The sequence below is a fragment of the Streptomyces sp. SCL15-4 genome, from assembly GCF_033366695.1.
In the GTDB taxonomy this organism is placed as follows: Bacteria; Actinomycetota; Actinomycetes; order Streptomycetales; family Streptomycetaceae; genus Streptomyces.
The window spans coordinates 4,613,460-5,058,477 of sequence record NZ_JAOBTQ010000001.1; the positions used below are offsets into that span (position 1 = coordinate 4,613,460).

At 72.3% G+C, this 445,018-nt stretch carries 467 protein-coding genes, 5 tRNA genes, 5 pseudogenes and 2 riboswitches (2 of these 479 only partly in view); of the genes and pseudogenes, 317 read left to right on the plus strand and 160 right to left on the minus strand.

Features of this window, described 5'->3' with window-relative positions; all coding sequences use genetic code 11:
* Positions 1-817 carry the 3' portion of an L-2-amino-4-chloropent-4-enoate dechlorinase/desaturase BesB gene (gene besB / locus SCK26_RS20305; RefSeq protein WP_318202718.1) on the plus strand. Its footprint begins 740 nt before the window's first position, so the window shows 817 of its 1,557 coding nt (coding positions 741-1,557); the start codon falls outside the window, past its left edge; its stop codon occupies positions 815-817.
* An 80-nt stretch (positions 818-897) separates the two neighbouring features.
* Here the strand turns inward: besB and besA are convergent, their stop codons facing one another.
* The 5 genes from besA to SCK26_RS20325 all read right to left on the minus strand — a co-directional run bounded on the left by besA (position 898) and on the right by SCK26_RS20325 (position 4,859).
* A complete protein-coding gene (gene besA, locus SCK26_RS20310) occupies positions 898-2,292 on the minus strand; it encodes an L-propargylglycine--L-glutamate ligase BesA (protein WP_318202719.1) in 1,395 nt (464 codons plus the stop codon).
* A 211-nt stretch (positions 2,293-2,503) separates the two neighbouring features.
* On the minus strand, positions 2,504-2,791 hold the full coding sequence (locus SCK26_RS20315; protein ID WP_318202720.1) for a DUF1416 domain-containing protein: 288 nt from the start codon (positions 2,789-2,791) through the stop codon (positions 2,504-2,506).
* A 45-nt stretch (positions 2,792-2,836) separates the two neighbouring features.
* Positions 2,837-3,682: a sulfurtransferase gene (locus SCK26_RS20320; RefSeq protein ID WP_318202721.1), complete on the minus strand. Its 846-nt coding sequence runs from the start codon at positions 3,680-3,682 to the stop codon at positions 2,837-2,839.
* Positions 3,683-3,809: 127 nt separating this feature from the next.
* Positions 3,810-3,917, minus strand: coding sequence for an Ms5788A family Cys-rich leader peptide (locus tag SCK26_RS38005; protein ID WP_351326910.1), 108 nt, complete (start codon positions 3,915-3,917; stop codon positions 3,810-3,812).
* A gap of 204 nt (positions 3,918-4,121) precedes the next feature.
* A complete protein-coding gene (locus SCK26_RS20325; protein WP_318202722.1) occupies positions 4,122-4,859 on the minus strand; it encodes a DUF2993 domain-containing protein in 738 nt (245 codons plus the stop codon).
* Between the two features lie 131 nt (positions 4,860-4,990).
* On the opposite strand from SCK26_RS20325, the gene SCK26_RS20330 reads away from it, so the two are divergent.
* A complete protein-coding gene (locus SCK26_RS20330) occupies positions 4,991-5,254 on the plus strand; it encodes a DUF3099 domain-containing protein (protein ID WP_268694206.1) in 264 nt (87 codons plus the stop codon).
* A gap of 7 nt (positions 5,255-5,261) precedes the next feature.
* Here SCK26_RS20330 and SCK26_RS20335 read toward each other — a convergent pair whose 3' ends face one another.
* Complete coding sequence (locus SCK26_RS20335; protein ID WP_318202723.1) at positions 5,262-5,624, minus strand: DsrE family protein; 363 nt, start codon at positions 5,622-5,624, stop codon at positions 5,262-5,264.
* Positions 5,625-5,678: 54 nt separating this feature from the next.
* Here SCK26_RS20335 and SCK26_RS20340 point away from each other — a divergent pair, with 54 nt between their 5' ends.
* From SCK26_RS20340 to SCK26_RS20355, 4 genes are all read left to right on the plus strand, one after another.
* Positions 5,679-6,143, plus strand: coding sequence for a hypothetical protein (locus tag SCK26_RS20340; RefSeq protein ID WP_318202724.1), 465 nt, complete (start codon positions 5,679-5,681; stop codon positions 6,141-6,143).
* Between the two features lie 210 nt (positions 6,144-6,353).
* Positions 6,354-6,929 carry an FABP family protein gene (locus SCK26_RS20345; RefSeq protein WP_318202725.1) on the plus strand — a complete coding sequence of 192 codons (576 nt, stop codon included), beginning with the start codon at positions 6,354-6,356 and terminating at the stop codon, positions 6,927-6,929.
* Between the two features lie 16 nt (positions 6,930-6,945).
* Positions 6,946-7,383, plus strand: a complete 438-nt coding sequence (locus SCK26_RS20350) for a transcriptional repressor (protein ID WP_318202726.1) — start codon at positions 6,946-6,948, stop codon at positions 7,381-7,383.
* Between the two features lie 9 nt (positions 7,384-7,392).
* Entirely contained in the window at positions 7,393-8,358 is a 966-nt protein-coding gene (locus SCK26_RS20355; RefSeq protein WP_318202727.1) for a folate-binding protein, read from the plus strand.
* 18 nt (positions 8,359-8,376) lie between these two features.
* Here SCK26_RS20355 and dtd read toward each other — a convergent pair whose 3' ends face one another.
* Positions 8,377-8,802 carry a D-aminoacyl-tRNA deacylase gene (gene dtd, locus SCK26_RS20360; RefSeq protein WP_318202728.1) on the minus strand — a complete coding sequence of 142 codons (426 nt, stop codon included), beginning with the start codon at positions 8,800-8,802 and terminating at the stop codon, positions 8,377-8,379.
* Between the two features lie 171 nt (positions 8,803-8,973).
* On the opposite strand from dtd, the gene SCK26_RS20365 reads away from it, so the two are divergent.
* The 3 genes from SCK26_RS20365 to SCK26_RS20375 are packed head-to-tail and all read left to right on the plus strand — an operon-like array spanning position 8,974 to position 12,316.
* Positions 8,974-9,564, plus strand: a complete 591-nt coding sequence (locus SCK26_RS20365; RefSeq protein WP_318202729.1) for an aerial mycelium formation protein — start codon at positions 8,974-8,976, stop codon at positions 9,562-9,564.
* A gap of 33 nt (positions 9,565-9,597) precedes the next feature.
* The gene (locus tag SCK26_RS20370) at positions 9,598-10,212 is read left to right on the plus strand and encodes a TetR family transcriptional regulator (protein WP_318202730.1); all 615 of its coding nucleotides are present in this window, start codon (positions 9,598-9,600) and stop codon (positions 10,210-10,212) included.
* A gap of 49 nt (positions 10,213-10,261) precedes the next feature.
* Positions 10,262-12,316: an AAA family ATPase gene (locus SCK26_RS20375; RefSeq protein ID WP_318202731.1), complete on the plus strand. Its 2,055-nt coding sequence runs from the start codon at positions 10,262-10,264 to the stop codon at positions 12,314-12,316.
* A 14-nt stretch (positions 12,317-12,330) separates the two neighbouring features.
* Here SCK26_RS20375 and SCK26_RS20380 read toward each other — a convergent pair whose 3' ends face one another.
* Positions 12,331-14,724, minus strand: coding sequence for an excinuclease ABC subunit UvrA (locus SCK26_RS20380; protein WP_318202732.1), 2,394 nt, complete (start codon positions 14,722-14,724; stop codon positions 12,331-12,333).
* 133 nt (positions 14,725-14,857) lie between these two features.
* Here SCK26_RS20380 and SCK26_RS20385 point away from each other — a divergent pair, with 133 nt between their 5' ends.
* The 5 genes from SCK26_RS20385 to SCK26_RS20405 all read left to right on the plus strand — a co-directional run bounded on the left by SCK26_RS20385 (position 14,858) and on the right by SCK26_RS20405 (position 18,568).
* Positions 14,858-15,718 carry a GNAT family N-acetyltransferase gene (locus SCK26_RS20385; protein ID WP_318202733.1) on the plus strand — a complete coding sequence of 287 codons (861 nt, stop codon included), beginning with the start codon at positions 14,858-14,860 and terminating at the stop codon, positions 15,716-15,718.
* A gap of 165 nt (positions 15,719-15,883) precedes the next feature.
* Complete coding sequence (locus tag SCK26_RS20390; protein ID WP_318202734.1) at positions 15,884-16,834, plus strand: SDR family NAD(P)-dependent oxidoreductase; 951 nt, start codon at positions 15,884-15,886, stop codon at positions 16,832-16,834.
* 76 nt (positions 16,835-16,910) lie between these two features.
* Positions 16,911-17,399 carry a helix-turn-helix transcriptional regulator gene (locus SCK26_RS20395; protein ID WP_318202735.1) on the plus strand — a complete coding sequence of 163 codons (489 nt, stop codon included), beginning with the start codon at positions 16,911-16,913 and terminating at the stop codon, positions 17,397-17,399.
* 79 nt (positions 17,400-17,478) lie between these two features.
* Positions 17,479-18,114, plus strand: a complete 636-nt coding sequence (locus SCK26_RS20400; protein WP_318202736.1) for a hypothetical protein — start codon at positions 17,479-17,481, stop codon at positions 18,112-18,114.
* Between the two features lie 109 nt (positions 18,115-18,223).
* The gene (locus tag SCK26_RS20405; protein WP_318206055.1) at positions 18,224-18,568 is read left to right on the plus strand and encodes a DUF2516 family protein; all 345 of its coding nucleotides are present in this window, start codon (positions 18,224-18,226) and stop codon (positions 18,566-18,568) included.
* A gap of 78 nt (positions 18,569-18,646) precedes the next feature.
* Here the strand turns inward: SCK26_RS20405 and SCK26_RS20410 are convergent, their stop codons facing one another.
* From SCK26_RS20410 to SCK26_RS20420, 3 genes are all read right to left on the minus strand, one after another.
* The gene (locus tag SCK26_RS20410) at positions 18,647-19,948 is read right to left on the minus strand and encodes a fused response regulator/phosphatase (protein WP_318202737.1); all 1,302 of its coding nucleotides are present in this window, start codon (positions 19,946-19,948) and stop codon (positions 18,647-18,649) included.
* A gap of 281 nt (positions 19,949-20,229) precedes the next feature.
* A complete protein-coding gene (locus tag SCK26_RS20415; protein WP_318202738.1) occupies positions 20,230-21,309 on the minus strand; it encodes an NlpC/P60 family protein in 1,080 nt (359 codons plus the stop codon).
* Positions 21,310-21,509: 200 nt separating this feature from the next.
* Positions 21,510-22,337, minus strand: coding sequence for a class I SAM-dependent methyltransferase (locus SCK26_RS20420; RefSeq protein WP_318202739.1), 828 nt, complete (start codon positions 22,335-22,337; stop codon positions 21,510-21,512).
* Positions 22,338-22,521: 184 nt separating this feature from the next.
* Between SCK26_RS20420 and mshA the strand changes: the two genes are divergently transcribed.
* Both mshA and SCK26_RS20430 read left to right on the plus strand, forming a co-directional pair.
* Positions 22,522-23,856, plus strand: coding sequence for a D-inositol-3-phosphate glycosyltransferase (gene mshA / locus SCK26_RS20425; RefSeq protein WP_318202740.1), 1,335 nt, complete (start codon positions 22,522-22,524; stop codon positions 23,854-23,856).
* Complete coding sequence (locus tag SCK26_RS20430) at positions 23,849-24,349, plus strand: YbjN domain-containing protein (protein WP_318202741.1); 501 nt, start codon at positions 23,849-23,851, stop codon at positions 24,347-24,349. Before mshA ends, SCK26_RS20430 begins: the two co-directional genes overlap by 8 nt.
* 90 nt (positions 24,350-24,439) lie before the next feature.
* Here the strand turns inward: SCK26_RS20430 and SCK26_RS20435 are convergent, their stop codons facing one another.
* The gene (locus SCK26_RS20435) at positions 24,440-25,036 is read right to left on the minus strand and encodes a hypothetical protein (RefSeq protein ID WP_318202742.1); all 597 of its coding nucleotides are present in this window, start codon (positions 25,034-25,036) and stop codon (positions 24,440-24,442) included.
* An 80-nt stretch (positions 25,037-25,116) separates the two neighbouring features.
* The gene (locus SCK26_RS20440; protein WP_318202743.1) at positions 25,117-25,917 is read right to left on the minus strand and encodes an AraC family transcriptional regulator; all 801 of its coding nucleotides are present in this window, start codon (positions 25,915-25,917) and stop codon (positions 25,117-25,119) included.
* Between the two features lie 49 nt (positions 25,918-25,966).
* On the opposite strand from SCK26_RS20440, the gene SCK26_RS20445 reads away from it, so the two are divergent.
* Positions 25,967-26,392 (plus strand): DUF2000 domain-containing protein, encoded by a 426-nt coding sequence (locus SCK26_RS20445; RefSeq protein WP_318202744.1) that lies wholly within the window; start codon positions 25,967-25,969, stop codon positions 26,390-26,392.
* A 6-nt stretch (positions 26,393-26,398) separates the two neighbouring features.
* Here SCK26_RS20445 and SCK26_RS20450 read toward each other — a convergent pair whose 3' ends face one another.
* Together SCK26_RS20450 and SCK26_RS20455 are read right to left on the minus strand one after the other, a co-directional pair.
* Positions 26,399-26,872, minus strand: a complete 474-nt coding sequence (locus SCK26_RS20450) for a carboxymuconolactone decarboxylase family protein (RefSeq protein ID WP_318202745.1) — start codon at positions 26,870-26,872, stop codon at positions 26,399-26,401.
* Between the two features lie 101 nt (positions 26,873-26,973).
* On the minus strand, positions 26,974-28,227 hold the full coding sequence (locus SCK26_RS20455) for an MFS transporter (protein WP_318202746.1): 1,254 nt from the start codon (positions 28,225-28,227) through the stop codon (positions 26,974-26,976).
* Positions 28,228-28,387: 160 nt separating this feature from the next.
* On the opposite strand from SCK26_RS20455, the gene SCK26_RS20460 reads away from it, so the two are divergent.
* Entirely contained in the window at positions 28,388-29,149 is a 762-nt protein-coding gene (locus SCK26_RS20460; RefSeq protein WP_318202747.1) for a phosphoglyceromutase, read from the plus strand.
* Positions 29,150-29,344: 195 nt separating this feature from the next.
* A complete protein-coding gene (locus SCK26_RS20465; RefSeq protein ID WP_318202748.1) occupies positions 29,345-29,785 on the plus strand; it encodes a hypothetical protein in 441 nt (146 codons plus the stop codon).
* Between the two features lie 945 nt (positions 29,786-30,730).
* Here SCK26_RS20465 and SCK26_RS20470 read toward each other — a convergent pair.
* Positions 30,731-31,189 (minus strand): MarR family winged helix-turn-helix transcriptional regulator, encoded by a 459-nt coding sequence (locus SCK26_RS20470; protein ID WP_318202749.1) that lies wholly within the window; start codon positions 31,187-31,189, stop codon positions 30,731-30,733.
* A gap of 691 nt (positions 31,190-31,880) precedes the next feature.
* Here SCK26_RS20470 and SCK26_RS20475 point away from each other — a divergent pair.
* The 3 genes from SCK26_RS20475 (at position 31,881) to SCK26_RS20485 (ending at position 35,305) form a co-directional block, all read left to right on the plus strand.
* A complete protein-coding gene (locus SCK26_RS20475; RefSeq protein ID WP_318202750.1) occupies positions 31,881-34,109 on the plus strand; it encodes a protein kinase domain-containing protein in 2,229 nt (742 codons plus the stop codon).
* A gap of 496 nt (positions 34,110-34,605) precedes the next feature.
* Entirely contained in the window at positions 34,606-34,734 is a 129-nt protein-coding gene (locus SCK26_RS20480) for a hypothetical protein (RefSeq protein ID WP_318202751.1), read from the plus strand.
* Between the two features lie 124 nt (positions 34,735-34,858).
* Positions 34,859-35,305, plus strand: coding sequence for a nuclear transport factor 2 family protein (locus tag SCK26_RS20485; protein ID WP_318202752.1), 447 nt, complete (start codon positions 34,859-34,861; stop codon positions 35,303-35,305).
* A gap of 18 nt (positions 35,306-35,323) precedes the next feature.
* Here SCK26_RS20485 and SCK26_RS20490 read toward each other — a convergent pair whose 3' ends face one another.
* From SCK26_RS20490 to phoU, 3 genes are all read right to left on the minus strand, one after another.
* Positions 35,324-35,572 (minus strand): SCO4226 family nickel-binding protein, encoded by a 249-nt coding sequence (locus SCK26_RS20490; RefSeq protein ID WP_318202753.1) that lies wholly within the window; start codon positions 35,570-35,572, stop codon positions 35,324-35,326.
* 124 nt (positions 35,573-35,696) lie between these two features.
* Positions 35,697-35,855 (minus strand): hypothetical protein, encoded by a 159-nt coding sequence (locus SCK26_RS20495; protein WP_318202754.1) that lies wholly within the window; start codon positions 35,853-35,855, stop codon positions 35,697-35,699.
* A gap of 416 nt (positions 35,856-36,271) precedes the next feature.
* Entirely contained in the window at positions 36,272-36,961 is a 690-nt protein-coding gene (phoU, locus tag SCK26_RS20500; RefSeq protein WP_318202755.1) for a phosphate signaling complex protein PhoU, read from the minus strand.
* A 237-nt stretch (positions 36,962-37,198) separates the two neighbouring features.
* Between phoU and SCK26_RS20505 the strand changes: the two genes are divergently transcribed.
* Together SCK26_RS20505 and SCK26_RS20510 are read left to right on the plus strand one after the other, a co-directional pair.
* Positions 37,199-38,500 carry a sensor histidine kinase gene (locus SCK26_RS20505; protein ID WP_318202756.1) on the plus strand — a complete coding sequence of 434 codons (1,302 nt, stop codon included), beginning with the start codon at positions 37,199-37,201 and terminating at the stop codon, positions 38,498-38,500.
* Positions 38,497-39,177: a response regulator transcription factor gene (locus tag SCK26_RS20510; protein ID WP_030612283.1), complete on the plus strand. Its 681-nt coding sequence runs from the start codon at positions 38,497-38,499 to the stop codon at positions 39,175-39,177. Before SCK26_RS20505 ends, SCK26_RS20510 begins: the two co-directional genes overlap by 4 nt.
* A 152-nt stretch (positions 39,178-39,329) precedes the next feature.
* Here SCK26_RS20510 and SCK26_RS20515 read toward each other — a convergent pair whose 3' ends face one another.
* Positions 39,330-40,025 (minus strand): DUF461 domain-containing protein, encoded by a 696-nt coding sequence (locus SCK26_RS20515; RefSeq protein ID WP_318202757.1) that lies wholly within the window; start codon positions 40,023-40,025, stop codon positions 39,330-39,332.
* A 616-nt stretch (positions 40,026-40,641) separates the two neighbouring features.
* Here SCK26_RS20515 and SCK26_RS20520 point away from each other — a divergent pair.
* From SCK26_RS20520 to SCK26_RS20550, 7 genes are all read left to right on the plus strand, one after another.
* A complete protein-coding gene (locus SCK26_RS20520) occupies positions 40,642-41,124 on the plus strand; it encodes a CarD family transcriptional regulator (protein ID WP_003953493.1) in 483 nt (160 codons plus the stop codon).
* A gap of 279 nt (positions 41,125-41,403) precedes the next feature.
* Complete coding sequence (ispD, locus tag SCK26_RS20525; protein WP_318202758.1) at positions 41,404-42,156, plus strand: 2-C-methyl-D-erythritol 4-phosphate cytidylyltransferase; 753 nt, start codon at positions 41,404-41,406, stop codon at positions 42,154-42,156.
* Positions 42,146-42,640, plus strand: coding sequence for a 2-C-methyl-D-erythritol 2,4-cyclodiphosphate synthase (gene ispF / locus SCK26_RS20530; protein WP_318202759.1), 495 nt, complete (start codon positions 42,146-42,148; stop codon positions 42,638-42,640). Before ispD ends, ispF begins: the two co-directional genes overlap by 11 nt.
* A gap of 57 nt (positions 42,641-42,697) precedes the next feature.
* Positions 42,698-43,102, plus strand: coding sequence for a PPOX class F420-dependent oxidoreductase (locus SCK26_RS20535; protein WP_318202760.1), 405 nt, complete (start codon positions 42,698-42,700; stop codon positions 43,100-43,102).
* Positions 43,103-43,160: 58 nt separating this feature from the next.
* Entirely contained in the window at positions 43,161-44,564 is a 1,404-nt protein-coding gene (gene cysS, locus SCK26_RS20540; RefSeq protein ID WP_318202761.1) for a cysteine--tRNA ligase, read from the plus strand.
* Between the two features lie 89 nt (positions 44,565-44,653).
* Positions 44,654-45,595, plus strand: coding sequence for a 23S rRNA (guanosine(2251)-2'-O)-methyltransferase RlmB (gene rlmB / locus SCK26_RS20545; RefSeq protein WP_318202762.1), 942 nt, complete (start codon positions 44,654-44,656; stop codon positions 45,593-45,595).
* A 149-nt stretch (positions 45,596-45,744) separates the two neighbouring features.
* Positions 45,745-47,418, plus strand: a complete 1,674-nt coding sequence (locus SCK26_RS20550) for a DoxX family protein (RefSeq protein ID WP_318202763.1) — start codon at positions 45,745-45,747, stop codon at positions 47,416-47,418.
* Positions 47,419-47,490: 72 nt separating this feature from the next.
* Here SCK26_RS20550 and SCK26_RS20555 read toward each other — a convergent pair whose 3' ends face one another.
* The 3 genes from SCK26_RS20555 to SCK26_RS20565 all read right to left on the minus strand — a co-directional run bounded on the left by SCK26_RS20555 (position 47,491) and on the right by SCK26_RS20565 (position 50,162).
* Positions 47,491-48,222 (minus strand): nucleotidyltransferase family protein, encoded by a 732-nt coding sequence (locus SCK26_RS20555; protein ID WP_318202764.1) that lies wholly within the window; start codon positions 48,220-48,222, stop codon positions 47,491-47,493.
* A 184-nt stretch (positions 48,223-48,406) separates the two neighbouring features.
* The gene (locus SCK26_RS20560; RefSeq protein WP_318202765.1) at positions 48,407-48,868 is read right to left on the minus strand and encodes a hypothetical protein; all 462 of its coding nucleotides are present in this window, start codon (positions 48,866-48,868) and stop codon (positions 48,407-48,409) included.
* A 157-nt stretch (positions 48,869-49,025) separates the two neighbouring features.
* Complete coding sequence (locus tag SCK26_RS20565) at positions 49,026-50,162, minus strand: sn-glycerol-3-phosphate ABC transporter ATP-binding protein UgpC (RefSeq protein ID WP_318202766.1); 1,137 nt, start codon at positions 50,160-50,162, stop codon at positions 49,026-49,028.
* Between the two features lie 205 nt (positions 50,163-50,367).
* Here SCK26_RS20565 and SCK26_RS20570 point away from each other — a divergent pair.
* A tRNA-Thr gene (locus SCK26_RS20570) sits at positions 50,368-50,441 on the plus strand.
* Between the two features lie 40 nt (positions 50,442-50,481).
* On the opposite strand, the gene SCK26_RS20575 is transcribed toward SCK26_RS20570, so the two are convergent.
* Positions 50,482-51,393, minus strand: a complete 912-nt coding sequence (locus SCK26_RS20575) for an aminoglycoside phosphotransferase family protein (protein ID WP_318202767.1) — start codon at positions 51,391-51,393, stop codon at positions 50,482-50,484.
* Here SCK26_RS20575 and SCK26_RS20580 point away from each other — a divergent pair.
* Positions 51,392-52,045 (plus strand): rhomboid-like protein, encoded by a 654-nt coding sequence (locus SCK26_RS20580; protein ID WP_318202768.1) that lies wholly within the window; start codon positions 51,392-51,394, stop codon positions 52,043-52,045. The two genes, SCK26_RS20575 and SCK26_RS20580, sit on opposite strands and share 2 nt — an antisense overlap.
* Positions 52,046-52,055: 10 nt before the next feature.
* The gene (locus SCK26_RS20585) at positions 52,056-53,462 is read left to right on the plus strand and encodes an FAD-dependent oxidoreductase (protein WP_318202769.1); all 1,407 of its coding nucleotides are present in this window, start codon (positions 52,056-52,058) and stop codon (positions 53,460-53,462) included.
* Between the two features lie 17 nt (positions 53,463-53,479).
* Here SCK26_RS20585 and SCK26_RS20590 read toward each other — a convergent pair whose 3' ends face one another.
* The gene (locus SCK26_RS20590) at positions 53,480-54,655 is read right to left on the minus strand and encodes an FAD-dependent oxidoreductase (RefSeq protein WP_318206056.1); all 1,176 of its coding nucleotides are present in this window, start codon (positions 54,653-54,655) and stop codon (positions 53,480-53,482) included.
* Between the two features lie 107 nt (positions 54,656-54,762).
* Here SCK26_RS20590 and SCK26_RS20595 point away from each other — a divergent pair, with 107 nt between their 5' ends.
* Positions 54,763-55,455, plus strand: coding sequence for a pentapeptide repeat-containing protein (locus SCK26_RS20595; RefSeq protein ID WP_318202770.1), 693 nt, complete (start codon positions 54,763-54,765; stop codon positions 55,453-55,455).
* A 23-nt stretch (positions 55,456-55,478) separates the two neighbouring features.
* Here the strand turns inward: SCK26_RS20595 and SCK26_RS20600 are convergent, their stop codons facing one another.
* Positions 55,479-56,870 carry a M1 family metallopeptidase gene (locus SCK26_RS20600; protein WP_318202771.1) on the minus strand — a complete coding sequence of 464 codons (1,392 nt, stop codon included), beginning with the start codon at positions 56,868-56,870 and terminating at the stop codon, positions 55,479-55,481.
* A gap of 91 nt (positions 56,871-56,961) precedes the next feature.
* On the opposite strand from SCK26_RS20600, the gene SCK26_RS20605 reads away from it, so the two are divergent.
* Positions 56,962-57,462 carry a hypothetical protein gene (locus SCK26_RS20605; RefSeq protein WP_318202772.1) on the plus strand — a complete coding sequence of 167 codons (501 nt, stop codon included), beginning with the start codon at positions 56,962-56,964 and terminating at the stop codon, positions 57,460-57,462.
* Positions 57,463-57,505: 43 nt separating this feature from the next.
* On the opposite strand, the gene SCK26_RS20610 is transcribed toward SCK26_RS20605, so the two are convergent.
* The 3 genes from SCK26_RS20610 to SCK26_RS20620 are packed head-to-tail and all read right to left on the minus strand — an operon-like array spanning position 57,506 to position 58,783.
* Positions 57,506-57,706 (minus strand): DUF397 domain-containing protein, encoded by a 201-nt coding sequence (locus SCK26_RS20610; RefSeq protein WP_318202773.1) that lies wholly within the window; start codon positions 57,704-57,706, stop codon positions 57,506-57,508.
* Between the two features lie 43 nt (positions 57,707-57,749).
* A complete protein-coding gene (locus tag SCK26_RS20615) occupies positions 57,750-57,950 on the minus strand; it encodes a DUF397 domain-containing protein (protein WP_318202774.1) in 201 nt (66 codons plus the stop codon).
* A gap of 11 nt (positions 57,951-57,961) precedes the next feature.
* A complete protein-coding gene (locus SCK26_RS20620; RefSeq protein WP_318202775.1) occupies positions 57,962-58,783 on the minus strand; it encodes a helix-turn-helix transcriptional regulator in 822 nt (273 codons plus the stop codon).
* 107 nt (positions 58,784-58,890) lie between these two features.
* Here SCK26_RS20620 and SCK26_RS20625 point away from each other — a divergent pair, with 107 nt between their 5' ends.
* Genes SCK26_RS20625 through SCK26_RS20635 form a run of 3 tightly spaced genes read left to right on the plus strand, consistent with a single transcriptional unit; the run spans position 58,891 to position 59,781 of the window.
* Positions 58,891-59,226, plus strand: a complete 336-nt coding sequence (locus SCK26_RS20625) for a hypothetical protein (protein ID WP_318202776.1) — start codon at positions 58,891-58,893, stop codon at positions 59,224-59,226.
* A 28-nt stretch (positions 59,227-59,254) separates the two neighbouring features.
* Positions 59,255-59,395 (plus strand): hypothetical protein, encoded by a 141-nt coding sequence (locus SCK26_RS20630; RefSeq protein WP_318202777.1) that lies wholly within the window; start codon positions 59,255-59,257, stop codon positions 59,393-59,395.
* Positions 59,392-59,781: a hypothetical protein gene (locus tag SCK26_RS20635; protein ID WP_318202778.1), complete on the plus strand. Its 390-nt coding sequence runs from the start codon at positions 59,392-59,394 to the stop codon at positions 59,779-59,781. Before SCK26_RS20630 ends, SCK26_RS20635 begins: the two co-directional genes overlap by 4 nt.
* Positions 59,782-59,865: 84 nt before the next feature.
* On the opposite strand, the gene SCK26_RS20640 is transcribed toward SCK26_RS20635, so the two are convergent.
* Positions 59,866-60,441 carry a TerD family protein gene (locus tag SCK26_RS20640; RefSeq protein ID WP_318202779.1) on the minus strand — a complete coding sequence of 192 codons (576 nt, stop codon included), beginning with the start codon at positions 60,439-60,441 and terminating at the stop codon, positions 59,866-59,868.
* A gap of 181 nt (positions 60,442-60,622) precedes the next feature.
* Here SCK26_RS20640 and arfB point away from each other — a divergent pair, with 181 nt between their 5' ends.
* Both arfB and SCK26_RS20650 read left to right on the plus strand, forming a co-directional pair.
* Positions 60,623-61,060, plus strand: coding sequence for an alternative ribosome rescue aminoacyl-tRNA hydrolase ArfB (gene arfB, locus SCK26_RS20645; RefSeq protein WP_318202780.1), 438 nt, complete (start codon positions 60,623-60,625; stop codon positions 61,058-61,060).
* A gap of 88 nt (positions 61,061-61,148) precedes the next feature.
* Positions 61,149-61,985 (plus strand): sigma-70 family RNA polymerase sigma factor, encoded by an 837-nt coding sequence (locus SCK26_RS20650; RefSeq protein WP_318202781.1) that lies wholly within the window; start codon positions 61,149-61,151, stop codon positions 61,983-61,985.
* Between the two features lie 9 nt (positions 61,986-61,994).
* Here the strand turns inward: SCK26_RS20650 and SCK26_RS20655 are convergent, their stop codons facing one another.
* The gene (locus SCK26_RS20655; RefSeq protein ID WP_318202782.1) at positions 61,995-62,453 is read right to left on the minus strand and encodes a GNAT family N-acetyltransferase; all 459 of its coding nucleotides are present in this window, start codon (positions 62,451-62,453) and stop codon (positions 61,995-61,997) included.
* 50 nt (positions 62,454-62,503) lie between these two features.
* The gene (locus SCK26_RS20660) at positions 62,504-63,022 is read right to left on the minus strand and encodes a flavin reductase family protein (protein WP_318202783.1); all 519 of its coding nucleotides are present in this window, start codon (positions 63,020-63,022) and stop codon (positions 62,504-62,506) included.
* A gap of 423 nt (positions 63,023-63,445) precedes the next feature.
* Between SCK26_RS20660 and cdgB the strand changes: the two genes are divergently transcribed.
* Positions 63,446-65,101, plus strand: coding sequence for a diguanylate cyclase CdgB (gene cdgB, locus SCK26_RS20665; protein ID WP_318202784.1), 1,656 nt, complete (start codon positions 63,446-63,448; stop codon positions 65,099-65,101).
* A gap of 117 nt (positions 65,102-65,218) precedes the next feature.
* Complete coding sequence (locus SCK26_RS20670) at positions 65,219-66,166, plus strand: carbohydrate-binding protein (protein WP_318202785.1); 948 nt, start codon at positions 65,219-65,221, stop codon at positions 66,164-66,166.
* Between the two features lie 22 nt (positions 66,167-66,188).
* On the opposite strand, the gene SCK26_RS20675 is transcribed toward SCK26_RS20670, so the two are convergent.
* From SCK26_RS20675 to SCK26_RS20685, 3 genes are all read right to left on the minus strand, one after another.
* A complete protein-coding gene (locus SCK26_RS20675) occupies positions 66,189-67,121 on the minus strand; it encodes a 1-phosphofructokinase family hexose kinase (RefSeq protein ID WP_318202786.1) in 933 nt (310 codons plus the stop codon).
* A gap of 122 nt (positions 67,122-67,243) precedes the next feature.
* The gene (gene nagA / locus SCK26_RS20680) at positions 67,244-68,371 is read right to left on the minus strand and encodes an N-acetylglucosamine-6-phosphate deacetylase (RefSeq protein ID WP_318202787.1); all 1,128 of its coding nucleotides are present in this window, start codon (positions 68,369-68,371) and stop codon (positions 67,244-67,246) included.
* A gap of 86 nt (positions 68,372-68,457) precedes the next feature.
* Positions 68,458-69,402 (minus strand): ROK family protein, encoded by a 945-nt coding sequence (locus tag SCK26_RS20685; RefSeq protein ID WP_318206057.1) that lies wholly within the window; start codon positions 69,400-69,402, stop codon positions 68,458-68,460.
* Positions 69,403-69,543: 141 nt separating this feature from the next.
* Here SCK26_RS20685 and SCK26_RS20690 point away from each other — a divergent pair, with 141 nt between their 5' ends.
* From SCK26_RS20690 to otsB, 3 genes are read left to right on the plus strand one after another with little or no spacing between them, the layout of a single operon-like run.
* Complete coding sequence (locus tag SCK26_RS20690) at positions 69,544-70,797, plus strand: extracellular solute-binding protein (RefSeq protein WP_318202788.1); 1,254 nt, start codon at positions 69,544-69,546, stop codon at positions 70,795-70,797.
* 35 nt (positions 70,798-70,832) lie between these two features.
* The gene (locus SCK26_RS20695; protein WP_318202789.1) at positions 70,833-71,057 is read left to right on the plus strand and encodes a DUF3263 domain-containing protein; all 225 of its coding nucleotides are present in this window, start codon (positions 70,833-70,835) and stop codon (positions 71,055-71,057) included.
* Positions 71,058-71,110: 53 nt separating this feature from the next.
* Positions 71,111-71,944, plus strand: coding sequence for a trehalose-phosphatase (gene otsB, locus SCK26_RS20700; protein ID WP_318202790.1), 834 nt, complete (start codon positions 71,111-71,113; stop codon positions 71,942-71,944).
* Here otsB and SCK26_RS20705 read toward each other — a convergent pair.
* Both SCK26_RS20705 and SCK26_RS20710 read right to left on the minus strand, forming a co-directional pair.
* Complete coding sequence (locus tag SCK26_RS20705; RefSeq protein ID WP_318202791.1) at positions 71,932-73,368, minus strand: trehalose-6-phosphate synthase; 1,437 nt, start codon at positions 73,366-73,368, stop codon at positions 71,932-71,934. The two genes, otsB and SCK26_RS20705, sit on opposite strands and share 13 nt — an antisense overlap.
* A 74-nt stretch (positions 73,369-73,442) precedes the next feature.
* Positions 73,443-74,387 (minus strand): glucosyl-3-phosphoglycerate synthase, encoded by a 945-nt coding sequence (locus tag SCK26_RS20710; protein ID WP_318202792.1) that lies wholly within the window; start codon positions 74,385-74,387, stop codon positions 73,443-73,445.
* Between the two features lie 157 nt (positions 74,388-74,544).
* A riboswitch (SAM riboswitch) is annotated at positions 74,545-74,690 on the plus strand.
* Between the two features lie 18 nt (positions 74,691-74,708).
* Here SCK26_RS20710 and thrC point away from each other — a divergent pair.
* The 4 genes from thrC to groL all read left to right on the plus strand — a co-directional run bounded on the left by thrC (position 74,709) and on the right by groL (position 78,831).
* Positions 74,709-75,992 (plus strand): threonine synthase, encoded by a 1,284-nt coding sequence (gene thrC, locus SCK26_RS20715; RefSeq protein ID WP_318202793.1) that lies wholly within the window; start codon positions 74,709-74,711, stop codon positions 75,990-75,992.
* A complete protein-coding gene (locus SCK26_RS20720) occupies positions 75,989-76,264 on the plus strand; it encodes a MoaD/ThiS family protein (RefSeq protein ID WP_318202794.1) in 276 nt (91 codons plus the stop codon). Before thrC ends, SCK26_RS20720 begins: the two co-directional genes overlap by 4 nt.
* Positions 76,265-76,695: 431 nt before the next feature.
* Positions 76,696-76,899, plus strand: a complete 204-nt coding sequence (locus SCK26_RS20725) for a cold-shock protein (RefSeq protein WP_004986573.1) — start codon at positions 76,696-76,698, stop codon at positions 76,897-76,899.
* Positions 76,900-77,208: 309 nt separating this feature from the next.
* The gene (gene groL, locus SCK26_RS20730) at positions 77,209-78,831 is read left to right on the plus strand and encodes a chaperonin GroEL (RefSeq protein WP_030779546.1); all 1,623 of its coding nucleotides are present in this window, start codon (positions 77,209-77,211) and stop codon (positions 78,829-78,831) included.
* A 95-nt stretch (positions 78,832-78,926) separates the two neighbouring features.
* On the opposite strand, the gene SCK26_RS20735 is transcribed toward groL, so the two are convergent.
* The 4 genes from SCK26_RS20735 to SCK26_RS20750 are packed head-to-tail and all read right to left on the minus strand — an operon-like array spanning position 78,927 to position 83,471.
* Positions 78,927-80,474 carry a polysaccharide deacetylase family protein gene (locus SCK26_RS20735; protein ID WP_318202795.1) on the minus strand — a complete coding sequence of 516 codons (1,548 nt, stop codon included), beginning with the start codon at positions 80,472-80,474 and terminating at the stop codon, positions 78,927-78,929.
* Complete coding sequence (locus SCK26_RS20740; protein ID WP_318202796.1) at positions 80,471-80,629, minus strand: hypothetical protein; 159 nt, start codon at positions 80,627-80,629, stop codon at positions 80,471-80,473. Before SCK26_RS20740 ends, SCK26_RS20735 begins: the two co-directional genes overlap by 4 nt.
* Complete coding sequence (locus SCK26_RS20745) at positions 80,626-82,038, minus strand: glycosyltransferase (protein WP_318206058.1); 1,413 nt, start codon at positions 82,036-82,038, stop codon at positions 80,626-80,628. Before SCK26_RS20745 ends, SCK26_RS20740 begins: the two co-directional genes overlap by 4 nt.
* A 59-nt stretch (positions 82,039-82,097) precedes the next feature.
* A complete protein-coding gene (locus tag SCK26_RS20750; protein WP_318202797.1) occupies positions 82,098-83,471 on the minus strand; it encodes a nucleotide sugar dehydrogenase in 1,374 nt (457 codons plus the stop codon).
* A 215-nt stretch (positions 83,472-83,686) separates the two neighbouring features.
* Between SCK26_RS20750 and SCK26_RS20755 the strand changes: the two genes are divergently transcribed.
* Positions 83,687-84,814 carry an NADH:flavin oxidoreductase gene (locus SCK26_RS20755; RefSeq protein ID WP_318202798.1) on the plus strand — a complete coding sequence of 376 codons (1,128 nt, stop codon included), beginning with the start codon at positions 83,687-83,689 and terminating at the stop codon, positions 84,812-84,814.
* A gap of 7 nt (positions 84,815-84,821) precedes the next feature.
* Here the strand turns inward: SCK26_RS20755 and SCK26_RS20760 are convergent, their stop codons facing one another.
* Complete coding sequence (locus tag SCK26_RS20760; protein ID WP_318202799.1) at positions 84,822-85,394, minus strand: hypothetical protein; 573 nt, start codon at positions 85,392-85,394, stop codon at positions 84,822-84,824.
* An 88-nt stretch (positions 85,395-85,482) separates the two neighbouring features.
* Between SCK26_RS20760 and SCK26_RS20765 the strand changes: the two genes are divergently transcribed.
* Complete coding sequence (locus SCK26_RS20765) at positions 85,483-86,169, plus strand: class I SAM-dependent methyltransferase (RefSeq protein WP_318202800.1); 687 nt, start codon at positions 85,483-85,485, stop codon at positions 86,167-86,169.
* Between the two features lie 44 nt (positions 86,170-86,213).
* Here the strand turns inward: SCK26_RS20765 and murQ are convergent, their stop codons facing one another.
* On the minus strand, positions 86,214-87,137 hold the full coding sequence (murQ, locus tag SCK26_RS20770; protein ID WP_318202801.1) for an N-acetylmuramic acid 6-phosphate etherase: 924 nt from the start codon (positions 87,135-87,137) through the stop codon (positions 86,214-86,216).
* 46 nt (positions 87,138-87,183) lie between these two features.
* Positions 87,184-88,089 carry a MurR/RpiR family transcriptional regulator gene (locus tag SCK26_RS20775; protein ID WP_318202802.1) on the minus strand — a complete coding sequence of 302 codons (906 nt, stop codon included), beginning with the start codon at positions 88,087-88,089 and terminating at the stop codon, positions 87,184-87,186.
* Positions 88,090-88,146: 57 nt separating this feature from the next.
* On the opposite strand from SCK26_RS20775, the gene SCK26_RS20780 reads away from it, so the two are divergent.
* Both SCK26_RS20780 and SCK26_RS20785 read left to right on the plus strand, forming a co-directional pair.
* Positions 88,147-88,530 (plus strand): hypothetical protein, encoded by a 384-nt coding sequence (locus tag SCK26_RS20780; protein ID WP_318202803.1) that lies wholly within the window; start codon positions 88,147-88,149, stop codon positions 88,528-88,530.
* Complete coding sequence (locus tag SCK26_RS20785) at positions 88,527-88,802, plus strand: DUF4031 domain-containing protein (RefSeq protein ID WP_318202804.1); 276 nt, start codon at positions 88,527-88,529, stop codon at positions 88,800-88,802. The genes SCK26_RS20780 and SCK26_RS20785 overlap by 4 nt, the downstream gene beginning before the upstream one ends.
* Positions 88,803-88,820: 18 nt before the next feature.
* Here SCK26_RS20785 and SCK26_RS20790 read toward each other — a convergent pair whose 3' ends face one another.
* Both SCK26_RS20790 and SCK26_RS20795 read right to left on the minus strand, forming a co-directional pair.
* A complete protein-coding gene (locus tag SCK26_RS20790) occupies positions 88,821-89,924 on the minus strand; it encodes a GNAT family N-acetyltransferase (protein WP_318202805.1) in 1,104 nt (367 codons plus the stop codon).
* A 26-nt stretch (positions 89,925-89,950) separates the two neighbouring features.
* Complete coding sequence (locus SCK26_RS20795) at positions 89,951-90,595, minus strand: hypothetical protein (protein ID WP_318202806.1); 645 nt, start codon at positions 90,593-90,595, stop codon at positions 89,951-89,953.
* 129 nt (positions 90,596-90,724) lie between these two features.
* On the opposite strand from SCK26_RS20795, the gene SCK26_RS20800 reads away from it, so the two are divergent.
* Positions 90,725-91,423 carry a copper homeostasis protein CutC gene (locus SCK26_RS20800; RefSeq protein ID WP_318202807.1) on the plus strand — a complete coding sequence of 233 codons (699 nt, stop codon included), beginning with the start codon at positions 90,725-90,727 and terminating at the stop codon, positions 91,421-91,423.
* Here the strand turns inward: SCK26_RS20800 and SCK26_RS20805 are convergent.
* Positions 91,420-92,136 (minus strand): hypothetical protein, encoded by a 717-nt coding sequence (locus SCK26_RS20805; RefSeq protein WP_318202808.1) that lies wholly within the window; start codon positions 92,134-92,136, stop codon positions 91,420-91,422. The two genes, SCK26_RS20800 and SCK26_RS20805, sit on opposite strands and share 4 nt — an antisense overlap.
* Before the next feature lie 42 nt (positions 92,137-92,178).
* Positions 92,179-94,233 (minus strand): HelD family protein, encoded by a 2,055-nt coding sequence (locus tag SCK26_RS20810; protein WP_318202809.1) that lies wholly within the window; start codon positions 94,231-94,233, stop codon positions 92,179-92,181.
* Positions 94,234-94,466: 233 nt separating this feature from the next.
* Here SCK26_RS20810 and SCK26_RS20815 point away from each other — a divergent pair, with 233 nt between their 5' ends.
* Both SCK26_RS20815 and SCK26_RS20820 read left to right on the plus strand, forming a co-directional pair.
* Positions 94,467-94,649, plus strand: a complete 183-nt coding sequence (locus SCK26_RS20815; RefSeq protein WP_318202810.1) for a hypothetical protein — start codon at positions 94,467-94,469, stop codon at positions 94,647-94,649.
* Between the two features lie 18 nt (positions 94,650-94,667).
* Positions 94,668-95,843 (plus strand): glycosyltransferase 87 family protein, encoded by a 1,176-nt coding sequence (locus tag SCK26_RS20820; RefSeq protein WP_412080766.1) that lies wholly within the window; start codon positions 94,668-94,670, stop codon positions 95,841-95,843.
* Here the strand turns inward: SCK26_RS20820 and SCK26_RS20825 are convergent.
* Positions 95,795-97,444: a DNA repair helicase XPB gene (locus SCK26_RS20825; protein ID WP_318202811.1), complete on the minus strand. Its 1,650-nt coding sequence runs from the start codon at positions 97,442-97,444 to the stop codon at positions 95,795-95,797. The genes SCK26_RS20820 and SCK26_RS20825 overlap by 49 nt on opposite strands.
* Before the next feature lie 139 nt (positions 97,445-97,583).
* Here SCK26_RS20825 and SCK26_RS20830 point away from each other — a divergent pair, with 139 nt between their 5' ends.
* Complete coding sequence (locus tag SCK26_RS20830; protein ID WP_318202812.1) at positions 97,584-98,123, plus strand: hypothetical protein; 540 nt, start codon at positions 97,584-97,586, stop codon at positions 98,121-98,123.
* A 36-nt stretch (positions 98,124-98,159) separates the two neighbouring features.
* Here the strand turns inward: SCK26_RS20830 and SCK26_RS20835 are convergent, their stop codons facing one another.
* A complete protein-coding gene (locus SCK26_RS20835; RefSeq protein WP_318202813.1) occupies positions 98,160-100,904 on the minus strand; it encodes a helicase-associated domain-containing protein in 2,745 nt (914 codons plus the stop codon).
* A 99-nt stretch (positions 100,905-101,003) separates the two neighbouring features.
* On the opposite strand from SCK26_RS20835, the gene SCK26_RS20840 reads away from it, so the two are divergent.
* Positions 101,004-102,026 (plus strand): hypothetical protein, encoded by a 1,023-nt coding sequence (locus SCK26_RS20840; RefSeq protein WP_318202814.1) that lies wholly within the window; start codon positions 101,004-101,006, stop codon positions 102,024-102,026.
* Between the two features lie 64 nt (positions 102,027-102,090).
* On the plus strand, positions 102,091-102,735 hold the full coding sequence (locus SCK26_RS20845; RefSeq protein WP_318202815.1) for an HAD family hydrolase: 645 nt from the start codon (positions 102,091-102,093) through the stop codon (positions 102,733-102,735).
* Here the strand turns inward: SCK26_RS20845 and SCK26_RS20850 are convergent.
* On the minus strand, positions 102,699-102,962 hold the full coding sequence (locus SCK26_RS20850) for a hypothetical protein (protein ID WP_318202816.1): 264 nt from the start codon (positions 102,960-102,962) through the stop codon (positions 102,699-102,701). The genes SCK26_RS20845 and SCK26_RS20850 overlap by 37 nt on opposite strands.
* Before the next feature lie 164 nt (positions 102,963-103,126).
* Between SCK26_RS20850 and SCK26_RS20855 the strand changes: the two genes are divergently transcribed.
* Positions 103,127-103,510: a cold-shock protein gene (locus SCK26_RS20855; RefSeq protein WP_318202817.1), complete on the plus strand. Its 384-nt coding sequence runs from the start codon at positions 103,127-103,129 to the stop codon at positions 103,508-103,510.
* A 40-nt stretch (positions 103,511-103,550) separates the two neighbouring features.
* Here SCK26_RS20855 and SCK26_RS20860 read toward each other — a convergent pair whose 3' ends face one another.
* The 4 genes from SCK26_RS20860 to SCK26_RS20875 form a co-directional block, all read right to left on the minus strand.
* Positions 103,551-104,411, minus strand: a complete 861-nt coding sequence (locus SCK26_RS20860; protein WP_318202818.1) for a 1,4-dihydroxy-6-naphthoate synthase — start codon at positions 104,409-104,411, stop codon at positions 103,551-103,553.
* Positions 104,398-105,153, minus strand: a complete 756-nt coding sequence (locus SCK26_RS20865; RefSeq protein ID WP_318202819.1) for a futalosine hydrolase — start codon at positions 105,151-105,153, stop codon at positions 104,398-104,400. The genes SCK26_RS20860 and SCK26_RS20865 overlap by 14 nt, the downstream gene beginning before the upstream one ends.
* Positions 105,120-105,599: a DUF2771 domain-containing protein gene (locus tag SCK26_RS20870; protein WP_318202820.1), complete on the minus strand. Its 480-nt coding sequence runs from the start codon at positions 105,597-105,599 to the stop codon at positions 105,120-105,122. The genes SCK26_RS20865 and SCK26_RS20870 overlap by 34 nt, the downstream gene beginning before the upstream one ends.
* A gap of 62 nt (positions 105,600-105,661) precedes the next feature.
* Positions 105,662-107,050 (minus strand): MFS transporter, encoded by a 1,389-nt coding sequence (locus SCK26_RS20875; protein ID WP_318202821.1) that lies wholly within the window; start codon positions 107,048-107,050, stop codon positions 105,662-105,664.
* A 282-nt stretch (positions 107,051-107,332) separates the two neighbouring features.
* Between SCK26_RS20875 and SCK26_RS20880 the strand changes: the two genes are divergently transcribed.
* From SCK26_RS20880 to SCK26_RS20900, 5 genes and pseudogenes are all read left to right on the plus strand, one after another.
* The gene (locus SCK26_RS20880; RefSeq protein ID WP_318202822.1) at positions 107,333-108,259 is read left to right on the plus strand and encodes a DUF3027 domain-containing protein; all 927 of its coding nucleotides are present in this window, start codon (positions 107,333-107,335) and stop codon (positions 108,257-108,259) included.
* 219 nt (positions 108,260-108,478) lie between these two features.
* Complete coding sequence (locus SCK26_RS20885) at positions 108,479-111,607, plus strand: sacsin N-terminal ATP-binding-like domain-containing protein (RefSeq protein ID WP_318202823.1); 3,129 nt, start codon at positions 108,479-108,481, stop codon at positions 111,605-111,607.
* 146 nt (positions 111,608-111,753) lie between these two features.
* Positions 111,754-112,358: pseudogene (locus SCK26_RS20890) on the plus strand (calcium-binding protein).
* A gap of 40 nt (positions 112,359-112,398) precedes the next feature.
* Entirely contained in the window at positions 112,399-113,280 is an 882-nt protein-coding gene (locus SCK26_RS20895) for a hypothetical protein (protein ID WP_318202824.1), read from the plus strand.
* Positions 113,281-113,484: 204 nt separating this feature from the next.
* On the plus strand, positions 113,485-114,267 hold the full coding sequence (locus SCK26_RS20900; RefSeq protein WP_318202825.1) for a hypothetical protein: 783 nt from the start codon (positions 113,485-113,487) through the stop codon (positions 114,265-114,267).
* Between the two features lie 54 nt (positions 114,268-114,321).
* Here SCK26_RS20900 and SCK26_RS20905 read toward each other — a convergent pair whose 3' ends face one another.
* Positions 114,322-116,715, minus strand: coding sequence for an HAD-IC family P-type ATPase (locus tag SCK26_RS20905; RefSeq protein ID WP_318202826.1), 2,394 nt, complete (start codon positions 116,713-116,715; stop codon positions 114,322-114,324).
* Between the two features lie 137 nt (positions 116,716-116,852).
* A complete protein-coding gene (locus SCK26_RS20910) occupies positions 116,853-117,119 on the minus strand; it encodes a DUF2530 domain-containing protein (RefSeq protein ID WP_318202827.1) in 267 nt (88 codons plus the stop codon).
* 150 nt (positions 117,120-117,269) lie between these two features.
* Here SCK26_RS20910 and SCK26_RS20915 point away from each other — a divergent pair, with 150 nt between their 5' ends.
* The 3 genes from SCK26_RS20915 to SCK26_RS20925 all read left to right on the plus strand — a co-directional run bounded on the left by SCK26_RS20915 (position 117,270) and on the right by SCK26_RS20925 (position 120,745).
* The gene (locus SCK26_RS20915) at positions 117,270-118,721 is read left to right on the plus strand and encodes an NCS2 family permease (protein ID WP_318202828.1); all 1,452 of its coding nucleotides are present in this window, start codon (positions 117,270-117,272) and stop codon (positions 118,719-118,721) included.
* A gap of 192 nt (positions 118,722-118,913) precedes the next feature.
* A complete protein-coding gene (locus SCK26_RS20920) occupies positions 118,914-119,351 on the plus strand; it encodes a MarR family winged helix-turn-helix transcriptional regulator (protein WP_318202829.1) in 438 nt (145 codons plus the stop codon).
* Between the two features lie 44 nt (positions 119,352-119,395).
* Complete coding sequence (locus SCK26_RS20925; RefSeq protein ID WP_318202830.1) at positions 119,396-120,745, plus strand: MFS transporter; 1,350 nt, start codon at positions 119,396-119,398, stop codon at positions 120,743-120,745.
* Positions 120,746-121,081: 336 nt separating this feature from the next.
* Here the strand turns inward: SCK26_RS20925 and SCK26_RS20930 are convergent, their stop codons facing one another.
* Positions 121,082-121,603 carry a GNAT family N-acetyltransferase gene (locus tag SCK26_RS20930; protein WP_318202831.1) on the minus strand — a complete coding sequence of 174 codons (522 nt, stop codon included), beginning with the start codon at positions 121,601-121,603 and terminating at the stop codon, positions 121,082-121,084.
* 40 nt (positions 121,604-121,643) lie between these two features.
* Here SCK26_RS20930 and thpR point away from each other — a divergent pair, with 40 nt between their 5' ends.
* Positions 121,644-122,216 carry an RNA 2',3'-cyclic phosphodiesterase gene (gene thpR / locus SCK26_RS20935; RefSeq protein ID WP_318202832.1) on the plus strand — a complete coding sequence of 191 codons (573 nt, stop codon included), beginning with the start codon at positions 121,644-121,646 and terminating at the stop codon, positions 122,214-122,216.
* A 356-nt stretch (positions 122,217-122,572) separates the two neighbouring features.
* On the opposite strand, the gene SCK26_RS20940 is transcribed toward thpR, so the two are convergent.
* From SCK26_RS20940 to SCK26_RS20950, 3 genes are all read right to left on the minus strand, one after another.
* A complete protein-coding gene (locus tag SCK26_RS20940) occupies positions 122,573-123,568 on the minus strand; it encodes an aldo/keto reductase (RefSeq protein ID WP_318202833.1) in 996 nt (331 codons plus the stop codon).
* Between the two features lie 64 nt (positions 123,569-123,632).
* A complete protein-coding gene (locus SCK26_RS20945) occupies positions 123,633-124,124 on the minus strand; it encodes a carboxymuconolactone decarboxylase family protein (protein ID WP_318202834.1) in 492 nt (163 codons plus the stop codon).
* A gap of 445 nt (positions 124,125-124,569) precedes the next feature.
* A complete protein-coding gene (locus SCK26_RS20950) occupies positions 124,570-125,244 on the minus strand; it encodes a GDSL-type esterase/lipase family protein (protein WP_318202835.1) in 675 nt (224 codons plus the stop codon).
* Between the two features lie 99 nt (positions 125,245-125,343).
* Here SCK26_RS20950 and SCK26_RS20955 point away from each other — a divergent pair, with 99 nt between their 5' ends.
* The gene (locus tag SCK26_RS20955) at positions 125,344-126,321 is read left to right on the plus strand and encodes a WD40 repeat domain-containing protein (protein ID WP_318202836.1); all 978 of its coding nucleotides are present in this window, start codon (positions 125,344-125,346) and stop codon (positions 126,319-126,321) included.
* Between the two features lie 153 nt (positions 126,322-126,474).
* Positions 126,475-128,013 (plus strand): cellulase family glycosylhydrolase, encoded by a 1,539-nt coding sequence (locus tag SCK26_RS20960; RefSeq protein ID WP_318202837.1) that lies wholly within the window; start codon positions 126,475-126,477, stop codon positions 128,011-128,013.
* A gap of 36 nt (positions 128,014-128,049) precedes the next feature.
* Here SCK26_RS20960 and SCK26_RS20965 read toward each other — a convergent pair whose 3' ends face one another.
* The 3 genes from SCK26_RS20965 to SCK26_RS20975 all read right to left on the minus strand — a co-directional run bounded on the left by SCK26_RS20965 (position 128,050) and on the right by SCK26_RS20975 (position 129,135).
* Positions 128,050-128,520 carry a hypothetical protein gene (locus SCK26_RS20965; protein WP_318202838.1) on the minus strand — a complete coding sequence of 157 codons (471 nt, stop codon included), beginning with the start codon at positions 128,518-128,520 and terminating at the stop codon, positions 128,050-128,052.
* Positions 128,521-128,606: 86 nt separating this feature from the next.
* Entirely contained in the window at positions 128,607-128,840 is a 234-nt protein-coding gene (locus tag SCK26_RS20970; protein WP_318202839.1) for a DUF397 domain-containing protein, read from the minus strand.
* Positions 128,824-129,135: a hypothetical protein gene (locus tag SCK26_RS20975; protein ID WP_318202840.1), complete on the minus strand. Its 312-nt coding sequence runs from the start codon at positions 129,133-129,135 to the stop codon at positions 128,824-128,826. Before SCK26_RS20975 ends, SCK26_RS20970 begins: the two co-directional genes overlap by 17 nt.
* A gap of 179 nt (positions 129,136-129,314) precedes the next feature.
* Between SCK26_RS20975 and SCK26_RS20980 the strand changes: the two genes are divergently transcribed.
* Together SCK26_RS20980 and SCK26_RS20985 are read left to right on the plus strand one after the other, a co-directional pair.
* Positions 129,315-130,067, plus strand: coding sequence for a DUF6879 family protein (locus tag SCK26_RS20980; protein ID WP_318202841.1), 753 nt, complete (start codon positions 129,315-129,317; stop codon positions 130,065-130,067).
* A gap of 17 nt (positions 130,068-130,084) precedes the next feature.
* Positions 130,085-130,933, plus strand: a complete 849-nt coding sequence (locus tag SCK26_RS20985) for a helix-turn-helix transcriptional regulator (RefSeq protein ID WP_318202842.1) — start codon at positions 130,085-130,087, stop codon at positions 130,931-130,933.
* Positions 130,934-131,138: 205 nt separating this feature from the next.
* On the opposite strand, the gene serC is transcribed toward SCK26_RS20985, so the two are convergent.
* A complete protein-coding gene (gene serC, locus SCK26_RS20990) occupies positions 131,139-132,257 on the minus strand; it encodes a phosphoserine transaminase (RefSeq protein ID WP_318202843.1) in 1,119 nt (372 codons plus the stop codon).
* Between the two features lie 156 nt (positions 132,258-132,413).
* Between serC and SCK26_RS20995 the strand changes: the two genes are divergently transcribed.
* The 12 genes from SCK26_RS20995 (at position 132,414) to SCK26_RS21050 (ending at position 149,878) form a co-directional block, all read left to right on the plus strand.
* Complete coding sequence (locus tag SCK26_RS20995; protein WP_412080767.1) at positions 132,414-135,593, plus strand: FAD-linked oxidase C-terminal domain-containing protein; 3,180 nt, start codon at positions 132,414-132,416, stop codon at positions 135,591-135,593.
* Positions 135,594-135,756: 163 nt separating this feature from the next.
* On the plus strand, positions 135,757-136,713 hold the full coding sequence (locus tag SCK26_RS21000; protein WP_318202844.1) for an EamA family transporter: 957 nt from the start codon (positions 135,757-135,759) through the stop codon (positions 136,711-136,713).
* Between the two features lie 81 nt (positions 136,714-136,794).
* A complete protein-coding gene (locus tag SCK26_RS21005; protein ID WP_318202845.1) occupies positions 136,795-138,474 on the plus strand; it encodes an NAD-dependent malic enzyme in 1,680 nt (559 codons plus the stop codon).
* Positions 138,475-138,532: 58 nt separating this feature from the next.
* Positions 138,533-139,369 (plus strand): TIGR03084 family metal-binding protein, encoded by an 837-nt coding sequence (locus SCK26_RS21010; protein ID WP_318202846.1) that lies wholly within the window; start codon positions 138,533-138,535, stop codon positions 139,367-139,369.
* Positions 139,366-141,042, plus strand: a complete 1,677-nt coding sequence (locus SCK26_RS21015; RefSeq protein WP_318202847.1) for an acyclic terpene utilization AtuA family protein — start codon at positions 139,366-139,368, stop codon at positions 141,040-141,042. The genes SCK26_RS21010 and SCK26_RS21015 overlap by 4 nt, the downstream gene beginning before the upstream one ends.
* Positions 141,039-142,637, plus strand: a complete 1,599-nt coding sequence (locus SCK26_RS21020) for an acyl-CoA carboxylase subunit beta (protein ID WP_318202848.1) — start codon at positions 141,039-141,041, stop codon at positions 142,635-142,637. The genes SCK26_RS21015 and SCK26_RS21020 overlap by 4 nt, the downstream gene beginning before the upstream one ends.
* A gap of 8 nt (positions 142,638-142,645) precedes the next feature.
* A complete protein-coding gene (locus SCK26_RS21025) occupies positions 142,646-144,499 on the plus strand; it encodes an acetyl/propionyl/methylcrotonyl-CoA carboxylase subunit alpha (protein ID WP_318202849.1) in 1,854 nt (617 codons plus the stop codon).
* Between the two features lie 7 nt (positions 144,500-144,506).
* Positions 144,507-145,667, plus strand: a complete 1,161-nt coding sequence (locus SCK26_RS21030) for an acyl-CoA dehydrogenase family protein (RefSeq protein WP_318202850.1) — start codon at positions 144,507-144,509, stop codon at positions 145,665-145,667.
* Positions 145,668-145,690: 23 nt separating this feature from the next.
* On the plus strand, positions 145,691-147,259 hold the full coding sequence (locus SCK26_RS21035; protein ID WP_318202851.1) for a 4-coumarate--CoA ligase family protein: 1,569 nt from the start codon (positions 145,691-145,693) through the stop codon (positions 147,257-147,259).
* A 25-nt stretch (positions 147,260-147,284) separates the two neighbouring features.
* Positions 147,285-148,031 (plus strand): enoyl-CoA hydratase family protein, encoded by a 747-nt coding sequence (locus SCK26_RS21040; protein ID WP_318202852.1) that lies wholly within the window; start codon positions 147,285-147,287, stop codon positions 148,029-148,031.
* The gene (locus SCK26_RS21045) at positions 148,019-148,624 is read left to right on the plus strand and encodes a TetR/AcrR family transcriptional regulator (protein WP_318202853.1); all 606 of its coding nucleotides are present in this window, start codon (positions 148,019-148,021) and stop codon (positions 148,622-148,624) included. Before SCK26_RS21040 ends, SCK26_RS21045 begins: the two co-directional genes overlap by 13 nt.
* Positions 148,625-148,852: 228 nt before the next feature.
* On the plus strand, positions 148,853-149,878 hold the full coding sequence (locus SCK26_RS21050) for an isopenicillin N synthase family dioxygenase (protein WP_318202854.1): 1,026 nt from the start codon (positions 148,853-148,855) through the stop codon (positions 149,876-149,878).
* A 28-nt stretch (positions 149,879-149,906) separates the two neighbouring features.
* On the opposite strand, the gene SCK26_RS21055 is transcribed toward SCK26_RS21050, so the two are convergent.
* Positions 149,907-151,007, minus strand: coding sequence for a citrate synthase 2 (locus SCK26_RS21055; protein WP_318202855.1), 1,101 nt, complete (start codon positions 151,005-151,007; stop codon positions 149,907-149,909).
* Between the two features lie 176 nt (positions 151,008-151,183).
* Here SCK26_RS21055 and pdxH point away from each other — a divergent pair, with 176 nt between their 5' ends.
* A complete protein-coding gene (gene pdxH / locus SCK26_RS21060; protein WP_318202856.1) occupies positions 151,184-151,870 on the plus strand; it encodes a pyridoxamine 5'-phosphate oxidase in 687 nt (228 codons plus the stop codon).
* Positions 151,871-152,280: 410 nt separating this feature from the next.
* Positions 152,281-153,678, plus strand: a complete 1,398-nt coding sequence (locus SCK26_RS21065; protein WP_318202857.1) for a PAS domain-containing protein — start codon at positions 152,281-152,283, stop codon at positions 153,676-153,678.
* 15 nt (positions 153,679-153,693) lie between these two features.
* Here SCK26_RS21065 and SCK26_RS21070 read toward each other — a convergent pair whose 3' ends face one another.
* Complete coding sequence (locus tag SCK26_RS21070) at positions 153,694-154,449, minus strand: SIS domain-containing protein (RefSeq protein ID WP_318202858.1); 756 nt, start codon at positions 154,447-154,449, stop codon at positions 153,694-153,696.
* A gap of 313 nt (positions 154,450-154,762) precedes the next feature.
* Here SCK26_RS21070 and SCK26_RS21075 point away from each other — a divergent pair, with 313 nt between their 5' ends.
* Positions 154,763-155,455 (plus strand): metal-dependent transcriptional regulator, encoded by a 693-nt coding sequence (locus SCK26_RS21075; RefSeq protein WP_318202859.1) that lies wholly within the window; start codon positions 154,763-154,765, stop codon positions 155,453-155,455.
* A 252-nt stretch (positions 155,456-155,707) separates the two neighbouring features.
* Here the strand turns inward: SCK26_RS21075 and SCK26_RS21080 are convergent, their stop codons facing one another.
* Positions 155,708-156,373 carry a bifunctional DNA primase/polymerase gene (locus SCK26_RS21080; RefSeq protein ID WP_318202860.1) on the minus strand — a complete coding sequence of 222 codons (666 nt, stop codon included), beginning with the start codon at positions 156,371-156,373 and terminating at the stop codon, positions 155,708-155,710.
* Between the two features lie 305 nt (positions 156,374-156,678).
* Here SCK26_RS21080 and SCK26_RS21085 point away from each other — a divergent pair, with 305 nt between their 5' ends.
* Positions 156,679-158,064 carry a transcriptional regulator gene (locus tag SCK26_RS21085; protein ID WP_318202861.1) on the plus strand — a complete coding sequence of 462 codons (1,386 nt, stop codon included), beginning with the start codon at positions 156,679-156,681 and terminating at the stop codon, positions 158,062-158,064.
* Positions 158,065-158,217: 153 nt separating this feature from the next.
* A complete protein-coding gene (locus tag SCK26_RS21090; RefSeq protein WP_318202862.1) occupies positions 158,218-159,933 on the plus strand; it encodes a hypothetical protein in 1,716 nt (571 codons plus the stop codon).
* A gap of 31 nt (positions 159,934-159,964) precedes the next feature.
* Here SCK26_RS21090 and SCK26_RS21095 read toward each other — a convergent pair whose 3' ends face one another.
* Entirely contained in the window at positions 159,965-161,296 is a 1,332-nt protein-coding gene (locus SCK26_RS21095) for an ABC transporter substrate-binding protein (RefSeq protein WP_318202863.1), read from the minus strand.
* Positions 161,297-161,413: 117 nt separating this feature from the next.
* Between SCK26_RS21095 and SCK26_RS21100 the strand changes: the two genes are divergently transcribed.
* Positions 161,414-161,914, plus strand: coding sequence for an SCO4402 family protein (locus SCK26_RS21100; RefSeq protein ID WP_318202864.1), 501 nt, complete (start codon positions 161,414-161,416; stop codon positions 161,912-161,914).
* A gap of 46 nt (positions 161,915-161,960) precedes the next feature.
* A complete protein-coding gene (gene purU, locus SCK26_RS21105; protein ID WP_318202865.1) occupies positions 161,961-162,842 on the plus strand; it encodes a formyltetrahydrofolate deformylase in 882 nt (293 codons plus the stop codon).
* 21 nt (positions 162,843-162,863) lie between these two features.
* Here purU and SCK26_RS21110 read toward each other — a convergent pair whose 3' ends face one another.
* Together SCK26_RS21110 and SCK26_RS21115 are read right to left on the minus strand one after the other, a co-directional pair.
* Entirely contained in the window at positions 162,864-163,382 is a 519-nt protein-coding gene (locus SCK26_RS21110) for an EF-hand domain-containing protein (protein WP_318202866.1), read from the minus strand.
* Positions 163,383-163,579: 197 nt separating this feature from the next.
* Positions 163,580-163,954, minus strand: a complete 375-nt coding sequence (locus tag SCK26_RS21115; RefSeq protein WP_318202867.1) for an STAS domain-containing protein — start codon at positions 163,952-163,954, stop codon at positions 163,580-163,582.
* Between the two features lie 379 nt (positions 163,955-164,333).
* Here SCK26_RS21115 and SCK26_RS21120 point away from each other — a divergent pair, with 379 nt between their 5' ends.
* Together SCK26_RS21120 and SCK26_RS21125 are read left to right on the plus strand one after the other, a co-directional pair.
* The gene (locus SCK26_RS21120) at positions 164,334-164,852 is read left to right on the plus strand and encodes a sigma-70 family RNA polymerase sigma factor (RefSeq protein WP_397951260.1); all 519 of its coding nucleotides are present in this window, start codon (positions 164,334-164,336) and stop codon (positions 164,850-164,852) included.
* Positions 164,849-166,261 (plus strand): zf-HC2 domain-containing protein, encoded by a 1,413-nt coding sequence (locus SCK26_RS21125; RefSeq protein WP_412080768.1) that lies wholly within the window; start codon positions 164,849-164,851, stop codon positions 166,259-166,261. The genes SCK26_RS21120 and SCK26_RS21125 overlap by 4 nt, the downstream gene beginning before the upstream one ends.
* A 24-nt stretch (positions 166,262-166,285) precedes the next feature.
* On the opposite strand, the gene SCK26_RS21130 is transcribed toward SCK26_RS21125, so the two are convergent.
* Positions 166,286-167,869 (minus strand): alpha/beta hydrolase, encoded by a 1,584-nt coding sequence (locus SCK26_RS21130; protein WP_318202870.1) that lies wholly within the window; start codon positions 167,867-167,869, stop codon positions 166,286-166,288.
* A gap of 771 nt (positions 167,870-168,640) precedes the next feature.
* Between SCK26_RS21130 and SCK26_RS21135 the strand changes: the two genes are divergently transcribed.
* Complete coding sequence (locus SCK26_RS21135) at positions 168,641-169,114, plus strand: ATP-binding protein (RefSeq protein WP_318206061.1); 474 nt, start codon at positions 168,641-168,643, stop codon at positions 169,112-169,114.
* A gap of 280 nt (positions 169,115-169,394) precedes the next feature.
* Here the strand turns inward: SCK26_RS21135 and SCK26_RS21140 are convergent, their stop codons facing one another.
* On the minus strand, positions 169,395-170,423 hold the full coding sequence (locus SCK26_RS21140; RefSeq protein WP_318202871.1) for a GlxA family transcriptional regulator: 1,029 nt from the start codon (positions 170,421-170,423) through the stop codon (positions 169,395-169,397).
* Between the two features lie 71 nt (positions 170,424-170,494).
* Here SCK26_RS21140 and SCK26_RS21145 point away from each other — a divergent pair, with 71 nt between their 5' ends.
* Positions 170,495-171,787: an MFS transporter gene (locus tag SCK26_RS21145; RefSeq protein WP_318202872.1), complete on the plus strand. Its 1,293-nt coding sequence runs from the start codon at positions 170,495-170,497 to the stop codon at positions 171,785-171,787.
* A gap of 59 nt (positions 171,788-171,846) precedes the next feature.
* On the opposite strand, the gene SCK26_RS21150 is transcribed toward SCK26_RS21145, so the two are convergent.
* The 4 genes from SCK26_RS21150 to SCK26_RS21165 form a co-directional block, all read right to left on the minus strand.
* Positions 171,847-173,043, minus strand: coding sequence for an NAD(P)/FAD-dependent oxidoreductase (locus SCK26_RS21150; RefSeq protein ID WP_318202873.1), 1,197 nt, complete (start codon positions 173,041-173,043; stop codon positions 171,847-171,849).
* Between the two features lie 160 nt (positions 173,044-173,203).
* Positions 173,204-173,710: a carboxymuconolactone decarboxylase family protein gene (locus SCK26_RS21155; protein WP_318202874.1), complete on the minus strand. Its 507-nt coding sequence runs from the start codon at positions 173,708-173,710 to the stop codon at positions 173,204-173,206.
* A gap of 85 nt (positions 173,711-173,795) precedes the next feature.
* Positions 173,796-174,464 carry a pyridoxal 5'-phosphate synthase gene (locus SCK26_RS21160; protein WP_318202875.1) on the minus strand — a complete coding sequence of 223 codons (669 nt, stop codon included), beginning with the start codon at positions 174,462-174,464 and terminating at the stop codon, positions 173,796-173,798.
* Between the two features lie 121 nt (positions 174,465-174,585).
* On the minus strand, positions 174,586-175,224 hold the full coding sequence (locus SCK26_RS21165; RefSeq protein WP_318202876.1) for a LysE family translocator: 639 nt from the start codon (positions 175,222-175,224) through the stop codon (positions 174,586-174,588).
* 82 nt (positions 175,225-175,306) lie between these two features.
* Between SCK26_RS21165 and SCK26_RS21170 the strand changes: the two genes are divergently transcribed.
* Positions 175,307-175,759, plus strand: coding sequence for an Lrp/AsnC family transcriptional regulator (locus tag SCK26_RS21170; protein ID WP_318202877.1), 453 nt, complete (start codon positions 175,307-175,309; stop codon positions 175,757-175,759).
* Between the two features lie 75 nt (positions 175,760-175,834).
* Here the strand turns inward: SCK26_RS21170 and SCK26_RS21175 are convergent, their stop codons facing one another.
* Positions 175,835-176,470: a TetR family transcriptional regulator gene (locus SCK26_RS21175; protein ID WP_318206062.1), complete on the minus strand. Its 636-nt coding sequence runs from the start codon at positions 176,468-176,470 to the stop codon at positions 175,835-175,837.
* A 134-nt stretch (positions 176,471-176,604) separates the two neighbouring features.
* Here SCK26_RS21175 and SCK26_RS21180 point away from each other — a divergent pair, with 134 nt between their 5' ends.
* The 3 genes and pseudogenes from SCK26_RS21180 to SCK26_RS21190 all read left to right on the plus strand — a co-directional run.
* Positions 176,605-177,339 carry a VOC family protein gene (locus SCK26_RS21180; RefSeq protein ID WP_318202878.1) on the plus strand — a complete coding sequence of 245 codons (735 nt, stop codon included), beginning with the start codon at positions 176,605-176,607 and terminating at the stop codon, positions 177,337-177,339.
* A 179-nt stretch (positions 177,340-177,518) separates the two neighbouring features.
* On the plus strand, positions 177,519-179,930 hold the full coding sequence (locus SCK26_RS21185; RefSeq protein WP_318202879.1) for a serine/threonine-protein kinase: 2,412 nt from the start codon (positions 177,519-177,521) through the stop codon (positions 179,928-179,930).
* 264 nt (positions 179,931-180,194) lie between these two features.
* A pseudogene (locus tag SCK26_RS21190) lies at positions 180,195-180,347 on the plus strand (enoyl-CoA hydratase/isomerase family protein); the annotation flags it as partial.
* Positions 180,348-180,664: 317 nt separating this feature from the next.
* On the opposite strand, the gene SCK26_RS21195 reads toward SCK26_RS21190, so the two are convergent.
* Together SCK26_RS21195 and SCK26_RS21200 are read right to left on the minus strand one after the other, a co-directional pair.
* A complete protein-coding gene (locus SCK26_RS21195) occupies positions 180,665-180,856 on the minus strand; it encodes a sigma-like protein (RefSeq protein ID WP_318202880.1) in 192 nt (63 codons plus the stop codon).
* A 194-nt stretch (positions 180,857-181,050) separates the two neighbouring features.
* Positions 181,051-184,014 (minus strand): AfsR/SARP family transcriptional regulator, encoded by a 2,964-nt coding sequence (locus SCK26_RS21200; protein WP_318202881.1) that lies wholly within the window; start codon positions 184,012-184,014, stop codon positions 181,051-181,053.
* A gap of 413 nt (positions 184,015-184,427) precedes the next feature.
* On the opposite strand from SCK26_RS21200, the gene SCK26_RS21205 reads away from it, so the two are divergent.
* Positions 184,428-184,901 (plus strand): hypothetical protein, encoded by a 474-nt coding sequence (locus SCK26_RS21205; RefSeq protein WP_318202882.1) that lies wholly within the window; start codon positions 184,428-184,430, stop codon positions 184,899-184,901.
* A gap of 123 nt (positions 184,902-185,024) precedes the next feature.
* On the opposite strand, the gene SCK26_RS21210 is transcribed toward SCK26_RS21205, so the two are convergent.
* A complete protein-coding gene (locus SCK26_RS21210; protein ID WP_318202883.1) occupies positions 185,025-186,443 on the minus strand; it encodes a CehA/McbA family metallohydrolase in 1,419 nt (472 codons plus the stop codon).
* A gap of 143 nt (positions 186,444-186,586) precedes the next feature.
* Here SCK26_RS21210 and SCK26_RS21215 point away from each other — a divergent pair, with 143 nt between their 5' ends.
* Together SCK26_RS21215 and SCK26_RS21220 are read left to right on the plus strand one after the other, a co-directional pair.
* A complete protein-coding gene (locus SCK26_RS21215; RefSeq protein WP_318202884.1) occupies positions 186,587-189,172 on the plus strand; it encodes a bifunctional FO biosynthesis protein CofGH in 2,586 nt (861 codons plus the stop codon).
* A gap of 49 nt (positions 189,173-189,221) precedes the next feature.
* Complete coding sequence (locus tag SCK26_RS21220; protein ID WP_318202885.1) at positions 189,222-189,797, plus strand: hypothetical protein; 576 nt, start codon at positions 189,222-189,224, stop codon at positions 189,795-189,797.
* Here the strand turns inward: SCK26_RS21220 and SCK26_RS21225 are convergent.
* Positions 189,790-190,308: a DUF2165 domain-containing protein gene (locus tag SCK26_RS21225; RefSeq protein ID WP_318202886.1), complete on the minus strand. Its 519-nt coding sequence runs from the start codon at positions 190,306-190,308 to the stop codon at positions 189,790-189,792. The two genes, SCK26_RS21220 and SCK26_RS21225, sit on opposite strands and share 8 nt — an antisense overlap.
* Before the next feature lie 203 nt (positions 190,309-190,511).
* On the opposite strand from SCK26_RS21225, the gene SCK26_RS21230 reads away from it, so the two are divergent.
* The gene (locus tag SCK26_RS21230) at positions 190,512-191,627 is read left to right on the plus strand and encodes an ADP-ribosylglycohydrolase family protein (RefSeq protein ID WP_318202887.1); all 1,116 of its coding nucleotides are present in this window, start codon (positions 190,512-190,514) and stop codon (positions 191,625-191,627) included.
* Positions 191,628-191,765: 138 nt separating this feature from the next.
* Here the strand turns inward: SCK26_RS21230 and SCK26_RS21235 are convergent, their stop codons facing one another.
* From SCK26_RS21235 to SCK26_RS21245, 3 genes are all read right to left on the minus strand, one after another.
* On the minus strand, positions 191,766-193,334 hold the full coding sequence (locus SCK26_RS21235) for a sodium:solute symporter family protein (RefSeq protein WP_318202888.1): 1,569 nt from the start codon (positions 193,332-193,334) through the stop codon (positions 191,766-191,768).
* A gap of 267 nt (positions 193,335-193,601) precedes the next feature.
* Positions 193,602-195,437, minus strand: a complete 1,836-nt coding sequence (locus tag SCK26_RS21240) for an MFS transporter (protein WP_318202889.1) — start codon at positions 195,435-195,437, stop codon at positions 193,602-193,604.
* 205 nt (positions 195,438-195,642) lie between these two features.
* A complete protein-coding gene (locus SCK26_RS21245) occupies positions 195,643-198,411 on the minus strand; it encodes a D-alanyl-D-alanine carboxypeptidase (protein ID WP_318202890.1) in 2,769 nt (922 codons plus the stop codon).
* A 181-nt stretch (positions 198,412-198,592) separates the two neighbouring features.
* Between SCK26_RS21245 and SCK26_RS21250 the strand changes: the two genes are divergently transcribed.
* The 3 genes from SCK26_RS21250 to SCK26_RS21260 all read left to right on the plus strand — a co-directional run bounded on the left by SCK26_RS21250 (position 198,593) and on the right by SCK26_RS21260 (position 200,842).
* A complete protein-coding gene (locus SCK26_RS21250; protein ID WP_318202891.1) occupies positions 198,593-199,348 on the plus strand; it encodes a GOLPH3/VPS74 family protein in 756 nt (251 codons plus the stop codon).
* 263 nt (positions 199,349-199,611) lie between these two features.
* On the plus strand, positions 199,612-200,469 hold the full coding sequence (locus SCK26_RS21255; RefSeq protein ID WP_318202892.1) for a helix-turn-helix transcriptional regulator: 858 nt from the start codon (positions 199,612-199,614) through the stop codon (positions 200,467-200,469).
* Positions 200,470-200,650: 181 nt separating this feature from the next.
* Entirely contained in the window at positions 200,651-200,842 is a 192-nt protein-coding gene (locus SCK26_RS21260; RefSeq protein ID WP_318202893.1) for a DUF397 domain-containing protein, read from the plus strand.
* 161 nt (positions 200,843-201,003) lie between these two features.
* On the opposite strand, the gene SCK26_RS21265 is transcribed toward SCK26_RS21260, so the two are convergent.
* Together SCK26_RS21265 and SCK26_RS21270 are read right to left on the minus strand one after the other, a co-directional pair.
* Positions 201,004-201,510: a glutathione peroxidase gene (locus SCK26_RS21265; RefSeq protein WP_318202894.1), complete on the minus strand. Its 507-nt coding sequence runs from the start codon at positions 201,508-201,510 to the stop codon at positions 201,004-201,006.
* Positions 201,511-201,587: 77 nt separating this feature from the next.
* Positions 201,588-202,562, minus strand: coding sequence for an ArsR/SmtB family transcription factor (locus tag SCK26_RS21270; protein WP_318202895.1), 975 nt, complete (start codon positions 202,560-202,562; stop codon positions 201,588-201,590).
* A gap of 215 nt (positions 202,563-202,777) precedes the next feature.
* Here SCK26_RS21270 and SCK26_RS21275 point away from each other — a divergent pair, with 215 nt between their 5' ends.
* From SCK26_RS21275 to SCK26_RS21285, 3 genes are all read left to right on the plus strand, one after another.
* Positions 202,778-203,971 carry an MFS transporter gene (locus tag SCK26_RS21275; protein ID WP_318202896.1) on the plus strand — a complete coding sequence of 398 codons (1,194 nt, stop codon included), beginning with the start codon at positions 202,778-202,780 and terminating at the stop codon, positions 203,969-203,971.
* Between the two features lie 171 nt (positions 203,972-204,142).
* Positions 204,143-204,553, plus strand: a complete 411-nt coding sequence (locus SCK26_RS21280; RefSeq protein ID WP_318202897.1) for a hypothetical protein — start codon at positions 204,143-204,145, stop codon at positions 204,551-204,553.
* Between the two features lie 145 nt (positions 204,554-204,698).
* Positions 204,699-205,445 (plus strand): HAD family hydrolase, encoded by a 747-nt coding sequence (locus tag SCK26_RS21285; RefSeq protein ID WP_318202898.1) that lies wholly within the window; start codon positions 204,699-204,701, stop codon positions 205,443-205,445.
* Positions 205,446-205,509: 64 nt separating this feature from the next.
* On the opposite strand, the gene SCK26_RS21290 is transcribed toward SCK26_RS21285, so the two are convergent.
* The 4 genes and pseudogenes from SCK26_RS21290 to SCK26_RS21305 form a co-directional block, all read right to left on the minus strand.
* A complete protein-coding gene (locus tag SCK26_RS21290) occupies positions 205,510-205,731 on the minus strand; it encodes a hypothetical protein (RefSeq protein WP_318202899.1) in 222 nt (73 codons plus the stop codon).
* A 938-nt stretch (positions 205,732-206,669) separates the two neighbouring features.
* Positions 206,670-207,041 (minus strand): hypothetical protein, encoded by a 372-nt coding sequence (locus SCK26_RS21295; RefSeq protein WP_318202900.1) that lies wholly within the window; start codon positions 207,039-207,041, stop codon positions 206,670-206,672.
* A 95-nt stretch (positions 207,042-207,136) separates the two neighbouring features.
* A pseudogene (locus SCK26_RS21300) lies at positions 207,137-207,358 on the minus strand (hypothetical protein); the annotation flags it as partial.
* Positions 207,352-207,717: an ATP-binding protein gene (locus SCK26_RS21305; RefSeq protein ID WP_318202901.1), complete on the minus strand. Its 366-nt coding sequence runs from the start codon at positions 207,715-207,717 to the stop codon at positions 207,352-207,354. The gene SCK26_RS21305 and the pseudogene SCK26_RS21300, both read right to left, overlap by 7 nt.
* Positions 207,718-207,814: 97 nt before the next feature.
* On the opposite strand from SCK26_RS21305, the pseudogene SCK26_RS21310 reads away from it, so the two are divergent.
* A pseudogene (locus tag SCK26_RS21310) lies at positions 207,815-208,117 on the plus strand (tyrosine-type recombinase/integrase); the annotation flags it as partial.
* A gap of 76 nt (positions 208,118-208,193) precedes the next feature.
* Here the strand turns inward: SCK26_RS21310 and SCK26_RS21315 are convergent.
* The 3 genes from SCK26_RS21315 to SCK26_RS21325 form a co-directional block, all read right to left on the minus strand.
* Positions 208,194-208,306 (minus strand) — tRNA-Arg (locus SCK26_RS21315).
* Between the two features lie 91 nt (positions 208,307-208,397).
* Entirely contained in the window at positions 208,398-209,684 is a 1,287-nt protein-coding gene (locus tag SCK26_RS21320) for a site-specific integrase (RefSeq protein WP_318202902.1), read from the minus strand.
* A 423-nt stretch (positions 209,685-210,107) separates the two neighbouring features.
* Entirely contained in the window at positions 210,108-210,479 is a 372-nt protein-coding gene (locus SCK26_RS21325) for a helix-turn-helix transcriptional regulator (RefSeq protein WP_318202903.1), read from the minus strand.
* A gap of 268 nt (positions 210,480-210,747) precedes the next feature.
* Here SCK26_RS21325 and SCK26_RS21330 point away from each other — a divergent pair, with 268 nt between their 5' ends.
* The 35 genes from SCK26_RS21330 (at position 210,748) to SCK26_RS21495 (ending at position 226,957) form a co-directional block, all read left to right on the plus strand.
* Positions 210,748-211,056: a helix-turn-helix transcriptional regulator gene (locus SCK26_RS21330; protein WP_318202904.1), complete on the plus strand. Its 309-nt coding sequence runs from the start codon at positions 210,748-210,750 to the stop codon at positions 211,054-211,056.
* Positions 211,034-211,264 carry a hypothetical protein gene (locus SCK26_RS21335; protein WP_318202905.1) on the plus strand — a complete coding sequence of 77 codons (231 nt, stop codon included), beginning with the start codon at positions 211,034-211,036 and terminating at the stop codon, positions 211,262-211,264. The genes SCK26_RS21330 and SCK26_RS21335 overlap by 23 nt, the downstream gene beginning before the upstream one ends.
* Positions 211,265-211,357: 93 nt before the next feature.
* The gene (locus SCK26_RS21340) at positions 211,358-211,756 is read left to right on the plus strand and encodes a hypothetical protein (RefSeq protein WP_318202906.1); all 399 of its coding nucleotides are present in this window, start codon (positions 211,358-211,360) and stop codon (positions 211,754-211,756) included.
* On the plus strand, positions 211,753-212,229 hold the full coding sequence (locus SCK26_RS21345; RefSeq protein WP_318202907.1) for a hypothetical protein: 477 nt from the start codon (positions 211,753-211,755) through the stop codon (positions 212,227-212,229). Before SCK26_RS21340 ends, SCK26_RS21345 begins: the two co-directional genes overlap by 4 nt.
* Complete coding sequence (locus SCK26_RS21350; RefSeq protein WP_318202908.1) at positions 212,226-213,158, plus strand: hypothetical protein; 933 nt, start codon at positions 212,226-212,228, stop codon at positions 213,156-213,158. The genes SCK26_RS21345 and SCK26_RS21350 overlap by 4 nt, the downstream gene beginning before the upstream one ends.
* Positions 213,155-213,763, plus strand: a complete 609-nt coding sequence (locus tag SCK26_RS21355; RefSeq protein ID WP_318202909.1) for a hypothetical protein — start codon at positions 213,155-213,157, stop codon at positions 213,761-213,763. The genes SCK26_RS21350 and SCK26_RS21355 overlap by 4 nt, the downstream gene beginning before the upstream one ends.
* The gene (locus tag SCK26_RS21360; RefSeq protein ID WP_318202910.1) at positions 213,763-214,227 is read left to right on the plus strand and encodes a hypothetical protein; all 465 of its coding nucleotides are present in this window, start codon (positions 213,763-213,765) and stop codon (positions 214,225-214,227) included. Before SCK26_RS21355 ends, SCK26_RS21360 begins: the two co-directional genes overlap by 1 nt.
* Positions 214,224-214,481 (plus strand): hypothetical protein, encoded by a 258-nt coding sequence (locus tag SCK26_RS21365; RefSeq protein ID WP_318202911.1) that lies wholly within the window; start codon positions 214,224-214,226, stop codon positions 214,479-214,481. The genes SCK26_RS21360 and SCK26_RS21365 overlap by 4 nt, the downstream gene beginning before the upstream one ends.
* Positions 214,481-215,521: a lambda-exonuclease family protein gene (locus SCK26_RS21370; protein ID WP_318202912.1), complete on the plus strand. Its 1,041-nt coding sequence runs from the start codon at positions 214,481-214,483 to the stop codon at positions 215,519-215,521. The genes SCK26_RS21365 and SCK26_RS21370 overlap by 1 nt, the downstream gene beginning before the upstream one ends.
* A gap of 1 nt (position 215,522) precedes the next feature.
* Positions 215,523-216,299, plus strand: a complete 777-nt coding sequence (locus SCK26_RS21375; protein ID WP_318202913.1) for an ERF family protein — start codon at positions 215,523-215,525, stop codon at positions 216,297-216,299.
* Entirely contained in the window at positions 216,296-217,129 is an 834-nt protein-coding gene (locus tag SCK26_RS21380; RefSeq protein ID WP_318202914.1) for an exonuclease domain-containing protein, read from the plus strand. Before SCK26_RS21375 ends, SCK26_RS21380 begins: the two co-directional genes overlap by 4 nt.
* A complete protein-coding gene (locus tag SCK26_RS21385) occupies positions 217,129-217,560 on the plus strand; it encodes a hypothetical protein (RefSeq protein WP_318202915.1) in 432 nt (143 codons plus the stop codon). Before SCK26_RS21380 ends, SCK26_RS21385 begins: the two co-directional genes overlap by 1 nt.
* Positions 217,557-217,838 (plus strand): hypothetical protein, encoded by a 282-nt coding sequence (locus tag SCK26_RS21390; protein WP_318202916.1) that lies wholly within the window; start codon positions 217,557-217,559, stop codon positions 217,836-217,838. Before SCK26_RS21385 ends, SCK26_RS21390 begins: the two co-directional genes overlap by 4 nt.
* Positions 217,835-218,332, plus strand: coding sequence for a hypothetical protein (locus SCK26_RS21395; RefSeq protein WP_318202917.1), 498 nt, complete (start codon positions 217,835-217,837; stop codon positions 218,330-218,332). The genes SCK26_RS21390 and SCK26_RS21395 overlap by 4 nt, the downstream gene beginning before the upstream one ends.
* Positions 218,329-218,898, plus strand: a complete 570-nt coding sequence (locus SCK26_RS21400; RefSeq protein WP_318202918.1) for a hypothetical protein — start codon at positions 218,329-218,331, stop codon at positions 218,896-218,898. The genes SCK26_RS21395 and SCK26_RS21400 overlap by 4 nt, the downstream gene beginning before the upstream one ends.
* Entirely contained in the window at positions 218,895-219,143 is a 249-nt protein-coding gene (locus tag SCK26_RS21405) for a hypothetical protein (protein WP_318202919.1), read from the plus strand. Before SCK26_RS21400 ends, SCK26_RS21405 begins: the two co-directional genes overlap by 4 nt.
* Positions 219,140-219,382, plus strand: a complete 243-nt coding sequence (locus SCK26_RS21410; RefSeq protein WP_318202920.1) for a hypothetical protein — start codon at positions 219,140-219,142, stop codon at positions 219,380-219,382. Before SCK26_RS21405 ends, SCK26_RS21410 begins: the two co-directional genes overlap by 4 nt.
* Positions 219,383-219,422: 40 nt before the next feature.
* Entirely contained in the window at positions 219,423-219,860 is a 438-nt protein-coding gene (locus SCK26_RS21415) for a hypothetical protein (RefSeq protein ID WP_318202921.1), read from the plus strand.
* Positions 219,861-219,950: 90 nt separating this feature from the next.
* Positions 219,951-220,772, plus strand: coding sequence for a hypothetical protein (locus tag SCK26_RS21420; RefSeq protein WP_318202922.1), 822 nt, complete (start codon positions 219,951-219,953; stop codon positions 220,770-220,772).
* A complete protein-coding gene (locus SCK26_RS21425) occupies positions 220,769-221,068 on the plus strand; it encodes a WhiB family transcriptional regulator (protein WP_318202923.1) in 300 nt (99 codons plus the stop codon). The genes SCK26_RS21420 and SCK26_RS21425 overlap by 4 nt, the downstream gene beginning before the upstream one ends.
* Before the next feature lie 34 nt (positions 221,069-221,102).
* Entirely contained in the window at positions 221,103-221,462 is a 360-nt protein-coding gene (locus SCK26_RS21430; RefSeq protein ID WP_318202924.1) for a hypothetical protein, read from the plus strand.
* A 72-nt stretch (positions 221,463-221,534) separates the two neighbouring features.
* On the plus strand, positions 221,535-221,999 hold the full coding sequence (locus tag SCK26_RS21435; protein WP_318202925.1) for a hypothetical protein: 465 nt from the start codon (positions 221,535-221,537) through the stop codon (positions 221,997-221,999).
* Between the two features lie 71 nt (positions 222,000-222,070).
* Positions 222,071-222,280: a hypothetical protein gene (locus SCK26_RS21440; protein WP_318202926.1), complete on the plus strand. Its 210-nt coding sequence runs from the start codon at positions 222,071-222,073 to the stop codon at positions 222,278-222,280.
* Between the two features lie 98 nt (positions 222,281-222,378).
* On the plus strand, positions 222,379-222,987 hold the full coding sequence (locus SCK26_RS21445) for a hypothetical protein (protein WP_318202927.1): 609 nt from the start codon (positions 222,379-222,381) through the stop codon (positions 222,985-222,987).
* Positions 222,984-223,184 carry a hypothetical protein gene (locus SCK26_RS21450; protein WP_318202928.1) on the plus strand — a complete coding sequence of 67 codons (201 nt, stop codon included), beginning with the start codon at positions 222,984-222,986 and terminating at the stop codon, positions 223,182-223,184. The genes SCK26_RS21445 and SCK26_RS21450 overlap by 4 nt, the downstream gene beginning before the upstream one ends.
* A 103-nt stretch (positions 223,185-223,287) precedes the next feature.
* Positions 223,288-223,509 carry a hypothetical protein gene (locus tag SCK26_RS21455; protein WP_318202929.1) on the plus strand — a complete coding sequence of 74 codons (222 nt, stop codon included), beginning with the start codon at positions 223,288-223,290 and terminating at the stop codon, positions 223,507-223,509.
* Positions 223,506-224,090, plus strand: a complete 585-nt coding sequence (locus tag SCK26_RS21460) for a hypothetical protein (protein WP_318202930.1) — start codon at positions 223,506-223,508, stop codon at positions 224,088-224,090. The genes SCK26_RS21455 and SCK26_RS21460 overlap by 4 nt, the downstream gene beginning before the upstream one ends.
* Positions 224,087-224,233 carry a hypothetical protein gene (locus SCK26_RS21465; protein WP_318202931.1) on the plus strand — a complete coding sequence of 49 codons (147 nt, stop codon included), beginning with the start codon at positions 224,087-224,089 and terminating at the stop codon, positions 224,231-224,233. The genes SCK26_RS21460 and SCK26_RS21465 overlap by 4 nt, the downstream gene beginning before the upstream one ends.
* Positions 224,230-224,436, plus strand: a complete 207-nt coding sequence (locus SCK26_RS21470) for a hypothetical protein (protein WP_318202932.1) — start codon at positions 224,230-224,232, stop codon at positions 224,434-224,436. The genes SCK26_RS21465 and SCK26_RS21470 overlap by 4 nt, the downstream gene beginning before the upstream one ends.
* Before the next feature lie 2 nt (positions 224,437-224,438).
* Positions 224,439-225,125 (plus strand): hypothetical protein, encoded by a 687-nt coding sequence (locus tag SCK26_RS21475; RefSeq protein ID WP_318202933.1) that lies wholly within the window; start codon positions 224,439-224,441, stop codon positions 225,123-225,125.
* Positions 225,122-225,442 (plus strand): helix-turn-helix transcriptional regulator, encoded by a 321-nt coding sequence (locus SCK26_RS38010; RefSeq protein WP_412080769.1) that lies wholly within the window; start codon positions 225,122-225,124, stop codon positions 225,440-225,442. The genes SCK26_RS21475 and SCK26_RS38010 overlap by 4 nt, the downstream gene beginning before the upstream one ends.
* 2 nt (positions 225,443-225,444) lie before the next feature.
* Positions 225,445-225,645: a hypothetical protein gene (locus SCK26_RS21480; RefSeq protein ID WP_318202934.1), complete on the plus strand. Its 201-nt coding sequence runs from the start codon at positions 225,445-225,447 to the stop codon at positions 225,643-225,645.
* Positions 225,642-225,881: a hypothetical protein gene (locus SCK26_RS21485; protein ID WP_318202935.1), complete on the plus strand. Its 240-nt coding sequence runs from the start codon at positions 225,642-225,644 to the stop codon at positions 225,879-225,881. Before SCK26_RS21480 ends, SCK26_RS21485 begins: the two co-directional genes overlap by 4 nt.
* 96 nt (positions 225,882-225,977) lie before the next feature.
* Entirely contained in the window at positions 225,978-226,733 is a 756-nt protein-coding gene (locus SCK26_RS21490) for a hypothetical protein (protein WP_318202936.1), read from the plus strand.
* Entirely contained in the window at positions 226,730-226,957 is a 228-nt protein-coding gene (locus SCK26_RS21495; RefSeq protein WP_318202937.1) for a hypothetical protein, read from the plus strand. Before SCK26_RS21490 ends, SCK26_RS21495 begins: the two co-directional genes overlap by 4 nt.
* Positions 226,958-227,173: 216 nt before the next feature.
* On the opposite strand, the gene SCK26_RS21500 is transcribed toward SCK26_RS21495, so the two are convergent.
* Positions 227,174-227,512 (minus strand): DUF6233 domain-containing protein, encoded by a 339-nt coding sequence (locus tag SCK26_RS21500; protein WP_318202938.1) that lies wholly within the window; start codon positions 227,510-227,512, stop codon positions 227,174-227,176.
* 24 nt (positions 227,513-227,536) lie between these two features.
* Here SCK26_RS21500 and SCK26_RS21505 point away from each other — a divergent pair, with 24 nt between their 5' ends.
* On the plus strand, positions 227,537-227,743 hold the full coding sequence (locus SCK26_RS21505) for a hypothetical protein (protein WP_318202939.1): 207 nt from the start codon (positions 227,537-227,539) through the stop codon (positions 227,741-227,743).
* Positions 227,744-227,954: 211 nt separating this feature from the next.
* On the opposite strand, the gene SCK26_RS21510 is transcribed toward SCK26_RS21505, so the two are convergent.
* From SCK26_RS21510 to SCK26_RS21525, 4 genes are all read right to left on the minus strand, one after another.
* Entirely contained in the window at positions 227,955-228,128 is a 174-nt protein-coding gene (locus SCK26_RS21510; protein WP_318202940.1) for a hypothetical protein, read from the minus strand.
* Positions 228,129-228,203: 75 nt separating this feature from the next.
* The gene (locus tag SCK26_RS21515) at positions 228,204-228,386 is read right to left on the minus strand and encodes a hypothetical protein (RefSeq protein WP_318202941.1); all 183 of its coding nucleotides are present in this window, start codon (positions 228,384-228,386) and stop codon (positions 228,204-228,206) included.
* A gap of 97 nt (positions 228,387-228,483) precedes the next feature.
* Positions 228,484-228,861: a DUF6221 family protein gene (locus SCK26_RS21520; RefSeq protein WP_318202942.1), complete on the minus strand. Its 378-nt coding sequence runs from the start codon at positions 228,859-228,861 to the stop codon at positions 228,484-228,486.
* Positions 228,854-229,153 (minus strand): helix-turn-helix domain-containing protein, encoded by a 300-nt coding sequence (locus SCK26_RS21525; RefSeq protein WP_318202943.1) that lies wholly within the window; start codon positions 229,151-229,153, stop codon positions 228,854-228,856. Before SCK26_RS21525 ends, SCK26_RS21520 begins: the two co-directional genes overlap by 8 nt.
* Positions 229,154-229,343: 190 nt before the next feature.
* Here SCK26_RS21525 and SCK26_RS21530 point away from each other — a divergent pair, with 190 nt between their 5' ends.
* The 13 genes from SCK26_RS21530 (at position 229,344) to SCK26_RS21590 (ending at position 238,270) form a co-directional block, all read left to right on the plus strand.
* Complete coding sequence (locus SCK26_RS21530) at positions 229,344-229,499, plus strand: hypothetical protein (RefSeq protein WP_318202944.1); 156 nt, start codon at positions 229,344-229,346, stop codon at positions 229,497-229,499.
* A 153-nt stretch (positions 229,500-229,652) separates the two neighbouring features.
* Positions 229,653-230,525: a protein transporter Sec31 gene (locus SCK26_RS21535; RefSeq protein ID WP_318202945.1), complete on the plus strand. Its 873-nt coding sequence runs from the start codon at positions 229,653-229,655 to the stop codon at positions 230,523-230,525.
* Positions 230,525-231,178 (plus strand): hypothetical protein, encoded by a 654-nt coding sequence (locus SCK26_RS21540; protein ID WP_318202946.1) that lies wholly within the window; start codon positions 230,525-230,527, stop codon positions 231,176-231,178. The genes SCK26_RS21535 and SCK26_RS21540 overlap by 1 nt, the downstream gene beginning before the upstream one ends.
* Entirely contained in the window at positions 231,175-231,687 is a 513-nt protein-coding gene (locus tag SCK26_RS21545) for a hypothetical protein (protein ID WP_318202947.1), read from the plus strand. Before SCK26_RS21540 ends, SCK26_RS21545 begins: the two co-directional genes overlap by 4 nt.
* Positions 231,684-232,277 (plus strand): hypothetical protein, encoded by a 594-nt coding sequence (locus SCK26_RS21550; protein ID WP_318202948.1) that lies wholly within the window; start codon positions 231,684-231,686, stop codon positions 232,275-232,277. The genes SCK26_RS21545 and SCK26_RS21550 overlap by 4 nt, the downstream gene beginning before the upstream one ends.
* A gap of 72 nt (positions 232,278-232,349) precedes the next feature.
* Entirely contained in the window at positions 232,350-232,586 is a 237-nt protein-coding gene (locus SCK26_RS21555; RefSeq protein ID WP_318202949.1) for a hypothetical protein, read from the plus strand.
* An 84-nt stretch (positions 232,587-232,670) separates the two neighbouring features.
* Positions 232,671-232,832, plus strand: coding sequence for a hypothetical protein (locus SCK26_RS21560; RefSeq protein ID WP_318202950.1), 162 nt, complete (start codon positions 232,671-232,673; stop codon positions 232,830-232,832).
* Positions 232,833-233,113: 281 nt separating this feature from the next.
* A complete protein-coding gene (locus SCK26_RS21565; protein WP_318202951.1) occupies positions 233,114-233,539 on the plus strand; it encodes a hypothetical protein in 426 nt (141 codons plus the stop codon).
* Positions 233,540-233,603: 64 nt separating this feature from the next.
* Positions 233,604-234,173, plus strand: a complete 570-nt coding sequence (locus SCK26_RS21570; RefSeq protein WP_318202952.1) for a hypothetical protein — start codon at positions 233,604-233,606, stop codon at positions 234,171-234,173.
* Positions 234,160-235,437, plus strand: coding sequence for a PBSX family phage terminase large subunit (locus SCK26_RS21575; protein WP_318202953.1), 1,278 nt, complete (start codon positions 234,160-234,162; stop codon positions 235,435-235,437). The genes SCK26_RS21570 and SCK26_RS21575 overlap by 14 nt, the downstream gene beginning before the upstream one ends.
* Entirely contained in the window at positions 235,434-235,646 is a 213-nt protein-coding gene (locus tag SCK26_RS21580; RefSeq protein WP_318202954.1) for a hypothetical protein, read from the plus strand. Before SCK26_RS21575 ends, SCK26_RS21580 begins: the two co-directional genes overlap by 4 nt.
* The gene (locus SCK26_RS21585) at positions 235,627-237,141 is read left to right on the plus strand and encodes a phage portal protein (RefSeq protein WP_318202955.1); all 1,515 of its coding nucleotides are present in this window, start codon (positions 235,627-235,629) and stop codon (positions 237,139-237,141) included. The genes SCK26_RS21580 and SCK26_RS21585 overlap by 20 nt, the downstream gene beginning before the upstream one ends.
* 13 nt (positions 237,142-237,154) lie before the next feature.
* On the plus strand, positions 237,155-238,270 hold the full coding sequence (locus SCK26_RS21590; protein ID WP_318202956.1) for a phage minor capsid protein: 1,116 nt from the start codon (positions 237,155-237,157) through the stop codon (positions 238,268-238,270).
* Here SCK26_RS21590 and SCK26_RS21595 read toward each other — a convergent pair.
* Positions 238,267-238,440, minus strand: a complete 174-nt coding sequence (locus SCK26_RS21595; RefSeq protein ID WP_318202957.1) for a hypothetical protein — start codon at positions 238,438-238,440, stop codon at positions 238,267-238,269. The genes SCK26_RS21590 and SCK26_RS21595 overlap by 4 nt on opposite strands.
* 141 nt (positions 238,441-238,581) lie before the next feature.
* Here SCK26_RS21595 and SCK26_RS21600 point away from each other — a divergent pair, with 141 nt between their 5' ends.
* From SCK26_RS21600 to SCK26_RS21705, 22 genes are all read left to right on the plus strand, one after another.
* A complete protein-coding gene (locus SCK26_RS21600) occupies positions 238,582-239,376 on the plus strand; it encodes a hypothetical protein (RefSeq protein ID WP_318202958.1) in 795 nt (264 codons plus the stop codon).
* A gap of 25 nt (positions 239,377-239,401) precedes the next feature.
* Complete coding sequence (locus SCK26_RS21605; RefSeq protein ID WP_318202959.1) at positions 239,402-240,349, plus strand: P22 phage major capsid protein family protein; 948 nt, start codon at positions 239,402-239,404, stop codon at positions 240,347-240,349.
* Positions 240,346-240,720, plus strand: a complete 375-nt coding sequence (locus tag SCK26_RS21610; RefSeq protein WP_318202960.1) for a hypothetical protein — start codon at positions 240,346-240,348, stop codon at positions 240,718-240,720. Before SCK26_RS21605 ends, SCK26_RS21610 begins: the two co-directional genes overlap by 4 nt.
* Positions 240,721-240,723: 3 nt before the next feature.
* A complete protein-coding gene (locus SCK26_RS21615; protein ID WP_318202961.1) occupies positions 240,724-241,233 on the plus strand; it encodes a hypothetical protein in 510 nt (169 codons plus the stop codon).
* Between the two features lie 29 nt (positions 241,234-241,262).
* A complete protein-coding gene (locus SCK26_RS21620; protein ID WP_318202962.1) occupies positions 241,263-241,682 on the plus strand; it encodes a hypothetical protein in 420 nt (139 codons plus the stop codon).
* Positions 241,676-241,990 carry a hypothetical protein gene (locus SCK26_RS21625; RefSeq protein ID WP_318202963.1) on the plus strand — a complete coding sequence of 105 codons (315 nt, stop codon included), beginning with the start codon at positions 241,676-241,678 and terminating at the stop codon, positions 241,988-241,990. The genes SCK26_RS21620 and SCK26_RS21625 overlap by 7 nt, the downstream gene beginning before the upstream one ends.
* A 12-nt stretch (positions 241,991-242,002) precedes the next feature.
* Positions 242,003-242,353, plus strand: a complete 351-nt coding sequence (locus tag SCK26_RS21630; RefSeq protein WP_318202964.1) for a hypothetical protein — start codon at positions 242,003-242,005, stop codon at positions 242,351-242,353.
* Entirely contained in the window at positions 242,350-242,784 is a 435-nt protein-coding gene (locus SCK26_RS21635) for a minor capsid protein (RefSeq protein WP_318202965.1), read from the plus strand. The genes SCK26_RS21630 and SCK26_RS21635 overlap by 4 nt, the downstream gene beginning before the upstream one ends.
* Before the next feature lie 10 nt (positions 242,785-242,794).
* Positions 242,795-243,274: a phage tail tube protein gene (locus SCK26_RS21640; RefSeq protein ID WP_318202966.1), complete on the plus strand. Its 480-nt coding sequence runs from the start codon at positions 242,795-242,797 to the stop codon at positions 243,272-243,274.
* The gene (locus tag SCK26_RS21645; RefSeq protein WP_318202967.1) at positions 243,271-243,813 is read left to right on the plus strand and encodes a hypothetical protein; all 543 of its coding nucleotides are present in this window, start codon (positions 243,271-243,273) and stop codon (positions 243,811-243,813) included. Before SCK26_RS21640 ends, SCK26_RS21645 begins: the two co-directional genes overlap by 4 nt.
* Positions 243,814-243,881: 68 nt before the next feature.
* A complete protein-coding gene (locus SCK26_RS21650; protein ID WP_318202968.1) occupies positions 243,882-244,016 on the plus strand; it encodes a hypothetical protein in 135 nt (44 codons plus the stop codon).
* 6 nt (positions 244,017-244,022) lie between these two features.
* Positions 244,023-247,112 carry a phage tail tape measure protein gene (locus tag SCK26_RS21655; RefSeq protein ID WP_318202969.1) on the plus strand — a complete coding sequence of 1,030 codons (3,090 nt, stop codon included), beginning with the start codon at positions 244,023-244,025 and terminating at the stop codon, positions 247,110-247,112.
* Positions 247,113-248,111, plus strand: a complete 999-nt coding sequence (locus tag SCK26_RS21660) for a phage tail protein (protein WP_318202970.1) — start codon at positions 247,113-247,115, stop codon at positions 248,109-248,111. It begins immediately after the preceding gene.
* 13 nt (positions 248,112-248,124) lie between these two features.
* Positions 248,125-249,279 carry a siphovirus ReqiPepy6 Gp37-like family protein gene (locus SCK26_RS21665; protein ID WP_318202971.1) on the plus strand — a complete coding sequence of 385 codons (1,155 nt, stop codon included), beginning with the start codon at positions 248,125-248,127 and terminating at the stop codon, positions 249,277-249,279.
* A gap of 2 nt (positions 249,280-249,281) precedes the next feature.
* Entirely contained in the window at positions 249,282-250,223 is a 942-nt protein-coding gene (locus SCK26_RS21670; RefSeq protein ID WP_318202972.1) for a hypothetical protein, read from the plus strand.
* Positions 250,223-251,731: a glycosyl hydrolase family 28-related protein gene (locus SCK26_RS21675; RefSeq protein ID WP_318202973.1), complete on the plus strand. Its 1,509-nt coding sequence runs from the start codon at positions 250,223-250,225 to the stop codon at positions 251,729-251,731. The genes SCK26_RS21670 and SCK26_RS21675 overlap by 1 nt, the downstream gene beginning before the upstream one ends.
* Positions 251,732-251,744: 13 nt before the next feature.
* Complete coding sequence (locus SCK26_RS21680) at positions 251,745-252,542, plus strand: hypothetical protein (RefSeq protein ID WP_318202974.1); 798 nt, start codon at positions 251,745-251,747, stop codon at positions 252,540-252,542.
* A gap of 76 nt (positions 252,543-252,618) precedes the next feature.
* Complete coding sequence (locus SCK26_RS21685) at positions 252,619-252,933, plus strand: hypothetical protein (protein WP_318202975.1); 315 nt, start codon at positions 252,619-252,621, stop codon at positions 252,931-252,933.
* A gap of 62 nt (positions 252,934-252,995) precedes the next feature.
* Entirely contained in the window at positions 252,996-253,211 is a 216-nt protein-coding gene (locus tag SCK26_RS21690) for a hypothetical protein (RefSeq protein WP_318202976.1), read from the plus strand.
* A complete protein-coding gene (locus SCK26_RS21695; protein ID WP_318202977.1) occupies positions 253,208-254,011 on the plus strand; it encodes a peptidoglycan-binding protein in 804 nt (267 codons plus the stop codon). Before SCK26_RS21690 ends, SCK26_RS21695 begins: the two co-directional genes overlap by 4 nt.
* Positions 254,012-254,031: 20 nt before the next feature.
* On the plus strand, positions 254,032-254,298 hold the full coding sequence (locus tag SCK26_RS21700) for a hypothetical protein (RefSeq protein ID WP_318202612.1): 267 nt from the start codon (positions 254,032-254,034) through the stop codon (positions 254,296-254,298).
* 17 nt (positions 254,299-254,315) lie between these two features.
* Positions 254,316-254,666: a hypothetical protein gene (locus SCK26_RS21705; protein WP_318202978.1), complete on the plus strand. Its 351-nt coding sequence runs from the start codon at positions 254,316-254,318 to the stop codon at positions 254,664-254,666.
* Between the two features lie 727 nt (positions 254,667-255,393).
* Here SCK26_RS21705 and SCK26_RS21710 read toward each other — a convergent pair.
* Together SCK26_RS21710 and SCK26_RS21715 are read right to left on the minus strand one after the other, a co-directional pair.
* Positions 255,394-256,737 carry a hypothetical protein gene (locus SCK26_RS21710; protein WP_318202979.1) on the minus strand — a complete coding sequence of 448 codons (1,344 nt, stop codon included), beginning with the start codon at positions 256,735-256,737 and terminating at the stop codon, positions 255,394-255,396.
* 25 nt (positions 256,738-256,762) lie between these two features.
* Complete coding sequence (locus tag SCK26_RS21715) at positions 256,763-257,221, minus strand: hypothetical protein (RefSeq protein WP_318202980.1); 459 nt, start codon at positions 257,219-257,221, stop codon at positions 256,763-256,765.
* Between the two features lie 154 nt (positions 257,222-257,375).
* Between SCK26_RS21715 and SCK26_RS21720 the strand changes: the two genes are divergently transcribed.
* From SCK26_RS21720 to SCK26_RS21740, 5 genes are read left to right on the plus strand one after another with little or no spacing between them, the layout of a single operon-like run.
* Positions 257,376-257,570 carry a hypothetical protein gene (locus tag SCK26_RS21720; RefSeq protein ID WP_318202981.1) on the plus strand — a complete coding sequence of 65 codons (195 nt, stop codon included), beginning with the start codon at positions 257,376-257,378 and terminating at the stop codon, positions 257,568-257,570.
* A gap of 5 nt (positions 257,571-257,575) precedes the next feature.
* The gene (locus tag SCK26_RS21725; protein WP_318202982.1) at positions 257,576-257,986 is read left to right on the plus strand and encodes an ATP-binding protein; all 411 of its coding nucleotides are present in this window, start codon (positions 257,576-257,578) and stop codon (positions 257,984-257,986) included.
* Entirely contained in the window at positions 257,983-258,231 is a 249-nt protein-coding gene (locus tag SCK26_RS21730; protein ID WP_318202983.1) for a hypothetical protein, read from the plus strand. The genes SCK26_RS21725 and SCK26_RS21730 overlap by 4 nt, the downstream gene beginning before the upstream one ends.
* On the plus strand, positions 258,228-258,701 hold the full coding sequence (locus SCK26_RS21735) for a hypothetical protein (protein WP_318202984.1): 474 nt from the start codon (positions 258,228-258,230) through the stop codon (positions 258,699-258,701). The genes SCK26_RS21730 and SCK26_RS21735 overlap by 4 nt, the downstream gene beginning before the upstream one ends.
* Positions 258,698-259,390: a hypothetical protein gene (locus tag SCK26_RS21740; protein WP_318202985.1), complete on the plus strand. Its 693-nt coding sequence runs from the start codon at positions 258,698-258,700 to the stop codon at positions 259,388-259,390. The genes SCK26_RS21735 and SCK26_RS21740 overlap by 4 nt, the downstream gene beginning before the upstream one ends.
* 146 nt (positions 259,391-259,536) lie before the next feature.
* Here the strand turns inward: SCK26_RS21740 and SCK26_RS21745 are convergent, their stop codons facing one another.
* The 4 genes from SCK26_RS21745 to SCK26_RS21760 all read right to left on the minus strand — a co-directional run bounded on the left by SCK26_RS21745 (position 259,537) and on the right by SCK26_RS21760 (position 262,772).
* Complete coding sequence (locus SCK26_RS21745; RefSeq protein WP_318202986.1) at positions 259,537-259,785, minus strand: helix-turn-helix transcriptional regulator; 249 nt, start codon at positions 259,783-259,785, stop codon at positions 259,537-259,539.
* 650 nt (positions 259,786-260,435) lie between these two features.
* The gene (locus SCK26_RS21750; protein WP_318202987.1) at positions 260,436-261,740 is read right to left on the minus strand and encodes a hypothetical protein; all 1,305 of its coding nucleotides are present in this window, start codon (positions 261,738-261,740) and stop codon (positions 260,436-260,438) included.
* A 23-nt stretch (positions 261,741-261,763) separates the two neighbouring features.
* Complete coding sequence (locus tag SCK26_RS21755; protein WP_318202988.1) at positions 261,764-262,174, minus strand: hypothetical protein; 411 nt, start codon at positions 262,172-262,174, stop codon at positions 261,764-261,766.
* A gap of 97 nt (positions 262,175-262,271) precedes the next feature.
* Complete coding sequence (locus tag SCK26_RS21760; RefSeq protein ID WP_318202989.1) at positions 262,272-262,772, minus strand: helix-turn-helix transcriptional regulator; 501 nt, start codon at positions 262,770-262,772, stop codon at positions 262,272-262,274.
* Between the two features lie 205 nt (positions 262,773-262,977).
* Between SCK26_RS21760 and SCK26_RS21765 the strand changes: the two genes are divergently transcribed.
* The 53 genes from SCK26_RS21765 to SCK26_RS22025 all read left to right on the plus strand — a co-directional run bounded on the left by SCK26_RS21765 (position 262,978) and on the right by SCK26_RS22025 (position 299,867).
* The gene (locus tag SCK26_RS21765; RefSeq protein WP_318202990.1) at positions 262,978-263,190 is read left to right on the plus strand and encodes a helix-turn-helix domain-containing protein; all 213 of its coding nucleotides are present in this window, start codon (positions 262,978-262,980) and stop codon (positions 263,188-263,190) included.
* Positions 263,187-263,441, plus strand: coding sequence for a hypothetical protein (locus tag SCK26_RS21770; RefSeq protein WP_318202991.1), 255 nt, complete (start codon positions 263,187-263,189; stop codon positions 263,439-263,441). Before SCK26_RS21765 ends, SCK26_RS21770 begins: the two co-directional genes overlap by 4 nt.
* A gap of 87 nt (positions 263,442-263,528) precedes the next feature.
* Positions 263,529-264,119, plus strand: a complete 591-nt coding sequence (locus tag SCK26_RS21775; protein ID WP_318202992.1) for a hypothetical protein — start codon at positions 263,529-263,531, stop codon at positions 264,117-264,119.
* A 107-nt stretch (positions 264,120-264,226) separates the two neighbouring features.
* Positions 264,227-264,694: a hypothetical protein gene (locus SCK26_RS21780; protein ID WP_318202993.1), complete on the plus strand. Its 468-nt coding sequence runs from the start codon at positions 264,227-264,229 to the stop codon at positions 264,692-264,694.
* A gap of 271 nt (positions 264,695-264,965) precedes the next feature.
* Positions 264,966-267,626, plus strand: a complete 2,661-nt coding sequence (locus tag SCK26_RS21785) for a bifunctional DNA primase/polymerase (protein WP_318202994.1) — start codon at positions 264,966-264,968, stop codon at positions 267,624-267,626.
* 359 nt (positions 267,627-267,985) lie between these two features.
* Positions 267,986-269,593 (plus strand): DEAD/DEAH box helicase, encoded by a 1,608-nt coding sequence (locus tag SCK26_RS21790; RefSeq protein WP_318202995.1) that lies wholly within the window; start codon positions 267,986-267,988, stop codon positions 269,591-269,593.
* Between the two features lie 59 nt (positions 269,594-269,652).
* Positions 269,653-270,018, plus strand: coding sequence for a hypothetical protein (locus SCK26_RS21795; protein ID WP_318202996.1), 366 nt, complete (start codon positions 269,653-269,655; stop codon positions 270,016-270,018).
* Between the two features lie 58 nt (positions 270,019-270,076).
* Positions 270,077-270,361, plus strand: a complete 285-nt coding sequence (locus SCK26_RS21800; RefSeq protein WP_318202997.1) for a hypothetical protein — start codon at positions 270,077-270,079, stop codon at positions 270,359-270,361.
* Positions 270,362-270,441: 80 nt separating this feature from the next.
* Complete coding sequence (locus SCK26_RS21805) at positions 270,442-270,990, plus strand: hypothetical protein (protein WP_318202998.1); 549 nt, start codon at positions 270,442-270,444, stop codon at positions 270,988-270,990.
* A complete protein-coding gene (locus tag SCK26_RS21810) occupies positions 270,987-271,157 on the plus strand; it encodes a hypothetical protein (protein ID WP_318202999.1) in 171 nt (56 codons plus the stop codon). Before SCK26_RS21805 ends, SCK26_RS21810 begins: the two co-directional genes overlap by 4 nt.
* Complete coding sequence (locus SCK26_RS21815; RefSeq protein WP_318203000.1) at positions 271,154-271,420, plus strand: hypothetical protein; 267 nt, start codon at positions 271,154-271,156, stop codon at positions 271,418-271,420. Before SCK26_RS21810 ends, SCK26_RS21815 begins: the two co-directional genes overlap by 4 nt.
* Positions 271,417-272,073 (plus strand): hypothetical protein, encoded by a 657-nt coding sequence (locus SCK26_RS21820; RefSeq protein ID WP_318203001.1) that lies wholly within the window; start codon positions 271,417-271,419, stop codon positions 272,071-272,073. Before SCK26_RS21815 ends, SCK26_RS21820 begins: the two co-directional genes overlap by 4 nt.
* A gap of 83 nt (positions 272,074-272,156) precedes the next feature.
* On the plus strand, positions 272,157-272,333 hold the full coding sequence (locus tag SCK26_RS21825; protein WP_318203002.1) for a hypothetical protein: 177 nt from the start codon (positions 272,157-272,159) through the stop codon (positions 272,331-272,333).
* Positions 272,334-272,463: 130 nt separating this feature from the next.
* Positions 272,464-272,652, plus strand: coding sequence for a hypothetical protein (locus tag SCK26_RS21830; protein ID WP_318203003.1), 189 nt, complete (start codon positions 272,464-272,466; stop codon positions 272,650-272,652).
* 11 nt (positions 272,653-272,663) lie between these two features.
* Positions 272,664-272,981 (plus strand): hypothetical protein, encoded by a 318-nt coding sequence (locus SCK26_RS21835; RefSeq protein WP_318203004.1) that lies wholly within the window; start codon positions 272,664-272,666, stop codon positions 272,979-272,981.
* A complete protein-coding gene (locus SCK26_RS21840; RefSeq protein WP_318203005.1) occupies positions 272,978-274,168 on the plus strand; it encodes a hypothetical protein in 1,191 nt (396 codons plus the stop codon). Before SCK26_RS21835 ends, SCK26_RS21840 begins: the two co-directional genes overlap by 4 nt.
* A gap of 117 nt (positions 274,169-274,285) precedes the next feature.
* Positions 274,286-274,789, plus strand: coding sequence for a hypothetical protein (locus tag SCK26_RS21845; protein ID WP_318203006.1), 504 nt, complete (start codon positions 274,286-274,288; stop codon positions 274,787-274,789).
* Positions 274,789-274,935 carry a hypothetical protein gene (locus tag SCK26_RS21850; protein ID WP_318203007.1) on the plus strand — a complete coding sequence of 49 codons (147 nt, stop codon included), beginning with the start codon at positions 274,789-274,791 and terminating at the stop codon, positions 274,933-274,935. The genes SCK26_RS21845 and SCK26_RS21850 overlap by 1 nt, the downstream gene beginning before the upstream one ends.
* A 12-nt stretch (positions 274,936-274,947) precedes the next feature.
* Positions 274,948-275,241, plus strand: a complete 294-nt coding sequence (locus tag SCK26_RS21855; RefSeq protein ID WP_318203008.1) for a hypothetical protein — start codon at positions 274,948-274,950, stop codon at positions 275,239-275,241.
* Between the two features lie 203 nt (positions 275,242-275,444).
* Positions 275,445-275,816 carry a hypothetical protein gene (locus SCK26_RS21860; protein WP_318203009.1) on the plus strand — a complete coding sequence of 124 codons (372 nt, stop codon included), beginning with the start codon at positions 275,445-275,447 and terminating at the stop codon, positions 275,814-275,816.
* Positions 275,813-276,394, plus strand: a complete 582-nt coding sequence (locus SCK26_RS21865) for a hypothetical protein (protein WP_318202639.1) — start codon at positions 275,813-275,815, stop codon at positions 276,392-276,394. The genes SCK26_RS21860 and SCK26_RS21865 overlap by 4 nt, the downstream gene beginning before the upstream one ends.
* Entirely contained in the window at positions 276,391-277,215 is an 825-nt protein-coding gene (locus tag SCK26_RS21870) for a hypothetical protein (protein WP_318203010.1), read from the plus strand. The genes SCK26_RS21865 and SCK26_RS21870 overlap by 4 nt, the downstream gene beginning before the upstream one ends.
* 44 nt (positions 277,216-277,259) lie before the next feature.
* On the plus strand, positions 277,260-277,421 hold the full coding sequence (locus tag SCK26_RS21875; RefSeq protein WP_318203011.1) for a hypothetical protein: 162 nt from the start codon (positions 277,260-277,262) through the stop codon (positions 277,419-277,421).
* A gap of 82 nt (positions 277,422-277,503) precedes the next feature.
* A complete protein-coding gene (locus tag SCK26_RS21880) occupies positions 277,504-277,641 on the plus strand; it encodes a hypothetical protein (RefSeq protein ID WP_318202636.1) in 138 nt (45 codons plus the stop codon).
* Positions 277,642-277,649: 8 nt separating this feature from the next.
* On the plus strand, positions 277,650-277,916 hold the full coding sequence (locus SCK26_RS21885; protein WP_318203012.1) for a hypothetical protein: 267 nt from the start codon (positions 277,650-277,652) through the stop codon (positions 277,914-277,916).
* Between the two features lie 71 nt (positions 277,917-277,987).
* Positions 277,988-278,188, plus strand: a complete 201-nt coding sequence (locus tag SCK26_RS21890; RefSeq protein WP_318203013.1) for a hypothetical protein — start codon at positions 277,988-277,990, stop codon at positions 278,186-278,188.
* A gap of 113 nt (positions 278,189-278,301) precedes the next feature.
* Entirely contained in the window at positions 278,302-278,445 is a 144-nt protein-coding gene (locus SCK26_RS21895) for a hypothetical protein (RefSeq protein WP_318203014.1), read from the plus strand.
* Between the two features lie 128 nt (positions 278,446-278,573).
* Positions 278,574-278,822, plus strand: coding sequence for a hypothetical protein (locus tag SCK26_RS21900; RefSeq protein WP_318203015.1), 249 nt, complete (start codon positions 278,574-278,576; stop codon positions 278,820-278,822).
* Positions 278,823-278,840: 18 nt separating this feature from the next.
* Positions 278,841-279,131 carry an HNH endonuclease gene (locus SCK26_RS21905; RefSeq protein WP_318203016.1) on the plus strand — a complete coding sequence of 97 codons (291 nt, stop codon included), beginning with the start codon at positions 278,841-278,843 and terminating at the stop codon, positions 279,129-279,131.
* Positions 279,132-279,144: 13 nt separating this feature from the next.
* Positions 279,145-279,573, plus strand: a complete 429-nt coding sequence (locus SCK26_RS21910; protein WP_318203017.1) for a DUF6221 family protein — start codon at positions 279,145-279,147, stop codon at positions 279,571-279,573.
* Between the two features lie 17 nt (positions 279,574-279,590).
* The gene (locus tag SCK26_RS21915; RefSeq protein ID WP_318203018.1) at positions 279,591-280,034 is read left to right on the plus strand and encodes a hypothetical protein; all 444 of its coding nucleotides are present in this window, start codon (positions 279,591-279,593) and stop codon (positions 280,032-280,034) included.
* A 328-nt stretch (positions 280,035-280,362) separates the two neighbouring features.
* Positions 280,363-280,638 (plus strand): hypothetical protein, encoded by a 276-nt coding sequence (locus SCK26_RS21920; protein WP_318206063.1) that lies wholly within the window; start codon positions 280,363-280,365, stop codon positions 280,636-280,638.
* Between the two features lie 52 nt (positions 280,639-280,690).
* Positions 280,691-282,157, plus strand: coding sequence for a terminase (locus SCK26_RS21925; protein ID WP_318203019.1), 1,467 nt, complete (start codon positions 280,691-280,693; stop codon positions 282,155-282,157).
* Positions 282,139-282,318: a hypothetical protein gene (locus tag SCK26_RS21930; RefSeq protein ID WP_318203020.1), complete on the plus strand. Its 180-nt coding sequence runs from the start codon at positions 282,139-282,141 to the stop codon at positions 282,316-282,318. The genes SCK26_RS21925 and SCK26_RS21930 overlap by 19 nt, the downstream gene beginning before the upstream one ends.
* Complete coding sequence (locus SCK26_RS21935; RefSeq protein WP_268694031.1) at positions 282,315-283,667, plus strand: phage portal protein; 1,353 nt, start codon at positions 282,315-282,317, stop codon at positions 283,665-283,667. Before SCK26_RS21930 ends, SCK26_RS21935 begins: the two co-directional genes overlap by 4 nt.
* On the plus strand, positions 283,667-284,614 hold the full coding sequence (locus SCK26_RS21940; protein ID WP_268694030.1) for an HK97 family phage prohead protease: 948 nt from the start codon (positions 283,667-283,669) through the stop codon (positions 284,612-284,614). The genes SCK26_RS21935 and SCK26_RS21940 overlap by 1 nt, the downstream gene beginning before the upstream one ends.
* The gene (locus SCK26_RS21945; protein WP_318203021.1) at positions 284,614-286,095 is read left to right on the plus strand and encodes a phage major capsid protein; all 1,482 of its coding nucleotides are present in this window, start codon (positions 284,614-284,616) and stop codon (positions 286,093-286,095) included. The genes SCK26_RS21940 and SCK26_RS21945 overlap by 1 nt, the downstream gene beginning before the upstream one ends.
* A 73-nt stretch (positions 286,096-286,168) precedes the next feature.
* Positions 286,169-286,579: a hypothetical protein gene (locus SCK26_RS21950; RefSeq protein WP_318203022.1), complete on the plus strand. Its 411-nt coding sequence runs from the start codon at positions 286,169-286,171 to the stop codon at positions 286,577-286,579.
* 8 nt (positions 286,580-286,587) lie between these two features.
* Entirely contained in the window at positions 286,588-286,986 is a 399-nt protein-coding gene (locus SCK26_RS21955) for a hypothetical protein (RefSeq protein ID WP_318203023.1), read from the plus strand.
* Between the two features lie 6 nt (positions 286,987-286,992).
* Entirely contained in the window at positions 286,993-287,808 is an 816-nt protein-coding gene (locus tag SCK26_RS21960; protein ID WP_318203024.1) for a hypothetical protein, read from the plus strand.
* On the plus strand, positions 287,809-288,276 hold the full coding sequence (locus SCK26_RS21965; protein WP_268694025.1) for a hypothetical protein: 468 nt from the start codon (positions 287,809-287,811) through the stop codon (positions 288,274-288,276).
* 9 nt (positions 288,277-288,285) lie between these two features.
* Positions 288,286-288,516, plus strand: a complete 231-nt coding sequence (locus SCK26_RS21970; protein ID WP_318203025.1) for a hypothetical protein — start codon at positions 288,286-288,288, stop codon at positions 288,514-288,516.
* Positions 288,517-288,519: 3 nt separating this feature from the next.
* Complete coding sequence (locus tag SCK26_RS21975) at positions 288,520-289,506, plus strand: phage tail tube protein (protein ID WP_318203026.1); 987 nt, start codon at positions 288,520-288,522, stop codon at positions 289,504-289,506.
* A gap of 2 nt (positions 289,507-289,508) precedes the next feature.
* Complete coding sequence (locus SCK26_RS21980) at positions 289,509-290,018, plus strand: hypothetical protein (protein WP_318203027.1); 510 nt, start codon at positions 289,509-289,511, stop codon at positions 290,016-290,018.
* 10 nt (positions 290,019-290,028) lie between these two features.
* Positions 290,029-290,589, plus strand: coding sequence for a hypothetical protein (locus SCK26_RS21985; protein WP_318203028.1), 561 nt, complete (start codon positions 290,029-290,031; stop codon positions 290,587-290,589).
* 76 nt (positions 290,590-290,665) lie between these two features.
* Complete coding sequence (locus tag SCK26_RS21990) at positions 290,666-294,508, plus strand: hypothetical protein (protein ID WP_318203029.1); 3,843 nt, start codon at positions 290,666-290,668, stop codon at positions 294,506-294,508.
* An 11-nt stretch (positions 294,509-294,519) separates the two neighbouring features.
* On the plus strand, positions 294,520-296,958 hold the full coding sequence (locus SCK26_RS21995) for a LamG-like jellyroll fold domain-containing protein (protein WP_318203030.1): 2,439 nt from the start codon (positions 294,520-294,522) through the stop codon (positions 296,956-296,958).
* Between the two features lie 11 nt (positions 296,959-296,969).
* Positions 296,970-297,419 carry a hypothetical protein gene (locus SCK26_RS22000; protein WP_318203031.1) on the plus strand — a complete coding sequence of 150 codons (450 nt, stop codon included), beginning with the start codon at positions 296,970-296,972 and terminating at the stop codon, positions 297,417-297,419.
* A gap of 1 nt (position 297,420) precedes the next feature.
* A complete protein-coding gene (locus tag SCK26_RS22005) occupies positions 297,421-297,912 on the plus strand; it encodes a hypothetical protein (RefSeq protein WP_318203032.1) in 492 nt (163 codons plus the stop codon).
* Between the two features lie 66 nt (positions 297,913-297,978).
* Entirely contained in the window at positions 297,979-298,875 is an 897-nt protein-coding gene (locus tag SCK26_RS22010) for an endolysin (protein ID WP_318203033.1), read from the plus strand.
* 14 nt (positions 298,876-298,889) lie between these two features.
* A complete protein-coding gene (locus tag SCK26_RS22015; RefSeq protein ID WP_318203034.1) occupies positions 298,890-299,072 on the plus strand; it encodes a hypothetical protein in 183 nt (60 codons plus the stop codon).
* The gene (locus SCK26_RS22020) at positions 299,072-299,500 is read left to right on the plus strand and encodes a hypothetical protein (RefSeq protein WP_318203035.1); all 429 of its coding nucleotides are present in this window, start codon (positions 299,072-299,074) and stop codon (positions 299,498-299,500) included. The genes SCK26_RS22015 and SCK26_RS22020 overlap by 1 nt, the downstream gene beginning before the upstream one ends.
* Entirely contained in the window at positions 299,490-299,867 is a 378-nt protein-coding gene (locus SCK26_RS22025) for a hypothetical protein (protein WP_318203036.1), read from the plus strand. Before SCK26_RS22020 ends, SCK26_RS22025 begins: the two co-directional genes overlap by 11 nt.
* A gap of 53 nt (positions 299,868-299,920) precedes the next feature.
* Here SCK26_RS22025 and SCK26_RS22030 read toward each other — a convergent pair whose 3' ends face one another.
* Positions 299,921-300,676, minus strand: coding sequence for a GntR family transcriptional regulator (locus SCK26_RS22030; protein WP_318203037.1), 756 nt, complete (start codon positions 300,674-300,676; stop codon positions 299,921-299,923).
* A gap of 106 nt (positions 300,677-300,782) precedes the next feature.
* Between SCK26_RS22030 and SCK26_RS22035 the strand changes: the two genes are divergently transcribed.
* The gene (locus tag SCK26_RS22035; protein WP_318203038.1) at positions 300,783-301,022 is read left to right on the plus strand and encodes a hypothetical protein; all 240 of its coding nucleotides are present in this window, start codon (positions 300,783-300,785) and stop codon (positions 301,020-301,022) included.
* A gap of 1 nt (position 301,023) precedes the next feature.
* Here the strand turns inward: SCK26_RS22035 and SCK26_RS22040 are convergent, their stop codons facing one another.
* The 4 genes from SCK26_RS22040 to SCK26_RS22055 all read right to left on the minus strand — a co-directional run bounded on the left by SCK26_RS22040 (position 301,024) and on the right by SCK26_RS22055 (position 303,515).
* Complete coding sequence (locus SCK26_RS22040) at positions 301,024-301,377, minus strand: hypothetical protein (protein WP_318203039.1); 354 nt, start codon at positions 301,375-301,377, stop codon at positions 301,024-301,026.
* Between the two features lie 131 nt (positions 301,378-301,508).
* Positions 301,509-301,742 carry a helix-turn-helix transcriptional regulator gene (locus tag SCK26_RS22045; RefSeq protein ID WP_318203040.1) on the minus strand — a complete coding sequence of 78 codons (234 nt, stop codon included), beginning with the start codon at positions 301,740-301,742 and terminating at the stop codon, positions 301,509-301,511.
* Between the two features lie 529 nt (positions 301,743-302,271).
* Positions 302,272-302,344 (minus strand) — tRNA-Arg (locus tag SCK26_RS22050).
* A gap of 103 nt (positions 302,345-302,447) precedes the next feature.
* Positions 302,448-303,515, minus strand: coding sequence for an alkene reductase (locus SCK26_RS22055; protein WP_318203041.1), 1,068 nt, complete (start codon positions 303,513-303,515; stop codon positions 302,448-302,450).
* A gap of 128 nt (positions 303,516-303,643) precedes the next feature.
* Between SCK26_RS22055 and SCK26_RS22060 the strand changes: the two genes are divergently transcribed.
* Positions 303,644-304,117 carry a MarR family transcriptional regulator gene (locus SCK26_RS22060; RefSeq protein ID WP_318203042.1) on the plus strand — a complete coding sequence of 158 codons (474 nt, stop codon included), beginning with the start codon at positions 303,644-303,646 and terminating at the stop codon, positions 304,115-304,117.
* 209 nt (positions 304,118-304,326) lie between these two features.
* On the opposite strand, the gene SCK26_RS22065 is transcribed toward SCK26_RS22060, so the two are convergent.
* On the minus strand, positions 304,327-305,988 hold the full coding sequence (locus SCK26_RS22065) for an IclR family transcriptional regulator C-terminal domain-containing protein (protein WP_318203043.1): 1,662 nt from the start codon (positions 305,986-305,988) through the stop codon (positions 304,327-304,329).
* A gap of 214 nt (positions 305,989-306,202) precedes the next feature.
* The gene (locus SCK26_RS22070; RefSeq protein ID WP_318203044.1) at positions 306,203-307,507 is read right to left on the minus strand and encodes a M6 family metalloprotease domain-containing protein; all 1,305 of its coding nucleotides are present in this window, start codon (positions 307,505-307,507) and stop codon (positions 306,203-306,205) included.
* 275 nt (positions 307,508-307,782) lie between these two features.
* Between SCK26_RS22070 and SCK26_RS22075 the strand changes: the two genes are divergently transcribed.
* Together SCK26_RS22075 and SCK26_RS22080 are read left to right on the plus strand one after the other, a co-directional pair.
* Positions 307,783-308,430, plus strand: a complete 648-nt coding sequence (locus tag SCK26_RS22075; protein ID WP_318203045.1) for a helix-turn-helix domain-containing protein — start codon at positions 307,783-307,785, stop codon at positions 308,428-308,430.
* A 173-nt stretch (positions 308,431-308,603) separates the two neighbouring features.
* On the plus strand, positions 308,604-310,142 hold the full coding sequence (locus SCK26_RS22080) for an MFS transporter (RefSeq protein ID WP_318203046.1): 1,539 nt from the start codon (positions 308,604-308,606) through the stop codon (positions 310,140-310,142).
* A gap of 28 nt (positions 310,143-310,170) precedes the next feature.
* On the opposite strand, the gene SCK26_RS22085 is transcribed toward SCK26_RS22080, so the two are convergent.
* On the minus strand, positions 310,171-310,680 hold the full coding sequence (locus SCK26_RS22085) for a MarR family winged helix-turn-helix transcriptional regulator (RefSeq protein ID WP_318203047.1): 510 nt from the start codon (positions 310,678-310,680) through the stop codon (positions 310,171-310,173).
* Positions 310,681-310,784: 104 nt separating this feature from the next.
* On the opposite strand from SCK26_RS22085, the gene SCK26_RS22090 reads away from it, so the two are divergent.
* A complete protein-coding gene (locus tag SCK26_RS22090) occupies positions 310,785-311,576 on the plus strand; it encodes a class III extradiol ring-cleavage dioxygenase (protein WP_318203048.1) in 792 nt (263 codons plus the stop codon).
* A gap of 6 nt (positions 311,577-311,582) precedes the next feature.
* On the opposite strand, the gene SCK26_RS22095 is transcribed toward SCK26_RS22090, so the two are convergent.
* Positions 311,583-312,101: a GNAT family N-acetyltransferase gene (locus tag SCK26_RS22095; RefSeq protein WP_318203049.1), complete on the minus strand. Its 519-nt coding sequence runs from the start codon at positions 312,099-312,101 to the stop codon at positions 311,583-311,585.
* A gap of 189 nt (positions 312,102-312,290) precedes the next feature.
* Between SCK26_RS22095 and SCK26_RS22100 the strand changes: the two genes are divergently transcribed.
* Positions 312,291-313,289, plus strand: a complete 999-nt coding sequence (locus tag SCK26_RS22100; protein WP_318203050.1) for an RNA polymerase sigma factor RpoD/SigA — start codon at positions 312,291-312,293, stop codon at positions 313,287-313,289.
* A gap of 546 nt (positions 313,290-313,835) precedes the next feature.
* Positions 313,836-314,444 carry a TetR/AcrR family transcriptional regulator gene (locus SCK26_RS22105; protein WP_318206064.1) on the plus strand — a complete coding sequence of 203 codons (609 nt, stop codon included), beginning with the start codon at positions 313,836-313,838 and terminating at the stop codon, positions 314,442-314,444.
* 273 nt (positions 314,445-314,717) lie between these two features.
* Here the strand turns inward: SCK26_RS22105 and SCK26_RS22110 are convergent, their stop codons facing one another.
* A complete protein-coding gene (locus SCK26_RS22110) occupies positions 314,718-315,725 on the minus strand; it encodes a helix-turn-helix transcriptional regulator (RefSeq protein WP_318203051.1) in 1,008 nt (335 codons plus the stop codon).
* A 62-nt stretch (positions 315,726-315,787) separates the two neighbouring features.
* On the opposite strand from SCK26_RS22110, the gene SCK26_RS22115 reads away from it, so the two are divergent.
* The 5 genes from SCK26_RS22115 (at position 315,788) to SCK26_RS22135 (ending at position 322,221) form a co-directional block, all read left to right on the plus strand.
* Positions 315,788-317,299 carry an MFS transporter gene (locus SCK26_RS22115; RefSeq protein WP_318203052.1) on the plus strand — a complete coding sequence of 504 codons (1,512 nt, stop codon included), beginning with the start codon at positions 315,788-315,790 and terminating at the stop codon, positions 317,297-317,299.
* A gap of 224 nt (positions 317,300-317,523) precedes the next feature.
* Positions 317,524-318,285 (plus strand): DeoR/GlpR family DNA-binding transcription regulator, encoded by a 762-nt coding sequence (locus SCK26_RS22120; RefSeq protein WP_318203053.1) that lies wholly within the window; start codon positions 317,524-317,526, stop codon positions 318,283-318,285.
* Positions 318,282-319,229, plus strand: coding sequence for a 1-phosphofructokinase (gene pfkB, locus SCK26_RS22125; RefSeq protein ID WP_318203054.1), 948 nt, complete (start codon positions 318,282-318,284; stop codon positions 319,227-319,229). Before SCK26_RS22120 ends, pfkB begins: the two co-directional genes overlap by 4 nt.
* A 154-nt stretch (positions 319,230-319,383) precedes the next feature.
* Positions 319,384-321,831: a fructose-specific PTS transporter subunit EIIC gene (locus SCK26_RS22130; protein ID WP_318203055.1), complete on the plus strand. Its 2,448-nt coding sequence runs from the start codon at positions 319,384-319,386 to the stop codon at positions 321,829-321,831.
* A 129-nt stretch (positions 321,832-321,960) separates the two neighbouring features.
* Positions 321,961-322,221, plus strand: coding sequence for a hypothetical protein (locus SCK26_RS22135; RefSeq protein WP_318203056.1), 261 nt, complete (start codon positions 321,961-321,963; stop codon positions 322,219-322,221).
* Positions 322,222-322,268: 47 nt separating this feature from the next.
* Here SCK26_RS22135 and SCK26_RS22140 read toward each other — a convergent pair whose 3' ends face one another.
* The 4 genes from SCK26_RS22140 to SCK26_RS22155 all read right to left on the minus strand — a co-directional run bounded on the left by SCK26_RS22140 (position 322,269) and on the right by SCK26_RS22155 (position 326,828).
* Complete coding sequence (locus tag SCK26_RS22140; protein ID WP_318203057.1) at positions 322,269-323,015, minus strand: DUF6227 family protein; 747 nt, start codon at positions 323,013-323,015, stop codon at positions 322,269-322,271.
* Between the two features lie 157 nt (positions 323,016-323,172).
* Positions 323,173-324,390, minus strand: a complete 1,218-nt coding sequence (locus SCK26_RS22145) for a L,D-transpeptidase (RefSeq protein ID WP_318203058.1) — start codon at positions 324,388-324,390, stop codon at positions 323,173-323,175.
* 136 nt (positions 324,391-324,526) lie between these two features.
* Complete coding sequence (locus SCK26_RS22150; RefSeq protein ID WP_318203059.1) at positions 324,527-325,552, minus strand: P1 family peptidase; 1,026 nt, start codon at positions 325,550-325,552, stop codon at positions 324,527-324,529.
* Between the two features lie 37 nt (positions 325,553-325,589).
* Positions 325,590-326,828 (minus strand): low temperature requirement protein A, encoded by a 1,239-nt coding sequence (locus tag SCK26_RS22155; protein ID WP_318203060.1) that lies wholly within the window; start codon positions 326,826-326,828, stop codon positions 325,590-325,592.
* 139 nt (positions 326,829-326,967) lie between these two features.
* Here SCK26_RS22155 and SCK26_RS22160 point away from each other — a divergent pair, with 139 nt between their 5' ends.
* A complete protein-coding gene (locus SCK26_RS22160; RefSeq protein WP_318203061.1) occupies positions 326,968-327,144 on the plus strand; it encodes a hypothetical protein in 177 nt (58 codons plus the stop codon).
* Positions 327,145-327,217: 73 nt separating this feature from the next.
* Here SCK26_RS22160 and mscL read toward each other — a convergent pair whose 3' ends face one another.
* The 6 genes from mscL to SCK26_RS22190 form a co-directional block, all read right to left on the minus strand.
* Positions 327,218-327,694 carry a large conductance mechanosensitive channel protein MscL gene (gene mscL / locus SCK26_RS22165; RefSeq protein ID WP_318203062.1) on the minus strand — a complete coding sequence of 159 codons (477 nt, stop codon included), beginning with the start codon at positions 327,692-327,694 and terminating at the stop codon, positions 327,218-327,220.
* A 138-nt stretch (positions 327,695-327,832) separates the two neighbouring features.
* Positions 327,833-328,477, minus strand: coding sequence for an RcpC/CpaB family pilus assembly protein (locus SCK26_RS22170; RefSeq protein WP_318203063.1), 645 nt, complete (start codon positions 328,475-328,477; stop codon positions 327,833-327,835).
* A 213-nt stretch (positions 328,478-328,690) separates the two neighbouring features.
* Complete coding sequence (locus SCK26_RS22175; protein ID WP_318203064.1) at positions 328,691-329,524, minus strand: S-methyl-5'-thioadenosine phosphorylase; 834 nt, start codon at positions 329,522-329,524, stop codon at positions 328,691-328,693.
* A gap of 151 nt (positions 329,525-329,675) precedes the next feature.
* Positions 329,676-329,963, minus strand: coding sequence for an FmdB family zinc ribbon protein (locus SCK26_RS22180; protein ID WP_318203065.1), 288 nt, complete (start codon positions 329,961-329,963; stop codon positions 329,676-329,678).
* A gap of 67 nt (positions 329,964-330,030) precedes the next feature.
* Positions 330,031-331,326 carry an MFS transporter gene (locus tag SCK26_RS22185; RefSeq protein WP_318203066.1) on the minus strand — a complete coding sequence of 432 codons (1,296 nt, stop codon included), beginning with the start codon at positions 331,324-331,326 and terminating at the stop codon, positions 330,031-330,033.
* Positions 331,327-331,604: 278 nt separating this feature from the next.
* Entirely contained in the window at positions 331,605-333,101 is a 1,497-nt protein-coding gene (locus tag SCK26_RS22190) for a potassium/proton antiporter (protein ID WP_318206065.1), read from the minus strand.
* Between the two features lie 236 nt (positions 333,102-333,337).
* On the opposite strand from SCK26_RS22190, the gene SCK26_RS22195 reads away from it, so the two are divergent.
* On the plus strand, positions 333,338-336,262 hold the full coding sequence (locus SCK26_RS22195; RefSeq protein ID WP_318203067.1) for a penicillin acylase family protein: 2,925 nt from the start codon (positions 333,338-333,340) through the stop codon (positions 336,260-336,262).
* 96 nt (positions 336,263-336,358) lie between these two features.
* Here SCK26_RS22195 and SCK26_RS22200 read toward each other — a convergent pair whose 3' ends face one another.
* On the minus strand, positions 336,359-336,916 hold the full coding sequence (locus SCK26_RS22200) for a 5-formyltetrahydrofolate cyclo-ligase (protein ID WP_318203068.1): 558 nt from the start codon (positions 336,914-336,916) through the stop codon (positions 336,359-336,361).
* A 159-nt stretch (positions 336,917-337,075) separates the two neighbouring features.
* On the opposite strand from SCK26_RS22200, the gene galU reads away from it, so the two are divergent.
* From galU to SCK26_RS22235, 7 genes are all read left to right on the plus strand, one after another.
* A complete protein-coding gene (gene galU, locus SCK26_RS22205; protein ID WP_318203069.1) occupies positions 337,076-337,987 on the plus strand; it encodes a UTP--glucose-1-phosphate uridylyltransferase GalU in 912 nt (303 codons plus the stop codon).
* Positions 337,984-339,306: a gephyrin-like molybdotransferase Glp gene (gene glp, locus SCK26_RS22210; RefSeq protein ID WP_318203070.1), complete on the plus strand. Its 1,323-nt coding sequence runs from the start codon at positions 337,984-337,986 to the stop codon at positions 339,304-339,306. Before galU ends, glp begins: the two co-directional genes overlap by 4 nt.
* A 158-nt stretch (positions 339,307-339,464) precedes the next feature.
* Positions 339,465-339,944 carry a cyclic pyranopterin monophosphate synthase MoaC gene (moaC, locus tag SCK26_RS22215; protein ID WP_181795966.1) on the plus strand — a complete coding sequence of 160 codons (480 nt, stop codon included), beginning with the start codon at positions 339,465-339,467 and terminating at the stop codon, positions 339,942-339,944.
* Positions 339,941-340,441: a molybdenum cofactor biosynthesis protein B gene (locus SCK26_RS22220; RefSeq protein WP_318203071.1), complete on the plus strand. Its 501-nt coding sequence runs from the start codon at positions 339,941-339,943 to the stop codon at positions 340,439-340,441. The genes moaC and SCK26_RS22220 overlap by 4 nt, the downstream gene beginning before the upstream one ends.
* Positions 340,438-341,076, plus strand: coding sequence for a GNAT family protein (locus SCK26_RS22225; RefSeq protein ID WP_318206066.1), 639 nt, complete (start codon positions 340,438-340,440; stop codon positions 341,074-341,076). The genes SCK26_RS22220 and SCK26_RS22225 overlap by 4 nt, the downstream gene beginning before the upstream one ends.
* A gap of 127 nt (positions 341,077-341,203) precedes the next feature.
* On the plus strand, positions 341,204-342,424 hold the full coding sequence (glpR, locus tag SCK26_RS22230; protein WP_318203072.1) for a gephyrin-like molybdotransferase receptor GlpR: 1,221 nt from the start codon (positions 341,204-341,206) through the stop codon (positions 342,422-342,424).
* An 82-nt stretch (positions 342,425-342,506) separates the two neighbouring features.
* Positions 342,507-342,580, plus strand: a tRNA-Ala gene (locus tag SCK26_RS22235).
* A gap of 106 nt (positions 342,581-342,686) precedes the next feature.
* On the opposite strand, the gene SCK26_RS22240 is transcribed toward SCK26_RS22235, so the two are convergent.
* Entirely contained in the window at positions 342,687-343,163 is a 477-nt protein-coding gene (locus SCK26_RS22240) for a GNAT family N-acetyltransferase (RefSeq protein WP_318203073.1), read from the minus strand.
* Between the two features lie 80 nt (positions 343,164-343,243).
* Here SCK26_RS22240 and SCK26_RS22245 point away from each other — a divergent pair, with 80 nt between their 5' ends.
* On the plus strand, positions 343,244-344,047 hold the full coding sequence (locus tag SCK26_RS22245) for an exodeoxyribonuclease III (protein WP_318203074.1): 804 nt from the start codon (positions 343,244-343,246) through the stop codon (positions 344,045-344,047).
* 18 nt (positions 344,048-344,065) lie between these two features.
* On the opposite strand, the gene SCK26_RS22250 is transcribed toward SCK26_RS22245, so the two are convergent.
* Positions 344,066-344,731, minus strand: coding sequence for a MerR family transcriptional regulator (locus SCK26_RS22250; RefSeq protein ID WP_318203075.1), 666 nt, complete (start codon positions 344,729-344,731; stop codon positions 344,066-344,068).
* A 133-nt stretch (positions 344,732-344,864) separates the two neighbouring features.
* Between SCK26_RS22250 and SCK26_RS22255 the strand changes: the two genes are divergently transcribed.
* The 4 genes from SCK26_RS22255 to SCK26_RS22270 all read left to right on the plus strand — a co-directional run bounded on the left by SCK26_RS22255 (position 344,865) and on the right by SCK26_RS22270 (position 348,478).
* Entirely contained in the window at positions 344,865-346,373 is a 1,509-nt protein-coding gene (locus tag SCK26_RS22255) for an NAD(P)/FAD-dependent oxidoreductase (protein WP_318203076.1), read from the plus strand.
* Positions 346,370-347,290 (plus strand): alpha/beta hydrolase, encoded by a 921-nt coding sequence (locus tag SCK26_RS22260; protein WP_318203077.1) that lies wholly within the window; start codon positions 346,370-346,372, stop codon positions 347,288-347,290. Before SCK26_RS22255 ends, SCK26_RS22260 begins: the two co-directional genes overlap by 4 nt.
* The gene (locus tag SCK26_RS22265) at positions 347,287-348,171 is read left to right on the plus strand and encodes an SDR family oxidoreductase (RefSeq protein WP_318203078.1); all 885 of its coding nucleotides are present in this window, start codon (positions 347,287-347,289) and stop codon (positions 348,169-348,171) included. The genes SCK26_RS22260 and SCK26_RS22265 overlap by 4 nt, the downstream gene beginning before the upstream one ends.
* Before the next feature lie 88 nt (positions 348,172-348,259).
* The gene (locus tag SCK26_RS22270) at positions 348,260-348,478 is read left to right on the plus strand and encodes a hypothetical protein (protein WP_318203079.1); all 219 of its coding nucleotides are present in this window, start codon (positions 348,260-348,262) and stop codon (positions 348,476-348,478) included.
* Positions 348,479-348,532: 54 nt separating this feature from the next.
* Here the strand turns inward: SCK26_RS22270 and SCK26_RS22275 are convergent, their stop codons facing one another.
* Complete coding sequence (locus SCK26_RS22275; RefSeq protein WP_318203080.1) at positions 348,533-351,850, minus strand: S41 family peptidase; 3,318 nt, start codon at positions 351,848-351,850, stop codon at positions 348,533-348,535.
* Positions 351,851-352,036: 186 nt separating this feature from the next.
* Here SCK26_RS22275 and SCK26_RS22280 point away from each other — a divergent pair, with 186 nt between their 5' ends.
* The 5 genes from SCK26_RS22280 (at position 352,037) to SCK26_RS22300 (ending at position 356,369) form a co-directional block, all read left to right on the plus strand.
* On the plus strand, positions 352,037-352,630 hold the full coding sequence (locus SCK26_RS22280; RefSeq protein WP_318203081.1) for a TetR/AcrR family transcriptional regulator: 594 nt from the start codon (positions 352,037-352,039) through the stop codon (positions 352,628-352,630).
* Positions 352,631-352,746: 116 nt separating this feature from the next.
* Complete coding sequence (locus SCK26_RS22285; RefSeq protein ID WP_318203082.1) at positions 352,747-354,951, plus strand: MMPL family transporter; 2,205 nt, start codon at positions 352,747-352,749, stop codon at positions 354,949-354,951.
* A gap of 330 nt (positions 354,952-355,281) precedes the next feature.
* The gene (locus tag SCK26_RS22290; protein ID WP_318203083.1) at positions 355,282-355,476 is read left to right on the plus strand and encodes a hypothetical protein; all 195 of its coding nucleotides are present in this window, start codon (positions 355,282-355,284) and stop codon (positions 355,474-355,476) included.
* Between the two features lie 32 nt (positions 355,477-355,508).
* A complete protein-coding gene (locus SCK26_RS22295) occupies positions 355,509-356,021 on the plus strand; it encodes a YbaK/EbsC family protein (protein ID WP_318203084.1) in 513 nt (170 codons plus the stop codon).
* Between the two features lie 69 nt (positions 356,022-356,090).
* The gene (locus SCK26_RS22300) at positions 356,091-356,369 is read left to right on the plus strand and encodes a DUF1876 domain-containing protein (protein ID WP_318203085.1); all 279 of its coding nucleotides are present in this window, start codon (positions 356,091-356,093) and stop codon (positions 356,367-356,369) included.
* A 34-nt stretch (positions 356,370-356,403) separates the two neighbouring features.
* Here SCK26_RS22300 and SCK26_RS22305 read toward each other — a convergent pair whose 3' ends face one another.
* From SCK26_RS22305 to SCK26_RS22320, 4 genes are all read right to left on the minus strand, one after another.
* Positions 356,404-357,573: a serine hydrolase domain-containing protein gene (locus SCK26_RS22305; protein ID WP_318203086.1), complete on the minus strand. Its 1,170-nt coding sequence runs from the start codon at positions 357,571-357,573 to the stop codon at positions 356,404-356,406.
* A gap of 129 nt (positions 357,574-357,702) precedes the next feature.
* A complete protein-coding gene (locus SCK26_RS22310; RefSeq protein WP_318203087.1) occupies positions 357,703-358,461 on the minus strand; it encodes an ABC transporter ATP-binding protein in 759 nt (252 codons plus the stop codon).
* A complete protein-coding gene (gene cbiQ / locus SCK26_RS22315; protein WP_318203088.1) occupies positions 358,449-359,210 on the minus strand; it encodes a cobalt ECF transporter T component CbiQ in 762 nt (253 codons plus the stop codon). The genes SCK26_RS22310 and cbiQ overlap by 13 nt, the downstream gene beginning before the upstream one ends.
* Before the next feature lies 1 nt (position 359,211).
* Complete coding sequence (locus SCK26_RS22320; RefSeq protein ID WP_318203089.1) at positions 359,212-360,267, minus strand: energy-coupling factor ABC transporter permease; 1,056 nt, start codon at positions 360,265-360,267, stop codon at positions 359,212-359,214.
* Between the two features lie 148 nt (positions 360,268-360,415).
* Here SCK26_RS22320 and SCK26_RS22325 point away from each other — a divergent pair, with 148 nt between their 5' ends.
* Entirely contained in the window at positions 360,416-360,754 is a 339-nt protein-coding gene (locus tag SCK26_RS22325) for an SsgA family sporulation/cell division regulator (protein ID WP_318203090.1), read from the plus strand.
* Here SCK26_RS22325 and SCK26_RS22330 read toward each other — a convergent pair whose 3' ends face one another.
* The 5 genes from SCK26_RS22330 to SCK26_RS22350 form a co-directional block, all read right to left on the minus strand.
* Positions 360,755-362,419 carry a penicillin-binding transpeptidase domain-containing protein gene (locus SCK26_RS22330; RefSeq protein WP_318203091.1) on the minus strand — a complete coding sequence of 555 codons (1,665 nt, stop codon included), beginning with the start codon at positions 362,417-362,419 and terminating at the stop codon, positions 360,755-360,757.
* A 94-nt stretch (positions 362,420-362,513) separates the two neighbouring features.
* Complete coding sequence (locus SCK26_RS22335; protein WP_318203092.1) at positions 362,514-364,151, minus strand: penicillin-binding transpeptidase domain-containing protein; 1,638 nt, start codon at positions 364,149-364,151, stop codon at positions 362,514-362,516.
* Positions 364,152-364,262: 111 nt separating this feature from the next.
* Positions 364,263-364,646 (minus strand): hypothetical protein, encoded by a 384-nt coding sequence (locus SCK26_RS22340; RefSeq protein ID WP_318203093.1) that lies wholly within the window; start codon positions 364,644-364,646, stop codon positions 364,263-364,265.
* 3 nt (positions 364,647-364,649) lie between these two features.
* The gene (locus SCK26_RS22345) at positions 364,650-365,327 is read right to left on the minus strand and encodes a DUF6313 family protein (protein ID WP_318203094.1); all 678 of its coding nucleotides are present in this window, start codon (positions 365,325-365,327) and stop codon (positions 364,650-364,652) included.
* 103 nt (positions 365,328-365,430) lie between these two features.
* Positions 365,431-367,188 carry a dolichyl-phosphate-mannose--protein mannosyltransferase gene (locus SCK26_RS22350; RefSeq protein WP_318203095.1) on the minus strand — a complete coding sequence of 586 codons (1,758 nt, stop codon included), beginning with the start codon at positions 367,186-367,188 and terminating at the stop codon, positions 365,431-365,433.
* Between the two features lie 116 nt (positions 367,189-367,304).
* On the opposite strand from SCK26_RS22350, the gene rsmI reads away from it, so the two are divergent.
* From rsmI to SCK26_RS22380, 6 genes are all read left to right on the plus strand, one after another.
* Positions 367,305-368,153 (plus strand): 16S rRNA (cytidine(1402)-2'-O)-methyltransferase, encoded by an 849-nt coding sequence (gene rsmI, locus SCK26_RS22355; RefSeq protein WP_318203096.1) that lies wholly within the window; start codon positions 367,305-367,307, stop codon positions 368,151-368,153.
* 212 nt (positions 368,154-368,365) lie between these two features.
* Positions 368,366-368,725 carry a hypothetical protein gene (locus SCK26_RS22360; RefSeq protein ID WP_318203097.1) on the plus strand — a complete coding sequence of 120 codons (360 nt, stop codon included), beginning with the start codon at positions 368,366-368,368 and terminating at the stop codon, positions 368,723-368,725.
* 47 nt (positions 368,726-368,772) lie between these two features.
* A complete protein-coding gene (locus tag SCK26_RS22365; protein ID WP_318203098.1) occupies positions 368,773-369,681 on the plus strand; it encodes a TatD family hydrolase in 909 nt (302 codons plus the stop codon).
* A 132-nt stretch (positions 369,682-369,813) separates the two neighbouring features.
* Positions 369,814-371,163, plus strand: coding sequence for a ubiquitin-like domain-containing protein (locus tag SCK26_RS22370; RefSeq protein ID WP_318203099.1), 1,350 nt, complete (start codon positions 369,814-369,816; stop codon positions 371,161-371,163).
* A 72-nt stretch (positions 371,164-371,235) separates the two neighbouring features.
* A complete protein-coding gene (rsmA, locus tag SCK26_RS22375; protein ID WP_318203100.1) occupies positions 371,236-372,105 on the plus strand; it encodes a 16S rRNA (adenine(1518)-N(6)/adenine(1519)-N(6))-dimethyltransferase RsmA in 870 nt (289 codons plus the stop codon).
* The gene (locus SCK26_RS22380) at positions 372,102-372,995 is read left to right on the plus strand and encodes a 4-(cytidine 5'-diphospho)-2-C-methyl-D-erythritol kinase (RefSeq protein WP_318203101.1); all 894 of its coding nucleotides are present in this window, start codon (positions 372,102-372,104) and stop codon (positions 372,993-372,995) included. Before rsmA ends, SCK26_RS22380 begins: the two co-directional genes overlap by 4 nt.
* Positions 372,996-372,999: 4 nt before the next feature.
* On the opposite strand, the gene SCK26_RS22385 is transcribed toward SCK26_RS22380, so the two are convergent.
* The gene (locus SCK26_RS22385) at positions 373,000-373,593 is read right to left on the minus strand and encodes a Uma2 family endonuclease (protein ID WP_318203102.1); all 594 of its coding nucleotides are present in this window, start codon (positions 373,591-373,593) and stop codon (positions 373,000-373,002) included.
* A 182-nt stretch (positions 373,594-373,775) separates the two neighbouring features.
* Between SCK26_RS22385 and SCK26_RS22390 the strand changes: the two genes are divergently transcribed.
* The 4 genes from SCK26_RS22390 (at position 373,776) to SCK26_RS22405 (ending at position 380,350) form a co-directional block, all read left to right on the plus strand.
* Complete coding sequence (locus SCK26_RS22390; protein WP_318203103.1) at positions 373,776-375,584, plus strand: ABC-F family ATP-binding cassette domain-containing protein; 1,809 nt, start codon at positions 373,776-373,778, stop codon at positions 375,582-375,584.
* A gap of 237 nt (positions 375,585-375,821) precedes the next feature.
* A complete protein-coding gene (locus SCK26_RS22395; protein ID WP_318203104.1) occupies positions 375,822-377,642 on the plus strand; it encodes a PQQ-binding-like beta-propeller repeat protein in 1,821 nt (606 codons plus the stop codon).
* A 76-nt stretch (positions 377,643-377,718) separates the two neighbouring features.
* Positions 377,719-379,488 (plus strand): PQQ-binding-like beta-propeller repeat protein, encoded by a 1,770-nt coding sequence (locus tag SCK26_RS22400; RefSeq protein ID WP_318203105.1) that lies wholly within the window; start codon positions 377,719-377,721, stop codon positions 379,486-379,488.
* Positions 379,489-379,663: 175 nt separating this feature from the next.
* On the plus strand, positions 379,664-380,350 hold the full coding sequence (locus SCK26_RS22405) for a helix-turn-helix transcriptional regulator (protein ID WP_318203106.1): 687 nt from the start codon (positions 379,664-379,666) through the stop codon (positions 380,348-380,350).
* 109 nt (positions 380,351-380,459) lie between these two features.
* On the opposite strand, the gene SCK26_RS22410 is transcribed toward SCK26_RS22405, so the two are convergent.
* Both SCK26_RS22410 and SCK26_RS22415 read right to left on the minus strand, forming a co-directional pair.
* Positions 380,460-380,786: a hypothetical protein gene (locus SCK26_RS22410; protein ID WP_318203107.1), complete on the minus strand. Its 327-nt coding sequence runs from the start codon at positions 380,784-380,786 to the stop codon at positions 380,460-380,462.
* Between the two features lie 21 nt (positions 380,787-380,807).
* On the minus strand, positions 380,808-382,499 hold the full coding sequence (locus SCK26_RS22415; protein ID WP_318203108.1) for a sodium:solute symporter family protein: 1,692 nt from the start codon (positions 382,497-382,499) through the stop codon (positions 380,808-380,810).
* 179 nt (positions 382,500-382,678) lie between these two features.
* Between SCK26_RS22415 and galT the strand changes: the two genes are divergently transcribed.
* From galT to galK, 3 genes are read left to right on the plus strand one after another with little or no spacing between them, the layout of a single operon-like run.
* Entirely contained in the window at positions 382,679-383,764 is a 1,086-nt protein-coding gene (gene galT / locus SCK26_RS22420) for a galactose-1-phosphate uridylyltransferase (protein ID WP_318203109.1), read from the plus strand.
* Positions 383,761-384,723, plus strand: a complete 963-nt coding sequence (gene galE / locus SCK26_RS22425; RefSeq protein ID WP_318203110.1) for a UDP-glucose 4-epimerase GalE — start codon at positions 383,761-383,763, stop codon at positions 384,721-384,723. Before galT ends, galE begins: the two co-directional genes overlap by 4 nt.
* The gene (gene galK / locus SCK26_RS22430) at positions 384,723-385,877 is read left to right on the plus strand and encodes a galactokinase (protein ID WP_318203111.1); all 1,155 of its coding nucleotides are present in this window, start codon (positions 384,723-384,725) and stop codon (positions 385,875-385,877) included. Before galE ends, galK begins: the two co-directional genes overlap by 1 nt.
* Positions 385,878-385,884: 7 nt before the next feature.
* On the opposite strand, the gene SCK26_RS22435 is transcribed toward galK, so the two are convergent.
* Positions 385,885-386,337, minus strand: a complete 453-nt coding sequence (locus SCK26_RS22435) for a GNAT family N-acetyltransferase (protein WP_318206067.1) — start codon at positions 386,335-386,337, stop codon at positions 385,885-385,887.
* Positions 386,338-386,646: 309 nt separating this feature from the next.
* Here SCK26_RS22435 and SCK26_RS22440 point away from each other — a divergent pair, with 309 nt between their 5' ends.
* Complete coding sequence (locus SCK26_RS22440; RefSeq protein ID WP_318203112.1) at positions 386,647-387,414, plus strand: response regulator transcription factor; 768 nt, start codon at positions 386,647-386,649, stop codon at positions 387,412-387,414.
* Here SCK26_RS22440 and tamR read toward each other — a convergent pair.
* On the minus strand, positions 387,373-387,870 hold the full coding sequence (tamR, locus tag SCK26_RS22445; protein WP_014673201.1) for a MarR family transcriptional regulator TamR: 498 nt from the start codon (positions 387,868-387,870) through the stop codon (positions 387,373-387,375). The two genes, SCK26_RS22440 and tamR, sit on opposite strands and share 42 nt — an antisense overlap.
* A gap of 89 nt (positions 387,871-387,959) precedes the next feature.
* Here tamR and SCK26_RS22450 point away from each other — a divergent pair, with 89 nt between their 5' ends.
* Entirely contained in the window at positions 387,960-388,769 is an 810-nt protein-coding gene (locus tag SCK26_RS22450) for a trans-aconitate 2-methyltransferase (RefSeq protein WP_318203113.1), read from the plus strand.
* A 41-nt stretch (positions 388,770-388,810) separates the two neighbouring features.
* On the opposite strand, the gene SCK26_RS22455 is transcribed toward SCK26_RS22450, so the two are convergent.
* Together SCK26_RS22455 and SCK26_RS22460 are read right to left on the minus strand one after the other, a co-directional pair.
* On the minus strand, positions 388,811-389,488 hold the full coding sequence (locus tag SCK26_RS22455) for a TetR/AcrR family transcriptional regulator (protein WP_190012673.1): 678 nt from the start codon (positions 389,486-389,488) through the stop codon (positions 388,811-388,813).
* Positions 389,485-390,492, minus strand: coding sequence for an acyl-CoA desaturase (locus tag SCK26_RS22460; RefSeq protein WP_318203114.1), 1,008 nt, complete (start codon positions 390,490-390,492; stop codon positions 389,485-389,487). Before SCK26_RS22460 ends, SCK26_RS22455 begins: the two co-directional genes overlap by 4 nt.
* 308 nt (positions 390,493-390,800) lie before the next feature.
* On the opposite strand from SCK26_RS22460, the gene ppc reads away from it, so the two are divergent.
* Positions 390,801-393,533: a phosphoenolpyruvate carboxylase gene (gene ppc / locus SCK26_RS22465; RefSeq protein WP_318203115.1), complete on the plus strand. Its 2,733-nt coding sequence runs from the start codon at positions 390,801-390,803 to the stop codon at positions 393,531-393,533.
* Between the two features lie 78 nt (positions 393,534-393,611).
* Here the strand turns inward: ppc and SCK26_RS22470 are convergent, their stop codons facing one another.
* The 6 genes from SCK26_RS22470 to SCK26_RS22495 form a co-directional block, all read right to left on the minus strand.
* Positions 393,612-394,118 (minus strand): hypothetical protein, encoded by a 507-nt coding sequence (locus SCK26_RS22470; RefSeq protein WP_318203116.1) that lies wholly within the window; start codon positions 394,116-394,118, stop codon positions 393,612-393,614.
* 52 nt (positions 394,119-394,170) lie between these two features.
* Positions 394,171-394,773 (minus strand): aminoacyl-tRNA hydrolase, encoded by a 603-nt coding sequence (gene pth / locus SCK26_RS22475; RefSeq protein ID WP_318203117.1) that lies wholly within the window; start codon positions 394,771-394,773, stop codon positions 394,171-394,173.
* Positions 394,774-394,842: 69 nt separating this feature from the next.
* Entirely contained in the window at positions 394,843-395,433 is a 591-nt protein-coding gene (locus SCK26_RS22480) for a 50S ribosomal protein L25/general stress protein Ctc (protein WP_318203118.1), read from the minus strand.
* Positions 395,434-395,639: 206 nt separating this feature from the next.
* Positions 395,640-396,620: a ribose-phosphate diphosphokinase gene (locus SCK26_RS22485; protein WP_318203119.1), complete on the minus strand. Its 981-nt coding sequence runs from the start codon at positions 396,618-396,620 to the stop codon at positions 395,640-395,642.
* Between the two features lie 154 nt (positions 396,621-396,774).
* Entirely contained in the window at positions 396,775-398,223 is a 1,449-nt protein-coding gene (gene glmU, locus SCK26_RS22490) for a bifunctional UDP-N-acetylglucosamine diphosphorylase/glucosamine-1-phosphate N-acetyltransferase GlmU (RefSeq protein ID WP_318203120.1), read from the minus strand.
* A 220-nt stretch (positions 398,224-398,443) separates the two neighbouring features.
* Positions 398,444-399,301: a hypothetical protein gene (locus SCK26_RS22495; RefSeq protein ID WP_318203121.1), complete on the minus strand. Its 858-nt coding sequence runs from the start codon at positions 399,299-399,301 to the stop codon at positions 398,444-398,446.
* A 167-nt stretch (positions 399,302-399,468) separates the two neighbouring features.
* On the opposite strand from SCK26_RS22495, the gene SCK26_RS22500 reads away from it, so the two are divergent.
* Entirely contained in the window at positions 399,469-400,797 is a 1,329-nt protein-coding gene (locus SCK26_RS22500) for a sensor histidine kinase (protein WP_318203122.1), read from the plus strand.
* A gap of 25 nt (positions 400,798-400,822) precedes the next feature.
* On the opposite strand, the gene SCK26_RS22505 is transcribed toward SCK26_RS22500, so the two are convergent.
* Positions 400,823-401,317 (minus strand): SUKH-3 domain-containing protein, encoded by a 495-nt coding sequence (locus tag SCK26_RS22505; RefSeq protein ID WP_318203123.1) that lies wholly within the window; start codon positions 401,315-401,317, stop codon positions 400,823-400,825.
* 74 nt (positions 401,318-401,391) lie between these two features.
* The gene (locus tag SCK26_RS22510) at positions 401,392-401,907 is read right to left on the minus strand and encodes a YwqJ-related putative deaminase (RefSeq protein WP_318203124.1); all 516 of its coding nucleotides are present in this window, start codon (positions 401,905-401,907) and stop codon (positions 401,392-401,394) included.
* A 300-nt stretch (positions 401,908-402,207) separates the two neighbouring features.
* On the opposite strand from SCK26_RS22510, the gene SCK26_RS22515 reads away from it, so the two are divergent.
* From SCK26_RS22515 to SCK26_RS22525, 3 genes and pseudogenes are all read left to right on the plus strand, one after another.
* Positions 402,208-403,233, plus strand: a complete 1,026-nt coding sequence (locus SCK26_RS22515; protein WP_318203125.1) for an SMI1/KNR4 family protein — start codon at positions 402,208-402,210, stop codon at positions 403,231-403,233.
* Positions 403,234-403,243: 10 nt separating this feature from the next.
* On the plus strand, positions 403,244-405,952 hold the full coding sequence (locus SCK26_RS22520; protein WP_318203126.1) for an SUKH-4 family immunity protein: 2,709 nt from the start codon (positions 403,244-403,246) through the stop codon (positions 405,950-405,952).
* Positions 405,953-406,137: 185 nt separating this feature from the next.
* Positions 406,138-407,023, plus strand: a pseudogene (locus SCK26_RS22525) (cellulose-binding protein).
* A gap of 24 nt (positions 407,024-407,047) precedes the next feature.
* On the opposite strand, the gene SCK26_RS22530 reads toward SCK26_RS22525, so the two are convergent.
* Positions 407,048-408,544: an MFS transporter gene (locus SCK26_RS22530; protein ID WP_318203127.1), complete on the minus strand. Its 1,497-nt coding sequence runs from the start codon at positions 408,542-408,544 to the stop codon at positions 407,048-407,050.
* 446 nt (positions 408,545-408,990) lie between these two features.
* On the opposite strand from SCK26_RS22530, the gene SCK26_RS22535 reads away from it, so the two are divergent.
* The 4 genes from SCK26_RS22535 to SCK26_RS22550 all read left to right on the plus strand — a co-directional run bounded on the left by SCK26_RS22535 (position 408,991) and on the right by SCK26_RS22550 (position 416,660).
* Positions 408,991-409,779, plus strand: coding sequence for an ABC transporter ATP-binding protein (locus tag SCK26_RS22535; protein WP_318203128.1), 789 nt, complete (start codon positions 408,991-408,993; stop codon positions 409,777-409,779).
* The gene (locus SCK26_RS22540) at positions 409,776-412,355 is read left to right on the plus strand and encodes an ABC transporter permease (protein WP_318203129.1); all 2,580 of its coding nucleotides are present in this window, start codon (positions 409,776-409,778) and stop codon (positions 412,353-412,355) included. The genes SCK26_RS22535 and SCK26_RS22540 overlap by 4 nt, the downstream gene beginning before the upstream one ends.
* Before the next feature lie 334 nt (positions 412,356-412,689).
* Positions 412,690-416,226, plus strand: coding sequence for a transcription-repair coupling factor (gene mfd / locus SCK26_RS22545; RefSeq protein ID WP_318203130.1), 3,537 nt, complete (start codon positions 412,690-412,692; stop codon positions 416,224-416,226).
* A gap of 74 nt (positions 416,227-416,300) precedes the next feature.
* Complete coding sequence (locus tag SCK26_RS22550; RefSeq protein ID WP_318203131.1) at positions 416,301-416,660, plus strand: MerR family transcriptional regulator; 360 nt, start codon at positions 416,301-416,303, stop codon at positions 416,658-416,660.
* Between the two features lie 37 nt (positions 416,661-416,697).
* Here SCK26_RS22550 and SCK26_RS22555 read toward each other — a convergent pair whose 3' ends face one another.
* Complete coding sequence (locus SCK26_RS22555) at positions 416,698-417,465, minus strand: SDR family oxidoreductase (protein ID WP_318203132.1); 768 nt, start codon at positions 417,463-417,465, stop codon at positions 416,698-416,700.
* Between the two features lie 210 nt (positions 417,466-417,675).
* Between SCK26_RS22555 and SCK26_RS22560 the strand changes: the two genes are divergently transcribed.
* Together SCK26_RS22560 and SCK26_RS22565 are read left to right on the plus strand one after the other, a co-directional pair.
* Positions 417,676-418,371: an HNH endonuclease family protein gene (locus SCK26_RS22560; protein ID WP_412080860.1), complete on the plus strand. Its 696-nt coding sequence runs from the start codon at positions 417,676-417,678 to the stop codon at positions 418,369-418,371.
* A gap of 49 nt (positions 418,372-418,420) precedes the next feature.
* Entirely contained in the window at positions 418,421-419,164 is a 744-nt protein-coding gene (locus SCK26_RS22565) for a GNAT family N-acetyltransferase (protein ID WP_318203134.1), read from the plus strand.
* 31 nt (positions 419,165-419,195) lie between these two features.
* Here the strand turns inward: SCK26_RS22565 and SCK26_RS22570 are convergent, their stop codons facing one another.
* Both SCK26_RS22570 and SCK26_RS22575 read right to left on the minus strand, forming a co-directional pair.
* The gene (locus tag SCK26_RS22570) at positions 419,196-419,945 is read right to left on the minus strand and encodes a hypothetical protein (RefSeq protein WP_318203135.1); all 750 of its coding nucleotides are present in this window, start codon (positions 419,943-419,945) and stop codon (positions 419,196-419,198) included.
* Between the two features lie 172 nt (positions 419,946-420,117).
* Positions 420,118-420,837 carry a hypothetical protein gene (locus tag SCK26_RS22575; RefSeq protein WP_318203136.1) on the minus strand — a complete coding sequence of 240 codons (720 nt, stop codon included), beginning with the start codon at positions 420,835-420,837 and terminating at the stop codon, positions 420,118-420,120.
* A gap of 189 nt (positions 420,838-421,026) precedes the next feature.
* Between SCK26_RS22575 and SCK26_RS22580 the strand changes: the two genes are divergently transcribed.
* The 16 genes from SCK26_RS22580 to SCK26_RS22655 all read left to right on the plus strand — a co-directional run bounded on the left by SCK26_RS22580 (position 421,027) and on the right by SCK26_RS22655 (position 440,076).
* A complete protein-coding gene (locus SCK26_RS22580) occupies positions 421,027-423,453 on the plus strand; it encodes an N-6 DNA methylase (protein WP_318203137.1) in 2,427 nt (808 codons plus the stop codon).
* Between the two features lie 159 nt (positions 423,454-423,612).
* Complete coding sequence (locus SCK26_RS22585; RefSeq protein WP_318203138.1) at positions 423,613-424,287, plus strand: hypothetical protein; 675 nt, start codon at positions 423,613-423,615, stop codon at positions 424,285-424,287.
* 38 nt (positions 424,288-424,325) lie between these two features.
* Complete coding sequence (locus SCK26_RS22590; protein WP_318206068.1) at positions 424,326-425,819, plus strand: serine/threonine-protein kinase; 1,494 nt, start codon at positions 424,326-424,328, stop codon at positions 425,817-425,819.
* Between the two features lie 66 nt (positions 425,820-425,885).
* Positions 425,886-426,713, plus strand: a complete 828-nt coding sequence (locus SCK26_RS22595; protein WP_318203139.1) for a glycoside hydrolase domain-containing protein — start codon at positions 425,886-425,888, stop codon at positions 426,711-426,713.
* A gap of 149 nt (positions 426,714-426,862) precedes the next feature.
* Positions 426,863-427,513, plus strand: coding sequence for a SurA N-terminal domain-containing protein (locus SCK26_RS22600; protein ID WP_318203140.1), 651 nt, complete (start codon positions 426,863-426,865; stop codon positions 427,511-427,513).
* Positions 427,514-427,648: 135 nt separating this feature from the next.
* Positions 427,649-428,680: a nucleoside triphosphate pyrophosphohydrolase gene (locus SCK26_RS22605; protein WP_318203141.1), complete on the plus strand. Its 1,032-nt coding sequence runs from the start codon at positions 427,649-427,651 to the stop codon at positions 428,678-428,680.
* Between the two features lie 166 nt (positions 428,681-428,846).
* The gene (locus tag SCK26_RS22610; RefSeq protein ID WP_318203142.1) at positions 428,847-429,122 is read left to right on the plus strand and encodes a hypothetical protein; all 276 of its coding nucleotides are present in this window, start codon (positions 428,847-428,849) and stop codon (positions 429,120-429,122) included.
* Between the two features lie 186 nt (positions 429,123-429,308).
* The gene (locus SCK26_RS22615; protein WP_318203143.1) at positions 429,309-430,595 is read left to right on the plus strand and encodes a cytochrome P450; all 1,287 of its coding nucleotides are present in this window, start codon (positions 429,309-429,311) and stop codon (positions 430,593-430,595) included.
* Between the two features lie 168 nt (positions 430,596-430,763).
* The gene (locus SCK26_RS22620) at positions 430,764-431,873 is read left to right on the plus strand and encodes a transglycosylase family protein (protein ID WP_318203144.1); all 1,110 of its coding nucleotides are present in this window, start codon (positions 430,764-430,766) and stop codon (positions 431,871-431,873) included.
* 189 nt (positions 431,874-432,062) lie between these two features.
* Positions 432,063-432,237, plus strand: a riboswitch (cyclic di-AMP (ydaO/yuaA leader).
* Positions 432,238-432,242: 5 nt separating this feature from the next.
* Positions 432,243-432,974: a transglycosylase family protein gene (locus tag SCK26_RS22625; RefSeq protein ID WP_318203145.1), complete on the plus strand. Its 732-nt coding sequence runs from the start codon at positions 432,243-432,245 to the stop codon at positions 432,972-432,974.
* A 396-nt stretch (positions 432,975-433,370) separates the two neighbouring features.
* The gene (eno, locus tag SCK26_RS22630; protein WP_318203146.1) at positions 433,371-434,660 is read left to right on the plus strand and encodes a phosphopyruvate hydratase; all 1,290 of its coding nucleotides are present in this window, start codon (positions 433,371-433,373) and stop codon (positions 434,658-434,660) included.
* A 119-nt stretch (positions 434,661-434,779) separates the two neighbouring features.
* The gene (locus tag SCK26_RS22635; protein WP_318203147.1) at positions 434,780-435,256 is read left to right on the plus strand and encodes a septum formation initiator family protein; all 477 of its coding nucleotides are present in this window, start codon (positions 434,780-434,782) and stop codon (positions 435,254-435,256) included.
* A gap of 28 nt (positions 435,257-435,284) precedes the next feature.
* Positions 435,285-435,821, plus strand: coding sequence for a DUF501 domain-containing protein (locus SCK26_RS22640; protein WP_318203148.1), 537 nt, complete (start codon positions 435,285-435,287; stop codon positions 435,819-435,821).
* Positions 435,818-436,759, plus strand: coding sequence for a Ppx/GppA phosphatase family protein (locus SCK26_RS22645; protein WP_318203149.1), 942 nt, complete (start codon positions 435,818-435,820; stop codon positions 436,757-436,759). The genes SCK26_RS22640 and SCK26_RS22645 overlap by 4 nt, the downstream gene beginning before the upstream one ends.
* A gap of 444 nt (positions 436,760-437,203) precedes the next feature.
* On the plus strand, positions 437,204-438,580 hold the full coding sequence (locus SCK26_RS22650) for an NAD(P)/FAD-dependent oxidoreductase (protein WP_318203150.1): 1,377 nt from the start codon (positions 437,204-437,206) through the stop codon (positions 438,578-438,580).
* Positions 438,581-438,783: 203 nt separating this feature from the next.
* Positions 438,784-440,076, plus strand: coding sequence for a cyclopropane-fatty-acyl-phospholipid synthase family protein (locus SCK26_RS22655; RefSeq protein WP_318203151.1), 1,293 nt, complete (start codon positions 438,784-438,786; stop codon positions 440,074-440,076).
* 64 nt (positions 440,077-440,140) lie between these two features.
* On the opposite strand, the gene SCK26_RS22660 is transcribed toward SCK26_RS22655, so the two are convergent.
* Positions 440,141-442,669: an ABC transporter permease gene (locus SCK26_RS22660; RefSeq protein ID WP_318203152.1), complete on the minus strand. Its 2,529-nt coding sequence runs from the start codon at positions 442,667-442,669 to the stop codon at positions 440,141-440,143.
* The gene (locus tag SCK26_RS22665) at positions 442,669-443,439 is read right to left on the minus strand and encodes an ABC transporter ATP-binding protein (RefSeq protein WP_318203153.1); all 771 of its coding nucleotides are present in this window, start codon (positions 443,437-443,439) and stop codon (positions 442,669-442,671) included. The genes SCK26_RS22660 and SCK26_RS22665 overlap by 1 nt, the downstream gene beginning before the upstream one ends.
* 426 nt (positions 443,440-443,865) lie before the next feature.
* On the opposite strand from SCK26_RS22665, the gene SCK26_RS22670 reads away from it, so the two are divergent.
* Both SCK26_RS22670 and SCK26_RS22675 read left to right on the plus strand, forming a co-directional pair.
* Positions 443,866-443,949, plus strand: a tRNA-Leu gene (locus SCK26_RS22670).
* A gap of 212 nt (positions 443,950-444,161) precedes the next feature.
* A protein-coding gene (locus SCK26_RS22675) for a 4-hydroxybenzoate 3-monooxygenase (RefSeq protein WP_318203154.1) crosses the window boundary here: on the plus strand, positions 444,162-445,018 show its 5' portion. The gene runs 319 nt beyond the window's last position; only the first 857 of its 1,176 coding nucleotides appear in the window; its start codon is at positions 444,162-444,164; the stop codon falls past the right edge of the window.

The window sequence follows — 445,018 nt, forward strand, 5'->3', positions numbered from 1 at the left end:
CACCACCGTCCCCGACCCCTTCGACCTGGCGGAGGTCGCCCGGGTCGCCGCCGCGCACGCGGGCGAACTGGCCGGCATCGTCGCGGAGATCCCGAGCAACCCCGGGCTGAGCGTCCCCGACCTGCCGGCGCTGCGCGAGATCGCCGACCGGGTCGGCTGCGCCCTGGTCGTCGACGCGACGATCGCCACCCCGCACAACGTCGACGTGGTGCCGTACGCCGACGTGGTCTGCGAGAGCCTGACCAAGTACGCCACCGGCTCGGCCGACGTGCTGACGGGCGCGGTGGTGGTCGCCCCCGGGTCCCCGTTCGCGCGGGACCTGCTGACCGTGCTGCCGCGGTACGGCGACGAGCCCTACCGCCGGGACACGGCCCGGGTGGCCGCCCGCATCCGTGGCTACGCCGAGCGGATGGAGCGGGTGAACGCGGGCGCCCTCGCCCTCGTCGAGTGCCTGGACCGCCACCGGGACGTGGTGCGCGGCACCGGCTGGCCGCTCGATGCCCGCTCCGCCGCCAACTACCGCAAGGTGGCCCGGCGTCCCGACGCGCCCGGCGGACTGCTCATGGTGGATCTCAAGGTGCCCCTGGAGCAGGTCTACGACCGGCTCGCGGTGGCCAAGGGGCCCAGTTTCGGCGCGGAGTTCACCATGGCGTCCCCGCAGGTCTTCATCGCCCACTACGACCTGCTCGCCACCGACCGGGGGCGGGCCGCGCTGCGCGAGCGCGGGCTGCACCGGGACATGCTGCGGGTCTCCGTCGGCACCGAGCCGCCGGAGGCGGTGGTGGAGACCTTCGAACGGGCCCTGCGGCCCGGCTGACCGGCGCGCCGGAGCGGAAGGCGGGACGGGTCCTCGGGGCCCGCCCCGCCTTCCGCCGCTCCACCGGGCCCGTCCCGCGGTCAGCCGGCGGCGGGTCGCAGCAAGAGGGTCCGTGCGGCCTCGCTGTATCGTTCGGCGGCCCCGAACGTCGGTGCCAGCGCGGTGAGTTCCACGAAGCCGCAGGTCTTCAGCGCGCCCAGGACATGCAGCGCGACGCCCTCGCCCCGGTCCCGGCGATACAGCAGATCCTGGCCGCGCAGCCGTGCCACGGCGGTCTCCGGGTCGAGCCGGCCGAGCGCCTCGGGGTCGAGGATCCGGCCGTGGACGTAGCACATGGCCTGCCCGTCCGGCCGGCGCAGCCGCCCGTCCGCGCCGACGCTCCGGCCGACCAGGGCCTCGGCGTAGCGCAGGACGTGGCTGGGGCCGACCTTGCGCAGATTGATCTCCACGGCGAGCGGGCCGCGCTCCCCGGCGATCACGAAGTCCACGCCGAAGCTGCCCCGGTGGCCGAGCGAGGCGAGCACCTCGCCCGTCCGGGCCACCGCGTCGGTGAGGGCGGGCCGCCACCGCTCGCCGGCCGGATACCGGCAGCCCCAGTACTGGCCTCCGGAGAGCACCTGGTCGTGGCAGGCGAGCACCTTCACCGCGCCGTCCGCGCCGATGAGGCCCTGGCCGCTGGGCGAGGAGGCGACGTCCTCCAGGAACTCCTCCACGATCACGCCCTCGCCGGCCAGCTCCCGGTGGAACTCCTCGGCGGACATCCGGATGATCTCGGCCGAGCCGAGCAGGTCCCCGGTGCGGATGTACTTCCGGCAGTCGACCAGCACGTTGCCGACCGAGGCCGCCCAGGTGCTCGCGCTGACCTTGACCAGCACGTGCCGCGGCCGGTCCGGGCCGCCGGCCAGCCGCCGGATCGCGGCGTCCACCTCCGCCTCGCTGCGCAGCGCCTCGGCCCCGCCGCCGGGCACGGGCACGCCGGCCCGCAGCAGGATCTCCTTGCTGCCGGCCTTGCTGCCCCAGCGGGTGGCCAGGGAGGCGTGGCCCTCGTCCAGGTCGGCGCCGGTCCTGCGGGCCAGTTCGTCCAGCGCCTCGGACGCCATGAAGTGCACGATCCCGGCCCGCGCGGTCTTCCCGGCCGCGTCCCGCAGCGCGGCCACGAGGCCGTCGTCGCCGAGGACCAGCTCGTCCAGCGGGCGCGGCCGGCGGGCGTCGGGAGTGAGCAGGGTCAGCCGCTCGCGGGCACTTTCGATCATTTGGTCGTCAAAACCGAAAACATCGCGGAAATGATATTCGAGGGTGTAGGGGTCGACGGGTTCCGAGGTGACGACGACGGCTCTTTCCGCCGGGTCCTTCAGGCTCCACAGATAACCCAGGCTTCGCTCGGCGGAGTAACGCAGATACGGCACCTCTTCCAGCATGCGATCGGCGTAGTTGAGCGCGTAGATCAGGATCTGCGTATAACCGGTATCTGCCATGCTGGGAGATTAGGGGCGGCGCCTGGAAAATGGTAGCGGAATCGCCCGTTCCGGTGGCGGCCGTAATGCACTCCGTCATCCTCATATTCCAACGTCACGCTTTCGTGTGGCACATGCCGAAGGGCCGCACCCCCGCCGGCGTCCAACCCCGGGGATGCGGCCCTTCAGCCGTCACGGTGAGCCCTGTCGGTACGGGCCCGGTCCAGCGCGCTCAGACCGCGATGGCGACCTCCGCGAGCCCGCCCTTCTGGGCGACGACCGTACGGTCCGCGGTCCCGCCCGGCACCAGCGCGCGGACCGTCCACGTGCCCTCGGCCGCGTAGAAGCGGAACTGGCCGGTCGCGGAGGTGGGGACCTCCGCGGTGAACTCGCCGGTCGAGTCCAGCAGCCGGACGTAACCGGTCACCGGCTCGCCGTCGCGGGTCACCTGACCCTGGATCGTGGTCTCACCGGGCTTGATCGCCGAGGCGTCCGGGCCGCCGGCCTTCGCTCCGCACATGCTGTATCTCCAGAAGGGTCTGACCAGGAGGTCGGTCGGGATGGGTTACTTGCCGGCGCCGAGCTCGATCGGCACGCCGACCAGGGAGCCGTACTCGGTCCAGGAGCCGTCGTAGTTCTTGACGTTCTCCACGCCCAGCAGCTCGTGCAGCACGAACCAGGTCAGGGCCGAGCGCTCACCGATGCGGCAGTAGGCGATCGTGTCCTTGGCGAGGTCGACGTTCTCCTCGGTGTAGAGGGCCTTCAGCTCCTCGTCCGACTTGAAGGTGCCGTCGTCGTTGGCGTTCTTCGACCACGGGATGTTCCGCGCGCTCGGCACGTGGCCCGGACGCTGCGACTGCTCCTGCGGCAGGTGGGCCGGCGCGAGCAGCTTGCCGGAGAACTCGTCGGGCGAGCGCACGTCGACCAGGTTCTGCGCGCCGATGGCCGCCACGACGTCGTCGCGGAAGGCACGGATCGAGGTGTCCTGCGGCTTGGCCCGGTACGCGGTCTTCGGGCGCTCCGGGACCTCGTCGCCGGCCACCAGCTCGCGGGCGTCCAGCTCCCACTTCTTGCGGCCGCCGTCGAGGAGCTTGACGTTCTCGTGGCCGTAGAGCTTGAAGTACCAGTAGGCGTACGACGCGAACCAGTTGTTGTTGCCGCCGTAGAGGACCACGGTGTGGTCGTTGGCGATGCCCTTCTCCGACAGGAGCTTTTCGAAGCCCTCCTGGTCGACGAAGTCACGGCGGACCGGGTCCTGGAGGTCCTTGGTCCAGTCGATGCGGATCGCGTTCTTGATGTGGTTCTTCTCGTAGGCGGACGTGTCCTCGTCCACTTCCACGATGGCGATGGTCGGGTCGTCCAGGTGCTCCTGGAGCCAGTCGGCGTCGACCAGGACGTCGCTGCGGCTCATGCTCTTTCTCCTCCGGGGCAGTCGCGGCGGGGCGTGCGTATAGAGAGGGGTGCGCTCGGTGTCCGAGCGGCACACGGATGCCCTGACCACAGGGCGGATGAGGGACGCGGGAGCCGGGGGCTTCCGCTCAGAAGGGGCGACAGAGCATGGCGGCCACGCGGCACAGGTCCACTGCCCGCCGCTTGGTGAGATCCGCTTGTCCCCGCGGCCGGAGGACGCTCGTCGAGTACCGCATGGGGCCGATCGTAGGGACGACGGGGCGGGCGTGTCACCGGTGTGTCATATGGCGAGACGCGATCGTCCGAATGGTGGTACGAGAAGAGCGCCCGGCCGACCCCGGAGGGCCCGCCGGACGCTCGTGCGCCCGGGTGCGGCTACGGTGCGGACGCGGCCGTCTCGCCAGTCGGACGTTCGCTGTCCATCCCGCAGTTCCGGACGTCTACCCCGCCAGCCGGACGCCCGAACCCTTCACGCTGATCTCGACGCCCTCCGGCGCCGCCTGCACCTTGTCCAGCTTGATCCCGCCGGGCAGCTGGTCGATGGCCTGCTGGAAGTCGGTGATCGTGCGGATGCGGTCCTCGGCGATCGCGGCGCCGGCCAGGCTGGGCAGCGAGTCCGCGTGCACCTCGACCTTGCCGTCCACGACGCTCACCGAGCTGAGCACGGACACCGTCTGCTTGATCCCGAGGGCCGGCGCGGTCAGCTCCACCGCCACCTTGATCTTGCCGTGGCCGCCGTCGGAGAGCCCGGTGACCCGGGCGCTGGCCCCCGGGGCCACCTGGGTCGGCTCCGGCCTGGCGGTCTTCAGCAGCTCGGCGTACGAGACCGTGCCGGTGCCGGTCGCGGTGGCCGCGGTGGCGGAGCTGTAGTCGCCGGAGAACTCCACGCCCTTCATGTGGGCCTTCAGGTCCTCGACCCGGATGGTCCGGCCGGCCTCGCCGGTGGCCGCGTCGTACTCCTCGATCCCGACCTCGACGTCGTCCAGGGAGCCGCCCGCGAGCTGGGTGAGGAACGGGAAGCCCTTGATGTCCACGTCCGGCGTGGCGCTCAGCTGCTCGTTCGCCTTCAGCTTGTCCGCGGCCTCGCCCTCGGCGAAGTGCACCGCGACCCGGTCCGCGATCACGAACAGCGCGCCCAGGATCACGACGACGATCAGCAGTATGCGCAGGCCTCGCATGGGGTTCCCCCGGGTCGGTGGTGGTGGTGACGGGCGTCCGGTACGGATACGCCACGGTAACCCCGCGGGGCCCGGCGGCCGGAAAATTGTGGATCAGTTGTGACAGGGGCCGCCGGCCCTACTCTGGAGCTATGTACGCCCGGCGACGGCATCTCTACTTCGCCATGATGGGGACGTGTATCGGCCTCTTCGTCCTGGCCTGGGGGGTCGTACGCATCTGGTCGGTGCCCGCGGCCGTCGGCCTGTGCGTCGTGGCCATGGTCATCCCGCCGGTCGCCGCGATGGTCGCCAACCGGCGCGGCCCGGAGGACCGCTGGTGGGACGATCCCTCGGGCGACCCGGAGTCGGACGAGTGGTGGGACGAGCTGGACGGCAAGAAACGCCCGCGTCCGTGACGGCGGATCAGTAGACGAGCGCCTGGGCGCCGTCGGCCAGCGCCTCCTGCACGAACACCTGCGCGCCCGCGATCCGTACGCCCTCGATCACGTCCTGTTCCGTGATCTCCCGGCGGGCGGCGCACTGCGTGCACAGCGTGATCCGCCCGGCCGCGAGGACCGACTCGATCAGGTCGGGCAGCGGGGCCGCGTGCGGCAGCTCGAACTCGGCCGCCCGTCCCGGCAGCGCGAACCACGAGGACTCACCGGTCAGCCACAGCGAGACGTCGACCCCGCTGGCCACGGCCACGGCGGCGACCGTGAACGCCTGCGAGCACCGCTCGGGAGCGTCCGCCCCGGCCGTCACCTTGATAACGAGCTTTTTCGCCATACCCGAATCGTAAAGCGCTTGCCCGCAACTCCATGCGCATGTCATGAGTCTCCTGTGCGAGCGCGGGACGACACAGCCGCGCCGCCCTACTTCGCGGGCGGGGACAGCCGTCGGGAACTGGCCCGGCAGCTCACCGATCACGGCCTGCGGCACATCGCGGGCCGTGGCTGGAGAACCCCGGACGGCACCCGCACCACGATCCGGCTGCTGCGCTTCGGCAGCGCCACCGTCTCCGAGACCCTGCTGACCGGCAGCCTCGCCAACACCGGGGCGCCCGCCCATCCGGCGCGCGGTGCCGAGTACTACGAGCTGGACGAGACGTTCCCGCCGCGGGCGCGCATGAAGGGCGTGACGCTCTTCCCGTACACGGAGTCCAAGCCGTACGGCGCCGAGCAGGTCCGGCAGGCGTACCTGGTGGCCGGGGACACCGTCGCGGTGATCACCCAGTCCCGCAAGGGCGGGGTGGACGCTGTTCCGTTCCGGCAGGCGGTGACCCTGCAGACCGAGCTGCTCAGCTGAGCGGACCTCGTCAGGAGGGCCGGGGCCCGGCCGCGTAAGCTGGGCTCCGGCTCTGTCGTATGCCCACCCTCGCTCAAGGAGCACCCGTGGAGATCTTCTTCGAAACCCTGCTGGTCCTGGTCTGCGTCGGCGTGCTCGCCTTCGCCGGTCTGACCGTGAAGAAGCTGTACCAGGGCCAGCGCTGACCCCCCTCTAGGAAAGCCTCCGCTCATGATCGAGATCCCGTCCGACCTGCACAAGGACCTTGTCCCGCTCGCCTTCCTGCTCGGCAGCTGGGCCGGCGCGGGCGTGCACGACTTCCCCGGCTCCGAGAAGTGCAACTTCGGCCAGGAGGTCAGCTTCACCCACGACGGCCGGGACTTCCTGGAGTACCGCTCCCACACCTGGGTGCTGGACAAGGACGGCAACAAGGTCCGCCCGCTGGAGTCGGAGTCCGGCTTCTGGCGGATCGACGCCGACCGCAAGGTCGAGGTCACGATGACCCGCGACGACGGCGTCATCGAGATCTGGTACGGCGAGATGGCCGACAAGAAGCCGCAGATCGACCTGGTGACGGACGCCGTCGCCCGCACTCCCGGCTCCCCCGCCTACAGCGGCGGCAAGCGGCTGTACGGCTACGTGAAGAGCGACCTGATGTGGGTGGGCGAGAAGCAGACCCCCGAGGTCCCGCTGCGCCCCTACATGTCGGCCCAGCTCAAGAAGGTCGTCACCCCGGAGGACGTCGAGCGCTGGGCCAAGGCCCTCCCCGACGACATGCCCGACGACGGCATCGCTTTCTTCAAGTAGTCCTAGACTCGTCGGTGTGGTGAGCACCGACTGGAAGAGCGACCTCAGGCAGCGCGGCTACCGGCTGACGCCGCAGCGGCAGCTTGTCCTCGAAGCCGTCGACACCCTTGAGCACGCGACCCCCGACGACATCCTCGTGGAAGTGAGGAAGACGGCGTCGGGGGTCAACATTTCCACCGTCTACCGGACGCTGGAGCTGCTGGAGGACCTGGGCCTCGTCAGCCACGCCCACCTCGGGCACGGCGCGCCCACCTACCACCTCGCCGACCGGCACCACCATCTGCACCTGGTGTGCCGGGACTGCGAGAACGTCATCGAGGCGGACGTGGAGGTGGCCGCGGAGTTCACGGCCAAGCTGCGGGAGCAGTTCGGGTTCGACACCGACATGAAGCACTTCGCGATCTTCGGCCGGTGTCAGGACTGCTCCCCGAAGGCTTCAGGTAGCACGTCGTAGGCTTGCGTCATGAAGAGCCCCCTGCTGTCCCTGCCCGGCGCAGTCCCCGCCGAGGGTGTGGACGAAGGTGTCGCCGCCCACTACGGCGACCTGTTCCGCGAGCAGCGCGCCCTCGCCGACGGCACCGGCTTCGTCGACCTGTCGCATCGCGGTGTCGTCACCGTCAGCGGTGACGACCGGCTGAGCTGGCTGCACCTGCTGCTCACCCAGCACGTCAGCGAACTGCCCGCGGGCGAGGCCACCGAGGCCCTGATCCTCTCCGCGCACGGGCACATCGAACACGCGCTGTACCTCGTGGACGACGGTACGACCGTCTGGGCGCACGTCGAGCCCGGCACCCAGGACGCGCTGATCGCCTACCTGGAGTCGATGAAGTTCTTCTACCGGGTGGAGGTCGCCGACCGCACCGCCGACATCGCCGTGGTCCACCTGCCGGCCGGCTCCATCGCCGACGTGCCGGACGGGGCCGTCGTACGCGAGACGGCGTACGGCCGCGACCTGTTCCTGCCGCGCGCGGAGCTGGAGCCGTTCGCCGCGTCGCACGGTCCCGCCGCGGGGCTGCTCGCCTACGAGGCGCTGCGGGTCGAACAGCACCGGCCCCGGCTCGGGTTCGAGACCGACCACCGGACCATTCCGCACGAGCTGGGCTGGATCGGTACGGCCGTGCACCTGCAGAAGGGCTGCTACCGGGGGCAGGAGACGGTCGCCCGGGTGCAGAACCTCGGCAAGCCGCCGCGCCGGCTGGTCTTCCTGCACCTGGACGGCAGCGAGGTGCACCTGCCGGTGCCGGGGACCGAGATCCGGATCGCGGACGAGGGGCCCGAGGGCCGCAAGGTCGGCTTCGTGACGACGTCCGTACGGCACCACGAACTGGGGCCGGTGGCGCTGGCGCTGGTGAAGCGGAACGTGCCGGCCGACGCGCGGCTCCTGGCCGGAGAGACGGCGGCGGCTCAGGAGGCCGTGGTCGAGCCGTAGGCGCCCTTTTCGGGCCGCTCACATCTCCAGCAGCACCGTGAACGGGCCGTCGTTCGTCAGGTTCACCCGCATCTGCGCGCCGAAGCGGCCCGTCGCCACCGTGGCGCCCAGGGCGCGCAGCCGGGCCACGACCTCGTCGACCAGGGGCTCGGCGAGGTCGCCGGGAGCCGCCGCGTTCCAGGTCGGGCGGCGGCCCTTGCGGGCGTCGCCGTAGAGGGTGAACTGGCTGATCACCAGCAGCGGCGCCCCGGTGTCGCTGCACGACCGCTCGTCCTGGAGCATCCGGATCGTCCACAGCTTGCGCGCCAGCTGGGCCGCCTTCTCCTTGGTGTCCTCGTGGGTCACCCCGACCAGGACGCACAGCCCCTCGCCCTCGATCGCGCCGACCGTCTCGCCGTCCACGACGACGCTCGCGCCGTCCACCCTCTGCACCACCGCACGCATGCCGACCATGATGCCCGGTGCCCCGTGCCCGCCCGCACACGGTCCGGGCCGAAGCCGGTATGGATCCGTTACCGCCCATCTGGGGCCGTTCGGGGGCTCTCGGTCACATAGCGGCCGGTTGGGGTGGCACGATGCTTCCCACACGCCGGTCGAGGGGACGGTCACACGCAGATGAGCACACCGAGCACGAGCGGGCGGCTGGGGACACAGGGGACGCACCGGCCGCCCGCGCAGCGCGCCGACGGCCCCCCGGACCCCGGCCCCGGCGAGGGCGGCCTGGCCCGGCTGAGCCTGCCCGAGCTGCGCACTCTGCGCCGCGACGCCCAGCGGGACGAGGCGGATCTCAGTTATGTGCGGCGGCTGCTCCAGGGCCGTATCGACATCCTGCGCGCCGAGCTGGGCCGGCGCGGCCGGGCGTCCGTGCCGGCGCCCGCCGACGGCTCCGTGGTGGACCGGCTTCCGGAGATCCTGCGGGACGCCCCGGCCCGGCAGCGCTCCTCGGCCCGCCATGTCACGCTCGGCACCCCGCACAACGAGGAGTACGGGCGGCTGGCCGCCGAGATGCTCGCCGAGGTGGAGTTGTCGGACCTGACGGCGCGGACCGACCCGGAGCTGACCGCGGCCATGGGCCGCCTGGTCCGTTACGAACAGGAGGTCTCGCGCTGCCGCCAGCGGCTCCAGCGCACCGCCGACGACTGCGGCGGTGAGATCGCCCGCCGGTACCGGGAGGGCGAGGCCCAGGTGGACGACCTGCTGACGTGAGCGCGGCGCGGGCCCGCTGCGTAGGCTCCCCCCATGGCTGAGATGGGTCTGCGCGAGCGCAAGAAGCGGCGGATGTACCAGGACGTGTCGGACACCGCCGTACGGCTGTTCCTGGAGCGCGGCTTCGACGCGGTGTCCGTGGCGGAGGTCGCCGCCGCGGCCGGGATCTCCAAGCCGACCCTCTTCCGGTACTTCCCGGCCAAGGAGGACCTGGTCCTGCACCGGATCGCGGACCACGAGACGGAGGCCGCGCGGGTCGTCGCCGGGGCGGCGGACCCGGTGGCCGCGCTGCGCCGGCACTTCCTGGCCGGGCTGGACCGGCGCGACCCGGTGACCGGCCTGAACGACCATCCCCAGGTGCTCGCCTTCCACCGCCTGCTCTACGGCACCCCGTCCCTGGTGGCGCGGGCCTACGCCCATCAGGAGCGCTCGGAGGCGGCGCTCGCCGAGGCACTCGGCGGAGATCTGGACGCGCGGCTGGCCGCCGGGCAGATCATCGCCGTCCAGCGGGTCCTGGCGCTGGAGAACTGGCGGCGGATCGCGGCGGGCGAGCCGGTCGAGCGGGTCGCGCCGGACGCCGTGCGGGCGGCGGAGCGCGCGTTCGGGCGGCTGGCCGAGGGGCTGCCGGAGCTGCGGCCTGCTCAGTGAGACTCGGTTAAAAATGTAACTCGGTAACATTTTCGCGTACGCTGATGCCATGACGTCGACCGACCCCGCCCTCACGGAAGCCCTGCACACCGAGCGCGCCTACCACGACGCCTGCCGCGCGGCCCTCGCCGCGATGGTCGACGGCGCCGCCGAACAGGTCGTCACCGGCGAGGACGTCTCCGCCTCCGGAGCCGACGCCGAGGTCCTCGGACACCGGCTGCGCAGCCAGGCCAAGGCGCTGCGCGAACTGCCGCCCGGCCCGCTGTTCTTCGGCCGGCTGGACTTCGCCGGCGGCCATCCCGGGCACGGCGGGCAGAGCTACCACGTGGGCCGGATGCGCATCACCGAGGACCCGGCGGCCCCGCCGCTCGTCGTCGACTGGCGGGCCCCCGTCTCCCGCGCCTTCTACCAGGCGAGCGCCACCGACCCGCGGGGCGTGGAGGTGCGCCGCCGGTTCGGCTGGGCCCCGGGCAGCCGGGGCGACGCCGCCGACCTCACCGCCTTGGAGGACGAGCACCTGGGCCGCGGCGAATCCCGCACCAGCGACATCGTGGCCCGCGAGATCGAGCGGCCCCGCGTCGGACCCATGCGGGACATCGCCGCCACCATCCAGCCCGAGCAGGACGACCTCGTCCGCGCGGACCTCGCCGATTCGGTGTGCGTCCAGGGCGCGCCCGGCACCGGCAAGACCGCCGTCGGCCTGCACCGGGCCGCGTACCTGCTCTACACCCACCCCAAGCGGCTCCAGCGCTCCGGCCTGCTCGTCCTCGGCCCCAACCGCACCTTCCTCGGCTACATCGCCGAGGTACTGCCCTCGCTCGGCGAGAGCGCCCGGCGCGGCACCGCCGACAAGGGCTACCGCCAGCGCACCCTCCTGGAGGAGATCGCCCGCCACCCGGCCACCGGCACCGACCCGCTGCCCACGGCCGTCGTCAAACACGACCCGCGCATGGCCGAGGTGCTGCGCCGGGCGCTGTACGCGCGCGTCACCACCGACGGCGTGAGCGACCTCGCCGTCCCGGACGGCTCCTACCGCTGGCGGGTGCCCGCCGCCGACCTGGCCGCCCTGGTGGCCGAGGTCCGCGCCGAGGAACCCCCGTACGCCATCGGCCGGGAGCGGGTGCGCACCCGGGTGGTACGACGGCTGCGCGAGCAGGCCGAACGGCGCTCCGGGGTGCTGCCCGCCGCCTGGGTCCGCCGCGTCGAGCGGTGCCGGCCGCTGACCGCGCGGCTCGACGCCGTGTGGCCGAAGGTCCGCCCCGAGGAGGTCCTCGCCGACCTCCTCCCCGACGCGCGGGCGCTGGGCCGGGCCGCCGACGGCCTGCTGGACGCGGAAGAGCAGGCGGCGCTGCTGTGGCCGCGCCCGCCCCGCTCGTACAAGTCCGCCCGCTGGTCGGCCGCCGACCTGGTCCTGCTGGACGAGCTGGCCGGGCTGATCGAGCACCCCGAGGGCTACGGCCACATCGTCGTGGACGAGGCGCAGGACCTCTCCCCGATGGAGTGCCGGGCCATCGCCCGCCGGGCCGTCTTCGGCTCGCTCACCGTCCTCGGCGACCTCGCCCAGGGCACCACTGCCTGGGCCGCCCGGGACTGGTCCGTCCAGCTGCGCCACCTCGGCCGGCCGGACGCGGCCGTGCTGCCGCTGACCACCGGCTTCCGGGTGCCGGCCGCCGTCCTGGACCTGGCCAATCGGCTGCTCGCCCGGCTCGGCGTCGACGTCCCGCCGGCCACCTCGCTGCGCACCGACGGCGAGCTGACCCTGCGCCCGGCGACGGACGTGCTCGCCGCCACCGTCACCGCCGTCCGCGACGCGCTCACCCGGGAGGGCTCGGTCGGGGTGATCACGGCGGACGCCGACGCCGGCCGGGTGCGGGCGGCCCTGGCCGGGGCCGGACTCGACGCGGCCGGCCCCGACGCGCCCGGCGCCCGGCTGGCCGTCGTCCCCGCGAGCCTGGTCAAGGGCCTGGAGTACGACCACGTCGTCGCCGTGGAACCGGCCGCCGTGGCGGAGGCGGAGGAGCGGGGCGCGCACCGGCTGTACGTGGTGCTGACCCGGGCGGTGTCCCGCCTGGACGTGGTGCACGCCCGTCCGCTGCCGTTCTGAGAGCCGGACGGGGCTCAGAAGCCGACGTACTCCGCCAGGTGCTCGCCCGTGATCGTCGAGCGGGCCGCGACCAGGTCCGCGGGGGTGCCCTCGAAGACGATCCGGCCGCCGTCGTGGCCGGCGCCCGGGCCGAGGTCGATGATCCAGTCCGCGTGCGCCATGACCGCCTGGTGGTGCTCGATGACGATCACCGACTTGCCCGCGTCGACCAGCCGGTCCAGCAGGCCGAGCAACTGCTCCACATCGGCCGGGTGCAGCCCGGTGGTCGGCTCGTCCAGGACGTAGATCCCGCCCTTGTCGGACATGTGCGTGGCCAGCTTCAGCCGCTGCCGCTCGCCGCCGGACAGCGTGGTCAGCGGCTGGCCGAGGGTGAGATAGCCGAGGCCCACGTCGGCCAGGTTCCGCAGGATCCGGTGCGCGGCCGGGGTGCGGGCCGCACCGGCGCCGAAGAACTCCCCGGCCTGCTCCACGGTCATCGCCAGCACCTCGCTGATGTCCCGGCCGCCGAGCCGGTACTCCAGCACCGAGGCGTCGAACCGCCGGCCCTCGCACTCCTCGCACGTGGTGGCGACACCGGCCATGATCGCCAGGTCGGTGTAGACGACTCCGGCGCCGTTGCAGGCCGGGCAGGCGCCCTCGGAGTTCGCGCTGAACAGCGCCGGCTTCACCCCGTTGGCCTTGGCAAACGCCTTGCGGACCGGCTCCAGCAGCCCGGTGTACGTCGCCGGATTGCTGCGCCGCGAACCGCGGATCGGGGTCTGGTCGACGAACACCACGCCCGCACCGGCCGGTATCGACCCGCGCACCAGCGAACTCTTCCCGGAACCGGCCACTCCGGTGACGGCGGTCAGCACGCCGAGCGGCACGTCGACGTCGACGTCCTTCAGGTTGTGGGCGGTGGCGCCGCGGATCTCCAGCGCGCCGGACGGCTCGCGCACCGACTTCTTCAGCGCGGCCCGGTCGTCCAGATGGCGGCCGGTGAGCGTGCGGGCGGCGCGCAGCCCGGCGACGGTGCCTTCGAAGCAGACGGTGCCGCCGGCCGTACCGGCGCCCGGGCCGAGGTCCACCACATGGTCGGCGATCGCGACGACCTCCGGCTTGTGCTCCACGACGAGCACCGTGTTGCCCTTGTCCCGCAGGCGCAGCAGCAGGTCGTTCATCCGCCGGATGTCGTGCGGGTGCAGACCGGCGGTCGGCTCGTCGAAGACGTACGTGACGTCGGTCAGCGAGGAGCCGAGGTGGCGGATCATCTTCGTACGCTGCGCCTCGCCGCCGGAGAGGGTGCCCGCGGGCCGGTCCAAGGAGAGATAGCCGAGACCGATCTCCACGAACGAGTCCAGCGTGTCGCGCAGCGAGGCGAGCAGCGGGGCCACGGACGGCTCGTCCAGCTCCCGCACCCACGCGGCCAGGTCGCTGATCTGCATCGCGCAGGCGTCGGCGATGCTGATCCCCTTGATCTTCGAGGAGCGGGCGGTCTCGTTGAGCCGGGTGCCGTCGCAGTCGGGGCAGGTGGTGAAGGTGACCGCGCGGTCCACGAACTCCCGGATGTGCGGCTGCATCGCCTCCCGGTCCTTGGCGAGCATGGACTTCCGGATGCGCGGGACCAGACCCTCGTACGTCATGTTGATGCCCGCGATCTTCATGCGGGTCGGCTCGCGGTACAGGAAGTCGTCCAGCTGCGCCCGGGTGAAGGCGCGGACCGGGCGGTCCGGGTCGTAGAGGCCGGACTCGGCGTAGAGGCGGTGGTTCCAGCCGCCGGGCTTGTAGCCGGGGATGGTGAGCGCGCCCTCGTTGAGGGACTTGTCCGCGTCGTAGAGCTGGGCCAGGTCGATGTCGGTGACCGTGCCGCGGCCCTCGCAGCGCGGGCACATGCCGCCGGTGACGCTGAACTCGCGGCGCTCCTTCACCTGCTTCCCGCCGCGCTCCAGGGTGACCGCGCCGGCCCCGCTCATGGAGGCGACGTTGAAGGAGAACGCCTTGGGCGAGCCGATGTGCGGGGTGCCGAGGCGGCTGAAGAGGATGCGCAGCATCGCGTTGGCGTCGGTGGCGGTGCCGACCGTGGAGCGCGGGTCGGCGCCCATCCGCTGCTGGTCCACGATGATGGCGGTGGTCAGCCCGTCGAGCACGTCCACGTCGGGCCGCGCCAGCGTGGGCATGAAGCCCTGCACGAACGCGCTGTACGTCTCGTTGATCAGCCGCTGCGACTCCGCGGCGATGGTGTCGAACACCAGGGAACTCTTGCCCGACCCGGAGACGCCCGTGAACACCGTCAGCCGGCGCTTGGGGATCTCCACGCCGACGTTCCTGAGGTTGTTCTCCCGCGCGCCGTGCACCCGGATCAGCTCGTGGCCGTCGGCGGCGTGCGGTGCCGTCACCGGCGCGTCGTCCGTCCTCGCGGTCATGCTCATCGTCTCTCCGTCCCTGGAACCCACGCCACGCTAACGGCGCTGACCGCCCGACCGCTTCTCCATTACTGACGGAAAGGCCGGTTCCCCGGCCGGCCGGGGGTTTGCCGCGCGGCTCGCGGCGGAAGGTTCCGGCATGCACCGGGACGGCTGGCACCTCACCGAAGACATCGACGACTTCCTCGGCCGGGCCGGGCCCTTCCTGCGCGCGCGGCCGGATCTGCACACCATGGCGCTGACGGTGACCGAGACCCTGCGCACCCAGGGCGCGGCAGCGTACGGCGGCCGGGCCCCGCTCCTCGGATACCTGGTGGAGTCGGGCGAGGTCCGTGCCGCCTTCCACCGCAGGACACCCGGCCTGCTGAGCCCCACCCCGCTCACCGCGCGGCAGGCCGGCGCCCTCGCCGCGCGGCTGGCCGGCCGCGGTCACGTCCTCGCCGGGGTCGGCGCCGAGCAGCACACCGCCGCCGCCTTCGCCGAGGCGTGGCGGCGCGCCACGGGCGCCACGCCGGTCCCGCGCGCGCAGCGGGTCCGCCTCTACCGGCTCGCCGCCCCGACCCCGCCCGAGCCGTCTGACGAGGGCCGGGCCCGCGCCGCCGGCGCCCGCGACCACGGCCGTGTCGTGCGCTGGTGCCGCGCGTTCACGGCGGACGTCGGGGAGGACTTCCCCGCGGACGACGCCGCCTGGCCCGGCACCCGCTTCGCCGCCAAGCGCTTCACGTTCTGGGAGACCCCGGACGGCACCCCCGTCTCCCTGGCCGGGGCCACGCCGATGACCGCCGGCCACGTCCGGGTGGACCCCGTCTACACCCCGGCCGGCCTGCGCGGGCGCGGCTACGCGGGCGCGGTGACGGCGGCGGTGAGCCGGGCCGCGCTGGCCGCGGGCGCCCGTGCCGTCGTCCTGTTCGCCGACCCGGCCAACCCCACCAGCACCGCGCTCTACCAGCGCATCGGCTACGTCCCGGTCGCCGAGTTCACGGTGTACGACTTCTCGTGAGGGCGGCCGTACGTCCCTGCTCGGGGGCGGTGCGGCGGTCGTGCTCCGGGGCGGTGCGGAGGGTGTAGGGAGGCTGTCGGTGGTATGTCGGTGGAGGTTGCGACCTTGGGCGGGCCGGTGCTCCTCGGGAGCACGCCGACCCCGCAGCGCAAGGAGCCTGTCATCGTGTTTTCCGCATCCCGGAGCCAACCGTGGGACGTTCACCGGCCGCCTGCCGCCGAGGGCAGGACCTTCCTGGTCACCGGGGGCAACGCCGGCATCGGTTACTTCGTCGCCGAGCAGCTCGCCGCCACCGGCGCCGTCGTCGTACTCGGCAGCCGGGACACCGCGAAGGCCGACGCCGCCATGGCCTCGATCCGCTCGCGTGTCTCCGGCGCGCGCGTACGGCACCTCTGGCTGGACCTCGCCGACCTCTCGACCCTGAAGACCGCCGTGGACGCCCTGGACATCGATCACCTCGACGCGGTGGTCCACAACGCGGGGGTCGCGCTGGACGCTCCGCCGCGCCGGGAGACCGTGGACGGCCACGAGCTGATGTTCGGCACCAACCACCTCGGCCACTTCGCTCTCACCCAGTGGCTGGCCCCCTTGCTGTCCGCGGCGCCGGCGGGCCGCATCGTGACCGTGGGAAGCTTCGCGGCGCGGTCCGAGCGACTGGACCTGGACGATCTGCAGTCGACCCGCGACTACCGGCCCAAGCGCACCTACGGCCGGTCGAAGCTGGCGCAGATGTGCTTCGGCTTCGCACTCGACCGTCGCCTGCGCGCGGCCGGCAGCACGGTGCTCAGCGTGGTGGCCCACCCCGGCGGCGCACTGGACTCCCTCACCCCGTCCCGTCCGCCGGTACGGGTGACCACCTCCGGCGAGCGGCTGCGCGCGCTGCCCGCCGGGCTCCTGGTGCAGGGCAAGGACGCCGGGGCGTGGCCCGTCGTGCGCGCCGTCCTCGATCCGGCGGTACGGGGAGGGCAGCTGTGGGGGCCGAGGGTCTTCGGTCTGCGGGGCACGCCACGGTGCGAGCCCGTCCCCTCCCACATGGCCGACCGGGCCGTCGCCGCTCGCCTGTGGGCCGCCAGCAGCGAACTGACCGGCACCGACTCGCACCTCGGCTTCCGGTAGGCGCGGAGCCCGGTCGCGACACACTCTTGCAAGCGGATGCTTGCAAAAGTTAGCGAAGGTGGGGCAAGGTGGAGGCATGGCATCGCTGAACGTCGGCAATCTCGGTGAGTACCTGCGCGAGCAACGGCGCACCGCCCAGCTCTCGCTACGGCAGCTCGCCGACGCCGCCGGTGTGTCCAACCCGTACCTGAGCCAGATCGAGCGCGGGCTGCGCAAGCCCAGCGCGGAGGTGCTCCAACAGGTCGCCAAGGCCCTGCGCATCTCCGCCGAGACCCTGTACGTCCGCGCCGGCATCCTCGACGCCGAGCGGGACCGCGACGAGGTCGAGACGCGCGCCGTCCTCCTCGCCGACCCCTCGCTCAACGAGCGCCAGAAGCAGGTGCTGCTCCAGATCTACGAGTCGTTCCGCAAGGAGAACGGATTCGGAACCGGTGAGCCCGACCGGGCCGGGGCGGACGGGGACGGCTCCGTGGACCAGGAGGCCGGTGGCGGCAGCGGTACGGCCGGCGGAGGCGATGCCGCCGGAAGCGACACCGACGCAGGTCGGCGACGGACGGCCGGATAACGCCGGACCAGGGCTCGGACGCCCGCCGCGGACCTCGTCAACCCAGCCGAACGCGAATTCGATCCGGGAGGATCCCACCATGGCCATCACCGACGACCTGCGCAAGACCCTCAGCGACCCGACCCCGCTCTACTTCGCCGCCGGCACCGCCGATCTGGCGCTTCAGCAGGCCAAGAAGGTGCCGGCCCTGGTCGAGCAGCTGCGCGCCGAGGCCCCGGCCCGCATCGACGCCGTACGCAACACCGACCCCAAGGCCGTGCAGGAGAGGGCCGCCGCGCGCGCCAAGGAGGCGCAGGAGACCCTGCAGACCAAGGTCGGCGAACTCATCGGCGCCCTCGACGTGAAGAAGCTCGGCGAGACCGCCCAGGACCTCGCCCTGCGCGGTGTCGGCGTCGCCGCCGAGTACGCCGTCAAGGCCCGCGAGACCTACGAGAAGGTCGCCGAGCACGGCGAGCAGGCCGTGAAGACCTGGCGCGGCGAGGCCGCCGAGGAGATCGAGGACCTGGCGATCGTCGTCGAGGGCAAGCCGGAGCCGGCCGCGGTCACGCCGGAGCCCGTCCCGGCCGAGCCGGAGCCGGCCGCGCCGAAGCCCGGGCCCGTCGCGGTCGGGGACGACGAGCCGAAGCCGGCGACGGCCGAGGAGAAGCCCGCCAAGAAGGCGCCGGCCGCCCGCAAGTCCACCACCGCGAAGAAGACCACTCCGTCGGCCAAGTGAGAACGACCGGCCGGACGGTCACGGGCCGGGCACCTTCGGGGGTGCCCGGCCCGTTGTATGGGTACGGTGGCGGCGTAGCAGGACCGGGAATCGACGGACGGTGGACGACATGCTGATGCTGGGCTTCGCGGGGTTCATGGGCATCTTGAAGATCATCCTCATGGCCCTGGCCGCGTTCGGGCTGTTCGACGCCGCGTTCCGCCGCGAGGACGCCTTCCGCGCGGCCGACAAGCAGAACAAGGTCTTCTGGCTGATCATCCTCGGCATCGCGCTCGTGGTCAGCTATCTGTTCTCGATCCTGTCCATCCTGCCGATCGCCGGCGCGGTCGCCAGCATCGTCTACCTCGTCGACGTCCGCCCCGCCCTCCGGCAGGTGGGCGGCGGCCGCGGCTGGGGCGGCCGCCGGGGAAGCAGCAGCGACGGTCCGTACGGGCCGTGGAACGGCGGCCGTTAGCGGCACCGGGCAGGACACCGCCGCGCGCCCCGGCAGGCAGGCCGGCGCCCGCCGGCCCCGACGGGCCCCGGAAACCTCCTACGCCGCCCGGTCCAGCAGCACCACGGCCACGTCGTCCGTCAGCTCGCCGCCGTTCAGCTCCCGCACCTCGTGCACCGCGGCCCGCAGCAGCTCCTCGCCGCGCAGGCCCTCGGCGAGCTGCCGGCGGATCATCTCCACCATGCCGTCCTCGCCGAGCCGCTCCCCGTCCACGCCGACCCGGCCCTCGATCAGGCCGTCGGTGTAGAGCATCAGGCTCCACCGGGCGCCCAGCTCCACCTGCGTCCGGGGCCAGCGGGCGCCGGGCAGCAGGCCGAGGGCGGGGCCGTTGTTGTCGTAGGGCAGCAGCCGCGGCGGCCGGCCGGGGCGGGCGATCAGCGGGGCCGGGTGGCCCGCCAGGCACAGGCCCGCGCGGCGGCCGTCGGGGGCGATGTCCACCGTGCACAGCGTCGCGAAGATCTCCTCGTCGGCGCGCTCGTGCTCCAGCACCTGCTGGAGGGTGTTCAGCAGCTCGTCCCCGCACAACCCGGCCAGGGTCAGCGCCCGCCAGGCGATGCGCAGCTCCACGCCGAGCGCGGCCTCGTCCGGGCCGTGGCCGCAGACGTCGCCGATCATGGCGTGCACGGTGCCGTCCGGGGTGCGGACGGCGTCGTAGAAGTCACCGCCGAGCAGGGCCCGGGAGCGGCCCGGCCGGTAGCGGGCGGCGAACCGCAGCGCGGAGCCGTCCAGCAGCGGGGTGGGCAGCAGACCGCGCTCCAGGCGGCGGTTCTCCTGCGCGCGCAGCCGGCCCTCGGCGAGCCGTCGCTCGGCCGTCTCGGACCGCTTGCGCTCCACGGCGTAGCGGATGGCGCGGCTGAGCAGCCGGCCGTCCAGCTCGTCCCGGAACAGATAGTCCTGGGCGCCCACGCGCACGGCCTCGGCGCCGCGCTCGGCGTCGCCGGAGGCGGTCAGCGCGAGCACGGCGTGCCGGGGCGCGAGCCGCAGCACGTGCCGGAGCACGGCCAGCTCGTCGTCGGTGTCGTCGCCGCCCGGCGCCGGGAGCGCCAGGTCCAGCAGGATGCAGTGGACGTCGTCGGTGAGCAGCCGCCCGGCCTCGGTGAGGTTGCGGGCGGTGCGCACGCGGATCGGCTTGCCGGCCGAGTCCAGCAGGTCGGGCACGATCGGCGAGCCGGCCGGGTCGTCCTCGATCAGCAGCAGGGTGAGAGTGGCGCCGGAGCCGTGCGCGGGCGTGGCGTCGCGGTGCGCCTCTTCCTTGAGGGGGCCGCCGACGGCGTGCGGGGCCTGCGCCTGACCACTCTCCACGGCCGGGATCGCTCTCTGCCGCGGTACGGGTACGGGCATCGTCTTGGGTTCCTTCCCTCCCCCCGAGGGCTCGGCGGCATCGAGGGTCTCGACCCACCGACGGGTGACCATAGCGGCTGGGACCGCCTCGGCGGAATGGTGTGAGCCGCGTCGCTCCGCCGTCCGCCGCCGTCATATGCCGCGTTCCCTACCGCAGTTGGACACGCCGACGGCCCGGCCGGGATGACGAAGCTCACGTCCGGCGGGAGTTGGCCGTGCGGTGGGTCACGTGACGGAGGTCACCGGCCGTGGGAGCGGTCCCGGGGCCGGGTCCGGGACCGTCAGGCGTCCGGTCGTACAACGCCCAGGATCGGCATCGAGCCGGCGCCCGCCTCCGTCACCGTACGGCCGGGGCGCGGGGCGTGGATGATCGTCCCGTCGCCGATGTACAGCGCCACGTGGCTGGCGTCGTCGAAGTAGATGACGAGGTCGCCGGGGCGCATGTCCTCGACGTCCACGTGCGGCAGCTGCCGCCACTGCTCCTGCGAGGTGCGCGGCACGGGATGCCCGGCCGCCGCCCAGGCCTGCGAGGTCAGGCCCGAGCAGTCGTAGGAGTCCGGGCCCTCGGCGCCCCACACGTACGGCTTGCCGAGCTGCGCGGTGGCGTACGCCACGGCCTTCTCGCCCGGCGCGGAGGCCTTGTCGTGGGCGTCCTTGAGGACACCGGTGTCCAGCCAGGCGGTCTGCGCCTTCTTCGCGGCCTCCCGCTCCAGCTGGGCCAGCCGCTCCTTCTCCTTCTTCTCCAGCCGGGACTCGAGCTTCTCCGCCGCGTCGATCTGCTCCTCGATCTCCTTCTTGGCGGCGGCCTTGGCCTTGCGGTTGCCCTCCAGCCGCTTCCACTGCGCGGCGGCGTCGTCGGCGTACGCCCGCAACTCCTTCTGGGCGCGGGACATCTCGGCCATCAGCCCGGTCGCCGCCCGCTGGCCCTGGAGCACCCGGCCGGCGCCGTCCAGGAACCGGCCCGGGTCGTCGGTGAGCAGGAACTGGGCGGTGGAGGAAAGGCCGTTGGTGCGGTACTGGTCCCGGGCCGCCGCGCCCGCCCGGTCCTTCAGCCCGTCCAGCCGCCGCTGCCCCTGGTCGATCTTCCGGGTCAGCTCCGCGATCTCGGCGGACTGCTTCTTCGCCTTCTCCTCGGCCGCGTTGTAGGCGTCGGTGGCCACGGCCGCGTCGTGGTAGAGCTTGTCCAGCTTGGCGCGGACCTCTTCAAGGTCCTTGTCCGGTACGGGAGTCACCGCAGGCGTGGGTGTGGGTGCGGGTATGGGCGCCGGGGCCGCGAACGCCGTGCCCGGTGCCGCGAGGACGGTCACCGCGCAGACCACGGTCAGAGCGGCCGTGAGCAGGCCGCGCTTGCCCGAACCCATACCTTTTCCCCCAAACTGATTTACCGTCAGTAACTTACGGTCGTCTGAGGGATCGTGCCACGGTCGCGCGCAAAGCGACAGAGGTCGTCGGAGACCGGACACCCCCGCCGGCCGCCGCGTACGACGATCACCTCGCCCCCTGTGACGAACGGGACGCGGCAAGCGTTCCCCCCCGCCCGTGTGACCGGATCGGCGGACGGTCAGCCCACCGGCGCCAACGCCGCCCAGGCCACCGTGACTTCGCCCTGCCGCCAGCGCGCCGGGGCGTCCGTCACCGGCCAGTCGGCGGTCAGGTCCCGCACCGCGCGCACCCAGCGCTGCCGGGCGCCGTAGGCGGCGTAGGGCGCGGCGGCGGCCCAGGCGCGGTCGAAGTCGCGCAGGAAGGCGTGCACCGGCTCGCCCGGGACGTTGCGGTGGATCAGCGCCTTCGGCAGGCGCTCGGCGAGGTCGGACGGGCGTTCCAGGGAGCCCAGCCGGGTGGCGAAGGTGACCGTGCGCGGGCCCTCCGGGCCGAGCGCCACCCACACGTGCCGGCGGCCGATCTCGTCGCAGGTGCCCTCCACCAGCAGCCCGTCCGGCGCGAGCCGCGCGCACAGCTGCCGCCACACCGGGGCGACCTCCGCCTCGTCGTACTGCCGCAGCACGTTCGCCGCGCGGATCAGCACCGGGCGCCCGGGGACCGGCAGCTCGAAGCCGCCGTGCCGGAAGACCAGGCCCTCCCGCTCGTACGGCCGGGCCGCCGCGACCCGGGCCGGTTCGATCTCGACGCCGACGACGTGGGTGCCGGGCGCGGCCGCGCGCAGCCGGGCCAGCAGCTCCACGGCGGTCCAGGGCGCGGCGCCGTATCCCAGGTCGACGGCCAGGGGGTCGCTCGCGCGGCGCAGCGCGGCACCGTGCGCGGCCGCGATCCAGCGGTCCATGCGGCGCAGCCGGTTGGGATGGGTGGTCCCGCGCGTCACCGTGCCCACGACCGGGCGCCCGTTCGAGCGCAGCCGGGAGTGGGGGAGGGGGGCTGCGGGGGCTCTCATGGATACGAGGGTAATAGGGGCGCGCGTCTCGACCGGCGGCATATCGAACAGTTGCCCGACTACAGGTAATGATTCGGCAAAGCCGCTTGATCGGGAAATGGCAGGGCACTCGCCCGCTGTTGGATCCCCAGGAAGGGCGCGCTGGGCCCTTCCACGGCATGCCCGCACCAAGGAGGTCCGCCACGTGAGCCAGTACGTCAGCAGGCTCGGGCGACGCTCCCCGTCGGCCTCCCGGCTCCGGCTCTCCCGCAGACCCCGGCGGGTCGCCATGCTCTCCGTGCACACCTCCCCGCTCCACCAGCCCGGCACCGGCGACGCGGGCGGCATGAACGTCTACATCGTGGAGCTGGCCCAGCGGCTCGCCGAGATCGACATCGAGGTCGAGATCTTCACCCGGGCCACGACCGGCGGCCTGCCCTCCGCCGTCGAGCTGGCCCCCGGCGTCCTCGTCCGGCACGTCGACGCGGGCCCCTACGAGGGCCTGGCCAAGGAAGACCTCCCCGCCCAGCTGTGCGCCTTCACCCACGGCGTGATGCAGGCGTGGGCCGGCCACCGTCCCGGCCACTACGACCTCGTCCACTCCCACTACTGGCTCTCCGGGCACGTCGGCTGGCTCGCCGCCCAGCGCTGGGGCGTGCCCCTCGTGCACGCCATGCACACCATGGCCAAGGTCAAGAACGCCAACCTGGCCGAGGGCGACACTCCCGAGCCCGCCGCCCGCGTCATCGGCGAGACCCAGATCGTGTCCGCCGCCGACCGCCTCATCGCCAACACCGTCGAAGAGGCCGGCGAACTGGTGCGGCACTACGCCGCCGACCCCGCGAAGGTCGCCGTGGTCCACCCCGGCGTCAACCTCGACCGCTTCCGCGCCGCCGACGGCCGCGCCGCCGCCCGCGCCCGCCTCGGACTGCCGCAGGACGCCCTGATCCCGCTCTTCGCCGGCCGCATACAGCCGCTGAAGGCGCCGGACGTCCTGCTGCGCGCCGTGGCCGTGCTGCTGGAGCGGCGCCCCGAGCTGCGCTCCCGCCTGGTCGTCCCGGTCGTCGGCGGCCCCAGCGGCAGCGGGCTCGCCAAGCCGGAGGGGTTGCAGAAGCTCGCGGCCCGGCTGGGCATCGCGGACGTGGTGCGGTTCCGGCCGCCGGTCGGGCAGGAGCAGCTGGCCGACTGGTTCCGGGCCGCGTCCGTGCTCGTCATGCCGTCGCACAGCGAGTCCTTCGGCCTGGTCGCCATCGAGGCGCAGGCGACCGGCACCCCGGTGCTCGCGGCCTCGGTCGGCGGCCTGCCGGTGGCCGTGCGCGACGGCGAGACCGGCTTCCTCGTCCAGGGCCACGACCCGGCCGACTACGCCCGTGTGCTGGGCCGCTTCGCCGACCACCCGGACCTCGCGGCCCGCATGGGCCGGGCCGCCGCCCGGCACGCCCAGTCCTTCGGCTGGGACACGGCCGCCGCCGCCACCGCCGACGTCTACACGGCCGCGACCCAGTCCCACCGCCGTCGCGTACGCTCCCACCATGGGTGATGTCGAGCAGGCCGGGCAGGTCCTGGAGGCCGTCTTCAAGGACGCGGAGCTGGAGTGGGAGCGCCCCGCACCCGGGAACTACGTGGTCAAGCTCCCCGGCACGCGCAAGCTCTCCACGACGGTCTCCTTCCTCGTCGGCCGCCACTCGCTGTCGCTGAACGCCTTCGTCATCCGCCATCCCGACGAGAACGAGTCCGGCGTCCACCGCTGGCTGCTGGAGCGCAACCTCAAGCTGTACGGCGTGAGTTACGCCGTGGACCGCCTCGGCGACGTCTACGTCACCGCCCGTCTCCCGCTCGCCTCCGTCACCCCGGACGGGGTCGACCGCCTCCTCGGCCAGATCCTGGAAGCGGCCGACGGCGCCTTCAACACCCTGCTGGAGCTGGGCTTCGCCTCCTCGATCCGCAAGGAGTACGCCTGGCGCGTGGCCCGCGGCGAGTCCACCAGGAACCTGGAGGCGTTCACGCACCTGATCGAACGCCCGGCGGACTGACGCGGGCCGCCCGCGGAGCCGGGACGGCTCCGGCCAAAGACCCTTCGGCGGGCCCGGCCGGGGGTCCTGGGACGGCTCCGGCCGGAGACTCTAGGACGGGTCCGGCCGCGGGGTCTCGGTCGCGGTGGCGTGGTCGAGTTCGTCGGCGAACGCCCGCAGGGCATCGGCCAGTTCCTTCTTGGTCGGCAACTGGCCGACCTTCCTGTCCAGCTCCGTGACGCGCCGGTTCAGCTCCTCCAGGCTCGCCGTGCCGGTGGGCTCGTCCGTGGGGCCGGTGCCGCCGTCGGCGCCCGCGTTGCCGCTTCCGTCGCTGCTGCCTCCGTCGACGAGACCGCCGGTGCTGCCGGAGCCGGCGACGGAACCCTCCTCCGGGTCGCCGCCGGACGTGCCACCGCCGTCGGACGTGCCGCCGGAGAACAAGCCGCCGTCGGTCGACGTGCCGCCGGAGGATATGACCCCGTCGGACGTGCCCCCGGTGCCGGAGTCCGGCGGGACGGTGGCCGCGACGCCGCGGCCCTGACGCGGAGCGTCGTCCGAGGGGGCCGCGAGCGCCACGCCGACGCCGGCGGCGATCAGCACCGCGGCGCCCGCCACGGCGAGAGAGAGGCGCCGGAGCGGCACCGCGCGGGCGCGGACGGAAGGGTCGCCGGAGGTCTGTGTGTCCCGTGCTTCAGGTGTGTCAGCCATGCGGGGAGGCTAACCAGTGGTGATCGGCGGACGGGCGGCTTCCGCCGATCCCCTCGCACGCCGCCGCGCCTCCACGGAACTCAGCGGGCGCTGTCGCGGTAGCGGCCCGGCGTGACGCCGACCAGCTTCCTGAAGTGCCGGGTGAGATGGGCCTGGTCGTAGAACCCGGCGGCCGACGCGACCTCGCCCGGCGGCACCCCGTCGAGCAGCAGCCGCCGGGCCCGCCCGATCCGCAGGGATGTCAGGTACTGGTGCGGAGCGATGCCGTACGCACCGCTGAACGCCCGTACCAGGTGCGCCGAATGGGCGTGCAGCGACCGCGCGGCCTCTTCCAGGGAGAGACCGTCGACCACTCGCGCGTCCAGCAACTCCCGCAGCGCACGGGCGAGTACCGGGTCCGGGAACCGGCGCGGCGCACCGGCGCGCGGCCGCAGATGGAGGCGCAGCCGTTCCGCGACCAGCGTCAGCCTGCTCTCCGCCTCCAGCTCGTCACCGGGCCGGGCGAGGGCGGAGTGCAGCCGGGCGACGCGCACGCGGAGGACGGGGTCCCGGAGATCGGGGGAGTCCACGGCCGGACCGATCAGCTCCTCGCCGAGCCGGCCGGCGTCGAGGTACACGACCCGCTTGCGGAAGCCTCCCGGCGTGGCGGGGGAACCGTTGTGCGGCACGTGCGGCGGCAGCAGCGACACGGTGTCGTGCGGGGTGCCGTGCTCGTGCCGGTCGAGGTCGTACCGTACGGCGCCGTCGTCCACGATCAGCAGCGTCCACGCGTCGTGGACGTGCATCGGATAGGCGTACTCGGTGAAGCGCGCGTGGAAGACCTCGGTGACGCCCGGCACCACGGGGCGCCACGCGGTGACGAGTTCCTGCCCGGCGGCCATGCAAAAAACGTACAAGACCCGGCCGTGCCCCGGAGGAGAGTCTCGGTCCATGAACACCGAACCCGTCCGCTTCGATACGAAGATCGCCGTACTGCTGCGCGAGGACCTGGAGTCCTGGCAGCGTCTGAACGTCACCGCATTCCTGGTCAGCGGCCTGGGCACCGAGGCCCCCGAGGTGATCGGGGAGCCGTACGAGGACGCGGACGCCGTGCCGTACCTGCCGATGTTCCGCCAACCGGTGCTGGTCTTCGAGGGCACGAAGGAGATCCTGAAGGCGGCCCACGGCAGGGCGCTGGCCCGCGCCCTGCCGCGCGCGGTGTTCACCTCGGACCTGTTCGCCACGGGCCACGACCGCGACAACCGCGCGGCGGTCCGGGCCGTCCCGACGGACGGCCTGGACCTGGTGGGGCTGGCGGTGTACGGCCCGAAGAACGCCGTGGACAAGGTCCTCAAGGGCGCGCGGATGCACCCGTGAGCGCGTTCAGCCGAACATGCCGGGCACGTAGTCGCCGGCCGGCTGCTCGACGATGACGTTCGCCCGGTTGTAGGCGTTGATCAGCGCGATGAGCGCCACCAGGGCGCCGAGCTGCTCCTCGTCGTAGTGCCGGGCGGCGTTCGCCCAGACCGCGTCCGGTACCCCGCCCGCGCCGTCCGCGATCCGGGTGCCCTGCTCCGTCAGCTCCAGCGCGGCCCGCTCGGCCTCGGTGAAGACGGTGGCCTCCCGCCAGACCGCGACCAGGTGCAGCCGGGTCGCGCTCTCTCCGGCCGCCGCCGCGTCCTTGGTGTGCATGTCGGTGCAGAACCCGCAGCCGTTGATCTGGCTGGCGCGGATCTTCACCAGCTCCTGCGTGGCGGCCGGCAGCGAGGTCTCCGCGAGCGCCTGGCCGACGGCGTTGAAGTGCCGCAGGGCCTTGCCGATGACCGGGTTGGCGAAGAGGTTGAGGCGAGCGTCCATGGTGTCTCCTGGTGGGGTACGGCTGCTTCCACCTCACTGACAGCCGCGGGCGCGGGGATGTGACACGCACGGATGTGACCTGCGTCTCGGCGGCGGCACGCTCAGGCCGTACGGACCTCCGTCCCCGTCTCCACCGGTACCGGCGCGGGGGCCGGCCGCTCCGGGGGCAGCCGGCGCATCAGGACGCCGTACCCGAGTCCCGCCGCCGTGCCCACCACCGCGCACAGGCCCCACAGCCAGCCCGCGCCGAGGCGGTCGATGACCGCGCCGGACATCAGCGGGGCGACCAGCGCGGCGACGGACCAGGACAAGGTGTAGACGCCCTGGTAGCGCCCACGGCCGTGCACCGGCGAGAGCCGGACCACCAGACCGGTCTGGACCGGGGCGCTGACGATCTCGGCCAGGGTCCACACGCACACGGTCAGCATGAAGACGCCGACCGACCCGGCGAAGGCGGTCAGCCCGAAGCCGTACCCGGCGAGCAGCGAGGAGACCACCAGCAGGCTGCGCGGGTCCCGGTGTTCGACGAACCGGGTGACGGGGATCTGGAGGGCGACGATCAGGACGCCGTTGACGGCGATGGCCAGGCCGTAGTCGACGGGGGAGAACCCGGCCCGGCCCATGGCCACGGGCAGTCCGACCGAGCCCTGCTGGAAGACCAGCGCGACGAGGAAGGACAGCCCCACCACGGCCATGTACCGCCCGTCGCGCAGCACCGCGCCGAGACCGACCTCCGCCTCCTCCCGCCGGGCGGCGGGCGCGGGCCGCGACTCGGGCACCTTCGCGAACACGACGACCGCGCAGGCCAGGGTCATCCCGGCCTCGATCAGGAACCCGGCGCGATAGCTGATCTCGGCGATGAACCCGGCGGCCATGGAGGAGACGGCGAACCCGAGGTTGATCGCCCAGTAGTTCAGCGAGAAGGCGCGCACCCGGTCCTCGGGGCGCACGATGTCGGCCAGCATCGCCTGGACGGCCGGCCGGGAGGCGTTGGAGGCCATGCCGACGAGGAAGGCGACGGCGGCGATGGCCACCGGGCCGGTCATGAAGCCGAGCAGGGCCACGGAGCCGGCGGTGGCGCTCTGCGCGATCAGCAGCGTGGGCCGCCGTCCCAGCCGGTCGGCCATCACCCCGCCGGCCAGCGAGGACACGACCCCGCCGAGCCCGTGCAGCGAGGCGACGAGACCGGCGTACGAGGCGGAGTAGCCGCGGTCGAGCGTGAGGTACAGCGCCATGAAGGTGGCCACGAAGCCGCCGAGCCGGTTGACGAGCGTGCTCGTCCACAGCCACCAGAACTCGCGCGGCAGCCCGGAGACGGACTCCCGGACGGCACGTCTGACACGGGCTGACGACATCGAGGTTCCCCCAACGGCGGTAAGTGGCTCAAGCGGTGGTCATACCTTACGGAGGGGGTGGCCGGCGCCGCCATTCAATTAGCGGAACATGTCAATCGACGCGGGACGCCGGTGCACGCCCGCGTCCCGTCCCGGATTTTCCTTAGGTAGGCTCAGGACCATGGCCGACGCACCGTACAAGCTGATCCTCCTCCGCCACGGCGAGAGCGAGTGGAACGCGAAGAACCTGTTCACCGGCTGGGTGGACGTGAACCTGAACGAGAAGGGCGAGAAGGAGGCAGTCCGCGGCGGCGAGCTTCTGAAGGACGCCGGTCTCCTGCCCGACGTGGTCCACACGTCCCTCCAGAAGCGCGCGATCCGCACGGCCCAGCTGGCGCTGGAGGCCGCGGACCGCCACTGGATCCCGGTACACCGCTCCTGGCGCCTGAACGAGCGCCACTACGGCGCCCTCCAGGGCAAGGACAAGGCGGCGACGCTCGCCGAGTTCGGCGAGGAGCAGTTCATGCTCTGGCGCCGCTCCTACGACACCCCGCCCCCGCCGCTGTCGGACGACTCCGAGTTCTCCCAGGCCCACGACCCGCGCTACGCGACGATCCCGCCGGAGCTGCGCCCGCGCACGGAGTGCCTGAAGGACGTCGTCGTCCGGATGCTCCCCTACTGGTACGACGCCATCGTCCCCGACCTCCTGACCGGCCGCACGGTCCTGGTCGCCGCCCACGGCAACAGCCTGCGCGCCCTGGTCAAGCACCTGGACGGCATCTCCGACGCCGACATCGCGGGCCTGAACATCCCGACGGGCATCCCGCTCGCCTACGACCTGGACGCCGACTTCAACCCGGTCACCCCGGGCGGCACGTACCTGGACCCCGAGGCGGCCGCGGCGGCCATCGAGGCGGTCAAGAACCAGGGCAAGAAGAAGTAAGCGCCTGCGATCAAGCCCCCTGCCTGCGGGTTCTCCGCCGGGAGGGGGCTTTCTTTTGGCTTGGGCCGTTGCTGGGCCGTCATTTGGATATAAATCTCAAAGATTTTTTATGTCCGGCAGTGCGATGTTATCAGCTGGCGATCATCGCATTGGGACGGGACATCTGTCCCCGAGGGAACAAGAGGAGCGCATCCGATGCGTAACCGATTCTGGACAACCATGACCCTCGCGGCCATCGGCGTGACGTTAGTCAGCGCCGTTCGGGCAATGGCAAGTGAAAACACGGCGGCCGGCACCGTCCCCTGGTCCGTCGCGTTCGGAACGGCCTCCGCGGCAGGCAATCGATGGACCGAGCCCAGAAGCACCGGTTACAGCGAAGACCTGGTGCTCAGCGGCAAGCTCACCAACACCGGCGACGGCTGCTTCTCGTTGTGGGCGCAATACTGGCACGACTTCAGCGGAACCCCTGCCGCCAAGCAGGTCGAGATCTGTGGTCCCGGGACCGTCGACGTCAACGTGCGTCATCGTTACGACTACATGACGTCGGGGGAGATCACGATCTGTAAGGGCACAACGAACACCGCCGAATGCGGCCCATGGGTCGACGTGACGTGGTGGCCCATAGGTAGGGAATGATCCCGGAGTTCACTCCCCCTGGAAAAGTAATTTGTTGGGGAAAGAATGACTGCCTAGTACTACAGCCGGTTGTTCGTGGAAAGTGACGGTTTAGAGTTCTGGTCGCTGGATGGCGAGTCGGAAGCGCTGTGCGCCTCGGTGGACGAGGTGTTCGCGCGTGCAGCCTCGCGGGAGAACTTGTGGGCGATGGTGCGCGGGCTGCCAACCGGGGACGCACCCTGATTGTCCGCGAGCTTTACCTCGGCAGACACTGGGCCGGCACCACCGCCGAGTATGAGCGTCGCTGTGCCGAGCAGGGCATCCCGCGTGTGCCCTTCACTTACTTCTCTGCCGACGAGCGTACGGGCAGTGCCACGCGCTGCGCGTCTGGGTGGAAGAGCGCCGTGTGCGCTACGTGCTCGCGGGGCCCAGAGAGGAGGTGGTCCCACTGCCGGACAAGCGCACCCGACAAGCCCGCGAGCGGTGCGCCCTCGTGCCGGCGGAGGCGTTGGAGCGCCGCTCGTGCGCCGACGGAGATGTCCTACTTCCTGTACCACACCGACCCCGGCGCCACCTTGGTCGCGCTGGTGACAGCCGCCGGGCAGCACTGGATGGTGAAGAGTCGTTTCAGGTAGCGAAGGGACAGGTGGGACTGGCGAGCATGAGGTGCGCAAATGGTGCCTCTGGTACCGGCATACCGTCGTGTGCATGCTTGCCATGGCTTTCTTGGTTGCCGTCCGGAGCCGGCTAATACCCTGCCGACCGCCGACACTCGACCTCCGACCGTGAACCAGATCCACCGCCTGTACTGACCGGATCGTTCTCGTCCAGGCCCCGCGCCGCACGGACCTGCTTGGCCATGCCCTGGCACCGCTGGCGGACCCGTTACCAGATCCTGGCCCGGGCCGGCCACTACCGAGGCCGAGTTGCACGAACTTACTCACGGTGAAACCACTGGCGGTAACCCTAGTGGTGCCAAGCTCGCCCGCCCGTGTTGTGGATGAACCGCTGCAAGACCTTGAGGGTGGTCAGGTACTCCTCGTCGGAGATACCCGCGTGCCGCTCCGCCCAGAGCTCGTCCTGAAGGGCCGCGGCCTTGTCGTAGAACGCCCTGCCCTCAGCCGTGATGCCCAGGCGTCTGTCGGCATCCTCGGTGATCCAGCCCCGGACGATGAGCGCGTCGATCTCGGACTGCATGGTTTCCGGTCCGGTGTCGAGGTAGTTCCGAAGGAGGCGGGACACTTCGTCACGGGTCTTGACGGTGTCGGCGCTTGCGACCTGTGCCAGAACCCACCACTGCGGTTGAGTGGTGCCGATCCCGGCGAGGGCGGCCTGGGTACGGGCGATGACGGCCTTGCAGGCCGCCCAACTCCAGTAACCGATGGGCTGCTTGATCAAGTCGGTGTCACTGTGCGAGTACTCCATGGCCGAAACCCCTGTCGTCTGAGTCGTTCGACGAGATCGACCGTAGAAACTGAACTGGACTTGAGGTCAAGGACGTACCGGCGACTCGTCCAAGAGGGCGCCTACTTGCTGCCCACTTACCGTTGCACCACCGGTCGTAGTAGTAGGGAGTCATCCCTCCGTACTCCTCCAGGCCTCTCGAGCGGTACAACCGGTGTTCCACTCGGGGGGCCTCGTGTTCCTCGAGGCAGGCGGCCACCTCGCTGAGCTGTCCGAGGACGGCCTTACGCCGCGGGTCGTACCGGTGATCCCATGCGCGGAGCGCAGCCGGGCCTGCGCTCCTGCCGGCACCCCGCTCCAACCCGGTCGGTGTCCGTGCGCCGCGCGCGCAGCAATCAGATGTTCACTGTAGGAGGTGCACCTCTTGGTTGGCGCAATCGGCGCCGAAGCAGCACAGAGTCACTTAGCGACAGCCTCGCCGAACATGCCCCCAACGTCGTGCTTTACCGGGCAGGTACACGGACTGCCCGATGCCCCAAGAAGCGTGTGACTCGTGATCACCCGCGCCCAAGCGGCTCAAGCCCAAAGCCGCTGCACCCACCTTCCACGGGAAGGAACACTAGATCTTCCGAAGCGGAGCGAACCGATCACAGGACGCCTACTCAGCATGTACTCTGTGCTTGCATTTCCACGAGAGAGAGGACGAGCAACCATGGTTGCAGGCCGCCGCGCCATTTGCATTGGGATTGATGAATACCAAGGCGAAGACCGCCTGGATCTATGTGTAGCCGATGCTACAGAGGTAGCTGACTACCTGAGTCAATCTGAATATGGGTTCGATGTTGAACTACTGGTTAACGAGGAGGCGACTCTCCCCAATATACGTCGTGCCCTGCTGTCCGTAATGGATGAGGATCTCGAGTTTTTTCTCCTCTATTTTTCAGGACACGGATTAGTTACAGATCTTGACGCCTTCCTTGTAACAGTCGACTATCAACCACTCGCCGAGGGCGTGAGTCTCGCCGATCTGGCGCGTTACACAGAGAAGATCTCCCAAAAGACCAAACACTGCTTGACTATTTTGGACTGCTGCCATTCTGGTGCGGGGCAGTTTGGTGCAAGTCGTCAGATGGTTACACCCGAGGAAATCGATCGAGGCATTCCAGCCCGCACGGAGTCGCGCAGTTTGCTGGCGGCCTGCCGCCCAGAACAAGTGGCGATTGAAGATAGCAAATATGGGCATGGGTTGTTCACTTACATGCTCCTAGAGGGCCTCTCAGGTGACGCCGCCGATCCGTACGGAAACGTTACCGTGGGCGGCCTTTCCGAATTCATCGACAGGAATCTAGAAGCTGCGGGGGCAGAACAGATTTCGGTCATGAAGGGTGATTCTGCGGGTCGCGTTATCCTCGGGCGGGGTTTTACGCCGATCGCAGCCGATGCCCTTCCAGAATACGAGAAGAAGAGGATTATTGCCCAAGGGAAGCAATTTTTGGAGGATTATACGTCGCAGCTGACAAATCACCCTGAAGACTGGCGACGTCACGGGCACAGGAACGCTTCCATGCTGCTTCCGCCGACTCTCCGTTGGTTCGAAAGGCAGAGGAAGCAGCATAAGGATCTTAAGGTGGATTCTGAGTTCTCCCGTCTGTATGCCGCTGTAACTAACAGAGTGAAGCAGCTTGCAGAAATCGACCTGGGGACGGACGTAGGTGAAGGAATAGTTACCAGGAGCATCGGAGGTGGGGGCTTCGGGACGGTTTACGAAGTTCAACGAGCGGATGGTCAGAAACTAGCCTACAAGGTGTATCACCCTACCGAGTACGGCGACTCAGAAAAGAAGAGCCTTTTCTCTCGCGGATATAAGGCCATGCAGCAACTCGACCATCCGCGGGTCATCAAGGTTGAGAAATACACGGAGGCCCCTCTCGGGTTCTTCATGGAATATGTGGATGGCCCCAATTTTCGAGACCTTCCGAATATTATTGAAGACGCGGTAGAAGTCCTTCAGTTCCTCCTGCTGACAGCGGAGACCATCGCGCACGCCCATAGTCGACCGGTAATCCATCGGGACATTAAGCCAGAAAACATCCTGGCACTCTATCGGCCGGATGATAATACCTGGATCCCTTATCTGACGGATTTCGATTTGGCTTGGTTCGACCAGGCAACTCAAGTCACTAAACAGGCGTGGGGGAACATCTCCTACTCCGCTCCGGAGCAGATGGCTAACCCCAGGTCGGCGGCGGCCCATAGCGCCCAAGTGGATATTTACGCTTTCGCTCAGCTGGCTTTCTATGCAGTCACGGGCAGTGACCCGGTTCCGGTCGGTCGAGCCGACAATAGTCGACTCCTTCAAGAAAAGTTGAAGGCATGGCCGGTTGGGGCAGCGGCACAGAAATTCGTGGCCTGGTACGACCGTTGCAGTGAATCCAGCCCCCACGACAGATACCCGAACTTCCGCTCGGCTATGGATGAATTGGCTGATGTTGAGGCATCGATTCGCCGGGCTTCCTCAAGTGCAGTGACGCCGCGCGCCGCACTGAATGAAATTGCCTTTGCTCTATCCGGCTTTGGTGCAGCTGGAAAAATCGACGTGGCTGGAGGCGCGTTTCATAGCACGTCGGGAAGAACTTCAATCACGCTTACGGCTTCCAATATTCAGACGAGCACACAAGGTGAGAAGTTTGACCTCGAGGCGCGCCTGAGCCTTGATCGCATAACAATCGAAGGTAATTCGTCGAGTGAGCGTAAGCGAGCGAAAATAAATAGTCGAATCGATGAAGTTACTCGTCAGCTGGAAGGCGTTAAACGGCGACCCGGAAATCAGGGAACCTTTGAAACTTTCATTTCCATAAACGGTGTCGAATGTGGCTATGCCGGAATTCAGCGTGCGAGGATTTCGCTTAGTCATGTGATTGAAGCGATTGAGCGTACCTGATGAATTCAGGTACAAGGATGTCGCGTGGCGTCTCGAGTTTTTCTGGCACTGAGACTTCCTGTCGACGCATGGAGCTAACGTAGGTGGCGTACCGGGTGGGCCAGTGGCGTGTGCCGGACGTTTCGCGGTCGTCCACGCCGACGAACCACTTGGTGAACGACCGCTCCACTCCCTTGAGGACAAACTTGCGATAGGCCCCGCTCAGGGTGCAGTCCCGGACCGCCTCGTGTGTGCTCCGCAGTGCAGCTGTTCAGTGGGGGGGGCGGACAGGGCCGCTTCGGTGGCGCGGCCCTGTCCGGTGCCTGAGCCCCAGATCATGACAGCCACGAACAGGTCACCCAGCTTTCGGGATCGTCGTCACCAACGCGGTCGCGGAGTTGGGCCAAGTCGCCCCGGCTGACGAGGCGGTCACCGTTCGCGCCGCCCCACACATCCAGCGCCCACACCGAGTACGTGCGTCGCTCTGTGCGGCTCCAACGACGGGTGCCTCGTTTCCGTGCGGAAGCGCACGGGCGTCTGTCTCGCCAAGGTGCGGAGGCTGATCAGTCACGGCCTGGCCGAGGAGTGGTGGCACGTGGAAGGGGGGTGCGTCACCGCGCAGTGGCGGGCCGCCTCCACCGGCTGAGGGGCCTTTACGACTGCTCCTTACCTCGCGGGTAATCGACCCACCCCTCCCTCCCCTGGCAGCGTCGAGCACATCGACGGGAATCCCCGCCAGTAGCCGGCCCCGCAGCCGTGAGGAGAGCTTCATGTCCGACAAGTACAGCGCGACCAGCGTGAGTTCAGATGCCGTCGCCGAGGCCACCCGCTCCGTCGTGCGGGAGTTCCTCGCCGCCCGGCTGGCCGGAGACACCGAGCGGCTCGTGGAGATCTTCGCCGACGAGGTCGACTGGCTGCTCGCCGAGAACCCGGGCGTTCCGTGGATCCGGCCGAGGTCCACCGGTGCCGAGTGCGCCGCTCAGTTCACGGAGTTGATGGAGCACACCGTGCCCGAGGACGCTCACGCCTCCGTCGACGCCTTCCTTGTCGATGGTGCCGACGCCGTGCTGATGGGGCACCTGTCGGGGACCGTGCGCGCCACGGGGAAGTCCTTCGCGGGGCCGTTCGCGCTGCGGCTCACCGTGGAGGGCGGGCGGATCGTCCGGCATCACCTCTACGAGAACAGTGTGTCGATCGCCGAGGCGTGCAGCCGCTGACCAGTGAAGACGCCAGGGTCAGACCTGTAGCGGGACCGGGTGTACCTCGTCCGCCCGGTGCCCGGCGCGTTCGTGGACGCGTTGGACCGCCTCCGCCGACGGGGCCTCGGAGAGGCAGTAGACCGTGCCGGAGTCCGGGTCCGCCCAGGCGTGTTCGAAGTGGACCGACTCGTCCTGCTCGATCGCGAGGTCGGCCTGGTGCGCCGCCATCAGCTGGTCGGCCGTGATGCCCTGCATGCCGCGGTGGATGTCCATGAACCTGGCCATGGTCCCGCGCCTCCTTCCGGCCGGACGTTTCCCCTACGTCCATGCTGCGCCCCGGCGGCGGGACGGGCACCCGGAGCGGCGGAAGGCCGGCGTGAAGCGTGTTCGCGCCGGCCCCGGTCGTTGGTCAGCCGCACTGGCAGGGGTTGCCCGACTGGCAGCCGCAGCCGCAGCCCGAGCCGCAGCCGCACGCGGCGAGCAGTGGAAGGCTCCTGGTCTCGGCGGGGTGCTCGGTCTCGCGCTCCTGCGTGGGGTCGGGCGTGGTGCTGCCAAGGGATTCGGCCATGGGTCCCTCCTAATACCTCGGGGCAGGGATGCCCTCGCCCATTTCATGCCCGTTCGGCCGGGCGCATCAACGGCGCACGGAGGCGTCCGGCCACCGCCGGGTCACCGGTCACCCCTGGGTCATTGGCCACCGCCGGGTCATCGGCCACCCCCGGGTCACCGGTCACCCCTGGGTCATTGGCCACCGCCGGGTCATCGGCCACCCCCGGGTCACCGGTCACCCCTGGGCCATTGGCCACCGCCGAGTCACCGGTCACCCCCACGTCTCCGGCACCGTCCCGGCCCTCCGGCCCCAGGCATCCCCCGGCCAGGGGCACCAGGGCGCGGCCACACCGACTCCCCGCCACACCGACAGCGCCACGACAAGCCCCCCGAGCCCCCCCCGAGCCCCCCGAGCCCCCCCGAGCCTCCGGAGGGCTACGCCCCCTCCACCCCCGGCACCCCCTGGATGTCCGGCTGAAGCTCGTCCGCGTGCTCGCCGGTCACCAGGTACACCACCCGCTTGGCGACGGCCACCGCGTGGTCCGCGTACCGCTCGTAGTAGCGGCCCAGCAGCGTGACGTCGACGGCCGTCTCGATGCCGTGCTTCCAGCGGTCGTCGATGAGGTGCTGGAAGAGGGTGCGGTGCAGCAGGTCCATCTCGTCGTCGTCCTGCTCCAGCTGGAGCGCGAGATCGACGTCCTTGGTGACGATGACCTCCGCGGCCTTCGCCATCAGGCGCTGCGCGAGCTGGCCCATCTCCAGGATGGTGGCGTGCAGGTCCTGCGGGACCGCGCGCTCCGGGAAGCGCAGGCGGGCCAGCTTCGCCACGTGCTGGGCGAGGTCGCCGGAGCGCTCCAGGTCGGCGGACATCCGCAGCGACGTGACGACTATCCGCAGATCCGTGGCCACCGGCTGCTGCCGGGCCAGCAGGGCTATCGCCCGGGCCTCCAGGTCGTGCTGGAGCTCGTCCACCTTCTTGTCGGCCTCGATCACGCTCTCGGCCAGCTTCAGATCCGCGTCGAGCATGGCGGTCGTGGCGCGCCCGATGGCCGATCCGACCAGCCGGGCCATCTCCACCAGTCCGTCGCCGATCGAGTCCAGTTCCTCGTGGTACGCGTCCCGCATTGTCGGTTCCCTCTCGTGCGTCGTCGTCCGGGAATGTCGGGGGCCGTCACATCACGCGTGCGCCCCTGGCGAAACCGGCGGTACGTGCCCCACGTTCCACGCTGTGCCCCGTACGCGTCTGTTTCCGCCATCCCGAATGAACCAGTGCTGGCTCCAAGGTGAACTCTGGGCGACGAGTGTTCGAGGTCGCACCCGGACGGCTGTGGGCATGTCGTACCCCATGCCTAACCTTGAGACATGGACGTGAACGCGGCGGTCGCCGCAGCGGCAGCGATCGCCGGGGTGCTCACCGGCGTCATCGCCATGCTGGCGTTCCGCTGGAGCGAACGCGACCAGAAGCGACCGACCAGGACTTCCTTGCACACCGATCCCGTACTCCCGCCCGGCGTGGACACCGTCTTGTCGGTGCTGCGCTCCTCCGCCGTCGTCCTCGACGAGGCCGACGCCGTCGTCAAGGCCAGCTCCGCCGCCTACGCCCTCGGGCTGGTGCGCGGCGGCACGCTGTCCGTGGAGCCCATGCTCCAGATGGCCCGGGACACGCGCAGGGACGGAGAGATACGCCAGGTCGAACTGGATCTCCCCCGGCGCGGCACCGGGCGCGGCGAGGCCCTCGCGGTCTCCGCGCGCGTGGCCCCGCTCGGCTCCCGCCTGGTCCTGCTGCTGGTCGAGGACCTGACGGAAGCCCGCAGAATCGAGGCGGTACGACGCGACTTCGTGGCGAACGTCAGCCATGAGCTGAAGACGCCCGTCGGCGCGCTCTCCCTCCTCTCCGAGGCGGTCATGGACGCCTCCGACGACCCCGAGGCCGTACAGCGCTTCGCCGGCCGGATGCAGATCGAGGCGACCCGCCTCACCAACCTGGTCCAGGAGCTGATCGACCTCTCCCGGGTGCAGAACGACGACCCGCTGGAGGACGCCGAGCCCGTCCGGGTGGACGAGCTGGTCGCCGAGGCCATCGACCGCTGCCGCCACCAGGCGGGCACCAAGCAGATCACGATGGCCACGAACATCTGGGCGCCCGAAGGGGCCGATCAGGGTGGTGGCGGGCGACGGGAGGGCGGCGCCGCCGACCTGCACGTGTGGGGCAACCGCGGCCAGCTGGCCGCCGCCCTCGGCAACCTGGTCGAGAACGCCGTCAACTACTCCCCGGCCCGCACCCGCGTCGGCATCGCGGCCCGCCGGATCTCCGCGCCCGGTGGTGACATGATCGAACTGGCCGTCACCGACCAGGGCATCGGCATCTCCGACAAGGACAAGGAGCGCATCTTCGAGCGCTTCTACCGCGTGGACCCGGCCCGCTCCCGCGCCACCGGCGGCACCGGTCTCGGTCTCGCGATCGTCAAGCACGTGGTCGCCTCGCACGGCGGGGAGGTCACGGTCTGGAGCGCCGAGGGCCAGGGCTCCACCTTCACCCTCAGGCTGCCGGAGGCGGGCGCGGCCCGCGACCGCGCACAGCAGCACCCCGGCCTCGACGACGAGGCCGGCACCACCGACTCATCCCCGTACGCTTCGCTTCCCGCCCCGGAGGTCCTTCCGTGACCCGTGTGCTCGTCGTCGAGGACGAGGAGTCCTTCTCCGACGCCCTGTCGTACATGCTCCGCAAGGAGGGCTTCGAGGTCGCCGTCGCGGCGACCGGTCCCGACGGACTGGACGAGTTCGAGCGCAACGGCGCCGATCTGGTCCTCCTCGACCTGATGCTGCCGGGCCTGCCCGGCACCGAGGTCTGCCGCCAGCTGCGCGGCCGCTCCAACGTTCCCGTGATCATGGTGACCGCGAAGGACAGCGAGATCGACAAGGTCGTCGGTCTCGAAATAGGAGCCGACGACTACGTCACCAAGCCGTTCTCCTCCCGTGAGCTGGTCGCCCGCATCCGCGCGGTGCTGCGCCGGCGCGGCGAGCCGGAGGAGGTCGCCCCGGCCGCGCTGGAGGCGGGTCCGGTCCGCATGGACGTCGACCGCCACGTGGTCACCGTCGCCGGCTCCAAGGTCGACCTTCCGCTGAAGGAGTTCGACCTGCTGGAGATGCTGCTGCGCAACGCGGGCCGGGTGCTCACGCGCATGCAGCTCATCGACCGGGTCTGGGGCGCCGACTACGTGGGCGACACCAAGACCCTGGACGTCCACGTCAAGCGCCTGCGCGCCAAGATCGAGCCGGACCCGGGCGCGCCGCGCTACCTGGTGACGGTGCGCGGGCTGGGCTACAAGTTCGAGCCGTAGGCCGCGACCGGTCCGGACGTATGACGAAGGGCGGCACCCCGCGCGGGGTGCCGCCCTTCGTCATACGCGGCTGGTACGCGCACACGTCCCGGTACGCCGACGTGCGCACGACGGGCCGCTCGGCCACGGCGAGCCGGCGGCCCTTCGACGCGTCAGTGGCCGGCGGCCGACTGCGAGGCCGAGTCGCCCGGAGTGGCGGCCTCGCCGGAGGCGCTGCCGGACGGGGTCGCCTCGCCGGTCTTGCCGGGCTCGCCGCTGTGCTCCGGCTTGCCGCTCGCGGAGGCGTGCGCGCCCGGCGCGCCGGACTTCGAGGCCGAGGCGGACGCCGACGCGGACGGGATCTGCGACGGGCCCCACTGGTCGAAGTAGCTGGTGGCCGGGACCACGAAGGCGCCCAGGCTCACCTTGCCGGTCTTGCTGAAGGTGAAGGTGATCTTCTGGGCGTTGCCGTCCTGGACGGCCTCGCGGCCGCTCGGCAGCGTGGCGGAGGCGTTGCCCTTGCCGCCGAGGACCAGCGAGCCGCCCGCGGGGACGGTCACGCTCTTGCCCTTGACGGGCTTCAGCTCGGCGGACGTGCCGCCCGCCAGGGCGACGGACTCCAGGGTCTCGGCGGTGTCGCCGGAGTTGAACAGGGTCGCGGAGATCACCGCGGGACCCGTCGACTTCAGATCGGGCTGGGTGATGACCAGGGCGTTCTGGATCTTGATGGCGCCGACGCTGGTCGCCGCGTTGTCCGGCTGGATCTCCAGGGTCTGCGAGTCGTTGCCGGCGCCGCATGCGGCGAGCGAGGCGATCGAGAAGACGATGGCGGAGGCGGCGAGGGCGCCGCGTCGAAGGCTGCTGCTCACGGCGGCGGCAACTCCTTGAACGCGCGGGCGGCTCCTCTTATAAAGCCGCCCTAAGTGTCTGTCAGCGGGCTTAGGTTACCGAGCCGTTCCGATGCCGCCGCACCCGACCCTCCCCCAAGCCCCGTCCATCCCTCCAGGTGGGGGTACCGCGCCGGGGCACAAGTGACTCCTCGGTCACATTGCGGGACGCTCGTCCGGCATTCGTATTACGCGGTGGTGCGCGCCTTGCCGCACCCCGCGCGAAATTTCCGTGAAGGAATGTGCGGCGCTCCCGGATATTGATCACGGCGCGCCCGTCCGACTGCCGTTGATCAATTCCTGAATCGGCTCACATCCACCGGTGGGCACCGAACGGAGTAGCGGAAGTCGCACGGCTGACGCCGGACAAACCGGGACGTTCCTCCACTTGGAACGCCCTCCCGAGGCGTGTAACGTACGCGTTTCCCCTTGCCCGGAGAGCCCCTCCCACCTGCGAATACCCGCTTCCCCAGGTCCCTCGCAGCACGTCCCGGTTGCTGTTGTCAAGCCCCGAGATATGCCCTGACCTGCGAAAACGCCATTCAGAAGACGCCGTATCCGTGTTACCCTGGATAGCCACGGAAGGGGTACCTGTCACATGACGTTCAAGGTTGGCGACACCGTGGTCTATCCCCATCACGGGGCCGCGCTGATCGAGGCTATCGAAACTCGCCAGATCAAAGGCGTGGACAAGACCTACTTGGTGCTGAAGGTCGCCCAGGGTGACCTGACGGTACGTGTGCCAGCGGACAATGCGGAGTTCGTCGGCGTGCGTGATGTGGTCGGTCAGGACGGACTGGACCGAGTCTTCGAGGTGCTGCGCGCGCCGTACGCCGAGGAGCCCACAAACTGGTCCCGTCGCTACAAGGCAAACCTGGAGAAGCTCGCCTCCGGCGATGTCATCAAGGTCGCGGAAGTCGTGCGCGACCTGTGGCGTCGCGAGCGCGAGCGCGGACTCTCCGCCGGTGAGAAGCGCATGCTCGCCAAGGCCCGCCAGATCCTGGTGAGCGAGCTGGCGCTCGCGGAGAACACGAACGAAGACAAGGCCGAGGCCCTGCTCGACGAGGTGCTCGCCTCCTGACGCGCAGCGGCAGCGAACCCTCGCTTCCGGCACGCCCAGCACAGCAGTGAAATGCCGCGGTGCCCGATGACACTGACCCTGTCGCCGGGCACTGCGGCATCTTCGTCCCCGCGGGGCGTGCCTCGGAAAGTCTGTGGACCGACCCCCCGATACTCGGCGTGCCGGGCCCGGGCGGATGGCTCGACCAGGGTCACGGAAAGGGTCCGGTCAAGGCGTCGCGCCCGGCACTCCTCCAGGCCATACCCACGTAGGTCGAGCACACAAACCTGACAGGAACCGATGTCTGACGAATCGCGCCCCACGCCCGCGCAGCACCCCGTCGCCGCCGTGATTCCCGCCGCCGGCCGGGGCGTGCGCCTCGGTCCGGGCGCCCCCAAGGCACTGCGCGCGCTGAACGGCACGCCCATGCTCATCCACGCGGTCCGCGCCCTCGCCGCGTCCCGCCATGTCTCCCTGGTGGTCGTCGTGGCCCCGCCGGACGGTGCCGCCGAGGTCAAGTCCCTGCTCGACGCGCACGCGCTGCCCGAGAGGACCGACTTCCTGGTCGTCCCCGGCGGGGAGTCCCGCCAGGAGTCGGTGCGGCTCGGCCTGGAGGCCCTGCCGCCGCGGTACGGCATCGTGCTGGTCCACGACGCGGCCCGCCCGCTGGTCCCGGTCGAGACGGTCGACGCGGTCGTGGAGGCCGTCCGCGACGGCGCCCCCGCCGTGGTGCCCGCGCTGCCGCTGGCCGACACGGTCAAGCAGGTCGAACCCGCGGCCGCGCCCGGCGAGCCGGAACCGGTCGTCGCCACTCCCGAGCGGGCCCGGCTGCGCGCCGTGCAGACCCCGCAGGGCTTCGACCGGGCGATGCTCGTCCGCGCCCACGAGACCGTCACCGAGAACGTCACCGACGACGCGAGCATGGTCGAGCAACTGGGACTGACGGTCGTGGCCGTCCCCGGTCACGAGGAGGCCTTCAAGGTCACCCGCCCGCTGGACCTGGTCCTCGCCGAGGCGGTCCTGGCCCGCAGGAGGCTCACCGATGGCTTCTGAGGCACCGCTGCTTCCCCGGGTCGGCATCGGCACCGACATCCACGCCTTCGAGGAGGGCCGCGAACTGTGGTGCGCCGGCCTGAAGTGGGAGGGCGAGGGACCCGGACTGGCCGGCCACTCCGACGCCGACGTGGTCGCCCACGCGGCCTGCAACGCGCTGTTCTCCGCCGCCGGGCTCGGCGACCTGGGACAGCACTTCGGCACCGGCCGTCCCGAGTGGTCCGGCGCCTCCGGCACCACGCTGCTCACCGAGGCCGCGCGGATCGTCCGGGCGGCGGGCTTCGCCATCGGCAACGTCGCCGTGCAGGTGATCGGCCCCCGCCCGAAGATCGGCAAGCGCCGCGACGAGGCCCAGAAGATCCTCTCCGAGGCGGCCGGCGCGCCCGTGTCGGTCTCCGGCGCCACCACCGACGGCCTCGGCTTCCCCGGCCGTGAGGAAGGGCTGATGGCGGTGGCGACGGCCTTGGTGGTGCGGGTGAACTGACGGCGTGCGAGGGTACCCTCACGACCACCAGTGATCCCTGGACTCCGGAGGGTACCCATGTCCGCCGTACTGTCCGACCGCCTGAAGTCCGTGCTCGACGACAAGGTGTTCATCGTCGTCGGCACCCTCCAGCCCGACGGCAGCCCGCAGCTGTCCCCGGTCTGGGTGAAGCGCGACGGCGACGACCTGCTCTTCTCCACCACCGTCGACCGCCGCAAGTACCTGAACCTCCAGCGCGACCCCCGGGTGACGGCCGTCGTCCTGAACCCCGAGTCCCCGTACGAGTACGCCGAGATCCGCGGCACCGCCGAGATGACGACGGACGACGGCCCCGAACTCATCAACGAACTCAGCCGCAAGTACACCGGCAAGGACTACAAGGACTTCAACCCCGACTCGGTCAACGACGCCCAGCGCGTGGTCGTGCGCATCCGGCCGCGGAAGGTCGTAGGAAGGCTGTGAGGAGGCGTTCCTCCGGGGAAGGCGCATGGCACCGCCATGCGCCCACTACTCTGGAGTGGTGACTATTCGCCTGTACGACACCAGCGCCCGGCAGATCCGTGACTTCACCCCGCTCAAGCCGGGCTGCGTCTCGATCTACCTGTGTGGCGCCACCGTGCAGGCGGCCCCTCACATCGGCCACATCCGCTCGGGTCTCAACTTCGACATCATGCGCCGCTGGTTCGCCTACCGCGGCTATGAGGTGACGTTCATCCGCAACGTCACCGACATCGACGACAAGATCATCGTCAAGAGCCACGAGCAGCACCGGCCCTGGTGGTCGATCGGATACGAGAACGAGCGCGCGTTCGACGAGGGCTACACCGCCCTCGGCTGCCTGCCGCCGACCTACGAGCCCCGCGCCACCGGCCACATCACCGAGATGGTCGAGATGATGCGGGGCCTCATCGACCGCGGGCACGCCTACGCGGCCGACGGCAACGTCTACTTCGACGTCCGCTCCTTCTCCCGCTATCTGGAGCTGTCCCGGCAGGAGCTGGACAACCTGCTCCAGCCGTCCGGCGAGGGCGAGACCGGCAAGCGGGACCCGCGCGACTTCGCCCTGTGGAAGGCGGTCAAGCCCGGCGAGCCGAGCTGGCCGACCCCGTGGGGCCCGGGCCGCCCCGGCTGGCACCTGGAGTGCTCGGCCATGGCCCACAAGTACCTGGGCAGCGCCTTCGACATCCACGGCGGCGGCCTCGACCTGATCTTCCCGCACCACGAGAACGAGATCGCCCAGGCCAAGGCCTACGGCGACGAGTTCGCCCGGTACTGGGTGCACAACGCCTGGGTCACCATGGCCGGCGACAAGATGTCCAAGTCGCTCGGCAACAGCGTCCTGGTCAGCGAGATGGTCAAGCAGTGGCGCCCGGTCGTGCTGCGCTACTACCTGGGCACGCCGCACTACCGCTCGATGATCGAGTACAGCGAGGAGTCGCTGCGCGAGGCCGAGTCCGCGTTCGCGCGGATCGAGGGCTTCGTCCAGCGGGTCACCGAGCTGGCCGGGAAGACCGTCGAGCCGGCCGACGAGGTCCCGCCCGCCTTCGCCGAGGCGATGGACGACGACCTGGGCGTCCCGCAGGCCCTCGCCGTCGTGCACACCACGGTCCGGCAGGGCAACAGCGCCCTCGCCGCCGACGACAAGGACGCCGCCGTCGCCCGGCTCGCCGAGGTGCGGGCCATGCTCGGCGTCCTCGGGCTCGACCCGCTCGACGCGCACTGGGCCGGCGAGGCCGGCGACCGGGGCGAGGACCTGCACGGCGTGGTCGACAGCCTCGTCCGCCTGGTCCTCGACCAGCGCGAGTCCGCCCGCGCCCGCAAGGACTGGGCCACCGCCGACGCCATCCGCGACCAGCTCAAGGACTCCGGGCTCGTCATCGAGGACAGCCCCCAGGGCCCGCGCTGGAGCCTCGGCGCGCGCTGACCGGCGACTGATCGACTGTGCCGCCCGGCCCTCCGGGCGGCACACTGCATAAGACGTACGTACGAAGCCTCAACGGAGACGGGTAACTCATGGCCGCGAACAACCGCCGCATGTCCGGCAAGAAGGGCGCGCAGGTCGGCAGCGGCGGCAAGCGACGCCGGGGCCTGGAAGGAAAGGGCCCGACCCCGCCCGCCGAAATGCGCAAGGGGCACGCCAAGCAGCGCGCCGCCGCGGCCAAGACGCGCCGCGCGCAGGGCCGCACACCGCAGCGCCGGGGCGGCGGCAGGTCCGCCTCCGAGATGGTGGTGGGCCGCAACCCGGTGGTGGAGGCGCTGCGCGGAGGCGTCCCCGCCTCCACGCTCTACGTCCAGCAGTTCATCGACAACGACGAGCGCGTCCGCGAGGCCCTCCAGCTCGCCGCCGAGCGCGGCGGCATCAACCTCATGGAGGCCCCGCGCCCCGAGCTGGACCGCATGACCAACGGCCTCAACCACCAGGGCCTGGTCCTCCAGGTCCCGCCGTACGAGTACGCGCACCCGGAGGACCTCCTCGACGCCGCCGCGGAGGAGGGCGAGGACCCGCTGGTCGTCGCTCTGGACGGGGTCACCGACCCGCGCAACCTCGGCGCCGTCGTCCGCTCGGTCTCCGCCTTCGGCGGCCACGGCGTGGTCGTCCCCGAGCGCCGCTCGGCCGGCATGACCGCGGGCGCCTGGAAGACCTCCGCCGGTACGGCCGCCCGCACGCCGGTCGCCCGCGCCACCAACCTCACCCGGACCCTGGAGGCCTACAAGAAGGCCGGCCTCACGGTGGTCGGCCTGGCGGCGGACGGCGAGGCCGAAATCGGCGAGCTGCAGGCCCTCGCGGGTCCGGTGGTCATCGTCGTCGGCAGCGAGGGCAAGGGCCTGTCCCGCCTGGTCGGCGAGACCTGCGACTTCCGGGTGCGCATCCCGATGCCGGGCGGCGCGGAGTCGCTCAACGCGGGCGTGGCGGCCGGGATCGTGCTGTACGAGGCCGCGCGCAGGCGGAGCTGACCGAGGGCCCGGGCGGGCTGAACACCCGTCCGGTGCCTCCCTCTTGAGGGCTGATTCGGGTGGCCGCGACGGGGTGGGCACGGCTTTGACGGGGTCCGGACACATCCGGGCGGTCAAAGCAGTGTCCTAACACCACGTCACTCGGTTAGATGAGTGTGGACACCAGAACACCCCGCACACCCACGGGGGACCGCTCGTCGGGTTTCGACGACGCTCCCGCGCTGAGCATGGTGAAGGTGCCGAGCGATCCGGCGCAGGTCATCGTCAATCACGCCAGCTTCCGCGTGCAGCTGGGCGCGACGGCCAAGGGCACCCAGTCCCCCCGGATCACCCGGCATCTGAACGCCACCGGCCAGGAGACCGCCCGCAGGCCGGTCCTGGGCACGGCGGGCCGGGCGGCCGACGCCACCGGCCGACGCCGCCCGGTCGTCTGGAGCGGCCGGTCCGCCCCCGACGACACCGGCGCCCACCGGCTCCTGCAGGCCGTGCGGGGCAGCGTCCGCCACGCCGACGAGCCCGAGGCCGGCGCCACCCAGGTCATCCCGCGCGTGCAGAGCGGCTACGCCGACGGCTACGCCGAACTCGACCAGACCGTGGAGACCCCGGTCGTCGGCCACCAGCGCACGGCCCCCGACGCCACCCGCCTCCTGCCGCACATGCGCACGGTCACCGGCGCCTACGACCCCCCGTCCCACCCCGACGCCGGCCACGACCCGTACGACGCGTACCCGGCCGGGCCCGACCCGGACCAGGAGGAAGCCGATCCGCGCCGCACCCGGCGCCAGAGCGACGACCCGGCCCGGCACGCCTACTACCCGGGCCGCCGGATGAACCTGGGCGTGGTCCTGCTCCCGCTCAGGATCTTCCTGGGCTTCATCTCCATCTACGCCGGCATGGGCAAGCTGTGCGACCCCGTCTACTTCGACGGCGGCGAGCGCGGCTCCATGGTGAAGTGGCTCAACACCCTGCACCCGTGGGACGTGGCCGAGCCGCTGCGCCAGTTCGCGCTCCAGCACCCGGTCGGCTCCGGCCTGGTCATCGCCTTCCTCCAGGTCGTCGTCGGCGTCCTGACCATCCTGGGCTGCTGGCAGCGCGTGGCCGCGGTCGTCGGCGCCCTGCTCTCGGCGGCCCTGATCGTCACCGTCAGCTGGAAGACGGTCCCGGCCTACGACGCGCCGGACATCATCTACCTGGCCGCCTGGTCCCCGCTGGTCATCGCCGGCGCCCCGGTGTACTCGGTGGACGGCCGCCTCGCGGGCGGCGCCTGGCGGCGGCTCGGCCCCCGCTCCGACATCTGGGAGCTGCGCGGCTACGTGCTGCGCCGCGGCGCGCTGATCACGGCCGTCACCGTCGGCCTGACCCTGCTCATCGGCTCGCTGCTGGGCGGCGCGGTCCGCGACTCCGGCCGCGTGGTCGTCCCCGGCCCCGGCGAGGCCCCCCGCAACCAGCTGCCCGGCTCCCCGCTCCCGCAGGAGCCCGGCAAGCGCCACAAGAAGGCACCGGCGGCCTCCGCCACGCCCACGGACGGTGCCACGGCCGGCGCGAGCCCCTCCCAGGCGGCGACCCCGCCCGGCGCCGGCCGCGCCACCACCGGGGCCACCACCGCGGCCCCGACCCAGACCCAGGGCACCACCGGTCAGGTCCCGCCGCGTCGGTCCGCGCCGACGGGCGGCGTCCCCAGCACCACGGCGGGCCCGACCAGCACGGGCGGTACGACCACCACCGGCGGCACCACGTCGACCGGCGGCACCTCCACCGGCACCACCTCGGGCGGCTCCACGGCCACCGGACAGCCGGGCCTGGTGGGCGGCCTGCTGGGCTGACGGCACGGAAGGCGCGAAAGGCGCGAAAGGGCCCCGTACCTCTGCGGTACGGGGCCTCTTCGGCGTACGGGGTCAGCGGCTCAGGGCCGCCAGTTCCTTGGCCGCCTCGGTCAGGTCCTTCGCCGTGTCGATGGCCCGCCAGTACGCTCCCTGCGGGATGGGGAACCCGGCCAGCTTGTTCTCCCGGGCCAGCCGGGGGAACGTCGTCCGCTCGTGGTCTCCCCGCTCGGGCAGCAGCGTGGCGAACCCGGGCGAGAACACGTACACACCGGCGTTGATCTCGAACGTGGACGGCGGGGCCTCGATGAAGTCGGTGATGTGCCCGAACCCGTCGGTCTGCACCGCGCCCCAGGGCAGGCGCGGCCGGGCCAGCGCGAGGGTCGCGACGGCGTCGCGCTCGGTGTGGAAGTCGGCCATGTCCCGCAGGGAGAACCGCGTCCAGATGTCACCGTTGGTGGCGTACCAGGGGCGGTCGGGATGGGGCAGCCGCTTGGCGGCATAGCGCAGGCCGCCGCCGCGGCCGAGGGGCTCGTTCTCCACGACGGTGGTGACGGAGACGGGCAGATCGGCCGAGTCCAGCCAGTTCTGCAGGACATCGGCGAGGTGGCCGCAGGAGACCACCACGTCCGTCACACCCTCCTCGGCGAGCCAGGTGAGCTGGTGGCCGATGATCGGCGTGCCCGTGCCGGGGATCTCGACCATCGGCTTGGGCCGGTCGTCGGTGTACGGACGCAGCCGCGAGCCCTGGCCACCGGCCAGGACCACGGCTTGAGTGGGGCGCGACGCGGCGCTCGGATGGGTCATGACGGCACTGTACGTGGCGCCTCACCGCGCCCGGGCAGCGGCAACACCCTGCGCGGCCCGGCCGCGGCGGGCGGCGGTGAGGAGGCCGTCTGGTCTTGGCACGGCGGGTGGCGGTGAGAGGGGTCGCGTGCCCGCCGTGGTGGGGTGGGGTGGTCGTGCGGGTGGCCGCCGCCGGTCGTCCGTGTCAGCCGTGGGCGGCCAGGACGCCCGAGGCGAAGGCCGTGTCGCACACGGGCCGGGCGTAGGACTGGGCGCGCGGGGCGCCGTAGATGCGCACCGCGGCCGTGCCGAGGGCGCGGGCGATGGAGGAGCAGTGCCGGGCGAGCGCGGGGCGTCCGTTGACGGCCCGCTGGAGGTGGGTGAGCACCGCGCCCGGGTCCTTGTGCTGGAGTTCGCTCATCAGTCGCTCGCGGAGCACGTCCTGCGGTGCGCGGGCGGCCGTCCGGGCGGGAACCGTCGCCGACGTCACGTCGGAGGCGGCCAGCACCGAGCCGGCGGGGCTCCCCGTCCAGCTGACCCGGGTGACCGCGAGGGTCCCGGAGAGCACCATGACGACGGGCAGGACGAGGGCGAGAGTGCGGCCGATCCGGCGGGCAGGGCCGCCCCGGTGGCCGCGTCGCGTCTGTGGGGTGGTGGAGTGCTTCACGCGTGTGAGGGTAGCGCCCGGTAACGACATGAGGACAATGTGTCACCCCTTTGGGTGATGAGAACGTACGGATTTCCGAGTAACGGGTTGACGAAGCAGCCCACGGGAAGGGCCCCGCACGCCGAGCGTGCGGGGCCCTTCGGGTGCGGTGGGGCCGTCAGTCGGTCAGCCGCTCGCCGGTGGAGGTGGAGAACACGTGGGTCTCGCCCGGCCGCGGCACGACGTGCAGCGTGGCGCCCTTCTCCGGCACGGCGCGGCTGTTGACGCGGACCACGAGGTCCCGGCGCTCGCCGCCGACCTCGACGGTGCCGTAGACGTAGCCGTCGGCGCCGGTCTCCTCCACGACGTTCACCGAGACGGCGAGGCCGGCCGGGGCGTCGGCGGTGTCCTTCGTCAGGGACGCGGCGGCGCCGCCGTCCAGCTCGACCACGTCGAAGTGCTCGGGACGCACACCGACGGTGACCGTGCGGTCGCCCCTGTCGGCGGCGGCCTTCAGGGCCTCCCGGTTGACCGGGACGACGCTGTTGCCGAACTTCACGCCGCCGTCGGTGATCGGGACCTCGATCAGGTTCATGGCCGGGGAGCCGATGAAGCCGGCGACGAAGAGGTTCGCGGGCTTGTCGTACATGTTCCGCGGCGAGTCGACCTGCTGGAGCAGACCGTCCTTGAGGACCGCCACGCGGTCGCCCATCGTCATGGCCTCGACCTGGTCGTGGGTGACGTAGACGGTGGTGATGCCGAGCCGGCGCTGGAGCGAGGCGATCTGCGTACGGGTGGAGACACGCAGCTTGGCGTCCAGGTTGGACAGCGGCTCGTCCATGAGGAAGACCTGCGGCTCGCGCACGATGGCGCGGCCCATGGCGACACGCTGGCGCTGACCGCCGGAGAGCGCCTTCGGCTTGCGGTCCAGGTACTCGCTGAGGTCGAGGATCTTCGCGGCCTCCTCGACCTTCTGCCGGATCTCCGCCTTCGGCACACCGGCGATCTTGAGCGCGAAGCCCATGTTGTCGGCGACCGTCATGTGCGGGTACAGGGCGTAGTTCTGGAACACCATGGCGATGTCCCGGTCCTTCGGCGGCAGGTGCGTGACGTCGCGGTCACCGATGCGGATGGCGCCGCCGTTGACGTCCTCCAGGCCCGCGAGCATTCGCAGCGAGGTGGACTTGCCGCAACCGGACGGGCCGACCAGGACGAGGAACTCGCCGTCCTCGATCGCGATGTCGAGCGCGTCGACGGCGGGCTTGTCGGAACCCGGGTAGATCCGGGTCGCCTTGTCGAACGTGACTGTGGCCATGGTGAAGGGCCCCCTTCTACCGGCAGGAACGTGCCGGACGATCCGTTGTAGGAAGGTGGTTGGCGTAGTCCACCGAGGTGAACTGGACCGAGACGCTACCTGGCGATCACCTGCCTGTCAGTACTTCGGCCCCGGTGAACTTCGCGGAAATTTTCGACAGGCCGCCCCCCGGACCTGGGTACACTGCACGAGCACCCCGGTGCGCGCCTCCTTAGCTCAGCTGGTCAGAGCGCCGCTCTTGTAAAGCGAAGGTCGTCGGTTCGAATCCGACAGGGGGCTCCGGCAAGCCCGGGTGGGACCCGCTCCCACCTGGGCTTTCTCATGTCAGCAGGCGGGCGATCTCCAGTTGGCGGGGCTCGATGGGGCGGCCGTCCTCCACGTCCCACAGGGCGTTCTGCAGCAGCCGGCCGAAGGTCCAGGCGCGGGCCCGGGCCCGGTCCAGGCCGAGGACGTCGGTCATCGCGTCGAAGCGCCAGCGGACCTCGGCCGCCTCGAACCGGTTGTCCAGGGCGGGCCACAGTTCGAAGCCGGGGTCGCCGGCCAGCGGCTTGGGGTCGATGGCGAGCCAGTCGGCGCGCTCGGCGGCCAGCACGTTCTCGTCGTGCAGGTCCCAGTGCAGCAGCCGGTCGCCGGGTTCGGCGGCGACCTCGCGGACGGCGGCGGCGCAGTCGGCGACGATCCGGCGGGCCTCGGGATCGGGGATGCGGGCCAGTGCCCGGGGGGTGCGCTCCAGCATGGACGCGGTGATGTCGCCGAGCCGGCGCAGTCCGGGCGGGGCCGGGAAGGAGGTCAGATGGGCCAGCAGCCGGGCGATGACCAGGACCGCCTGGCGGGTGTCGGCGAGGTGGGCCAGCATCCGGGTCTCGTCCAGGCGCTCCAGGAGCATGGTGCCGGTGGCCGGGTCGTGGTCGAGGAGCCGTACGGCCCCGTCGCCGTCCCAGGCGCGCAGCGCGACCGGCTCGCCCTCGCTCTCGTGGTCGGGCAGCTGGAGCTTGAGGACCGCGCGGAGGCCGTCGGCGCGGACCACCGGCAGCACCAGGGCGCTGACGCCGTGCATGGACGGCCCGTCGAGCCGTAGCTCCCAGCGGTCCAGGAAACCGGCCGCGAGGTCCGGCAGCGCGGTGATGAACGCCTTGCCCGTCGCGCCGTTGTACATCTCCTGTGCCTCGGCGAGCTTCGCGGGAATGTCGATCACCGGTCGGACGATACCGGCGTGCGTGAATCGGCTCATGCGAATCAACCGGGTCCCGGGCCGGGCGTGGGCGTACGTCCGCGCCGCTCCCGGCACCCATGTGTGGCTGGGGATCCTGTTCGTCACGACGGTGGTGCTGCACTCCATGCCGTCCGGGTTCGAGGAGAACTTCCTGCGGCACCGGTCGACGAACCTGCACGAGCTGTCGCGCAGCCCGGTGCGGGTGCTGGTGGCGAGCGCGATGTGGATCGAGAGCGGGCACTGGCTGCCGTACGCCTTCCTGTACACGGTGTTCCACGCGCCGGCCGAGCGCTGGCTGGGCACGGCCCGCTGGCTCGCGGTGTGCGCGCTCGCCCACGTGGGGGCGTCGCTGGCGAGCGAGGCCCTGCTGCTGGCGGCGATCCGCACGGGCCGGGCCCCGCTCACGGCCGTCGACACCCTGGACATCGGGGTGAGTTACGCGCTGGCCGGGGTGATGGCGGTGCTCGGCTACCGGCTCGCGGTGCCCTGGCGGTACGGGTATCTCGCGGCGGTGCTCGCCGTGTTCGCGCTGCCGCTGGCCGCCGGGCCGACCTTCACCGACGTCGGCCACCTCCTCGCGGCGCTGCTCGGTCTCGCCTGCTATCCGCTGGTCGGAGGGCGGGGAAAAGCACGGAATCCGAAGGAGACACCGGCCGGGGCCAGGGGTTAACGTCCCGGCCATGAACAGCTCGGCAAGCAACGCCGTCAACGGCGGCGTCTCGTTCTGGTACGCGGACGACGGTCTTCCGGCGGTGCGCGAGCCGCTGACCGGGGACGCGTCCGCCGACGTCGTCATCGTCGGCGGCGGGTACACCGGCCTGTGGACGGCGTACTACCTGAAGAAGGCGGCGCCGTTCCTGCGGATCACCGTGCTGGAGCAGAAGTTCTGCGGCTACGGCGCCTCCGGCCGCAACGGCGGCTGGCTGTACAACGGGATCGCGGGCCGCGACCGGTACGCCCGGCTGCACGGCCACGAGGCCGCCGTACGGCTCCAGAAGGCGATGAACGACACGGTCGCCGAGGTGGTCGCGGTGGCCCGCGCGGAGGGCGTCGACGCCGACATCCATCAAGGCGGTGTCCTCGAAGTGGCGACCACTCCGGCGCAGTTGGCCCGGCTGAGGGCGTTCCACGCGCAGGAGCTGTCCTACGGCGAGACGGACCGGGAGCTGTACGGCGCCCGGCAGACGGCCGAGCGGGTCCGGGTCGCGGACGCCGTCGGCTCCACCTGGACCCCGCACGGCGCCCGGCTGCACCCGGTGAAGCTGGTCAAGGGACTGGCGGCGGTCGTGGCGGCGCTCGGGGTGACCATCCACGAGTCGACGCCGGTGACGGAGATCCGCCCCAAGCACGCGGTCACCCCCTACGGCACGGTCCGCGCGCCCTATGTCCTGCGCTGCACCGAGGGCTTCACCGCGGCCCTCAAGGGCCAGCGGCGGACCTGGCTGCCGATGAACTCCTCGATGATCGCGACCGAGCCGCTGACCGCGGAGCAGTGGGCGGCGATCGGCTGGACGGGCCGGGAGACCCTCGGCGACATGGCGCACGCCTACATGTACGCCCAGCGCACGGCCGACGGCCGGATCGCGCTCGGCGGGCGCGGGGTGCCGTACCGCTTCGGCTCGCGCACCGACAACGACGGCCGCACGCAGGAGGCGGCCGTCGCGGCGCTGCGCGAGATCCTGACCCGCTTCTTCCCGGCCCTGGCGGGCGTGCGGATCGAGCACGCCTGGTCGGGGGTGCTCGGCGTGCCGCGCGACTGGTGCGCCACCGTCTCGCTGGACCGCTCCACCGGGCTCGGCTGGGCGGGCGGCTACGTCGGCTCCGGCGTCGCCACCGCCAACCTGGCCGCCCGCACCCTGCGCGACCTGGTCCGGCAGGACTCCGGCCAGGGCGGGCGGACCGAGCTGACGGAGCTGCCCTGGGTGGGCCACCGGGTCCGCAAGTGGGAGCCGGAACCCTTCCGCTGGCTGGGCGTGCGGGGCATGTACGCCACCTACCGCGCCGCCGACCGGCGCGAACGCAGGTACCCGGACATCCGGTCCTCGCGGCTGGCCCGGCTGGCGGACCGGGTGGCGGGCCGCCACTGACCGGGCCCGGTCCGGCCTCACGCGTGCTTCAGGCCGGCGGCGGGCCGGCCCAGGATCAACGACACGGCGGTGACGGCACTGTTGAAGGACACCTCCGCGAGCACGCCCGGCGCCGCCACCTGGTCGCCCACCAGGTACACGCCGTCACCGCGGTCCACGGCCGGCCGGTCCCGCCAGGTGCGGCCCGGCAGATCCACGGCCCCCGTACGGCCGTCCGCCACGGCCTCCCGCCGCCAGGTCACCCGCTCCCGCCAGCCCCGGAACCCCAGGTCGAGCAGGGCCTCGGCACGGGCTCTCCCCTCGGCCCGGCGCCGTCCGGGCCCGATCGGGAACTGCCCCTGGATCAGCTGCTCCCCGGCCGGGGCGAGGGACGGGTCCTGCGCGGTGAACCGCTCGATCCAGCCCGGCGCGTCGAGGTCGGAGACCGCGAAGGCGTCCCCGCGCCGGGTGCGTACGGCGAGGTCGACGAGGACGGTACGGCTGCCCGGCCAGGTCAGCGAGTCGTCCCCGAGCAGCCGCCGGGCGGCGGGCAGGGCCGTGGCGACGACGACCTGGGCGTTCTCGGGCAGGGCGTCCACCCGGGCCCCCGTCTCGATCCGCACGCCCAGGTTCCAGGCCCGCGCGGCCATCCGCTCGACGACCGCGCCCCAGCCGCCGCGCGGGTAGTGCGCCTCCGGCGGCAGCTTGGCGGCCCGGCGCAGCCGCTCCTGCACGAAGGCGGCGGACAGGCCGCCCGGGTCGTGGTGGAAGAGGGCGACGGCGGCGTAGTGGGCCGCCGCGCGGGCGCCCTCCTCGCCGGCGATCCCGGTGGCCCAGCTCAGGAAGTCGGTGTCGACCGGGGCCGGGCCGAGGCGTGGCCGCAGCAGTTTGAGCATGCCGAAGGGCGGGGTGCGGCGCAGCGCGCCGTGGTGGCGCAGCCGCAGCCGGGCGGCCTCCAGCGGCGGCAGGGCGGCGAGCGGGCCGAGCAGGTCCCGCTGCCGCAGCCAGGTCCAGTGCGGGCCGCCGGAGTAGACCGCGTGCGGCCCCTCGTTGGTCCGGTACGGCCCCGGCGCCGTCCGGGCCCGCCCGCCCAGGGTGCGGTGGGCCTCGTACACGGTGACCTTGGCCCCGGCCTCGGCGGCGGTGATCGCGGCGGTGAGCCCGGCGAAGCCGCCGCCGATGACGGTGATGTGACGCATCAAGTCTCCTGGGATCGGTCCGTCTCCTTGACCGGTACGACGGCCGGGGGCCCGCCGGATGTGACATCGCGGCGTTCGCGCAGCTCAGGCCGATTGTCGGTGGCGGGGTGCAGCATGGGGGCATGGTGAGGCGAACGACGGGGAGCAGGGCCGGGACCGGGGCGGCGGTGCGGGGCGCGCGGCGGCCGGAGCTGCGGCTGCCGGCACTGGACGCCTGGGACGGCGGCACACTGGAGCCGGACGGTGACTACGACGGGCTGGAGTTCCGGGAGCTGGACCTGACCGGCCAGGACGCGCGGGGCGCGCGGTTCATGGACTGCGCGCTGACGGGCTGTGCGCTGGACGGGACGGCGCTGGGCAGAGCCCGGGTACTGGACTCGGTCCTCACCGGCCCGCGCGGGGTCGGCACCGGGCTCGCGGAGGCCACGTTCCGCGATGTCGAGTTGGTCGACGCCCGGCTGGGCGGCATCCAGATGCACGGGGCGGTGCTGGAGCGGGTCGTGGTCCGGGGCGGCAAGATCGACTTCCTGAACCTGCGCGAGGCCCGCCTGAAGGACGTCGTCTTCGAGTCCTGTGTGCTGGTCGAGCCGGACTTCGCGGGAGCGCGGCTGGAGCGGGTGGAGTTCGTCGACTGCGCGCTGAGAGGGGCCGACTTCGGCGGCGCGACGCTGGCGGACGTCGATCTGCGCGGGGCCGCGCCGCTGGAGATCGCCCGGGGCCTGGACCGGCTGTCCGGCGCGGTGATCGGCACCGGGCAACTGCTGGACCTGGCCCCGGTGCTGGCGGCGGAGCTGGGCATCCGGGTGCTGGACTGAGGGGCGGCGGCCGGGGCCGGGCCTCAGGCGTGGGCGGGCTTGCCGTCGCCGTACAGCCAGTCCTTCCAGATCGTGCGGAAGTCCTTGCCCGGGGCCTTCCTCTCCACGTAACGGACGAAGTCGGCGGTGTCGGCGGTGCCGTGCCGGTGGGCGGCGGCCCAGCCCTGGACGATGTCGTAGAAGGTGTCGTCGCCGACCGTCCGGCGGATCTTGTGCAGGACCATCGCGCCGCGCTGGTAGACGGGGCTGTCGGAGATGTGCGCCGCGCCCGACGGCCTGGCCGGCGGGAAGGCCCAGATGTCGTCGGGGCCCTCCTCGTACAGGCTGGTGAAGGTCTCCTGCGCGGTGGGTCCGCCGTTGTCCTCGTCGTAGAGCCACTCCGCGTAGGTCGCGAAGCCCTCGTTCAGCCACATGTCCCGCCAGGACGCGGGGCCGACCGAGTCGCCGTACCACTGGTGGACGAGTTCGTGCACCAGGGTGGAGACGTCGGGCGGGCCGGGGAAGAAGGGGCGGGTCTGGGTCTCCAGGGCGTAGCCGGCGTCGCGCGGGCGGTCCACGATGGCGCCGGCGGAGGAGAAGGGATACGGCCCGAAGTTGTACTCCGCCCAGTCGAGGATCTCCGGGATCTTCGCGAGCACCTCGGCGCTGGCCTCGGCCTGGCCGGGGTCGACGGCGGTGATGACCGGCAGGCCGTGCGGGCCGGTGGTGCGGGTGACGTCGAAGTGGCCGATGGCCACGGTGGCGAGATAGCTCGCCATGGGCTGGGCCGTCCGCCAGCGGTAGGTGGTCCGGCCGTCCCTCGTGTCCTCGTTCGTCTGCTCGCCGACCGAGACGGCCTGGAGGCCCTCGGGGACGGTGACCGATATGTCGTAGGTCGCCTTGTCGGAGGGGTGGTGGTTGCCGGGGTACCAGGTCATGGAGCCGACGGGTTCGCCGAGGGCGAGGGCGCCGTCGGCGGTGGGCAGCCAGCCCTCTTTCGAGCCGTCGGGGTCGGTGAGGGTGCGCGGGGTGCCCGAGTAGCGGACGGTCGTGCGGAAGGTCTCGCCCTTGCCGAGGCCGGCGCGCGGGCGGACGGTGAGTTCCTGTCCGGAGCGGCTCCAGCGGGCCTTCTCGCCCTCCACGCGGACGGAGTCGACGCGCAGTCCGGACAGGTCGAGGTGGAACGCGGACAGGTCGCGGGTGGCGCGGGCGGTGATCACCGCGGTGCCGGTGAGCCTGCGGCCGGCCGGGGTGTAGTCCAGGGCGAGGCGGTAGTGCCCGATGTCGTAGCCGCCGTTGCCGGCCTTCGGGAAGTACGGGTCGCCCGCGCCGGAGCCGCCCGGGGCGCCCCGGGCGCCGCTGTCGCACGCGGTACCGGTGACGGCGAGGACGAGCAGGGCGGCGACGGCCGGGACAAGGCGTACCGATCTGGACATGTCAGTGATCTTAGGCGTGCGGCACGCGCCGCGGGCGGTTCCGGGCGGTCCGCCGCAGGTGCCGGGCGGGCCGGCGTGACACCATCTCCCCGTGCTCGACATCGGCTATGCCCTCTCCAACCGGTTCCCGGATCCCCCGCAGACCGACTACCGGCGCGCGGACGCGCACGCGCTGCGGCACGACCTGTTCTGCGGGGACGTCTATCTCGCGGACACCGAGACCGACCGGGAACTGTCCACAGCCTGGGGATGGGTGCCGGTGCTGGACTTCGCGTGGGCGCTGTGCGACATCGTCGAGCAACTGGACCGCGACCCGATGGGCTCCCGGGCCGCCCGGCCGCAGCGGGCGGAGCTGGACTTCACCGAGTCCACCGACCGGATGCTGTTCGAGCGCCGCTTCGGCTGGGTCGACATCAGCTCCGACTGGACGCCGGCCGAGGAGTCCCCGCTCTCCTTCCCACACGCCGAACTGCGCCGGGAGGCCCGGGACTTCCTGCACGACCTGCTGGCCGACCTCACCGACCTGCACGAGGACCTGGCGGAGAACCCGGCGATCTGGACCCTCCAGGCCCGCTTCCCCCGGCTGCCGTAGAACACCCCCTCCGGTTCACGGCGGACGGAGGGGGCTCAGGCTCTCAGACGCGCTGGTCGGCGGCGTACTCGATGAACGAGGACCAGGTGCCGGTGGTGAAGTTCAGCACGGGGCCGTCGGTGTTCTTGGAGTCGCGGACGGGGACCATGTCGTGGGTGGCGGCGAGGTTGGTGGCGACCTCGATGCAGTTGCCGCCGTTGTTGCTGTAGGAGGACTTGAACCAGCGGGGGGACTCGGTCGTCACGGGGTGCCCTTTCCGAAAGGAGGAGGCGGTCGCGAGCGAGGTCTCAGATGCTCTGGTCGGCGGCGTACTCGATGAACGAGGACCAGGTGCCGGTGGTGAAGTTGAGTACGGCGCCGTCGGTGTTCTTGGAGTCGCGGACGGGGACCATGTCGTGGGTGGCGGCGAGGTTGGTGGCGACCTCGATGCAGTTGCCGCCGTTGTCGCTGTAGGAGGACTTGGACCAGCGGGGGGACTCGGTCGTCACGGGGTGCCCTTTCATGCCTCTTTGATCACGGCCACCGATGCAGCCTGGGGCAGAGCATCGGCCTGCAACTGATGGTAGCCCGCCAACAGGGGCAGCACGGCTGCCGTTTCGCGCTCCAGGTGGCCTCGCATCTGGGATTCCGCGTACGCGATCACGGACAGGTCCGGCATTGTCAGTAAGTTCAGGGGCAGGTTGAACGGTCGACGCTCTCCCATGTCGAAGGGAGCGATCTGGAGCACGGTGTTCGGCAGGTCGGCGAACTGCATCAACCGGTCGAGCTGGGCCCTCATGACCTTCGGTCCGCCGACCTGTCTGCGGATGCAGCTCTCATCCATCACCACCAGCATCATGGGGAGGCGGGGATGCTCCAGGGCCGTCTGCCGTTCCGCCAGGAACGAGACTCGTTCCTCGGCCTGTTCGGGGGTGATGACGCCTCGTCGCACGGCACTGTCCGCCAGGACACGCGCGTACTCCGGTGTCTGGAGCAGGCCGGGGATGATCCCGATCTCGTACAGCCGGATTTCTGCCGCCCTGCCCTCGCACTTGACGTACTCGGGAAAGCCTTCCAGCAGGTTGCCGTGCCGGATTTCCCGGTACTCGCGCTCGAACGAGTCCGCGCTGCCCGTGAGGCCGAATGCTCTGTCCGTGCTACGCGAAAAGCGAAGGGTCGGAGGTTTCCGACCAGTTTCCACGGCCGAAATATGCACACTGGAATATTCCGTCAGGGTGGCCAGGTCTTCCTGGGTCCAGCCGCGGGCTTCCCGCAGGCTGCGCAGACGTGCTCCGTACGCCGCTTGTGGCGACGCGTCGGGGTTCAACTCCTTGCGGTTCAACGGCCCTTCACCGACCTTTCGTTCTCTTCCAACACGTTGAACGGTTCCCTGACGTGGTCCCATGCTGAACCTGTCCGGTAGTCGCAGCGCTACGGAGAGGAACAAACGTGCCCGAAAGACTGAACGAACCGGTTGTGGTTGACGGCGAGAAGGGCCCGGAGAAGCCCGGCGACGAACACATCCCCAGGCTGGGAATCCGGCAGACACTCGAGGTCGGCGAGATCACCTTCGCCCTGGACGCGGTGCTGGCGGAGGCCGGCATCAGGCTTCCGCAGTTCCACACCCGCCTGGCCCCCGCCGAGAACCGCCGCTGGGTGGTCCGGCTCGGCGACTGCAACGTGGTCCAGGCCGGCGGCCTCCTCGACCTCCTCAAGGACGGGCTGACCCTCCGCGAGCGGCACCCGGAGGAGGCGATCAATGGAACATCCGCCAAGGACGGTTAGGGCACGGGCGCACCTCGAGGCGGCCATCATGCGGGCCGGCGCCATCGTGGACGTGCTGATCGACCCCGCGGGCGGCTTCCTGGCCGTCCGGTGCATCGGCATCGAGGCGGCCGAAGAGCTGGCGCTCGCCATCGAGGCCGGCGTGCAGGCAAGGGTGGTCAGAGGATGACCTACCGCTGCACCAGCACGTGCGAAATCAGGGATCACACCTTCCGATGGGCTCAGCGACTGCCCTGCGCCGACCACGGTGAAGTCGACTGGGCGTTCCTGGACGACCTCCGGTGTGTGCTGGGTGAAGAAGCGCACGAGTTCCATGCCACGTGGCTGCGCAGCGGTTCGGAACTCGAGAGGGATGTGTACCTGTGCTGGCTCGACGACCCGGAAACGCAGTGGGTCATCGATGCCGAGGTCTGCCTGAAGAGCGACACGCCCATGGGAACGTCCTGCACGATCTACAAGGGCCATCCCGGAACGTGCGAGTGGGATCAGGCGGACCTCGAAGCGCCGGCGCGATCGGCGGGCGAGTTCCCCGACGACGGTCTCGTCCGCCCATGACAGAAGACCCCCCAAGGGAAAGTTGGGGGGTCTTCGGGTGTCTCAGCAGGTCAAGGGCCTACTGTCACAGGTCGAAGCCTACTGTCAGACGTTGACGCCGAAGTCCTGGGCGATGCCCACCAGGCCCGAGGCGTAGCCCTGGCCGACCGCGCGGAACTTCCACTCCGCGCCGTTGCGGTACAGCTCGCCGAAGACCATGGCCGTCTCGGTGGCCGCGTCCTCGGACAGGTCGTAGCGCGCGATCTCGGCGCCGCCGGCCTGGTTGACGATGCGGATGTAGGCGTTGCGGACCTGGCCGAAGTTCTGGCCGCGGTTCTCGGCGTCGTAGATGGACACCGGGAAGACGATCTTGTCGATGTCGGCCGGGAGCGCGGCCAGGTCGACGTTGATCGCCTCGTCGTCGCCCGAGCCCTCGCCCGTGCGGTTGTCACCCGTGTGGACGATGGAGTTGTCCGGGGTCTGCTTGTTGTTGAAGAACACGAAGTGGGCGTCGGAGTAGACCTTGCCCTGGGTGTTCACCGCGATGGCGGAGGCGTCCAGGTCGAAGTCCGTGCCGGTGGTGGTGCGGACGTCCCAGCCGAGGCCCACGGTGACGGCGGTCAGGCCCGGAGCCTCCTTGGTGAGCGAGACGTTGCCACCCTTGGACAGGCTTACAGCCATGTTGGGAGTCCCTTCCTTGGATACCCGTGCATATGTGTGCACATCTGTGCCGATGAAGCTATGCCGACGAAGCTACCGTCACCCGGGACAACGACGCGGGGTGTCCCCTCGGTTCCGGATGGCTTTACCTTTTTTACCGAGCCGGAAATCCAGGTGACGTGCGCCCCGCCGGACCGGGAACATGGAGGGCATGTCCGGGCCCTATCTCATCCGCGGCTCGGTCTCGCTTCCCGAGGCCGAGCTGACGTGGCGTTTCTCCAGGTCGTCCGGGCCCGGCGGACAGCACGTCAACACCAGCGACTCGCAGGTGGAGCTGCGCTTCGACCTCGCGCGCACCGAGGCGCTGCCTCCGGTGTGGAAGGAGCGGGCGCTCGACCGGCTGGCCGGCCGCCTCGTGGACGGCGTGGTGACCGTACGGGCCTCCGAGCACCGCTCGCAGTGGCGCAACCGGGAGACCGCCGCCGTACGCCTCGCCGCGCTCCTCGCGGAGGCCACCGCGCCTCCGCCGAAGCCCCGCAGGCCGACGCGCATCCCGCGCGGGATCAACGAGCGCCGGCTGCGGGAGAAGAAGCAGCGCTCGGAGACGAAGCGGGGCCGCTCCAGCCGCGACTGGGGATAGCGGCGGGCCCGCCGTCACATCCGTGGCCGCTCCGTCGTCAAGGTGGTGGCAGGCACCGAGGACGACGACGGAAGAGGCCGGACCCGCGATGACCGACAACGACTTTCTCGCCGAGCGGTTCGAGGCGCACCGCGGGCACCTGCGGGCCGTCGCCTACCGGATGCTCGGCTCCGCCGAGGCCGAGGACGCCGTCCAGGAGGCGTGGGTCCGGCTGAGCCGGTCCGACACGCGTGAGGTGGACAATCTCGGGGCCTGGCTGACGACCGTGGTCGGCCGGGTCTGCCTGGACCTGCTGCGTTCGCGCCGCACCCGGGGCGAGGAGCCGCTGGACACCTGGCAGCCGGCACCGTCCGCCGAGCGGGACCCCGCGGACAGCGCCCTGCTCGCCGACTCCGTGGGGCTCGCCCTGCTGGTCGTCCTGGACACCCTCTCGCCGGCCGAGCGGCTGGCGTTCGTGCTGCACGACATGTTCGGCGTGCCCTTCGACGAGATCGCCGGCATCCTCGGGCGCACGCCGGCCTCGGCGCGGCAGCTCGCCAGCCGGGCCCGGCGCCGGGTGCGGGGCGTCGAGGCGCCGGAGGCCGACCTCGCCCGGCAGCGGCGGGTGGTGGACGCCTTCCTGGCCGCCGCGCGGGACGGCGACTTCGACGGGCTGCTCGCGGTGCTCGACCCGGACGTGGTGGCCCGCACGGAGTCCGGCGTGAACAGCGGCGCGGCCGGGGTCGCCGCGGGCGCGGCGAGCTTCGCCCACCTGGCGCGGGTGGCGCGCCCGGCGCTGGTCGACGGCGCGACCGGTCTGGCCGTGTTCGCCGGCGGCCGCCCGGAACGGGTCCTGGCCTTCGCCTTCGCCGCCGACCGCATCACACGGATCGACATCATCACCGACCCGGCCCGCCTGGCGGAGCTGACGGTGGAGGAGGTCTAGGGCCTCCGCTCAGAGGTCCAGTACGCCGACCACCTGGTCGCCGGAGGTCTCGCCGGTCGTGCGGAAGCCGAGGCGGGCGTAGAAGTCGCCGGGGCCGTGCGGGCCGGGGTGCCAGCTCGCGTACAGGCGGGTGCCGCCGCGGCGGCGGATCTCGGCGGCCACCGCGTCCACGGCGAACCGGCCGTAGCCCCGGCCCTGTTCGCCGGCCGCGATGTTCAGCCGCCACAGCCCGGAGCGGTACAGGCTGCCGTCACCGTGCCAGTCGATGCCGAAGAAGGCCATCAGGAAGCCGACCGCACGGCCGTCGTCGACGATCAGCCGGGGCCAGGCCACGCCGTCCGGGTGGACGTACGCCTCGGCGAGGGACCGCACCACCGGCGCGACGGCGTGTTCCTGGTCGGGGCGGACGCGAAGGGCGACGGCGGTCTCGAAGTTCCGCGGGGTCACTTCTTCCAGTCGGAATGCCATCGGCGCACCCTAGGCGCTCCCGCCCCGCCGCGGCCACGGATTTTCCCGGCTCAGCCCAGCTGCCGGTACCGGCCCCGGAAGTACAGCAGCGGGCCTCCCTCCGCGCTGGGTACGCGCGCGGTGAGGACGCGGCCGACGACCAGTGTGTGGTCCCCGGCGCTCACCCGCTGCTCGGTACGGCACTCCAGCGTGGCCAGCGCGCCCCCGACCAGCGGGGCGCCGGTGACCTCGCCGCGGACGTAGGGGATGTCCTCGAAGAGCAGCCGGTCGCTGATGCGGCCCTTCATGGCGAACCGGCCGGCGATGTGCCGCTGGCTCTCGGAGAGGACCGACACCGCCCACAGCGGCTGTTCGGCGAGCAGGTCGTCCATGCGGGCACCCTCGCGCAGGCTGACCAGTACCAGCGGCGGGTCGAGGGAGACCGACAGGAACGCGGTGGCGGTCATGCCGGCGTCCTCCGCGGCCGGCGCCTCGGGGTCGTCCGGGTCCAGCAGCGGTTCCTGCGCGGTGACCAGGACCACGCCCGCGGCCAGCCGGGACATCGCGGCCCGGAACTCGTCGTCGCTCACCCCCTCAGCATGCCCGGAAGCCAGGGGGGTGGTGGGGGAGGGAGTCTTCAGCACGCCGGAAACGCTAGTCTTCGCCCGGCGCGGCCGGCATCGGGCCCCGGCCCGAGCCGGGTCCTAGGTCGCGAGGACCAGCGGGGCGTTGGCCGTGCCTCTCCTGTGCAAGGAGGCGCACCGTGTGCCTTCGGGAATCACACGGGGCAAACGCAGAAACTCCACTCAATTGTTCATGTTTCCTTGTGACTTGAGTCACAAGAGGCAGGAATTGTTGACCCTGTGTACCGAGTGGGCAGCGCGCTGTGATTCAGTGGCGGGGAAGCCGCACGCACAACGCGAACAGCACCACGAAGAGCCACCGCTGACAACGCGGGAGTAGCGCCGAAGGCAACCCTTGATTCGCTGCGAGGTCTCGGGGGGAGGGCGAGCATGGAGACCGAGTCGGAGCCGTATGTCCGTCTTGCGTCCCTGCGACAGCTGCACCAGGTCATGGCCGACATGAACACGGCACGCAGCCTGGCGGACACACTGCAGACCGTCGCCGACGGCGCCGTCACCGCTCTCGGCTACGAGATGGCGGCCGTCAACCTGGTCCGCCCCGACGGCGACCTCGTCGTAGCCGCCTTCTCCGGCAACTCCGCCGCCGAGGCCCTGATCACCGGCCGGACCGGCTCCCGCGAGTCCTGGGAGCGCCGGCTCGCCATGGGCGAACGCTGGGGCGACCTGATCTTCATACCGCACACCGAGGGCTGGGTCCTGGACGACGACGACGTCCCCCAGTGGTTCACCGACGGGCCCGAGCCGCGCTTCGAGGACGAGTGGCACCCCGCCGACCGGCTCTTCGCGCCCATGTACACCCCCGGCGCGCAGGGCGGCTCCTCCGGCGAACTGCTCGGCGTCATATCCGTCGACCGGCCGCGCAACGGCCGCCGCCCGGGCGCCTGGGGCCGCGAGGCCCTCCAGATGTACGCCTTCCAGGCCGCCATCGCGATCAGCAACGCCCGCCTGCGCTCCAACATGCAGCGCGCCCTGGTGCGCCTGGAGCGCGAGCAGCAGGCCCTGCGTGCCAGCGAGGAATCCTTCCGTCAGGCGTTCGAGTACGCCCCCTCCGGGATGGCCATCGCCGAGATGGGCGGCGACCAGCACGGCCGCATCCTGCGCACCAACGACGCCCTGTGCCGGCTGCTGGGCCGTCCCGCCTCCGCGATGCGCCGCTACTCCTTCGCCGACCTCGTCCACCCCGAGGACATCGGCACCCTGCTGCGCACCTCCGCGGAGGGCGGGCGCGCCGAACTCCGGCTGGGCCGCCGCGACGGCACCTATGTCTGGGTGTCGCTGCGCAACAGCGTGGTCGCGGACGCCGCCGACGGCCCCCGCTTCCTGCTCACGCACGTGGAGGACATAGAGGAGCGCAAGCGGCGCGAACTCCAGCTCGCGCACCGCGCCTCCCACGACTCGCTGACCGGTCTGCCCAACTCCGCCGAGCTGCGCTCGCGCCTGGCGGCCCGGCTGTGCCGGCGCCCCTCCCACGCCGGTGCCCTGGAGTCCCTGGACGCGGCCTACGGCCACCCGGCCCACGACATCCCGGCCGGCCACGGCTTCGACTTCGCACCGGGCACGGAGGCGTACGACGCCTACGACCACCATGTGCACACCATCGCCCCCGAGGACGGCCGCGACGACGGCACCAAGGGCCTCGCCGTCCTCTTCTGCGACCTCGACGGCTTCAAGTCGATCAACGACCGGTTCGGGCACAACGCGGGCGACGCGGTCCTCATCGAGGTGGCCCGGCGGCTGAGCAACGGCGTCCGGGACGGGGACACGGTGGCCCGGCTCGGCGGCGACGAGTTCGTGATCCTCGCCGACGGCCTCGGCCGGGCCGACGCCCAAGACCTCGCCGTACGGCTGCGCAACGAGATCATCCAGCCGATCCGGGCCGAGGGCCGGTCCGTCCGGGTGGGCGCGAGCTTCGGCATCGGGTGGGCGCACTGCGGCATGACGGCGGACGAGGTGCTGAAGTCCGCTGACGAGCGGATGTACGTAGAGAAACGATCTCGTCCCAAACAGCATCGCCGCGCGGGCTGAGCCGCAGGTCAGCGGGCTGACGCGATCCAGGTCACCCGTTCGGGGGACGGAGAGCGGGTAGGCTCGCCATTCCAACCCGTACCCCATCCGCCCGCACCTGTTGAGGAGTACCAAGGGATGACGCCCGGCGACAACGGCGCGAGCACGCCCGAGGACGACGACCCGTTCGGCTACCTGTACGCAGACGGCCAGGCCCGGGGAGCCCAGCCGCCGTCCGGTGGTTACGGCTACCCGAACTCGGTCAGCAGGGTGCGCACGGTCGGCGAGCGCCAGTACGGTCAGCAGCCGGGGTCCTACGGCCAGCCGCCGCAGGGCACGTACGGCCAGGGCGTCCCGCAGCAGGGGGCCTACGGCCAGCCGAACGCCCACTACCAGGCCCCGGAGACGCTGCCCGGCGGCGCGCCCCCGGCCGGCCGCCGTTCCGCCCCGCCCGCGCCCGGCCGCCGCGGCCCGAACACCAAGGGCCTGCTGATCGGCGCGATAGCCGTGGTCGCCGCGGTCGTCATCGGCATCAGCGTCGCGATGTTCAACGACACCGACGACGACAAGTCCGGCGACCAGGCCACCCCGGCCCCGACCCAGTCCCAGAGCCAGTCCCCGAGCCCGTCGGGCAGCAGCTCGCCCACGGCCGGAGAGCTGCCGAAGACCGACGCGAGCGCCCTCCAGCTGGCGGGCGGCGCGGCGAAGGTGTCGGACGTGCAGGGGGCGCAGGCCGCCGGCGGGATCTACGTGGGCGGCCTGAACACGGCGGGCGCCTCGGTGACCTGGACGGTCGACAACATCCCCGAGGACGGCGCGTACACCGTCTTCACGCGGTACAGCGTGACCGGTGAGGACCAGTCGATGACGGTGTCCGTCAACGGCAAGGAGTTCGGCAGCAAGATCCGGTTCAAGAACTGGCGGAGCGCGGCCGACGGCGACTTCGCCAAGGGCTGGACGAGTTCCTACGTGTGGCCCAGCCTGAGCAAGGGCCGCAACACCATCTCGGTCTCCTGCCAGCCCGGCGACAAGTGCAACGTCCTGCTGGACCAGATGTGGATCAAGAAGGGCCGGGTCACCCGCTAGGTGTGCTGTCCGGACAGCACACCTAGGCCGCGCCGGCCACTCCCGTGATGCGGACCCGGCCGAGGAGTTCCGCGTACACGGCCCGGTCGAACTCGCCGGCCGCCGGGGCCCGTACCGTCGCCGCCGACAGGGCGGTCGCGCGGATCAGGCGGTCCGGCCACGGGATGCCTTCCGCCAGACCGGAGAGCAGGCCGGCCACCGCCGAGTCGCCGGCGCCGGTCGGATTGCCGGGGACGCGGGCCGGCGGGGCGGCGCGCCAGTGGCCCTCGGGGGTGACGGCGAGCAGGCCCTCCGCGCCGAGGGAGGCGACCACCGCGTGCGCGCCCCTGCGGCGGGCGTCCTGGGTGGCGCGCAACGGCTCGTGGGAGCCGGTGAGTTCGGCCAGTTCCTCGGCGTTCGGCTTGATGACGTCCGGCCGGGCGGCGACCCCGCGGCGCAGCGGCTCGCCGCTGGTGTCCAGCAGCACCGGCACGCCCGCGGACCGGGCCGCGCGGACCAGGCCCGCGTACGCGCCCACCGGCACCCCCGGCGGCAGGCTGCCGCACAGCGCCACGGCCGAGGCATCCGGCAGCAGCTCCTGGTACCGGCGGAGGAAGCCCGCCCACTCGGCCGGGGTGATCTGCGGGCCCGGCTCGTTCAGCTGGGTGGTGTCGCCGGTCAGCTCGTCCACCACCGCGACGGTGCGCCGGCTCGCCCCGGAGACCGCCACCAGCGCGTCCGCCGGGCCGCCGGGCACCTCGGCCAGCATCGACCGCAGGGCCTCGCCGGTGCCGCCGCCCGCGAAGCCGGTGACCGTGACCTCGTGGCCGAGGGCGGCCAGCACCCGGGCGACGTTCACGCCCTTGCCGCCCGGGCGTTCGGTGACCTCCGAGACGCGGTGCGAGGCGTGCGGCCGCAGCGACCGCACGCGGTAGGTGATGTCGAGAGCGGTGTTCAGCGTGACCGTGAGGATCACCCGGGCCGACCTCCCTCGAAGTCCGTGCGGTGTCTGCGGTTTCCGGGGCCTCGATCATGCCAAAGAGACGGCCACCGGCCCAGTGCGCGGGCAGGTCGTCGTCTCCTCGACAGGGTTACGGATCAGGGCAGTTGGGGCGCTACCACCCATTCGCCCCGCCGCATCACGCCCTTCAGCCGGAAGTCCGCGTCCAGCAGCACCAGGTCGGCGTCCTTGCCGGGCTCCAGCGAGCCGACCCGGTCGTCCAGGCCCAGCAGGCGCGCCGGGTTGGCCGACAGCGCGGCCACCACGTCCTCGACCGGCAGCCCGTCGACGGTCACCGCCCGCCGGAACGCCCGGTCCAGGGTGAGCGTGGAGCCCGCGATCGAGCCGCCCTCCACCAGCCGGGCCACGCCGTCGCTGACCTCGACCTCCAGCGGGCCGAGCAGATAGCGGCCGTCGCCGCTGCCGGCCGCGTCCATGGCGTCGGTGATGAACGCGACCCGGTCCGCGCCGGCGTGCCGGAACGCCAGTTCCAGCGCGGCCGGGTGCAGATGGACGCCGTCGTTGATCAGCTCGACGGTGACCCGCTCGTCCTCCAGCAGCGCGGCGATCGGGCCGGGCGCGCGGTGGTTCAGCGCGGGCATGGCGTTGAAGAGGTGGGTGGCGACCGTGGCGCCCGCGTCGATGGCCTCGGCCGTCTGCTCGTAGCTCGCGTCCGTGTGCCCGATCGCCGCGATCACGCCGTGCTCGGCGAGCAGCCGTACGGAGTCGATGCCGCCGGGCAGTTCGGTGGCGAGGGTGACCATCTTCGCGTGGCCGCGCCCGGCGTCGATCAGCTTGCGGACCTCGGCCGGGTCCGGGTCGCGCAGCAGCGCCTCGGAGTGCGCGCCCTTGCGGCACGGCGAGATGAACGGGCCCTCGAAGTGGATGCCCGCGATCTCGCCCTGCTCGGCCAGCTCGCCGAGCAGGGCGGCCTGGCGGACCAGCAGGTCCATCTCCTCGGTGACGGTGGAGGCGACGAGCGTGGTGGTGCCGTGCAGCCGGTGGGCGTGCACGGCCGTCAGGACGTCCTCGGCCGTGCCGGCGAAGGAGGCACCGCCGCCGCCGTGGTTGTGCAGGTCCACGAAGCCGGGGACCAGCCAGTGGCCGGTGACGTCGACGACCTCGGCGCCGGCCGGCGCGGTGGCGGCGATGCGGGTGCCGTCGACCGCCAGCCGGCCGTTCTCCACGGTCCCGGTGGGCAGCACCACGCGCGCGCCGGTGAGCACCTGTGGCGTCGTCGTGGCGGAGCGCGCAGTTCCCCGCGTCCCTCTCGGGGCGCCGTCCGGGGCCGGAGTTTCCCGCTCGGTTGCCATCAGGTGCTTACCTCCGGAGTCGTAGGAGTGGTCGTCAGCAGGTCGCGGGCCAGCAGCCCCGCGCCCAGGCAGCCGGCGCTGTCGCCGAGGGCGGCGGGGACGAGGGCGGGCGCCTTCTGGAAGGTGATCCGTCGCCGGACGGCGTCCCGCAGCGGTCGGAACAACACTTCCCCCGCCTCGGCGAGCCCGCCACCGATGATCAGCGTGCGCGGGTCCAGCAGGGTGACGGCGGTGAGCAGGCCGTCGGCGAGCGCGTCCACCGCCTCCTGCCAGACCCGGACGGCGTTCGGGTCACCGGACGCGACGGCCCGGGCGCAGTCCGCCGCGTCCGCGTCCGGGTTGCCGCAGGCCGCGGCCCAGGCCGCGCTGACGGCGGCGGCGGAGGCGTACCGCTCCAGACAGCCGCGCTGTCCGCAGGGGCAGTCGGTGCCGCAGGGCCGTACGACGATGTGGCCGATCTCGCCCGCGAAGCCGTGCGCGCCGGACTCCACCCGCCCGCCGATGCCGATCGCGCCGGCGATCCCGGTGCCCAGCGCCAGGAACAGGAACCGGTCCGTGCCGCGGCCCGCGCCGATGCGGCCCTCGGCGAGACCGCCGGTGCGCACGTCGTGGCCGAGGGCGACGGGCATGGCGAGCCGGTCGGCGAGCAGCGAGCGCAAGGGGACGTCCCGCCAGCCGAGGTTGGCGGAGTAGACGGCGGTGCCGTCGGCTTCGTCGACGATGCCGGGGACGGCGATGCCGGCCGCGCCGGCGGGCTCGCCGTACTGCTCGGCGCCGTGCGCGCGCAGGTCGGCGGCGAAGTCGAGGATGCCCGCCACGACGGCCTCCGGGCCGCGGTCGCGGCCGGTGGAGCGGCGGTCGCGGTGCAGCAGCGTGCCGTCGGCGCCGACGAGGGCCGCCTTCATCCCGGTACCGCCCACGTCCAGGGCGATGACATGTCTCACCACCCGCCTAGTGTGACCCTCCCACCCGCGAGAGGTCTAGTCCACTCACGTGGTGTAGACCTTATGTGTCCATATGTTGAACGGTCAGACGGCAGGGTTGGGGCTTTGAGGGTGCGTCGGGGTACGGCAGGAACGATCGCGGTGGTGTCCGCACTGGGCATGACGGCGGTTCTCGGCGGCTGCGGGAGCACGGGCTCCTCGGAGGTCACGCTCAGACTCGTCGCCGCCGACTACGGCGACTCCGCTGGGCACAGCTCCAAGAAGTACTGGGACGGCCTGGTCAAGGACTACGAGGCGAAGCACCCCGACGTGCAGGTCGAGGTCAGCGTCTACTCCTGGAACGACGTCGACCGCAAGGTCAAGGAGATGGTCGACGCCGGGCACGCCCCCGACCTCGCCCAGATCGGCGCCTACGCCGACTACGCAGCCGCCGGCAAGCTCTACCCGGCCTCGGAGCTGCTCTCCATCCGCACCCAGGCCAACTTCCTCTCCCAGCTCTCCGACGCCGGCCAGTGGAAGTACACGCAGTACGGCATCCCGTTCGCCGCCTCCACCCGCGTGCTCTTCTACAACAAGACCCTGTTCGCCAAGGCCGGCATCACCCCGCCCGGCACCTGGGCCGAGCTGGCCGCCGACGCCGCGGCGCTGGAGAGCAAGGGCGTGAAGTACCCCTTCGCACTGCCGCTCGGCCCGGAGGAGGCCCAGGCCGAGACCATGCAGTGGCTGCTCGCCGGCGGCAACGGCGGCAGCGGCTACACCGACGACATCGGCACCTACACGATCGACTCCGCCACCAACGTCTCCACCTTCACCTGGCTCAAGGACGAGCTGGTCGACAAGGGGCTCACCGGCCCCGTCGCCCCCGGCAGGCTCAACCGCGCCGACGCCTTCGCCGCCTTCGCCGACGGCAAGGTCGGCATGCTCAACGGCCACCCGACGCTGATCCAGCAGGCCGCCAAGAAGGGTGTGAAGTTCGGCACCGTGCCGATGCCGGGCCGCACCGGCAAGGCCAGGGCCTCCATGGGCGTCGCCGACTGGATGATGGCCTTCAAGCAGAACGGGCACCGCGACCAGATCGGCGACTTCCTCGACTTCGTCTACTCCGACAAGAACGTCCTGGACTTCTCCCGCACCTACGGCCTGCTGCCCGTCACCAGCTCCGCGTCCAACGCCATGAGCGCCTCGGACCGGCCCGGCGACAAGGTCCTGCGGCCCTTCCTGGAAGAGCTGCCCAGCACCGAGCTGTACCCGGTCGGCAAGACCTCCTGGGCGGCGGTCAGCGCGGCCGTGAAGCAGAACATCGGCCAGGCCGTCGCGCCGAACGGCAGCCCCTCCGGCGTGCTGACCCGGCTCCAGTCGACGGCCACGGCGGCCGACAGCAGCACCGCGAACTGAGCGCGCCGCCCCGGCCGGCCGCTACCGTGGCCGGCATGGAACTGGGCAGCCGCGAACGAGCCATCCTGGCGCTGGAGCGCCGGGCCTTTGCCGGGCCCGGCGCGAAGGAGCGCGCCATCCGCGAGGAACTGGACCTGTCCCCGGTCCGCTACTACCAGCTCCTCAACGCCCTCTTGGACGACGAGCGCGCCCTCGCCCACGACCCGGTCACGGTCAACCGCCTGCGCCGCGTCCGGCAGGCGCGCCGCGCGGAGCGCTGACCTCCTGCTCCGGCCGAGGCGTGAGCCCGGCCCGCGCCGGATACTGTCCCGGTATGGACCCTCTGCCCCTTCCGCAGACCCGGACCGGCCGTGACGGACTCGCCGCGCTGCTCGCGCGGCCGCGCACCGCGCTGATCGGCCTGGACTTCGACGGCACCCTGGCCCCCATCGTCGCCGACCCCGAGCAGGCCCGCGCCCACCCCGACGCCGTGCCCGCGCTGGCCGCCCTCGCGCCCGGGATCGCCTCCGTGGCCGTGATCACCGGCCGGCCGCCCGAGGTCGCCGTCCGCTACGGCGGCTTCGCCGGCGTCCCCGGCCTGGAACACCTCACCGTCCTCGGCCACTACGGCGCCGAACGCTGGGACGCGGCCACCGGCACCGTCACCGCGCCGCCGCCGCATCCCGGCGTGGCCGCCGCCCGCGCCGAACTGCCCGGCCTGCTGGAGCGGGCCGGCGCCGGCGACGGCGTCCGGATCGAGGAGAAGGGCCGGGCGCTCGCGGTGCACACCCGCCGCGCCGCCGACCCGCAGGCCGCCTTCGACTCCCTGCGCGCCCCTCTCGCCGACCTCGCCGGCCGCCACGGACTGATCGTCGAACCCGGCCGCATGGTGCTGGAGCTGCGCCCGCCCGGCATGGACAAGGGCGTGGCCCTCCTGGACCACGCCCGTGCCGTCGGCGCCGGCTGCGTCGTCTACGCCGGCGACGACCTCGGCGACCTGCCCGCCTTCACCGCGGTCGACAAGCTCCGCGCCGACGGCGTCCCCGGCCTGCTGATCTGCAGCGGCAGCACGGAGGTCACCGAACTGGCGGAACGCGCCGACCTGGTCGTGGACGGCCCCGAAGGAGTCGTCGCACTGCTGCGGAGCCTCGCCGCTCAGCTCGGCTGAGCGGTCAGGGCCTGAAGCTGGTCCAGGAACCAGCGGGCGGGCGGCAGCGCGGTCGCGGCGGCGGACAGCCGCTTGGACCGGGCCGCCCGCTCCTCCGCCGGCAGGGACAGCGCCTCGTGCAGCGCCCGCGCCGTGCCCGTGATGTCGTACGGGTTCACCGTGAACGCGTCCTCGCCCAGCTCCTCGTGCGCCCCGGCCTCCCGGGACAGCACCAGCGCGCAGCCCTCGTCCGAGACGACCGGGACCTCCTTGGCGACCAGGTTCATGCCGTCCCGGATGGGATTCACCAGCGCCACGTCGGCCATCCGGTAGGCGGCCAGGGAGCGCGCGAAGTCGTCCTTCACGTGCAGCACCACCGGCGTCCAGCCCGCCGTGCCGTACCGCTCGTTGATCCGGTCCGCCACCCGCCGCACCTCGGCGGTGTAGTCGCGGTACACGGCGAGGTCCTGGCGGGAGGGGTAGGCGAACGCCACGTGGACGACCTTCTCCCGCCACTCCGGGTGATCGGTCAGCAGTTCCTCGTACGCCAGCAGCCCGCGCACGATGTTCTTGGACAGCTCGGTGCGGTCCACCCGGACGATCGTCCTGCGGCCCGGGCCGACCTCCTCGCGCAGCGCCGCCATCCGTTCGGCCACGTCCTCACGGTGCGCCCGCTCACGCAGGAAGTCCGCGTCCGCGCCCAGCCCGTGCACCCCGATCAGCGTGCCGGAGGGGATGCCGGGCCCCAGCACCTGACGGCAGCAGGCCGTGAAGGCGTCCGCCCAGCGCCGGGTCAGGAACCCGGCCCGGTCCGCGCCCAGGATGCCGCCGAGCAGCTCGGCCGCGATGTCGTCGGGCAGCAGCCGGAAGTAGTCCGGCGGGGCCCACGGGGTGTGCGAGAAGTGGCCGATGCGCAGGTCGGGCCGGAGCCGGCGGAGCATCCGGGGGGCCAGCGCCAGGTGGTAGTCCTGGATCAGCACCGCCGCGCCCTCGGCCGCCTCCTCGGCCAGCGCCTCGGCGAACGCCCGGTTGTACGCCTGGTACGACGCCCACTGCCGGCGGAACTCCGCGTCGAACACCGGCTCCAGCGGGGTCTGGTACAGCAGGTGGTGGACGAACCAGAGGACCGAGTTGGCGATGCCGTTGTACGCCTCGGCGTGCACGGACGCGTCGATGTCGAGCATCCGGACCCGCTGACCGCCGGTGTCCGCGGCCGGCAGCAGCCCGCCGTCCGCGCGCCGCACGGCCGCCCGGTCGCCGTCGCCCAGCGCGGCGCACACCCACACCGAGCCCGCGTCCGAGCCGATGGCGGACAGCCCCGAGACCAGCCCGCCGCCGCCCCGCCGGGCGTCGAGCGAGCCGTCCTCGCGGAGCTGATAGGAGACCGGGCCGCGGTTCGAGGCGACCAGTACCCGAGCTTGTTCGGCAGTGCGCGTGGAAGCCATACGCCTCAACCTAGCCCGGCCCGTAAACCCTCAAACGTGCGATCCACCTGCGAAGTCGGTCGTATACGGACCGTTCACGCCACCTTCCGGTCGGCGTACTCCGCGATCTCCACCATGGGCGGGCGCTCCTCGGTGTCCACCGAGTAGGTCCGCGGCTCGAAGCCGTCCTCGCCCCGCTCGAACTGGGTCAGCGCGGGCCGCACCAGATGGCCCCGGGCCAGCCGGAGCTGGGCCGTGCGGTAGATCGCGGCGGCCATCCGGCCGAGGGCCTGGCCGTCCTGGTGGCGGTGCTTGCGCACGCCGACGTCGACCTGGGCCAGCGCGTCCAGGCCGGCCAGGTGCAGCGCGTCCACCAGCATGCCCAGCTCCACGCCGTAACCCACCGGGAACGGCAGCTGCTCCAGCAGCGAGCGGCGGGCCGCGTACTCGCCGCCGAGCGGCTGCACGAAACCGGCCAGCTGCGGCCAGTGCATGTTCAACAGCGGCCGGGCCATCAGCTCGGTGACCCGGCCGCCCTGACCGGCCGACCCGGCGAGCGGCCGGTCGTACATCGCCTTGACCAGGTCCACCTCCGGGTCGGTGAGCAGCGGCCCGACGATCCCGAGGACGAAGTCGGAGGAGAACTCCTTGAGGTCGGCGTCGACGAAGCAGACGATGTCCCCGCCGGTCACCAGCAGCGAGCGCCACAGCACCTCGCCCTTGCCGGGGACGGCCGGGAGCCGGGGCAGGATCTCGTCACGGTGCACGACCCGGGCGCCGGCCCGCGCGGCGACCTCGGAGGTGCGGTCGGTGGAGCCGGAGTCGACGACCACGATCTCGTCGACGAGCGGAATCTGCTCCACGAGGTCGTGGCGGATGACGGCGACGATGTCGCCGACCGTCTCCTCCTCGTTGAGGGCGGGCAGCACGACGCTGATCGTCTGGCCCGTGCGCTGCTTGGCGGCCAGCACCCGGTGCGGCGGGCGGTCGGCCACGGACCAGGAGCGGCGGCTCAGCCAGCGCTCGACTTCTTCCAGCACGGTCGGCGGCTCCTCACTGTCACGACCACACGTCACCGTGTGATGCATCTCGCGGTTCGGACGACTATCTCAACTGTCCTGGCCTTCGGTTACAGTCTTGAACAACGCCGATGACCATCGCATGTCGGGGGGTCAAGCGGCGTTGACAACCACATACAGCTCATCCAGAGGGGCAGAGGGACACGGCCCGATGAAGCCCCGGCAACCCTCCAGCCGATTCTCGTCTTCTTCCGAGCGAGGCTCCCGGCTAGGGAAGGTGCCAAATCCGTCTCACGGCGAGATGCGTCGTGAGGAAGATGAGGAGAAAGGGCCTCGCCTCACATGGCTGTGCAGACAGTTGCCACCCCCAGCGACTCCACCGTGGACCTCGGTCCCGCCTCGGCCCTCAGCTGTCGCGAGTGCGGCCACCGGGTGCCGCTCGGACCGGTCTTCGCCTGCGAGGAGTGCTTCGGCCCGCTGGAGATCGCTTACGACTTCTCCGCCTACGACACCGAGGAACTGCGCCGGCGCATCGAGGCCGGCCCCGCCAGCATCTGGCGCTACGCCCCGCTCCTGCCGGTCCCGGCCGACGTCGCGGAGAAGCCCAATCTCAACCCCGGCTGGACCAAGCTGGTCAAGGCCGACAACCTCGCCGGCGAACTGGGCGTGACCGGCGGCCTGTACGTCAAGGACGACTCCGGCAACCCGACCCACTCCTTCAAGGACCGGGTCGTCGCCCAGGCCCTGGAGGCCGCCCGCGCCTTCGGCTTCACCACGCTGTCCTGCTCCTCCACCGGCAACCTCGCCGGCGCCGTCGGCGCCGCCGCCGCCCGGGCCGGCCTGCGCTCCTGCGTGTTCATCCCGCACGACCTGGAACAGGGCAAGATCGTCATGGCCGCGGTCTACGGCGGCGAACTCGTCGGCATCGAGGGCAACTACGACGACGTGAACCGCTTCTGCTCCGAGCTGATCGGCGACTCGGCCGGCGAGGGCTGGGGCTTCGTCAACGTCAACCTGCGGCCGTACTACGCCGAGGGCTCCAAGACCCTGGCGTACGAGATCTGCGAGCAGCTCGGCTGGCGGCTGCCCGACCAGATCGTCGTCCCGATCGCCTCCGGCTCCCAGCTCACGAAGATCGACAAGGGACTCCAGGAGCTGATCAGGCTGGGTCTGGTCGAGGACCGGCCGTACAAGATCTTCGGTGCCCAGGCCGAGGGCTGCTCCCCGGTCTCCACCGCCTTCAAGGCCGGCCACGACGTCGTCCGGCCGCAGAAGCCGGACACCATCGCCAAGTCCCTGGCGATCGGCAACCCGGCCGACGGCCCGTACGTGCTGGACGTGGCCCGCCGCACCGGCGGTGCCGTGGAGGACGTCACGGACGAGGAGATCGTCGACGCCATCCGGCTGCTGGCCCGCACCGAGGGCATCTTCGCGGAGACGGCGGGCGGGGTGACCGTCGGCGTGACCCGCAAGCTGCTCGAGGCGGGGCTGCTGGACCCGGCGAAGACCACGGTCGTCCTCAACACCGGTGACGGCCTGAAGACCCTGGACGCGGTGGCCGGGACCGGCCTGACCGCCACCATCCGCCCGACCCTGGACTCCTTCCGAGAGGCTGGCCTCGCATGAGCGTGACCGTTCGCATCCCCACCATCCTGCGCACCTACACCGGCGGCCGGGCCGAGGTCCCGGCCGAGGGCGCCACGCTCGGCGAGGTCATCGCGGACCTGGAGAAGAACCACACCGGGATCGCCGCCCGCGTCCTGGACGACCAGGGCAAGCTGCGCCGGTTCGTCAACGTGTACGTCAACGACGACGACGTGCGCTTCGAGCAGGGCCTGGAGACGGCGACCCCCGATGGCGCCGGCGTGTCGATCATTCCCGCGGTCGCCGGCGGCTGATCCTTTCCGACGGCGCGGCCGGTCACCGACCGTCCACTCGATTGCCCCCTCCGTAAGAGAAACGGAGGGGGCAATTCTGCGTGATTGAACGCGGTAGAGTTGGGGAACACGGTCGCGGCCCGATGGTCGCGAGCCCTGGATTCATGCCGCGCGCCCGATAAGAAGTAGCCAAGTTGTGCGGGTTCTGCGCGGCTTTTGTGGCTTTTATGGGGCCCGACTTGCCCTGGAGTCGGGTGAATTCTCGCCATATTCCGGACCCCGCACGTCCAGAATTCTCGTCCGATTGACCTGTTGCAGACGGCAGTTGGACAGATACATTCAGCCGCGGTCGACGCGTTCCGGCGCACGCCCCCGACCAGTTGGGGGGTGAGGTCTGACCCGGGTCCGCGAAGTGTGGATCTGTGCAAGGGCCAGTAATAGGGGAGTTAGGCATGGCTCAGGGCACCGTCAAGTGGTTCAACGCGGAGAAGGGGTACGGCTTCATCGCGGTCGACGGTGGTGCGGACGTCTTCGTCCACTACAGCGCGATTCAGATGGACGGCTACCGCACCCTGGAAGAGGGCCAGCGGGTCGAGTTCGAGATCTCGCAGGGCCAGAAGGGTCCGCAGGCCGACATGGTTCGCGTCACCGCCTGAATGTTTTCGCGTGAAGGGCCCGCACCTCACAGAGGGTGCGGGCCCTTCGCCGTGCCCCCGGCCGCGCCCCGGTTCCGGTGTTCGCGGGCGGCTGACGGGCGCCGTCCACCCGGCCGGGCGCTTGCACTCGACCATGCCGAGTGCTAATCATTGCGTTAGCACTCTGAAGGTGAGAGTGACAGCGAAGGACCGGGTCGGTGAGGCCCGCAGGCCGGGTGGGGCAAGGAACCACGAGGCCGGCGAGCCGTCCGTCGCGGGCGCGGGCGCGGTCCGAAGGAATCACCCCCAGTCCTGGAGGGACCACTTCACATGGCCAAGATCATCGCGTTCGACGAGGAGGCGCGGCGCGGCCTCGAGCGCGGCATGAACCAGCTCGCGGACGCCGTGAAGGTGACGCTCGGCCCCAAGGGCCGCAACGTCGTCCTCGAGAAGAAGTGGGGCGCGCCCACGATCACCAACGACGGTGTCTCCATCGCCAAGGAGATCGAGCTCGAGGACCCGTACGAGAAGATCGGCGCCGAGCTGGTCAAGGAAGTCGCCAAGAAGACGGACGACGTCGCCGGCGACGGTACGACCACCGCGACCGTGCTGGCCCAGGCCCTGGTCAAGGAGGGTCTGCGCAACGTCGCCGCCGGTGCCAACCCGATGGCTCTCAAGCGCGGTATCGAGAAGGCCGTCGAGGCCGTCTCCGCCGCCCTGCTGGAGCAGGCGAAGGACGTCGAGACCAAGGAGCAGATCGCCTCCACCGCGTCCATCTCCGCCGCCGACACCCAGATCGGCGAGCTGATCGCCGAGGCCATGGACAAGGTCGGCAAGGAAGGCGTCATCACCGTCGAGGAGTCCAACACCTTCGGTCTCGAGCTGGAGCTCACCGAGGGTATGCGCTTCGACAAGGGCTACATCTCCGCCTACTTCGCGACCGACATGGAGCGCATGGAGGCGGTTCTCGAGGACCCGTACATCCTCATCGCCAACTCCAAGATCTCCGCGGTCAAGGACCTGCTCCCGCTGCTGGAGAAGGTCATGCAGTCGGGCAAGCCGCTGCTGATCATCGCCGAGGACGTCGAGGGCGAGGCCCTGTCGACCCTGGTCGTCAACAAGATCCGCGGCACCTTCAAGTCCGTCGCCGTCAAGGCCCCGGGCTTCGGCGACCGCCGCAAGGCCATGCTCGGCGACATCGCCATCCTCACGGGCGGCGAGGTCATCTCCGAGGAGGTCGGCCTCAAGCTGGAGAACGCGACCCTGGACCTCCTGGGCCGCGCCCGCAAGGTCGTCATCACCAAGGACGAGACCACCATCGTCGACGGTGCCGGCTCCTCGGAGCAGGTCAACGGCCGGGTCAACCAGATCCGCGCCGAGATCGAGAACAGCGACTCCGACTACGACCGCGAGAAGCTCCAGGAGCGCCTGGCCAAGCTCGCGGGCGGCGTGGCCGTCATCAAGGCCGGTGCTGCCACCGAGGTGGAGCTCAAGGAGCGCAAGCACCGCATCGAGGACGCCGTCCGCAACGCGAAGGCCGCCGTCGAGGAGGGCATCGTCGCCGGTGGTGGTGTGGCCCTGCTGCAGGCCTCCCAGGTCTTCGAGAAGCTGGAGCTCGAGGGTGACGAGGCGACCGGCGCCAACGCCGTGCGCATCGCCCTGGAGGCCCCGCTGAAGCAGATCGCCGTGAACGCCGGCCTCGAGGGCGGTGTCGTGGTGGAGAAGGTGCGCAACCTGACCCCGGGCCACGGCCTGAACGCCGCGACCGGCGAGTACGTCGACCTGGTCGCCGAGGGCATCATCGACCCGGCGAAGGTGACGCGCTCCGCGCTGCAGAACGCCGCGTCGATCGCCGCGCTGTTCCTCACCACCGAGGCCGTCATCGCCGACAAGCCGGAGAAGGCCGCGGCCCCGGCCGGCGGCGGCATGCCGGGCGGTGACATGGACTTCTGATCGACCCGAGGGTTGATCACCTGTCCCACCACCGAGGGCGGTACCCCCGGCTTCTGGCCGGGGGTACCGCCCTCGGGCGTTGCCGCGGGACGTGTTCAGGGGGCGATGCGGAGGGCCGTGAAGCGGGGCCAGGCCGCCGTCCCGGCCGTCTCGTCGCGGACCGCCAGGGACACGCCGCCGCTGGTGCGGGCCGGGTCGGGGTGCTCCGTGGCCCGGGCCACCACCGCGTGGCCGCCGTCCACGGTGACGCGGACCCCGCCGGGGGAGACCTCCAGGGTCAGCCGGTGCCGTGCCGCCGGGGTGAGCTTGCCGGTCGTGACGCGTGCGGTGCCGCCGGCCGGGCGTTCGGTCACCCGCAGACCCGCCTCCGAGACGGTGACCGAGACGGGGTGCAGGCTGCCGTGGCCGACCTCGATCGACGCGCTGGTCCCGGTGCCGCTCAGCCGGCCGACGGTGGCGGTCACCCGGTAGGTGTTCCAGTCCGCCGTGCCCAGGGGCAGGTGGACGGCCGACACGTACGTGCCCTGAGCCGCCCCCGTGCCGGTCAGCGCCGTGAGGCCGGTGCCGGAGGGGCTGCCCGGGAACTGCCACTGCTCGGGGTTGCGCAGCGGCTCGGGAATCTCGGCGGGCGAGCGGCAGATCCGCTCGTTCAGCCGCTCCACGAAGGCGTCCGTGGACATCGTCCGCAGCACCTCCAGGCGTTCCACCCGGCGCGCGGCGGCCGCGCGGGGCCCGGCCGGCAGGGGGCGCGAGGAGACGTTGGTCAGCGAGGCGGTGAAGCGTTCCCGCAGCAGCCGTTCCAGCACGGAGGTGTTCCGGGCGGCGAGGTTGGTCGGCCCGGCCGTCTCGGAGAACGGGTAGGCGAACAGCCGGGGCGCCGGCAGGTGGTGGCCGGAGAACGCCCGCAGCGACTCGTCCAGGTCGCCGCGCACCCGGAGCCGGTATTCGTTCTCCGTCTCCAGCCGCTTCTCCTTCGGCAGCCAGAGCCGGTTGGAGAGCACCGACCCCTGGTGCCCGGCGGCGTCGACGGCCGCCCGCTCGTGGCTGAGGTGCGTGTGGTCCTGGAAGTCCCAGCGCCCGGATGACTTCATCCGGTCGATCTCGGCCCAGGACAGGTAGTAGGGGCGGTGGGTGCCGACGGCTCCGGTGATCAGGAAGGACGCCGCGTGCATCCTGTGCCTGGCGAGGACCTGGTCGGCGTGCGCCCACAGGCCCCGGGTGCCGTCGTCGAAGGTGAGGTAGACGGTGCGCGGCGCCGGTGACGCGCCCGTGGTCAGGTAGCGGGTGAACTCCTCGGTGGTCAGGGAGCGGTAGCCCGCCGCCGCCAGCGCGGCCAGCTGGGCGTCCAGTTGCCGCGGGGTGAGGGTGTAGTCGTTGGTCGGATCCGGGTTGATGTCGTGGTAGGCGAGCACGACGGGTGCGCCGGCGCGGGCCTTGACGATCCCTCCGCCCGCCCCGTCCGTCTCGACGACGGGTGGCTCGGACTGGGGGGACACCGCGCGCCGGGCGCCGTCGTAGCTCCACGCGCCGACGAACGGTGTCGCCACCACGACGGCGGCGAGGGCGCTCAGGGTGCCGCGTACCGCGTGGCGGCGCAGCCGGCGGCCGGGCCCGGTCGTACGGGGCCCGCCGTCCCGGGTCACGGAGAGCCTCCGCGGGTGAGGACGACGTAGTAGAGGGCGAGCACGGCGGCGGCGGAGAGTACGGCGCCGGTCAGCCGGAAGACGTAGCCGATTCCTCTGCGGACCCGGCCTCGCCGGGATGGGTGCGGCGTCGACGGTGTGGCGGTCATGCTCATGCGGGAGTCCTCGTCCAGATTCCACGGCGGAGGGTGAGAGCGGCGTACGGCAGCAGCCAGGCCAGGACACAGCAGGAGAGCAGGCTCATCAGGGGCCGGTAGCGCCAGCGCCGGTCACCCGGGTTGTCGCACCGGAACGCAAGGCCCCAGATGCTGCCCTTGAGCAGCATCCCGGCCACGTAGAGCGCGGTGAGCCCGGCCGCCCAGTGCAGCGGGGCCCACACCAGGTGCAGGAAGACCAGGGCGGGTGCGGCCAGCACCCACAGGGCGTGGCCGTAGTACAGCAGGGCCGGGACCGGGCCCCGGCGCCACATGAAGCCGCCGGTGAAGAACAGGTTGCGGATGAAGCTCTTCTTCCAGCGGACCTGCTGGTGGAGGAAGGGGCGCCAGTGCGCGGGCACGTTGGTCCACACCCGGGCGGACTTGGTGTAGCCCACGAGCCAGCGCCGCTCGGGGTGGTCCTGCCCGGTGACGAACGGCGAGTCGGCGTGCCGTTGTTTGAGGGCGCGCCCGCGCCAGGCCTGGCCCAGCACGTACCCGGTCAGCTGCCGGTCGGTGGCGAACCGGAACGGGACGCCCGCGAACCGGTCCTCCGCCCAGGCGGGCAGGTAGTTGTAGACGGCCTCGCGGCGGAAAGCGGCGAGCGGCCCGGAGACGCAGCTGACCGCCCCGTACGCCGCCTCGGCCGCCTTGGCGATCCGGAACTGGCCCTCGTACCAGACGTCCTGGACGCGGGTCAGCGGGCTGCCGTGCGGGTTGAGGGCGCGGCAGTGTCCGCTGAGGGCGCCGAGGTCCGGGTGGCGGACCATGGCCGTCACGCAGTGCCGGATCGCGTCCGGGGCCAGCACGCAGTCGGAGTCGGTGAACACGAGGATGTCGCCGTCGGCCAGCGCGCAGGCCCGCACCAGGGCCGCCTTCTTGCCGATGTTGCGGTCGAGCCGGATGACGGTGATGCCGAGTTCGTCCGCGAGGCGGTCGAGGACCGCGCCGGTGCCGTCCCGGGAGCCGTCGTCGACGACCACGATCCGGAGGTCGGGATAGTCGGAGGCGGCCATGGAGCGCACGCACGCCTCGACGTTGCCGACCTCGTCCTTGACCGCGAGGAGAAAGCTGACCCGGGGGCGTCGCGGCAACCGCGGGAACGTCTCGTGGCCCGGTGCCCGGCGGCGCAGGGTGCGCACCGCCGGGTCGTCGTACTGGGTGTAGGCGAGGTAGAGCAGGCCGGCGGTGCCGGTCAGCACGGCCAGGCCGTAGCAGGTGATCAGGCTCGGCTCGTACGGCAGCCGGACCGAGCGCCGGGCGATCAGCAGCAGGACCGGCACCAGCGCGAGCAGCCCGAGCAGGCGCACGAGGGCGGCCCGCTCCCGCGGGGCCATCCTCTCCAGGGCCCCGCCCAGGCGGGCTCGCAGCCGGTGCAAGGGGGAACCGGCCGCGGCGGACGCCGTGGGCAGGGGGTCGAGTACGGCGCTCACCGGACCGCGGCGGGGGTGGCGGGGCGGATGCGGTGCCGGGTGTCCAGCACCCGCGGGACCGCGTCCAGCCAGCGGAGATCGGTGTCGGGGTGCACGGTGTGCACGATCACCAGGTCCCATGCCTCCTCGTGCGGGTCCGTCACGGACCGCAGCTCCCGGCCGTCCACGGTCAGGCTCGGCACGTGGCCGTCGCTGTAGTGGGCGTCGGCGCCGCGTTCGGCGAGCAGCCCGAGCAGCCGGAGCGCGGGGCTCTCGCGGACGTCGGACACACCCGGCTTGTAGGCGGCCCCGAGGACCAGGACGCGGGCGCCGTCGAGCGGGCGGCCGTCGGCGCGCAGCCGGTCGGCGGCCTGTCCGGCGATGTGCGCGGGGCGCTCGCGCAGGGCGGTCATGGCGCAGCTCAGCACCGGGGCGGCCGGTCCGCCGGGCGGCAGCTGGTGCAGCAGGTAGTACGGGTCGCAGGGGATGCAGTGGCCGCCGGCCCCGGGGCCCGGGTAGAACGGCATGAAGCCGTACGGCTTGGTGGCGGCGGCGTCGATGACCTCGACCGGCGCGAGGCCGAGGTGCGCACAGGCCTCCGACAGCTCGTTGGCGAGGGCGATGTTCACCGCGCGGAAGATGTTCTCCCAGAGCTTGGCCATCTCGGCGGTCTCCGGGTCGGGCACTTCGTGGATGCGCGAGGCGGCGGCCCGCAGCACCAGGGCGGCGGCCCGCGCGCCGACCGGTCCGGCGCCGCCGACGATCCGCGGGGTGGTCGGAGGGGTGTGGCGTTCGTTGCCCGGGTCGATGCGCTCGGGGGAGAAGGCGACGAGGACGTCCTGCTCGGCCGTCAGACCGCGCTCGGCGAGCGGGGTCAGCAGCAGTTCCCGGGTGGTGCCGACGTGGCTGGTGGAGGTCAGCACGATCAGCTGGCCCGGTACGGCCCGCTGGACCACGGCGGCGCAGGCGGCGCGCAGGGCGCGCAGGTCGGGCCGCTGGTCCTCGGTGACCGGGGTGGGGACGCAGATGATGACGGCGTCCGCGCGGGGAAGGACGTCGACGTCCGTGGTGAGCGGGAAGTCGCCGGTGTTCTGGGTGCAGGCCAGGGCGGCGTGCTGGGCCGGGAGGAGGTCGACGTCACCGCTGCGGATGTCGGCCAGCCGCTGTGCGCTGATGTCGACGCCGAGGACGGTGGCGCCGGAGTCCAGCAGGCCGAGGGCGGTGGGCAGGCCGACGTAGCCGAGGCCGACGACCGCGACGGTCAGTCCCCGCAGAGGGGCGGGATCCGTTTCGCCGGCCGCGTCGAGGCGGTCGGTCCAGCGCGTGACCCCGGGCCCGGCGACGGGCGCCCAGGTCACTCCGCTGCTCGTGTTGGGTTGCGTGATAGTCACTCCGTGTTATTTAAGGCTCGCGGCTCGGTCTCCAGGGCGGCGCGACAGGGGAGGCGGGGCAATTCACCCGGGTGGGGGTGGCGTGTGGCCGGGCTCACAGGGGCGTGCGGGCCGGGCGGGGAATGGGGCGCCGGGGTGCAGGCATTACTTAAGGTGCTGCAACAATGCGCACGCACATACCAGCCGGTAAGCCCGTCCACCCGCTAGGAGCCCCCATGACCGCAACCACGCCCGCCCTCTCCCGCGCGGCCCGCGTCCTGTCCCGCCCCGTCCGGCTGAACGGCCTCACCGTCCCCAACCGGATCGTGATGGCGCCGATGACCCGGATGTTCTCCCCGGGCGGCGTCCCCGGCGAGGACGTGCGCTCGTACTACGCCCGCCGCGCCGCCGCCGGCGTCGGCCTCATCGTCACCGAGGGCACCTACGTGGGCCACGAGTCGGCCGGCGAGAGCGACCGCGTCCCGCGGTTCCACGGCGAGGAGCAGCTGGCGGGCTGGGCGAAGGTCGCCGAGGACGTGCACGCGGCCGGCGGCACCATCGTCCCGCAGCTGTGGCACATCGGCATGGTCCGCAAGCAGGGCCAGCGGCCCTACCCGGACGCCCCGGCCATCGGCCCCTCCGGCCTGGCCGCCGCGGACGCCGAGCCCACCGGTACGGCGATGACGCAGAAGGACATCGACGACGTCGTCGGCGCCTTCGCCCGGGCCGCGGCCGACGCCGAGCGCACAGGCTTCGACGGCGTGGAGATCCACGGCGCCCACGGCTACCTGCTGGACCAGTTCCTGTGGGCCGGCACCAACCGCCGCACCGACGCCTACGGCGGCGACCCGGTGGCCCGCACCCGGTTCGCGGCGGAAATAGTCGCCGCGGTCCGCGCGGCGGTCTCGCCCGGGTTCCCGGTCATCTTCCGCTACTCGCAGTGGAAGCAGCAGGACTACACCGCCCGCCTCGCCGAGACCCCCGGCGAGCTGGAGGCCGTCCTCACCCCGCTCGCCGAGGCCGGCGTCGACGTCTTCCACGCCTCCACCCGCCGCTACTGGCAGCCCGAGTTCGACGGCTCCGACCTGAACCTGGCCGGCTGGACCAAGAAGATCACCGGCAAGCAGGTCATCACCGTCGGCTCGGTCGGCCTCGACGGCGACTTCATCAACGCCTTCCAGGGCGAGGGCTCCCCGGTCAAGAGCATCGACAACCTCCTGGACCGGCTGGAGGCCGACGAGTTCGACCTGGTGGCCGTCGGCCGCGCGCTGCTCCAGGACCCCGAGTGGGCGGCCAAGGTCCTCGCCGACCGCTTCGACGAGCTGAAGCCGTACGACGCCTCGGCGGCCAAGACCCTGAGCTGAGGCACCGCTACAGATTGCCCAGCGGCTCGATGTCGACCCGCATCGGCGTGCCCCACACCCGCAGCACCTCGTAGTCGGTGAACTCGTGGACGAGCCGGTACGCCATGGCGGGCCGGGAGCCGCGCCGCTGGGCCGCGAGATAGGCCTCCGCCTCGTGCCGGTCCCGGCGGGGCGTCCCGCAGAGCTGCCACTCCTGGCCGTTCCACAGCTCCGGCAGCCATCGCTGCTGGGGCTGCGGGCGCTCCCCGCGCACGCCGTACCGGGAAGGCGCGGTGGGAGCGGGTTCCGCCGGGTGGTGGCGGCCGCCCTGGTACTCCGAGCGGCGGGCGGCCCGGCGCCGGGTCTCGCACAGCAGGCACAGATCCGGCGCGCTCTCGTCCACGGGACCCTGCGGGTGCTCCGGGCAGCGGGTGGCGGGCGCGCCCGTGGCAACGCTGTCCTCCAGCAGGTCCAGGGCGCGCCGCAGATCGTCCTTGATCTCGTGCAGCCGGGCGTCCGGTGTGTCGGCGGTCAGGGCCTCGCCGTGCTCCCCGAGCAGCCGGAGAGCCCGTCCGAGGGCGGTGAGCTGGGCGTGGTTCATATCGGTCGGTCGCCTCCTCCCCTCCATGGTGCCCCGGCCCGTCCGGCACCGTCGCCCGGTCCGGCGGCGCGTGGTGGAGTGGGGAGCCATGACGACGCCCCGTACGGCCCGCCTCCTCGCCGCCCTGCACCGCTTCCACGCGGCCCACCCCTGGGACCACAACGCCCACTACCATCCCTGGCTGCTACGGCAGTTGCCGCGCCGCTTCGGCACCGCGCTGGACGTCGGCTGCGGCAGCGGAGAGCTGGCGCGGCTGCTCGCCGGGCGCGCCCGGGAGGTGCACGCCCTCGACTCCGACACCGAAATCCTGGCCCGCGCCCGGGAATCGACGCCCGCCACCGCGCCCGTCGTCTACCGCCTCGCCGACGCCCGCCGCCAACTGCCCGACGGGCCCTACGACGTGATCACCTGCGTCGCCGCGCTGCACCACCTCCCGCTCGCCGAGACCCTCACCCGCCTGAAGGACCGGCTCGCGCCCGGCGGGGCGCTGGTCGTCGTCGGCTGCGCGCGGGCGTCCGGCCCCCTGGACCACGCGCTCGGCCTGGCGGCCGTACCGCTCAACCTGCTCATGGGCTGGGCGAAGAACCGCGGCCGTCCGTCCCCGCGGCGGCCCGCCTCCATGACGGCCCCCACCCGGCCCCCGCGAGAGACCTACGCCGACATCTCCCGCACGGCCCGCCGCGTCCTGCCCGGCACCCGGCCACGCCGCCGCCTGTTCTGGCGCTACACCCTGGTGTGGCGAGCCCCGGCGACGGGAGCGCGGCGCAGTGGGTGACCGGTGGCCGGGGGGGGCGGAGGGGGCGGTGTCCTGGGCGGGTGTCAGTTCGGGGCGCGGGTCAGGGCGGCCCGCAGGTGACCGCCCGATTCCTCCAGCAGGCGGGCGGCGGTGGGGCCGTCGACTCCGGCCAGCAGGGCCAGGATCGCGTGCTTCACCTCGCCGCCGGTCTCCGTGAGGGCCTGGTCGATCTCGGCGTCGCCCGCGCCCGTGGCCAGGGCGACGATCCGGTGCGAGCGGGCCCGGAGCTTGGCGTTGGAGGCGCGCACGTCGACCATCAGGTTCCCGTACGTCTTGCCGAGCCGGATCATCGTGATCGTCGACAGCATGTTCAGCACCAGCTTCTGCGCCGTGCCCGCCTTCAGCCGGGTGGAGCCGGTGATCAGCTCCGGACCCACGACCACCTCGATACGGTGCTCGGCGGCGGCACCGAGCGCGCTGTGCTCGTTGCAGGCCAGGCCGACGGTCAGCGCGCCGGCCGCGCGGGCGTGCTCCACGGCGCCGATGGCGTACGGGGTGCGGCCGGAGGCGGAGACGCCGACCACGCTGTCCTCCGGGGTGATCTTCAGCGCGTCCAGGTCGCGGCGGGCCAGCTCCTCGGAGTCCTCCGCGCCCTCCACTGAGGTGACCATCGCCGCGGGGCCGCCCGCGATCAGCCCCACCACCTGGTCCGGGTCGGTGTTGAAGGTGGGCGGGCACTCGGAGGCGTCCAGCACCCCCAGCCGACCGGCGGTGCCGGCCCCGGCGTAGACGAGCCGGCCGCCGCGGGCCATGCGCTCGGCCACGGCGTCGACGGCGGCGGCGATCCGCGGCAACTGCCCCGCCACGGCGCCGGGCACGCCCGCGTCCTCGCCGTTCATCAGCCGGGCGATCTCCAGGGTGGGCAACTGGTCGATGCCGGCCAGCTCGGGCCGGAAGGCCTCGGTGGTCAGGGAGGCCAGCTGGCTGCGCAGGTCGTGAGAGGTCATGAGGGGGGTGGCTCTCTCCGGTAGGGGGACGTGCTGTCCCTACGGTTTATCGCGAGGCGCTGCGGTGCCGGTGCGCCAGCGCCTCGTAGGACGCGGCCAGGGCCGGCGCCGCCGTCTCGTACGCCCGCTGCGCCACCCCGACGAACAGACAGTCCACCACCAGCAACTGGCTGGTCCGGGAGGACATCGCGGCGGGCCTGAGCTCCGTCTCCCGTGAGGTCGACGTGGTCAGCACGAGGTCGGCGTACTGGGTGACCGGCGAGTCCGGCCGTCCGGTGACGGCCACCGTCGTCGCCCCGTGCTCGAAGGCGACCCGCAGCGGCTCGATGACGTCCCCCGTCGACCCGGAGTGCGTGATCGCGATCGCCACATCACCCGAACGGAGCTGCACGGCGTTGGTCACCGCCAGGTGCGGGTCGCTGTGCGCGTGGGCTATGAGACCTATGCGCAGCAGCTTCTGGGTGAGGTCCTGGGCGACCAGCCCGGACGCCCCCACGCCGTACACATCCGTGCGCCGGGCCGCGACCAGCGCGGTGACGGCCGCGCCGAGCTGCCCGGTGTCGAGCCCGGCGGCCGTGTCGGCGAGGGTCTGCTGCTCCTCGTAGGCCAGCTTGGCCACGACGTCGTCCAGGGAGTCGTCCACCGCGATGTCCGTGGTGATCGCGGGCGCGCGGCCGGACTGCTGCTGGGCGGCGAGTCCGGCGAGCGCGAGCCGCAGGTCCCGGTAGCCGGGGTAGCCCAGCAGCCGGGCGGTGCGCACGACGGTGGCCTCGCTGGTGCCGGTCAGTTCGGCGAGGCCGGTGACCGTCAGGGCGGCGCAGCCGGCCGGGTCGTTCGCGACGGCCTCGGCGACCCGCTGCATGGACCGGGTCATGGAGGGGGCGAGCGTGCGCACCTTCGCGGCGAGCGAGCCGCCCGGACTGCCGAAAATTTCCTTCACGTCCTGGGTCACGTAGTGAAAGATATTTTCGGTTCGGTGTCCCGGTCAAGAGTGCGCACAATGGGGTGCATGGACCCCATCAGCCCTCTGGAACAGGCGTTGCACGCGGCCCGCGCCCTGGTACTCGCGGACCTGGTCGCGCGCGATGTCGCGGAGGCGGACGTGGTGTCCCTGGTCGAGGAGTCCATCGCCCAGCGGCGCTGGTGGGTCGAGCAGTGGCCGGACGGCGCCGCCTTCGTCGCCGGACTGGTCGCCCAGGACGTGCAGGACGCGCTGCTGGAGCGGTACGGCCGCTGGCCGCTGTGCCCGGTGTGCGGCTCCGGCGACCCGCACGCGCTGGACGTGGAACCGGAACTGGGCCCCGACCCGCACTGGGTGTGCCACAAGGCGGGCGTGAGGGTCGCGTCGGTGGGCTCGCTCGGCACGGCCGCCGGCGGAACGGTCTCGTCGTGACCCTCTACGTCGACCCGCCCGACTGGCCCGGCCACGGCCGCATGTGGTCGCACCTGGTCAGCGACGTGTCGTACGACGAACTGCACGCCTTCGCCGCCCGGTTGAGCCTGCCGCGGCGGGCCTTCGACGGCGATCACTACGACCTCCCGGCGAACCGGTACGCGGACGCGGTGGCCGCCGGCGCGGTGGAGGTCGGCAGCCGGGACGTGGTCCGGCTGCTGCGGGAGTCGGGCCTGCGCCGCCCCAAGGGACTGCGGCCGCGCCGCGGTTAGGCGCCGGAGCCGCACCGTTCAGGCGCGGCGCAGATACAGTCCGAGCCCGGTCCCCATGTCGTGTTCGTCGCGGGCCGTCCGTTCCTCCTCCACGGTCGCCGGGGTGAAGCCGGCGCGCTCCGCGACGTGCCGGGAGGCGGTGTTGCCGTGCTCGATGGTCAGCAGCGCGAGGTCGACGTCCTCGCGGGCCAGCGCCCACTCGGTCAGCGCGCGCAGCGCCTCCGTCGCGTAGCCCTGGCCGCGGGCCTCCTCGACGAGGTCGTAGCCGATCTCCACCCGGCCCTCCTCGTCCGGGGCGCCGTGGAAGCCGATACCGCCGAGCGCGCGGCCGTCCTCGTGCCGGACGAGGACGAAGACCCCGAACTCCGGGCGGTGCACGCCCGCTTCGTACGCCTTCACCAGATAGCCGGCGGCCTCCCGGGTGCCCGCGTACGGCTCGCCGCCGAGCCAGTCGAAGCCGCCGTCGCCGCCGAGGCGCAGATCGTGGGCGGCGGCCGGGCGGAGACCGGTCAGGGTGATCCGCTCGGCGGGGATGACCAGATTGTTGCGCCAGCGCCACTCGGTGACCGGGGCGCGGCCGGACAGCTCGCCGCGGCCGGTGGCCCACAGCAGGGTCGGCCAGGGCGCGGTGCCCGGCTGGACGTGCGGGAACAGCCAGGTCAGGACGGACTCGGCGAGGTCCGCGGGAGGCTCGTAGGGCAGGCCGAGGCCCTGGGTCATGTCATGGGTGTGCAGCAGTGTCTCGGCGATGCCCATGGCCGCGAAGCCCTCGCGGTCGGCGCTGCCGAACGGATAGGAGTGGTAGGCGCGCGCCCCGGGCGGAGCGGTGCGCACGACCGCCGCCAGCAGGCCGCCGGTCGCCTCGATGATCTGGAGCAGGTCCGCGTTGCCGGTGCCCTCGTCGGGCTTCAGCTCGTAGGGGACGTAGGCGTCCTGGGCGCGGGCGGCCAGGTTGGAGGCGTAGGCGACGAGGTCGTCGGCGAGGTGTACGGCGGTGGTGTGGCAGTCCCACTCCAGCCGCCCGGCCGTGACGGCCGTCCAGTCGCGGTCCACCGCCGGGCGCAGGGCCGCGAGGCAGCCCGCGACGGCCTCGGTCACGTCATCGCCGTTTATCGTTCGCATGGCCGCACCCTAGGCGGCCGTTCCGCTCAGGTCGACAGCATTTCCAGCTCGGCGGCGAGGTTGTGGCGGGCGGCCGCCTCCCAGTGGTCACGGCCGTACGGGGTGCTGAACAGCGCCGGCAGGGCGAGGAGTTGGCGCAGGACCGCCGAACGTCCGGTGCGGAAGGCGTCGTTCGGGACGAAGTGGTACTCCTCGCGGATCCGGGCGGTGTAGGCGGAGTACGCCGACGGGGGCGCGGCCAGGATCGCGAGGTCGGCGTCGCACAGCACCTGGCCGTCGCGGTCGTCGCCGGCCGGATCGTGGCCGACGGTGAGCCGGACCAGGCGGGCCACCTCGGCGGTCTTCGGCTCCGGCAGGCCGGCCTCCGGCAGGGCGCGCTCGGCCAGCCGCGCGGACCGCTCCTCGTTCTCGGACCGCTCGGGGAGGTAGACGGCGTCGTGGAACCAGGCGGCGAGCCGGACCACGTCCGGATCGGCGGCGTAGCCCTCCAGGACGTCGACGTGGTCGAGTACGGCGGTGAGGTGCGCCACGGTGTGGTAGCGGCGCTGCGGCTCCTGCCAGCGGGCCAGCAGGTTGTCGGCGTACGGGGCGGGGTCGGGGCCGCCGCCGGGGGCGCGGGCTGCCTTGAGGGCGCGGGCGAAGCGGAGACGCAGGGCGTCGAGGTCGGCCATGACTCCCATTGTTCCGCGCCGGGCCCCGCGGGTACGCCCCGGTTCTTACGGCTGGCGCTCGGGGACCGGCATACTCTTCAATTGGACTAGACCTGTAGTCGCCCGACGAATGCCGATGAATGGGGTGCCATGAGCAAGCGTGCAGTCCTGGAGGTGATCGCCCTCGACGTCGAGGACGCCGTCGCCGCCCAGGCCGGAGGCGCGGACCGGCTGGAGCTGGTCACCGAGATGGCGGCCGACGGGCTCACCCCCGCGCCCGCCACCGTCGCCGCGATCCGCGCCGCCGTCGACATCGACCTGCGCGTGATGCTCCGCGCCGCGGACGGGTTCGCGGCCGGGGACGTGGAGCGGCTGACCGGCCTGGCCGGCGAGCTGCGGGAGGCCGGCGCGGACCAGTTCGTGCTCGGTTTCCTCACCGAGGACGGCGGCGCCGACCTGGCCGCCGTGGAACGGGTCGTGGACGCGCTCGACGGCTGCCCGTGGACCTTCCACCGGGCGATCGACCGGGCCGCCGACCGCGACGCCCTGCGCAGGCAGCTCGCCGGCCTGCCCGGCCTGGACACCTACCTCACCGCGGGCGCCGCCTCCGGCGTGGACGACGGCCTGCCCACCCTGCTCGCCGAGGCCGCGCGTAGCGGCGGCCCCGGCTACGAACAGCAGATCATGGTCGGCGGCGGCCTGCGCCTGGACCACGTGTCCCGGCTCCGCGAGGGCGGGATCGAGGCGTTCCACATCGGCGGCGCGGCCCGCCCGGCCGGCTGGCGGGGACCGGTCTCGGCGGACGTGGTCGCCCGCTGGCGCACCGCGCTGGACGCGGACGCCGGCTAGTTCCGCACCGGGTGCAGGCACAGCGGCGTCACGCCGTCCGCGCTGTACTGGAGGTGGGCGTAGTAGTCGCCGTCCGCGCAGTACCCGTTGTGCTGGTCGGTGATCAGGTACTGGGCGTCCGGGGAGTCACAGGGCACGTTCCTGAGGTCCTGGTGGGGCCACTCCCGGTCGTTGTGCGCGCACGCCCCGACCGACAGCGGCTCGGTGTTCCTCCGGGGCTGGAAGCGCACCCCGGACGGCTCCTCCGAGCCGCCGGCCGCGATCAGGACCGGCACGGCGACCGCCAGCGCGGCCAGGACGGCGAGCGGGAGCAGCCCGGCCGGCCGCCGCAGCAGCGGGCGGCCCGGGTCCAGCGGCGGGCGCCAGACGGCCGTGACCGGCGCCGGCAGCCGCCGGATCCGGGCCAGCGCACCGAGGTTGAGCAGCAGGACGACCGGCGTGACGACCAGCGACAGCACCCCCCACCAGCCGCGCACCAGGGTGTCCCGCTGCGTCTGCCGGAACACGGCCAGCGCGCACGGACGGCACAGCGTCCCGCGCCGCCGCGTGAACCGCATCACCACCACCATGCCCTGGTGCCCGCGCACCGTCACCGGCGCGGCGGGCAGCGCCCCGCACACCTCGCATCCCGGCCCGGAGACGGGCGGGTACGGCGCGCCGGGCTGCGGGTACGGGTGGGCGGGATACGGCGGGTGCGGATACGGCGTGCTCAACGGGGGCCTCTCCAGGGGGACATGCCGGAACGGCTCAGCACCCTACTCGGCGAGCTGCGCGGGCAGCGGCGCCGCGTGGGTCACGATCAGGCCCGACACCGCCCGGGTCAGCGCCACGTACAGCCGCCGCAGGCCGGTGCGTTCGTCCGGCTCGCCGTCCACCACGGCCTGCGGCTCGTCCAGGACCACGTAGTCGTACTCCAGACCCTTGGCGAGCGAGGCCGGGACGAGGGTCAGCCGGGTCTCACGGGTGGTCTCCTCACCGGGCGCCAGGCAGGAGATCCCGGCCGCCTCCAGGGCCTCGGCCAGTACCGAGATCCGGGCGTCGGCGGCGATCAGGCCCGTCGAGCCCTCGTTGCGCAGCAACCGCGCGCAGGCGTCGACCACATCGTCCGCCCCGGTGACCGCACGGACCTCGAAGAACCCGGGGTTCTCGCGGACCGAGGCGACCGGGGCGAGGCCGGGCGCGATGTGCGGCAGCAGCCGGGAGGCGTACGCGATGACGTCCGTCGGCACGCGGAAACCGGCCGTCAGCTCCTCCACCGCCCCTTCCGGCTTGCCGAGGTGCTCCAGCGCCTCCGTCCAGCCGCGGGTCGCCCAGGGAGTCGTGCCCTGCGCCAGGTCGCCCAGCACGGTGGCGCTGCCGGTGGTGCAGCGGCGGCCCACGGCCCGGTACTGCATCGGGGACAGGTCCTGCGCCTCGTCCAGCACGACGTGGCCCAGCGAGTGGGTGCGCCGGATCAGGTCGGCCGCCTCGTCGATCAGCACGGCGTCCGCCGCCGACCACTTGGCCGACCTCACGCTCCGCGCCGGCCTCGCCCACAGGATCGTCTTCTGCTCGTCCTCGTCCAGGATCCCGGCGGCGTGCTCGGCGAGGAACTCCGCGTCCGACAGCAGCCGCAGCACCAGTTTCGCCGGGTCCACGGCCGGCCAGATCGCCTTCACCGCCGCCTTCACCGCGCTGTTGCGGGCCACCGCGTCCTGCACCCGGTCGTCCGGGGCCTCCCCGGCCTGCTCCATCCGCACCAGCACCGCGTGCGCGATCCGCTGCGGCAGCGCCTCCCGGGCCGCGCCGTAGCGGATGTCCCGGGCCAGCAACTCGCCGACGATCTCCTGCAGTTCGTACGCCGGCACCCGCCAGCGCCGCGAGCCGCGCACGACCACCACCGGCTCGGTCGGCGACGTCACGTGCGCGTACAGGGCCCGTCGCAGCACCTCGGCCATCCGGGCGTCGCCCTTGACGATCGCGGCGGCGGCCTCGTCCGCGGCGCCCACCTCCACATGCGCGACCAGGTCGTCCACCGTGGCCTGCCGCACGGACAGCTCGCCGAGCGCGGGCAGCACCTGCTCGATGTAGTGCAGGAAGGACCGGTTCGGCCCGATGACCAGGGTGCCGGTGCGGGCCAGCCGCTCCCGGTGGGCGTACAGCAGATACGCCACCCGGTGCAGGCCGACGGCCGTCTTCCCGGTGCCCGGGCCGCCCTGCACACAGACCGTGCCGGACAGCCCGGACCGGACGATCTCGTCCTGCTCCGGCTGGATGGTGGCGACGATGTCCCGCATCGGGCCCACGCGCGGCCGCTCGATCTCCCGCTGGAGCAGCTTGCTGGTGGTGGCGGCCTCCGCCGGGTCGGACAGGTGCTCGTCCTCGTACGCGGTCAGCTCGCCGCCGGTGTAGCCGAAGCGCCGGCGCAGGCCGATGTCCATGGGGTTCTTCTTGGACGCCCGGTAGAACGGCTGCGACACCGGGGCGCGCCAGTCGATGACCATGGGGTCGCCGTCGGCGTCGTGCACATGCCGCCGCCCGATGTAGAACCGCTCGCCCCGCGCCCCCTCCGCCTGCTCGGCGCCCGGCGCGCGCAGGTAGTCCAGGCGCCCGAAGAACAGCGGGGTGTCGCTGAGGTCGGCCAGCGCCTTGATGCGGTCGTCGATCTGGCGGGCGAGGACCTCGGCGTTGACCCAGTTCGCGGTGACGTCGCGGATGTCGAGCGCCTCCACGTCCTCGCGCATGGCGCGCAGGGCGGTACGGGACGCGGCGAGGTGGGCGCGCTCGCGGGCCAGCGGGTCGTCGTGCGGGTCGTGGGCGGGCGTGGACAAGGGGGTGCCTCCGGTGGGCCTGCTGCGTGGGCGTGGCTACGACGATGCCGTCCGGTTTCCGGCCGGACGACGGCTCTCCGAGAGGGAGGCGGGCAAGGGCGGAGATTTTAGGGGAGGGGCAGGGGCGGAGGCCAATGGTTTTCCGTCCTCCACCCGGAGGTGGACGCGTGGCGTTCCGGGATTGGCTCCGCGGAGCGATGCGGACGACGGGGCCGGAGTTCCACCATGGAGACATGAGCGCAGCAGTCATCCACCCGGCCCCCGCCCGGCCCCCGTCGGGCGCCACGGCCCTCGACGGCATCCACCGTCACCCGCTGGGCAACGCCCTCCGCGCGGTGAAGGTGTTCCTGGAGACGGCCTTCAGCGTCGTCCTCCTCGGTGAGTACGGCGAGGAGGCGAGCATAAGCCGCAAATAGCAACATAGGGTCGCGTCCGTGTGCAAACGGACGGTGATGCCCCGCCTGCCCCTCCCACCTGCCCTGCTCCTCCTCGCCCTCTCCCTCGCCTCGTTCGCCACGCTGTGCGCCCTGCGCGGCGCACCCATGGCCGACCTCCTCGTCTACCGCGCGGAGGGCGCGGCCGTGGCCCACGGCGCCGACCTGTACGGCTTCACCGTCACCGAGTGGCGGCTCCCCGCGACCTACCCGCCCTTCGCGGCGATCCTGTTCGTCCCGGCGGCCTGGCTGTCCGTACCCGTCCTGAAGGCGGCGTTCCTCGCGGGCAACGTGCTCCTGCTCGCGGCCCTCGTCGTCCTGTCCGCCCGCCTGGCCCGGCGCACCCCGGCCCCGCCCCTGGTCTGCGCCGCCACCGCCCTCGCCCTCTGGCTCGAACCGGTCTTCCAGACGCTGCTGTTCGGCCAGGTGAACCTGGCTGTCGCCTGCCTGACCCTGTGGGACCTGACCCGGCCCCCGGGCGCCCGGTGGGCGGGAGCGGCCCTCGGGATCGCGGCCGGGATCAAGCTCACCCCGGCCGTTTTCCTGGCCTGGCTGCTCTTGCGCGGCCGGGTCCGGGAGGCCGCGACGGCTCTCGCGGCCTTCGCAGGGACGGTCGCGCTCGGCGCCGTCCTGCTGCCCTCGGCGACCGTCTCCTTCTGGGGCCGGCAGCTGTGGCAGACCGGCCGGATCGGCAAGGCGTGGATCGTGGACAACCAGTCCCTCCAGGGACTGATCGCGCGGCTGCTCGGCGATCCCGCGCCCGGTCCCGGCTGGGTGCTGCCGGCGGCGGTCACCGGCGCCGCGGGCCTGTGGCTGGCGGCCCGCGCCCGCCACGACCGGCACGGCATCCTGCTCACCGGGTTCACGGCCCTGCTGGTCTGCCCGATCAGCTGGTCCCACCACTGGGTGTGGTGCGTGCCGCTGCTCGCGGTGCTGCTCGGCGACGGCCACCGCCGGGCGGCGGCCGTCACCGCGGCGGTCTTCACCGCCCGCACCCTGTGGCTCGTCCCGCACGCGGGCGACCGGGACCTGCACCTGCCGTGGTGGCAGCAGCCGGCGGCGTCGCCGTACCCGCTGCTGGCACTCGTCCTGCTGGCGTGGGCGGCGGCAGCGCGCCGCCGCCCACGTCAGGCCGCGCCCTCCGCCAGGATCTCGTCGGCGTCCACGATCCGGTAGGCGTAGCCCTGCTCTGCCAGGAACCGCTGCCGGTGCGCGGCGAAGTCCTGGTCGATGGTGTCGCGGGCGACCACCGAGTAGAAGTGCGCCTGGTGGCCGTCGGCCTTGGGACGCAGCACCCGGCCGAGCCGCTGGGCCTCCTCCTGCCGGGAGCCGAAGGTCCCGGACACCTGGATGGCGACCGTGGCCTCCGGCAGGTCGATGGAGAAGTTCGCGACCTTCGACACCACCAGCACGCTGATCTCGCCCTGACGGAAGGCGTCGAAGAGCTTCTCCCGCTGGGCGTTGGAGGTCTCCCCCTTGATGACAGGAGCGTTCAGATGCTCACCCAGCTCGTCCAGCTGGTCGATGTACTGGCCGATGACCAGGATCTGCTGGCCCGCGAACCGGCGGACGATCGCCTCGGTGACCTTCCGCTTGGTCGCGGTGGTCGCGCAGAAGCGGTACTTCTCCTCCGCCTCGGCCGTCGCGTACGCCAGCCGCTCGGAGTCCGTCAGGTTCACCCGGACCTCGACACAGTCGGCGGGGGCGATGTAGCCCTGCGCCTCGATCTCCTTCCACGGCGCGTCGAACCGCTTGGGCCCGATGAGCGAGAACACGTCCGACTCCCGGCCGTCCTCGCGCACCAGGGTGGCCGTCAGCCCCAGCCGGCGGCGCGCCTGGAGGTCGGCGGTGAACTTGAAGACCGGCGCGGGCAGCAGATGCACCTCGTCGTAGAGGATCAGCCCCCAGTCCCGGGAGTCGAACAGCTCCAGGTGCGGATAGACGCCCTTCCGCCTGGTCGTCAGCACCTGGTAGGTGGCGATGGTGACCGGCCGGATCTCCTTCTTGGTGCCGCTGTACTCGCCGATCTCCTCCTCGGTCAGCGACGTCCGCTTCACCAGCTCGTGCTTCCACTGCCGGGCGGAGACGGTGTTGGTGACGAGGATCAGCGTGGTCGACTTCGCCTGCGCCATCGCGCCGGCGCCGACCAGTGTCTTACCGGCGCCGCAGGGCAGCACGACGACGCCGCTGCCGCCGTGCCAGAAGTTCTCCACGGCCTGCTTCTGGTAGGGGCGCAGCGCCCAGCCGTCCTCCAGCAGCTCGATCGGGTGCGCCTCGCCGTCCACGTACCCGGCGAGGTCCTCGGCCGGCCAGCCCAGCTTCAGCAGCATCTGCTTGATCTGGCCCCGCTCCGAGGGGTGCACGGCGACCGTGTCCGGGTCGATCCGGGTGCCGACCAGCGGGGCGACCCGCTTGGACTTCAGCACCTCCTCCAGCACCGGCCGGTCGGTGGTGGTCAGGACGAGTCCGTGCGCGGGGTGCTTGCTGAGGGTGAGCCGGCCGTAGCGGTCCATCGTCTCGGCGATGTCGACGAGCAGCGCGTGCGGCACCGGGTAGCGGCTGTACTGCACCAGGGCGTCCACGACCTGCTCGGCGTCGTGCCCGGCGGCGCGCGCGTTCCACAGGCCGAGCGGGGTGACCCGGTAGGTGTGGATGTGCTCGGGCGCCCGCTCCAGCTCGGCGAAGGGCGCGATGGCCCGCCGGCAGTCGTCGGCCCGCTCGTGGTCGACTTCCAGCAGCAGGGTCTTGTCGGACTGGACGATCAGTGGACCATTCACGCGCGGCACACCCTTTCCACAACGGCCAAACGTCCAGTGTGCCTCATCGAGCGGTTTGTCCGGAGGGCCCGCGGCCGTGCAACCCCGCCCCGGGTCCGCGGGTCTACACCCGCGACGGGGATCGAGGGGAGGGCGCGGGATGACGGCGGTCAGATGGGCAACCGGCGCGGGGGCCGTGGTGGTGCTGGTGGGCACCGGCTTCTGGGCCATGCGGCCGGGACAGGCCGACAGCCGGCTGTGGGAGGAGATCCGGCCGGTGATCGAGGCCCGCCTCGCGGCGGAGCAGCGGGGCACCGGGTACGGCGAGGAGGTGCCCGCGCTGGACGCGCACTGGTTCTGCCGGGCCGAGCCGGTCGGCGTGGAGCGGCACGGGGACGAGGTGCGGGCGGGCGTCGACACGCTGTGCGTCGAGTACGGGCTGCGCGACGGCCGGCTGGTGGCGTGCGGCGGCGGGCACGTCCCGCGGGTCCTGCGGCTGGCCCGGGCCGCCGACGGCCGCTACCGCGTGGTCTCCCACGAGCAGGCACCCGACGGCGCGGGCAACGCGAGCTGGACCACGTCCCGCTTCGGCCGCCTCGGCACCGCCGCCCTGCGCGACGAGATGTCGTCCGCTCCTCTGGAGAACGCGGCCCGCGCCCGCTACGGCCTGCGCAAGGACGCGCCGGTCGGGGACTGCTGAGGTGGCGGGCCGGGCGCGTCGTCGGTGGGGTCCGGGTCAGTCGTCCGCCAGCTCCGCGACGCCCGTGATCCGGTGCAGGGGGTAGGTGCGGATCTCGTCCGCCGTGTGGTCGTAGGCCGTGACGAAGCCGCCTTCCACGCGGACCGGGGAGATGACGCGCTGGCTGGCGGCGCCCTCGGCGTTCACGTAGCCGATCCACAGCGAGTCGCCGGTGAGGACGGCGGCCTGCATGGTGGCCAGGGTCTCGGCCGAGGAGGTGCGGGGCAGCTCGCCGCCCGCCAGCGGCTCGCCGACGGGCTTGCGCGGTGTCGTGGCGGCCAGGTCACCGGCCCGGATCGCGCGGATCGCCGCCGTGAGCAGCGTGGCGTCGGGCGGCGGCGGACCGTCCGGTACCGGCTCGGGCGCGGTGCGCGGCGGGGTGCGGTGGGCGTGGGCCCGGGTGATCAGCACATCGCCCTCGGCGGACTCGGCGGCGGGCGCGTACCCCATCGCGCGCAGCCCCTCCAGCAGCGTCGCCGGGTCGGTCTGCGCCGCCAGCACGGTCGGCGCGAGGCGGCGCAGGCGCAGGGCGGCGGCGCGCTTGTCGACGAGGATCTCGTTCAGCAGGGCGTCGTCGTCGCAGCGGACGTACGCCGAGGCCGCGCCGACCCGCAGGTGGCCGTGCCTGCGGGCCACGTCGTCGATGAGGTAGGCGAGCGGCTGGGGGACCGGGGTGCGGGAGTGCTCGGCGAGGAAGGCGTGCAGGTCGGCGGCGGCCCGGCCGGCGTCCAGGGCCCGGCGGACGGATGCCGGGGTGAACCGGTACACGGTCGCGCCGCCCTTGGACTCCACGTCCGCGAGCACGCCCAGCATGTCCGCGAGCGGGCGCCGCAGCGGGCCGGGGGCGACCGCCGTCAGGTCGGCCTGGAGCAGTACGTGGTCCAGGGGCTCGGGCAGCAGCGGCGCGAGCAGCCGCGCGGCGGCGGCTCCCGCGACGGCCTGCTCGGGCCCGGAGAGCGGCACGAGCCGGTCGGTGGCGACGCGGTGGCGGTGCACGGGGAGCTTGTCCCCGGGGCCGTCGGAGGCGGAGTGACCGGATACGGCGGCACCGGACGCGGTCGCGCCGGACTGCGGTGCGTCACCGGAGTGCGCCGCGGTGCCGGGCCGCCCGGCACCGGTCGTACCGGCCCCGGTCCCGGCAGCGTCGCTCTCCACGCCCCCGGCCCGCGACCCGGCCGCATCCGCTCCCGGCTCCCCACCGGCCGGGGAGCCCCTCCCCGGTGCCCCGGTCGTCGCCGTGCCGGAGTCTCCTGGCGCGGGTGCCCCGAGCAGCGCGCGGCCGTGGGCCGACAGGGCGCCCCGGCCGGTCAGGCCCAGCAGTTCGGTCTCCGACAGCGTCCAGCGGGCCAGCCGGGACCGCAGGTCCTCCTCGCCGTCCCGCTGGGCGCCCCGCAGCGGGCGCTCCCAGCGCAGCCGGGCCAGCACCGACCCGGCGTCCGGGGCCGCGCCCGGACCCAGCCCGGCCAGCAGGGACAGCACCCGGTGCCGTACCTCGGGCGCGGCGGACCGGTCGAGCCCCGGGCCGAGCGCCGACAGCGTCCGGTCCTTGGCGTCCCGGCCGCCGACCAGCCCCGGCGTCCGGGTGGCGGCCAGCCACGCCTGGGCGAGCCGGACCCAGCGCTCGGCCGGCGGCTGCTCCAGCCACTCGTCGTAGGCGGGGGTGGCGGCGTACCGCTCGTCGGCCTCGCCGTCGGAGGCGATCAGTCCGGCCGCGTACGCCAGTTCCACCCAGAAGGCGGCGACCGGTTCGGAGACGTCCAGGGCCACGGCCGTCCGCTTCAGGTCACGGACGCTCAGCCCGCCCGCCCGCAGCACGGCCGGGCCGCCCTCGTCCCAGTCCTTCAGCAGCTCTTCCACGGTGGCCAGCGCGGTGTACGCCTGTCCGGCCGCGGTGGCGTCCACCACCTGCGGGGCGTGCGTGGCGGCCGGCACCACGGCGGGCGGCAGCGGCTCGGGGGACCGGTGCGCGCGGCCCTGCCGCAGATGCAGCGCGACCTCGCGCGGGAGCACGACCGTGCCGGGTGCGGTGGGCAGCAGCAGGCCCCGGTCCAGCAGCCAGCGCAAGTGCGCCGCGGGTTCCGCCGTGACCTGCCCGTACGGCGGCCCCCACACCAGCCGGGCCAGCACCTCGCGGGCGGCCTCCGGGGCCTGGCCGAGCAGCCTGGCCAGCTTCTTGCGATGGGTGAACAGCGCGGTCAGCGCGGTCACGGCGGACACCGAGTCGTGCGTGGACGGCAGCCCGGCCGTCGTCACGATCTCCTGGATCCGTCCCGGCGACATGCCGGAGGTGGCCTCCCGCACGGTCGGCCCGAGCCCGGTCGGCGACGGGTGCTGCGGCGAGGGCGCCAGCACCTCGCGGGCGGTGCGCACCAGCCGCAGCCGGTCGTCCCCGCCCCACACCAGCGCCTGTTCGCGCAGGGTGCCCAGGGCCCGCGGCAGCGCGCCGGCCACGGCCGGATCGCCCGCGTCCCCGGCCATCAGCCCGAGCAGGGTGGCGTACGACGCCGGGTCCGGGGCCACGGCCAGTGCCTCGGCCGTCTGCAGCGCGAACCGGTCCATCCGCTCCAGGGCGCGCAGCACCGAGGCGCGGGTGCCGGCACGCGTGGCGAGCTGGGTGAGATCGCCGGGCACGGGGGTGACGAGGTCCGGGCGGCTGCGCAGCAGCGCGGCGAGAGAGGAGTCGTCCCGTGCGCGGAGTGCCTCCGCGAGGGACCGAGGGGCTGAGTGGGCCTCGGGGCTCATCCGGTCAACGGTAGCGGACAACCCCTGTGCCGAGGGCATCCGGCGAGAAGCGGTAGCGTCCCTCCCGGAGTTTCAGTCGGCGCACCCCGGAGGGGTTCCGTGGGGATCGAGAGCGACCAGGTCGTCTACGAGTATCTGAGCCGCGTCGGTGACATCGCCCAGCAGCGGCAGCTGCCGTCGGCGACGCGGATGCGGCTGGTGTCGGAGCTGCGCAACGAGATCGACCGGCACCGGGCGAAGGCCACGGTGGACTCGCCCGCCGCCGTCCGCCGCATCCTCGACCGCCTGGGCAGCCCGGACGAGGTGGTCACGGCGGCGGACGCCACCGGCGGTGCCCCGCAGCCGCCCGCCGCCGCCGTCCCCGCGCAGCCCTCCGCCGAGGAGCGTCCGGCGCGGCGGGAGCGGCCGAAGGCGCCGCGCCGGGCCGTACCGCGCCCGCGCCCCGCCGAGCCCCGGCCGTCCGCCGCGCCGGACGCCCCGGCCCCGCCGCACCTCGCCCCCGCGCACGAACTCGGGGACGGCGCGGCGCCGCCCGACTGGTGGCGCGTACGCGGCCCGCAGGCGGACGCCGACCCGGTGCCGGGCTTCGTCGGCGGCGTGGAGATCCCGGACCTGCTCAAGCGCCCCCCGCGGGAGGCCGACCCGGCCCCCACCGAGGCCGAGGCCGAGCCGGAGGCCCCGGCTCCCGCCGAGCCGGCGCCCGCCCCGCGCCGCCGGCTGCGCGGACTGCTCCCGGCCCGCGGCAAGGCCGCCCCGGCCGCCGCTCCCGCCCGCGGCCCGCTGTCCGGCTGGTCCAATCCCCTCCTGCTGCTGGCCGCCGCCGCGCTGGTCGCCGGCGCCGTCCTCGGCAACTGGTTCGCGCTGCTCGCCGGCTGGGCCGTCGCCTACGGCTCCCGGCGGCTGACCCCCGCGGAGACCAAGTGGGCCGTCATGGTCCTGCCCGGGGCGGCGGTCGCGGCCGGCCTGCTCTGGATCTGGGGCCGCGCCGACGGCCGCTGGGGCACCCCGGTCCCCCAGGACGGCATGAGCGACGCGATCGGCGAGACCTGGCCCTGGGTCGTCCGGGGCGCGGCGGTCGCCTCGGCGCTGTACCTGGTGTGGCGCTCACAGCGGAAGAGGTAGCGCCACCGGCCGGGCCGCCGGGCCGGCCCCCGCCCGGCCCCTCCTGCCGGCCGCACCCGGCAGAATGTCCCCCATGGCCTCCACCTTGACCGTCGGTTTCGACCTGGACATGACCCTCATCGACTCCCGTCCGGGCATCCGCGCGTGCTACCGCGCCCTGGCGGAGCGAACCGGCACGTTCATCGACGCCGATCTCGCCGTGACCCGGCTCGGCCCGCCGCTCGTGGAGGAGCTGGCCCACTGGTTCCCGCCCGCGCGGGTGCCCGAGGTGGCCGATCTGTACCGGGAGATGTACCCCTCCATAGCCATCGCCGCGTCGCCCGCGATGGCCGGCGCCCGGGAGGCGGTCGACGCGGTGCGCGCGGCCGGCGGACGGACGATGGTGGTGACGGCGAAGTACGAGCCGAACGCCAAGCTGCACCTGAGCCACCTCGGCATCGAGCCGGACGTGGTCGTCGGCGACCTGTGGGCCGAGCAGAAGGCGGAGGCACTGCGCGAGCACGGCGCGTCCGTGTACGTCGGCGATCACGTCGGAGACGTCCGCGGGGCGCGCGCCGCGGGTGCGTTTTCGGTCGCCGTCGCGACCGGACCGTGCCCGGCCGAGGAGCTGGGCGCGGCCGGCGCGGACGTCGTGCTGACCGATCTGTCCGCCTTCCCGGCGTGGCTGGACGGCTACCGCGAGGCGCCCGGCGCGGCCTCCCGCGACTGACGCCGGCCGGCGGCCGCCGACCGCAGCACACCGGCACCGGCCATGAGGAATCCGACGGCCATGAGCATGCTCAGACCGAACATGTAGGTCGGAAAAGGCTTCGCCCCGAGGAACAGCGGGGCCACCGTGACGAGGGTGGCCACGGCCCCGAGGAAGAAGACGACGGCACCGGCGCGGATCAGTCGGTCACCGGGCGCGGCGGAATTCGGTTGGGTTTTGTCACGCACCGGACCAGGGTAGTTCCCTGCGCGAGAGAACAGCCGGGGGACGTCTTGTCACCGGCCCGAAGACCATTAGCCTTGGTATCGGCGGGTCGTGGTCGACCCGCTCTAGTGCTATCCAGAGCAGTTTCCGAAGTAGTTTTCCAACGAGTACGAGGACGAGGACAGACGTGCCTACCGGCAAGGTCAAGTGGTTCAACAGCGAGAAGGGCTTCGGCTTTCTCTCCCGCGACGACGGCGGTGACGTCTTCGTCCATTCCTCGGTTCTCCCCGCCGGAGTCGACTCCCTCAAGCCGGGACAGCGCGTGGAGTTCGGGGTCGTCGCCGGTCAGCGCGGCGACCAGGCGCTGTCGGTGATCGTGCTCGACCCGACGCCGTCGGTCGCCGCCGCCCAGCGCAAGAAGCCGGACGAGCTGGCGTCGATCGTGCAGGATTTGACGACCCTTCTCGAGAACATCACGCCGATGCTGGAGAAGGGCCGTTACCCGGAGAAGGCTTCCGGCAAGAAGATCGCGGGTCTGCTCCGCGCGGTCGCCGACCAACTGGACGTCTGAGCCGGCCCGGACATCCGACCGGTCCTGGACTTCCGGAATCTCAGGGGAAGTCCAGGGCCTTCGGTCCGAGGGGCGGCAGCAGTCCCTCGGCCGCCGCGCGGGTGAGCAGCCCGCGCACCGCCGCGTAGCCGTCCTCGCCGAGGTCGGCCGTGAACTCGTTGACGTACAGCCCGATGTGCTGGTCGGCGACGGCCGGGTCCATCTCCTGGGCGTGCGCCATGACGTACGGCCGGGAGGCCTCGGGGTCGTCCCAGGCCATGCGCACGGACGTACGGATGGACTCGGCCAGCCGGGTGAGCGTGTCCGCGCCCAGCGAGCGCCGCGCGATGATCGCGCCCAGCGGGATCGGCAGCCCGGTGGTCCGCTCCCAGTGCTCGCCCATGTCGGCGAGCTTGTGCAGCCCGTAGTTCCGATAGGTGAACCGGGCCTCGTGGATGACCAGACCGGCGTCCACCTTGCCGTCCCGCACGGCCGGCATGATCTCGTGGAACGGCATGACCACGATCTCGCCGACCCCGCCGGGCAGGGTGTCCGCCGCCCACAGCCGGAACAGCAGATAGGCGGTCGACCTCTCGCTGGGCACCGCGACCGTACGGCCGCCGATGTCGGCCCCCGCCTCGCGGGCCAGCACCAGCGGCCCGCAGCCCCGTCCCAGCGCGCCGCCGCACGGCAGCAGCGCGTACTCGTCGAGGACGTACGGCAGTACGGCGTACGACACCTTCAGCACGTCCAGCTCACCGCGCTCGGCCATGCCGTTGGTGCGGTCGATGTCGGCGAACGTCACGTCCAGCGCGGGCGCGCCGGGCACCCGGCCGTGGGCCAGGGCGTCGAAGACGAAGGTGTCGTTCGGGCAGGGGGAGTACGCGATCGGCAGGGACCGCTGCTGCTCACTGGTGGTCATGGGGGTTCCAACTCTCCAAAGCGGGCGCGAGCTTCCCGAAGCCCTCGGTGAGGGCGGCGAGCGCGTCGCCGATGCGCCAGGCGGCCCGGTCCCGAGGCCCGACCGGGTTGGAGACGGCGCGGATCTCCAGCACGGGCACGTCGTGCGCGGCGGCGGCCTCCGCCACCCCGAACCCCTCCATGCCCTCGGCGAGCGCGCCGGGGTGGCGGGCCCGCAGGGCGGCGGCGCGGGCGGCGGTGCCGGTCACCGTGGAGACGGTCAGGACCGTCCCGGTACGGGCGCCGAGGGCCTCGGCGGCGACTCGTACGGCTGATTCCGGCGGGCGGTGGGTGACGGTTCCGAAGCCGAGTTCGGTGACCGGGAGGAAGCCGTCGGCGGTCTCGGCGCCCAGGTCGGCCGCGGTGATCGCGTCGGCGACGACGAGCGAGCCGAGCGGCGCCCCGGGCTGGAAGCCGCCGCCGATCCCGGCCGAGACGACCAGGCCGTAGGGCCGGCCGGCCAGCGCGGCGGCGGTCAGCGCGGCGGCGGTGGAGGCGGCGGCGAGCGCCGGTCCGACACCGGCGGCGAGCAGGTCCCAGCCCGCGTCGGTACGGCACAGGACCGCGCCGGGCAGCCGGACCTCCCGGGCCGGCGCGGGCAGCGCCCTCGCCACCGCGTCCCGCTCGGCGGGGACCGCGGTGGCGACGAGGACCGGGACGGCAGGCGTGGTCAGTCCTTGTGCTGCTTCAGCTTGAAGGACCACATGCCCTTGTTCTCCTTCTCGCCCACCTGGATCGCGAGCGTGTTGGTCTCGCCCTGCGTGCCGTACTGGGCGCTGAAGAAGGCGTTGCTCGGGAGCGTGCGGTACGTCTTCTTGCTGAGGTCGGTGAACTGGCGGCCGTTGACCAGCACGATCCAGCCCTCGTCGGCGAGCTTCGGGTCGACGCCGATGCGGACGGTGTCGTCCTGGCCGACCTCGATCGACTTCACGTCGTCGGAGTTCTTGACACAGTCCTTCAGCGAGTCGGCGGTGAGCTTGTCGCCGTCGTTGTAGCAAAGGGCCTCGGAGCTGACCGAGTTCCCGCCGACGGTGATCGTCGCGACGGGAGTCGGCTTGTCACAGGCCGACAGGACGAGCAGTCCGGCGGAAACGGCGCCGGCAACGGCGACGGCGCGGCGGCGTCGCACAGCGGATTGCAGCGTGGTCATGGCCGAAGGCTATCGGGCGCCCGGAGCCACCCGCCCACGTGGGGTACGGCGTGCCCGGTTCGTTACGCCACGCGTGCCCGGCAGCCGCCGCCCCGGGCCGACGCGAGCAGCCCGCGCAGGGTGGTCAGCCAGCCGGCCGCCACGAACACCGCGCCGGTCAGCAGACCCACCGTGCCGTCCAGCGGCATCACGATGCCGACCGCGCCGCCGAACACCCACGCCATCTGCAACAGCGTCTCCGAGCGGGCGAACGCCGAGGTGCGCACCGCCTCCGGCACGTCCCGCTGGATCAGCGCGTCCAGCGCCAGCTTGCCCAGCGCCTGCGCGCACCCGGCGACCGCCGCGAGAGCGGCCACCAGGAACGTCCCGAAGAACAGTCCGGCGACCACCGCCACGCCGAGCACCACCGCGACGACGGTCACGATGATGATCTCCGGTGCGCGCGACCTGAGCCAGGCCCCCACGGCCGTCCCCAGCGCGTTGCCCGCGCCCGCCGAGACACCCACGATGCCCAGCGAGACCGCCGCGCTCTGCCCGGCCAGCGGATGCTCGCGCAGCAGGAACGCCAGGAAGAAGATCAGGAAACCGGACAGACAGCGCAGGGACGCGTTGGCGCCGAGGGCGTAGGTGACCGCGGGCCCGACCGAGCGCAGCCCCGGCCGCCTGCCCTGCCCGTCGCGCGGGCGCCGCGCGTCGGACGCCAGCAGCGCCACGTCCTCGCCCTTGGCCGAGTCCACCCCGGGCGGCAGGGAGAACGACAGAAACGTCCCGGCAGCGAAGATCACGAAGGCGCCGTACAGCGGCCACGGATCGCCGAGCGCGTGCAGCCCGGCCGCCGCCGGCGCGGCGGCCCCGGTGGCCAGCAGCCCCGCGAGGGTCACCCGGGAATTGGCCTTCACCAGCGAGAACCCCCGTGGCAGCAGCCGTGGCACGACGGCGCTGCGCACCACGCCGTACGCCTTGGACGCCACCAGCACGCCCAGCGCGGCCGGATACAGCTCCAGTCCGCCGCTCGCCACCGCCGCGGAGATCACCAGCGCGAGCAGCGCCCGCGCCAGCATCGCGGCCGCCATCGCGGCCCGCCGCCCGTGCGGCAGCCGGTCCAGCAGCGGTCCGATGACGGGAGCGAGGACCGTGAACGGGGCCATGGTGATGGCGAGATACAGCGCGACCCGGCCGCGCGCCTCGTCGGTGGGCACCGAGAAGAACACGGTCGACGCCAGCGCCACGGTGACCATGACGTCCCCGGCGCCGTTCACCGCGTGCAGTTCGATGAGCTTGCCGAGGCCCGACTCGCCCGCGCCGTGCGCGTGCGTGACCCTGCGAATACCGCGCGCCGCGCCGGTGACCGGAAAGCGCAGGGCACGGCCGACCGCGCGGACGGCGCCGCGCACCCGGCCCGAACCGCCGTCCCGCCCACTTGCCTTGTCCGTGGCTGCCACGACGTTCATAGTGCCCCGGGATCCGGGCGGATAGTGCGGTACGGCGCGGATGGCGGCCCACGGCGTGAGGGACCGGTGGACGGCGTGGGGGCGGCGTACGGCCCGGGTGGGAAATTCCACGAATCCCGCCCGGTGTAGCGTGCCTGTCTCAGCCATAACGCAGAATGGATGGCAGAGGTGCGCCCGGGCGCGCGGATGCAGACGTCGATGCGGTCCCCAGGTCCGCTCCGTAGGCGAAACCGCCGGAGGCAGCCGCACTCGACGAGACGGCGTAGGAGAGAAGCGATACCTGTGAGCGCAGCGACAACGCGAAGCCGCACCCCCGACCGCCTGTGCGCCGAGGCCGTCGACCTCGCCCGCGCCGCCGCCGAGGAGGCCGCCGCGCCCGGGGTGATCGGGGAGCACGCGGGACTGGTGTCGGAGGGTGACCGCGTTGTCACGCACTTCTTCGAGTGCAAGGAGCCGGGCTACCGGGGCTGGCGCTGGGCCGTGACGGTGGCCCGCGCCTCCCGCGCCAAGATCGTCACGCTCGACGAGGTGGTCCTCCTCCCCGGCCCCGACGCCCTCCTCGCTCCCGAGTGGGTCCCGTGGAGCGAGCGCCTGCGCCCCGGCGACCTCGGCCCCGGCGACCTGCTCCCCACCGACCAGGACGACCTGCGCCTGGAGCCCGGCTACACGGGCGAGGAGGAGCCGCCGCCCAACTCGGTGGTCTCCGACGAGATGCGGGAACTGGCCGAGGCGGAGGACGCCGACGTCACCCCGGGCACGCCCGCCGTCCAGCCGGCGACGCCCTCCCGGGGCACGATCGCGTCCGTCGCCGAGGAACTGGGCCTGCGCCGCGCCCGCGTGCTCTCCCGCTACGGCCTGCACATCGCGGCCGACCGCTGGGAGGAGGCGTACGGCTCGAACACCCCGATGGCCCAGGCGGCCCCCGCGACCTGCGTGAGCTGCGGCTTCCTCGCCCGTATCGGCGGCTCTCTCGGCCAGGCCTTCGGGGTCTGCGCCAACGAGTTCTCGCCGGCGGACGGCCGGGTGGTGTCCCTGTCCTACGGCTGTGGCGGCCACTCGGAGGCGGCGGTCATGCCGAAGACCCCGCAGCCCGCGCCGCCGGTCGTCGACGAGACCCGCGTCGACCCCTTCCCGCTGCGCCCGGCCCGTGACTCCGGCTCGGTGCCGGAGACCACCGACGACGAGACGGCGGAGCTGGGCCACTCCTGAACGCCGCGGCCACCGCCGCCGGGCCGCTCCGGTGATCACCGGAGCGGCACGGGAACGGCACCTGCCCGGGTTCCTCGGGGCCCGGCGGCCACGTCCTCCCACCGCCCGTTCCGGCACCGTCCGCTCCGCCACCGCCCGGCCCCCCGGCCCCGCCTCTGCCTCGGTGCCCGCTTCCTTCGCGCTGTACCTTCGTCCTCACGCGGAGGATGGAGAGTGATCGTGAGCAAGTTCGTGCGGCCGGCGGGTGAGGGGGCCGATCCGTTCGGGACGGCCCGGCTGCGGCGCGGGGTCCTCGACGCCTGGGCGACCAGTCCCGCCCGGTTCCGGGAGGACGCCAACGCCGAGGAGGACCTCGTCCTCGGCGGATACCGGGACCGGCTCGTCGTGGAGTTGGCGCAGAACGCCGCCGACGCCGCGGCCCGGGCGGGGACGGCCGGCCGGTTGCGGCTCACCCTGCGCGACGGCGTGCTCGTGGCCGCCAACACCGGCGCCCCCCTGGACGCGACCGGCGTCGAGTCGCTGTCCACGCTGCGCGCCTCCGCGAAACGGGACGCCGAGGCCACGCACGGCTCCGTCGGCCGGTTCGGTGTCGGTTTCGCCGCCGTACTCGCCGTGACCGACGAACCGGCGATCGTCGGGCGGCACGGAGGCGTGCGCTGGTCCCTCACCGAGGCCCGGGAGCTGGCCGGCGAGGTCGCCCGGCACAGCCCGGGCCTGGGCGACGAGGTGCGGCGCCGGGAGGGCCACGTGCCCCTGCTGCGGCTGCCCTTCGCCGCCGAGGGCACCGCTCCCGAGCCGTACGACACCGCCGTGATCCTGCCCCTGCGCGACGCGGCCGCCGCCGATCTCGCCGCGCGGCTGCTCGCCGGTGTGGACGACGCCCTGCTGCTGGCCCTGCCGGGGCTGGCCGAGGTCGTCGTGGAGATCGAGGGACAGGAGCCGCGCACGCTCGGCCGCCGTACCGACGGGCCCTTCACGGTCGTGGAGGACTCCCGGGACGGCGTCACCCACTGGCGCACCGCGTCCGCGCACGGCCGGCTGACTCCCGACCTGCTCGCCGACCGGCCCGTGGAGGAGCGGCTGCGCCCCCACTGGTCGGTGACCTGGGCCGTACCGGTCGACGCCTACGGCGCGCCGGCCCGGCCCCGCACCAGCCCGGTCGTGCACGCGCCGACCCCGAGCGACGAGCCGCTGGGCGTGCCGGCGCTGCTCATCGCCTCCTTCCCGCTGGACACCACCCGCCGGCACGCGGCGCCCGGCCCGCTCACCGACTTCCTGGTGCAGCGCGCGGCAGACGCCTACGCCGAACTGCTCGCCGGCTGGCGGCCGGTGGGCGAGGGGATCATCGACCTCGTGCCCGGGCCGCTCGGCAAGGGCGCGCTGGACGGGGCGCTGCGGCAGGCCGTGCTGGAGCGGCTGCCGCGCACCGCCTTCCTGCCGCCGGCCGTCGCGCCGGAGGCCGACGACGAGCTGCCGCAGGCGCTGCGGCCCCGGGACGCCGAGGTCGTGGAGGGCGCCGGCGCCGACACCGTACGGGTGCTGGCGGAGGTGCTGCCCACCCTGCTGCCGGCGGGACTGGAGCGCCGCGCCGAGCTGCGCACCCTCGGTGTCGCCCGGCTGCCGCTCGCCGACGCCGTCGACCGGCTCGCCGGGCTGGAGAAGGAGCCGCGGTGGTGGTGGCGGCTGTACGACAGCCTCGCCGGGGTCGACCCGGAGCGGCTGTCCGGGCTGCCGGTGCCGCTGGCCGACGGCAGGACCACCATCGGGCCCCGGCAGGTGCTGCTGCCCACCGCGGACGCCGCGCGGATCGATCCGGACGTGCTGGGACGGCTCGGGCTGAAGGTCGCCCACCCGGACGCCGCCCATCCGCTGCTGGAGAAGCTGGGCGCGCTGCCCGCGACCCCGCGCGCGGTGCTCACCACCCCGCAGGTGCGGGCCGCCGTCGCCGGTTCCCTGGAGGACGACGGCGCGCTGGGCTGGGAGGAGGACGCGCCGGACGCCGAGGAGCTGGCGGACACCGTGCTCGCCCTGGTCCGGGACGCGGGCCTGGAGCCGGGCGACGAGCCCTGGCTGGGCGCGCTCGCGCTGCCCGACGAGGACGGCGAACCGACGCCCGCCGGCGAGCTGGTGTTTCCCGGCAGCCCCTTCGCCCGGGTCGTCCGCGAGGGCGAACTGCCCTTGGTAGACGCCGGTTTGGCCGAGCGGTGGGGTGAACAGCCGCTCACCGCCTGCGGGGTGCTGGCCGACTTCGCGCTGGTCCGCGCCACCGACGTCGTCCTGGACCCGGACGAACTGGAGCCCCGCGAAGGTGACTTCGCCGAGCCCGACGACGCGGGACTGCTGGACGCCGTGGACGTGTGGTGCGAGGACATCCTCGACCGGTTCCCGGACGGCCCGGTGCCGCCCGTGGCCACCGAACTCGTCGCCGTACGCGACCTGGAGCTGGTGGACGACGACCACTGGCCCGAGGCGCTGGCCCTGCTGGCCCGGCCGCCGCTGCGGGACGCCCTGACCCAGCCCGTGCGCATCCTGCTGCCCGACGGCACCCACGAGGCCGTACGGCCGTACACCGCGTGGTGGCTGCGCGGGCACCCGGTGCTCGCCGGACGGCGCCCGGCCGGTCTGCTCGCGGCCGGCGGGGACCCGCTGCTGCGCGGGCTGTACGACGAGGCCGACGCGACCGGGTTCGAGGACGAGCAGGTGCTGCGGGCGCTCGGAGTGCGCACCTCCGTCGGCGCGCTGCTGGACGAGCCCGGCGGCGCCGCCGAGCTGCTGGACCGCCTCGCCGACCCCGAGCGCCCCGTCACACCCGCCCAACTGCACGGCCTGTACAGCGCGCTGGCCGAGCTGGACCCCGAGCAGGTGACCCTGCCGGACGAGCTGCGGGCCGTGGTCGACGGGCGGCTGGAGGTCGTGGACGCCGCCTCGGCCGTCGTGGTCGACTCCCCGGATCTGCTGCCGTTCACCTCCGGGGTGCCGCTGCTGCCGGTGCGGCCCGCGCGCGCCGCCGAGCTGGCCGAGCTGTTGCAGGTGCGCCGGCTGAGCGAGTCCGTCACCGGCGAGGTGCACTCCGAGGGCACCGAGCACGAGGTGCCGGACCCGGTGCGCGTGCTGCTCGGCCCGCGGACGCCCGGGGCCTACGTCGAGCACGAGGAACTCGTCGTGGACGGCGTGGAGATCGACTGGCGGCTGACCGGCGACGGCGTGCTGCACGCGGCCACCCTGGAGGGGGTCGCGGCGGGCCTGGCGTGGGCGGCGGGGCAGTGGCCGCGGCGGTTCGAGGTGGCCGCGCTGCTGGAGGACCCCTCGCGGACGGAGGAACTGGCGCGGGACCGGTGGTTCGACTGACTCCGGTGGCCCAACTACGGCCCGCCGTAAGGTGTTCGGCAAAGTCCGCACGAAATTCTCACCACTAGTACAACCATTCGCTTCGGCCCCGGGTCAGATCAGTGGAGTCACCACTCGACTCCCTGATCTGAACGTGGGGACCACACATGCGCATCCGTGCCTCTGTCGCCGTGGTGAGCGGTGCTCAGGCTCTGCCCGCGCTCGCCGTGCCGGCCGCCCGGGCCGACGGCAGCCAGGGCGGCACCAGGATCACCGAGGTGGTCGTGGACGGCGGCAACAGGGTGCGGATCGGTACCTCCGGCGCGGTGAGGATCGACCCGAGGACGGACCACCTCTCGGACAAGAGCGCGGGCACCTGGTACGTGGACGCGTGGATCAACGCGAACGACGACGACTACCTGTGGAAGGAGAAGGCCGGTTCCTTCTTCTTCCAGCGGGCCGCCCGGCTGACCGCCGACGCCGCCCCGGAGCCGGTGGAGAAGGGCGGGACGATCACCGTCACCGGTGCCCTCTCCCGTGCCGACCGGGAGTCGCCGGCGTACGCCGGCGACGGCTCGCAGTCCGTGAAGCTCCGGTTCCGCAAGAAGAACGCCACCGGCTACACCACCGTCAAGACCGTCAAGGCCGACTCCAAAGGCAGCCTGAAGACGACGGTCGAGGCCCGGCCGACGGCTACTACCGCTACTCCTTCGGGGGCGACTCCGGCACCGCCGCGGTGAACTCCGCGGGCGACTTCATCGACGTGAAGTAGCCGGCCGCACCCCGTCATCCCGACCAATCGAGGACAACACATGCAGCTTCGCGCCACCGTGGCCGCCGTCTCCGGCGCCCTGGCCCTCTCCGCCCTCGCCCTCCCGGCCGCGCACGCGGCGGACGGCGGCCCGTCCTACCGTGCCGACGTCGTCAAGGCCGTCGCGCAGCACACCCCGGGCAAGGCGGGCTTCGCCGTGCGCTCGGAGCCGATCGGCGACCTGGACGTGTCCTTCTCCGACTTCAAGATCGCCAAGGCGGTCAAGGTGGGCACGACCAACAAGGTCTCCGCCACGGTCACCTACACGCTGACCCACGGCACCGACGTGGATGTCGACAGCGACGCGTTCGTCACCATCCCGCTGATCTACCGCGGCTCCGTCGACGACATGGAGAACATGCAGGGCGGCGAGTACCCGGCCACCTGCGTCGAGAAGTCGGCCACCACGGCCTCCTGCAAGGGCTCGGTCCAGATCAACCCGCGCGAGTCCGACCCCGAATTCAAGCTGTACAACTCGCAGGCCGGCACCTGGCACGGCGCGGCCGTCGCGCTGGACGACGAGAAGTCCGCCGTCCAGTTCGACCTGGGCACCACGCTGCTCCAGCGCAACTCCCAGCTGACGGTCAACGCCGCTCCGGAGCCGGTGAAGAAGGGCAAGACCCTCACCGTCACGGGCAAGCTCTCCCGCGCCAACTGGGAGGACCACAAGTACCACGGCTACACCGGCCAGGCCGTCAAGCTCCAGTTCCGCAAGAAGGGCTCCAGCACCTACACCACGCTGAAGACCGTCAAGACGGACTCCACGGGCAACCTGAAGACGACCGTCAAGGCGTCGGCCGACGGCTACTACCGCTACTCCTTCGCGGGCACCTCGACCACCCCGGCGATCAGCGCCGCCGGTGACTTCGTCGACGTGAAGTAAGCAGACGGCGGAGTAGGCGCACGGCGGAACAACCGCACGCGCACCACCGGCCCGTCCCGTTTCTCCCGCTCGGGTCACGCGAGGGTAATCAGCAGGCCAAATCCGGCCGGGAAGTGTCTTGCCGTACAACCAATGAGGTGCTCCGCGGATCTGATCGCGTGAGTCGACCGACTCCACGATCCACTTCTCCCTCAGGGGAAACACATGCGCATCCGTGCCACCGTGGCCGCCGTCTCCGGCGCCCTGGCCCTCTCCGCCTTCGCCGTGCCCGCCGCCCACGCGGCCACCGCGGCGCCGAACGTGACCTTCTCGAACGTGAAGGTCAACGGCGGCAAGGCGATCACCCTCGGTGCCACCTCGACCGTCGAGGTCAAGGCGACCTACACCGTGACGCACCCCACCACCGTCTCGATGTCCGACGTCCTGACCGGGCCGGTGCTCTACCGCGGCACCTCGGCGAAGGACGCCGACACCCAGGTCGTCAGCGACGCCCCGGGCACCTGCACCACGGTGAACTCCACCACCGTGAACTGCTCGGCCACGATCACCCTGCCCGCCGCCGAGCTGTACAACTCCGACGCCGGCACCTGGAAGCAGGGCGCGCTCGCGGTCGACGAGAAGACCGAAGCCGAGAAGTGGCAGAGCGACCTCGGCACCCTCCCGGTCCGCCGCGCCGCCAAGCTCACCGCCGACGCCGCCCCGGAGCCGGTGAAGAAGGGCAAGACCCTCACCGTCACGGGCAAGCTCTCCCGCGCCAACTGGGAGGACGGCAAGTACCACGGGTACACCGGCCAGTCCGTGAAGCTCCAGTTCCGCAAGGCGGGCACCAGCACCTACACCACGCTGAAGACCGTCACGACGGACTCCACGGGCAACCTGAGGACGACGGTCACGGCCGGCTCCGACGGCTACTACCGCTACAGCTTCGCCGGTACCTCCACCACGTCGGCCGTCAGCGCCGCGGGTGACTACGTCGACGTGCAGTAAGCACGAGCGCTCGCCCGCGCGGGCGGCCCCGGCGGCGGCCGGGGCCGTTCCGGCCTAGTCCGCAAAACGCCGGCCGACCCACCTCCACAGGTACTCCAGCATCCCGCCGGCCACCGCCGCCACGCCGACCGCGGCCCACGGCATCGTCACGCCGACCAGTTTCAGCGCGAAGAAGTCCTGGAGCGCGGGGACGGCGAGGACCAGCAGGAAGGCCGCGCTCATCGCCGCCACCAGGGCCGCCCGCCACCAGGTGTAGGGGCGGGCGATGATCGCCAGGACCCATATGGAGATCAGGAACAGGGTCAGGGTGGCCGCGCTGGTCTCCGCGTCCAGCGCGCCGGCGCCGGAGTAGTGGTGCCGGGCGAGCAGGTACGTCAGGAAGGTCGCCGCTCCCGCCAGCACCCCGCCGGGAACGGCGTACCGCATCACGCGGCGCACGAAGTGCGGTCTGGCCCGTTCCGTGTTGGGGGCGAGGGCCAGGAAGAAGGCCGGGACGCCGATGGTGAGCGTGGACAGCAGGGTCAGATGGCGGGGCAGGAAGGGATACTCCACCCGCGCGCACACCACCAGCACCGCCAGCAGCACCGAGTAGACGGTCTTCACCAGGAACAGCGTCGCCACCCGCGTGATGTTGCCGATCACCCGGCGGCCCTCGGCGACCACCGACGGCAGGCTCGCGAAGCTGTTGTCCAGCAGCACGATCTGCGCCACCGCCCGGGTGGCCTCGGAACCGGAGCCCATGGCGACCCCGATGTCCGCGCTCTTCAGGGCCAGCACGTCGTTCACGCCGTCCCCGGTCATCGCGACCGTACGGCCGCGGGACTGCAGCGCGTCCACCATGTCCCGCTTCTGCCGCGGGGTGACCCGTCCGAAGACGGTGCCCGAGTCCAGGGCCTCGGCCATCGCGGGCAGGTCGGCGGGCAGCCGCCGCGCGTCCACGGCCGTGCCCTCCAGGCCGAGCTTCGCGGCGACCGCGCCGACCGACACCGCGTTGTCCCCGGAGAGGACCTTGGCGCGCACGTCCTGCTCGGCGAAGTAGCGCAGGGTGGCGGAGGCGTCCGGCCGCAGCCGCTGTTCGAGGACGACCAGGGCGGTGGGCCGGGCGCCCCGGGCCGGCTCGGGGTCGTCCAGGTCCCGGCGCGCGCGGGTCAGCAGGAGCACCCGCAGTCCCTGTTCGTTGAGCCGCTCGCTCTCGGCCAGGGCAGGGTCGCCGGGGGCGAGGAGCACGTCCGGGGCGCCCAGCAGCCAGGTGCTGGTCTCGCCGTCGCCCTCGCTGAACGCGGCCCCGCTGTACTTGCGGGCGGAGGAGAACGGCAGCGACTCCACGCAGCGCCACTCCTCGCTGTCCGGGCAGGCGTCGATGATCGCCCGGAGGGAGGCGTTGGGACGCGGGTCGGACTCGCCGAGCGCGCCGAGCACCTTGCGTATGTACGTCCCGTCCGCCCCGTTCAGCGGCCGCAGCTCGGTGACGTCCATGCCGCCCTCGGTGAGGGTGCCGGTCTTGTCCAGGCAGACGGTGTCCACGCGGGCCAGGCCCTCGATGGCCGGCAGCTCCTGCACCAGGCACTGCCTGCGGCCCAGCCGGATCACGCCGATGGCGAAGGCCACGGAGGTGAGCAGCACCAGCCCCTCGGGGACCATCGGCACGATTCCGCCGACCGTGCGGGCCACGGCGTCCTTGAGGTCGTCGTTCTTGACGACGAGCTGGGTGACGACCAGTCCGGCGGCCGCCGGGACCATCATCCAGGTGACGTACTTGAGGATGGTGGAGATGCCGGAGCGCAGCTCGGAGTGGACGAGCGTGAAGCGGGATGCCTCCTCGGCGAGCTGGGCGGCGTAGGCCTCGCGGCCCACCTTGACCGCCTGGAAGGCGCCGCCGCCCGCGACCACGAAGCTGCCGGACATGACCTGGTCGCCGGGGCGCTTGACGACGGGGTCGGCCTCGCCGGTGAGCAGCGACTCGTCGATCTCCAGGCCGTCGGCCTCGGCGCACACGCCGTCGACCACGATTCTGTCGCCGGGGCCGATCTCGATGAGGTCGTCCAGGACGATCTCGTGCGTGGCCACCTCGGTCGCCACGCCGTCCCGCCGTACCGTCGGCCGGGCCTCCCCGATCACCGCGAGCGAGTCCAGGGTCTGCTTGGCCCGCCACTCCTGGACGATCCCGATGGCGGTGTTGGCGAGGATCACGAAGCCGAAGAGGCTGTCCTGGACCGGCGCGACGAACAGCATGATCAGCCAGAGCACGCCGATGATCGCGTTGAACCGGGTGAGGACGTTCGCCCGGACGATCTGCCCGAGCGAGCGGCTGCTGCGCACCGGCACGTCGTTGACCTGGCCGCGCGCGACGCGTTCCGCCACCTCGGCGGGGCCGAGCCCGGCCGGACGGGTCGGCGACGGCACCGGACGCACCGGATCGAGTTCCGCGCCCGCGCGTATGTGGCTCATGCATCCGACGGTACGTGCGGACTCGTCCACCCGCCCACCGGCGCACTCTCACCGGGGCCGCCGGCGGGCCCGCTGCCCCGGCACCGACGGCGATTTCCGGCCGCCTCGGCCCCGGCCCTGGGGGCCGTCCGCAGGCCCTAGGCCGCGCCGGCCGCGTCCCGTGCGGCGGACCGCTTGATCGCCGCGTCCCGCTTGCGGACGTACCAGACGCCGATCAGGCCGAGGCCGCCTCCGGCCAGGCAGGTCCACAGCCACCAGGTGTGGCCGTGGTCGTCGAACCAGCCGTAGAACGGCAGCTGGACCAGGAAGAGGACGAACCACACGATGGTGCCGCCGGTGATGGTGGCGACCACGGGCCCCTCCAGGGGCTCCGGCGCCTCGTGCTTCGGGGTCCACTTAGCCATGCGCACAGCTTATGCGCCGCCGTGGTCTACGCGCGGAGATAGCGATCTATGACTCATACGTTCATACTGAAGCCGTTTGTCTTTGACCGCTTCCGCTCGTATGAAACTCCAACGGGGCTCGGGGGAACCCCGCTGGTGATGAGGTCCCGCATGTCCACCTCGGCACCTGCCAAGGTCCCCACCCCCGAGAGGCCGGGCGGCACTCCCGCCTTCGGCTTCCTCGACCGCTACTTCAAGATCTCCGAGCGCGGCAGCTCCGTCGCCCGCGAGGTCCGGGGCGGTCTCGCCACCTTCTTCGCGATGGCGTACATCATCGTGCTGAACCCGATCATCCTCGGCAGCGCGAAGGACATGTACGGGCACCACCTGGACAACGCCCAGCTGGTGACGGCGACGACGCTGTCGGCCGCGTTCAGCACGCTGCTGATGGGCGTCATCGGCAACGTGCCGATCGCGCTCGCCGCCGGCCTCGGCGTGAACTCGGTCGTCGCGCTCCAGCTCGCGCCGCGCATGTCCTGGCCGGACGCCATGGGCATGGTCGTCCTGGCCGGTTTCGTGGTCATGCTGCTGGTCGCCACGGGTCTGCGCGAGCGCGTGATGAACGCCGTGCCGTTCGGCCTGCGCAAGGCGATCTCCATCGGTATCGGCCTGTTCATCATGCTGATCGGCCTGGTGGACTCCGGTTTCGTCACCCGGATGCCGGACGCCGCCCAGACCACCGTCCCGCTCCAGCTGGGCGTCGGCGGTCACCTCACCGGCTGGCCGGTGCTGGTCTTCGTGCTGGGCGCGCTGCTCACCTTCGCGCTGATCGTCCGCAAGGTCCCGGGCGCGATCCTGCTCTCCATCGTCGGCATGACCGTGGTGGCGATGATCATCAACGCGGTGGCCACCATCCCCTCCTGGGGCCTGACGGTCCCGAAGTGGCCCGGCAACCCGGTCTCCACCCCCGACCTCGGGCTGATCGGCCAGGTCAGCCTGTTCGGCGGCTTCCACAAGGTCGGCATCCTGACCGGCATCCTGTTCGTCTTCACGGTCCTGCTGTCGTGCTTCTTCGACGCGATGGGCACGATCATGGGCATCAGCGACGAGGCCAAGCTGACCGACGCCCAGGGCTACATGCCGGGCATCAACAAGGTCCTCTTCGTGGACGGCGTCGCGGTCGCGGCGGGCGGCGCCAGCTCCGCGTCGGCCACCACCGCCTTCGTGGAGTCCACGGCGGGCGTCGGCGAGGGCGCCCGCACCGGCCTGGCGAACGTCGTCACGGGCGGCCTCTTCGCCGTCGCGCTCTTCCTCACGCCGATCGCCACGATGGTCCCGTCCCAGGCGGCCACCCCGGCGCTGCTCGCGGTGGGCTTCCTGATCCTGTCCAACTCCATCAAGGAGATCGACTGGGCGGATTACACCATCTCCATGCCGGCGTTCGTGACGATGCTGATGATGCCGTTCACCTACTCGATCACCAACGGCATCGGCATGGGCTTCATCACCTTCACGGTGCTGCGCCTGGTGGCCGGGCGGGCCCGGGAGATCCCGGTGGCGATGTACATCGTCTCGGCCGTCTTCGCCTTCTACTACCTGATGCCGGCCCTGGGCCTCACGTGACCCCGTAGAAAATCACCTCGAATGAGCGTCCGGACGGCATCGTCCCGGGCGCTCATTTCTTTTTCACCGCATGCCGCCGGAGCCTTTTCATCTCACCCGTACGGATGAGTGGAGGATTCAGTGGCGGGGGTCACGGGCAGTACGGCCCGCTCCGGTGGTCTTTAGTCAGAGTAATGAGTTACGCTAAAGAACATGCCGGACCTTACCCATGGCGGCGACGCTGCCGCTGTGAACGCCCTCCGTTCCGCCGTGATGCGGCTGTCCCGTCGGCTCAAGCACCAGCGGGTCGACGAGTCGCTGAGCCCCACCGAGATGTCGGTGCTCGGCACCCTCGCCCGCTGCGGCTCCGCCACCCCGGGTGAACTGGCCCGCAAGGAGCACGTCCAGCCGCCGTCGATGACCCGCATCGTCGCGCTGCTCGAGGCCAAGGGGCTGGTCCGGCTGGAGCCGCACCCCGAGGACCGGCGTCAGAAGGTCGTCACCCAGACCGAGCAGGCGGAGGCGATGCTCGAAGAGAGCCGCCGCAAGCGCAACGCCTTCCTGGCCGGTCTCGCCGAGGGTCTGGACGAGGACGAGTGGGCCGCCCTGCGCGCCGCCGCCCCCGTGCTGGAGAAACTCGCACATCTGTAAGCGCCCATGGGCGAACGCACCGGAGAAGGAGGAGGCGAATCCTTTTGAGTACGGGATCCGGAACACCTTCCGCCCCCGCACCGACCCCTACCACCACCGTGCCCGACGCGCGTAAATCCTCGATGTTCAGCTCGCTGAGGATCCGGAACTACCGCCTCTTCTTCGCCGGCCAGGTCGTGTCCAACACGGGCACGTGGATGCAGCGCATCGCCCAGGACTGGCTGGTCCTCAGCCTCACCGGCTCCTCGGCCGCCGTCGGCATCACCACGGCCCTGCAGTTCCTGCCGATGCTGCTGTTCGGCCTGTACGGCGGTGTCCTCGTGGACCGCCTGCCCAAGCGGCCCACCCTGCTGGTCACCCAGTCCGCGATGGCCGTCACCGGGCTCGCGCTCGCCGCGCTCACCCTGTCCGGACAGGTCCGGGTCTGGCACGTCTACGTCGCCGCCTTCGCCGTCGGCCTCGCCACGGTGCTGGACAACCCGGCCCGCCAGTCCTTCGTCTCGGAGATGGTCGGACCGGACCAGTTGCAGAACGCGGTCAGCCTGAACTCGGCGAACTTCCAGTCCGCCCGGCTCGTCGGCCCCGCCGTGGCCGGTCTGATGATCACCGGCGTGGGCACCGGCTGGGCGTTCCTCGCCAACGGCCTGTCCTTCGCCGCGCCGATCACCGGTCTGCTGCTGATGCGCGCCCGCGAACTGCACGTGGTCGAGCGCACGCCGCGCGGCAAGGGCCAGCTGCGCGAGGGCCTGAGTTATGTGGCCAAGCGGCCGGAACTGATCTGGCCCATCGTCCTGGTCGGCTTCATCGGCACCTTCGGCTTCAACTTCCCGGTATGGCTGACCGCCTACGCGGACGACGTCTTCCACGCCGGGGCCGGTGCCTACAGCCTCTTCAACACCCTGATGGCCGTCGGCTCCCTGGTCGGCGCCCTGCTGGCCGCCCGGCGCGGCACGGCCCGGCTGCGCGTGCTGATCGCCGCCGCGCTGGCCTTCGGCACGCTGGAGATCGTCGCCGCGGTCGCGCCGTCGTACTGGCTGTTCGCACTGCTCATGGTGCCGATCGGCGTGTTCGGCCTGACGGTGAACGTCACCGCGAACACGGCCGTGCAGATGGCCACCGACCCGGCCATGCGCGGCCGGGTGATGGCCCTGTTCATGATGGTGTTCATGGGCGGTACGCCGCTGGGCGCGCCGGTGGTCGGCTGGATCACCGACACCTACGGCCCGCGGGCCGGCTTCGTGGCCGGCGGCGTGGTGTCGGCCGTCGCGGCCGGCGCGATCGGTCTGGTCCTGGCCCGCATCGGCGGCCTGCGGCTGGCGGTGGGCTGGCACCACGGCCACCCGAGCGTCCGCTTCGTCCCGCGCGAGCGGGAACAACTGGCGACAGCCGCGTAGCACCACCGGCGGTCCGGCGGAACTGGCGACGGCGGCGTGCTTCCACCGGCCTGGTGGGACTGGCGACGGCCGCGTAGTTCCACCGGCCTGGTGGAGCCGGCGTCAGCCGCGTGATCCCATCGGCGGTCCGGTGGAGCCGGCGGCGACCGCGTGCTTCCGCCGGTTCGGTGGAATCGGCGAGGGCCGCGTAGTTCCACCGGCCTGGTGGAGCCGGCGACGGCCGCGTGATCCCACCGGCGGTCCGTTGGAACCAGCGACGGTCGCGTGCTTCCGCCGGCTCGGTGGAATCGGCGACGGCCGCATGGTTCCGCCGGCCGGTGCGGCTTCCGGAGGGTGCTAGTCGACCCTTCGGGCCAGCACCTGGCCGGGCCAGGCGTCGGGGCCGTGGGTGTAGGGGTGTGTCGGAGTGAAGCCGTTGGCCTCGTAGTAGGCGACGAGCTTGCGGTCGTCACCGGCGTAGCAGTCCACCCGCAGCAGGCCCACCCCCGCCCGCCGGGTCACCTCGGCGGCGTGTGCGAGCAGCGCGCTGCCCGCGCCCCGGCCCTTGAAGCGGCGGTCGGAGGCCAGCCAGTGGATGTACCGCTCGGGCTCGCCGGGCGCCGGCAGATGCGACAGGTAGGCGCCGGGCCCGTCGGTGAGGGTGAGGGTGGCCGCCGGTATCCCGTCGATCTCGGCGATGTACGTGGTGCCCTGGGCCATGGCCCGCTCCACGGCCTCGACCGTCCTGGTCCCCGACAGCGGCTCGGTGCCCCACTGGCGGGTGCGGCCCTGTGAGACCAGCCACTCCACGCTGCTGTCGAGCATGCGGAGTATCGCGGGCAGATCGCCGGGGCCGCCTTCTCGGATGGTGATCGTCATCGGCCCATCATGCCCGCCGGGGTCTGGGATCGTGAGTGCCATGAGACTCTTCGCCGCCGTACTGCTCCCGGAGGACATCGCGGACGAACTGGCCGTCGAAGTGGCCCGGTTGCGGCGGCTGCCGGGCGCCGGGCGGCTGCGCTGGACGGGCCGTCCCGGCTGGCACTTCACGCTCGCCTTCTACGGCGAGGTCGCCGACGACGTCGTACCCGCCCTGTCGGCCCGGCTGGCCGGCGCGGCCCGGCGGGCGGCGCCCTTCACCCTCTCCCTCGCGGGCGGCGGCCAGTTCGGGCAGGGCCGCACGCTGTGGGCGGGCGCCCGGGGGGAGGTGGAGGAACTGCGGCTGCTGGCCGGCCGGGCGGAGGCGGCGGCGCGCAAGGCGGGGCTGCCGGGCGGGGAGCAGCGGCGGTACAAGGCCCACCTCACACTGGCCCGCAGCCGGCACGCGCTGGACGTACGGCCGTACGTCGACGCGCTCGCGGAGTTCGCCGGCGCGAGCTGGACCGCGGCGGACCTGGCGCTGATGCGCAGCAGGCTGCCGGCGTCCGGGGTGCCGGGGGAGCAGCCTCGGTACGAGGTGGTCGGGCGCTGGGCGCTGGGCGGCGGCGGTTAGTCTCGAATACGTGGACCCGAAAACCCGGAACCGGATCATGGCCGGTGCGCTTGTGTTGATGTTCGTGGTGGTGGCTGTGGCGTCGGCCGTGCGGTAGGCGCGCGCCCTTCCGGGGTGCCTTCGCGGGGCGCGGGGGAGCTGTGGGGATCGCGGGCCGTTGGTCGGCTGCGCCGGTCGTGGCCGGTCGCGCGGTCGCCCGCGCTCCTTCCGGGACGCTTTTGCCGGGCGCGGGCGGGAGGAGCGGCGGGGAACCGCGGACCGTTTCCCGGCCGCCCGGCCGGGTGAGGCCGGTCGTCGGCCGGATGCGGCCGGTCGCACGGTTCCCCGTGTGCCTTCGGGGCCGCCCCTTCCGGGCTCTACCAGGCGAAGGCCTCCGGAGACGGGCCCGGGCCCGGGAAGATTTCGTCGAGGCCGGTGAGGAGTTCCTCGCTCAGTTCCAGCTCGACGGCCCGCAGCGCGGACTCCAGCTGTCCCGCGGTGCGCGGGCCGACGATCGGGCCGGTGACGCCGGGGCGGGTGAGCAGCCAGGCCAGGGCCACCTCGCCGGGCTCCAGGCCGTGCTTGTCGAGCAGGTCCTCGTACGCCTGGATCTGCGCGCGGGCCGCCGGGTCCTTGAGCGTGTCGGCGGCCCGGCCGGAGGCACGGCGACCGCCCTGGACCTCCTTCTTGATGACCCCGCCGAGCAGACCGCCGTGCAGCGGCGACCACGGGATGACCCCGAGGCCGTAGTCCTGCGCGGCCGGGATGACCTCCATCTCGGCGCGCCGCTCGGCCAGGTTGTAGAGGCACTGCTCGCTGACCAGCCCGATGGTGCCGGCGCGGCGGGCGGCGGCCTCGTTGGCCTGGGCGATCTTGTAGCCGGGGAAGTTGCTGGAGCCGACGTAGAGGATCTTGCCCTGCTGGACGAGGACGTCGATCGCCTGCCAGATCTCCTCGAACGGCGTGCTGCGGTCGATGTGGTGGAACTGGTAGAGGTCGATGTGGTCGGTCTGGAGCCGCTTCAGGCTGGCGTCCACCGCGCGCCGGATGTTCAGCGCCGAGAGCTTGTCGTGGTTGGGCCACACCGTGGCGCCGTCCGCGTCCATGTTGCCGTAGACCTTGGTGGCGATGACGGTCTTCTCGCGCCGTCCGCCGCCCTTGGCGAACCAGTTGCCGATGATGGACTCGGTGCGGCCCTTGTTCTCGCCCCAGCCGTACACGTTGGCGGTGTCGAAGAAGTTGATGCCCGCGTCCAGCGCCGCGTCCATGATCGCGTGGCTGTCCGCTTCGTCGGTCTGCGGTCCGAAGTTCATCGTCCCGAGGACGAGCCGGCTGACCTTGAGTCCCGTGCGTCCGAGCTGCGTGTACTCCATGGTCCACTAGCCAACGTCCTGGAGTGCGCTCTAGGCAAGGGCTCGCCGCCGCGCGCGGTGCCGGTCAGCTTTGCAGCTGGGCGAACATGCCGGGCTCGTAGGAGCCGCCCCGGTGGTGCGCGATCACGCTGAGCCGGTTGGCCGCGTTGATCACGGCGACGAGGTAGACCAGCGCCGCGGCCTGCTCCTCGTCGTAGTGCTCGCGGACCTCCTGCCAGGTGGCGTCGGACACGCCCTGCTGGGCGTCGGCGAGCCGGGTGCCCTCCTCGGCGAGCGCCAGCGCGGCCCGCTCGGCCTCGGTGAACACGGTGGAGTGGCGCCAGGCGGCCACCAGGTGCAGGCGCAGCGCGCTCTCGCCGGCCGCCGCCGCCTCCTTGGTGTGCAGGTCGACGCAGAAACCGCAGCCGTTGATCTGGCTGGCGCGCAGCATCACCAGCTCCTGGGTGCTGCGGGGCAGCGCCGACTGCGTGACGCCGAGGCCGAGGGCGGCGAACCGCTTGGAGAGCCTGGCGCCGAGGTCGCCGGCGGTCAGGTCGATACGGGCTTTCGTGGTCATGGTGTCGTCCTCACGAGCGAGTGGGGCCGCGCGGACGTGGCGCGCGGCGTCCGGTCGCCATGAGATGCCGCCCGCTCCGCCGATGTGACAGGGCGGGGCGTGTGACCCGCGTCACCGGACCGCCGGACCGGTTGTCGGAGGCGTCCCCCACGCTGCGGAGCGGTACCACTCCTGGAGACCGACATGTCTGTTCGTGCCCGGCTCGTCGCCGGCGTTCCCGCGCCGCTGCCTGCGGCGGAGGCGGACCATCCCGAGCTGCTCGGCCCGCCGGCCGCCGGCCCGGCGCGGCGAGGACGTGCTGCTGCTCCAGCCGCTGGACGACGCCTTCACGCCGGCCGGTGCTTCGGTGCGGGTGCCCGCGCCCTGGCGCCCCACGAACAGGTGCGGCCGTGCAGTGCAACGATAGGCGCCGCGCCCGGGGCACGCCGGATTCCAGCCGCCCTGATCATTCCTCGTACGGCCGTCCGATCCCCCACGCCTCCCACATCGCCCCCGCGAACGCCCCGGCGATCCGGTGCTCCCCGTTCGCGTTGGGATGCGTGCCGTCATAGGTGTCGGTGCCGATGTCCCACTCCTCGGGCCGCGAGGCCGTCAGCAGCGGCGAGCGGGGCTCGTCCAGGTCGGCGACCGTCTTGGCGAGCAGGTCGTTGAACCGGTCCACCTGGTCGGCGAAGGGCGCGTCCGACGCGGCCCGGACGTTGGGTATGACCGGCAGCAGCACCATCCGTATCCGCGGCTCGGCCTCCCGCGCGCCCGCGACGAACGCCCGTACGTTCTCCGCCGTCTGCTCGGCGTTGGTGTAGAAGCCGAGGTCGATCAGGCCGAGGGAGACCAGCAGCACGTCGGCCCGGTGGGCGCGCACCGCCTCGCCGATCAGCGGGGCCATGTGCAGCCAGCCCTCGCCCCAGCCCGCCAGGTGCCCGCGGGGAAAGGCGGGTTCGGCGTAGGCGAGGGACGTCGGTGCGCCGGCCCGCTGGTCGTAGAGGGTCTCGCGCGGGCCGACGAAGGTGAAGGGGCCGGCGTACGTACCGCGCAGGTGCCGCCACAGCCGGTAGCGCCATGTGTGCTCGCCCGCGCTCCCGATCGTCATGGAGTCGCCCACGGGCATGAACCTAAGCATCGGCTCATCATGGACGATGGCCCCAACCGCTGGGATCGGCGGGCCCTGTGAGGCGGACCACGTCTTCGGGACCCCCTCGGGGAATGGCAGGCTTGGGTCATGCGTCGATCGTTCGCCGTACTCGCCGGTGTGCTGCTCGCCGGTGCCTGCGCGCTGCCCGCCTCCGCCACCGGGACCGCCGAGGGGGCGGGGGACAAGGGTTTCACCATCAAGGATCCCCGGATAACCGAGTCCAGCGGGCTCGCCGCGTCCCGGCAGCACCCCGGGATCTACTGGACGCACAACGACAGCGACGACGGGCCGTACCTGTACGCCGTGGACAGCGCCACCGGCCGGACCGTCGCCCGGATCACCCTGCGCGGCATCGGCTCCCCGCGCGATGTCGAGGCCGTCTCCATCGGGCCGGACAACCAGATCTACGTCGGCGACATCGGCGACAACTTCGGCGGGAAGTGGCCGTACGTGTGGATCTACCGGCTGCCCGAGCCGAAGCGGCTGACGGACCAGACGGTCTCGGCCACGCAGTACGTGGTGAAGTACGCGGACGGCCCGCGCGACGCGGAGTCGCTGATCGTCCACCCCAGGACGGGACGCGTCTACATCATCGACAAGAACGAGGAGGGCGGGCACCTGTACGAGGGCCCGGCGGCCCTCTCCACGTCCGGAGCGAACGTCTTCCGCCAGGTCGCGCCCGTGGACCTGTGGGCCACCGACGCGGCCTTCTCCCCGGACGGCCGGCAGCTCGCCGTGCGCGGCTACTTCGGTGGCGTCTACTACGACTGGAACGACGGCCGGATCAAGCGCCGGGGCCGCCTGGACGTGCCGTTCCAGGGGCAGGGCGAGTCCGTGTCGTACTCCGCCGACGGCACCAGGCTGATGTACGGCAGCGAGGGCGCGGACAGCGCGGTCCAGGCGGCCGACGCTCCCGAACGCCCGGCCGCGAACTCTCCCTCCGCCGACGGAGGTTCCCACGCCTCCGACGACAAGGACGGCACCCCGAGCCTGAAGGTGGGCATCGTGATCCTGGCCGTCGGAGTGGCGGCGTTCCTGGGGCTGCGCCGGCTGCGGCGCAACTGACCGGACGGCCGGCGGGGCCGGGGAGCGGTGTGTACCGAGGTGTGCCGCAGGTATTGACGTGCTCATGTTGATCTGGGTTTCCTGTGCCGTGCGCGGCGCTTGGGAGCGCTCCCATTTTTGTCGGCTGCCGCGCCTGCCGAGAGGAACCGACACATGTTCCGCACCCTCCGAAGAGCGCTGTGCACCGCTGCGGCGGCGCTCCTCCTGCCTCTGACCGGGGCCTACGCGGCACAGGCGGCCGACGCGCCGACGGCCGCCGCCGCTCCCGGCGCCGGGTACTGGCACACCAGCGGCCGGCAGATCCTGGACGCGGCCGGTCAGCCGGTGCGCATCGCCGGGATCAACTGGTTCGGCTTCGAGACCAGCAACCTGGTGGTCCACGGTCTGTGGTCCCGCGACTACAAGAGCATGATCGACCAGGTGAGGTCGCTGGGTTACAACACCCTGCGGATCCCCTACAGCGACGACATCTTCAAGCCCGGCGCGACGCCCAGCGGCATCGACGTCTCCGCCGGCAAGAACGCCGACCTCCAGGGCCTCACCTCGCTCCAGGTGCTGGACCGGATCGTCGCGTACGCGGGTCAGGACGGGCTGAAGGTCATCCTGGACCGGCACCGTCCCGACTCCGCCGGCCAGTCGGCGCTCTGGTACACCGCGTCCGTTCCGGAATCGACGTGGATCGCCAACCTCAAGTCCCTGGCCGCCCGTTACCAGGGCCAGGACACGGTGATCGGCATCGACCTGCACAACGAGCCGCACGACCCGGCGTGCTGGGGCTGCGGCGACCAGGCCACCGACTGGCGCCTGGCGGCCCAGCGCGCCGGGAACGCGGTCCTGTCGGTCAACCCGGACCTGCTCGTCTTCGTCGAGGGCGTGCAGACGTACAACGGCGTGTCCGGCTGGTGGGGCGGCAACCTGATGGGCGTCGGCCAGTATCCCGTGCAGCTCAGCGTGCCGGGCCGGGTCGTCTACTCCGCCCACGACTACGCCACGAGCGTGGCCCAGCAGAGCTGGTTCAGCGACCCGTCCTTCCCGGCCAACATGCCGGGCGTCTGGGACAAGTACTGGGGCTACATCTTCAAGCAGAACATCGCTCCGGTCTGGGTGGGCGAGTTCGGTACGACGCTCCAGTCGTCCGTCGACCAGAAGTGGCTGGCCGCGCTGGCGGACTACCTGCGGCCGACGTCCACGTACGGCGCGGACTCCTTCCACTGGACGTACTGGTCCCTGAACCCCAACTCCGGGGACACCGGCGGCATCCTGAAGGACGACTGGACCACCGTCGACACGGTGAAGGACGGGTACCTGGCCGGCATCAAGGCGCCGCTGTTCCCGGGCGGCGGGAGCGGTGGCGGCGGTGGCGGTGACAACGGCGGCGGAGGCGGCAGCACCCCCGCGTGCAGCGCGGCCTACACCGTCAGCAGCGACTGGGGCGGTGGCTTCAACGCCGAGGTGAAGGTGTCCAACACCGGCACGGTCGCGCTCAAGTCCTGGAAGGTGACGTGGACGTGGGGCGGGGCGCAGAAGATCTCGTCCATGTGGAACGCGAGCTACACCCAGAGCGGCGCGAGCGTGACGGTCGTGAACGCGGCTCACAACGGGAGCCTGGCGGCCGGGACTTCGGCGAGCTTCGGCTTCGGAGCGACGCCGGGTGGAGCGGCGACGCCCACGCTGACCTGCACGGCGGCGTGAGAAGGGGGGCGCCCGGCGCGACACCGGGCGCCCTCGTCACGTGCTGAGCGGGCAGGGCAGGTCCGGGCGGGCGCGATGGGGGGAGCAGCCCACCAGGGCCACGGACAGGAACGCGGGCTGTTCGAGATAGAACCCGAGCGAGACGTCGCCGCCCGTCTTCAGCCGCTCGCCGGCGGAGGCGAGGAGGACGGCGAGGCGGCCGGGTTCGCGGTACGCGCCGACGGCGAACCGGGGCGCGTACTCGGCCAGCCGCTCCCCGAGCCAGGCGGCGGCCGCGGAGGGTTCGGACCAGCTGCCTCTGACGATCGAACGGGGTTTGACCAGCCAGTACGCGGTCTCCAGCGGGGGCAGGTCGGAGGTGGGGAACTCGACGGTGGCCAGCCGGTACCGCTGGATCAGTTCCGGACCGCTGGTGGGCGGGGGCGGCTCGGGAGGGGGCGGGCGCCGGAGGGCATCCTGGTCGAAACGGGGCTTGGGGCCGGTCCAGAGGTAGGCGTGGTGGTGCACCCGGGTCCTCTTCGGTGTGCTGTGCGGGCCGGTTCCGCCCGTGCGACGACGGTCCGGAACCGGCTGGTCTTCTCGGCCGGGGAGGCTCAGCGGGCCGGACCGAAGCGGGCCGGGTCGATACCGGCGGCGCTCAGCTCGTTCGTGGTGAACCGCAGCGGCTCCTTGTCGGGCCGCTTGCTGTCACCGAGCGCCCAGGCGTCCGCGCCGATACGGGCGAGGATCACGCAGGACTCGCCGTCCGGATGGGTGTTCCCGCCGCACGCCTTCAGGAACGAGGCGCCGCCGAGGTCGAGCGCGTACAGGTCACTTCCGTTCACCATCGCTGTACCTTCCTGCTCCGCTGTCGCGGCCGTGTCCGGCCGCCGCCGCCCTGCGTGGGCGGGGGTTCGTGGGGGATGAGGGGCGGATGTGCACGCCCGAGGGGTGGTCCCGGATCTCGGTGGCGTGGCGCATGGCCTGGGTGATGTTCCCGTCCCGCTTGCAGGCGAGCAGCTGTCGCCAGTTCGCTCCGCAGACGTCGCAGCCGGCGGCGGGGGCGCAGTCGAGCAGCCAGGCGTCGAAGCCGGGGGGAAGCCGGTCCGGGGAGCGGGGCTGGGCGTCGGCCATGGGGGTCACCGGGTCTCCCGAGGTGGGGGTGGGTGGCTTCGGGGACGACCGTAGGGGGCGGGCGGGGAGCAAGGGGGCGAATATTCTTCGTTATTCTCAGACTGTCACTCTGGATGCATGGACATTCGCTGTGAGTCACCGAGATGCTAGGCCTACGAGCTTCGTCGACACCCAGGGGGTGGTTGCGCATGGCGCGCAGGTTGCGGTTCAACGGGACGGGGAGTGGTGAGGACGGATGTCCAGCTGTGCACGAGGACTTGGACAGCGGGGAGGTGATCGTGCACGGTCCCCCACTGACCGACCGGGAGGACGTGGCACAACTTCAGCACCTCTCGGAAGGTGAGGTGGCGGTGGTGGTCCCGCGTGAGCTGCTTGTCGACTGGACGCCGAAGGAGAGGACGCGGCAGGTGAAGTCCATCGATCTGAACGAGTTCAGCGCTCTGTTCAGTAAGTTCGACCACACCGCATGGCGTTTGGAGACCAGGCGTCGCTACGCGAGTGATGAAGCGGCCGACACATACCGGCAGTTCGTGGCGACCGGCGCGGCCAACTGGACGTTCGACCATCCGTACTGCAAGACGATCCGTGAGCAGACCTCTCAGGGCAAGCGTGTCGAACGTGTGCGCATTGTGGATGAGCCGCCGACCACGGGGCAGCTCTACCTCCTCGACAACGCCAAACGGAACAGCGCCATGGGCGAGGACATCCGCAATCTGTGGCGTGCCGACGCGGACCGGCTCCGGCTCCCCGCCGAGGACTTCTGGCTGTTCGACAGCCGCCTCATCGCTCTCCTGCGGTTTGATGACGACGACCAGCTCACGCACGTGGACCTGATCACCGAGCCGGCGGAGGTGGTGCGCTGCTGCATGGTGCGGGATGCTGCTTGGCACCACGCCGTACCGTGGAAGCAGTTCACGGAGAAGATGAACGACGACACATAGGGCAAGAGCGGATACCGGTGAGCACGGACTATCAGAGGGCGCGGGCGGAACTGGGTCGCAGGCTCAGAGAACTGCGCATCGAAAACCCTGATGGCCGGCTCACCGGTTCGGCACTGGCCGAGCGACTGGGATGGTCCCAGTCGAAGATCAGCAAACTGGAGAACGGCAGACAGACTCCCACGGACGAGGACCTGCGGGCGTGGGCCGAGGCGGTGGGACAGCCTGCCATGTTCCCGGAACTACGCGCACGTCTGAAGGGCTTCGAGAGTCACATCCGGTCTTGGCGGCGTCAACTCGCGGCAGGGCACGCCCCAGTCCAAGCAACATGGAACACGCTCGTCTTCAACAGTACGACTCTGTATGCGCTGAGCAGCGCTGCCATCAACGGCATGCTCCAGACAGCCGACTATGCCCGGTACATCTTCGAGCGACACGCCAAACTCCAGAAGTCCCCGAGGGACACGGAGGACGCGGTGCGGGCCCGCATGAAACGGCAGGAATGGCTGTACCAACCTGGTAAGCGGTTCAACCTGCTTATGCCCGAAAGCGTGCTGTGGGGTCGCATCTGTCCACCGGAAATACTGGCACCCCAACTGGACCGGCTGCTGGGCGTGGTCGGCATGGACACCCTGAACCTGGGAATCCTGCCGCTGGACGGAACGCTGCCACTGGTGATGGGCAACTCGTTCAATGTGCTGGACGAGCGTCTGGTCGTAGTCGAGAACTGGCACGCCGAACTATGGCTGGACGATGCCGAAACGATCACTCTCTATCGCCGCGTGTGGGACACCTTCGCGGAATCGGCGGTGTTCGGGGCGGAGGCGCAGCAGGTGATCGCCCGGGTACGGCGGAGTATCAAGGTCTGAGGACGTACGGCCGCACGACGTCATCCGCGGTCTTCCCTAGGCGCGTTCGTGCGGGAGCCGGTGGCCGGCGGCGGGGTAGCGTTCGGCTCAACCCTTGTTGTGTACGCGTGGTCCAAAACATGGGCGGTCCCGTGTAGGTCATCGCATCGGACACACGAAGGGCGCCCGGCGAGTGCCGGGCGCCCTTCGTGGCGTACTCGGAAGGTCAGAGCTTCTCGATCACGTAGTCGACGCACTTCGTCAGGGCCTCGACGTCCGCCGGGTCGATCGCCGGGAACATCGCGATGCGCAGCTGGTTGCGGCCGAGCTTGCGGTACGGCTCGGTGTCCACGATGCCGTTCGCGCGCAGCACCTTGGCGACGGCGGCGGCGTCGATCTCGTCGGCGAAGTCGATCGTGCCGATGACCTGGGAGCGCTTGGCCGGGTCGGCGACGAACGGGGTGGCGTACTTGGACTCTTCGGCCCAGGTGTACAGGCGGGTCGAGGAGTCCTTCGTGCGGGCCGTGGACCAGGCGAGGCCGCCCTGGCCGTTGAGCCACTCCAGCTGCTCGTTCAGCAGGAAGAGGGTGGCGAGGGCCGGGGTGTTGTACGTCTGGTTCTTGCGGGAGTTGTCGATCGCCGTGGGGAGCGAGAAGAACTCCGGGATGTGGCGGCCGGACGCGTGGACGCGCTCGGCGCGCTCGACGGCGGCGGGGGAGAAGACGCCGATCCACAGGCCGCCGTCGGAGGCGAAGGACTTCTGCGGGGCGAAGTAGTAGACGTCGGTCTCGGCGACGTCGACCGGCAGGCCGCCCGCGCCCGAGGTGGCGTCCACGAGGACGAGCGCGCCCTCGTCGGCGCCGGCCACGCGCTTGATCGGCATGGCGACACCGGTGGAGGTCTCGTTGTGGGTGAGGGCGTAGACGTCGACGCCCGCCTCGGCCCGGGGGTCGGGGTGGGTGCCGGGGTCGGCGGCGACGACGGTCGGCTCGGCCAGCCAGGGCGCGAGCTTCGCGGCCTTGGCGAACTTGGAGGAGAACTCGCCGAAGGTCAGGTGCTGCGACTTGTTCTCGATCAGGCCGTGCGTGGCGATGTCCCAGAAGGCGGTGGAGCCGCCGTTGCCGAGGACGACCTCGTAGCCCTCGGGCAGGGAGAACAGCTCGGAGATGCCCTCGCGGACCTTGCCGACCAGGTTCTTGACCGGCGCCTGACGGTGGGAGGTGCCCAGCAGGGACGTGCCGGTGGCGGCGAGGGCGTCCAGCGCCTCGGTCCGCACCTTGGAGGGGCCAGCGCCGAAACGTCCGTCGGCGGGCTTGATGTCAGCGGGAATCTGGATGTCGGCCACAAAAGGAGGTTAGCCGCTGAGGGAAGCCCGGGTGCAGTCCTGTCCGTTCGATGAGACAAGAATGCCAGGTCGTGGGCTTGTGAGGTTGTACGACGATCCGCGCGGGGCTGTGGATAACTTTCGGTGACGGTCCGTGGTCGGATGCATCCTGGACGCATGACGGATCGTGCGGATGTTGCTGCGGACGCCGGAGTCACGGACACCGGGGTCACGGAGGTAGCCGCGCTCGCGGAGGCGCTGCGCAAGGCCGTCCGGGGCGAGGTCGGGTTCGATGTGACCGCCCGGGCGCTGGTCACCATGGACGCGTCCAATTACCGGCGGGTCCCGCTGGGCGTCGTCGCCCCGAGAGACGCCGACGACGTGGCGGCCGTGCTGGAGGTGGGCCGGGAGCGCGGGGTGCCGGTGGTGGCGCGCGGCGGGGGCACGTCCATCGCGGGGCAGGCGACGGGCACCGGCGTGGTGCTGGACTTCACCCGGCACATGACCGCTCTGGTGGAGCTGGACCCGGGCAGTCGTACGGCCGTGGTGCAGCCGGGGCTCGTCCTCGACCGGCTCCAGGAGGCCGCCGCCCCGCACGGACTGCGGTTCGGCCCCGATCCCTCCACGCACAGCAGGTGCACGCTCGGCGGGATGATCGGCAACAACTCGTGCGGCTCCCATTCGGTCGCCTGGGGCACGACCGCGGACAGTGTGCGGCAGCTGTCCGTGGTCACCGCGCGCGGACGGCGGCTCCGGCTCGGGCAGGGATGGGCCGGCGCCCCGGACGGACTGCGCGAGCTGGCCGAGGGCGAACTGGCCCGGCTGCGGACCGGATTCCCGCACCTGCCCCGCCGGATCTCCGGGTACGCGCTGGACGCGCTGCTGCCCGAGAAGGGCGCGGACGTCGCCCGCTCCTTCTGCGGCTCCGAGGGCACCCTCGGCATCCTCACCGAGGCCGTGGTCCGCCTGGTGGAGAACCCCCGCGCGCGAGCGCTGGCCGTGCTGGCGTACGCCGACGAGAGCGCCGCCGCCGAGGCCGCCGCGGGCCTGCTGCCGCTCGGGCCGCTCACGGTGGAGGGCATGGCCGCCGACCTCGTCCCGGCCGGGGCGGGGCTGCCCCGGGGCGGCGCCTGGCTGTTCGTGGAGACCGGCGGGGAGACGGCGGGCCAGGCACGCGCGCGTGCGGAGGAGATCGTGCGCGCCGCCGATGTCGTGGACTCCCTGGTGGTCACCGACCCGGCCGCCCAGCGGACCCTGTGGCGCATCCGGGAGGACGCGGCCGGCACCGCCACCCGGATGCCCGACGGCTCCGAGGCCTGGCCCGGCTGGGAGGACTGCGCGGTCCCGCCCGCCCGCCTCGGCGGCTACCTGCGCGACTTCCGCGCGCTGCTGGCCGCGCACGGACTGCGCGGCACGCCGTACGGCCACTTCGGCGACGGCTGTATCCACGTCCGTATCGACTTCGACCTGCTCACCGAGGCGGGCGTCGGCCGCTTCCGCCGCTTCTCCGAGGAACTGGCCGACCTGGTCGTGGCCCACGGCGGCTCCCTGTCCGGGGAGCACGGCGACGGCCAGGCCCGCGCGGAACTGCTGCCGCGGATGTACGGCGCCGACATGGTTCGGCTGTTCGAGCGGACCAAGGCGGTGTGGGACCCGGACGACCTCCTCAACCCCGGCATGCTGGTCCGCCCGGCCCGGCTGGACGAGAACCTGCGCTTCTCGGTGCTGCCCCGCCGCCCGGTCGACGTGGCCTTCGCCTACCCGGCCGACGGAGGCGACTTCCGCGCGGCCGTCCGCCGCTGCGTCGGCGTGGCCAAGTGCCGTACGGCGACCGCGACCGGCCCGGCCGTGATGTGCCCCTCCTTCCGGGCGACCGGCGAGGAGGAGCACTCCACCCGGGGCCGGGCCCGGCTGCTGCACGAGATGCTGGCGGGCGACCTGGTCACCGACGGCTGGCAGTCCACGGAGGTCCTGGGCGCCCTCGACCTCTGCCTGTCCTGCAAGGGCTGCCGCTCGGACTGCCCGGCCGGCGTGGACATGGCCACCTACAAGGCCGAGTTCCTCCACCACCACTACGCCCACCGCCGCCGCCCCGCCGCCCACCACAGCATGGGCCGCCTCCCGGAATGGCTCCACTGGACGTCCCGCACCCGCCTGGCCCCGCTGCTCAACGCCCTGGCGGCCATCCGCCCCCTCGCCGGCCTCGGCAAACACCTGGCCGGAATAGCACCGGAACGGAACATCCCGCTCCTGGCGCCCCAGACGTTCACCGCCTGGTGGCGCGGGCGGAAGCCGACACCGGGCGCGGCCGTCCCGCACTCCGGCGACCGGCCGGCACCGGGCACCGGCGACCGGCCCGCTCCGCGCGCGACGGGCGGAGCTGTGCCGCACGCCGACGACCGGCCCGCGGCGAACGGCCACGTCCCGCACGCCGGCGACCGGTCCTCTTCCGCTCCCGGCGACCATTCCGCGTCCGCGCCCGGCGACCGGTCCTCTTCCGCTCCCGGCGACCACTCCGCACCCGCTCCCGGCGACCACTCCGCCTCCACCCCCGGCGACCTCGTAGTGCTCTGGCCCGACACCTTCACCGAACACCTCTCGCCGTCCGTCGGGCAGGCCGCCGTCCGCGTGCTGGAGGCCGCCGGACTGCGGGTGGCCCTCCCGCCGACGCTGCTGCCCCGCAAGGGAGCGATCGCCGACGGCCGGACCCGGTCGGCGGCCGCGCTGCTCACCGCCCGCCGGGCCAGGGTCTGCTGCGGCCTGACCTACGTCTCCACCGGTCAGCTCGACCGCGCCCGCGCGGTGCTGCGCCGCACCCTGGACCTGATGGAACCGGTGCTGCGGGCCGGGGTCCCGGTCGTCGTCCTGGAACCGAGCTGCGCCGCCGCCCTCCGCACCGACCTGCCGGAACTCCTGCCCGACGACCCGCGCGCGGCCCGGCTGTCCGCCGCGGTCCGCACCTTCGCCGAGACCCTGGAGCGGCACGCCCCGCACTGGACCCCGCCCGCCGTCGACCGTCCGGTGGCCGGCCAGACCCACTGCCACCAGCACGCGGTGCTCGGTGACACCGCCGACCGCCGGTTGCGCGCCGCCGCCGGTCTCACCGGCGAACTGAGCGGAGGCTGCTGCGGCCTGGCGGGCAACTTCGGCTTCGAGAAGGGTCACTTCGAGGTGTCCCGGGCCTGCGCGGAGGAGCGGCTCCTGCCCTCGGTACGGCAGGCCCCCGCGGACACGGTGATCCTCGCCGACGGCTTCTCCTGCCGCACCCAGCTGGACCAGCTCGCCGGCGTCCGGGGCCGCCACCTGGCGGAGGTGCTGGCGCAGGCGCTGGAGGCAGGGGGCCCGCCCGATGCATGAGGCCACACTCGACTTCACAAAGCCCGGCCCGACATCCGAGAAGCCCGTATCTCACCATCCAGGACAGCTCCATAAGGGGTTCACACTCCTGACGGAGTCCATTACCCTGGACTAGGTAGTACATGGAGTTGTACATGATCTGATCCGAGCCACCGGGACCGCCGTGAGCACCGTCAACACCCCCAGCACCGCGAACTCGACGTCACAGACGTCACCGGCATCCCCGTCACCGTCGCCGGACGCCCCCGGCCGCCTCACCTCCCTCGGGCCCGTCGGGCTGGTGCTGGCCGGCGGCATCTCGGTGCAGTTCGGCGGCGCGCTGGCGGTCACCCTGATGCCCCGGGCGGGCGCGCTGGGCGTGGTGGCCCTGCGCCTCCTCGCGGCGGCGATCGTCCTCCTCCTGGTCTGCCGGCCCCGGCTGCGCGGCCACTCGCGCGCCGACTGGGGCACGGTGGTGGTCTTCGGCATCGCGATGGGGGCGATGAACGGCCTGTTCTACGAGGCGGTCGACCGTATCCCGCTGGGCCCGGCCGTGACCCTCGAAGTCCTCGGCCCGCTGGCTCTGTCCGTCCTGGCCTCCCGCCGTGCGATCAACGCCCTCTGGGCCGGCCTCGCCCTCGCGGGCGTGTTCCTGCTCGGCGGAGGAGGCTTCGGCGAACTGGACCCCATAGGTGTCGCTTTCGCCCTGGGCGCCGGCGCCATGTGGGCGGCCTACATAATCTTCAGCGCCCGCACGGGCCGCCGCTTCCCCCAGGCCGACGGCCTGGCTCTGGCCATGGCGGTGGCGGCGCTGCTCTTCCTCCCGCTCGGCATCGCCGAGGCCGGCACCCGTCTGCTGGACCCCACCACCATCGCCCTCGGCTCCGCCGTGGCCGTGCTCTCCTCGGTGCTGCCCTACACCCTGGAACTCCTGGCCCTGCGCCGCCTGCCGGCCTCCACCTTCGCCATCCTCATGAGCCTGGAACCCGCCATCGCCGCCACGGCCGGCTTCCTCGTCCTGGGCCAGTCCCTCGCGCCCGCCCAGGCGGCCGCCATCGCGCTGGTCATCGCGGCGAGCATCGGCGCGGTCCGCACCCAGATCGGCCGGGGCAAGGCCACCCTGCCGAACGGTGACCGCTAAAGTTCGCGGCGCCACCCAGCCGTCACGCCAGGTAACCGTCCGCTCGCGCACAGGTGCCCGCTTTGTGAAAAAGTGGGGCATATGAAGGTCACTGCCCGTGGACGTGCCGTGCTCGGCGACCCCCGGATCAACCGCGGCACGGCGTTCACGGAGGCGGAGCGCCGGGCCCTGGACCTCGTCGGGCTCGTCCCGCCGCGCGTGCTCACCCAGGACCAGCAGGCCGAACGCGCCTACGGCCAGTTCCGGGAGCAGCCGGACGACCTGGCCAAGAGCGTCAACCTGACCGCGCTGCACGACCGCAACGAGGTGCTGTTCTACCGGCTCGTCGGCGACCACCTCGAAGAGATGCTGCCCATCGTCTACACCCCCACCGTCGGCACGGCGATCCGCCGCTACAGCACCGAGTACCGCCGCCCGCGCGGCGTCTACCTCTCCGTGGACGCCCCCGGCGACATCGAACGCTCCCTGCGCGCGAGCGGCCTGGGCGCCGGCGATGTCGACCTGATCGTGGCCACCGACGGCGAGGGCATCCTCGGCATCGGGGACTGGGGCGTCGGCGGCATCGACATCGCGGTCGGCAAGCTCGCCGTCTACACCGCCGCCGCCGGCATCGACCCGCGCCGCACCCTGCCGGTCATGCTCGACGTCGGCACCAACCGCCGCGAACTCCTCGACAACCCCCTCTACCTCGGCAACCGCCACTCCCGCGTCGGCCGCGCCGCCTACGACGCCTTCATCGACGCCTACGTCACCACCGCCACCCGGCTCTTCCCCGGCGCCCTGCTGCACTGGGAGGACTTCGGCACGGCGAACGCCCACCGCGTCCTCGACCACTACCGCGACCGGGTCTGCACCTTCAACGACGACATCCAGGGCACCGGAGCCGTCAACCTCGCCGCCGTCCTGTCCGGCGTCCGCGCCGCCGAAGTGCCGCTGCCGGAGCACCGGATCGTCGTCTTCGGCGCGGGCACCGCCGGCATCGGAGTCGCCGACCAGCTGCGCGACGCCCTGATCGCCGAGGGCCTGTCCGAGGAGCAGGCCCTCGCCCGTTTCTGGTGCGTCGACCGGTACGGCCTGCTCACCGACGACCAGGGCGACAAGCTCCGTGACGTCCAGCGGCCGTACGCCCGTCCCGCCGGCGAGACCGACGGCTGGCGCCGGGGCGGGAGCCTGCCCGGCATCCCGCTGGCGGAGGTGGTCCGCCGGGTCCGCCCGACCGTCCTCATCGGGACCTCCGGCCAGGGCGGCGCGTTCTCGCGGGACATCGTCCGCGAGATGGCCCGGCACACCGCGCGCCCGATCATCCTGCCCCTGTCCAACCCGACCGACCTGGCCGAGGCCACCCCCGCCGACCTGCTCGCATGGACCGACGGCAAGGCGCTGGTGGCCACCGGCAGCCCGTTCGCCCCGGTGGAGCGGAACGGCACGACGTACGAGATCGGCCAGGCCAACAACGCGCTGGTCTTCCCGGGCCTCGGGCTCGGCACGATCGTCGCCCGCGCCGTGCGGGTCACCGACCGGATGCTGCGCGCGGCGGCCGACGCGGTGGCCCGCCGGACCGCGGACGCGCGGGTCGCCCGGCTGGACGCGCCGGTCCTTCCGCCGATCCGCGAGCTGCGCGCCACCTCCGAGGCGGTCGCGGTGGCCGTGGTCCGGGCCGCGGTGGACGAGGGCGTGGCCCGAGTCGCCCCGCACGACGTCGAGGCCGCGGTGCGGGCGGCCCGCTGGGAGCCGGTCTATCCGCCCCTGGAAGCGGTATGACGGCCTAATTAATGCAAGCACGCTTGATTGTTTCTAACGCCGCTGCCATGCTCCCCCCATGGCCGACCCGACGCCCGTCATCGACGACCTGCGTGCCGAAAGCCGTGAACTCGACCATCTGGTAGCCGAGTTGAGCCCGGAGCGGTGGCGGCTGCCGACCCCCGCGGCCGGCTGGACCATCGCCCACCAGATCGCGCACCTCGCCTGGACCGACCGCTCGGCCCTGCTCGCCGTCACCGACCCCGACGCCTTCCAGCCGCTGGTGGAGAAGGCGCTCGCCGCTCCCGGCTCGTTCGTGGACGAGGGAGCCGAGGAGGGCGCCGCGCTCCCGCCGGCCGGACTGCTGGCCACCTGGCGGGCCGGGCGCACCGCTCTCGGCGAGGCCCTGCTCCAGGCCCCGCCCGGCGCCCGCTTCCCCTGGTACGGCCCGCCCATGTCCGCCGCCTCCATGGCCACGGCCCGGCTCATGGAGACCTGGGCCCACGGACAGGACGTCGCCGACGCCCTGAGTGTGGTGCGCCCACCCACCGACCGGCTCCGGCATGTGGTCCGACTCGGGGTGCGCACCCGCGACTTCGCCTACGGGGTGCGCGGACTGGCGCCGCCGCACAAGGAGTTCCGGGTCGAACTGCGCGCGCCCTCGGGCGAGGTGTGGGCGTACGGCCCCGAGGACGCGGAGCAGCGCGTCACCGGACCCGCCCTGGACTTCTGCCTCCTGGTCACCCGGCGCGCCCACCGCGCCGATCTCGCCCTGACGGCCGAAGGCCCGGACGCCGACCGCTGGCTCGGCATCGCCCAGGCCTTCGCGGGCCCACCCGGCACCGACCGCCCGCGCGAGCGGACCGAACGTCCGGCGCCGGAGGCCGGCGGCCCGGGGGAGGAGGACGGCCGGTGAGACCGCTGCGCATCGGGAACTTCTCCGGCTTCTACGGCGACCGCTTCGACGCCCTGCGCGAGATGCTCACCGGCGGCGAGGTCGACGTCCTCACCGGTGACTACCTCGCCGAACTCACCATGCTCATCCTCGGCCGCGACCGGCTGAAGGACCCGTCAGCCGGATACGCCCGCACCTTCCCGCGCCAGCTGGAGGACTGCCTCGGCCTCGCCCGTGAACGCGGCGTGCGCATCGTCACCAACGCGGGCGGCCTCGACCCGGCCCGACTCGCCGAGGAGATACGGCGGCTGGCGGACCGGCTCGGCATCCCGGCGCGGGTCGCGCACGTCGAGGGAGACGACCTGACCGCCGCCCACCCCGGCACCCTCGCCGCCCACGCCTACCTCGGAGGCTTCGGCATCGCCGAGTGCCTGCGGGCCGGCGCCGACGTGGTGGTCACCGGCCGGGTGACCGACGCGGCCCTGGTCACCGGGCCCGCCGCCGCCCACTTCGGCTGGCGGCCGGCCGACTTCGACCGGCTCGCCGGTGCCGTCGTCGCCGGCCACGTACTGGAGTGCGGCACCCAGGCGACCGGCGGGAACTACGCCTTCTTCGGCGAAGGAGACGTACGCCGGCCCGGCTTCCCGCTCGCCGAGATCCACGCCGACGGCAGCAGCGTGATCACCAAGCACCCCGGCACGGGCGGCTTCGTGGACGTGGGCACGGTCACCGCCCAGCTGCTGTACGAGACCGGCGGCGCCCGGTACGCGGGTCCGGACGTCACCGCCCGGCTGGACACCGTACGGCTCGGCCCGGAGGGTCCGGACCGGGTGCGGATCGAAGGGGTGCGCGGAGAGGCGCCGCCGCCCACGCTCAAGGTGGGGCTCAACCGGCTCGGCGGCTTCCGCAACGAGGTCGTCTTCGTCCTCACCGGGCTCGACATCGAGGCCAAGGCGGCCCTGGTGCGGGAGCAGCTGGCCGGCGCGCTCGCCAAGGCGCCGCCCCGCCACGTGCGGTGGGACCTGGTGCGCACCGACCGGGCCGACGCGGACACCGAGGAGACGGCCAGCGCACTGCTGCGGCTCGTCGTACGCGATCCGGACCAGCAGGTCGTGGGCCGGGCGCTGAGCGGAGCCGCGGTGGAACTCGCCCTGGCCAGCTATCCCGGCTTCCATGTGCTGGCCCCACCCGGAAAGGGCGCTCCCTATGGGGTCTTCGAGGATGTGTACGTGCCCCATGGGGCCGCCGCACATATGGCCGTCCTCCACGACGGACGCCGAATCCCCGTCCCCCCGCCCCACGAGACGCGCCCCCTGGCCGCCGTACCGGAGCCGCCCCTCCCGGAACCCCTCCCGCCCGGGCCGGCCCGGCGGGCGCCTCTCGGACTGGTCGTCGGGGCGCGCAGCGGGGACAAGGGCGGGAACGCCAACGTCGGGGTGTGGGCCCGGTCCGAGGACGCCTGGCGGTGGCTCGCCCACACGCTGACGACCGACACCTTCCGGCGGCTGCTCCCCGAGAGCCGCGACCTGCCCGTCACCCGGCACCCGCTGCCGAACCTGCGCGCCCTCAACTTCGTCGTCGAGGGCATCCTCGGCGCCGGCGTCGCCGCGCAAGCTCGCTTCGACCCGCAGGCCAAGGCCCTCGGCGAATGGCTGCGCTCCCGCCACCTGGACATCCCGGAGGCCCTGCTTTGACGGTTCTGCAGACCGCTGTCGACCCCACCGCACCCGACCACCGGGCCCACCGCGAGGCGATGCTCGCCAAGCTCGCCGACCTGGCGGCCGAGCACGCCAAGGCGCTCGCGGGCGGCGGCGAGAAGTACGTCACCCGGCACCGGCGGCGCGGCAAGCTGCTCGCCCGGGAGCGGATCGAGCTGCTGCTCGACCCCGACACCCCGTTCCTGGAGCTGTCCCCGCTGGCCGCCTGGGGCAGCGAGTATCCCGTCGGCGCCTCCCTCGTCACCGGGATCGGCGTGGTCGAGGGCGTGGAGTGCCTGATCACCGCCAACGACCCGACCGTGCGCGGCGGCGCCAGCAACCCCTGGAGCCTGAAGAAGGCGCTGCGCGCGAACGACATCGCCCTCGCCAACCGGCTGCCCTGCATCAGCCTCGTGGAGTCCGGCGGCGCCGATCTGCCCTCCCAGAAGGAGATCTTCATCCCCGGCGGGGCGATCTTCCGCGACCTCACCCGGCTGTCCGCGGCCGGCATCCCGACCATCGCCGTCGTCTTCGGCAACTCCACCGCCGGCGGCGCCTACATCCCCGGCATGTCCGACCACGTGATCATGGTCAAGGAGCGGGCGAAGGTGTTCCTCGGCGGGCCGCCGCTGGTGAAGATGGCCACCGGAGAGGAGAGCGACGACGAATCGCTGGGCGGCGCCGAGATGCACGCCCGTGTGTCGGGCCTCGCCGACTACTTCGCGCTGGACGAGCCGGACGCGCTGCGCCGGGCGCGCCGCGTCGTGGCCCGCCTGAACCACCGCAAGGCCCACCCGGACCCCGGCCCGGCCGAGCCGCCCAGGTACGACCCCGAGGAACTGCTCGGCATCGTCCCGGACGACCTGAAGACCCCGTTCGACCCGCGCGAGGTGATCGCCAGGATCGTGGACGGCTCGGACTTCGACGAGTTCAAGCCGCTGTACGGCACGAGCCTGGTCACCGGCTGGGCCGCCCTGCACGGCTACCCCGTCGGCATCCTGGCCAACGCCCGGGGCGTGCTGTTCAGCGCCGAGTCGCAGAAGGCCGCCCAGTTCATCCAGCTCGCCAACCAGCGCGACATCCCGCTGCTGTTCCTGCACAACACCACCGGCTACATGGTCGGCAAGGAGTACGAGCAGGGCGGGATCATCAAGCACGGCTCGATGATGATCAACGCGGTCAGCAACAGCCGGGTGCCGCATCTGTCGGTGCTCATGGGCGCGTCGTACGGCGCCGGGCACTACGGCATGTGCGGCCGGGCCTACGACCCCCGGTTCCTGTTCGCCTGGCCCGGCGCGAAGTCCGCCGTCATGGGACCGCAGCAGCTCGCCGGCGTGCTGTCGATCGTCGCCCGGCAGTCGGCGGCGGCCAAGGGGCAGCCGTACGACGAGGACGCGGACGCGGCCCTGCGCGCCATGGTGGAACAGCAGATCGAGGCCGAGTCGCTGCCGATGTTCCTGTCCGGGCGGCTGTACGACGACGGCGTCATCGACCCGCGCGACACCCGTACCGTCCTCGGCCTGTGCCTCTCGGCCCTGCACACCGCGCCCTACGAGGGCGCGCGCGGCGGCTTCGGCGTCTTCCGGATGTGAGGGACCACATGATTTCCAGTGTGCTCGTCGCGAACCGGGGCGAGATCGCCTGCCGTGTCTTCCGTACCTGCCGTGAGCTGGGCATCAGGACGGTCGCGGTGCACTCCGACGCCGACGCGGAGGCGCTGCACGCGCGCGTGGCCGACACGGCGGTACGGCTGCCGGGCGCGGCGCCCGCCGACACCTACCTGCGCGGCGACCTGATCGTGCGGGCGGCCCTGGCCGCCGGCGCCGACGCCGTGCACCCGGGCTACGGCTTCCTCTCCGAGAACGCCGGCTTCGCCCGCGCCGTGCTGGACGCCGGCCTGGTCTGGATCGGCCCGCCGCCGGAGGCCATCGAGGCCATGGCGTCCAAGATCCGCGCCAAGCGGCTGATGGGCCTCGCCCCGCTGGACCCGGCGAAGGTGAGCGAGGCCGACCTGCCGGTCCTGGTGAAGGCGGCGGCGGGCGGCGGCGGGCGCGGGATGCGGATCGTGCGCCGCCTGGAGGAGCTGCGGGCCGCGCTGGAGGGCGCGCGCGCCGAGGCCGCGAGCGCCTTCGGCGACGGCGAGGTCTTCGTGGAGCCGTACCTGGAGCACGGCCGCCATGTGGAGGTGCAGATCCTCGCCGACACCCACGGCACCGTCTGGCCGCTCGGCACCCGGGACTGCTCCCTTCAGCGCCGCCACCAGAAGGTCATCGAGGAGGCCCCGGCGCCCGGGCTCACCAAGGGGCTCGCCGAGGAGCTGCGGGCGCTGGCCGTACGCGCCGCCCGCGCCGTGTCGTACACGGGCGCCGGCACGGTCGAGTTCCTGGTCGCCGACGGCCGCGCCCACTTCCTGGAGATGAACACCCGCCTCCAGGTCGAACACCCCGTCACGGAAGCCGTGTTCGGGCTCGACCTGGTCGCCGAGCAGATCCGTATCGCCGAGGGCCACGCTCTGGGCAACGAGCCTCCACGCGCGCGCGGGCACGCCGTCGAGGCCCGCCTCTACGCCGAGGACCCGGCCCGCGACTGGGCGCCCCAGACCGGCACCCTGCACCGGCTCGCCGTACCGGACGGCGTCCGCCTGGACACCGGCTGCGCCGACGGCGACACCATCGGCGTCCACTACGACGCCCTGCTCGCCAAGGTCGTCGCCCACGCCCCCACCCGGGCCGAGGCGATCCGCCGGCTCGCCGGCGCGCTGGAGTCCGCCGTGATCCACGGCCCGGTCACCAACCGGGACCTGCTGGTGCGCTCACTGCGGCACGAGGAGTTCACGGCGGCCCGCATGGACACCGGGTTCTACGACCGACACCTCGGCGCGCTGACCGAGGCCGCCCACGACCCGTACGCTCCTCTGGCCGCCGCCCTCGCCGACGCCCACGGCCGCTCCCGGTTCGGCGGCTGGCGCAACGTGCCCTCGCAGCCGCAGGTGAAGCGGTACGAGATGGGCGGCGAGGAGCACGAGGTCCGCTACCGGCACACGCGGGACGGCCTCGCCGCCGACGGGGTCCGGGTCGTCCACGCCGACGCGCGGCTCGTCGTCCTCGACGTCGACGGAGTCCGGCGGAAGTTCGCCGTCGCCCGCTACGGCGACCAGGTCCACGTCAACACGTCGCGTCTCACCGCCCTGCCCCGCTTCCCCGACCCCGCCGTCCGGCTCGCCCCCGGCTCCCTGGTCGCCCCGATGCCGGGCACGGTCGTCCGGGTCGCCGAGGGTCTGGCGGAAGGGGCAACGGTTCAGGCGGGCCAGGGACTCGTATGGGTGGAGGCGATGAAGATGCAGCACCTGATCTCGGCGCCGGCCGCCGGAACCCTCACCGCCCTGCACGCCAGGCCCGGACAGCAGGTCGAGCCGGGCACGGTCCTGGCAGTAGTGCAGGAAACCCCTTCCTAGGAGACCCATGACCGCCGTCATCGAGTCCGACGAACACAAGGCCCTGCGCGCCGCGGTGGCCGCCCTCGGCAAGCGCTACGGCCGCGACTACGTCATCCGCACGGTCGCCGAGGGCAGAGCCCCCGCCGAACTCTGGTCCGACGCGGGCAGGCTCGGCTATCTCGGCGTCAACCTCCCCGAGGAGTACGGCGGCGGAGGCGGCGGTATCGCCGAACTCTCCCTCGTCCTGGAGGAACTGGGCGCCGCCGGCTCGCCCCTGCTCATGCTCGTGGTGTCACCCGCCATCTGCGGCACGGTGATCTCCCGCTTCGGCACGGAGGAACAGAAGCGGCGGTGGCTGCCCGGGCTCGCCGACGGCACCCGCCTCATGGCCTTCGGCATCACCGAGCCCGACGCCGGCTCCAACAGCCACCGCATCACCACCACGGCCCGCCGCGACGGCACCGACTGGCTGCTCACCGGCCGCAAGGTGTTCGTCTCCGGTGTCGACACGGCCGACGCCGTCCTGATCGTCGGCCGCACCGAGGACGCCCGCACCGGCATCCTCAAGCCCTGCCTGTTCATCGTCCCGACGGACGCCGAGGGCTTCCGCAAACACCTCATCCCCATGGAACTCAACGCGGCCGAGAAGCAGTTCGAGCTGGTCCTGGACGACGTCCGGCTGCCCGCCGACGCGCTGGTCGGCGACGAGGACGCCGGGCTGCTGCAACTGTTCGCCGGGCTGAACCCGGAGCGGATCATGACGGCCGCGTTCGCGATCGGCATGGGCCGCTACGCCCTTTCCAGAGCCGTCGAGTACGCCCGGGAGCGCACGGTCTGGAAGGCACCCATCGGCGCCCACCAGGCCATCGCCCACCCTCTGGCGCAGGCCCACATCGACCTGGAGCTGGCCCGGCTGATGATGCAGAAAGCGGCCCATCTCTACGACGCCGGTGACGACATGGGCGCGGGCGAGGCCGCCAACATGGCCAAGTACGCGGCGGGCGAGGCGTGCGTGCGGGCCGTCGACCAGGCCGTGCACACCCTCGGCGGCAACGGCCTCACCCGCGAGTTCGGGCTCGCCTCGCTGATCACCGCCGCCCGCGTGGCCCGCATCGCCCCGGTGAGCCGCGAGATGATCCTCAACTACGTCTCCCACCAGAGCCTCGGACTGCCCAAGTCGTACTGAGCGGCCCCGCCTGAGGAGGAACCGTGTTCCGCAGCGAGTACGCAGACGTCCCGCCGGTAGAACTCCCCATCCACGACGCCGTCCTCGGCGGCGCCGCCGCCTTCGGCGACCGGCCCGCGCTGATCGACGGCACGGACGGCACCACCCTCACGTACGAGCAGGTGGACCGGTTCCACCGGCGCCTCGCCGCCGCCCTCGCCGACAGCGGCGTACGCAAGGGCGACGTCCTCGCCCTGCACAGCCCCAACACCGTCGCCTTCCCGACCGCGTTCTACGCCGCCACCCGCGCCGGCGCCACCGTCACCACCGCGCACCCGCTCGCCACCGCCGAGGAGTTCGCCCGGCAGCTGCGCGACAGCGCGGCCCGCTGGATCGTCACCGTCTCCCCGCTGCTCCACACCGCCCGCCGCGCCGCCGAACTGGCGGGCGGCGTACGGGAGATCCTGGTGTGCGACACCGCGCCCGGCCACCGCTCGCTGACCACCCTGCTCGCCACCACCGCTCCCGAACCACGGATCGCCATCGACCCGGCCGAGGACATCGCCGTGCTGCCGTACTCCTCCGGCACCACCGGCACTCCCAAAGGCGTGATGCTCACCCACCGGCAGATCGCCACCAACCTCGCCCAGCTGGAGTCCGCCGTCCCGGCCGGGCCCGGCGACCGCGTCCTCGCCGTCCTGCCGTTCTTCCACATCTACGGCCTCACCGCGCTGATGAACGCGCCCCTGCGCAAGGGCGCCACCGTCGTCGTCCTGCCCCGCTTCGAGCTGGAGGTGTTCCTCGCCGCCATCGAGGAACACCGCGTCACCGGCCTGTACGTGGCCCCGCCGATCGTCCTCGCCCTCGCCAAGCACCCCGCGGCCGGCCGCTACGACCTCTCCTCGCTGGAGTACGTCATCAGCGCCGCCGCCCCGCTGGACGCCCGGCTCGCCCGCGCCTGCTCCGAACGGCTCGGCCTGCCCCCGATCGGCCAGGCGTACGGCATGACGGAGCTGTCGCCCGGCACCCATGTCGTCCCCCTGGACCGGCTGCGCGAGGCCCCCGCCGGCACGGTCGGCCGGCTGGTGGCCGGCACCGAGATGCGGATCGTCTCCCTGGACGGCTCCGGCCGGGACCTCGGCCCCGGCGAGGAGGGCGAGATCCTGATCCGCGGCCCGCAGGTGATGAAGGGCTACCTCGGCCGCCCCGACGCCACCGCCGCCCTGATCGACCCCGACGGCTGGCTGCACACCGGGGACGTCGGACACACCGACGAGGACGGCTGGCTGTTCGTCGTGGACCGGGTGAAGGAACTCATCAAGTACAAGGGCTACCAAGTGGCGCCCGCCGAACTGGAGGCCCTGCTGCTCACCCACCCCGGCATCGCCGACGCCGCCGTGATCGGCGCCCGCGACGAGGACGGCAACGAGATCCCGCACGCCTTCGTCGTCCGCCGGCCCGGCGCCGCCGGCCCGACCGAGGACGAGATCCTCGGGTTCGTCGCCGCACGCGTCGCCCCGTACAAACGCGTCCGCCGGATCACCTTCACCGCCGGCGTGCCCCGCGCCGCCTCCGGAAAGATCCTGCGCCGCCGGCTCAGGGAACAGGCATGACCGGCCCGCCGACCAGGGAGCACCCATGACCGACCCCGCCGCGCCGATCGGCCGCAGCCGCACGCGAGCCGTGGAAACCCTCAGCCTCGACGCCACCGGGACCCGCAACGCGCTGTCCGCGGCCCTCGTCGCCCGGCTCGCCGACGCCCTGGCCGACTGCGGCGCGGACCCCGGGGTACGGGCCGTGGTCCTCACCCACACCGGTACGACGTTCTGCGCCGGCGCCGACCTGCGCGACCCGCCCGATCCGGACGCCCTGGTGGCCCTGCTGCGGCGGATCGTGGAGCTGCCCAAGCCGGTCGTCGCCCGGGTCGCCGGCCATGTCCGCGCCGGCGGCCTCGGCCTGCTCGCCGCCTGCGACATCGCCGCCGCCTCCACCGCGGCCACCTTCGCCTTCACCGAGGTGCGCATCGGCGTCGCCCCCGCCGTGATCTCCCTGCCGGTCCTCCCGCGCGCCGACCCCCGCGCCGTCGCCCGCTACTACCTCACCGGTGAACGCTTCGGCCCTGCCGAGGCCGTGCGCCTGGGCCTGCTGACGGCGACGGCGGACGACGTGGACGACGCCCTCGCGCCCGTCCTGGACGGCCTGCGCCGCGCCTCCCCCGAGGCCCTGGCCGAGACGAAACGGCTGCTCACGGCTAGGGTGCTGGAGACATTCGACCGGGACGCGGCCGGACTGACCGCGCTGACGGCCCGGTTGTTCTCCTCGGGCCAGGCCCGGGAGGGGATGACGGCCTTCCTGGAAAGACGTGAGGCGGCATGGGTGGTGTGAGGACGACCGAACGCGAGCGCGTGCCCAAGCAGGACCGCAGCCGGGCCACCCGGCAGCGGCTCCTGGAGGCCGCCGTGGCCTGCCTCGCCGAGCACGGCTGGGCGGGCTCCACGGTCGCCGTCGTCGCCGAACGCGCCGGCGTCTCCCGGGGCGCCGCCCAGCACCACTTCCCGACCCGGGAGGACCTCTTCACGGCGGCCGTCGAGTACGTCTCCGAGGAACGCTCGCTGGCGCTGCGGGCCCTGTTCCCGGACGGCCCCGCGGACCGCCGGGCCGTCGTCGCCGCCCTCGTCGACCTCTACACCGGCCCGCTCTTCCGCGCCGCGCTGCACCTGTGGGTCGCCGCCGGCGACGAGGAGCAGCTGCGTCCGCGCGTCACCGAACTGGAGGCCCGGGTGGGCCGGGAGACCCACCGCATAGCCGTCGACCTCCTCGGCGCCGACGAGTCCCGTCCCGGCGTCCGCGAGACCGTCCAGGGCCTGCTCGACATGGCCCGCGGCCTGGGCCTGGCCAACCTCCTCACCGACGACGCCGCCCGCCGCGAACGGGTCGTCGCCCAGTGGGCGGCGCTGCTGGCGGACGCGCTGGACTGAACGGGCCGTACGGCGGGGCTTCTCACGGAGCGCGTTACCCTTGGCCCATGCTTCCGATGCTCGTCCGCCGCCGCCACGTGGACTACGTGCGCGTCACGAGCATGGGTTGTCGGCGCGTCTCCGCCTGACAGCCCCCTGTATCTCCCTTTTCTCCTTCCTTTTCCGGCACCCGGGGGCCGCTCGTACCCCTCGGCGGCCACCCGTGCCCCGTACACCCGCGGACGCACCATGACCACGCACACAGCGACGTCGTACGACCAGCTTCCGATCATCGACCTGTCGGCCGCCGACCGCGGCCCGCAGGCCCGCGCCCTGCTCCACGCCCAGCTGCACAGCGCCGCCCACGACGTCGGCTTCTTCCAGCTCGTCGGGCACGGCGTGACCCGGGCCGAGACGGACGCGCTGCTCACCGCCATGCGCGCCTTCTTCGCCCTCCCCGAGGCCGACCGGCTCGCCCTCGACAACGTCAACTCGCCGCATTTCAGGGGCTACACCCGTACCGGTGACGAGCGCACCGGAGGCGCCCGCGACTGGCGCGACCAGCTCGACATCGGCGCCGAACGCCCCGCCCGGGTCCCCGGCCCCGGCGAGCCCCCGTACTGGTGGCTCCAGGGCCCCAACCAGTGGCCCGCCGCCCTGCCCGGGCTGCGCACCGCCGCCCTCGCCTGGATCGACCGGCTCGGCGCGGTCGCCCACCGTCTGCTGCGCGAGCTGTTGACCGCCATCGGCGCCCCGGCCGGCTTCTACGACCCGCTCTTCGGCGAGCACGCCCACCCGCACCTCAAGCTCGTCCGCTACCCCGGCAGCGCGGCCGACGGCGCCGACCAGGGCGTCGGCGCCCACAAGGACTACGGCTTCCTCACCCTGCTCCTCCAGGACACGGTCGGCGGCCTCCAGGTCCAGCGCGAGGACGGCCGCTTCCACGACGTACCGCCTCTTCCGGGCGCCTTCGTCGTCAACCTCGGCGAACTGCTGGAGGTGGCGACCAACGGCTATCTGCTGGCCACCAACCACCGCGTCGTCAGCCCGCCCGGCGCCACCGAGCGCTACTCGGTGCCGTTCTTCTACAACCCCCGCCTGGACGCGCGGATCGCCCCCCTGCCGTTCCCGTACGCCGCCGAGGCCCCCGGCGTCACCACCGACCCGGCGAACCCCCTGTACGCCGAGTACGGCCACAACGAACTCAAGGGAAAGCTGAGGGCCCACCCGCTGGTGGCGGAGCGGCACCACGGGAACCTGCTGACGCCCGCCTGACCGGGTGCCCGGGGCACGGGGCCGCGGCTCAGTGGGCGATGGCCCCGAAGCCCTCGATGTCCCGGGGACTGCGCGGTCCCGGTCCCACGTACCGCGCCGACGGCCGCACCAGCCGCCCGGTCCGCTTCTGCTCCAGGATGTGCGCGGACCAGCCCGCGGTGCGGGCGCACGTGAACATGGACGTGAACATGTGCGCCGGCACCTCGGCGAAGTCCAGCACGATCGCGGCCCAGAACTCCACGTTCGTGGCCAGCACCCGGTCCGGCCGCCGGTTGTGCAGCTCCTCCAGCGCGGCCTTCTCCAGCGCCTCGGCCACCTCGAACCGCGGCGCGCCCAGCTCCCGCGCGGTGCGCCGCAGCACCCGGGCCCGCGGGTCCTCGGCCCGGTACACCCGGTGCCCGAAGCCCATCAGCCGCTCGCCGCGGTCCAGGGCCCCCTTGACGTACGCCTCCGCGTCACCCGTGCGCTCGATCTCCTCGATCATCCCGAGCACGCGGGAGGGCGCGCCGCCGTGCAGCGGCCCGGACATCGCGCCCACCGCGCCCGACAGCGCGGCGGCGACGTCGGCGCCCGTGGAGGCGATGACCCGGGCGGTGAAGGTGGAGGCGTTCATGCCGTGTTCGGCGGCGGACGTCCAGTAGGCGTCCACGGCCGCGACATGCCGGGGGTCCGGCTCGCCGCGCCAGCGGATCATGAACCGCTCGACCACCGAGTGAGCCTTGTCGATCTCCCGCTGCGGCACCATCGGCAGTCCTTGGCCGCGCGCGGACTGGGCGACGTAGGACAGGGCCATGACCGCGGCCCGGGCGAGGTCCTCGCGGGCCCGCCGCTCGTCGATGTCGAGCAGCGGCCGCAGTCCCCACACGGGGGCGAGCATGGCGAGCGCGGACTGCACGTCCACCCGGATGTCACCGGAGTGCACCGGGATCGGGAACGGTTCGGCGGGCGGCAGGCCGGGGTTGAAGGCACCGTCGACCAGCAGCCCCCACACGTTGCCGAACGAGACGTGACCGACCAGGTCCTCGATGTCGACGCCCCGGTAGCGCAGGGCGCCGCCCTCCTTGTCCGGTTCGGCGATCTCCGTCTCGAACGCGACGACTCCTTCGAGCCCGGGTACGAAATCGGACATCAGGCGGCTCCTCGTGAAGTGCGGACGGTGGTCACCCCGGTGATGCCCCGATGCGCCGGCGGTCACCCGTGGTGAAACCCACCGCAAAGGGAGCAGCACGATAACGCCCGGTGCCAGGGTTGGGGAGACCACACGACACCCCGTGCCATACCCGTTCTATACGGCAAGATGACCGCGTGACCGATCGCGACCCGCTTCCGGACCCCGTTCTCGACCCCGCTGCCATGCGCAAGCAGTACCGGGCGGACGGTCTCGCCGAGGAGGACCTCGCCACCCATCCGATGGACCAGTTCGCCCGCTGGTTCGAGGACGCCGCCCGGGCGGCCCTGCACGGCACGCTCTACGAGCCCAACGCCATGGTCGTCTCCACGGTGGACGCGGCCGGCCGCCCCAGCTCCCGCACGGTCCTGATGAAGCAGTACGACAGCGAGGGCTTCGTCTTCTACACCAACTACGGCTCCCGCAAGGCGCTCGACCTCGCCGGCAACCCGCACGTCGCGCTGCTCTTCCCCTGGCACCCGCTGGCCCGCCAGGTCATCGTCACCGGCACGGCCCGGCGCACCGGCCGCGACGAGACCGCGGCCTACTTCCGCACCCGCCCGCACGGCTCCCAGCTGGGCGCCTGGGCCAGCACCCAGTCCGCGGTGATCGGCGCCCGCTCCGAACTCGACACGGCCTACGCCGCGCTGGAGGCCCGCTATCCGGAGGGCGAACAGGTCCCGGTGCCGCCGCACTGGGGCGGTTTCCGGGTCACTCCCGAGACGGTCGAGTTCTGGCAGGGCCGTGCCAACCGCCTCCACGACCGCCTGCGCTACGCCGCCCGGCCGGACGGCACCTGGACGGTGGAACGCCTCGGCCCCTGACCCGGGCCCGCGGGCCCGCGGAAAGGCGCGGGACGGCCACGGAAAACGCAGACGACCCGCGGGCTGGGTTCCTCCAGGAGGAGCCGGCCGGACGTACCGGCAGCCCGCGGGTCGGGTGACTGCTTGGGATTGGGCCGGGTGCACGTATCACTCGCGTGCTGGTCCGGCACCGCACATGCTGTGGTGTCGGGCCGCTAGCCCGCAGCCACCTCACGCGTCCGGTTCTCATACATCTGCCGAACCACCTCCCTTCTCGTGTACCGACAGCCTAGGAAGCGGCCGGGCCGCACTCAACTGTTTTTTCTTGCGGGAACAGGGTGTGGGCTGGGTCACGTTCCAGTTGAATGAAGGCGAGTGAGGGAACCGGGCGCCGTGTGAACAGGCGCGGACGCAGTCTCCAGGGGGTCGAGGTGAGTGCTTCGCGGCGGAGTGGGGCCACGGACGAGCTGGGGCCGGACGAGCCCGGTGAGCCGGGCTCCGATCTGCTGGCCGCACTGCTCGACGGGATGGACGCGGCCTTGTGCGCGTTCGACGCGGACGGGGTCGTCACGCACTGGAACCGGGAGGCCGAGCGGATCCTCGGCTGGACGGCCGCCGAGGCCGTCGGACGGCACGGGTTCGCCGGATGGGCGGTGCGCAGCGCCGACGCCGAGGACGTGCAGGTCCGGCTGATGTCGGCGATGCACGCGCCGGGCCGCCAGGTGCACGAGTTCGCGTTGGTCACCAAGGACGGCGGGCGGGTGCTGGTGCGCACCCAGTCGGCCGCCGTGCGCGGGCCCGACGGGAAACCGGCGGGGGTGTACTGCGCGTTCAGCGAGGTGCACGCGCAGATCGACCTGGAGCGGTCCATCGCGCTCAGCGAGGCCCTGTTCGAGGACGCCGCCTGGGGTGTCGTCCTCGTCGACGCCGATCTGCGGCCCGCCGTGGTCAACGCCTACGCGGCGCGGGCGCTGGGCGTCGGACGGACCTCGGCGCTGGGCCGGCCGCTCGGCGAACTGCTCACGCAGGGCGCGCAGGAGCTGGAGGCCGCGCTGACGCACGTCCTGGCCGAGGGCGCGCCGCCCGCGCCCGCCGAGATGTGGGTGGTCGTGCGCACTGCCGACGGCGAGCGGCGGCGCTGCTGGCGCAACGGATTCCTGCGGCTGGCCTCGCCGCTCGCCGAGGAGCCGGTGCCGCTCGGTGTCGGCTGGCTGTTCCAGGACGTCACCGAGGCCAGGCAGGACCAGCAGGAGGCGGCCCTGCTGCGGTTCCGGTCGAACCAGCTGCACCGCGCGGCCCGGGCCGCCGCCGAGTGCGAGGACCCGGCGGAGGCGATCACCGTCCATCTGGACTTCGCCCTCGCCGGGTTCGCCGACCACGCCCTGATCGACCGGCTGGCGGACGGCCCGCACACGGAGGGCGAGGGCGAGGGCGCCGCGGAGCCGGTCCGGCTGGTCCGGCTCGCGGCCACGCCCGCCGGCGCGCCGGGGCCGAGCCTGCTGACGGGCGAGGCCGGGCTGCCCGTGCGCTATCCGGAGGGACACCCGGCGCGGCAGTGCGTGCGGCGGTCCGGGACGGTGCGCGCGGAGGCCGGTGAGCTGCCGGCCGAGCGGGCGCGGGAGTGGGCGCTGGAGCGGCAGTGGCCCGGCGACGCGGTGCACGCGCTGTGCGCGGTGCTGCGCAGCCGCGGACGGACGCTGGGCGTGGTGACCTTCCTTCGCGGCGCCGGCCGCTCGCGGTTCGAGCGGGCGGACATCGCTTACGCCGAGGACGTCGCCGTGCGGATCGCGGCGGCCTTGGACCTGGCGGGGGCCGCGCGGGAGCGGTAGGCGCGCGGGGCGTGGTCAGTTGCGGTAGAAGATCCGGTCGCCGTACCGCGTCATGACCCGGCCGTTCCACTCGTGTCCGCCGTCGACGTTGCCGGAGCGCAGCAGCGGCGGTTCGATGCCGCGGTCGGCGAGCGCGGCGGCGGTGGTCGCCATGACGGCCTGGAGCAGGGCGGTGGTGACGACCGTGGAGGCGGGGGCGAAGGGCGCCGGGATGGTGTCCAGGGTGAGTTCCGCGTCCCCTACGGCGATCTTGGAGTCCAGGACGATGTCGCAGTGGTCCTTCAGGAAGGTGCCGGAAGAGTGCCGGGACGTGGTCTCGGCCGCGTACGCCACCGAGGTCACGCCGATGACCTTCAGGCCGCGGGCCCGGGCGCCCAGGGCCATCTCCACGGGCAGGGCGTTGCGGCCGGAGAGGGAGACGATCACCAGGGCGTCCCCGGCGCGGAGCGGAGAGGTGTCCAGGACGGCACCGGCCAGGCCGTCGACCCGTTCGAGGGCGGAGCCGAGGGTGGCCGGGGTGACGTCGACGCCTACGACGCCGGGGACGGCGAGCAGGTTCATCAGGGCCAGGCCGCCCGCGCGGTAGACGACGTCCTGGGCGGCCAGCGAGGAGTGGCCGGCGCCGAACGCGAACAGGCGACCGCCGGCCGCGACGGTGTCGGCGAGCAGGGCGCCGGCCGCGGTGATCGTGTCGGTCTCCTCGTCGCGGACCCGTTGGAGCAGGCCGATGGCGGCGTCGAAGAACAGGTCGGCAGGCGTGCCGTCGCTCATGCGGTGCCCCTTCGCAGCGTCTGTGTCGCGGATCACGGTGCGGTCTGGACCAGCGCGGTGTCAATACGGCCGGGGCACCTTGTGGCCGGCTCCGGGACCGTACCGCCCGGCGCGCGCGTGGCCGGCTTCCCGCGTCCGTCTCGGGCGCCCGTCCCGGCCGAGCCGCGCCTTCGCCCCGGCAACCGTCCGTACCCTCTTCGTGACGCCCCTGTTTCCCTGGTGCCGCACGCTTGTCAGCGGCATCCGGCAGAATTGATGTACAGGGGGGCCGCGCACGCGCCGGGCTGCCGGCAGAGGTAATCGAGGGGCACGTATGTCCGGACTGATCGACACCACGGAGATGTATCTCCGCACCATCCTCGAGCTCGAAGAGGAAGGCGTCGTCCCCATGCGCGCCCGCATCGCGGAGCGGCTGGACCAGAGCGGGCCGACGGTGAGCCAGACGGTGGCGCGCATGGAGCGCGACGGTCTGGTGTCCGTGGCCAGCGACCGGCACCTGGAGCTCACGGACGAGGGGCGCCGGCTGGCGACGCGCGTGATGCGCAAGCACCGCCTGGCCGAGTGCCTGCTCGTCGACGTGATCGGGCTGGAGTGGGAGCAGGTGCACGCGGAGGCGTGCCGCTGGGAGCACGTGATGAGCGAGGCCGTGGAGCGGCGGGTGCTGGAGCTGCTGCGGCACCCCACCGAGTCGCCGTACGGCAACCCCATCCCGGGCCTGGAGGAGCTGGGGGAGAAGGACGGCGCGGACCCGTTCCTGGACGAGGGGATGGTCTCGCTGGCCGACCTGGACGCCGGGACGGACGGCAAGACGGTCGTCGTCCGCCGGATCGGTGAGCCGATCCAGACGGACGCGCAGCTGATGTACACCCTGCGCCGGGCGGGCGTGCAGCCCGGCTCGGTGGTGAGCGTGACGGAGTCGCCCGGCGGTGTGCTGGTGGGCAGCGGCGGCGAGGCGGCCGAGCTGGAAGCGGACGTCGCCTCCCACGTGTTCGTGGCCAAGCGCTGAGGCGGGGACGAGACGGGCAGGGGCCCCGGCGCCGTACGGCGCCGGGGCCTCGTCCTCCCCTGTGCTGACCCGGAGCCCCGAGCTCTCAGGGTCATCCCCTCGGACCGGCTTTTCCCCGAGCGGTCCGCCTCCTGACAGAAAGATCCCCTCACATCCGGCGATCATTCATCACGCGATGTCACTCAAATGAGGGGTGTTGTCCGTGAAAACGGATTTTTCGACCGTTTGTTCGACAAATAGAGGGCGGACCGGCTAGCGATCCCGTCCGCACGCGTAGGCCAGCGCCGGGATCAGCTCCTCCACGTCCGGCAGCCAGCGGTTCGCCGGGGTCGGCCGGCGGACCCACTGCACGGCGCCCCGGGATCCGAACCGGGTGGGCGGCGCCGCCACGTATTCGCCCTCGCCGAGCGCCACCAGGTCCAGCGACGGCAGCGACCAGCCCAGCTTCCGCACCAGCTGCGCCACCTTCGCCGACGCGCCGGGCAGTACGAAGAACTGCATCCGCCGGTCCGGGGTCAGCGCGACCGGCCCGAGCGTCAGCCGCATCCGCTCCATCCGGGCGAGCGCGAGGAACCCGGCGCTCTCCGGTACGGCCAGCGCCTCGAACGTCCGGCCCGTCGGCAGCAGGATCGACGCCGTCGGCTGCCGCTGCCACATCCGGCGCGCGACGGTCGCACTGCCGGTCGCCTGGGCCGCCCAGTCGGGGCGCGCGGGGTGCGCACCCGGCGCAGGGCAGGCGGCTTCACCACAAGAGCAGCGCTGCGTGCCGCCGGCGGTTTCCAGCCAGGTGCCCGGCACCACGTCCCAGTGCCGCTCCCCGGCGTAGCGCACGGCGGTCTCCAGCAGCGATGTCCCGCGCTGCTGCGGAATCCGGCCTGCCGTCTGCGTGTCCTGGGCGCCCGCGATCGTCTCTTCCACGCCCCACTCAACTCCCGCACCCACCGGGAGTTACGGCTCCGGGCGCGCGCGGGGAGGAGCATCGTTTCGGCGGTCGGGGCGCATGGAGGCACGGTCGGGGGCGCGCGCGAGGAAGCGGGGCGTGGGCGGGGTAGCCAGGGAGTGGGCCGACGTCCTCCCTCACTTCCGGCAAACCGCATATGTCGCGCATTGACGGTATGTCTACTGGGCAGTGATCGTCCCGTCCGGGTCGACCGGGACGGAGCCCAGGGCTCCGCAGGGTCGCACCACACCGTCCAGGAGACCGCAACGCAGGGGGTAAGCACATGGCCGCAAGGCCTCTCGTGGCGAGGCAGCCGAACGAACGGCTGCAGGCACTCATCCAGGAAGCGGGGTGCTCGAACGCCGGGCTGGCCCGGCGGGTCAACATGTGCGGTGCCGAGCACGGCCTCGACCTGCGCTACGACAAGACGTCCGTGGCCCGCTGGCTGCGCGGCCAGCAGCCACGGGGCCGGGCCCCGGCGATCATCGCCGAGGCGCTCGGGCGCAAGCTCGGCCGTACGGTCACGATCGACGAGATCGGCATGGCCAACGGCAAGAACCTCGCCTCGGGGGTCGGCCTCCAGTTCTCGCCGACGGTACTGGGAGCCATCGAGCAGGTCTGCGAGCTGTGGCGCAGCGACGTGGGGCGCCGGGACTTCCTGTCCGGCTCCTCCGTCGCCGCCTCCGCGCTGGTCGAGCCCAGCCGGGACTGGCTGATCTCGGCGCCGGACACCCAGGTGGCCCGGCAGGCCGGCCCGCGCGTGGGCCAGTCCGACGTGGCCGCCGTACGGTCCATGACCCAGGCGCTGGTGGACCTCGACCACCAGTACGGCAGCGGGCACGTCCGCCCGGTCGTCGTGCACTACCTCAACAGCGTGGTGTCCGGGCTGCTCGCGGGCTCCTACCGGGAGGCGGTCGGCCGCGATCTCTTCGCCGCCGTCGCCCGGCTGACCGAACTGGCCGGGTACATGGCCGTCGACACCGGCCAGCCGGGCCTGGCCCAGCGGTACTACATCCAGTCGCTGCGCCTCGCCCAGGCCGCCGGTGACCGCGGATACGGCGGGTACGTCCTGGCCGCCTCCATGAGCCACCTCGCCGCGCAGCTCGGAAACCCGCGCGAGATCGCCCAGTTGGCGCGGGCGGCGCAGGAAGGCGCGCGCGGGCACGTCACCCCGCGCGCGGAGGCGATGTTCCACGCCGCCGAGGCGCGCGGGCACGCCCTGCTCGGCGACGTGCGCGCGGCACAGGCGGCCGGCGGGCGGGCGGTGGCGGCGCTGGACCGCGCGGACGACGCCGACGGCGACGACCCGGTGTGGATCGCGCACTTCGACCAGGCCTATCTGGCCGACGAGTTGGCGCACTGCCACCGCGACCTCGGGCAGCCCGAGCAGGCGGCACACTACGCCGAGCAGGCGCTTTCCGGCCATCCGGACTCCCGGGCCCGCCGCCGCGCCATCGGCTACGTGCTGCTCGCCACGGCCCAGGTGCAGCAGCGCGAGGTCGAACAGGCCTGCAACACCGGCCTGAAAGCGGTGGAGTTGCTGGAGACGCTGCGCTCCAACCGGGGCGCCGAGTATCTGGACGACCTCCAGCAGCGCCTGGAGCCGTTCCGGGAGGAGGCGGTGGTACGGGAGTTCGGGGCGCGCCTCGAACTCCAGCAGGCCGCCTGAACACCGGCCCCGCGCGTCCACCGCGTCGCGGGGCGGTGTCGTCGTCGCCGTCACAGCAAGGAAGATCACGCCCTGAGCTGCGTGGCACCTGCCTCGGGGGACCCGGTAGCGTGTGCCGACGATTCACAAGGTCCCCCATTAGTAGGAGTCCCGGTGACGCAGAGTGGACAGGGCGAGGAGCCGTCGGCGCGGCCCGCGCGCGAAGGCATCGTGCTGCCCTCCGACGGAGGCGAGCCCCTGCTGCCGGGCACGACCGCGCCGCCCGAGCCGGCCGGCGGCCAGGCCTGGGACGGCTCCCGGGGGCAGGACCAGGGCTGGCCTCCGGCGGCGGCACCGCAGTGGACCGGCTCCGGGCAGTCCCCGTCCGCGGGCCCCGGCCCGCTGCCGCCGGAGGGCGCGCCGGCCCCGTCGTACGGCGGCCGGGCACCCGGATACGGCGACTCCTACGCCGGCCGGCCCGGCCCCGATGCCCACGGCACGCCCCAGCAGCCCGCCTACGGCGCGCCCGGCCCGTACCAGCAGCCCCAGCAGCCGTACCAGGGACAGCAGGACCCGCAGGCGTACCAGGGTCAGCAGAGTCAGCAGGCGTACCAGGGACAGCAGCAGTACCAAGGGCAGCAGCAGTACCAAGGGCAGCAGCCGTATCCGGCGGCGCCCGCCGCGCCGCTGCCGCCCGCCGCGGGCGCCCCGCTGCCGCCGCCGGCCGACGCCGCGACGCAGTACCTCCCGCCGGTTCCCGCCCAGGGTGGCGACGAGGGCGCCACGCAGTACATCCCGCCCGTGCAGGCCGCGCCGGCCGACGGCGCCACGCAGTACATCCCGCCGGTCGCCGCCGGGCCCGCCGGCCCCGGCGCGGCCACCCAGTACATCCCGCCGGTGGCCGCGAGCGCGCTGCCGCCGGAGTCGGGCGCCGAGGAGACCCGCTACCTCGGCCGGACGCCCCGGCAGCCGGGGCCCGCGCCCTCCGACGCGGAGGCCACGCAGTACATCCCGCCCTACGCCGCCGAGACCCAGATCCAGGCGCAGGTGCCGGGCGCGGACCGGCAGCCGCCCGCCGAGTTCGACAACCTCTTCCGCGGCGGTCCCGCGGGCGGCGACGGCCCGGCCGGCTCCACCCAGCAGCTCCCGCGCGTCGACCAGCCGGACGCCTACCCCGCGCACGAGCCCGCGCCGTACCGCCCGGCGCGGCCGTCGTACGACGACGGTGCGGACGAGGGCGGCGGGCGGCGCGGCGGCCGGTCGCGGGTGCCGCTGATCGCCGCGGCCGCCGTGGGCCTGATCGTGGTGGGCGTGGGCGCCGGCGCGCTGCTCAGCGCCGGTGGCGGAGGCACGGACGGGGACACGGGCGGGGACGACAAGCCGGCCGCGGCCGCGTCCGCGACCACCTCGCCATCCGCCTCGCCCACCGTCGACCCCGCCCGGCAGCAGGCGGTCGAGCTGGACAAGCTGCTCGCGGACAGCGGCAGCAGCCGGGCGGCGGTGATCCAGGCGGTCGCCGACGTCCGTAAGTGCGACAACCTCGGCCAGGCCGCGGCCGATCTGCGCGACGCGGCCCGGCAGCGTGGTGAGCTGGTGACCCGGCTGAACAAGCTGCCCACGGACAAACTGCACGCCCAGGGCCAGCTCAGGGACGCGCTGACGCGGGCCTGGCAGGCGTCCGCCGCGGCCGACAACCACTACGCGGCCTGGGCCGACCAGGCCAAGGGGCGCAAGGGCTGCCACAAGGGACAGGCCCGCTCCACCGGCGAGACCCTGGCGGGCAACCGGGAGAGCAAGACCGCGACCGAGCAGAAGGGCAAGGCCGCGCCGCTGTGGAACGCGATCGCCCGGCAGTACGGCCTGACCCAGCGCCAGCCCACCCAGCTGTGAGCCCCGTGACGGGCCCCGGTGCCGGGGCCCGTCACGCCACGTCGGCCCGCTCCAGCACCGAGGTCATGTCGGCGACCCCGTTCCTGTCGCCGATGCGCTGCCCGGCCGCGACCAGCCGGCCGTTGCGGACCACCTGGAGGGTGACGTCGGCGTTGACCAGCCGCGGGAAGCCGACCGCGGCCAGCCTGCCCGCGTAGGGCCAGCTCAGGGTCGGGGTCAGGCCGCCGGTGGAGACGCGCAGACCGTCGTTGAGGGTGCGCCGCACGGTGTCGGCGCTCACCTCGCCGTCGCCGATCTTCTCCAGGACGGCCCGGAGCACGGTGTAGGCGATCCACGTGGTCTGCACCCCGGCGTCGGCGGGGTCGATGCGGTCGTCGTCGAAGGCGGCCTCGCTGATCACCTTCTTCATCGGGCCCCAGCGCCGATCGGAGACGGCCGGGTACCAGCCGGTGATGTACGCCCCCTCGTACGGCCCCGACGCCCCGCCCGTGGCGTTGATCACCCTCTGGTCGACGCTGCCGAGCACGGTCGCCGTGCGCACGTCCGGGTGGCTCGCGCGGGCCCGCCGGAAGGAGTCCATGAAGGTGTCCGTGCGGTCGCCGAGCGCGGGCACCACACAGCCCTCGCGGGCCGGATCCCCGGTCGCGTGGCGCAGCGCACGCTCGGCCTGGTCGCCGTACTCGGTGGCGTCCTCGGCGGCGAGCTGGTCACCGGCGTCCGCGTGCCCGCCGGCCTTCAGGCCCGCGTCCAGCAGGACGGGCAGCTGGTCGCCGGCGATGCTGTCGGGGCGGACCAGGGCGACGTTGCCGCAGCCCGCCGCGAGGGCCCGGCCGAGACCGGCCAGCAGGGCGGGCTGGCCGCCGTTGACCGGGTAGGACATGGAGCCGGTGAACTCGTCGTTGGTGACGCCGTAGCCGCCGATGTAAGGGATGCCGGCGCCCTCCAGCGGAGCGAGGTAGGAGTCGCCGAACTGGCTGTAGGAGCCGACCACCGCGACCGCGTTCTCGGCCGCGGCCCGTTTCGCGCACCGCGCCGCGCCCACGCTGTCGTTGTGGTCGTTGCAGGTCAGCACCTTCAGCTCGCGGCCGTCGATGCCGCCGTGCGAGTTGACCCATTTCGCGTAGGCGAGGGCCATCGCGGGCATGCCGGGCTTGTTGGTCGCGTCGGTGTCCTGCGGGGCCCAGGTCATCACCGTGACGGGCTCGTCCCCGGAGCCCCCCGTGGCACCGGGGACGAGCCCGCATGCGGCGGTGAACGACGCGCAGAGGGCAACGGCGCCCGTGGCGAGGGCGGTGGCCCGGACGGGGCGGGAGAGGCGGGAAGAGGCGGAAAGGGTGGTGCGAGTGCGTCGCCTGCCGGTCATGCACCCGCACGATTCCCTCACACCGCTAACCCGTGAGTGACCCACGGTCGACGGAAGGTGACACCGAGGTGAATTACGGGGGCCGCTGGGCCGGGGGCGGCGCGGAACGTACGATCGGTGACCGTGCAAGGTTCGGAGAACTCTTCCCGTCGTGGCCGCCGCTCCTCCACCATGGGCGGCATGCCCTTGAACGACATGCCGTGGTGGCGGTGGCGCAGCAATGTGCGCTCGGCGCTGCACATGCTCTCCGACCCGGTGTTCCAGCGCGAGGTCTGGCTGGCCGGCACCGACGGCTACGGCGACGTCACGGACGCCGTGTACCGGCTGGTGGAGGACACCTGGCTGGACAACTGGTCGGCGGAGAAGTACGTCGGCACCATATTCCGGGACTCGCAGGAGGCGGCGCTCGTCGACACCGCCGTGCTGCGGGTGCTGCGGATCATGCACGAGGTCGGCCCGGACGCGCCGGTCGCCGCGTATCTGGACCACGCCTCCTGGCCGGACGCGGTGCGGGCGGCGCGGGACGCGCACGTGCGGATGTCGGTGAGCGACGGCGAGGACCCGGACACGGCGCCGAAGAGCCTGGAGGTCCTGCGCATCCTGACGCGTTCCGCTTAGCGGACGGCGGCCCGCGCGGAGCGGCCGGTGTGGGACCCTGTAGGGCATGACCGATCAGTCCGCTTCCGCCGCCGCCCCGGCCGACCAGTACGTCCTGACGCTTTCCTGCCCGGACAAGCAGGGCATCGTGCACGCCGTGTCCAGTTATCTGTTCATGACCGGCTGCAACATCGAGGACAGTCAGCAGTTCGGCGACCGCGACACGGGACTGTTCTTCATGCGCGTCCACTTCTCGGCCGAGGCGCCGGTGACGGTGGAGAAGCTGCGGGCGAGCTTCGCCGCGGTCGGCGACTCCTTCCACATGGACTGGCAGATCCACCGGGCCGACCAGAAGATGCGCATCCTGCTCATGGTCAGCAAGTTCGGGCACTGCCTGAACGACCTGCTGTTCCGGGCGCGGACCGGCGCGCTCCCGGTGGAGATCGTCGGCGTGGTGTCGAATCACACCGATTTCGAAGAGCTGGTGGGTTCGTACAACATTCCCTTCCACCACATCCCGGTCACCAAGGACACCAAGTCCGAGGCCGAGGCGAAGCTGCTGGAGCTGGTGCGCGAGGAGGGGGTCGAACTGGTCGTGCTGGCCCGCTACATGCAGGTCCTCTCGGACGACCTGTGCAAGCAGCTCAGCGGCCGGATCATCAACATCCACCACTCGTTCCTGCCGAGCTTCAAGGGCGCGAAGCCGTACCACCAGGCGCACGCGCGGGGCGTGAAGCTGATCGGCGCGACGGCGCACTACGTCACCGCGGACCTGGACGAGGGGCCGATCATCGAGCAGGAGGTCGAGCGGGTCGGGCACGGTGTGACGCCGGACCAGCTGGTGGCCATCGGCCGCGACGTGGAGTGCCAGGCGCTGGCACGGGCCGTCAAGTGGCACGCCGAGCGGCGCATCCTGCTCAACGGCCGCCGGACCGTGGTGTTCGGCTGACCCGGGCGTCCCGGGCGGCCCTCACGGCTGCTCGGGCACGGTGAAGTAGCGGGCGAAGGCGGGCACGACGTCCCGCTCGTCGATCCTTCCGTCGCCGTCGGTGTCGAGCGCGGCGGCTGCCGTCTCGGCGGGCCCGGCCGGCACGCGCAGGGCGCGCAGGACGCGGGCGGCGTCGGGGACGGTGATCAGGCCGTCGGCGTCCGTGTCGGCCACCGCCAGGGCCGCGTGCAGGAAGGGCCGGGCGATCTCGGCGAAGCGGTCGGGGGTGTCGCGCAGCCGCTTGACCGCGCCGGTGACGAACTCCTGGCGCGTGATGCGCTGGTCGCCGTCCCGGTCGGCGATGCCGGCCATGCCCTGCCAGAACGCCTCCGCGCCGGCGTACAGCGCCTGGCCCGCGGCGGAGCGGGCGGGCACGGCGAACTCGGCGAGCAGTGCCTTGGCCGCCGCGTTGAAGTCCTCGCGGTCGATGTAGCCGTTGCCGTCCTGGTCGAAGCCGGCGAACCGGGCGGCGATCCGGCGTTCGTACTCGGTGCTGACCATGTGGGGGGCCGCCTTACGTCGTGTCGTGCATGCCGTGCATGGGGGGTCCGCGGGACCGTGCGGGTCCGGGGGCCTGGCTGGCAGCGTACGGCGCGGGTGGCCGTCGGATGGCGGAAAACCGACGACTGTGCCAAGACCGGGGGAATTGCGCGGCAACGCCGTGGCGCCGCCGGGACGTTGCCGCGTCCGGCGGGCGTTCAGGCGGAGAGCGGTCCCGCCTCGTCGGTGGTCGCGGAGTCGAGGTCGGGGTGGACGTCGAAGAGCCGGCGGACGCCGAGCGCGCCGAGCACCCGGTTGACGTGTGAGCCGTCGACGGCGCCCCGGTCCGGCAGGATCAGCCGCAGCCGGCCCTGGCAGGAGCGGATCAGCCGGCGGGCGGCGATGAGGACACCGACCCCGCTGGAGTCGCAGAAGAAGACGTCGGAGAGGTCCACGACGAGGCTGTGGTGGCCCTCGGCGACGGCGTCGTGCACGTGCTGGCGCAGCACCGGCGAGGTCATCAGGTCCAGTTCCCCGGACACCCGGAGCACGGCCCACTGGCCCTGTTCGACGCCGGTCACCTTGAATGCCACGGCCCTGCTCCTCCGCTCGCCGGATGTCCCGGAACCGCCCGGAAACGGAAGCAGTTCCTACGTTTCCTGTCGCGCGGCTGCCCAGCGGCCGTTCCCTGAAACGTGAGGCCGCAAACGGCAGATGATCGCTGAGGGGCTTGTTTCGGTCATCAACGATCGCATTCGATCAAGGGGGTGCGAGCCCTGCGTGAAGGTTGTGTGAAGGGGGCACTATCACGAGAAGGGGCTTCAAGGGCGCACATTGGCACAAAGAAGCGTGCGCTGTCAGAGGGCCCGACTACATTCGAGGGGGCAGGGCCGCCCGGCCCGGTGGCCGGACACGGTGAGGGGAGGGGACCGCGTGGGCAGGAACGACCTGTCGCCCCGGTGGGACCGCAAGATGCAGCAGCGGCTCGCCCGCGGCGAGGCGGCGGCCCTCGGCGAGATGTACGACCGGTTCGCCTCCCTCGTGCACCACCTTGCCCACCGCGTCCTGGACGACGAGCGGTCCGCCGACGCCGTGACCCGCGAGGTCTTCGCCCGCGTCTGGGAGCACCCCGAGAGTTACGACCCCCGGCAGGGCCCGCTGCGCTCCTGGCTCGCCGAGGTCACCCAGCGGGTCGCGGTGCAACGGCTGCGGGACCGTGCGGAACGGGAGCGGCCGCGGCGTGAGGAACTGGAGAGCACGGTCCGCCGCGCCTCGGTCGCCGCCCGCGCCGACTACATCGTCCACTCCATGCCCGCCCCGCTGCGCGCCGCCCTGGACCTCGCCTACAACCAGCGCCGCGACTACCGCCAGACCGCGACCGAACTCGGGGTCACCGAGGACGAGGCCCGCCGCCGGCTCCGCCTCGGCCTCCAGCTCCTGGCCAGCGCCCACGACGCCGCCACCCCGCCGGGATACCGGGGCGCGGTGTGAACGGCCCGGAACGCTCCGAGGGGCCGCACGGACACGGCGCCGCCGGCGGCCGCCGGGACGGCTCAGAGCCCGGGGAGCACGGGGACGGCGGCACCGGAGGTCACCGCGGACCGGACGGCTCCGGTGGTCGTTTCGGGCCGCCGGACGGGACCGCCCGGAGCGCCGGACACTCCGGGGCCGTGCCCGGTCCGCGGATACCCACGCCCCGGACCTCCCTGGAGGACAGCGGCCTTGCCCTGCCCGGCCTCGCCGACCTGGGAGACCTCGCACCCGTGCCGCCGCCCGACCTGTCGCACGACGTCCTGAGGTCACTGCTCGGCGCCTGGGCGCTGGCCGCCTGCTCGGCGGCGGAGGCGGCGGCCGTGGAGGACCACCTGGGCGGCTGCGGCTCCTGCGCCGACGAGGCCCGCCGGCTGAGCGAGGCGGTCGGCCTGCTGCACCAGCCGGAGAGCCTGGACCTGGACCCCGGCCTGCGCACCCGCGTCCTGGAGAGCTGTCTGCGGCGCCGGCCGCCGCGCATCCCGGTGCCCGACTGGGCCGCGCCGTACGACGCCGAGACCGCCCGGCTGGACGCGCTGCTCCAGGACTTCGGGAAGGCGGAGTGGGAAGCACGGGTGGAACTGCGCTGGTTCGAGAACGACACCGCGACGAGCCGTCGTACGACCGTCGCCGGAGTGCTGGCGCACCTGCTCGCGGTGGACGGGCTGATCGCCGCCGCGCTCGGGCTCGCGGACCCGCTGGCCGGGCTCCGCGGCACGGCGGACCGGGGCGCTGCGGGACCGGCCGGCCGCACGGAGGCGTACTGGCGGACCGCGCACCCGGCGGCCACGCGCTCGGTGCGCGGGCCCTGGCGGGAGCAGAGCCACGCCCTGGTGCGCACGGTGTCCTTCACCGGCAGCCACACCGGCAAACTCCCGGTTTCCTACGGCGACTTCACGCTGCCGCTGCACGACGCGATGCTGGACCGCGCCTTCGAGTGCTGGGTGCACGCCGAGGACATCGCCAAGGCGGTGCACTATCCGTACCCGGTGCCGGTGCCCCGGCATCTGCACCGGATGATCGACCTCGCGGCCCGCGTGCTGCCGACGGTGCTCGCCGAGCGCCGCCGCGCGGGCCTGTCCGAGCCGGGCCGCAGCACCCCGCACCTGGTGCCGGCCGGCGCGCCCGGCCGCAGCCTGCGGCTGGAGATCGAGGGCGACGCCGGAGGCGAGTGGCTGATCCCGCTGGACTCGCCGGCGGCCCGGGGCTCCGCGGAACTGGAGGTGGCCCACGTGGTGCTCGACGGCGTCGAGTTCTGCCAGCTCGCCGCCGGCCATGTGTCACCGGAGGAGGCCGCGGCGGGCCAGGACGGCGACCGCCGCGCCATCCGCGACGTGCTCTACGCGGCGGCGAGCCTCAGCCGGATGTGAACCGTCCGGCCGAGGCGACCGGACTCAGAAACGGCTGCCGGGGCCCGGCAGGCCCCCGGACCCCGGCAGGGGCAGCGGGAGCAGGCTGCCGCGCCCGGCCGCTTCCGGCGCGGCCTTGCAGGTGATGTCCTTCGACGGCAGCTTGCCGGTGGTCAGATACGCCGTGGCCGTCTTGTCGGCGCACGACTTGGTGCCGTACACGCCGTGCCCGACACCGCCGGTGACCGTGACCATCTTCGCGCCCTTCATGGCGCGGCGCAGACCCTGGCCGCTGGTCAGCGGCGTCTGCGGGTCCCACTCGTTCTGCAGGATCAGCGCGCGGACGGTGTTGTCCACCTTGGTGGTGCGCTCGCCGGCGGTCTTCCAGAAGGCGCACGGCTTGATGGAGGAGCCGAAGTCGCCGTACAGCGGGTACTTCCTCTTGTCCCGGATCGCGTCGGCGCGGTACTGCTCCGGGTCGCGCGGCCAGTCGCGCTGGTCGGCGCACAGGACGGACCAGAAGGCGGCGTCGCCGTTGTCCTCGGGCGTGGCGCGGGCGAACGACGGCGGGACGGGCGCGGGCGTCCTGAGCCCCGGGCCGGCCGGCCTGCCCGCGGCGGCCTTCTTCAGCGAGACGATCCACTCGGCGCCGTCCCGCACGCTGAAGAACGTGGCGCGGCTGAAGGCGCGGATGTCGTCCCCGGTCATCCGCGTGCCGTCGAGGTCGATGGGCTTGCGGTCGGCCTGGGCGACCAGGTCGTAGAAGGCCTTGCGGACCGCCTCGGGCGTCGCGCCCAGCCGGTAGGCGGAGTGGTGGCGGGCGGTCCACTCGGTCCAGCGGGTGAAGGCCGGCTCGGCGCCCTCCGCCCAGACCTGGATCATGCCGCGCCAGACGCGGGCCGGGTCGACGGCGCTGTCCAGCACGAACCGGTCGGTGCGCCCGGGGAACATCTGCGTGTAGACGGCGCCGAGGTAGGTGCCGTACGAGTACCCGAGGTAGGAGATCTTCTTCTCGCCGAGCACGGCGCGGATCACGTCCATGTCCCGGGCGGTGTTGCGGGTGGAGATGTGCCGGAGCTTGCCGCCCTGCCGGGCCTGGCACTTCTCGGCGACGGTCCGGGCCCACGCCACGTCCTTGGCGAACGTCGCCGCCTTGTAGGGGCGTTGCCAGTTCTGTTCCTTGTCGGTCAGGCCGCAGCCGACGGGCGAGCTGGCGCCGACGCCCCGCGGGTCGAAGCCGACGAGGTCGTAGGCGTTCTTCACGGACTTGGGCAGCTCGCCGCCCAGGAACAGGGGCATGTCGAGGCCGCTGCCGCCCGGGCCGCCGGGGTTGAGCAGCAGCACGCCCCGGTGGTCCTTCGCGGTGCTCGTCCGCCACCTGGATATCGCGAGGTCGAGCTTCTTGCCGCCCGGGCGGCTGTAGTCGAGCGGCACCTTGACCGTGGCGCACCGGAAGGCGGCGGGCGTGTCCGGGGCGCAGCGATGCCACGCCGGCTTCTGCGTGAGGTAGCGGCCGAGCGGGTCGGTCGTGGCGGCGGTCGTGGCGGAGGCCGTGGCCGGGAGGAGCACGGGAACCATGACGGCGGCGGCACCGGCCGCCAGCAGGGAGGCGGTTCTACTGCTTCGCACGGGTGGAGGTCCTTGGGTCGGTGGACAAGGGACCCAGTCACCTTTTCGCGCGCGCGAGCCGGACGAATCCTCCCTGGCGGCGGGGTTTCTGACGCCTCGGTCGGATAACAAGGACCGGCGAATGGTCCCGGAGTAGGACAACCGCGACCCGCTTGCCGCCGTCTTGCTCGGAAGGGTGGAAAACGTTCCCGCGGCCGGTACTTCGGCACCTCGCGCGGAGTGGCGTCGCGCGGCGGCACCGTCACCGGCGAAGCCTTGGCCCATGATGTTACGGATCGTGGCGGTCTCTGGTTACGGAGTGTCGGCAACCGAGTGTGCCGCCGCCCGGACCCGTCACGGCCCGCGGTCACTTGGCCGCTCGGGTACCGTAGGCGGGACGGTACGGGACCGCGCGCACGGGCCGGACCGGCGCGGCCCCGCAGGCGCACCGGGCCGCGCCGCGTCAGCCGCTGCTCGCACGGTGGTTGGGGATTGCGCTCAGGGTTTGTTCGACTCGGAGTCAAGAGCGTCGCACAGTATCCCTCACACGTACTCCTTCACGCGGGAATATGCCCGAAGCGCTTGTTGGCGTGACTGTCAGTCAACCATGCTGTGCGGTAAGGGAGTCACAGTCCGTGACTCCCGGCTCTGGTCGTTGTCCTGGCCATGCAGAAAATGGCTACGATCGTGGCCCTCGTCGTGATCGCCGCCGTGGCGGACGCCGTGGCGCGTGGACGGCGTGGGGTCATGTGTCCGCCGGTTCGGATGGTGTGAGCGGTGCAGGTGCTTCGAGTGCAGCTGGAGATCCGGCCCGACCCCGCGGAGGTGGGGCGGGCCAGGCGGTGGGCCCGCTCGCGGCTCGCCGGGTCGGGGATAACGGCCGAGGAGCCGCTGGCCGAGACGCTGATCCTGCTCGTCTCCGAACTGGTGACCAACGCCGTGGTGCACACGGGCCGGCCGGCCGTGCTGCGGCTCTGCCTGCCGTGCGCGGCGGCCGGGGGCGGCGCGGCGGACCCGGTGCGGGTGGAGGTCGCCGACTCCAGCAACCGGGCGCCCCAGCCCCGGTGCGCCGACGACGACGCCACCGGCGGGCGGGGCCTGGCCCTCGTGGAGTGTCTCGCCGACCGCTGGGGCTGGAGCCCCGAGGGCGCCGGCAAGAGCATCTGGTGCGAGCTGGACCGGTGTTCACCGCCGCGCCAGGGCGCGGCGCTGGCGTACGGCGGCGGACTGCCCGCGTACGAGGGGCGCGCCTTCGAAGCGGTGTAGCCGCCCGGCCGCCGTTCCCGCGACCGTTCCGCGCGCACCGGTGCCGCCGGTCACAGGACCGCCACCGGTGCCACCGGCGTGCCCGCCGCACCGGCGAGCGGCTCGGGCCCCGCCGACAGCCGGAACGCGCACCCGCCGCTCTCTCCACAGGCTGTGGACAACTTTCCGGGATTCCGGTCCCGGACCCGCGGCATGCCCTCTCCACCGGACGCAGGGCGTACACCGGCGGTCCCGGCGACGGACAGCCGTACCCGTGCCCGTCGGCCGCCGGATCCTCCGATCAGCCAGAGGCGCCGATGCCGGTGCCGCCGTGCGGCTCGGCGCCGCCGGTGCGGAAGGTGCGCCGGTAGGCGGTGGGGGTGACGCCCAGCGCGGCCTGCAGGTGCTGGCGCATCGACTGGGCCGTGCCGAAGCCGGACTCCCGGGCCACCTGGTCCATCGACAGCTCGGTGGATTCCAGCAGTTGACGGGCCCGCTCCACGCGCTGCCGGGTGAGCCACTGCCCGGGGCTGAGGCCGGCCTCCTCGCGGAAGCGGCGGGTGAAGGTGCGCACCGACATCGCCTCCCGCGCGGCCATGTCCCGCAGCTGGATCGGCTCGTGCAGCCGGCCGAGCGCCCAGGCGCGGGCGGTCGCCGTCGTCGCGAGCTGGGGATCGGGCACCGGGCGCTGGACGTACTGGGCCTGGCCGCCGTCCCGGTGGGGCGGTACGACCGTGATCCGGGCGACCTCGTTGGCGACCGCCGTGCCGAAGTCGCGGCGGACCAGGTGCAGGCACAGGTCGATCCCGGCGGCCACTCCGGCCGAGGTCAGCACGTCGCCGTCGTCGATGAACAGCACGTTGGCGTCCACCTCGACCTCGGGGAACATCCGCTGGAACCGCTCGGCGTCGGCCCAGTGCGTGGTGGCCCGGCGGCCGTCCAGGCGGCCGGCGGCGGCGAGGACGTAGGCACCGGTGCAGATGGAGGCGAGCCGGGTGCCGGGGCGTACATGGGAGAGAGCGGCGGCGAGTTCGTCGGTGAGCCGGCCCTCCTCGTAGACCGGGCCCAGTTCGTACGAGGCCGGGATGATCACCGTGTCGGCGGTGGCCAGTGCCTGCGGGCCGTGCGGGACGTGGACGGAGAAGTCGGCGTCCGTCCGGACCGGGCCGGGCGGACGGACGGAGCAGGTCGCGACCTCGTACAGGGACCGGCCGTGCGCGTCCCGGGGCCGGCCGAAGATCCGGTGCGGAATGCCCAGTTCGAAGGGCAGCAGACCGTCCATGGCGAGAACGGCGACCCGGTGCGGCCGGAACTCCCCTTCGTACGGCATGGCCCGATCCTAGCGAATGCTGTCCTTCGGGCCACTCGATGGGGCGGGTGTGAAAATCGGAGGCTCGTGACGTGACTCAGACAACCCAAGCCGCCGCCCCCGTCCAGGCCCCGCCCGTCCGGCGCCGCCGTGTGCACCGCGCCTGGTTCGTCGCCGCCGTCACGTTCGTCACCATCACCGGCGCGGCGGCCTTCCGTTCGCTGCCCGGCCTGCTCATCGACCCGCTCCACCAGGAGTTCGGCTGGTCGCGCGGCACGATCGGCGCGGCCGTCTCCGTCAACCTGGCCCTGTACGGGCTGACCGCGCCCTTCGCCGCCGCTCTCATGGACCGCTTCGGCATCCGGCGGGTGGTCGCCGCCGCGCTCACCGTGATCGCGCTCGGCTCGGGCCTGACCGTGTGGATGACGGCACCTTGGCAACTGCTGCTGTGCTGGGGCCTGCTGGTCGGGCTGGGCACCGGCTCCATGGCGCTGGCGTTCGCCGCGACGGTCACCAACCGCTGGTTCGCCGCGCGGCGCGGACTGGTCAGCGGCATCCTCACCGCGGCCTCCGCCTCCGGCCAGCTGGTCTTCCTGCCGCTGCTGTCCTGGATGGTGGAGGACCACGGCTGGCGGCCCGCCGCGGTCACGGTGACGCTGACCGCGCTCGCCGTGGTCCCGCTGGTCTGGCTGCTGCTGCGCGACCACCCGGCCGACGTGGGCGACAAGCCGTACGGCGCCGCGGAGTTCGTGCCCAAGCCGCCGCCGGTCACCGGTGCCGCGCGCCGCACGCTCGCCGTGCTGTCCGGCTCCGCGCGCACCGGCACCTTCTGGCTGCTCGCCGGCACCTTCGCGATATGCGGCGCCTCCACCAACGGCCTGGTGCAGACCCACTTCGTGCCCGCCGAGCACGATCACGGCATGCCCGTGACGACGGCGGCCTCGCTGCTCGCGGTCATCGGCGTGTTCGACGTCGCGGGCACGATCGCCTCCGGCTGGTTCACCGACCGGTTCGAGCCGCGCCGCCTGCTCGCCGTCTACTACGCCCTGCGCGGGCTGTCCCTGCTCTTCCTGCCGATGCTGCTCGGCCCCGCCGTGAAGCCCTCGATGATCTTCTTCATCGTCTTCTACGGACTGGACTGGGTGGCCACCGTCCCGCCCACCCTCGCCCTGTGCCGCGAGCGGTTCGGCGAGGACAGCGCCATCGTCTTCGGCTGGGTGCTCGCCGCCCACCAGATCGGCGCGGCCGTCGTCGCCTACCTCGGCGGCGTCGCCCGGGACGTCTTCGGCTCCTACGACCTGCTCTGGTACGCCTCCGGCACGCTGTGCGCGGCGGCGGCCCTGATGTCCCTGGTCATCCGCCGCACCGCCCCGGCCAGGCGATGACCCGGGCCCGGCGGGAGGTGCACGCGGGCCCGCCAGGGCCCAAGGAGTGGCCCGGCGGGTCAAAGTCGCGGGGCCGGCCGTTCCGTCCGTTTCGCGACCGCCTTCGCGATCCGTCCCGCGTCGATCGCCAGCTCCCGCAGCATTCCGCTGATCGGATTGGTGAACCCGATGAAGTACAGGCCGGGCGCGCGGGAGGAGGTGCGGCCGCCGTGCACCACCGGCCGGCCGCGCCCGTCCAGCACTCCCAGATGCCCGACCAGACCCTCCAGCGCGCGGACGTACCCGGTGGCCGCGATCACCGCGTTCGGCGCGATCCGGCCGCCGTCGGCGAGGACCACCTTGCCGTCCTCGAACGCCTCCACGGCGGCCACGACCTCCACCCGGCCCCGGCGGACGGCGTCGACCAGGCCGACGTCCTGCACCGGGATCGCGCCCTGCCGCACTCTGCTGTACAGGCCGGTGTCCGGGCGCGGCAGCCCGTGCGCGGACAGGTCGGGAGTGCTCAGCCGGCCCACCGGCCCCGCGAGCCGGTCCACCAGCCACACCGGCAGCCGCCGGACGAGGACGCCGGTGTACTGCGCGGGCCAGCCGAGGGTGGAGCGGCGCAGGATGTGCGGCGGCGTGCGCACCGCGAGGCGCACCCGCGCGGCCCCGCCCTCCACCAGGTCCACGGCGATCTCCGCGCCCGTGTTGCCGACGCCGACGACGAGCACGTCCCGGCCCCGGTACGGCCCGGCGTCGCGGTAGCCGCAGGCGTGCAGCAGCTCGCCGCCGTACTCCTGCCGGCCCGGCCAGTCGGGCAGCCGCGGGGTGTGGTTGTAGCCGGTGGCGACGACCACCGCGCTGCCGGTCAGCTCCCGGCCCCCGGAGGCGCGCAGCAGCCACCCGGTGCCGTCCGCGGCCGGTTCGACGCGGTGCACCTCCACCCCGGTGACGATCTCCAGGTCGTGGTGCTCGGCGTACTTCTCCAGGTACCGCACCACGTTGTCCCGCGACACCCAGCGCCCGAACCTGCGGGGCATGGGCAGGCCGGGCAGCGCGGACAGCCGCCGGGTGGTGTGCAGCCGCAGCCGGTCGTAGTAGCCGCGCCAGGAGGCGCCGACCCCGTCGGCCTTCTCCAGGACCACCGCCCGCACGCCCCGCTCCCGCAGCGCGTGGGCGACGGCCAGGCCGCCCGGTCCGGCGCCGATCACATAGACCGGAGGGTCGGCGGGGGCCGGCGGGCGGCGGACATCGGCGGGGCGGGAGGCGGCCATGAGCGGGAGCGTAATCACCCACCCGCTTGATGGGTCTCGGTCAAGACCGGAATTGGTTGCGGATTGATCACGGGTGTACGGGAAGGGTGCGGGAGCGGTGAACGGACCTGCCCGCCGGCGCCGTTCACCGGCCGCACCCCGCGCCTCGCCGCGGAGCGGCTCAGTCCCACGGGTCCGTGAACGACCGCCCGGGCACCGGCTTGGCGACGAGCGCGACCGGGATGAAGAAATTGACCTGGCCGATCACGAACATCAGCGTGGCCAGGGCCTTGCCCTCATAGTGCTCGGCCACCCGCGCGTACAGCTCGTCGCAGACCCGCTCACCGGACGCGGCCGGCCGGAGCACCGCCTCCACCAGGGCCAGCGCGGCCCGCTCGGCGGCGGAGAAGTACGGAGAGTCCCACCAGGACGCCACCGACGCGATCCGCTCCTCCGACTCCCCGGCCGTGCGCAGGAAACCGCTGTGCAGCACGGTCAGATAGGTGCTGCCGACGATCTGGCCGGCCCGCAGCTGGACCAGGCCGATGGTGGCGCGCGGCACCGAACCGTTGCCGGTCACCCGCCACAACGCCGCCGACACGTCCGCCAGTTCGGGCACGAGCCGCGCGGGGTCCTCGGTCATGCGCGGCACCATCGGGACCTCGGCCGTGATCGAACGCTTCTCCATCGCCGTCTCCTCGGGTTGTTCCGTCACTTTCACTGCACCGACGGACGGCGGGACCCGAGTGTGACGGCCGGCGGACGAAGACTTCTCACGGCCACAGCAGCGCCTTGCTCCAGCCGAATCCGGTGCTGCGGTACTCCAGGCGCACGTGCCGCCGCTCCGGGTCGCCCTGGAAGAACTCCACCGTCCGCGGGCGCAGCCGGTACAGCGTCCAGGTCGGCGACGGCTCCGCCGGGTTCTCCCGGGCCCGCTCCCAGGCCGCCTCCGAGGCCCGCCGCAGCTCCGCCAGGGAGTCCAGCTCCTCGCTCTGCCGGCCGGTCAGTGCGGCGGCCAGCGCACCGGTGGACCGCGCGTGCAGGTCGGCCTGGCTCTCCTCGGCCGGCGCGGGGACGACCGGCCCGCGCAGCCGCACCTGGCGGCCGAGCACCGGCCAGTAGAAGGCGAGGGCCGCCTCCGGCCGGGCGGCCAGCGCGCGGCCCTTCGCGCTCGTGGCGTGCGTGGCGAAGGACCAGCCGTCCGCGTCGGCGCCGTGCAGCATCACGATCCGCACGTCCGGCAGGCCCTCCTCGTCGGCGGTCGCCAGCGACATGGTGTGCGGCTCCGGCTGTCCCGCCGCCACCGCCTCGGCGAACCAGCTCGTGAACAGGGCGAGCGGGGTGGGCGGGGCGGTGTCCGGGTCGAAGGGCGGCAGCCGGGTGACCTCGGGGTCCCAGACCCGCAGCGAGCGAAGCAGTTCGTGAAGATCGTCCTGTGCCATGGGGCGAGTATCACCGCTGAGGCCGCACTCACTCCCGCCGCGACCCGGCGGCCCGTCCGGACACCGCCGTGCCGGCCGCGCCCGTGCCCCCGCCGGACGCGGCCGCCGGAGCGCGGGAACCCTAGAGCGTGGCCAGGCGTTCCACCAGGAGGAACGCTCCGATGCCGAGCATCGCCGCGCCCGAGGTCCGGGTCACCGCGCGGGCCGCCGCCGGGCGGGCCGCGAGCAGGACGCGGGCGAGGGTGCCGACGGTGAGGTAGACGGCCGCGCAGCACGCCATGTGGAGCAGGCCGAGGACCGCCGTCTGCGCGGGGACGGGCAGGTGCGCGCCGCGCAGGGTGAGGAACTGGGGGAGCACGGAGAGGTAGAGGAGCAGGCCCTTGGGGTTCAGGCCGCTGATCGTCGCACCGCGCAGGAAGGGCCGGCCGCCGGCCGCCGCGGCATCCGTCCCCGAGGAAGCCGGACCCGTCGCGCCCGGCACCGCCGGCCGGCGCAGCACCCCCCAGCCCAGCCACAGCAGGTATCCCGCGCCCGCCACCGTCACGGCCGTCAGCAGGCCCGGGGAGCCTGCCACGAGGACCGCCAGGCCCGCCGTCGCCAGGGCGGTGTGCAGGGCGTAGCCGCAGACCAGGCCCGCCACCGCGCGCGGTGTCCGGCCGCCGCGCAGGGCGGTCGTGATGACGTACGCCCAGTCGGCGCCCGGTACGCACACCAGCAGCAGGTCCACGGCGAGGAAGGAGAAGAGCAGTCCCGAGTCCATGCAGGGCACATTAGGCGCGAATTACCCGAAAGTGTTCCCGAAGTTTGCTCATGATCGCGACTTCTGCGCAAATATCTTCTTCATGGACGACGTGGACCGGAAAATCCTTGCCGAGCTTCAGCAGGACGGGCGGCTGACCGTGACCGAGCTGGCCGCCCGGGTGCGGCTCAGCGTCTCGCCGTGCCACCGGCGGCTGCGCGAGCTGGAGCGGTCCGGCGCCATCCGGGGCTACCGCGCGGTGGTGGACCCGGGCTCGCTCGGACTGAACTTCGAGGCGCTGGTCTTCGTCTCCATGCGCCAGGAGGACCGGGACACGGTCGCCGAGTTCGAGCGGGCGGTCGGTGAACTGGAGCATGTGCTGGACGCCCAGCGGCTGTTCGGCGAGCCGGACTATCTGCTCCGGGTGGCCACCGCCGACCTGGCCGCCTTCCAGCGGCTGTACGACGAGCGGCTGGCGACCCTGCCGGGCGTGCAGCGGCTCACCTCGACGCTGGTGATGAAGCACGTGGTGCGGGACCGGCCGCTGCCCGCGTAGACCGGCGGGCGGTGGCCCGGTAACCGAACCACCGCCCGCGTGACAGGACTTGGGTCTACGCAAAAGTGCGGCCGCCTACCTGGACGGCTTCTTGCCGGTCACTCCCAGGTGCATCAACAGCGCCAGGTTCGGCTTCAGTTCGGCCTGCTTCACACCCCAGGAGGTGAAGCCCTTCTGGTGGGCCGCCACCGCCGCGAGCATCGCGACCAGCGCACCGGCCACCGCCGCCGGGTTCACGTCCTTGTCCACCCGGCCCTTGGCCTGAAGCTCCGCGATGGAGTCCGCGAGGGAGTTGTTGACCGAGTTCAGGATCTTCATGCGGATCTTGTAGAACCGTTTGTCCCCCTCGGCCGCACCGAGGTCCACCACCCGCAGGATCGCGTCGTTGCGGCGCCAGAAGTCCAGGAATCCGTCCACGAGTTCCTGTGCGGTCTGCCAGCCCGACTTGCCGGTCCAGGTGCGCCCTTCGACCAGCTCGGTCAGTCCCGCGCCCTCGGCGGCCATCCGCTCGGCGATCTCCAGGACGGCGCCTTCGACGTCGGGGAAGTACTGGTAGAAGGTCGCGGGCGACGTTCCCGCCTTCCGCGCGACATCGATGACCTTGACGTCCCGGTAGGGGGAGGAGCTGAGCATCTCGCTGAGGCAGTCGAGCAGCTTCTGCCGGGTCGCCTGCCCACGCCGGCCGGCCACGCGGCCGTCGACGGTACGCACTTGTCCTGTCATGTCGTCAGCTTACCGAGGGGTGATGGGAGCGCGATTCGGCCGACTGCAAATGGGGTGCGAGGGGGGATCGGCGATGGTGTGCCTGGTCTGCGCGGTGCGCGTCGCCCGGTTACTTTTGCGGCATGGCCGAAAACAGGGCATCCGCGAACGAAGAGACATACGGGGAGGGCGTCCCCTGCTGGGTCGACGCCCAGCTGCCCGACGTCGAGGCGGGCAAGCGGTTCTACGGTGAGCTTTTCGGATGGACCTTCCAGGAGGCGTACGGCTCCTCGGTGTGGGCCCTGCTGGGCGAGGACCGGGTCGCGGCGTTGGCCCCCAAGACGGACGGCCGCATGCCCACCGTCTGGACGGTCTCCTTCGCCACCCCGGACGCCGCGGCCCTCGCCCGGCGGATCACGGCGGCCGGCGGGCGGATGATCACCGACCCGTACCCGGCCGGCGGCCTCGGCACCGCCGCCCTGGCCGCCGATCCCGAGGGCGCGGTGTTCGGCCTCTGGCAGCCCGGCGGCCACCGCGGCTTCGGGCGGCGGCGCGCGCCGGGCACCTTCGTCTGGGCCGAGCTGTACACCCGGGACACCGCCTCCGCCAACACCTTCTACGGCGACCTCTTCCACGACGCCCTGTTCGGCCCCGGCGCCGCGCCCGACTTCGGCCGCGCGGAGGTGACCGAGGTGTTCCCGGCCGAGATGCCACCGCACTTCGTCGCCCACTTCCGGGTCACCGTCCTGGACGACGCCCTCGGCACGGTCCGGCGGCTCGGCGGCCGGGTGCAGGCGCCGCCCTTCGAGACGTCGTACGGCCGGGTGGCCGTCGTCACCGACAATCAGGGAGCGTCCTTCGCGCTGCTCCAGCGATGATCCATCCGCTTTTGGGATGAATTAATGTGAGACACCCCGACTGTCACCGGGTTCGCAACCGGCCGCCCGGCCAGGAAGAATCGGGGTGCGTGCCGCCATGGCGGTGCGGTGGTGAGACGCTGCACTTCGGTCGCGTACATATGTGGGTGGCGCGGCTCGTACGGGGAGGTGGCAGGCAAGTGGTGGATCAGCTGACGCAGCACGATCCGCGGCGGATCGGGCCGTTCGAGGTGCTGGGCCGGCTGGGGGCCGGCGGCATGGGGCTGGTCTATCTCGCGCGCTCGGCGTCCGGCCGGCGCGTGGCGATCAAGACGGTGCGCACCGAACTGGCCGAGGACCAGCTCTTCCGGGTCCGCTTCACCCGTGAGGTGGAGGCGGCCCGCGCGGTCTCCGGTTTCTACACCGCGGCCGTGGTCGACGCCGACCCGCGCGCCGCCGTGCCCTGGCTGGCCACCGCCTATGTCCCCGCGCCCTCGCTGGAAGAGATAGTGAACGAGTGCGGGCCGCTGCCGGCACAGGCCGTGCGCTGGCTCGCGGCGGGCGTGGCCGAGGCCCTCCAGTCCATCCACGGCGCCGGGCTGGTCCACCGCGACCTGAAGCCCTCCAATGTGCTCGTGGTCGAGGACGGCCCCCGGGTGATCGACTTCGGTATCGCCTCCGGGGTCTCCAACACCCGGCTGACCATGACGAACGTCGCCGTCGGCACCCCCGCCTACATGTCCCCGGAGCAGGCCAAGGACTCCCGCAGCGTCACCGGCGCCAGCGATGTCTTCTCCCTCGGCTCCACCCTCGTCTTCGCGGCCACCGGCCATCCGCCCTTCCACGGCGCCAACCCGGTCGAGACCGTCTTCATGCTGCTGCGCGAGGGCCCGGACCTCACCGGTCTGCCGGACGAACTGCGCCCGCTCATCGAGGCGTGCATGCAGATGGAGGCCACCGCCCGGCCCACCCCGGCCGACCTCCAGGCCCAGCTCGCCCCGCACCTGTTCGGCTCCGGTTCCGACGACAGCGGCACCGCCTCCGCGTGGCTGCCGGAGAAGGCCGTCGCCCTGATCGAGACCCGCCGCGGCGGGCGCCTCGCCACCCAGCCCGCCCCGGCCCCGGCCGGCGGCTCGCGCGGCGCCGTCCGGCAGACCGTGCCCCCGCCCCCGCCGTACGACCCGCCGGTCCCCGTCCCGCCCTCGGCGCCCGTGTCCATGCCGGGCCCCGTACCGCTGCCGGCGGCGCCCTCGGTTCCCGTGCCCGTGCCGGTCGGCGCCCCGGACACCGGTCCGGTCCGGCTGGCCGGCGCCCCGGTGCCCATCGGCCCCGGCCCCCGGGTCGCCGACGCCCGCGCCGCCGCCGTCAAGGCGCCGCCGCCCGAGGCCGGCCTGGTGGCCGCCTGGTCCCGGCCCCGCCCCGGTGTGGCCGTCGCCGACCCCGCCGTACCGCCCGTCCCGCCGGTGCCCCCGGAGCCGGCGAGCGGCTGGCGGCCCTGGCGGTTCCGCATGTCGAACGACGTGTGGGGCACTCCGGCCGTGGCCGGCGACCTGGTCTACGTCACCTCCTTCGAGGTGCACGCCCTGGACGTGGCCACCGGCCGGCGCCGCTTCAAGACCCGGGACGTCGCCTGGTCCATGGCGGTGGCGGACGGCCGCATCCACGCCTCCGACGGCCCCACCCTGTACGCCCTGGACGCCCGCGAGGGAACCGATCTGTGGCGGCTGTCCACGGACGCCTGGGTCTACTCCCTCAAGGCCGACCGGGGCACGGTCGTCACCGGCACCCGCGGCGGCGGCGTCCAGGCGTGGGAGGCGTCGAGCGGGCAGAAGCTGTGGGAGATCACCGGCTGCCAGACCGACTTCGAGTCCCCGGAGGCGGGCCCCGTCGTGCACGAGGGCACCGTCTACGTCTGGCAGGACGCACGGCTGCGCGCGCTGCACGCCCGTACCGGCGAGGAACGCTGGTCGTATCCCATCGGCGACGCGGCCTCCTGCGGCGGGGTCCCGGTGCGCCTGACCCCGGCGCCCGACGGGTACGTCTACATCTCGGCCGGCACCCGCGTCCTCGCCGTCGAGGCGGTGAGCGGCCGGGTCCGCTGGCACTTCGAGGCCCCGGCGGTCTTCCTGTGCCCGCCGGCCTTCGCCCCCGGCCCGGCCGTCACCGGCGGCGGGGTCTACCTCGCCGACTACCTCGGCACGGTCTACGCCCTCGACGCCGCCGACGGCCGCGACCGCTGGCGCATCGCCACCGAGGCCCGCTCCTCCGTCGAACCGGTGCTGGTCGCCGCCGGGCATGTGCACGTCGGCAGCGGCAAGGGCCTGTACACCCTGGACGCGGTCACCGGCACCCCGAAGTGGCGCTTCCAGGCGGGCGGCGATGTCGTGGGCGCGCCCGCCGTGGCCGAGGGCCGCATCCACTTCGGCTCCACCGACCACCTCCTGTACACCCTGAAGGCCGACGACGGCCGGCTGCGCTGGAAGCTCGCGACCGGCGGCGAGATCACCGGCTCGCCGGTGGTCAGGGACGGTGTGGTGTACGCGTGCAGCAAGGACCGGTGCGTGTACGCGCTGGACGCGGAGAAGGGCACGGGCACGGCGCGGACCACGTGACACGCGGACGCCGGCCGGCACACAGGGAACTCCCGCCGCCGGCCGCGCCGGTCACATCGCAGACAGAGCCGATCTCATGGGCCCGCCGGGCGGAGATTCGCTCGGCGGGCCCATGAGCATCATCCGCGCGGCCTCTCCGTACGGCGTCCACGGCGCCGACTCGTAGCGGCGCGCCGACCATGCCGGAGGTGGTGTGCGGGTCGAAGAGGACGGCCGTCGGGGCGGCGACGACGAAGTCGCTCTCGCCCGGCAGTTGAAAGGTCGGCCTTCTGTACGGGGACCGGCCGGGACGCCGTCGTACCGCGTCACCCGTGGCCGTACCCGCGGGACGATCCGCTGCTGGTGGACGCCGGGCCGAAAACGAACGGCCTGTGGAAACCGGTGGTGGCCGCCGTGTGCGGGATGGCCTGTGGCGGGGTCGCGCGGTCGTCTCCAGGCCGATCGCGTCGAGCCGGCCGGGCCGCTCCAGATGAGGACGGCGGCCTTGGTGTTCTCGTCCGCGTCGAGGCGGACGGCGTTCACGCGAGTGCCCGCCGCGGCAGCCCGCCGGAGAAGACGGCCCGCACCCGGGCGCCGATCCGCAGCCGGCCGGGACCGGCGGAGTCCAGCCGGTGCGGTGCGGCGTGTCCGGGAGCAGGGCTTCCCCGTACCCACTCCCGGACACGCCCCGGCCGCGACGACTCCCCCTCCGTGCCGCCGCGGCCGATCCCCGTCGGAATGAAAGCGCTGGGGCCTTACTTGCCGTTCAGGTCCAGGGCCGGCGGGGCCGGCATGTGGCTGTCGAGCGTGGTGATCGTGCCATCCTTCGGCGGGGCCGGCATGTGGCTGTCGAGCGTGGTGATGGTGCCGTCCTTCGGCGGGGCCGGCATGTGGCTGTCCAGCGTGGTGATCTCGTCGGTGTTCTTGGGCTCTTCGATGTCGCTCATGGAAACTCCCCTGTGGCACAGCTGATGGGGAACGCCCGCCCGGCAACTCCCCCGCGGTTGTCGAACGGGCGTTCCGGGGCGCTCACCTTATACGGGCGCCCTGTTGCGATCCGCCCGCTCCCCCCGGATCGACGGATCGATGGTTTGAGGATGGCAGTCACCCATAAACGTTCGATGAACGCGGCGGCGGCTGCTCAGAGCAGGGCGACCGAGGGAAGCAGACGGCGCAGCTCGTCCGCTTCGGGCGAGCCGGAGCACTCGTAGATGGCAAGGGCCTCGCGCCAGCAGGCCTTGGCCCGGTCGGTCTGTCCGAGGCTCCGCAGCGAATGGCCGAGCAGCGTCAGGATATGGGCCCGCATCCACTCGCCGCCGATGCAGCCGGTCGTCAGCGCCTGCTCGGCATGCTGCGCGGCCTGGGCCGGACGCCCCGCGGACAGGTGCACCTGGGCGATGCGGAAGTGCGTGGTGCCCTCCCAGAGTCGCTGCCTGTTGACCGTGAACGTCGTCAGCGCCGCGCTGAGTTCGTCGAGGGCCTCGTCGTGGCGGCCGCCGTGCCCGAGGGCGATGCCCAGCGCGTAGCGCGCGTTGGCGAGACGGAACGTGAGCCCCAACTCGTCGTATATGGCGATGCCTTTGCGGACCAGGTCGATGGCAGGCGAAACGCGTCCAAGGGAAACCAGGACGCGGGAGAGGTTGCACAGGGCGCTGGCCTCTCCCGGCCGATTGCCGTCGGCCCTGAACGCCTTGATCGCCTCCAGCAGGTGGATCTCGCTCACGGCCCGCTGGTTGAGGCAGTTGGCGATGATGCCCTGCTCGTTGTGGGCGTTGCCCGAGGTCCACGGGTCGCCCGTGCTGCGGCCGAGCTCGATGGCCTTCGCCGTCTCCGTGCCCGCCTCCTCGAAACGACCGGCGTGACTGAGCACCTGGGCGAGCGTCGTGCGGGCCCTGCCCTCGGCGTAGGCGTCTCCCAGCGCCGCCGCGGCGTCACGTGCGGCCTGGGTCGCCGCGCCGTAGCGCAGCGCGCTCGCCCCGGACTCGGCCAGGTCCTTGGACGCGAGGAGCAGGTCGACCGCCTTGCGCAAGGTGGGCGCGGCGAGTGACTGCTGGACACAGGCGAGGATGCTGGCCGCCTCGGTGTGCAGCCAGTCCAGGGCCTTGGTGTCGTCCACGAACTCCTGGCCGGCGCGTTCGGTCCGCTCCAGGTGATCCACCGTCCGGTCGCCCGGGCGCTCGATGGCGTACACCCGGGATGCCGTCGCCAGATAGAAGTCCAGCAACCGCGACATCGCCGCCTCCCGTTCGCTCGGCGGGTCCTCGTCGCGTTCGGCGCAGGACCGGGCGTAGAGGCGGACCAGGTCGTGGAAGCGGTAGCGGTTGGGGGCCGCGGATTCGAGGAGGGAGGTGTCCACCAGGGACTCGAGGAGTTCTTCGGTGTCCTCCGCGGGAAGGTCCAGGACCGCCGCCGCCGCGGCCAGGGAGATGTCGGGGCCGTCGGCCAGGCCGAGGAGGCGGAAGGCGCGGGCCTGGGCGGGCTCCAGCTGGCCGTAGCCGAGTTCGAACGTGGCCTTGACCGCGAGGTCGCCCGCCTGGAGTTCGTCCAGCCGGCGGCGTTCGTCGGCGAGCTTGGCCGCCAGCACCGACACCGTCCAGGTGCGGCGGGCCGCCAGGCGGGACGCGGCGATGCGGATGGCCAGGGGAAGGAAGCCGCAGGCCGCCACGACGTCGAGCGCGGCCTTGCGCTCCGCCGCCACCCGCTCCTCGCCCACGATCTTGGTGAAGAGGCACAGGGCCTCGTCGGGGGACATCACGTCGAGGTCGACCAGATGGGCGCCCGCGAGATCCAGCATGCGGACCCGGGAGGTCACCAGGGCCGCGCAGCCCTCGGTGCCGGGCAGCAGCGGCCGTACCTGCGCCGCGTCCTTGGCGTTGTCCAGCAGGACCAGGACCCGGCGGCCGTCCAGGACGGAGCGGTAGAGGGCCGACCGCTCCTCCAGGGAGTCCGGGATCGCCGAGTCCGCCGTGCCCAGCGCCCGCAGGAAGGAGCCGAGCACCGTCTCCGGCTCCGCCGGGCGCGGGCCCGCGCCCTGGAGGTCGACGTAGAGCTGCCCGTCGGGGAAGGCGGTCCGCGCGCTGTGGGCCACGTGCACCGCCAGCGTCGTCTTGCCGACCCCGCCGATGCCGGCCAGCGCGGACACCGCCATCACCCGGCCCTCCGCCTCGGACGCGGAGGACAGCACCTCGCTCAGTTCGTCGACGAAGGACGCCCGGCCCGTGAAGTCGGGCACCGTCGCGGGCAGCTGGGCCGGGCGGACGGCCGCCGCCGCCGGTTCGGCCACCGGCGCCGAGGGCTCCGCCAGCGCCGGGTCGGCCCGCAGGATGCGCTGCTGGAGGTCGCTGAGGCCGGGCCGCGGGTCGACGCCCAGCTCCTCGGCGAGCAGGCGGCGCGTGTCCGCGTAGACCGCCAGGGCCTCCGCCTGCCGCCCGCTGCGGTACAGCGCGAGCATGAGGAGTTCGCGCAGGCGTTCGCGCAGGGGGTGGGCCGCCGTCAGGGCGGTCAGTTCCGAGACCGCCTCGGCGTGGCAGCCCTGCTCCAGGTCCAGGTCCAGGCGGGCTTCCAGCAGGCCGAGCCGCCACTCCTCCAGGCGGGCCCGCTGCGCCTCGGCGTACGGGCCGGGCACTCCGGCCAGCGGTTCGCCGTCCCACAGCGCCAGCACCTGGTTCAGCAGCCTGCGGGCCCGGCCCAGATCACCGGCGCCCCGCGCCTTCTCCGCCTCCGCCGCCAGGTCCTGCGCCACCGACACGTCCAGCGCGCCCTCGCGCAGCCCGCGCACGGCGTACCCGCCGGACTCGCTGACCAGGACCCCGGGGTCGAGGATCTTGCGCAGCCGGGACGCGTACGTGCGCACCGCCGCCAGCGCCTGGGGCGGCGGCTCGGACCCCCACAGCGCGTCGATCAGCTCGGCCGCCGTGGCCGTACGGCCCTCCCGCAGCAGCAGTGCGGCCAGCAGGGCGCGCTGCTGCGGGGAGCCCGTGCCGAGCGCCTCCTCGCCGCGCCAGGCCCGCACCGGACCGAGCACGCCGAAGCGCAGCGTGCCGGTCTCCGCGGTGGCCGCGGAGCCGGCGCGCCGCTGCTCGGGTACTCGCGGCCCACCGTCCATGCGTTCGTCCCCCTCGGCGTCACGAACAACCCCGTCAGTTTGCCTTGTTCCGGGCGGTTGCGTCAGCCGTGCGAGACGCCGATCACAAGGCGGCGGCCCCGCGACACAAGGCCCTCACGCGCTCCACAGGGTCCTCACACGCCCTTGGAGCCTCCACGGGAGCCCGTTCGTGTAGCCGGCGGTTCGTCGGATTGACGCTGCGGTGAAGCGCCCGGAGGTCACACCCGCACCGCCGGCACCGCGCGCCCCACGGCCGGCACGACCCGCCGCGCCCCCGTCACGCGCGTGTCGGCCTCCCGCGGCCAGGCGCCCGCCGCGGCGCGGGAGCCTGCCGGGTGCCTCTTGCCGGTGGCCGCACGGCCGGCTCCCCGACGCCCGCGCGGCGCACCCGCTCCAGGACCGGGAGACCGGCCATGACGCCCCGCACCTTGCCGCTCGCCCCGGCCGCGCTCCTCCTCCTGCTCGCCGTCACCGGCTGCGGCGGGGACGGCACCACCACCGGCGCGCCCGGTCCGACGACCGCCGGCGGCACCGAGTACGGCTTCGGGCAGCGCGACGTCACCGCCGCACCGGGCGACCGCTTCTCCCTCACCGTCCCGTCGGCCCCCGCCCTCGGCGGGCACTGGTACGTCGCGGAGCCGCGGCCGGACAAGGCGGTGCCGACGTACCGGGGCGAGCACGCGACCGGTGACGGCAGCCGGGCCGACGGCAGCACCGGCTCCACCCGCTCCTTCGGCTTCACCGCGCGGGCGAAGGGCCGCGCCGTACGACGGTGCGGCTGCTGCACTGCCCGCTGTACACGTGCACCGGCCCCGGCCCCGGCGACCGCTCCGCCCTCGGCCCCGGCCCAGGCGCCTCGGACTCCCCGTCCCCGTACCCCACGCTGACCGCCGACCCGCACTCCCACGCCGCCGGCGCCGGCTTCCACGTCTTCACGGTCACCGTCCGCTGACCCGGCCCGGAACCGGGGCCCGCGGGCCGTGCCGCCTGCCGGCCGGTGGTGGTGGGGATCATCGTGCCGCGCCGGGCCGCCCGTCGCGGGCCGGTCCGAGGAAGACCGGATTGGTGAACGCGGCCATCGCGCCCGGCACCGGTCCCAGTGCCGTCTCGTGCCGTACCTCGGCCCGGACGTAGGCCGCGCGGGCGGCGGAGGTGTGCCACTGCACGGCACCCGTGCCGGACACCGGCAGCGGCTCGCCGGTGAACACCAAACCCTGGTCGGTGAGGAACCGCACCGCGCAGCGCGGCGCCCCGGACACCTCCAGCCGTACGGTCACCGGGACCTCGGGAGCCACCGCCAGCCGCTCCCCGATCCCCGCCCGCCCGCCGCCCTCGGCGGTGACGGAGAAGGCCAGCGCGACATGGCCGGACTCGGCCACGTAGGACCGTCCGGCCCGCAGCCCCTCCTGGATCGCCTCCCGGGTCAGGTCCTCGGCGAGGACGACCGTCTGGGGATGCCCGACCACGTCCGGATCGCGGTGGGCGTCGCTGTTGCCCATGGCCGGCAGCCACGACCGCTCGCCCCGCGCCGCCGCCACCAGCCGCGCGTCCCAGCCCGCCAGCGCCATCTCGTCGTCCGGCGTCCACGTCCCGTTCCACACCTCCACGGCGTCCGCCTCCGCGAACCCGAACCGCCAGGAGCAGCCCACGCAGTCGCCGTGCGGATGGGCCGGTACGACCAGGCCGCCCGAGCGCCGGATCGCCCGCGCGAAGTGCGCCCAGCGGCCGTCGCGGGCCCGGTAGCGCCAGTCCACGAAGGTGCCCGGGTCGGTGCCGAGCGCCAGCACGTGCCCGTTGCGGGTGGTGACCTCCTCGCCGAGCAGCACCAGCAGGTCGTCGCCGGCCGCGTCGGCCCAGTGGGGATGCGAGGCGTTGGTGTTGTGGTCGGAGCTGTTGAGGAAGTCCAGCCCGGCGGCGCGGGCCAGCGCCGCGATCTCGGCGGGGGTGCGGCGGCCGTCGGAGTGCCAGGAGTGCAGGTGGCAGTCGCCCCGGTACCAGTCCCGGCCCCGTCCCCGGGCCCGGCCGGGCGGATACACCGGCTCGGGCGTGCTGCCGGCCGTCCCCGGTGCCGTCGTGACGGTCACCTCGTAGGCCATCCCCTGCGGGGCCACGGTGTAGGGGCCGAGGACGATGTGCCAGGTGCCGGGGGTGAGCGGGCCCGGGAGATAGCCGGGGGTCGCCGCGTCGGCCCGTACGAAGAACTCGCTGCGCGCCCCGCCCGACCAGCCCCTGAACCCCCGTCCGCCGACCTCGGTGCCGCGCGGGTCGAACAGGCCGATGTCGAGGGCGTTGCCGGGGGTGCCGGGCGGCACGGCCGGTTTGCCGTAGGTGTAGGAGACTCTCAACTCGCCGGTTCCCGGCGGGACTTCGAAAGGCAGGTAGGCGAAGTCGGGGGAGCCGGGTGCGAAGGTGCCGCGCAAGGTCGTCACCCCACCAACGTAGGCCGCCTCCCGGGGCGCGAAGAACGGTGCGACCGGCCACAAACTCCTCGCACACATCCACGACGGGCGACCCGCCCCGTCAGGCGCCCCGCCCGCCTCGGCGTTGATCACCGCGACCGTATGCTCGAGGAATGACGACTTCCGCGACCTCCGGAACCGGCCCCACCGAGAACTCGCTGCGTCGCGCCCTCAAACGTGCCCGGGACGGCGTCGCCCTCGACGTGGCCGAGGCGGCGGTACTCCTCCAGGCGCGCGGTGCGGACCTGACGGATCTCGCCGCCTCCGCCGCCCGGGTGCGGGACGCGGGTCTGGAGGCGGCGGGCCGGCCCGGCGTCATCACCTACTCCAAGAGCGTCTTCATCCCGTTGACGCGGCTGTGCCGGGACAAGTGCCACTACTGCACCTTCGCCACCGTCCCCGGCAAGCTGCGCCGCGCCGGCCACGGCATGTTCATGTCTCCCGACGAGGTGCTGGACATCGCCCGCAAGGGCGCCGCCCTCGGCTGCAAGGAAGCCCTGATCACCCTCGGCGACAAGCCGGAGGACCGTTGGCCCGAGGCGCGCGAGTGGCTCGACGCGCACGGCTACGACGACACCATCGCCTACGTCCGCGCCGTCTCCATCCGCATCCTGGAGGAGACCGGCCTGCTGCCCCACCTCAACCCGGGCGTCATGACGTGGACGGACTTCCAGCGGCTGAAGCCGGTCGCGCCGAGCATGGGCATGATGCTGGAGACGACCGCCACCCGGCTGTGGTCCGAGCCCGGCGGTCCGCACCACGGCTCCCCGGACAAGGAGCCGGCCGTGCGGCTGCGGGTCCTGGAGGACGCCGGCCGGTCCTCCGTGCCGTTCACTTCCGGCCTGCTGATCGGCATCGGCGAGACGTACGAGGAGCGCGCCCAGTCGCTGTTCGCGCTGCGGAAGGTCGCCCGCGCCTACCACGGCATCCAGGAGCTGATCATCCAGAACTTCCGCGCCAAGCCGGACACGGCGATGCGCGGCATGCCGGACGCCGAACTGGACGACCTGGTCGCCACGGTGGCCGTCGCCCGGCACATCATGGGCCCGAGCGCCTGCCTCCAGGCCCCGCCGAACCTGGTCGACGCCGAGTACGAGCGGCTGATCGGCGCCGGCATCGACGACTGGGGCGGCGTCTCCCCGCTGACCATCGACCACGTCAACCCCGAGCGCCCCTGGCCGCAGATCGAGGAGCTGACCGAGCGGTCCCGGGCGGCCGGCTTCGAGCTGCGCGAACGCCTGTGCGTCTACCCGGAGTTCGTCCGCCGTGGCGAGCCGTGGCTGGACCCGCGGCTGCGCCCGCACGTGTCCGCCCTCGCCGACCCGCAGACGGGCCTCGCCCTGCCGGACGCGGTCGTCGAGGGGCGGCCCTGGCAGGAGCCGGAGGAGGTGTTCACCGCCACCGGCCGCACCGACCTGCACACGGCCGTCGACACCGAGGGCCGCACCGGCGACCGGCGCGCCGACTTCGACGAGGTCTACGGAGACTGGGAGGCGCTGCGCGAGGCGGCGGCCCCCGGGATGGCGCCGGAGCGCATCGACACCGACGTGCGCGAGGCGCTGCGCACGGCCGCCGACGACCCGACCCGGCTGACCGACGCCGAGGCCCTGGCCCTGCTGCACGCGGACGGCCCGGCGCTGGACGCGCTGTGCCGGGTGGCCGACGACGTGCGCAGGTCGGCGGTCGGCGACGACGTCACCTACATCGTCACCCGCAACATCAACTTCACCAACGTGTGCTACACCGGCTGCCGGTTCTGCGCCTTCGCCCAGCGCCGCACCGACGCCGACGCCTACACGCTGTCGCTGGAGCAGGTGGCGGACCGCGCCCAGCAGGCGTGGGAGGTCGGCGCGGTCGAGGTGTGCATGCAGGGCGGCATCCATCCCGACCTGCCCGGGACGGCGTACTTCGACATCGCCGAGGCGGTGAAGAAGCGCGTCCCGGGCATGCATGTGCACGCCTTCTCGCCGATGGAGGTGGTCAACGGCGCGACCCGCACCGGCCTGTCGATCCGCGAGTGGCTGACCGCCGCCAAGGAGGCCGGCCTGGACTCCGTCCCGGGGACGGCGGCGGAGATCCTGGACGACGAGGTCCGCTGGGTGCTCACCAAGGGCAAGCTGCCCGCGGCCACCTGGATCGAGGTGATCCGGACCGCGCACGAGCTGGGCATCCGCTCCTCGTCCACGATGATGTACGGCCATGTGGACCAGCCCCGGCACTGGCTCGGCCATCTGCGCACGCTGGCCGGCATCCAGCGGGAGACGGGCGGTTTCACCGAGTTCGTGACCCTGCCGTTCATCCACACCAACGCGCCGGTGTACCTGGCGGGGATCGCCCGCCCGGGCCCGACCCGGCGGGACAACCGGGCGGTGACGGCGATGGCCCGGCTCCTGCTGCACCCCTGGATCCCGAACATCCAGACAAGTTGGGTGAAACTGGGCGCGGAAGGGGCGGCGGAGATGCTCCGCTCCGGCGCGAACGACCTCGGCGGCACCCTGATGGAGGAGACGATCTCCCGCATGGCGGGCTCCTCCTACGGCTCGTACAAGTCGATCCGCGACCTGATCGCGGTGGCGGAGGCGGCCGGCCGCCCGGCCAGGCCGCGCACCACCCTCTACGGCGAGGTCCCCGAGGAGCGGCGGCGGGTCGCCGAGGCGTCGGACGGCCACCTGCCGGACCTGCTGCCGGTCCTGGACTGAGTACGATGATCCGACCCCCGATGCTGGACGGGGACCCGTAGCGGAGGAGATGCGTCCCGTGGCTGCCCGACTGCCCTCGTGGGCCTGGGTCACCGGTCTGACGGCGGGGGCGACCGCGGTCGTCGTCGCCCTCGCCGTACAGGCGGACGCCGGGCCGCATCCCAAGGCCGCCGCCACGGCCCGGCCCGGCCGGTCGGCGTCGGCGGCCCCGCACGCCTCCGCGTCGGCGCACCCGCCGCGGGAGCCCGTGCTGCCGGACGACTCCGGCGACGGCCGCCGGATCGTCTACTCGCTCGGCGCGAAGCGGGTGTGGCTGGTCGACGCGACCGGCAAGCCGATCCGCACGTTCCCGGTGTGGCCGGGCACGGTCGACCCGCGGCCCGGCCGCTACTCGGTCACCCTGCGCACCCAGTCCCTCAAGGGCTCGGACGGCGTGGAGATCGAGCACGTCATGTACTTCACCAAGGCGGACGGCGTGAACGTCGCCTTCTCCAACGCGCTCGACGGCTCCTCCCCGCCGCCCGCGAACGGCCAGAAGCTGGGCGGCATCCGCCTGCACAAGGAGGACGGGGCCGCGCTGTGGTCCTTCGGCGACCAGGGCACGCGGGTCGCGGTCGTCAACTAGCGTCCGTCTCCGTCCGCGGCTGCCGGGCGGGAAGCTGGTTGACGATCAGCGCGACCCCGCTGATCAGGAAGATCCGGGTGGCCGCCTCCAGCCCGTTCCACGACTTCGACTGCCACATGGCGAACCACTCCCCGCCGATGGCGATGAACCCGCCGCCGAACAGCAGCATCAGCATCAGCAGCCCGTAGGTGGACCAGCGCCGCGCGGCCTCGTCCCTGCCGCGCGCCCACAGCCACGTCCCCCGGACGAGCAGCAGGGCCGCCGCGCTCTCCCACGCGATGATCAGCACGTACGCGGTGTCCTCCAGGGCCGTGCTCGTCACGGCCCGCCACATCAGATTGTCGTCCTTGAACGTCGTGTCCATCGACAGCACGTGCCGGACGTAACTCTGATTGGTGCCGAAGTCGGTGATGTTCCCGAGCGCGACCAGGGCGATGTAGAGGGCGAGTATGCCGGTGAGCACACCGGCGGCGAGCCGGAGGCCGTCGGGGCGGGTGGGAGTGGTGGTCATGGCTGGATTCTCTCCCGGCCAACACCGGCCGTGCCGCGCGGTATTGAGCCAGAGGACCGGTGAACGCCACGGATCGCCCGAGCGAACGGGGCCGGCCCGCCGGACAACGACCCGTGAAGGCGGGTTTGTCCCACTGAACGGGCCGTTCCCGGTCGATTACAGTGCTGCGCGTCGTACAGGCGGGCGGTACCAGGGGAGGTCTGGTGGGGGTGACGACCGGTGCCGTCTGGGGCCGTGCCGAACAGCAGGACTACCGCAGCAGGGTGCGCGGCACCCTGCTCGGGGTCGCGGTGGGCGACGCGCTCGGCGCGCCCGCCGACCCGCTCCCGCTGGCGGAGATCCGGGCCGCGTACGGCGGCGAGGGGCTGCTCGACCTGGCCTTCGGGCACGGCCGGCGCGGCAGCGTCACCCACCACACCCAGCTGACCCTGTTCACCGTGGACGGGCTGATACGCGCCCAGGTACGGCGGGACACCAGGGCCTGGCACCCGCCGACCGATCTGCACCGGGCCTATCTGCGCTGGGCGGCGACCCAGCGGGACTGGGGCCCCGACGAGCGCCGCGAGGAGGACGGCTGGCTGGCCCGCGAAGAGTGGCTGTACGCCCGCCGCGACCCCACCCGCGCGCTGCTCATCGGCTTCGGCGACCGGACCATGGGCACGCCGGAGTCGCCCAAGAACCCCGACGAGCTGGGCCCCGAGGCGGTCGCCCGCTCGGCCCCCTTCGGACTGCTCGTCGGCTGGGAGCCGCAGCTCGTCGTGCAACTGGCCGTCGAATGCGCCGCGCAGACCCACGGCCACCCCGTCGCCTGCCTCTCGGCGGGCGCGTACGCCGTGATCGTGCACGCCCTGGCCCGCGGCGACAGCCTCGACGGCGCCGTGCGGCGGGCGCTCGCCCTGCTCGCCGCCCGCCCCGGACACCAGCCGGTCTCCGACGCCCTGCGGCACGCGCTCGGCGCCGTACGCCAGGGGATACCGAGCCCGGACCGGGTGGAGGAGCTGGCCGGCGACGGCACGGCGGACGGGCTGCTGGCCGCGTCCGTGTACTGCGCGCTGGTGGCGGAGGACGTACGGCACGGGCTGTGCCTGGCGGTCAACCAGAGCGGCCCGTCGGCGGCGGCCGGCGCCCTCACCGGCGGCCTCCTCGGCGCCCTGCACGGCGAGACGGCCCTCCCGCCGGCCTGGCTGGCCGAGCTGGAGGGCCGCCCGACGCTCCTCGAACTCGCCGACGACTTCGCGATGGAGATGACCCAGGGCCCGGCCCTGCACGGCCCCGCGGGCGCGTCACCGGGATGGCTGGCGCGGTATCCGCGGGCCTGACCCGGCCGGCGGCGGGACGCGGCCCGGAGGCGACCGGGCCGTCGGGCCCGCGCGCGGTGGCGGACGGTCACGCCGCCGCTCGTCTCCGTGGGCCGGATGCGCAGGCCGGCCTTCGTGCCGTACTCCGCCTCGAGCCGCTCACAGGGCCTGGTTGCGGGTGCCCACGATGTCGTCGCCCGCCGCGGCCGGTACCGGGACCGCCGCCGCGTCGCTGTCGGTGTTGACCTTCTCGATGACGGCCAGCCGTTCCGGGGTGTCCTCCGGCTTCAGGTAGCCGATCAGGATGTACAGGACCAGCGACACCGCGAGCGGCACCGAGACCTGGTACTGGAGCGGCACACCGCCGTCCACCTTCCAGTTGACGGGGTAGTTGACCAGCCAGAAGGCCAGCAGGCCCGCCGCCCAGCTGGTGAGCGCGGCCGTCGGGCCGGAGCGGCGGAACGACCGCAGCAGACCGAGCATCATCGGGATCGCGATCGGCCCCATCAGGCCGGCCACCCACTTGATGACGACCGTGATGATGTCCTTGAACGCGGGGGAGTTGACCTGTGTCGCGACCGCCATGGACAGGCCGAGGAAGACCACCGTGGTGACCCGGGCCGCGACCAGGCCCGCGCGCTCGCCCCAGGCCCGCGCCCGGGCCGACAGCACCGGCGCGAGGTCCCGTGTGAAGACCGCCGCGATCGCGTTGGCGTCGGAGGAGCACATCGCCATGGTGTGGGAGAAGAAGCCGACGATGACCAGGCCCAGCAGACCGTGCGGCAGCAGCTGTTCGGTCATCAGCGCGTAGGAGTCGGAGCCGTCCGGCTTCTGCGCGTGGACCAGCAGCGGGGACATCCACATCGGGAAGAACAGCACGACCGGCCAGACCAGCCACAGGATCGCCGACAGCCGCGCCGACCGTTCGGCCTGGTGGGCGCTGCCGGTGGCCATGTAGCGCTGGGCCTGGTTCAGCATGCCGCCGTTGTACTCGAAGAGCTTGATGAACAGGAACGCCAGCAGGAACACCGTGCTGTACGGGCCGACCAGCGGCTTGCCGTGGCCGTGCAGCGCGGGCTCGTCCCAGGCCCCGAGGAAGCCGATGCCCTTGTCGTTCAGCTTCATGACGACCGCGATGAACATGGACAGCCCGGCCAGCAACTGGATGATGAACTGGCCGAGTTCGGTCAGCGCGTCCGCCCACAGGCCGCCGATCGTGCAGTAGACGGCGGTGATCGCGCCGGTGATGAGGATGCCCTGGTTCAGCGAGATCCCGGTGAACACCGACAACAGCGTCGCGATCGCCGCCCACTTGGCGCCCACGTCCACGATCTTCAGCAGCATGCCGGACCAGGCGAGCGCCTGCTGGGTCGGCAGGTTGTAGCGGTTCTTCAGGTACTCCAGCGGGGAGGCCACGTGGAGCCGGGAGCGCAGCCGGTTGATGCGCGGCGCGAACAGCTTCGACCCGATGGCTATGCCGAGCGCGATGGGGAAGGACCAGGTGATGAAGGAGGTGACGCCGTAGGTGTAGGCGATGCCCGCGTACCCGGTGAACATCACGGCGCTGTAGCCCGACATGTGGTGCGAGATGCCGGAGAGCCACCAGGGCATCTTGCCGCCGGCCGTGAAGAAGTCGGAGACGTTGTCCACGCGCTTGTGCGACCAGACGCCGATCGCGACCATCACACCGAAGTAGCCGATGAGCACGGCCCAGTCGAGACTGTTCATGTGCCCGATCGTGGGTCCGTCCACATGAACGCGACAAGCAAGCGTAAGGTCAAGTCGCGGTAAAATCGTCCGCTGTAGTGACTCCCATTCACATCCTTGAACCATCAGCGGGTTCGGCTGCCCGGTGCGGACGGCGGTGACGCGGGCCGGGACGGGGCGGTGGTGTTCATCGGGCTGGATGAGGGTGCCGCCGGTGCCGGCGGCCCCGGGCGCGGACGGCTACGTCACCGAGCCGCGCGGCCGACCGCCGCCGTCACTTCGGTCCGGTCACTTCAGCTCGTCGGGGCACGGCGTACCGCGCGGCAGCTGGTACGGCGCGGCCAGCCGGTACGTCCCGGCCTTCGGCGCCACCAGCACCGTCCACCGGTCCCCGTTCGCGTCCTCCTGTGTCTGCGTAAGACATCCGTTGACGTTCCGGTATGTCTTCGGCGTACCGGAGGACTCCTGCGGCGGCTTCAGGCTCTTGCCGTGCTCGTCGACGACGCTCAGCCACGGCGAGTACGGGATCCGCACCAGGACCCGGCCGGGCTTGCGCACCCGCAGGGTCATCTCCACCTGGTCGGCGCGGTCCACCACCGCGTTCGGCTCGGCGAGCGGCGCCGGGTCGGTCACCTTGAACAGCTGCCAGTTCGCGTCGCCCCAGACCTGCGTCAGATACGGCATCCCGCGCCGCAGCAGCTCCCGCTCGCGCTGGCCGCCGGAGCCGTCCAGATCGTCCTTGGGCAGCACCACGTAGTGCACGGCCCAGCGCTTCAGCCACTCGTGGTAGCTCGCCGAGTTCAGCGTGTCGTCGTAGAAGAGCGGGTTGCGCTCCATGTCGGCCTGCCGGTTCCAGCCGCGGGCCAGGTTGACGTACGGCGCGAGCGCGGAGGCCTCACGGTGCGAGCGGGCCGGGACCACCTCGACGCGGCCCTTCTCGGCGCCGCCCTTCTGCAGCTCGTTCACCAGCGGGGCCAGCTCCCGCGCCCAGGAGGCGGCCGGGGTGGTGTGGATGATGTCGTCCACCGACTTGTAGCCGAGCCAGCCGACGAAGCCGAGGAAGGCCAGCACGGTCAGGTACCACGTGCGGGACTTCGGCACGGTGTACGGCAGCGCCGCGATCAGGGCCGCGCCCGCGAACATCATGGGCAGCCGCGAGATGTTCGACCCGATCTGCGAGCTGATCAGCCACACCAGGACCACGGCGACGCTGTAGACGGCCGCCGTCAGCCGGACGGTCACCCACCGCTTGGGCACCAGGAACAGGCACAGCAGGCCGTACAGCAGCGGCATGACCACCGAGCCGAACCCCATCGGCTGGGTGCCGGAGAACGGGAACAGCCAGGCCGACACCGCGACCACCGCCGACGGCGCGAGCCCCAGCGCCCAGGCGCCGGGCCGCCGCTTCTGGAGGAACAGGGCGACCGCGACCAGACCCACGAACAGTCCCGCGACCGGCGAGGCCATCGTGGCGAGCGCCGCCAGCGGGGCGGTGACCAGGGCCTTCGCCCAGCGCTTGGTCCGCCAGCGATGCGGCCAGCAGAACACCGCCGCGACCGCGCCGAGCGCGAACATGGTGCCGAGCCCGAAGGTCACCCGCCCGGAGATCGCGTTGCACAGGAGCGCGAAGACCCCGGCGAGCGAGGCCCACAGCGGGTTCCTCACCACCCGGCTGCGGATCAGCACCAGGGTCAGCAGGCCCGCCGACACCGTGCCGGCGACCATCATCGTCGTACGGACGCCGAGGACCGACATCAGATACGGCGACACCACGCTGTACGACACCGGGTGCATGCCCCCGTACCAGGCGAGGTTGTACGCCGAGTCCGGGTGCCGGCCGACGAACTCCGCCCACGCGTCCTGCGCGGCGAGATCGCCACCGCTGTTCGCGAAGGTGAAGAACCAGACGATGTGCAGCACGCCCGCGAAGGCCGTGATCGACAGCACGGGGTGCCGCAGCAGCCGTCTCCTGAGTTTGCCGAGCGCGGTGGGCGGCGCCGCGGGACCGCCCAGGGGCGTCTCGCGGGCGCGGCTGTCCGCGTCGGTCGTGGACAGACGTATTCGCGCACCGGCTCCCGGGCCCGGTTCGGCGTCGTCGGCGCGTGTCGGCTCCGCTGTGGCCACTGAAGGCACTCCCCGTGTCCCGTCTTCTGTTCTCGGCCGCTTCCACGGTGTACCCGGCCGCTTTCCGTTTTCTTCCAGTTCGCGGCCCTGTCTCGCGTGACCGGCGACCTGCCCCGATTCGTGACGCTAGCACGCACCCCGCCGCCGGGGCTCCCGGGTGGGGCCCCGGCGACGGGGTGCGGGTGCGGGTCCGGGCGGCCGGTGATCAGCCCAGACGGGTCAGTTTGGCGCCGAATCCGGGTTCGGCCAGATCTTTCTGGAGGGTGACCGGAACCTTGACCGCGGCGGCCGAACCGTCGCCCACGGTCAGCGTGCCGACCCGGGTGCCGGCCTTCGCGGTGTGCGGCACCGAACCGGAGGCGAAGGTCAGCCGCACCTTCAGGCCCGCCCAGCCGACCGCCGTGACGTCCTTCGTGACCACGACCGGGGTGTGACCGCCGAGCCGGTCGTCCACATATCCGACCACATCGCCCTTCTTCAGGACCTTCGACGAGGTCAGCGCGTCCTCGGCGGCCAGCAGAGCGGTCTTGCTGACCTTGTTGGCGGTGTCCAGGATGTCCGGCTTGTGCTGGCCGAGGATCGCGCCGACGATCGTCACGGTCTGCCCGCCGACCTTCTTGCGGGAGGCGAAGAGCAGATTGCCGCCGGCCGCGGTGGTGCTGCCGGTCTTGATGCCGATCGCGCCGATGCGGTACGGCAGCTCGTTCGTGTTCGGCCAGAAGTGGCCGGAGGGGTCCGTCCAACTGGCCACGCTGGTGATGGCGACCAGCGCCGGGACCTTCACGACCGCGCGGCCGAGCTTCACCTGGTCCTCGGCCGTGGAGACGGTGGTCTCCTTCAGGCCCGAGGGATCGGTGTACGTCGTGCCGGACATCCCCAGCTCCTTGGCGGTGGCGTTCATCTTCTTGACGAACGCCGCCTCCGAGCCCGCGTCCCAGCGCGCGAGCAGCCGCGCGATGTTGTTGGCCGAGGGGATCATGACGGCGGACAGGGCCTGCTTCTCGGTGAGGTACTGGCCGGCCTTGACCGTGGTGAGCGTGGACTCGCCGGCGGTGTTGTAGCCGGCCTCCTTCTCCGCCTTCTCGTCGATCTTGATCTTCGGACCCTCCTGACCCGGCTTCAGCGGGTGGTCGCGGAGGATGATGTACGCGGTCATGGTCTTGGCGACCGAGCCGATGGCCCCGGGCTTCTGCTTCCCGAAGTTCCCCATCGTGCCGATGCCGTCCACGTCCACCCAGCCCTGGCCCTCGCCGGGCCACGGCAGCCGGGTCGTGCCGCCGTCGAACGTGTAGGTGTCCTCGGCGGTGAGCGCGAGAGCGGGCGACGGCAGCGGACGGAAGGTCTGTACGACCGCGAAGACGATCGCCAGCAGCAGGACCAGCGGCGTCCAGATCTTGACCCGGCGCATCAGCGTACGGACCGGGGTCTCCGGCGGCGGCGGCGTGTTCGTCAGCTCCGCCAGCAGGTCCAGCGGGGGCTTGGGCGGCAGCGGCTGCTGGGTGGTGCGCTCGGGGCCGATCTGGGGGACGGGGGTGGTGGCGTCCGGCGCGGCGGTCTTGCCGGCCGGGCGCGCGTCGTCCTTCGGCGCGGTGGTCTTGCCGGCCGCGCGCATGTCGTCCCTCAGCGCGACGAACTTGCTGGTGCGCTCGGCGTCGGACTCGGCGGCCCCGGGCTTGGGCTTGGGCTTGGGCTTGCCGGTGTCGCCGACCTTGAGCATCGTCGTCGGCTGGTCGACGGCGGGCTTCTTGGGCTGTACGGCCTTGAAGACGGTGGTCGGCTGATCGACGCCTGCGGCGGGGGCGGCGGACTTGGGGGCGCTGCCGGCGCCCTTTTCCTTCGCGGCCGGGGCGGCGTCGGTGTCCGTCTTCGCGTCGGCGTCGGTGTCCGTCTTTGCGTCCGCGTCGGTGTCGGTGTCTATGCCGGCCTTGGCGGCGGGAGCCGTGCCGGCCTTCGTGCCGGCCTTCGCGTCGGCGTCCGCTGCGGGCTCCGTGCCGGTCTTCGCGTCGGCGTCCGCTGCGGGCTCCGTGCCGGTCTTCGCGTCGGCGTCCGCTGCGGGCTCCGTGCCGGTCTTCGCGTCCTCGCCGTCCTCCGCGTCCGCCTCACCCTTCGGGTCGGCGTCCGCGCCCGACTCGTCCTTCGGCTCGTCCCGGTCGTCGGTGCCGGAGTCCTCGTCGGCGTCAGTCTCCGTGGCGGCCTTGGCGTTCGCGATGGCGTCGGCCTCGGGCTCGGGCTCGTCCTTGGCGTCGGCGGGGGAGTCCTCGTCGGTGTCGGCGCCGGCGGTGGCCTCGCCCTTCGCGGCGGCGTCGACCTCGGGCTCGTCCTTGGCGTCAGTGGCGGAGTTCGCATCGGCGTCGGTCTCCGCGTCGGCCTCGGCGTCGGCCTCGGCGTCGGTCTTGGCGTCGGTCTTGGCGTCGGTCTTGGCGTCGACGCGGTCGTCGGCACCGGCCTTCGCCTGGACCCCTTCCTCCGCTTCGTCCTCGTTCGCTTCCCCTGCCTTCACGCCCGCCTTGGCGGTCTCCGCGCGGGAGCCGGACGCTTCTTCGGTCTTCGGCTTCGCGCCGGACGGATCGCCGGCGCCGGAGCCGACCGCGCCGTCAGAGGAACTCGCGTCCCTCTCCTCCCCGTTGGCCGGCTTCCCGGCGGAACCTCCCGCCGCGCCGGTCCGCTTTGCAGTCGCGTCGGTTCCCGGCTCCCGGATCCACGCCGAGACGGCGGCGCGCAGGGCCGTGTCCCCGCCGGCCGGCGCGGAGTCCTCCGTGCCCGACGGCCCGGACTCGGCCGGGGTTCCGGGCCGTACCGTCAGGACCCGGGTCGCCATGTCCGTACCGCCGGCCGGGGAATCCTTTTCGCGGGCCGCCGTCAGCCGCGGATCGGCCTCGGGAACCGGATCCGCGCTCGGCGGCGTCGGTTCCGCCGACGACTCGCGCTGCTTCGACCTGTCGGGGGACTCGCCCGCCACCGATGCCTCCTCCATGCGCCGCGCGCTTGCGCGCGCGCCCTGTCCGAACCATGTACCAGTGTCCTGTGTGAGGGCTTGGCCCCTGCGGTAGACGAGAACGACATACCTACCGGTTCCCTTACGAACCGGTCACGTGCCCTCGACAGACCAATGTGAGAGGGGTCACCCTGTCATTCATCCACGCGGGGAGGCATGGATGGGCAGGAGCCGCAGAACACTTCCGGAGGAGCTTCTGCTGCTGGCACTGGACCCGGCCACGGGTACCACTGCGCAGCCGCAGTCGCTCGACCTCGGTCTGGCCGGTGCACAGCTAGTGGAGCTGGCGCTGGCCGGACGGATAGCCCCAGACGGGGATCGTATCGCCGTGGTGGTGCCACGGCCGACAGGAGATCCGACTCTGGACTGCGCGTTGGAGTTGCTGCGAAGGCGTGGCGCTCCGGTGCGTGCCGTCCACTGGATCGGCGGGCCCCGGCTGGGGCTCAGGCAGACCTACCTCTCGCATCTGGAGCGGTGCGGCATGGTCGCCGCCGTGGCCGGCCAGATGTGCGGGGTGTTGCCGACGACGCGTTACCAGGCGACCGACACCGCCATCAGCCGGGAGATCCGTGCCCGGCTGGACTCCGCGATCCGCACCGGCGTACCGCCGGACCCGCGGACCGCGGCGCTCGCCGCCCTGGCGCACGCCGTCGGGCTCGGCAAGCACCTGTACCCGGGGAACGAGGGACGCTCGTCCCGGTCCCGGTTGCGGGACCTGATCCGGCACGACCCCATGGGCGGGCTCGTCGCGCACGCCGTCATGGACGTGCAGAACGGCGCGGCCGCCCAGCCGCGCCGGAACGCGGCACCGGCCGGCCGGCAGGCCGCGTCCGGCGCCAGGGCCGCGGCGGAACCCGCGCGCGGGGTTCCGATGCAGCCGCACCGCGGGTCCATGGCCCGTGCCGTGGCCCACTGAGCCGTAAGCCCGGGCCGGGCCCGCCGCCGTGAGCACGGCCGCGGGCCCCGGCACGCACAGACCCGGTTCGGGAGCCGCTGGTCGGAGCGGGGCGGCGAGACCGCTGTCGTGGTCTCGCCGTCCCGCTCGACTGCGTCCACCAGTTCGGGGGGCGTCGCATATCCTCCGTTTCCCAGCGGTGGGAAGCACCTTGGTGGCAGTCTGCTCAACAGCAGATACGGATAGTGTCAAGTCACAGGCAGGCAGCCGGAGGTGCACGTCCCGTGGCGTCCAATGTCAATCCCACCGTCAGGCGGCGCCGGCTGGGCCAGGAGCTGCGCAGACTCCGCGAACTCAAGGGCATGACGGCCGAAGAGGTGGCGGAGCGGCTGCTGGTGTCGCAGTCGAAGATCAGCAGGTTGGAGAACGGCCGCAGGAGCATCAGCCAGCGCGATGTGCGCGACCTGTGCGGGGTGTACGAGGTCGAGGACAAGCGGATCGTCGACTCGCTGATGGAGATGGCCCGCGACTCGCGCCAGCAGGGCTGGTGGCACACCTTCGGGGACATCCCGTACAGCGTGTACATCGGCCTGGAGACCGACGCGGAGTCGCTGCGCGTGTACGAACCCCAGATCGTCACGGGCCTGTTGCAGACCCGCTCCTACGCCGAGGCGCTGGTGCGCGGCGCGCTGCCGGAGACCTCGGCGGAGGAGATCGAGAAACGGGTCGAGGTGCGGATGCGGCGCCAGGAGCGCATCACCACCGAGCGCAACCCGCTGCGGCTGTGGGTGGTGCTGGACGAGGCCGCGCTGCACCGGGTCGTGGGCAGCCGGCTGGTGATGCGGGAGCAGCTGGAGCACCTCATCGAGCTGTCCGAGCTGCCGCACGTCACCGTGCAGGTGCTGCCGTTCGAGGTGGGCGCGCACCCGGGCATCAACGGCCAGTACGCCATCCTGGAGTTCGCCGACGCGGCCGACTCCAGCGTGGTGTACCTGGAGGGCGTCACCAGCGACCTGTACGTGGAGAAGGCGCAGGACGTGCAGAAGTACGCCGTGATGTACGAGCACCTGCGGGCGCAGTCGCACAACGTGGAGGTGTCCCGGCAGTTCATCGCCAAGGCGGCGAAAAGGTTCGCCGACTGAGCGGCTCAGACCGGGGCGCGGGATCGTACACCGCCGGTCTGCTTCAGCGGAAGGCTCGCCCGGGATATGCCATCCGGTCGAGTGAACGGCTCCTCCGCCAGGGGAAGTTGACCGCTAGCGTCGATCATGCCGATCGGACGACACGGTTGGCGCGAACCGGACTACCGCAACAGGAGTGGACATGGCACTGATTCAGGGCGCTTCGGAGACGTGGATGAAGTCGTCGTACTCCGGGGGCAACGGCGCTTGCGTCGAGGTCAAGTCGCCGGCCGGCGCCGAGCTGGCCGTCCGTGACTCCAAGGACGTCGAGGGCCCGGTCCTGGCCTTCCCGGCCGACGCCTGGAACGCCTTCGTGGCCTCCGTCAAGGCGTAAGGGTTCCGTCCGGACGCCGTCCGGCACGGCAACCGCACCAGCACCGCAGAAGAGCCCTCTCGACGAGTCGCCGTCCTTGCCGAGGGGGCTCGCCCCTTGTCCCGGTACCGCGTACGCGGCCGGTCCGAAGAGGCGAGCGTCTCGTCGTACGGCGGCCGGGCTCAGCCCAGCTGGGCCTCGATCGCGGCGACGACCTCGGACGAGTCCGGCTCGGTCTGCGGCGAGAACCGGGCGACCACGCTCCCGTCCCGGCCGACGAGGAACTTCTCGAAGTTCCAGCGGATGTCCCCGCTGTGTCCCCCGGCGTCGGCGAACCCGACGAGCCGCTCGTACAGCGGGTGCCGGTCCGGGCCGTTCACCTCCACCTTCTCGGTCAGCGGGAAGGTCACGCCGTAGGACGCCGAACAGAACTGCGCGATCTCCTCGGCGGAGCCCGGCTCCTGCCCGAGGAACTGGTTGCAGGGCACGCCCAGCACGGTGAAGCCGCGTTCCGCGTACCGCTTCTGCAACTCCTCCAGGGCCGCGTACTGCGGGGTCAGGCCGCACTTGGAGGCCACGTTCACGATGAGGACGGTCTTGTCCGCGAACCGCGACAGCTCCGCGGAGCCGCCCTGGAGGGCACCGATCTCGACGTCCAGCGGAGACCCGCTGTGCTCAGTAGTCGTCATGCTCGGATGCTAGCCCCCACCACAACCCGGCCCACGAGCCGCAGACCCCGGCACCGACGATCCTCCTGCCCCGTGCCTCACGCCTCCGTCCCGCTCGCCCCGGCCAGCACGTCCCCGGCCGCCGTGCGCACGTACAGCACCGTTCGTCCGGCCCTGCGCCGTTCCACCAGGCCCGCCTCCCGCAGCACCTTCAGATGGCGTCCGACCGAACCGAGGGCCTGTCCGGTCACGGCGGTCAGCTGGGTCGTGCTCAGCGGCGAGCCGAGCAGCACGAGCACCCGGGCCCGGCCCGGCCCCAGCAGGGCGCCCAGCCCCGCCGGCACCGCGGGCCCGCCGTCCCCGGCCAGCACACCGGCGCAGGGGTAGACCACGGCGTACCGCTCCTCGTCCGCCCAGGACACCCAGCCCAGCCGCTGCGCGGTCACCGGCACGAAGAGCAGTTCCGCGCCGGAGATCTCGCGCGGCGGATACTCGTGCAGGTTGACCTGGAACCGGTTCTCCCCGAGCCAGCGCGTCCCGCCCGGCCGCAGCCCGTCCAGCACGCTCGCCCAGCTGCTCCGTCCCGCCCGCTCGGTCCGCGCCAGCACGTCCGCCTCCAGCACCCGCCGGCGCCGCTCCCAGGAGGGCCGTACGGTCTCCTCCCACACCCACTCCAGCAGCCGGGCCGCCCGCTCGGTCAGGTCGTCCCGGTCGAGCACGGCGGGCAGCGGCCCGGCGAGCGAGCGCCGCAGATGCGCGCGGGCGGCCCCGGGACCGACCGCGCGCACGCGGCCGACCTCCGCGGCGAAGTCCTCCCCGGGGTGCGGGGCGGGCGTCAGGAAGTCGGCGATCCACTCCCGGCCCAGCCCCGCCCGCACCAGCCGCGCCGTCACGGGGTCGGCCGCGAGCCGGGCCCGGTAGGCGGGCAGATGGGCGCCCAGCCAGGCGTGCTCCCCGGGATGCGTGCCCTGCCCGACGTGCAGCAGCCTCAGACAGCCGAAGGTCTCGGCGAGCGGAGAGACGACGAACCGGCTCCGGGCCAGCGTGTCGGCGTCGAGCTGCCACCACCCCACGAGCCGCCCCTCCCCGTAGCACTCCTGCCGTAGGACCCCGTAGGCCTCCGCAGGACCCGTAAGCCTCCGCAGGACCCGTACGAGCCGCAGGACCCCGTACGGCCCCGCAGGACCCGTACGACCCGTAGGCCCCCGTACGACCCTGTCTCGTACGGCCTTTCGCGCGAGGGCGAAACAATAACGGGCCCTCGGCGGCCCGGCCGAGACTCCGGATCATGAACGGCTACCGATCCCTGTTCCGCACCCCGGAGTTCACCCCGCTCTTCCTCGGCACGGCCGCGCAGACCGCCGCCCAGACCGTCGGTGGCCTCGCCCTCGGCACGCTGGTGTTCCGGGCGACCGGCTCACCGCTGCTGTCGGCGGTCAGCATGTTCGGCCAGTCGCTGGCCCAGGTGCTGGGCGCCACCGTCCTGCTGTCCGGCGCCGACCGGCTGCCGCCGCGTACGGCGCTGTCGATGATCGCCCTGGTCTTCGCGGCCGGTACGGCGGCCCAGGCGCTGCCCGGACTGCCGGCCGGCGCGCTCTTCGCCGTCGTGCTGCTGCTGGGCCTGGTCGCCTCGCTCGGCGGCGGCGTCCGCTGGGGCCTGCTGAACGAGATTCTTCCCAAGAACGGCTATGTGCCCGGGCGTTCGCTGTTCAACATGGTGAACGGGCTGGCGCAGATCGCCGGGTTCGCCACCGGCGGCGCCCTGCTCGCCGTACTCTCCCCGCGCGTCTGTCTGCTCCTGGCGGCGGCCCTGTACCTGACGGCCGCGCTCGTCCTGCGGCTCGGCCTGTCCGCGCGCCCGCCCCGCGCCGCCGGCCGTCCCTCGGCGTCGGCGACCTGGCGCGCGAACGCCGCGCTGTGGTCGTCCCGGCCGCGCCGGCTGACGTACCTGGGCCTGTGGCTGCCCAACGGCATGGTCGTCGGCTGCGAGTCGCTGTACGTGTCGTACGCCCCGCAGGCCGCCGGCACCCTCTTCGCGTGCGGGGCGCTCGGCATGCTCGCCGGGGACGTGACGGTCGGCCGGCTGCTCCCCGCCGCCGTCCGCGCCCGCCTGGCCACGCCGCTGCTGCTCCTGCTGGCGGCCCCGTTCCTGGTGTTCTGCGCACACCCGCCGGTGCCGGTGGCGGCGGCGTGCGTGACCGTGGCGTCCGCCGGTTTCGGCGCGGGCCTGGTACAGCAGGAGCGGCTGATGCGCCTGACCCCCGACGCCCTGGCCGGCCAGGCGCTGGGCCTGCACTCGGCGGGCATGCTGACCCTCCAGGGCGTCAGCGCGACGGCGGCGGGAACGCTGGCCCAGTTCACCTCGCCCGCGACGGCGATGACGGCGATGGCGGCGGGCTCGCTCGGCATCACCCTGGCTTTGGCCGGGGCCGCCCGCCGACCCGGAGCCCGACAGAAGGAAAGCCCCCTGCCCTCAAGCTGAAACCGAACGCTCCAGGGGTCATCGCCATGGCGGCCACTACGGCACCCCAGGCGGCGACTGCACGCCGACCTCTGACCTCGCAATCTTCTTCGAAAACTGCGTTTACTTGACAAGCGTCCTCTCCTTGTGTCAGCCTTGCAGCGTCGAGATCGATTGCCAAGGGGGAGATGCATGAGCCCGACGATTGAGGTTGACGAACTCACCTACCGATCCATCGAGTTCGCCGCACGCATGGGCAACACCACGGCAGGGGAGGTCGTCGCCCGGCTCGTGAGGTCCGCGAGCGTGCCGTCCTCCGCGCCGGCCGCAAGCCAGAAGGGTGCGGAGCCGAGGCGCACGGTCGACGTGTACGCCGACTACGAGGGTCACCGCACGCACGGCAGCTATGACCGGGACACCAAGCGGATCGACATCACCTCGGGCCCTCTCACCGGACGAAGCTTCAAGACGCCCACCGGAGCGGCCCGTGCGGTGGTGGCGCACTACAAGCCGGACGTCAACCCGAACCGCAACGGCTGGTCGTTCTGGACGCTCGACGACGGCTCCGGCGAGCTTCTGCAGACCATTCGACACACGGTATGAAGTCGCCGTGGCCCGACGCCCGCCTACAGCAGGCGTCGAACGCACCGGGCCCCGCTCCGCGGCGTCGCCAGCACCTCTGATCCGTGCGCTCCCTCTCACCTCCGGGTGAGAGGGGCCTTTTCGTCGTGCCCAGTACCCTGCCCGCATGATTCGCGCAGTGATCTTCGACGTCGGCGAGTGCCTCGTAGACGAAACCACTGAGTACGGCACCTGGGCCGACTGGCTGGGCGTTCCCCGCCACACCTTCGCCGCGATGTTCGGCGCCGTCATCGCCCAGGGCCGGGACTACCGCGAGACCTTCCAGGAGTTCCGGCCCGGCTTCGACCTGTACGCCGAGCGCGAGCGCCGCGCCGCCGCGGGCAAGCCGGAGACCTTCGGCGAGGACGACCTCTACCCGGACGTCCGTGACGCGCTCGCCGCGCTCCGCGCGGACGGTCTATGGCTGGGTATCGCCGGGAACCAGACCGTGCGCGCCGGTCGGATCCTGCGCCAGCTGTTCTCCAACGACGTCGACCTGATCGGCACCAGCGACGACTGGGGCGCCGGCAAGCCGGACCGCGCCTTCTTCGACCGCGTCGCCGAGGTCGTCCCCGCCCAGGTGGACGAGATGCTCTACGTCGGCGACCGCGTCGACAACGACATCCGCCCGGCGGCCGCGGCCGGAGACGGCCCGCGGCCGGTTGCCGGAGCCGCCGTCCTTCGTGGACCTAGGCTGCCTTGGACCGCGCCGCGCGCAGGCCCGAGGCGGGCTCCTGTGCGTCGAGCGGCAAGGTCTCGTCTTCCCCGAAGTCGGGGGCCTGGAAGGGGTTGGTCGTCGTCGGAGGCGGCGATGCCGCAGCGGAGCAGCGGGGTTGCCCTTCCAGGGCGGAAAACAGCGACGTCAGATCGATGAGAGGACTCTCTTTCGTTACAGGTCCCTGAAGGGGCCTGGTGTGCCGTGACCGGGCACAGCGGTCCTACAGTTTGGTCATCTTGCCGTACGGGCTCAAGATCCGCATTTGCGCCGAGCCGAAATCCACGAGCGCCGCGATTCCGTCCTCGATGCCGATGACTCGGCCGAGGCCGTACATGTCGTGTGTGACCTGGTCGCCCACGGCGAAGTGCTTGGGAGGCGGTGTGACCGGAGCCTTGAAGGGGCTGGTAGGCAGATGACGCTTCGGCGCAGCGGGCTTTGTCATGACTCAGTATGAGCCTACGTGTCTCCCGTTCGCTGTGGCCATCGGCACAGATCCGGACGGAAACGACCGCTTCATGCCACTGACCTGCGGTTTCGAGATTTTGGTGAGGCGAAACTGGACCGTAGGTCCCCCATCACTGACCATGGCTGACCCCTGCATCTCGCAGGGTTGTGGCACGAACATCAGCCGACGGTAGTCAGCCACGTGGCACCCAGTCACGCTACCGACTCGTGTCGCCGAGCAGAGCAAACCGCGACGGCCGGCCTGGGCTATGCAGCTTCCTGGACCTCAGCTTGGGAAGCTTGGATCTCTGGGTGATGGTTGCCCCACTGACCTGCAGTGAAGCCGTAAGCGAGCCCTCCTGACCCCCGACTTGATGCCCGCTATTCCCCGTGATTCCCCGCAGGATCTGGCACGCGTCTGGCACGGCCGCTGGCTGGGTGAGGCCTAACTTGCCAGTCTACTGACCACGGGTCTCGCCCACCAGCGAGGCTGAGGAAGCCCACGGCTCTGACCTGGTCGTATGCCGTGGGCTTCTGCCGTTGGTGGTCGGCGTCGGGTGACCTCGTACGGCCCAGGGACGGCCCGGGCTCCTCCATCGTCTGCCGCTGGACTGGGAACGTGACCTCTTCGTCCCGAAGCAACTTGGGTGGGGGCTGTGCCTTGGGCTGGTGTAGCTCTCACCTGTGCTGATGGTCCGCAGACGTCCGCGCTTGTCCGCCGTTGTTCGTGGGCGTTGTCATGCAGTTAGACACTCACTGGCTGGGGCGCTCGACGCTCTACCCTGCTCACGAGCGGGCCTGTACATGCTCGCACCCCAGCGGACGGCGGCTTCGTTGTCAAAGCGCTCGGCCAAGTTGCGGAGATGACTGGCATTGACCGCTTATGCCGGCCCTTGGCCGGACTGGGTCGACAGACTGGCCGTGACAGGTCGCGACCTACCCAATAACGGCGTTCAGCCCCGTAAGTGCGCGGGTGGCGCGGTCTCTCTCTGCCTGGACGCGTGCCTCGGCCGCAAGCCGGCCCTCCCGCTCAATCAGCAACTGCGCGCGCAGGGCTCGGCACCCATCGCACGCAAGCTCTTCCTCGCTCGGCAATTCGGCCTGCTGCGCAGGGACGGCACGCTGGGCCTTGAGCCGCTGAACCTTCAGACGTTCAACGTCGGCAAGCGCGAAGAGGTTCGTCCCGTGGTGGCCCTTACCTACCACCGTCAGGTGACCCTCGGCCTTCATCGCGTGGACGGTGTCCGTACGCACGCCGAGCAGTTTCGCTGCCTGTGTGGTCGTCAGCTTCTCATCAGGTTGGTTCATGCCTCGGAAACGACCCCCGATACCAAGGAGCCACCACCCCGCCCCGGAGTTCGCCCTCTTCAGTGAGTTGTCGATCAGTGGCATGACGAAGAGGCGCGGGTGTCGATGCGGCCCTCGTATATCCCCTCCCACGCTTCGGTGTAGGCGTCTGAGTCCAGTGCCGGGGAGATCGTCTGGAGGGCGACCGCTACCCACCGGTCTGCCTGCGGAGCGGAGTAGGCGTCGAACGATGCAACCAGTGCCGACGGGTCCTGCTCGGTCAGGCTCTCCGTCCAGCACTCGCACCAGAACCCCCACCGGGGCAGCTTCATCAGCATCGCCGGCCTCCCGGCCGTGCGTCGGCGTACAGCTCGGCGGTCACCGTGTGGCCCAGGTTGCTGTCGTGGACGACGACCCGGTGGGCGAGGGCGCTGACCATGGCCAATTCCCTGCCGCGTTCGGCGTCCTGGTCCTGGTGCTCGACCTTCGGGGCCGTGGCCGCGCCGCCGTCGTCCGTGACCGAGACCGCGACCACCTGAGCCGACACCGCCACGGCCAGGTGGAAGCTGCCGGACTCCCAGCCGCTGGCCGTGTGGCGGATGGCGTTCGTGCTCAGCTCGCTCACGATCAGCTCGGCGTCGTCGGCCAGAGGGGAGTCGCGCAGGATGTCCCGGGTCCAGCGGCGGGCCCAGCTCACTTCCTCCGGGAATCCTGGGCAACTCAGCCTCCAGACTCGAGCTGCACTCGTACCCGCACAAGCTCGGTGACCTCTTCGCGGGTGGCCCAGCGCAGCCGAGTCCGATTACGTCTTCGCCACCCGGAACGGTCGGCCCGTCGAGCCGCGCAACCTCTATCGCTCCTTCGCCCGCGTCGCCCAGTCCGCCGGCCTCCGCGTCATCCGGCTGCATGACGCCCGGCACGGCACGGCCACCCTCCTGACGGCGGCCGGGGTCGCGCCCCGCGTGGTGATGGAGATCCTGGGGCATTCCCAGATCAGCATCACCATGGACGTCTACATCCACGTCGTGCAGGACACCCAGCGCGAGGCCATGAGCCACATGGACCGGCTGCTCAGGAGGCGCCCCGGTCGTCAGTGACCGCCCTCGTTGATGTCAGACGTGGATGTCAAAAGCCCCCCACATACGGAGATCCGTATGTGGGGGGCCTTTGACCTGGTGCCCCCGGCAGGATTCGAACCTGCGACACCCGCTTTAGGAGAGAACGTAAAGCGATCATGAGGCTCAGTGAGGTCGAATGAGGTTCAGTGAGTCCATGACTACGAGGGCTTGACCTGCGAGAACAAGGATCAGTGAGTTTCAGTGAGGGCTAGTGAGGGGGCGTTGTGGATTCCATGTGGACTCACGTGGACTCCACCCCTCACACCGCCCGGAGTTTTCGAACACCCTCGGTCTCGGGCGCCATCCGGGCCCGGACCTTGGCCGCCACGTCTTCGGGGGAGTGCTGGTAGATCCACGTCACCTTGGATCCCCGCTCGTGCCCCATGACCGTCTGGGTGTCCTTCTCATCGATCCCCAGCTCCTTCAGCCACGTCGCGAAAACGTGCCTCAGATCGTGCACCCGCGGCCACCACTCCATCCGGCCCGTCTCCCGGTTCCGTACCTTCCTTGCCACGCCGGCCTGCTGGATCGCCGGCACCCACACCCGACGGAAGTTGTGCCGTGTCAGCGCGCCGCCCTGCGGCCCGCGGAACACCAGCTCCTCCGGGTGCAGCTGGTAGGGGTCGTCCCCGATCGGAGTCACCGTGGACGGCGGACGCCATCGATCGACCATGGTCTGAATGGCTTCGGCCGCCTGCGGGGTGACCGGCACCGTCCGGAACCCGGCCACGCTCTTGGGCGCCGGCTTGCGGAACAGGCGCCCGTCGTCCTCGCTGAGCACTTCCTTCACCTTGAGGTGCTGAGCCTCCAGGTCCACGTTTTCCCACCGCAGCCCCGTCGCCTCACCCCAGCGCATGCCGGTGTGCTCCAGGTAGATGACCAGCGGCCGGTAGTAGGCCGGCAGCGCTTCCACGATGAGTGCCACCTGCGCGCGGGTCGGCGGCCGAACGTCGTCGGGGTGCCGGGCTGGCGCGTCGCCGATGTCCAGGTCGGCGGCCGGGTTGAAGGGGATGCGCCGGCCGTCCTTCACCGCTGCCTTGAGCATCTGGTTCAACACTTCGTGGACCTTCTTCCGGGTGTGGTAGCCCTTCACCTCCTTCGTGATCCACGCTTGCAGCTCGATGTACTCGAGGTCGCAGAGCCGCCACTTGCCCCACTTGGGCTGGATGTGGGTGACCCAGTTGGACACCTTCCGGTTCCGGGTGGTGATCGCCCGATCCGGCTGAGCCTCCCACCAGAGCGCCCACCACTGGTTCAGGGTGATCTCGCCACGCTTCGGGTCGCCGTACTCACGTCGCCGTACTCGGGTGCGGACGTCGTCCAGGAACGCCTCTGCCGCCTTCTTCCCGCCTTTGGCGATCGGGAAGTTCTTCGCCTTCTGCTGTCCCGACGGGTCCCGGTAGCGGGCCTGCCAGGGGCCGGTGCAGTCGCGGCGCCGGTTCCGCTCTGGGTACTGGTCGCCCGGCGGGTACTTGGCCATGCACTCGGGGCATCCGCAGTTCTTGCTGCGGATCTGCCGGGGGTTGTTCGAGGCTCTACGCCCCATGGTTCACCACCTGCTCGCTCCTTCGCTGAGTGGGTACGCGGGACGTCAGGTCGACCGGACTCCCGCACCAGCAGACTGCACCGAACTCGGGCTGGGGGACCACGAGTTCGGTGAGAATGGCGCGGACGAGTGTCACGGTGTGTGCAGGTTGCAGATCACGCGGGATGATGATGGCCTTGTGCTCGGCATCGAAGCCGGGAAGCGCGTCGGGAGGGACGAACCGAACGCGGACACACATGCATACCCCCAGAATCGCAGGCAAGCGGAACCTGTTCCGATGGGGGAGGACATCGGGCGTGCGTCCGACCGTACCTCCGGATGGTGGAATTTTCGACCACTGATGAGCGTGTTGTTGCTCAAAGGTCACCTGGAGTGATCGGGTCCATTTGGACGTAGACCCACGAGGCGGCCGAACGGTTGCCCCTACTGCCCCGTCCGGTTCATCTCGTTCAGGGCGCGCAGCTCAACTTCCTTGGCGCGCTGCTGATCCTCAGTGAGGCCGGCCCAGAGTTTGAGGATGCGCTCCTGGGCTTCGGCGCTGAGAGGGCCGGGTGCCTGACGGCCGGCGGCGGCGAAGATCTCGGCCTCGGTGAACTTGGGGAACTCGCGGGCGAGGGCGCGGAGCTTCTCCGGGTTTGGGCCGCGTTTGCCACCTCGGGTGCGGTTGGCCCAGCTGTTGATGGTGGAGACGCCCGTGCCGATGCGGCGCGCGATCTCGGTCTCGTTGACGCCGTACTCGGCCTTCAAGCGAGCGAGAAGCTGCGCCAGATCTTCGGTGCGCTCCGGGGTGTCCACGGGGTAAGAGTGCCCGTGGATCTTCTACTTTTGCAAGCCAAAGTAGAAGCGTGGCGGGTTATGTACCCGGCGCGCAACCTCCCCGTCACGCCCCGTGCGCTCGGCATATGCCACGCCTCGTGAACAGGCGTTCGAAATATGCCACACGTCGACGCCCCCCATCAACACTCACTGACACTCACTTGACCTCACTGACGCTGACACAGTAGAAATGTGTCAACGGCGCCGCGAGGTGCCGGACAGGGCTACAGAACTGCGCGAGGCACACATGACCGACCTGATCCGCAAGGACGCGGGCAAGCCACTTCGAGACGCGATGCAGCGGCGCGGAGTGACGCAGGCCGAACTCGCCGCCCGTACACGGGTGGTGGACGTCCGCGGAAAAGGAGTGAGCGTCGCAACCGTCAGCAAGGTCACCGGCCGCGGCCGGACGGCGGTCGACACCTGTCGGCTGCGCACCGCATGGCTCATCGCCTCGGCGCTGGCCGAACCCTTGCAGGACATCTTCGACATGCCCTCAGTTTCTACTGACACAGTGGAAAGGTGTAACCCCCATGGCGACTCAGACCCTCGCTGAGCGCACCGAGATCCTCGCCCCCACCGGGCTCGCGCCGCTCTTGACCACCGCCCAGCTCATGGCCCGCTACGGGGTGTCGAACTGGACGGTCAACGAGTGGGTGAAGAACGGCTGCCCGGTCGAGCCGACCGCGTTCCGGGGTCGGCGCTTCGACCTCGCCAAGGTCCAGGCGTGGATGGCCGAGCAGAGCGCGCGGCCGGCCGCCTGACCTAGCCCCTGATGCGCCGAAGGGCCGCTCTCAGCTTCCCGGCCCGAGCGACCCCCGACCGGCGCCCCTACAAGATCCGAAAGAGAGGCCCCGATGGGCACCAACGTTACCGAACCGAATGCGCAGGCCAGTCCCCGGCCACTGCGCCCGATCAGCGAGCAGCGGGCCGCGGCCGAGGCGCTGGTCGCGCTGACCGAGATGCTGGGCTCGTTGCCCGGCGGGTACATCAAGATCCACCAGCCGTACTTCAGCCCGGCCTGGATGGGCATCCAGTTCGAGACGCCGCAGGCGTTCGAGCTGTGGCGCGAGGCTCTGTGCATTCCCGGGGCGGACGTATCGCTGCACGCGACGTCGGACGCGTACGTGTGGCTGGGCGCCACGACCGTCTTCCGTGGCGTCAGGATCGAGTTGACCGGGTTCGACGTGCCGCTCACGGCGGAGCAGGCGACCACGCCGCAGGTGACCGGCGAGGCGCCGGCGGTGGCGGCATGAGGGAGACGCACCGCGACGAGTGGCGGGTGATGGTCACCATCACGCCGCGCCGTCCCGCCGACCTCGGGCTCACCGGGCTCGACGCTCTCGCCGAGTTCGTTGCCCCGGCCGGTCCGATCACGGTTGCCGTCCTGCCGCGCCGCCTTGGCGACCTGGGGTTCGTGTCGGTGGGTGACCAGCTCGCGAGCCGGGACATCGATGCCGACTACCGGCGCCGCTGCGAGGAGATCGCGGCCGAGCTGCGGGGGCGCCCGCAGGTCGCCGAGGTCACCGTGATGTGCACCGAGACGCACACGTGCTCGCACTGCCGGTTGGGGTGGGAGGTGCTGACCGCCGAGGAGGCGGCCGACCCGGCGAATCAGCAGGACGAGCACACGGTCGAGGGCGAGCCGGTCTGCTGCGAGGCCGCCATCACCGAGTTCCGGGCCGAGCGCGGTATCCGGGCGCTGGCCGAGACGGGCGGTGCGGCATGAGCGAGACGCCGATGACCCCCGAGCAGCGCGCGCAGCTCGCTGAGCTGATCGGCGACGCGCAGCCCGCGACCAGCCGTCTCCTGGAGCAGCTCGCCGAGTCGGTCCGGGACCGCCGCGAGCACGACCACCCGACGTGGGAAGACCTGTACTGCCTCAACCTCGTCTCCTGGATGGGCGAGCGGATGGGGCCGGTGCTGCGCCGGTTGCTGGACGCTGAGGCCCGGGTCGCCGAGCTGGAAGCGGAGCGCGAGCGGCGCCGTGTCCGGCTGGCGGCGGCCGAGGCCGATCTGCTGGCCGTACGGGGTCTGCTGTCCCCGGCCGGCGGGCCGCGCCGGGTCCCGGCCGAGGTGGAGATCCACGAGCGGGTGGCGCCGGCGGTCGAGTGGCTGCTGAACCGCGTCGCCGAGTTGGAGACCGAGCGGCATACCACCAACGCGTCGCTGTCCGACGCCGCCGAGGCGCTGCGCGAGGACCGTGACCGGATCGCGAACCTGGAGCAGCTGCTCGCCAGCAAGGGTCGGACGGTGGACGAGGACCCGATCCGGTACGCGCTGACCGAGCGGGCGGTGGACCGGTTGACGCGGCTGTTCGCGCCGACGCAGGCCCTCCGCGAGGCGGAGCCCGTCGAGGCACCGAGCCTGACCATGTACCGGGCGTCGCACGACTCGACCGAACTGCGCCTCTACACCACCCGCGAGGCCGCCCGGACCCACTGCGAGACCCTCATGCGCCGTGAGAACCCGGCCGCCACCGTGGAGTGGCGCCCGGACGGGGAGTGGCGCGAGGACGACGACGGCGAACCCGGCCCGGACGACGCCGAGGAGTTGTACGTCTTCGGCTCGCATGAGGACTCCACATGGGGCCCGTCCGGCTACGTCGTGACGCCGCTGAAGGTCGCCTCCGAGCACGACGAGGGGGCCGACGAGTGACCGCCCGTGACTACCCGGCCGAGCGGATCGAGCGGTATGTCTCTGCCCTCAACGACGCGGACACGTACGCGCAGATCAGCACCCCGGCAGACCGCGAGCGATTCGCCCGTGCGGTGATGGCTGTGGCGGACGCCGAGACCGATCCGGTGTACCGCTCGGGATACGACACCGGCCGTTTGCACGCAGGCGCCGGAAGCGGCACCACCGCCGAGCGTGACTGCCTCGCGATGGCCGTGATGTTCGCGCTCCAGTGGACGCCGAACGCACCGATGGGCCTGCGGGAGGGCATCGAGGAGATCCTCGCGACGATGCCGGTGCCTGCGGGGGAAGGCAGCCGCACGTCGGCCGACGCCACCCCCGGACCGACCGGCCGCGTCGCCCGGCTCCTCGACGCCATCCGCACCAGCGGTGGCCGCTGGACCACCCCCCGCGCCCTCCGGTTCTACCGGGACAACTTGCGCGAGCTGAACCACTGGCCCGACAGCCGACTGCGCACGATCGCCCGCGACGACCTTCGCGACCTCGCCGCCTGGGGCCACCTGATCCGGCACGAGGAGCCCGGCCGCACCTACTTCGTGCTCAAGACCCGGAAGGACGCCCGCTGATGCCGGACACCATCACCCGCCGCGGCTGGCTCCTCGCCGCCATAAGGGCCTACGGCCGGCCGGTCACCACCCAGCTCGCCGAGCAGATGATGACCGGCTCGCCGGGGCCGACGTCCGGCCGCAACACGGCTCGGAAGGATCTGCGGGCCTTCGCCCGGCACGGGCTCCTCATCGCGGTCGACGTCGACGGCCGCCGTATCTACCACCCCCCGACCACTCCGGAAGGACAGCCGCCGATGAGTAACCCGCTGATGCCGATGCGCGACCACGAGCGTGTCCTCGGTCAGATCGAGCGCGGGGAGGTCCGGGTAGGCCCGGACACCGCGCGGGAGATCGCCGCCCGCGCCGAGGTGGCGTACGGCGACGCGTTCGCCGGGTCGCCCGCGGAGGCGCTGCGCCGCCAGATGTGGGCCGCCGCCGTTGCCAGCGTCATCACGACCACGGAAGGCGGTATGGCCGCATGACCGGGCCCGAGCACTACCGCGAGGCCGAGCGCCTGCTCGCCATGTCGCGCGACATCCTGCGGCCGAACGACGACGGGCACTGTGAGGCCGACCGCATCATCGCCGAGGCGCAGGTACACGCGACGCTCGCTCTCACCGCCGCCACCGCCATGCAGGCCGCCGTCGACGGCAGCGAGCACGGCATGGGCGGCCCCGAGTACGCCGCCTGGTACGAGGCGGCGGGCGTCAAGCCCGCGAAGGGCGGCGATGCCTGATGACCAACGCAACCGTGCAGGCCGGGGCTCAGGCCCCGGCCGCCGGCCGCCGGGTCACCCCCACCGGCCGACTCATCCTCCCCGCCGACGCCGACCGCAACGTCTGGCTCACCGCCCGCCGTTCCGGCATCGGCTCCTCCGACGTCCCGGCCATCCTCGGCCTGGTCGAGAAGAAGCCGCCGATCAAGGTCTACTACGAGAAGCTCGGCCACGACGTCGATGACGCCGGCGAAGCCGCGTTCTGGGGCACCGTCCACGAGGAGCCCGTCGCCCGCCACTGGGCCATGCGCAACCGCAGCGTCATCCGCCGCGTCGGCCTCGTCGCCCACGTCGAGCACCCGCACTGGATGACGACCCTCGACCGGCGCGTCACCGAGTGCCCTCTCGCAGAGGACAAGCGGGTCCCCTGCGCGCTGGAGGTCAAGACCCGCTCCGCGTTCAAGAACGCGCAGTGGCACGCCGGCGCCCCGGACGACGTCCTCGCCCAGATGCTCTGGCAGATCGTCGTCAACGGCTATGACCACATGCACTTCGCCGTCCTCATCGGCGGCAACGAGTACCACCAGGGCACCGTCCGCGCCGACCAGTACACGGACGTCATCGCGGACATCACCACGGCCATGGACAAGTTCTGGGCCGAGCATGTGCAGGCTCAGGTGCCACCGGTGCCGTCCGGCGACGGCGAGGCGGTGGCGCAGATGTTCCGCCGCCTGCACCCCACCCGCTCCGGGGCCGTGGACATCGACCGTCGCCCCGACGCCCTGGACGCACTCCTGGACTACAACCGCCACCAGCGCGAGGAGTCCGCCGCGAAGAAGGCGAAGGCCGCCGCAAAGGCCCGCATGATCGCCGCTCTCGGCGGCGCCCAGGAGGCCCTGATCGGCGGCGAGCGTGCCTACGCGCTGGAGCCGTCGAACGCCGCGCCGAAGGTCGACCTGGAGCAGCTCGCAGAGCGCTGGCCGGACGCCTACGAGGCCTGCGTCAAGGCCAACCCGACCGAGCGCATCGCCATCTCCAAGGCATTCAAGGGGGGCATCTGACATGGGTCTGCGCGAGAACGCAGCCGCCGCAGCCGGCCGGACGCTGACCGACAGCGAGCCCGCGGCCGAGGCCGTTGAGGTACGCGAGGCACCGGACCTGACCGAGCCGGACCTCGGCGACCTCTCCCAGGACGCCGACGCCACCACGAACGCGATCACCGCCTGGTCGCGGGTCATGGGCGAGGTCCGCGCCATCGGCAAGCACGAGGAGTTCAAGGGCGGGCGCGCCGGCAACTTCAACTTCCGTGGCATCGAGACCGCGTTGAACGCCTTCGGTCCGGCCTGCCGCAAGCACGGCGTCCTGGTGATCCAGCACAAGGTGGAGACCGAGTACCGGGACATCTCCACCAGCAGCGGTGGCCGGATGCGGGAGTGCACCGCCCTGGTCACCTTCCGGATCTACGGTCCGGACGGCTCGTACTTCGACTCCCAGGCGGCTGGCGAGGCTTCAGATTCCGGTGGCCGGTCGACTCCGAAGGCGCAGAGCATCGCGCTGCGGACCCTGCTCATCAACAACGGTCTGGTGCCGACCCAGGACCGGGACGCGGACGCGGTGCACTTCGAGCGCGCGGAGTCGCCGGCGCGGCCAGCGGCCAGCTACCTGGATGAGATCTGCAACCCGCAGACGAGCGCCGGGCGGTTGCGGCAGATCCACTACGAGCTGCGGCAGTCCAGGCAGCTCGGCGCATTGGTCACCAACGAGGTCGGCGACGAGGAAGCGATCGGCGAGATGGTCGTCCGTATCGGCAAGGAGCGCGCCGCCGGAGGTGCCGAATGACCTCCTGGCACCTCCAGCGCATGGCCGCTCTCGACTTCGAGTCCAGCGACAAGGACGCCGACACCGCCCGCATCGTCACCTGCGCCCTGATCTTGGTCAACGGCGGCATCCCCACCGACACCCGCACCTGGCTCCTCAACCCCGGCATCGCCATGCAGCCCGAGGCGATCAAGGTGCACGGCATCACGGACGAGTACGCCGCCGAGCACGGCATGCCCGCCGAGCAGGGCATCGGGGAGATCGCCAAGGCCATCACCGAGGTCGTTGCCGCCGGCATCCCGCTCGTCGGCCACAACATCGGCGGCTACGACCTCAACCTCCTCGACCGCGAGTGCCAGCGGCACCTCGGCGACAGCCTCGAAGGCATCTGCCGCCAGCCGCTGACCCGGGTCATCGACACGATGGTCCTCGACCGGTACTGCGCCCCGTTCCGGAAGCGGATCAGCGAGACGCAGGGCCCGTACCAGATGCGGACCACCGCCGAGACGTACGGCCTGCCCTGGGACGAGGAGCAGGCGCACGGCGCCGAGTACGACGCGCTGATGTCGGCGCGGGCCGCGTACAAGATGGGCGTCATCGCCCACACCCCGTACCGGCTGCGCCCGGACTGGGTCCTCAACCTGCGCGTCAACCGGTTCAACGCCCTGCGGGACGTCACCGTCGAGGAGCTGCACACCCGGCAGGTCGAGTGGTATCGCGAGGACGCCCAGGGCTACCAGAAGTGGCTCCGGGACCCGGCGAAGTCGGGCGACAAACACGACCCGAAGGCCGTGATCCCGACCGCGTGGCCGCTGCGCCCGATCCCGGCCCAGCGCGGGGGTGAGGCGTGATGCTCGGCCTGACCACCACCCGACGCCTCCGCACCGAACTCGCCGCCGCCCACGCCGAGATCGCCCGGCAGCGGCGCCGCGCCGACACCGCCGAGGAAGACGCTGCCACCGCGGTCTACAACCGGCGGCAGGCGCTGCGCCAGGTCGCCGAGGCCGACGCCGCGAACTGCCGCCTGCACGCCCGGAACAAGGAACTCACCGAGCGCTTGGCCGAGTCCGGCCCGGAGCACACCGCCGCCCTGGAGCGGCGGGTGGCCCGGCTGCTGAAGGTCGGCGCCCGGCTCCTCGCCGCCCGGGACGCGGAGCAGCACCGCGCGGACCACCTCCAGCAGCGCCTGGACGACGCGATGGGCCTCAACACCGAGGCGGTCGGCGCGGGCCGGAACTGGCAGCGCCACCGCCAGGACGGCGGCCGGCGGGTGGCGTCATGAGCGTCCTCGCCGCGGTCCTCGGCGCCGCCATCACCGCGGCCGGTGTCGTCTCCGTCGCCATCGCCCGCACCTGGCCCGGGGCATCCGGCCGCCGCCGCGCCGGCACTCCGGTCCTCCAGTCCGTCGAGGCCCTGGAGAAGCTCGCCGCCCGGTGCGCGACGGAGCGCCGGATCACGGTCCACGCCCGGACCCGGGTGACGCGCGAGCTGCTCTGCCTCGACTGCCGCAACCCCAGCCCCAACCCGCTCATCCACGACGCCCGAGAGGGAGCATCGTGACGACGCTCTTCGACATCACCCCCGAGGCTCCGGCCGCCCCCGCGGCGGCCGGGCCCCGGCCCGGCCCGTTCGTCATCGCCCTGCCCCCCGGGCTCTTCCTCCTGAACTCGAACCAGCGGCTGCACCACAAGCGGAAGGCAGAGCACACCGCCGCGATCCGCTCGGCCGCGATGGAGGCCGTCAGCGAGTCCCCGTCCCTCATGGACGCGCTCGCCGCGGCCAAGCCCGGCGTCCTCTTCCAGCGGGCGCACGTCCTCGGCGTGCTGCACCCAGCGTCTGGGCGCCGCGCGGACCCCGCGAACTGGTACCCCAGCTTCAAGGCCGCCGTGGACGGACTCGTGGACGCCGGCCTGTTTGAGGACGACGACCACACCCGGGTCGTCGGCCCGGACATGCGACTCGGCCGGAAGATCAAGGGCGGGCAGATCGCCCTCGTCGTCCGCGGCCTGGAGCACGGCGAGGACCCGCTCGGCTACAAGGCGGCGGCCCGATGACCACTGCCCTGCGCCTAGCCGAGAAAAAGGCCCGCATCCAGCGAGAACGGCTCGGACCCGCATCCCAGCCGGCCCAGCCCATCGCGGACCACATCCGCATGCTGCTCGCTGCCGGCTGGACGCGGCTGGAGATCGCCGATCACGCCTGCCTCAACCGTCGCACCCTGCACATCATCCTGACCGGCACGCAGCAGAGAGTGCATCGGCACACCGCCGAAGCGGTCCTCGCTGTGCAGCCTGATGCACCGCGGGACCGCGTATTCCCGGTGGGCAGCGCTCGCCGGGTGCAGGGCCTGGCCGCCATCGGCTGGACGGTGCGGCAGACCGCGCAGGCGACCGGCGTCCCCGAGCAATTCCTCCGGGATCTGCTCGGGGGACGCTACCGACGGATCTCCAAGGAGAGGGCCGCCGCGATCACGCGGGTGTGCCGGGCCCGGTACCTGATCCCCGGGCCGTCCGCCGTGGCCCGCAGGGTCGCCGCGCGCAACGGCTGGGCGCCGGTGACCGCGTGGGAGGACATCGACGACCCGGCGTGCGAGCCGGACATCGGCCGGGCGGCAGTGTGACGGCACGCCGACGCCACCGCGACCCGCCGGCCGAGCCCGAGTACCGGCCGGGTCAGCTCCTCGACTGGACCGCCTCCTCGCACTGGGACTACGACGGCCCCCGCCCGTGCCGGTACTGCGGTTTCCCCACCCAGCTGCGCGACTCCCACCGCTCCCCGGCGCACAAAACGTGCGCCGAGGAAGCCCTCGCCATCCAGGCCGCCGAAGCGCAGGCCGCCTACCGCCAGAACGGACAGATCACATGAACGAGAAGACGCCCGAGATCTCCGTCGACGCAGCCGCGCACGTCCTCTTCCAGGAGCGGCTCGGCGGCTGGCCGCCCAGCACCTTCCCCACCAAGTTGCTGGACGCCTGGACCTCGGCTGACACGGCGAACGCCGAGCGCCTCGCCATCGCCTTCCCCGAGTACGCCGCCGCCATCTCCCTCGTCCGCAGCGGCGCGCAGGGCATCGCCCAGCTCCGCGCCATCGCGGGCGACTCCTGACCCCCACGCCCCAGCCCCACCGATCCAGAAAGGCCAGCACATGCCCAAGCTCAGCTCCGCCGACGTCCCCAGCGTCAAGCTCGACTCAGCCGCCGGCGCCATCGAGGTCAGCCTCAGCCGCGAGCAGCGCCGCGGCCTCTTCGAGAAGCCCGGCCGCACCGTCTTCGCCATCGTGGAGATCACCTCCAAGTCGTACACGGGCCACGCAGAGCAGGAGGACAAGGACCCGGAAGTCAAGGTCCGCATCACCTCCTGCGAGGTCGCCCGGTCCGACGAGGACGCCGCCGCCCTGGCCGACGCCAAGCGCGCCATGTGGAGGGGCCGGCAGATCGACGGAACGCTGGACGAGGTCGGCGAGGGCCCGCAGCGCCCGGACGCCGCCCTCCTCGACGTCACGGCCAGCAAGCCCACCGAGGACGAGCTGAAGGCGCACAAGCAGCGCCAGGAGCAGCGTCGCCGCGACGAATACGTCCGCTAACGGCCTCCGTCCGGGGCGGTCCTCAGCGGGCCGCCCCGGACCATCCGGATCTTGCCGGATCGATTCCGCACCACGTGAGAGAAGACCAAGTTGAGCAGCGACGAGCAGGCCCCCGCGCCCGGAAGCGTCCCGAACGCGTTCGGCAACGCCCTGTCGTGGAAGTGGACGCGCCAGATGTCCGCCTACCTGCGGCGGTCCGGCCTGCCCTTGCTGCTGTGCCAGCTGCGGAACCTCGCCGCCGCCTCCGGGGAGATCGCGTTCGCCTCGGACCGCAAGCCGATCCGCATTCAGGACATCGCCAAGGCCGCCTGCTGCGACGAGAAAGACGCCCGCCGCTACATGGACGCCGCGATCCGGGCCGGCGTCGTCCGGGTGCTCGGCGAACGGAAGCGGGGCAAGGCGACCCGGTACGCGCTCGTCGTGAGTCCGTGGCCGGACTGGCAGGCGGCCGAGGACTACCTCCGGTCGACCGCCCGGAAGCGGGCCCCAGCGTGGGAGCAGCCCGCCGAGAGTTCGGGGGACAGCGCCCCGAACCAGAACGGGGGACAGCGCCCGGAACTTACCGCCGGTACGCCGCGGGAAGTTCCGGGGACAGCGCCCCGTATGAGTTCGGGGGACAGCGCCCCGAACGGTTCGGGGGACAGCGCCCCGAACAACCCAGGGGGGTTCCCATGGAGTTCCCAAGACGGGGCTGATGTCGGTTTCCAACCTCAGGTAGTGGGCGCTCCCGAAGACCAGCCGGATTCCCACGAACACCACCACGACAACCCGAGCAGCGACCCCGACGCCTGGACCCGCTGCACCGTCTGCCGCCGCCCGATCCTCCCGGACCCGAAGCGACCCGGCCGCACCGTGCACGCCCGCTGCGAGCCCCACCTCGCCACCACCCACCCGGAGAGGCACAGCGCATGACCATCCCCGCCGCGCCCTGCCGCACCGACCCCGACCGCTGGTTCAGCACCGACCCCACCGAACGCGCCTACGCCGCACGCCAATGCCACCCCTGTCCGCTGCTGCTCAGCTGCATGCGGCAGGCCCTCGCCGCCGGCGAGACGCACGGCGTGTGGGGCGGCGTGGACTTCGAGACACGACCACGCAGGGCACGTACGGCCGCTGGACGAACACACGCGCCAACCGCGGCCTCCCAGACCACCAGCAGCCCGAACGGCGCCCCAGCAGCCACACAGGCCCTCCCAGTAGCCAGCTAGCCCCACCCCACCACCCACCACGAAAGGCACGCGCATGACCCCCGACCAGGCCATGTGGGTCCGGGAACACGTCCTGGCTCCCAAGGAGATCCCGCCCGCCGACCCCGAATGCCCGTGCCAGGGCGTCTCCAACGCCTGCCAGCGCGGCGAGCACGACGCATGCGGCCACGACCAGTGGGTCGCCTGGTGGGGCACCGAACCGGAGACCGTCATCGGCCAGGGATTCGGCCCCTTCCCCTGCCGCGGCTCCGCCGGCCTCGACCGCGGACAGGCCACGGTCTACCTCGCCGACCGCGAATGCCACACCCGCTGCAACTGCCACTGCCACCAGCCCATCCCGGAACCCAGCACAGCACCGGAGCACACCGAGCAGCTCGACCTCTTCGCGGCGTAGCCCCTCCGCGCTCATCCGGTTCCACCGGCCCCCGCGCGATATCCACCCACCACCCCGAAGGACACCAGCCTCATGACCCACGACCTCCCGCACGACCCGTACATCACCGCGGTCACCACCGCGCTCACCGCCGCCGGCCTGGAGCCCAACGACCACTGGACCTCCGACGCCGACCTCGACCGGTACCGCGATGACGACCTGGCCGGGATCGCCGCGATGCTCACCGCGGTCCTGGAGTGGGACGGCGACCATCCGGCCATCGGCGACGGCGTGGCGCCGTACGGCGTGGTGCTGGTGTGGGAGCACCCGGTCGAGTCGTGGATGTGGGCGCGGCGGGGCCGGGACGGGCGGCTGGAGCGTGACCCGGAGGTTCTGCCGAAGCTGGGCCGGTGGTCGGACCCGGCTGCCGTTGTGGCGGTGGTGCGGGCGCTGCTGGCCGGCGAGCCGGTGCCGGAGGGGTACGCGCCGTACTGGCACGAGGCCGACAGCGTCCGGCGCGCGGTGGACGCGTGGACCGCGGTCGAGACGGGCCAGTGACCGCCGCGCTGCGCCGCCGTGTCTGCCGCCCGGCCGTGACCATCCCCACACCAACCACCAGGAGCAGCAACGTGACAGCTCACCGGCTCGTGTTCCTGTCCTGCAACGGACGGCAGGACGGCCACCTCTGCGACAACACCACAATGTCCGACCTGTACGTCTCCGGCGCGAGCCCCAAGACCGTCAAGGCAGCAGAGGCGGCGCCACTGGCCCGCGGCTGGCACCGCCGCCCCCACGGCCGGCACGTCTGCCCGGACTGCTGGGACGCAGGCCAGCGGTGACCACCCCGCACGTAAGGCAGCCCGGCCGCGCTTGTACCGCGGCCGGGCCGGCCCCAGCCTCCCACACCCCGACCGCCCGCCCGCACCAGACATCCGGAGTGACCGTGACCGACCGCGCCACCACCGCCGAACCCGACCTCACCGAACTGGCCCCGCTCGTCCGCGTCGTCACCGACGCCCTGCGCGAGACCCCGCTCACCCTCGGCACCCCGGCCGGCATCGCCGACCTCGCCGCGACCATCACCGTGCGCGTCGCCGCGTACGTCGGCCGCGAGGTGCTCCCGCCCGGCCCGCCCGCCGACCGGGCCGCCGAGATCGAGCAGCTGCGCGCGAAGTACAAGGCCGGACTCCGCCGCGCCGACGCGACCAACAACGCCCTAATGGAGGAAGTACAGCGGTACGCCGCCGGGACGGAACGCCCCGTGCTCTGGTCGGTCTACAACGAGATGCACAAGCGGGCCCTGAACGCCGAGGCAGAGGTGGACCGGCTGCGTCGGCTGGCTGGCGGGCAGCAGGAGCCCGTCGCAGTGGCGGAGCAGCCCGTGGCAGGCCTGACCGTCGACTCCCTCGCTCGCCTCCTCGCCGGCGCCACCGCCCTCACCGGAGACACACCGCCGTACGACCAGCTCCCGGACGCCGACCGCGAGCGCTACCTCGGCGAGGCCCGCCAGCTCCTGGACCGCGCGGACGGAGGGCAGCAGCCATGAACCGCCCGCGCTGCCCCCGCGGCCACTTCCTCCCCGCCAACGCCCCGACGCCCCAGGCAGACACCTGCCGCTGCGCCCCCGCCCGCCGCCGGCGGAAACGCCGCTACCGGCCCAGCTCCGACCTCCGCGGACAGCACGCCACCCTCCGCCAGCTCTACACCGCCACCACCATCCCGCTCACCGGGACGTACCTGTGACCGCCGTCCTCGCCTACGTCGTCCTCGTCGCCAGCACCACCGGCGTCCTCTGCGCCCACTGGCTCTACCTCCCACGCCCCACTACCCGGAAGGACCCCACCACGTGAGCACCACCCGCCAGAACCCCGATGGCTCTTGCAGCCCCGCCACCCCTCTGCCCCTCACCAACGGCCTCGACGTCGAGGTGCACGGCACCGGTCCCTACGTCTGGCAGGCGTGGATCGGTCTCGACCGCATCGCGTCCGGCCGAGCACGGACTCGCCCGGGCCTCCAGTTCGCCATCTGGCGCGCACGGCGCCAGGCGGCCAAGAGGGCGCAGCGATGACCCAGCCGAGCCCCGACGCGCGGGCCGTCGCCCACGCCATCGACGCCCTGACCACGCAGGTTCGACGCATCGCCGACGCCCTTACCCTCACGGCGCAGCAACGCTCCGACGCTACCGACGGCGCCCCGACGGCGGCACCCGCAGCGCTGCGGGACATGGCCGCCATCCTGCGGCACATCGACCCCGAAGGGTTCCGCGAGGCCGCCAGCTGCTGCGAGGCACGCGCCTTCGCCATCGAGCACGGCTTGGCTAAAGAGTCCGACGACGAGCGCCCGGCCCCGGCCGCCGACGAGGAGCAGATGCTCCGCTGGGCCCGCCGCGAGTCCCTCCTCGTCCTCGTCACCCGTGTCCAGCACGGCCGCACCCTCACCGCGGACGAAGCCCGCATCCTGCGCCAGCACGTGGAGACCGAGATGCGCGAGGCCGAGACCGCGCGCGCCGAGCTGGAGCAGGCGCAGGCCGCCATCGAGCGGGTGCGCTCCCTCCGTACGCCGTTCGTGATGTGGCGGGACATCGCCACCGCCCTGGACGGCGCCGAGCAGCCCACCACCACAGCGCCGCAGGACGGAGCCACGCCGTGAACCTCCCCGCCACGCCCGGCGCGCTCGTGCTCGCGGCCCTCGCCTGCGCCGGCATCGGCAGCCTGTGCTTCCTCGCCGCCGGCATCGCCTGCCTCACCGAGACCCTGCACGGCATCCGGGCACGGCGCCGGAGCGCCCGGTGACGGGCCCGTCCAGCACACCCCGGGGCGACCACACGCCCGCCCCGGGCACCACCTGGACCCACCGCCTCGGCGCCTCCATGGAACGAGCGATCAACGCAGAGCTGCGACGGATCGCACGCCGAAGCACGGTGCGCCCGATGCCCGTGCGCCTGCCGACCAGCTCGCCCATCGCCCCGCCCACCGATCAGAACCAGGAGCAGTGACCATGCCAGCCACCGACCAGCACACCCGAACCCACATCAAGGCCCTCGCCGACGAGATGAAGCGGCACCTCGCCGCGCCAGCCGCCGCACCCGCCCAGGTCTTCCTGTCCGGCATGCTCACCGGCCTCGCCTCGGCCATCGAGATCCTCGATGGGCGCACCGCCGAACAGGCCGCCGAGACCGTGGAGCAGCGACTGGCCGCCGCCGTCGGCCGCGCATACATCGACGGCAAGCTCGGCGAGCAGCCGGCGCCCGTCGACTGGGAGGCCATCGCCCAGCAGCGCGAGCGCGAACTCCGCGACGTCGGCGAGGCCCGGCACACCGCCGAGCAGGAGCGGGACGGCGCGTACCGCGAGCGGGCACACCTCGTCGCCCTCCTCGCCGCCCTCACCGACGGCGCGGTCATCACCGACGCCCAGGACGTGGACGAGCCCGGCTGGCAGATCGTCTACCTCACCCTCGGCGGCCGGCAGTGCTCCTGGCACATCGCACCCCGGGACACCAGCCTCTTCCAGCACGTGGAGCGGGTCGACGCCCTGGACGTCCGCGCGCTGTGGGACGGCCACACCACCGAGGCCAAGTACGCCGGGATCGCGGCGTGGACGGCCGAGCTGGCGCAGCACTGCGGGCCGGTCTGCTCGGAGATGCATACCGAGCGCGGGCGCTGCGAGATCGCGAGGAACCGGTGACCGCACACGGACCGGCGGCCCGCCGCATCGGCCAACACCTCAAGCGCCTGCGGCAGAAGGCAGGCATTTCGCAGGCCGAGGCAGGACGCCGCATCGCAGAACAGCGCGGCGTACCAGCGTGGTCCCGTCAGGCGATCAACGCTGCGGAGAGGGGCGGTCGGGCATGGACGGCTGACGACCTGGTGGCGCTGGCTGCCGCGTTCGGCGTGACTCCGGGCTCGCTGTTCGGTGAAGTACCCACCTGCACGCGGTGCCAGGGCGTGCCTCCGGACGGCTTCAGATGCAACACCTGCGGCGCTGGAAATGGAGAGGGCTGACCATGTCCGTCTGGCAGATCGTCGCCATCCTCGCCATGCAGATCATCGGCTGGTACCTCGCCAGCCACATCACCGAGACCCGCGCCGCCCGCCGCGAAGCCCGCCGTGCCGTCCTCGACCAGAAGCTGCACCAGGCCCTGCGGGACCTGTTCGAGCAGCGCGAACACCACACCACCCACCCGCACCGCAGGGAGCACTCATGAAGGACGCCCAGGTCCGCCAGATCCTCCGCCACCACCGCGACGGCGACGGACCCATCCACAAGCTCTTCAGGACCGGCGAGATCACCGAGCACACCGCCCCGACGCTCCGGGACCGCATGATCCACCTCACCCTCGACGCCCGGGACACGGAGGCCGACCTCATCGAGGACGTCATCGGCTACGTGGTCCAGGTCGGCGCCCGGCCGCCCGTGACCGGCTGGCGCACCCGCCGCTGACCATGCGACAGGGGCGCGCCCACGATCTCCCCAGACCAGGCGCGCCCCCTCGGTGCTGATCACCGTACCGCCCCGCAGCACCACAGGAGCCTCACGATGAGCACCGCCGCCACCCACCTCCGCACGATCGCCCTGCACTGGGCCGACCTCGCCGAAGCCGCCGGCCAGCCCGTCACCGTCGGCGCCTTCGGCCTCGGCCTCCGCGGCTACCTCGCCCGCCTCGACCAGGCCGACGCCGACCAGATCGAGTACGACCGCCTCCAGGCCGCCTACCTCCGCTCCCTGGAGCGCGACCCGATTCAGCTCGGCGACCGCCCCGTCCCGGTCCGCCTGCACATCCTCGACACCATGCGCGTCATCGAGGCCGCCCTCGTCGCCTGCGCCGACGACATCGCCCACGCCGCCCAGCGCGCACCGATCACCCAGCCGACCGCCCGACGTACCGCCGTCGCCCCGTACGCCAGCCAGCGCGACGCCGACATCGCCGCCGCCGACCGGCGCCGCCGCGAGCAGCTCGCGCTCGCAGACCAGCGGGACCCGCGGCGCTGGCGGTACACCGGCCACCGGACCGCGCCGTACGCCGCGCTGTGGCTCCTCGCGCGGGTCGAGCGCGCGCCGGGCCCGTGCCGGCGCCTGACCGAGGCCGAGGAGCGGCGGATCGGCGCGGTCGCGGCCGGCGCCGCCGAGCGCCTGGAGCGCGCCCTCGACATCGCCGCGCAGCGCCGGACCCTGGAGCAGCCGCACGAGTGCGGTGGGCTGATCGACGTGCACGGTGGGGAGGGCCGGGTGCCGGTCGCGCACTGCACGGGGTGCGGGCGGGTCTGGGCGGAGGGCGGGGTGATCGCGGCATGAGGCTGGCCTGCCTCCGGGTTCGCCTGTATGCGCGGGCAGCGCTCGGCATCCGTGACGTTCGGCAGTTCACGCTGCGGCGACGCATCGAGGCGCTGAAGGCGAGGCGCGGACGCATGAGGCGCGAGGAGGCTCGTGACCGGAGGCGGATCGCCTTCCGGCTGACCGGCTGGTGCCTGTTGCTGGCCAGTTTGGCGGTCGTCGCATGGGTGACCGTGACATCCTGATCGCACGGCATCCGGGTGCAACGCCCGGCGCGGAGCGGCAGTCCTAGGTGCACTGCTCTGTGAAGGGCCCGCCTTCCGGCCGGAGGATGGGGACCCTTGTGCCGCCCGAGCAGCACGCGGCCCGCCGTCCCTCAGGATCGGCGGGCCGTCGCGGAGGTGCCCCTCCCGGTGTGCAGCCGACCGTACGCCCGACGGGGGCCGAGAGGCGCTGGTGCCTCACCCGTCCAGGTAGCCGAGCGCGCTGTCGGGCCGGCAGTGCGGGCAGGCGGGGACGCCCTCGACCAGGGCCCGGAGCGCGGCGGCCCGGGACACCCCGCGCGCCCGTTTCCCGGTCGACCAGCACCCGCCTTCGTGGACGTAGACCGGCGGCGAGTCCCGGCCGATGCCCAGCTCCAGCAGCCAATCCGGGGCCGGCGGCCGGGCCTGTGCGCCCTGCTGCCGTTCCTGCTCCTGCCGCTCCAGCTCGCCGATCTGCCGCCGCACCCGATTGAGGGTGTGGGCGAGCCACGTCTCCAGGGTGCGGAGACGGGGCAGGTCAGGCGGCAAGTCGTTCACATGTTCGATAATAGGATGGTGGCCGTGACGAGCACGCCGTGCCCCGGGCGCTACCACCTCCTGCTGACCAACGGTGGTCGGCCGGTCCAGCACGGCTGGTGGAACGACGAGTCGACCGCCCGACGGAAGCTGTCCCGGTGGGTCGGCTCCTGGGGCTGCCCCGGCGCCCGCATCACCCTCACCGACGAGGACGCGGGCGAGCTGTTGACGAGCTGGCCCGAAGAGCCGTGACCGTCTGCCATCCTGAGCACCATGGCCCACCGCCCGTACCCGCGCCTCGACCGCGCCCGCCGGCAGGTAGACCGGCACAGGCCCACTCCACCGTCTGCGTCGCAGCCCTCCGCGGCCGAGGCGGGGCAGCGCCTGGCCGCCTTCTTCCGCGTGATGCCGCGGGTCGGGGAGTACCGCATCTCGACCCGCTGACCCAGGGCTGGCCCCAGCGTCACCCTGCCGGGTCCTCCTCCGCGTGCACGGTGATCGCCGCCTGCACCGCCTCGGCCGCCGTCCGCCAGGCCCTGCGCTGCCCTTCGTACTCCTCGCCGTCCAGGCCGGCCATCTTCGCGCGCTGCTCCTCGGCGGCACGCTCCAGTGCGATCAGATCATCGGGTAGGTCCACGGCGTGGATCTTAGGCCCGGGCGTGACGAAGCCCCCGTCTCGGCGCGCGTGACGGGGGCTGACGGGGTGCGGAGGCTAGTCCTCCCAGCTCATCTCAGGTACGGCGGGCAGCCCGGCGGCCTCCCGGCGGGCCATCTCGCGGCGTACGGCGTTGGCCGACTCCTCGCTGAGCCCGGCGAACTGGCGGCCGAGGAGGGTGTCGTGGTGCGCGTCCGGCTCCTCGTCGCTCTCGAAGGTGGTGGCGGTGTCGTGGGTCATGGCGATCTCCTTCGGTCGGGGTTTCGATGACTACGAGCCGTGGTGGCTACTGGCCACTGGTGGCGCCTACTGGATAGAAGGTGGCCAAACCTGATGCCTACGGCCGCCACTCTTCGCGGTAGCCGGGCCGGCCCGCGTAGGACCGGGCCATCTCCCAGACGGTCTGCGTGGCGAAGTGCACGAGCATCGGGTTCGCGGCGAGCATCGCTTCCTGGCAGCGGATCAGCGTGCGCCGCTTGGCGTCGATCTCGCCCAGCACCCGGCGCGGGTCGTACTCAGCGACGTGCGCACCGAGACCGGCCGGCACATCGGGGATGAGGTCGTAGCCACGCGCCGAGACCACCTTGCCGCCCGTCGGGTCCTCCGGCTGGTAGACCCAGTCCAGGTTCACCTTGCCGAGCGAGTCGTCGGCCGCGCGGGCGATCCGCTCATCTCGGTCGAGCTGTTCGCCGAGCCACCGCACCAGCTCATCCATCCGACGCCTCCGTGGCCCGGGGCCGGTTCTGGCCCGACCCCTTGTAGCCCCGCAGCAGGTCCTGCACCGTGCTCGGCGTCACCCCGAGCCGCCGCGCGATACCCCGCACCGACTCCCCCTCCTCATCGCGCAACCGGTGCGCCAGCTGAGCGCGTTCCGCAGCCCACCGAGCCGCCCGTTCCCGGGTCGCCGCCGTGATCTGAACCTGCGCCCGCGAGCGCTCCTCCGGATCAGCGATGCGTTCTACCGCGTCAAGAGCGTCGAACACCCGCCGCACCTCCTCGTCTGACACGCCCGCACCTTCCTGAATCGGCGGGCCTCCCCAGAGCGCTGTATGGTGACCGCACATCTAGTGTATGGTCACCATACAGTGCGGGAGTTGAGACCCGCGCCGCACAACAACAAGACCCCCGGCCGGAGTTGCAGCTCCACATGGCCGGGGGCGGACCCACCCACAACCGCGACGAAGGAGCAGGTCCGCCATGGAGCGTACCGACCAGCCCGAGCAGCAGCCCACCCCACCGCAACCCCAGCCCAGCCGGATCATCGCCGAGCCCGCCACCGTCCAGGCGTGCCAGCAGGACTACGCCCAGGCCGCCGACGTCCGCGAGCGCCTCGGCTGGAAGGCCCACGCATGATGCGCGCCCTCTGCATCTTCGCCATGGCCTGGCCGCTGATCCTCGGCGCCTTCCTCCTCGGCCGCCACCTCCACTGACCCACCAGACCGCCGGCCCCCGCACCCCAACCAACCCCGTCCGCGGGGGCCGGCCCCCTGCTCCCGGAGGAGCACCGTGAAGACCCGCACCATCGAGCGGACCCGCCTCGTCCCCCTCACCGTCGACGGCCAGACGGAGATGGTCCTCGACCGCGAGAAGATCGAGGTCCCCGCACCGCCCCGCGACTGGGACCAGCTCATCCGCACAGCCGTCACCCTCGGCGCCGGCCTCCTCGTCACCGTCTCCCTCACCTGGACCACCGCCTCCATCGGCGCCCTCCTGGCCATGTCCGTCGTCGCGGCCGTCGCCTACGGGGCCGCGGTCGCCTTCGACGCCGCATGGATCATGTGCATGGGCGTCGAGTGGCTGCTGCGCTACGACCCCGATCGCGCCGCGCTGCCCCGCCGCGTCGGGCACGTCGCCCTGCTGATCTCGATGGGCGCCGTCTTCGCCGACGGCTACCTCGTCACAGAGCAGTGGGTAGTCGGCGCCGTCGGCGCGCTCGTCTCCGCGCTCGCCAAGGGCGGCTGGACCATCGCCATGCGCGTCCACGCCCGGCCGCTCGACCCACTCACCCAGCAGTGGGTGGCCAAGCGCCGCGCCGCAGTCGACGGGCAGCTCGCCATGATCCCGATCCGGCGCGAACTCCAGCGCGGCCAGGCCCTCGTGGAGGCCGAGCAGCGCAGCCTCGCCGGAGCCACGGAGGAGAACGGATCCGCGGATCCGGAGCCCTCCGGAGTTCCGGAAGGTGCCTCGGAGGATCCGGAAGCCACGGTCAGCCCGATCCGGTCCGGCCGCGTGACCACGCAGGAAGCCGTCCGGAATGCCTGGGACTCCGGAATCCGGGAGCCGGAAGCAGTCCTCCGGACCGTCCGGAAGGCCACCGGCAAGGACGTGCCGCAGAGCAGCGTCGACCGCTACCTCCGCGCCCTCAAGGTCGGCGCCTGATGGCCGCGCAGCCGTCGCCCGGCGGTGACGAGCTGCGCGCCCGCCACCACCTTCGCCGCCTCGGCGCCCGCCCCATCGGCCACCAGGAGCCCACCGTGTCGATTCCCGAGCCCCGCCGCCCGGTCACGCCCACCCGCGTTATCCCCGCCGGCGCCCCGCTGCCGCCGCGCCCGCCCGAGCCCGGCGAGGCCCCGCCGTGGCGCACCCCGCCCCCGCCCCCGCCCGTCGTCACCAGCCCGCCCCCGGCCGCACCACCGCCTCCACCGCCCGCCGAAGTCGTCCTCCACCGCCACGTTCACGAGGTCATCCTCGTCCCCGTGGAGGATGAGCGCCCGCCGCGCCTGTGGGAGCGGCTGTGGGACGCCTTGGTCACCTGGCGCATGCTCGTCGCGCTCCTCGCCGCCCTCGTGCCGTGGGTTGTCGGCCGGAGCCCGGTCGGAATCTGGGCGCATACGCTGCACCAACTCCGCACGGAAGGCGGCATCCTCGCCGCCTACGTCGTGGCCGGCGTCGCGCTCGCCGCCGCCTGGGCCCTGGACCGGCGTACCGGCCGGGCCGTACCCCGAGCCCTTCTCGTCACCGCCATGCTCGGCGCCTTCGGCGTCTTCAGCTGGTGGGACCCGTTCCAGTTCCTCACCGGAGTCCACCGATGACCAGCACCACCACCCTCACCCTCGGCGGCCTGCTCGTCGCCCTGCTCATCCTGCTCGCCAACCTCCACCCTTGGTGGAAGGGCGGCCGAGAGATGAAGCAACTGGCTCCGTTCGGCAAGGGTTTTGGCGCCGCTGCGTGCGCCGCGGCCTGCCCGGGCGGGCTCCTCGGCTGGACCCACACCCACACCGGAACCGCCGCCAACGGCGCAGGAGCGCGCACCAGCGTCGCAACCAGCGGCACAACGTCGGGCAGTGGCCTCACCACCGGCCAGCTCGTCGGGCTCGGCATGACCGGCGCGGTCATCGCGGTCTTGGCCGTCTTCCTCGTCGTCCTGGAGTACAAGGCAGCGGCGAAGAAGGACAGGCGCAGGATACTCGGTGGAGCGTTCGTGGGCAGCAACTTCCTGCTGACCGCGGGGGTGGCCGGCATGCTGGCGTGGTTGCCGGGCGCGCTGAACGGCGCCGGGGACGCGGTCGTCGCCGCCTTCCGGGGAGCGGGTGTCCTGTGAGCCGTCTCGCCCGCCCCGCCGAGCGACTCGCCACCGGCTCCGTCACCGTCACCCGCCGCCTCGGTCGGCGCGCTGCCGCCTGGGTCAAGCGTGGCTACCGGTACGACCTGACCGGCTTCGCCGCCGTCATCGGCTGCTGGGTCCGCGCCGCCCTGCTCGTCCTCGGCCTGTACCTGCTGTGGCGTCTGGTCCGCGCGGCGCCCACCCTGCTGTGGCTCCTATGCGGTGCCTGGGTGGTCGCCGCCTGGCGCGCCAGCAAGTCCCCCTCCGAACCGGCCGCCGACACCCCCGTGGAGCTGGACGCAAGCGCGGTCCGGACCATGCTGCTGGACCTCATGGGAGAGGGCGACGCAGTGCACCTGCGCACGGTCCTCGCCCACCTCCACGGGCTGGACCTCGCGAGGGGCTGGACGGTGAGTGACCTGAGGGTGCGTCTGGAGGCACTGGGGATCACCGTCCATCCCAAGGTGAAGGTGGCCGGCAGTAAGAGCCCCACGCGGGGCGTCCGGAGGGCGGATCTGCGGGTCGATCCGACCCTCTCCCGGCGGGCCACCACTGAGACGTCTACCGAGGCATCTACCGCCGCCTGACCTGCGCGTCTACCGGCTCATCTACCGCGACCTACCGCCCGTCTACGTGCCCGTCTACCTCTGGAATGCCTCATGCCTACGCGCTACGCCTACATGATCACCCGCCTGGACACCGGCCGCAGGATGAGCAGCGGAACGCTCGTCCTCATCGGTGACGACACGGCCAAGCTCGCCGACTCCCTGCTCACGCAGAACCGCGTCGAGCACTCCTACTACGCCGGATCGCGACGCTGCTCGGTCTGGCCGCAACCGGCCGACGTGCCGATGCCGGACACCGCTCCCGTCACGGCCGAGCACTACGACGGCTGACGCCACATGCCCCGGGGCGGCCGTCCGCCTGGCAGCTAGCCGGCCGCCCCGGTCCCATCCCAACCACGAGATAGGACCGCCATCATGGCCTTCCGCCGATCGATCTCCCAAGATGAACTGCGCGCACGGCTGTCCCCCGAGCAGCGGGCCCAGCACGAGACGACGTACCAGGCGTCCCGCGGCGGGCACTTCCCCACCCCGCCGAAGCCGATCCCCGGAACGCCGAAGACGGAGCAGAACCGATGATCACCACCTGCCACGCCACCCGCGAGGGCACCGCCGAGGAAGGCACCGTGGGCGCCGCCGTGATGATCCGGACCGGGTAGCCGGACATCTCACCTTCGGACCGATCCGTGTCGGCCCCGCCGTCCCCCTCGTGGCGGCGGGGCCGACGCATCTGCACGGACCTCAACCGCACTTGACGTTCCGGCGATCATGCCGCACCATGGCTCGCAGATCTGGCATGCCCGGAAACAGGAGCACCAGATCCGGCATCATGGCCCCTCAGCCACCGTCCTAGGGGGGACATGAACACCCGCATCACCGCAGCCGCCGTCAGCGCCGCCGCGCTCCTCGCCCTCACCGCCTGCTCCAGCAGCGACGACAGCGCGAAGAACGACGCGAAGCCGAAGCCGTCAGCCACTGCACACGACCTCACCCAGCAGCAGAAGGACGAGATCGCCCGGAAGGCCGGCATGCCGCCCAGGCCGACCGGAGAGACGCGACAGCAGCTCCTTGACGCGCTGAAGCAGACTGCGCCCGACGTGGTCCGGTACGAGGACAAGGCCGTCGACGCCGCCCGTAACCAGTGCTCCGCGATCAACGGCGAGGGCGTGAAGCGGATCGACTGGCTGGCCGCGCAGCGGTTCACGTACAAGGACGTCACCACCACCGAAACGCAAGGCAAGCAGATCAACGCAACGCTGAAGCGCATCGGGTTCTGCAAGGTCTGACCACCGGCACCACACAGGCCCGGCCCAGCGAGGCCGGGCCTTCGCATGCTCCGAGGAGGTGGCCGTGCCCACTCCGCCGCGCAAGAACGGCCTCCGCAAGGACCAACGGCCCGTCACCGAGGCCGACTACGACGAGGTCCGCCGCCTCCACGCTCAGGGCCTCGGCCGCAACGCCATTGCCCGCGAGATGGGCCGCGGCCCCCGCACCGTCTCCGTCATCGCCGCCGAGCTGGGCCTCGTCTTCGACGTCACAATGACCGAGGAAGCCACTCGACACCGCGTCGCCCAGCTCGCCGCACTGCGCGCCGAGACCGCCATCGACCTCCACCTGGACGCCCTCAAGCTCACCCAGTCCATGTGGGAGCCCGCCGTCATCTACAACTTCGGTGGCAAGGACAACAACTACAACTCCAGGCACGTCGATGAACCGCCTGCGATGGACAAGAAGAACCTCATGGCTGCGGCCGGCATCGCCTTGGAGAAGTCGCTGAAGCTCGTACCGCCGGCCGAGGACTCCGGCGCCGAGGACGCGCGCTCGATGCTTGGCCAGCTGATGGTCGGCCTGAAGGCGGCGTACAACCTCGCCGTCGCCGAGGAGGCCGGCGGCGAGGAGGCGGAGGGTGAGTCTCCTTGATGCGCTGCCGCTATCCCGGAAGCAGATCATCTCGGTGGTCGAGGCGACGGCGCGCATCAACGCATGGGAGGGCTCGGTCCGGTCCGGGAAGACGATCGCCTCGCTGATCTGCTGGCTCGCGTTCGTCGCGGACGCCCCGGCCGGCGGCGAGCTGGTGATGGTGGGCCGCACCCGCGACTCGCTGTACCGCAACGTGATCCAGCCGCTCACGAACCCGGAGATCTTCGGAAGTCTCGCGAAGCAGATCAAGTACAACCCGGGCGCGCCGATCGCGCACATCATGGGCCGCATCGTGCACGTCCTTGGGGCGAACGATGCGAAGGCCGAGCCGAAGGTCCGGGGTATGACCTGCTCGGGCGCCTACGTGGACGAGGCGACGACGCTGCCGAAGACGTTCTTCGACCAGCTCCTCGCTCGCTGCTCCGTCCGCGGTGCGCGGCTCTACACGACGACGAACCCGGACAACCCCGCGCACTGGTTCCGCAAGGAGTACCTGAAGCGGCCGGCCGAGACCGGGCTGCGGTCGTGGCACTTCACCCTGGACGACAACCCGTACCTCGACCCGCAGTACGTCGCCTTCCTGAAGACCACGTACACCGGCCTGTTCTACCGGCGGAACATCCTCGGGCACTGGGTGCAGGCCGAGGGCGCCATCTACGAGGCGTTCGACCCGGAGCGACACGTCACCGCGGACATCCCTCGGATCGACCGCTGGCTGTGCGACGCCATCGACTACGGCACGACCAACCCGTACGCTGACCTGCTGCTCGGCATCGGAGCCGACCAACGGCTGTACGTGGTGTCGGAATACCGGTGGGACTCCCGGGCTCAGCGGCGCAAGATGACCGACGCCGAGTACAGCCTGGCGCGGCGCCGGTGGCTGGCCGCAGTTCCGCAGCCGACCACGAACGTGCTGGGTGTGCAGCCGGAGTGGACGATCGTTGACCCGTCGGCCGCGTCGTATATCGAGCAGCTGCACCGCGATGGCGTGTCAGGGGTGACGGCGGCTGACAACTCGGTTGTGGACGGGATCCGCACGGTGTCCTCGCTGTTCGCTGGCGATCGGCTGCGCATCCACCCGTCGGCCACCGGCCTGATCGAGGAGATCCCGGGCTACTCCTGGGACGACGACGCGGCGGAGAAGGGCGAGGACAAGCCCATCAAGCAGGACGACCACAGCTGTGACGCGCTCCGATACGGGGTGCGGACGACGGAGGCCCTGTGGCGCCCGTACCTGCCGACCCAACTGGAGGTGGCCGCATGACCGGGCCGATCGTGCGCCTGCCCGTCTACCTCCAGGTCGGCAGCACCGCCGAGCCCTGCCTGGCCGGGTGGGTGGAATTCGAAGTAGGCAAGGACACGGAGACTTCGATCAGGCCGGCCGTGGCCGCGCTGCTGCGCGAGGCTGCCGACGGACTGGACAGCCTGCCCACGGACGACGAGGAGGTGCCGGATGCCGCTGCCCACGGGTGACACGGTCTGGCCGCCGCCGTACCTCGCCCCGGCCCTGGACGCCATGCACACCTGGGACACCTGGTGGTCCGGCGACCCCGACCGCCTGGAGCAGCTCTACGGCGGCAGCAGCGGCGGCGCCCCCGACCCCAAGCGCCTCCAGTACGCCGGCGGTGTTGTCGGCCGGATCGCCCGCTGGTGGTGGGGCACGCCGATCGCACCTGGGGAGCGCCGGACCAAGCTCCACGTGCCGATCGCCGGGGACCTGTGCGGCGGCAGCGCCGACCTGTTGTTCTCCGAGCCGCCAACGGTGGCCGTGGACGACGAGACCACCCAGACCCGCTTGGACCAGCTGACGGACGACGGCATGCTCGCCACCCTCCAGACCGCCGCCGAGATCGGCGCCGCGCTCGGGGGCGTGTACCTCCGCCCGGTCTACGACACCGACATCGCAGACCGGCCGTGGATTGACGCCGTCCACGGTGACCGCGGCATCCCCGAGTTCCGGTGGGGCCGGCTCGCCGCCGTGACCTTCTGGAAGGTCGTCGGCGAGGAAGACGGACAGGTCTGGCGACACCTGGAGCGCCACGAGCGGGGCGTGATCCTGCACGGCCTGTACCAGGGCACCGAGGACCGTCTCGGCCGGCCAGTACCGCTGGAGGACAACCCGGCCACCGCCGGCTTCGCCACCGCCATCAACGAGGAGGGCGCGATCCCCACGGGATACACCGGCCTCGACGTCGCCTACATCCCGAACCAGGCGTCCCGCCGGTGGCGGTCGAAACCCCGCCTTCAGGATCTGGGCCGCAGCGACCTCGACGGCGTCGAGCCGCTCATGGACGCTCTGGACGAGACCTACTCCAGCTGGATGCGGGACATCCGCCTCGGCAAGGGCCGCGTCATCACACCGAACGCCTACCTCCAGTCCAACGGGCCCGGCCGCGGCGCCTCATGGTCGCCCGACCGAGAGGTGTATGCCGGGCTGGACATGCTGGCCCGGGCCGACGCCAGCAACCAGCTCACCGCGGTCCAGTTCGCCATCCGCGTGCAGGAGCACCGGGACACGGCCGAGGATCTGGTGAACCAGATCCTCCGCAGCGCCGGCTACTCGGGCCAGACGTTCGGCATCGGCGGGGACGTCGCGGTGACGGCCACCGAGGTGACCGCGCGGGAGCGCCGGTCGATGACGACGCGCGGCAGGAAGGTCTTGCGCTGGCGGCCGGCGCTGGCCCACGTGATCGAGGCGCTGCTGGCCGTCGACCAGACCGTCTTCAACAGCCGCGTCGTGCCGCAGCGGCCGACGGTTGAGTTCGCCGACAGCGTCCAGGAAGATCCGCTGTCGCTGGCGAACACGGCGGAGGTGCTGCGCCGGGCGCAGGCCGCGTCCACGGACACGCTGGTGCGGATGGTCAACCCGGAGTGGGACGACGCGCAGGTGGCCGCCGAGGTGGAGCGCATCCAGCAGGAGAACGGCATCGCGGTGCCGGACCCGATGCAGACCGGCGCGCTGCCATAGGGGGTGATCGGCCGTGCCCGTCTCCCCGGCCATGGCCGAAGACCTCGCCGCAGCGGTCGCCGACCTGTACGAAGCCGCCGAGGGCGTCCTCATCGAGCGAGTCCGGCAGGCCCTGGCGGCGGGCATCGACTCGCCCGCCTGGGTCCAGATGAAGCTGGCCGCGGTCGGCAACCTCCAGACCGCGATCGAAGCGGTCATCACCGCGCTCCAGGCCGACGCCGCCGGCGCGATCCACCAAGCCGTCGCGGAGGCGTACGACCGCGGGCAGCAGGCGGCCGTCGCCGAACTGGGCGCCCTGCCTCCCGGCCGAGTGCTCGCCGTGGCAGAGGCCGTCCCGACCGCCCCGGTCGTGGACCGGCTCGCCCGCGCCGCCGTGGCCGACACCGGCGCCGTCCACCTGCGAATCCTGCGGACCACGCTCGACACCTACCGGGACGTGATCACCCACGCCGCCGCGGCCCCGGCCCTGGGCGTGCAGACCCGCCGGCAGGCCGCGCAGTCCGCGCTCGATGCCTTCGCGAGCCGGGGCGTCACCGGGTTCATCGACCGCTCCGGCCGGGCGTGGGACATGCGCTCGTACACCGAGATGGCGATGCGGTCGGTCCTGGGCCGGGCCGCGATCGAGGCGCACACGGACCGACTCGGCGCGGCCGGGGTGGACCTGGTGATCGTGTCACAGGCCCCGGAGGAGTGCCCGGTGTGCCGGCCGTGGGAGCGGCAGATCCTCGCCCGGACCGGCGCGCCGGGCGCGCGCGAGGTCCGGATGGAACACGCCGTGGAGGACGGCCGCACGGTCAGGGTGCGGGTGGCCGGGTCGCTGCCGCAAGCGCGGGCGGCCGGACTGATGCACCCGAACTGCCGCCATAGCGTGAGCGCCTACCTCCCGGGCGTATCACGGGTCCCGGAGGCGCAGCCGTCGCGCGGCACGTACGAGGACACCCAGCGGCAGCGGTACCTGGAGCGGCAGATCCGGAAGTGGAAGCGGCTGGAGACCGCTGCCCTGGACGATGCCCGGCGTACGGCCGCGCGGGCGCGGGTGCGTGCGTATCAGGGGCGGGTGCGTGAGCTGGTCACGGAGACGGGCCTGCCGCGCAAGAGCCACCGAGAACAGCTCACGACGAGTCGCTAGATGGGGCGGAAGCGTCCCGGTCCTTCCGCCTTCTTCTGCGCGGCGACCCTCTCCACCTCGCGCTCCAAGCTCGGCAGCACGTTCTTCAGCGCCTCGTGCCAGGTGTTGTGACGGGCGTAGTTGGCAACGGCAGCTCCGCATACGCGGCATTCGGTCAGCTTGTCGCTCATGATCCCTCCCTCTGCTGGGAGCCCAACCGTACTTCCCACCTCGGACAGCCGGGGCGGGTGGCCCGCCGGGTGCGGGCCGGATCGCACAACCCCCGCCAGGCGCGGGGCAGAACACCCCCGACGCGCACCAGGAGTGCACGCATGCAGAAGCGAACCCTCCCCAGGCTCCAGCTCGCCGGTGGCGGCTGGGCGCACCCCTACGCCACGGGCCCTTTCGCCCCGTACCTGTACGCCGACGGCGGGGACGGAGACGACTCCGGATCCGACAGCGGCGACAGCGGTGACGACGACGGCACCCACGAGGACCAGGACGGCGACGCCGGCGGGACCGGTGATGACGACACCTCGGACGGCGACGCGGGCAAGGTCGACGGCAAGCCGAAGCCGAAGCCGCCAGCGAAGAAGGACGAGGACCCGGCCGCCGAGCTGGAGCGGCTCCGTAAGGAGCTGAAGCAGGCGAACGCCGACGCCGCGAAGGCCCGCACCACGGCGAAGAAGAACGCCGCCGAGGAGGCCAAGGCCGAACTCGTCCAGCAGATGGGCCGCGCTCTCGGCCTGATCAAGGACGACAAGGACGAGGCACCCGACCCGGCGAAGCTGACGGCGGAGATCGAGCGCTCCACTGCGGCACACCGGGAGACGGCGATCGAGCTGGCCGTGTACCGCAGCGCAGGCAAGCACGGCGCGGATCCCGAGGCGCTCACCGACAGCCGCGCCTTCCTGGCGTCGATCAAGGATCTCGACCCGTCCGATGAGGGGTTCGCGAAGGCCGTGTCCGCCGCCATCAAGGCCGCGGTCGCCGACAACCCCAAGCTCAAGGCGCAGGGCCAGGCGCCCCCGCGCAGCAACGGCGACTTCTCCGGCAGCTCTGAGAAGCCCAAGGACAAGAACAGCATCGAGGCGCAACGCGAGGCGTACCGCAAGGGACGCCGCTGAGCCTCCGACCCGATGGGAGGCCCTTGTGGCCAACACCTTCCTCACCCCCGAACAGATCGCCACGAGGGCGCTCGCCACCCTGTACGAGACGACCACCATGGCGCAGCTCGTCCACAGGGACTTCGAGCCGGACTTCCAGGGCCGGCAGGGCGACACCATCACGGTGCGCAAGCCCGCGGTGTTCACCGCGACCGAGTTCAACCGGGCGACCGGCATCGTCACGCAGAACGCGACCGAGACCGGCTTCCCCGTCACGCTGAACCACTTCGCGGACGTCTCGGTGCCGGTGACGACCGAGCAGCTCACCCTGGAGATCAACGACTTCGGCGTCCAGCTGCTTGACCCGATGATGAAGGCGATCGCGGAGAAGATCGACCGCGACCTCCTCGCCCTGCGCGACGACATCACCCAGGAAGTGGGTGCGGTCACCGAGAACGCGGACGGCGAGAACCACAACTACGGCGGCGAGTACCCGTGGTCCGACTCCCGCGTCCTCATCGAGGCCGGCGCCGTCCTCGACACCAAGAACGTCCCGCAGGACGAGCGGCGTGTCGTCGTGGGCCCGCGTACCAAGGCCCGGTGGATGGCGGAGAAGATCTGGCGCGCGGCGAACGAGCGCGGCTCCACGGTGGGGCTCACGCAGGCGCAGTTCGGCGCCGACGCCAGCGGCTTCACCCCGTACATGTCGCAGAACATCGCGGGCCCGGCGGCGTCCCCGGCCGCCGGCCAGCCGACCACCGAGGTGGATCTCGCTTTCCACCGCACCGCGTTCGCCCTCGTCACGCGGACGCTGGAGGTCCCCCCGGGCGCCCAGGACGCGACGATCATGGACTTCGAGGGGTTCGCCCTCCGCGTCGTCTACGACTACGACATCAAGTACAAGCAGAGCATCGTCAGCATCGACTGCCTGTACGGGACCAAGACCCTCGACGCCAACCGCGCCGTCCTGATCAAGGGAGCTGACGCCGCATGATCCGCTACCGGAACGAGAACACCGGCGACGTGGTCGAGCGCGACGCCGAGGACGCCCGTCTGGAGGCGCTGCCGAACTGGACCCGCCTCCGCGACGACGAGACGCCCGGCCCAGTCCGCCCCGACGGCGTCCTGTCCCGGCCGCAGGCCTCCCCGGGTACCGCGCCGACGGACCCGGACAGCCCCCGCGCGCGCGAGCAGGCGGAGGCCGAGGAGCAGCAGGAGGACGCCGGGGACCCGCCCGCCAAGAACGCGAACAAGGACGTGTGGATCGACTACGCGCTCAAGCGGGCCGTGTCCGACGAGGAGCGGGAGGAGATCCCGCAGCTGACGAAGGAGCTGCTCATCGCCAAGTACGGCGAGGAGGCGTAGCAGATGCCGCTCTCCAGTACCCTCGCCGTCTCCGCGGTTACCGAGCTGTCAGCTGACTCCGGGCTGGGCACCGCCCGCGTCCCGGCCGGGCTGTCCCGGGCGGTGACGCTCGCCTCCGGAACCGGCGCCGGCCAGGCCGACAGGGTCTACACCGCGCGCCGGACCATCGCCGCGTCCGGGTCGGAGGATCTCGACCTTGCGGGCGCACTCCTCGACGCCCTCGGCGGCACGATCACCTTCGCCCGGATCAAGGGCCTGGTCATCGCGGCGGCACCCGGGAACACGAACAGCGTCGTCATCGGCAACGCCTCCTCCAACGCCTGGGCCCCGCTGCTGACCGCCACCGGCACCATCACTCTGCGCCCGGGCGCCGTCCTCGCCGTGGTCGCCGGCGGAGCCGACGCCACGGCGTACGCGGTGACCGGGTCGACGGGCGACATCCTCAAGGTCGCCAACTCCGGTGGCGGGTCCGCGGTGACGTACGACATCTGCATCGTCGGCGCGTCCGCCTGACCATCCCGGCACCCCCGAGAGGAGGCCGTATGGCGCGCGTGTACGCGACGGTGGAGGAGTACGCGGCCTACCCCGGGGCGCCGCCGGCCACGTCCCAGACGCCCGGCCTGCTGCTGCGGGCGTCGCGGATGCTGGAGCGGCTGGTCCTGCGGTACTGCCAGTACGACGTCGACCCGGCTGGCCTGCCTACCCACCCGCTGGTGGTCGCCGCGCTCCGGGACGCGGTCTGCGCCCAGGCGGCCTGGTGGGATCAGGTCGGTGATCCGTCCGGCGCGGACGCGGTCGGCTGGGGCTCGGTCGCGATCGGCTCGGTGCAGCTGGGCCGGTCGGTGACCGCGGTCACCGGGGAGGACGCCCCGGCCCGGCAGCTGGCACCTGAGGTGTGGGACGCGCTGGGGGACCCGGCGCTCACGCCGGACATCTTCCGGATAGGCGCGGTGACGTGCTGATTCCGCGCGTGCTCCTGCGGCACCAGATCACCATCGAGCCGTACCTCGGCGACACCAGCAAGGGCCCCAAGTACGGGCCGGCCACGACCGTGCGCTGCTTCCTGGACGAGCAGACCCGCAGTGTGCGGAGCCCGGGCGGTGAGGACGTCACCTCGACGTCGACCGCGTACGCCGACCCGGGTACAGCCGCGCCCACGCTCTCGCGGGTGACGCTCCCCGGCGGCCGGGTCACCAGGGTGATCCAGACCAAGCAGCGTGACGGCGGCGGCCTGCCCACCCCGGACCACGTGGAGATCCAACTCGAATAGCGGGAGGCCACCGTGCCGCAGGGCTTCCGACTCAGCTTCAACGGCGGACCCGCGGCACGGGCGCTCCGCGAGAGCGCCGCCCGCGGGCTGTTCCTCGCCGCCGAGTACGTCCTCGGCGAGGCGGACCAGGTCGTGCCGCTGGACGAGGCCGCGCTCCAGCGGTCCGGGACGGCGTCCGTCGATGCGCCGTCGCTGACCGCGATGGTCAGCTACGACACCCCCTACGCGGTCCGCCAGCATGAGCAGCTGGACCTGCGGCACGCGCCGGGCCGGACCGCGAAGTACCTGGAGACGCCCCTCAACGCCGCCCGCCAGGAGGTGGCCGCGCTCATCGCCGCCGAGATCCGGCGGGCCCTGCGGTGAGCACCCACGATGTCGACCTCCTGACCGGGATCGCCGTCCTCCTGGCCGCCGAGGGCGTCGGCGTCTACTCGCCCGACGATGTCCTGCCGGCCGACGGCACGGGCATCGTCCTCGGCCGGGTCCCGGACGGGCCGGACAGGGTGATCGGGCTGACGCCCTACCCGGTGGCCGACGACGACACCACCGACGCGATCACCGGGATCCAGGCACGCATCCGCGCGGGCACGGACCCGGCCGACGTGGTCCAGCTCGCTGACGACGTGTTCGCCGCGCTGCACAACCGCCGGCACTACGAGGCCGGCGGCGTCCATGTGGCGCTGTCGTGGCGGCAGTCGCAGGCGTGGATCGGCCAGGACGAGCGGGGCCGCCTGGAACTGAGCAGCAATTACTACTTCCGGACGACCAGGTCCGGGCCCTACCTGATCGACTAGGAGGACGCCCATGTCCACCCCCACACCCACCACGGCTCTCGCCCGCCGCTGGCGGCTCCAGATCGACATGAGCGCCGACCAGGACGGCACCGACTGGCAGACCGTCTTCGGGGTCACCGACTTCAAGCCGCCCATGCCGGACCCGAACATCGAGGACAGCTCGGACTACGAGTCGGCCGGCTGGAACGGCAACACCAAGACGGCCCAGGAATGGGAGCTGACCGTAACGATCAACCGTAAAATCAACGACAAGACCAAGACCTACCACCCCACGCACGAGAAGCTGCGGGTGGCTGCCTACTCGTTCGGTTCCGCCTCCATGGCCCACCTGCGCTGGTTCGACCGGGACGGGCTGCCGGAGGCGTACGAGGGCACTGGCGTAGTCAAGTGGGAGTACTCCGGCGGCGAGCACACGGCGCTGGACCAGGTGGAGATCACGGTCACCGGCGACGGCGAACTGAAGCTCATCGACAACCCGGTCGCGGCGTGAGCGGCGGCAGCAGCGAGCTTGAGCCCCTCGACTTCGAGGCCCTCGACCGCTTCCTGGAGGACCACCTGGAGTTGCCCGTCCCGGGACGCGACGGGAAGATGCGCGTCTACCGCATCGAGGATCCGTCAGCCGAGGACGGAATCCGCGTCGAGCGGATCACGACGCTCGCGGCCCGGCTCGCCGCCGGGGGGAAGGCCCCGGACGCGCCGGTCCTCGGCGACACCGAGGAACTGGACCTCTACCGGATGTGCCTCGGCAGTGCATACGAGCGGATGAAGACGGAGCTGGGCTGGAGCGCCTTCAAGCACTGCGCGCTCACCGCCATGTTCTGGATCACCACAGACCGTGAGACCGCTGCCCAGTACTGGAAGACGGGCCAGATGGGAAAAGCACCGAATCGGGCGGCCCGTCGGCAGGCGTCGCGCGGCTCCTCGGCGTCGGCTGCGGCGAGTACGACCCCGTCACAGGCCTCCATGAGTGGTACGAGGGCGGCATCCCCGCGGCGAAGCAGGGGCCGAAAGGGTCGGCCGCAGACCTGACCTGGGACCGCCTCCTCGCCCAGTGGGCTCTGATCGAGGCCGACCTCCACGAGATCTACGGCATCGACGTGGAGGCGGGCATCCTCCAGCAGCGCACCTGGCGCTGGCTCCAGGTCCGTATCCTCGGTCTGCTCTCCACCGAGTCCCGCCTCGCGCGGTACGTCGCGCCTCCCCCTGACGATCCGCAACCTGCCAGGAGGTGAGCCGCTGTGGCGCTGACCGTCGGTGAGCTGAATGCCATTCTCAGCGTGGACGACCGCGCGGTGGAGCCGGCGCTCCGCCGCGCCGAGCAGGCGCTGCGGCAGACCGGCCAGCAGATGGCCAGTGACGCCGAGCGCGCCGGACAGCAGGGCGGCGAGCAGCTCGGGGGCGGCTACGTCCGCGGCGCTGATAGCCAGTGGCGCGACATGCGCGGAAACCTCGTGGACGCCGTCACAGCAGCCGCACTTGAGGCGGAAGCGCGAGCCCGCCGCGGCGGTCAGGACGCCGGGGAGGCACTCGGCGACGGTCTGGTCGACGGCGCGGAGGAAGGCGGAGCCGAAGCCGCGGATGCTGCCGGGACGGGACTGTCCAAGCTGAAGACGCTAGCCCTGGGCGTAGGGGCGGCCGCCGGCGCGGTCCTCATGGACGCCTTCGGGCAGGCCATGGAGCAGGGGCAGATCACCGCGGTGATGGGCGCTCAGCTCGGCGCCACGGGACCGCAGGCCGCCCGGTACGGCAAGGTGGCGGGCGCCCTCTTCAAGGACGCCGTCGTGGCCGACTTCCAAGAGGGCGCGGACACCATCAAGGCCATCGCGTCGGCTGGCCTGTTCAAGCCGGACGCGACGATCCAGCAGATGCAGTCCATCGCCACGAACGCATCCGACGTGGCGAAGCTCCTCGAAGTGGACGTCTCGCAGGCCGCGAACGCTGCGGCCACGATGATCCGCAACAAGCTGGCGCCGAACGCCACCGCCGCGTTCGACTTGCTCGTGGCCGGCTCGCGCGGCCTGGGTGCCGCCAGCGAGGATCTGCTGGAGACGTTCACCGAGTACGCGCCCGTCTTCAAGGCCGCCGGTATCTCCGGCCAGACCGCGATGGGCCTGATCCGGCAGGGCATCCAGGGTGGCTGGGGCAAGGACACCGACAAGATCGCCGACGCCTTCAAGGAACTGAGTTTGCGTCTGGTCGACGGCTCGAAGACGACGTCGGACGCGCTGAAGTCGATCGGCCTGGACGCCGGGCAAGTCGGCACGGACATGGCCGCCGGCGGGAAGCGCGGCGAGAAGGCCATGGACCAGGTTCTCGACGCGATCCGGAAGGTCGGGCCCGGCACGGACACGGCCAAGCAGGCTGTGCAGAACCTGTTCGGCGGCCCGGGCGAGGATCTTGGCGCGGCCCTTTTCTCCCTGAACGTGGGCGCTGCGGCCAAGGCGATGGACGGTGCGAAGGGCAGCGCGGACAGGCTCGGCGACGGGATGCGCGACAACGCAGCATCCAAGGTCACCGCGTTCCGGAACTCCCTCCAGCAGGGGGTGGTGGACTTCCTTGGCACCACCGTGATCCCCGGCTTCATGAACTTTTACAGCTTCCTCCAGCAGCACCAGGGGGAGGTGAAGGCCGCGGCGGCGGTGATCGCCGCTGTGCTCGTGCCGGTGCTCGTCACCCTCGGCGTGCAGGCGCTGATCGCCGGCGGCCGGATGGCCGCAGCCTGGGTGATGGCGCTCGGCCCGATCGGCTGGGTCGGCCTGGCGATCGGCGCGCTCGTCGTGCTGGTGATCAGCTACTGGGACCAGATCAAGGGCGCTACGGTCGCCGCCTGGGACTGGATCAGCGGCAAGGTGGACGAGGCGAAGAACGCCGTCATCGCCTCGATCTCGCTGCTGGGCCAGATCCCGGGCATGGTGAGCACCTACTTCGGGCAGGCCCGGACGTGGGCGGTCACGCATCTCGTGGCGCTGATCTCGTGGGTGTCTGGGCTGCCCGGTCGGCTGCTCAGCGCTCTGGCCGGGCTCGCTGGGAGCCTGGTCGGAGTGTCCAGTGCTGCCTGGCAGGCATTCAAGACGGCAGCAGCGACCAAGGCGGTCGAGTTCATCACGTGGGTGCAGGGGCTGCCCCAGCGCACGGCATCGGCCATCGGGGACCTGTCGGGTTTGCTGGTGTCCAAGGGCGTCGCCATCGTCCAGGGCTTGTGGTCCGGCATCCAGTCCATGGGCGGCTGGCTCCGGGACCAGATCGTCGGCTGGGCCAAGGACGCGATCCCCGGCCCGATCGCGGACGCTCTGGGCATCCACAGCCCGAGCCGTGTCACCAAGGCACAGGGCCAGTGGATCGCGCGCGGTCTGATCGAGGGCCTGACCGGGTCGACAAAGCAGGTCAAGGCGGCGTCGGCGAAGTTGGCCGACATCATCGCCGACGCGCTGCGCCCGGGGAAGGCCCGTTCGCGGGCGCTCGGCACGGTGTCGGCCGGCACGAAGCAGCTGCTGAAGCTCGCGTCGCAGGAGGAGCAGGTCGCCGCGCGGCTGAAGGACGCGCAGAAGAAGCTGTCCGGCCAGATCGCCGCCCGCGACAAGCTGGCGTCGGACGTGAAGAAGGGCATCCTCGACTCCGGCGCGATCACCGGGCAGAGCGGTAGCCAGAGTCCTGAAGGGATCCTGGCGCGCCTCCAGCGTGACCGGAAGGCCGCCGAGGCGTTCGCGAAGCACCTCGCGGCGCTGAAGAAGCGGGGCGTCCGCGCGGACCTGCTGTCGCAGATCGCCCAGGCCGGCGTGGACCAGGGCGGCGCCGTCGCAGCGTCGCTCGCCTCGGCCACCCCGGCGCAGATCAAGGCGATCAACGCCGAGCAGGCCAAGCTCGCGTCGGCCGCCGGGAGCGCAGGGAACGCCGCGGCGGACGCTATGTACGGGGCGGGCATCCGCGCCGGGCAGGGCCTCGTGGACGGCCTGAAGAAGCAGCAGCGCTCGATCGAGGCGCAGATGCTGCGGATCGCCAAGGGGATGTCGAAGAGCATCCGGAAGGCGCTCGGGATCAAGTCGCCTTCGCGGGTGATGGCCCGGGTCGGTGCGTACACGGCGGAGGGTCTGCGCCGGGGCATCGAGTCCGGCCGCAAGGCCGTCAACCGGTCGATGGCCAGCCTCGTGGACACGCCGACGCCCACCCAGGTGGCCGTCAACACGGCGGCCGGGGCCACCCCGCGCCGGGTGGTGAACCAGACCACGAACACCACCTACAACCTCCAGCACAGGTCCATGACGATCCGCGACCTGGAGACGCTCCAGCGCCGCCAGGACGCACTCGCGCGAGTGGGGAGGCCCCGGTAGATGCCGCTCATCACAGCGCCGGTCGTCACCCCGCCGGACACCGGGCAACCCCCGGCCGGGGGCGGCGGCATCGTCCTGCCGGACCTCGGGCGGGCCGTGGTCACCTACTACGACCCGGCCGGCGGGGTGTGGCCGCTGACCACGCGCTCCCTCGGATGGAAGACCCTGGCCGAGGGCGTCTCGGGGCTCGGCGCGGTGCCGTACGAGCTGACTACCGACCAGCGGGCGCGCGGCGGCGCCACCCTGCGGCACGTCCAGGCGCAGCCCCGGCAGATCGTGTGGCCGATCCAGGTCCGCGGCGACACTCACATGCAGTTCATCGAGCGCTGGCGCGCGCTGGCGACCGCGTGGACCCGGACGCTCCGGGACGGGCCCGGCGTGCTGGAGATCGCCCGCCCGGACGGCTCCCGCCGGCAGATCGAGGTCATATACCAGGAGGGCTGGGAGGGCCGCGGCACGGCGGGGTCCGGGTGGATCGTGGACACCGCGGTCATGACGCTGTTCTGCGAGGACCCGTACTGGATCGACCCGGTGCCGGTAGTGGTGCACCGCGAGCAGGCCGCCAGCGGCAGTTTCTTCGCGCCCTTCCCGACCGTGTCGTCCTCCCAGGTGCTGGGCGCGACCACGGTCACGGTCCCGGGCGACGTCGCCGTGTGGCCGACCTGGACGGTCACCGGCCCCGCGTCGCTGGTCACCTTCTCAGTGAGCCGGACGACCCGCTCGGGCCCGGTCACCGAATCCTTCGTCCTCGACCCGACGGCCGTCGGGCACGGTGCCCTCCTCCCCGGCGAGCAGGTCACCGTCCGCACGGACCCGCCGCAGGTGCGCTACCTGGACGGCTCTCCGGACGGCGTGAACTGGATCGGCGCGCTGAACTGGCCGGCCGCCACGCTGTGGAGCTTGCAGCCCGGCGACAACGCCGTGACTTTCACCCTGGCAGGCAGCGGCCCGGGGTCGGCCGTGGACCTCTCCTTCTATCCGCGGTACGAGACCGCCTAAGGAGGTGGGGCCGGTGGCCGTCCAGCTCCTCATCACCGACCGGGACCTGGTCGTGCAGGGGGACCCGCTCACCGACTGGTCCAGCCTCGACGTCACCCAGGTCTTCAACGAGCCGGGCACCGGATCGGTGGACTTGACCGCGCACGCCGAGGTGATGGCCCAGCTCCAGCCCGGCAACCGGCTCATGGTGATCCGGGACGGCCAGGTCTGGATGGCCGGTCCGATGGAGGTCCCGCAGGACTACAGCTGGGGGATCGCCGGGGACGGCGAGCCGCCGCCGGGCAAGGTGACCGTCACCTTCACCGACGACCTGGCGCTCCCAGCCGGGTACCTGACGTGGCCGGCGCCCGGCTCGGCGTGGTCCGCACAGCCGGACACGTCCAGGAAGATCACCGCGACGAATGCCGAGCAGGTCATCAGGCAGCTGGTGAACGAGAACTGCGGGCCCGGCGCGCTCGCGGCCCGCCGCATCCCGCACTTCGCCCTCGGCCCCGTGGCCGGTGTGGGTACCACCGTGTCCGTCGACACCCGCCTGGAGCGGCTCCTCGACGTGTGCCGCCGGGTGGCCACCGACGGCGGAGGACTCGGCATCCGGGCCCGCCAGGCCGGCTCCCAGATCCTCTTCGAGGTGTACCAGCCGGTGGACCGCACCGCGACGGCCCGCTTCTCGGCCGGCCTCGGCAACCTCCGCAGCTTCACATTCCGGCGGTCCGCGCCGACGGTCACCCACGCCCTCGTCACCGGCGCCGAGCAGGCATTCCCTCGCCCGTACGTTGAGGTCTCCGACACGGCCGCCGCGTCCGCCTGGTGGCGGGTGGAGCAGCTGGTCGACTCCAGCGCCGACAGCAACGACGGCGGCCAGCTGACCCAGGAGGGGAAGCAGGCGCTCGCCGAGGGCGCGGCTCCGGTGGAGCTGGCCACGGTCACCGTCGACACGGAAGACCTGCGCGCCGGCCGGGACTTCGCGCTCGGCGACCGGGTCACCGTGGCGCTGCCGACCGGCGTGGAGGTGGCCGACCTGGTGCGGTCGATTCGTCTCCAGGCGTCCCCTGAGTCCGGTGAGCAGGTCACATCGCTGATCGGCTCGCCGGACGCCACCACAGACCCGCAGATGGTGCGGATCGTACGTGAGCTGAGCCGCAGGCTTGGCCGGATCGAAGCGAGGTAAGCGTGGCCGACGATTCATGGCCGTCCCCGGCACACGGGGCCAGGGTCATCACCGACATCGAGTACGAGAAGGTGGCCGCGCGATTCTCCGACGACGGCGTGTACGGCAGCCCGGCCGACGCTGCGGTGGTGTCCGCCGGGACAGGCCTGTCGGTGACCGTCCGCCCCGACGTCTACGCCAGCGTGCGCGGCCACGCCTGGTACTCCGGCACGTCCACCATCACCCTCCCGATCGCACCGAACTCTCTGGGGGCGACGCGTCGGGACTGGGTCGTGCTGAGGCTGGACCGGTCCGCGTGGACCGTCCGGGTGGCCGTCCGGCAGGGGATCATCGGTCCGATGCTCCCGCCTGTCGTGCAGCAGACCGGGGACACGGGCGTCTACGAGATCCCGCTCGCCGTCGTCGCTGTGCAGGCTGGCGCCGGCACCGTGTCCGTGACCCGGGCCGAGCTGTACGCGGGCGCCCGCTGCCGTCCCTGCACCTCGACGACCCGCAACCCGAATCCCGTCCCTGGTGAGCTGGCGATGGAGACCGACACCGGTCGTGTCCGCGTCTGGACCGGCACCTCCTGGGTGGCGATCTACGACAGCAGCGGCGTCATCTCGGTCGACAAGGCCACCCCCAACTGGGAGATCATCACCAGCTCAGTGCTGGAGACCCGGGCCGGAACCACACACCTGCGCCTCGGCACCTTCCGGCGTACCAACAGCGCCCTCGCTGCGGCAACGGCCGCCAGCCTGCCGCTCATCGTCCCGCTCGACTACACGCACCCCTCGCGGGACCAGTACGGCGTGGCCTACGTCACGGGCGTGCAGATCGCCCGGATCACGGTCTGTGCCGCATCCTCCGACACCCCAGGGCAGGTCTTGCTGACGCAGCACCCGGTCATCGGCACCGGCGACGTCGTCTACCCCGAGAGCATGAGCTGGGCGGTGAGCACCTGATGCGCTACGAGTACGGTCGCGGCATCGGCGACTACGTGGTCCGCCCGGCCGATGGCCTGTGGAGCGTGGCGGCCGGCCAGGTGATCACGCTGTGGGATGCCGCCGACGGCGGCACCCAGTACACCGACCTCCAGGACGCGAGCGGCGCCGCCGTGACGGAGGTCCGCGCGGACGAGTACGGTGCGCTGCCGCGCTGGCTCGGCCCGGACGGTGTGACCGGGATGTGGGCGGACGCGGGCGGGCCCGCCCGCGTGTGGGTGGAGGCGCACGCCGTCACCGCCGGCAGTGCCAGCAGCACGCCACCCGACTGGCTGAACGTGAAGGATGCCGGCGCCCGCGGCGACGGTGTCACGGACGACACCGCGGCGATCCAGACCGCGATCAACGCCGCTGGCACCACCGGGGGTGGGACGCTGTACTTCCCGGCGGGCCGGTACATCCTGACCGCAGCGCTCACCTGGGCCAGCGGCGTGAACGCGGTCGGCGCGGGCCCGCGCGCAACCATCCTCCAGTCCACCGACCCGAACAAGGACTGCATCACCGGCACGGACGTCGGCAGCATCACCCTTGAGCGGCTGCAACTGTCTGGTCCGGGCAGGGGCTTCGGCTCTGGCATCCGGTTCACACGGTTCAGTGCGCCGTCGACCCCGAGCGTCAGCGTGCGGGACGTGCTCATCCAGTCGTGGGGCGGCGACGGGATCTTCTGTCACCAGCTCGCCGGCGCGGTCCTGCACCGGGTCCGGGTGCGGACCTGCGGTGGCGTCGGCGTCCACGCGCAGGCGCCGCAGGACACGGTCCTCGGCGGTGCGTCCGTCTCCATGACCGCCGTCTCGGTCGAGGGCTGCGTCACCGGCGGGATCTGGCTGGAGGGCATGGCGTACAGCAGCCTGTCCGCGTGCGCGGTGCAGGGCGCCCCGGTCGGCTACCGGCTGGACACCTGCACCGGCGTGAGCCTGACGAGCTGCGGCGCCGAGCAGTGCACGACCGGGCTGGAGGTGTACGGGGGGAAGGGCGTCACGGCCATCGGCTTCACGACGAAGGGGAGCGACGGCACGAGCGTCTGGCTGACCAACGGGGCGGTCGGCGTCGTCCTGGCTGGTGTCACCGAGGTGGCGCCCGGGTCCGGCGCGACGACGTGCCTGCGCACAGACACCGGCACCGTCTCGACCGTGCTCGGCCTGTCCGGGTCGAAGCCGAACGCGCTGTCCGGCACGGTGAACAGGCTGGACCCGGGCGACGGGTCGATCGTCCTGGCCGGCCGGTCCGTCGTCCCCAGCGGCGGCACCGCGGCCCGGATGGGGACCGCGGTCCTCGCGGCCGGCACCGTCACCGTGAACACCACGGCGGTGACCGCGACCAGCGTGATCATGCTGGCGATCCAGACACCGGGCGGCACCGTCGGCGCCCCGTACGTCAACGCGCGCACGGCTGGCACCAGCTTCACGATCAAGTCCACGTCCGCCTCCGACGCGAGCACGGTCGGCTGGCGCATCCTCGACCCGTCCTAAGCAGGGAGGTCCCATGGTCGCCGCGATCACCCCGCAGACGATGATCGAACTGGGGACGCAGGAAGCCGCGATCCACTACCAGGAGGACCGGTCGGGTTCAACCTGGACGAACATCAACAAATACGCCGCCGAAACGCCGGGCATGTCGCCCTACCAGGGCCAGAGCTGGTGCGTCATCGGACTGCTGTGGCTCGCGCACCGGGCCGGAGACATCAGCATCATGCCGCAGACCCCGGCCTGCGACGTCGCGGTCAGCACGTACACCTCCTGGGGCCGCTGGAGCTGGAAGCCGGCGATCGGCGCGCAGGTGATGCTGGGGTCGGGCGGCACAGAGCACACCGGTCTGGTCTGGAAATTCGATTCCACCAAAATCTGGACGATCGAATTTAATACCAACCTGACCGGATCACCGGAGGGCGATGGCGTCTACCTGCGGGAACGCAACCGAAGCGACACCGCCGTGTACGGGTACGGCTACCCCAAGTACGCCTCGCCGATGGTGACTGCGGACACGTCTTGGGTGGACGACCCGGCCCTGATCAAGACGTCCAGCGGCACGGCCGCCGCGTACGCGCCCTACCCGGGCCCCGATTTTTTCCGGATCGGGCGCACCTCGCCGCTCGTCCTCGCCGCGGCCAAGCGGCTCATCGCCGTGGGCGCCGGCAGCTACACGCCGTCCGCCGACATCGGCTCGGCCGACCTCACCGCCTGGGGCAACTGGCACACCGCGCAGGGCTCCCCGGGCGGCGCCTACGCCGGATACCCCAACGAAACGATCTGGCGAGCGTTGCAGGTCCCCCACAGCCACTGAGTCTGCCGCTCGGCCGCCTCACTCCCGCCCCCGCGCCGCTCGGCCGGGGGCTTCCTCTATGCCCCTTGGAGGGCCCGTGCCCCAACAACAGCCATCCGTCGGCCGGATCGTCCACTACCAGCTCACGGAGCAGGACGCCACCGACATCAACCGCCGGCGCAAGGACTTCCACGAGAGCCGCGGCGCCGAAGACCGAACCGGCTACATCGGTCACGTCGGCAATCGAGTCGCCGAGGGCGACCAGTTCCCCGCAATCATCGTGCGCGTGTGGGACGAGAGCACCGTCACGTGCAACCTCCAAGTTCTGCTGGACGGCAACGACACCTACTGGGCCACCTCGCGCGCCGAGGGCGCTGAGCCGGGCCACTGGACCTGGCCGCCGCGTCACTGACCTTCCCCCCCAGCCACGCCCCGTGCCGCCCGGCCGGGGCGTTCGTCATGTCTGGAGACCTCATGCCCCAGCACTCCCTGAGCGACCTCGGCCAGGTCGCCTACCTCGCGTACAGCGAGGCGACCGGCGGCCTCACCCACGACGGCCGGCCGATGCCCGCGTGGGACGACCTCGGCGACACCGTCCAGGGGGCCTGGATCGCCGCGGCGGCGGCCGTCGCCGCGCACACCGTCGACGACCAGGCCGCCGCCGACGACAAGCAGGAGGCCAGCCGATGAGACTCGTCACCCGCAAGGCGCTGGGCTGGCCGGCGTCGGCCGCCCCGCTCCAGGCGACCACCCGCGGCGTGAAGGTCCACTACGAGGGCACGCCGGTCAGCCGGACCCTGCTGACCGACCACGCCGCGTGCATCGCGGAGTGGCAGGCGATCCGCCGCTCCCACCTGGCGAACACCAAGGAGAACTACTCCGACATCGCCTACAACTACGGGGCCTGCCCGCACGGCTATCTCCTCGAGGGCCGCGGCATCGGCCGGCGGACCGGCGCCAACGGCAACCAGCCGCTGAACATCGCGCACTACGCGATCGTCGGCCTGGTCGGCGACGAGGGCCTGACCGAGCCGACCGACGAGATGCTCGGCGCGATCCGCGACGGCATCGAGCTGCTGCGCGCACACGGCGCCGAGGACGAGATCCTGGGCCACCGCGACGGGTACGCGACCGAGTGCCCGGGCGGCCCGCTGTACGCGTGGGTGAAGAAGGGTGCGCCCTGTCCGGCCGGGACCGGCGGCGGCCCCGCCCCGGCGCCGAGGTACGAGCCGTTCCCGGGCGCCCAACTGTTCATGGCCGGGAGCAAGCCCGCCATCGGCCGCTCCTCGAAGATCTTCACCGCGATGGGGAAGCGGCTCATCGCGCGCGGCTTCGGCCGGTACTACCGGGTCGGTGCCGGGCCCACGCTCGGAGAGGCCGACGTCAAGGCGTACGAGGCGTACCAGCGGTCCCTCGGCTACAGCGGCGCGGACGCCCGGTGGCCGCCCGGCCCCACGTCCTGGGCCAAGCTCCACGTCCCCAACGTCTGACCTGAGAGGACCGATCCACCATGTCCCAGCTCCACCTGCCCAGCAACGAGATGGTCGTGAAGACGGCGAAGACCTACACACGCGACCTCGCCGAGCGCGTCATCTGGACATTCCTCGGCGCCGCCGGGGCCGTCGCGCTCGCGGGCGGCCCGGCCGACATGCTGTCCGTCTCCTTCTGGGAGGGCGCCGGCACCGCCGGCCTGGCCGCCGTCGTGACCCTCGTCAAGGGAATCGCGGCCCGGCTCATCGGCCCGAAGAACAGCGCGTCCACGGCACCGGGCGTCTGACCGGCTAGGAGCGGCACGTGCCCGACGAGCTGAGCGTCGGCGAACTCGGGCGCACCGTGGACGCCCTGCGCGAGGAGATCCGAGCCATGGGGCAGGGCATCAACGCCCGCCTCGACAAGGTCGTGAGCACGGAGGTCTACACCCTCCAGTCCGCCTACACCGACCAGCGCATCACCGCTCTGGGCCAGGACGTGCAGAAGGTCGCGGACGCCCGGGACGCCCTGGAAAACGCGTTCGAGCAGTACCAGCGGGACGAACGGGACCGGCGCGAGCGCGAGCGGCAGGCCCGGCTCTACCAGATGGTCCTGCCCGTCATCATGGGGCTTCTGTCCGCGGCGATTGCTGTGTGGGCGGTGGTGGCACGGTGAGCGTCGCACGCAGAGCCCGCAGGGCGCATCGGCGGTTGCCCCGGGCCGAGTGGTTGATCGCGGCGACCGGCGTGATGGTCGTGCTCTTCATGGGCTGGCTCGCCGTCCAGGTGGTGGCTCTGTCACGCGATCTGCACGCCGCGAACGGCGCCCGTGACGCGCTGGCCCGCCAGGTGGAAGGCATGGGCGGGACGCCGGTCGCCGGTCCGCCCGGGAGCCGCGGCGAGCGAGGAGCCTCAGTGACTGGGCCCCGCGGCCCGTCCGGTCCGCCCGGCGATTCTGGTCCGCCTGGGAAGCCCGGCCCGTCTGGTTCTCCAGGGCCGGCCGGATCGCCGGGGAAGAAGGGTGCCGATGGTGTAGACGGCGCTGACGGCGCGGTGGGCGCGCGGGGTACGGACGGAGAGCCGGGGTCCGCCGGCGCCGTTGGCCCCACTGGGCCGGCTGGTCCTGCGGGTCCGGCGGGCCCGCCGGGCGAAAACGGGAAGGACGGAGAGGACGGCCGCGACGGGCAGACGTGCCCGGACGGGTACAGCCTGCAGACCCCATCGTGGGACCCTGACGCGCTCGTCTGCCGGCGGGACGGCGCACCGGAGCCGAGTGATCCGTCGCCGAGCCCGTCGTCGACGCTGCTCGGGCTGCCCGCCGAGCGCCGCCGCATCACATGAACACCTGCGCCCCTGTCTGGCCTCGCGGCCGGGCAGGGGCGCGTTCGTGCGTTCGGGGCCGACTACGCGCCGAGCGAGTCGATCAGGTGGTCGTCGAGGTCGGCGAACCAGTCCTCGCGGCGCCACGGCCGCAGGTCGCTGCGGGCCCGACGCAGTCGGATCGAGGCGACCCGGCCGCCGGTCGCCGAGGCGGCGTTGATGCAGCCGTGCAGCAACTCGGCCGCCGACTCGGGCTCGTCGAGCCGGATGCGGGCGAGTGCCTGATCGGTGGCCACGATCGCCCGCTGCACCTGCTCGCGCGGTGCCTGTAGCGCCTCGGCGGACCGGGCGAAGTAGTCGTGCGCCTCGGCGGGGTCGCCGACGTACAGCGAGGTGACGCCCTCGAACCCGCGCAGGTGCGCGGCCGAGAACGAGGTTGAGGCCGGATCGCCGTCACGGTCGCTGTCTATGTCGTACCAGGCGAGGGCGAGCGCCGCTCGCGCGCTCCGCTCGGCACCGGCGCGGGCGGCGATCTCCGCTTGCAGGGCGTGCGCTCGGGCTCGGACCGTCACACTCTCACCGGCGCGGGCGTCGCGCACCGCGGCGTCGACGAGCTGCTGCGCTGCCTCGATGCCGGGCGTCGAGTACAAGGTGACCAGGGCGTGACTCATATGGACAACTGCGCGCCGCCACGACGAACCAGTGCCCCCCGCCGCGGCGGTCGCCTCGGCGTACAACGCCCGCGCTGCGGCATCGTCGCGTGTCTCGAACGCCGCCCGGCCGGCAATGGTGAACGCCTGGGCTGCGACCGCCTGGAGGTCGGGCAGCAGCGGCTCGGGCACGGCGGAGTCGAGCAGCCGGCGGCACGACTCGACGATCGGTGCGAGCAAGAGCTGCACCCGCACGAATGGAACCGAACCGACTTGCCGGTTCACGTCGCCGACGGCGAGCCGCATGTCGGCGAGCACCCCCTCGTTGAGGCGGGCGGGATCGGCGAGGGCGGCAGAGAGTGCGTGCTGCGTCGCCGGGCCGAGCAGCGCGAGCAACCCGCCGCCGCTGTCGGTCGCCGTCCGCACGAGCAGCGTGCGCAGCTCGTCGAGGCGGTACTCACTCTCGCCGAGGTGCGCGAGCGCGTTGAGCAACTCGTCGAAGTCCGAGCCGACACCGAGCAGCACATGCCCGTCGGCGTCGCGGGCGTACAGGTGCGCGAGCAGCAGTTGATACCGCTCGCCCGGCAGGATCGGCGCCTTGCTGGCTTCCCACCGTGCGACGGACCGCTGCACACTCGTGACAGTCGCGTCGAGCGGCTGCCCGAGTTCAGCAGCCTTAGCGACGAGGGCGCGGGCGAGGCCGGCGAGCGACCAGCCGCGGGCGAGCCGTAACCGCTTGAGTGTGGCAGCGCCGACGAGTCTGTCGTGCGTGCTCATGTCCTCATGATGCACGCTCCGTCGTTCATATGGGCACGATCAGTCGTGGTTTCCCCTGCGAGGCTGCATAGTTGATCGTCTGCCATGTTCCCGACGTCCCCTCGGGCCCGCCGAGCGGGAACCCGAGCACCATCTGCGCCCGGTCGACCATGTGCCGGTTGCGAGCGTGGTAGGCGGGTGTGCGCAGCTCGGCGGCGCCGAGTTCGACGATCTCGGCGATCCGGTCGCGACACCGCGCGATGGCCTGCCGCGCCTCGGCCGGCTGCTGCGTCACCGTGCCAGGAACGACGATTGTGATCCGGCTCTGCGTATGCCCAGCAAGCCACAACAGGGTAAGGCTGTCGATCCCCTTCGCGCCGCCGATGTAGAAGTGCGCGTCATCGGCCGCCCATGGAGCGAGGTAGGTGCGGAACAGGTAACCGAACCAGGCGAGTTCTCGGTGCCCGGTTTGCCGCGTTCCGGTAATCGCCGCAGCTAGAGGCATTGATCAACTCCGTGTCATAGGTTGTCAGATCCTGCGAGCGCGCGAGCTGCTGTGGGATCGAAGCATGGACGCGATGACTGCCTCGGCCATTCTGGCCGATCACCTGGCAGCCCGTGGGCTGTCTGTGATGAATCAGGAACAACACACTGTTATCGTGGCAAACCCTCTGCATCCGGGACTCGGCGAGACCGTCACCGCGTACGGCGGCCGGTACGTCACCGACTACGGGTACGAGATCGGCGAGCACGGAGACGAGTTGGCCACCGCCGAGCGCGTTGCGTATCTGCTCGGCCTGCCCCGCGTGAGCATCCCCCAGCAGCCGACGCCTTGGCCGGAGGTCGTGCGGTGATGGCGATGGGAGGCAGGCACCTGCCGCAGGTCCGCGTACTGCCCCGGGAACCGGGCGCCGCGCCGGACGCGCGGCACTTCGTGGTCGACGTCCTGAAGCAATGGGGTCTGCTCGGCGTGCTGGACGATGCCGCGCTGGTCGTGACGGAGCTGGTGACCAACGCGGTCAAGTACACCGAGACACCGACCGTCCGGATCATCGTGCGCCGGCTGCCGCCGGACGCCGTGCGGCTCATCGTCATCGACAGGCGCCCTGACGCCTGGCCCGAACTCCGGACCGCAGGCCCCCTCGACACTGCCGGGCGCGGCCTGGCGGTCGTGGACGCCATCACCAGGCGCTGGGGCTGCACCCGCTGGCCCTGGGAGAAGCTGGTGTGGGCCGACCTGGAGGTTGCTACCGATGGGGGTCCGGCATGACGACTTCGCCGGCCAGGACCGTGGCCCGCATCACCGCCGATCTGCGCCCGCTGCTCCCCCTGCCGCCCCTGAACAGCCTCCCCGCCGCCAAGGCGCGCGGAGCCGAATGCACCTGGTGCACCCTGCGGGCCGCGGCCCAGGCGTACATCGCCCACCCCGGCCCCTGCCCGCAGTGCGTCTACGACCTGAAGCCCTGCCCGGTCATGCAGGCGCTGCTGACTCTGCTTCTGGAGTTGCCCCGATGACCGTACAAGTCCCCGAAGAACTGGCCCGACTGCACCAGCTCGTCTCCTGGTACGAGCTGCCCCGCTGGCTGCCCGAGGCCGCCCGCGCCGGCAAGGCATGCGTCTGGTGCGCCGACCCGGCGGACGTCACCGCCGTGGAGCTGGAACCGTCGGCCGGGCTCCCGCGCCGGGCCTGCACGCGCTGCTACTCGGCCCAGCTCGCCTGGTACATCACCTGGTACGACTGGCACCTGCACTTCTCCGCCTGCACCACCTGCAAGCAGCAGGGGACCTGCTACGTCGGCCACGGGCGCCGCCTCCAGCACGAGCAGACCAGGCTACCGATCGAGAAGAAGGCCGTGTGCCTGTCCTGCCCCGCCCCGCTGCTGGCAACGGAACTGGTCGCCCCCGTGCGCTGGGAGGGAAGCGACGGTTTCAACCTCGGGTACGCCCACCTGCGGTGCCTAGCCAGGAGGGCGAGCACCCGATGACCACCGCCACCAGCCCCATCCGCCCCGTCCGCTACTGGAACGGCCGCCCCGTCCCGTTCATCACCGCCTGGACCAAGGAGGCCACCCCGCCTCAGCCGATCGACGTCATCGAGGGGCACGGCGGTCGAGGACTGGGCTTCCGGGACGAGGTCAGCCACTTCGACCGGCACTACGGCGTGCCCTGGGTGCGCATGCCGGCCGTGCGGGGCGGCCGGCCCGACTTCGTGGTCGTCCACGCCCTGCGGCAGCGGCAGGCGATGAGCCGCCTGCTCTGCCAGGTCTGCGGCGGGCCCACGGTCGGGACCCGGAAGGACGAACGCACCTTGTTCTTGGCCGGTTCGTCGGGCGGCCGGCCCATCACCGTCGGGGAGCAGACGATGTCTCCGCCCGTGCACGCGGTCTGTGCCCGCCTCGCCGTCCAGGAGTGCCCGCCGCTGCGTGACCGCGGTTGGGCGGCGGCACTCGTCGGGCACACGCCGGTCTGGGGCGTGGCCGGTGTGCTCTTCAATCCGCGCACGCTGAAGGCGCTGGCCGCCAAGGACCTGCATCGCGTCCCGTTCAGCGACACCAGGCGTATCCGCTGGGTCCTCGCCACCCGTCTCATCATCACTCTGGAGGACGTCACCCCCGTGACCGACCTCGACGCCCTGGCCGAAGAGGAGACCGCGATGATCCGGGCGATGAGATGAGCCCCGTGCCCGGCAGCCGCCGCCAGCCGCGGCCGGGCACGGTCAGATCTCCAGCGCGGTGCCTCGGACGACGGCGCGGGCCCAGCGCTGGAGACGAGCGGCCGTCCCTGCCCCCCGTCGGGGACGGCCGCTCACAGGGGCTGGAGCTATCTCGCAGCGTCGTCACCGAAGAGGTCGCTCGGGCGGACCCCTAAGGCATCGGCGAGGAGCAGCAGGTCTTCCAGCGTGGGGACGCGCTGCGCGTACTCCCAGCGGTGGATGGTCCGGTTGTCTCGGCCGATGCGGTCACCGAGCTGTATCTGGGTGAGGCCGGCGTGGTGGCGCGCTGCTCGGATGCGTGCCCCGATCTCCCGGCGGCGGGTGAGCACCCAGTCGGGCATCGGGTCGAGTGGCACCTACCCACGCTGTAACGATCTTGCTCGCTTGTCTTTGCCTGGTCAGGCAAATTTGATGATCTTGCGGTGAACGGCTTCACAGACACCGCCGGCTCCCGTGGCAGTGGGTGCAGGCGGCAAGGAGCGGTCGGTGGGGCGTTACGCGTCTCCGCCTCTTCCGGCCGTTAGACGCCACGACTTGGTCAAGGCGTCCCGCCCCGGGTGCAACAGCGCCCGGGGCGGTCTACGTTGTACGAGAAGGGCCCCCGTCGACTACTGCGACGGGGGCCCTCCGCCTGCTGGGCCGGCCTCCCCGCCGGACACCACGCAGGTCCACGGAGCGCGCGTCTCAGGCGCGCGTGGGGAGACGCACCTGCCCGCTCCGTTGCCCTCACTGTACGTGGCATATGCAAGAAGTCCAGTCACTCGAACGGGTGACTTCAAGCAAGATCACGTGGGGGTGTGGATTCCATGTGGACTCCGAGCGCCAAACAGGCCCGCCGTTCGAACAGAACGACGGGCCTGTGCGCCCTCTGACCTGCTGCGCAAGCCTGTGCCCCCGGCAGGATTCGAACCTGCGACACCCGCTTTAGGAGAGCGGTGTTGTAGGCCGTAATCCCTGCTGATCAGGATCGCTGTGGTTGCACGACCGGTGATCGTTTAGTCGATATTTAGTCGATGAACCCTGTGGGGTGCTTCCTCAGGTCCACCCGGCCCCACATCGCCCTGAGTCCCACGTTACGCATCGCCCTCCAGAATGTCTCCTCCAGCCCGTCAAGGCGCTCCGCGCGCATCGCGGCCGTCGGCTTCTGGTAGTGCCGCTTGATGCCCGGGCGCCGGTGGCCGGCCGCCTCGAACGCCAGCGGCTCCTTCACCCCCAGCTCGGACTGCAGCGTGTCGTGCAGCGCGCGCAGGGCCCGCATGTCCAGGCCCGGCAGAATCGGCTCCCACGCCCCCCGGTAGCTGACGCCCTGCCGCTTCTCCCGGGCCGGCCGACCGTCACAGGCCGGGCGGAACATGCGCGACCAGTTGCCGCGCAGCCAAGGCCGCCCGGACGGTGTGCAGAACACCCGCTCGTGCGGCCAGTCCTGAAGGTGGTGGCGCAGCAGCTGCGCGAGGAACGGGGGCACGTCCACGTCGCGCGTCGAGCCGTCGTTCTTCGTCGGCTCCAGCCGGACGACGTACCCCGTCTTCGTGCCCGTGTCATCCCGCTCGGTGTACTCGGCGTATTCCTCAACGATCCGTAGGATCGGGCACTCGAAGGTCCCCGAACCCCAGGGCTGGCGCCGCATCAGCAGCGTGTTGTCCCGGTGTAGCCCGAGGCCCTCGCCCCACCGCAGCCCCCCGAAGGCCGTGGTGAGGACGTGTACTCCAATGGCCGGCCCGAGCCGCTCCGCCAGGAGGATCGCATCCTCCGGCCGTGCACCCCCGTCGCGCCGGATCTTCGGCGGCTTCGGCCTGGCCGCGTCGCCGGACGTGTCCGTCGTCCGGCGCCGGCCGAACAACGGGTTCACCGTGATGTAGCCGGCGTCCTGGGCAGCAGTCATGATGCTGGACATCAGGCTGACGCAGTGCCCGCGGCTGACGTCCGCGATACCCATCGTCTGCTGCCAGGTGTCGACGTCGAACCATGTGATCTTGCGCAGCGGCACGCCGTCCCAGCGCGGCAGGATGTGAGTCTCCAGCTTGTCCCACCGGGTGCCGACCGTCCGTCCGCGCTTCTTTCGCGACGCCATGAAGATGCGTGCGAACTCCCCGAACGTCGTACTGCTCTTGTCCGGGTCGATCCACGTTCCCTCACGGATCAGCCGCTCCTGCTCCGCGCCCCAGTCCTCCGCCGTCTTCTTCGTCGGGAACCCAGACCTGGACAGCCACGGCGGTACGTGCCCCTCCGGCGCCTTGTACTTGACCCGCCAAGTGAACTGCTTTGTCTTCTTCCCGTCCTTGACCTTGTAGACCTTCTGCGTGTGGGCCATGCTCCGCCCCTCCTTCCCGGCGACTACACGGTCGGGCAGCTGACCTGATAGCGGGCCGGAGTGCGCTCCCAGTATGGCGAGCGCTCCGACTGCGTCTGCGTGATGTACTTGGCGCCGCGCTCGCTGATCAGGTCAGCGCGCACGGTGTAGGCGATGTACGCGGCGCGGTCATCAACCGCCACGGCAGCGCCGTGCTCCATCACGGTACGCCGCTCCATCGTGATGGGTATGCGAGGGCCTACAGGCCTCCCGGGCGGGCGCGGGTGCCAGCGCCGAGCCTGCTGGTTGAACAGCTCGGCGAAGACTCCAACGCCTTCGTCGCTGATGTCGTCCCAGTGGAAGTGGAACGTGCAGCCGTCTTCGTGATCCTCGATCCAGGGCTTGAAGTACTCCGTACCCTGGGCATGCCTCTTCACCTCGATCTTGAGCAACACAATGCCCCGTTCCGCCGAGTGGTGCCCCCTCCCGGTGACGGTGTGTATGCATGCAACCACACGAGTGGCGGTAACGCACCTACCTTGCATATGTCAGTCACATATCTGCAACCTCGTCCGGCTCGGCGGCGAGACTCTGCACGTAGCGCCTGACCTTCCGGTAGCGCGCAGCGATCCGAGCCACCTCGTCCGGCGTGGCGCCTTTGCGGCCCTGGAGAACAACGATCACGTGTCCGTCATCCTCGTCTGGGCCGAGGCTGATCACGGTGGAGTCGAGCGTCTCGTTCGTGCGTAGCTCGTACTCCACTGCCGGCGGTAGCAGCGGCTCGCCTGCGCGCGCCTCTTCCTTCACCTCGGTCTCCCCCTGGACCGAGCCGCCGGCGGCTACCCGTTCGACCGCGCCGTCCGGCCAGCCAAGCAGGGCTGCGTACTGGCGCACCGTTTGGCTGATCTTGCTGAACCGGCCCGCCTCGATGTTCTGGACTGTGCTACGGCCAACGCCGAGCTGCCTTGCCGCTTCGGGTTGGGTGAGCTTCGGCCGGCGCCCTTCGCGCGCTGCTTGCAGCGCTTCCCCCAGCCTCTTGGTCATCTCATCCATGAGTCCACATCCTGGCACAGGCTGGTTGCAGGCACATAGCTCAGATCCGGCGCGTTGACCTGGGCATTACTAGGCACTTCAACGGCTCATGGTTGCACAGTCCGTTGAAGCTCTGCCTAAAGGGTGCGTGCTGCGCTGATGAGCGGCTCAAAAAAGTAGGCAGACTGCTTGCATCGCGTACTCAACGTGTGGTGAGAATGTAGGCGTGAAGCCCAAGGGAAGCATGATCAGGGGCATCCGGCAGGGGCGTGGTCTGAGCCTTCGTAAGCTGGAAGCCCAAACCGGCCTGAACCGGGGATACCTGTCTCGCCTCGAACGGGGCCAGGTTCGGGAGGTCGGCTCTGAGCAGCTCCGAAGGGTGGCCGCCGCCCTCCACGTGCCGGAGGGCCTGATCCTCGACGAGGAGACGACACCGTGACCGCCAAGGCCACGAAGACGCGCAGCCCCAACACCCGCCCGGCCACGCAGAGCGAGGCCGAATTCCGCCGCTGGAGCCCCGAACAGGTGGTCGAACACCAGCTGTTGCCGTACTCCAGCGTCCGCACGCTCAAGGAGCGCTGCTACCGCCGAGCCCTGTGGCACCACAACGACGGCGGACGCATCACCTTCACGGCCGAAGACCTGCGCCGCAACTCCCAGCTGGGCGCCGTCGAGCCGCAGATCGCCTGACCCCCTGACGCGCCGAAGGGCCGCCTGACTTGCCCGGCCCGGCGACCCCCGACTGGCGCCCCCACCACAGAGAAAGCAGAGGTCACCGTGACCATTGAGCTTACCGCCAACACCCCGCCATCGACCTCCGAGCAGCGCGCGCAGCTCGCCGAGCTGATCGGCGACGCGCAGCCCGCGACCAACCGTCTCCTGGAGCAGCTCGCCGAGTCGATTCGGGACCGCCGCGAGCACGACCACCCGACGTGGGAAGACCTGTACTGCCTCAACCTCGTCTCCTGGATGGGCGAGCGGATGGGGCCGGTGCTGCGCCGGGTGCTGGACGCCGAGGCCCGGATCGCCGAGCTGGAAAGCCAGGACGAGCGGCGCCGTGTCCGGCTCGCGGCGGCCGAGGCCGACCTGCTGGCCGTACGGGGTCTGCTGTCCCCGGCCGGGGGGCCGCGCCGTGTCCCGGCCGAGATGGAGATCCACGAGCGGGTGGCGCCGGCGGTCGAGTGGCTGTTGACCCGGGTCGCCGACCTGGAGCAGCTGCTCGCCAGCAAGAACCGGCCGGTGGACGAGGACCCGATCGCGTACTCGCTGACCCCGAAGGCCGCGGCGTCGGTGGACCGGCTGACACGCCTGTTCGCGCCGACGCAGGCCCTCCGCGAGGACGCGAATGGCGAGGCGGGTGGCCGCTGACCTTCTGACTGCCCCGGGCACGCCGTCTTTCTCAGGGCGGGCCCGGGGCCCGCACGAGGGCGCCTTGAGCAGCCCGATTCACCAGTACGCACAGAACGGAGCCGCTCATGCAGCAGCAGCCCACGGAGTTCGAGCCCTCCCCCGCGGTCGCCCGCACCTTGGTCCAGATCGAGGCCGCGAAGCTGGTCGTCGGCCAGGAACTGGCTCCCGTCCTTGACGCCCTCGGTGACCTGATCCGGATCAACGGTGCTCCCAGCTCCAGCATCGCCTGGGTCTCGGACATCCTCGCCCGCGAGCAGCTGCGCGCGTACGCCGCGCAACACGACATCACGGTGCACACGTCACGCGACGACGAAGTCTTCCGGACGATGATCATCTGGACGGCCGGCGGCGGAGGCATGGCCATCGTCCCGGCCGGACAGCGGCCGGCCCGCACTCTCGTCCTGCTGCGCGAGGAAGTCGCGCAACGCGACGAAGCCGCTGCGCGCGGGGCCGCCTTCCAGGCGTCCGTCGCGGCCGGCCATGTGGAGGACATCGACGGCTGGCACGCGCGCACGTCCCGGACGGCACCGTGACGGCTGACGCCCCGCGCGCCCGGGACACTCCGGGTCGCGCGGATCCACTCCCGTTCGACGGCGCCCTGTTCGTCGACATGGACAACCTCCGCGCCCGCTACGAGTGCTTGCGCCCCGACTGCCCCCACCGCCTCGAAGGTCCCGTCTGCGCGAGCGACCGCGTCGCCGATGCCGCCGGGCGCCCTACCCGCCGCGGGCCCGCCGGCGTCACCGCCTTCGTCGCTGGCGTCAGGGACTACCACCTGGCCCAGTACCACCACCGGAGCACCCCTTGACCGACACGCAGCCCGCCGACCTCCGGGCCGCCGCCCGCGAGCTGCACGACGCCGGCCTGTGCGTCATCCCCATCAAGGCCGACGGCAGCAAGGCACCGTCCCTGCGCTCCTGGACCCCGTACAAGGTCGAGCGCTCCACCCCCGCCGACCACGACCAGTGGTTCGGCGAGGACCGGGGGGGCGGCATCGCCGTGGTCTACGGCGCCGTCTCCGGGCATGTCGAGCTGATCGAGATGGAGGGCCTCGCCCTCCGCGAGGGTCTGCTGGACGAGGTCACGGAGATCATGGGAGCGTCCGGCCTCGGCGAGCCGTGGTCGGCAATCCTGAACGGCTGGGTGACCGAGTCCCCGTCGGGCGGCAGGCACTACCGCGTGCGCATCGACGGTGGCCCCGTGCCGCCCAACCGCAGGCTGGCCTCTCGTCTCGCACGGGAAGACGAGTGGGACGCCTCGGAGCGGCAGCGCGTCGCCGAGAAGCCGAACACGAAGATCAGGCGCGTCCTGATCGAGACGCGCGGTGAGGGCGGGTACGGCCTGGTAGAGCCGTCCGGCGGCGCAGTGCACGAAACGGGCCGTCCGTACGTTCGGCTCGCCGGGTCCCCCGCCACCATCCCCGTCCTGGACGCCGACACCGTGGACGCGATCCGGGACGTCTGCCGGATGGTCGACCAGATGCCCGTGCCCGAGGCACCGAAGACCGCACCGCCCCCTCGCGAGCCGCTGCCCGACGGCGGTCTGCGCCCCGGCGAGGATTTCGAGGCGCGAGCCGACTGGGCGGACATCCTCGGGCCGGCGGGATGGACGCTTATCACCCAGCGCGGCGCCACTCGCTACTGGCGTCGCCCTGGCAAGTCCCAGGGAGCCTCCGCAACGACCGGCCACGCCCCCGACCGGGATCGGCTGTTCGTGTTCACGACATCCACCGAGTTCACCGCTGAGGTGCCCTACACCAAGTTCGGGGCCTACGCCCTCCTCCATCATGGCTCCAACCACAAGGCCGCGGCCGCCGCCCTGCGCAAGAAGGGATACGGCACAGAGCCGACCCGTCGGCGCCTTTCCCCGGTCCCTGCCCAGCCGCAGCACTTCGCCGATGGGTCCTCCGCGCTGGACCCCGACCACGCCCCGGACTCGGGTGACGGGTTCGAGGGCGGTCCCCAGCTGCGCGCCGTCTCGTCCCGTCCCGAGCTGGACATCACCAACGAGGCCGACGCCATCGACGGCGTCTTGGCGCTCATGGCCAACGGCCGGCTGCCTGACCTCTACAAGCGCTCGGGTGGCCCGTGCTGGGTGTACCGGGACGAGAACGACGACCCGGTGGTGCAGCAGCTGCGGACGGACAACCTGCGCGCCTACCTCGCCGACCACGTCAGCAGCTACATCGTGAAGCGGAATCCGATCACCGAGCAGCTGGAGGAGCAGCGCGAGCTGCTCATGCCCAAGAGCTGCTCGACCATCCTTGGCCGGAAGGACTGGCCACTGCCTCCCCTGCGCGGGGTCGTCACCTCGCCCGTGATCCGGCCCGACGGCAGCCTCTTGGAGGCCCCGGGGTACGACCGGGCAACCGGCCTGTACCTGGAGCCGCGGGTCCCCCTCCGTCGTCTCCAGCCGCAGGTGACCCGCGAGAGTCTCGCCCGAGCGAAGGACATCGTCCTCGACCAGGTGCTCGCCGACTTCCCATGGGTGGCCGCCAGCGACCGGGCCAACTACCTGGGTGCGCTGCTCACCCCGATCCTGCGCGCGTACTTCCACGGGCCGACCCAGATGGTGGCCATCACCGCCACTGCGATGGGCAGCGGCAAGACCCTGCTCAAGGACATCTTCAAGTACTGCTACGGCACGGCGGACACGGCCTGGCCCGAGAACGACACCGAGCTGCGGAAGTCGATCACCACCCAGCTGTATGGCACCGGCAGTCCGGTCGTCGTGTTCGACAACCTGCCGAACGGCTTCGTACTGAAGACGCCGATCCTCTCCGCCCTACTTACCGGTGAGCACTGGGGTGACCGCATTCTGGGGGCCACCGGCAAGGTCACCATGCGCAACGACCGGCTGTGGCTCGTCACCGGCAACGCTCTGCGGACCGGCGGCGACAACGGCCGCCGCGTCCTCTGGGTGAAACTCGATCCCGACTGCCCCGACCCGGACCAGCGCGATGGGTTCCGCGTCGGGGACCTCCGGCCCTGGCTACGCGACAACGCGTCGACTCTGGTCGCTGCGCTGGTCACCCTCGTCCGAGCGTGGTTCGCCGCCGGGGCACCCACCGTCCGCGTCCGCAAGGGCGACTACAGCGAGTGGGCCTCCATGATGGCCGGCCTGCTCAACTTCCTCGGCGTCGAGGGGTGGATGGCCGACAGCGCCAACACCCGTGACCAGGACGACGAGTACCAGGAGTGGGCTCTCTTCCTGGAAATGTGGCGGGAGACCTTCGGCGCCGAGCCGGTCCAGGCCGGTGCCGTCATCAAGAGCCTGCCCAACCACGTGCCCCGCAAGGGCGACGATCCACCGAGCGCGAACCAGCTGGGCATCTGGCTCAAGGCCCGTGCTGGCCGCTACTTCGGCACCCACAAGGCCGTCATGGTCGTCGACAGCCACAAGAAGCAGAACCTGTGGCGAGTCGACGTCCACGGGGACCGCGGCACCGGGCGGCACGAGTCATGACCGGCGGCTTCCCTGCGGGGACTGCGGGGACTCTGCGGGACCTTCGCAGGGACTACGCCAGGTCCCGGCACAGGCGCCGACCTGCACGGAGGCGGGGACGCGGGGGCCTGCGGGGACCCCTCACCTCCTCTCGTACAGCGCGCGCGTCCCACGCACATCGCGCATCACATGCGCCGCCTCCATCGCATGGAGGTTCCGGCGTCCTCCGGCATCAGGGGATTCCCCAGCTCCCCGCAGGTCCCCGCGTCCCCGCAAAGTCACTGATCAGGGCCGTACTGGGACCGCGCCTGAGTCCCCGCAGGACATCCGCGAGGTCCCCGCACTCCCCGCAGAAGCCCAGCAACCGAATCGAGGTGACCATGTCCTTCACACCACGCCCGTACCAGCTCGACGCCATCGAGGCGCTACGCCAGGGCTGGGCCGCCGGCCAGCAGCGCCTGGCCGTCGTCCTGCCGACCGGCGCCGGCAAGACCGTCATCTTCTCCCACCTGGCGCACCAGATGCTCGACAGCCTCGACGGCCGCCGCGTCCTGGTGATCGCCCACCGGGAGGAGCTGATCGAGCAGGCCGCTTCCAAGCTGCTCTCGGTCGACCCGATGCTGCGGGTCGGCATCGTCAAGGCCCAGCGCGACGACCACGCGGACGCCGACGTGATCGTGGCCAGCGTCCAGACCCTGGCCGTGCCCCGCCGGCGGGAGGCCATCCGGGACATCGGCCTGATCATCGTGGACGAGTGCCACCACGCCGCCGCCCCGACCTACATGGAGGTCCTGAGGCACTTCGGCGCCTGGGACGGCGGTGTGCCGGTGGCTGGCTTCACCGCCACCATGGCCCGCGCAGACGGCGGCTTGGCCGAGGTCTGGCAGGACGTCGTGTACCGCCTGGACATCCTCGACATGATCAGCGACGGCTACCTGTGCGACGTCCGGGGCAAGGCGATCAGGGTCGATACCCTCGACCTCAACAAGGTGAAGACCAGGGGCGGCGACCTAGTCGACGGACAGCTGGGCAAAGCGCTGGAGGACTCCGGCGCGCTGGAGGCCATCGCCAAGGCCTACGTCGACCACGCCGCCGACCGGGCCGGCGTCGTCTTCACCCCGACCGTGGCCACCGCCCAGGCCGCCGCCGAGTCGCTACGCGCGGTCGGCATCACCGCGGCCCCGGTGTGGGGCGACATGGGCCGCGACGAGCGGCGCGCGGCCCTCGCCCGGTACGGGGCCGGCGACGTCCAGGTGCTCACCAACTGCATGGTCTTGACGGAGGGCTTCGACGCGCCCCACACCTCGTGCATCGTCGTCGCCCGGCCGACGAAGAGCGCCGGTCTGTACGTGCAGATGGTCGGCCGCGGCCTGCGCCCGGCGCCCGGGAAGCGCGACGCGCTGCTCCTGGACGTCATGGGCGCGGCGACCCGCCACAAGCTCGCCTCAATGGTCGACCTCACCGAGCGGGACATCGGCCAGGCGACGGCCGGAAAGAGCCTGCGGCAGATCGCCGAGGAGCACGCGGCCACCGAGCGGCGGCGCGCGCTCGCCGCGCGGGTCGAGGCCGAGGAGATCAACCTCTTCGGCGAGTCGGCGATCCGATGGCTGCGCACCGAGGCCGGCACGTGGTTCATCCCGCTGACCGGCGCCATGTTCCTGTTCCTTGTCCGGGACGGTGCCCGGCTGTACCGGATGCGCCGCTGGACGCAGACGGACGGCGTGCAGCCGCCCCGGGACGACATCGCCCGGCCGCTGCCCGAGGCGCTGGCGTGGCTGGAGCAGCAGGCCAAGGTGCTTGCCCCCGGCGCGTTCGTCGCCCGGCAGACCCGCTGGCGTCAGGGCAAGCCCACGGACAAGCAGTGCGCGCTGGCCCGTCGCCTCGGCATCCGGGTACCGCCCGGCAGCACCGCCGGCGACGTCGCCGACCTCATCGACCAGGAGCGCGTCGGCCGCGTCCTGGGCCAGTTGATCCTTCCCGCCGCGTAGCGGTCCGGGCCTGTCCCTATCAGGCCCGGACCTCCCCACATCTCATCACGGAGGACCCCATGCGCATGACGCCCGCCCAGGCCGCCTGGGTGCAGGAGCACGTCCTGGCTCCCCGCCAGATCCCGCCCGCCGACCCGGAATGCCCCTGCCAGGGCGTTTCCGACGCCTGCCAGCACGGCGAGCACGCTGACTGCGGCCACGACCAGTGGGTCGCCTGGTGGGGCACCGAACCGGAAACCGTCATCGGCAGCGGCTTCAGCACCTCCCCCTGCCGAGGCTCCTCCGGCCTCGACCGCGGGCAGGCCACCGTCTACCTCGCCGACCGCGAATGCCACACCCGCTGCAACTGCCACTGCCACCAGCCCATCCCGGCACCCAGCGCAGCACCGGAGCACGCCGAGCAGCTCGGCCTCTTCGCGGCGTAGCCCTCTCCGCGCCAATCCGGTTCCACCGGCCCCCGCGCGATACAGCCAGGAGACCCACATGACCGACCAGCAGCTCACCCCCGCTGAGATCCGTCTCGCCCAGTACGGGCAGCGCACCAGCACCTGGTCCACCGCCACCTACAACGACGGCACCGAGAAGGCGCTGAACGAGATCGCGCTCGGACTGAAGGCCGAGGTGGACCGCCTCCGTGCCGAACTCGCCCGCCGCGTCCAGTGCAACGACTGCGGCGCCGTCGGCGAGGTCTTCACCGCCGTCGACGGTCTCGCCTACCTCGCCCCGTCCGGCCAGATCGGGCACCACGGCGCCCCCGCGTCCGCGTGAGCTGGTCCAGCACGACGACGGCCGCCCGGAGTCGAGTTCCGGGCGGCCGCCAGCCCCGACCCTACCCACCTGGAGCGACCATGACCGACCGCACCACCACCGCCGAACCCGACCTCACCGAGCTGGTCCCGCTCCTCCGCGTGGTCACCGACGCCCTGCGCGAGACCCCGCTCACCCTCGGCACCCCGGCCGGCATCGCCGACCTCGCCGCGACCATCACGGTGCGCGTCGCCGCGTACGTCGGCCGGGAGGTGCTCCCGCCCGGCCCGCCCGCCGACCGGGCCGCCGTGCTCCGGGAGGCATACGAGATCGCCTACACCGAGGGCATGCGGCTGAACGCCCTGGAGGCCGAGATCGGCGCCGGCCCCTACCGCGGGGCACTCGCCGTCGCGCATCTGCTGCGCAAGGCCATCTCCGAGGCGCAGCCCGCCGCCGAGGCGACCACTGGCGAGGCGCAGCAGACCACGCCAGGACTCACCGTCCCCGCCCTCGCTCGCCTCCGCGCCGGCACCGCCGCCCTCACCGGAGATGCGCCGCCCTACGACCAGCTGCCGGACGCCGAACGCGAGCGCTACCTCGGCCAGGCCTGGCAGCTCATGGCCCGTGGCGACGGAGGGCAGCAGCAGTGACCGCCCGCCGCCGCTGCCCCCGTGGCCACTTCCTCCCCGCCGCCGGCGCCTGCCGCTGTACGCGCCGCCGCCGGACCTACTGGGGCGGCGACCTGGACGGCCAGGGCCTCGACCGCCGCAGCAAGACCAGCATCACCACCGTCCCCCTCACCGGGAGCTACTTGTGACCCGCCAGCGCTACACCGCCGACACGATCACCGACGACGCCTTGGACGAGCTGTACGAGACCGCGAACCACGGCTGGCGCCGAGGCGACGAGTGGAAGGACCGCGCCTTGAAGGCCGAAGCCGCCCTGGAGCGGCTGACCAAGTGGTGCGACGAACTGGACACCTACGCCCGCGTGGTGCTCAAGGACGACAGCGCTGAGAACCCGGTGGCGGCCAACATCCGCGCCAGGATCGCCGAGCCCAAGGAGACCAGCACGCCGTGAACACCTGTGGCCTGTGCGAGCGACAGCTGGAGCACGGCTACCTGTGCCCCGGCTGCACGCTCGCGACCACCGAGCGGCTCGACCGCATGCCCCGGCTGTGGGCCGCGCTCTCCGCGTTCCTCGCCCCCGCCAGCGGCACCCCCCAGTACGGGCGCACCAGCCCGGCCGAGGCGCCGCTGCCCGTGCGCGAGACCGTGCTCAGCCTCCGCGCCGCCGGCGGCATCGCCGGTGTCTTGGAGGACTGGCGGTCCGCGATGCAGGCGGACCGCGGCTGGGGCCGCCCCGTCGTACCGACCGCCGTCGAGCGCCGTGTCCTCGTCGCGGCCCGCGCACTGTCCCTCAACATGGAGTGGATCGGGGGCTCTTGGCCGATGGCCGGCGTCATGGCGACAGAGGTCCGCGACCTGGAGCGCGACGTCCTGTCGATCGTGGACCCTGAGGACCCGGACGAGCGGCGGGCCCGGCGCGGCACTCACCTCGGCTACTGCGTCGCCCAGGTCGAGGCTGGCGACGGCGAGGACCCGGTGGTGTGCGGGGCCGCCCTGCGGTCGTACCCCGGCCAGGCGGTAGTCGCCTGCCAGTGGTGCGGTACGGCGTACGGGCCGGCGGACTACCTGCTGCTGAAGCGGCTTCAGCCGGAGATAGCCCAGTGAGTATCACATCCTCCCTTGTGTATAAGGGGGGATGTGATACTCTCGGAGAGGTGGAAACGCCCCCCTGGCGGGAGCGCATCCGTATGGAGGACGAGCTGCTGGAACAGCTCGAAGCCCAGAAGGAGGCGTCCCGCAGACGACGAGCGGAAGCCCTGAGAGAAGGGGCCGACGAACTCGGCAGCGTCTACGCCGTGGCGAAACAGTTGGGCATCAGCTGGACAGCTGCGGCGAACGCGATCAAGAAGCACACAACCGCATAACGAACGAGGGCCGGACAGCAGCTCTCCGGGTGCTGGAACACCTGGAGGCGCGCGCGCCATCCGACCCTCTACGCCCCCGGTGCGCAGCCACGCCCCGGGCACTTGATCACGAGAGAGAGCAGACCTCCTCATGACCCAGCGGAACCTTACCGCGCAGGCGGGCGCCGACGACCGCGCCGCCCGCCTCGCCGAGCTGCACAGCCTGTGCCGTGCCGACTACGACGGCGCCGCCGACACCCGCACGGCCGCCGCCGGCCGCGCCCGCGACCAGCTCGCCCTGGCCCGCGCGCACGCCGCCGAGAGCGCGGGCGCCCGATGAGCGCGCCCGACATGCCCGAGTCCGTACGCGACCTGCTCACCGCCGTGCTGGAGGCGATCGACCTCCCGGCCCCGGCAACCTACGGCGGCTCCCAGGTGCACGACCGGCTGCTGGCCGACCGCGTCATCCACGCGAAGATCGCCCTGCGCAACGCCCTCGACGCACGCCGCCCCTACCTCGGCGCCGACTGGGACGCGCGGTACCTGCGCGAGCGCCTCGCCGAGCACCCGATCACCGGCTACATCACCGCCGACCAGGCGCACGCCGCGCTCGACGCCGGCGCCACCTGGACCGAGGCGGTCGCGCTCCCGGAAGGGGAGGACCGGTGACCACCAGCACTCTCACCACGTGGGCGCAGACCAACCCGGTACCGGCCACTGTCGCCGCCGCCCTGGCCCTGGCTGGCGTCGTCGCGCTCGCCGTGGCCGGCCGCAAGGCCACCAGCCGGACGCCCGCCGCCGTCCTGGTCGCCTCCCTCGCTGCCATGGCCTGCACCGCCTACAGCGCGGACACGAGCTGGCGGTTCGCCGAGCACCGTCTCGGTATGGCCTCGGGCGCCGAGCGGAGCGCCATGTTCGCCGCCGCCGAGCTGGCCTTGTTCGCCTGCGGCCTCATGGCCCGGCAGAACCTCCGCGACCCGAAGAAGGGCGCCCCCGGCGCCCCCGGCATGCTGGTCTGGGTCATCACCGGCGTGCAGATCATCCCCGCCTACTCCGAGTCGGGCGTCATTGGCGGCACCGTCCGCGCCGTCGTCGGCCCGGTCCTCGCCGCCCTGCTGTGGCACCTCGCGATGGGGATCGAGCTGCGGCACGCCAAGCCCGGTACGGACTCCAGCAGTCTGCCGGCGCTGCTCGCCCGCGAGGCGCGTGAACGGCTGCTGTCCTACCTCGGCCTGGCGACTCGCGACCGTACCGCCGAGCAGATCACCCGCGACCGGTGGACCGTGAAGGCCGTCGACCTGGCCGCCAAGCTGGCCGACATGGAGCCCGGCGCCCGCGGTCGGGCCCGGGTCGCCCGGCGCCTGTCCGTGGCCGTGGGCAAGGCACAGACCGGCGCGAGCGAAGAGCAGCGCACGAAGCTGCTGGAGCTGCTCGCCGCCCGCCGCCACGCCTCGGCGCTCGCCACGATCGACCTGCCGTCGCCGTGGCAGGACGCACCCGAGGACGCCCAGGACACCCAAGACGCGCCCGCGTCCCCGGCCGGTCGTCCCTTTCCGATCCCCGTCCCGCCGGGCGCCCGGCTGCTCCCGATCATCGCCCGCCCGGCCCCGGCCGCGCCGACCGCGCAGGACGCTCAGGACGCACCCCAGGACGCCGAGGACGCCGAGGACGAGACCCCGCCCGAGCCGCCCCTGATGACGTCCGCAGACGTCGCCCGGCACTACGGCATCGAGCAGTCCACCGTGCGCTCCTGGGTGGCGGTGGGACGCCTCACCGTCCACTCCAAGGACCTCCGAGGTCGCAACCTGTTCCACCCGGACGACCTGCCGCCCGTCCCGGTCGGCGTGCCCGTTTGAAGAGACCGGCCGGCAGGCCCGTCCTGGGCCTGCTGCTGGTGCTCGACCTGGCCGCGGTGCCGCTCTCCGCCGCACCGGCCCGCCCCGCCATCTGGACTCCCAGACCCGAGGACTCTCATGATCGCCATCGTTCGTACCCGCACCATGCGCGCACTGCGCGCCGACCTGGCCGCCGCCGAGTCCGCGGCCGAGACCGCCCGCGCCCTGGCCGAGCAGCACCGACGGGAAGCCGAGTTCGCCACCGACTCCGCGATCCGCGCGGAGACCACGCTGGAGGACTTGCGCGACGCGCACGCCCGCAGCATCGCCGACGGCGCCCGCGCCGAGGGCGAGCTGAAGGCCCTGCGCGCCCAGGCCCTGCTCGACACCGAGGACCGCGCCGCCCTGCGGATGCTGCTCCGTCAGGCCCGGAAGGCCGCCGGCCCCCGGCACGTGTACGTCCTGCTCCAGCGCGACCGGTTCCACAGCGTCCACGAGTCCCGGGAGGCCGCCGAGGACGCCGCCGAGCGGGACGGTGCGCCCCGTGACGGCTGGCTCACCCAGGGCGGACCCGGCACCCAGCACCCCGACGCCGAGGTGCTGTGGCGCATCCAGCCGGTGCCGCTCACGGGCAGCAGCTGATGCTGCTCTCCGCCTTCTACGTCGTGTCGGCCGGGGCCGGGCTCATCGGTCTCGCCCTGGTCGACCTCCGCGCCGTCCCGCCCGCCACCGGGACCTGCGCCCTGATCCTCACCGTCGCCGCGCTCGCCGCGGCCGTCCTCCACTGAAGGACCGGAACCATGCTGTTCCTTGCTCTCTGCCTGGCTGGCCTCGCCCCCGGCGCGGCCACCGCCTGGCTCCTGCACCAGCGCCATGGATGGCTCCCCGCCGTCCTGGCTGGCCTCGGCGTCACCGCGAGCCTGCCGTGCCTGCTCGTCGCCGCCATGGTGGTCGCCCCGCCGCTGGGCATCTTGGTCGCCATCGGCTCGACCGTCGCCGCTCTCCGCGCCTACGACGCCGGCCGGATCTGGATCGCCACCACCTGGGTCGCCACCGCGCTCGTCGCGCTCGCCTGCGCGGGGGTGGCGCTGTGAGCGGCCGCCGTCCGATCACCCCGACCCGAGTCATCCCAGCGGGGGAGACGCTGCCCGCCCCGGGCACACCCCCGCCCCCTCCTCCGCCCCGGCCTCCGTTCCCGCCGGCCCCGCCCGCCCCGGTCCCCGGTCCGGACTGGTGGCGTCACCTTCCCCGCCCGGCCGTACCGCCCCAGCCGATCCCGGTCGACGTCCACGTCACCGTGACCATCGACACGGGCCCGCCGGAGCTGCCGCCGGACCCGCGGTGGTGGCGCCGGATCCGCTGGGGCTACCACGCCGTCATGTGCGCCTGCGCAATCCCGCTGTCCGGTCCGTGGGCCTGGGTTCTCGCCCACGTCCGCGCCGAGACGTCGCTCACCGGCGCCTGGGTGATGGCCGTCATCCCGCTGGCCACCGTCGCGTGGTGGGACAACTCCGCCCGCATCCAGGCCCGGCACTCCGACCCGGACCTGTGGGGACCTCGGGTCCGCGCCACCGTCGCCCGGCTCGCGCTGTACGCCACCGCCGAGGCCACCGCCCTCGCCTTGCCCCTGTACTCCCTCGTGATCATCCTGACTGGAGTCCGTCCATGAGCACCGTCCTCGCAGCCGAGGTCAGCCGGTTCACCTCCGGCACCGTCACCACCGCGGGGTTCGCAGTCGGCCTCGCCCTGCTCGGCGTCGAGCACTACCGCTGGTACAAGGCCGGTGGGGGAGCCGCCGCCGGCGCGGCCGGAGGTGGCGGCAGCCGCGATCCGAAACAGCTCATCCCGTTCTGGTTCGGGATCATCTGCGGCATCCTCATGGTCGCCTGCCCCGCCGGCTTCCTCGGCACCGCCGCCGGTTTCCTGCGCTGGGGCACCAACGGCGCCGGCGGCATGGCCATGGGCTGGCTCACCGGCAAGGACGGCACCACCCTCGCCAGCGCCTCCGCCCCGGGCCTGGACGGGTACGGCGCCGTCGTCATCACCGCGCTCACGATGGCGCTGTGGTGGCTGAGGAAGTCGATCGCCAAGGCCGTGAAGGGGAAGTGGAAGAAGGGCGTGCTCACCGGGTGCGTGCTGTGCATCTCCACCGGCACCGCCGCGGTCATCGCCCAGCAGGTCGTCGGCAGCACCAACAGCCTGGGCCACTTCGTCCTCGGCCAGATCGCGACCGGGACCCTGGTATGAGCGCCCCCACTACCGCGCAGTGGCTCCGCGCGGCCGTCGACCGGGTGGCCGTCGGCAGCACGCGGCTGGCCGCCGACCGGGGCGGGCGCCTCATCCGGGGAGCGCACAGCCGGTACGCGCGGACCCGGGCGTGGGTAGGTGAGTCGGCCGGCCTCGACCGGTGGATCCGCGTGGCGCTGCTGGCCGGTGCGGCACTGATCGCCCGGGCGGTTGGAGTGGCCGTCGGCAGGTGGGCGTACGACCGGATCCAGTCCGGCGTCTGGTGGCACCTGCTCGTCGCAGCCGTCCTCGCCTGGATCAGCGCGGCCTACCGCGCTGGCCGCGACGACTGGCAGCCGACCCCGGCACCGGCGCCCGCCGACGCGACCTCAGCCGAGGATGAGCAGGCCGACACCGAGCAGCCGACGCCGGCCGTCGAGCAGGCCCCCGCAGGGCCGCCGCCCGTCTCGCCCCGCGCGCTCATCGCCGCGGTCCGGGACATCGGCACCCCGCACGCCCAGCTCGTCCCCCTCGCTGAGCACCTCAGCACGACCACCGACGCGGTGCGCTCCGCGGCGGCCGGGATGAGGTGGCCGGTGAAGGACGTCCGGATGAAGGGCCGGTCGTCGGCGGCCGGGCTACGCGGGGACGAGGTCCCCTCCCCTCCCCTGGGAGACCCCTCTTCGGGTGTCGTCGGCGCAGGTCAGACCGCCGACGACAACGACGACGACACCGATCGGGAGGGACCCGAAGAGGGGGTGCGTGTAGTGCGCACCGATGGCGGGCTGATCGTCTACGACCTCGCCGACACCCACCGCCGGCGCGGCACCGTCCGCGCATGAAGCCCCCGGGGCAGCCGCCTCGGATCGACCGGAGAGGGCCCGTGATGAAGAACTTCGACTACGTGAGCAGCAACGAGATCAAGGCCGAAGTCCAGCGGCTCAAGGCCGAGATCGACCGGCCCGAACTGTCCGACGCCACGCGCGACGCCGCGCACTGGGGCATCAACGAGGCCCTGGACGAGCTGGAGAGGCGCGGCGACCTGTAGCTCACCCCGGGGCGGCCGTCCGCCTGGCAGCTAGCCGGCCGCCCCGGGTCCCATCCCGATCACGAGACAGGAGACCGCCATCATGGCACTCGGCTGGAAGAAAAACCCGGAGCCCACCGACCCTCGGCTGAAGGGGCACGAGACCACCTACCAGTCGTCGCGCGGCGGCTGGGTGAAGCGTGCTGAAAGGCCCGTCCCCGGCACGCCGAAGAAGGGATGATGGGCGTCATGCCTGAGCAGACGGCCGTGCTCCTAGTCGACTCGTACACCACCAAGTGCGGCAGATGCGGGAAGGGAGCGCGCATCAAGGACACCCATCACACCCGCCTCATGTCCGGCTGGAGCACACCCGACCCGCGCGACAGGCCCTGTGGCGCCCGCTTCGTAGCGATCTCGACCAGGCGCCTGGAGTACACCGTCGAGCAGCTCAGCGAGCTGCGCCCGGACCTGCCCGCCTACGCCGCGGGCCGAGTCCCCCGCGACCTCACCACCTGACCGTACGCCCACTGATCACAGGCCCCGCCATCGCACCCACCGATGGCGGGGCCTGTCGCATCATGGTGACCATGGAGCAGCCCATCCGCCCTGGTCACCTCACCGCCGAGCAGACCCGCCACGTCCTCGGCGGCATCAGCGCCGGCGCCCTCCGCCAGCTGGTCTACCGCGGCCAGCTCGCCCGCTCCGGCGGCACCGCCAGGTATCCCTACTACGCCGTCACCGACGTCACCACCCTCGCGCTCAAGCGCCGCGAGCGCGCGGCCGCTTGACCGCAGGTCAGGCACTATGTGACGATCCCGGTGTACAACTGTGCCCTTCGACGGCACCCCCAGACGTCCAGGCCCCGCCCACCAGCGGGGCCTTTGTCGTACCCGGAGGCATCATGTCCGTCACGAACGACGCGCCCCGGAGCGCCGCCGAGGCCGCTCACCAACTCGCCGCGCAGGGCCACCACGTGCACATCGTCAGCGAAGGCCAGGGCGTTTGCCTGAAGGGCGAGTGCGACCTGCTGTCCGTGCTGCACTGAGCCCGGGCGGGCAGCCGCCAAGGCTTCACCGTTGCTCCTCTGCGTGTCACAAGACGGCCACACCGCCACCGCTCCGGCCGCACACGGCGCATGATGCCCTCCGAGCATCACCGCACCTTGGGGGGGCCTTGAGCAGTTACAAAGACATCCAGACGGCCGTGCGTGTCGAGAAGTTCCGCATCTGGTTCGCCTGGCTGACCGGCAACGTCATCCTGCTGATCATCGCGGGGGTGACCCAGCACATCCACATCATCAGCGTCATCACCCAGGCGCTGCTCGTCGTCGGCTTTCTTCTCCTCACCTTCACCGCCGTCCGTATGAGCAACGCCCTCAACCGCAAGGCAGAAGCTCGGCGCCGCGAGGTCCTCGGCGAGTAGCACCCGGAGGTGGCGCCCGTGGCCGGCAACCCCCGCAACGGGCGCCCCTACCGCCGCCTGGTTGCCGCACAGCGCGCCCTTGGCCTGCCCTGCTGGTGGTGCGGTGGGCCCATCCGCTACGACATCACCGGCCCTCTCGCCGGCCGCCACCGGGACGCCTTCACCCTCGACCACGCCGTCCCCCTCTCCCGAGGCGGCGACCTCCTCGATCCCGCCAACGCTCGCTCCGCGCACCGCCGCTGTAACAGCGCACGCGGCAACCGAACGGACGGCACGCGGCAGCCGGTGCGGTCCTCGCGGAGGTGGTGAGACGATGCCGGACATGGATGAGCAGCTGGTGCGGTGGCTGGGCGAACAGTTCGACGTGGACGAGCGGATCGCGCGCGCAGCGTGCTGGGACGAGCAGTCGGACGTCTGGACCGTCCGGCCGCCCCAGGAGCCCTGCGAGCGATACACCGTCGTGGACTACCTCGGTGACGGCGTCGTGGCGGTGACCCCAGAGAACGCGGATGCCGACGGCGTGGGCCAGCACGTCGCGGAGTGGGACCCGCGCAGGGTGCTGCGCGAGATCGACGCCAAGAGGCGACTGCTGGAACTGCACGCGCCTGGCCAGATGGAATACGTGGACGGCGACGTATGCATGGTCTGCGACGTCCGGGGCGAGGAGCCGTTCTACCCCTGCGCCACGGTGCGCCTGCTCGCCCTGCCCTACGCGGGCCGGCCCGGCTACCGCGAGGAGTGGCGGCCCTGATCGGTAGGTGACGCAGCGTGCTGTACGTGGTCACCGGCCCACCGGCCGCAGGCAAGAGCAGCTGGATCGAGGCAAGAGCCCGGGCGACGGACATCGTCATCGACCTGGACCGGATCACACTCGCGCTCACCGGCCCGGGCGCTGCGCAATGGTCGCAGCACCCCGTCGCCATGAAGGTGGCGCACCGCGCCCGCTACGCTGCCATTGACGAGGCCTTCAAGCACCTGGACGAGGTCGACGTCTACCTGATTCACACCATGCCCAGCGCCAAGTGGCTGGCCCGGTACCGGAGGCATGGGGCCGAGGTGGTCGCGGTGGATCCGGGCAAGGACATCGTGATGCAGAGGATCAGGGACATGCGCGCGCCTGGACTACAGGCGGTGGCGACGCGCTGGTACGCGCAGCAAGCCAAGCAGCGCGGTGAACGTACCGTCACACGGCAGGCCTCGCGCACCTGGTGATCGGCCGCCGGCGGAGGCGATAGGTGCCTCCTCCACGTAGCCCTGCGCAGTGCCGTCGACCGGGCCTTGGCAGGAAGCCGACGGCCCTTGCCGAGGGTGACGGACCGCAATGAGGGCAGGCAGAGCAGCGGTCGTTGGCGGATCGGACCGGGTGGGAGGGGGGCTCGACCCCATCGTGAAATCCGCGAGGCTGGGCGACCCAAACGCCCTTGTCGCCCGATTTTTTGCGCGGCGATTTTTCAAGATCTATTCGCGCGAACTCCGGTCGACCATTTTAGTGGGCCGTCACTCTGCGTGACGTGACTGAGTGTGACGGGCGGTGGTGATCATGGGCGCGGTCGCCGACGCGATCACCGCCGAGATCGAGCAACTCGGCGTCGAGTCGATCTCTCCTGGTCTGGCCGAGCTAGCCACCAGCCTCGCGCGCTCCGTCGATGAGGCCGATGCCCCCACGGCCCGGGCGGTCGCTGCCCGTGAACTCCGAGCCGTCATGGGCGACCTGCGCAAGCTCGCTCCCGTTCAGTCGAAGGGGGACGCCGTCGATGACATCGCTGAGCAGCGAGCCAAGCGTCGGGCAGCGGCCCGCCGGGCGGCAGACGGCTGACGCTGCCCCGATCGGTTGGCAGGTGCCTCCGATCCAGACTGCTCCGCCCTCGGTGACAAGCGCAGGGCAGGAGGCCATTGACCTCGCGCGCAAGGCGGGCTTGAAGCTGGACCCGTGGCAGCAGCATGTGCTGCGCGTGGGCATGGGGGAGAGGCCGGACGGCAGTTGGGCGTCGTTCGAGGTGGCGGTGAACGTGCCGAGGCAGAACGGCAAGGGCGGGATCATCGAGGCTCGGGAGCTGTGGGGCCTGTTCATCGGCGGCGAGAACCTGATCCTGCACTCGGCGCACGAGTTCAAGACCGCGAAGAACGCCTTCCGACGGATCGAGCGCCTCATTCGTGGGTGCGCTGACCTGCACAAACGTGTCAAGCGGTACTGGCAGACCACGGGCGAGGAGAGCATCGAGCTGCACGACGGCCGCATGCTCCGCTTCATCGCCCGGTCCAAGGGCTCCGGCCGAGGCTTCAGCGGCGACTGCAACGTGATGGATGAGGACATGATCCTCGGCGACAACGAGATGGACGCGCTGCTCCCGACGATGGCCGCCATCGAGGACCCGCAGATCTGGTACCTCGGCAGTGCCGGGATCGGGGCTCCGTCCGTGCAGCTCGGCCGGCTGCGGCGCCGGGCGCTGGCCGCGATCGAGGCCGGCACGCCGGACCCGTCGCTGGCGTACTTCGAGTGGTCCGCGAACCTGCACGTCAAGGAGTGCCCGAAGGACTGCGACCAGCACGACGATCCGGCCTCCGACGAGGCTGTGCTGAAGTCCAACCCCGCCGTCGGCTTCCGGCTGACCCTGGCGAAGGTGGCGAACGAGCGGGCCACGCTGAGTAAGGAGGGTTACGCCAGGGAGCGGCTCGGCGTCGGCGACTACCCGTCCGACGAGGCCGACACCTGGCAGGTCATCGGCCGTGAGGCGTGGGAAGCCCTGGCGGACAGCGACAGCCAGCCGGAGGACCCGGTGGCGTTCGCGATCGACGTCACCCCGGAGCGCTCGCACGCGAGCATCTGCGTGGCCGGCCGATTCGGTGAGTCCGTGCACGTTGAGGTCGTGGACAACCGACCCGGTACGGACTGGGTGGCCCAGCGCGCGCGGGACCTGACGGAGAAGTGGAAGCCGCGCTGCTGGGTCATCGACCCGGGCAGCCCGGCCGGCGCCCTCATCCGGGACGTCACGGACGCACTGAAGGTCGACCCGGACGAAGAGGTCGAGGACGAGGAAGAGCCGCAGCTGCTGGCCCCGATCGTGCAGACGAAGACCCGGGATGTCGTCCAGGCCGTCGGCCAGTTCTACGACGCCGTCGCAGCCGGCCGCATCTCGCACCTGGACCAGGCGCCTCTGGCGACAGCGCTGGCGGGCGCCAGGAAGCGGGAGCTGGGTGAGGCGTGGGCGTGGGCGCGCCGCGGCGTGGGCGTGGACATCACGCCGCTGGCGGGCGTGACGCTGGCGCGCTGGGGCGTCTTCGTGGAGATCGAGGAGCCGGAGGAGGAGGTGGAACCGTGGGCCGACTACGGCTGACGCGTGCGGGCCTGGCCCGCACGGGAGTCCTGACGGGTGGCGCCATGACGGCGTCCGGGGCGGGGCTGGGCTGGGGGCTGGCGGTGGGCCTCGCCCTGGGCGGGGTGCTGCTGGTGGCGTACTGCCTGCTCCTTGCTGATACGGACGGGAAGGGCCCGTGACGAGTCTGTGGCAGCGCGCACGGCGGTCTCGGTCGGCCACCCGGGAGATCGGGACGATCGATGACTACGCGGCGGCTCTCGCGCAGTCGCTGGGTTACGGCGGGTTCTCGGCGTTGGGCATCACCCAGTCGCAGTCCGGGCAGGCCGCGGAGAAGGCGCCGACGGACCTGCCGGGGTACGCGCAGCTTTTCGCGACGAACCCGGTGATCTGGGCGTGCATGGTGGCCCGCATGGCGGTGTTCTCCGCGCCGCGGTTCACCTGGCAACGCCTGAACAACGGCGTCCCGTCGGAGATGTTCGGCACGACGGAACTGCGGCTGCTGGAGCGGCCCTGGGCGGGCGGGACGACACAGGACCTGCTGTCCCGGGTCATCCAGGACGCCGACCTGGCTGGCAACAGCTACTGGACGGAGCACGACGGCGACGCGGTGCGGATGCGGCCGGACTGGGTGCAGATCGTCCTGGAGCGGCGCCGGCACCCGCACGGCGGGGATCTGGGCTGGCGCCGGTACGGCTATCTGTACCAGGAGCCCGGCGCCGACCCGGTGTTCCTGTGGCCGGAGGAGGTGGCGCACTTCGCGCCGGTCCCCGACCCGCTGGCGACGTACCGCGGGATGTCCTGGCTGACCCCGGTGATCCGGGAGACGCAGAACGACAACCTCATGGCCGCGCACAAGCGGCGGTACTTCGAGAACGCGGCCACCCCGAACCTGGTGGTGCGTTTGGCCCGGGAGGTCACCCCGGAGGCGTTCGCCAAGTTCAAGGCGAAGATGGAGGCCGGGCACCGCGGGGTCGAGAACGCCTACAAGACGCTGTACCTGGGCGGCGGCGCCGACGTGACCGTGGTCGGCAGCGACTTCAAGCAGATGGACTTCAGCGCCGTCCAAGGCGCCGGCGAAACCCGCATCGCCTCGGCGGCCGGGGTGCCGCCGATCATCGTGGGTCTGTCCGAGGGCCTCAAGGCCGCCACGTACAGCAACTACGGGCAGGCCAGGAGGCGTTTCGCCGACGGGACGATCCATCCGCTGTGGCAGAACGCGGCCGGCAGCTTCGCCCCGCTGGTCACACCGCCCGGCAGCGGCTCCGGCGCGGTCCGCCTCTGGTACGACGCCCGGCACGTTCCGTTCCTGCGCGAGGACGCCCGGGACGCCGCAGAGATCCAGGGCATCGAGTCCCGCACGATCCGCGCGCTGGTCGACGCCGGCTACACCCCGGAGTCCGTCCAGCAGGCGGTACGCGCCTCGGACTGGTCCCTGCTGGTCCACACGGGCCTGTTCTCCGTCCAGCTGCAGAAACCAGGGTCCACCGACGCTCCTGCGCTGCCCGCACCGACCGAAGGGGGATCCTGATGCCCGCACTGCCCGCCGTGACGCGCGACCTGGAGAGGTCGGCGCCGTTCCAGCTGGTCCGCGCCGATGGCACCGAGGAGGGCGACGGGCGGACCCTGACCGGGTACGCGGCGCTCTTCGGCACCCCCACCGAGATCAACTCGTGGGAGGGCACGTTCACCGAGACCATCCGCAAGGGCGCCTTCAAGAAGACGATCCGCGAGCAGACCCCGGTCATGCAGTTCGACCACGGCCGGCACCCGCTCATCGGGTCGATCCCGATCGGTGCCATCACCGACCTGCGCGAGGACGACCAAGGCCTCTACGTCGAGGGCCGCATCACCGACAACTGGCTGATGCAGCCGGTCCGGGACGCGATCGCGGAGAAGTCCGTGAACGGCATGAGCTTCCGCTTCGAGGTCGTCCGCGAGGAGTGGCGCGACGTCAACGGCAAGCTGGTCAAGCCCGAAGAGGTCTACGACCTGCTGTGGATGCCGGGCGACCGCGGCCCGCTCCAGCGGGAGCTGATCGAGCTGAAGTGCCGCGAGCTGGGCCCGGTCGTCTTCCCCGCCTACGCCGGCACGTCCGTGTCGGTGCGGGCCCGCGACGTCGCCGACGGCCTCGCGCACGACGACGAGATGACCCGCCGCATCCGGCACTCCCTCGCCCGCGACACGGCCGCGCCGTCCGTCCCGGACGATCCCGAGCTGCGCCGCGAGGTCGCCACCGCGCTGCTCTACCAGCGTGCCGCGCCGCCCGCCCACGGGCACCCGGCCCCGACACGTTCCCCAGGCGCGCCGCTCGCTGACGAGCACCCGCCACCCCGGCCCACCCCTGACGCGCCGCCCGCCGATGGGCACCCGTCGCCCTCCGACCGCACCGTCCGCATGCGCTCTCAGCTGGCCGAGATCGGCCAGCTGATGGACGGCGTGCTGGCGTCCATCGACACCCCGAAGGAGACCGGCTGATGCCGACGCTTCAGCTTTCCCACGGCCAGGCGGTCATCCGCCTGCGCGACATCCGCGCCCAGCTCGAAGAGCTGGAGAAGCGCGACAGCCTCACCGCCGAGGACGAGCAGACCTTCGATGAGCTGACGCGGGAGTTCGCCGAGGTGGACGACCACCGCCGGCAGCTGGAGCGGCGCAGCGCCTTGGAGCGGGTGCGCGCCGCCACCCAGGCCACCGACCGACGACCGCCCGCCCTGGGCATCGAGCGGGGCACGCCGCAGGGCAGCGGCAGCGCCTACGACCTGGACCCGGTCCTCAACCCCGACTCGGTCGAGGACCGCCGGTTCCGCAACCCGTGGGACCTCGGCGAGATGCGCACCTTCAACCGGTCCCCCGAGGACCTCGCCCAGGAGCTGCGGGCCCGCGCGCTGTGCGCGGTCGAGAAGATGGCCGGCGCCAACGACCGCATCCGGTCCACGGCGACGGACATCATCGAGGCCTGGGACGACAAGAAGGGCACCATCGCCCGCATGTGCCTGGCGACCTCCTCGCCGGAGTACATGCGGGCCTGGTCCAAGCTGGCCCGGGGCAAGAGCCACATGGTCACCCCGGAGGAGCAGCAGGCCCTGGAGCGGGCGATGTCCCTGACGGACAACCAGGGCGGCTACCTCGTGCCGTTCCAACTGGACCCGACGGTCATCATCACGTCGAACGGGTCCATCAACCAGATCCGCCAGGTGGCCCGGCAGGTCGTCGCCACTGGCGACGTGTGGAACGGCGTGTCCGCCGGTGCCGTGTCGTGGCGGTGGGCCGCCGAGGGCTCCGAGGCCGGCGACAACGCCCCGGCCTTCGGGCAGCCCTCCGTACCGGTCTGGAAGGCGGACGGCTTCGTGCCGATCTCCATCGAGGCGATGGACGACGCCGACAACGTCACCACCGAAGTCGGACGCCTGCTCGCCTTCGGCAAGGACAACCTGGAGGCCGCCGCGTTCATCAACGGCAGCGGCTCCGGCCAGCCCACGGGCATCGTCACCGCGCTGACGGGCACGTCGTCCATCGTCACCTCGACCACGGCGGACACGTTCGCGTCCGGCGACGTGTACAAGACCGACACCGCCCTGCCCGGCCGGTACCGCGCCAACGCCGCCTGGCTGGCCAACCGCGGCATCTACAACGCCATCCGCCAGTTCGACTCCTCCGGCGGCACGAACCTGTGGGAGCGCATCGGCGCCGACGTCCCCCCGATGCTCCTGGGCCGCCGCGCCCTGGAGGCGGAGGACATGGACGGCACCGTCAACGCCGGCCAGGAGAACTACGTGGCCGTGTACGGCGACTTCGACAACTACGTCATCGCCGACCGCATCGGCATGAGCATCGAGTTCCTGCCGCACCTGCTGGGCGCCAACCGGAGGCCGACCGGCCAGCGCGGCTGGTACGCCTGGTACCGGGTCGGCGCCGACAGCGTGAACGACGCCGCGTTCCGGATGCTCAACGTCACCTGACCTACCCCGCTCCGACGGCCGGACGACCCCTGTGGTCTTCCGGCCGTCGGCATCCCCTGAAGGGAGTCACCTCATGAGGCAGAGCCTCTACAACGTGGCGCGGGCCAAGGCCACGCTGACGGTCGCGGTGCGCACCAACGGCACGGTGAACGGCACGTCCGTTGACCTGCACGAGAACAAGGACGCGTCCCGGTCGGCGATGCTCATCGTCCACACCGGCACCATCACCGACGGGACGCACGCGGTCGTCCTGCAGGAGTCCGACGACAACTCCACCTGGTCGACCGTGGCCGCCGCCGACCTGCAGGGCAGCGCGCTCAGCATCGCCTCGACCGACGACGACACCGTGTTCGAGCTGGGCTACAAGGGCTCCAAGCGCTACCTGCGGGCCTCGGTGACCACGTCCAGCGCGACGTCGGGCGGCACGTTCGGCGCGACCATCGTGCGCGCCTTTCCCCGCCGGACCCCGATCGCGCACAGCTGAGGAGCACCATGAAGCGCTGCACCGAATCGTTCACCATCTGGCCCGACGGCGCCCCCGTAGCGTTCGTTGCCGGGCAGCTGGTGGACGACAAGCACCCCATCCTCAAGACCCACAAGCACCTGTTCGCCGAGCCCCAGGCGTCCGCCGGACAGCCGCCCCGCGGCCAACTGCGTCCGACCGAGCAGGCCACCGCCGACCCCGGCGAGCGGCGCGCCCTCACCCCGCCCGGGTCGGCCACCGGCGCCCAGGCGGCCGAGTCGGACAAGGCGTTCGACCCCGGCGAGCACAACGCGCCCGAGGTGCTCACGTACCTGAAGCAGGCCGACGAGGAGGAGCGGGCCCGCGTCCTGGCCGCCGAAGCGGCCGGCCGGAACCGCAAGGGCATCCTCGGCGACGCCACGGAGTAGGGCACCGTGCCGTTCGATCTCGGCGCCACGGTGCGCCTCACCGCCGACTGCCTCGACCCTGGCGGGACGCCCACCACGGCCGCCACCGCAGTCGTAACCGTCACCCTCCCGGACGGCACCACCGCCACCCCGGCAGTCACCGAGACATCCACCACCGGCCGGTACCAGGCCGACCACATCACCACGCTCGCGGGCCGCCACACAGTCCGCTGGGTGTGGACGTCACCCGCGCACGCGTACACGGACGCCTTCGACGTCCGCGAGGCGGCGCCGCCCGCGATCATCTCCCTGGCCGACGGGCGGCGGCATCTGAAGAAGACCGACACGGCCGACGACGACGAGATCCGGGTCTGGATCGAAGCGACCACCCGAGCCGTGGAACAGTTCGTCGGCCCGGTCGTCGTGCGCACCGTCACGGAGACCGTGCGCTTCACCTCGGCCCGGGCGGTCGCGCTCACCCTGACCCCAGCCCTGAGCCTGGAAGGGGTCACCTCTCGGAGACCGGGCGGCCCCGCCTACCGCGTCGAGGACCTCAAACTGGACCCGGCCACGGGGCTGGTCGAGACGGCCGACGGCGGGGTGCTGTACGGGCCGCTGGACGTCACCTACCGAGTTGGCCGCACGGTCGTCGGTGCGAACATCCTGGCCGCCAGCCGGATCATCCTCCAGCACCTGTGGCGGACCCAGCAGGGCCCGGGCCGCCCGCAGCGCGGTGTGGACGACTACGACGTCAGCGAGCCGCTGCCCGGTCTCGGGTTCGCGATCCCCAACCGGGCCGTGCAGCTACTCGACCCGGACAGTCTCGGCCCGGAGGTGGGGTAGGTGGCGACCTCGGCACTGCCCCGCGCGATCACCGCGCTGCTGGATGCCCTGCGCACCGCCGGCGGCCTAGACGGCGTCGACATCATCGACGGGCCGCCCGTCGACGACATCGCCACCACCGACTTCCTGGCAGTCGGCTGGACGGGCAGCGAGGACCAGGCAGCCGAGTCCGTGCAGGACTTCAACGGGGCCGGGGCCCGGACCCGAGACGAGGACCTCACCATCGCGTGCGTCATCGACGTCTGGTCCGGCGACGATGTGTTCGCGACCGTGCGAGAGCGGGCCTTCGAGATCCTCGGCGTGGTCGAAATGGTGATCAGAGCCACCGGCTCCGCCCCGGAGGCGCCGACTCTGAACGGCGCCGTGCTCTGGGCGCAGCTGACCCGGACCCAGCTACGCCAGTACTTCACCGACCAGGGTGCGCGGGTGGCCCTGGGATTCACGGTGACCTGTCACGCCCGGATCTAAGGAGCAGCCATGGCGCGAGTGCGCTACATCGGGCCGGAGCCGGTCACAGTGCCCGAACTGAACGGGCGGACCGTCGAGCCGGACGAGGTGGTCGAGGTCCCGGACGACCGTTTCGACGGCTACGTGTGCCAGCCCGCCACCTGGGAGGCCGTGGAAGAACCCAGGGGCCAGGACGAGGCGCTGGCCGTGCCGCCGGCGCCGTTGAAGAAGAGCGCGGCCCGGCCGCAGAGGGAGGGCTGATCCATGGTGATCGGATCCGGACTGGGAGCACAGCTCGGTATCGCTGCCGAGTCGAGCTACGGCGTCTTCGTCGCGCCGACCCGCTTCGTGGAGTTCACGAAGGAATCGCTGGTCCTGAAGAAGACGACCGCGCAGAGCGCGGGCGTGGCGGCCGGCCGCCTGGTGCCACTGTCTTCCCGCCGCGTTCTCACCCGGCGGGAGGTCTCCGGCTCGATCGACCTTGAGATCACGAACAAGGGCATGGGCCTACTGCTGCAGGCGCTGATGGGTACGACCGTCACCCCTGTGCAGCAGGCGACCACGACGGCCTACCTGCAGACCCACACGCTGGCGAGCGTGGCCGGGAAGTCGCTCACGGTCCAGAAGGGTGTGCCGCTCACCACCGGAGTGGTCACCGACAAGACGTTCCTGGGCTGCAAGGTGGTGAGCGGGGAGTTCAGCTGCGAGGTCGGCGGCATGCTGACCGGCACGTTCGAGATCGACGGCAAGGACTGCGACGAGGGCCAGACCCTGGCCGCCGCCAGCTACGCGAACCAGACGCCGTTCCACTTCGGGCAGATGGCGGTCAAGACGGGCACCTACGGCACCGAGACAGCGCTGGACGGCATCCGCAAGGTGTCGGTGAAGATCGAGCGCCCGCAGGACGTCGAGCGCTTCTATGCCGGGCAGTCGGGGCTGAAGAAGGAGCCCATCGAGAACGACCAGGTGAAGATCACCGGGTCGCTGGAGACGGACTACGTCTCCACCGTCCTGGACGACCTGCACACCTCGGATGCGGCGACGTCGCTGGTCTGGGAGTTCACCGGCCCCAACATCGCCAGCACGTACTTCGAGACGTTCCGGATCACCGTGCCCGCCATCCGGCTGGACGAAGGCCCGCCGACCGTGGACGGCTTCGGCGTGGTGAAGCCGACGTACAACTTCACCGGCCTGTTCGACGGCACCAACCTCACCAAGATCGAGTACATGACGACCGACACCACGGTGTGACGGTGGTCCGCGACATCCGCTTGGTCGGCACCGGCCAACTGCTGGAGCTACAGCGGCGGCTGCGCCGGGCCGGTCACGAGACCATCCGCGCCAGCATGCAGCGGCGCATCCGTCGCGCGGCCGAGCCGCTGCGCGACGATCTGCAGGACACCATCCGCGGCCTGGCCATCCGCTCGCAGGGCCGGGCCGCCGGCAAGCGGGGCGGCGCTTCGCCGACCACCCGGCCGCTGCGCGCGACCATCGCCGAAGCGATCCGCATCTCGGTCCGTACGACCGGCGATCCGGGCGCCCGCGTCTGGGTCGACAAGGCGCGCCTGCCGCCGGATCTCCGGCGCATGCCGGACGTCATCAACGACGGCCGGATCCGACACCCCGTGTACGGCAACCGCAAGCGGTGGGCCACCCAGTGGGCGGACCCCGGCTGGTGGGACAAGACGGTGCGTGCCCACACCCCCCGCATCACCCGTGAAGTGGAGCGCGTCGTGGACGACGTGCGCCGGCACCTCGAATAGGAGCATCCCCTTGATCGTCGTCTACACGCCCGCCGGTGGCGAGCCCCAGCACTTCGACGCGTCCACCCTGCGCGTGTCCGAGGCCTCGATCGTGCAGCGCACCGTCGACATGAAGTGGCAGGACGTCCTCAAGGGCCTGGAGCAGGACGACCTGGACGCCATGCGCGGCATCGTCTGGGTCCTGCTGAAGCGCAGCCAGCCCGCCCTGCGTTTCGGAGAGTTCGACCCCGGGGTGTCCGAGATGACCACGGTCATGGACGACCGCGAGGTGGACGCGTACATCGACAACGCGTTCCGCGCGGCCGAGGCCGATGCCGACCTCAGCCCCCAGGACATCGCCGACGTCCTGCTGGCCCGGCTGCCCGACGTCTCCGCGAACCCGGAGCGCACCCGGGCCCGCATCGAGGAGAAGGCCGCCGCCCCAAAAGCGGAGCCCGAGCAGCCGCCCGCTACGCCGGAGACGGCTACCGAGGACCCGAGCCCGAGCCAGACATCGACCTCGCCCGAGCCGTCTACCTCGGCCTCTTCGCCCACCTCCTCCACATCCCTCCAGCTGACGTCGACCAGCTGACCGTCGGCGACTTCTACGCGCTCACCGCCTGGATCGACCAGCACCAGGCCCAACAGGCGGAAGGCGGTGAGTAGCTGTGCCGTCCCTGAACTTCACCTTGATCGGGCACGACGCGCTCTCCCGGGTGCTAGACCGGGTGGGGGACAGCGCACAGCGGCTGCACCGGCGGATCAACGACGCCACCACCAGCGCGGGCAACAGCCTCAGCACCTTCACCCGGGATACGACCACCCGGATGTCGCGGATGCAGCGCGACACCGACGCGGGCGCCAAGGCCCTGGAGGAGTTGAGGAAGACCACGCAGCTGCTGGCGCCGGCTGCGATCCCGGCGGCTGCGTCGCTCGTACCGATCGCGGCGGGCGCCGCCACGGTGGGCGCTGCGGTGGCAGCCATGGGTGCCGCCCTCGTCCCTCAGATCTCCGCCCTCGGGGACATCGCGGAGGCGCAGAAGAAGTACGACGACGCGGTGCAGAAGAACGGCGCCCACTCGAAGGAGGCCGTCACCGCCCAGGCCGAGCTGGCGCAGACGGTGGGGAAAGTGCCGCGGCCGACCCGCGAGGCGGCGGCGGCCGTCGGTGTCCTGAAAGACGAGTACAAGGACTTGTCGGACTCCCTGGCCGGCGACACGATGGCGCCCTTCACCAAGGGTGTCGCGCTCGCCAACGCGTTGCTGCCGAAGACCACTGGGCTGGTCAAGGCCTCCAGCGACGAGGCCGACCGGTTCATCGGCATCATCGGCGGCGAGATGGCCAGCCCGGGCCTGGACCGCCTGACCAGCGAGTTCACCTCCTTCGCGCAGAAGACGCTGCGCAGCGTCAACGACGAGATCGTGCACCTGCTGCGCACAGCCGACGAGGGCGACGTCGGTGGGCCGGCCCGCGAGTTCATGGCCTGGGCCCGCGCGCAGGGACCGGCCGTCGGCGACGTCCTGCGGGATGTGGCGCTGGCCCTGGTCCACGTGCTGGAGGCCGGCAGTGACGTAGGAGTCGGGCTGCTCCAGGTGGTCGGGGTCCTGGCGCACCTGGCGTCCGCCGTCCCCCCGTCCGCCATCTCCACCTTCCTGCAGCTGGCGGTGGCGCTGAAGCTGACGAAGGCGGCGGCGCTCGGGCTGGCCGCCGGCCGCACGGCCATCGCCGGTGTCGCGGCGCAGCTCCTCGCCATGCAGGGCGCGGCCTCCGGCGCCCCGACCCGTCTGCGGGCGGTCGGCATCGCGATCGGCGCGATGTCCCGCAGCGCGAAGGTGGCCGTCGCCGGTACCGGGATCGGGCTGCTCATCCTCGCCCTGACCGAGCTGTCGCAGAACAGCAGAAGCACGCCCCCGGACGTCGACAAGCTCACGAACTCCCTGCGGCAGCTCGGGGCCACGGGCAAGACGACCGGTGAGGCAGCGAAGGCGTTCGGCTCCGACCTCGGCGGCCTCTACGACAAGGTCCGCTCGCTCACCGACCCGTCGACCACGGACAAGGTCCAGCAGTTCATCGTGTCGATCGGCGGTCTGGCCGACTGGGACTCCACCCCGGTCAAGGACGCCAAGGCCAACATCGACGCCATCGACAAGTCGCTGGCCGGCCTGGTGCAGAACGGGCAGGCCGACCTCGCCGCGGCCGCGCTGAAGCGGCTGACCGCCGAGTACGGCAAGGGCGGCCGGGACACCAGCGAGTTCACCAGCAAGCTGAACGACTACAAGGACGCCCTGGCCGACAGCCGGTTCGAGGCGGAGCTGACGGCCCAGTCACAGGGCATCTTCGGCGCCCAGGCCCAGGCGGTCCAGGCCAAGCTGACCGCGCAGAAGACCTCAGCCGATGCTCTGCGGCAGTCCCTCCAGGCGCTCAACGACGTCAACCGCGCCGGGCTCGGCGGGATGATCGGGTTCGAAGCGGCGATCGACGCCGCGGCGAAGGGCGCCAAGGACTACAACGACGTCCTGTCCATGAGCAACGGGCAGCTCTCCATCGGCACCGACAAGCAGCGCCAGGCCGCGCAGCTCCTCAGCGACCTGGCAGCCAAGACCGAGGATGCGGCGGCGAGCCAGCGGGACGCCGGGGCCAGCTGGGAGACGGTCAACGGGATCTACCAGCGCGGCCGGGACTCCCTGATCGCGAACGCCCGGGCGATGGGTCTGAACAAGGCCGAGGCCGCGGCGCTCGCGGACCAGATCCTGAAGATCCCGGACCGGAAGGCCCGGGTCTCCATGGAGACCGAGGACGCGCGGGGCGACCTGGACGCCTTCATCGGGAAGGTGCAGAAGTCCCCCAGCTCGAAGAGCGTCACCCTGAAGACGCTGTCTGGCGCGGCCGAGAAGATTCTGGAGGCGTTCGGGTACAGGGTCACCCACCTCAAGGACGGCTCCGTCACGGTCAGCGCGACGACAGGGACCGCGCTGAACAACCTCTACGCGGTGAAGCGCGCACGGGATGCCCTGTCCGACAAGAACATCACGATCACCACCAACCGCGTCACCCGGTTCACCTCGGTCCAGGGTGGAACGGTCGTCGCGAAGCGCGACTATGCCCGCGGCGGGCGCGTGCGCGGGTACGCCGGTGGCGGCGACGTGCAGTACTTCCCGGACGGCGGCTACGTCACCGGCCCCGGTACCGCCACGTCCGACAGCATCTGGGCGGCGTTCGCGTCCGGCGCCCGGGCGCGGGTGTCGAACACCGAGTACGTGGTCCGCTCGGCCGCGGTCGCCAAGTACGGCGTGCCGTTCCTGGACGCGATCAACTCCGGGCAGCTCAACCCCGCCCTGGTGGGGGTCGCCGGATTCGCCGGCGGCGGGCTGACCGGTGCCGGGGCCGATGCGGCGCGCGGCCTCGCCCAGGGGCTCACCGGCAGCACGACGACCGTGGACGCCGCCGCCCGCTCCATGGCCGCGGCGGTCACCGCCGGCGTGAAGGCGGAGCTGGAGATCGCGTCGCCGTCGAAGAAGATGAAGGCCCTCGCCGCGGACATCGGCAAGGGCCTGATCATCGGCCTCACCGGCAGCCGGGACAAGATCAAGGCGACGGCGGCCGACCTGTCCAAGGACATCAAGGAGGCGTTCTCCGGCAAGAAGGAGAGCCGGCTCCTGGCCATGGTCAGCCGGGAGACCAAGAAGCTGCAGGATCTCGCCACGAAGCGGGACAAGCTCGCGGCGAGGATCGCCGAGGCCAAGCAGTACGCCGGTGATCTGACGAAGAACGCGAGGCAGCAGGCGAGCTTGTCCGGGCTCGGGATGTCGCCGGAGGAAGTCACGGCCGGCCGGATCAAGAGCGGGCTGCAGTCCAAGCTGGCGCAGATCAAACGGTTCTCCTCCTACATCTCCACCCTGGCCAAGCGCGGGCTGAGCAAGAGCCTGCTGAGGCAGGTCCTCGACATGGGGCCGATCGACGGCTACGCCTACGCCTCGGCGCTGGCCGGTGCCGACAAGGCGACCTTCAACTCGATCAACGCCGCTCAGAAGCAGATCGACTCGGAGTCGACCAAGTTGGGCCGCCAGGGCGCGGACATCCTGTACGACTCGGGGAAGAACGCAGGCAAGGGATTCCTGGCTGGGCTGGCCGCCCAGCAGAAGGACATCGAGAAGCTCATGCTCAAGATCGCCAAGGGCATGGAGAAGTCGATCAAGAAGGCGCTGGGCATCAAGAGCCCCAGCACCGTCCTGGCGAAGCTCGGCGTCTACTCCGCTCAAGGCCTGGCCCGCGGCCTGCTCGAAGGTCTGCCCCACGTCGACCGCGCCCTGGACGTCGTCACCGGCCGGGTCGCCGCGACCCGCCCGGTCATCGGCCGGCCGGCGGTCGTCGCCAGCAGCGGTCAGGTCCCCACGATCAACATCACGATCAACGGCGCCCTCGACCCCTACTCCACCGCGCGCGAGCTGGACAAAGTCCTCAGCAAGTACCGGCGCGGCCGGGGCGGCGCCGGCTACACCTTCGCCACCTAAGGAGGTCCCCCGTGCCGCTGCTGGTGGAGATGGGTTGGGGCGGGGTGGTGCAGCTACCTGCCACGATCACGTGGACGGACGTCACGCCCTACACCGATGTGGTGCAGGGCGTGGCCATCACCCGAGGCGCCGCCGACGAGCTGGCGGAGACCCAGCCCGGCACGGCCACCGTCATCCTCGACAACTCGGACGGGAGGTTCACCCCGGGTAACACGGCGTCGCCGTACTACCCCTACGTGCGGCGCAACGCGCCGATCCGTATCTCGGCCGTGGTCATCCCGACCAAGTCGGGGATCCTGTTCCCGCGCTCGATGGCCCAGCTCGGCGATGCCTTCGATGACGGGCAGGTCAACACCAGCCGGTGGCCGACCAACACCCACGCCGTCGAGACCGCGGACGGGCGGCTGCGGATTCCGCTCGCCCCCGGCGTGGACACCAGTTTCGCGTCCGCGCGGGAGTGGACCCTCAGGGCGGGCCGGCTCACGGCGAAGCTGGTCACGGTCCCTCAGGCCGGGGGCAGCACGAACGCCGCGGCGTCGATGTGGGTGACGTCGACCACCTCGGGGACGCGGATCGGCTGGCGGTACGACGCGGTCGCCGGCGTCCTCGCCGCCATGTCCCAGGTGGGCTTCTCCGATCCGACGCCGGTCACCCTCCCGTACTCAGCCATCGACCACGTGTGGCTCAGGGTCCGGGAGACGGCCGGCACCGTCTACTGGGAGACCTCCGGGGACGGCTACACCTGGACCGTACGGCGTACCCTCGCCACGCCCAGCTGGGTCACCAGCGAGACGCACGCCGCCGAGTTCCCCACCACGCGCACGGGCGGGACCGGCGACGTCATCGAGTGGGCCCTGGTCGGCGGCATCGTCTTCCCCCGGTTCTACGGCATGGTCAACGAGTTCCCGGTCGACTGGGAGGGCCTCGTCTCCAAGGTCCGCATCTCCTGCACCGACCTGTTCAAGCGGCTCAACAGGTTGCCCGCGCTGCGCTCGATGCTCGTGGAGGAGATCATCCAGCACGGCTCACTGGTGTACTACCCGCTGACCGAACCCGCCGAGTCCGTGACCTGCGGCGATCTGTCCGGGGCGGCGGGCCCGTCGCTGTCCATCGCGCAGTCCGGCAGCGGTGGCACCCTCGCCCTGGCGACCATCCCCGGGCCGGCGGAGGCCACCGAGCAGCTGCCCCAGTTCACGCCCTCGTCGGCCACCGCGGGGAAGTGGCTGACCGCAGATCTCGGGGCCGCAATCCAGCAGCAGCTGACCGGTCAGCGCATGGTGATGGAGGCCTGGTTCCAGACCACCACCGGCGGCCGGGCCGTCGCCGGGATCGCCTCACCGGATTTGCAGTACCAGCACATCCTCTCCCTGACCGCGAGCGGCACCCTCCAGATCGAGTGGACGATCGACGGCACCGTGCAGGCCGACGTCATCACGGCAGCCAGCGGCCTGGCCGATGGCCGCTGGCACCACGTCCTGTACGACCAGCGGACCAGCGCGGTGTGGGTCGACGGCATCCAGGTCGCCACGACGACAGCGGACTGGGGCTACAACGAGCGGGTGCTGCACGTGGGTGGCTACCGCGGCACGCGTCTGTGGTCCGGCTCGGTCGGGCACGTCGCGGTGTACGCGGCACCCAGCGCTAGCGGCGCCACCCTCGCCAGCCACTACAACGCCGGCGCCACCGGCTTCGCGGGCGAGACCGCCGACGTGCGGATCGCGCGACTGGCGAGCTACGCGCAGATCCCCTCGGTCACGATCGCCGGAACCGTGCACGACCCGATCGCCTCGCAAGGTCCGGCCGGGTCCACCGTGGTGGCCCGGATGCGGGAGGTGGAGTCCACCGAGTCCGCGCGCCTGTTCGCGGACCGGGCCAGCTACGGCATGACGTACCAGTCCCGGGGCCTGCGCTACAACCCGTCACCCGGCGGCGAGGCGTTCAGCGTCGCCTACGCCGACCTGGAGACCCGATCGGTGGAGGTCGCCGACGACGACCAGAAACTGGTCAACGACGCCACCGGCTCCCGCCCGGGCGGTGCCACGCAGCGCGTCACCGCGGCCTCCTCGGTGCTGGCGTTCGGGGCGTATCCGCAGGAGCTGACCGTGCTGAAGACCTCGGACAACAGCGTGCTGGACGCCCTGTACTGGCTGGTGTCCCGCTACGCCAACCCCGGGCCCGAGTTGCGCGAGGTGCCGATTGAGGCGTCCACGCTCTCCACCTACCAGGCGATCCTCGCCGCCGACATCTCCAGCTACTTCAGCGTCACCGGCCTGCCCAGCCAGGCGCCGGCCTCATCGCTGCGGGTCACGATCGAGGGCTACACCGAGACGATCCGCCAGGGCTCCCACCTCATCCAGTTCCACACGTCCGCCACCACCACCGACAGCGTGTGGGTCCTGGACGACGCCACCTACTCCGTCCTCGACTCCACCACCCGCCTCGCCTACTGAAAGGGGCCACCGTGCCCATCGCCGTTGTGCGCGCCGAGACCTTCTACCTGCCACCGCCCCCGGAACCCGCCGACGCCTGGGCGGACGTCCCGGCCGCGCTGCTGGTCTGGCGCTGGTACGAGTCCCGCATGGGCCGCCGCGTCGTCCCGCCGGCGGACACCGAGCAGACCGGGGAGAGCTACTTCGCGCGGATCAACCAGAACCGGTGGATCGCCGACTGCTCCTCCTGCGGGTCGGCCGCGGTTGTCTCCCCGGCCGACCCCCGCTACGCCTGCACCCAGTGCAGCTGGGGCTGGTGCACGCTCGTCTTCCCCGCCGACGTCGCCGCGGTGGAGGCCAGCCTCATGGGCCTGAAGCCCGCGCTGCGGAACTGGTGGAACGCCGACGACCCGGCCAACCCTGACGCGCCCGTGCCCGAGCCGACGCCCGAGCCGGAGCCGGGCCCGCAGCTGGAGGTCTGACGTGACGTTCTCGCCCCGCACCTGGGTCGTCGGCGAGACGGTCTCCGCCGCGCTGATGAACCAGGAGATCCGCGACCAGCTGAACAGCATGTTCGCCGCGTGGACGGTGTACACGCCGACATGGAGCGCGAGCACCGCTCCGAGCCTGGGCAACGGCACCATGAACGGGCGCTACATGAAGATCGGCCGCATCGTCATCGCCGAGGTCAACCTTTTCCCCGGCTCCCAGACCACCTACGGCGCAGGCAGCTGGGCGTTCTCACTGCCCGTCACCTCCGCCTCGAAGTCGACCACCTCCCTGGTGATGGCCCGCATGTACGACGCGTCGACCAGCGCGAACTACTGCGGCGTGGGGCAGATCGGCAGCAGCGACACCGCGGCCCGGTTCATCGCACCGTCGGGCAGCACCGTGAACGTCTCGGCGGCCAGCCCCTTCACCTGGGCGGCCGGCGACGAGTGCCGCATCGCCATGGTCTACGAGTCCGCGTCCTGACCCGTCCCCATCCCCACCCCGCCCCGCGCCGTCCGGCCGGGGCGTTCGTCATGTCTGGAGCAGCACATGCCCGACCTCTGGATGCCCGGCGCCCAGCGCCTGGACATCGGCGACCACGCCCCCACCGATGGCGGCCCCGCCAAGGCGGTCGCCCACATCACCTGGGACCGCAACGCCAGCGTGGCCAAGCCGGTCGACCTCGTCCCCTATGAGAACCTCCGCGCCTACTTCTCGGGGGGCGGCGGGCGCACCGTCGCGCCGCACGTCCTGTGGGACCCGTTTACCGGCCGCGTCACCCAGTTCGTGCCGGCCACCTCCCGGTCCAAGTCCTTGGTCGACGTGAGCGGCGGCACCCGCACCAACCGCGCGGGCAGCGTCGTGATCCAGGTGGAGGCGCTCTTCTTCCCGTACTGCCGGGTCGGCGGTCGGACGTACGCGCGCCTCACCGATACCCCGTGCAAGGGCTGGGAGGAACTGCACGGCTGGGTGCACAGCTGGGGCGTGGCTGACGCCTGGCCGAACGGCCGCCCGGAGAACTGCACCCGCAACGAGAAGACCTGGGAGACGAAGAGCGGCTGGTACCCGCACAAGGGTGTCCCCGAGAACGGGCACGATGACCCGCTGTCCTGGCCGGCCTTCCCCACCTCGCCAAAGCCGACCACGAAGCCCAAGGTGTCCCTCGCCCACGTCGTGTACGCAGCCCGCCACGACCCGCCCGCCGCGCAGGGCCACACCTCCTACAAGGGCGAAGTCCTCACCGTCGAGAAGGCGCTGAAGGCCGAGGGACTGCTGCCCGCCGAGTACGTGGACGGCAGCTTCGGCACAAAGACCGTCACCGCCTACGCGCGCTGGCAGCGCTCCCCGGCCGGCGGCGGCTACACCGGCGACGACGCCGACGGCATCCCCGGCGAGAAGTCCCTGCGCCTGCTCGCCGCCCGGCACGGCTTCACCGTTACCGACTGACCGAAGGGGTCACCATGCGAATCTCCAGCATCGCCAAGAGCATCGTGGCCGGACTCGCCGCCGGCGCCACCGCGGCGGTCACCGCCGTGCAGGACGGCACCGTCACAACCGGCGAGGGCGTGACCATCGTGCTCGCCGTCCTCGGCGCCTGGGGCATCACCTGGGCCGTGCCCAACCGCACGACGCCGGGCGTCTGATGCGCGCGGCGGCCCGGCGGCTCCAGCAGCAGCTGGGCCGCCGCGGCGCACTCCTCACCCTCAAGGGCATCATCGCCACGCTCTACGGCTTCAGCCTGTTCGTCCAGCCCGCCCACGACCTACGCGGCCTCCACCTGCTCGTGCGGCTGATGCCGCTGGACGCGTGGGCGGCTGCCTGGGTGATGGCCGGGACGGCGGCGCTGGTGTGCGCATGGCTGCCACCACGCCGGGACTGGCCCGGATACCTCGCCGTGTGGGGCATCACCGCGCCCTGGTCCATGTCCTACCTGGTGGCCTGGTGGCCGCTCGGCGAGCACCCGCGGGGCTGGGTGGTCGCCCTGATCTTCGGCGCGTTCGGCGGGGTCTGCCTCGTGGCGATCGGCTGGGACGAGCCTCCCGCACGATCGGAGCCGCTGCGTGAGACCTGAGATGCTGACCGCGCTGAGCGCGCTGGCAGTCGCCCTCGTCACGGCGGCCGGCGGCATCCTCACTGCGGTCATCGGCCGACGGCAGCCGCGCCGGCCGCGCGGTGCCGAGCGGCGCGACGACTTCACCGCGGTGACCGACAAGTTGTCCGAGCACATCGCGCGCCTGGAGCGCGAGGCGGAACAAGACCGGCTCCAGGCCGAGCAGGACCGCGCGCGGATCAGCGCGCAGGAGTACGCCCTGCGCTACATCGGCGGGTGGGCCCGCTCCCTGGTCGCGTACATGCGCCAGCAGCGGCTCGAACCACCACCGCCCCCGCAGCCCATCCCCGACGAGGTCCGCCCGTACCTCCACGACATCGGCACGTGACAGCGGCCCCGCTCTCCTCCGGGAGGGCGGGGCCGCTTTCGTCATGCCCAGAGTCAGGATCCCGCGGGCGCCTGGCCGTACACCGCCACCCAGCGGTCGCCGCGCATCACGACGTCCGCGGTCTCGACCGGGCGTCCGGCGGCCTGGTCGTAGTAGGTCCGCTCGACGGCGAGCACGGGCCCGGGCGGGGTCATGCCGAGCGCCTGCGCTTCCTGCCGGGTGGCCGTGCGGGCGCGGACCCGCTCGACAGGGTCGCCGACCTCGATGCCGAGGACCCGCATCCGCGCGGCCACCCCGACGCCGGCGTACGGGCCGACCTCGGGCAGGGCGACCAGCGACTGGCCGGTGAGGGCGAGCGGCTCCCAGGACTCCGCGAGCTGCACCGGCTGGTCGTCGGCGAGGTATACGTACGAGGTGTGCATCACCGGGTCGCCGGCGGTGATGCCGAGCCGGGCCGCCACGGTCTCGCTCGCCTGCTCGGTGGTGCTGTCGTGCCGCCAGGTGCCCACGGCGCCTTGCTCGGCGGCGCCTTGCCCGAAGGGGCTGTCCTCGCTGCGCCGTCGGTGCCGGCGGACGAGCAGCTCGGGTGTCTCTCGACTGCGGACGTAGTGGCCGGCGCCGTGCCGGGACACCACCAGGCCGTCGTGGACGAGGACCGAGTAGGCCCGTGCGCCGACAGACGGCGACACGCCGTACTCACGGCCGAGTTCGGCGACGGAGGGCAGCCGGTCACCGGGCGCGAGGGCGCCGCTGGCGATCCGGCCGCGCAGCTCCTCGGCGATGACGAGGTACGGCGCCGGGTCGGCCACGGGGACCTCCAATGGGAATCGAGTGTGACGCACCTGACAGAGTACGGGGCGGCCGGTTACTCTTCGAGATGAGTTCGGCTCTACTCGAAGAGTCCGGGAGACCTTCATGTCTGCTGCCCGCTTACCGCTTGACGCCCTGCGCTCCGCGATGGAGCAGGCGGCAGGCATAGCGGCGACGGTCAGCGACCGCGGCTCATACGTTCGCGTGTCCGTGCCGGTACCGGTCGGGAAGGCAGAATTCGCCGCGCTGCTGGAGGTGCTTCTGGCCGCCGAGTCGTGGGGCAGCAGCGACGGCACCGGCGAGGTTCTCATGTGGGCAGCCATCCGGAAGGACGGCCCGAAGTGACTCATCTGCCCTCGGCGCTGGAGCTGACACGCAGCCAGTACTCGGGCTGGGCCTGCGTCTGGTGCGGCGCGTCCCTCGCTCGCGGCGGTGTCAGCGTGGGCCGGGTGCAGGGCAGTATCGGCGCCCACGACCTCAGCGTTGAGGTGTACGCCTGCTCGCTCGACTGCCCGGGCCGGGGCCCGGCCGACTTGCCTGGAGGTGCTCGGTGAGCATCCCGCTGTCCCCGCCGCCGGCGGTGCATCCGCCGCTTGATCCGCCACGGCCGGTGCTCGGCTGCGCTCAGTGTGCCGCCCTGGTCCAGCAGCGCGCCGAGGCCCGTGCGGCGGGCGACTTCTCCCGGGTGAGTGACTGCCATGTGCTGATGCGTCGGCACGCGCGGCAGGCCCGGCACAAGCCGACATGACCCACGATCTCCCGCCGTGGCCATGACAGGGATCGGCCGCGGCGGGCCGGACGGCCGCCCCTGCCCCCCGTCGGGGGCGGCCGTCATCCAACGAGGTCTCGCAGGGGGATATCGAGCACGCAGGCGATGCGCAGGAGTGTGGACAGCTGCACATCTTCGCCGGCCTCCACCCGCTGTAGGGTCCAGCGGCTGATTCCCGCAGCCAGGTAGACCTCGTCCTGGGTGAGGCTCTGGCGTAACCGTTCTGCGCGGATGCGGCCTCCGATGTGTCGGCGCCGGTCGATGATCCAACCGTCGTCGGTGGGGAGGTCTCGCACCGAGCCAGCGTTGACCACTCATGATCGAATGTCTGCCCAATGTGTTTGGCTTTTTGTGATCTTGCAGGCATGATGCCGCCAGCGCCAGAGCAGATGCGCCTGCGTGATACGCCCCCACTCTCAGCCCTGCGGCACCATGCATCCGCCGCAGGGTCAGGGGCGTGCGGTGAATTCGAACGCATGTTCACTCTATCGAGTGAAACCCCTGGTCAGCGGAGCTTCGATCCCTGAAGATGCAGTGTGCACATAGGCGTGCTGGGGTCATCCGGCTGGTGCCCCACGGTGACGGCCCCGGCACAAGAGCACCCCCGCGTTTCTGGCGGATGCCGGAGCGCGGGGGTTGCTCGTTGCAGCGCTGACCTGGGGGAACTCCATGATCGTTTAGTCGAGATTTAGTCGACCGGACCGCGTAGTGAAGGCGTAGTCAGCCCGTATTGAGTGTGTAGTCAGACTGGCTCCCGAGGGAACGAGAAAGGCCCCGGAACTCTCTGACCTGCGAGTTCCGGGGCCTAACCCCTGTTCAGCCGTGTGCCCCCGGCAGGATTCGAACCTGCGACACCCGCTTTAGGAGAGCGGTGCTCTATCCCCTGAGCTACGAAGGCGGGGATCTGTCGGTTTGTCGCCGACAGGGTGGGTGGCCTACTGGTAGGTGTGGGCCACCGCCGACAGTGTAGCGGGTGGGGCGCCCCGGGGTGCCGGTGGGCGTCAGGCCGGCAAGGGCGGGTAGTCCGTGTAGCCGGTGGCGTCGCCGCCGTAGAACGTGGACGGGTCCGCGGAGGTGAAGGGGCCGCCTGTCGCGAGGCGGTGCGGGAGGTCGGGGTTGGCGAGGAAGAGCCGGCCGAAGGAGATCAGGTCGGTGGTGCCGTTCTCGATCAGGGACAGTTCCTCGGGGCCGGTGGGGCGTTCCCCGGTGTGCGGGTTGAGGATGAAGGTGCCCGGGAAGAGGTGGCGCAGCGCGAGCGTCAGCTCGCGGTCTCCCGCCTCCATGACGTGCAGGTAGGCCAGGTTCAGCGGGGCGACGCGCCGGACGAGAGCCTCGTACGCGGGGCGCGGGTCCGGCTCCTCCATGTCGTTGAGCGACGAGCCGGGGGACAGGCGCAGGCCGGTGCGGTCCGCGCCGATCTCGGTGGCCACCGCGGCGACCACCTCGACGGCGAAGCGGACGCGGCCTTCGGTCGAACCGCCCCATTCGTCGGTGCGCCGGTTGCTGTTGGGGGCCAGGAACTGCTGGATCAGGTAGCCGTTGGCGCCGTGCAGTTCGACGCCGTCGAAGCCGGCGTCGACCGCGTTGCGTGCCGCCGTCACGTGGTCGGTGATGGTCTGCGCGATCTCGTCCGGGGTCAGTTCGCGCGGGGTGACGAAGTCCTTCGGTCCGTCCGGGGTGAAGCACCGGCCCTTGGCCGCGACCGGTGAGGGGCCGACCGGCACCAGGCCGTCCGGAAGCAGCGCCGGGTGGCCTATCCGGCCCGTGTGCATCAGCTGCGCGAAGATCTTCCCGCCCTTGGCGTGCACCGCGTCGGTGACCTTGCGCCAGGCCGCCACCTGCTCGGCGCTGTGCAGGCCCGGGGTGTAGGGGTAGCCCTGGCCGACGACGGAGGGTTGTGTGCCTTCGGTGATGATCAGGCCGGCGGAGGCGCGCTGGGCGTAGTACTCCGCGGTCAGCTCCGAGACCAGGCCGCCGTAGGCGCGGCTGCGGGTCATGGGTGCCATCACGATCCGGTTGGCGAGCTGGTGGGTTCCGCCGATGACGACCGGGTCGAACGCAGTGGGCATGGTGGGGCTCCTCACGTGACTGTACGGATTACTTGGCTGGCCAATAGTTTCCGTCCGGCCACTGTAGCCCATGTGCTTGGCCAGCCAACATAATGAGACGTACGCATCCCCACAGGAGGTCTCCGCTCATGCCGCGCACCCCGTCGGGCAACCCCGACGACACCCCCACCCCGCCCGTCGACGCGGGCGGCGAGATCAGCCACACGATCTCCCGCGTCGCCCGCGCCCACCGGGTCGCCGCCGGTCAACTGCTGCGCCGGCTGGGCCTGTACCCGGGGCAGGAGCTGCTGTTGATGCGGCTGTGGGAGTCCGGGCCGCAGCGTCAGTCGGCCCTCATCAAGGAGCTGGACCTCGACCCGTCCACGGTGACCCGGATGGTGCAGCGCCTGGAGCAGGCCGGGTTCGTCACCCGTGGCGCCGATCCCGGCGACCGCCGGGCCGTCCTCGTCACGGCCACGGAGGCCGGCGAGGCGCTGCGTGAGGGCGTCGGGCGGATGTGGCAGGAGCTGGAGGAACGCACGCTGGCCGGGCTCGGCGGGGACGAACGGGCGCACCTGGCGCGGCTCCTCGCCGCCCTGGAGCACAACCTCACGACCGGTTGACGGCCACGCCGGCACCCACCGACCCCCCACTGCCGTCAGCCGTCAGCCGTCAGCCGTCAGCCGTCAGCCGTCAACCGTCAACCGTCAACCGTCAGCCGTCGGCCGACACCCGCTGCCTACCGCCGGTCCGTGCCTACCGCCGGTCCGTGCCTACCGCCGGTCCGTGCCTACTGCCGGTCCGTGCCCACCGCCGGTGCGCCGCGCCCCGTTCAGGACATGGGTACGCGAGTGAAGCGGGACGCCGTGTGCAGGTCCCGTTGGATGGCGTCGGCCGTCGCGTGGAGGGCCGGCAGGAGGTGGCGGACGCAGTCCTCCAGGGTGCGGCGGGCCGTGTGCGTGGCGACGTTCACGGCGGCGACCGCGCGGCCCGTGCGGTCCCGTACCGGTACGGCGACCGACCGCAGGCCGGACTCCAGTTCCTCGTCGGCCAGGGCATAGCCCTGGGTTCTGATCCGGGCCAGCTCCGGGGACAGGGGGCCGTCGGCGTCCGCCAGCAGGACGCGGCCCAGAGAGGTCGCGGCGGCCGGCAGCCGCGCGCCCACCGGTATGCGCACGGTCAGGACACGGCTCGTGCCCGCGCCCGCCGTGTACTGGACCTCCGTGCCGTCGGGCGTCAGTACGGCCAGTGCCGCCGCCTCGCCCACCCGGTCCGCCAGCGCGCGCAGCCGAGGTTCCGCGAGGCGGGAGAGTGACGTCCCGGACAGCGGCGGGAAGCCGAGGTCCAGGACGCGCGGGGTGAGGATGAAGGCGCGGTCGTCGTGCGCGGCGGTGGCCACCAGGCCCAGGTGCTCGTGGGTGAGCAGCGCCCGGCGGGCGGTCGCCCGGGACAGGCCGGTCGCCCGGGCCACGTCCGTCAGGGACAGCGCCGAGCGGCCCTCGCCGAAGGCCGTCAGCACCGTCAGGCCCCGGGCCAGCGACTCCACGAAGTCCCGGCCCAGTTCCTGCTTGGACGCCGTCGTCCAGGTGGCGAGGCCGGCGGGTGCGGGCCCCGGCGCGGGCGGCGGCGCGGTCCGCAGGCCGGCCTCCATCGCCTCCACCGCCGTACGCAGCCGGGGCAGCAGGGTGGCGGGCAGTTCCTCCGCCGGGTGCCGGCTGGTGTGGCTGACCACGCTCGCCACGCAGGCCAGACGGCCGGTGCGAGGGTCGTGCACCGGGGCGGACACCGCGACCAGGCCCGGCTCGATCAGCTGGTCGTCCAGGGCCCAGCCGTCCCGGCGGGCCGCCCGCACCCGGTCCGCGAAGGCCGCCTCGACGGCGTCCGCCTCGTCGGAGAGCGCGGCGGGGACGGGGTCCGGGCGCGGGGGTACGGCCGGGAACGCGGTGTCCCGCGGATCGCCGGCCCGGCGCGCCCGCCACCGGCTCCAGTCCCCTTCCGTCCACTCCGTGGCGAACAGCGCGCCGGGCGCGGTGCGTTCGGCCGGCAGCAGGTCGCCGATGCGGAAGCTGACGGACAGCGCGCGGCGGCGGGTGGCCTGGTGGACGAAGCGGATGCCGTCCCGGTCCGGGACCGCCAGCGACACCGACTCGTCCAGTTCGTCGGCGAGGGCGTCGGCGTGCGCGCCGAGCAGCGCGGGCAGGCGCAGGGCGGCGAGGTAGGCGTTGCCCAGCTCCATCACGCCCGGGGTGAGGACGACGTCCCGGCCGTCGAGGCGTACGTGGCCCATGCGGGCCAGGGTCGCGGTGATCCGGTCCACCGTGGAGCGGGCGAGACCGGTGGCCCGTTCCAGCGCGCCCGGGCTCAGCGTGCCGCCCGCTCCGGCCAGCCGGCGCAGTACCGCGACTCCGCGCACCAGCGGCCCGACCGCCTCCGCCGGTGCCCCGGCCCCGCCCCCGGCGCGGGTGTCGGCATCCACTGCGGTCATCGCGGGCATCGTCTCTCCGGTACGGCGTCAGGGCACGCCTACGGTAACCCCGTAAGGGGCGGGCCATCCTTCTCGTACGGACCCGGAGCCACGCCGCAGCCCGGCCGCCCGCAGCCCGGCAGGCGTCCCTCCCCGGACCCGGACCCCCACGGGTCACCGGCCCGTCGCGCGAACAGTCCGGCAGGCCCGGCAGCCCCCATGGACACCCGCCGTACGCCACCCCTCAAGACTCATCCGCCACCCGCACCACACCCCCGCCCCGGCTCACCCGGATCCGGTAGTTTCCCTCCGTGTCCGTCGAGACCACCCGCACGCTGATCCCGTGCCGTGGGTCCTTGAAGGTCTCGCCGGCGGCGAACGGCGCGTCGGAGAGTTCGGCGTGGACGTTGGGGCTGCGGGTGCAGCCGCCGCTGCCGCGGTGGCTGTCGAAGACGGTGACCGGGCCGCGGCCGGTGTCGACCGCCGCGTCGATCTTGTAGATGAGGACGCCGGGACGGCACACCGTCTCGTCGTTGCCGCCCTGCGCGCGGACCTCCAGCGCGTAGGTGGTGCGCGCGGTGACCGGTATGAGGACCAGCTTGCCGCCGCCCTGCTGGAACAGCGGGGAGAGGGTGAACTCCACGCTGCCGGGGGCCGCCGCGCAGCCGACCTGGCCGCCGTCCAGCCAGCCCAGCTTCCACTTGTGCCAGCCGAGCAGGTCGTTGTTGGCCCCCCAGTCCTCGCTCATGATGTCCCAGTGCCCGACCGCGCCTCCGCCGTCCTGCGTGTACAGGTCGGGCAGGCCGAAGGTGTGGCCGTTCTCGTGCGGCAGCACCCGGTAGCCGGTGCGGTCGTAGGACCCGGAGCCGTCGTCCTGGCGGGAGTAGACGAAGGAGGCGTTGGAGACGCGCACGCCGTCGGCGACCGGAGCGTCGTCGTTGCCGGCGAAGGTCACGGACAGCACGGTGTCCAGCGCGGAGGGGCCGGCGTTCGGGGTGACGAGCACGTTCAGCAGGTCGTAGGCGCGGAAGTCCACCCTCGGGTCGGCGGCGGCCACGAGGTCCTGCACCAGGCTGCGGTAGCCGGGGTCGAAGGGCGCGCCGCGCTCTATGCCGTAGTCCCGGAACGGCTTCGGCATGCGCAGCCAGGTGGTGACGGGGGTCTCGGGACGGTAGTCGAGACGGCCGTACGAGGCGGTGTGGAACCAGTCCTGGGTGCGCGGGAAGAACTCGTGGAAGCGGTCCATCGCGGCACCCTCGCCGGGCGCGTCGGGGAAGTCGACCATCAGGGTCAGGGCGTGGACCGTGCCCGTGGAGCGGGAGTAGCCGGCCGGCGTGGGCAGGCCCTCGGTCATCTGCACGTCCAGACCGCCGCGGATCATGCAGGGGAGCAGTGCGGAGGAGCGGGCGAGGCCCGTGGGCCCGGCGGTGGTGGGCGCCGTCAGGTGTCCGGTCCCCGCCGAGGTGCCGACCGCGAGGGTCAGTGCGGTCACCACGGTCAGGGCGGCCACCCGGCGCGGGCGTATGCGGCGGCGGGGCTGCGGCTGCATGCGGGGACCTTTCGCGCCACGGCAGCCCTGGTCTCCGGCTGCACCCTTGCGCTCACCCTGGGGCGGCGGGGCGGCGGGCGCGCGCTGGAGGAGACCGATGGTGGGAAACCGGGTCCGCGGACGGGTGAAACCCGGCGGACGATGCTTGTGTCCCAGGTCACAACGATTCTTCGGGCGGACGGGAAATAACCGGGGACGCTTTCCCCGTTTAGCCCTGTGTCCGAGCGAAACGGGGAGCCAGTCCCCGGTTCGCCCCTCGATCCAAGGAGTGCCCCGTGTCCGCCGCCACCGCCCCCGCCGAGCGCAAGGTGACCCGGCCGCGCGCCGACGCCCTGCGCAACCGGGAGCGGATCGTCACCGCCGCCCGGGAAATGATCGTCGAGCACGGCGCGGACGTGCCGATCGACGATATCGCCCGCCGGGCCGGCGTCGGCAACGCCACGGTGTACCGCAACTTCCCCGACCGGGACGCCCTCGTCCGCGAGGTCGTCTGCTCCGTCATGGACCGCACGGCCGGAGCGGCCGAGCTGGCCCTGGCGGAGAGCGGGGACGCCTTCAGCGCCCTGGAGCACTTCGTGCACGCCGCCGCGGACGAGCGGATCGGCGCGCTGTGCCCCATGGTGTCCAGCACGTTCGACCAGCACCACCCCGACCTGGAGGCCTCCCGTGAGCGCGTCGAGCGGCTCATCGAGGAGGTCATGGGCCGGGCCAAGGCGGCCGGGCAGCTCCGGCCGGACGTCGGCGTGGGTGATCTGATGATCGCCGTGGGCCAGCTGAGCCGGCCCCCGGCCGGCACGGACTGCCTGCGCGGCGACCGCTTCGTCCACCGTCTTCTCCAGTTGTTCCTCGACGGCCTGCGGGCGCCCGCCCGCTCCGCCCTGCCGGGTGAGGCCCTCAGCATCAGGGAGCTGCGCGCCTCCTGACCGATCAGTTCAGCTCCCGCGCACAGTCCACCGACAGCACGGCGGCGGTTCGTACGGCCGTTCCTTTTCTGTTCACCGTTCCGCCTTACTCCGTTTTCTCGTCATTTTTCACCACGCAGTCCGTCACCGAGCCCTGAGTTCCCAAGCTCCGAAGTCCCGAAGTGGGTATCTCCATGTCCGAAACAGCCCGCAAGGCTGCCGGCCTCGCCGCCCCGAGCGGTGACGCCAACCGCTGGAAGGCGCTCGTCTTCATCGCGCTCGCCCAGCTGATGGTCGTCCTCGACGCCACCATCGTGAACATCGCCCTGCCCGCCGCCCAGGAGGACCTGGGCATATCCGACGGCAACAAGCAGTGGGTGATCACGGCCTACGCGCTCGCCTTCGGCGGTCTGCTGCTGTTCGGCGGCCGGGTCGCCGACCTGTGGGGCCGCAAGCGCACCTTCGTGCTCGGCCTGGCCGGCTTCGCCCTCGCGTCCGCGCTCGGCGGTGCCGCCACCACCGGCCCGCTGATGTTCGGCGCCCGCGCCCTCCAGGGTGTCTTCGGCGCGCTGCTCGCCCCGGCCGCGCTGTCCCTGCTCGCCGTCATGTTCACGGACGCCAGGGAGCGCGCCAAGGCGTTCGGCATCTACGGCGCCATCGCGGGCGGCGGCGGTGCCGTCGGCCTGATCCTCGGCGGCTTCCTCACCGAGTACCTGAACTGGCGCTGGACCTTCTTCGTGAACGTCCCGTTCGCCGTGGTCGCCGCGGCCGGCGCCTACTTCGTCATCCGCGAGCCGGAGGGCGGCCGCAACCGCAACCCGCTCGACATCCCGGGCGTCCTGCTCTCCACCCTCGGCCTGGTCGCGCTCGTCTACGGCTTCACGCGCGCCGAGTCCGACGGCTGGAGCGACACGCTGACCGTGTCGATGTTCGTCGCGTCCGTGGTGCTGCTGCTCGCGTTCGTGGTGGTCGAGGCCAAGGTCAAGGCCCCGCTGCTGCCGCTGCGCGTGGTGACCGACCGCAACCGCGGCGGCATCTACCTCTCGCTGGGCCTCGCGATCATCGGCATGTTCGGCCTGTTCCTCTTCCTGACCTACTACCTGCAGATCGTGAAGGGCTACTCGCCGGTCAAGACCGGTTTCGCCTTCCTGCCGATGGTGGTCGGCATGATCACCGGCTCCACGCAGATCGGCACCCGGCTGATGACCCGGCTGCCGGCCCGGCTGCTGATGGGCCCCGGCTTCCTGGTCGCGGGCGTCGGCATGCTGCTGCTGACCCAGCTGGAGATCGACTCCTCGTACCCGGCGCTGCTGCTGCCCGCCATGCTGCTGCTCGGTCTCGGCATGGGTACGGCGTTCATGCCGGCGATGTCCCTGGCCACCCAGGGCGTCGAGCCCCGGGACGCCGGTGTCGCCTCCGCGATGGTCAACACCTCGCAGCAGGTGGGCGGCGCGATCGGCACCGCCCTGCTGAACACCATCGCCTCCTCGGCGACCACCTCGTACGTCAAGGACCACATCGCCGGCGCCACCGGCAAGCCGCAGCAGCAGCTGGTCGGGCTCCAGGGCATGGTGCACGGCTACAGCGCCGCGATCTGGGTCGCCGTCGGCATCCTGGCGCTCGCCTCGCTGATCGCCTTCACCTTCGTCAACGCCGGCCGTCCGAACGCCACCACCGTGATGACCGGTGAGGGCGCCGAGGACGAGCTGCCGGTGCCGGTGGTGGCCCACTGACGGCCCGTACCGGGAACCACTCGGTGGACTAGCGGAGCCAGGGCAGGTCCGCACCCGCTTCCTTGGGCTGGAGGCCCTCGGCGACGATCTCCATGATCTCGCCGAGGGCCTTCTGCTGTTCCGGGCTCAGCCGGTCGAACAGCGCCTGCCGTACGGCGTCCACATGGCCGGGCGCGGTGCGCCGCAGCACCTCGAAGCCCTCGTCGGTGAGCACCGCGAACTGGCCGCGCTTGTCGGCGGTGCAGTCCTCCCGGCGGACCCAGCCGTTCTTCTCCAGCCGGGCGACGGCGTGCGAGAGCCGGGACCGGGTGATCTTCGCCTGCATCGCCAGCTCGGTCATCCGCAGCCGGCGGCGCGGGGCCTCGGCGAGGCCGACCAGCAGGCCGTAGTAGACGTGCGGCATGCCCGCGTCGCGCTGGAGCTGCCGGTCGAGGTGGTCCTCCAGCAGGGTGGTGGCGTGCAGATAGGCGCGCCAGACGTGCTGTTCCTCGTCGGTCAGCCAGCGGGGCCGCTCGGCGGGGTCCGGTGCCTTGTTCATATGTCCAGTCTACGAGGCGACTTCTTGAAACTTGAACAAGTGTTGGTAGAGTTCCCCTAGAAACTTGAGAGTTAAAGCTTTGCCACCCCACGGGAGCCGCCGCGATGTCCGCCACCGCCCAGGAGCGCATGCCCGCCCTGTACCTCAGTCACGGCGCACCGCCGCTCGCCGACGACCCGGTCTGGCCCGGCCAGCTCGCCGCCTGGTCCGCCGCCCTGCCCCGCCCCCGCGCGATCCTCATGGTCTCCGCCCACTGGGAGGAGGCCCCGCTGGCCCTCGGCGCGGTCGAGACCGTCCCGCTCGTTCACGACTTCTGGGGCTTCCCCGAGCACTACTACCGAGTCCGCTACGCCGCCCCCGGCGCCCCCGCGCTCGCCGACGCCGTCCGCAAGCTGCTGCGCGCCCCCGGCCTCCCCGTACAGGACATCCCCGACCGGGGCCTCGACCACGGCGCCTACGTCCCGCTCGTCGAGATGTACCCGGCCGCCGACATCCCCGTCCTGCAGATCTCCCTGCCCACCCTCGACCCGGTCCGCCTGCTGGACCTCGGCCGCAGGCTCGCCCCGCTGCGCGACGAGGGCGTGCTGATCGTCGGCTCCGGCTTCTTCACCCACAACCTCGCCGCCCTGCGGCACACCGGGCCGGGCGTGCCGAGCTGGTCGGCCGAGTTCGACGACTGGGGACGGCGCGCCCTGGAGGCCCGCGACTGGGACGCCCTGCTCGACTTCGCCGACAAGGCCCCGGCCGGCCGCTACGCCCATCCGCGCACCGAGCACTTCGCCCCGCTCTTCGTCACCCTGGGCGCGGCGGAGGCCGGCGGCGGGCCGGACGCGCCGAGGTCGGTGATCGACGGGTTCTGGATGGGAATGGCGAAGCGGTCCGTGCAGTTCGGATAGGAGGCCCTAGAGCTCTCGCTCGTACCAGGCCACGTCCCGGTAGCGGCCGAACTTGCGGCCGACCTCGTGGAACGTGCCGACGTGCCGGAAGCCGAAGCGGGCGTGCAGCCGCTCGGAGGCCGCGTTCGGCAGCGCGATGCCGGCGTAGGCGCGGTGGACGTCCTCCTCGGCGAGGGCCTTGAACAGGGCGTCGTAGAGCAGCGTGCCGATCCCGCGCCGGCCGGCGTCCGGGGCCACGTACACCGAGGTCTCCACGGACGTCCCGTACGCGGGCTTCGGCCGGTACGGACCGGAGGTGGCATACCCCAGCACGCGCCGGGTGTCCGCGTCCGTGGCAACCATCAGGCGGTGCGGGCCGTCTTCCGGGTGGGAGAGCAGCCACGGGCGGCGCTCCTCGGGAGTGAGGGCCACGGTGTCGAATGTGATGGCCGTCTCACGGATGTAGTGGTTGTACAGCGCCGTGAGTGCTTCGAGGTCTCCCTCGATTCCCGGTCTGACCTGCGCCTCGGCGTACTCCGACGGCATCTCGCCTCCCCGCGTGGCCGACAGGGTACTGCATGATCAGAAAATTTGCGGGGCGGGTTGGGAATTCTGTCCGGATTCCAGTCGTTGTTTCCTTCGGATGCAGGGCACTCGAAGAGAGTCCCGAAGACAGTTTGGTGCCCGCGCGTTCACCAGGACCACCCGCCAGCCCACCACCGCAAGGGAGCACGCATGGCAACCCGTGCCGTCGCCCGTCGTCAGTCCGCCACCGGCGAGACGGCCGACTCGGCAAGCAGTGTTCGCGCTCATGGCGGCGAGATCGCAGACCGCGACCTGGTCGGCATGTACCTCGACGAGATCGCGCGCACGCCGCTTCTGGACGCCGCCAAGGAAGTCGAGCTGTCGCAGACCATCGAGGCGGGTGTGTTCGCGCAGCAGGTTCTCGACGGCGAGGAGGAGACCCGGGCGGACGCCAGCCGCGAGGAGCTCCAGGCCCTGGCCGACGCCGGTGAGCGCGCCAAGGACGTCTTCATCCGCTCCAACCTCCGCCTCGTCGTCGCGGTGGCCCGGCGCTACCCGCGCAGCGGCCTGCCCCTGCTGGACCTGATCCAGGAGGGCAACGCCGGCCTGGTGCGCGCGGTGGAGAAGTTCGACTACCGCAAGGGCTTCAAGTTCTCGACGTACGCCACCTGGTGGATCCGGCAGGCCATCACCCGCTCCATCGCCGACCAGTCCCGCACGATCCGGCTCCCCGTCCACCTGGTGGAGGAGCTGGGGCGCATCCGCCGCGTCCAGCGCGAGTTCAACCGCGAGCACGGCCGCGACCCGGAGCCCGTGGAGATCGCCGCTGAGCTGGGCTCGACGCCGGAGCGCGTCACCGACGTCCTGGACTGGGCCCGCGACCCGGTCTCGCTGAACATGCCGGTGGACGACCAGGGCGAGACGCAGTTCGGCGACCTGCTGGAGGACACCTCGGCGGTCTCCCCGGAGCAGTCGGTCCTCACCCTGCTGCGCAGCGAGGAACTGGACGACCTGATCGGCCGCCTGGACCAGCGCACGGCCTCCATCATCAAGATGCGCTACGGCATCGAGGACGGCCGCGAGCGCACCCTGACCGAGGTCGGCAAGGAGCACGGCCTGACCCGGGAGCGGATCCGGCAGATCGAGAAGCACGCCCTGCTGGAGCTGAAGAAGCTGGCCCGCGACACCGGCTTCGACGCGGCGGCGTGACGTACGGCGCACCGCGCGGCGCGGTGCGCACGCCGGGCGGCGCGGGTGGCGGAAGACGGCGCAAACATGGCGCGGTCCCACCGCTTCAACCGCCGGGCCCCAGGGAACAACCCTTCCGGGCCCGCAAGGGCCCGGGGCCGGCACTCCCCACCCACCGGCAACCCCCACACCGCACCACCCGGCCGACCACCGAGCCGGCCGACCCGCGCGAGCCACGTCCCGACGCAATCCCCCCCCCGGCGCCGGGACCTTCCGAGCCGGGCCTCGGCGCCTATCCCCCCCCCAGGCGCCGAGGCCCGGCCTTTTTCGTGTGCGGGAGCGGCCCGCGAGGTGCGGGAAGGGGCGAGGGGGGAGGCGGACACGCGGCCCGGGTGCTGGAACGGCGGCCCACCCCGTACCTGAACCCCGGGGTGGACCGCCGGATGGCAGATTCTGCCACACGGGCATAGCCTGCCCGGCATGAGCACCACCCCCAGCGCCGCCCACCAGCCGTTTTCCGCCTCCGCGCCGGTGTCCCTCACCGAACGCAGGAAGGCCGAGACCCGGATGGAGATCGCCCGGGCGGCGGCGGCCCTCTTCGTCCGGCAGGGTCTGCGGGCGACCCGCGCCGAGGACATCGCCCAGGCGGCGGGCATCGCCCCGCGCACGTTCTACCGCTACTTCGCCACCAAGGAGGAGGCGGTCGCCCCCCTCTACGCCGCCGGCGCCCAGCGCTGGATCGAGGCGGTCCGCACGGCCCCGGCCGACCTGCCCGTACCGCAGGCACTGGAACACGCCGTCCGCCACACCCTGACCCCCGGCCTCGGCGTCTCGGCCGCGTCCTGGGAGTGGCTGCGCACCCTGGTCCGCCTGGCCGACACCAGTCCCGCCCTGCGCAAGGTCTGGGCGGAGGTGTGCCAGGCGTCGGAGGGCGCGCTGGCGGAGATCCTCGCGGCCCGGGAGAGCGGCGGCCGGCCGGCCCCGGAGCCCCGCCGGACCCCGGGCCCGGAACTCCGGTTCGCGGCGGCCGTGGCCGGGGCCGCCGTACGCGTCGCCGTGGAGTCCTGGTCCGCCACGACCGACCGCCCCACCGGCCCCGAGGGCCCCGCGACCCTGGCGGTCCGCAACCTGCGCGCGCTACGGAACTTCGAGTGGGGCGACGCCGTAGGGGCCTGAGGTCCCGGACGGGCCCGCGTCCGCCCGGGGGCGCGGTGTCTCCGCGGGCCTGAGGTGTCCCCGCGGGCCTGAGGTCCGCCATGGCGCCGGCGTCCCTCACGGGCCCTCAGGTTCCCTAGGGGGCCGAGATTCCCCAGGGGCCCGAGGGTCCCCTGCCGGCCCCGGGAACCCGTACGGGCCCGAGACGCCCCTGGGGCCCCGGATCCCCGACGGTCCCCGCCGCCCCCCAGGGACCCCGGACCCCCGACGGTCCCCGCCGCCCCCCAGGGACCCTCACCGCCCCTCCGCCGCCGAACCCTCCGCCCGCTCGTCCGTTCCGGGGCCCGCGGCTCCGCTCAGCCGGTTCCCGAGCCGCCGGGCGCACTCCGCCAGTTCCGCGGGTCCGCGGATCGTGAACTCCACTCCCGCCATCGCCAGCCGTACCGCCAGCCACTCCATGGGATCGCCCGTGGTGCCCCGCAGGACGCAGCCGCCCGCGCCGTCGTCCTCCGGCTCCCCGAGCCACTCCGGGATCCGCGTGGCGAGCCGCCGCGCCGGCGCGGCGAACCGCACCTCGAAGGCGTACGTCTCCTGCCGCCGGTGGATGGACTGCCGCAGATACTCGGCCGCGCTCCCCGTCGGCAGCTCCCGCGGCGCGAACCGGACGCCGGTCGCGAACGGCTCGCTCACCCGGTCGACCCGGAAGGTCCGCCAGTCCGCGCGGTCGACGTCGTAGGCGACCAGGTACCAGCGCCGCCCGGTCGACACCAGCCGGTGCGGCTCGGTCAGCCGGCGGGAGGCGCTGCCGTCCTTGTCGCGGTAGGCGAACCGCAGCCGTTCGTGCCCCGCCACCGTGGACGCCATCACGGTCAGCGTCTCCGGTGCGATGCTCGGCCCGTCGCCGAGGGTCAGCGGGGTCGTCGCGGCCTGGAGTGTGGACACCCGGTGCCGCAGCCGGGACGGCAGCACCTGCTCCAGCTTGGCCAGGGCCCGCACGGACGCCTCGTCCACCCCTTCGACGGCGTGCCCGGCACCGGCCCGCAGCCCCACCGCGATGGCCACGGCCTCCTCGTCGTCCAGCACCAGCGGCGGCATCGCCTTGCCCGCGACCAGCCGGTACCCGCCGTCCGCGCCCCGCGTGGCCTGCACCGGATATCCCAGCTCGCGCAACCGGTCGACATCGCGCCGCACGGTCCGCCGGGACACCCGCAGCCGGTCGGCCAGCTCGCCGCCGGGCCACTCGCGAGGTGTCTGGAGCAGGGACAGCAGCTGGAGCAGCCGGGCCGGAGTGTCGGTCGTCATAGTGACGAGCATGCCGTGCGTATAGGACACGATCTGACCTATCGCGTACCTAGGTTCCTCTCATGACCTCGATTCCGACGGCGCATCCCGCTCCTCCCGACCGAGCCCGCTGGCTGGCCCTGGCCATCGTCATGGCCGCGGCCTTCATGGACCTCGTGGACGTGACGATCGTCAACATCGCCATCCCGTCCATCCAGCGAAGCGAACACGCCTCGGTCGGCCAGATCCAGTGGATAACCGCCGGCTACGCCCTCGCCTTCGCCGCCGGTCTGATCACCGGCGGCCGGCTCGGCGACATCCACGGCCGCAAGCGGCTGTTCCTCGTCGGCATCGGCGGCTTCACCCTCGCCTCCGCCCTGTGCGGCTTCGCGGTCAACCCCGAGATGCTCGTCGCCTCCCGCTTCCTCCAGGGCGGCATGGCCGCGCTGATGGTGCCGCAGGTGCTGTCGATCGTGCACGCCACCTTCCCCGCACACGAACGCGGCAAGGTCTTCGGCCTGTTCGGCGCGATCGTCGGCCTCGGCGCGGTCTCCGGCCCGCTGCTCGGCGCGCTGCTGACGGAATGGAACCTGTTCGGCCTCGAATGGCGGCCCATCTTCCTCATCAACCTGCCCGTCGGCGTCCTCGCCTGGCTGCTGGGCCGCCGGTTCATCACCGAGTCCCGCGCCCCGAAGGCGCTGAAGCTGGACCTGGTCGGCGTCGCCCTGGTCACGCTGGGCCTGCTGATGCTGCTGTATCCGCTGATCCGCGGGCGCGAGCTGGGCTGGCCGCTGTGGGGATACGGCTCGATGGCCGGCGCCCTCGTCGTCTTCGCGGGGCTGGTGGCGTACGAGCGGCGCAAGGCGGCGCGGGACGGCTCGCCGCTGGTCGAGCTGTCGTTGTTCCGGGTGAAGAGCTTCGCCGCCGGTATCGCCGTACAGACCGTGTTCGGCATCGCGCTCGGCATCTTCTTCCTGGTCTGGACGCTGTACATGCAGCTGGGCCTCGGCTGGAGCCCGCTGCGGGCCGGACTGACCGGGGTGCCGTTCTCGCTCGCGGTGTCCACGGCGGCCGGGCTGTCGGTGCAGCAGCTGGTCCCGCGGTTCGGCCGGAAGGTGCTCCAGGCCGGCGCGCTGGTGATGGGCGCGGGCGTGCTGCTCTACCTGTGGGAGGCCGACCGCTACGGCCTCGCCATCGCCTCCTGGCAGATGGCCCTGCCGCTGGTCGTGATGGGCCTCGGCATGGGGCTGATCGTGGCCCCGCTGACCGACGCGGTGCTCTCCGAGGTGCCGCGCGAGCACGCCGGGTCCGCGTCCGGGCTGATCAACACCGTGCAGCAGATGGGCAACGCGCTCGGGCTGGGGCTGGTGTCGGTGGTCTTCTTCGGGCAGATCGACGACCGGCCGGCCCCCGACCGGGCCGGCCCGGCCTTCGTGGACGCCTTCCAGCACGCGCTGTGGTACGTCGCCGCGATCATGGGCGCGATCTTCCTGCTGATGTCCGCCCTGCCGAAGCGCCCGGCCCAGCACGTGGAGGGCGCGGGGCAGGAGACGCCGGCGGGCGAGCGGGAGCCGGAGCCGCAGCTCGTGCACTGACCCGGTACGACGACGCGGGGCCCGGCACCGTCCAGGTGCCGGGCCGCTCCGCTGTCCGGACGGCGCCGGAAGTCCGTGCGGAAGTCCGTCCGGGAGTCCGTCCGGGAGTCGTCCCGAAGTCCGTTCGTGCCCGGATGGAGCCTGAACCTGTTTACTTTCCCGGAATCCGGACGTAGCCTCCTGGTGAAACCACACGTTCGGGCATACGGCGGAGGCGAACGGACATGTACGCACCGGAGCGGCAGCAGGAGATCCTCCGGCTCGCCCGGGACGGCGGCCGGGTGGACGTGCTGTCGCTGGCCGAGGAGTTCCAGGTCACCGCGGAGACGATCCGCCGCGATCTGAAGGCCCTCGACCGCGCCGGACTCGTCCGCCGGGTGCACGGCGGTGCCATCCCGGTCGGCCGCCTCGACTTCGAGCCGGACCTCGCCGAGCGCGAGTCCACCGCCGCCGACGAGAAGGACCGCATCGCCAAGGCGGCCCTCGCCGAACTGCCGGCCGAGGGCACGGTGATCCTCGACGCCGGTACGACGGTGGCCCGCCTCGCCGCGACCATCCCGCTGGAGGCGTCCCTCACCGTCGTCACGCACAGCCTGCCCATCGCCGCCCGGCTCGCCGACCACCCGGGCATCCAGCTCCACTTGGTCGGGGGCCGGGTCCGGCACCGTACGCGCGCCGCCGTGGACGCCTGGGCACTGCGCGCGTACGGCGAGATCCGCGCCGACGTGCTCTTCGTCGCCGCCAACGGCTTCTCCGCCGAGCACGGCCTGACCACGCCGGACCTCGCCGAGGCCGCGGTCAAGCGGGCCGCGGTCGGCGCGGCCCGGCGGGTGGTGCTGCTGGCCGACTCCGGCAAGCACGGCCAGGAGCACTTCGCGCGCTTCGGCGGTCTGGGCGATGTGGACCTGCTGATCACCGACAGCGCGATGGGCCCGGACGACGCCGCCGCCATCGAGCGCCTCGGCCCGGAAGTGGTGCGCGCATGATCCTCACCGTCACCCCCAACCCGTCCCTGGACCGCACCTACGAGGTCCCCGCCCTGGAACGCGGCGAGGTCATCCGCGCCGACGGCGAGCGCGTGGACCCCGGCGGCAAGGGCGTGAACGTCTCCCGTGCCGTCGCCGCCGCCGGCCGGCGCACGGTCGCCGTCCTGCCGCTCGGCGGTGCGCCGGGCGCGCTCGTCGCCGAGCTGCTGGACGCGCAGGGCATCGAGGTCGCGCCGGTCCCGGTCGCCGGAGCCACCCGCTCCAACATCGCGCTCGCCGAGGCCGACGGCGTACTCACGAAGATCAACGCGCCGGGCCCGGAACTGTCGGCGGCCGAACAGGAACTCCTGCTGGACACCGTACGGTCGCACTCCCGCGCCGCCGACTGGATCGCGTGCTGCGGCAGCCTGCCCCGCGGCCTCGCGCCCTCCTGGTACGCCGACCTCGTCCACCGGGCGCACGCCGCCGAGGTGCGGATCGCGCTGGACACCTCGGGGCACGCCCTCCTGGAGGCGCTGCGCGCGCGGCCCGACGTGGTGAAGCCCAACGCCGAGGAGCTGGCGGAAGCCGTCGGCCGCCCCCTGGCGACCGTGGGGGACGCGTTCAAGGCGGCCGAGGAGGTGCGGGCGATGGGCGCGGGTGCCGTCCTGGCGAGCCTCGGCGCCGACGGACAGCTCCTGGTGTCGGACGACGGCGCCTGGTTCGGCGGCGCGCGGGTGTCCGCCGTCCGCAGCAACGTCGGCGCCGGGGACGCCTCCCTGGCCGGCTTCCTCATCGCCGGCGGCACCGGTCCGGAGGCGCTCGCCTCCGCCGTCGCCCACGGCGCCGCCGCCGTCCGGCTCCCCGGCAGTGTGATGCCGGCGCCCGCCGACCTGGACCCGGCGGCGGTGACCGTCACGGCGGACATCCCGCACGGCCGCGCGCTGACGGAGCCGGTCTCATGACCCCGCTCGTCCGGCACGGCCTGCGCCCGGGTTTTCGCCGGCTGGGCGGCCGGTCCGCTCCCGTCCCCCCGGCCACCCCGCCCCCTCACCGCACCCCCGTCCCCACTCCCGCCCACCCCAGCCCCCGGGCGGCCCGCGCGCAGAGGAGCCCGCGATGAGCGACATGATCAGCGCGGACCTGGTCGACCTCGACCTGTCCGCCGACACCAAGGAGGCGGCGGCCCGCGCCCTCGCCGAGCGCATGGTGGCCCGGGGCCGGGTGACCGACCTGGAGGGCTTCCTCGCCGACGTGGCCGCCCGCGAGGCCCAGATGCCGACCGGGCTCGACGGTGGCATCGGCATCCCGCACTGCCGCAGCGCCCATGTCACCGAGCCGACCCTCGCCTTCGGCCGCAGCACCGCCGGCATCGACTTCGGCGCCGCGGACGGCCCCGCCGACCTGATCTTCCTGATCGCCGCACCGGCCGGCGCCGACGACGCCCACCTCACGATCCTCTCCGCCCTCGCCCGCCGCCTGATGGACCCCGCCTTCACGGCCGCGCTACGGGCCCTGGACGACACGGAGACGGCCGCGTCCCTGATCCGCGGCGACACGACACCAGGGACCGCCGCCACGAGCGCGCCCGGGACCACCGCGGGCGCCCCGGAGGGCACCGCGAGCGTCTCCGGCGCCACAGCGGGCGGTCCGGATCGCACCACGAGCGCCCCGAAGGAAACCCAGGGCGTGCCCGATGGCGGCCCGAGCGCCCCCGAGCGCACCCCGGGCGCCCCCGGAGAAACCCCGAGTGGCTCCGAAGACGCCCGGAGTGTCCCCGGCGCGTCCCCGAGTGGCGCCGAGGACACCGCGGGCGCTCCCGGAGGAGCCCCGAGTGCTCCCGGAGGCGGCACGAGCGCGCCCGAAGGCCCGGCGAGCGCCCCTGAGGAAACCCAGGGCGTGCCCGAAGGCGGCCCGGGCGCCCCCGAGCGCACCCCGGGCGTCCCCGAAGACACCGCTGTGGCTCCGGCGGCGGCCTCCGCCGGAGCCGCAGCGGGCAGCGCGGCCCGCACGGGCGAGGGGAGCGGCGACGCGGCCGCCTCCGCGGCCGGTACGTCCCGGCCTTTCCGGATCGTCGCCGTCACCTCCTGTCCCACCGGGATCGCCCACACCTACATGGCGGCCGAGTCCCTGGAGAACGCGGGCCGCGAGGCGGGCGTCGAGGTGGTCGTCGAGACCCAGGGGTCGGCCGGTTTCGCCCGGCTGGACCCGGCGGTGATCGCGGCGGCGGACGGCGTGATCCTCGCGCACGACGTCCCCGTACGCGACAAGGACCGTTTCGCGGGCAAGCCGACCGTCGACGTGGGCGTGAAGGCGGGCATCAACCGCCCCGCCGAACTCATCGCCGAGGTCCGCGAGAAGGCGGCGCGCGGCGAGGCGAGCGTCCCGGCGCACGCTCCGGCGGGCACGCCGGTCGAGCGCGCGGGCGGCTCCACCGAGGGCTACGGCACCAAGCTCCGCACCTGGCTGATGACCGGCATCAGCTACATGGTCCCGTTCGTCGCCGCCGGAGGTCTGCTCATCGCCCTGGGCTTCGCGATCGGCGGCTGGCAGATCGACAAGGCGCCCTCGGTCACGGACCACTTCGCCTGGACGCAGGCCGACAGCTGGGGCGCGCTGCTCTTCCAGATCGGCGGCGTCGCCTTCAAGTTCCTCATCCCGGTCCTGGCCGGCTACATCGCCTACGGCATGGCCGACCGGCCCGGCCTCGTCCCCGGCTTCGTGGGCGGCGCGATAGCGCTGGACATCAACGCGGGCTTCCTCGGCGGTCTGGCGGCCGGCCTGATCGCCGGTGGCGTGGTGACGGCGATCCAGCGGGTGCGGATCCCGCCGGTGCTGCGCGGCATCATGCCCGTGGTGGTGATCCCGCTGCTCTCCTCCGCGCTCACCGGCTTCCTGATGCTCGTCGTGATCGGCAAACCGATCGCCTCCGCGCAGAAGGCCCTCACCGACTGGCTGGGCGGGCTCACCGGCACCAACGCCGTCCTGCTCGGCGCCCTGCTCGGCCTGATGATGTGCTTCGACCTGGGCGGCCCGGTCAACAAGGTCGCCTACGCCTTCGCCACCGCCGGCATCGCCGTCTCCGAGCCCAGCGACTCGGCCATGGAGATCATGGCGGCGGTGATGGCGGCCGGCATGGTCCCGCCGCTGGCGATGGCCCTGGCCACCACCGTGCGCGGCAGGCTGTTCACCGCGGCCGAACGCGAGAACGGCAAGGCCGCCTGGGTGCTCGGCGCCTCCTTCATCTCCGAGGGCGCGATCCCGTTCGCGGCGGCCGACCCACTGCGGGTCATCCCGTCCGCCATGGCGGGCGGCGCGCTCACCGGCGCCCTGTCGATGGCCTTCGGCGCCACCCTGCGCGCCCCGCACGGCGGCGTCTTCGTGGTCCCGCTGATCGGCAGCCCGCTGCTGTACCTGGTGGCGGTCGCGGCCGGGGTGTGCGTCACCACGGCCCTGGTGGTCCTCCTCAAGGGGATGCGCAGGCAGGCCCCCGAGTACGGGCCCACCCATCCGGCCGGGCACCCGGCCGGGACGCCGGAGGGAACCGAGCAGCCCGTGGCGGCGTGACCGCCGTACCGCCCGCGCCATCCTTCAGGGCGTCTTGTCCCTTTGTGCCGCTGTGAGTTGTTCACGGCACCTGCGAGATACATCACGGTCCGGGGCCAAAGTCCCGGACCGTGGTGTGTACTGGGACGCATGCCTGAGCACGCCCCGACTCTCCAGCTGATCGGCGTGACCGTCCTCGCGGTGGCGGCCGTCGCGTGGGCCGGCGTCCTGCTGCGCCTGCTGCGCCGCGCGGGCCTGCGAGCCGGCGCGGCCGGCGCCCGGCGCCGCACCGTGCCGCTCTCGGCGGTGCCGCGCCAGACCCGGGTCGGGCCGCCGCGGGAGTCCGTCGAGCTGACCCCCGCCGAGCAGGACGCGTTCGCCGGCCTGGTACGGCACCTCGCCAGCGGCTGACCCGCAGGCGCCCGGCCGGCCCGGCGCCCGGCGGAACGGGGCCGGTGTCATCTCCGGCGTGCCGCGCGCCGCTCCATCGCCTCCCGGGCCGCCTCCTCCGACATGTACACCTCGCACATGTGCCGTCCGTCGGGCGTCGCCGTGTGCTCGACCTCCCAGAGGGAGATCTCGGTGCCGTCCGGCAGCAGGAAGGCGTGTTCGTACAACGCGTAGCTCAGTTTCGTCCGTCCGGCCCGGCCCGGCCGGCCGAACGCCTGGGTGATCTCGTGCGCGGTCGCCGTCGCCAGCAGCGCCGCCGTTTCGGGGCCGGGACGGTCGGGGTTCTCGGCGCGGCGCAGCAGCCGGCGCGCGTGGTCCGCCGAGTCGTCCGCGACGAACACGTGCCGGGGCTCGGGCACCGCCCACAGGCGCATCAGCGCGGGCAGTTCCGCCTCCCGCGTGTCCGGCGGCAGCCCGAGCCGGGCCGCCGCGGTCTGCAGTTCCTCCTCGTCCGGATACACCTCGTGCTCCGGCGCGCCGCCCGGCGTGGAGTTGTGCACCAGCTCCCACAGCGTGACCGCCGAGCCGTCCGCGAGCAGCCAGGTGTGCCGGTACGTCTCCCGGCGCAGCCCCGAGCTGTGGTAGGCGGAGTGCAGCGAACTGTCGTGCGCCAGCGCGCAGTCCAGGCGTCGCAGCACCTCGTCCGGCAGCTCGAAGGAGTTCAGGGCACGGCCGAGGAGTCGCGCGAGATGCTCCTCCGGAGACTCGGGCGACTCGGCTGGTTCGTACGCTGCGGTCTCGTACGGAACGCTCAAGGCTTCTCCCGGCGTTGCTGCATGTCACCTTGTGGGTGCATACCGTAGCCCCTCCATCGGACATCATGCCCGGGAACCGGGAAAACGTGCGCCGGGAAAACGCGCGGGCCGCGCGAAAAGTTCCCGCGCGGCCCGCGACCGAGTCAAAAACCGCCGGTCAGGCGGCACTTCCCGCGGTCCAGGCGCTCCACGACATGTTCCAGCCGTTGAGGCCGTTGTCGGGGGAGACCGTGGTGTCGGGGGAGTTCTTCACGATCACGACGTCCCCGATGAGCGAGTTGTCGTAGAACCACTTGGCCGACGTGGCGCCCTGCGCCCCCTGGACGTCCGCGAGGCCGACGCAGCCGTGGCTGGTGCCCTCCCGGCCGAACGGCGGGTTGCCCTTGTTGTACCAGTAGTTGCCGTGGATGAACGTGCCCGACGACGTCAGCCGCATCGCGTGCGGCACGTCCGGTATGTCGTACTCGCCGCCGAAGCCGACCGTCGAGCCGTTCATGCGGGTCTGCTCGAACTTCTCCGAGATCACCATCTGCCCGTTGTACGTGGTGTGCTGCGGGCTGCCCGCCGATATCGGCACCGACTTGACGGTCTGACCGTCCCGCACGACCGTCATCGTCTGCGTGTTGACGTCGACCGTGGAGACCTGCGACCGCCCGACGGTGAAGGAGACGGTCTTCTTCTGCACGCCGTAGACGCCCCGCGCGCCCTGGACGCCGTCCAGATCGATGTTCATCGTGACCTTGGAGCCGGCCTTCCAGTACTCCTGCGGCCGGAAGTCCAGCCGCCGGTCCCCGAACCAGTGGCCGGCCACCTGCTGGCCGCTGCTGGTGTTGACCGTGATGTGCGACTGCACGGCCTTCTTGTCGGTGATCGACTTGTCGAAGGTGAACGACACCGGCATGCCCACACCGACCGTCGCGCCGTTGTCCGGCGTGTAGGTGCCGATGAAGCTGCTCGACGAGGTGACGGTGGTGAAGATGGAGTTCGCCGCCGCCGTGCGGCCGTCGGTGTCCTTCGCGGTCGCGTTGATCTCGTACTTCGTCCCGCGCTCCAGCTGCTGCTTCGGCTTCCAGGTGTGGCCGTCCGCCGATATCGCCCCGGGCACGGCCTGCCCGGAGCCGGCCACGGTCATCTTCACCTCGGTCAGCTTGCCGTCGCTGACCTGCACGCCGGTGGCGTTGATGGACGCCCCGGTCGAACCGTCCTTGGCGGATATCGCGATCTTCGCCGTCGACGTCTTCGGCGAGTCGCTGCCGCCCTTGCCGTCGCTCTTGGCGTTGGCGTCGCCGCCGCAGGCGGTCAGGGTGAGGGCGCCGACCATCAGGGCGGCACAGGCCCCCAGTGCGCGCCGCGCTGCAATGTCCGGCGTTGTCACGGGCTGCTCCAGATGCGTGTGGTGTGCGGGTTCCGTTCCGGTCGTGGGAGAAGAGGGTGCGGGCGCCGGGGAAGGTTCCCGCCGGACCTCTTGAACGCCATCACGTGACAGAACCGCGACAATCCGGCGCCGCGCGCTACCCCACTCCGTACAAGTCCGCGTACGACGGCCACACCCCGCCCGGCCCGTCGACCGGCGTGGCGGCGCGCACCGCCCGTACGATCGCCCGCGTCACCAGGTCCGCGCCGGCCGCCAGGATGTCGTTGAGTGCCAACGGGTGTGCTTCCAGGGGCTGGGCGCCGGTCGCCAGCGCGAACACCGTGTCCCCGTCGTGCAGGAGGTGCACCGGCCGCACGGCCCGCGCGATCCCGTCGTGCGCCGTGCCCGCCAGCTTCTGCGCCTGCGCCTTGGTCAGCGCGGCGTCCGTCGCGACCACCGCCAGCGTCGTGTTGAGCGGTGGCGGCGCGCCGGCCGCGGCGGCCTCCGCCAGCCGCCGGCACGCGGCCTCGTGCACCCGGTCCTCCGGATAGGCCACCCGCCCCTGGAAGAACTCCCCGTACAGCACCCCCGTCTCCGGATCCAGCACCGTGCCCGCCGCGTTCGCCACCACCAGCGCGGCCACCGTGATCCCCGAGCCGAGCACCGTGCTCGCGGTGCCCACCCCGCCCTTGAGGTGCCCGGTGACGGCACCCGTGCCGGCGCCCACACAGCCCTCGGGCACCCGCGCGCCCGGCACGCTCGCCGCCGCGGCCTCCACCGCCGCCCGGCCGGTCGCCGCGTCCGGACGGGCCCGGAAGTCCCCGCCGCGGCCCAGGTCGAAGACGCACGCGGCGGGCACCACCGGCACCACGTGCGCGGCATCCGGTCCCACCCGCACCCCGCGGCCCCGCTCCTCCAGCCAGGCCATCACGCCGGACGCCGCGTCGAGCCCGTACGCGCTGCCTCCGGTCAGCACCACGGCGTCGATCTTCTGCACCACGTTGCGCGGGTCGAGCGCGTCGGTCTCCTTGGTGCCGGGGCCGCCGCCGCGCACGTCCACGGCGGCGACGGCGCCGCCCTCGGGCGCGAGGACGACCGTGGTGCCGGTGAGCCAGCCGTCGCCGGCCCGGGTGGCGTGACCCACCCGCAGCCCGGCGACATCCGTCAATGCGTCAGCTGTCATGGACGCCAGTGTGACCGAGCGTCCCCGGCCGGAGGGCTCAGCCGGCCGGGTCGGCGGCGTCCGCGCGGTGTTCCCGGGCGGCTCCGCGCGCAGTCATCACCACACCGGTCGCCACCGAGGCGGCGGACACCAGCCCCGCCGCGAGCACCGCCCAGTCGCCCAGGAGCGTGCAGCAGATCACCAGCAGGGCCGTGGCCGGCAGCACCAGCTGCTGGGCGACGCCCACCTTGAAGTGGCGGGAGTGCAGCGCCCACACCGTCAGCAGATAGAGCGCCGTCGGCAGGGTGACCGCGGCCGAGGCGGACAGGGTGGAGATGTGCGCCTTGCCGGCCGCCTGCTCCACGGCCACCTCCAGCCCCGCGCCGATGGCCGCCGCCGAGGCGAACACCGGGTAGTGGCCGTAGCCCCAGACGAACGCCCGCTTGCTGGTGCGCAGATGACCGTGGATGGGGACCACGAAGTAGATCCACCACGCGGAGAAGACGATCAGCAGCCCGCCGGCGGCGATGGGCAGCAGCTCGGTCGGCGCGCTGTGCTCGGCGGCGGCCGATTTCACGGCGACCGTGGCCGCGGCGATCGTCTCGCCGAGCACGATGATCGTGAACAGGCCGTACCGCTCGGCGATGTGGTGCGGATGCCAGGAGGTCTGCCGCACCCGCTCCGCGTACAGCGGCACGCACAGTTCCACGAGCGCCATCACCAGGAACACCCAGGGCCGCGCCGGTTCCGGCAGCAGCACCAGCCCGGCCCAGCCCACCTGGCACAGCAGCACTCCGCCCGCGTACCGCAGGGCCGTGGTCCGCTCCGCGCCGTCGGCCCAGCGCGCGGCTCTCAGCCACTGCCAGACCATCGCCAGCCGCATGATCACATAGCCGAGCCAGACCAGCAGGAAGTCGTGGTGCGCGAAGGCCCGGGAGATCCCGGCGGCCAGGACCAGCACGCCCGCGATCTGCACCAGGGTGACGATCCGGTAGAGCACGTCGTCGTTGTCGTACGCCGAGGCGAACCAGGTGAAGTTCATCCAGGCCCACCAGATCGCGTAGAACGCCATCGCGTAGTCCAGGATCCCGGCGCCCGCGTGGCCTTCCGCGACGGCGTGCACCAGCTGCGTGCCCGCCTGCGCGACCGCCACGACGAAGCACAGGTCGAAGAACAGCTCCAGCGGGGAGGCGACGCGGTGCGCCTCGTGGGGCCCGCGTGCGGTGAGCCGGCGCAGGGGGCCCGGGGGCCGGGGCGCCCCCGAGGGAGCGGGTGCCGAAGCGGAATGGGGCGTCATGATGCCCAGCACAGCAGAAAAAGGCCGCGAAATCCTGTTCACGATCTTGTGCGCATGTTCACAGGAGGGTGACCGGCCGGCCGGTGCCGGGGACGGGCACTCCGGAGGCCCGCCCGTACGGGAGCCGTACCCTGGAGGCATGAGCACCGCTCCCGAACCCGAGCCGCGCGCCCCGAAGCCCGCGCTGGTCTTCGACGACCCGCTGGACCAGCAGTCCTCGGACGACACCGACCGGGGGTGGGGCGAGCGCGGCGACGCCGACGGCGCCGCCGACCTCAAGCGCTTCCTCGACGAGAAGCCGCCCCACCACCTCTGAGCGGCCCACCACCGCTGACCGCCGTACCGCCTCTGAGCAGGCCGTCGGCTGTGAGCGGGCCGCGGGAGTGCCGCTAGCGCTCGTCGCGGCCCGAGCCGCGCTGGGCGACCAGGGCGTCGCGGATCTCCTTGAGCACCTCCAGCTCGCTCACCTCCACGATCTCCTTGGTGCCCTCGCGCGCCGCCTTCCGGTCCGCCTGCCGGGCCAGGTACTTCGACATGGGCAGGACCATCAGGAAGTACACCACCGCCGCGGTGATCACGAAGGTGAGCGTGGCGCCCAGGACCGAGCCCCACAGGATCGGCACACCGCTGTGGACCGTGCCGTCGGGGCCCACCTTGCACGGTGCCTTCAGACACGAGCTGTAGTGGTCGAGGTTCTGCGTGCCGATCGCTCCGACCAGCGGATTGATGACTCCCTTCACCACCGAGTTGACGATGTTGGTGAAGGCCGCGCCGATGACCACGGCGACTGCCAGATCGACGACGTTGCCGCGCATCAGGAAGGCCTTGAAGCCCTGCCAGACGCTCGGTTCCTTCTTCGCGCTCACCTCGGGGACTCTCCTCGTGTGCACAGGGTGTGGAACGAAACGCTCCGCAACCTACGGCAGGGTGCGGCCCCGGTGTCCACTCCGGTAGCTCGAACGAGCTACTTGACAGCAAGACGCCGACCGGTCGTACGAGCTGGTTCAGCACAGCGTCACCGCCAGCCGCGCGGTGGCGCTCGCGCCGACCAGCCGGGCGGCCGTGGCCCGGGGCACCGACAGCACGACCAGCGCCCCGCTCTCGGCGGTGCCGGCCGGTGGCTCCGGCACCGCCGTCACCCTGACACCGCGGGCGAGTACCCGGGCGCCGCCCGCGGACGCGTCCTGCGCCGCGATGACGTCGACGCGGTCGCCGGGCCGGAGCAGCCGCACCGTGGCGGCGTCGGCGATCCGCACCGGTGCCGTCACCAGCTCGGCCGCCGGGTGCGGCCGCAGGGGACCGGCGACCGGGTGTCCGCGGGGGTGCTGCGGGCCGTGCGGCTCCGGACCGGTGCCCGGGCCCGCGGCCACCAGTGCCGCCGCGGTCACCGCGAGGCCGGCGGCCAGGGCCGGCCTGCGGTGCCGCACCAGCCGGTGCGGCCGGTACCGCCCGCCGCGCACCCGCACCGGGTCGAAGGACGGGACCTCACAGGTCGCCGGGACGTCCGTGCCCAGCGGACGCGGTGGCCGGAACGGAGGCGGGAAGGAAGAGCGGGCGGCCGGGCTCGGCTGAGGGGGCAGCGGACGCGGCGGATGAGGATGGGGGGACGGGGTCGGGGAGGGCGAAGGCGCGGGGAGGGGGGAGGGCATGGGAGCACCGCCTGCGACGAGGGATTCCGGCTTGCGATGCCACGATGACGGCTTCCGCCGGATCCCGCCGGGCCCGGTGGACGACGGACGGCTTGTGGACAACTCGCCCACCCGAACGAGAGATTCCGCCTCCCCCGCAACCGATCCCGCCCTGCCGGCCCGGCCGTAAGCCGCTCGCTGCCGTAACCCGCCCGCTCGCTGCCGCACCCGCCGCTACGGCAACGCGAACCCCGGGTCCATCCCGCCGAGGGCGTTCGCGCACAGGCAGTCCCGGGCGCCGGGCTCCGGGAGGGCCGCCACCGCGTCGAACAGGACGCCGCGCAGCCGGTCGACGTTGGCGGAGAAGACCCGCAGGACCTCCTCGTGGGAGACGCCCTCGCCGGTCTCGGCGCCCGCGTCGAGGTCGGTGACCAGGGTCAGCGAGGTGTAGCACAGCTGAAGTTCCCGGGCGAGAGCCGCCTCGGGATGGCCGGTCATGCCCACCACCGACCAGCCCTGGGCCTGGTGCCACACCGACTCTGCGCGGGTGGAGAAACGCGGCCCCTCGACCACGACCAGCGTGCCGCCGTCCACCGGTTCCCAATCCCGGCCCCGGGCGGCCTTCAGCGCGGCGGCCCGGCCGGTGGGGCAGTAGGGGTCGGCCATGGACACGTGGACGACGTTCGGCACGGTCCCGTCGGGCAGCGGCAGCCCGTCGAAGTAGGTCTGCGCCCGGGACTTCGTACGGTCCACGAACTGGTCCGGGACCAGCAGGGTGCCCGGGCCGTACTCGGGGCGCAGGCCGCCCACCGCGCACGGGCCGAGGACCTGGCGGACGCCGACCGAGCGCAGCGCCCAGAGGTTGGCGCGGTAGTTGATGCGGTGCGGCGGCAGATGGTGGCCGCGGCCGTGGCGGGGCAGGAAGGCGACCCGCCGGCCGGCGACCTCGCCGAGGAAGAGGGAGTCGCTGGGCGCTCCGTAGGGGGTGTCCACCCGGACCTCGGTCACGTCGTCCAGGAAGGAGTAGAACCCCGAGCCGCCGATTACGCCGATCTCTGCGTTCGCCATGACCAGCACACTAGCGGGCCGGGAAACCGAGAGGGAGCCGGTGCCGAAGCGCCCGGCCGGCGCGCGGACACCACGGCCGGAACGGTTCCGGGACGCCGAAGACCCCGCCGTCGGCCGACGGCAGGGTCACGGTGGAGAGGCCCGAGAGGTCTCAGGCGGCGGAGCTGCTGCTGGTGGAGCTGGACGAGGACGACGACGTCGAGGAGGACGAGGACGTCTTCGAGTCGGACGACTTCGACGCCGGCGTGCTGCTCGACGTGGAGCCGCGGGAGTCGTTGCGGTAGAACCCGGAGCCCTTGAAGACGATGCCGACCGCGGAGAACACCTTCTTCAGGCGCCCGTTGCAGTTGGGGCACTCGGTCAGGGCGTCGTCGGTGAACTTCTGCACCGCCTCGAGGCCCTCGCCGCACTCGGTGCACTGGTACTGGTAGGTCGGCACTGTCTTCCTCCTGGCACTCTCACTCAATGAGTGCTAACGACGGTCCATAGTGACGCATTCCCGGGGATCAGTCCACCGTTACCGGCGCGCGGTGACCGACGCCACGTGCGACGGTGCGGTTCTGCGGGGACGGCACCAGCCGCGAACGCAGGACCGCGAGGGTGACCAGCGCGAGCACGGTGCCGCCCATCGGCACCAGGAATCCGGCGCCGTCCCACAGCCGGTCTTCCAGCTGGCCCGCGACCGTGACGGCGGCGGCCTGACCGAGCGCGACCGCGCCGGTCAGCCAGGTGAAGGCCTCGGTGCGGGCGCCGGCCGGGACCAGGCCGTCGACCAGGGTGTAGCCGGTGATCAGGGACGGGGCGATGCACATGCCGACCAGCAGGCCGAGCGCGGCGAGCAGCACCACGGAGTGCGCCGTCCACAGGGCGGACGCCGCCACGGCGAGCGCCGTGTAACCGATCAGCAGCCGCTTGTGGGGCGCGGCCTTCCAGGCGATGGCGCCGCAGACGATGCCGGACAGCATGTTCCCGGCGGCGAAGACGCCGTACAGGACGCCGTTCATGCCGGGTTCGCCGATCGACTCCGTGTAGGCCGCGAGCGAGACCTGCATGCCGCCGAAGACCGACCCGATGCCCAGGAAGGTGGCGATCAGCACGCGTACGCCCGGCACGCGCAGGGCCGAGGCGTGTACCACGCGTGCGTGGCCCTTCGCGGCCACCGACGGCTGGGTGCTCTTCCGGGCGGCGAAGAGGAGACCGCCGACGAGGGTCAGGGCGCCTTCGGTGACCAGGCCGGCGGCCGGTGTCACGGCGGTGCACAGCGCGGTCGCCAGCAGGGGCCCGAAGACGAACGTCAGCTCGTCCGTGACCGACTCGAAGGCCGCCGCGGTGGTCATCAGGGGCGAGCCCTGGAGCTTGACCCCCCAGCGCGCCCGCACCATCGGGCCGACCTGCGGCACCGAGGCGCCGGTCGGGACGGCCGCGAGGAACAGCGCCCACAGCGGGGCGTGCGCCAGCGCGAGGGCGGTCAGGGACAGGCCGGCGGCGGTGTGCACCAGCACGCCGGGGATCAGGACCGCCCGCTGGCCGTAGCGGTCGGCCAGGCGGCCGCTGTAGGGCGCGAACAGCGCCATGGAGACGCCGGTGGCCGCGGCGGCGGCGCCCGCGGCGCCGTACGAGCCGGTGGTGTGCTGGACGAGCAGCACGATGGAGATGGTGAGCATCGCGAACGGCTGGCGCGCCGCGAAGCCGGGGAGCAGGAACGTCCAGGCGCCGCGGGTGCGCAGCAGCTGTCCGTATCCGGGGCGGGAGGACGCCGGCGAGGTCTTCTCCGGTTCGGTGGTGGTGACCGTGGATCCCACGGCCCGTGCCTTTCTGCCGCCTGGTAGCGCGCGGGCCCCGTGCGGGCCGGGCGCCGAGAGCTGTCCTCTTGCGCGGACTGCGGTAGATGCCGGCGCCCACTGCGGGTGGGGGCGACCCGGCCGCCATACGGTCGCGCCAGCTCTGCGTCAGGCAGAGTTGGTTCGATCAGGGTGCGCCCCAATCGTACAGGGATCACCGCTCGCGCGGCTGTGAAAACAAGCACGATCCGGGCGGCCACCTGGTAATTCACGGGGTATGAGCGCCGGGAGGCCCGCTCTCAGCGCGAGCTGTCCGTCCCCAGCCAGCCCGCCAGCTTGCCGCCGTGGGCGACCGCGCGCAGCCGCCGTTCCGCCGCGTCGCGGACCGGGTCGGTCGCCACGACCAGCAGTTCGTCGCCGCGCCGCAGCACCGTCGTGGGCAGCGGCACAAACGATTCTCCTTCGCGGACGACCAGGGTGACGGCCGCACCGGGCGGCAGCCGCAGCTCGCTGACCTCCACACCGTGCATCCGCGAGCCCTTGGGGACGGTGACGGACAGCAGGTGGCCGCGCAGCCGCTCCAGGGGCGCCGACTCGATGCCGAGGTCCGACGCCTCGCCCTGCTCGCCCAGCCGCAGCAGCCGGGCCAGCCACGGCAGGGTCGGCCCCTGCACCAGGGTGTAGACGACGACGAGGACGAAGACGATGTTGAAGATGCGGCGGCTGGCGTCCACGCCGTTCACCATGGGGATGGTGGCCAGGATGATCGGCACGGCGCCGCGCAGCCCCGCCCACGACATCAGGGCCTGCTCCCGCCACGGCACCCGGAACGGCGCCAGGCTGCCCACCACGCTCAGCGGCCGGGCGACCATGGTCAGGACGAGCCCGATGATCACGGCGGGCCAGATGTCGTCGCCCAGGTCGTGCGGGGTGACCAGCAGGCCGAGGACGACGAACATGCCGATCTGGGCGATCCAGCCGAGTCCCTCGGCGAAGCCGCGGGTGGCGGGCCAGTGCGGCAGGCGGGCGTTGCCGAGCGTCATCGCGGCCAGGTAGACGGCGAGGAAGCCGCTGCCGTGGCCCAGGGCGCCGGCGGCGTAGGCGGTGACGGCGATCGCGAGCACGGCGATCGGGTAGAGGCCGGACGCCGGAAGCGCCACGTGCCTGAGGCCCCAGGAGCCGAACCAGCCGACGGCGACGCCTATGGCGGCGCCGATGGCCAGCTCCAGGACGATCTCGCCGAGCAGCAGGTACCAGTGCTCGACCGGGCCGGCCGTGGAGAAGGCGACGACCAGGATGACCACCGGGGCGTCGTTGAAGCCGGACTCCGCCTCCAGCGTGGCCGTCACGCGCGCGGGCAGCGGGATCCTGCGCAGCACCGAGAAGACCGCCGCCGCGTCCGTCGAGGACACCACCGCGCCGATGATGAGCGCCTGCCGCCACTCCAGCCCCACCAGGTAGTGCGCGCCCGCCGCGGTGACGCCGACGCTGATCGCGACCCCGGCCGTGGCCAGCACGGACGCGGACGACAGGACCGGCCGGATCTCCTTCCACTTCGTGCCGAGGCCGCCCTCGGCCAGGATCACGACGAGGGCCGCGTATCCCATGACCTGGGTCACTTCGGCGCTGTCGAAGTGGATGTGGCCGATGCCGTCCTGGCCCATGAGGACGCCGATGCCGAGGTAGACGAGCAGGCTCGGGAGCCCGCTGCGGGAGGAGACCCGGACGGCCGCGACGGCGACGAGCAGGACGACGGAGCAGATGAGCAGGAGCTGGTTGAGGTGGTGAACAGTCAGCGGGCGTTCCTCCTCGGAGCGGGGCCGGGGGCCGGTCCGGAGACCTCCGGTTACTTCGTTACCTTACCTAACTCTTGACGCTTTCTTGACGATCGGCAGGGCAAGATCGAACGCTCGTACGCGCTGGTTCCCGACTCCGCGTCAAGCGGGACGAGGCCCTGCGCCTATGGTTGCTCCAGCGCTCATTCAAAGTCACAGCCCGACCTGCCGCTCGCGTTAGGACAGCAAGGACAGCGATGCCCCCCAACACCACCGCCACAACGGGTGACACCGCCACCACGGGTGCCACGTCCGTCAAGTCCGGCAGGAAGAAGGGGCGCAAAGCCCGACTGATCGTGCTGGTGCTGGTCCTGGCCGTCATCGGAGGCATCGCCTACGGCGCCTACTGGACGATCAGCACCGTCCGCGCCTCCTTCCCGCAGACCACCGGCACGCTCCGGCTCGACGGCCTGTCCGGGCCGGTCGACGTGAAGCGGGACGGTTACGGCATCCCGCAGATCTACGCCTCCTCCGACCAGGACCTGTTCATGGCGCAGGGCTACGTCCAGGCGCAGGACCGGTTCTACGAGATGGACGTGCGCCGGCACATGACCTCCGGGCGCCTGTCGGAGATGTTCGGCAAGAGCCAGGTGAAGAACGACGAGTTCCTGCGCACCCTCGGCTGGGACCGGATCGCCGAGAAGGAGTACGACACCAAGCTGTCGGCGGCCACGAAGAAGTACCTCCAGGCCTACTCCAAGGGCGTCAACGCCTACCTCCAGGGCAAGAGCGGCAAGGACATCTCCCTGGAGTACGCGGCCCTGGGCTTCACCAACGACTACGCGCCGCAGAAGTGGACCCCGGTCGACTCCGTCTCGTGGCTGAAGGCGATGGCCTGGGACCTGCGCGGCAACATGCGCGACGAGGTCGACCGCGCCCTGATGACCAGCCGCCTCGGCCCGCAGCAGATCCAGGACCTGTACCCGGCCTACCCGGCCGGCCGCAACAAGCCGATCGTGCAGGAGGGCCAGTACGACGAACTGACCCAGGCCTTCCGCCAGAGCGGCGGCACGGGCACCTCGGGCGGCACGGGCACGATCGGCGGCACGGGCACGACGGGCACCACCGGAACCACGGGCACGACCGGAACCACTGGCACCACTGGCACGACCGGCACGACGGGTACGACGGGTACGACCGGCGGCCTCACCGGCTCCTCCCAGGGCGCGACGGGCACGGCGGGCTCGGCCGGCTCCTCCACCGCGACCGGCGGCGGATCGACGCTCAGCGGACAGCTGGAGGGCCTCACCGAGGTCCTGGACGACCTGCCCACCGCCGTCGGCGTGAACGGCCAGGGCATCGGCTCCAACTCCTGGGTGGTCGCCGGGAAGAACACCATCACCGGCAAGCCGCTGCTCGCCAACGACCCGCACCTGTCGGCGTCCCTGCCCTCCGTCTGGTACCAGATGGGCCTGCACTGCCGGACCGTCTCCGACAAGTGCCGGTACGACGTCTCGGGCTACACCTTCGCCGGCATGCCCGGTGTGGTCATCGGCCACAACGCGAAGATCGCCTGGGGCCTGACCAACTCCGGTGTCGACGTCACCGACCTCTACCTGGAGAAGGTCAGCGCGAACGGCTACCTCTACGACGGCAAGGTCAAGCCCTTCAAGACCCGCGAGGAGACGATCAAGGTCGCCGGCGGCAAGGCCAAGACGATCGTGGTCCGCCAGACCCAGGACGGGATGCCGCTGCTGTCCGACCGTGACGACGAACTCGTCCAGGTCGGCAAGAAGGCCACCGTGAACGCCGCCGCCCCGGACCGCGGCGACGGCTACGGCATCGCCCTGCGCTGGACCGCGCTCGACCCGGGCACCTCCATGGACGCCGTGTTCGCGCTCGACAGGGCGGCCGGCTGGAGCGACTTCCGCGAGGCGGCGGCCCTGTTCGACGTGCCCTCGCAGAACCTGGTCTACGCCAGCACGGACAACCACATCGGCTACACGCTGCCCGGCAGGATCCCCACCCGCTCCGAGAAGGACACCGGCGCCCTGCCGGTGCCGGGCTGGGACCCGAAGTACCGCTGGACGGGCTTCATCGAGCAGGACGAGCTGCCCTACGAGTACGACCCCGACCGCGGCTACATCGTCACCGCCAACCAGGCCGTGGTCGACCCGGACGAGTACCCGTACACGCTGACCGCCGACTGGGGCTACGGCACCCGCAGCCAGCGCATCGCCGACCTGATCGAGTCCAAGATCAAGGGCGGCGGCAAGATCTCCACCGACGACATGCGGCAGATGCAGCTGGACAACAGCAGCGAGATCGCCAAGCTCCTGGTGCCCAGGCTGCTGAAGATCAACCTGGCCGACCCGGACGTCCGCCAGGCGCAGAAGCTGCTGGAGGGCTGGGACTACACCCAGGACGCCGACTCGGCGGCGGCGGCCTACTTCAACGCCGTCTGGCGCAACATCCTCAAGCTGTCCTTCGGCAACAAGATGCCCAAGGAGCTGCGGGCCAAGGGCCAGTGCCTGTGGGTCGACAAGATCGACAGCACCGGCCCGCTGGACGACGACACCAAGGTGCGCGAGTGCGGTGAGCGCGCCGCCGACCAGGCGCAGCCGGACGGCGGCGACCGCTGGTTCGAGGTCGTGCGCACGCTGCTGGACAAGCCCGACAGCGACTGGTGGAAGGCGCCCAAGTCGGGCACCCGTCCCGGCGCGGCCAACCGCGACCAGCTCTTCGCCCGGGCCATGATCGACGCCCGCTGGGAGCTGACCGCCAAGCTCGGCAAGGACATCGACACCTGGAGCTGGGGCCGGCTGCACCGGCTGTTCCTGAAGAACCAGACGCTCGGCACCGAGGGCCCCAAGGTCGTGCAGTACCTGCTGAACCGCGGCCCCTGGAAGCTCAGCGGCGGCGAGGCCGCGGTGAACGCGACCGGCTGGAACGCGGCCGGCGGCTACGACGTGGTCTGGGTGCCGTCCATGCGGATGGTCGTCAACCTCGCCGACCTCGACAAGTCGAAGTGGATCAACCTGGCCGGTGCCTCCGGGCACGCGTTCAGCGCGCACTACACCGACCAGACCGGCAAGTGGGCCGACGGCGAGCTGCTGCCCTGGTCGTTCACGGACAAGGCGGTGGACGAGAGCACGAGCGACAGCCTCGTCCTGAAGCCGTGACCCGCACGGCGTTCCGCTGAGAACGGCCCTCCACGCGCGCGTGGAGGGCCGTTCTCCGTCGGGGGCCGTTCTCCGTCGCGGAGGGCGGGTTCCGGGTCAGGAGTCCGGGAAGCGGCGCACGCCCGAGGGCGTCACCACCGCGTGCACCGGCCGGTCGTGGGCCTCGGCCGGGACGCGCGCGACGACCTCCGTGTCGTAGAGCAGCACCACGAGCCGGGCCCGCGCGCCCGCGCGCTCCAGGCGGGCCAGCACCCGGTCGTAGGAGCCGCCGCCGCGCCCCAGGCGCATTCCGCGCGCGTCCACCGCGAGACCGGGCAGCAGGACGACGTCGGCGGCCGTCACCGCGTCCGGGCCGAGACGCGCGCCGGAGGGTTCGAAAAGCGCCATCTTTCCGCCGTGCTCAACGCGCCGGACGGAATCCGGGCCGGTGTACTCGCCCCAGTCCAAATCGTTGTCGGGCAGCAGCGCCGGCAGCAGCACGCGCACCCCTCGCGCGCGCAGCGCCTCCAGCAGCGGGAAAGTGGCCGGTTCGGCGCCCACCGAGACGTACGCCGCCACCGTCCGGCCCGCGGCCAGCTCGGGCATGTCCAGGGCGCGCTCGGCGAGCGCGCGGCCGGCCTCGCGGATGTCGCCCGCCGGCAACCTGTTCCTCACTCCGAGGAATTCCCGCCGCAATGTGCGCTTGTCAGAATCGCCCTCGGATCCATGCTGTTCCACTGGTCGTTCACCGCACCCTTCGTCATGCAGGTCATATGAGGGGTAAGTCGTCGGAGCCACAGATTCCGCACAAAGGCACCGGATATTGTGGCGAGCATGACTCAGTCCCAGTCCAGGATCAGCAAGGCTGTCATTCCCGCGGCCGGCCTCGGCACCCGGTTCCTGCCGGCCACGAAGGCCACTCCGAAGGAGATGCTGCCCGTCGTCGACAAGCCGGCGATCCAGTATGTGGTCGAAGAGGCGGTGTCGGCGGGGCTCGACGACGTCCTCATGGTCACCGGGCGCAACAAGCGCCCACTGGAGGACCACTTCGACCGCAACTACGAGCTGGAATCGGCGCTGCAGAAGAAGGGCGACGCCGAACGGCTCGCCAAGGTGCGGGAGTCCAGCGACCTGGCCACCATGCACTACGTCCGCCAGGGCGACCCCAGGGGGCTCGGCCACGCCGTGCTGTGCGCCGCCCCGCACGTCGGCGACGAACCCTTCGCCGTCCTCCTCGGCGACGACCTGATCGACCCCCGGGACCCGCTGCTGCGCCGCATGATCGAGGTGCAGGAGCGGCACGGCGGCAGCGTGGTCGCCCTCATGGAGGTCGCTCCCGAGCAGATCCACCTCTACGGCTGCGCCGCCGTGGAGGCCACCGCCGACGGTGACGTGGTGAAGGTGACGGGACTGGTGGAGAAGCCGGACCCGGCGGACGCCCCGTCCCGCTACGCGATCATCGGCCGCTATGTCCTCGACCCGAGCATCTTCGGCATCCTGCGCGAGACCGAGCCGGGCCGCGGCGGCGAGATCCAGCTCACCGACGCCCTCCAGCAGCTCGCCCAGGACGAGAAGGTCGGCGGCCCGGTGCACGGCGTCGTCTTCAAGGGCCGCCGCTACGACACCGGTGACCGCGGCGACTATCTGCGTGCCATTGTCAGACTCGCGTGCGAACGTGAGGACCTGGGCCCGGACTTCCGGACCTGGCTCCGCAGTTACGTAGCCGAGGAGATGCAGCAGTCTTGAGCAGCGCCGCGACCCGCCCCGCCGGACCGGACGACCTGTGGTCGGTGGACGAGCACCTGGAGGACATCCTCTCCACCGTCCGTCCCCTGGAGCCCATCGAGCTGCAACTGCTCGACGCCCAGGGCTGCGTCCTGGTGGAGAACGTCACCGTGCCGGTGTCCCTGCCGCCGTTCGACAACAGTTCCATGGACGGGTACGCGGTGCGGGTCGCGGACGTCGCCGGCGCGAGCGAGGAGTTCCCGGCCGCCCTGGAGGTGGTCGGGGACGTCGCGGCCGGCGCCGCCGATCCGGTCCGGGTCGGCCCCGGGCAGGCCGCGCGCATCATGACCGGCGCTCCGCTGCCGCCCGGCGCCGAGGCCGTGGTCCCCGTCGAGTGGACCGACGGCGGGCTCGGCGAGGGCCCGGCGAGCGGCATGCGGGCGCGCAGCCTCGCTCCCGAGGGCGCCGAGGGCCAGGTGCACGTCCACCGGCCCGTCGAGGCACGCGCGCACGTGCGGGCCGAGGGCAGCGACGTACGGGCCGGCGAACCGGCCCTGGAGGCCGGTACGATCCTCGGCCCGCCGCAGCTCGCGCTGCTCGCCGCGATCGGCCGCGGCACGGTCCGGGTGCGTCCGCGCCCGCGCGTGGTCGTGCTGTCCACCGGCAGCGAACTCGTCCAGCCCGGCGAGGAACTGGCACCCGGGCAGATCTACGACTCCAACAGCTTCGCCCTCACCGCCGCCGCGCGGGACGCGGGCGCCATCGCCTACCGGGTGGGCGCCGTCGCCGACGACGCCGAGACCCTGCGCACCACGATCGAGGACCAGCTCATCCGCGCCGACCTGATGGTGACCACCGGCGGGGTCAGCGTGGGGGCCTACGACGTCGTCAAGGAGGCGCTGTCGTACGCCGGTGACGAGGAGGAGGCGGGCAGCGGGGTGGAGTTCCGCAAGCTCGCCATGCAGCCCGGCAAGCCGCAGGGCTTCGGTGCCATCGGCCCCGACCACACCCCGCTGCTGGCCCTGCCCGGCAACCCGGTGTCGTCGTACGTCTCCTTCGAGCTGTTCGTCCGCCCCGCCATCCGCGCCCTGATGGGCCTGACCGATCTGCACCGGCCCCGCGCCCGGGCCGCGCTGAAGGCGGACGCGGCGCTGCGCTCGCCCAAGGGCCGCCGCCAGTTCCTGCGCGGCCGGTACGCCGACGGCGAGGTGACCCCCGTGGGCGGAGCCGGTTCCCACCTGGTCGCGGCGCTCGCCCGGGCCGACGCGCTGATCGTCGTCCCCGAGGACGTGGAGTCCGTCGAGCCCGGCGGCGAGGTGGAGGTCGTGCTGCTCGGCTGAGGCACGCGCGGCTGTCCTGTCCACGGGACGGCGCACGCGCGCGTGCCGTGTCCACAGGACGATCCTGGTCCGCTGCCCGGCCCGCCTTGGCGGTACCGTTGCGCGCACAGCAGGCCCGCGCTCCGCACCGCGCGGGCCCGGACCGGGAGCGCCACAGCATGAGTACGCAGGAACGGCTGACGCACATCGACGAGGCGGGTGCGGCCCGCATGGTCGACGTGTCCGGGAAGGACGTGACCGCGCGCACCGCCCGTGCCAGCGGCCGGGTCCTGGTCTCGCCCCGTGTGGTCGGGCTGCTGCGCGGTGAGGGGATGCCCAAGGGCGACGCCCTGGCCACCGCGCGCATCGCCGGGATCATGGGCGCCAAGCGGACACCGGACCTGATCCCCCTGTGCCATCCGTTGTCGGTGTCCGGTGTGACACTGGACCTGTCGGTCGCGGACGACGCCGTGGAGATCCGGGCCACCGTGAAGACCACGGACCGCACGGGCGTCGAGATGGAGGCCCTCACCGCGGTGACGGTCGCCGCGCTCACCGTGGTCGACATGGTCAAGGCGGTCGACAAGGGGGCGGTCATCACGGACGTACGGGTGGAGGAGAAGACGGGCGGCAAGTCGGGCGACTGGAGCCGGGCATGAGCTACCGCGCCCTGGTGATCACCGCCTCCAACCGGGCCGCTGCGGGTGTCTACGCGGACAAGGGCGGCCCGCTGGTCGCCGACGGCCTGCGCAGCCTCGGATTCGACGTGGACGGCCCCCGGGTCGTCCGTGACGGCGCTCCCGTGGAGGAGGCCCTGCGCGCGGCCGTGGCCGCCGGGTACGACGTCGTCGTCACCACCGGCGGCACCGGCGTCTCGCCCACCGACCGCACTCCGGAGGCCACCCGCGCGGTGCTCGACCGCGAGGTGCCGGGCATCGCCGAGGCCATCCGCGCCCACGGGCGGGAGAAGGTGCCGACCGCCGCGCTGTCGCGGGGCCTGGCGGGCGTGGCCGGCCGGACGCTGGTCGTGAACCTGCCCGGGTCGACCGGCGGGGTGCGCGACGGCCTCGCGGTGCTGGAGCCGCTGCTGACCCACGCCGTCGACCAGATCCGCGGCGGCGACCACCCGAGACCCGGCAGTGGGGGTGCGAGCTGAACAGCCCTTCCTGGCCCGTCGAGCTGGCGGACGGCGAGGTCGTCCTCCGGCCGATAAAGCTGCGCGACCAGCGGGCCTGGCGCGAGGTGAACCGGCGCAACCGCGACTGGCTGCGCCCCTGGGAGGCGACCATCCCGCCGCCCGCGCCGAGCGGGCCGGTCGCGCACCGGCCGACCTACCGCCAGATGGTCCGGCACCTGCGCTCCGAGGCCGGCGCGGGCCGGATGCTGCCGTTCGTCATCGAGTACCAGGGGCGGCTGGCAGGGCAGTTGACGGTCGCCGGGATCACCTGGGGATCGATGTGCTCGGGGCACATCGGGTACTGGGTGGACGAGGCGGTGGCCGGGCGCGGGGTGGTGCCGACGGCGGTCGCGCTCGCGGTGGACCACTGTTTCCGCACCGTCGGCCTGCACCGCATCGAGGTCTGCATCCGGCCCGAGAACCGGCCGAGCCGGCGCGTGGTGGAGAAACTCGGATTCCGCGAGGAGGGACTGCGCCCGCGCTATCTGCACATCGACGGCGCCTGGCGCGACCATCTCGTCTTCGCGCTCACCGCGGAAGAGGTGCCCGACGGTTTGCTCGCGCGGTGGCACCGGGCACGCTCCCAGCGGGCCCAGCGCAGCGAGAGCCAATAAAGGGAAAATACGTTCGATTAATCGCGGCGCATCGGTCGTAAAAAAAGCTGGAAATATCAGCCAGATCGTGCGACACACCGGCCCAATTGGCGGATGGCCTCACGCAAACCCCTCTACCGTGTGAGGCGTGAGCAGCAGCGGCCTCATCTACGCAGTCATTGTCGGGGCCTGGGCCGCCTACTTGGTGCCGATGTGGCTCCGTAGGCAGGACGAGCTGAACGAGGCCCGTCCGACGGAACGCTTCAGCACCGCCATCCGGCTGCTTTCCGGACGGGCGGGCATGGAGCGCCGGTACGCCAGGGACCTGCGGGCGCGCTCCGCCCAGGAGGGGGAGCCGGACGCCGTCGACCCGGACGCCGTCACCGATGCGGTGGACGTCCGGGCCTTCGCCGTGCCTCCGACCCGCCGTCAGCCCGGCCTGGACGCCGAGCCGGAGGCGCCCGAGAGCGCCGAGCCGGCCCGCGACCAGACCCCCGCGCCGGCGCCCGATCCCGTCCCCGTGCCCGCACCACGGCGGGAACCGGTGGCGCGGCACACGCCCTCGGCGCAGACGGCCGCCGCGCGCGCCCAGCGCTCGAAGGTGCTCGCGCGCCGCCGGCGCACCACGGTGATGCTCTTCCTCGCCTTCACCCTCGGCACGATCATCGCCGCCGTGGGCGGGCTCGCCTTCCTGTGGGCGCCCGGCGTCCCGGCCGTCCTGCTCAGCGCCTACATCGCCTATCTGCGGGCACAGGAGCGCCGCCGCTTCGCCTACCAGATGGACCGCCGCCTCGCCGAGGCCGCCGCCCAGCGCCTGCGCGAACGCCAGCCGCGCCGGCGCGCCGCCCAAGAGGAGGCGCCCGGCGCCGAGGAGCCGGACGCGGACCAGGACCCCGGCGCGGAGGACGCGGAGCTGTCCGCGCTCGCAGCCGACCGGCGCGCCCTGGTGGAGCAGACCGACCACGCCGAGTGGGTCGACCAGCAGCGCGAGCGGCAGCGCAGGCCCGGACACGGCGAGAGCTGGGACCCGGTGCCGGTGCCCCTGCCGACCTACGTCACCGCGCCCGTCGCCCCGCGCGCCACCTCCGACGTGGACCTCGGGGCGCCGGACACCTGGAGTTCGGCGCGGTCCAGCACGGCCCTGCCGGAGCAGGAGGCGAGCCGTGCGCCGGAAGGCGGGACGGGCGAGCGGCCGGAGCCGGCCGCGGCGGACCGGCCGGCGGACGCCCGCGGCGCCGCCCGCCCGCAGCCGCGGTCCCGCTCGCGCGGCGCCGGCCCCGCCTCGGCACGCCGGGCCCGGGAGCGCGGCCGCACCCCGCTGTTCGACCAGTACGAGGACGGCGACCGGCCCCGCGCCGCCAACGAGTGACCCCGCTCACCCGCGTCCTGACCAGTCAGGGAGCGGATTTCCAAGCACCCGGATCGGGATGCTAGAGTTTCACTCGTTGCAAGGGCCTGTGGCGCAGTCCGGTAGCGCACCTCGTTCGCATCGAGGGGGCCAGGGGTTCAAATCCCCTCAGGTCCACTGCACGATGAGATCCCGTCGGTCATCACGACCGGCGGGATCTTCGTCGTTCCCGCCGGCGCCGAGGGCGCCGGACGACGCCTCCGGCGCCCGGCGGCCCCGCGGTTCACAGGCGCTTGGCGTAGCAGAGGCTCTCCTCGTGGTGGCGGTAGTAGCCGAACTTGGGGCACGGCTCGTAGCCGCTGGAGGTGTACAGCGCGATGGCCTCCGGCTGCTTGGTGCCCGTCTCCAGGACCATCCGGACCCGGCCGGCCGCGCGGGCGTCCTCCTCCAGGTCGGCGAGGATGCGGCGGGCCAGGCCCCGGCCGCGCATCTCCTCGACGACGTACATGCGCTTCAGCTCGGCGTCGCCGTCCTCGTTGCCCTCGGCGTTGCGGTCCTGGCTGCGCCAGCCGCCGGTCGCCACCGGGCGGTCCCGCTCGTCGTACGCGATCAGGAACACGCCCCGGGGCGGATCGAAGTCCTCGGCCGCCAAGGCCGTGGCGTCGCCCCCGTCGCCGTAGCGCAGGTGGTACTCGGCCTGGACCTCGTCGTTGAGCTTGACGGCGTCGGGGTGATCGAAGCGAACGCGGCGTATAATCATGCTGAGTATCGTACTTCTATGCAGTAGGTGGACGGTCCCGGATTTTCCGGCCCCGACCAGTGTGCCGGTATCGTGCCGGGGTGCTGACTGTGACCACGGTGAACGTGAACGGGCTGCGGGCCGCCGCGAAGAAGGGCTTCGTGGAGTGGCTCGCCGGGACGGACGCGGACGTCGTCTGCCTCCAGGAGGTGCGCGCCGAGCCGCACCAGCTGCCCGAGGAGGTCCGCCGGCCCGACGGCTGGCACGTCGTGCACGCCCCGGCCGCCGCCAAGGGCCGCGCGGGCGTGTCCCTCTACACCCGGCGCGAGCCCGACCGGGTCCGGATCGGCTTCGGCTCCGCCGAGTTCGACGGCAGCGGCCGGTACGTCGAGGCCGAACTGCCCGGCGTCACCGTGGCCTCCCTCTATCTGCCCTCCGGCGAGGTCGGCACCGAACGGCAGGACGAGAAGGTCCGCTTCATGGCCGGGTTCCTCGTCCACCTGAAGGAGCTGCGCGAGCGCGCCGCCGCCGACGGGCGCGAGGTGCTGGTGTGCGGCGACTGGAACATCGCCCACCGCGAGGCGGACCTGAAGAACTGGCGCGGCAACACGAAGAACTCCGGCTTCCTGCCCGAGGAGCGGGAGTGGCTGGGACGGGTCTTCGCCGCCGGGGAGGGCGGGTACGTCGACGTGGTGCGCGCCCTGCACCCGGACGCCGAGGGGCCGTACAGCTGGTGGTCGTACCGGGGGCGGGCCTTCGACAACGACTCGGGCTGGCGCATCGACTACCACGTGGCCACTGCCGGGCTCGCCGGCCGGGCGGTCAAGGGCTTCGTGGAGCGGGCCGCCACGCACGCCGAGCGCTGGTCGGACCATGCGCCGGTGACCGTCGTCTACGACCTCTGAGCGACGTTAGGGGCCGGCTCAGTCCCTCTTGTTCAGCCGGCGGTCCAGGGCCAGCGAGAGTTCCGCCTCCACGACGCTGCGGGCCAGCGGGCGCAGCCGCCGCAGGTCGTCCTCGGGGGCGTGGCGCGTGATCACGTCGGCGAACAGGTCGGCCAGCGCCTCGGCGTGCTCGCGGACGCGGGCGGCGGCGGCCAGCACCTCGGCGAGCGGGATGCCCTCGCGGACCAGTGCCGAGGAGACGTCCAGCAGCCGCCGGCTGATGTGCACGATCTGGTCGCCGTCGGTGCCGAGATAGCCCAGCTCCATCGCGGCGGCCAGGTTCTCCGGCGTGACCTCGCCCTCGAAGCGGGCGGCGAGTTCCTCGGGGGTGAGCCGGACCGGCTCCTCCTCGGTGGGCGGGCCGACGCCCAGCAGGTCGGCGACATCGCGCCCCTGGTCCAGGGCCTCGGCGAGTTCCGCTATACCGCTGAGGGTGTGGCCGCGCTCCAGCAGGGCCGCGATGGTGCGCAGCCGGGCCAGGTGGTGGTCGTCGTACCAGGCGATGCGGCCCTCGCGGCGGGGCGGCGCGAGCAGTCCCCGTTCGCGGTAGAAGCGCAGGGTGCGCACGGTGATGCCGGCCAGCCGGGCCAGTTCCTCCCTGCGGTACTCGCGCGGGCCCTGCCTGTGCTCTGCGTCCTCTGCCACGTCCGCAGCCTAAGGTGTACCGCCGGTAACTTTCCCGTCCCCGCCCCCTACCGCTCAGTACGGAGCTGCTCTACAGTCCCATTGCGCCAGTGTTCACTGGCACAGTTCCTAGGTGATGCGTGGAGGCTTCGGGATGGCCGAGCACGAGCATGTACGGGTGGCGGTGATCGGGTCCGGGTTCGGCGGGCTCGGGGCCGCCGTGCGGCTGCGCCGCGAGGGAGTCACCGACTTCGTGGTCCTGGAACGGGCCGGCAGCGTCGGCGGCACCTGGCGGGACAACAGCTATCCCGGGTGCGCCTGTGACGTGCCCTCGCACCTGTACTCCTTCTCCTTCGCGCCCAACCCGGACTGGCCGCGCACCTTCTCCGGCCAGCGCCACATCCGCGCCTACCTGGAACACGTCACCGACCTGTTCGGGCTCCGCCCGCACATCCGGTTCGACTCCGAGGTCAAGCTGATGACCTGGGACAACGACAATCTGTGGTGGACCGTCGAGACCACCCGCGGCACGCTGCGCGCCGATGTCGTCGTCTCCGCCACCGGACCGCTGTCCGACCCGAAGATCCCCGAGATCCCGGGCCTGGACTCCTTCCCGGGCACGGTGTTCCACTCCGCCCGCTGGGACCACGACTACGACCTGCGCGGCAAGCGGATCGCCATGGTCGGCACCGGCGCCTCCGCGATCCAGATCGTGCCCGCCATCCAGCCGCAGGCCGGCCGGCTCACCCTCTTCCAGCGCACTCCGCCGTGGGTGATGCCCCGCGTGGACCGCGCCATCAGCGGGGCCGAGCGCTGGCTGCACCGGCGGCTGCCGGTCACGGCGCAGGCCCGGCGCGGACTGCTGTGGGGCATCCGGGAGCTGCAGGTGCAGGCGTTCACCAGGCACCCGGACGAACTCGGGCTCGTCGAGCAGCTCGCCAAGCGGAACATGGCCCGTGCCATCAAGGACCCCGCCCTGCGCGCCAGGCTCACCCCGGACTACCGCATCGGCTGCAAGCGGATCCTGCTGTCCAGCGAGTACTACCCGGCGCTCGCCCGGCCCAACGTGGACGTCGTCGCCGGCGGGCTCACCGAGGTCCGCGGCTCGACGCTGGTGGCGGCCGACGGCACCGAGGCCGAGGCCGACGCGATCATCTTCGGCACCGGCTTCCACGTCACGGACATGCCCATCGCCGAGCGGGTGGTCGGTGCCGACGGGACCACGCTCGCGGAGTCCTGGAAGAACGGCATGCGGGCACTGCGCGGCGCCTCGGCGGCCGGGTTCCCGAACTTCATGACGGTCATCGGGCCCAACACCGGCCTCGGCAACTCCTCCATGATCCTGATGATCGAGTCCCAGCTGAACTACCTGGCCGACTATCTGCGCCAGCTCGACGTCCTCGGCGCCCGGACCGCCCTGGACGCCCGGCCCGCCGCCGTGGACTCCTGGAACGACCGCGTCCAGGAGCGCATGAAGCGGACCGTGTGGAACACCGGCGGCTGCACCAGCTGGTACCTGGACCCGAGCGGCCGCAACACCACCATCTGGCCCGGCACGACCACCGAGTTCCGGCGCGCGACCCGGCGGGTGGACCTGGCGGAGTACGACGTGCTCCGCGCGCCCGCGCCGGTGGCCGGCCGCAGGAGCGGGGCTCTCGCGTGAGCCGCCCCGTGCCCTGCGCCCCGCCGGTCCCCGCCCGCACCCTGACCGCCGTCTCCGCCGACGGCGCCCGGCTGCACGTCGAGGTGCACGGCCCCGAGGACGCGCCCGCCGTCGTCCTCTCCCACGGCTGGACCTGCTCGACGGCGTTCTGGGCGGCGCAGATACGGGACCTGGCCGCCGGCCACCGGGTGATCGCCTACGACCAGCGGGGTCACGGGCGCAGTCCCGCGAGCCCCGTGTGCACCACCGAGGCGCTGGCGGACGACCTCGAAGCGGTGCTCGCGGCGACGCTGGCGCCCGGCGAGAAGGCGGTGATCGCCGGCCACTCCATGGGCGGCATGACGGTGATGGCCGCCGCCGGACGCGCCGGCTTCCAAGAGCACGCCGCCGCCGTCCTGCTGTGCAGCACGGGCAGTTCGCGGCTGGTCGCCGAGTCGCGCGTGGTGCCGTGGCGCGCCGGCCGCGCCCGCACCTGGCTCACCGGCCGGGTGCTCGGCTCGCGCGCTCCGCTCGGGCCGGTCACGCCGGTGGCGATGAGCATCCTCAAGTACGCCACCATGGGCGCCGGTTGCGCGCCGGACCGGGTCCGGGCATGCGCGCGGATCGTGCACGCCTGTCCGCGCGCGGTGCGCCACGCCTGGTCCGAGGTGCTGGCCACGCTCGATCTCGAGGACGGCGTACGGCGGCTGGCCGTGCCCACCGCGGTGCTGTGCGGCACCTCCGACCGGCTCACGCCTCCGGTGCACGCCCGCGCGCTGGCGGCCGCGCTGCCGCACTGCCTGGGCCTGACCGAGCTGACCGGCGTCGGCCACATGACCCCGATCGAGGCGCCGGAGACGGTGACCGGCCGCATCCGAGACCTTGTCGGCACGTATGTCACGGGGGCCGGCCCCGTGCGGATCAAGGAGGGCGCATGAGCAGGGTGAGCCTCGAAGGACAGGTCGCGGTCGTCACGGGAGCGGCGCGCGGCGTCGGCGAGCAGTTGGCGCGCAAGCTGTCCGCGCGCGGGGCGGCGGTGGCGCTGGTCGGGCTGGAGGAGGAGGCGCTCAAGGAGGTCTCCGGCCGGCTGCACCACGACAGCGCCCACTGGTACGCCGACGTCACCGACCACGAGGCCATGAGCCGGGTCGCGCGGGAGGTGAAGGAGCGCTTCGGGAAGGTCGACATCGTGGTGGCCAACGCCGGTGTGGCGACCGGCGGTCCGTTCGCCGACTCCGATCCGGTGGCCTGGCGGCGGGTGATCGAGGTGAACCTGATCGGTTCGGCGGTGACCGCGCGCGCCTTCCTGCCGGTGCTGGCGGAGAGCCGGGGCTATCTGCTGCAGATCGCTTCGCTGGCCGCGCTCACGCCCGCGCCGATGATGACGGCGTACTGCGCGTCCAAGGCGGGCGTGGAGGCGTACGCGCACAGTCTGCGCGCCGAGGTCGGTTACCAGGGCGTGCGCGTCGGTGTGGCCTATCTGTCCTGGACCGACACCGACATGGTGCGCGGCGCCGACAGCGACGACGTGATGCGCGAGCTGCGGCAGCGGCTGCCGTGGCCGTCGAACAAGACCTATCCGCTGGGTCCGGCGGTGGACCGGATCGTCGCCGGGATAGAGCGGCGCTCGGCGCATGTGTACGGGCAGTGGTGGCTGCGCGGCATGCAGGGCGTGCGCGGGTACCTGCCGGCGCTCATCGGGACGGTCGGGCAGCGGGAGATGAAGCGGTTCGCGCCGCGGCTGCGCGGGATGTCCTCCGGGCTCGTGGGCGCGGGCGGGGCGGCCGACGAGGCGGCGCGCGCCACGCAGCGTAACTGATCGACATGCGCAGCGTGTTGGCCCGTGTGAATCTGGTCGAGGCCCCACCGAGGGGCCAGACCCCCACCCACTACGGGAGTGAACCCACATGGGTATGAAGGACCAGATGCAGGACAAGTCCCGCCAGGCCAAGGACCAGGCCAAGGAGAAGACGGGACAGGCCCGCCAGAAGGCCGGCGAGCGGAGCCAGCAGGGCCGTCAGGGCCGGCAGGACCAGCAGCCGCAGCGCGGCACCCAGAACCACCGTGACATCGAGGACACGGAGCAGCAGGTGCGGGACCGGTTCGACCAGGACTACGACGCCTAGTCCGGACCGATGAGCGGGGTGCCCTTCCCGGCGGAGGGCACCCCGCGCCCCTGTCTATCCGGCCGTCCGCGGAGGCAGCTTCGGGCGGGACCGGTCGGGCACGCCGGTGTAGTCCGGCGGGACCGCCGCCGGGTGGGTCTCCAGCAGCTCCAGCGCGAGCCGGACCGCCTCGCCCAGCACCGGGTAGCGGCCCTCGGCCCAGTCCACGGGGGTGCGCAGGACCTCCACGTCGGGGGCGACGCCGTGGTTCTCCACGGACCAGCCGTAGGCGTCGAACCAGGCCGCGTTCATCGGGACGGTGATGACCGTGCCGTCGCCGAGGCGGTGCCGTCCGGTCATGCCGACGACTCCGCCCCAGGTGCGCTGGCCGACGACCGGCCCGAGGTCCAGCAGCTTGAAGGCGGCGGTGATCATGTCGCCGTCGGAGGAGGTCGCCTCGTCGGCGAGGGCCACCACCGGACCGCGCGGGGCGTTGGAGGCGTACGACACCGGTTGTGCGTCCCGGGTCAGGTCCCAGCCGAGGATCGTACGGGTCAGCTTCTCCACGACGAGTTCGCTGATGTGGCCGCCCGCGTTGCCGCGCACGTCCACGATCAGCGCGGGCCGGGACATCTCCATGCGCAGGTCGCGGTTGAACTGGGCCCAGCCGGAGCCGCCCATGTCGGGGATGTGCAGATAGCCGCACCGTCCCTCGCTCAGCTCGCGGACGACCTGGCGGCGTTTGGCCACCCAGTCCTGGTAGCGCAGCGGCCGTTCGTCGACGAGCGGGACGACGGCGACCCGCCGGGGTCCGCCGGGCGCGCCGTCCGGCGGGGTGAACGTCAGCTCCACGGTCGTGCCGCCCGAGCCGGCGAGCAGCGGATAGGGGCCGGCCACCGGGTCGACCGGGCGGCCGTCGACATGGGTGAGGACGGCGCCCTCGCGGATGCCGGTGCCGGCCAGCGGGGAGCGGGCCCGGGAGTCGGAGGAGTCGCCGGGCAGGATGCGCCGCACCAGCCAGCGGCCGTCGCGGCAGACGAAGTTGGCGCCGAGGAGGCCCTGCCGGCGCTGGTAGTGGGGCGGCCCCTCGTTGCGGCGGGCGGCGGTGACATAGGCGTGCGAGGTGCCGAGTTCGCCGAGGACCTCGCGCAGCAGATCGGCGAACTCGTCGGGTGAGGCGACCCGTTCGACCAGCGGACGGTACTGGTCGAGGACGGCGTCCCAGTCGATGCCGCACATGCCCGGGTCCCAGAAGTAGGCCCGGATCAGCCGGCCCGCCTCGGCGTACGCCTGGCGCCATTCGGCGGGCGGGTCGACCTCGTGCAGGATCCGGCGCACGTCGATCCACACGGTCGTGTCGCTGTCGCCCGTCTCCGTCGACGGCACCGCCCGCAGATCGCCCTCGTCCACCACGACCAGCCGGGTGCCGTCGCCGCTCACCGTGAACCAGTCCAGGTGGTCGACCAGTTCGGACTTCTTGGCCTTGGTGAGGGAGAAGTGCTCCAGGGTCGGGCGGCCGCTGATGTCGGCCGGATTGACGAAGGTCTCGCCGAGCGCGCCGGAGATCGGCCAGCGCAGCCAGACCAGTCCGCCGCCGGCGACCGGGGACAGCCCGGAGTACTTGGAGGCGATCACCGGGAACGGCGTGACGCGGTTCGCCAGCCCCTCCACCTCGACCGTGACCGTGCCGGCCTCGCCGGTCTCCTCGTCCTCCAGCGGGTCCAGCCCGCCGGCGGCCGGCCGGCCCTCCGGGTTGAGGGCGAAGGGGGAGGGGGTCGCGGACGACAGCGGGACGAGGTAGGGGCGGCAGCCGAGCGGGAAGGACAGGTCGCCGGTGTGCACGTCGTAGACCGGGTCGAAGCCGCGCCAGGAGAGGAAGGCGAGATAGCGGCCGTCGCGGGTGAAGACCGGGTTCTCGTCCTCGAAGCGGCCGTTGGTCACGTCCACGATCAGCCGGTCCTTGATGCGGGCCAGCTTGATCTGCCTGAGGGTGCGGCCGATCCCGGGGTGCGACCAGGTGAGCCAGGCGCCGTCCGGGGAGAAGGCGAGGTCGCGGACGGGGCCGTTGACGGAGCGGGTCAGCTCGGTGACCGGGTCCGTGCCGTCCGCGGCCGCCTCCTCGGTGGCCTGCGGTGCGTCGCCTGCCGGTACGCCGTCTTCCGGTACGCCGTCTTCGGGTACGTCGATGAGCAGCAGCCGTCCGTCGTGCGAGGCGACCGCCAGCCGTTCGCCGAGCGGGTCGGAGACCAGCTCCAGCACGCGGCCGAGGACGCCGGAGGCGAGCCGGCGGGGCGCGCGGTCGCCGGTGGCGCGGGGGAGCCGGGCGGTCTCGACGGCGTCCGCGCCTCCGGCGTCGGTGACGTAGGCGATCGTCCCGGTGGAACCGAGCATCTCCGGCAGCCGGACGCGTACGCCGGGGGTCTCGGTGATCGTGCGGGCCGGGCCGTCGCGGTGGGTGAGCCAGTACAGGCTGCCGCGGACGACGACCGCGCTGGCCCGGCCCGTCTCGTCCACGGAGATGCCGTCGACGTGCTGCGCGGCCGGCACCTGGTAGCGGCGGCGGCCGGTGCGCGGGCCGGCGAGCCGGACGTCGAGCCGGCGCGGTGCGGCGCCGGGCGAGAGGTCGTCCACCAGCCACAGGTCGCCCGCGCACTGGTACACCACCCGGCTGCCGTCACTGGCGGCGTGCCGGGCGTAGAACGCGTCGTGGTCGGTGTGGCGGCGCAGGCCGGTGCCGTCGGGAGCGCAGGAGTAGAGGTTGCCGACGCCCTCGTGGTCGGAGAGGAAGGCGATCCGGCCGGCGACGAACACGGGGCAGGCCAGATGGCCGTCGAGGTCCGGCAGCAGCCGCTGCCCGTGCAGCCACAGCCGGCCCGTGGCGCCGCCGCGGTAGCGCTTCCAGGAGGCCGGTTCGTGCGGCGGGGTGCCGGTGAGCAGCAGGGTCCGGCGTTCGCCGCCGAGGCCGGTGACCTGGATGTCGGAGACCGGTCCCCAGGGCAGCCGGGCGCCCGGGCCGCCGTCGGGCGGCACCTTGTAGGCCCAGGTGAAGTGGGAGAAGGGCTGGCCGTGGGAGGCGACGGCCAGGATGTCGCCGTCCGGACTCCAGCCGCACACCTGGGTGTCGACGCCGCCCCAGTACGTCAGCCGGCGCGCGGGCCCGCCGCCGTCGACGTCGACGAGATGGATCTCGGGGACGAGGCTGCGCCAGGAGGTGTACGCGATGTGGCGGCCGTCGGGGGAGAAGCGCGGATGGCCGGCCTTGGTGCGGTCCGCGGTGAGCCGCCAGGCGCGGTCCGGGGCGCCGAGGCGGGCCAGCCAGAGGTCGTCCTCGGCCACGAAGCACAGCAGGTCGCCGCTGAGGTGGGGAAAGCGCAGATAGCTCACCCTCCCCATGCTTTTCCGGGCACCGGGCACCGGCAACTCGTGGCCTGGTGTGCGGGACCTTATGGGCTCTTCACCTTTCCCTTATGGCACCTTCACCTTCGTGACCCAGCACACGTACGAAACGGTTTCGTTTCGTATGGCGGCCGGGGTATCTTCGGTGGTACGAACGGAAGAACCGGAGGGGAGGTGAGCGGCATGACCGAAGGCGTCGCGACGACGCGCCGCAGCCGGATCACGCCCGAGCGCGAGGCCGAGTTGTACGAGGCCGTGCTCGACCTGCTCCGGGAGGTCGGTTACGACGCCCTCACCATGGACGCCGTCGCCGCCCGCACCCGCTCCAGCAAGGCCACGCTCTACCGCCAGTGGGGCGGCAAGGCCGAACTGGTGGCGAAAGCCGTCCGGCACGGCAAGCCGGGCCGGGCCGCGGACGTCGACACCGGGTCGCTCAAGGGCGACCTGCACGCCCTCATCCTGCGCGGCGACGACTGCGAGATGGAGCAGAACTCCGCGCTGATGCGGGGCCTGGCCATGGCGGTGCACGGCAACCCGGACCTGCTGAAGGCGTTCCGGGAACACCTCATCGAACCGGAGATGGCCGAACTGCGCCGGGTGCTCCGGCGGGCGGTCGAGCGGGGCGAGGTCCGTGCGGACAACCCCGCGGCCGGCTTCGTGCTCCACATGATGATCGGCGCGTTCGCCGCCCGCACCATGATCGACGAACAGCCGCCGACGCAGGACTTCCTCCTTTCGTACATCGACGCCGTGGTCCTCCCCGCCCTCGGCGTCTGAAACCGACGGACACCCCACTTCCCCAGCAAGCCCACCACTGACGTCACCGCTCACGTCGTCGGGCTGATCACCCCTGCCCAGACTGAACCCACGACCTGACCGGGAGTACGCCCCAAGTGGCCACGTTTCTCTACAGAATCGGCCGGTTCGCCTTCCGGCGACGGCACTTCGTCGCGCTGATATGGGTCGCGCTGCTCACCCTCGCCGGGGTGGGCGCCGCCTCCGCGCCGACCCCTGGCAACACCTCTTTCTCCATCCCGGGCACCGAGGCACAGAAGGCCTTCGACCTGCTGGAACAGCGCTTCCCCGGGATGAGCGCCGACGGCGCCACCGCCCGGGTCGTCTTCAAGGCCCCGAGCGGCGAGAAGATGACGGACGCCGGTAACAAGGCGGCCGTCGAGAAGACCGTCGAGGAACTGGGCGGCGGCCCCGAGGTCGCCTCCGTCGCCGACCCCTACACCGGGCACGCCGTCAGCAAGAACGGCGCCGTCGCGTACGCGTCGGTGAAGTACAAGGTCTCCGGCATGGAGCTGGAGGACTCCACCCGCGACGACCTCGAAAAGGCCGCGCAGCACGCCCGGGACGCCGGGCTGAGCGTCGAGATCGGCGGTGACGCGCTGAACGCGACGCCGGAGACCGGCTCCAGCGAGATCATCGGCATCGCGATCGCCGCCGTCGTCCTCGTCATCACCTTCGGCTCGCTGCTCGCCGCCGGGCTGCCGCTGCTGACCGCGATCATCGGCGTCGGCATCGGCGTCGCCTCGATCACCGCGCTGGCCTCCGCCCTGGACCTGGGCTCCACCACGTCCACCCTGGCCACGATGATCGGCCTCGCCGTCGGCATCGACTACGCCCTGTTCATCGTCTCCCGCTACCGCGCGGAACTCGCCGAGGGCCGCGAGCGCGAGGAGGCCGCCGGACGCGCCGTCGGCACGGCGGGCTCCGCGGTGGTCTTCGCCGGCCTGACCGTCGTGATCGCCCTGGTCGGCCTGTCCGTCGTCAACATCCCGATGCTGACGAAGATGGGCGTCGCGGCGGCGGGCACGGTCGCCATCGCCGTCCTCATCGCCCTGACCATGATCCCGGCGCTGCTCGGCTACGCCGGCCGCAAGATCAAGCCGACCGGCGAGAAGAGCAGGCTGCTCGGCGGCGGCCGTACGCCCAAGCGGCCCGGCCGGCCCAACATGGGCACCCGCTGGGCCCGGTTCGTCGTCCGCCGTCCGGTCGCCGTGCTGGTGCTCGGCGTGCTCGGCCTCGGCGCCGCGGCGCTCCCGGCCGCGTCCCTGGAACTGGGCCTGCCCGACGACGGCTCCCAGCCCGTCTCCACCACCCAGCGCCGCGCCTACGACCTGCTCTCCGAGGGCTTCGGCCCCGGCTTCAACGGCCCGCTGATGGTCGTCGTCGACGCCAAGGACAGCGCCGCGCCCAAGGACGCCTTCGCCAAGGTCGGCGAGGAGATCAAGGGCCTGAAGAACGTCGTCACGGTCACCCCGGCCGCGCCCAACAAGGCCGGCGACACCGCGACGATCACCGTGGTGCCGAACTCCAAGCCGTCCTCGGTCACCACCGAGGACCTGGTGCACGCCATCCGTGACAAGGGCGCGGAGATCACCCGGGACACCGACGCCAAGGTGCTGGTCACCGGCTCCACGGCGATGAACATCGATGTCTCGCAGAAGCTGAACGACGCGCTGCTGCCGTACCTGGCGCTGGTGGTCGGCCTCGCGTTCCTGCTGCTGATCGTGGTGTTCCGCTCGGTCCTGGTCCCGCTGAAGGCGGCCCTCGGCTTCCTGCTGTCGGTGCTCGCCGCGCTCGGCGCCGTCGTCGCGGTCTTCCAGTGGGGCTGGCTCGCCGGCCTGATGAACGTCGAGCAGACCGGACCGGTCATGTCGATGATGCCGATCTTCATGGTGGGCGTCGTCTTCGGCCTCGCGATGGACTACGAGGTGTTCCTCGTGACCCGGATGCGGGAGGCGTACGTCCACGGCGAGACGCCCGGCCAGGCCGTCGTGACCGGCTTCAAGCACGGCGCCCGGGTCGTGACCGCCGCCGCCGTCATCATGATCGCCGTCTTCTCCGGCTTCATCGGCTCCAGCGAGTCGATGGTCAAGATGATCGGCTTCGGCCTCGCGATCGCCGTCTTCTTCGACGCGTTCGTCGTCCGCATGGCCATCGTCCCGGCGGTCCTCGCCCTGCTCGGCAAGCGCGCCTGGTGGCTGCCGAAGTGGCTGGACCGTGCGCTGCCCAACGTGGACGTCGAGGGCGAGGGCCTGCGCGCCCACGCCGACCCGGAGGAGGAGAAGGAACTGGTACGCGCCTGACGTACCGGTTCCCCGGCCGAGCGGCCGGTGAGGGTGCCCGTGGGGACGGGGACGCACCCTCACCGGCTTTTCGCCGTCCGGGCGTCAGGCCGGCCGCAGGCGGAACGCCGGGCAGACGTGCCGGATGCCTTGAGCGTGATCTTCACGCCCTTGGCGTCGGCCTCGCCCACGTAGGTGCCTTCCAGTTCCCCCGTGGTCGCGGAGGCGGCCTGCTTGCTTATGAGGCCTCGACGGCCGTGGACGCGGAGGAACAGGAGGTCAGGGGGGACAGCAGAGCCAGCACGGCGGCGGCCGTCAGCAGGCGCGCACGCCTTGCCGGGATGTGGACTCGTGACACTGGCCTACTTTCCTTCCGCCGGAATGCGTTCCGTCCGGACGATCTCCTGCTTGCACAACAACACGAGCAACGAGTCGTTCCTGCACTACGTCGGCTACTACGACTGGCTCGAGAAGTTCAACCGCGATGAAGGCGCCTTCTCGTCCGTGGGGGGGCACCTCCGGTTCCGCGGGCCGAAATCCCCGTGAGCGGCGGCCGGGTGTGCCGTAGCGTGCCCCGCATGACGACGACGGACACCGCCGCCCACGACCCCGGAGCCCACCCCCGGTTCGCCGAAGCGCTGCGGGCGCTCGGGCTGGACGGCCTCCTCGCCCGCACCCGCCGCTTCCCGGAGGCCACCCGGACCGCGGCCGAGGCCGCCGCCGCGATCGGGTGCGAGCCGGACCGGATCTGCAAGTCCCTGGTCTTCGCCGCCGACGGGGTGCCGGTGCTGGTGCTGATGGACGGGGCCTCGCGGGTGGACGTGGAGCGGGTGCGGGAGGAACTGGGCGCCGGGGAGGTCGGCCGGGCCGACGCGCGGGTCGTGCGGGAGACCACCGGGTACGCCATCGGCGGGGTGCCGCCCTTCGGGCACCGTACGCGCACCCGGGTCCTCGCCGACCGCGCTCTGCTGGAGCACGACCTGGTGTGGGCGGCGGCCGGGACGCCGTACACCGTCTTCCCCGTGGCGCCGCGGGACCTCCTGCTGTACGCGGGCGCCACCGTCGCCGACGTGCGCGAGCGCACCGCCTGACGCCGCCGACATGACGGGCCGGGGTGGCAGGGCGCACCCTGGAAGCAGCGATTCTCGGAGGTGGTGGTGATGATGCACACCGCTGTCGGATGGCACGTCGAGCTGGAGTTCAAGGAGGAGGACGACCTGCACACGCGCGCGGCGGCCCTGGTGCGTCTGCCCGACGGCACCGAGGTACGGGCGCACGGCCGGGCCAGCAGGCACCAGGTCGACGCGAACCAGCCCCGGGTCGGCGAGGAGATCGCCGGCGCCCGCGCCCTGAACGAGCTGGCCATGCGGCTGCTGACCAAGGCCCACGAGGAGATCGACTCGGCGTCCGGACGGACCTCGCACCCGATCCACGTCTGACCCGCGCCCGGCGTGCGCCGGGCGCGTGCGCGGATCAGGCGAGCGCCGTGCGGACGGCCCGCACCAGCGCCTGCGCCCTCGGGTCCGCCGTCACGCCGGCGCGGAAGCCGTTGGTGACGTAGCCGAAGGCGATGCCGGACTCCGGGTCGGCGAAGGCGAGGGCGCCGCCGCGGCCGGGGTGGCCGAAGGAGCCGGGGGAGAGCAGCGGGGACGCGGCGCCGTGCAGCATGTAGCCGAGGCCGAAGCGGGTGCCGGCCACCAGCACCCGGTCCGGCCCGGCGGACCGCTCGGCGCGGGCCAGCTCCATGGTGTCCTGGGTGAACAGGCGCCTGCCGCCGTCCACCTCGCCGATCAGCGCGGCGTAGAAGCGGGCCAGGCCGTCGGCCGTGGCGATGCCGTTGGAGGCGGGCAGGGCGGCGGCCCGGTAGCCGGGGTCGTTCTCGTCCGGCAGCGGGGTGATCGCGGCGAAGGCGCGGCGGGTGAGGGAGTCGGGGTCGGCGTAGGCCTCGGCCATCGCGCGCTTGGGCCGGATCCTCGGTCCGCCCGCCGTCTCGGGCGCCTCGGCCGGCCCGACCCGGCCCGCCCGCGCCCGCTCCGCCTCCGGCAGCCCGAGCCACAGCTCCGCGCCGACGGGCCCGGCGATCTCCTCGGCGATCCACGCGCCCACCGGGCGGCCGGTGACCCGGCGGAGCAGTTCGCCGGTGAGCCAGCTGTAGGTCTGGGCGTGGTAGCCGTGGTCCGTGCCCGGCTCCCACACCGGCGCCTGGGCGGCGACGGCCGCGGCGCCGAGGTCGGGGTCGGCGGCCTCGGCCGGGGTCAGCGGACGGTCCAGCACGGGCACGCCCGCCCGGTGCGCCAGCAGGTGCCACACCCGTGTGCGGTCCTTGCCGGCCGCCTTGAACTCGGGCCAGTACGTGCCGACGGGCGCGTCCAGGTCCAGTTCGCCGCGCTGGTGCAGGAGCAGCAGGGCGGCGGCGGCCACGCCCTTGGTGGCCGAGCGCACGACCTGCGCGGTGCCGGGCTCCCAGGGCGCCGCGCCGGCCCCGCCGTCGATGTCCCGGCTGCCGGCCCACAGGTGCACCACCCGGTGACCGTCGCGGTAGACCGTGACGGCCGCGCCGCGCTCGCCGAGCCGCGCGAAGTTCGCGGCGAACGCCTCCCCGACCGGCTCGAAGCCCCCGGCCACTGTGCCGTTCACGTCCACGTCCGCCGTCCCTTCCGATCGCCTGCGACAGTGGGTGCAACCGGGGGTGCGCACCTGCGATTCCTCGGCGGGATCAGCCCGGCGGAATCGTTACATCGGCGTTGCCCGGGATGGTGGTGGAACGGTGCGTCACGCGCCCGTGGTCACGGACCTCGGGTCGAAGCCGAACGGCAGCTCCAGCCGGTGCGCCCGCATCAGCCCGTCGTCGGACAGCAGCTCCGCGGTGGGGCCGTCCGCCGCGATCACGCCGTCGCTGAGGATCAGGGCGCGCGGGCACAGCTCCAGCGCGTACGGCAGGTCGTGCGTGACCATGAGGACCGTCACGTCCAGGGAGCGCAGGATGTCGGCGAGTTCCCGGCGGGAGGCCGGGTCCAGGTTGGACGACGGCTCGTCCAGGACCAGGATCTCCGGCTCCATGGCGAGCACGGTGGCCACCGCGACCCGGCGGCGCTGCCCGAAGGACAGGTGGTGCGGCGGCCGGTCGGCGAAGTCCTGCATCCCGACCAGCTCCAGCGCGGTGCGCACCCGCTCCCGGAGCGCGGCTCCCTTGATCCCGGCGGCGGCCGGACCGAACGCCACGTCCTCCCGCACGGTCGGCATGAACAGCTGGTCGTCCGGGTCCTGGAAGACGATGCCGACCTTCTGCCGGATCGCGGCCATGTGCTGCCTGCCGACGGGCAGCCCGGCCACGGTCACCGTGCCCGTGCCGCCGCTCAGGATGCCGTTGAGGTGCAGCACCAGGGTGGTCTTGCCGGCGCCGTTGGGGCCGAGCAGGGCGACCCGTTCGCCGCGCGCGATGGTGAAGTCCACGCCGAACAGCGCCTGGTGTCCGTCCGGGTAGGCGAAGGCGAGGCCGGAGACCTCCAGAGAAGCAGTCACAGGAACCATCCCAGCAGACAGACGACGAGGGCGGCGCAGGGGAGTGCGAGGGCGTGCCGCCACTGGGCGCCGGAGGCGGTCACCTCGTCGATGACCGGCATCGATCCGGCGTACCCGCGGCTGACCATGGCCAGGTGCACCCGCTCCCCGCGTTCGTAGGAGCGGATGAACAGCGCGCCGGCGGACTTGGCGAGCACGCCCCAGTGCCGCACGCCCTTCGCCTCGAAGCCGCGCGACTCCCGGGCGATCCGCATCCGGCGCATCTCGTCGGTGATGACGTCGCCGTAGCGGATCATGAAGGAGGCGATCTGCACGAGCAGCGGCGGCAGCTTCAGCCGTTGCAGGCCCAGCAGCAGTTCGCGCAGCTCGGTGGTGGCGGCCAGCAGCACGGAGGCGGCGACGCCGAGGGTGCCCTTGGCGAGCACGTTCCAGGCGCCCCACAGCCCGTTCACGCTGAGCGAGAGCCCGAGGACGTGCACCCGCTCGCCCTCCGCCACGAACGGCATGAGCACCGCGAACGTCACGAACGGCACCTCGATCAGCAGCCGCCTGAGCAGGAATCCTACGGGCACGCGCGCGTGGTACGCGACGGAGGCGAGCAGGACGGCGTAGACCGCGAACGCCCACATCGCCTCGCGCGGGGTCGACACCACGACCACCACGAACAGGAACGCGGCGGCGAGCTTGGTGTGCGGCGGCAGCCCGTGCACGGGCGAGTGCCCGTGCCGGTACAGCCGGTGCGCGTGGCCGGCACCCACGTCAGACGCTCGTGTTCACGGGCGAGGCGTCGTCGGTGCGCCGCCGGCGCAGCGCCCAGAACACCGCGCTGCCCGCGACGACGGTGACGCCGACGCCGATGACGCCCGCGAGACCGCCGGACAGCCGGGCGTCGGCGATGTCCTTCACGCCGTAGTCGGCCAGCGGCGAGTCGGCCGCGGCGTGCTGCTCCTCCTTCTTGTCGATCCCCTTGTCGTGCGCGACCTTCTCCAGGCCGTCGGGGTTGGCGGAGGCGTAGAAGCTGACGAAGCCGGCCAGCACCAGGGAGGTGACGAGGCCGGTCACCCACAGCGTGCGCCGCGAGGTGCGCGCCGCCGCGGGCGCCGGGACGGCGGGCTCGGCCGCGGGGGCGTCCACCAGGGCACCGTTCACCCGCAGCCGGAGCCGCTGGCGCAGGCCGCGCGCGCCGTGCACCAGGTCGGGCCGGACGGCGACGACGGCGCCGACCGTGAGCGCGGTGATGACCGCCTCGCCGATGCCGATGAGCACGTGCACGCCGATCATCGCGGTGGCGACCTTGCCGATGGAGACGTCCGTGGTGCCGCCGACGGCGTAGATCAGGGTGAAGGCGACCGCGGCGGCGGGCACGGACACCAGCGCGGCGACGAAGGAGGCCACCGTCACCGAGCGCCGCTTGCGGGGCAGCACGGCGAGCAGGCCGCGGAAGACGGCGTAGGACACGACGGTGGTGACGAGCGCCATGTCGGTGATGTTCACGCCGAGCGCGGTGAGGCCGCCGTCGGCGAACAGCACGCCCTGCATCAACAGCACCACGGACACGCACAGCACGGCCGTGTACGGCCCGACGAGGATCGCGGCCAGGGCTCCGCCCAGCAGATGTCCGCTGGTCCCGGCCGCGACCGGGAAGTTCAGCATCTGCACGGCGAAGATGAACGCCGCGACCAGACCCGCCAGCGGCGCGGTGCGCTCGTCCAGCTCGCGGCGGGCACCGCGCAGGCTCACCGCGAGGGCGCCGGCGGCGACCACCGCGGTGACCGCGGAGGTCGGGGCGTCTATGAATCCGTCAGGTACATGCACCCGACGATTTTAGGCCCTTGTTGCGAACCTCTTGCAAGAGAGACAGAGTCTCGTCTCCCGCAGGGGTGGGCGCCGGAAAATGTGGGACTCTGGATGGAACCGGATGAACGGCTTTCACATAGGTCACGGTGCGTGAGAGGGCGGTCCGATGTCTGTAGTCGAGCAGTACGCGCGCGCTCATATCGTCACGGACGAGGAGGACCCGGGGGCCGTGCCCGTCGTGCTGCGGTACGACCCCGACCGCGATCCCCGCGCGGTCCGCATCGGACTGCCCGGGCCGCACGAGTGGACCTTCGCCCGCGCGCTGCTCGAACGCGGACTGCGGGTGCCGGCCGAGAGCGGCGCCGTCCGGGTGTGGCCCTGCGGCCGGGTCCAGGCCGTCGTGGAATTCCACACCGACGACGGCGTGGAAGTGGTCCAGTTCGAGTCCAAGACCCTGCTGCGGTTCCTGCGCCGGACCTACACCGCCGAGCCGGTACGCGGCTGATCAGCCGCCGAGCTTCAGCAGCGACGCCACTATGGGCCCGGCCGTGTCGCCGCCGTGCCCGCCCGCCTGGACCACGCCCGCGGCGGCGAGATCGCCCCGGTAGGCGGTGAACCAGCCGTTCGGCTTCTTCTGGCCGTCGACCTCCGCCGAGCCGGTCTTCGCGCCGTAGTCCGGGCCGAGCCCCGCCATCGCCTCCGCCGCCGTGCCGGAAGCGGCCGTGTACCGCATCAGCTCGCGCAGCTGGGAGAGGGTTTTGGCGGACAGGGTGCGCGAGGCCGTGGCCAGCGTCCGGTGGTCGACGGACGGCGCCACCAGGTACGGCTGGTGGAAGGAGCCCGCCTTCACGGTCGCCGCGACCGAGGCCATGTTCAGCGGGTTCATCCGCACCCCGCCCTGCCCGATCAGCTCGGCCGCCATCTGCGCCGCCGACTGCACCGGCACCGAGCCGTCCACGCTGGGCACGCCGATCGCCCAGTTGTTCATCGACAGCCCGAAGACCTGCTGGGCCTGCTTGGTCAGGTCGTCGTTGTCCAGCTTCTTCGCCTGGCTGATGAAGGCGGTGTTGCAGGAGCGGGCGAAGCTTGCCTTGAACGTGCCGCCCTTGATCTCGAAGTCGTCGTCGTTGTGGAACTTCCAGCCGCCGTAGGTCACCGTCTTCGGGCAGGGGTGCGGCTTGTCCGCCGAGGCCAGGCCCTTGTCGATGAGCAGCGACGACGTGATGACCTTCATGGTGGAGCCGGGCGCGAGGGCGCCCTGGAAGGCGGTGTTGAAGCCGTGGCCGCTGTTGGCGACCGCGAGGATCTCACCGGTGGAGGGCCGCAGCACGACCACCGAGGCCTTCGTCCGCTTCTCCACCTGCCGCTCGGCCGCCGCCTGGAGCGACGGGCTGAGCGTCGTCCGCACCGTGCCCGGGGTGCCCTCGCTCAGCTCCGCCAGGGTCTTGTCGGACAGCTTGGCGGCCCTGGACTCCTTGCCGCGCACCACGCGCAGCTCGATGCCCGCCGTGCCGCCGGCGGTCTTGCCGTACTTCTCCCGCAGCCCGTCCAGCACCGTGCCCAGCGACGGGTACCGGGCGGCCGTGATCTCGCCGCCGTCGCGGTCCAGCGCCTTGACCGGCGGAGTGCCGGACGCGCCGGTCACCAGCCGGTCGCCGTCCCTCAGGTCCGGATGGACGACGGCCGCGTGCCAGTCGACCCGCGGCTCGCCGTCGCCCGGACGCCGGACGACGGTGAGCGAACTGCCGTACGCCAGCGGCTTGCTCACGCCCCGGTAGGCCAGGGTGGCGCGCACGTCGAACGGCACGGTGGCGCCCTTGGCGGCCTTGGGGGTGAGGGTGACGTCCCTCAGGTGGGCGTCCTTGGCGTAGCCGGTGAGCAGCGGGGCCGCCGCCGCGGGGTCGTCGGTGGCGGCGGCGGCCTCGGCGGTCCTGCCGTGCTGCCAGGCGGTGAGGAAGCGGGTGCCGGCCGTGCGGACCTCGGCGGCGGTGAGCGGGCCGGTCCGCACCTTTCTGTGCGCGGCCGTGGCGGTGCCCTCGTCGGCCGCGGCCCCGCCGTCGTACAGCGCGTAGAGGCCGGCCCCGGCGCCGCCGACGACCACGGCGAGCATCCCGCCGAGCACGGCGGGCCGGGTCCTGCGCCGCTCGGTGACGCGCCTTCTCTTGCCCACAGCCTCAGTTCCTCCGTGCCTTTTCCAGGCTCTCCTAAGCCCTCACTCTCCAACGACGGCTTTCACCTTAAGGTCCCTGTCTTCACGGGTGATCTCAACCGGCGTTCCGTAGCACGCTTGCGACAATCGGACCGGCGGCGTCCACACCGTGCCCGCCGTCCTGGACCATGGCCGCCGCCGCGACATCGCCCCGGTAACCGGTGAACCAGCTGTCCGACCTGGCCGCGCCGTCGGTCTCGGCGGAGCCGGTCTTCGCGCCGACGTCCCCGCCCAGCCCGGCCATCACGGCGGCGGCGGTGCCGGAGCGCGCGGTGCGGTTCATCATGGCGCGCAGCTGCCGGACGGTGCCCGGTGCCAGGCCGCGCGCGCGGGCCGGTTCCCGGCCGTCCAGTTCCAGCGGAACGATCACCGGCTGGCGGAAGGCGCCGGTCATCGCGGTCGCCGTCACGGAGGCCATGTTCAGCGGGCTCATCTGCACCCGGCCCTGGCCGATCAGGCCGGCCGCGGTGTCCGGGCCGCCGGAGACGGGGACGCGGCCGTCGAAGGTGGGCACACCGGCCTGCCAGTCGTTCCGGCCGAGCCCGAAGCGGTCCTGGGCCTCCTTGGTGAGCGAGTCGGGGTCCACCTCGTCGGCGAACTTCACGAAGGCGGTGTTGCAGGAGCGGGCGAAGCTGTCGGCGAGGGTGGCGTGCTCGTCGGGCGCCAGTCCCTTGAGGTTCTGGAAGGTCTGGCTCTGCCAGACGGCCGAGGGCGGGCAGGGCGCCGGGCCGTTCGCCGTGGTCAGGCCCTTGTCGATGAGAGTCGCCGCGCTGACGATCTTCATGGTGGAGCCGGGGGCGCGTTCGCCGAGGAGGGCCGCGTCGAAGCCGTCCCGGCGGTTGTTGGCGACGGCGAGGATCTCGCCGGTGCTCGGCTTGACGGCCGCCACGGAGGACTCGGGGTACTTGAGCACGGCCGCCTCGGCCGCCGCCTGGGCGCTCGCGCTGAGCGTGGTCGGCAGCCGGCCCGGTCTGCCCTCGGCCAGGGTGACCAGCGGGGTGTCCGCGGCCTGGCCGCCGTCCGCGTCGGCCTGGTGCCGGATCACCAGCTCCACGCCGGGCCTGCCGCCGGCCTTGTCGCCGTAGCGGCTCCTCAGCTCGTCCAGCAGAGGACCGAGCGAGGGGTACTTCTCCCGGGTCAGCACCTTCCCGTCGCGGTCCACGGGCTCGATCCGCGGGGCGGACGACTCCCCGGTGGCCAGCGTGTCGCCCTGGCGCAGCCGCGGGTGGACGACGGAGGGCCGCCAGTCGACCAGCGCCCGGTGCGAGGTCTCGCCGCGGACCACGGTGAGCGTGCCGCGGTAGGACAGCGGCTTGGACGTGCCGCCGTAGGACACCGTCGCCGTCACCGAGAAGGGCACCGTGTCGCCGACGGCCGTGTCCGGGGTGATGCGCACCTTGCCTATGCGCGCGTCCTGGCCGTAGGCCGTCAGCAGCGCCCGGGCGGCCTCCGGATAGTTCGTGTACGAGGCCGCGGTCGCCGCGTCCCCCTTCTCCCAGGCGCCGAAGAACGCCTTGGTGGTCTCCTTCACCTCCGAGCCGCTGGGCGGCCCGGTGCGCGGGGGCGCCACGCCGGCCGCCGTGCCGCTGTCACCGCTCATGGCGGACGCGAAGGTGTAGAGCCCGTAGCCGGCGCCGCTCAGCAGCGTGACGCAGACCCCGCCCACCACGGCCGCCTTGACTCCGTTGCGCATGGCGCGGATCCCTCTCCCGTTCGGCCTGTTGAACATGTTCAATTCAGCGTGCGGGAGCACTGTAAGCGGTTGCGGTGCGCTGGGGGCGGGAGTTGTCGAACCGTGACTCGGTCAGCGCCCGCCCGGACGCGGCGGCCGGAACGGGTCGTCGGGGCCACGAGGGCCCCGGGGCTCGTCCGGAGGCCTCGGCAGGAACGGCAGCGGGAGCATGTCGTCGGAGTGCGACCAGGTGCGGTACCGCGCCGCCGTGCCCTGCAAAGCCTCCGCGTGCCAGTCCTCCTCCGCGGGCCGGAAGTCCCCGAGTTCCACCCCGGCGACATCGAGCAGGTCCAGCAGCATCCGGGCGATCAGTTCCTGGTCGAGCTGGTCCTCGACGTCCTCCGCGCCCCAGCGGATCAGCGTCTCGGCGGCCCGTGTCAGGCCTTCGGCGCTGGCCGTGGGGAAGGCCAGGGCCAGCGAGGCCCGCATGATCTCCACCGCGTCGTCGGAACGCACGGCTCACCGCCTCCTTTCGCACACGATGCAGAGCCCGCTGCTCCGGGCCGTGACACGCAGCGCCATCTTCGCCGCGCTCTGCACCTGGCGCAGGCACTCGTGACGGTCCAGGTGAGCGTACTGCTGGGTCGACATGGTGTCCCGCACGAAGACCTCCCAGTGGTCCTGGGCCCGGGCCCAGTCGTTGCGGTGCGCCACCCGCACCCAGGCGTCGACGAAGTCCTGCTGGGGGACGGTCCCGTGGAAGTAGGCGGCCAGGTTGTCGATGAGCCCGGGCGGACGCAGCCGCTGGCGCAGCCTGCGCCGGCGGAAGAGGGTGTGCGTCGAGATCGACTTCGCCCGGCTGATGCGCTCGGCGATCACATGACCGGCGAAGCCGCCGATGATGGCCGGGACGAGGAGCCAGCCGACGAGCGACGCCAGCCACAGCAGCACGTGCCGCGGCGCGTCGATCATGGCGAAGACCCGGTACACCCCGCTCGGGCTCTCCGCCCGCGCGGCGAAGAAGTACAGCGCGCCCAGACAGACGAGGAGCGGCAGTCCCCAGTCCAGGATCCACTGCGTGACGCCCTTGAGCGCCTTGCGCGACCGCCAGGCCCGGCGCAGACGCCCGAGGAGACGCTGCCGTCCCGGAGGCAGCTTCAGATGACCCGGAACCGGGATGGGCCCGCCGTGCAGCAACTACTCCCCCAGGCTGTCGTCACCACGGCGCGCCGGACCCCCGGCCCCCCGCGCCGAACACGCCCGATTCTGCCCCAGCCCGAGCCCGCCCGGCACCGCCCGGCTAAACCCACGTATCGAGCCACATCCGCGACCGCCACGAGTCGATCGGGATCGCGGTGCCCGTGTAGAGGGGCCAGAAGTAGATGAAGTTCCAGGCGATCAGGAGGACGAGGACGCCCGCCGCCGTCGCGCCGATCACGCGGCGGGTGTCCGTGGAGCGCGGCGGGCCGATGACCGCGCCGGTCGTCATCGCCACCGCCAGACACAGGAACGGCACGAAGACGACCGCGTAGAAGAGGAAGATGGTCCGCTCCTGGTACAGGAACCACGGCAGATAGCCGGCCGCGATGGCGCAGGCGATGGCGCCGGCCCGCCAGTCGCGGCGCAGCGCCCAGCGCCACAGCACGTAGCCGATCGCGAAGCAGGCCGCCCACCACAGCAGCGGCGTGCCGAGCGCCAGCACCTCCCGGGCGCACTTCTGCCCCGCGTCCGCCGGGCAGCCGTCGGTGCCGGGTCCGGGCGACTCGTAGAAGTACGACACCGGGCGGCCCAGCACGATCCAGCTCCACGGGTTCGACTGGTACGTGTGCGGCTGGTCGAGACCGACGTGGAACTTGTACACCTCGTGCTCGTAGTGCCACAGGCTGCGCAGCCAGTCCGGCAGGAAGGTCCAGGCGCCGCCCTTGCCGTCGGTGGCCGCCCAGTTGCGGTAGTAGCCGCCCGTGCCGTCGGCGGGGGACAGGATCCAGCCCGTCCAGGAGGCCACGTAGACCACCAGCGCCACCGGGATCGTCGCCACGAAGGCGGCACCGGTGTCGTACTTGAGGACCGCGAGGTACGGGTGACGGGCACCGGCGACCTTGCGGGTGCCGACGTCCCACAGGACCGTCAGCACGCAGAGCGCCGCCAGGACGTACAGGCCGTTCCACTTCGTGCCCACCGCGAGGCCCAGCATCACCCCGGCCGTCCAGCGCCAGGGGCGCCAACCGAACCGGAAGGCGTCGGCGACCGCCGCGTCCGGCCGCACCCGGCCGTCCGGCCCGGCCGGCAGCGCGGCGGACAGTGCCTCCCGCGCCCGGTCCCGGTCGACCACCAGGCAGCCGAACGCGGCCAGCACGAAGAACATCAGCACGCCGTCCAGCAGCGACGTCCGGCTCATCACGAAGTGCAGCCCGTCCACCGCCATCAGCGCGCCCGCCAGACAGCCGAGGAACGTCGAGCGGAACATCCGGCGCCCGATCCGGCACAGCAGCAGCACGCTCAGCGTCCCGAGCAGCGCCGTCATGAACCGCCAGCCGAACGGGTCGAACCCGAACAGAAGCTCGCCGAGCCCGATCACGTACTTGCCGACCGGCGGGTGCACCACGTACGCCGGGTCCGTCGGCACCGCCAGGCCGCCGTGCTGCTGGAGCACCATGTCGTTGGCGTTCTTGCCGTACTGGTCCCAGCTGACCTCGAAACCGCGGTGGACGAGCGCCCAGGCGTCCTTGGCGTAGTACGTCTCGTCGAATATCACCGCCCGCGGACTGCCCAGGTGCCAGAACCGCATCAGGCCCGCCACCAGCGTCACCAGCAGCGGCCCGCCCCAGCCCGACCAGCGCGTGATCCGCTCCGCCAGGACCGGCGGGACGCCGAGCACCCGCCACAGCCGGGGGCTCGGCTGCGCGTACGGCGGCACCAGCCGGTCGCGCACGTCGCCCGCCGGCGCGTCCTTGCCCGGCGCGTACCCGAATCGGCGCAGCCGCTGCTGCCACGACGGCCGCCGGTCGTGCGGTGCCTGGCCCTGCCGGAGGTCCATGGAGGACGCGGTACTGGTCACCGCGCCATCGTAGGGAACCGGCCTGTGGGAGTCCCGCGCATGCGCGGTACCGAATCGGGGCGCGGCCGTTTTCCTCCGCGTTCCCGCGCGCCCCGGAGCCCTGGGAGGATGGACGGGTGACTGGAACCCTTGTCCTGGCAGGTACCCCCATCGGCGAGATCGCGGACGCGCCGCCCCGGCTGGCCGAGGAGCTGGCCGCGGCCGACGTGGTCGCAGCCGAGGACACCCGGCGGCTGCGCCGGCTCACCCAGGCGCTGGGCGTCACCCCCAAGGGCCGCGTGGTCTCCTACTTCGAGGGCAACGAGTCCGCCCGCACCCCGGAGCTGGTCGCCGAGCTGGCCGGCGGCGCGCGGGTGCTGCTGGTGACCGACGCCGGCATGCCGTCCGTCTCCGACCCCGGCTACCGGCTGGTCGCCGCCGCCGTGGAGCAGGACATCCGGGTCACCGCCGTTCCCGGCCCGTCCGCCGTGCTCACCGCGCTCGCGCTGTCCGGGCTGCCCGTGGACCGGTTCTGCTTCGAGGGCTTCCTGCCGCGCAAGGCCGGCGAGCGGCTGTCCCGGCTGCGCGAGGTGGCCGCCGAGCGGCGCACCCTCGTCTACTTCGAGGCCCCGCACCGGCTCGACGACACCCTCGCCGCGATGGCCGAGGTCTTCGGCGCCGAGCGGCGGGCCGCCGTCTGCCGCGAGCTGACCAAGACCTACGAGGAGGTCCGGCGCGGCCCGCTGGCCGAGCTGGCGCGGTGGGCGGCACAAGGCGTGCGCGGGGAGATCACCGTGGTGGTCGAGGGCGCGCCGGAGACCGGGCCGGAGGAACTGGACGCGGAGGAGCTGGTGCGCCGGGTCCGGGTGCGGGAGGAGGCCGGCGAGCGGCGCAAGGAGGCGATCGCGGCGGTGGCGGTGGAGGCGGGGGTGCCGAAGCGGGTGGTGTTCGACGCGGTGGTCGCCGCCAAGCGGGCCGGTGGGTGACGATCGTTTCGCCGGGTGGCGCCGTGGGGGCCGCGGCGTCCCCCATACGCCGGCAAAAGGCCGGCCTTGTTGGCAAAGCCCAGTCGTCCCAGTGGGCTCGCTCGGGCAAGCAGGGGCCAAATCGGGGCCAACAGTCGGCAGGAGGGATGCATTCGCGCCACGGGAGGCGTCCACTGGGCGAGAGGACGCACCCGTCCGAAAGGGAGCCCGGCATGAGTGACATAGCGTCGTACGCCTTCGCCTGCATGCACTGCGGACACGGCTGGGAGCAGTCGTACGCGATCGAGCACCACACGAACGCCGAGGGGGAGCGGTGCGTGCGGTACGTGGCCGACGGCCGGATCGTGCCGTCGCCGCTGAGCCGGCCGGTCTGCCAGAACTGCGACGGTCACGTCGTGCGGATCATGCGCGCGGGCCAGGTGTCCGCCGTGCGCGCCGCGGCCGGCGGGCCGCACCACCGGGTGCCGGCGGCGGGCCCCGTCGAGGTGCCCCGGGTGCCGGGCCAGGCCAAGGAGCCGCACCACTGGCACCTGGCCGACCTGCTGCACCCGTTCCACCGCAAGGCCGGCTGAGCGGGGCACCGGCCGGCCGCGGCGCGCTCCTTTCGTAGGATCGGGGCATGCCTTCGAACGCCGGCCACAGCACCAAGGGTGACGACGGGAACGACAAGAACGCCGCCCCGCCGCTGCCGGCACCCCTGCGGGTGCCCGTCGCCGACTCCCACACCCATCTCGACATGCAGTCCGGCACGGTCGAGGAGGGCCTGGCGAAGGCCGCCTCGGTGGGCGTGACGACGGTCGTGCAGGTCGGCTGCGACGTCAAGGGCTCGCGGTGGGCCGCCGAGACAGCCGCCGCGCACGAGAACGTCCACGCCGCCGTCGCCCTCCACCCCAACGAGGCCCCGCGCATCGTCCACGGCGATCCCGACGGATGGTCCCGGCAGGGGGCGCGGGCGGCGGGCGGCGACGCGGCGCTGGACGCCGCCCTCGCCGAGATCGACCGGCTGGCCGCGCTGCCGCACGTCAAGGGCGTCGGCGAGACGGGCCTCGACCATTTCCGCACCGGCCCCGAGGGCAAGGCCGCGCAGGAACGCTCCTTCCGGGCCCACATCGAGATCGCCAAGCGGCACGGCAAGGCGCTCGTCATCCACGACCGCGACGCCCACGCCGACGTGCTGCGGATCCTGAAGGAGGAGGGCGCTCCCGAGCGCACCGTCTTCCACTGCTACTCCGGTGACGCCGAGATGGCCGGGATCTGCGCCCGCGAGGGCTACTTCATGTCCTTCGCCGGGAACGTCACCTTCAAGAACGCCCAGAACCTCCGCGACGCCCTCGCCGTCGCCCCGCTGGACCTGGTCCTCGTGGAGACCGACGCGCCGTTCCTCACTCCGGCGCCGTACCGCGGACGGCCCAACGCGCCGTATCTGGTTCCGGTCACGGTCCGCGCGATGGCCGCCGTGCGCGGCACGGACGAGGACGCGCTGGCGACGGCCCTGGCCGCGAACACCGCCCGCGCCTTCGACTACTGACCGTCACGAGACGCCGTCGAACGGCGCCGCACAGCCACTGTACGTAGTCGCGCCGCTTTGGAGAGCGACCGGTGCTCCGCTAGGTTCTGGGGGCCCGATCCGGACCCCTCTGGCTCTCTGGAGCGTGTCGGCGTGAGCAAGTCCCAGTACGAGACGTACGAGACGTACGAGGCGTACGGCCCCCGCGCCGCGCGCGGCCCGGCGGTGCGGGAGCTGCCGGGCCGCGCGCGCGTGGGCGAGGCGGCGGCCCTGCCGCGGCAGGGCGCAGGCGCGCCGCCGGAGGACCGGGCGCGCGAGCACGGCTCGCCGGACCTGCGGACGCGGGACGAGGACGGCGGACCGGGCGGACGGGGCGCGCGCCGGCGCCGGGCACGCGGTGCCGAGCGCCCGGAGTCCGCCGTGCGCCGCCTCCTGCCGCAGGCACTCGTCGTGGCCTTCCTCGCCGGCGGCACCAGCGCCTTCGTCGCCGAGGACAAGGCGATCGAGCTGAGCGTCGACGGCCGGCCGCGCACCCTGCACACCTTCGCCGACGACGTGGGCGAGCTGCTCGCCGAGGAGGGCGTGCGGGTAGGGGCGCACGACATGATCGCGCCCGCTCCCGACACCGAGCTGACCAGCGGAGACGAGGTCGCGGTGCGCTACGGCCGCCCCGTACGGCTCACTCTGGACGGCCAGAGCCGGCAGGTGTGGACGACGGCGCACACCGTGGAAGGCGCCCTGGCCCAGCTCGGCGTCCGCGCCGAGGGCGCCTACCTGTCCGTCTCGCGCTCCCAGCGCATCGGGCGCGCCGGGCTCGCGCTCGACGTGCGCACCGAGCGCGCGGTCACCGTCATGGCGGACGGCCGGACCCGCCTCGTCCGCACCAACGCGGCCACCGTCCGGGAGGCCGTCGAGGAGGCCGGGATCACCCTGCGCGGCCAGGACGTCCTGTCCGTCCCCGGGGACAGCTTCCCGCGCGACGGGCAGACGGTGACCGTGCTGCGGGTGACCGGCCGGCGGGAGGTGCGCGAGGAGCAGATCCCGTTCCCGGCCGTACGCGTCGCCGACGCCACCCTCTTCGAGGGCACCGAGGTCGTCACCGAGCCCGGCCGTCCCGGACTGCGCCGCACCTTCTACTACGTGCGCACCGTCAACGGCGTCCGGCAGCGGCCGCGCCCGGAGCGGAGCGAGCTGGTGCGCGCGCCCCGCACCCAGGTGGTGAAGGTCGGCACCCGGCCGCGGCCCGACTCCGTCCACGACGCCGACCACCTGGACTGGCACGCGCTCGCCGTCTGCGAGTCCGGCGGCCGCCCGGACGCGGTCGACCCCTCGGGCACGTACGGCGGCCTCTACCAGTTCGACACCCGCACCTGGCACGGCCTCGGCGGCACGGGCCGTCCCCAGGACGCCTCCGCGCAGGAGCAGACGTTCCGCGCGAAGAAGCTGTACGTACGGCAAGGGGCGAGCCCGTGGCCGCACTGCGGCGCGAGGCTGCGCGGATAGTGCCGCGGCCGGCCCGTGCCGCGGGACGGGCACCTGGCGTCCCGGCCTCCCGCACCCCCGTACCCTTGTCCCGTGACCAGCCCCACCCCCGACGCCCTCCTCGGCCCCGCCGACATCCGTGAGCTCGCGGCGGCGCTCGGCGTCCGCCCCACCAAGCAGCGCGGCCAGAACTTCGTGATCGACGCCAACACGGTCCGCCGGATCGTGCGTACCGCCGGGGTCCGCCCCGACGACGTGGTCGTGGAGGTCGGCCCCGGCCTCGGCTCGCTCACCCTCGCCCTGCTGGAGGCCGCCGACCGGGTCACCGCCGTCGAGATCGACGACGTGCTGGCCGCGGCCCTCCCGGCGACCATCGCCGCGCGCATGCCCGAGCGCGCCGACCGGTTCGCGCTGGTCCACTCCGACGCGATGCACGTCGCCGAGCTGCCCGGCCCCGCGCCGACGGCCCTGGTGGCGAACCTGCCGTACAACGTCGCCGTGCCCGTGCTGCTGCACATGCTCGACACCTTCCCGAGCATCGAGCGGACGCTGGTGATGGTGCAGTCCGAGGTCGCCGACCGGCTCGCCGCCGCACCCGGCAACAAGGTGTACGGCGTGCCGTCGGTGAAGGCCAACTGGTACGCCGAGGTGAAGCGGGCCGGAGCCATCGGCCGGAACGTGTTCTGGCCGGCGCCGAACGTCGACAGCGGACTGGTGTCGCTGGTCCGGCGGACCGAGCCGATCCGGACGACCGCCTCGAAGAAGCAGGTCTTCGCGGTGGTCGACGCGGCGTTCGCGCAGCGCCGCAAGACCCTGCGGGCCGCGCTCGCCGGCTGGGCCGGTTCCGCGGCGGCGGCCGAGGCGGCCCTGGTCGCGGCCGGCGTCTCGCCGCAGGCGCGCGGCGAGGCCCTGACGGTCGAGGAGTTCGCGCGGATCGCCGAACACAAGGAGAGCGGCAAGTGAGCGTCACGGTACGCGTCCCGGCCAAGGTCAACGTCCAGCTCGCGGTGGGCGCGGCCCGCCCCGACGGATTCCACGACCTGGCCAACGTCTTCCTCGCCGTCGGCCTGTACGACGAGGTGACGGTCACCCCGGCCGAGGAACTCCGGATCACCTGCGAGGGCCCGGACGCCGGCCAGGTCCCGCTGGACCGCACCAACCTCGCCGCGCGCGCCGCGATCGCCCTCGCCGGACGCCGGGGCATCGAGCCGGACGTGCACATCCACATCGCCAAGGACATCCCGGTCGCCGGCGGCATGGCGGGCGGCAGCGCGGACGGCGCGGGCGCGCTGCTCGCGTGCGACGCGCTGTGGGGCACGGGTGCCTCGCGCGAGGAACTCCTCGCGATCTGCGCCGAGCTGGGCAGCGACGTGCCGTTCAGCCTGGCCGGCGGGGCGGCGCTCGGGGTCGGCCGGGGCGAGCGGCTGACGGAGCTGGAGGTCGGCGGCACCTTCCACTGGGTGTTCGCGATGGCCGAGCGGGGCCTTTCCACCCCGGCGGTGTTCCGCGAGTTCGACCGGCTCGCCGGGGGCCGGGAGATCCCGGAGCCGGTGGCCTCGCCGGACCTGCTGGCGGCGCTGGCGAAGGGCGACGCGGACGCGCTGGCCGCCGCCGTCTCCAACGACCTCCAGCCGGCGGCCCTGTCCCTGTTCCCGGAGCTGGCGGACACGCTGGCGGCGGGGCGCGGCGCGGGCGCGCTGGCCGCGCTGGTCTCCGGGTCCGGTCCCACGACGGCGTTCCTCGTGCGGGACGCCGGGTCGGCGGAGCGGGTGGCCGGGGTCCTGCGGGCGTCGGGGACGTGCAGGTCGGTGCGGACCGCGGTGGGGGCGGTGGCGGGGGCGACGGTTCTCTAGGGGTTCAGAACTCGTCGATGGCAGTCAGGTCAACGTCGATGTCGAAAGGCACGGACAACTTGACACGGTCGTGATAGATGCCGGTCAACGCGTACGTGCCGGTCGCCTCACCACGTTCGTACACCTGGACGACAGGATGCTTGTCCCGGCCTGCCGTGTCGACCAGCCAGTAATGGGGGATGCCGGCCGCAGCGTACTTGTGTGGCTTGTAGTTGCGGTCGCGCGCTTCGCTGTCCGGCGACACGACTTCGACGGCGAGCAGGACATCGGCGACCTTGTAGTAGGTCTGATCCGGGTCCTTGACGGCTTCCGCACGGACGATCGAGATATCCGGCTCCGGCCCGTTGCGGCGGTCGATGACAACGGTCATTTCCCGGCGGACCCTGAGTTCGCGTGGCACGGTACGACGCAATTCGCTCGCCAGCAGGTCGATGACGACGCTGTGGAAGTCCCGTTGGGCACTCACGAAGACCAAACTCCCGTCGATCAGCTCGGTGTGCGGCGGGAGATCCGGCAGCGTGAACAGGTCGTCCACGGTGTAGCCGTCCTGCGGCGGCACCGGCCAGTGGACGCGGTGGTCTACGGACTCGGCGGTCATGGTTCCTCCCATGGACGGGATCCTGCTGCCTGTCCTCCACGGTAGCGGCCGCGTCCCGATCACGTCACCACAAAGAGTGACCGCCCCATCACCCCCCGCGCCCACTCCCCGAAGCCCTACGCTAGAAGGCTGACCCACACGGTGGAGCCGCATGTCGATACCGCCCCGCGCACAGGAGTGAAATGGCCGTCAACCTGGTCAATGTCGAGAACGTCAGCAAGGTCTACGGCACCCGTGCCCTGCTGGACGGCGTCTCGCTCGGCGTGTCGGAAGGGGACCGGATCGGGGTCGTCGGACGCAACGGCGACGGCAAGACCACCCTCATCCGGATGCTCGCCAAGCTGGAGGACGCCGACACCGGGAGGGTCACGCACTCCGGCGGCCTGCGGACCGGCGTGCTCACCCAGCACGACTCCCTCGACCCCGCCGCCACCGTCCGCCACGAGGTGATCGGCGACATGGCCGACCACGAGTGGGCCGGCAACGCCAAGGTCCGCGACGTGCTGACCGGGCTGTTCGGCGGGCTGGACCTGCCGGGCTTCCCCAAGGGGCTGGACACCGTCATCGGACCGCTCTCCGGCGGCGAGCGGCGCCGCATCGCGCTGGCCAAGCTGCTCATCGAGGAACAGGACCTGATCGTCCTGGACGAGCCCACCAACCACCTCGACGTCGAGGGCATCGCCTGGCTCGCCGAGCACCTGCGCAGCCGGCGCTCGGCGCTCGTCTGCGTCACCCACGACCGGTGGTTCCTGGACCAGGTCTGCACCCGCATGTGGGACGTGCAGCGCGGTGCCGTGTACGAGTACGAGGGCGGCTACTCGGACTACGTCTTCGCGCGCGCCGAGCGCGAGCGGATCGCCGCCACCGAGGAGGCCAAGCGGCAGAACCTGATCCGCAAGGAGCTGGCCTGGCTGCGGCGCGGCGCGCCCGCGCGGACCTCCAAGCCGCGCTTCCGGGTGGAGGCCGCCAACGAGCTGATCGCGGACGTGCCGCCGCCCCGGGACAGCGGCGAGCTGATGAAGTTCGCCTCCTCGCGGCTCGGCAGGACGGTCTTCGACCTGGAGGACGTCACCCTCCAGGCCGGGCCGAAGGTGCTGCTGGAGCACGTCACCTGGCAGCTCGGCCCGGGCGACCGGATCGGCCTGGTCGGCGTCAACGGCGCCGGGAAGACCTCGCTGCTGCGCGCCATGGCCGCCGCCGCCCGCACCGAGGGCGAGGAGCAGCCCGCCGGGGGCCGGATCGCCGTCGGCAGGACCGTCAAGCTGGCCTACCTCTCGCAGGAGGTCGCCGAACTCGACCCGGCCTGGCGGGTGCTGGAGGCCGTGCAGCAGGTCCGCGAGCGCGTCGACCTCGGCAAGGGCCGCGAGATGACGGCCGGGCAGCTGTGCGAGACGTTCGGCTTCGGCAAGGAGAAGCAGTGGACGCCGGTCGGCGACCTCTCCGGCGGCGAGCGGCGGCGGCTCCAGCTGCTGCGGCTGCTCATGGACGAGCCCAACGTCCTCTTCCTGGACGAGCCCACCAACGACCTCGACATCGAGACCCTGACCCAGCTGGAGGACGTCCTCGACGGCTGGCCCGGCTCGATGGTCGTCATCTCCCACGACCGGTTCTTCGTGGAGCGGACGACGGACCGGGTGTTCGCGCTGCTCGGCGACGGCACCCTGCGGATGCTGCCGCGCGGCATCGACGAGTACCTGGAGCGGCGCCGGGCCATGGAGGAGTCGGCCGCCGAGCGGCCCACCGCCGCGGCGCCGAAGCCGGCCACGGCGGAGAAGAGCGCGGCCGACCAGCGTGCCGCGAAGAAGGAACTCCAGAAGATCGAGCGCCAGTTGGACAAGATCTCCGAGAAGGAGAGCCGGCTGCACGCCCAGATCGCCGACGACGCCACCGACTTCGCGAAGGTGGCCGGACTGGACGCCCAGCTGCGGGATCTCGCCGGGGAGCGCGAGGAACTGGAGCTGCGCTGGCTGGAACTGGCGGAGGACGCCTGACCTCCCGGCCCGGCGCGCGGAGGGGCCGTGCGCCGGGTGAAGGGGGCGTGAAGGCGCGTAACGACGGCATCACGGGCCGGTCCTCCCTTGGGAACAGGGGCGGGCGCGGCCCGGTGTGCCGTCGGTGCCGGGTGATAGAAAGAGCCGTCTGAAAACCGTCTGAGAAACGGCCCAGAGCCGTCCGTCGCGTGCTTCGGGGCGTGGCTAAAAATCAGTGAACGAGGGGGAAGAGCGCTGATGACTCAGCCGCCCGACCAGCCGCCGCACGGCGGTTTCGGAGCACCACAGGACCAGCCGCCGGGCCCGGGCGGCTTCGGCACTCCGCAACCTCCGCCCGTCCCGGGCGCCTTCGGCGCGCCTCAGGCCCCGCAGGCGCCGCCGGCCCAGGCCGGTTTCGGCGCGCCCCAGCCGCCCGCCGCGCCCCCGCAGCCCCAGCCGGGCTACGGCTACCCGCAGCAGCCCGGCCCGTACGGGGCCGCTCCGGGCCCCTACGGCCAGCCGCAGCCGGGCCCCTACGGGTATCCGCAGCAGGCACCGCAGCAGCCGGGCCCCTACGGCGCTCCGCAGGCCGGCTACGGTCAGCCGCCGCAGCCGCCGTACCCGGGCATGCCCGGCATACCCGGGGCCGCGCCCGGCGGGCCGGCCTCCAGGAAGAAGACGGCGCTGATCATCGGGTCCGCGGTCGCCGCGCTGCTCGTCATCGGCGGCACGGTCTTCGCGGTCACCGGCGGCGGCGACGAGGGCGGCGGCGGCAAGAAGCCCGTCGCCCGGCACAGCGACGGCCCGAAGCACTCCGCCACCTCCTCGCCGACGACCTCCGGCGGCGCGGACCCGGACCACCTCAACGACGGACGCGGACCCGGAGAGGCCAAGGTGCTCTGGTACGCGCCGGCCCCCGACGCCCCCGCGTCCGGCGCCGACGCGCCCGGCATGTGGATCACCGGCGACACCGCGGTGAAGGCGGCGTACAAGCAGGTCTTCGCCTTCGGCACCGGAGACGGCCACACCGCCTGGGGGCCGCTCTCCCTGCCGCAGAAGATCTGCGCGGTCACCCCGCGGCAGTCGGCCGAGGACAAGGTCGTCGTGGCGTACATGAGCGGCGCCGGCGAGCACGCGAAGTGCAACCAGCTCCAGCAGCTCGACCTGCGCACCGGCGAGAAGGGCTGGAGCGGCGAGGTCGCCGACGGCGGCCTGTTCGACAGCGCGCTGACCATCGAGCTGACGGTCAGCGGCAAGACGCTGATGGTGGGCCGGTCGCAGTCGGGCACCGCGTACGACATCGACAGCGGCAAGAAGCTGTACGACAAGAAGCGCTACGGCGCGGCCTGCTTCCCGGCGGCCTACGCGGGCGGCACCGACCGGCTGATCCAGGTGTCCTCCTGCGGCGTCGGCACCTCCGGCGAGCACGAGGAACTCCAGGAGCTGGACCCGGCGAACGGCGCGGTGCGCTGGACGCAGAAGCTCAAGAAGGGCTGGGAGGTCAGCCGTGCCTACTCGGTCGACCCGCTCGTGGTCTATCTGACCAACCGCGACAAGAAGACCTGGAACATCTCCTCCTTCACCAAGGACGGCAAGTTCCGCTCCGAGGTCACGGTGGACGAGAAGTTCGCTCCCCGCTGCGGCTGGGCGATCCTCGAACGCGAGCTGCAGGGCTGCCAGGGCGTCGCGGTCGACGCGGACACGCTCTACCTGCCCACCGACGCCACCGTCAGCGCCAACGAGATCGTGGCCGTCGGCCTCGCCGACGGCAAGGAGAAGTGGCGGGTGAAGTCCCCGTCCGACCGGCCGATGTACCCGCTGAAGGCCGAGGGCGGCAAGCTCGTCGCGTATGTGCAGCCGTCGTACGACACCGGCGGCCAGGTGGTGTCGGTGCCGACCGCCGGCTCCGCCCACCGGACGACCGCGCTGCTGCGGAACCCGCAGGGCGCCGCCGACGTCGAGGGCACCTTCTACGACGGTGTCCTGGACTGGACCGGCGGGCGGCTGTTCATCTCCTCGGGCCGCCTGTCCGGCGACGACGACTCCAAGGAGAAGCTGATCATGGCCTTCGGCAACTGAGCCGGGCCTCAGGTCCCGCCTTCCCCGTCCCCTCCGCCCTCCGCTCGCGAAGCGTTTCACCGAGGTACCCGTCGCCATGACCCAGCCGCCCCCGCCGCCACCCCATCAGCCGCCCCAGCCGGGCTCCGGCCACCCGCCGCAGCCGCCCCAGCCGGGCTACGGCTACCCGCCGCAGCCGCCGGGACCCGGATACGGCCCGCCCGGCGCGCAGCCCCACCCCTACGCCCAGCAGCCGCCCCTCCAGCCGCCGTCCTACGCCCCCCAGCCGGGCAACCCCTACGCCCAGCCCACGCAGCCCATGCAGGGAATGCAGCCGGGATACGGATATCCGGGCCCGGGGCAGCCGCCGACCGTGCCGATGGCGCCGCGGCCCGCGGCGGCCGGCGGCCGGCGCAACACCACCCTGTTCATCGTGGTGGCGGCGGTCGTCGCCATCGCGCTGATCGTCGGCGGCGGCATCTGGTACGCCACGTCCGGCGGCGACGGCGGCCACACGCACGACCCCGTCTCCTCCGCCGGCCGGACCGGCGGCACGAGCGGCGGCTCCGGCGGCACCGGTGGCACCGGTGGCACCGGCGGCGGTGGCGGCAAGGAGAAGGCGCCGGACGACCCGGCCGCCAAGGTGCTCTTCGAGGTGCCGCTGCCCAAGGCCGACGACACGGTCGTCACCTCCGGCTCCTGGCTGACCGACACCGTGTACGCCAAGAGCGGCATCGCGGAGATCGTCGGCTACGACCCGGCCGGCGGCTCCGAGCTGTGGACGATCAAGCTGCCCGGCCCGGTCTGCGCGGCCAGCGACCACGTCAACGAGGACGGCCGGACGGCGGTCACCTTCCAGCCGAAGATGCCCGCGAAGGGCTCCTCCGCGGGATGCAGCCAGGTCGCCGCGATCGACCTCGCCGCGGGCAAGCGGCTGTGGACGAAGTCGGTCGACTCCGGCGACTACCCGGTCACCTTCCAGAACGTGACCGTCGCCCAGCACACGGTCGCGGTCGGCAGCTCCGACGGCGGCGCAGCGTTCGACATCGACTCCGGCAAGGCGCTGTGGCGGCCGAAGCCGGGCGACACCTGCGCCGACGCCGGGTACGGCGGCGGCACCCGGCTGGTCGCGGTCCGCAAGTGCGGCTCGTACGACGACCGGAAGCTGCACATCCAGACCATCGACCCGAAGACCGGCAAGGTGCTCTCCGAGTACCGGATGCCCGACGGCGTCGACTACGCCTCCGTCGTCTCCACCGACCCGCTGGTGGTGGCCGCCGACGTCGGCGACGCCGCCGGCGACGGCAGCGGTGTCTCGGACTACTTCTCCATCGACGGCAAGACCGGCCGGCTGCTCGCCCGCATCGCCGCGCCCGGCGACACCTACGGGGGCCGCTGCGACGGCATCACCCGTATCGAGGGCTGCAACCAGGTCGTCGCCGGCAACGGCAGGCTCTACCTGATGACCGAGCCGCACGACGGCAAGGCCGAGTACAGCAGGACGAACGAGATCGTCGCCTTCGACCTCGGGACCGGCAAGCCGACCGGGCAGCGCGCCGAGGCCGGCGACGGCTACACGCTCTCCCCGCTGCGCATGGACGGCGGCAACCTGCTGGCCTACAACGCGCCGCCGTACAACAAGGGCGGCCAGGTCCTCAGCATCGACGGCGGCACCTTCAAGGCGGCCAAGCTGCTGGAGAACCCGGCCGAGCGCACCGTGCACGAGGCGGAGACCAGCCTGCTGCCCGAGTACGCCGAGCTGCTCTTCGGCAAGGGCCGGCTGTACATGTCGGCCCAGTTCGCCCACAAGCCCAACCGGACGTACGACAAGGAGTACCTGGTGATGGCGTTCGGTACGGGCGGCTGACCGGCCGCGGGCGGCGTCGCCGGACTCGCCCGAAGGAGTGAACTGCCTTGCGGTGCCCCGGATTTCATCGATCCGGGGCACTTCTCATCTGGAGGGGCAGCGCGACGTCGAACAAGCGTGTAGCTTCCGGGGGCATGAAGCGCGGGGGTGCCGGTGGGGACTGGGGGGTTGCTCTATGGGAGTGCGGCTCATGGTCGTCGACGACCATCGCCTGCTCGCGGAGGCGCTGGCGTCGGCGCTGAAGCTGCGCGGGCACCGGGTGCTCGCCGCGGCGGCGCCGGCCGCGGGCGCGGCGGACCTGGTGATCACGCGGGCACCCGAGGTGTGCCTGCTGGGCACGGCGGCCCCGGCCGAACCGGGCGTCTTCGACCCGATCGTCAAGATCAAGCGGGAGCGTCCGCAGGTGGCGGTGGTGGTGCTGGGCCCGGTGCCGTCGCCGCGCGGTATCGCGGCGGCCTTCGCGTCCGGCGCGTCGGGGTACGTACGGCACGACGAGCGGATCGAGGGCGTCGAGCGGGCCATCATGAAGGCCCGCGCCGGGGAGGCGGCGGTGGCACCGCAGCTGCTCCAGGGCGCGTTCGGCGAGCTGCTGAACCCGGCGGCGCAGCCCGATGACGAGGCCCAGCGGCTGCTGGAGATGCTGACCCCGCGCGAGGTGGAGGTCCTGGTCCGGGTCGCCGACGGCGAGGACACCCGGCTGATCGCGGCGGGCATGGGCATCGCCCCCAGCACCGCCCGCACCCACGTCCAGCGGGTCCTGATGAAACTGGGTGTGGGTTCGAGACTGGAGGCGGCGGCCCTGGCCGCCCGCACCGGCCTACTGGAACGGGCGGGCCCGCGACGCGGCACGGACCTGGCCTAGGACGCGCGCCGCCAAGGGGCGCGGGGCCGGGCCGGCACGCGGCTCTGCCGCGAGGGCGCGACCGCTGCCCACGCCCCCGCGGCCGGCGTACGGCCTCTGGCTCCCGGCGCTACTCCGCCCCTTCCTCGGCCGGAGGCACCGGCGCAGGAGTGGGCCGCAGCTTCAGCCACGCCAGGAAGAAGATCCCCAGCAGCAGCATGCCGATCCCGGTCCACAGGTTGATGTTGACGCCCTCGGCCTTGTCGATCGCGGCCTGGGAGTCGGTGATCCCCGTGATCGTGACGATGACGCCGTAGACCACGAACAGCCCGCCGATGATGCGGCGCAGGTCGAAGATGCGCGCCGCCGTCGCGGACTTGGTCTCCAGCTCGGAGACCTCCCGCTGGACGTCGTGCTCGGTGTAGTGCGGCGGACGGTGCTCGGGACGCTCGGTCATGGTTTCCTCGATCCTCCCGCGTCAGAACGAGAACGGGATGTAGCAGGCGGCGGCCAGGACGACCGCTCCCCAGCCCAGCAGGGCCGGCTTGCGGTACCAGGCGTCGTCGCCCTCGGCGGGCGGTTCGGACATGCCGGGGGAGCGGGTGCCGTAGACCAGGCCCTGCAGCTCCTGTGCCGGCTTCGGCTTGGTGAACAGGGACACCGCGATCATCACGACCGCGCCGGCGACGAAGCCCGCGATCGCGGAGACGAAGTTGGCGCCCTGGTCGGAGGGGATGGAGATGATGCCCTTCTTGTAGAAGACGAAGTAGTTGATCATCGCCGCGGTGGTGCCGGCGAGCAGGCCCCAGAAGCCGGACTTGGCGGACGCGCGCTTCCAGAACATGCCGACGATGAAGACGACGAACATCGGCACGTTGAAGAAGGAGAACAGCGTCTGCAGATAGCTCATGATGTTCGAGAACGAGGACGCCAGGAACGCCGTGCCGACGGAGGCGCAGACGCCGATCACGGTGATCAGCCGGCCGAACCGCACGTAGTAGCCGTCCTCGCGGTCGCGCACCACGTACTTGGCCCAGATGTCGGTGGTGAACACGGTGTTGAACGACGACACGTTCGCCGCCATGCCCGCCATGAAGGCCGCCAGCAGACCGGTGACGGCGATGCCGAGCACGCCGTTGGGCAGCAGCTCCTGCATCAGGTAGGGGATGGCGTCGTTGTACTGGAGCCCGGACTTCGCGGTGCCGATCTTCGGCACGAGCGCGGCGGCGACCAGGCCCGGGATCATCACCAGGAAGACGATGAAGATCTTCGGGAAGGCGGCGATGAGCGGGGTGCGCTGCCCGGCGGAGAGGTTCTTCGCGGACAGGGCGCGCTGCACCTCGGCGAAGTTGGTGGTCCAGTAGCCGAAGGAGAGCACGAAGCCGAGGCCGAGGACGATGGTGAGCCAGTTGGCGCCGAGCGGGTTGGCCTGGCCGATGCCGGTGCCGCCCCAGGCCGTGGTGAAGTCGGCGCCGTGCTGCGCGGTGAGCTTGTCGGTCAGGCCGTCCCAGCCGCCGACCTTCTTCAGGCCGAGGACGGTGATGGGGATGAGCGCGGCGAGGATGACGAAGAACTGGAGCACCTCGTTGTAGATCGCCGAGGACAGGCCGCCCAGGGTGATGTACGCGAGCACGAAGGCGCCGGCGACGACGATGGCGACCCACTGCGGCCAGCCGAGCAGGGCCTCGACGACGATCGCGAGGGCGTAGAGGTTGACGCCCGCGATGAGGATCGCGGCGAACGCGAAGAGGACCGAGCTGAGCAGGTGGGCGGCCTTGTCGAAACGCAGCAGCAGGAACTCGGGGACCGAGCGGACCTTGCTGCCGTAGTAGAAGGGCATCATCACCAGGCCGAGGAAGACCATGGCGGGGATGGCGCCGATCCAGTACCAGTGGACGGTGTAGGCGCCGTACTGGGCGCTGTTGGCCGCCATGCCGAGGATCTCGGTGGCCGCCAGGTTCGCCGAGATGAAGGCGAGGCCGGTGATCCAGGCGGGCAGCGAGCGTCCGGAGAGGAAGAAGTCGAGGCTGGTCTTGACCGAGCGGCGGGCGGCGAGGCCGATGCCGAGGACGACGACGAAGTAGATCGCCAGGATCGTGTAGTCCAGCCAGTTGGTGGGGAGCCGTAGCTCCGCCGCCAGATAGGTGGGGGCGTATGTGGGGGTTTGCATGCGAACTCGCTTCGTTGCGCGAACTGATCCAGAGCGGAACCTACGCCGCCGTGTTCGGTATTTGAACACTTCGGCTGGTGTTCTTTGTTTGATTGTGATCGAGCGCGGGTGTTGTCGAGTTGTGGTCTGTTATGTTTGATTGTGTTGAGTGATGGCGTGGGGACGTGGAGGAGACCGGCGTGAAGAAGACCTCGACCCGGCTGGCCGACGGTCGTGAGCTGATCTACTACGACCTTCGGGACGACACCGTGCGCGACGCGGTGGACCGGCGCCCGCTGGACCGTACGGTCACCACGTCCGAGATCCGCCGCGACCCGCTGCTCGGCGACAGCGTCGCCATCGCCTCGCACCGCCAGGGCCGCACCTACCACCCGCCGGCCGACGAGTGCCCGTTGTGCCCGACGCGCGGCGACCGGCTCAGCGAGATCCCGGACTCCTCGTACGACGTCGCCGTCTTCGAGAACCGCTTCCCCTCCCTCGCCGGTGACTCCGGCCGCTGCGAGGTCGTCTGCTTCACCTCCGACCACGACGCCTCCTTCGCCGACCTCACCCCGGAGCAGGCCCGGCTGGTGCTGGACGCGTGGACGGACCGCACCTCGGAGCTGTCCCACCTGCCCTCCGTCGAGCAGGTGTTCTGCTTCGAGAACCGCGGCGCCGAGATCGGCGTGACCCTGGGCCACCCGCACGGGCAGATCTACGCCTACCCCTTCACCACCCCGCGCACCGCGCTGATGCTCCGCTCGCTCGCCGCCCACCGGGAGGCGACCGGCGGAGAGAACCTGTTCGACGCGGTCCTGGAGAGGGAACTCGCCGGCGAGCGGGTCGTCCTTGAGGGTGAACACTGGGCGGCCTTCGTGCCGTACGCGGCCCACTGGCCGTACGAAGTCCACCTGTACCCCAAGCGCCGCGTGCCCGATCTGCTCGCGCTGGACGAGGCGGCACGCACAGAGTTCCCCCAGGTCTATCTGGAACTCTTGAAGCGGTTCGACCGGATCTTCGACGGGCGGGAGGGCGGGGAAGGCTCCGCGGGCGAGCCTCCGACGCCGTACATCGCGGCCTGGCACCAGGCCCCGTTCGGCACGCTGGAGGAGTTCGACGGCGTGACGCGCGACGACTTCGCGCTCCACCTCGAGCTTTTCACCATCCGCCGTACTTCCGGCAAGCTGAAGTTCCTCGCGGGTTCCGAGTCCGGCATGAACGTGTTCATCAACGACGTGCCGCCGGAGCGCGCGGCCGAGCGACTGCGAGAGGTAGCGAGTTCATGAAGTACCTGGTGACGGGTGGCGCGGGATACGTCGGCAGTGTCGTGGCCCAGCACCTGCTGGAGGCCGGGCACGAGGTCACCGTCCTGGACAACCTCTCCACCGGCTTCCGCGCGGGCGTGCCCGCCGGTGCCGCCTTCATCGAGGGCGACATCCGCGACGCCGCCAAGTGGCTCGACGCCTCCTTCGACGGCGTGCTGCACTTCGCGGCGTTCTCGCAGGTCGGCGAGTCGGTGCAGAAGCCGGAGAAGTACTGGGACAACAACGTCGGCGGCAGCATGGCGCTGCTCGCCGCGATGCGCGAGGCCGGCGTGCGCAGGCTGGTGTTCTCCTCCACCGCCGCCACCTACGGCGAGCCCGAGCGGACCCCCATCCGGGAGACCGCCCCGACGCGCCCCACCAGCCCCTACGGCGCCTCCAAGCTCGCCGTCGACCACATGATCACCAGCGAGGCGCACGCCCACGGCCTGGCCGCGGTCTCCCTGCGCTACTTCAACGTGGCCGGGGCGTACGGCGCGTACGGCGAGCGGCACGACCCCGAGTCGCACCTCATCCCGCTGGTCCTCCAGGTCGCCCAGGGCCGCCGCGACGCCATCTCGGTCTACGGCGACGACTACCCGACCCCCGACGGCACCTGCGTCCGCGACTACATCCACGTGGCGGACCTGGCCGACGCCCATCTGCTGGCCCTGGGCGCCGCCGCCCCGGGCGAGCACCTGATCTGCAACCTCGGCAACGGCAACGGCTTCTCCGTCCGCGAGGTCATCGAGACCGTCCGCGAGGTCACCGGGCACCCGATCCCCGAGGTGACCGCCGGCCGCCGGGGCGGCGACCCGGCGGTCCTGGTCGCCGCCGCGGACACCGCCCGCGAGAAACTGGGCTGGAACCCGACCCGCGCGGATCTCGCGGGCATCGTCGCGGACGCGTGGGAGTTCGCGCAGAGCATCACGAGGGAGCAGTAGTGGGGGCACAGCAGGTCGCGGACCGCTTCGCCGAGCTGTACGGCGCCGCACCGGAGGGCGTCTGGGCGGCGCCGGGCCGGGTCAACCTGATCGGCGAGCACACCGACTACAACGACGGCTTCGTCATGCCGTTCGCGCTGCCGCACCAGGCGCTCGCCGCGGTCTCCCGACGCACCGACGGCGTCCTGCGCCTGCACTCGGCGGACATCGAGGGCGGGGTCGTCCAGCTGCGCCTGGACGCCCTCGCACCCGGGACCGACCAGGAATGGACGGCGTACCCGGCGGGCGTCGTCTGGGCGCTGCGCGAGGCGGGCCACGAGATCACCGGCGCCGACGTCCACCTGGCGTCCACGGTCCCCACGGGCGCGGGCCTGTCCTCCTCCGCGGCCCTGGAGGTCGTGATCGCGCTCGCGCTCGACGACCTGTACGGCCTGGACCTCGAACGCTGGCGGCTGGCCCGGCTCTGCCAGCGCGCCGAGAACGTCTACGTGGGCGCGCCGACCGGCATCATGGACCAGACGGCGTCGGCCTGCTGCGAGCAGGGCCACGCGCTGTTCCTGGACACCCGCGACCTGTCCCAGCGCCAGATCCCCTTCGACCTCGCGGCCGAGGGCCTGCGGCTGCTGGTGGTGGACACCCAGGTCAAGCACGCGCACAGCGGCGGCGAGTACGGCAAGCGCCGGACCGGCTGCGAGAAGGGCGCGGCCCTGCTCGGCGTCGACGCCCTGCGCGACATCCCGTACGACGGCCTGGACGAGGCCCTCGCCCGCCTCGGCGACGAGGAGGAGGTCGTCCGCCTGGTCCGGCACGTGGTCACGGAGGACGAGCGGGTGGAGCGCACGGTCGCCCTGCTGCGCGCCGGCGACCCCCGCGCCATCGGCCCCGTCCTCACCGAGGGCCACGCCTCGCTGCGCGACGACTTCCGCGTCTCCTGCCCGGAACTGGACCTGGTCGTCGACACCGCCCTGGCCCACGGCGCCCTCGGCGCCCGCATGACCGGCGGCGGCTTCGGCGGCTCGGCGATCGTCCTCGCGGAGGCCGCGGACGTCGACACCCTGACGAAGGCGGTCGAGGAAGCCTTCGCCGCGGCCGGCCACACGGCCCCCCGCACCTTCGAGGCGGTCCCGGCGCCGGGCGCGCGGCGGCTCGTCTGAGGCCTCGTCAGCCCAGGCGTTTGGTCAGCGTGTACTCCGTGATGCCCGGCGGGTAGTCGGGGATCACGCAGACCACCTCGTAGCCCTGTTTGCGGTAGAAGCCGGGGGCCTGGAAGTCCCAGGTCTCCAGGCGGGCGGAGGCGCAGCCGCGGGCCACGGCCAGGCGTTCCGCCTCGGCGAGGAGGCGGGAGCCGAGGCCCGTGCCGCGGTGGCGGGTGTCGACCCACAGGTAGGTGATGTGCAGCCAGGTCGTCCAGGTGTGGCCGACCAGGCCGCCCGCCAGGTCGCCGGCCTCGTCCAGTGCCCAGACATGGAGGGGCGCCTCGCGTTCGCCGGCGGTGCCGCGCAGCGCGGCGAGCACCGGGGACGCGGCCGTGTTGGTCTCCCGCAGCCGCGAGCGGAGCAGATCACGTCGGGCCTTGTCGACTTCCGCCTCAATACGAAACATGCGGCACACCATAAACGCGCCGGACGGCCAGTTCTGCAAATCTCCTTCCGCTGCGTGCTGCCATCCGTACTCTGTGGAACAGCACCGGTGGGGGCCGGTGCCGCTCAGGGGGCGAGACAGGCGGGTGCGGCGCCCGCGGTGGGGCAGCGGTCTTCGTGGCGGCGGCGGCCGTCCGGCGTGTGACCCCGCCCGCGGGTGCCGCGTCCGTGCAGGTCGTCCCTCTCCGCATGTTCTCCCGGTATTGCCGGACCGGCCTGTTTCCGGAGCCTTCCGGACCTTGGACATCCCCTGCTCCACGCGGAGCCCGGGGAAGGGGGTTACGTGGTTCGTATCCGAGTCCTCGTCGTCGACGACCACCGCATCTTCGCCGAGTCGCTGGCCGCCGCGCTGGCCGCCGAGCCGGACGTCGACGTCTTCGCCGCCGGCAGCGGCCCGGCCGCACTGCGCTGCCTGGACCGGGCGGCCGGCGAGGGCCGTCGCTACGACGTCCTGCTGGTCGACGCCGACCTCGGCGGCCCCCCGCCCGGCGCCCGCCCGGCCGTACCGGTGCGCGACGGCAACGAGGAGGGCCTGGTCGACGGCATCTCCCTGGTCGCCGGGGTGCGCACCGCCCAGCCCGGCGTGCGCAGCGTCGTCCTCGCCGAGAAGGACGACCCGCGCCGCGCGGCCCTCGCCCTCCAGGCCGGCGCCTCCGGCTGGGTCGCCAAGGACTGTTCGCTGTCCCGGCTGCTGACGGTGATACGGGGCGTGCTGCGCGACGAGACGCATCTGCCGCCGGCGCTGCTCACCGGGGTGCTGAAGGAGCTGACGGCGGCCCGTCGGCACCGCACCGAGAGCGAGCGGCTGGTGGAGTCCCTCACGCCCAGGGAGCGGGAGGTGCTGCGCTGCATGGTCGCCGGGCTCGGCCGCAAGGCCGTCGCCGAACGACTGTTCCTCTCCCCGCACACCGTCCGCACCCATATGCAGAACGTCCTCGGCAAACTGGGCGTCCACTCCACGCTGGCCGCCGTGGCGCTCGCGCGGCGGGCCGGAGTGGGTCCGGCGGACCTAGCCGGGAATGTTGTCGAACGGGGCGGTCAGCTGGCGTAGCAGCCCGGCCAGTTCCGCGCGCTGGGCGCGGGACAGCTCGGCGAGGATCGCCCGCTCCTGCTCCAGCAGCCCCGCCAGCGCCTGGTCCGCGCGGTCCCGGCCCTCGTCGGTCAGCCGGACCAGCACCCCCCGCCGGTCGCTGGGGTCGGGCAGCCGCTCCACCAGGCCCTTCTTCGCCAGCCGGTCGATACGGTTGGTCATCGTGCCGGAGGTGACCAGGGTCTGCGTCAGCAGCTGGCCGGGAGAGAGCTGGTACGGCGTGCCCGCGCGCCGCAGCGCGGTCAGCACATCGAACTCCCAGGGCTCGAGCTGGTGCTCGGCGAAGGCGAGCCGGCGCGCGCGGTCCAGGTGCCGGGCGAGCCGGCTCACCCGGCTCAGTACCTCCAGCGGCTCCACGTCGAGGTCAGGGCGCTCCCGGCGCCACGCTGCGACCAGCCGATCGACCTCGTCCTCCATGGAGATCAGTGTAGTGGTTGTGTCGACGTGAAGTCTCTTGATGTCGACTCTCTTGACGTCGAGAAACTTGTCCGGGGAAGGTGGAGAGCATGACCACGCCGCGCTGGGACCCCGCCCAGTACCTCCGCCACGCCGGTCACCGCGCCCGCGCCTTCACCGACCTCCTCGCCCGCGTCCCCGATCCGCCCCGCGACCGGCCCCGCGTCGCCGACCTCGGCTGCGGCCCCGGCAACGTCACCGCGACGCTCGCCGAGCGCCTGCCCGCCGCCCGCGTCACCGGCTACGACAACTCGCCCGAGATGCTCGCCCGGGCCCGCGCCGATCACGAGGGGCCGACGGCGGGCGGCGGCCGGCTCGACTTCGCCCACGCCGACGTGCGGACCTGGACGCCCGAGGAGCCGTACGACCTGATCGTCTCCAACGCCACCCTGCAATGGGTGCCGGGCCACGCCGACCGCTTCGCCGGCTGGATCGCCGCCCTGCGACCCGGCGGCGCCCTCGCCTTCCAGGTCCCCGACAACCTCGACGCCCCGCTGCACGCCCTGCTGCGCGACCTGGCCGCCGCCCCCCGCTGGCGCTCCCGCCTCGCCGGAGTCCCGCGCGGCACGGACTCCGTGCACCCGCCCGGCTTCTACCTGGACCGCCTCGCCCGCCTGGGCTGCGCGGCCGACGTGTGGCAGTCCACCTATCAGCACGTCCTGGAGGGCGAGGATCCGGTGCTCGACTGGGTGAAGGGCACCGGACTGCGGCCCGTCCTGACCGCGCTCGCCGACGACCCCGGAGCCCGCGAGGCGTTCCTCGCCGAGTACCGCGACCTGCTGCGCGCCGCCTACCCGAGCGCTCCCTACGGCACGGTCCTGCCGTTCCGCCGGCTGTTCGCGGTCGCGGTGAAGCCGTGAACCCCCGGCCCGGGACCGGCGCTGTGAACCCGGCTCACGCGCTACGCCTTGCGGTGGCCTATCAACCGCGGCTTCGGCTCCAGCCCGTCCAGGCCGTGCCACGCCAGGTTCACCAGATGCGCCGCCACCTCCGCCTTCTTCGGCCGGCGCACGTCCAGCCACCACTGACCGGTCAGCGCCACCATGCCGACCAGCGCCTGGGCGTAGAGCGGGGCGAGCTTCGGGTCGAAGCCGCGCGACTTGAACTCGCGGCCCAGGATGTCCTCCACCTGGGTGGCGATGTCGGAGATCAGGGACGCGAAGGACCCCGTGGACTGCGGGATGGGGGAGTCGCGGACCAGGATGCGGAACCCGTCCGTGTACTCCTCGATGTAGTCCAGCAGCGCGAACGCCGCCTGCTCGCACAGCTCACGCGGATGGCCGGCCGTCAGCGAGCCGGTGACCATGTCCAGCAGCCGGCGCATCTCCCGGTCCACCACCACCGCGTAGAGCCCCTCCTTCCCGCCGAAGTGCTCGTACACCACCGGCTTGGACACCCCGGCCTTCGCCGCGATCTCCTCCACCGACGTGCCCTCGAAGCCCTTCGCCGCGAAAAGGGTGCGACCGATCTCCAGCAGCTGCTGGCGGCGCTCGGCACCGGTCATACGGGTCCGGCGGGTCCGCCGCTGCTTGTCGTTGCCTGGATTGCTGCTGGAGTCGGTCGCCACGGCGTCAATCATGCCGCCTCGGCGGTCTCCCTCCGGCGCCGGGAACCGCCTTCCCCGGCGTCACGCCGCGAATCGATACGCGAGCGTGACGGCCAGCGCACGTCATACGCCCAGCCCAGCTGCTCGAACCAGCGGATGAACCGCGCCGAGGAGTCCAGCTGGCCGCGCATCACGCCGTGCCGCGCCGAGGTCGGGTCGGCGTGGTGCAGGTTGTGCCAGGACTCGCCGCAGGACAGGATCGCCAGCCACCACACATTGCCCGAGCGGTCCCGGGACTTGAACGGCCGCTTGCCCACCGCGTGACAGATCGAGTTGATCGACCACGTCACATGGTGCAACAGGGCCACTCGCACGAGTGAACCCCAGAAGAACGCGGTGAACGCGCCCCACCACGACATCGTCACCAGCCCGCCGATCAGCGGCGGCAGCAGCAGCGAGACCAGCGTCCACATGGCGAACTGCCGGGAGATCGCCCGCATCGCCGGGTCCTTGATCAGATCCGGTGCGTACTTCTCCTGCGGGGTCTGCTCCTCGTCGAACATCCAGCCGATGTGCGCCCACCACAGGCCCTTCATCAGCGCCGGAACCGTCTCCCCGTACCGCCACGGAGAGTGCGGATCGCCGTCGGCGTCGGAGTACCGGTGATGCTTGCGGTGATCGGCCACCCACCGCACCAGCGGGCCTTCCACCGCCAGCGAGCCCATGATCGCCAGCGCGATCCGCAGGGGCCGCTTGGCCTTGAACGAGCCATGGGTGAAGTACCGGTGGAAACCGATAGTGATGCCGTGGCACCCGAGGAAGTAGAAGAACACCAGCAGGCTCAGATCGAGCCAGCTCACCCCCCATCCCCAGGCCAGCGGCACCGCCGCCACCAGCGCCAGGAACGGCACGGTGATGAAGAGCAGCAACGTGATCTGCTCGATCGAGCGCTTCCGCTCACCGCCCAGCGTGGCGGAAGGAACAGGTGTGTCGGTGGCCTCGCGGGCCTCGTCGATCACATCGGAGCTTGAGGTCATACGCGTCCCCTGTGGGGTCGAGGGTCTCATCGGATGCCGGGGGCCGCCGGGACCGTACGGGACTCGGCGGCACTTCCCTACGGTTCCGTAACCTACGGCGTCGTAAGTATGGCAGCGCGTCACGCCGCGGCAAGAGCCCCAGACCCTGCGCGTCCACATCGCCACCTATCCTTGGAACCGGTCGGACAGCGCGGTCCGCTGAAGTTTCCTTCCCGGACGTCACGGCCCGTATGCGGCGCCCCCGCCGCGCGGTCGGCCGGCCGGGTTCCCCGCCAGCCGAGCTTCAACACTGCAAGGAGCCGCAACCTGTGAGCAGTGCCGACGACCAGACCACCACAACCGGCAGCGAGCTGCGCGCCGACATCCGCCGGCTGGGCGACCTCCTGGGCGAGACCCTCGTCCGGCAGGAGGGCCCCGAACTCCTCGAACTGGTCGAGAAGGTCCGCCGCCTCACCCGCGAGGACGGCGAAGCCGCCGCCGAGCTGCTGCGCGGTACCGAACTGGAGACCGCGGCCAAGCTGGTCCGCGCCTTCTCCACCTACTTCCACCTCGCCAACGTCACCGAGCAGGTGCACCGCGGCCGCGAGCTGCGCGCCCGCCGCGCCGCCGAGGGCGGCCTGCTCTCCCGCACCGCCGACCGGCTCAAGGACGCCGATCCCGAGCACCTGCGCCAGGCCGTGCGGAACCTCAACGTCCGCCCGGTCTTCACCGCCCACCCCACCGAGGCCGCCCGCCGGTCCGTCCTCAACAAGCTCCGGCGCATCGCGGCCCTCCTGGACACCCCCGTCCTCGGCACCGACCGGCGCCGCCAGGACGTCCGCCTCGCCGAGAACATCGACCTCGTCTGGCAGACCGACGAGCTGCGCGTCGTACGCCCCGAACCCGCCGACGAGGCCCGCAACGCCATCTACTACCTGGACGAGCTGCACGCCGGCGCCGTCGGCGACGTCCTGGAGGACCTGACCGCCGAACTGGAGCGCGTCGGCGTCAAGCTCCCCGACGACACCCGCCCGCTCACCTTCGGCACCTGGATCGGCGGCGACCGCGACGGCAACCCCAACGTCACCCCCCAGGTCACCTGGGACGTCCTCATCCTCCAGCACGAACACGGCATCAACGACGCGCTGGAGATGATCGACGAGCTGCGCGGCCTGCTCTCCAACTCCATCCGCTACACCGGAGCCACCGAAGAGCTGCTGGACTCGCTCAAGACCGACCTGGAGCTGCTCCCCGAGATCAGCCCCCGCTACAAGCGCCTCAACGCCGAGGAGCCCTACCGGCTCAAGGCCACCTGCGTCCGGCAGAAGCTGGTCAACACCAAGCGGCGCCTCGCCAAGGGCACGCCCCACGAGGACGGCCGCGACTACCTCGGCACCGGCGAGCTGCTGGAGGACCTCCGGATCATCCAGGCCTCCCTGCGCGAACACCGCGGCGGCCTGTTCGCCGACGGCCGCCTGGCCCGCACGATCCGCACCCTGGCCGCCTTCGGCCTCCAGCTCGCCACCATGGACGTCCGCGAACACGCCGACGCCCACCACCACGCCCTCGGCCAGCTCTTCGACCGGCTCGGCGAGGAGTCCTGGCGCTACGCCGACATGCCCCGCGAGTACCGGGCCAAGCTCCTCGCCAAGGAACTGCGCTCCAGAAGGCCGCTCGCGCCGACCCCGGCCCCCGTCGACGCCGCCGGCCAGAAGACCCTCGGCGTCTTCCAGACGGTCAGGAAGGCCCTGGAGGTCTTCGGCCCCGAGGTCATCGAGTCCTACATCATCTCCATGTGCCAGGGCGCCGACGACGTCTTCGCCGCCACCGTCCTCGCCCGCGAGGCCGGCCTCCTCGACCTGCACGCCGGCTGGGCGAAGATCGGCATCGTCCCGCTGCTGGAGACCACCGACGAGCTGCGGGCCGCCGACACCATCCTGGAGGACATGCTCTCCGACCCGTCCTACCGGCGCCTGGTCGCGCTGCGCGGGGACGTCCAGGAGGTCATGCTCGGCTACTCCGACTCCTCCAAGTTCGGCGGCATCACCACCAGCCAGTGGGAGATCCACCGCGCCCAGCGCCGGCTGCGCGACGTCGCCCACCGCTACGGCGTCCGCCTGCGCCTCTTCCACGGCCGCGGCGGCACCGTCGGCCGCGGCGGCGGCCCCTCCCACGACGCCATCCTCGCCCAGCCCTGGGGCACCCTGGAAGGCGAGATCAAGGTCACCGAGCAGGGCGAGGTCATCTCCGACAAGTACCTCATCCCCTCCCTGGCCCGGGAGAACCTGGAACTGACGGTCGCGGCCACCTTGCAGGCCTCCGCCCTGCACACCGCGCCCCGCCAGTCCGACGAGGCCCTCGCCCGCTGGGACGCGGCCATGGACGTCGTCTCCGACGCCGCCCACGCCGCCTACCGCCGCCTGGTGGAGGACCCCGACCTGCCGACGTACTTCCTCGCCTCCACACCGGTCGACCAGCTCGCCGACCTGCACCTGGGCTCGCGGCCCTCCCGCCGCCCCGGCTCCGGCGTCTCGCTCGACGGACTGCGCGCCATCCCGTGGGTGTTCGGCTGGACCCAGTCCCGGCAGATCGTCCCCGGCTGGTTCGGCGTCGGCTCCGGCCTGAAGGCCCTGCGCGAGGCCGGCCTGGACACCGTCCTCGACGAGATGCACCAGCAGTGGCACTTCTTCCGCAACTTCATCTCCAACGTCGAGATGACCCTCGCCAAGACGGACCTGCGGATCGCCCAGCACTACGTCGACACCCTCGTCCCCGACCAGCTCCGCCACGTCTTCGACACCATCAAGGCCGAGCACGAGCTGACCGTCGCCGAGGTCCTGAAGGTCACCGGCGAGAAGGAGCTGCTGGACGCCCAGCCCGTCCTCAAGCAGACCTTCGCCATCCGCGACGCCTACCTGGACCCCATCTCCTACCTCCAGGTCGCCCTGCTCAAGCGGCAGCGCGACGCCGCCGCGGCCGGCGTCGACCCCGACCCGCTGCTCGCCCGGGCCCTGCTCCTCACCGTCAACGGTGTGGCGGCCGGCCTGCGCAACACCGGCTGACCCCTTGCGAAAAAGGGTGCCCCCGAGGTCGTACGACCCCGGGGGCACCCCCCTTTTTCCCAGCTCACCGCGCCGCGCTCACCGCGACGCCACGAACGCCGCCGTCAGCAGTCCCGCGCCGGCCAGTCCCAGCACCCACGCCGGACGCGCCAGCCGCATCCCGCCCGCGACCACCACCGACGCCAGCAGCAGCGCCCCGCCCAGCGGCAGCCAGGCCAGCAGGACGCCCGCCGGACCGGACCGCACCGCCTCCCCGGAGCCGGGCTTCAGCACCACGTCGTACGTCGTCCCCGTACGCACCGCCACGGACTCCTCCAGCTCCACGCGCGCGCGTGCCCGTCCACCGGCCGACGACGGCGTGAACGGACCCGTGCAGGTGTCCCCGGCGCACCGCGTCACCTTCACCGTGCCGGACTCACGCCCCTTCGCCAGCATCACGTGCTGTGCGGTCCCCCAGGAACCCCACACCCCGGCGAACACGATCAGCGCGGCGAGCGCTCCCATCACGGCGACCCGGCCGAACCGCAGCGCGGTCCCGGACGCCTGACGAGCGGTACTGGCGGTGGCAGGCATGGCCGGGATCATTGGCCATCCCCCTACGGCCGGTCAACTCCGGTGGCCGGCCTGACCGGACAAGTCAGGAGTTGTACGCGCTCTGCGCCCGCTCCAGCCCCTCCGCCACCAGACACTCCACCGCGTCCGCCGCACGGTCCACGAAGTAGTCCAGCTCCTTGCGCTCCGCCGACGCGAAGTCCTTCAGCACGAAATCGGCCACCTGCATCCGCCCCGGCGGCCGGCCGATCCCGAACCGCACCCGGTGGTAATCCGGCCCCATCGCCTTCGTCATCGACTTCAGACCGTTGTGCCCGTTGTCCCCGCCGCCCAGCTTCAGCCGCAGCGTGCCGTAGTCGATGTCCAGCTCGTCGTGGACCGCCACGATGTTGGCCACCGGAACCTTGTAGAAGTCCCGCAGCGCGTTCACCGGACCACCGGAGAGGTTCATGTACGACATCGGCTTCGCCAGGATCACCCGGCGGCTCGCCGGTCCCGCGGGACCGATCCGCCCCTCCAGCACCTGCGCCTGCGCCTTGCCCGCCCGCTTGAACTTCCCCCCGATCCGCTCCGCGAGCAGGTCCGCCACCATGAAGCCGACGTTGTGCCGGTTCATCGCGTACTCCGGCCCCGGATTGCCGAGCCCGACGATCAGCCAAGGGGCACTGGCGGGAGTGGTCACGTCCATCTCTCCTTGATACGCGCCAGCCGCTGCCCCCCGGGGGAACAGCGGCTGACGAAACGACGACTACGAGGATCAGGCCTCGGCGGACTCACCCTCGGCGGACTCGCCCTGGGACTCCTCGGCCTGGGCGGCCAGGACCTGCAGGACGACCGTGTCCTCCTCGACGGCCAGCGTGGTGCCGGCGGGCAGCGGGATGTCCTTGGCGAGGATGGAGGCACCGGCCTCCAGGCCCTCGATGGAGACGGTGACCGACTCCGGGATGTGCGTGGCCTCGGTCTCGACGGGCAGCGCGTTCAGCACGTGCTCCAGCAGGTTGCCGCCGGGCGCCAGCTCACCCTCGGTGTGCACGAAGATGTCGACGTTGACCTTCTCGCCACGCTTGACCAGCAGCAGGTCGACGTGCTCCAGGAAGCCCTTCAGCGGGTCACGCTGCACGGCCTTCGGAATCGCCAGCTCGTTGGACTTGCCGTCGATGTCCAGGGAGATCAGGACGTTCGGCGTACGCAGCGCCAGCAGCAGCTCGTGACCCGGCAAGGTCAGGTGCACCGGCTCGGTGCCGTGGCCGTACAGAACGACCGGCACCTTGCTCTCACGGCGGATACGACGGGCCGCACCCTTGCCGAACTCGGTACGGGTCTCGGCGGCGAGCTTCACCTCGGACATATGGATCACTCCTCGTAGAAACTAGGAACGGACGTGGTCACCCGGCCACGAACGGCCTGCTACGAAGAGCGCGTCGATAACGGACCGCCGTATTCGCAGACGCGAGTACGGCCTCCCTCGCCGAGCAACTCACGCAGTCTACTCGGAGGGGGAGGCCGCACTCAAAAGGATCACCCGCCGGCCCGTACGACGGACCGGCAGAAACCTCACTGCTCGTCGAACAGGCTCGTCACCGAACCATCCTCGAACACCTCACGCACCGCACTCGCGATCGTCGGAGCGATCGACAGCACCGTGATCTTGTCCAGGTCCCGGCCCAGCTCCGCCGGCGTCGGCAGCGTGTTCGTGAACACGAACTCGCTCACCCGCGAGTTCTTCAGCCGGTCCGCCGCCGGACCCGACAGCACACCGTGCGTCGCCGTCACGATGACGTCCTCCGCACCGTGCGCGAACAGCGCGTCCGCGGCGGCGCAGATCGTGCCACCCGTGTCGATCATGTCGTCCACGAGCACGCACACGCGACCCTCGACCTCGCCCACCACCTCGTGGACCGTCACCTGGTTCGCCACGTCCTTGTCGCGCCGCTTGTGCACGATCGCCAGCGGCGCACCGAGCCGGTCGCACCACCGGTCCGCCACCCGCACCCGGCCCGCGTCCGGCGACACCACCGTCAGCTTCGCCCGGTCCACCTTCCGCCCCACGTAGTCCGCGAGCAGCGGCAGCGCGAACAGGTGATCCACCGGACCGTCGAAGAAGCCCTGGATCTGATCCGTGTGCAGGTCCACCGTCAGAATCCGGTCGGCGCCCGCCGTCTTCATCATGTCCGCGATCAGACGCGCCGAAATCGGTTCACGGCCCCGGTGCTTCTTGTCCTGCCGCGCGTAACCGTAGAACGGCACGATGACGGTGATCGACCGCGCCGAAGCACGCTTCAGCGCGTCGATCATGATCAGCTGCTCCATGATCCACTTGTTGATCGGAGCCGTGTGGCTCTGGATCAGGAAGCAGTCCGCACCACGCGCCGACTCCTGGTAGCGGACGTAGATCTCACCATTCGCGAAGTCGAAGGCCTTCGTCGGGACGACCCCGACACCCAGCTGCTGGGCGACCTCCTCGGCAAGCTCGGGGTGGGCGCGGCCGGAGAAGAACATCAACTTCTTCTCGCCGGTCGTCTTGATCCCGGTCACAGCACAGTCTCCTCAGAGGTTGTCTCAGCCAGCCGGCTGCTCTGCGACCTCTCGGCTGGGCATGAGAGGCCGAATCAGCTGGTAAGGATGCGGGGTGCACACGTGCGGATGTGCACTTATCACGGTACGCCGTGTTTGGCGCACACGTTTCCGGTCAGTCCTCGCTCTCGCCCCGCCGGGACACCGCCTCGGCCGCCTTCGCCGCCGCGCTCCCCGGCCGCTTCCGGGCCACCCAGCCCTCGATATTCCGCTGCTGGCCACGGGCCACGGCCAGCGAACCCGGCGGCACGTCCTTGGTGATCACCGAACCGGCGGCGGTGTAGGCACCGTCCCCGACCGTGACAGGAGCCACAAACATGTTGTCCGAACCGGTCCGGCAGTGCGACCCGATCGTCGTGTGATGCTTGTCCTGTCCGTCGTAGTTCACGAACACGCTCGCCGCGCCGATGTTCGTGTACTCACCGATCGTCGCGTCCCCGACATACGACAGGTGAGGCACCTTCGTGCCCTCCCCGATCGACGCGTTCTTCGTCTCGACGTACGTCCCGATCTTGCCCTTGGCACCCAGCCGGGTACCGGGCCGCAGATACGCGTACGGCCCCACGCTCGCCCGCTCGCCGATCCGGGCCCCGTCGGACACCGTGTTGTCCACCCGCGCCCCCGCACCCACGTGCGTGTCCTTCAGCCGGCTGTTCGGCCCGACCTCGGCGCCCTCGCCCAGATGCGTGGACCCGGTCAGCTGCGTCCCCGGGTGCACCACGGCGTCCCGCTCGAACGTCACGGTCACATCCACCCAGGTGGTGGCCGGGTCGACCACCGTCACCCCGTCCAGCATCGCCCGCGTCAGCAGCCGGTCGTTCAGGATGCGGCGGGCCTCGGCGAGCTGCACGCGGTTGTTGATGCCCGCGATCTCCCGGTGGTCGGCCGCGACCGACGCGCCCACCCGGTGCCCGGCGTCCCGCAGGATCCCGAGCACGTCCGTCAGGTACTCCTCGCCCTGGCTGTTGTCCGTCCGCACCTTCTTCAGCGCGTCCGCCAGCAGCTGCCCGTCGAACGCGAACACACCGCTGTTGATCTCCCGGATCGCCCGCTGGGCGTCGGTGGCGTCCTTGTGCTCCACGATCGCGGTGACGGCGCCGGTCGCCTCGTCCCGCACGATCCGGCCGTAGCCGGTGGCGTCCGGCACCTCGGCGGTGAGCACCGTGACGGCGTTGCCGTCCGCGTGGTGCGTCTCGGTGAGCCGCTGGAGCGTCTCGGCGGTCAGCAGCGGAGTGTCCCCGCACACGACGACGACGGTGCCGTCCACGACGCCGCCCAGCTCCTCCAGGCCCATCCGCACCGCGTGCCCGGTGCCGTTCTGCTCCGCCTGCACGGCGGTCCTGGTCTCCGGGTCGATCGCGGCGAGGTGGGCGCCGACCTGCTCGCGGGCGTGGCCGACCACCACGACCAGGTTCCGCGGGGTCAGCGCGCGGGCGGCGGCCAGGACGTGGCCGACGAGGGAGCGGCCGCAGATCTCGTGCAGGACCTTCGGTGTGGCCGACTTCATACGGGTGCCCTCACCCGCTGCGAGAACGACGACGGCTGCCGGGCGGATGGCACTCACGGGGTTGCCCTTCGGCTGGGGGTGGGTGGGGGTGACAGCCGCAGGATACCGGGGGGTGGGGTGGGGGAGGGGATATGGGTACGGGCCCCGACACGGAGGTCAGGGCCCGGGTGCAGGCGGCTCCCCCATCAGGATTTGAACCTGAACTTAAGGGACCAAAACCCTCAGTGCTGCCTAGTTACACCATGGGGGATGAAACTCGACTAAACCGGACATTTGGTCAGGTCGCCGAGTCGGCACCCAACACTATGCCGTACCAACTGCCTTCGATGCGACGGTACAAGTCGGCGCCCTTCAGGACTCTGATCGCCAGGCAGCCGCGATAGGTGTCCCCGGTGTTCTTGCGGACCGTCTTGGGGTTGTGCTTCTTGAGTGTGGTCTTGTGGAAGGCGGAGGGGTCGGCGCCGACCAGGTCGGCCCAGTAGCGTTCGGCTCCCTGAACGTCGGCGTTCTCGTGGATCATCACGTTGAATCGCAGGCGCCCGCGTTCCACTCGGAGCAGGTCGAGCCACGCCAGGAAGACTCTGATCATCCCGGGGTCGCTGTTCACGAAGATGACGTTCTCCCGACGGTCGTACGGTTTGTCCTTGGCGCCCTCCGCCCAGTACAGGCCGACGCCGACCAGGAAGAGTTCGCGGTCGGACAGTCGGCCGACGGCGGCCGCCGCGCGCTGCTTGGTCTCCTCGCGGTCGCGGTCCCGCGCGGCCCGCAGGTGTGCCAGACCCTCGTTCATCAGGGCACGTTGTTCCTCGGGCGTGTAGCGCGGCTCGGGCTTCGGCAGGTCCCGCACCCAGAGGGAGATCGAACTCTTCGAACACCCCAGTTCCAGCTGGATTCGGTCGTACGTCCAGCCCTGGAGCCGCAGCTCGCGTGCCCTCTCCCGCAGGTCGTCCTTGGCGTTGGGGCGCTTCGTCCACTCGGGCGGTGGCTCGCCCTCCAGGAGGCGGTTGAGGAGGTCGTTGTTGTCGACGTGCAGCCGGTCGCGGATCTGCCGACGGCTCAGCCCTTCCCGCCGTAACGCCACCGCCCGGTCCCGAAGTCCCTCGAAGTCGGCATATTTGCCGTACGTCTGTGCCATGGGCATACCGTCCGGCCGGAATGACGTATTCCGGGGTCGAACGGGTGAGGTTCGCCAGTTCGAGGGACAAGGAGAGGTTTCGAAGGCGTTCGGTTACGGAGTGTGGTGTGTGGAGGTAGGTGAAAGTCACCGGAAAAGCCGCACTCCCCGCCCGTAGGCTGGGAGGCATGACCACGACGGGGGAAGACCATGCCAGGGCCCTGACCGGCCCCTGGTGGTGGGCGAGGTGGCGCAGCGCGGCGCTCGACGGCGGTCTCGCGCTGCTGTCCGCCGCGGAGTGTGCGGCGGAGGGGGTGCCGTTCGCCCGGGAGGCGGGGATCCCGGCGTCCGTGGGCGTCGTGTTCGGGCTGATCGCCGGTTCGGTGCTGCTGGTGCGCCGGAAGTGGCCGATCGCCGTGGTGCTGGTGGCGATCGCGGTGACGCCGGCCGAGATGGGCTTCCTGATGGGTGTCGTCGGCCTGTACACGCTGGCGTCGTGCGAGCTGCCGCGCCGGGTGATCGGGGCGTTGTCGGGGATGTCGCTGCTGGGTACGGCGGTGGTGACGTTCGTGCGGGTGCGGCAGGACATGGCGCGCGGTGATCTCACGCTGGGTGACTGGTTCCTGCCGTTCGCGGCGGTGACGACGTCGTTGGGCCTGACGGCTCCGCCGGTGCTGCTGGGGCTGTACGTGGGGGCGCGGCGGCGGCTGATGGAGAGCCTGCGGGAGCGGGCGGATTCGTTGGAGCGGGAGCTTCAGCTGCTCGCGGAGCGGGCGGAGGAGCGGGCCGAGTGGGCGCGTAACGAGGAGCGGACGCGGATCGCGCGGGAGATGCACGACGTGGTGGCGCACCGGGTGAGTCTGATGGTGGTGCACGCGGCGGCGTTGCAGGCGGTGGCGCGCAAGGACCCGGAGAAGGCGGTGCGCAACGCGGCGCTGGTGGGGGACATGGGGCGGCAGGCGCTGACGGAGTTGCGGGAGATGCTCGGGGTGCTGCGGGCGGGTGAGGGCGCGGTGCGGCGTCCGTCGGTGGTGCCGTTGGTCGCGGTGGGGGAGGCGGCCGAGGCCGCGGCGTCGCGGGCGGCGCAGTCGCGTGCGGCGGCGGAGGCGGGGGCGGCGGAGGGGCCGTGTCTGTCGGAGCTGGAGGAGCTGGTCGGGCAGTCGGCCGCCGCGGGGATGGCGGTGGATCTGTCGGTGGAGGGGGAGGCGCGGTCGTATCCGGCGGAGATCGAGCAGACGGCGTACCGGGTGGTGCAGGAGGCGCTGACGAACGTGCACAAGCACGCGGCGGGCGCGAAGACGTATGTGCGGTTGGCGCACCGGGTGTCGGAGATCGCGATGCAGGTGGAGAACGAGCCGCCGCCGGAGCCCGCGTCGGCGTCGGCGGCGGGGCTGCCGTCGGGTGGGAACGGTCTGGTGGGGATGCGGGAGCGGGTCCTGGCGCTGGGTGGTGTGTTCGTGTCGGGTCCGACGGACGCCGGGGGGTTCCGGGTGTCGGCGGTGATTCCGGCGGTGTGAGCCTCTTGGGTGTGCGGCGCGGGGGTCAGCCGGCGGTGAGGCGTACGGGCTGGATGCCGGTGACGAGGGTGGTCAGGGCGTGGTCGATGTCGGGGCCCGCGTACCAGTCGCCGGTGTGGTCGATGGTGTAGACGCGGCCTTCGGCGTCGATGGCGAGGAGGGCGGCGGTGTCGGTCTCCTCGCCGAGGGGGCACAGTTCGGTGCCGAGGGCGCGGCCGAGGTCGCCGAGGGTGCGGGCGAGGTGGAGGCCGTGCAGGGGGTCGAGGTGGAGGGCGGCGGGGGCGATCTGGCGGCCGGGGCCGGTGGGGGTGATGGTGAGGCCGCCGAATTCGGCCCAGGCCTCGACGGCGGCGGGGAAGACGGTGTGCCGGTGTCCGGCGGGTGAGGTGTGGGCGCGCAGGGCGTCGGCCCAGATCTCGGCCTGCTTGATGTCCCAGCGTCCGGGTTGCCAGCCGGCGGCGCGCAGCGCGGCGTCGACGGGTACGGGGAAGCGCGTGGTGGACGTGCGGTCGGGGTGCATCTGCCCTTCGTTCGTCGAGCTTGCCGGGTGGTCGGGGGCGGGGCGTGCCGGTGGGGGCTGGCGGGCGCGGGGGGTCAGCGGTCGGTCGCGGTGGGGTCGACGATGCGGACGCCGAAGTGGGCGCTGAGAGCGGTGCAGGCGCGGCAGGGGGCGGCGAAGCGGCCGTGCAGGGGGTCGCCGTCCTCGCGGATGCGGCGGGCGGTGAGTTTGGCGTGTTTGAGGGCTTTGCGGGCCTCGCCGTTGCTCATGGGCCTGCGGGCGGCGCGTTTGCTGCGGGCGGCGTCGGCGGTGGTGAGGTGCCGGGAGATGAGGATGGTTTCGGCGCAGCGGCCGGTGAAGCGGTCGCGCTGGGCGCTGGTGAGGGTGTCGAGGAAGTCCTGGACGAGGGGGTGCAGGGCGGGCGGCTGGTCGCCGCGGGCGGCGGTACAGGTGAGGGTGGTGCCGCGGACGGAGAGGGCGGCGGCGACGGTGGGCAGGATGCCGTCGCGGCGGTGCCGGAGGGTGGGAGTGGGAGGTGTCTCGGTGCCGCTCCAGTCGATGCGAGGGTCGCCGGCCCGCACGTCGGCACCTCCGGTCTGCACGGTGGTCATGATCGTTTCCCTCCCCTGGGGCATCCCCCCGAAGGACTTAGGGTGCCAAATGCCGTGGCTGGTGGGGAAGCTGGGGCGGTGCGACACGCCCGTTCCGGGGCGTGGCGTGACGGTGGGGTGACGGCTGGTCACGGTGGCGGGCGGTGGAGTGGGCGGTGGAGCGGGTGCGGTGGCGCGGGCAGAGGGCGCGCGGGGTCGTGGTGGGCCGGTGACCGGGGTTCGGGTACGGCATAGGCTGTCGCCATCCGCGATCGACACCGCCGCTTAAGGCCAGAGAGAACGCCGCAGGGGGCATCCGCCATGACGACAGGTCGGCTCGGGCAGCGAGCCGCGCCGCCGAACGCGGCCTATGCCGGGCAGGTCGTGCACTTTCCGGATCCGGTCCGGGCGGCACGTCACCCGAGAGGGGTACGGGTCGATGAGCGCGGTTACCCCGATTTCTCGCCGTACGCGCGCGTGGCGGTGGAGATCGCCGAGCCGCCGGAGGGTTTCGGGGTCGACGAGTTGCGGCTGACGGACTACGTGTCGGCGAACGCGGCGCTGGCGGCGACGGGGCACGAACTGTGGGACACGGTGCCGAATGTGGCGACGCCCCATGGCTGGACGTGGCATCACGTGGCGGGGACCCGGCGGCTGGAGTTGATCCCGGTCGAGGTGAAGGCGCTGCTGAGGCATCACGGTGGGGTCGCGACGGCGCCGGTGGACCACGCCAAGCGCGGGACGAGGCCGTTGCAGGAGTCGCGGCCGGCGCACTTCGGGCTGCCGAAGTCGGGCGTGGCGGTGACGGAGGCGCAGGTGCAGGGGATCGAGGAGGATCTGGGCTGTCGGCTGCCCGGCGCCTACCGCTCGTTCCTGAAGGCGGCGGGCGGCTGCGCGCCGGTCGGCACGGCGCTGGACGCGGGGCTGGGGTTGCTGGTGGACCAGCCGTTCTTCACGGTGCGGGACGAGGCCGCGGTCAACGACCTGGTGTATGTGAACAAGTGTCTGCGCGACCATCTGACGAAGGATTATCTCGGGGTGGGCTTCGTGCAGGGCGGGCTGCTCGCGGTGAAGGCGAAGGGCGAGCGGGCCGGTTCGGTGTGGTTCTGCGCGTACGACGACGTGCGGGACGTGGACCCGTCGTGGTCGCCGGCGGAGCGGGTGGAGCGTCTGCTGCTGCCGTGCGGCGACGACTTCGACGCGTTCCTGTCCCGGCTGGCCGGCAGTCCGCCGGAGCTGGAGACGGTGGCCGGTCTGATGGTGGACGGCGGTTTCGTCCGGGTCGTCCCGGTGTCTGCCGGTCCGGTGTCTGCCGGTCCTGTGTCTTCCGGTCCGGTGGGGGAGTGAGCTGCACGCGATGGTGACGTACGCGCAGGCGCAGGAGCGCGCCGAGGAGTGGATCAACGGCGACGTGCCCGTGTACCAGCACCGTGAGGTGCGGGTGCGGGAGTTCGAGCTGGGGTTCGTGGTGTGGGGCGAGGACCGGGCGGAGGGCCCGCGTTCGGACGCGGGCGGCCAGCGGCTCGTGATCGCCCGGGACAGCGGGGAGGCCACGTTGTGGCCCGCGCTGCCGGTGGGCGAGGTGATCCGCCGGTACGAGGAGGAGTACGGCCGCGCCGGCGAGCCGCGAGACGCGGTCGCGGCGCCGGCGCGGCTGGACCTCAACCAGACGTCGTTCCTGCTGACTCCTCCGGAGTGGTTGCAGGAGGCGGCGGACAAACTGGGGCTCCCAGAGCGGCGGACGGGGGATTCGGCGGCCGGGAGCGGTCCGGCGGGTTCGGGGGCGCCGGAGCCGGCTTCGGCGGAGACGGGCGGTGGTGCGGGGGCTTCCTCCGGCGGAGGAGGACCGGCCGAGACGCAGGCCGGGGTGCCGGCGGGTGCGTCCGGCGTGCCGGGGGCGTCCGCTTTCGCGGAGGCGCCCGTGGGGGCCACGCCGTGGGCCGGGACCGACACGAACGGCGGGTCCGGTGAGGACGACCGGTCCGTGCCGCTGCCCGCGACGGTGTTCGCGCCGCCGCTGAGCGACCCGGACGACGCGCCGCGTTCCCCGGCGGTGCCGGCGGACGCGCCGACGGCGTTGATGGCGGGCGGCAGCCAGTTGCCGCCGACGGCGGTCGCACCGGCGCTGGACGCCTCGGCCACCCCGGGCGCACCCGCCGCCGGTCCGGGCGACACGCCGCCGCCGGCAGCGGGCGCGTCGGCGTACGGCCATCCGCACCCGCAGCCTCCTGCGGCCCCGGACATGCCCGGGCCGGGCGTCCCGCCGCACCCTTCGGCGCACGGCACTCCGCCACCGGCACCGGCTCCGCCACCGCCACCGGCTCCGTCGTACGGCTATCCGCAGGGGCCGGGCGGCGCTCCGGGTGTGCCGCAGCCTCCGGTGGGCTCGGGTTCGGGTACGGCCGGACGGGCTCTTCCGCCGCACGCGGGGGACATCGCGGACGCCGCGACGAGCAAGGCGGCGCCGCCGCCGAAGAAGGGGCGCGGAGGAGCGGGCGCGCCGCCTCCGCCTCCGCCGCCGGGCGCTCCTGGCGTGCCGGGCGCGCGCCCGGGTGGTGCGACGCCGCCGCCCGCGCCGGGTGGCCCCGCGGGCGGGTACGTGCCGACCCAGCTGGTGTCGGCGCTCGGGCCGGAGGGTCCCGAGGGGCCGTCCGGTCCGGGAAGCGCGCAGGGAGCGCGGCCGCCGGGCGCGCCGAACCCGCCCGCCACGCCCCCGGGCAGTGTGCACCAGGCGGCCACGATGCTGGCCGACCCGAGCGGACCGGCCGCAGGCGCACCACAGCCTCCGGCGGCCCCGGGCGCGCCGCAGCCTCCCGGGACACCCCAGGCACCCCAGGCACCTCACGTCCCGAACGCTCCCGGTGCTCCCGGCGCCATGCACCACGCCGAGACCATGTTCGCCGCACCCCCGGCGGCCGGCCCGAACGCCGCGCCGCCGCCTCCGCCCGCCCCCGGTGCTCCCGGTGTGCCGCCGGGCGTGCCGGGCGTGCCGCCGCCGATGCCGCCCGGTGCGATGCCGCCGCCGGGCGCGCCCGTGCCGGGACACGGACCGGGGCTTGGGCAGGGACAGGCGTACGGGTATCCGCAGGGGCAGCCGACGGTGGGTCCCGGCTATCAGGCCGTCCTGCGCTACCGAGCGCAGGACGGGTCCGAGCAGCAGCTGATCCGGCGTTCGGCGCCGGGTGTGCCGCACCCGGAGTGGCAGATCTTCCACGAGCTGCGGGCCATGAACGTGCCGCCGGACCAGGTGCTGGAGCTGCACACCGAGCTGGAGTCGTGCGAGCTGCCGGGTGCCTACTGCGCGCGGATGATCCGCGAGCAGTGGCCGCAGGCGCGGATCACGAGCATCGCGCCGTACGGCACGGACCACGCGGGCCGGCGGCAGGGCATGCACCAGTTGCTGGCGCATCAGGGCGAGTTGCACCAGGTGGCGGACGGTCCCGCGCGGCCGGCGCCGGTGCGGGCGCCGCTCCCGCCGGTGCAGGCCGCGCCGCCGGTGCCGCCGGAGGCGGTCGCGCAGGAGCTGGCGGCGGCGTTCGGGCCGGGGATCTTCCGGTTCGAGCAGCAGGCGGTGTCCCGGCAGGGCGTGCCGCCGATCGTGGCCCACACCCTGGTCGTGGCCGGGCTCCCGCTGGACATGGGTCCGTTCTTCTGGGCGCAGGCGCAGCCGGGCCGTCCGGTGCCGACGCTGGCGGAGCTGGCGGCCGAGCGCGGGGTGGCGGCGGCGCCGGACGCGGGCTCGTACCTGGTGATGGGCACCGACTTCGGCAAGGCGCTCTGCGTGCAGTACGGGACGGCGAACATCGTGGCCGTGCCGGTGGAGGCGGGTCCGGGCGGTGCGCCGGTGCCGCCGCAGTTCGTGAACACCGGACTGCCGGAGTTCGCGCGCTGCCTGGCGCTGCTGGGCCGGATGTGGCGTCTGCGGTACGGGCTGAACCAGGAGCAGGCGGGTCGCTGGACCGTCGACTTCCAGGCGCAGCTGGCCGCGCTGGACCCGGCGGCGCTCGGTTCGCCGGAGAGCTGGTGGTCGGTGCTGCTGGAGCAGATGTGGGACGGGCTGTTGTAGCGCAGCCGCCGCCCGCCGGCCGGGTGCGGACCCTCGGGCCCTTCACGCGCACGCGTGAAGGGCCCGAGGCGTTGCGGGGCCCGTGACGGCCTGCGGAGTGTCGCGTTATGAACGATTACGCCCGATCCATCAAGATATGCACGAAATCATTCTGTCGTGTAGGTCCGGTGGAGAGGAGTCCCAGGGTGAGCAGCGCATCGATGCCACCGCACGGCTTCGCGACCGTCCGGGGGCGCGGCTACCGCCCCGACCAGGTCGACGCCTGCCTCCAGGCGCTGTCCGGGGACCGGGACGCGGCCTGGGAGCGGGCCGCCCGGCTGACCGTGCTCGCCAAGGACATGGAGGCCGAGGCGGTACGGCTGCGCGAGGTCGTCGCCCAGCTCGAACCGCAGACGTACGAGACGCTGGGGGAGGGTGCGCAGCGGCTGTTCCAGCGGGTGCAGAACGAGGCGGCGGACCTCACGGAGCGCGCCCGGCGCGCGGCCGGGCAGCAGGTCGCGCGGGCCGAGGCGGACGCCGAGGGTCCGCCGGGAGGCGCGGGAGGCGGCGGACGCCGTCCGCGCGGCGGCCGACGAGCACGCGCGGGGCCGCATCCTGGCCGCGCGCGCCGAGGCCAACGGCATCCGGGTCGGGGCCCGGCGGGAGGTGCGGGCGGCGCGCATGGAGGCGCTCGCCGTGGTGCGCGAGGCGCGGCAGCGCGCCGCCGGGACGCTCGCCGAGAACTCCCGGCGCAACGCCGGCCGCTGGGCGGCGGCCGAACGTGAGGAGGCCGAGCGGGCGGCGGCGCTGGACGCCCGGAACGCCGAGCGGGCGGACCGGGCCGAGGCGGCGCTGGCGGAGGCCGAGCGGGCGCTGCGGGAAGCCGGGAAGTACGCCCGGCGGTGCGAGGAGGAGGCACGCGCGCGTGCCGCCGAGATCGTCGCCGAGGCGCGCGTGCGCGAGGAGCGCATCGCCCAGGAGACCGAACGGGTGCTGCGCGAGCACGGTGAAACCTGGGACGACGTCCAGGCGCACGTGGACTGCGCGCGCGACCGCCTGATGGCGCTGACCGGCAAGGTGGCCGGCGAGTAGCCGGGCCCTGGCCGGCCCGCCGGGTCATTCGGGGAGCACCGGGAACCGCCGGGGCGCCACCAGCAGCAGCACCACGAACGCCAGGGCCGCCGCGCAGGCCGCGCCGAGGTAGACGGCGTGGACCGCGTCGGCGATGGCCCGCCGGGTCGCCTCCGGGGCCGTGCCGGCGTCCAGCGCGCGGGTGACGGAGTCCAGGTCGCCGGCCCCGCCCAGCCGCGCGGCCAGCACCCCGTTGGCGATGGCGCCGAACAGGGACGCGCCGAGGGTCTGGCCGGTCTGCCGGCAGAACAGCACCGAGGCGGTCGTGGTGCCCCGCTCCGACCAGCCCACGGTCGACTGCACCCCGACGATCAGCGGCAGCTGGAACAGGCCCAGCGCGCCGCCGAGCAGCAGCATCAGCAGCGTCGGCTGCCACCAGGACCCGGGGTAGGGCAGGAACGGGAAGACGCTGAGGACGAGCGTGCCGAGGCCGATGCCGAGCAGCGCGGTGTCCCGGAAGCCGATGCGCCGGTAGACGTGCTGGCTGAGCGCGGCGGACACCGGCCAGCTGAGCGTCCACACCGACAGCACGAACCCGGCGGCGACGGGGCCGAGTCCGAGCACCGACTGCGCGTACGTCGGCAGGAACACCGCGGGCGCGACCATCAGCAGGCCGAGCGCGCCGAGCGCCAGGTTGACGGCGGCGATCGTCCGGCGCCGCCACACCCATCCGGGGATGATGGGCTCCGCGGCCCGCCGCTCCACCGCGACCACCACGGCGGCCAGGGCGAGGCCCGCGCCGAACAGGGTCAGCGACGGGGCCGACAGCCACGGCCAGGCGACCCCGCCCTGCACCAGCGCGGTCAGCAGCACCCCGCCGCACGCGAACACCGCGAGCGCGCCGGCCCAGTCCACGCGCGCCCGGCGGGCGGTCTCCCGCTCCGGCTCGTGCAGGTGACGCACGATCAGCCACAGGGCGGCGACGCCGATCGGCAGGTTGATCAGGAAGATCCAGCGCCAGTCGGCGTAGGCGGCGAGCACTCCGCCGAGACCGGGACCGGCCACCGCGGAGACCGCCCAGACCGTGGACAGCCGGGACTGGATCTTCGGGCGCTCCGCCAGCGGGTACAGATCGGCGGCCAGGGTCTGCACGGTGCCCTGCAACGCACCGCCGCCCAGGCCCTGGACGATCCGGAACGCGATCAGCGCGGCCATGTTCCAGGCCGTCGCGCACAGCAGCGAGCCCGCCAGGAACACGGCCGCGCCCACCACCAGCACCGGTTTGCGGCCGAAGGTGTCGGAGAGCTTGCCGTAGACGGGGAGCGTGACGGTGACGGCGAGCAGATAGCCGGAGAACAGCCAGGAGAAGACGGAGAACCCGCCGAGGTCGCCGACGATCTGCGGTACGGCCGTGGAGACGACGGTGGAGTCGAGCGCGGCCAGGGCCATCGCCAGCATCAGCGCGGCCACGACCGCGCCTCGCCGCCGTTCTCCCTGGCCCCGGGCCGTGCCGCCGCGTATCGCGGGTGTCGTACTCCCCACCGTGGATCCCCTCCCCTGCTTCCCGTCGGAAGCTACCCAGGTGCCCCCTGCACCTATGTGTGGGACGACAGCTTTCCACGGCGGGCCGGCCGGGGTCCGGCGCGGTGAAGGGTGGAGGCCGCGCGCGCCGAAGGGTGGAGGCTCCCCGGAGAATGCCTCCACCCGGCGGTGGAGTCCCCCTAGGGGTTCCTCCGTACCGCGGCTCGGGGAGGGTTCGTCCCGGCGGAGGAGGAGCCCGGGCGGACGCGGTCCTTAACCTGGTCCTACGCCGCTGGGGGGCGGCGAACCGCACCGGCGGGGGTGGGGTTTTCCCCCCGGAAAGAGGGGGCTCCGCACCAGCGCGCGCCGGCCCCGCCGACCGCGAGACTCATCGGCGTAACCAAGACGACGACCCGGCACCTCCACGTGCCGCGCATCGACCTGTCAACCAACATAGGAGACATACCGTGACATCGGCTGTGACCATTCCCAGGCACGGGGGTACTGGAGGGCGTACGGCCGTCGCGGCGCGGGCGCGGCAGGTCGTGAAGGCGTACGGGTCCGGGGAGACCCGCGTCGTCGCGCTGAACAGCGTCGACGTGGACATCGCCCGCGGGCGGTTCACCGCGATCATGGGTCCTTCCGGGTCCGGCAAGTCGACCCTGATGCACTGCCTCGCCGGACTGGACACCGTGACGAGCGGTCAGATCCACCTGGACGAGACCGAGATCACCGGCCTGAAGGACAAGAAGCTCACCCAGCTGCGCCGGGACCGCATCGGCTTCATCTTCCAGGCGTTCAACCTGCTGCCCACGCTGAACGCCATCGAGAACATCACGCTGCCCATGGACATCGCCGGCCGCAAGCCCGACCGGGCCTGGCTGGAGCGGGTGGTGGAGACCGTCGGGCTCGCCGGCCGCCTCAAGCACCGGCCCACCCAGCTCTCCGGGGGCCAGCAGCAGCGCGTCGCCGTGGCCCGCGCCCTCGCCGCCCGCCCGGAGATCATCTTCGGGGACGAGCCGACCGGAAACCTGGACTCGCGCGCCGGCGCGGAGGTGCTGGGCTTCCTGCGCCGCTCGGTGGACGAACTCGGCCAGACCATCGTCATGGTCACCCACGACCCGGTGGCCGCCTCCTACGCCGACCGCGTGCTCTACCTCGCCGACGGCCGCATAGTCGACGAGATGCACCAGCCGACGGCCGAACAGGTCCTGGACCGCATGAAGGACTTCGACGCCCGGGGGCGTACCTCGTGACCGTCCTGAAGACCTCGATGCGCAACTTCCTCGCGCACAAGGGCCGCATGGCGCTGTCGGCGGTCGCCGTGCTGCTGTCGGTGGCGTTCGTGTGCGGCACGCTGGTGTTCACCGACACGATGAACACCACCTTCGACAAGCTGTTCCAGGCCACGGCCTCCGACGTCCAGGTCGGCGCCAAGGGAGCCTCCGACACCGGGGAGACCACCTCCCGCACCGGCAAGCCGCCGGTCCTGCCGGCCTCCGTCGTCGGCGAGGTCCGCCGCGCCCGGGGCGTGAAGTCGGCCGAGGGCACGGTGTTCTCCACCTCGGTGACCGTCGTCGACGCCGGCAAGGACAAGCTGTCGCCCGGTAACGGCGGGCCCACCATCGTCGGCAGCTGGAACGGCAACGACGCCCGCACCATGGAGATCACCTCCGGTACGGCGCCCAAGGGCCCGGACCAGGTGATGGTCGACGCCGACACCGCCGACCGGCACGGCCTGAAGCGCGGCGACGACATCGGCCTGATCACGGCCGTCGGCACGCACCACGCGCGCGTGTCCGGCATCGCCGCCTTCAAGGTCACCAATCCCGGCGCGGCGATCTTCTACCTGGACACCAGGACCGCCCAGCAGACCCTCGTCGGCCGCACCGGCGTCTACACCACCGTCAACGTCACCGCCGCCCGGGGCGTGAGCGACGAGCAGCTGAAGAAGAACGTCGTCGCCGTCCTCGGGCACGACTACAAGGTGCAGACGGCCAAGGAGGTCGCCGACGCCAACCAGAAGCAGGTCCAGAGCTTCCTGAACGTCATGAAGTACGCGATGCTCGGCTTCGCCGGGATCGCCTTCCTGGTCGGCATCTTCCTGATCATCAACACCTTCTCCATGCTGGTCGCCCAGCGCACCCGGGAGATCGGCCTGCTGCGCGCCATCGGCTCCTCCCGCCGGCAGGTCAACCGGTCGGTGCTGGTCGAGGCGCTGCTGCTCGGCGTGGTCGGCTCCGTGCTCGGCGTCGGCGCGGGCGTCGGCCTCGCCATCGGCCTGATGCAGCTCATGGGCCGGATGGACATGAAGCTGTCCACCGACGACCTGACGGTGGCCTGGACCACTCCCGCCCTCGGTCTGCTCCTCGGCGTGGTCGTCACCGTCCTCGCCGCCTACCTGCCCGCCCGGCGCGCCGGCAAGGTCTCCCCGATGGCCGCCCTGCGCGACGCCGGCGCCCCCTCCGACGCCCGGGCCGGTGCCGTCCGCGCCGTCCTCGGCCTGCTGCTGACCGCCGCCGGCGCCTGGAGCCTGTACACCGCCGCCACCGCCGACCAGGCCAAGACCGGCTCGGGCTGGCTCGGCTTGGGCGTGCTGCTCACCCTGATCGGCTTCGTCGTCGTCGGCCCGCTGCTCGCCGGCGGTCTGGTCCGCGTCCTCGGCGCGGTCCTCCTGCGGGTCTTCGGGCCCGTCGGCCGGATGGCCGAGCGCAACGCGCTGCGCAACCCGCGCCGCACCGGCGCCACCGGCGCCGCCCTGATGATCGGCCTGGCCCTGGTGGCGTGCCTGTCGGTGGTCGGCTCCTCCATGGTGGCCTCCGCCACCGACCAGCTGGACAAGACCGTCGGCACCGACTTCATCGTCCAGGAGGACAACGGCCAGGTCATCACCAAGCAGGCCGTCCAGGCCGTCAAGGACACGCCGGGCCTGGCCCGGGTCACCGAGTACAAGCTCCTGGACGCGGCCCTGACCACGCCGGACGGCCGTACCACCAAGAAAGAGACGATCAACGCGGCCGACCCGACGTACGCCCGGGACGTGCGCACCAAGACCGTCGCCGGCAGCCTCGCCGACGCCTACCAGCCGGACTCGATGTCCGTCTTCGAGGGCTTCGCCGAGGACCACGGCATCAAGCTCGGCTCCACGGTCGCCGTCCACTTCGAGGACGGCCGGACGGCGAAGCTGACCGTCCGCGCGATCACCAGCGACGAGGCCGTCGTCGACAAGGGCGCGATGTACGCCTCCATCAGCACGGTCGCCAAGTACGTCCCCGCCGACCGGATGCCGCTGGACGACCTGCTGTTCGTCACGGCGAAGGACGGCCAGGAGAAGACCGCCTACACGGCGCTGAAGTCGGCGCTGCACGAGTTCCCGCAGTACACCGTGCGCGACCAGACCGACTACAAGCAGGAGCTGAAGGACCAGATCGGCCAGCTGCTGAACATGATCTACGGCCTGCTGGCGCTGGCGATCATCGTCGCGGTCCTCGGCGTGGTGAACACCCTGGCGCTGTCCGTGGTCGAGCGGACCCGGGAGATCGGCCTCATGCGGGCCGTCGGCCTCTCCCGCCGCCAGCTGCGCCGCATGATCCGCCTGGAGTCCGTGGTGATCGCCGTCTTCGGCGCCCTGCTCGGCCTCGGCCTCGGCATGGGCTGGGGCGCCACCGCGCAGAAGCTCCTCGCCCTGGAGGGCCTGACCATCCTGGACATCCCCTGGCCGACGATCGCCGGGGTGTTCGTCGGGTCGGCCTTCGTGGGCCTGTTCGCCGCCCTGGTCCCGGCCTTCCGGGCCGCCCGGATGAACGTGCTGAACGCGATCGCGACCGACTAGCCGCACCGGCCCGGCCGACGGTGACCGCACACGGGGCCGGGCCCGGGCGGCGGCCACCGCGTACGGGGGTCGCGGGGGAGCATCCGGCGCCGGGAAGTCCGCGAGGGCTTCCCGGCGCCGGTCCGCGCGTTCCCGGGACACCTTCCCGGCGCGGGCACACCCGTCCGCCGGCACCTTCCGCGCCCTGGGCCCCGGGAGTTGTCCACAGGGCCGGGCCCGAGGTTGTCCACAGGCTCCCGCACGGCCGCCGACACCGTCGTACGCTGGACACCCCCGGCCCGTCACACGAGTCGGGCCCTTCGTGTTGCCGACCCCCTGGACGGAAAAAGCCTCCATGAGCCTGCACGGTCTGCTCGACGCCGTCGTCAAGGACCCCGCCCTCGCGGAAGCGATGCGCGCGGCAGCGGACGGCAACCGCCCGCACGTCGACCTGGTCGGTCCCCCGGCGGCCCGCCCCTTCGCCGTCGCCGCCCTGGCCCGGGACGCCGGCCGCACGGTGCTGGCGGTCACCGCGACCGGCCGCGAGGCCGAGGACCTCGCCGCCGCCCTGCGCTCCCTGCTGCCGCCCGAGGGCGTCGTGGAGTACCCCTCCTGGGAGACCCTCCCGCACGAGCGGCTCAGCCCGCGCAGCGACACCGTCGGCCGCCGCCTCGCCGTCCTGCGCCGCCTCGCCCACCCCCGCCCCGACGATCCCGAGACCGGCCCCGTCTCCGTCGTCGTGGCCCCCGTGCGCTCCGTGCTCCAGCCGCAGGTCAAGGGCCTCGGCGACCTGGAACCGGTGGCCCTGCGCACCGGCCAGAGCATCGATCTGGACCACGTCGTCGAATCCCTCGCGGCCGCCGCCTACGCCCGCGTGGAGCTGGTCGAGAAGCGCGGCGAGTTCGCCGTGCGCGGCGGCATCCTGGACGTGTTCCCGCCCACCGAGGAACATCCTCTGCGCATCGAGTTCTGGGGCGACGAGGTCGAGGAGATCCGCTACTTCAAGGTCGCCGACCAGCGCTCCCTGGAAGTCGCCGAACACGGCCTGTGGGCGCCTCCGTGCCGCGAGCTGCTGCTCACCGACGACGTCCGCGCACGCGCGCGCGCCCTCGCCGAGGACCATCCCGAGCTGGGCGAACTCCTCGGCAAGATCGCCGAGGGCATCGCCGTGGAGGGCATGGAGTCCCTGGCCCCGGTCCTGGTGGACGACATGGAGCTGCTCCTCGACGTGCTGCCCAAGGGCGCCATGGCCGTCGTCTGCGACCCGGAGCGGGTCCGCACCCGCGCCGCCGACCTCGTCGCCACCAGCCAGGAGTTCCTGCAGGCGTCCTGGGCGGCCACCGCCGGCGGTGGCGAGGCCCCCATCGACGTCGGCGCGGCCTCCCTGTGGTCCATCGCCGACGTCCGCGACCGCGCGCGCGAACTGGACATGATGTGGTGGTCGGTCTCCCCGTTCGCCGCGGACGCCGACGCGGCGGGCGACGCCGACACCCTCAAGCTCGGCATGCGCGCCCCCGAGACCTACCGCGGCGACACCGCGCGCGCCCTCGCCGACACCAAGGGCTGGCTCGCCGACGGCTGGCGCACGGTCTTCGTCACCGAGGGCCACGGCCCGGCCGCCCGCACGGTGGAGGTGCTCGGCGGCGAGGGCATCGCCGCCCGCCTCGACTCCGACCTCGGCGAGCCGAGCCCGTCGGTGGTGCACGTCTCCTGCGGCTCCATCGAGTACGGCTTCCTGGACCCCGCGCTCAAGCTCGCCGTGCTCACCGAGACCGACCTCTCCGGACAGCGCACCGCCGGCCGCGAGGGCGCCCGCATGCCGGCCCGCCGCCGCAAGACCATCGACCCGCTCACCCTGGAGCCGGGCGACTACATCGTCCACGAACAGCACGGCGTCGGCCGCTACATCGAGATGGTGCAGCGCACCGTGCAGGGCGCCACCCGCGAGTACCTGGTCGTGGAGTACGCGCCCGCCAAGCGCGGCCAGCCCGGCGACCGGCTGTACATCCCGACCGACCAGCTGGAGCAGATCACCAAGTACGTCGGCGGCGAGGCCCCCACCCTGCACCGCCTCGGCGGCGCCGACTGGACCAAGACCAAGGCCCGCGCCAAGAAGGCCGTCAAGGAGATCGCCGCCGACCTGATCAAGCTGTACAGCGCGCGCATGGCCGCTCCCGGCCACGCCTTCGGCACCGACACCCCCTGGCAGCGCGAGCTGGAGGACGCCTTCCCCTACGCCGAGACCCCGGACCAGCTCACCACCATCGCCGAGGTCAAGGAGGACATGGAGAAGTCGGTCCCCATGGACCGCCTGATCTGCGGCGACGTCGGCTACGGCAAGACCGAGATCGCGGTGCGGGCCGCCTTCAAGGCCGTACAGGACGGCAAGCAGGTCGCCGTCCTGGTGCCCACCACCCTGCTGGTGCAGCAGCACTACGGCACGTTCTCCGAGCGGTACGCGCAGTTCCCCGTCAACGTGCGCGCCCTGTCCCGCTTCCAGACCGACACCGAGGCCAAGGCCGTCCTGGAGGGCCTGAAGGACGGCGCGGTGGACGTCGTCATCGGCACCCACCGCCTGTTCTCCTCCGAGACCAAGTTCAAGGACCTCGGCCTGGTCATCGTCGACGAGGAGCAGCGCTTCGGCGTCGAGCACAAGGAGCAGCTGAAGAAGCTCCGCGCCAACGTCGACGTGCTGACGATGTCCGCGACCCCCATCCCGCGCACCCTGGAGATGGCGGTCACCGGCATCCGCGAGATGTCCACGATCACCACGCCTCCCGAGGAGCGCCACCCGGTGCTCACCTTCGTCGGGCCGTACGAGGAGAGGCAGATCGGCGCCGCCATCCGCCGCGAACTGCTGCGCGAGGGCCAGGTCTTCTACATCCACAACCGCGTCGAGTCCATCGACCGCGCGGCGGCCAGGCTCCGCGAGATCGTCCCCGAGGCGCGCATCGCCACCGCCCACGGCCAGATGTCGGAATCCGCGCTGGAACAGGTCGTGGTCGACTTCTGGGAGAAGAAGTTCGACGTGCTGGTGTCGACCACCATCGTGGAGTCCGGCATCGACATCTCCAACGCCAACACCCTGATCGTGGAGCGCGGCGACACCTTCGGCCTGTCCCAGCTGCACCAGCTGCGGGGCCGGGTCGGCCGTGGCCGCGAACGCGGATACGCCTACTTCCTGTACCCGCCGGAGAAGCCGCTGACGGAGACCGCGCACGAGCGCCTGGCGACCATCGCCCAGCACACCGAGATGGGCGCGGGCATGTACGTCGCGATGAAGGACCTGGAGATCCGCGGCGCCGGAAACCTGCTCGGCGGCGAGCAGTCCGGGCACATCGCCGGCGTCGGCTTCGACCTGTACGTCCGCATGGTCGGCGAGGCCGTCGCCGACTACCGGCGCCAGCTGGAGACCGGCGCGGTCGAGGAGGAGCCGCCGCTGGAGGTCAAGATCGAGCTGCCCGTCGACGCGCACGTCCCGCACGACTACGCGCCCGGCGAGCGCCTGCGCCTCCAGGCCTACCGCTCGATCGCCTCCGCCAACAGCGAGGAGGACGTCAAGGCCGTCCGCGAGGAACTCACCGACCGCTACGGCAAGCTGCCCGAACCGGTGGAGAACCTGCTGCTGGTGGCCGGCCTCAGGATGCTCGCGCGCGCCTGCGGCGTCGGCGAGATCGTGCTCCAGGGCACCAACATCCGCTTCGCGCCGGTGGAGCTGCGCGAGTCGCAGGAGCTGCGCCTCAAGCGGCTCTACCCCGGCACGGTCATCAAGCCGGCCGCCCACCAGGTGCTGGTCCCGCGCCCGAAGACCGCGAAGGTGGGCGGCAAGCCGCTGGTCGGCCGCGAACTGCTGGCCTGGGTCGGCGAGTTCCTCACCTCGATCCTGGGCTGACGGACGGCGCACGACGACGGGGGCGGCGGAGGGTGTACGACGACGGGGGCCGGTGGACGGGAACGGGGGCGCGGGTGCGGATCGGTGAGCTGGCGGAGGCGACCGGCACGACCCCGCGCGCCCTGCGCCACTACGAACGGCAGGGCCTGATCACCTCCGCGCGGGCCGCCAACGGCTACCGCGCGTACGACGCCCGGGCTGTCGTACGGGTCCGCAACATCCGCCGGCTGCTGGCGGCGGGCCTCACGCTGGACGACGTACGCGTGTTCCTGCCCTGCCTGGACGGCGACGTCACCGCCGGCCCCGCCTCCGCCGCCGGTCTCAAGGTCGCCCGGGACCGGCTGGCCGTCCTGGACGCCCGTATCGCGGCCCAGACGCAGCTGCGGGAGCGGCTGGCGGCGGCCTTGCGGGAGGCGGGCGCCGAGGTCCGGTGAAGGGGCCGGAGCGGGAACGTCCCGTGAACGGGCCGGGTCAGGAGACGACCGCGCCGCCGTCCACCGGCAGCACCACGCCCGTCACGAACGACGCGCGCGGGGAGGCGAGCCGGGTGATGGCCCAGGCGACCTCCTCGGGGCGGCCGATCCGGCCGAGCGGGGTGTGGTCGAGCTGCCACCGGCGCAGGGCGGCGCGCCGCTCGGGCGAGTACCCGGTGTGCTCGGTGATGGGTGTGTCGATCGCGCCCGGGGCCACGGCGACCACCCGGATGCCGTGCGGCGCCAGTTCCACCGCCCAGCCGCGGGTCAGCACCTCCAGGGCCGCCTTGCCCGCCGCGTACAGCGAGTTGCCGGGCCAGCCGCGCTGGCCCACCGAGGTCGTCACGTTCACCACCACGCCCCGGCTCTCCTCCAGCGCGGGCAGCGCGGCCTGGGTGAGCAGCACGGGCGCGAGGAGGTTGGTCTGAAGCAGCGGCCGTACCGACGCGCGGGTGTAGCTGCGCAAGGAGTCGTCGGTGACGACGGCCGCGTTGTTGACGAGCACGTCGATCCGGCCGTGGCGCTCCAGCGCGGCCCCTACGACGGAGGCGGGCCCGTCCTCTGCGGTCAGGTCGGCGGACAGGGGCGTGATCCCGGGGTGTCCCTCGGCGGTCTCCGCCAGCGGCGCCGTCCGCCGGCCGACGGCGAGGACCCGGGCGCCCTCGGCGGCGAACGCGCGCGCGGTGGCCCGTCCGATGCCGGTGCCGGCGCCGGTGACGAGGACCGTACGAGGGGGCTGGTTCCGGGAGTTGCTGTTCTCGGTCATGCGGGGATCGTCGGACCCTGACGCCAATGGCAAGGTCAAGTGGCATCTCTTTGCCGGACAAAACGATACGTGTCACCTCATTATGTGATTAGGTCCCATCTGCTGGGCGGCGGCGGGAAGTTACCGTGGGAGCGGAACGATCCGCCCCGCTCCCGACGGGCGGACCAGCACGAGCAAGGGGGACGCACCGTGACGCGTCTGAGGGGCGGCATGGTCACCGCGGCGGCCATGCTGGTCGCCGTGACCGGCTGTACGGCCGAGCAGACCAAGGGGTCCTCCGGGCCCGAGGAGACCGGTGGCGGCGGCGCGGCCCTGTCCGCCGTCGGCTCACTGACCGTCAAGGGACGTGCGCCGAAGACCGGTTACTCCCGCGACCGGTTCGGCACCGCCTGGGCGGACACCGACTCCAACTCCTGCGACACCCGCGACGACATCCTCAAACGCGACCTGAAGAACGTGAGGTTCACCGGCGGCCACTGCAAGGTCACCTACGGCCTGCTGGACCCCGACCCCTACTCCGGCAAGGAGATCACCTACCGGCGCGGCCGCAGCCAGGTCGACATCGACCACATCGTGGCCCTCTCCGACGCCTGGCAGAAGGGCGCCAAGTACTGGGACGCGGCCAAGCGCATCGCCCTGGCCAACGACCCGCTCAACCTGCTCGCGGTCGACGCGAGCACCAACCGCGGCAAGGGCGACGGCGACGCGGCCACCTGGCTCCCGCCCGACAAGGGCCACCGCTGCGAGTATGTCGCCGCCCAGGTCGCCGTCAAGAAGAAGTACGGCCTGTGGGTCACCGCCGCCGAACGGTCGGCCATGAAGAAGGTCCTCGCCGGCTGCCCGGACCAGAAGCTGCCCACCGGCGGCAACCCGACCCGGGCACCCGAGCGCTTCCGGGCCCGCTGACCGGGTGAACCGCTGTCCCGGCGGGCGCCCTCCGCCTACCGTGACCGTCATGGAGATCAAGGTCAGCAGCCTCGCCGAGCGGCCCGACCGGCTGCCGGCGGTGTCCGACATGCCCGATACCTGGCCGGAGTTCGTCACCAACGACCTCGTCGGCACCACCCACTACGGCCGCATCCCCACCGAACTGCCGGAATACGCCCTGTTCGCCGAGGACGAGGACGGCCGGGTCGTCGCCCACGCCTACAGCGTGCCCTTCGCCCTCCACGCCCCCGGCCGCGGCGCCCTGCCCGCCCGGGGCTGGGACCAGGTCCTCGCCTGGGCCTTCGCCGACCTGCGGGCCGGCACCCGCCCGGACACGGTGAGCGCCGTCTCGGTCACCATCGCCCCGCACGCCCAGGGCCGGGGGCTGTCCGCCGTCCTGCTCTCCGCGATGCGGGACAACGCCCGCGCCCGCGGCTTCCGCGAGGTCGTCGCCCCCGTCCGGCCGAGCGCCAAGCACCGCGAACCGCGCACCCCGATCACCGAGTACGCCCGCCGGGTCCGCCCCGACGGGCTGCCCGAGGACCCGTGGCTGCGCGTCCACGCCCGGGCCGGCGCCACCTTCGACTCCATCGCCCCGGCCTCCATGACCGTCGGCGGCTCGCTGGAGGAGTGGCGCCGCTGGACCGGGCTGCCCTTCGACCGCCCCGGCGACGTCGAGGTGCCCGGCGCGCTGGTCCCGGTCCGCTGCGAACCGGAGCGCGGGTACGCCGTCTACGTCGAACCCAACGTCTGGATGCGGCACCCGCTGTGACCCCGCGCCGGGCCCGGCCCCGTGCCGGTCCTTACAGGGAGTCCAGGTCGATGATCTTCCCCGCGGGCTTGTCCGCGGGGACCGGACGGCCGTAGTCGCCGAAGGCCAGGTGTATCTGCTCCTTGGCCTTGGCCCCGCTGTCGATCCGCAGCAGGTACGGCTTGCCCTGCGTCGCCACGTGCGCCGTGTAGTCGTCCTTGCCGTCCTTCTCGTGCAGGACGATCGCGGGCGTGCCGTCGACCTTCGTGGTCTTGCCGCGGGTGGCCGCCGAGTCACCGTCGCTCACGTCGCCGAGGACCGTGTCCAGGTCGCAGAAGCTCGCGATGTCCTTGGCGTCCTGGCCCTTGACGGCCATCTTGGTCCACTTCCCGGCGAGCATGTCGACGGCCGCGTCGGTGTCCTCCTTCGACTCGCCCTCGCTCTGGGCGCGCAGGAACTTCTCGTCGTACTTCATGTAGACGGTGCCGCCCGACCTGATCAGATCGGCCTTGCCCTGGCCGCCGATGCTCATCGTGCCGGCGCACCGGCCCTTCTTGTCGAGCGCCATGTCGATCTCGATGACGCCCTTGCTCTCGTCGTCGGGGACCTGGCCCTTCAGGCGCAGGGACGAGGCGCTCGTGGTGGTCTTCATCGCGCGCTCGGCGATCTCACTGCCGCTCAGCCCGGCGAACGGGCCCTTCGGCTTGCTGTCGGCCGAGTCGTTCCCCGACTGGCAGCCGGTGGTGAGTCCCGCGGTGGCCGCGGCGGCGAGACAGAGAGCGGCAAGTGCGGTACGACGCATGACGGTTCCTTGCTGAGAGAGATGTGCTGGTGAGCGGGGAGCCGCGGGGGCTCCGGGGTGAGTGGTACGGGGTGAGCGGTGGCGGTGCGGGTGTGCGGGGGGTTGCGGATGGTGCGGGGTGGTGCGGTGCCGGCGCGGGGTGAGTGTCCCCGCGCCGGGGTGGGCAAACGGGTCAGGCCTTCTTCCAGTCGTCGCAGCCGGTCGTCTTGAAGTAGCCGTCCGAGGCGCTGATGGTGACGACGGCCGTGCCGGTCACGTTGTTGTTGGCGATGATCGAGTCCAGGCCCTGGCCGGCGTCCTTGGTGCGCTCCCAGTAGCAGGAGTCGTCGGCGTTCCCGGTCGACTTGTAGGTGCCCGGCGCGATGTCCGTACCCACCTCGAACATCCCCCCGTCGCCGTCCATGGAGACGGCGGGCGTGCCCTTCGCCTTCGGGTCGACGGCCTCCCAGTCGGAGCAGCCGTTGGACTTGAACAGCTTGTCGGTGGCCTTGACGGTTACGTAACTCGTGCCGCTGACGTTGTCGTTGGCGAGCGTGGAGTCCAGTTCGCCGGAGGCGTCCTTGGCGCGCTCCCAGTAGCACATGCCGTCGGTGTTGCCGGCCGTCCGGTACGTCCCCGGCTTGATGTCGGTGCCGACCTGGTACTCGCCGTCGCCTCCGAAGGCGGCCTTCTTCTCCTCGGCGGCCCCGGCGGCCTCGGCGGCACCCGAGTCCTTCGAACCGCCCGCGTCCGTGCCGCCGCCACCGGGCTTGCGCCCGGCCGAGGCCGAGGAGCCGGCCTTGGTGCCGCCGCCGGAACCACCGTCCTTGTCGCTGCCGGCGGTGGCGGACACGGCCCCGATGACGGCGAGTCCCACTACCGCGCCGGTCGCGAGCTTGGCCTTCATGCCCATGGCGAATCCCTCCCCGAATACGGCGGCCTCCCCCTCCGGTGACCGCTCGTTCGCTGGGTCAATAACAGCAGAGCGTGTGAACCGAGTCAACACGATTCACACCTTCGAGTGTGTACACGGCCGTGAACCAAGGGGTCTTGTGTACGCCGGTATGCTCGGCGCACACACGGGACGAGGGGAGCGAAGCCGGTGCAGAACAACGTGACAGAGGTGACCGCGGCCGGGATCGCCCGGCTCGCCGGGGTGGGGCGGGCCGCCGTCAGCAACTGGCGTCGCCGGCACGCCGACTTCCCCAAGCCGGTCGGCGGCAGCGAGACCAGCCCCTCCTTCGCCCTGGCCGAGGTCGAGGCCTGGCTGCGCAAGCAGGGCAAACTCGCTGAAGTGCCCCTGCGGGAACGGGTCTGGCAGCAACTCGCCGGCCATCCGGAGGGCCCGCTGACGGCCTTGGTGCACACGGGGTGCGCGTTGCTGCTCATCCACGAACGTCCCACGGTCTGGCTCGACGCGAGCGCCGGCTCCGACGCGAGGCTGGCCGCGATGCTGCCGGGGGCGCTGGAGAAGGTGCTGACGCCTCGGCTGGGGGTCGCGCGGGGGCGTGGGGGCGGCGGTCGGGGGGTGGTTGCAGGCGCAGGCGCAGGCGCGGGTGCGGGTGTGGGTGGCGGTGTGAACGCGGCCTTCGAGTCGTCCGGTGTGTATGGGACGCTCAAGTCTCGCCAGGTGAACGCGGATTCACCGGCACCTGGCGTGAACGCCGACGCCGGCACACCCGGTGTGAACGCGGGCGCCGCCGCGCCCGGTGTGAACACCGATGCCACCGCCACCGCTGTGAACTCCTCACCGACGGCGCCGACTGTGAACGCGCCGCCCAGTGTTCACCCCGCACCAGCCGTTCACATCGCACCAGCCGTTCAAGCCGAACCAGCCGTTCACCCGAAGTCGGCGATGCGCACCCCGCCGACCACCACCGCCACACCCACCCCGTCCCGCACCCCCGCCCTCTCCACCCCCACCGGCCCCCAGCTCCTCCCCTCCGTCCCCCTCCTCCGCGGCGCCGCCGAACTCGCTGCCGAGATCGGCGCCCGGCAGACGTTCGAGTTCCTGCTGGGCCGGCACCTGGACGCCAACCCCCGCCAGTACACGCTCACCCCGGCCGAGCTGGCGGGCCTCATGGCCGACTTGGCCGGCCCGGCCCGCACCGTCCTGGACCCGGCCAGCGGCACCGGCGCCCTGCTGCGCGCCGTCGACCCCCGCCCCGACCAGGAGCTGTACGCCCAGGACAGCGCGCCCGAACTCGCCGCGCTCAGCGCGCTGCGGCTGGCGCTGCACAGCCGGGCCGCCGTGCGCGCCGCCGTCGGTGACACCCTGCGCGCCGACGCCCACCCCGCGCTGCGCGCCGACGCGGTCCTGTGCCATCCGCCGTTCAACGAGCGCAACTGGGGCCACGACGAACTCGCCTACGACCCCCGCTGGGAGTACGGCTTCCCGGCGCGTACGGAGTCCGAGCTGGCCTGGGTGCAGCACGCGCTGGCCCGGCTGGCCGACGGCGGCACCGCCGTCCTGCTGATGCCTCCCGCCGCCGCCTCCCGCCGTTCCGGGCGCCGGATCCGCGCCGATCTGCTGCGCCGGGGCGCGCTGCGAGCCGTGGTCGCGCTGCCGGTCGGCGCGGCCCCGCCGTACAACATCCCGCTGCACCTGTGGGTGCTGCGCCGGCCCGACCGGACCCCGGCGGCCCCCGAGGTGCTGCTCGTGGACACGGGACGGTTCGCCGGAGAGGCGCGCGGCGGCCCCGACTGGGCGGCGGTACGGGACGCGGTGCTGGACGCCTGGCGTGCCTACGCGCGCGCGGGGCGGCTCGCGGAGCGGCCCGGGCTCGCCCGGTCCGTGCCGGTCATCGAACTCCTCGACGACGACGTGGACCTCGCCCCCGCCCGCCATCTGCCGCCGGCCGCGGTGGCCGACGGCGCCGGGCAGCTCACCGAGGTGCGCGAACGCCTGGGCGCGACCCTGCGCCTGACCGCCGACCTCACTCCGCCGCCCGCCGACCCGGCACCGCCCGCGCGCTGGCCGCTGACCACCGTCGGCGAGCTGGCGCGCGGCGGCGCGCTGGTGATGCGTACCGGCGGACACGGCGGCCACGCGCGCGTGCCGGTGCTCACCGACCACGACGTCCTCGCCGGCACGGCGCCCTCCGGCACGCTGTCCGAGAGCGAGGAGGAGGCCGTGCTGACCGAGCCGGGCGACGTCGTCGTACCGGTGCTCGGCGGGGGCGCGGTGGCGCGGGTGATCGACGAGGCGACGGCAGGCGCCGCCCTGGGGCGCAACCTGGTGCTGCTGCGCCCGGATCGCACGGCGCTCGACCCGTGGTTCCTGGCCGGATTCCTGCGCGGTACCGCCAACAACCGGCAGGCCAGCAGCTACGCCTCCACCGCGACCCGGCTGGACGTGCGCCGGCTGCACCTGCCCCGGCTCCCGCTGGAGGAACAGCGTCGCTACGGCGCGCGGTTCCGCGCGCTCGACGAGTTCGAGCGGGCGCTGCGGCACGCGAGCCGGCTCGGGGAACAGCTGGTGCGCGGGATGTACGACGGGCTCACCGACGGCACGGTGGCCCCGGGCTGATCCCGCGCCGGCCACCGGACAACGGTTCGGTACAACTCCGATCACTTGTCCGCGGCGGGCCATATGCTCGAAGCGACAACCGAGCGCCCGGCGCGGTCCGGGCCCCCGCGGACCGAGGCGGGCGGGCGGGTACACCCACTTCCAGGATCGGGAGCAGCCATGCAAGGCCACGGCTACGGACAGCCGGTGAAGCAGCCGCCGCACACCGCGTGGCTGGTTTTCCTGCGTGTGCTGTTCGTGGTGCTCGGGATCCTCAGCCTCGGCTTCCTGTCCTGGGCGATGCTGCTGCGGCTGGCGGCCGTCACGCGCCGGTCGCTGGACTGGGGGCTGTTCGTGGCGGTGCTGACCGCCGACGTCCTGGCCGTCGTCCTGCTGGCGGTGGAGCCCGGCGACGAGATCCACACCACGGGCGGCTACGTGGGCCTGTTCCTGGTGCTCGGCACGCTCGTGGGCACGATCGGGTACTACCTGGCCGCGGACATCCGCCACTTCCTGCGGCCGCAGGAGACGTACGCGGCGCCCGGGGCCCGGGCGTACGGCTACCCGGGCCCCGCGACGCCGTACGGCGCGACGACCGTACCGACCGCGCCGGCCGCCGCGGGCGTACCGGCCGCGCCGGCCATGCCGGCCATGCCGGCCGGCCCGGCCGCGCTCCGGGCGCCCGTCGCGCCGCACACCCCGCCCCCCGTGCCGCTCCCGCCCGTGCCCGGTCCGCCGCCGGCCGCCCCGGTGCCGCGGCGCCCGGCGCCCGCGCGGATCGACCAGGTGCGCGCGGAGCTGGACGAGCTGAGCGACTACCTGCGCCGGCGGGACGGCCACGAGGGCGGACGGTGAGCGGGGCGGCGGGACGCGTCGTCGCCGGCCGCTACGAACTGTCCACGCTCATCGGGCAGGGCGGCATGGGCCAGGTCTGGACGGCGTACGACCGGCGGCTGGACCGGCGCGTGGCGGTGAAGCTGCTGCGCCCGGACAAGGTGGCGGGCCAGGAGGCGGACGAGCTGCGCCGCCGCTTCCTGCGCGAGTGCCGGGTCACCGCGCAGGTGGACCACCCCGGCCTGGTGACGGTGCACGACGCGGGCAGCGAGGGCGACGAGCTGTTCCTGGTCATGCAGTACGTCGACGGTGCCGACCTGTCCGACCACCTCGCCGAGCACGACCCGTACCCCTGGCCGTGGGCGGTGGCGGTGGCCGCGCAACTGTGCGCCGTGCTGAGCGCCGTGCACGCCGTGCCGATCGTGCACCGCGACCTCAAGCCGCGCAACGTGATGGTGAAGCAGGACGGCACGATCACCGTGCTCGACCTGGGCGTGGCCTCGGTGATGGACACCGACACCACCCGCCTCACCCACACCGGCTCCCCGATCGGCTCGCCCGCCTACATGGCGCCGGAGCAGGCGATGGGCGGCGCGGTCGGCCCGTACACCGACCTGTACGCGCTCGGCGTGCTGCTGCACGAACTGCTCAGCGGAGAGGTGCCGTTCGCCGGCTCCACGGCGCTCGGTGTGCTGCACCGGCACCTGTACGAGCCCCCGCTGCCCGTGCGCCGGACCCGCCCCGAGGTCCCCGAGGCGCTGGAGTCCCTGGTGCTGCGCCTGCTGGCCAAGGACCCGCAGCACCGGCCGGCGTCCGCGCAGGAGGTCTACGAGGACCTGGCACTGCTGCTGCCCGCGCGCGGCACCCCCACCGGAGCGCCCCTGGACCCCACGCGCCCCTTCCTGCGACCGCACGCCCCCTGGCCGGACCGCGCCCGGACGCCCGCGCCGCGGCCCGCCCCCGTCGCGCCCGCGCCGCCGGCGGCCGGCCAGCCCGATGTCGCCGCCGCCGTGGACGAGGTCAAGCGGCTGCTCGGCGAGGGCCGCATCACCCAGGCGGTGGACATCCTGGGCGCGATCCTGCCGGCCGCCGCCGAAGAGCACGGCGAGCACTCCCCGGTCGTCCGCACCCTGCGCAAGCAGTACGTGGCCACCCTCCTGGACGACGGCCAGTACCGGCGCGCGCTGCCCGAACTGCGCCGCCTCGCCGACGAACGCGCCGCCGAGGCCGGCCAGGCGGACCCGCAGTCGCTGCGCTACCGCTACGAGGCCGCGCAGTGCCTGGAGCAGCTCGGCGAACCGGCGGCGGCGCTCGCCGAGTACCGCGCGCTGCTGCCGTACTACGAGAACCAGTACGTCTCCGGGGACCCGCAGCTCGCCCACGAGGTGCGCCGGCACATCGGTCATCTGCTGCTCGCGCTCGGCGACCGGCCGGCCGCCCACGACACGCTCGTACGGCTGGTGGTGGACGTCGAGCGGCTGCACGGACCCGGCCACCCGCTGGCCGTGGAGGTGCGGCGGACCCTCCAGTGGCTCGGACAGGTGCGCGGATAGATTGTCCGTCGGTTTCGTCAGGCACGCACGCGCGTGAGTCGCCGTGCGCGGAAAAGGGTGGGGTACATGGCCGGTCACCGGCAGTCCAAGAAGCGCAGATACATCGCCTGGGGAGTGGCCGGCACGGTGGTCGCCGCCGGGGCCGGCATCGCCGCGCAGACCTCGATGGCCGCCGGCTCCTGGCCCGCGCAGAAGACGTTCACCGGCCGTGCGTTCGACACCTGTACCGCGCCCTCGCTGTCCGCGATGAAGGCCTGGAACACCGGCTTCTACGGCGCCGCCGCCGTCTACGTGGGCGGCAAGAACCGCGGCTGCGCCCAGTCCAACCTCACCGCGTCCTGGGTGAAGTCGGTGAACTCCCTCGGCTGGAAGCTCATCCCGATCTACGTCGGCGCCCAGCCGCCCTGCCAGACCGGCTCCAGCCCCGAGAAGCTGAGCACCGCCACGGCGGCCTCCCTGGGCGCGAAGGACGCCGCCGACGCCGTGGCCAAGGCGTCCGCGCTCCGCATGAAGGCCGGCAGCCCCATCTACCTGGACATGGAGGCGTACGACGTCAAGAACAAGGCGTGCAACGACGCCGTGCTGACGTACGTGCGCTCCTTCATGAAGACGCTGCGCGCCAAGACCTACCGCGGCGGCTACTACGGCTTCACCAGTTCCAGCGCGAAGGCCGTCGCCACCGCCGCCGACAAGAAGGACCTGCCGGGCAACCTCTGGTACGCGCTGTACGACAAGAAGAACACGACGACCGCGGACTGGCCGTGGGGCGCCGCCCAGTACACCCCTCACAGCCGCGGCCACCAGTACATGGTCAACAGCAAGGAGACGCGCGGCGGCGTCACGCTGACCGTCGACCGGAACGCCTGGGACGCGCCGGTGGCCGTCATCGGCTGATCCGGCGGACCGCTCCGGGAGCGGCGCGGCGGTGCCCGAAGAGGGCGCGAATCGTTGGTCGAATGGGTTGGCCGCGGCCTGCCCACTGCCTACCATCGATCATCGCAAGACTTTGTGCACCGTCGCACAATCTCCCCCAGGAGGTTTCCTTGCACCGCCGCCGTCGCACCGCGCTCGTCCTCACCGCCGCGATCGCCGCCGCGGCCCCCCTGCTGACCGCCTGCGGAAGCGACGCGCATCCGGGCGCCGCGGCCGTCGTCGGCGGGCAGCGGATCACCGTCGCCCAGCTGGAGAACCGGGTCGACGAGGTCCGCCGGGCCCAGCGGGCCGCGGTGCCGGACGAGACGCAGTACCAGCAGGTCGTCTCCTCCACCAGCAGCCTCACCCGCGACACCCTGCACAACATGGTGCTCGACCGGGTCCTGCACCACGCCGCCCGGGGCAAGGGCATCTCGGTCACCCGCAAGGAGATCCAGCAGATGCGCACGGGCCTGGAGCAGCAGGCCGGCGGCGGCAAGGGCCTGGAGACCGCCTGGCTCCAGAAGTACGGCATCGCCCCGGCCCGCCTCGACGACAACCTGCGCCTGCAACTGGAGGCGCAGAAGCTCGCCGCCAAACTCGGCACCGACACCAGCCAGCCCGCGTTCTGGCAGACCCTGTCCAAGGCGTCCACGGACCTCCACGTCGACCTCAACCCGCGCTACGGCGCCTGGGACGTGCAGAAGAGCAGCCGGGTGGACGCCAGGACACCGTGGGTCCGGGAGGTCACGGCGGCGGGCGGGCAGCCGGTGACGGCGTAGGCGGGAGGATGGTGTAGGCAGGCCAGGCCAGGTCGGGGCAGGGCGGGTGGCGGGTTCGGTCATACGATCACACGAGCCATCCGGCCCTGTGGACAACTCGATCCACGCTTCCGCGCCGTGGGTTACGTTCGGATCGTGAACGAATCCAGCGCCGAAGCCCGCCACCACCTGGGCCGGGAAGCCGTCCCCGGCCGCGTCGTCCTGCTGACCACCAGCCACCGCGTCGCCCCCGGTCTGCTGTCCTGGCCCGCCTGGCAGGCCCTGCGCGCCGCCGACACCGTGCTGTGCGCGGACGGCGCGCATCCCCAGCTGCCGTATCTGCGCGAGGCCGGGATAGCGGTGACGGAGGCGTCTCCCACCGCGCGGGAGCTGGTCGACGCCTGCGCCGGCGGGCGGACGGTGGTGGTCGTGGCGACCGGCGAGGGCGAACCCGCGCTCACCGACGGCCTCGCCCGGCTCGCGGGCTCCGGCCGCGTCGCCATGCCCGAGCTGGAGCTGCTCCCCGCCTCCTACGACCTGCCCGGCGCCCGCCTGCTGGACCTGGTGCAGGTCATGGACCGCATCCGCGCCGAGTGCCCCTGGTCCTCCCGGCAGACCCACGAGGGCCTGGCCAAGTACGGCATCGAGGAGGCCTACGAACTGGTCGAGGCGATCGAGGCCGGCGACCGCGCGGAGCTGCGCGAGGAACTGGGCGACGTCCTCCTCCAGGTCGTCTTCCACTCCCGGATCGCCGAGGAGGACCCGGACGCGCCGTTCTCGGTCGACGACGTGGCGGGCGGCATCGTCGCCAAGCTCATCCACCGCCACCCGCACGTCTTCGGCGACGAGGTGGCCGAGACCCCGGAGGACGTCAAGGAGCACTGGCTGCGCACCAAGGCCGAGGAGAAGCGGCGCACCTCGATCACGGAGGGCGTCCCGCTCGGCCAGCCCGGCCTGGCCCTCGCCGCCAAGCTCGCCTCCCGGGTCCGTACGGCCGGCCTGGAGGTGCCCCTGCCCCGAGGAGAGGGCATCGGGTACGAGCTGCTGGCGCTCGCGGTCCGCGCCGAGGCGGACGGCGTCGATCCGGAGGCGGCGCTGCGAGCGGCGGCCCGGGTGTACCGGGACGCGATCAAGGACAGCGAGGCGGTGCGCGCGGCCGGCGGCGAAGAGGAGGAGGGCAAGGGGTAGGCGGATCGCCTTCCGGTGCCCGGATCGCGGCCTGCCCCGCCGTGGAACCGAAGCGGTGGCCGGACTTCCGGCGTGCCCGGCGCCGTCCGCGCGGACACGCGCCGGTGCGGCGGCCGTCGGCCTGGCCCGCTGCGGGCCGCGGGGCCCGTCGCCGGAGGACCTGCTCGTGAAGGCGGCCGAGAGCCACGGTCCGGAGGCGGGCGAGAGCCACGGTCCGGAGGCAGGCGGCGCGGAGGCGGGCGGCGCGGTGGCCGGGGCGGAGGCGCTGGTACGGGCGATCGGTGCGGTACGGCGTGCCGCCGATGCCGTGCCGCGCGGGCCCGCGGGCCTGGCCGGCGTCGGGCCCGCTGCTGGGCGCGGTCCGGCACGACGAGACGTACCGCCGGTGGACGGTGTCCTGGGGCAGCGGGCGCTGGAGGCCGCGCGGGCGGCGGAGGCGTAGGGCGCCGGCCTGGTGGCCGGGCCGGTGGGCGCCGCCTTCCGGCGGGCGGCCGGCGACGGGGACGGACAGGCGGCGCACCGGCCCGCGCTGCCGGCGGAGAGATGGGACCGGCGGAGGAGGCCGAGGGCCGGTTCCCGCCCGCAAGGCCCTCGGCGGGCGGCCCGGGGCTCCGGATACGGTCGAGGAGTGACCGAGCAGCACCGCCCCGACCAGCCGACCTCCGACCAGCCGGCTCCCGCCCTCTTCACGTGGGAGTTCGCCGCCGACCCCTATCCCGCCTACGCCTGGCTGCGCGAGCACGCCCCGGTGCACCGCACGCGGCTGCCGAGCGGGGTCGAGGCGTGGCTGGTCACCCGGTACGCCGACGCCCGGCAGGCGCTGGCCGACCAGCGGCTGAGCAAGAACCCGGCGCACCACGACGAGCCCGCGCACGCCAGGGGCAAGACCGGTATCCCCGGCGAGCGCAAGGCCGAGCTGATGACGCATCTGCTGAACATCGACCCGCCGGACCACACCCGGCTGCGGCGGCTGGTCAGCAAGGCGTTCACCCCGCGCCGGGTCGCCGAGTTCGCGCCCCGGGTGCAGGAACTGACCGACCAGCTCATCGACCGGTTCGCCAGGACCGGTTCCGCCGACCTCATCCACGAGTTCGCCTTCCCGCTGCCCATCTACGCCATCTGCGACCTGCTCGGCGTCCCGCGCGAGGACCAGGACGACTTCCGGGACTGGGCGGGCATGATGATCCGGCACGGCGGCGGACCGAGGGGCGGGGTCGCGCGGTCCGTCAAGAAGATGCGCGGCTACCTCGCCGAGCTGATCCACCGCAAGCGCGCGGCGCTGTCCGCCACGCCCGCGCCCGGCGAGGACCTGATCTCCGGCCTCATCCGCGCCTCCGACCACGGCGAGCACCTCACCGAGAACGAGGCCGCCGCCATGGCCTTCATCCTGCTGTTCGCCGGCTTCGAGACCACCGTCAACCTCATCGGCAACGGCACCTACGCCCTGCTCACCCACCCCGGGCAGCGCGCCCGGCTCCAGGGCTCCCTGGCCCGCGGCGAACGGGACCTGCTGGAGACCGGCGTCGAGGAACTGCTGCGCTACGACGGCCCGGTGGAGCTGGCCACCTGGCGCTTCGCCACCGAGTCGCTGGCCATCGGCGGCCAGGACATCGCGCCCGGCGACCCGGTGCTCGTCGTCCTCGCGGCCGCCGACCGGGACCCGGAGCGGTTCGCCGACCCGGACGTGCTGGACCTCGGCCGCCGCGACAACCAGCACCTCGGCTACGGCCACGGCATCCACTACTGCCTCGGCGCGCCGCTCGCGCGGCTGGAGGGCCAGACCGCGCTGGCCACCCTGTTCAGCCGCCTGCCCGACCTGCGGCTGGCCGCCGATCCGGCCGATCTGCGCTGGCGCGGCGGGCTCATCATGCGCGGTCTGCGCACCCTGCCGGTGGAGTTCACGCCGACCGCCTGAACACAGCCTCTCCGCGAGTGCATGACACTTTCTCAACGCTGTGATCTTCACGTGATCTGTGCGGCATGAACTTGTGACAAGTGATCGTCTGCCGATACGTTCACCCATCAGCGCGGCGAGCGGCTCCGACCGCCGCGCCGGCCCTGCTGTCGCTCGAAAGGCTTCTGCATGCTCTCCGGGAACGGCCGACACCGTCGCCCCCGCCAGGCTCCGGCCCTCCTCGTCGCGGCCGGCGTGACCGGCTCCGCCATCGCCATCCCGCTGCTCGGCGCCGCCGGCGCCAGCGCGGCCGACGGCACCACGTGGGACAAGGTGGCCGAGTGCGAGAGCGGCGGCTCCTGGAGCGCGGACACCGGGAACGGCTACCACGGCGGCCTGCAGATCTCGCAGGACGACTGGGACAAGTACGGCGGCGGCCGGTACGCGGCCAGCGCCGACCAGGCCAGCCGCCAGCAGCAGATCGCCGTCGCCGAGAAGATCCTGGCCGACCGGGGCACCGCGCCCTGGGCCACCTGCGCCCTGCTGTCCGGCCTGACACAGCACTCGGGGTCCGTGGACGTCGACACGGGCGTCGGCGGGACCGGCGGTTCCGGCGAACCGTCCGGACCGGCCGGCGACTCCGGCACCTCCGCGACCCCTGACGCCTCCGACTCCTCCGGACGACCCGACGCGTCGCCCTCCACCGGCACCGGCACCGACGACGGCTCCGCGGACCCGGCCGGCACGCCGACCGCCGAGCCGGGCGAGGGCAAGAGCACGGGCACCGGCAAGGACGCGGGCAAGGGCGCGGGCAAGGATGCCGGCGAGGACACGGGCAAGGCGACGGACAAGGACGCCGGCCGGACCACCGGTTCCGCCGGGACCGGCACCACCAAGTCCGACAAGTCCGCCACGCCGGACACCGGAAGCCCCCAGGACGCCGGCGGCTCCCCGACGGCCACGCCGGACGCCGGGGTCGTGACCAACCCGCAGCAGGCGGCCGGTTCTTGGAGCCTGGTCGACACCGGTGCCGTCGCCACCGGCGGACGCCACCGGGGCGTGAGCGCGGACGAAAGTGTGACAAACGGTCAGAACGGCACCGCCTCCGGACGGCACGCCTCCCGCGAACCGGACACCTACACGGTCCGCGAAGGCGACTCGCTGTCCTCCATCGCCGACTCCCTTGACGTCGACGGCGGGTGGCACGCGCTGTACGCCGGCAACAAGAAGGCCATCGGCACCGACCCGGACCGCATCACCGCCGGTCAGACCCTGGATGTCCAGGGCGAAACGGGCTGAAAACACCGAGACTTGACGCCCCACTAAGCACCTTGATGTCCGGTTTGGCGAAAGTGTGGGATGAGTCTCAGAAGCGCTGATCGTCTTTGAAATTCCGGCGATCACCTGTCTACGGTCGAGGCCGCTCGTCACCACGAGCCCCGGCAGCCGCCACGCCGAATCCTGCCAGTGGCTGCCCGGGAACAGTCGTCGCGTCAAGCGCCGTAGGCAGGAGCGGGGGACCCAAGGTAAGTGCCGGGCCCAGCAGTTGAAGCTGGGACCGGCTGGGGGTGAAGCCGCGTCACGCGCAAGCGGACGACGCGGCCGGGCAACTCAACCGGCCCGAACCCGACAGCTCACCTCGTAGGCGTCGGTGAGGGGAATCGATCCATGCTGTTTACCGGCAAGGGCAAGCACCGTCGTCCGTCCAAGGCCGTTCGCGCCATCACGCTCGCCGGTGTCACCGGTGCCGCCGTCGCCGCCCCGCTGATGGCGGCCGGCAACGCCTCCGCCGCCACCGCCTCCCAGTGGGACGCGGTCGCCCAGTGCGAGTCCGGCGGCAACTGGTCCATCAACACCGGCAACGGCTACTACGGCGGTCTGCAGTTCTCCGCCTCCACCTGGGCCGCGTACGGCGGCACGCAGTACGCCTCCACCGCCGACAAGGCGTCCAAGGCGCAGCAGATCTCCGTCGCCGAGAAGGTCCTCGCCGCGCAGGGCAAGGGCGCCTGGCCGGTCTGCGGCACGGGCCTGTCCGGCTCCCCCTACAACGGCTCCGCCCCGAGCACCCCGGCGCCGTCCGCCCCGTCCACCCAGGACTCGGGCACCTCCACCCGCTCCGCCGACCAGCAGGCCGCCTCCCGCTCCGCCGAGCGCCCGGCCGCCTCCACCGGCACGAGCAAGAGCACCGGCAGCGGCGCGGGCAAGACCGTCACCACCCCGACCGGCAAGAAGGTCAAGAAGGGTGACGGCGAGTACAAGGTCGTCCAGGGCGACACGCTCAGCATCATCGCCGCGCGGCACAAGGTCGCGGGCGGCTGGCAGAAGCTGTTCGAGCTGAACAAGGACGTCGTCGAGGACGCCGACCTCATCTACCCGGGCCAGCAGCTCCACCTGAAGTGACCCCCGGCCCCCGGCCGGCCCCCGGGGCCCGCACATCCCGTCGGACCCCCTGAGAGCCACGGACCCGCACGGGCGCCCGGACCCCCGAAGTCCCCCGGTCCGCGCGTCCCGGCGGAGCCCCCGAGGCCCCGTGCGGGTCACCCCCCGTCCCCACGGGCTCCCCGCCCCGGCGCGTTCTCCCCCGTACGCGCCGGGGCGGGGCTTTTTTCGCGCCCGCCCCGGCACCCTCGCCCCTCGGCCACCCAGAAGCCCTTTGTTTCGATCAAAAACAAAAGGTACCGTCGGTCTGTCCACGGGACGGTCGGTCGGTGGCCGAGACGCCCGGGACGGTTAGGCTCTAGTCGCAAGGCACACCAGCCCCGCACTTCCAGCGTCACATCCAAGAAGGAGATGCTCGTGCCGTCCATCGACGTCGTCGTAGCCCGGGAAATCCTGGACTCCCGAGGCAACCCCACGGTCGAGGTCGAGGTCGGCCTCGACGACGGCAGCACGGGTCGTGCCGCCGTTCCGTCCGGCGCCTCGACCGGCGCCTTCGAGGCCATCGAGCTGCGCGACGGTGACCCGGACCGCTACCAGGGCAAGGGCGTCGAGAAGGCCGTCCTGGCCGTCATCGAGCAGATCGGCCCGGAGCTGGTCGGCTACGACGCCACCGAGCAGCGCCTGATCGATCAGGCCATGTTCGACCTGGACGCCACCGACAACAAGGGCTCCCTCGGCGCCAACGCCATCCTCGGCGTCTCGCTCGCCGTCGCTCACGCCGCCTCCGAGGCCAGCGACCTGCCGCTCTTCCGCTACCTGGGCGGCCCGAACGCGCACCTGCTGCCGGTGCCGATGATGAACATCCTGAACGGCGGCTCGCACGCCGACTCCAACGTGGACATCCAGGAGTTCATGATCGCTCCGATCGGCGCGGAGTCCTTCTCCGAGGCCCTGCGCTGGGGCACCGAGGTCTACCACACCCTGAAGAAGGTCCTGAAGAACAAGGGCCTGTCCACCGGCCTCGGCGACGAGGGCGGCTTCGCCCCGAACCTCGGCTCCAACCGCGAGGCCCTCGACCTCATCCTCGAGGCGATCAAGGAGGCCGGCTACACCCCCGGCGAGCAGATCGCCCTGGCGCTCGACGTCGCCGCGTCCGAGTTCTACAAGGACGGCTCGTACGTCTTCGAGGGCAAGAACCGCACCGCCGCCGAGATGACCGAGTACTACGCCGAGCTGGTCGAGGCGTACCCCCTGGTCTCCATCGAGGACCCGCTCTTCGAGGACGACTGGGAGGGCTGGAAGACCATCACCGACAAGCTCGGTGACAAGGTCCAGCTCGTCGGCGACGACCTGTTCGTCACCAACCCCGAGCGCCTGGCCCGGGGCATCGAGGAGGGCGCCGCCAACGCCCTGCTGGTCAAGGTCAACCAGATCGGCTCGCTGACCGAGACCCTGGACGCCGTCGAGCTGGCCCAGCGCAACGGCTTCAAGTGCATGATGTCCCACCGCTCCGGCGAGACCGAGGACGTCACCATCGCCGACCTGGCCGTCGCCACCAACTGCGGCCAGATCAAGACCGGTGCCCCGGCCCGCTCCGAGCGCGTCGCCAAGTACAACCAGCTGCTGCGCATCGAGGAGATCCTCGACGACGCCGCGGTGTACGCCGGCCGCTCCGCCTTCCCGCGGTTCCGCTCCGCGAACCAGTAGGCACGGCAAGGACCGGGCGCCTGCCCGGGCTAAAGTCCTAGCCAGTCGTACGTACGTCCCCGTACCCGGTCCCGTACCGTGTCCGGGGACGTACGCGCGTGTGACGGGAGGCGGGGAAGATGGGCGTGAAGGACCGTGACCGGTTCTCCACCGCGACCAGGATCAGGCTGCTCGGCGAGCAGACCGCGGCCCGCGTCTACCGCTCGCAGACCAAACGGCAGGCCCGCCGCTCCCGGCTCACCGGCCGCGCGGCGCTGCTCGCGCTGGTGCTGTGCACGATGGTCGTCGCCCTCGCCTACCCGATGCGGCAGTACGTCTCCCAGCGCGCGGAGATCGCCGACCTCCAGCGCCGCCAGCAGCAGGCCCGCGAGCGGGTCGAGCAGCTGCGGGACCTCAAGGCGCGCTGGCAGGACGACGCCTACGCCGAGCAGCAGATCCGCCGCCGGCTGCACTACGTACGGCCCGGCGAGACCGGCTACGTGGTCGTCGACCCCGGCGCGGCCAAGCAGTCCCGCGCCGACCTCGGGGCCGCCCGCCGGCCCTGGTACGCGAACGTCTGGGACGGCGTCGACAAGTCCGACGCCTCCGACCAGTGAACCGACAGAAAGTCTCCGACAGCCAGTCATGGAAACCCCTCCGCCGCCCACTCCGCGCACCGAGCCCACCGACGCGGACGTAGAGGCCTTCAAGCAGCAGCTGGGCCGCCCGCCGCGGGGCCTCAGGGCCATCGCGCACCGCTGCCCGTGCGGTCAGCCGGACGTCGTGGAGACGGCACCGCGCCTGCCCGACGGCACGCCCTTCCCGACGCTGTACTACCTGACGTGCCCGAAGGCGTCCTCCGCCATCGGCACGCTGGAGGCGAGCGGCGTGATGAAGGAGATGACCGAGCGGCTCCAAAGCGACCCGGAGCTGGCCGCCGCCTACCGGGCCGCGCACGAGGACTACATCCGGCGCCGGGACGAGATCGAGGTGCTCCAGGGCTTCCCGAGCGCGGGCGGCATGCCCGACCGGGTGAAGTGCCTGCACGTCCTCGTCGCCCACTCGCTGGCCGCCGGCCCGGGCGTGAACCCGCTCGGCGACGAGGCCCTGGCGATGCTGCCGGAGTGGTGGCGCAAGGGCGCGTGCGTGACGCCCGACATCACCGAGGGGGACGAGAAGTGACCCGTGTGGCCGCCGTCGACTGCGGCACGAACTCCATCCGGCTGCTGGTCGCCGACGCCGACCCGGCGACGGGCGAACTGACCGAGCTGGACCGCCGGATGACGATCGTGCGGCTCGGCCAGGGCGTCGACCGCACCGGCCGGCTCGCCCCCGAGGCGCTGGAGCGCACCTTCGCCGCCTGCCGCGAGTACGCCGAGGTCGTCAAGGAGCACGGCGCCGAGCGGGTCCGCTTCGTCGCCACCTCCGCCTCCCGGGACGCCGAGAACCGCGAGGACTTCACGCGCGGTGTCCTGGACATCCTCGGCGTGGAACCGGAGGTCATCAGCGGCGACCGGGAGGCCGAGTTCTCCTTCACCGGCGCCACGAAGGAACTCACCGGCCGCACCGACCTCGCCCGGCCCTACCTGGTGGTGGACATCGGCGGCGGCTCCACCGAGTTCGTCGTCGGCGACGACCACGTCCGCGCCGCGCGGTCGGTGGACATCGGCTGTGTGCGCATGACCGAGCGGCACCTGGTGCGCGACGGCAAGGTCTCCGACCCGCCCGCCGCGGAGCAGATCGCCGCCATAAGGGCCGATGTCGAGGCCGCCCTGGACCTGGCCGAGCGGACGGTCCCGCTGCGCGAGGCGCGCACCCTGGTGGGCCTCGCCGGGTCCGTCACCACGGTGTCCGCGATCGCCCAGGAACTGCCCGAGTACGACTCCGCGCGCATCCACCACTCCCGGATCTCCCGGGAGCGGGTGCGCGGGATCACCGAGTGGCTGCTGCGCTCCACGCACGCCGAGCGCGCCGCCGTGCCCTCCATGCACCCCGGCCGCGTCGACGTCATCGGCGCGGGCGCCCTCGTCCTGCTGGCGATCATGGAGCGCACCGGCGCCGAGGAGGTCGTGGTGAGCGAGCACGACATCCTGGACGGCATCGCGTGGTCGGTGGCGTAGGTCTCTTTTGTTACCGGTCGGTAGCCAACCGCTGAGCAGGCTGGATAACGTTTGAGCGGCCTCAGGGGCCCCTTCGGGGGCCCTTTGCCGTAGGCGTGCGGAAAAGTTCGTGAAGTTCTTCACAAGGAATTCGGTCCCGAGGGGTCCCGGAAAGGGGCCGGTTGGCCCTTCCGGGGGGTCAAAAGCCGTTTGAACATGTTCAGATGAAGGGCGCGAAGGGGCCCTGGAGGAGGTTGTTCCGGAGGTGTCACCACACACTCACGGCCACCCCGGCGCTCCGGAGAGGCTGCTCACGCGGCCTTGACAACGGGGCGAACCGCCGCGCCGTTTCCGCCGGATCGCATGACCTGCGTCACGCGGGTCGCGGAGTTTAACACAGGGCCTGTCGGTTCTTGTGAAGGGGCGCACGAGCGACCCCCTCGGGGCGGGTGGATACTCGATGGCATGAGCACCACGGAGCGTCCCAGGATCCTCGTAGTAGGCGGTGGGTACGTAGGCCTGTACGCAGCTCGGCGCATTCTCAAGAAGATGCGCTACGGCGAGGCGACCGTCACGGTCGTCGACCCCCGGTCGTACATGACCTACCAGCCCTTCCTCCCCGAAGCCGCCGCCGGCAACATCTCCCCTCGCCACGTCGTCGTCCCGCTGCGACGCGTGCTGCCGAAGGCGGAGGTCCTCACCGGCCGGGTCACCACCATCGACCAGGACCGCAAGGTCGCCACGATCGCCCCGCTGGTGGGCGAGGCGTACGAGCTGCCCTTCGACTATCTGGTCATCGCCATGGGCGCGGTCTCGCGCACCTTCCCGATCCCCGGCCTCGCCGAACAGGGCATCGGCATGAAGGGCATCGAGGAGTCCATCGGCCTGCGCAACCACGTTCTGGAGCAGCTGGACAAGGCCGACTCCACGACCGACGAGGAGATCCGCCGCAAGGCGCTCACCTTCGTCTTCATCGGCGGCGGCTTCGCGGGCGCGGAGACCGTCGGCGAGGTCGAGGACATGGCCCGCGACGCGGCCAAGTACTACAAGAACGTGTCCCGCGAGGACATGCGCTTCATCCTCGTCGACGCCGCCGACAAGATCCTGCCCGAGGTCGGCCCGAAGCTCGGCCAGTACGGCAAGGAGCACCTGGAGAGCCGGGGCGTGGAGATCTACCTCTCCACCTCGATGGACTCCTGCGTCGACGGCCACGTGGTGCTCAAGAACGGCCTCGAGGTCGACGCCAGCACGATCGTGTGGACGGCCGGCGTCAAGCCGAACCCGGCGCTCGCCCGCTTCGGCCTGCCCCTCGGCCCGCGCGGCCACGTCGACTGCGAGCCCACGCTCCAGGTCAAGGGCACCGACTACATCTGGGCCGCCGGTGACAACGCACAGGTCCCGGACCTCGTCGGCCGCAAGGCGGGCAACGAGAACGCCTGGTGCCCGCCGAACGCCCAGCACGCGCTGCGCCAGGCCCGGGTCCTCGGCGACAACGTGATCTCCGGCATGCGGGGCTTCCCGCAGAAGGATTACGAGCACGCCAACAAGGGCGCCGTCGCCGGCCTCGGCCTGCACAAGGGCGTGGCGATGATCGTCATGGGCAAGATGAAGATCAAGCTCAAGGGCCGCCTCGCCTGGTACATGCACCGTGGCTACCACGGTATGGCGATGCCGACCTGGAACCGCAAGATCCGCGTCTTCGCCGACTGGACGCTCGGCATGTTCCTCAAGCGCGAGGTCGTCTCCCTCGGCGCCATGGAGAACCCCCGCGAGGAGTTCTACGAGGCCGCCAAGCCGGCGCCGGTCGCCGCCAAGTCCGAGGAGAAGGCCAAGGCCTCCTGACCTCCGGTCACCCGCTCAGCCCGAAGGGGCCGCCTGCCATCCGTGGTGCGGGCGGCCCCTTCGGCCTGTTCCGCGCCGGCGCGCGTGTGGCGCGTGCACGCTTTTTACCCAGCCGCAACCCGGCGTCGGGACTACGGCCCGGCCTCGCGTGTGTTTACGTGGTGTTGGACATTCCGGGATCGTCCGTCACGGAGGTGTGCGCCATGGCCGACGCCGCGCAGCGGCTGAGGAGTCTTGCCGAACAGGTGCTGGGAGCCCCGCTCCCGGTGCGGCTGAGGGCCTGGGACGGATCGCAGGCCGGTCCGCCGGACGCGCCTGCGCTCGTCCTGCGCAACCGCCGTGCCCTGCGCCGCATGCTCTTCAAACCCGGTGAACTGGGCCTGGCCCGCGCCTGGGTCTCCGGTGACCTGGACGTCGAAGGCGACCTGTACACCGTGCTGGACGCGATGGCGGGCCTGGTCTGGGAGCGCGGCGAGGACGCCCGCACGCTGCGCCAGGCCGTGCGCGACCCCGCCGTCCGGGCCGCCGTCCGGGACCTGTTGAGACTGGCCGGCGCCCCGATCCCGCCCACCCCGCCACGCGAGGAGATGCGCAGACCCCGCCGGCGTCTGCACACCCGCCGCACCGACAAGCGGGCCATCAGCCACCACTACGACGTCGGCAACGACTTCTACGAGATCGTCCTCGGTCCCTCGATGGTGTACTCCTGCGCCTACTGGGAGGACGGCGGCACCCTGGAGACCGCCCAGCGCGACAAGCTCGAACTGGTCTGCGCCAAGCTGGGCCTGAAGGAGGGGCAGCGGCTGCTGGACGTCGGCTGCGGCTGGGGCTCCATGGCCATCCACGCGGCCCGTGAGCACGGCGTGAGCGTCGTCGGGATCACCCTGTCGCAGGAGCAGGCCGCGTACGCCCGCAAGCGCGTCGCCGACGCGGGGCTGACCGACCGGGTGGAGATCAGGGTCCAGGACTACCGGGACGTCGTGGACGGCCCCTACGACGCGATCTCCTCCATCGGCATGGCCGAACATGTCGGCGCCGAACGCTACCTGGAGTACGCCCGTCAGCTGTACGCCCTGCTCAAGCCCGGCGGCCGGCTGCTCAACCACCAGATCGCGCGCCGCCCGCAGCGGGACGAGTCGGCGTACGAGGTGGACCAGTTCATCGACGCCTACGTCTTCCCCGACGGCGAACTCGCTCCCGTCGGCACCACCGTCACGCAGCTGGAGCGGGCCGGGTTCGAGGTGCGGGACGTGGAGTCCATCCGTGAGCACTACGCGCGCACCCTGCGCCGCTGGGTGGGCAACCTGGAGGCCGACTTCGACCGCGCGGCCCGGCTCACCAGCCCCGGCCGGGCCCGGGTCTGGCGGCTGTACATGGCCGCCTCCGCGCTCGCCTTCGAACGCAACCGGATCGGCGTCAACCAGGTCCTCGCCGTCCGCACCCCCGCCTCGGGGGCCTCCGGGCTCACGCTGCGGCCCCGCACCTGGCACGGCTGACGGGCCGGCACGTACGACAAGGGGGCCCCTTGGCGAGGGGCCCCCTTCCGCGTCGTACGACCGGCTACTCGGCCTTGATCGCCGTGAGCATGTTCAGCCGGGCCGCGCGGCGGGCCGGCCACAGGGCGGCCAGGATGCCGACGGTGCCCGCCAGCAGCAGGAAGACCGTCATCCGGCCCCACGGCAGCATCAGTTCGTACGTCGGCAGCTTCGTGGCCAGCAGCTCGCCGGCCGCCCAGCCGAAGAACACGCCCAGACCGAGGCCCAGCACGCCGCCGAACAGGGAGATCACGAGGGACTCCAGGCGGACCATCCGCTTGACCGCCCGGCGGTCCAGTCCGATCGCGCGGAGCATGCCGATCTCCTGCGCGCGCTCGAAGACGGACATGGCCAGCGTGTTGACGACGCCGAGCACGGCGACGATCACCGCCATGCCGAGCAGGCCGTAGACCAGGTTCAGCACCTGCGTGAACATCTTGCCGATCTCACGGGAGATGTCCTGCTTGTCCTGGATCTTGACCGCCGGGTTGGTGCCGAGGGTCTTCGCCAGCCCGTCCCTGGCCGCGTCGGACGCGCCGTCCGCCGTCTTGACCATGACCTGCATGTCGGCCGGGTCGGTCAGGTGCGGGGTGAGGACCTTGTTGTCGAGCATGATCCCGTTGAGCATGTCGTTGCCCTCGTAGATCCCCGCGACCGTCAGCCGGCGCGCCGCGCCGTCCTCGAAGTGCGCGGTGAACCGCGAACCGGCCTTCCAGCCGTGTGCCTCGGCCCGGTCCTCGTCCACGACGATCCGGGTGCCGCCCACCGAGAAGGAGCCGTCGGTCACCTTCAGGTCCGTCAGCTTGCCGATGGCCGCGCCGTCGACGCCGGTCAGCCACTCGGTGCGGCCGTCGACGCGGGACTCGCCGTTGCGCAGCGGGCTGCTGGCGGTGACCCCGTCGGCGGTGGCGAGCTTCTTGGCCACGCCGGGGGAGAGCGGACCCCGGTTGGCCATCGAGACGACGTAGTCGGCGCGGATCGCCGAGCTGGCCATCCGGTCGATGGCGGACTGCAGGCTGCCCGCCATCACCGTGATGCCGGTGATCAGGGTCAGGCCGATCATCAGAGCGGAGGCGGTGGCCGCGGTCCGGCGCGGGTTGCGCACCGAGTTCTGGCGGGCCAGCTTGCCCGACACCCCGAAGACGCGCAGCAGCGGAGCCGCGGCGGCGATCAGCGGGCGGGACAGCAGCGGAGTGAGCACGAACACGCCGATGATCAGCAGGACCGCGCCGATGCCCATCGGGCCCTGGGCGGAGTCGGCGTCCATGCGCGTGGCCATGAGGACCACCGCGACACCGGCCGCCGCGAACAGCGCGCCGAGCGTGTTGCGCAGCACCAGGGACTTGGTGCCGGCCTGGGCGTGCACGCTGCTCATCGCCGCCACCGGCGGGATCTTCGCGGCCCGGCGGCCGGGCAGCCAGGCGGCCAGCATGGTGACGAGGATGCCGACGGCGAGGGCGGCCGCCACCGTGCCGGGGCTGATCACCAGCGGCCCGTCGGGCACGGTCTCGCCGAAGGAGGCCAGCAGGGAGCGCAGGCCCGCGCCGATGCCGATGCCGAGGCCGAGGCCGGCCACGGCGGCGATCGTGCCGACCGCGAACGCCTCGATCAGCACCGAGCGGGTGACCTGGCGGCGGGAGGCGCCGACCGCGCGCAGCAGGGCCAGCTCTCGGGTGCGCTGGGCGACCAGCATGGTGAAGGTGTTGGCGATGATGAACGTGCCGACGAACAGGGCGATACCCGCGAACACCAGCAGCATCTGCTTCAGGCCGCTCATGGAGGAGGCGATCGCCGCGGCCTGGTCGTCGGCGAGCCGCTCGCCGGTGGTGGTCTCCACCAGCTTGGCGGGCAGCGCCTTGTCCAGCGCGTCCTTCAGCTGCTCCTGGCTGGTTCCGGCCGCGGCCCGCACGTCGATCTCGTCGTACGTGCCCTTCTTGCCGAACAGGGACTGCGCGGTCGGCGTGTCGAACAGGGTGAGGCTGCCGCCGGCGGCCACGTTGCCGTCGTCGGTGGTGAAGATGCCGCTGACGGTGGGGGTGAGGACCGGGCCGTCGACGGAGAGGCGCACGGTGTCGCCGACCTCGAAGCCGGCCCGCTTCGCCGTCGCGGAGTCGATCAGCACCTCGTCCCGGCCGTGCGGTGCGTGGCCGCCGACGAGGGGGTAGCGGGGGTCCTCGGCGCCCCAGTAGTTGCCGCCGGCCGACTGCCAGTCGCCGCCGACGAGCTTGCCGTCCTTGCCGGCGACGGCGGTGAAACCGGTGACGACGCCGGTGGCGGAGGCGGCGCCGGGAACCTTGGCGGCCCGGTCGAGCAGGGCCTGGGTCAGCTCGGGCGTCCTGCCGACCCGGTCGCCCTCGGAGTCCTGCGACTTGGGCCGCACGGCGACGTCGACCTGGTCGAAGCCCTTGGCCGAGCTCTTCTGGTAGGCCTGGGAGATGGTGTTGGTGAAGACCAGCGTCCCGGAGACGAACGCCACGCCGAGCATGACGGCGAGCACGGTCATCAGGAGCCGGGCCTTGTGCGCGAGGACGTTGCGCAGGGCGGTGCGGAACATCAGCTGGTACGGCCCTTCGCGTCGAACTGCTTCATCGTGTCGAGGACGGACTCGGCCGAGGGGCCGTACATCTCGTCGACGATCCGGCCGTCGGCCAGGAAGATCACGCGGTCGGCGTAGGCGGCGGCCACCGGGTCGTGGGTCACCATGACCACCGTCTGGCCCAGCTCGCGTACGGAGTTGCGCAGGAAGCCGAGGACCTCGGCGCCGGAGCGCGAGTCCAGGTTGCCGGTGGGCTCGTCACCGAAGATGATCTCGGGCCTGGCGGCCAGGGCCCGGGCGACGGCGACGCGCTGCTGCTGGCCGCCGGACAGCTGGGAGGGCCGGTGGCCGAGCCGTCCGGACAGCCCCACCATCCGGATGACCTGATCCAGCCACGCCTTGTCCGGCTTCCGGCCGGCGATGTCCATCGGAAGGGTGATGTTCTCCAGCGCGGTCAGCGTCGGCAGCAGGTTGAACGCCTGGAAGATGAAACCGATCTTGTCCCGGCGCAACCTGGTGAGCTGCTTGTCCTTCAGGGAGCCCAGCTCGGTGTCGCCTATCTGCACGGACCCCGAGGAGAAGGTGTCCAGACCGGCCACGCAGTGCATCAGGGTGGACTTGCCGGAACCGGACGGGCCCATGATGGCGGTGAACTCGGCGGCCCGGAAGTCGACGGAGACCCGGTCCAGGGCGACCACCCGGGTCTCACCCTGCCCGTAGATCTTCGACAGCTCCGTGGCGCGTGCGGCCACTGCGGTGGACCGGCCGGCGGTGGGTGTGGTGGTCACGGAAAGGTGCTCCTGTCGCGACGACGTGTGTGCTGGGGACCGTTCCATCGTCCCGGCGCGGAGTACGCGCGGAGTCAGCCGCTGTTCCGGTTCCGGGGGGCGACTCGGGTCGCACGGAAGGCCGTCGTGTCATACCTGGGGAGGACGGCCGACCCCGAGAAGGCGGGCGAGGACGAGGGAAACGTTCCGGCGTCCGTTCGGAATCCCGTTAACCGGGGGACCGGTCTGGTTCGGACGGTGAAATTCCGTCATTTCGCGTACGAGCGCGCGCCTCGCGCGTCACGCTATTGGCAAGTGCGGATGGCGAGTTCCATCCGCTGATGCACCCTCAGACGTCAATAAAATAAGACAACATCGGTCCACCCGTCCGCTGTTCGGGGGATGGGCCCCGATAGGCTCGGACCCTCGATGCGGAGCCCTTGGCAAGCCCGGATGGTGGAATGCAGACACGGCGAGCTTAAACCTCGCTGCCCCTTCGCGGGCGTGCCGGTTCAAGTCCGGCTCCGGGCACTTTCCGCCCTTTTGGGGCAATTCACTGGCCGTTGGTTCACTCTCGCCGCTCGCCGAGCACGGCGCTCTTCGCGCTGATTCCTTGGCCGGCCGCCGTCGGCCCACCGCCGCGCGTGCGCGGAGTCATTGACACAGGAGAGCGAGGGGCGGAGACTCGCCGAAATCGGTGAAGGAAAGTTCACCAGGCGAACAGCGGTGAGAAGGGGTCGTCGATGCGTACCACCGTGGGGATCATCGGGGCGGGGCCGGCCGGGTTGCTGCTCGCGCGGTTGCTCCACCGCGCCGGGATCGAGTCGGTCGTCCTGGAGAGCCGCGACCGCGCCTACGTCGAGCAGCGGCAGCGGGCCGGGATCCTGGAGCAGGGCACGGCCGACGTGCTGCGCGCCGCCGGGGCCGGGGAGCGGATGGACCGGGAGGGGCTGCGGCACGACGGGATCGAGCTGCGCTTCGACCGGCGCCGGCACCGCGTCGACTTCCCCGCGCTCACCGGCGGGCGGTCCGTGACCGTCTACGCCCAGACCGAGGTCTGCAAGGACCTCATCGCGCTCCAGCTGAAGGAGGGCGGGCCGCTGCTGTTCGAGGCCGAGGCCCTGGCGGTGGAAGGGGCGGAGAGCGGCCGGCCGCGGATCCCCTTCCGGCACCAGGGGCGCGAGGACGTGCTGGAGTGCGACTACGCCGTCGGCTGCGACGGGTTCTGGGGCGTGGCCCGCAAGGCCTTCCCGGCCGAGGTCTCCCGGGTGTTCGAGCGGTCGTACCCGTACGCCTGGCTCGGCGTCCTCGCCGACGTCGCGCCCTCGCACGACGAACTCGTCTACGCCCGCCACGACCGCGGCTTCGCCCTGCTGTCCATGCGGTCCCCGTCCGTCTCCCGGCTCTACCTCCAGGTGCCCGCCGGGACGGACGCCGGCCGGTGGAGCGACGAGGAGATCTGGGACGAGCTGGACCGGCGGCTGGAGACGGACGACGGCCGGCGGCTGGAGCGCGGCCCGCTCACCCAGAAGTCGGTCACCCCCATGCGCTCCTTCGTGCACGAGCCGATGCGGCACGGCCGGCTCTTCCTCGCCGGCGA

Coding starts and splice junctions, on each gene's coding strand:
- SCK26_RS21740 (WP_318202985.1), top strand. CDS start 258,698: ATGACCACCGCCACCAGCCCCATCCGCCCCGTCCGCTACTGGAACGGC.
- SCK26_RS22275 (WP_318203080.1), bottom strand. CDS start 351,850: ATGGGGAGGGTGAGCTATCTGCGCTTTCCCCACCTCAGCGGCGACCTG.
- SCK26_RS22335 (WP_318203092.1), bottom strand. CDS start 364,151: ATGCGCAACGGAGTCAAGGCGGCCGTGGTGGGCGGGGTCTGCGTCACG.
- groL (WP_030779546.1), top strand. CDS start 77,209: ATGGCCAAGATCATCGCGTTCGACGAGGAGGCGCGGCGCGGCCTCGAG.
- SCK26_RS20465 (WP_318202748.1), top strand. CDS start 29,345: ATGCGTAACCGATTCTGGACAACCATGACCCTCGCGGCCATCGGCGTG.
- SCK26_RS22405 (WP_318203106.1), top strand. CDS start 379,664: ATGGGAGTGCGGCTCATGGTCGTCGACGACCATCGCCTGCTCGCGGAG.
- SCK26_RS22625 (WP_318203145.1), top strand. CDS start 432,243: ATGCTGTTTACCGGCAAGGGCAAGCACCGTCGTCCGTCCAAGGCCGTT.
- SCK26_RS22565 (WP_318203134.1), top strand. CDS start 418,421: ATGGAGATCAAGGTCAGCAGCCTCGCCGAGCGGCCCGACCGGCTGCCG.
- SCK26_RS20435 (WP_318202742.1), bottom strand. CDS start 25,036: ATGGCTGACACACCTGAAGCACGGGACACACAGACCTCCGGCGACCCT.
- SCK26_RS21830 (WP_318203003.1), top strand. CDS start 272,464: ATGACCCAGCGGAACCTTACCGCGCAGGCGGGCGCCGACGACCGCGCC.
- SCK26_RS21350 (WP_318202908.1), top strand. CDS start 212,226: ATGAGCGAGACGCCGATGACCCCCGAGCAGCGCGCGCAGCTCGCTGAG.
- SCK26_RS22265 (WP_318203078.1), top strand. CDS start 347,287: ATGAGCAGGGTGAGCCTCGAAGGACAGGTCGCGGTCGTCACGGGAGCG.
- pfkB (WP_318203054.1), top strand. CDS start 318,282: ATGATCCTCACCGTCACCCCCAACCCGTCCCTGGACCGCACCTACGAG.
- SCK26_RS22195 (WP_318203067.1), top strand. CDS start 333,338: ATGCCCCCCAACACCACCGCCACAACGGGTGACACCGCCACCACGGGT.
- SCK26_RS21950 (WP_318203022.1), top strand. CDS start 286,169: ATGAGGCAGAGCCTCTACAACGTGGCGCGGGCCAAGGCCACGCTGACG.
- SCK26_RS22500 (WP_318203122.1), top strand. CDS start 399,469: ATGACCACGACGGGGGAAGACCATGCCAGGGCCCTGACCGGCCCCTGG.
- SCK26_RS20475 (WP_318202750.1), top strand. CDS start 31,881: ATGGTTGCAGGCCGCCGCGCCATTTGCATTGGGATTGATGAATACCAA.
- SCK26_RS21490 (WP_318202936.1), top strand. CDS start 225,978: ATGAGCACCGCCGCCACCCACCTCCGCACGATCGCCCTGCACTGGGCC.
- SCK26_RS21680 (WP_318202974.1), top strand. CDS start 251,745: ATGGTCGCCGCGATCACCCCGCAGACGATGATCGAACTGGGGACGCAG.
- SCK26_RS21520 (WP_318202942.1), bottom strand. CDS start 228,861: ATGGATGAGCTGGTGCGGTGGCTCGGCGAACAGCTCGACCGAGATGAG.
- SCK26_RS21580 (WP_318202954.1), top strand. CDS start 235,434: ATGACCGGGCCGATCGTGCGCCTGCCCGTCTACCTCCAGGTCGGCAGC.
- SCK26_RS22660 (WP_318203152.1), bottom strand. CDS start 442,669: ATGTTCCGCACCGCCCTGCGCAACGTCCTCGCGCACAAGGCCCGGCTC.
- SCK26_RS22065 (WP_318203043.1), bottom strand. CDS start 305,988: ATGCCCGCGATGACCGCAGTGGATGCCGACACCCGCGCCGGGGGCGGG.
- SCK26_RS20470 (WP_318202749.1), bottom strand. CDS start 31,189: ATGGAGTACTCGCACAGTGACACCGACTTGATCAAGCAGCCCATCGGT.
- SCK26_RS20555 (WP_318202764.1), bottom strand. CDS start 48,222: ATGACCCATCCGAGCGCCGCGTCGCGCCCCACTCAAGCCGTGGTCCTG.
- SCK26_RS21620 (WP_318202962.1), top strand. CDS start 241,263: ATGGCGCGCGTGTACGCGACGGTGGAGGAGTACGCGGCCTACCCCGGG.
- SCK26_RS20790 (WP_318202805.1), bottom strand. CDS start 89,924: ATGCGAACGATAAACGGCGATGACGTGACCGAGGCCGTCGCGGGCTGC.
- SCK26_RS21760 (WP_318202989.1), bottom strand. CDS start 262,772: ATGGATGAGATGACCAAGAGGCTGGGGGAAGCGCTGCAAGCAGCGCGC.
- SCK26_RS21495 (WP_318202937.1), top strand. CDS start 226,730: ATGAGGCTGGCCTGCCTCCGGGTTCGCCTGTATGCGCGGGCAGCGCTC.
- SCK26_RS22510 (WP_318203124.1), bottom strand. CDS start 401,907: ATGACCACCGTGCAGACCGGAGGTGCCGACGTGCGGGCCGGCGACCCT.
- galE (WP_318203110.1), top strand. CDS start 383,761: ATGAAGTACCTGGTGACGGGTGGCGCGGGATACGTCGGCAGTGTCGTG.
- SCK26_RS20490 (WP_318202753.1), bottom strand. CDS start 35,572: ATGGCCAGGTTCATGGACATCCACCGCGGCATGCAGGGCATCACGGCC.
- SCK26_RS21260 (WP_318202893.1), top strand. CDS start 200,651: ATGGCACTGATTCAGGGCGCTTCGGAGACGTGGATGAAGTCGTCGTAC.
- SCK26_RS22435 (WP_318206067.1), bottom strand. CDS start 386,337: ATGGTGTGCCGCATGTTTCGTATTGAGGCGGAAGTCGACAAGGCCCGA.
- SCK26_RS21150 (WP_318202873.1), bottom strand. CDS start 173,043: ATGGCCGCCTCCCGCCCCGCCGATGTCCGCCGCCCGCCGGCCCCCGCC.
- SCK26_RS20375 (WP_318202731.1), top strand. CDS start 10,262: ATGACGTCGACCGACCCCGCCCTCACGGAAGCCCTGCACACCGAGCGC.
- SCK26_RS22220 (WP_318203071.1), top strand. CDS start 339,941: ATGAGCTACCGCGCCCTGGTGATCACCGCCTCCAACCGGGCCGCTGCG.
- SCK26_RS20450 (WP_318202745.1), bottom strand. CDS start 26,872: ATGGACGCTCGCCTCAACCTCTTCGCCAACCCGGTCATCGGCAAGGCC.
- SCK26_RS21540 (WP_318202946.1), top strand. CDS start 230,525: ATGGCCGCGCAGCCGTCGCCCGGCGGTGACGAGCTGCGCGCCCGCCAC.
- SCK26_RS21585 (WP_318202955.1), top strand. CDS start 235,627: ATGCCGCTGCCCACGGGTGACACGGTCTGGCCGCCGCCGTACCTCGCC.
- SCK26_RS21945 (WP_318203021.1), top strand. CDS start 284,614: ATGCCGACGCTTCAGCTTTCCCACGGCCAGGCGGTCATCCGCCTGCGC.
- SCK26_RS20405 (WP_318206055.1), top strand. CDS start 18,224: ATGCTGATGCTGGGCTTCGCGGGGTTCATGGGCATCTTGAAGATCATC.
- SCK26_RS21070 (WP_318202858.1), bottom strand. CDS start 154,449: ATGAGCGACGGCACGCCTGCCGACCTGTTCTTCGACGCCGCCATCGGC.
- SCK26_RS21975 (WP_318203026.1), top strand. CDS start 288,520: ATGGTGATCGGATCCGGACTGGGAGCACAGCTCGGTATCGCTGCCGAG.
- SCK26_RS21610 (WP_318202960.1), top strand. CDS start 240,346: ATGATCCGCTACCGGAACGAGAACACCGGCGACGTGGTCGAGCGCGAC.
- SCK26_RS21025 (WP_318202849.1), top strand. CDS start 142,646: ATGATTTCCAGTGTGCTCGTCGCGAACCGGGGCGAGATCGCCTGCCGT.
- SCK26_RS20635 (WP_318202778.1), top strand. CDS start 59,392: ATGACCTACCGCTGCACCAGCACGTGCGAAATCAGGGATCACACCTTC.
- SCK26_RS22460 (WP_318203114.1), bottom strand. CDS start 390,492: ATGACCTCAAGCTCCGATGTGATCGACGAGGCCCGCGAGGCCACCGAC.
- SCK26_RS21600 (WP_318202958.1), top strand. CDS start 238,582: ATGCAGAAGCGAACCCTCCCCAGGCTCCAGCTCGCCGGTGGCGGCTGG.
- SCK26_RS22325 (WP_318203090.1), top strand. CDS start 360,416: ATGTCTGTAGTCGAGCAGTACGCGCGCGCTCATATCGTCACGGACGAG.
- SCK26_RS21225 (WP_318202886.1), bottom strand. CDS start 190,308: ATGACCACCACTCCCACCCGCCCCGACGGCCTCCGGCTCGCCGCCGGT.
- SCK26_RS22055 (WP_318203041.1), bottom strand. CDS start 303,515: ATGCCCACTGCGTTCGACCCGGTCGTCATCGGCGGAACCCACCAGCTC.
- SCK26_RS22480 (WP_318203118.1), bottom strand. CDS start 395,433: ATGTCCGAGGTGAAGCTCGCCGCCGAGACCCGTACCGAGTTCGGCAAG.
- SCK26_RS20565 (WP_318202766.1), bottom strand. CDS start 50,162: ATGGCCACAGTCACGTTCGACAAGGCGACCCGGATCTACCCGGGTTCC.
- SCK26_RS21885 (WP_318203012.1), top strand. CDS start 277,650: ATGCCTGAGCAGACGGCCGTGCTCCTAGTCGACTCGTACACCACCAAG.
- SCK26_RS21385 (WP_318202915.1), top strand. CDS start 217,129: ATGCTCGGCCTGACCACCACCCGACGCCTCCGCACCGAACTCGCCGCC.
- SCK26_RS20835 (WP_318202813.1), bottom strand. CDS start 100,904: ATGAGCCCCGAGGCCCACTCAGCCCCTCGGTCCCTCGCGGAGGCACTC.
- SCK26_RS20345 (WP_318202725.1), top strand. CDS start 6,354: ATGATCGAGATCCCGTCCGACCTGCACAAGGACCTTGTCCCGCTCGCC.
- SCK26_RS20765 (WP_318202800.1), top strand. CDS start 85,483: ATGACGACGCCCCGTACGGCCCGCCTCCTCGCCGCCCTGCACCGCTTC.
- SCK26_RS21735 (WP_318202984.1), top strand. CDS start 258,228: ATGACCGTACAAGTCCCCGAAGAACTGGCCCGACTGCACCAGCTCGTC.
- SCK26_RS20870 (WP_318202820.1), bottom strand. CDS start 105,599: ATGACCACGCTGCAATCCGCTGTGCGACGCCGCCGCGCCGTCGCCGTT.
- SCK26_RS20335 (WP_318202723.1), bottom strand. CDS start 5,624: ATGGCGAAAAAGCTCGTTATCAAGGTGACGGCCGGGGCGGACGCTCCC.
- SCK26_RS20650 (WP_318202781.1), top strand. CDS start 61,149: ATGACCGACAACGACTTTCTCGCCGAGCGGTTCGAGGCGCACCGCGGG.
- cdgB (WP_318202784.1), top strand. CDS start 63,446: ATGGAGACCGAGTCGGAGCCGTATGTCCGTCTTGCGTCCCTGCGACAG.
- SCK26_RS21200 (WP_318202881.1), bottom strand. CDS start 184,014: ATGGACGGTGGGCCGCGAGTACCCGAGCAGCGGCGCGCCGGCTCCGCG.
- SCK26_RS20575 (WP_318202767.1), bottom strand. CDS start 51,393: ATGAGCCGATTCACGCACGCCGGTATCGTCCGACCGGTGATCGACATT.
- SCK26_RS21870 (WP_318203010.1), top strand. CDS start 276,391: ATGAGCGCCCCCACTACCGCGCAGTGGCTCCGCGCGGCCGTCGACCGG.
- SCK26_RS20380 (WP_318202732.1), bottom strand. CDS start 14,724: ATGAGCATGACCGCGAGGACGGACGACGCGCCGGTGACGGCACCGCAC.
- SCK26_RS20415 (WP_318202738.1), bottom strand. CDS start 21,309: ATGGGTTCGGGCAAGCGCGGCCTGCTCACGGCCGCTCTGACCGTGGTC.
- SCK26_RS20330 (WP_268694206.1), top strand. CDS start 4,991: ATGTACGCCCGGCGACGGCATCTCTACTTCGCCATGATGGGGACGTGT.
- SCK26_RS22505 (WP_318203123.1), bottom strand. CDS start 401,317: ATGCACCCCGACCGCACGTCCACCACGCGCTTCCCCGTACCCGTCGAC.
- SCK26_RS20580 (WP_318202768.1), top strand. CDS start 51,392: ATGCGAATCAACCGGGTCCCGGGCCGGGCGTGGGCGTACGTCCGCGCC.
- SCK26_RS22280 (WP_318203081.1), top strand. CDS start 352,037: ATGACCGAAGGCGTCGCGACGACGCGCCGCAGCCGGATCACGCCCGAG.
- SCK26_RS22015 (WP_318203034.1), top strand. CDS start 298,890: ATGCGAATCTCCAGCATCGCCAAGAGCATCGTGGCCGGACTCGCCGCC.
- SCK26_RS21690 (WP_318202976.1), top strand. CDS start 252,996: ATGCCCCAGCACTCCCTGAGCGACCTCGGCCAGGTCGCCTACCTCGCG.
- SCK26_RS22020 (WP_318203035.1), top strand. CDS start 299,072: ATGCGCGCGGCGGCCCGGCGGCTCCAGCAGCAGCTGGGCCGCCGCGGC.
- SCK26_RS20830 (WP_318202812.1), top strand. CDS start 97,584: ATGACGGCGGTCAGATGGGCAACCGGCGCGGGGGCCGTGGTGGTGCTG.
- SCK26_RS21110 (WP_318202866.1), bottom strand. CDS start 163,382: ATGGTCAGCACCGAGTACGAACGCCGGATCGCCGCCCGGTTCGCCGGC.
- SCK26_RS21340 (WP_318202906.1), top strand. CDS start 211,358: ATGGGCACCAACGTTACCGAACCGAATGCGCAGGCCAGTCCCCGGCCA.
- SCK26_RS21460 (WP_318202930.1), top strand. CDS start 223,506: ATGACCCAGCCGAGCCCCGACGCGCGGGCCGTCGCCCACGCCATCGAC.
- SCK26_RS20895 (WP_318202824.1), top strand. CDS start 112,399: ATGCAGCTTCGCGCCACCGTGGCCGCCGTCTCCGGCGCCCTGGCCCTC.
- SCK26_RS21940 (WP_268694030.1), top strand. CDS start 283,667: ATGCCCGCACTGCCCGCCGTGACGCGCGACCTGGAGAGGTCGGCGCCG.
- SCK26_RS21710 (WP_318202979.1), bottom strand. CDS start 256,737: ATGAGCACGCACGACAGACTCGTCGGCGCTGCCACACTCAAGCGGTTA.
- SCK26_RS20705 (WP_318202791.1), bottom strand. CDS start 73,368: ATGGCTTCCACGCGCACTGCCGAACAAGCTCGGGTACTGGTCGCCTCG.
- thpR (WP_318202832.1), top strand. CDS start 121,644: ATGAGACTCTTCGCCGCCGTACTGCTCCCGGAGGACATCGCGGACGAA.
- SCK26_RS21425 (WP_318202923.1), top strand. CDS start 220,769: ATGACCATCCCCGCCGCGCCCTGCCGCACCGACCCCGACCGCTGGTTC.
- SCK26_RS21800 (WP_318202997.1), top strand. CDS start 270,077: ATGACCGACCAGCAGCTCACCCCCGCTGAGATCCGTCTCGCCCAGTAC.
- SCK26_RS21555 (WP_318202949.1), top strand. CDS start 232,350: ATGCCTACGCGCTACGCCTACATGATCACCCGCCTGGACACCGGCCGC.
- SCK26_RS21400 (WP_318202918.1), top strand. CDS start 218,329: ATGACCACTGCCCTGCGCCTAGCCGAGAAAAAGGCCCGCATCCAGCGA.
- SCK26_RS20455 (WP_318202746.1), bottom strand. CDS start 28,227: ATGTCGTCAGCCCGTGTCAGACGTGCCGTCCGGGAGTCCGTCTCCGGG.
- SCK26_RS20600 (WP_318202771.1), bottom strand. CDS start 56,870: ATGTCCAGATCGGTACGCCTTGTCCCGGCCGTCGCCGCCCTGCTCGTC.
- SCK26_RS22655 (WP_318203151.1), top strand. CDS start 438,784: ATGGCCGACGCCGCGCAGCGGCTGAGGAGTCTTGCCGAACAGGTGCTG.
- SCK26_RS22520 (WP_318203126.1), top strand. CDS start 403,244: ATGGTGACGTACGCGCAGGCGCAGGAGCGCGCCGAGGAGTGGATCAAC.
- SCK26_RS22570 (WP_318203135.1), bottom strand. CDS start 419,945: ATGCGTCGTACCGCACTTGCCGCTCTCTGTCTCGCCGCCGCGGCCACC.
- SCK26_RS21595 (WP_318202957.1), bottom strand. CDS start 238,440: ATGAGCGACAAGCTGACCGAATGCCGCGTATGCGGAGCTGCCGTTGCC.
- SCK26_RS21280 (WP_318202897.1), top strand. CDS start 204,143: ATGAGCCCGACGATTGAGGTTGACGAACTCACCTACCGATCCATCGAG.
- SCK26_RS22085 (WP_318203047.1), bottom strand. CDS start 310,680: ATGAACAAGGCACCGGACCCCGCCGAGCGGCCCCGCTGGCTGACCGAC.
- SCK26_RS21790 (WP_318202995.1), top strand. CDS start 267,986: ATGTCCTTCACACCACGCCCGTACCAGCTCGACGCCATCGAGGCGCTA.
- SCK26_RS21450 (WP_318202928.1), top strand. CDS start 222,984: ATGAACCGCCCGCGCTGCCCCCGCGGCCACTTCCTCCCCGCCAACGCC.
- SCK26_RS22415 (WP_318203108.1), bottom strand. CDS start 382,499: ATGCAAACCCCCACATACGCCCCCACCTATCTGGCGGCGGAGCTACGG.
- SCK26_RS22100 (WP_318203050.1), top strand. CDS start 312,291: ATGGCAACCCGTGCCGTCGCCCGTCGTCAGTCCGCCACCGGCGAGACG.
- dtd (WP_318202728.1), bottom strand. CDS start 8,802: ATGCGTGCGGTGGTGCAGAGGGTGGACGGCGCGAGCGTCGTCGTGGAC.
- SCK26_RS21615 (WP_318202961.1), top strand. CDS start 240,724: ATGCCGCTCTCCAGTACCCTCGCCGTCTCCGCGGTTACCGAGCTGTCA.
- SCK26_RS21865 (WP_318202639.1), top strand. CDS start 275,813: ATGAGCACCGTCCTCGCAGCCGAGGTCAGCCGGTTCACCTCCGGCACC.
- SCK26_RS22640 (WP_318203148.1), top strand. CDS start 435,285: ATGGAAACCCCTCCGCCGCCCACTCCGCGCACCGAGCCCACCGACGCG.
- SCK26_RS20955 (WP_318202836.1), top strand. CDS start 125,344: ATGCGTCGATCGTTCGCCGTACTCGCCGGTGTGCTGCTCGCCGGTGCC.
- SCK26_RS20800 (WP_318202807.1), top strand. CDS start 90,725: ATGAGCAAGCGTGCAGTCCTGGAGGTGATCGCCCTCGACGTCGAGGAC.
- SCK26_RS20445 (WP_318202744.1), top strand. CDS start 25,967: ATGAACACCGAACCCGTCCGCTTCGATACGAAGATCGCCGTACTGCTG.
- SCK26_RS21180 (WP_318202878.1), top strand. CDS start 176,605: ATGGCCGAAAACAGGGCATCCGCGAACGAAGAGACATACGGGGAGGGC.
- SCK26_RS22300 (WP_318203085.1), top strand. CDS start 356,091: ATGATGCACACCGCTGTCGGATGGCACGTCGAGCTGGAGTTCAAGGAG.
- SCK26_RS21040 (WP_318202852.1), top strand. CDS start 147,285: ATGACCGACCCCGCCGCGCCGATCGGCCGCAGCCGCACGCGAGCCGTG.
- SCK26_RS22635 (WP_318203147.1), top strand. CDS start 434,780: ATGGGCGTGAAGGACCGTGACCGGTTCTCCACCGCGACCAGGATCAGG.
- SCK26_RS21875 (WP_318203011.1), top strand. CDS start 277,260: ATGAAGAACTTCGACTACGTGAGCAGCAACGAGATCAAGGCCGAAGTC.
- SCK26_RS21780 (WP_318202993.1), top strand. CDS start 264,227: ATGCAGCAGCAGCCCACGGAGTTCGAGCCCTCCCCCGCGGTCGCCCGC.
- SCK26_RS21165 (WP_318202876.1), bottom strand. CDS start 175,224: ATGGACTCGGGACTGCTCTTCTCCTTCCTCGCCGTGGACCTGCTGCTG.
- SCK26_RS22495 (WP_318203121.1), bottom strand. CDS start 399,301: ATGGCACAGACGTACGGCAAATATGCCGACTTCGAGGGACTTCGGGAC.
- SCK26_RS22470 (WP_318203116.1), bottom strand. CDS start 394,118: ATGATCCCGGCCATGCCTGCCACCGCCAGTACCGCTCGTCAGGCGTCC.
- SCK26_RS20940 (WP_318202833.1), bottom strand. CDS start 123,568: ATGGAGTACACGCAGCTCGGACGCACGGGACTCAAGGTCAGCCGGCTC.
- SCK26_RS20970 (WP_318202839.1), bottom strand. CDS start 128,840: ATGGTGAACGGAAGTGACCTGTACGCGCTCGACCTCGGCGGCGCCTCG.
- SCK26_RS21380 (WP_318202914.1), top strand. CDS start 216,296: ATGACCTCCTGGCACCTCCAGCGCATGGCCGCTCTCGACTTCGAGTCC.
- SCK26_RS22650 (WP_318203150.1), top strand. CDS start 437,204: ATGAGCACCACGGAGCGTCCCAGGATCCTCGTAGTAGGCGGTGGGTAC.
- SCK26_RS21120 (WP_397951260.1), top strand. CDS start 164,334: ATGCAGCAGCGGCTCGCCCGCGGCGAGGCGGCGGCCCTCGGCGAGATG.
- purU (WP_318202865.1), top strand. CDS start 161,961: ATGACCGATCAGTCCGCTTCCGCCGCCGCCCCGGCCGACCAGTACGTC.
- galU (WP_318203069.1), top strand. CDS start 337,076: ATGACTCAGTCCCAGTCCAGGATCAGCAAGGCTGTCATTCCCGCGGCC.
- SCK26_RS20845 (WP_318202815.1), top strand. CDS start 102,091: ATGTCCCCCATGGCCTCCACCTTGACCGTCGGTTTCGACCTGGACATG.
- SCK26_RS21560 (WP_318202950.1), top strand. CDS start 232,671: ATGGCCTTCCGCCGATCGATCTCCCAAGATGAACTGCGCGCACGGCTG.
- rlmB (WP_318202762.1), top strand. CDS start 44,654: ATGGCCGCGAACAACCGCCGCATGTCCGGCAAGAAGGGCGCGCAGGTC.
- SCK26_RS20670 (WP_318202785.1), top strand. CDS start 65,219: ATGACGCCCGGCGACAACGGCGCGAGCACGCCCGAGGACGACGACCCG.
- SCK26_RS21970 (WP_318203025.1), top strand. CDS start 288,286: ATGGCGCGAGTGCGCTACATCGGGCCGGAGCCGGTCACAGTGCCCGAA.
- SCK26_RS21435 (WP_318202925.1), top strand. CDS start 221,535: ATGACCCACGACCTCCCGCACGACCCGTACATCACCGCGGTCACCACC.
- SCK26_RS21330 (WP_318202904.1), top strand. CDS start 210,748: ATGACCGACCTGATCCGCAAGGACGCGGGCAAGCCACTTCGAGACGCG.
- SCK26_RS21195 (WP_318202880.1), bottom strand. CDS start 180,856: ATGAGCGACATCGAAGAGCCCAAGAACACCGACGAGATCACCACGCTG.
- arfB (WP_318202780.1), top strand. CDS start 60,623: ATGGAGGGCATGTCCGGGCCCTATCTCATCCGCGGCTCGGTCTCGCTT.
- SCK26_RS21370 (WP_318202912.1), top strand. CDS start 214,481: ATGACCAACGCAACCGTGCAGGCCGGGGCTCAGGCCCCGGCCGCCGGC.
- SCK26_RS21055 (WP_318202855.1), bottom strand. CDS start 151,007: ATGTCCGATTTCGTACCCGGGCTCGAAGGAGTCGTCGCGTTCGAGACG.
- SCK26_RS38005 (WP_351326910.1), bottom strand. CDS start 3,917: ATGCGGTACTCGACGAGCGTCCTCCGGCCGCGGGGACAAGCGGATCTC.
- SCK26_RS22120 (WP_318203053.1), top strand. CDS start 317,524: ATGTACGCACCGGAGCGGCAGCAGGAGATCCTCCGGCTCGCCCGGGAC.
- SCK26_RS22360 (WP_318203097.1), top strand. CDS start 368,366: ATGAGTGACATAGCGTCGTACGCCTTCGCCTGCATGCACTGCGGACAC.
- SCK26_RS21245 (WP_318202890.1), bottom strand. CDS start 198,411: ATGGAGGAGGCATCGGTGGCGGGCGAGTCCCCCGACAGGTCGAAGCAG.
- SCK26_RS22400 (WP_318203105.1), top strand. CDS start 377,719: ATGACCCAGCCGCCCCCGCCGCCACCCCATCAGCCGCCCCAGCCGGGC.
- SCK26_RS20795 (WP_318202806.1), bottom strand. CDS start 90,595: ATGGCCGACCTCGACGCCCTGCGTCTCCGCTTCGCCCGCGCCCTCAAG.
- SCK26_RS20505 (WP_318202756.1), top strand. CDS start 37,199: ATGGACGTGAACGCGGCGGTCGCCGCAGCGGCAGCGATCGCCGGGGTG.
- SCK26_RS22135 (WP_318203056.1), top strand. CDS start 321,961: ATGCCTGAGCACGCCCCGACTCTCCAGCTGATCGGCGTGACCGTCCTC.
- SCK26_RS21265 (WP_318202894.1), bottom strand. CDS start 201,510: ATGACGACTACTGAGCACAGCGGGTCTCCGCTGGACGTCGAGATCGGT.
- SCK26_RS21675 (WP_318202973.1), top strand. CDS start 250,223: ATGCGCTACGAGTACGGTCGCGGCATCGGCGACTACGTGGTCCGCCCG.
- SCK26_RS22410 (WP_318203107.1), bottom strand. CDS start 380,786: ATGACCGAGCGTCCCGAGCACCGTCCGCCGCACTACACCGAGCACGAC.
- SCK26_RS21480 (WP_318202934.1), top strand. CDS start 225,445: ATGTCCGTCTGGCAGATCGTCGCCATCCTCGCCATGCAGATCATCGGC.
- SCK26_RS22455 (WP_190012673.1), bottom strand. CDS start 389,488: ATGATTGACGCCGTGGCGACCGACTCCAGCAGCAATCCAGGCAACGAC.
- SCK26_RS20550 (WP_318202763.1), top strand. CDS start 45,745: ATGAGTGTGGACACCAGAACACCCCGCACACCCACGGGGGACCGCTCG.
- SCK26_RS20365 (WP_318202729.1), top strand. CDS start 8,974: ATGAGCACACCGAGCACGAGCGGGCGGCTGGGGACACAGGGGACGCAC.
- SCK26_RS21795 (WP_318202996.1), top strand. CDS start 269,653: ATGCGCATGACGCCCGCCCAGGCCGCCTGGGTGCAGGAGCACGTCCTG.
- SCK26_RS21250 (WP_318202891.1), top strand. CDS start 198,593: ATGGGCAGGAGCCGCAGAACACTTCCGGAGGAGCTTCTGCTGCTGGCA.
- SCK26_RS21390 (WP_318202916.1), top strand. CDS start 217,557: ATGAGCGTCCTCGCCGCGGTCCTCGGCGCCGCCATCACCGCGGCCGGT.
- SCK26_RS21365 (WP_318202911.1), top strand. CDS start 214,224: ATGACCGGGCCCGAGCACTACCGCGAGGCCGAGCGCCTGCTCGCCATG.
- SCK26_RS20315 (WP_318202720.1), bottom strand. CDS start 2,791: ATGTGCGGAGCGAAGGCCGGCGGCCCGGACGCCTCGGCGATCAAGCCC.
- SCK26_RS21410 (WP_318202920.1), top strand. CDS start 219,140: ATGAACGAGAAGACGCCCGAGATCTCCGTCGACGCAGCCGCGCACGTC.
- SCK26_RS21290 (WP_318202899.1), bottom strand. CDS start 205,731: ATGACAAAGCCCGCTGCGCCGAAGCGTCATCTGCCTACCAGCCCCTTC.
- SCK26_RS21955 (WP_318203023.1), top strand. CDS start 286,588: ATGAAGCGCTGCACCGAATCGTTCACCATCTGGCCCGACGGCGCCCCC.
- SCK26_RS22040 (WP_318203039.1), bottom strand. CDS start 301,377: ATGGCAGTCACTCACCCGGGAGAAGTCGCCCGCCGCACGGGCCTCGGC.
- SCK26_RS21285 (WP_318202898.1), top strand. CDS start 204,699: ATGATTCGCGCAGTGATCTTCGACGTCGGCGAGTGCCTCGTAGACGAA.
- SCK26_RS22035 (WP_318203038.1), top strand. CDS start 300,783: ATGTCTGCTGCCCGCTTACCGCTTGACGCCCTGCGCTCCGCGATGGAG.
- murQ (WP_318202801.1), bottom strand. CDS start 87,137: ATGACCTCTCACGACCTGCGCAGCCAGCTGGCCTCCCTGACCACCGAG.
- SCK26_RS21140 (WP_318202871.1), bottom strand. CDS start 170,423: ATGCCGTACGAAGGGGAGTTCCGGCCGCACCGGGTCGCCGTTCTCGCC.
- SCK26_RS21205 (WP_318202882.1), top strand. CDS start 184,428: ATGACGCCCCGCACCTTGCCGCTCGCCCCGGCCGCGCTCCTCCTCCTG.
- SCK26_RS21485 (WP_318202935.1), top strand. CDS start 225,642: ATGAAGGACGCCCAGGTCCGCCAGATCCTCCGCCACCACCGCGACGGC.
- SCK26_RS21075 (WP_318202859.1), top strand. CDS start 154,763: ATGTCCGGACTGATCGACACCACGGAGATGTATCTCCGCACCATCCTC.
- SCK26_RS21895 (WP_318203014.1), top strand. CDS start 278,302: ATGTCCGTCACGAACGACGCGCCCCGGAGCGCCGCCGAGGCCGCTCAC.
- SCK26_RS21155 (WP_318202874.1), bottom strand. CDS start 173,710: ATGGAGAAGCGTTCGATCACGGCCGAGGTCCCGATGGTGCCGCGCATG.
- SCK26_RS21475 (WP_318202933.1), top strand. CDS start 224,439: ATGCCAGCCACCGACCAGCACACCCGAACCCACATCAAGGCCCTCGCC.
- SCK26_RS22110 (WP_318203051.1), bottom strand. CDS start 315,725: ATGACGACCGACACTCCGGCCCGGCTGCTCCAGCTGCTGTCCCTGCTC.
- SCK26_RS20520 (WP_003953493.1), top strand. CDS start 40,642: ATGACGTTCAAGGTTGGCGACACCGTGGTCTATCCCCATCACGGGGCC.
- SCK26_RS21825 (WP_318203002.1), top strand. CDS start 272,157: ATGGAGGACGAGCTGCTGGAACAGCTCGAAGCCCAGAAGGAGGCGTCC.
- SCK26_RS21715 (WP_318202980.1), bottom strand. CDS start 257,221: ATGCCTCTAGCTGCGGCGATTACCGGAACGCGGCAAACCGGGCACCGA.
- SCK26_RS20905 (WP_318202826.1), bottom strand. CDS start 116,715: ATGAGCCACATACGCGCGGGCGCGGAACTCGATCCGGTGCGTCCGGTG.
- SCK26_RS21845 (WP_318203006.1), top strand. CDS start 274,286: ATGATCGCCATCGTTCGTACCCGCACCATGCGCGCACTGCGCGCCGAC.
- SCK26_RS21375 (WP_318202913.1), top strand. CDS start 215,523: ATGGGTCTGCGCGAGAACGCAGCCGCCGCAGCCGGCCGGACGCTGACC.
- SCK26_RS21095 (WP_318202863.1), bottom strand. CDS start 161,296: ATGACCGGCAGGCGACGCACTCGCACCACCCTTTCCGCCTCTTCCCGC.
- SCK26_RS20630 (WP_318202777.1), top strand. CDS start 59,255: ATGCGGGCCGGCGCCATCGTGGACGTGCTGATCGACCCCGCGGGCGGC.
- SCK26_RS21220 (WP_318202885.1), top strand. CDS start 189,222: ATGCGTCCCGTGGCTGCCCGACTGCCCTCGTGGGCCTGGGTCACCGGT.
- SCK26_RS22090 (WP_318203048.1), top strand. CDS start 310,785: ATGTCCGCCACCGCCCAGGAGCGCATGCCCGCCCTGTACCTCAGTCAC.
- SCK26_RS20370 (WP_318202730.1), top strand. CDS start 9,598: ATGGCTGAGATGGGTCTGCGCGAGCGCAAGAAGCGGCGGATGTACCAG.
- SCK26_RS21415 (WP_318202921.1), top strand. CDS start 219,423: ATGCCCAAGCTCAGCTCCGCCGACGTCCCCAGCGTCAAGCTCGACTCA.
- SCK26_RS22170 (WP_318203063.1), bottom strand. CDS start 328,477: ATGCCCTCCCCCCTCCCCGCGCCTTCGCCCTCCCCGACCCCGTCCCCC.
- SCK26_RS21805 (WP_318202998.1), top strand. CDS start 270,442: ATGACCGACCGCACCACCACCGCCGAACCCGACCTCACCGAGCTGGTC.
- SCK26_RS20320 (WP_318202721.1), bottom strand. CDS start 3,682: ATGAGCCGCAGCGACGTCCTGGTCGACGCCGACTGGCTCCAGGAGCAC.
- SCK26_RS20355 (WP_318202727.1), top strand. CDS start 7,393: ATGAAGAGCCCCCTGCTGTCCCTGCCCGGCGCAGTCCCCGCCGAGGGT.
- thrC (WP_318202793.1), top strand. CDS start 74,709: ATGGCTGTGCAGACAGTTGCCACCCCCAGCGACTCCACCGTGGACCTC.
- SCK26_RS22255 (WP_318203076.1), top strand. CDS start 344,865: ATGGCCGAGCACGAGCATGTACGGGTGGCGGTGATCGGGTCCGGGTTC.
- SCK26_RS22080 (WP_318203046.1), top strand. CDS start 308,604: ATGTCCGAAACAGCCCGCAAGGCTGCCGGCCTCGCCGCCCCGAGCGGT.
- SCK26_RS20930 (WP_318202831.1), bottom strand. CDS start 121,603: ATGACGATCACCATCCGAGAAGGCGGCCCCGGCGATCTGCCCGCGATA.
- SCK26_RS20695 (WP_318202789.1), top strand. CDS start 70,833: ATGGAACTGGGCAGCCGCGAACGAGCCATCCTGGCGCTGGAGCGCCGG.
- SCK26_RS22450 (WP_318203113.1), top strand. CDS start 387,960: ATGACCACGCCGCGCTGGGACCCCGCCCAGTACCTCCGCCACGCCGGT.
- SCK26_RS20910 (WP_318202827.1), bottom strand. CDS start 117,119: ATGGCTAAGTGGACCCCGAAGCACGAGGCGCCGGAGCCCCTGGAGGGG.
- SCK26_RS20755 (WP_318202798.1), top strand. CDS start 83,687: ATGACCGCAACCACGCCCGCCCTCTCCCGCGCGGCCCGCGTCCTGTCC.
- SCK26_RS21050 (WP_318202854.1), top strand. CDS start 148,853: ATGACCACGCACACAGCGACGTCGTACGACCAGCTTCCGATCATCGAC.
- SCK26_RS22095 (WP_318203049.1), bottom strand. CDS start 312,101: ATGCCGTCGGAGTACGCCGAGGCGCAGGTCAGACCGGGAATCGAGGGA.
- SCK26_RS22240 (WP_318203073.1), bottom strand. CDS start 343,163: ATGATTATACGCCGCGTTCGCTTCGATCACCCCGACGCCGTCAAGCTC.
- SCK26_RS20640 (WP_318202779.1), bottom strand. CDS start 60,441: ATGGCTGTAAGCCTGTCCAAGGGTGGCAACGTCTCGCTCACCAAGGAG.
- SCK26_RS20900 (WP_318202825.1), top strand. CDS start 113,485: ATGCGCATCCGTGCCACCGTGGCCGCCGTCTCCGGCGCCCTGGCCCTC.
- SCK26_RS21160 (WP_318202875.1), bottom strand. CDS start 174,464: ATGGCACAGGACGATCTTCACGAACTGCTTCGCTCGCTGCGGGTCTGG.
- mfd (WP_318203130.1), top strand. CDS start 412,690: ATGAGCCTGCACGGTCTGCTCGACGCCGTCGTCAAGGACCCCGCCCTC.
- SCK26_RS21335 (WP_318202905.1), top strand. CDS start 211,034: ATGGCGACTCAGACCCTCGCTGAGCGCACCGAGATCCTCGCCCCCACC.
- SCK26_RS20740 (WP_318202796.1), bottom strand. CDS start 80,629: ATGAGCATGACCGCCACACCGTCGACGCCGCACCCATCCCGGCGAGGC.
- ispF (WP_318202759.1), top strand. CDS start 42,146: ATGGCTTCTGAGGCACCGCTGCTTCCCCGGGTCGGCATCGGCACCGAC.
- SCK26_RS20980 (WP_318202841.1), top strand. CDS start 129,315: ATGGCGCGCAGGTTGCGGTTCAACGGGACGGGGAGTGGTGAGGACGGA.
- SCK26_RS22310 (WP_318203087.1), bottom strand. CDS start 358,461: ATGGTTCCTGTGACTGCTTCTCTGGAGGTCTCCGGCCTCGCCTTCGCC.
- SCK26_RS22575 (WP_318203136.1), bottom strand. CDS start 420,837: ATGGGCATGAAGGCCAAGCTCGCGACCGGCGCGGTAGTGGGACTCGCC.
- SCK26_RS22175 (WP_318203064.1), bottom strand. CDS start 329,524: ATGGCGAACGCAGAGATCGGCGTAATCGGCGGCTCGGGGTTCTACTCC.
- SCK26_RS21725 (WP_318202982.1), top strand. CDS start 257,576: ATGGGAGGCAGGCACCTGCCGCAGGTCCGCGTACTGCCCCGGGAACCG.
- SCK26_RS20950 (WP_318202835.1), bottom strand. CDS start 125,244: ATGCTTAGGTTCATGCCCGTGGGCGACTCCATGACGATCGGGAGCGCG.
- SCK26_RS20460 (WP_318202747.1), top strand. CDS start 28,388: ATGGCCGACGCACCGTACAAGCTGATCCTCCTCCGCCACGGCGAGAGC.
- SCK26_RS21005 (WP_318202845.1), top strand. CDS start 136,795: ATGAAGGTCACTGCCCGTGGACGTGCCGTGCTCGGCGACCCCCGGATC.
- SCK26_RS22365 (WP_318203098.1), top strand. CDS start 368,773: ATGCCTTCGAACGCCGGCCACAGCACCAAGGGTGACGACGGGAACGAC.
- SCK26_RS22555 (WP_318203132.1), bottom strand. CDS start 417,465: ATGACCGAGAACAGCAACTCCCGGAACCAGCCCCCTCGTACGGTCCTC.
- SCK26_RS20960 (WP_318202837.1), top strand. CDS start 126,475: ATGTTCCGCACCCTCCGAAGAGCGCTGTGCACCGCTGCGGCGGCGCTC.
- SCK26_RS22070 (WP_318203044.1), bottom strand. CDS start 307,507: ATGCAGCCGCAGCCCCGCCGCCGCATACGCCCGCGCCGGGTGGCCGCC.
- SCK26_RS20860 (WP_318202818.1), bottom strand. CDS start 104,411: ATGACCACCAGTGAGCAGCAGCGGTCCCTGCCGATCGCGTACTCCCCC.
- SCK26_RS22010 (WP_318203033.1), top strand. CDS start 297,979: ATGCCCGACCTCTGGATGCCCGGCGCCCAGCGCCTGGACATCGGCGAC.
- SCK26_RS21345 (WP_318202907.1), top strand. CDS start 211,753: ATGAGGGAGACGCACCGCGACGAGTGGCGGGTGATGGTCACCATCACG.
- SCK26_RS21835 (WP_318203004.1), top strand. CDS start 272,664: ATGCCCGAGTCCGTACGCGACCTGCTCACCGCCGTGCTGGAGGCGATC.
- SCK26_RS20655 (WP_318202782.1), bottom strand. CDS start 62,453: ATGGCATTCCGACTGGAAGAAGTGACCCCGCGGAACTTCGAGACCGCC.
- SCK26_RS21320 (WP_318202902.1), bottom strand. CDS start 209,684: ATGGGGCGTAGAGCCTCGAACAACCCCCGGCAGATCCGCAGCAAGAAC.
- SCK26_RS22130 (WP_318203055.1), top strand. CDS start 319,384: ATGAGCGACATGATCAGCGCGGACCTGGTCGACCTCGACCTGTCCGCC.
- SCK26_RS20485 (WP_318202752.1), top strand. CDS start 34,859: ATGTCCGACAAGTACAGCGCGACCAGCGTGAGTTCAGATGCCGTCGCC.
- SCK26_RS21640 (WP_318202966.1), top strand. CDS start 242,795: ATGTCCACCCCCACACCCACCACGGCTCTCGCCCGCCGCTGGCGGCTC.
- SCK26_RS20400 (WP_318202736.1), top strand. CDS start 17,479: ATGGCCATCACCGACGACCTGCGCAAGACCCTCAGCGACCCGACCCCG.
- SCK26_RS22295 (WP_318203084.1), top strand. CDS start 355,509: ATGACGACGACGGACACCGCCGCCCACGACCCCGGAGCCCACCCCCGG.
- SCK26_RS20875 (WP_318202821.1), bottom strand. CDS start 107,050: ATGAACGTCGTGGCAGCCACGGACAAGGCAAGTGGGCGGGACGGCGGT.
- SCK26_RS21880 (WP_318202636.1), top strand. CDS start 277,504: ATGGCACTCGGCTGGAAGAAAAACCCGGAGCCCACCGACCCTCGGCTG.
- SCK26_RS21855 (WP_318203008.1), top strand. CDS start 274,948: ATGCTGTTCCTTGCTCTCTGCCTGGCTGGCCTCGCCCCCGGCGCGGCC.
- SCK26_RS20325 (WP_318202722.1), bottom strand. CDS start 4,859: ATGCGAGGCCTGCGCATACTGCTGATCGTCGTCGTGATCCTGGGCGCG.
- SCK26_RS20915 (WP_318202828.1), top strand. CDS start 117,270: ATGTCCACCTCGGCACCTGCCAAGGTCCCCACCCCCGAGAGGCCGGGC.
- SCK26_RS22395 (WP_318203104.1), top strand. CDS start 375,822: ATGACTCAGCCGCCCGACCAGCCGCCGCACGGCGGTTTCGGAGCACCA.
- SCK26_RS22115 (WP_318203052.1), top strand. CDS start 315,788: ATGACCTCGATTCCGACGGCGCATCCCGCTCCTCCCGACCGAGCCCGC.
- SCK26_RS21700 (WP_318202612.1), top strand. CDS start 254,032: ATGTCCCAGCTCCACCTGCCCAGCAACGAGATGGTCGTGAAGACGGCG.
- SCK26_RS21430 (WP_318202924.1), top strand. CDS start 221,103: ATGACCCCCGACCAGGCCATGTGGGTCCGGGAACACGTCCTGGCTCCC.
- SCK26_RS20720 (WP_318202794.1), top strand. CDS start 75,989: ATGAGCGTGACCGTTCGCATCCCCACCATCCTGCGCACCTACACCGGC.
- SCK26_RS21530 (WP_318202944.1), top strand. CDS start 229,344: ATGGAGCGTACCGACCAGCCCGAGCAGCAGCCCACCCCACCGCAACCC.
- SCK26_RS21215 (WP_318202884.1), top strand. CDS start 186,587: ATGACGACTTCCGCGACCTCCGGAACCGGCCCCACCGAGAACTCGCTG.
- SCK26_RS21295 (WP_318202900.1), bottom strand. CDS start 207,041: ATGAACCAACCTGATGAGAAGCTGACGACCACACAGGCAGCGAAACTG.
- SCK26_RS20725 (WP_004986573.1), top strand. CDS start 76,696: ATGGCTCAGGGCACCGTCAAGTGGTTCAACGCGGAGAAGGGGTACGGC.
- moaC (WP_181795966.1), top strand. CDS start 339,465: ATGAGTACGCAGGAACGGCTGACGCACATCGACGAGGCGGGTGCGGCC.
- SCK26_RS20595 (WP_318202770.1), top strand. CDS start 54,763: ATGGTGAGGCGAACGACGGGGAGCAGGGCCGGGACCGGGGCGGCGGTG.
- SCK26_RS21360 (WP_318202910.1), top strand. CDS start 213,763: ATGCCGGACACCATCACCCGCCGCGGCTGGCTCCTCGCCGCCATAAGG.
- SCK26_RS21565 (WP_318202951.1), top strand. CDS start 233,114: ATGAACACCCGCATCACCGCAGCCGCCGTCAGCGCCGCCGCGCTCCTC.
- SCK26_RS20535 (WP_318202760.1), top strand. CDS start 42,698: ATGTCCGCCGTACTGTCCGACCGCCTGAAGTCCGTGCTCGACGACAAG.
- SCK26_RS20385 (WP_318202733.1), top strand. CDS start 14,858: ATGCACCGGGACGGCTGGCACCTCACCGAAGACATCGACGACTTCCTC.
- SCK26_RS21695 (WP_318202977.1), top strand. CDS start 253,208: ATGAGACTCGTCACCCGCAAGGCGCTGGGCTGGCCGGCGTCGGCCGCC.
- phoU (WP_318202755.1), bottom strand. CDS start 36,961: ATGCGGGACGCGTACCACGAGGAACTGGACTCGATCGGCGACGGACTG.
- SCK26_RS21920 (WP_318206063.1), top strand. CDS start 280,363: ATGGGCGCGGTCGCCGACGCGATCACCGCCGAGATCGAGCAACTCGGC.
- SCK26_RS21545 (WP_318202947.1), top strand. CDS start 231,175: ATGACCAGCACCACCACCCTCACCCTCGGCGGCCTGCTCGTCGCCCTG.
- SCK26_RS21030 (WP_318202850.1), top strand. CDS start 144,507: ATGACCGCCGTCATCGAGTCCGACGAACACAAGGCCCTGCGCGCCGCG.
- SCK26_RS21010 (WP_318202846.1), top strand. CDS start 138,533: ATGGCCGACCCGACGCCCGTCATCGACGACCTGCGTGCCGAAAGCCGT.
- SCK26_RS21890 (WP_318203013.1), top strand. CDS start 277,988: ATGGAGCAGCCCATCCGCCCTGGTCACCTCACCGCCGAGCAGACCCGC.
- SCK26_RS20495 (WP_318202754.1), bottom strand. CDS start 35,855: ATGGCCGAATCCCTTGGCAGCACCACGCCCGACCCCACGCAGGAGCGC.
- SCK26_RS20995 (WP_412080767.1), top strand. CDS start 132,414: ATGACGGATCGTGCGGATGTTGCTGCGGACGCCGGAGTCACGGACACC.
- SCK26_RS21910 (WP_318203017.1), top strand. CDS start 279,145: ATGGATGAGCAGCTGGTGCGGTGGCTGGGCGAACAGTTCGACGTGGAC.
- SCK26_RS20780 (WP_318202803.1), top strand. CDS start 88,147: ATGGACCCCATCAGCCCTCTGGAACAGGCGTTGCACGCGGCCCGCGCC.
- SCK26_RS20420 (WP_318202739.1), bottom strand. CDS start 22,337: ATGAGAGCCCCCGCAGCCCCCCTCCCCCACTCCCGGCTGCGCTCGAAC.
- SCK26_RS20945 (WP_318202834.1), bottom strand. CDS start 124,124: ATGACCACGAAAGCCCGTATCGACCTGACCGCCGGCGACCTCGGCGCC.
- SCK26_RS22560 (WP_412080860.1), top strand. CDS start 417,676: ATGGTCACCGCGGCGGCCATGCTGGTCGCCGTGACCGGCTGTACGGCC.
- SCK26_RS21045 (WP_318202853.1), top strand. CDS start 148,019: ATGGGTGGTGTGAGGACGACCGAACGCGAGCGCGTGCCCAAGCAGGAC.
- SCK26_RS22060 (WP_318203042.1), top strand. CDS start 303,644: ATGCCGCGCACCCCGTCGGGCAACCCCGACGACACCCCCACCCCGCCC.
- SCK26_RS22160 (WP_318203061.1), top strand. CDS start 326,968: ATGAGCACCGCTCCCGAACCCGAGCCGCGCGCCCCGAAGCCCGCGCTG.
- SCK26_RS21750 (WP_318202987.1), bottom strand. CDS start 261,740: ATGGCCCACACGCAGAAGGTCTACAAGGTCAAGGACGGGAAGAAGACA.
- SCK26_RS20440 (WP_318202743.1), bottom strand. CDS start 25,917: ATGGCCGCCGGGCAGGAACTCGTCACCGCGTGGCGCCCCGTGGTGCCG.
- pth (WP_318203117.1), bottom strand. CDS start 394,773: ATGGACGTGACCACTCCCGCCAGTGCCCCTTGGCTGATCGTCGGGCTC.
- tamR (WP_014673201.1), bottom strand. CDS start 387,870: ATGGAGGACGAGGTCGATCGGCTGGTCGCAGCGTGGCGCCGGGAGCGC.
- SCK26_RS22585 (WP_318203138.1), top strand. CDS start 423,613: ATGCAAGGCCACGGCTACGGACAGCCGGTGAAGCAGCCGCCGCACACC.
- SCK26_RS21085 (WP_318202861.1), top strand. CDS start 156,679: ATGGCCGCAAGGCCTCTCGTGGCGAGGCAGCCGAACGAACGGCTGCAG.
- SCK26_RS20395 (WP_318202735.1), top strand. CDS start 16,911: ATGGCATCGCTGAACGTCGGCAATCTCGGTGAGTACCTGCGCGAGCAA.
- SCK26_RS22155 (WP_318203060.1), bottom strand. CDS start 326,828: ATGACGCCCCATTCCGCTTCGGCACCCGCTCCCTCGGGGGCGCCCCGG.
- SCK26_RS22385 (WP_318203102.1), bottom strand. CDS start 373,593: ATGACCGCCGAGTCCGTAGACCACCGCGTCCACTGGCCGGTGCCGCCG.
- SCK26_RS21515 (WP_318202941.1), bottom strand. CDS start 228,386: ATGACCCACGACACCGCCACCACCTTCGAGAGCGACGAGGAGCCGGAC.
- SCK26_RS21730 (WP_318202983.1), top strand. CDS start 257,983: ATGACGACTTCGCCGGCCAGGACCGTGGCCCGCATCACCGCCGATCTG.
- SCK26_RS20920 (WP_318202829.1), top strand. CDS start 118,914: ATGCCGGACCTTACCCATGGCGGCGACGCTGCCGCTGTGAACGCCCTC.
- SCK26_RS21170 (WP_318202877.1), top strand. CDS start 175,307: ATGGACGACGTGGACCGGAAAATCCTTGCCGAGCTTCAGCAGGACGGG.
- SCK26_RS21850 (WP_318203007.1), top strand. CDS start 274,789: ATGCTGCTCTCCGCCTTCTACGTCGTGTCGGCCGGGGCCGGGCTCATC.
- SCK26_RS20410 (WP_318202737.1), bottom strand. CDS start 19,948: ATGCCCGTACCCGTACCGCGGCAGAGAGCGATCCCGGCCGTGGAGAGT.
- SCK26_RS22515 (WP_318203125.1), top strand. CDS start 402,208: ATGACGACAGGTCGGCTCGGGCAGCGAGCCGCGCCGCCGAACGCGGCC.
- ispD (WP_318202758.1), top strand. CDS start 41,404: ATGTCTGACGAATCGCGCCCCACGCCCGCGCAGCACCCCGTCGCCGCC.
- SCK26_RS22270 (WP_318203079.1), top strand. CDS start 348,260: ATGGGTATGAAGGACCAGATGCAGGACAAGTCCCGCCAGGCCAAGGAC.
- SCK26_RS22390 (WP_318203103.1), top strand. CDS start 373,776: ATGGCCGTCAACCTGGTCAATGTCGAGAACGTCAGCAAGGTCTACGGC.
- SCK26_RS20815 (WP_318202810.1), top strand. CDS start 94,467: ATGAGCGCAGCAGTCATCCACCCGGCCCCCGCCCGGCCCCCGTCGGGC.
- SCK26_RS22150 (WP_318203059.1), bottom strand. CDS start 325,552: ATGACAGCTGACGCATTGACGGATGTCGCCGGGCTGCGGGTGGGTCAC.
- besA (WP_318202719.1), bottom strand. CDS start 2,292: ATGGCAGATACCGGTTATACGCAGATCCTGATCTACGCGCTCAACTAC.
- SCK26_RS21660 (WP_318202970.1), top strand. CDS start 247,113: ATGCCGCTCATCACAGCGCCGGTCGTCACCCCGCCGGACACCGGGCAA.
- SCK26_RS21235 (WP_318202888.1), bottom strand. CDS start 193,334: ATGAACAGTCTCGACTGGGCCGTGCTCATCGGCTACTTCGGTGTGATG.
- SCK26_RS20760 (WP_318202799.1), bottom strand. CDS start 85,394: ATGAACCACGCCCAGCTCACCGCCCTCGGACGGGCTCTCCGGCTGCTC.
- SCK26_RS22595 (WP_318203139.1), top strand. CDS start 425,886: ATGGCCGGTCACCGGCAGTCCAAGAAGCGCAGATACATCGCCTGGGGA.
- SCK26_RS20430 (WP_318202741.1), top strand. CDS start 23,849: ATGGGTGATGTCGAGCAGGCCGGGCAGGTCCTGGAGGCCGTCTTCAAG.
- otsB (WP_318202790.1), top strand. CDS start 71,111: ATGGACCCTCTGCCCCTTCCGCAGACCCGGACCGGCCGTGACGGACTC.
- SCK26_RS22105 (WP_318206064.1), top strand. CDS start 313,836: ATGGAGATCGCCCGGGCGGCGGCGGCCCTCTTCGTCCGGCAGGGTCTG.
- SCK26_RS22620 (WP_318203144.1), top strand. CDS start 430,764: ATGCTCTCCGGGAACGGCCGACACCGTCGCCCCCGCCAGGCTCCGGCC.
- SCK26_RS21275 (WP_318202896.1), top strand. CDS start 202,778: ATGAACGGCTACCGATCCCTGTTCCGCACCCCGGAGTTCACCCCGCTC.
- SCK26_RS20585 (WP_318202769.1), top strand. CDS start 52,056: ATGAACAGCTCGGCAAGCAACGCCGTCAACGGCGGCGTCTCGTTCTGG.